Annotated in this window: 387 protein-coding genes, 2 pseudogenes, 2 riboswitches and 6 other annotated features (2 of these 397 only partly in view); of the genes and pseudogenes, 115 read left to right on the plus strand and 274 right to left on the minus strand. The window is 34.3% G+C overall.

Annotated elements, in window-relative coordinates; translation table 11 throughout:
• From C1Y58_RS01055 to C1Y58_RS01105, 11 genes are all read right to left on the minus strand, one after another.
• A protein-coding gene (locus tag C1Y58_RS01055; protein WP_105614139.1) for a PP2C family protein-serine/threonine phosphatase crosses the window boundary here: on the minus strand, positions 1-318 show its 5' portion. It extends 564 nt beyond the left edge of the window; 318 of the gene's 882 nt are visible here — the first part of the coding sequence; its start codon is at positions 316-318; its stop codon lies off the left edge, out of view.
• Complete coding sequence (locus C1Y58_RS01060; protein ID WP_105614140.1) at positions 308-637, minus strand: DUF4176 domain-containing protein; 330 nt, start codon at positions 635-637, stop codon at positions 308-310. Before C1Y58_RS01060 ends, C1Y58_RS01055 begins: the two co-directional genes overlap by 11 nt.
• Before the next feature lie 30 nt (positions 638-667).
• Positions 668-1,945, minus strand: a complete 1,278-nt coding sequence (locus C1Y58_RS01065) for a hypothetical protein (protein WP_105614141.1) — start codon at positions 1,943-1,945, stop codon at positions 668-670.
• A gap of 173 nt (positions 1,946-2,118) precedes the next feature.
• A complete protein-coding gene (locus C1Y58_RS01070; RefSeq protein ID WP_157949886.1) occupies positions 2,119-2,418 on the minus strand; it encodes a WXG100 family type VII secretion target in 300 nt (99 codons plus the stop codon).
• 20 nt (positions 2,419-2,438) lie between these two features.
• Positions 2,439-2,750 carry a WXG100 family type VII secretion target gene (locus C1Y58_RS01075; RefSeq protein ID WP_105614143.1) on the minus strand — a complete coding sequence of 104 codons (312 nt, stop codon included), beginning with the start codon at positions 2,748-2,750 and terminating at the stop codon, positions 2,439-2,441.
• A 20-nt stretch (positions 2,751-2,770) separates the two neighbouring features.
• Positions 2,771-3,079, minus strand: a complete 309-nt coding sequence (locus tag C1Y58_RS01080) for a WXG100 family type VII secretion target (protein WP_105614144.1) — start codon at positions 3,077-3,079, stop codon at positions 2,771-2,773.
• 48 nt (positions 3,080-3,127) lie between these two features.
• A complete protein-coding gene (locus tag C1Y58_RS01085) occupies positions 3,128-3,382 on the minus strand; it encodes a hypothetical protein (protein ID WP_105614145.1) in 255 nt (84 codons plus the stop codon).
• A 2-nt stretch (positions 3,383-3,384) separates the two neighbouring features.
• The gene (locus C1Y58_RS01090) at positions 3,385-4,230 is read right to left on the minus strand and encodes a hypothetical protein (protein ID WP_105614146.1); all 846 of its coding nucleotides are present in this window, start codon (positions 4,228-4,230) and stop codon (positions 3,385-3,387) included.
• Between the two features lie 24 nt (positions 4,231-4,254).
• The gene (essC, locus tag C1Y58_RS01095) at positions 4,255-8,952 is read right to left on the minus strand and encodes a type VII secretion protein EssC (RefSeq protein ID WP_105614147.1); all 4,698 of its coding nucleotides are present in this window, start codon (positions 8,950-8,952) and stop codon (positions 4,255-4,257) included.
• Positions 8,953-9,266: 314 nt separating this feature from the next.
• On the minus strand, positions 9,267-9,593 hold the full coding sequence (locus C1Y58_RS01100; RefSeq protein WP_242985304.1) for a helix-turn-helix transcriptional regulator: 327 nt from the start codon (positions 9,591-9,593) through the stop codon (positions 9,267-9,269).
• Between the two features lie 300 nt (positions 9,594-9,893).
• The gene (locus tag C1Y58_RS01105) at positions 9,894-10,307 is read right to left on the minus strand and encodes a PH domain-containing protein (protein ID WP_105614148.1); all 414 of its coding nucleotides are present in this window, start codon (positions 10,305-10,307) and stop codon (positions 9,894-9,896) included.
• 245 nt (positions 10,308-10,552) lie between these two features.
• Between C1Y58_RS01105 and C1Y58_RS01110 the strand changes: the two genes are divergently transcribed.
• The 5 genes from C1Y58_RS01110 (at position 10,553) to C1Y58_RS01130 (ending at position 20,584) form a co-directional block, all read left to right on the plus strand.
• Positions 10,553-11,629, plus strand: coding sequence for an S-layer homology domain-containing protein (locus C1Y58_RS01110; protein WP_170311477.1), 1,077 nt, complete (start codon positions 10,553-10,555; stop codon positions 11,627-11,629).
• A gap of 345 nt (positions 11,630-11,974) precedes the next feature.
• Positions 11,975-13,048: an S-layer homology domain-containing protein gene (locus tag C1Y58_RS01115; protein WP_170311478.1), complete on the plus strand. Its 1,074-nt coding sequence runs from the start codon at positions 11,975-11,977 to the stop codon at positions 13,046-13,048.
• 18 nt (positions 13,049-13,066) lie between these two features.
• Positions 13,067-18,490: a hypothetical protein gene (locus tag C1Y58_RS01120; RefSeq protein WP_105614151.1), complete on the plus strand. Its 5,424-nt coding sequence runs from the start codon at positions 13,067-13,069 to the stop codon at positions 18,488-18,490.
• Positions 18,491-18,582: 92 nt separating this feature from the next.
• Entirely contained in the window at positions 18,583-19,647 is a 1,065-nt protein-coding gene (locus tag C1Y58_RS01125; RefSeq protein WP_105614152.1) for an S-layer homology domain-containing protein, read from the plus strand.
• 121 nt (positions 19,648-19,768) lie between these two features.
• Positions 19,769-20,584 (plus strand): endonuclease/exonuclease/phosphatase family protein, encoded by an 816-nt coding sequence (locus tag C1Y58_RS01130; RefSeq protein ID WP_170311479.1) that lies wholly within the window; start codon positions 19,769-19,771, stop codon positions 20,582-20,584.
• Between the two features lie 32 nt (positions 20,585-20,616).
• On the opposite strand, the gene C1Y58_RS01135 is transcribed toward C1Y58_RS01130, so the two are convergent.
• The 13 genes and pseudogenes from C1Y58_RS01135 to C1Y58_RS01190 form a co-directional block, all read right to left on the minus strand.
• Positions 20,617-21,618, minus strand: coding sequence for a LacI family DNA-binding transcriptional regulator (locus tag C1Y58_RS01135; protein ID WP_170311480.1), 1,002 nt, complete (start codon positions 21,616-21,618; stop codon positions 20,617-20,619).
• A 31-nt stretch (positions 21,619-21,649) separates the two neighbouring features.
• Entirely contained in the window at positions 21,650-22,285 is a 636-nt protein-coding gene (locus C1Y58_RS01140) for a ComEC/Rec2 family competence protein (RefSeq protein ID WP_242985305.1), read from the minus strand.
• A 36-nt stretch (positions 22,286-22,321) separates the two neighbouring features.
• Positions 22,322-22,612 (minus strand): annotated as a pseudogene (locus tag C1Y58_RS27210) (ComEC/Rec2 family competence protein); the annotation flags it as partial.
• 21 nt (positions 22,613-22,633) lie between these two features.
• The gene (locus tag C1Y58_RS01145; RefSeq protein WP_105614156.1) at positions 22,634-23,503 is read right to left on the minus strand and encodes a carbohydrate ABC transporter permease; all 870 of its coding nucleotides are present in this window, start codon (positions 23,501-23,503) and stop codon (positions 22,634-22,636) included.
• A 65-nt stretch (positions 23,504-23,568) separates the two neighbouring features.
• Positions 23,569-24,846: an ABC transporter substrate-binding protein gene (locus C1Y58_RS01150; RefSeq protein WP_105614157.1), complete on the minus strand. Its 1,278-nt coding sequence runs from the start codon at positions 24,844-24,846 to the stop codon at positions 23,569-23,571.
• Between the two features lie 36 nt (positions 24,847-24,882).
• Positions 24,883-25,752 (minus strand): carbohydrate ABC transporter permease, encoded by an 870-nt coding sequence (locus tag C1Y58_RS01155; protein ID WP_157949887.1) that lies wholly within the window; start codon positions 25,750-25,752, stop codon positions 24,883-24,885.
• Between the two features lie 431 nt (positions 25,753-26,183).
• Positions 26,184-26,687 carry a S4 domain-containing protein gene (locus tag C1Y58_RS01160; protein WP_105614159.1) on the minus strand — a complete coding sequence of 168 codons (504 nt, stop codon included), beginning with the start codon at positions 26,685-26,687 and terminating at the stop codon, positions 26,184-26,186.
• A 612-nt stretch (positions 26,688-27,299) separates the two neighbouring features.
• Positions 27,300-29,378, minus strand: coding sequence for a DUF5054 domain-containing protein (locus C1Y58_RS01165; protein WP_207655687.1), 2,079 nt, complete (start codon positions 29,376-29,378; stop codon positions 27,300-27,302).
• Between the two features lie 27 nt (positions 29,379-29,405).
• Positions 29,406-30,656, minus strand: coding sequence for a CehA/McbA family metallohydrolase (locus C1Y58_RS01170; RefSeq protein WP_105614161.1), 1,251 nt, complete (start codon positions 30,654-30,656; stop codon positions 29,406-29,408).
• Positions 30,657-30,700: 44 nt separating this feature from the next.
• Positions 30,701-31,723 (minus strand): LacI family DNA-binding transcriptional regulator, encoded by a 1,023-nt coding sequence (locus C1Y58_RS01175; RefSeq protein ID WP_105614162.1) that lies wholly within the window; start codon positions 31,721-31,723, stop codon positions 30,701-30,703.
• A 256-nt stretch (positions 31,724-31,979) separates the two neighbouring features.
• A complete protein-coding gene (gene aspS, locus C1Y58_RS01180) occupies positions 31,980-33,770 on the minus strand; it encodes an aspartate--tRNA ligase (protein WP_105614163.1) in 1,791 nt (596 codons plus the stop codon).
• A 58-nt stretch (positions 33,771-33,828) separates the two neighbouring features.
• Positions 33,829-35,088 carry a histidine--tRNA ligase gene (gene hisS, locus C1Y58_RS01185; protein WP_105614164.1) on the minus strand — a complete coding sequence of 420 codons (1,260 nt, stop codon included), beginning with the start codon at positions 35,086-35,088 and terminating at the stop codon, positions 33,829-33,831.
• Between the two features lie 77 nt (positions 35,089-35,165).
• Positions 35,166-35,378, minus strand: a binding site (T-box leader).
• Between the two features lie 135 nt (positions 35,379-35,513).
• Entirely contained in the window at positions 35,514-37,439 is a 1,926-nt protein-coding gene (locus C1Y58_RS01190) for a hypothetical protein (protein WP_170311481.1), read from the minus strand.
• 155 nt (positions 37,440-37,594) lie between these two features.
• Here C1Y58_RS01190 and C1Y58_RS01195 point away from each other — a divergent pair, with 155 nt between their 5' ends.
• The 4 genes from C1Y58_RS01195 to C1Y58_RS01210 all read left to right on the plus strand — a co-directional run bounded on the left by C1Y58_RS01195 (position 37,595) and on the right by C1Y58_RS01210 (position 40,187).
• Positions 37,595-37,963, plus strand: a complete 369-nt coding sequence (locus C1Y58_RS01195; RefSeq protein ID WP_105614166.1) for a GntR family transcriptional regulator — start codon at positions 37,595-37,597, stop codon at positions 37,961-37,963.
• 1 nt (position 37,964) lies between these two features.
• Entirely contained in the window at positions 37,965-38,822 is an 858-nt protein-coding gene (locus C1Y58_RS01200; RefSeq protein ID WP_105614167.1) for an ATP-binding cassette domain-containing protein, read from the plus strand.
• Positions 38,819-39,481, plus strand: coding sequence for a hypothetical protein (locus C1Y58_RS01205; protein ID WP_105614168.1), 663 nt, complete (start codon positions 38,819-38,821; stop codon positions 39,479-39,481). The genes C1Y58_RS01200 and C1Y58_RS01205 overlap by 4 nt, the downstream gene beginning before the upstream one ends.
• Positions 39,482-39,542: 61 nt before the next feature.
• Complete coding sequence (locus tag C1Y58_RS01210; RefSeq protein WP_157949888.1) at positions 39,543-40,187, plus strand: FMN-dependent NADH-azoreductase; 645 nt, start codon at positions 39,543-39,545, stop codon at positions 40,185-40,187.
• Between the two features lie 7 nt (positions 40,188-40,194).
• On the opposite strand, the gene hemZ is transcribed toward C1Y58_RS01210, so the two are convergent.
• The 13 genes from hemZ to C1Y58_RS01270 all read right to left on the minus strand — a co-directional run bounded on the left by hemZ (position 40,195) and on the right by C1Y58_RS01270 (position 55,134).
• Positions 40,195-41,631, minus strand: a complete 1,437-nt coding sequence (gene hemZ, locus C1Y58_RS01215; protein WP_105614170.1) for a coproporphyrinogen dehydrogenase HemZ — start codon at positions 41,629-41,631, stop codon at positions 40,195-40,197.
• Positions 41,632-41,649: 18 nt separating this feature from the next.
• A complete protein-coding gene (locus C1Y58_RS01220; RefSeq protein ID WP_105614171.1) occupies positions 41,650-42,282 on the minus strand; it encodes an MBL fold metallo-hydrolase in 633 nt (210 codons plus the stop codon).
• 2 nt (positions 42,283-42,284) lie between these two features.
• Positions 42,285-42,734, minus strand: coding sequence for a D-aminoacyl-tRNA deacylase (gene dtd, locus C1Y58_RS01225; protein ID WP_105614172.1), 450 nt, complete (start codon positions 42,732-42,734; stop codon positions 42,285-42,287).
• A gap of 41 nt (positions 42,735-42,775) precedes the next feature.
• Positions 42,776-44,995, minus strand: coding sequence for a RelA/SpoT family protein (locus C1Y58_RS01230; protein WP_242985306.1), 2,220 nt, complete (start codon positions 44,993-44,995; stop codon positions 42,776-42,778).
• 178 nt (positions 44,996-45,173) lie between these two features.
• The gene (locus C1Y58_RS01235) at positions 45,174-45,773 is read right to left on the minus strand and encodes a winged helix-turn-helix domain-containing protein (RefSeq protein WP_105614174.1); all 600 of its coding nucleotides are present in this window, start codon (positions 45,771-45,773) and stop codon (positions 45,174-45,176) included.
• Between the two features lie 50 nt (positions 45,774-45,823).
• Positions 45,824-47,104, minus strand: a complete 1,281-nt coding sequence (locus tag C1Y58_RS01240) for an MFS transporter (RefSeq protein ID WP_105614175.1) — start codon at positions 47,102-47,104, stop codon at positions 45,824-45,826.
• Between the two features lie 321 nt (positions 47,105-47,425).
• Positions 47,426-47,938: an adenine phosphoribosyltransferase gene (locus C1Y58_RS01245; protein WP_105614176.1), complete on the minus strand. Its 513-nt coding sequence runs from the start codon at positions 47,936-47,938 to the stop codon at positions 47,426-47,428.
• 344 nt (positions 47,939-48,282) lie between these two features.
• Positions 48,283-50,283: a single-stranded-DNA-specific exonuclease RecJ gene (gene recJ / locus C1Y58_RS01250; RefSeq protein WP_105614177.1), complete on the minus strand. Its 2,001-nt coding sequence runs from the start codon at positions 50,281-50,283 to the stop codon at positions 48,283-48,285.
• A gap of 124 nt (positions 50,284-50,407) precedes the next feature.
• Entirely contained in the window at positions 50,408-51,301 is an 894-nt protein-coding gene (gene secF, locus C1Y58_RS26810) for a protein translocase subunit SecF (protein ID WP_242985307.1), read from the minus strand.
• 12 nt (positions 51,302-51,313) lie between these two features.
• Complete coding sequence (gene secD / locus C1Y58_RS26815; protein WP_242985308.1) at positions 51,314-52,672, minus strand: protein translocase subunit SecD; 1,359 nt, start codon at positions 52,670-52,672, stop codon at positions 51,314-51,316.
• Between the two features lie 104 nt (positions 52,673-52,776).
• Positions 52,777-54,135 (minus strand): thioether cross-link-forming SCIFF peptide maturase, encoded by a 1,359-nt coding sequence (gene scfB / locus C1Y58_RS01260; protein ID WP_105614178.1) that lies wholly within the window; start codon positions 54,133-54,135, stop codon positions 52,777-52,779.
• Positions 54,136-54,447: 312 nt separating this feature from the next.
• Positions 54,448-54,591 carry a six-cysteine ranthipeptide SCIFF gene (scfA, locus tag C1Y58_RS01265; RefSeq protein WP_105614179.1) on the minus strand — a complete coding sequence of 48 codons (144 nt, stop codon included), beginning with the start codon at positions 54,589-54,591 and terminating at the stop codon, positions 54,448-54,450.
• A 114-nt stretch (positions 54,592-54,705) separates the two neighbouring features.
• Positions 54,706-55,134, minus strand: a complete 429-nt coding sequence (locus C1Y58_RS01270; protein WP_105614180.1) for a TIGR04086 family membrane protein — start codon at positions 55,132-55,134, stop codon at positions 54,706-54,708.
• 283 nt (positions 55,135-55,417) lie between these two features.
• Between C1Y58_RS01270 and C1Y58_RS01275 the strand changes: the two genes are divergently transcribed.
• A complete protein-coding gene (locus tag C1Y58_RS01275; protein ID WP_105614181.1) occupies positions 55,418-56,257 on the plus strand; it encodes a PHP domain-containing protein in 840 nt (279 codons plus the stop codon).
• A 58-nt stretch (positions 56,258-56,315) separates the two neighbouring features.
• On the opposite strand, the gene yajC is transcribed toward C1Y58_RS01275, so the two are convergent.
• Complete coding sequence (gene yajC, locus C1Y58_RS01285) at positions 56,316-56,699, minus strand: preprotein translocase subunit YajC (RefSeq protein ID WP_242985330.1); 384 nt, start codon at positions 56,697-56,699, stop codon at positions 56,316-56,318.
• 249 nt (positions 56,700-56,948) lie between these two features.
• A complete protein-coding gene (gene tgt, locus C1Y58_RS01290) occupies positions 56,949-58,076 on the minus strand; it encodes a tRNA guanosine(34) transglycosylase Tgt (protein WP_105614182.1) in 1,128 nt (375 codons plus the stop codon).
• 276 nt (positions 58,077-58,352) lie between these two features.
• Between tgt and aroC the strand changes: the two genes are divergently transcribed.
• Both aroC and C1Y58_RS01300 read left to right on the plus strand, forming a co-directional pair.
• Positions 58,353-59,450, plus strand: a complete 1,098-nt coding sequence (gene aroC / locus C1Y58_RS01295; protein ID WP_105614183.1) for a chorismate synthase — start codon at positions 58,353-58,355, stop codon at positions 59,448-59,450.
• A gap of 236 nt (positions 59,451-59,686) precedes the next feature.
• A complete protein-coding gene (locus C1Y58_RS01300) occupies positions 59,687-60,415 on the plus strand; it encodes a YetF domain-containing protein (protein ID WP_105614184.1) in 729 nt (242 codons plus the stop codon).
• A gap of 26 nt (positions 60,416-60,441) precedes the next feature.
• Here C1Y58_RS01300 and C1Y58_RS01305 read toward each other — a convergent pair whose 3' ends face one another.
• Positions 60,442-62,208 carry a methyl-accepting chemotaxis protein gene (locus C1Y58_RS01305; RefSeq protein ID WP_105614185.1) on the minus strand — a complete coding sequence of 589 codons (1,767 nt, stop codon included), beginning with the start codon at positions 62,206-62,208 and terminating at the stop codon, positions 60,442-60,444.
• Between the two features lie 303 nt (positions 62,209-62,511).
• Between C1Y58_RS01305 and C1Y58_RS01310 the strand changes: the two genes are divergently transcribed.
• From C1Y58_RS01310 to C1Y58_RS01330, 5 genes are read left to right on the plus strand one after another with little or no spacing between them, the layout of a single operon-like run.
• Positions 62,512-63,051, plus strand: a complete 540-nt coding sequence (locus tag C1Y58_RS01310; protein WP_105614186.1) for a helix-turn-helix domain-containing protein — start codon at positions 62,512-62,514, stop codon at positions 63,049-63,051.
• Positions 63,052-63,086: 35 nt separating this feature from the next.
• Positions 63,087-64,130: a spermidine/putrescine ABC transporter ATP-binding protein gene (gene potA / locus C1Y58_RS01315; protein WP_105614187.1), complete on the plus strand. Its 1,044-nt coding sequence runs from the start codon at positions 63,087-63,089 to the stop codon at positions 64,128-64,130.
• Entirely contained in the window at positions 64,131-64,961 is an 831-nt protein-coding gene (locus tag C1Y58_RS01320; RefSeq protein WP_105614188.1) for an ABC transporter permease, read from the plus strand.
• Entirely contained in the window at positions 64,955-65,749 is a 795-nt protein-coding gene (locus C1Y58_RS01325; protein ID WP_105614189.1) for an ABC transporter permease, read from the plus strand. Before C1Y58_RS01320 ends, C1Y58_RS01325 begins: the two co-directional genes overlap by 7 nt.
• A 39-nt stretch (positions 65,750-65,788) precedes the next feature.
• Complete coding sequence (locus C1Y58_RS01330) at positions 65,789-66,823, plus strand: ABC transporter substrate-binding protein (RefSeq protein WP_105614190.1); 1,035 nt, start codon at positions 65,789-65,791, stop codon at positions 66,821-66,823.
• 257 nt (positions 66,824-67,080) lie between these two features.
• Here the strand turns inward: C1Y58_RS01330 and C1Y58_RS01335 are convergent, their stop codons facing one another.
• Positions 67,081-68,580, minus strand: a complete 1,500-nt coding sequence (locus tag C1Y58_RS01335; protein ID WP_105614191.1) for a sulfatase-like hydrolase/transferase — start codon at positions 68,578-68,580, stop codon at positions 67,081-67,083.
• A 106-nt stretch (positions 68,581-68,686) separates the two neighbouring features.
• Between C1Y58_RS01335 and C1Y58_RS01340 the strand changes: the two genes are divergently transcribed.
• The gene (locus tag C1Y58_RS01340; RefSeq protein ID WP_105614192.1) at positions 68,687-69,571 is read left to right on the plus strand and encodes an AraC family transcriptional regulator; all 885 of its coding nucleotides are present in this window, start codon (positions 68,687-68,689) and stop codon (positions 69,569-69,571) included.
• Here C1Y58_RS01340 and C1Y58_RS01345 read toward each other — a convergent pair.
• The 5 genes from C1Y58_RS01345 to C1Y58_RS01365 all read right to left on the minus strand — a co-directional run bounded on the left by C1Y58_RS01345 (position 69,555) and on the right by C1Y58_RS01365 (position 74,855).
• Positions 69,555-70,082 carry a GNAT family N-acetyltransferase gene (locus C1Y58_RS01345; protein WP_242985309.1) on the minus strand — a complete coding sequence of 176 codons (528 nt, stop codon included), beginning with the start codon at positions 70,080-70,082 and terminating at the stop codon, positions 69,555-69,557. The genes C1Y58_RS01340 and C1Y58_RS01345 overlap by 17 nt on opposite strands.
• A 38-nt stretch (positions 70,083-70,120) precedes the next feature.
• A complete protein-coding gene (gene queA / locus C1Y58_RS01350) occupies positions 70,121-71,146 on the minus strand; it encodes a tRNA preQ1(34) S-adenosylmethionine ribosyltransferase-isomerase QueA (protein ID WP_105614193.1) in 1,026 nt (341 codons plus the stop codon).
• A 99-nt stretch (positions 71,147-71,245) separates the two neighbouring features.
• Positions 71,246-73,015: a sensor histidine kinase gene (locus tag C1Y58_RS01355; protein ID WP_105614194.1), complete on the minus strand. Its 1,770-nt coding sequence runs from the start codon at positions 73,013-73,015 to the stop codon at positions 71,246-71,248.
• Entirely contained in the window at positions 73,005-73,691 is a 687-nt protein-coding gene (locus C1Y58_RS01360) for a response regulator transcription factor (protein ID WP_105614195.1), read from the minus strand. The genes C1Y58_RS01355 and C1Y58_RS01360 overlap by 11 nt, the downstream gene beginning before the upstream one ends.
• Positions 73,692-73,775: 84 nt before the next feature.
• Positions 73,776-74,855, minus strand: coding sequence for a hypothetical protein (locus tag C1Y58_RS01365; RefSeq protein WP_105614196.1), 1,080 nt, complete (start codon positions 74,853-74,855; stop codon positions 73,776-73,778).
• A 259-nt stretch (positions 74,856-75,114) separates the two neighbouring features.
• Between C1Y58_RS01365 and C1Y58_RS01370 the strand changes: the two genes are divergently transcribed.
• Positions 75,115-75,303, plus strand: a complete 189-nt coding sequence (locus C1Y58_RS01370; protein ID WP_105614197.1) for a hypothetical protein — start codon at positions 75,115-75,117, stop codon at positions 75,301-75,303.
• Positions 75,304-75,337: 34 nt separating this feature from the next.
• On the plus strand, positions 75,338-75,580 hold the full coding sequence (locus C1Y58_RS01375) for a thioredoxin family protein (protein WP_105614198.1): 243 nt from the start codon (positions 75,338-75,340) through the stop codon (positions 75,578-75,580).
• A 102-nt stretch (positions 75,581-75,682) separates the two neighbouring features.
• Here the strand turns inward: C1Y58_RS01375 and C1Y58_RS01380 are convergent, their stop codons facing one another.
• Positions 75,683-76,321, minus strand: coding sequence for a PspA/IM30 family protein (locus C1Y58_RS01380; RefSeq protein WP_105614199.1), 639 nt, complete (start codon positions 76,319-76,321; stop codon positions 75,683-75,685).
• A gap of 207 nt (positions 76,322-76,528) precedes the next feature.
• Here C1Y58_RS01380 and C1Y58_RS01385 point away from each other — a divergent pair, with 207 nt between their 5' ends.
• Positions 76,529-77,065 carry a GNAT family N-acetyltransferase gene (locus tag C1Y58_RS01385; protein ID WP_105614200.1) on the plus strand — a complete coding sequence of 179 codons (537 nt, stop codon included), beginning with the start codon at positions 76,529-76,531 and terminating at the stop codon, positions 77,063-77,065.
• A gap of 72 nt (positions 77,066-77,137) precedes the next feature.
• Here the strand turns inward: C1Y58_RS01385 and C1Y58_RS01390 are convergent, their stop codons facing one another.
• Positions 77,138-79,132: an alpha-amylase family glycosyl hydrolase gene (locus C1Y58_RS01390; RefSeq protein ID WP_105614201.1), complete on the minus strand. Its 1,995-nt coding sequence runs from the start codon at positions 79,130-79,132 to the stop codon at positions 77,138-77,140.
• 209 nt (positions 79,133-79,341) lie between these two features.
• On the minus strand, positions 79,342-81,099 hold the full coding sequence (locus C1Y58_RS01395; RefSeq protein WP_105614202.1) for a glycoside hydrolase family 13 protein: 1,758 nt from the start codon (positions 81,097-81,099) through the stop codon (positions 79,342-79,344).
• Between the two features lie 190 nt (positions 81,100-81,289).
• Between C1Y58_RS01395 and C1Y58_RS01400 the strand changes: the two genes are divergently transcribed.
• Positions 81,290-82,312 (plus strand): LacI family DNA-binding transcriptional regulator, encoded by a 1,023-nt coding sequence (locus tag C1Y58_RS01400; protein WP_105614203.1) that lies wholly within the window; start codon positions 81,290-81,292, stop codon positions 82,310-82,312.
• A 23-nt stretch (positions 82,313-82,335) separates the two neighbouring features.
• Here C1Y58_RS01400 and bcp read toward each other — a convergent pair whose 3' ends face one another.
• The 8 genes from bcp to C1Y58_RS01440 all read right to left on the minus strand — a co-directional run bounded on the left by bcp (position 82,336) and on the right by C1Y58_RS01440 (position 91,424).
• Complete coding sequence (bcp, locus tag C1Y58_RS01405) at positions 82,336-82,797, minus strand: thioredoxin-dependent thiol peroxidase (RefSeq protein ID WP_105614204.1); 462 nt, start codon at positions 82,795-82,797, stop codon at positions 82,336-82,338.
• Between the two features lie 525 nt (positions 82,798-83,322).
• Entirely contained in the window at positions 83,323-83,616 is a 294-nt protein-coding gene (locus C1Y58_RS01410; protein ID WP_105614205.1) for an SHOCT-like domain-containing protein, read from the minus strand.
• A 24-nt stretch (positions 83,617-83,640) separates the two neighbouring features.
• Entirely contained in the window at positions 83,641-84,159 is a 519-nt protein-coding gene (locus C1Y58_RS01415; RefSeq protein WP_105614206.1) for a flavin reductase family protein, read from the minus strand.
• A gap of 24 nt (positions 84,160-84,183) precedes the next feature.
• Positions 84,184-85,674: a threonine synthase gene (thrC, locus tag C1Y58_RS01420; RefSeq protein WP_105614207.1), complete on the minus strand. Its 1,491-nt coding sequence runs from the start codon at positions 85,672-85,674 to the stop codon at positions 84,184-84,186.
• Between the two features lie 179 nt (positions 85,675-85,853).
• The gene (locus C1Y58_RS01425; RefSeq protein WP_170311482.1) at positions 85,854-86,726 is read right to left on the minus strand and encodes a M15 family metallopeptidase; all 873 of its coding nucleotides are present in this window, start codon (positions 86,724-86,726) and stop codon (positions 85,854-85,856) included.
• 237 nt (positions 86,727-86,963) lie between these two features.
• Positions 86,964-89,249 (minus strand): YcdB/YcdC domain-containing protein, encoded by a 2,286-nt coding sequence (locus C1Y58_RS01430; protein WP_105614209.1) that lies wholly within the window; start codon positions 89,247-89,249, stop codon positions 86,964-86,966.
• A 153-nt stretch (positions 89,250-89,402) separates the two neighbouring features.
• Positions 89,403-90,209 carry a cell wall hydrolase gene (locus C1Y58_RS01435; RefSeq protein WP_157949891.1) on the minus strand — a complete coding sequence of 269 codons (807 nt, stop codon included), beginning with the start codon at positions 90,207-90,209 and terminating at the stop codon, positions 89,403-89,405.
• 519 nt (positions 90,210-90,728) lie between these two features.
• Positions 90,729-91,424 (minus strand): redox-sensing transcriptional repressor Rex, encoded by a 696-nt coding sequence (locus C1Y58_RS01440; protein ID WP_242985310.1) that lies wholly within the window; start codon positions 91,422-91,424, stop codon positions 90,729-90,731.
• Between the two features lie 376 nt (positions 91,425-91,800).
• Here C1Y58_RS01440 and C1Y58_RS01445 point away from each other — a divergent pair, with 376 nt between their 5' ends.
• The gene (locus C1Y58_RS01445; protein ID WP_105614211.1) at positions 91,801-93,726 is read left to right on the plus strand and encodes an ABC-F family ATP-binding cassette domain-containing protein; all 1,926 of its coding nucleotides are present in this window, start codon (positions 91,801-91,803) and stop codon (positions 93,724-93,726) included.
• A 53-nt stretch (positions 93,727-93,779) separates the two neighbouring features.
• Here the strand turns inward: C1Y58_RS01445 and C1Y58_RS01450 are convergent, their stop codons facing one another.
• The 4 genes from C1Y58_RS01450 to C1Y58_RS01465 form a co-directional block, all read right to left on the minus strand.
• The gene (locus tag C1Y58_RS01450; RefSeq protein ID WP_105614212.1) at positions 93,780-94,481 is read right to left on the minus strand and encodes a GntR family transcriptional regulator; all 702 of its coding nucleotides are present in this window, start codon (positions 94,479-94,481) and stop codon (positions 93,780-93,782) included.
• An 85-nt stretch (positions 94,482-94,566) separates the two neighbouring features.
• The gene (locus tag C1Y58_RS01455) at positions 94,567-95,712 is read right to left on the minus strand and encodes an isocitrate/isopropylmalate family dehydrogenase (RefSeq protein WP_105614213.1); all 1,146 of its coding nucleotides are present in this window, start codon (positions 95,710-95,712) and stop codon (positions 94,567-94,569) included.
• 40 nt (positions 95,713-95,752) lie between these two features.
• On the minus strand, positions 95,753-97,675 hold the full coding sequence (locus tag C1Y58_RS01460; RefSeq protein ID WP_105614214.1) for an aconitate hydratase: 1,923 nt from the start codon (positions 97,673-97,675) through the stop codon (positions 95,753-95,755).
• Positions 97,676-99,073, minus strand: a complete 1,398-nt coding sequence (locus tag C1Y58_RS01465; protein WP_105614215.1) for a beta/alpha barrel domain-containing protein — start codon at positions 99,071-99,073, stop codon at positions 97,676-97,678.
• A gap of 170 nt (positions 99,074-99,243) precedes the next feature.
• Between C1Y58_RS01465 and C1Y58_RS01470 the strand changes: the two genes are divergently transcribed.
• The 3 genes from C1Y58_RS01470 to C1Y58_RS01475 all read left to right on the plus strand — a co-directional run bounded on the left by C1Y58_RS01470 (position 99,244) and on the right by C1Y58_RS01475 (position 101,414).
• Complete coding sequence (locus C1Y58_RS01470; protein WP_105614216.1) at positions 99,244-99,426, plus strand: hypothetical protein; 183 nt, start codon at positions 99,244-99,246, stop codon at positions 99,424-99,426.
• 285 nt (positions 99,427-99,711) lie between these two features.
• A complete protein-coding gene (locus C1Y58_RS26325; RefSeq protein ID WP_157949892.1) occupies positions 99,712-99,876 on the plus strand; it encodes a hypothetical protein in 165 nt (54 codons plus the stop codon).
• A gap of 182 nt (positions 99,877-100,058) precedes the next feature.
• A complete protein-coding gene (locus C1Y58_RS01475; RefSeq protein WP_157949893.1) occupies positions 100,059-101,414 on the plus strand; it encodes a YheC/YheD family endospore coat-associated protein in 1,356 nt (451 codons plus the stop codon).
• 60 nt (positions 101,415-101,474) lie between these two features.
• Here C1Y58_RS01475 and C1Y58_RS01480 read toward each other — a convergent pair whose 3' ends face one another.
• Positions 101,475-102,407, minus strand: coding sequence for a S8 family peptidase (locus C1Y58_RS01480; protein ID WP_105614907.1), 933 nt, complete (start codon positions 102,405-102,407; stop codon positions 101,475-101,477).
• Positions 102,408-102,830: 423 nt separating this feature from the next.
• Here C1Y58_RS01480 and C1Y58_RS26330 point away from each other — a divergent pair, with 423 nt between their 5' ends.
• On the plus strand, positions 102,831-103,007 hold the full coding sequence (locus C1Y58_RS26330; RefSeq protein WP_157949894.1) for a hypothetical protein: 177 nt from the start codon (positions 102,831-102,833) through the stop codon (positions 103,005-103,007).
• A 93-nt stretch (positions 103,008-103,100) separates the two neighbouring features.
• Here C1Y58_RS26330 and C1Y58_RS01485 read toward each other — a convergent pair whose 3' ends face one another.
• Positions 103,101-103,601, minus strand: coding sequence for a hypothetical protein (locus tag C1Y58_RS01485; RefSeq protein WP_105614218.1), 501 nt, complete (start codon positions 103,599-103,601; stop codon positions 103,101-103,103).
• 152 nt (positions 103,602-103,753) lie between these two features.
• On the opposite strand from C1Y58_RS01485, the gene C1Y58_RS01490 reads away from it, so the two are divergent.
• From C1Y58_RS01490 to C1Y58_RS01500, 3 genes are all read left to right on the plus strand, one after another.
• Positions 103,754-104,527, plus strand: coding sequence for a hypothetical protein (locus C1Y58_RS01490; RefSeq protein ID WP_105614219.1), 774 nt, complete (start codon positions 103,754-103,756; stop codon positions 104,525-104,527).
• Positions 104,528-104,567: 40 nt separating this feature from the next.
• A complete protein-coding gene (locus tag C1Y58_RS01495; protein ID WP_105614220.1) occupies positions 104,568-104,849 on the plus strand; it encodes a hypothetical protein in 282 nt (93 codons plus the stop codon).
• A 139-nt stretch (positions 104,850-104,988) separates the two neighbouring features.
• Positions 104,989-105,945 (plus strand): M15 family metallopeptidase, encoded by a 957-nt coding sequence (locus C1Y58_RS01500; protein WP_105614221.1) that lies wholly within the window; start codon positions 104,989-104,991, stop codon positions 105,943-105,945.
• A 146-nt stretch (positions 105,946-106,091) separates the two neighbouring features.
• Here the strand turns inward: C1Y58_RS01500 and C1Y58_RS01505 are convergent, their stop codons facing one another.
• The 6 genes from C1Y58_RS01505 to C1Y58_RS01530 form a co-directional block, all read right to left on the minus strand.
• A complete protein-coding gene (locus tag C1Y58_RS01505) occupies positions 106,092-106,613 on the minus strand; it encodes a gamma carbonic anhydrase family protein (RefSeq protein ID WP_105614222.1) in 522 nt (173 codons plus the stop codon).
• 97 nt (positions 106,614-106,710) lie between these two features.
• Complete coding sequence (gene leuS / locus C1Y58_RS01510; RefSeq protein WP_105614223.1) at positions 106,711-109,116, minus strand: leucine--tRNA ligase; 2,406 nt, start codon at positions 109,114-109,116, stop codon at positions 106,711-106,713.
• Positions 109,117-109,170: 54 nt separating this feature from the next.
• Positions 109,171-109,383 (minus strand) — a binding site (T-box leader).
• An 88-nt stretch (positions 109,384-109,471) separates the two neighbouring features.
• On the minus strand, positions 109,472-110,842 hold the full coding sequence (locus C1Y58_RS01515; RefSeq protein ID WP_330404351.1) for a SpoVR family protein: 1,371 nt from the start codon (positions 110,840-110,842) through the stop codon (positions 109,472-109,474).
• A gap of 3 nt (positions 110,843-110,845) precedes the next feature.
• Positions 110,846-112,018 (minus strand): sporulation protein YhbH, encoded by a 1,173-nt coding sequence (yhbH, locus tag C1Y58_RS01520; RefSeq protein WP_105614224.1) that lies wholly within the window; start codon positions 112,016-112,018, stop codon positions 110,846-110,848.
• Positions 112,019-112,050: 32 nt separating this feature from the next.
• Positions 112,051-113,973 (minus strand): PrkA family serine protein kinase, encoded by a 1,923-nt coding sequence (locus C1Y58_RS01525; RefSeq protein ID WP_105614225.1) that lies wholly within the window; start codon positions 113,971-113,973, stop codon positions 112,051-112,053.
• A gap of 167 nt (positions 113,974-114,140) precedes the next feature.
• Positions 114,141-115,814, minus strand: a complete 1,674-nt coding sequence (locus C1Y58_RS01530; RefSeq protein ID WP_105614226.1) for an alpha-glucosidase — start codon at positions 115,812-115,814, stop codon at positions 114,141-114,143.
• Between the two features lie 197 nt (positions 115,815-116,011).
• Here C1Y58_RS01530 and C1Y58_RS01535 point away from each other — a divergent pair, with 197 nt between their 5' ends.
• The 4 genes from C1Y58_RS01535 (at position 116,012) to C1Y58_RS01550 (ending at position 120,006) form a co-directional block, all read left to right on the plus strand.
• On the plus strand, positions 116,012-116,755 hold the full coding sequence (locus tag C1Y58_RS01535; protein ID WP_105614227.1) for a GntR family transcriptional regulator: 744 nt from the start codon (positions 116,012-116,014) through the stop codon (positions 116,753-116,755).
• Between the two features lie 65 nt (positions 116,756-116,820).
• Entirely contained in the window at positions 116,821-118,329 is a 1,509-nt protein-coding gene (xylB, locus tag C1Y58_RS01540) for a xylulokinase (RefSeq protein WP_105614228.1), read from the plus strand.
• Positions 118,330-118,351: 22 nt separating this feature from the next.
• On the plus strand, positions 118,352-119,041 hold the full coding sequence (gene deoC, locus C1Y58_RS01545; protein WP_105614229.1) for a deoxyribose-phosphate aldolase: 690 nt from the start codon (positions 118,352-118,354) through the stop codon (positions 119,039-119,041).
• 23 nt (positions 119,042-119,064) lie between these two features.
• Positions 119,065-120,006: an aldo/keto reductase gene (locus tag C1Y58_RS01550; RefSeq protein WP_105614230.1), complete on the plus strand. Its 942-nt coding sequence runs from the start codon at positions 119,065-119,067 to the stop codon at positions 120,004-120,006.
• A 44-nt stretch (positions 120,007-120,050) separates the two neighbouring features.
• Here C1Y58_RS01550 and C1Y58_RS01555 read toward each other — a convergent pair whose 3' ends face one another.
• Together C1Y58_RS01555 and fusA are read right to left on the minus strand one after the other, a co-directional pair.
• Entirely contained in the window at positions 120,051-120,797 is a 747-nt protein-coding gene (locus tag C1Y58_RS01555; RefSeq protein ID WP_105614231.1) for an MBL fold metallo-hydrolase, read from the minus strand.
• Between the two features lie 104 nt (positions 120,798-120,901).
• Positions 120,902-122,968, minus strand: coding sequence for an elongation factor G (gene fusA, locus C1Y58_RS01560; protein ID WP_105614232.1), 2,067 nt, complete (start codon positions 122,966-122,968; stop codon positions 120,902-120,904).
• Between the two features lie 494 nt (positions 122,969-123,462).
• Here fusA and hisC point away from each other — a divergent pair, with 494 nt between their 5' ends.
• The 6 genes from hisC to C1Y58_RS01590 all read left to right on the plus strand — a co-directional run bounded on the left by hisC (position 123,463) and on the right by C1Y58_RS01590 (position 129,625).
• Positions 123,463-124,536, plus strand: coding sequence for a histidinol-phosphate transaminase (gene hisC, locus C1Y58_RS01565; RefSeq protein ID WP_105614233.1), 1,074 nt, complete (start codon positions 123,463-123,465; stop codon positions 124,534-124,536).
• Between the two features lie 195 nt (positions 124,537-124,731).
• Positions 124,732-125,745, plus strand: coding sequence for a 3-deoxy-7-phosphoheptulonate synthase (gene aroF, locus C1Y58_RS01570; RefSeq protein ID WP_105614234.1), 1,014 nt, complete (start codon positions 124,732-124,734; stop codon positions 125,743-125,745).
• Entirely contained in the window at positions 125,745-126,839 is a 1,095-nt protein-coding gene (locus C1Y58_RS01575; RefSeq protein ID WP_105614235.1) for a prephenate dehydrogenase, read from the plus strand. The genes aroF (C1Y58_RS01570) and C1Y58_RS01575 overlap by 1 nt, the downstream gene beginning before the upstream one ends.
• A gap of 35 nt (positions 126,840-126,874) precedes the next feature.
• A complete protein-coding gene (gene aroA / locus C1Y58_RS01580; protein ID WP_105614236.1) occupies positions 126,875-128,152 on the plus strand; it encodes a 3-phosphoshikimate 1-carboxyvinyltransferase in 1,278 nt (425 codons plus the stop codon).
• Positions 128,153-128,292: 140 nt separating this feature from the next.
• A complete protein-coding gene (locus C1Y58_RS01585; protein WP_105614237.1) occupies positions 128,293-128,742 on the plus strand; it encodes a MarR family winged helix-turn-helix transcriptional regulator in 450 nt (149 codons plus the stop codon).
• 4 nt (positions 128,743-128,746) lie between these two features.
• Positions 128,747-129,625, plus strand: a complete 879-nt coding sequence (locus C1Y58_RS01590) for a hypothetical protein (RefSeq protein ID WP_105614238.1) — start codon at positions 128,747-128,749, stop codon at positions 129,623-129,625.
• A 28-nt stretch (positions 129,626-129,653) separates the two neighbouring features.
• Here C1Y58_RS01590 and trpS read toward each other — a convergent pair whose 3' ends face one another.
• The 5 genes from trpS to C1Y58_RS01615 all read right to left on the minus strand — a co-directional run bounded on the left by trpS (position 129,654) and on the right by C1Y58_RS01615 (position 135,556).
• A complete protein-coding gene (gene trpS / locus C1Y58_RS01595; protein WP_105614239.1) occupies positions 129,654-130,661 on the minus strand; it encodes a tryptophan--tRNA ligase in 1,008 nt (335 codons plus the stop codon).
• Positions 130,662-130,724: 63 nt separating this feature from the next.
• Positions 130,725-130,963, minus strand: a binding site (T-box leader).
• A 129-nt stretch (positions 130,964-131,092) separates the two neighbouring features.
• Positions 131,093-133,012 (minus strand): FtsX-like permease family protein, encoded by a 1,920-nt coding sequence (locus C1Y58_RS01600; protein ID WP_105614240.1) that lies wholly within the window; start codon positions 133,010-133,012, stop codon positions 131,093-131,095.
• Positions 132,987-133,766 (minus strand): ABC transporter ATP-binding protein, encoded by a 780-nt coding sequence (locus C1Y58_RS01605; RefSeq protein ID WP_330404353.1) that lies wholly within the window; start codon positions 133,764-133,766, stop codon positions 132,987-132,989. Before C1Y58_RS01605 ends, C1Y58_RS01600 begins: the two co-directional genes overlap by 26 nt.
• 87 nt (positions 133,767-133,853) lie before the next feature.
• Complete coding sequence (locus tag C1Y58_RS01610) at positions 133,854-134,885, minus strand: sensor histidine kinase (protein ID WP_105614242.1); 1,032 nt, start codon at positions 134,883-134,885, stop codon at positions 133,854-133,856.
• Positions 134,882-135,556: a response regulator transcription factor gene (locus C1Y58_RS01615; protein ID WP_105614243.1), complete on the minus strand. Its 675-nt coding sequence runs from the start codon at positions 135,554-135,556 to the stop codon at positions 134,882-134,884. The genes C1Y58_RS01610 and C1Y58_RS01615 overlap by 4 nt, the downstream gene beginning before the upstream one ends.
• A 178-nt stretch (positions 135,557-135,734) precedes the next feature.
• On the opposite strand from C1Y58_RS01615, the gene C1Y58_RS26335 reads away from it, so the two are divergent.
• Entirely contained in the window at positions 135,735-135,890 is a 156-nt protein-coding gene (locus C1Y58_RS26335; RefSeq protein WP_157949895.1) for a hypothetical protein, read from the plus strand.
• Positions 135,891-135,953: 63 nt separating this feature from the next.
• Here the strand turns inward: C1Y58_RS26335 and C1Y58_RS01620 are convergent, their stop codons facing one another.
• Positions 135,954-137,318 (minus strand): MATE family efflux transporter, encoded by a 1,365-nt coding sequence (locus C1Y58_RS01620; protein ID WP_105614244.1) that lies wholly within the window; start codon positions 137,316-137,318, stop codon positions 135,954-135,956.
• Positions 137,319-137,518: 200 nt separating this feature from the next.
• On the opposite strand from C1Y58_RS01620, the gene C1Y58_RS01625 reads away from it, so the two are divergent.
• Entirely contained in the window at positions 137,519-137,971 is a 453-nt protein-coding gene (locus tag C1Y58_RS01625; RefSeq protein ID WP_105614245.1) for a MarR family winged helix-turn-helix transcriptional regulator, read from the plus strand.
• A gap of 44 nt (positions 137,972-138,015) precedes the next feature.
• Here the strand turns inward: C1Y58_RS01625 and lysS are convergent, their stop codons facing one another.
• Positions 138,016-139,581 (minus strand): lysine--tRNA ligase, encoded by a 1,566-nt coding sequence (gene lysS / locus C1Y58_RS01630; protein ID WP_105614246.1) that lies wholly within the window; start codon positions 139,579-139,581, stop codon positions 138,016-138,018.
• Positions 139,582-139,678: 97 nt separating this feature from the next.
• Positions 139,679-139,937 (minus strand) — a binding site (T-box leader).
• A 111-nt stretch (positions 139,938-140,048) separates the two neighbouring features.
• Positions 140,049-140,807 carry an enoyl-ACP reductase FabI gene (gene fabI / locus C1Y58_RS01635; RefSeq protein WP_105614247.1) on the minus strand — a complete coding sequence of 253 codons (759 nt, stop codon included), beginning with the start codon at positions 140,805-140,807 and terminating at the stop codon, positions 140,049-140,051.
• A gap of 186 nt (positions 140,808-140,993) precedes the next feature.
• Between fabI and C1Y58_RS01640 the strand changes: the two genes are divergently transcribed.
• The 3 genes from C1Y58_RS01640 (at position 140,994) to C1Y58_RS01650 (ending at position 142,652) form a co-directional block, all read left to right on the plus strand.
• The gene (locus tag C1Y58_RS01640) at positions 140,994-141,470 is read left to right on the plus strand and encodes an S-ribosylhomocysteine lyase (RefSeq protein ID WP_105614248.1); all 477 of its coding nucleotides are present in this window, start codon (positions 140,994-140,996) and stop codon (positions 141,468-141,470) included.
• Between the two features lie 201 nt (positions 141,471-141,671).
• Positions 141,672-141,875, plus strand: coding sequence for a hypothetical protein (locus C1Y58_RS01645; protein ID WP_105614249.1), 204 nt, complete (start codon positions 141,672-141,674; stop codon positions 141,873-141,875).
• A gap of 84 nt (positions 141,876-141,959) precedes the next feature.
• The gene (locus C1Y58_RS01650; RefSeq protein WP_170311483.1) at positions 141,960-142,652 is read left to right on the plus strand and encodes a potassium channel family protein; all 693 of its coding nucleotides are present in this window, start codon (positions 141,960-141,962) and stop codon (positions 142,650-142,652) included.
• 48 nt (positions 142,653-142,700) lie between these two features.
• Here C1Y58_RS01650 and C1Y58_RS01655 read toward each other — a convergent pair whose 3' ends face one another.
• Together C1Y58_RS01655 and C1Y58_RS01660 are read right to left on the minus strand one after the other, a co-directional pair.
• The gene (locus tag C1Y58_RS01655; RefSeq protein WP_105614251.1) at positions 142,701-143,450 is read right to left on the minus strand and encodes a tryptophan-rich sensory protein; all 750 of its coding nucleotides are present in this window, start codon (positions 143,448-143,450) and stop codon (positions 142,701-142,703) included.
• A gap of 50 nt (positions 143,451-143,500) precedes the next feature.
• Positions 143,501-144,181 carry a TraX family protein gene (locus tag C1Y58_RS01660; RefSeq protein WP_157949897.1) on the minus strand — a complete coding sequence of 227 codons (681 nt, stop codon included), beginning with the start codon at positions 144,179-144,181 and terminating at the stop codon, positions 143,501-143,503.
• 178 nt (positions 144,182-144,359) lie between these two features.
• On the opposite strand from C1Y58_RS01660, the gene C1Y58_RS01665 reads away from it, so the two are divergent.
• Together C1Y58_RS01665 and C1Y58_RS01670 are read left to right on the plus strand one after the other, a co-directional pair.
• Entirely contained in the window at positions 144,360-146,714 is a 2,355-nt protein-coding gene (locus C1Y58_RS01665; RefSeq protein WP_105614253.1) for a glycoside hydrolase family 95 protein, read from the plus strand.
• A 268-nt stretch (positions 146,715-146,982) separates the two neighbouring features.
• Complete coding sequence (locus C1Y58_RS01670; RefSeq protein ID WP_105614254.1) at positions 146,983-147,588, plus strand: HAD family hydrolase; 606 nt, start codon at positions 146,983-146,985, stop codon at positions 147,586-147,588.
• A gap of 88 nt (positions 147,589-147,676) precedes the next feature.
• Here the strand turns inward: C1Y58_RS01670 and C1Y58_RS01675 are convergent, their stop codons facing one another.
• Positions 147,677-148,867: a glycine C-acetyltransferase gene (locus C1Y58_RS01675; protein ID WP_105614255.1), complete on the minus strand. Its 1,191-nt coding sequence runs from the start codon at positions 148,865-148,867 to the stop codon at positions 147,677-147,679.
• 12 nt (positions 148,868-148,879) lie between these two features.
• Positions 148,880-149,920, minus strand: coding sequence for an L-threonine 3-dehydrogenase (gene tdh, locus C1Y58_RS01680; protein ID WP_207655688.1), 1,041 nt, complete (start codon positions 149,918-149,920; stop codon positions 148,880-148,882).
• 273 nt (positions 149,921-150,193) lie between these two features.
• Between tdh and C1Y58_RS01685 the strand changes: the two genes are divergently transcribed.
• Both C1Y58_RS01685 and C1Y58_RS01690 read left to right on the plus strand, forming a co-directional pair.
• Positions 150,194-151,153 (plus strand): M15 family metallopeptidase, encoded by a 960-nt coding sequence (locus C1Y58_RS01685; RefSeq protein WP_105614256.1) that lies wholly within the window; start codon positions 150,194-150,196, stop codon positions 151,151-151,153.
• A 90-nt stretch (positions 151,154-151,243) separates the two neighbouring features.
• The gene (locus C1Y58_RS01690; protein WP_105614257.1) at positions 151,244-152,110 is read left to right on the plus strand and encodes an SDR family NAD(P)-dependent oxidoreductase; all 867 of its coding nucleotides are present in this window, start codon (positions 151,244-151,246) and stop codon (positions 152,108-152,110) included.
• Between the two features lie 64 nt (positions 152,111-152,174).
• Here the strand turns inward: C1Y58_RS01690 and C1Y58_RS01695 are convergent, their stop codons facing one another.
• From C1Y58_RS01695 to mgtE, 11 genes are all read right to left on the minus strand, one after another.
• Positions 152,175-152,549 (minus strand): P-II family nitrogen regulator, encoded by a 375-nt coding sequence (locus C1Y58_RS01695; protein WP_105614258.1) that lies wholly within the window; start codon positions 152,547-152,549, stop codon positions 152,175-152,177.
• Between the two features lie 15 nt (positions 152,550-152,564).
• Positions 152,565-152,972, minus strand: a complete 408-nt coding sequence (locus C1Y58_RS01700; protein ID WP_105614259.1) for a P-II family nitrogen regulator — start codon at positions 152,970-152,972, stop codon at positions 152,565-152,567.
• Positions 152,973-153,100: 128 nt separating this feature from the next.
• The gene (locus C1Y58_RS01705) at positions 153,101-154,351 is read right to left on the minus strand and encodes a cation:proton antiporter (protein WP_105614260.1); all 1,251 of its coding nucleotides are present in this window, start codon (positions 154,349-154,351) and stop codon (positions 153,101-153,103) included.
• A 239-nt stretch (positions 154,352-154,590) separates the two neighbouring features.
• Complete coding sequence (gene prfA / locus C1Y58_RS01710) at positions 154,591-155,658, minus strand: peptide chain release factor 1 (RefSeq protein WP_105614261.1); 1,068 nt, start codon at positions 155,656-155,658, stop codon at positions 154,591-154,593.
• Between the two features lies 1 nt (position 155,659).
• Positions 155,660-156,532 (minus strand): peptide chain release factor N(5)-glutamine methyltransferase, encoded by an 873-nt coding sequence (gene prmC, locus C1Y58_RS01715; RefSeq protein WP_105614262.1) that lies wholly within the window; start codon positions 156,530-156,532, stop codon positions 155,660-155,662.
• Positions 156,495-157,430 carry a DUF1385 domain-containing protein gene (locus C1Y58_RS01720; protein WP_105614263.1) on the minus strand — a complete coding sequence of 312 codons (936 nt, stop codon included), beginning with the start codon at positions 157,428-157,430 and terminating at the stop codon, positions 156,495-156,497. The genes prmC and C1Y58_RS01720 overlap by 38 nt, the downstream gene beginning before the upstream one ends.
• A gap of 93 nt (positions 157,431-157,523) precedes the next feature.
• Positions 157,524-157,736 carry a 50S ribosomal protein L31 gene (rpmE, locus tag C1Y58_RS01725; protein WP_105614264.1) on the minus strand — a complete coding sequence of 71 codons (213 nt, stop codon included), beginning with the start codon at positions 157,734-157,736 and terminating at the stop codon, positions 157,524-157,526.
• A 111-nt stretch (positions 157,737-157,847) separates the two neighbouring features.
• Positions 157,848-159,854: an HD-GYP domain-containing protein gene (locus tag C1Y58_RS01730; RefSeq protein WP_105614265.1), complete on the minus strand. Its 2,007-nt coding sequence runs from the start codon at positions 159,852-159,854 to the stop codon at positions 157,848-157,850.
• 11 nt (positions 159,855-159,865) lie between these two features.
• Positions 159,866-161,374: a transcription termination factor Rho gene (rho, locus tag C1Y58_RS01735; RefSeq protein ID WP_105614266.1), complete on the minus strand. Its 1,509-nt coding sequence runs from the start codon at positions 161,372-161,374 to the stop codon at positions 159,866-159,868.
• A 243-nt stretch (positions 161,375-161,617) separates the two neighbouring features.
• Positions 161,618-162,469 (minus strand): class II fructose-1,6-bisphosphate aldolase, encoded by an 852-nt coding sequence (locus tag C1Y58_RS01740; RefSeq protein ID WP_105614267.1) that lies wholly within the window; start codon positions 162,467-162,469, stop codon positions 161,618-161,620.
• 309 nt (positions 162,470-162,778) lie between these two features.
• The gene (gene mgtE / locus C1Y58_RS01745; RefSeq protein ID WP_105614268.1) at positions 162,779-164,125 is read right to left on the minus strand and encodes a magnesium transporter; all 1,347 of its coding nucleotides are present in this window, start codon (positions 164,123-164,125) and stop codon (positions 162,779-162,781) included.
• Between the two features lie 438 nt (positions 164,126-164,563).
• On the opposite strand from mgtE, the gene sdaAB reads away from it, so the two are divergent.
• Entirely contained in the window at positions 164,564-165,238 is a 675-nt protein-coding gene (gene sdaAB / locus C1Y58_RS01750) for an L-serine ammonia-lyase, iron-sulfur-dependent subunit beta (protein ID WP_105614269.1), read from the plus strand.
• Between the two features lie 25 nt (positions 165,239-165,263).
• Positions 165,264-166,142, plus strand: coding sequence for an L-serine ammonia-lyase, iron-sulfur-dependent, subunit alpha (gene sdaAA, locus C1Y58_RS01755; protein ID WP_105614270.1), 879 nt, complete (start codon positions 165,264-165,266; stop codon positions 166,140-166,142).
• Positions 166,143-166,178: 36 nt separating this feature from the next.
• On the opposite strand, the gene C1Y58_RS01760 is transcribed toward sdaAA, so the two are convergent.
• The 7 genes from C1Y58_RS01760 to C1Y58_RS01790 form a co-directional block, all read right to left on the minus strand.
• Positions 166,179-167,573, minus strand: a complete 1,395-nt coding sequence (locus C1Y58_RS01760; RefSeq protein ID WP_170311484.1) for a sensor histidine kinase — start codon at positions 167,571-167,573, stop codon at positions 166,179-166,181.
• Positions 167,557-168,240, minus strand: coding sequence for a response regulator transcription factor (locus tag C1Y58_RS01765; protein ID WP_105614272.1), 684 nt, complete (start codon positions 168,238-168,240; stop codon positions 167,557-167,559). The genes C1Y58_RS01760 and C1Y58_RS01765 overlap by 17 nt, the downstream gene beginning before the upstream one ends.
• Positions 168,241-168,753: 513 nt before the next feature.
• On the minus strand, positions 168,754-169,365 hold the full coding sequence (locus C1Y58_RS01770) for a carbohydrate-binding family 9-like protein (protein WP_105614273.1): 612 nt from the start codon (positions 169,363-169,365) through the stop codon (positions 168,754-168,756).
• A gap of 6 nt (positions 169,366-169,371) precedes the next feature.
• On the minus strand, positions 169,372-171,045 hold the full coding sequence (locus tag C1Y58_RS01775; protein ID WP_105614274.1) for a ribulokinase: 1,674 nt from the start codon (positions 171,043-171,045) through the stop codon (positions 169,372-169,374).
• On the minus strand, positions 171,046-172,074 hold the full coding sequence (locus C1Y58_RS01780; protein WP_170311485.1) for a LacI family DNA-binding transcriptional regulator: 1,029 nt from the start codon (positions 172,072-172,074) through the stop codon (positions 171,046-171,048).
• A gap of 295 nt (positions 172,075-172,369) precedes the next feature.
• Positions 172,370-173,788: a phosphoglucomutase/phosphomannomutase family protein gene (locus C1Y58_RS01785; RefSeq protein WP_105614276.1), complete on the minus strand. Its 1,419-nt coding sequence runs from the start codon at positions 173,786-173,788 to the stop codon at positions 172,370-172,372.
• Between the two features lie 29 nt (positions 173,789-173,817).
• A complete protein-coding gene (locus tag C1Y58_RS01790; RefSeq protein ID WP_105614277.1) occupies positions 173,818-174,903 on the minus strand; it encodes a GHMP family kinase ATP-binding protein in 1,086 nt (361 codons plus the stop codon).
• Positions 174,904-175,137: 234 nt separating this feature from the next.
• Between C1Y58_RS01790 and C1Y58_RS01795 the strand changes: the two genes are divergently transcribed.
• Positions 175,138-176,301, plus strand: coding sequence for an AraC family transcriptional regulator (locus C1Y58_RS01795; RefSeq protein WP_105614278.1), 1,164 nt, complete (start codon positions 175,138-175,140; stop codon positions 176,299-176,301).
• Between the two features lie 274 nt (positions 176,302-176,575).
• Here the strand turns inward: C1Y58_RS01795 and C1Y58_RS01800 are convergent, their stop codons facing one another.
• The 4 genes from C1Y58_RS01800 to C1Y58_RS01815 form a co-directional block, all read right to left on the minus strand.
• Positions 176,576-177,406 carry an AraC family transcriptional regulator gene (locus C1Y58_RS01800; RefSeq protein WP_105614279.1) on the minus strand — a complete coding sequence of 277 codons (831 nt, stop codon included), beginning with the start codon at positions 177,404-177,406 and terminating at the stop codon, positions 176,576-176,578.
• Positions 177,407-177,578: 172 nt separating this feature from the next.
• Positions 177,579-178,736 carry a glycoside hydrolase family 88 protein gene (locus tag C1Y58_RS01805; protein WP_105614280.1) on the minus strand — a complete coding sequence of 386 codons (1,158 nt, stop codon included), beginning with the start codon at positions 178,734-178,736 and terminating at the stop codon, positions 177,579-177,581.
• Between the two features lie 123 nt (positions 178,737-178,859).
• The gene (locus C1Y58_RS01810; protein WP_207655689.1) at positions 178,860-179,807 is read right to left on the minus strand and encodes an inorganic phosphate transporter; all 948 of its coding nucleotides are present in this window, start codon (positions 179,805-179,807) and stop codon (positions 178,860-178,862) included.
• Between the two features lies 1 nt (position 179,808).
• On the minus strand, positions 179,809-180,465 hold the full coding sequence (locus tag C1Y58_RS01815) for a TIGR00153 family protein (RefSeq protein WP_105614281.1): 657 nt from the start codon (positions 180,463-180,465) through the stop codon (positions 179,809-179,811).
• A gap of 383 nt (positions 180,466-180,848) precedes the next feature.
• Here C1Y58_RS01815 and C1Y58_RS01820 point away from each other — a divergent pair, with 383 nt between their 5' ends.
• Entirely contained in the window at positions 180,849-181,322 is a 474-nt protein-coding gene (locus C1Y58_RS01820; protein ID WP_105614282.1) for a DUF5721 family protein, read from the plus strand.
• Between the two features lie 143 nt (positions 181,323-181,465).
• Entirely contained in the window at positions 181,466-183,361 is a 1,896-nt protein-coding gene (htpG, locus tag C1Y58_RS01825; RefSeq protein WP_105614283.1) for a molecular chaperone HtpG, read from the plus strand.
• A 63-nt stretch (positions 183,362-183,424) separates the two neighbouring features.
• Here the strand turns inward: htpG and C1Y58_RS01830 are convergent, their stop codons facing one another.
• The 9 genes from C1Y58_RS01830 to C1Y58_RS01870 form a co-directional block, all read right to left on the minus strand.
• Complete coding sequence (locus tag C1Y58_RS01830; protein WP_170311486.1) at positions 183,425-187,213, minus strand: helix-turn-helix transcriptional regulator; 3,789 nt, start codon at positions 187,211-187,213, stop codon at positions 183,425-183,427.
• 628 nt (positions 187,214-187,841) lie between these two features.
• Positions 187,842-189,347, minus strand: coding sequence for a xylulokinase (locus C1Y58_RS01835; protein WP_105614285.1), 1,506 nt, complete (start codon positions 189,345-189,347; stop codon positions 187,842-187,844).
• Complete coding sequence (fucU, locus tag C1Y58_RS01840; protein ID WP_105614286.1) at positions 189,344-189,772, minus strand: L-fucose mutarotase; 429 nt, start codon at positions 189,770-189,772, stop codon at positions 189,344-189,346. The genes C1Y58_RS01835 and fucU overlap by 4 nt, the downstream gene beginning before the upstream one ends.
• Positions 189,773-189,789: 17 nt before the next feature.
• Complete coding sequence (gene pfkB / locus C1Y58_RS01845) at positions 189,790-190,734, minus strand: 1-phosphofructokinase (RefSeq protein WP_105614287.1); 945 nt, start codon at positions 190,732-190,734, stop codon at positions 189,790-189,792.
• A 23-nt stretch (positions 190,735-190,757) separates the two neighbouring features.
• Positions 190,758-191,618: a class II fructose-bisphosphate aldolase gene (locus C1Y58_RS01850; protein WP_105614288.1), complete on the minus strand. Its 861-nt coding sequence runs from the start codon at positions 191,616-191,618 to the stop codon at positions 190,758-190,760.
• Positions 191,619-191,634: 16 nt separating this feature from the next.
• On the minus strand, positions 191,635-192,675 hold the full coding sequence (locus tag C1Y58_RS01855) for a galactitol-1-phosphate 5-dehydrogenase (protein ID WP_105614289.1): 1,041 nt from the start codon (positions 192,673-192,675) through the stop codon (positions 191,635-191,637).
• 38 nt (positions 192,676-192,713) lie between these two features.
• On the minus strand, positions 192,714-193,757 hold the full coding sequence (locus C1Y58_RS01860) for an aldo/keto reductase (RefSeq protein ID WP_207655690.1): 1,044 nt from the start codon (positions 193,755-193,757) through the stop codon (positions 192,714-192,716).
• A 123-nt stretch (positions 193,758-193,880) separates the two neighbouring features.
• Entirely contained in the window at positions 193,881-194,882 is a 1,002-nt protein-coding gene (locus tag C1Y58_RS01865) for a LacI family DNA-binding transcriptional regulator (RefSeq protein ID WP_170311487.1), read from the minus strand.
• Positions 194,883-194,953: 71 nt separating this feature from the next.
• Positions 194,954-196,327: a sulfatase family protein gene (locus tag C1Y58_RS01870; RefSeq protein ID WP_105614290.1), complete on the minus strand. Its 1,374-nt coding sequence runs from the start codon at positions 196,325-196,327 to the stop codon at positions 194,954-194,956.
• 328 nt (positions 196,328-196,655) lie between these two features.
• Between C1Y58_RS01870 and C1Y58_RS01875 the strand changes: the two genes are divergently transcribed.
• The 3 genes from C1Y58_RS01875 to C1Y58_RS01885 all read left to right on the plus strand — a co-directional run bounded on the left by C1Y58_RS01875 (position 196,656) and on the right by C1Y58_RS01885 (position 201,804).
• On the plus strand, positions 196,656-198,239 hold the full coding sequence (locus C1Y58_RS01875; protein WP_105614291.1) for a response regulator: 1,584 nt from the start codon (positions 196,656-196,658) through the stop codon (positions 198,237-198,239).
• Positions 198,236-200,050, plus strand: a complete 1,815-nt coding sequence (locus C1Y58_RS01880; protein WP_105614292.1) for a sensor histidine kinase — start codon at positions 198,236-198,238, stop codon at positions 200,048-200,050. Before C1Y58_RS01875 ends, C1Y58_RS01880 begins: the two co-directional genes overlap by 4 nt.
• A gap of 182 nt (positions 200,051-200,232) precedes the next feature.
• Complete coding sequence (locus C1Y58_RS01885) at positions 200,233-201,804, plus strand: extracellular solute-binding protein (RefSeq protein WP_105614293.1); 1,572 nt, start codon at positions 200,233-200,235, stop codon at positions 201,802-201,804.
• Positions 201,805-201,851: 47 nt separating this feature from the next.
• Here C1Y58_RS01885 and C1Y58_RS01890 read toward each other — a convergent pair whose 3' ends face one another.
• The 7 genes from C1Y58_RS01890 to C1Y58_RS01920 all read right to left on the minus strand — a co-directional run bounded on the left by C1Y58_RS01890 (position 201,852) and on the right by C1Y58_RS01920 (position 211,957).
• Positions 201,852-203,831, minus strand: coding sequence for a methyl-accepting chemotaxis protein (locus C1Y58_RS01890; protein WP_330404389.1), 1,980 nt, complete (start codon positions 203,829-203,831; stop codon positions 201,852-201,854).
• The gene (locus C1Y58_RS01895) at positions 203,828-204,859 is read right to left on the minus strand and encodes an ABC transporter ATP-binding protein (RefSeq protein ID WP_105614295.1); all 1,032 of its coding nucleotides are present in this window, start codon (positions 204,857-204,859) and stop codon (positions 203,828-203,830) included. The genes C1Y58_RS01890 and C1Y58_RS01895 overlap by 4 nt, the downstream gene beginning before the upstream one ends.
• 37 nt (positions 204,860-204,896) lie before the next feature.
• The gene (locus C1Y58_RS01900; RefSeq protein WP_207655691.1) at positions 204,897-205,922 is read right to left on the minus strand and encodes an ABC transporter ATP-binding protein; all 1,026 of its coding nucleotides are present in this window, start codon (positions 205,920-205,922) and stop codon (positions 204,897-204,899) included.
• A gap of 39 nt (positions 205,923-205,961) precedes the next feature.
• Positions 205,962-207,110 carry an ABC transporter permease gene (locus C1Y58_RS01905; RefSeq protein ID WP_105614297.1) on the minus strand — a complete coding sequence of 383 codons (1,149 nt, stop codon included), beginning with the start codon at positions 207,108-207,110 and terminating at the stop codon, positions 205,962-205,964.
• Positions 207,111-207,113: 3 nt separating this feature from the next.
• The gene (locus tag C1Y58_RS01910) at positions 207,114-208,112 is read right to left on the minus strand and encodes an ABC transporter permease (RefSeq protein ID WP_105614298.1); all 999 of its coding nucleotides are present in this window, start codon (positions 208,110-208,112) and stop codon (positions 207,114-207,116) included.
• A gap of 191 nt (positions 208,113-208,303) precedes the next feature.
• Entirely contained in the window at positions 208,304-210,286 is a 1,983-nt protein-coding gene (locus tag C1Y58_RS01915) for an ABC transporter substrate-binding protein (RefSeq protein WP_105614299.1), read from the minus strand.
• A gap of 435 nt (positions 210,287-210,721) precedes the next feature.
• Positions 210,722-211,957, minus strand: a complete 1,236-nt coding sequence (locus tag C1Y58_RS01920) for a serine hydroxymethyltransferase (protein WP_105614300.1) — start codon at positions 211,955-211,957, stop codon at positions 210,722-210,724.
• Between the two features lie 337 nt (positions 211,958-212,294).
• Here C1Y58_RS01920 and C1Y58_RS01925 point away from each other — a divergent pair, with 337 nt between their 5' ends.
• Positions 212,295-213,050 (plus strand): threonine/serine exporter family protein, encoded by a 756-nt coding sequence (locus C1Y58_RS01925; protein ID WP_157949899.1) that lies wholly within the window; start codon positions 212,295-212,297, stop codon positions 213,048-213,050.
• Positions 213,051-213,063: 13 nt separating this feature from the next.
• Complete coding sequence (locus tag C1Y58_RS01930; protein ID WP_105614302.1) at positions 213,064-213,522, plus strand: threonine/serine exporter family protein; 459 nt, start codon at positions 213,064-213,066, stop codon at positions 213,520-213,522.
• Between the two features lie 391 nt (positions 213,523-213,913).
• Here the strand turns inward: C1Y58_RS01930 and C1Y58_RS01935 are convergent, their stop codons facing one another.
• The 8 genes from C1Y58_RS01935 to C1Y58_RS01970 form a co-directional block, all read right to left on the minus strand.
• Positions 213,914-214,756, minus strand: coding sequence for a hypothetical protein (locus C1Y58_RS01935; protein WP_105614303.1), 843 nt, complete (start codon positions 214,754-214,756; stop codon positions 213,914-213,916).
• A gap of 76 nt (positions 214,757-214,832) precedes the next feature.
• Positions 214,833-216,542, minus strand: coding sequence for a S8 family peptidase (locus C1Y58_RS01940; RefSeq protein WP_105614304.1), 1,710 nt, complete (start codon positions 216,540-216,542; stop codon positions 214,833-214,835).
• 25 nt (positions 216,543-216,567) lie between these two features.
• Positions 216,568-218,277, minus strand: coding sequence for a S8 family peptidase (locus tag C1Y58_RS01945; protein WP_105614305.1), 1,710 nt, complete (start codon positions 218,275-218,277; stop codon positions 216,568-216,570).
• Positions 218,278-218,310: 33 nt separating this feature from the next.
• Complete coding sequence (locus C1Y58_RS01950; RefSeq protein WP_105614306.1) at positions 218,311-220,017, minus strand: S8 family peptidase; 1,707 nt, start codon at positions 220,015-220,017, stop codon at positions 218,311-218,313.
• 22 nt (positions 220,018-220,039) lie between these two features.
• Entirely contained in the window at positions 220,040-221,743 is a 1,704-nt protein-coding gene (locus C1Y58_RS01955) for a S8 family peptidase (RefSeq protein ID WP_105614307.1), read from the minus strand.
• 18 nt (positions 221,744-221,761) lie between these two features.
• Positions 221,762-223,492, minus strand: a complete 1,731-nt coding sequence (locus C1Y58_RS01960; RefSeq protein WP_105614308.1) for a S8 family peptidase — start codon at positions 223,490-223,492, stop codon at positions 221,762-221,764.
• On the minus strand, positions 223,492-225,201 hold the full coding sequence (locus tag C1Y58_RS01965) for a S8 family peptidase (RefSeq protein ID WP_105614309.1): 1,710 nt from the start codon (positions 225,199-225,201) through the stop codon (positions 223,492-223,494). The genes C1Y58_RS01960 and C1Y58_RS01965 overlap by 1 nt, the downstream gene beginning before the upstream one ends.
• A gap of 23 nt (positions 225,202-225,224) precedes the next feature.
• Entirely contained in the window at positions 225,225-226,967 is a 1,743-nt protein-coding gene (locus tag C1Y58_RS01970; protein WP_105614310.1) for a S8 family peptidase, read from the minus strand.
• Positions 226,968-227,144: 177 nt separating this feature from the next.
• On the opposite strand from C1Y58_RS01970, the gene C1Y58_RS01975 reads away from it, so the two are divergent.
• Positions 227,145-228,164 (plus strand): nucleoid-associated protein, encoded by a 1,020-nt coding sequence (locus tag C1Y58_RS01975; RefSeq protein WP_105614311.1) that lies wholly within the window; start codon positions 227,145-227,147, stop codon positions 228,162-228,164.
• 209 nt (positions 228,165-228,373) lie between these two features.
• Here C1Y58_RS01975 and C1Y58_RS01980 read toward each other — a convergent pair whose 3' ends face one another.
• Positions 228,374-228,556: a hypothetical protein gene (locus C1Y58_RS01980; RefSeq protein ID WP_105614312.1), complete on the minus strand. Its 183-nt coding sequence runs from the start codon at positions 228,554-228,556 to the stop codon at positions 228,374-228,376.
• 237 nt (positions 228,557-228,793) lie between these two features.
• On the opposite strand from C1Y58_RS01980, the gene C1Y58_RS01985 reads away from it, so the two are divergent.
• Positions 228,794-229,444, plus strand: a complete 651-nt coding sequence (locus C1Y58_RS01985) for an undecaprenyl diphosphate synthase family protein (protein WP_105614313.1) — start codon at positions 228,794-228,796, stop codon at positions 229,442-229,444.
• 20 nt (positions 229,445-229,464) lie between these two features.
• On the opposite strand, the gene C1Y58_RS01990 is transcribed toward C1Y58_RS01985, so the two are convergent.
• Together C1Y58_RS01990 and C1Y58_RS01995 are read right to left on the minus strand one after the other, a co-directional pair.
• Positions 229,465-229,749, minus strand: a complete 285-nt coding sequence (locus tag C1Y58_RS01990) for a DUF5052 family protein (RefSeq protein ID WP_207655692.1) — start codon at positions 229,747-229,749, stop codon at positions 229,465-229,467.
• A 195-nt stretch (positions 229,750-229,944) separates the two neighbouring features.
• Entirely contained in the window at positions 229,945-231,108 is a 1,164-nt protein-coding gene (locus tag C1Y58_RS01995; RefSeq protein ID WP_105614314.1) for a glycosyltransferase, read from the minus strand.
• 313 nt (positions 231,109-231,421) lie between these two features.
• Here C1Y58_RS01995 and C1Y58_RS02000 point away from each other — a divergent pair, with 313 nt between their 5' ends.
• Genes C1Y58_RS02000 through C1Y58_RS02010 form a run of 3 tightly spaced genes read left to right on the plus strand, consistent with a single transcriptional unit; the run spans position 231,422 to position 233,373 of the window.
• On the plus strand, positions 231,422-232,381 hold the full coding sequence (locus C1Y58_RS02000; protein WP_105614315.1) for a sulfotransferase: 960 nt from the start codon (positions 231,422-231,424) through the stop codon (positions 232,379-232,381).
• Between the two features lies 1 nt (position 232,382).
• Positions 232,383-232,577, plus strand: coding sequence for a hypothetical protein (locus C1Y58_RS02005; RefSeq protein ID WP_105614316.1), 195 nt, complete (start codon positions 232,383-232,385; stop codon positions 232,575-232,577).
• A 1-nt stretch (position 232,578) separates the two neighbouring features.
• Positions 232,579-233,373, plus strand: coding sequence for a sulfite exporter TauE/SafE family protein (locus C1Y58_RS02010; protein WP_105614317.1), 795 nt, complete (start codon positions 232,579-232,581; stop codon positions 233,371-233,373).
• Between the two features lie 149 nt (positions 233,374-233,522).
• Here the strand turns inward: C1Y58_RS02010 and cysC are convergent, their stop codons facing one another.
• From cysC to C1Y58_RS02035, 5 genes are read right to left on the minus strand one after another with little or no spacing between them, the layout of a single operon-like run.
• Positions 233,523-235,355 (minus strand): adenylyl-sulfate kinase, encoded by a 1,833-nt coding sequence (gene cysC, locus C1Y58_RS02015; protein ID WP_242985311.1) that lies wholly within the window; start codon positions 235,353-235,355, stop codon positions 233,523-233,525.
• Between the two features lies 1 nt (position 235,356).
• The gene (gene cysD, locus C1Y58_RS02020) at positions 235,357-236,256 is read right to left on the minus strand and encodes a sulfate adenylyltransferase subunit CysD (protein ID WP_105614318.1); all 900 of its coding nucleotides are present in this window, start codon (positions 236,254-236,256) and stop codon (positions 235,357-235,359) included.
• A gap of 29 nt (positions 236,257-236,285) precedes the next feature.
• Positions 236,286-237,068 (minus strand): 3'(2'),5'-bisphosphate nucleotidase CysQ family protein, encoded by a 783-nt coding sequence (locus C1Y58_RS02025; RefSeq protein WP_105614319.1) that lies wholly within the window; start codon positions 237,066-237,068, stop codon positions 236,286-236,288.
• 60 nt (positions 237,069-237,128) lie between these two features.
• Positions 237,129-237,815 (minus strand): response regulator transcription factor, encoded by a 687-nt coding sequence (locus tag C1Y58_RS02030; RefSeq protein WP_105614320.1) that lies wholly within the window; start codon positions 237,813-237,815, stop codon positions 237,129-237,131.
• The gene (locus tag C1Y58_RS02035; protein ID WP_170311488.1) at positions 237,808-239,241 is read right to left on the minus strand and encodes a sensor histidine kinase; all 1,434 of its coding nucleotides are present in this window, start codon (positions 239,239-239,241) and stop codon (positions 237,808-237,810) included. Before C1Y58_RS02035 ends, C1Y58_RS02030 begins: the two co-directional genes overlap by 8 nt.
• Positions 239,242-239,576: 335 nt before the next feature.
• A riboswitch (glycine riboswitch) is annotated at positions 239,577-239,667 on the plus strand.
• A gap of 162 nt (positions 239,668-239,829) precedes the next feature.
• Between C1Y58_RS02035 and C1Y58_RS02040 the strand changes: the two genes are divergently transcribed.
• The gene (locus C1Y58_RS02040) at positions 239,830-240,123 is read left to right on the plus strand and encodes an ACT domain-containing protein (protein ID WP_105614322.1); all 294 of its coding nucleotides are present in this window, start codon (positions 239,830-239,832) and stop codon (positions 240,121-240,123) included.
• Positions 240,116-241,474: a PFL family protein gene (locus C1Y58_RS02045; protein WP_105614323.1), complete on the plus strand. Its 1,359-nt coding sequence runs from the start codon at positions 240,116-240,118 to the stop codon at positions 241,472-241,474. Before C1Y58_RS02040 ends, C1Y58_RS02045 begins: the two co-directional genes overlap by 8 nt.
• Before the next feature lie 91 nt (positions 241,475-241,565).
• On the opposite strand, the gene C1Y58_RS02050 is transcribed toward C1Y58_RS02045, so the two are convergent.
• The 3 genes from C1Y58_RS02050 to C1Y58_RS02060 all read right to left on the minus strand — a co-directional run bounded on the left by C1Y58_RS02050 (position 241,566) and on the right by C1Y58_RS02060 (position 244,825).
• Positions 241,566-241,766: a cold-shock protein gene (locus C1Y58_RS02050; RefSeq protein ID WP_105614324.1), complete on the minus strand. Its 201-nt coding sequence runs from the start codon at positions 241,764-241,766 to the stop codon at positions 241,566-241,568.
• Between the two features lie 326 nt (positions 241,767-242,092).
• Positions 242,093-244,093 carry a phosphatidylinositol-specific phospholipase C domain-containing protein gene (locus C1Y58_RS02055; RefSeq protein WP_157949901.1) on the minus strand — a complete coding sequence of 667 codons (2,001 nt, stop codon included), beginning with the start codon at positions 244,091-244,093 and terminating at the stop codon, positions 242,093-242,095.
• A gap of 213 nt (positions 244,094-244,306) precedes the next feature.
• The gene (locus C1Y58_RS02060; RefSeq protein ID WP_157949902.1) at positions 244,307-244,825 is read right to left on the minus strand and encodes a GNAT family N-acetyltransferase; all 519 of its coding nucleotides are present in this window, start codon (positions 244,823-244,825) and stop codon (positions 244,307-244,309) included.
• Between the two features lie 321 nt (positions 244,826-245,146).
• On the opposite strand from C1Y58_RS02060, the gene C1Y58_RS02065 reads away from it, so the two are divergent.
• Entirely contained in the window at positions 245,147-245,473 is a 327-nt protein-coding gene (locus tag C1Y58_RS02065; protein WP_105614327.1) for a cupin domain-containing protein, read from the plus strand.
• Positions 245,474-245,837: 364 nt separating this feature from the next.
• On the opposite strand, the gene C1Y58_RS02070 is transcribed toward C1Y58_RS02065, so the two are convergent.
• The 5 genes from C1Y58_RS02070 to C1Y58_RS02090 form a co-directional block, all read right to left on the minus strand.
• A complete protein-coding gene (locus C1Y58_RS02070; RefSeq protein WP_105614328.1) occupies positions 245,838-246,338 on the minus strand; it encodes a GNAT family N-acetyltransferase in 501 nt (166 codons plus the stop codon).
• Positions 246,339-246,972: 634 nt separating this feature from the next.
• On the minus strand, positions 246,973-247,512 hold the full coding sequence (locus C1Y58_RS02075; RefSeq protein ID WP_105614329.1) for a DUF5698 domain-containing protein: 540 nt from the start codon (positions 247,510-247,512) through the stop codon (positions 246,973-246,975).
• A gap of 598 nt (positions 247,513-248,110) precedes the next feature.
• Positions 248,111-248,707, minus strand: a complete 597-nt coding sequence (locus tag C1Y58_RS02080; protein ID WP_105614330.1) for a YdcF family protein — start codon at positions 248,705-248,707, stop codon at positions 248,111-248,113.
• Between the two features lie 113 nt (positions 248,708-248,820).
• Positions 248,821-250,629, minus strand: a complete 1,809-nt coding sequence (locus C1Y58_RS02085; protein WP_105614331.1) for a helix-turn-helix transcriptional regulator — start codon at positions 250,627-250,629, stop codon at positions 248,821-248,823.
• Between the two features lie 127 nt (positions 250,630-250,756).
• Positions 250,757-251,164 carry a hypothetical protein gene (locus C1Y58_RS02090; RefSeq protein ID WP_105614332.1) on the minus strand — a complete coding sequence of 136 codons (408 nt, stop codon included), beginning with the start codon at positions 251,162-251,164 and terminating at the stop codon, positions 250,757-250,759.
• A 205-nt stretch (positions 251,165-251,369) separates the two neighbouring features.
• Here C1Y58_RS02090 and C1Y58_RS02095 point away from each other — a divergent pair, with 205 nt between their 5' ends.
• Positions 251,370-252,299, plus strand: a complete 930-nt coding sequence (locus C1Y58_RS02095; protein WP_105614333.1) for a multicopper oxidase family protein — start codon at positions 251,370-251,372, stop codon at positions 252,297-252,299.
• Positions 252,300-252,435: 136 nt separating this feature from the next.
• On the opposite strand, the gene C1Y58_RS02100 is transcribed toward C1Y58_RS02095, so the two are convergent.
• The 3 genes from C1Y58_RS02100 to C1Y58_RS02110 form a co-directional block, all read right to left on the minus strand.
• Entirely contained in the window at positions 252,436-252,975 is a 540-nt protein-coding gene (locus C1Y58_RS02100; protein WP_105614334.1) for a GNAT family N-acetyltransferase, read from the minus strand.
• A gap of 42 nt (positions 252,976-253,017) precedes the next feature.
• Entirely contained in the window at positions 253,018-253,611 is a 594-nt protein-coding gene (locus C1Y58_RS02105) for a GNAT family N-acetyltransferase (RefSeq protein ID WP_105614335.1), read from the minus strand.
• Between the two features lie 169 nt (positions 253,612-253,780).
• The gene (locus C1Y58_RS02110; RefSeq protein WP_105614336.1) at positions 253,781-254,683 is read right to left on the minus strand and encodes an AraC family transcriptional regulator; all 903 of its coding nucleotides are present in this window, start codon (positions 254,681-254,683) and stop codon (positions 253,781-253,783) included.
• Between the two features lie 154 nt (positions 254,684-254,837).
• Here C1Y58_RS02110 and C1Y58_RS02115 point away from each other — a divergent pair, with 154 nt between their 5' ends.
• The 4 genes from C1Y58_RS02115 (at position 254,838) to C1Y58_RS02130 (ending at position 258,539) form a co-directional block, all read left to right on the plus strand.
• On the plus strand, positions 254,838-255,737 hold the full coding sequence (locus C1Y58_RS02115) for a sugar phosphate isomerase/epimerase family protein (protein WP_105614337.1): 900 nt from the start codon (positions 254,838-254,840) through the stop codon (positions 255,735-255,737).
• Positions 255,730-256,743 (plus strand): Gfo/Idh/MocA family protein, encoded by a 1,014-nt coding sequence (locus tag C1Y58_RS02120; RefSeq protein ID WP_105614915.1) that lies wholly within the window; start codon positions 255,730-255,732, stop codon positions 256,741-256,743. The genes C1Y58_RS02115 and C1Y58_RS02120 overlap by 8 nt, the downstream gene beginning before the upstream one ends.
• A 334-nt stretch (positions 256,744-257,077) precedes the next feature.
• Positions 257,078-257,542, plus strand: a complete 465-nt coding sequence (locus C1Y58_RS02125) for a hypothetical protein (protein WP_105614338.1) — start codon at positions 257,078-257,080, stop codon at positions 257,540-257,542.
• Positions 257,543-258,101: 559 nt separating this feature from the next.
• Entirely contained in the window at positions 258,102-258,539 is a 438-nt protein-coding gene (locus tag C1Y58_RS02130) for a DUF805 domain-containing protein (protein WP_105614339.1), read from the plus strand.
• A gap of 138 nt (positions 258,540-258,677) precedes the next feature.
• Here the strand turns inward: C1Y58_RS02130 and C1Y58_RS02135 are convergent, their stop codons facing one another.
• From C1Y58_RS02135 to C1Y58_RS02180, 10 genes are all read right to left on the minus strand, one after another.
• Positions 258,678-259,355, minus strand: coding sequence for a Crp/Fnr family transcriptional regulator (locus C1Y58_RS02135; protein ID WP_105614340.1), 678 nt, complete (start codon positions 259,353-259,355; stop codon positions 258,678-258,680).
• 153 nt (positions 259,356-259,508) lie between these two features.
• Positions 259,509-260,168 (minus strand): YczE/YyaS/YitT family protein, encoded by a 660-nt coding sequence (locus C1Y58_RS02140; RefSeq protein WP_105614341.1) that lies wholly within the window; start codon positions 260,166-260,168, stop codon positions 259,509-259,511.
• A 151-nt stretch (positions 260,169-260,319) separates the two neighbouring features.
• Positions 260,320-261,906 (minus strand): sulfatase family protein, encoded by a 1,587-nt coding sequence (locus C1Y58_RS02145; protein WP_105614342.1) that lies wholly within the window; start codon positions 261,904-261,906, stop codon positions 260,320-260,322.
• 138 nt (positions 261,907-262,044) lie between these two features.
• The gene (locus C1Y58_RS02150; protein ID WP_105614343.1) at positions 262,045-263,532 is read right to left on the minus strand and encodes a sulfatase-like hydrolase/transferase; all 1,488 of its coding nucleotides are present in this window, start codon (positions 263,530-263,532) and stop codon (positions 262,045-262,047) included.
• Positions 263,533-263,825: 293 nt separating this feature from the next.
• Positions 263,826-265,337 carry a tripartite tricarboxylate transporter permease gene (locus C1Y58_RS02155; RefSeq protein WP_105614344.1) on the minus strand — a complete coding sequence of 504 codons (1,512 nt, stop codon included), beginning with the start codon at positions 265,335-265,337 and terminating at the stop codon, positions 263,826-263,828.
• Positions 265,338-265,372: 35 nt separating this feature from the next.
• Entirely contained in the window at positions 265,373-265,807 is a 435-nt protein-coding gene (locus C1Y58_RS02160; RefSeq protein ID WP_105614345.1) for a tripartite tricarboxylate transporter TctB family protein, read from the minus strand.
• Between the two features lie 34 nt (positions 265,808-265,841).
• Positions 265,842-266,846 carry a tripartite tricarboxylate transporter substrate binding protein gene (locus C1Y58_RS02165; RefSeq protein ID WP_105614346.1) on the minus strand — a complete coding sequence of 335 codons (1,005 nt, stop codon included), beginning with the start codon at positions 266,844-266,846 and terminating at the stop codon, positions 265,842-265,844.
• 433 nt (positions 266,847-267,279) lie between these two features.
• The gene (locus C1Y58_RS26675) at positions 267,280-267,717 is read right to left on the minus strand and encodes a hypothetical protein (protein ID WP_105614347.1); all 438 of its coding nucleotides are present in this window, start codon (positions 267,715-267,717) and stop codon (positions 267,280-267,282) included.
• Between the two features lie 118 nt (positions 267,718-267,835).
• Positions 267,836-268,651 carry a DUF2806 domain-containing protein gene (locus tag C1Y58_RS02175; RefSeq protein WP_105614348.1) on the minus strand — a complete coding sequence of 272 codons (816 nt, stop codon included), beginning with the start codon at positions 268,649-268,651 and terminating at the stop codon, positions 267,836-267,838.
• A 381-nt stretch (positions 268,652-269,032) separates the two neighbouring features.
• The gene (locus tag C1Y58_RS02180; RefSeq protein ID WP_105614349.1) at positions 269,033-270,019 is read right to left on the minus strand and encodes a hypothetical protein; all 987 of its coding nucleotides are present in this window, start codon (positions 270,017-270,019) and stop codon (positions 269,033-269,035) included.
• Between the two features lie 245 nt (positions 270,020-270,264).
• On the opposite strand from C1Y58_RS02180, the gene C1Y58_RS02185 reads away from it, so the two are divergent.
• Positions 270,265-271,557 (plus strand): hypothetical protein, encoded by a 1,293-nt coding sequence (locus C1Y58_RS02185; RefSeq protein WP_105614350.1) that lies wholly within the window; start codon positions 270,265-270,267, stop codon positions 271,555-271,557.
• On the opposite strand, the gene C1Y58_RS02190 is transcribed toward C1Y58_RS02185, so the two are convergent.
• Genes C1Y58_RS02190 through pheA form a run of 3 tightly spaced genes read right to left on the minus strand, consistent with a single transcriptional unit; the run spans position 271,554 to position 273,251 of the window.
• Positions 271,554-271,958, minus strand: a complete 405-nt coding sequence (locus tag C1Y58_RS02190) for a C-GCAxxG-C-C family (seleno)protein (protein WP_105614351.1) — start codon at positions 271,956-271,958, stop codon at positions 271,554-271,556. The two genes, C1Y58_RS02185 and C1Y58_RS02190, sit on opposite strands and share 4 nt — an antisense overlap.
• Positions 271,959-272,007: 49 nt before the next feature.
• Positions 272,008-272,427 (minus strand): SoxR reducing system RseC family protein, encoded by a 420-nt coding sequence (locus tag C1Y58_RS02195; RefSeq protein WP_105614352.1) that lies wholly within the window; start codon positions 272,425-272,427, stop codon positions 272,008-272,010.
• Positions 272,415-273,251: a prephenate dehydratase gene (gene pheA / locus C1Y58_RS02200; protein WP_157949905.1), complete on the minus strand. Its 837-nt coding sequence runs from the start codon at positions 273,249-273,251 to the stop codon at positions 272,415-272,417. Before pheA ends, C1Y58_RS02195 begins: the two co-directional genes overlap by 13 nt.
• 531 nt (positions 273,252-273,782) lie before the next feature.
• Between pheA and aroF (C1Y58_RS02205) the strand changes: the two genes are divergently transcribed.
• Both aroF (C1Y58_RS02205) and C1Y58_RS02210 read left to right on the plus strand, forming a co-directional pair.
• A complete protein-coding gene (gene aroF / locus C1Y58_RS02205) occupies positions 273,783-274,766 on the plus strand; it encodes a 3-deoxy-7-phosphoheptulonate synthase (protein WP_105614354.1) in 984 nt (327 codons plus the stop codon).
• Positions 274,767-275,017: 251 nt separating this feature from the next.
• On the plus strand, positions 275,018-276,523 hold the full coding sequence (locus C1Y58_RS02210; protein WP_242985312.1) for a carboxypeptidase M32: 1,506 nt from the start codon (positions 275,018-275,020) through the stop codon (positions 276,521-276,523).
• Between the two features lie 61 nt (positions 276,524-276,584).
• Here the strand turns inward: C1Y58_RS02210 and C1Y58_RS02215 are convergent, their stop codons facing one another.
• From C1Y58_RS02215 to C1Y58_RS02225, 3 genes are all read right to left on the minus strand, one after another.
• Complete coding sequence (locus C1Y58_RS02215) at positions 276,585-276,863, minus strand: hypothetical protein (protein WP_105614355.1); 279 nt, start codon at positions 276,861-276,863, stop codon at positions 276,585-276,587.
• Positions 276,864-276,926: 63 nt separating this feature from the next.
• Positions 276,927-278,435 (minus strand): UDP-glucose--hexose-1-phosphate uridylyltransferase, encoded by a 1,509-nt coding sequence (locus C1Y58_RS02220; protein WP_105614356.1) that lies wholly within the window; start codon positions 278,433-278,435, stop codon positions 276,927-276,929.
• A 314-nt stretch (positions 278,436-278,749) separates the two neighbouring features.
• Complete coding sequence (locus C1Y58_RS02225) at positions 278,750-279,769, minus strand: threonine aldolase family protein (RefSeq protein WP_105614357.1); 1,020 nt, start codon at positions 279,767-279,769, stop codon at positions 278,750-278,752.
• 204 nt (positions 279,770-279,973) lie between these two features.
• Here C1Y58_RS02225 and C1Y58_RS02230 point away from each other — a divergent pair, with 204 nt between their 5' ends.
• Positions 279,974-280,309, plus strand: a complete 336-nt coding sequence (locus tag C1Y58_RS02230) for a DUF1292 domain-containing protein (RefSeq protein WP_105614358.1) — start codon at positions 279,974-279,976, stop codon at positions 280,307-280,309.
• A 378-nt stretch (positions 280,310-280,687) separates the two neighbouring features.
• On the opposite strand, the gene C1Y58_RS02240 is transcribed toward C1Y58_RS02230, so the two are convergent.
• The 22 genes from C1Y58_RS02240 to ribD all read right to left on the minus strand — a co-directional run bounded on the left by C1Y58_RS02240 (position 280,688) and on the right by ribD (position 297,151).
• A complete protein-coding gene (locus C1Y58_RS02240) occupies positions 280,688-281,014 on the minus strand; it encodes a hypothetical protein (RefSeq protein ID WP_105614360.1) in 327 nt (108 codons plus the stop codon).
• Positions 281,015-281,039: 25 nt separating this feature from the next.
• Positions 281,040-281,723 carry an N-acetylmuramoyl-L-alanine amidase family protein gene (locus tag C1Y58_RS02245; protein ID WP_105614361.1) on the minus strand — a complete coding sequence of 228 codons (684 nt, stop codon included), beginning with the start codon at positions 281,721-281,723 and terminating at the stop codon, positions 281,040-281,042.
• 99 nt (positions 281,724-281,822) lie between these two features.
• Positions 281,823-282,110: a hypothetical protein gene (locus tag C1Y58_RS02250; protein WP_105614362.1), complete on the minus strand. Its 288-nt coding sequence runs from the start codon at positions 282,108-282,110 to the stop codon at positions 281,823-281,825.
• A 43-nt stretch (positions 282,111-282,153) separates the two neighbouring features.
• Entirely contained in the window at positions 282,154-282,282 is a 129-nt protein-coding gene (locus C1Y58_RS26970) for a hypothetical protein (RefSeq protein ID WP_278286063.1), read from the minus strand.
• Positions 282,283-282,589: 307 nt separating this feature from the next.
• Entirely contained in the window at positions 282,590-283,975 is a 1,386-nt protein-coding gene (locus C1Y58_RS02255) for a hypothetical protein (RefSeq protein ID WP_105614363.1), read from the minus strand.
• Entirely contained in the window at positions 283,965-284,507 is a 543-nt protein-coding gene (locus C1Y58_RS02260; protein ID WP_242985313.1) for a putative phage tail protein, read from the minus strand. The genes C1Y58_RS02255 and C1Y58_RS02260 overlap by 11 nt, the downstream gene beginning before the upstream one ends.
• Complete coding sequence (locus C1Y58_RS02265) at positions 284,500-285,564, minus strand: baseplate J/gp47 family protein (RefSeq protein ID WP_105614364.1); 1,065 nt, start codon at positions 285,562-285,564, stop codon at positions 284,500-284,502. Before C1Y58_RS02265 ends, C1Y58_RS02260 begins: the two co-directional genes overlap by 8 nt.
• On the minus strand, positions 285,557-285,973 hold the full coding sequence (locus C1Y58_RS02270) for a DUF2634 domain-containing protein (RefSeq protein ID WP_105614365.1): 417 nt from the start codon (positions 285,971-285,973) through the stop codon (positions 285,557-285,559). The genes C1Y58_RS02265 and C1Y58_RS02270 overlap by 8 nt, the downstream gene beginning before the upstream one ends.
• A complete protein-coding gene (locus C1Y58_RS02275) occupies positions 285,970-286,290 on the minus strand; it encodes a DUF2577 domain-containing protein (protein WP_105614366.1) in 321 nt (106 codons plus the stop codon). The genes C1Y58_RS02270 and C1Y58_RS02275 overlap by 4 nt, the downstream gene beginning before the upstream one ends.
• Entirely contained in the window at positions 286,290-287,258 is a 969-nt protein-coding gene (locus C1Y58_RS02280; RefSeq protein ID WP_105614367.1) for an XkdQ/YqbQ family protein, read from the minus strand. The genes C1Y58_RS02275 and C1Y58_RS02280 overlap by 1 nt, the downstream gene beginning before the upstream one ends.
• Positions 287,258-287,707 carry a hypothetical protein gene (locus C1Y58_RS02285; RefSeq protein WP_105614368.1) on the minus strand — a complete coding sequence of 150 codons (450 nt, stop codon included), beginning with the start codon at positions 287,705-287,707 and terminating at the stop codon, positions 287,258-287,260. Before C1Y58_RS02285 ends, C1Y58_RS02280 begins: the two co-directional genes overlap by 1 nt.
• 10 nt (positions 287,708-287,717) lie before the next feature.
• Entirely contained in the window at positions 287,718-289,790 is a 2,073-nt protein-coding gene (locus C1Y58_RS02290) for a phage tail family protein (protein ID WP_105614369.1), read from the minus strand.
• Between the two features lie 165 nt (positions 289,791-289,955).
• Positions 289,956-290,333, minus strand: coding sequence for a phage tail assembly chaperone (locus C1Y58_RS02295; protein ID WP_105614370.1), 378 nt, complete (start codon positions 290,331-290,333; stop codon positions 289,956-289,958).
• Between the two features lie 90 nt (positions 290,334-290,423).
• Complete coding sequence (locus C1Y58_RS02300) at positions 290,424-290,867, minus strand: phage tail tube protein (protein WP_105614371.1); 444 nt, start codon at positions 290,865-290,867, stop codon at positions 290,424-290,426.
• 11 nt (positions 290,868-290,878) lie between these two features.
• Positions 290,879-291,934 carry a phage tail sheath C-terminal domain-containing protein gene (locus C1Y58_RS02305; protein ID WP_105614372.1) on the minus strand — a complete coding sequence of 352 codons (1,056 nt, stop codon included), beginning with the start codon at positions 291,932-291,934 and terminating at the stop codon, positions 290,879-290,881.
• A gap of 1 nt (position 291,935) precedes the next feature.
• The gene (locus tag C1Y58_RS02310) at positions 291,936-292,346 is read right to left on the minus strand and encodes a phage tail terminator family protein (RefSeq protein WP_105614373.1); all 411 of its coding nucleotides are present in this window, start codon (positions 292,344-292,346) and stop codon (positions 291,936-291,938) included.
• Between the two features lie 85 nt (positions 292,347-292,431).
• Positions 292,432-292,641, minus strand: a complete 210-nt coding sequence (locus C1Y58_RS26820; RefSeq protein ID WP_242985314.1) for an RNA polymerase sigma factor — start codon at positions 292,639-292,641, stop codon at positions 292,432-292,434.
• A gap of 34 nt (positions 292,642-292,675) precedes the next feature.
• Positions 292,676-292,966, minus strand: coding sequence for a hypothetical protein (locus tag C1Y58_RS26345; protein WP_157949907.1), 291 nt, complete (start codon positions 292,964-292,966; stop codon positions 292,676-292,678).
• A gap of 601 nt (positions 292,967-293,567) precedes the next feature.
• Positions 293,568-294,029, minus strand: coding sequence for a 6,7-dimethyl-8-ribityllumazine synthase (gene ribH / locus C1Y58_RS02320; protein ID WP_105614375.1), 462 nt, complete (start codon positions 294,027-294,029; stop codon positions 293,568-293,570).
• A 26-nt stretch (positions 294,030-294,055) separates the two neighbouring features.
• The gene (locus tag C1Y58_RS02325) at positions 294,056-295,252 is read right to left on the minus strand and encodes a bifunctional 3,4-dihydroxy-2-butanone-4-phosphate synthase/GTP cyclohydrolase II (protein WP_105614376.1); all 1,197 of its coding nucleotides are present in this window, start codon (positions 295,250-295,252) and stop codon (positions 294,056-294,058) included.
• Positions 295,253-295,400: 148 nt separating this feature from the next.
• Positions 295,401-296,045, minus strand: a complete 645-nt coding sequence (gene ribE / locus C1Y58_RS02330) for a riboflavin synthase (protein WP_105614377.1) — start codon at positions 296,043-296,045, stop codon at positions 295,401-295,403.
• A 2-nt stretch (positions 296,046-296,047) separates the two neighbouring features.
• Complete coding sequence (ribD, locus tag C1Y58_RS02335) at positions 296,048-297,151, minus strand: bifunctional diaminohydroxyphosphoribosylaminopyrimidine deaminase/5-amino-6-(5-phosphoribosylamino)uracil reductase RibD (protein ID WP_334293827.1); 1,104 nt, start codon at positions 297,149-297,151, stop codon at positions 296,048-296,050.
• Positions 297,152-297,327: 176 nt separating this feature from the next.
• A riboswitch (FMN riboswitch) is annotated at positions 297,328-297,445 on the minus strand.
• 186 nt (positions 297,446-297,631) lie between these two features.
• Between ribD and C1Y58_RS02340 the strand changes: the two genes are divergently transcribed.
• Positions 297,632-298,285, plus strand: coding sequence for an SIMPL domain-containing protein (locus C1Y58_RS02340; protein WP_105614378.1), 654 nt, complete (start codon positions 297,632-297,634; stop codon positions 298,283-298,285).
• 93 nt (positions 298,286-298,378) lie between these two features.
• Positions 298,379-299,047: an SIMPL domain-containing protein gene (locus tag C1Y58_RS02345; RefSeq protein WP_105614379.1), complete on the plus strand. Its 669-nt coding sequence runs from the start codon at positions 298,379-298,381 to the stop codon at positions 299,045-299,047.
• 48 nt (positions 299,048-299,095) lie between these two features.
• Here the strand turns inward: C1Y58_RS02345 and C1Y58_RS02350 are convergent, their stop codons facing one another.
• From C1Y58_RS02350 to C1Y58_RS02380, 7 genes are all read right to left on the minus strand, one after another.
• Positions 299,096-299,956: a carbohydrate ABC transporter permease gene (locus C1Y58_RS02350; RefSeq protein WP_105614380.1), complete on the minus strand. Its 861-nt coding sequence runs from the start codon at positions 299,954-299,956 to the stop codon at positions 299,096-299,098.
• Positions 299,957-299,967: 11 nt separating this feature from the next.
• Complete coding sequence (locus C1Y58_RS02355; protein WP_105614381.1) at positions 299,968-300,894, minus strand: ABC transporter permease subunit; 927 nt, start codon at positions 300,892-300,894, stop codon at positions 299,968-299,970.
• A 64-nt stretch (positions 300,895-300,958) separates the two neighbouring features.
• Positions 300,959-302,440, minus strand: a complete 1,482-nt coding sequence (locus tag C1Y58_RS02360; RefSeq protein WP_105614382.1) for an extracellular solute-binding protein — start codon at positions 302,438-302,440, stop codon at positions 300,959-300,961.
• 120 nt (positions 302,441-302,560) lie between these two features.
• On the minus strand, positions 302,561-304,840 hold the full coding sequence (locus tag C1Y58_RS02365) for a helix-turn-helix domain-containing protein (protein WP_157949908.1): 2,280 nt from the start codon (positions 304,838-304,840) through the stop codon (positions 302,561-302,563).
• 310 nt (positions 304,841-305,150) lie between these two features.
• Entirely contained in the window at positions 305,151-307,130 is a 1,980-nt protein-coding gene (locus C1Y58_RS02370) for an alpha-amylase family protein (protein ID WP_157949909.1), read from the minus strand.
• A gap of 177 nt (positions 307,131-307,307) precedes the next feature.
• On the minus strand, positions 307,308-308,255 hold the full coding sequence (locus C1Y58_RS02375; RefSeq protein ID WP_105614385.1) for a 1,4-dihydroxy-2-naphthoate polyprenyltransferase: 948 nt from the start codon (positions 308,253-308,255) through the stop codon (positions 307,308-307,310).
• A 65-nt stretch (positions 308,256-308,320) separates the two neighbouring features.
• Entirely contained in the window at positions 308,321-310,336 is a 2,016-nt protein-coding gene (locus C1Y58_RS02380; protein WP_105614386.1) for an FAD-dependent oxidoreductase, read from the minus strand.
• A gap of 459 nt (positions 310,337-310,795) precedes the next feature.
• On the opposite strand from C1Y58_RS02380, the gene C1Y58_RS02385 reads away from it, so the two are divergent.
• Together C1Y58_RS02385 and C1Y58_RS02390 are read left to right on the plus strand one after the other, a co-directional pair.
• Positions 310,796-311,713, plus strand: coding sequence for an FMN-binding protein (locus tag C1Y58_RS02385; RefSeq protein WP_105614387.1), 918 nt, complete (start codon positions 310,796-310,798; stop codon positions 311,711-311,713).
• Between the two features lie 142 nt (positions 311,714-311,855).
• The gene (locus C1Y58_RS02390; protein WP_105614388.1) at positions 311,856-312,899 is read left to right on the plus strand and encodes an FAD:protein FMN transferase; all 1,044 of its coding nucleotides are present in this window, start codon (positions 311,856-311,858) and stop codon (positions 312,897-312,899) included.
• A 42-nt stretch (positions 312,900-312,941) separates the two neighbouring features.
• Here C1Y58_RS02390 and C1Y58_RS26975 read toward each other — a convergent pair whose 3' ends face one another.
• The 12 genes from C1Y58_RS26975 to C1Y58_RS02445 form a co-directional block, all read right to left on the minus strand.
• On the minus strand, positions 312,942-313,076 hold the full coding sequence (locus C1Y58_RS26975) for a hypothetical protein (RefSeq protein ID WP_278286064.1): 135 nt from the start codon (positions 313,074-313,076) through the stop codon (positions 312,942-312,944).
• A gap of 187 nt (positions 313,077-313,263) precedes the next feature.
• Positions 313,264-315,732 (minus strand): RICIN domain-containing protein, encoded by a 2,469-nt coding sequence (locus C1Y58_RS02395; RefSeq protein ID WP_105614389.1) that lies wholly within the window; start codon positions 315,730-315,732, stop codon positions 313,264-313,266.
• Positions 315,733-315,988: 256 nt separating this feature from the next.
• The gene (locus tag C1Y58_RS02400; protein WP_207655693.1) at positions 315,989-316,879 is read right to left on the minus strand and encodes a PfkB family carbohydrate kinase; all 891 of its coding nucleotides are present in this window, start codon (positions 316,877-316,879) and stop codon (positions 315,989-315,991) included.
• A 1-nt stretch (position 316,880) separates the two neighbouring features.
• The gene (locus C1Y58_RS02405; RefSeq protein ID WP_105614391.1) at positions 316,881-317,573 is read right to left on the minus strand and encodes a glycerophosphodiester phosphodiesterase; all 693 of its coding nucleotides are present in this window, start codon (positions 317,571-317,573) and stop codon (positions 316,881-316,883) included.
• 70 nt (positions 317,574-317,643) lie between these two features.
• Positions 317,644-318,939: an alpha-glucosidase/alpha-galactosidase gene (melA, locus tag C1Y58_RS02410; protein WP_105614392.1), complete on the minus strand. Its 1,296-nt coding sequence runs from the start codon at positions 318,937-318,939 to the stop codon at positions 317,644-317,646.
• Positions 318,940-318,953: 14 nt separating this feature from the next.
• Positions 318,954-319,736, minus strand: coding sequence for a TIM barrel protein (locus C1Y58_RS02415; RefSeq protein ID WP_105614393.1), 783 nt, complete (start codon positions 319,734-319,736; stop codon positions 318,954-318,956).
• Positions 319,737-319,757: 21 nt separating this feature from the next.
• On the minus strand, positions 319,758-320,765 hold the full coding sequence (gene iolG / locus C1Y58_RS02420; RefSeq protein WP_105614394.1) for an inositol 2-dehydrogenase: 1,008 nt from the start codon (positions 320,763-320,765) through the stop codon (positions 319,758-319,760).
• Positions 320,766-320,898: 133 nt separating this feature from the next.
• Positions 320,899-321,735 (minus strand): carbohydrate ABC transporter permease, encoded by an 837-nt coding sequence (locus C1Y58_RS02425; RefSeq protein WP_334293828.1) that lies wholly within the window; start codon positions 321,733-321,735, stop codon positions 320,899-320,901.
• Between the two features lie 3 nt (positions 321,736-321,738).
• On the minus strand, positions 321,739-322,638 hold the full coding sequence (locus tag C1Y58_RS02430) for a carbohydrate ABC transporter permease (RefSeq protein ID WP_105614395.1): 900 nt from the start codon (positions 322,636-322,638) through the stop codon (positions 321,739-321,741).
• Between the two features lie 70 nt (positions 322,639-322,708).
• A complete protein-coding gene (locus tag C1Y58_RS02435) occupies positions 322,709-324,016 on the minus strand; it encodes an ABC transporter substrate-binding protein (RefSeq protein WP_157949911.1) in 1,308 nt (435 codons plus the stop codon).
• Positions 324,017-324,170: 154 nt separating this feature from the next.
• On the minus strand, positions 324,171-325,691 hold the full coding sequence (locus C1Y58_RS02440) for a response regulator transcription factor (RefSeq protein WP_105614397.1): 1,521 nt from the start codon (positions 325,689-325,691) through the stop codon (positions 324,171-324,173).
• Positions 325,692-327,482 (minus strand): sensor histidine kinase, encoded by a 1,791-nt coding sequence (locus C1Y58_RS02445; protein WP_105614398.1) that lies wholly within the window; start codon positions 327,480-327,482, stop codon positions 325,692-325,694. It lies immediately after the preceding gene.
• A gap of 160 nt (positions 327,483-327,642) precedes the next feature.
• Here C1Y58_RS02445 and C1Y58_RS02450 point away from each other — a divergent pair, with 160 nt between their 5' ends.
• Positions 327,643-328,815: an MFS transporter gene (locus C1Y58_RS02450; protein ID WP_105614399.1), complete on the plus strand. Its 1,173-nt coding sequence runs from the start codon at positions 327,643-327,645 to the stop codon at positions 328,813-328,815.
• Positions 328,816-328,867: 52 nt separating this feature from the next.
• Here the strand turns inward: C1Y58_RS02450 and C1Y58_RS02455 are convergent, their stop codons facing one another.
• The 8 genes from C1Y58_RS02455 to recQ all read right to left on the minus strand — a co-directional run bounded on the left by C1Y58_RS02455 (position 328,868) and on the right by recQ (position 337,982).
• Complete coding sequence (locus tag C1Y58_RS02455; RefSeq protein WP_105614400.1) at positions 328,868-329,884, minus strand: uroporphyrinogen decarboxylase family protein; 1,017 nt, start codon at positions 329,882-329,884, stop codon at positions 328,868-328,870.
• Positions 329,885-330,003: 119 nt separating this feature from the next.
• A complete protein-coding gene (locus tag C1Y58_RS02460; RefSeq protein ID WP_105614401.1) occupies positions 330,004-330,894 on the minus strand; it encodes a helix-turn-helix transcriptional regulator in 891 nt (296 codons plus the stop codon).
• Positions 330,895-331,089: 195 nt separating this feature from the next.
• Positions 331,090-331,758, minus strand: coding sequence for a TetR/AcrR family transcriptional regulator (locus C1Y58_RS02465; RefSeq protein ID WP_105614402.1), 669 nt, complete (start codon positions 331,756-331,758; stop codon positions 331,090-331,092).
• Positions 331,759-331,820: 62 nt separating this feature from the next.
• Positions 331,821-332,201 carry a hypothetical protein gene (locus C1Y58_RS02470; protein ID WP_105614403.1) on the minus strand — a complete coding sequence of 127 codons (381 nt, stop codon included), beginning with the start codon at positions 332,199-332,201 and terminating at the stop codon, positions 331,821-331,823.
• A gap of 68 nt (positions 332,202-332,269) precedes the next feature.
• Positions 332,270-333,148, minus strand: a complete 879-nt coding sequence (locus C1Y58_RS02475) for an alpha/beta fold hydrolase (RefSeq protein ID WP_105614404.1) — start codon at positions 333,146-333,148, stop codon at positions 332,270-332,272.
• A gap of 149 nt (positions 333,149-333,297) precedes the next feature.
• Positions 333,298-334,419: an Ldh family oxidoreductase gene (locus tag C1Y58_RS02480; RefSeq protein ID WP_105614405.1), complete on the minus strand. Its 1,122-nt coding sequence runs from the start codon at positions 334,417-334,419 to the stop codon at positions 333,298-333,300.
• Positions 334,420-334,633: 214 nt separating this feature from the next.
• Positions 334,634-335,839, minus strand: a complete 1,206-nt coding sequence (locus C1Y58_RS02485) for a serine hydrolase domain-containing protein (RefSeq protein ID WP_105614406.1) — start codon at positions 335,837-335,839, stop codon at positions 334,634-334,636.
• Between the two features lie 28 nt (positions 335,840-335,867).
• Complete coding sequence (gene recQ / locus C1Y58_RS02490; protein WP_105614407.1) at positions 335,868-337,982, minus strand: DNA helicase RecQ; 2,115 nt, start codon at positions 337,980-337,982, stop codon at positions 335,868-335,870.
• Positions 337,983-338,239: 257 nt separating this feature from the next.
• Here recQ and C1Y58_RS02495 point away from each other — a divergent pair, with 257 nt between their 5' ends.
• The 5 genes from C1Y58_RS02495 to mnmH all read left to right on the plus strand — a co-directional run bounded on the left by C1Y58_RS02495 (position 338,240) and on the right by mnmH (position 342,821).
• Entirely contained in the window at positions 338,240-339,421 is a 1,182-nt protein-coding gene (locus tag C1Y58_RS02495) for a MerR family transcriptional regulator (RefSeq protein WP_170311489.1), read from the plus strand.
• Between the two features lie 146 nt (positions 339,422-339,567).
• The gene (locus tag C1Y58_RS02500) at positions 339,568-340,140 is read left to right on the plus strand and encodes a bifunctional transcriptional activator/DNA repair enzyme AdaA (protein ID WP_242985317.1); all 573 of its coding nucleotides are present in this window, start codon (positions 339,568-339,570) and stop codon (positions 340,138-340,140) included.
• The gene (locus C1Y58_RS02505; RefSeq protein ID WP_105614409.1) at positions 340,137-341,045 is read left to right on the plus strand and encodes a DNA-3-methyladenine glycosylase 2; all 909 of its coding nucleotides are present in this window, start codon (positions 340,137-340,139) and stop codon (positions 341,043-341,045) included. Before C1Y58_RS02500 ends, C1Y58_RS02505 begins: the two co-directional genes overlap by 4 nt.
• A complete protein-coding gene (locus C1Y58_RS02510; RefSeq protein ID WP_105614410.1) occupies positions 341,038-341,532 on the plus strand; it encodes a methylated-DNA--[protein]-cysteine S-methyltransferase in 495 nt (164 codons plus the stop codon). The genes C1Y58_RS02505 and C1Y58_RS02510 overlap by 8 nt, the downstream gene beginning before the upstream one ends.
• Positions 341,533-341,759: 227 nt before the next feature.
• A complete protein-coding gene (gene mnmH, locus C1Y58_RS02515) occupies positions 341,760-342,821 on the plus strand; it encodes a tRNA 2-selenouridine(34) synthase MnmH (RefSeq protein WP_105614411.1) in 1,062 nt (353 codons plus the stop codon).
• A 55-nt stretch (positions 342,822-342,876) separates the two neighbouring features.
• Here mnmH and C1Y58_RS02520 read toward each other — a convergent pair whose 3' ends face one another.
• Together C1Y58_RS02520 and C1Y58_RS02525 are read right to left on the minus strand one after the other, a co-directional pair.
• Entirely contained in the window at positions 342,877-343,545 is a 669-nt protein-coding gene (locus C1Y58_RS02520) for an NAD(P)H-dependent oxidoreductase (RefSeq protein ID WP_105614412.1), read from the minus strand.
• Positions 343,545-344,126, minus strand: coding sequence for an NAD(P)H-dependent oxidoreductase (locus tag C1Y58_RS02525; protein ID WP_105614413.1), 582 nt, complete (start codon positions 344,124-344,126; stop codon positions 343,545-343,547). Before C1Y58_RS02525 ends, C1Y58_RS02520 begins: the two co-directional genes overlap by 1 nt.
• A gap of 139 nt (positions 344,127-344,265) precedes the next feature.
• Here C1Y58_RS02525 and C1Y58_RS02530 point away from each other — a divergent pair, with 139 nt between their 5' ends.
• A complete protein-coding gene (locus tag C1Y58_RS02530) occupies positions 344,266-344,862 on the plus strand; it encodes a TetR/AcrR family transcriptional regulator (protein WP_242985318.1) in 597 nt (198 codons plus the stop codon).
• A 101-nt stretch (positions 344,863-344,963) separates the two neighbouring features.
• Here the strand turns inward: C1Y58_RS02530 and C1Y58_RS02535 are convergent, their stop codons facing one another.
• From C1Y58_RS02535 to C1Y58_RS02565, 8 genes are all read right to left on the minus strand, one after another.
• Positions 344,964-345,950 (minus strand): DUF4097 family beta strand repeat-containing protein, encoded by a 987-nt coding sequence (locus C1Y58_RS02535; RefSeq protein ID WP_105614414.1) that lies wholly within the window; start codon positions 345,948-345,950, stop codon positions 344,964-344,966.
• Positions 345,951-346,025: 75 nt separating this feature from the next.
• Positions 346,026-346,712, minus strand: a complete 687-nt coding sequence (locus C1Y58_RS02540; protein ID WP_157949912.1) for an ABC transporter permease — start codon at positions 346,710-346,712, stop codon at positions 346,026-346,028.
• Positions 346,705-347,628 carry an ABC transporter ATP-binding protein gene (locus tag C1Y58_RS02545; RefSeq protein ID WP_105614416.1) on the minus strand — a complete coding sequence of 308 codons (924 nt, stop codon included), beginning with the start codon at positions 347,626-347,628 and terminating at the stop codon, positions 346,705-346,707. Before C1Y58_RS02545 ends, C1Y58_RS02540 begins: the two co-directional genes overlap by 8 nt.
• Before the next feature lie 93 nt (positions 347,629-347,721).
• On the minus strand, positions 347,722-348,657 hold the full coding sequence (locus C1Y58_RS02550; protein WP_105614417.1) for a sensor histidine kinase: 936 nt from the start codon (positions 348,655-348,657) through the stop codon (positions 347,722-347,724).
• Between the two features lies 1 nt (position 348,658).
• Complete coding sequence (locus C1Y58_RS02555; RefSeq protein WP_105614418.1) at positions 348,659-349,357, minus strand: response regulator transcription factor; 699 nt, start codon at positions 349,355-349,357, stop codon at positions 348,659-348,661.
• A 192-nt stretch (positions 349,358-349,549) separates the two neighbouring features.
• Positions 349,550-349,696 carry a hypothetical protein gene (locus tag C1Y58_RS26350; protein ID WP_157949913.1) on the minus strand — a complete coding sequence of 49 codons (147 nt, stop codon included), beginning with the start codon at positions 349,694-349,696 and terminating at the stop codon, positions 349,550-349,552.
• Positions 349,697-349,756: 60 nt separating this feature from the next.
• Positions 349,757-350,326: a phosphatase PAP2 family protein gene (locus C1Y58_RS02560; RefSeq protein ID WP_105614419.1), complete on the minus strand. Its 570-nt coding sequence runs from the start codon at positions 350,324-350,326 to the stop codon at positions 349,757-349,759.
• 11 nt (positions 350,327-350,337) lie between these two features.
• Positions 350,338-354,621, minus strand: coding sequence for a 2-hydroxyacyl-CoA dehydratase (locus C1Y58_RS02565; protein ID WP_105614420.1), 4,284 nt, complete (start codon positions 354,619-354,621; stop codon positions 350,338-350,340).
• A 221-nt stretch (positions 354,622-354,842) separates the two neighbouring features.
• Here C1Y58_RS02565 and C1Y58_RS02570 point away from each other — a divergent pair, with 221 nt between their 5' ends.
• Positions 354,843-355,772 carry a CAP domain-containing protein gene (locus C1Y58_RS02570; RefSeq protein ID WP_105614421.1) on the plus strand — a complete coding sequence of 310 codons (930 nt, stop codon included), beginning with the start codon at positions 354,843-354,845 and terminating at the stop codon, positions 355,770-355,772.
• 27 nt (positions 355,773-355,799) lie between these two features.
• On the opposite strand, the gene C1Y58_RS02575 is transcribed toward C1Y58_RS02570, so the two are convergent.
• From C1Y58_RS02575 to C1Y58_RS02595, 5 genes are all read right to left on the minus strand, one after another.
• A complete protein-coding gene (locus C1Y58_RS02575) occupies positions 355,800-356,264 on the minus strand; it encodes a MarR family winged helix-turn-helix transcriptional regulator (RefSeq protein ID WP_105614422.1) in 465 nt (154 codons plus the stop codon).
• 85 nt (positions 356,265-356,349) lie between these two features.
• Entirely contained in the window at positions 356,350-357,729 is a 1,380-nt protein-coding gene (locus C1Y58_RS02580) for a sensor histidine kinase (RefSeq protein WP_105614423.1), read from the minus strand.
• Positions 357,726-358,394 (minus strand): response regulator transcription factor, encoded by a 669-nt coding sequence (locus C1Y58_RS02585; protein WP_105614424.1) that lies wholly within the window; start codon positions 358,392-358,394, stop codon positions 357,726-357,728. The genes C1Y58_RS02580 and C1Y58_RS02585 overlap by 4 nt, the downstream gene beginning before the upstream one ends.
• A 185-nt stretch (positions 358,395-358,579) precedes the next feature.
• Complete coding sequence (gene trpB / locus C1Y58_RS02590; RefSeq protein ID WP_105614425.1) at positions 358,580-359,752, minus strand: tryptophan synthase subunit beta; 1,173 nt, start codon at positions 359,750-359,752, stop codon at positions 358,580-358,582.
• Positions 359,753-359,901: 149 nt separating this feature from the next.
• Positions 359,902-360,211 (minus strand) — a binding site (T-box leader).
• 68 nt (positions 360,212-360,279) lie between these two features.
• Positions 360,280-361,002 (minus strand): nuclease-related domain-containing protein, encoded by a 723-nt coding sequence (locus C1Y58_RS02595; RefSeq protein ID WP_105614426.1) that lies wholly within the window; start codon positions 361,000-361,002, stop codon positions 360,280-360,282.
• A 136-nt stretch (positions 361,003-361,138) separates the two neighbouring features.
• On the opposite strand from C1Y58_RS02595, the gene C1Y58_RS02600 reads away from it, so the two are divergent.
• Genes C1Y58_RS02600 through C1Y58_RS02610 form a run of 3 tightly spaced genes read left to right on the plus strand, consistent with a single transcriptional unit; the run spans position 361,139 to position 365,585 of the window.
• Positions 361,139-362,089 carry an AAA family ATPase gene (locus tag C1Y58_RS02600; protein ID WP_157949915.1) on the plus strand — a complete coding sequence of 317 codons (951 nt, stop codon included), beginning with the start codon at positions 361,139-361,141 and terminating at the stop codon, positions 362,087-362,089.
• The gene (locus tag C1Y58_RS02605; protein WP_105614428.1) at positions 362,086-363,273 is read left to right on the plus strand and encodes a DUF58 domain-containing protein; all 1,188 of its coding nucleotides are present in this window, start codon (positions 362,086-362,088) and stop codon (positions 363,271-363,273) included. The genes C1Y58_RS02600 and C1Y58_RS02605 overlap by 4 nt, the downstream gene beginning before the upstream one ends.
• Before the next feature lie 2 nt (positions 363,274-363,275).
• A complete protein-coding gene (locus tag C1Y58_RS02610; protein WP_105614429.1) occupies positions 363,276-365,585 on the plus strand; it encodes a DUF4129 domain-containing transglutaminase family protein in 2,310 nt (769 codons plus the stop codon).
• Between the two features lie 77 nt (positions 365,586-365,662).
• On the opposite strand, the gene C1Y58_RS02615 is transcribed toward C1Y58_RS02610, so the two are convergent.
• From C1Y58_RS02615 to uvsE, 9 genes are all read right to left on the minus strand, one after another.
• Entirely contained in the window at positions 365,663-368,194 is a 2,532-nt protein-coding gene (locus C1Y58_RS02615) for a PIG-L family deacetylase (RefSeq protein WP_105614430.1), read from the minus strand.
• A gap of 65 nt (positions 368,195-368,259) precedes the next feature.
• Positions 368,260-369,090, minus strand: coding sequence for a carbohydrate ABC transporter permease (locus C1Y58_RS02620; protein WP_105614431.1), 831 nt, complete (start codon positions 369,088-369,090; stop codon positions 368,260-368,262).
• A 15-nt stretch (positions 369,091-369,105) separates the two neighbouring features.
• On the minus strand, positions 369,106-369,984 hold the full coding sequence (locus C1Y58_RS02625; RefSeq protein WP_105614432.1) for a carbohydrate ABC transporter permease: 879 nt from the start codon (positions 369,982-369,984) through the stop codon (positions 369,106-369,108).
• A 118-nt stretch (positions 369,985-370,102) separates the two neighbouring features.
• The gene (locus tag C1Y58_RS02630; protein ID WP_105614433.1) at positions 370,103-371,455 is read right to left on the minus strand and encodes an ABC transporter substrate-binding protein; all 1,353 of its coding nucleotides are present in this window, start codon (positions 371,453-371,455) and stop codon (positions 370,103-370,105) included.
• 338 nt (positions 371,456-371,793) lie between these two features.
• Positions 371,794-373,365 (minus strand): response regulator transcription factor, encoded by a 1,572-nt coding sequence (locus tag C1Y58_RS02635; RefSeq protein WP_105614434.1) that lies wholly within the window; start codon positions 373,363-373,365, stop codon positions 371,794-371,796.
• The gene (locus tag C1Y58_RS02640; RefSeq protein WP_105614435.1) at positions 373,358-375,085 is read right to left on the minus strand and encodes a sensor histidine kinase; all 1,728 of its coding nucleotides are present in this window, start codon (positions 375,083-375,085) and stop codon (positions 373,358-373,360) included. Before C1Y58_RS02640 ends, C1Y58_RS02635 begins: the two co-directional genes overlap by 8 nt.
• A 214-nt stretch (positions 375,086-375,299) precedes the next feature.
• On the minus strand, positions 375,300-376,034 hold the full coding sequence (locus C1Y58_RS02645; RefSeq protein WP_157949916.1) for a flavodoxin family protein: 735 nt from the start codon (positions 376,032-376,034) through the stop codon (positions 375,300-375,302).
• 120 nt (positions 376,035-376,154) lie between these two features.
• Complete coding sequence (locus C1Y58_RS02650; protein ID WP_170311491.1) at positions 376,155-376,565, minus strand: GNAT family N-acetyltransferase; 411 nt, start codon at positions 376,563-376,565, stop codon at positions 376,155-376,157.
• A 229-nt stretch (positions 376,566-376,794) separates the two neighbouring features.
• A complete protein-coding gene (uvsE, locus tag C1Y58_RS02655; protein ID WP_105614437.1) occupies positions 376,795-377,760 on the minus strand; it encodes a UV DNA damage repair endonuclease UvsE in 966 nt (321 codons plus the stop codon).
• 323 nt (positions 377,761-378,083) lie between these two features.
• Here uvsE and C1Y58_RS02660 point away from each other — a divergent pair, with 323 nt between their 5' ends.
• Entirely contained in the window at positions 378,084-379,292 is a 1,209-nt protein-coding gene (locus C1Y58_RS02660; RefSeq protein ID WP_105614438.1) for an ammonium transporter, read from the plus strand.
• An 18-nt stretch (positions 379,293-379,310) separates the two neighbouring features.
• Positions 379,311-379,658 carry a P-II family nitrogen regulator gene (locus C1Y58_RS02665; RefSeq protein ID WP_330404361.1) on the plus strand — a complete coding sequence of 116 codons (348 nt, stop codon included), beginning with the start codon at positions 379,311-379,313 and terminating at the stop codon, positions 379,656-379,658.
• Between the two features lie 94 nt (positions 379,659-379,752).
• On the opposite strand, the gene C1Y58_RS02670 is transcribed toward C1Y58_RS02665, so the two are convergent.
• From C1Y58_RS02670 to C1Y58_RS02680, 3 genes are all read right to left on the minus strand, one after another.
• Entirely contained in the window at positions 379,753-380,676 is a 924-nt protein-coding gene (locus C1Y58_RS02670) for an AraC family transcriptional regulator (protein ID WP_105614440.1), read from the minus strand.
• Positions 380,677-380,705: 29 nt separating this feature from the next.
• Positions 380,706-382,739 carry a beta-glucosidase family protein gene (locus C1Y58_RS02675; RefSeq protein WP_105614441.1) on the minus strand — a complete coding sequence of 678 codons (2,034 nt, stop codon included), beginning with the start codon at positions 382,737-382,739 and terminating at the stop codon, positions 380,706-380,708.
• Positions 382,740-383,033: 294 nt separating this feature from the next.
• Positions 383,034-385,238 carry a beta-glucosidase gene (locus C1Y58_RS02680; RefSeq protein WP_170311492.1) on the minus strand — a complete coding sequence of 735 codons (2,205 nt, stop codon included), beginning with the start codon at positions 385,236-385,238 and terminating at the stop codon, positions 383,034-383,036.
• 475 nt (positions 385,239-385,713) lie between these two features.
• Here C1Y58_RS02680 and C1Y58_RS02685 point away from each other — a divergent pair, with 475 nt between their 5' ends.
• A complete protein-coding gene (locus C1Y58_RS02685) occupies positions 385,714-386,811 on the plus strand; it encodes a uroporphyrinogen decarboxylase/cobalamine-independent methonine synthase family protein (RefSeq protein ID WP_105614443.1) in 1,098 nt (365 codons plus the stop codon).
• Between the two features lie 148 nt (positions 386,812-386,959).
• Here the strand turns inward: C1Y58_RS02685 and C1Y58_RS02690 are convergent, their stop codons facing one another.
• From C1Y58_RS02690 to C1Y58_RS02700, 3 genes are all read right to left on the minus strand, one after another.
• A complete protein-coding gene (locus tag C1Y58_RS02690) occupies positions 386,960-388,318 on the minus strand; it encodes a glycoside-pentoside-hexuronide (GPH):cation symporter (RefSeq protein ID WP_105614444.1) in 1,359 nt (452 codons plus the stop codon).
• A 703-nt stretch (positions 388,319-389,021) separates the two neighbouring features.
• The gene (locus C1Y58_RS02695; protein WP_105614445.1) at positions 389,022-391,505 is read right to left on the minus strand and encodes an S-layer homology domain-containing protein; all 2,484 of its coding nucleotides are present in this window, start codon (positions 391,503-391,505) and stop codon (positions 389,022-389,024) included.
• A 280-nt stretch (positions 391,506-391,785) separates the two neighbouring features.
• Positions 391,786-393,957, minus strand: a complete 2,172-nt coding sequence (locus tag C1Y58_RS02700) for a beta-glucosidase family protein (RefSeq protein WP_170311493.1) — start codon at positions 393,955-393,957, stop codon at positions 391,786-391,788.
• Positions 393,958-394,259: 302 nt separating this feature from the next.
• Between C1Y58_RS02700 and C1Y58_RS27160 the strand changes: the two are divergent.
• The 6 genes and pseudogenes from C1Y58_RS27160 to C1Y58_RS02730 all read left to right on the plus strand — a co-directional run.
• Positions 394,260-394,355: pseudogene (locus C1Y58_RS27160) on the plus strand (rubredoxin-like domain-containing protein); the annotation flags it as partial.
• A gap of 342 nt (positions 394,356-394,697) precedes the next feature.
• The gene (locus C1Y58_RS02710; RefSeq protein WP_170311494.1) at positions 394,698-396,479 is read left to right on the plus strand and encodes a sensor histidine kinase; all 1,782 of its coding nucleotides are present in this window, start codon (positions 394,698-394,700) and stop codon (positions 396,477-396,479) included.
• Positions 396,460-397,992, plus strand: coding sequence for a response regulator transcription factor (locus tag C1Y58_RS02715; protein WP_105614449.1), 1,533 nt, complete (start codon positions 396,460-396,462; stop codon positions 397,990-397,992). Before C1Y58_RS02710 ends, C1Y58_RS02715 begins: the two co-directional genes overlap by 20 nt.
• 101 nt (positions 397,993-398,093) lie before the next feature.
• Positions 398,094-398,972 carry a carbohydrate ABC transporter permease gene (locus C1Y58_RS02720; RefSeq protein ID WP_105614450.1) on the plus strand — a complete coding sequence of 293 codons (879 nt, stop codon included), beginning with the start codon at positions 398,094-398,096 and terminating at the stop codon, positions 398,970-398,972.
• Positions 398,972-399,799 carry a carbohydrate ABC transporter permease gene (locus C1Y58_RS02725; RefSeq protein ID WP_105614451.1) on the plus strand — a complete coding sequence of 276 codons (828 nt, stop codon included), beginning with the start codon at positions 398,972-398,974 and terminating at the stop codon, positions 399,797-399,799. The genes C1Y58_RS02720 and C1Y58_RS02725 overlap by 1 nt, the downstream gene beginning before the upstream one ends.
• A gap of 120 nt (positions 399,800-399,919) precedes the next feature.
• Positions 399,920-401,239 (plus strand): ABC transporter substrate-binding protein, encoded by a 1,320-nt coding sequence (locus tag C1Y58_RS02730; RefSeq protein WP_105614452.1) that lies wholly within the window; start codon positions 399,920-399,922, stop codon positions 401,237-401,239.
• Between the two features lie 47 nt (positions 401,240-401,286).
• On the opposite strand, the gene C1Y58_RS02735 is transcribed toward C1Y58_RS02730, so the two are convergent.
• The gene (locus C1Y58_RS02735) at positions 401,287-403,257 is read right to left on the minus strand and encodes a methyl-accepting chemotaxis protein (RefSeq protein ID WP_105614453.1); all 1,971 of its coding nucleotides are present in this window, start codon (positions 403,255-403,257) and stop codon (positions 401,287-401,289) included.
• 229 nt (positions 403,258-403,486) lie between these two features.
• On the opposite strand from C1Y58_RS02735, the gene galE reads away from it, so the two are divergent.
• Positions 403,487-404,500 carry a UDP-glucose 4-epimerase GalE gene (gene galE, locus C1Y58_RS02740; RefSeq protein WP_105614454.1) on the plus strand — a complete coding sequence of 338 codons (1,014 nt, stop codon included), beginning with the start codon at positions 403,487-403,489 and terminating at the stop codon, positions 404,498-404,500.
• A 91-nt stretch (positions 404,501-404,591) separates the two neighbouring features.
• On the opposite strand, the gene C1Y58_RS02745 is transcribed toward galE, so the two are convergent.
• Complete coding sequence (locus C1Y58_RS02745) at positions 404,592-406,274, minus strand: glycoside hydrolase family 2 protein (protein WP_105614455.1); 1,683 nt, start codon at positions 406,272-406,274, stop codon at positions 404,592-404,594.
• Between the two features lie 221 nt (positions 406,275-406,495).
• Between C1Y58_RS02745 and C1Y58_RS02750 the strand changes: the two genes are divergently transcribed.
• Positions 406,496-407,383: an AraC family transcriptional regulator gene (locus C1Y58_RS02750; RefSeq protein WP_105614456.1), complete on the plus strand. Its 888-nt coding sequence runs from the start codon at positions 406,496-406,498 to the stop codon at positions 407,381-407,383.
• 48 nt (positions 407,384-407,431) lie between these two features.
• On the opposite strand, the gene C1Y58_RS02755 is transcribed toward C1Y58_RS02750, so the two are convergent.
• The 5 genes from C1Y58_RS02755 to C1Y58_RS02775 form a co-directional block, all read right to left on the minus strand.
• Positions 407,432-410,959 (minus strand): AAA family ATPase, encoded by a 3,528-nt coding sequence (locus C1Y58_RS02755; protein WP_105614457.1) that lies wholly within the window; start codon positions 410,957-410,959, stop codon positions 407,432-407,434.
• Positions 410,946-412,166 (minus strand): exonuclease SbcCD subunit D, encoded by a 1,221-nt coding sequence (locus tag C1Y58_RS02760; RefSeq protein ID WP_105614458.1) that lies wholly within the window; start codon positions 412,164-412,166, stop codon positions 410,946-410,948. Before C1Y58_RS02760 ends, C1Y58_RS02755 begins: the two co-directional genes overlap by 14 nt.
• Positions 412,144-412,611, minus strand: coding sequence for a 2-thiouracil desulfurase family protein (locus C1Y58_RS02765; RefSeq protein WP_105614459.1), 468 nt, complete (start codon positions 412,609-412,611; stop codon positions 412,144-412,146). Before C1Y58_RS02765 ends, C1Y58_RS02760 begins: the two co-directional genes overlap by 23 nt.
• A gap of 320 nt (positions 412,612-412,931) precedes the next feature.
• Positions 412,932-413,309 carry a PH domain-containing protein gene (locus tag C1Y58_RS02770; protein ID WP_105614460.1) on the minus strand — a complete coding sequence of 126 codons (378 nt, stop codon included), beginning with the start codon at positions 413,307-413,309 and terminating at the stop codon, positions 412,932-412,934.
• 37 nt (positions 413,310-413,346) lie between these two features.
• Positions 413,347-414,528: a GNAT family N-acetyltransferase gene (locus tag C1Y58_RS02775; RefSeq protein WP_170311495.1), complete on the minus strand. Its 1,182-nt coding sequence runs from the start codon at positions 414,526-414,528 to the stop codon at positions 413,347-413,349.
• Positions 414,529-414,774: 246 nt separating this feature from the next.
• Between C1Y58_RS02775 and rbr the strand changes: the two genes are divergently transcribed.
• Complete coding sequence (rbr, locus tag C1Y58_RS02780) at positions 414,775-415,365, plus strand: rubrerythrin (RefSeq protein WP_105614462.1); 591 nt, start codon at positions 414,775-414,777, stop codon at positions 415,363-415,365.
• Between the two features lie 36 nt (positions 415,366-415,401).
• On the opposite strand, the gene C1Y58_RS02785 is transcribed toward rbr, so the two are convergent.
• The 3 genes from C1Y58_RS02785 to C1Y58_RS02800 all read right to left on the minus strand — a co-directional run bounded on the left by C1Y58_RS02785 (position 415,402) and on the right by C1Y58_RS02800 (position 419,379).
• Positions 415,402-415,827 (minus strand): CBS domain-containing protein, encoded by a 426-nt coding sequence (locus C1Y58_RS02785; RefSeq protein ID WP_105614463.1) that lies wholly within the window; start codon positions 415,825-415,827, stop codon positions 415,402-415,404.
• 169 nt (positions 415,828-415,996) lie between these two features.
• Positions 415,997-416,611, minus strand: a complete 615-nt coding sequence (locus C1Y58_RS02790) for a class I SAM-dependent methyltransferase (protein WP_105614464.1) — start codon at positions 416,609-416,611, stop codon at positions 415,997-415,999.
• A gap of 524 nt (positions 416,612-417,135) precedes the next feature.
• Positions 417,136-419,379: an acetate--CoA ligase family protein gene (locus C1Y58_RS02800; RefSeq protein WP_105614466.1), complete on the minus strand. Its 2,244-nt coding sequence runs from the start codon at positions 419,377-419,379 to the stop codon at positions 417,136-417,138.
• Positions 419,380-419,767: 388 nt separating this feature from the next.
• Here C1Y58_RS02800 and C1Y58_RS02805 point away from each other — a divergent pair, with 388 nt between their 5' ends.
• Complete coding sequence (locus C1Y58_RS02805) at positions 419,768-420,700, plus strand: magnesium transporter CorA family protein (protein ID WP_105614467.1); 933 nt, start codon at positions 419,768-419,770, stop codon at positions 420,698-420,700.
• Here C1Y58_RS02805 and C1Y58_RS02810 read toward each other — a convergent pair whose 3' ends face one another.
• Entirely contained in the window at positions 420,701-420,886 is a 186-nt protein-coding gene (locus C1Y58_RS02810; RefSeq protein ID WP_105614468.1) for a hypothetical protein, read from the minus strand. It lies immediately after the preceding gene.
• A 279-nt stretch (positions 420,887-421,165) separates the two neighbouring features.
• Here C1Y58_RS02810 and C1Y58_RS27165 point away from each other — a divergent pair, with 279 nt between their 5' ends.
• The 3 genes from C1Y58_RS27165 to C1Y58_RS02825 are packed head-to-tail and all read left to right on the plus strand — an operon-like array spanning position 421,166 to position 423,063.
• Positions 421,166-421,351 carry a DUF4250 domain-containing protein gene (locus tag C1Y58_RS27165; RefSeq protein ID WP_105614469.1) on the plus strand — a complete coding sequence of 62 codons (186 nt, stop codon included), beginning with the start codon at positions 421,166-421,168 and terminating at the stop codon, positions 421,349-421,351.
• A 49-nt stretch (positions 421,352-421,400) separates the two neighbouring features.
• A complete protein-coding gene (locus C1Y58_RS02820; protein WP_157949917.1) occupies positions 421,401-422,216 on the plus strand; it encodes a SatD family protein in 816 nt (271 codons plus the stop codon).
• A gap of 25 nt (positions 422,217-422,241) precedes the next feature.
• The gene (locus tag C1Y58_RS02825) at positions 422,242-423,063 is read left to right on the plus strand and encodes a DUF3307 domain-containing protein (protein WP_157949918.1); all 822 of its coding nucleotides are present in this window, start codon (positions 422,242-422,244) and stop codon (positions 423,061-423,063) included.
• 15 nt (positions 423,064-423,078) lie between these two features.
• Here the strand turns inward: C1Y58_RS02825 and C1Y58_RS02830 are convergent, their stop codons facing one another.
• On the minus strand, positions 423,079-423,480 hold the full coding sequence (locus C1Y58_RS02830; protein ID WP_105614472.1) for a SatD family protein: 402 nt from the start codon (positions 423,478-423,480) through the stop codon (positions 423,079-423,081).
• Positions 423,481-423,684: 204 nt separating this feature from the next.
• Positions 423,685-425,151: a glutamate--tRNA ligase gene (gene gltX / locus C1Y58_RS02835; protein WP_105614473.1), complete on the minus strand. Its 1,467-nt coding sequence runs from the start codon at positions 425,149-425,151 to the stop codon at positions 423,685-423,687.
• A 422-nt stretch (positions 425,152-425,573) separates the two neighbouring features.
• Between gltX and C1Y58_RS02840 the strand changes: the two genes are divergently transcribed.
• Complete coding sequence (locus tag C1Y58_RS02840; RefSeq protein ID WP_105614474.1) at positions 425,574-425,945, plus strand: hypothetical protein; 372 nt, start codon at positions 425,574-425,576, stop codon at positions 425,943-425,945.
• A 67-nt stretch (positions 425,946-426,012) separates the two neighbouring features.
• Here the strand turns inward: C1Y58_RS02840 and C1Y58_RS02845 are convergent, their stop codons facing one another.
• The 9 genes from C1Y58_RS02845 to C1Y58_RS02885 all read right to left on the minus strand — a co-directional run bounded on the left by C1Y58_RS02845 (position 426,013) and on the right by C1Y58_RS02885 (position 438,839).
• Positions 426,013-426,336 carry a cupin domain-containing protein gene (locus C1Y58_RS02845; RefSeq protein WP_105614475.1) on the minus strand — a complete coding sequence of 108 codons (324 nt, stop codon included), beginning with the start codon at positions 426,334-426,336 and terminating at the stop codon, positions 426,013-426,015.
• 136 nt (positions 426,337-426,472) lie between these two features.
• Positions 426,473-427,579: an ABC transporter ATP-binding protein gene (locus tag C1Y58_RS02850; RefSeq protein ID WP_207655694.1), complete on the minus strand. Its 1,107-nt coding sequence runs from the start codon at positions 427,577-427,579 to the stop codon at positions 426,473-426,475.
• Between the two features lie 16 nt (positions 427,580-427,595).
• Positions 427,596-429,302 carry an ABC transporter permease gene (locus tag C1Y58_RS02855; protein ID WP_105614476.1) on the minus strand — a complete coding sequence of 569 codons (1,707 nt, stop codon included), beginning with the start codon at positions 429,300-429,302 and terminating at the stop codon, positions 427,596-427,598.
• An 88-nt stretch (positions 429,303-429,390) separates the two neighbouring features.
• On the minus strand, positions 429,391-430,419 hold the full coding sequence (locus C1Y58_RS02860) for an ABC transporter substrate-binding protein (RefSeq protein ID WP_105614477.1): 1,029 nt from the start codon (positions 430,417-430,419) through the stop codon (positions 429,391-429,393).
• Between the two features lie 279 nt (positions 430,420-430,698).
• A complete protein-coding gene (locus C1Y58_RS02865) occupies positions 430,699-432,027 on the minus strand; it encodes an FAD-dependent oxidoreductase (protein ID WP_105614478.1) in 1,329 nt (442 codons plus the stop codon).
• A 315-nt stretch (positions 432,028-432,342) separates the two neighbouring features.
• On the minus strand, positions 432,343-434,067 hold the full coding sequence (locus tag C1Y58_RS02870; RefSeq protein ID WP_170311496.1) for a S8 family peptidase: 1,725 nt from the start codon (positions 434,065-434,067) through the stop codon (positions 432,343-432,345).
• Positions 434,068-434,144: 77 nt separating this feature from the next.
• On the minus strand, positions 434,145-436,748 hold the full coding sequence (gene clpB, locus C1Y58_RS02875) for an ATP-dependent chaperone ClpB (RefSeq protein WP_105614480.1): 2,604 nt from the start codon (positions 436,746-436,748) through the stop codon (positions 434,145-434,147).
• A gap of 458 nt (positions 436,749-437,206) precedes the next feature.
• Positions 437,207-438,148, minus strand: coding sequence for a DnaJ C-terminal domain-containing protein (locus C1Y58_RS26980; RefSeq protein WP_105614481.1), 942 nt, complete (start codon positions 438,146-438,148; stop codon positions 437,207-437,209).
• Positions 438,149-438,161: 13 nt separating this feature from the next.
• Positions 438,162-438,839 (minus strand): hypothetical protein, encoded by a 678-nt coding sequence (locus C1Y58_RS02885; RefSeq protein ID WP_105614482.1) that lies wholly within the window; start codon positions 438,837-438,839, stop codon positions 438,162-438,164.
• A 273-nt stretch (positions 438,840-439,112) separates the two neighbouring features.
• On the opposite strand from C1Y58_RS02885, the gene C1Y58_RS02890 reads away from it, so the two are divergent.
• Positions 439,113-439,970, plus strand: coding sequence for a cation diffusion facilitator family transporter (locus C1Y58_RS02890; RefSeq protein ID WP_105614924.1), 858 nt, complete (start codon positions 439,113-439,115; stop codon positions 439,968-439,970).
• A gap of 51 nt (positions 439,971-440,021) precedes the next feature.
• Here C1Y58_RS02890 and C1Y58_RS02895 read toward each other — a convergent pair whose 3' ends face one another.
• The 5 genes from C1Y58_RS02895 to C1Y58_RS02915 all read right to left on the minus strand — a co-directional run bounded on the left by C1Y58_RS02895 (position 440,022) and on the right by C1Y58_RS02915 (position 446,279).
• A complete protein-coding gene (locus C1Y58_RS02895; protein ID WP_242985319.1) occupies positions 440,022-441,719 on the minus strand; it encodes a vWA domain-containing protein in 1,698 nt (565 codons plus the stop codon).
• Between the two features lie 141 nt (positions 441,720-441,860).
• Positions 441,861-442,697 carry an AraC family transcriptional regulator gene (locus tag C1Y58_RS02900; protein WP_105614483.1) on the minus strand — a complete coding sequence of 279 codons (837 nt, stop codon included), beginning with the start codon at positions 442,695-442,697 and terminating at the stop codon, positions 441,861-441,863.
• A 76-nt stretch (positions 442,698-442,773) separates the two neighbouring features.
• On the minus strand, positions 442,774-443,610 hold the full coding sequence (locus tag C1Y58_RS02905; RefSeq protein WP_105614484.1) for an aminoglycoside 6-adenylyltransferase: 837 nt from the start codon (positions 443,608-443,610) through the stop codon (positions 442,774-442,776).
• A 147-nt stretch (positions 443,611-443,757) separates the two neighbouring features.
• Positions 443,758-445,356, minus strand: coding sequence for a SpoIID/LytB domain-containing protein (locus C1Y58_RS02910; RefSeq protein ID WP_105614485.1), 1,599 nt, complete (start codon positions 445,354-445,356; stop codon positions 443,758-443,760).
• 92 nt (positions 445,357-445,448) lie between these two features.
• Entirely contained in the window at positions 445,449-446,279 is an 831-nt protein-coding gene (locus tag C1Y58_RS02915) for a helix-turn-helix domain-containing protein (RefSeq protein ID WP_170311497.1), read from the minus strand.
• A 128-nt stretch (positions 446,280-446,407) separates the two neighbouring features.
• Here C1Y58_RS02915 and C1Y58_RS02920 point away from each other — a divergent pair, with 128 nt between their 5' ends.
• Positions 446,408-447,535 (plus strand): uroporphyrinogen decarboxylase family protein, encoded by a 1,128-nt coding sequence (locus tag C1Y58_RS02920; RefSeq protein WP_105614487.1) that lies wholly within the window; start codon positions 446,408-446,410, stop codon positions 447,533-447,535.
• A gap of 123 nt (positions 447,536-447,658) precedes the next feature.
• Positions 447,659-450,547: a sugar-binding domain-containing protein gene (locus C1Y58_RS02925; RefSeq protein ID WP_105614488.1), complete on the plus strand. Its 2,889-nt coding sequence runs from the start codon at positions 447,659-447,661 to the stop codon at positions 450,545-450,547.
• A gap of 47 nt (positions 450,548-450,594) precedes the next feature.
• Here C1Y58_RS02925 and pheT read toward each other — a convergent pair whose 3' ends face one another.
• Positions 450,595-452,988, minus strand: a complete 2,394-nt coding sequence (pheT, locus tag C1Y58_RS02930) for a phenylalanine--tRNA ligase subunit beta (RefSeq protein WP_105614489.1) — start codon at positions 452,986-452,988, stop codon at positions 450,595-450,597.
• Positions 452,989-453,022: 34 nt separating this feature from the next.
• Positions 453,023-454,042 carry a phenylalanine--tRNA ligase subunit alpha gene (gene pheS / locus C1Y58_RS02935; protein WP_105614490.1) on the minus strand — a complete coding sequence of 340 codons (1,020 nt, stop codon included), beginning with the start codon at positions 454,040-454,042 and terminating at the stop codon, positions 453,023-453,025.
• Between the two features lie 153 nt (positions 454,043-454,195).
• Positions 454,196-454,441, minus strand: a binding site (T-box leader).
• 260 nt (positions 454,442-454,701) lie between these two features.
• On the opposite strand from pheS, the gene C1Y58_RS02940 reads away from it, so the two are divergent.
• Positions 454,702-455,541 carry a DegV family protein gene (locus tag C1Y58_RS02940; protein WP_105614491.1) on the plus strand — a complete coding sequence of 280 codons (840 nt, stop codon included), beginning with the start codon at positions 454,702-454,704 and terminating at the stop codon, positions 455,539-455,541.
• A 55-nt stretch (positions 455,542-455,596) separates the two neighbouring features.
• Here the strand turns inward: C1Y58_RS02940 and C1Y58_RS02945 are convergent, their stop codons facing one another.
• Complete coding sequence (locus tag C1Y58_RS02945; RefSeq protein WP_105614492.1) at positions 455,597-456,421, minus strand: AraC family transcriptional regulator; 825 nt, start codon at positions 456,419-456,421, stop codon at positions 455,597-455,599.
• A gap of 142 nt (positions 456,422-456,563) precedes the next feature.
• On the opposite strand from C1Y58_RS02945, the gene C1Y58_RS02950 reads away from it, so the two are divergent.
• Complete coding sequence (locus C1Y58_RS02950; RefSeq protein ID WP_105614493.1) at positions 456,564-458,837, plus strand: glycoside hydrolase family 95 protein; 2,274 nt, start codon at positions 456,564-456,566, stop codon at positions 458,835-458,837.
• Between the two features lie 323 nt (positions 458,838-459,160).
• Entirely contained in the window at positions 459,161-459,724 is a 564-nt protein-coding gene (locus C1Y58_RS02955; RefSeq protein ID WP_105614494.1) for a DNA-3-methyladenine glycosylase I, read from the plus strand.
• A gap of 109 nt (positions 459,725-459,833) precedes the next feature.
• Here C1Y58_RS02955 and C1Y58_RS02960 read toward each other — a convergent pair whose 3' ends face one another.
• On the minus strand, positions 459,834-460,478 hold the full coding sequence (locus C1Y58_RS02960; RefSeq protein WP_105614495.1) for an MgtC/SapB family protein: 645 nt from the start codon (positions 460,476-460,478) through the stop codon (positions 459,834-459,836).
• A 327-nt stretch (positions 460,479-460,805) separates the two neighbouring features.
• On the opposite strand from C1Y58_RS02960, the gene C1Y58_RS02965 reads away from it, so the two are divergent.
• Positions 460,806-461,373, plus strand: partial view of a LacI family DNA-binding transcriptional regulator gene (locus C1Y58_RS02965; RefSeq protein WP_105614496.1) — the 5' portion only. It continues 449 nt past the right edge of the window; the window shows 568 of its 1,017 coding nt (coding positions 1-568); the start codon lies at positions 460,806-460,808; the stop codon falls past the right edge of the window.

The following is a 461,373-nucleotide window of genomic DNA, read 5'->3' on the forward strand; positions in this document are numbered from 1 at the left end:
AGATTGGTAATGACTAATAGCGTCTTCAAAACTCTTACTATCAAGAATTTTATGTCGTTCTCGTCTTAAGGCTTGAATAACAAACGTACTAGCTATTTCTCCTGCATTATGTCCACCCATTCCATCACTGACTGCGAAGAGGGCTTTTTTACTTGGATTGCTACATCTCTTGATGAATTTCTCCTGTTTTCTTTCTCTAAATAGAACCTGGTCTTCTAGAGTGATGTACTTACCATTGGAAAGTAAAAAATTATCTTCTTGCATCTGGCGTTTTAGACCGATATGGGATATGGCTAAAGCATTGATGTTATACAACATCTTTTTCTTGTTGTTCTTGTTGTTCTTGTTGTTCTTGTTGCTCTTCTTGATTCTTGATGACCATCGCTAATTTCTTAATAAACCGCTGACGTTCAATATCCACATATCCTCTAAAATATACTTGTTCAATATCTTCATGATTAAAGAGGAATTGAGATTTTAAACCAATGTTCCCTTCTGGATAAATAACACCTGCATAATCGTATTCGATTTTTTCATCCTCACCATCCAGTTGTTTAATCCCAAAAATCATTAATCTTTTTTTGCCCTCTTTTAGTCGTATAACGGTACCGATGGGTAATAAACGATTAACTTCCATACATCAAGCTCCTTTCATAGTCCATTCCAATTACCATCCCCATTTTACCTTAGGAAATCGAATAGGATTTTTAATACAGTTCACCAAACCCTTCATTGTGTCTCCTACAAAGTCTCCAACATCTGAGATTGTGTCGCCTATGAATTCTCCAGTATCAGCAATTGTATCACCAATAAAATCTGCTGCTTCTGTAACTTTATCTCCAACGAAATCTGCCACATCAGCTACAGTATCTCCAACAAACTCTGCTGCCTCTACAGCCTTCTCGCCTAAGAAATCTAGACCTTCATCAAATTTTTCATCCAAGAATTCACTTGTATCCATAATAAAGTCACTGATGGCTTCTTTTGCACCTGTTTTATCAAGTATGTAGCCAACACCAGCCCCTACTGCTACAGTGACTATTACCACAGGTGCTCCAGCTACTCCAAGAGCTGTTGCTCCAGCTGCAACTGCAGCTTTAACACCCACATCAACAGCAATATCAATAGCTGTCTCAACAGCGGTTTCACCTAGTGCTCTTTCAAAACTATTCCCTTCCTCAGCAAAGTTATCAAAGCCATTATCTAAAGCAGATAGCCCAACATCAAAAAAACCACTTTTCATAAAATCTAATGTTTTAAAGCCATCTACAAACTCATCACCCTGCTTACGAACTACTGCTAATACCCTCTCTTTACAAGAGGATATGGGAATCTGAGTTGCTTCTGTAGCTCTACCCAGTAATCGGTTCATTCTACGAGTACTTATAATATCTCGAACATCAAGATAATCCTTTATCGAACTTCTCACATCTTTTGTTATAGATACAACATTTCCAAATAAACCTCTATCTTTTCCAGAGTAATCAAAGTAACCTCCTGATAACCAATCCCCAATACCAACCATGGTCGAACCCAGTATAGAACTTATATTTCCAGCAAAAGGTATGAACTTTCCTATACCTTTTACACCTGACCCAAACCAAGTTAAGATATCACTGATGATACTTTGGTTTTCATCTGATACTGCTGATCCGCCAACTTGATTATTTAATTGTTCTAAATGTAAACTATCTAGTTTTTCATATTCTAGATACGAGACTCCAAGGAAGTCATGCATTTTATTGAGTACCATAGCTTCTCGATTAAGGTCATCAGAAAGATTCTTGATCTTTCGTTCTATACCTGATTTTGAACGAACATCCCAGTCCAATCGCGTACTAACCCGTGATAGATCATCACCTATACGCTGTACATTATTTTTAATTTGTAGAACATCATCTTGATATTCCCTAAATTTCGATTTATCAACTTCTATAAAGGCCAAAATATCATCCTCTCAATTGTTTTTCCGCTACACCAACTCTCTTTTTCTAGCACCTAAATAATTAAGGCCATTTATTGTTAATAAAGATTGAATATTAAAAATATTCTTAAAATCTAACCAAGCCGTAAACATACCTCTACGGCTTGATTAGATTTTATAAACCTACATAGGATCTAGCTTCGTTTACTTTCTATATCCTGCATATTAGTAGCATTGGTTCTATCCCATTCATCAGCAGCATTGGTCAAGAAAGTTGCGTACTGGTTAATGGTATTATATCTTTCTTCAAAGTCATCACTTAATTCATTAAACTTTCGGATAGTCGTTTCAGCTACATCCCCTTCCCATGTTGCTCTAAGGCGATCGATTTCATTCTTCATCTCTTCAGTAAAATTTTTGATGGAGCTTGAGCACCCCTTTAAAATATCAGATTTTTCTCTCATAACTGTTGAATTAACTTTAATTGATGCCATATGTATCATCCTTTCTTTTTTTATCTACCTGTGAATAAATTACCGGTTGCATCCTTAAGAGCATTTTCGGTCTTCTCAATACGTTCTGCCGTCATTCTCAAAAACTCTGAATAACTTCTTAAAATCGTTGCAAGCTCTTGAAAGTCATTTCGATACCCTTCTATTTGCTTGTTAAAAGCATCACTTGATTGCCCTTGCCAGTTTACACGTAAGTTAGCTATTTCTGTATAAATTTTTGCATACTCCGCTTCATATCTTGCTGTTTTGTCTTCAATCATCTGAGATGAATTTCTTAAATCAATTGTCTCCACTCGCATTCCGTTTTTCGCCATTATAAGGACTCCTTCCAAATTTAAAATTTCTTGCTCGCAAGTCTCTTCGCTCTTTCTGCGGCCTCTAAATCTTCTTCGTGTATTCTATGAGCTACATTTTTTACCGTGTTTGAGACTCTTTCAATTTCCATACTTTTTCTATTCATTTCTTCTTTTAACATTTCACACTGATTTAAAAAAGCTTCCGAAGCTGGTCCCTTCCATGAAGTTTTTATAAATCCGATTAAATGATCAAGCTTTTGTACGTTATGACCTAAATCACTCGACATCCCCTCAATATCATTAGCTTGACTGAGAACTCTAGTGTAGTTTATTCTAAATCTCGCCATCTAATTTTATCCACCTCCATCTAGGCATAATTAAAAACTATTGCCTTGTCAAATCAAAATTAGTTTACTACCGTTAACTATACCGAGGTGTTTACAACTTATTTCCTTATTCAATACAAGATTTGTTGCCGTGTTGATGAGCATTAATTCCTGTATTTCAAACTTAATACCTCTATACTCTTCATATAATACTTTTGCTATTAACTTGATGATTTTGTGTACATCCATGCTTTCAGGTACAAGAAAATCAAAACTACTTCCAAGTGAAGGAACATCAACAGTCAAAGATATTTTGCTCGTCAATATTATTCCTCCTTATCTGAAAATTCAAAGTTTTTACATTTAGAAACAATAAGTTGTTTCAGAATATTCTTGCAAATAATACTATCTGTAACATTTAATTTGAAAGTTTCGTCATCGTTACTAGAAATCTCTACGTTATAACAATGATTATCTGTAAAGTAAAACATAAAGGATTGGGTCAACACTTCTTCACTATTTAAGTTTGATTCTGTAAATGATAAAAATCGTTGTTTTTCTTCAAATCCTTTAATTGCATCCAGGGCAAGATCTTCAGGTAAACCACTAGTTATTAATAATTCTTTAGCTTTCACCCGATTATTCATATTCATAGCCGCCATAAAGCTATAGTACTGTTGTTTGGTTAAACTACCAGTTATGATTGATTCTAACGCTTCTTCTTCTTTATCTATACCCATTATTTTTTCTATACTTTCTGTTATATCAGAAATGCTGTACATGGGCTTTAACGTTAGCTCAGCTCCCTCGTTAGGTCCAAAACGAACCTGTGTTATTCCTTCTTCATTTACATAATAGTTGGCATGTAATACTAGTTGCGCGTCTTCTGCTATTTCCAAGGTGAACAAGTGTTTTGGCTTTGTACAAATAGATAATAGATAATAGACTGCAACATCTACATCTAGAGCATTTTCCTTGTTTTCTCTAATATAACCCTTTGCTACAAGCGAGTTTTTTATCTTTATCCACTTTATACGAAGTTCATCTTCGTTCAAATTTAGAAGTTTATTCGTATCCTCTACTCCTATAAATTCCTTTGCCCCTAGCAGATAGGATAGCATGATAAATTCATCCCTTGTAAAATCTAGTTCAAAAAGGTTTAATTTACCCATTCTAAATTACCACCCTCTCTTAATTTAACAGGCTATTTTTATTATTGCGTATGTTGTTTCAAAAAACATAACACCTTGATCTGACGGTAGAATTATTTCACGTTCTTTTGGTCCCATTTGTTCAAACACTTCATTACCGATTATACTCTGACCTTTTATGTCGCCACCCATAATAACGCCTACTTTCGTTTTTATAAGCTTTCTACACAATTCATCGTTCATATAATAGGATAGGACTTCCATCATATCTGTTGTGATAAAGTATATACCTAATCCTTGTGATCCAGTTACAATTCGTAATAGCATTTCAGCTGCTTCGTCTGTAATCATCTCAAAGATTTTTGAAAATTGATTGATAAATATAAATTGTTTATCAAACTTGCACATATAGCCGTATATATCTTCTTGAGATAAGGCATTTTCTTTTATCACTTTATATTCTTCTTTTCTTACCTCATAAATCTCCATCAATTCTTTAATGAACGCATCAAAACCTGAACAACTGGATACATACTGACTAACCTTGAAATCATCAATATAATCCTTCATTTCACCTGCTTCTGTATCTACAAGAACGATCTTACGCTCTTTATAGGTAGATGCGTTTTCCATTAATGCTTTAAGAATATCCACAGTACTGGAATCAGGATGACTTCCAATAAAGAATGTATGAAAATTCAACAGTGGAATGGCTTGTTTGGTGCCATTAGAAACTGAATCACCTACATAGAATGAATGCTCATCCACTGGTATTATTGGTAATGTATTTTTTAGGCGAACTGTTGACGTACTATTTCTTGTAGTTACTTTTCGCTCTGTTTTTTCTTCCAGTGTCTGATCGTCGGAGGCCATTTCTGAAATATATTGGGGAGTTTCTCCCATCCATGCTTCCTTCATTGCACTCAATCGATTGGATATTTGCTCAATCCTTTCTGCTTCATTCTCAGCCTTAAGAGATAAAGCAGTCTGGAATTCAACAACCTCATCTAAAACGGTAAGACCCCGCCCCTTGATATTGTCAAGTTCGATTGATACGGAGGTATTCAGAATTTCTCGGTAGTGCATACTGTCATTCATTCTTAGAGTAATAAAACGGGAAACATGTTCTGTCACCCTGTAGTACACAGCACCTTTACTATTACCAGTAATGATTAAATACACACCGTAAGTCTTTCCATTGGCAGCAATCTTTACAATCTTATCTTCTAGATCATAGTATCTTTCTTTGATAACAGTATAGTTATCAATGACAAGAAGGATTGCAGGTAATTGTTCTTTAGTAGTGTTGCGATAGCCTTTAAAAGATCCCACGTTATGTTCCGCAAATTTTAGTTTTCTTTCCTCCATTAATTCCATTAAAGCTTGGATAGTTACTTCAATTTGCTCCTCATCATCGGCATAAATGATACCACCACAATGGGGCGAATTATCAAAATAACCCATTGTTCTACCACTAAAATCAAATATGTACATGTTTATATCATCAGGTGAATAAATATGAGCCAGCATATAAAGATAAGTTTGTAAGAAAGTTGTTTTTCCCATGCCTGAAGTTCCATAAATAATAACATGACCATCATCTATCAAACTTAACTCTAGGGGGATTTGCTTTTGCTCAATTGGTAGATCAACTAAACCAACAGGTACGGCTAGTCGTTCATCGGTTATTGACCAATGGCTACCATCAAACCCCTGACTTACAATATCCGTTATTTCATCGATTATGATTTCCTCTTTTAAAGGCGGTAACCATAGATGAATCGGTTGAATCTTATTAATCCTTGAAATTTCTTTCATTTTCTGGATTATTGCTTCTAGCTGGTTTAACGGTTCACCAGTCGAAGATAGTACTTTTTGCCCTTCAACTTCTTCACTCCCCACTCTAATAGGTAATGCAGTGTTATCAACTAGGGCTAATGTTCGTTGGTCTTCATCAACATACTCCTTAACTGGGGTGTATTCAACACCACTATAGGCAGATTGGACATACTCATAAATCTCATCATAACCAACTTGAAGATAACAACGACCTGGCAATTTAATTAAAGCTGCATCAGGTTTTTTCAGCATTTCATTACTGTCATGCTTATCCAATACCTTCAGACAAACTCTAAACTTAGAGTTGGACCATATTTGGTCATCAACTAATCCAGCAGGCTTTTGCGTTGCTAGGATAAGGTGTATACCAAGACTTCGTCCTATCTGAGCTACGTTTATTAATTCCTTCATAAACTCAGGTTGTTGTGATTTAAGTTGGGCGAATTCATCGGAAATAATCACAAGATGTGGAAGTGGTACAGATGCTCTACCTTCTTTATATAACTTCTGATACTTATCAATGTGATTGATGTTGAATTCATTTAATAACAGTTGGCGACGGTTGAGTTCAGCTTTTATCGAGATCAAAGATCTATTCAGCTGACTACCGGATAAGTTAGTAATTTTACCACCTATATGGGGCATACCATCAAATATATTAGCCATTCCTCCACCTTTATAGTCGATCAATACAAATGACAAGTAATCCGGATGGAAGTTAAGTGCAGCAGATATAATATAGGCTTGTAAAAATTCACTCTTACCTGATCCAGTCATACCGGCTACCAACCCGTGACATCCATGATAGTTTTCATGAACATCTAATGAGATAATCTCTCCGCCTGCTTTTATCCCTATGGGGGCAGCTAAAGACTTATATGCCAAGTTCTCATTCCAACGTCTTTCAATATCTAGATCTTCAACATTACCCACTTTATACATGCCTAAGAAAGAGACTCTTTCTGGAACACTTAAGTTAATGTTATCAATCTTAACCGAAAGCATTGAAAGTTGCTGTGAAAATTTAGTCAATGGTTTTATATCTACCCAATCTGACTTAAAAGGAATGAACCGATTATTATATTTGTTTTTGTAATAGATACCACAAATTGATCGGTCATTTTGGATAATAGTTTCACAATCCTTGGGCAACTTAGATATATCTCCATATACAAAAATACCTGATAAACTCTCATTGCATTGTTGTTTTTCAAAATAGCGCATAAAAGGTTCATTTTCTACTAATTGATCATCCATGATAAAAACTATATAATAGGGTAGCAAAACACTCTCTCGGTCTTCCCTTTTATTTTGTTCACGTTCTTTAAGCACTTCATCAACTGTATTAAAAATATGATGTACTTCTCTTTTATTCGTTGCAACATATCTTATACTTCTGTCTGTACTCCATACGTGAGGAAGTTCTCTCACCCAATCAAATTCAGATGCTTCCTTTTCGTTATAGATAAAAATCATCTTTACTTCATCATAAGAGTGAAGACCTGCTAGATTTAAAGCCATGCAATTTACATTGTTGATAATTTTATTGCGATCTCCTATTATACCGACTGTTTTTTGTTCTTTAAGTGGTATAGTTATGGCAACGTCCTTTAGATTCTCAAATTGGGTCACAAGTTTAACGGGTTCATCCTGCAATGGATCGTCATGTAAAACAAATCCCTGCTTAGGAATCACAATATTGACTTGAAAGGGGCGTTCACCTTTTCCTATCCGTACTTCTAGAAAATCAAGATCATAAGATATTCTTTCCCAAAGACGCCGCTTATTTTCCTCGCAATTCAGAATATTGAAAATATATTTGGGTTGGGGAAAGTAATTTTCATTAAGTATGCGAATATTTCTCAAATATTTTTCTTGTAAAATCACTTTCTGTTTTTGGATATACTGAACATAACGTTGAACTCTATGTTTTTCATCAGCGGCTTCTTGTCTTTTTTGATATCTATTGATGAGATTGGGCCATAATAACGCACCTAAAAGCATACTAATAGCCATAACACCACTTGTTGCCACTGAGGATAGATTACCTCCTGATGTAGCATTAGCAATGGCGAAACCAAGACTTGTCATCATGGCGATTGCCATGGTAAGTGAAGGTCCAATCATAAATATTAACGGCATGCGCTTGCTTTTAGATACTGATGGAGGTCCATCAATCTCAAAATCACCTTCTTCTACAGTTTTCATAATCCGCGGAGAACGTGTGAAATAAGACTGCTCTTGATCAGAATACTCATAGGGACCACTAAGATTAAAATCCTCTTTAATCTTTAAAGAACTAGCTGCAATATCGTTAGAAACCGCTATATAGCCACCCATATAGATAATTTTTAAACCTTGAATAAAGATTAGATCACCTATACTTAACTTTGCTGTGTTCGTCCTTATACCATTAACATAAAGACCAATTTTACCAGATAAATCATCGATATAATTTTCTCCATTAGCTTCAGTTCTTATAGCAGCATGTTTCTTTGACACAAAAGCGCTTGCATTATAGTGGATATCATTTTCTGGCAATCTACCGATAAACGTGTTTTTATCTGGAAGCTTAAACTTTTTAAAATTGATGTATTGTTGCTCTATAGCGATTGCCAATATACTGTATGTAATATCATGCTCTTCATCTAAAATAATAATATAATCATTATTTTCAAGCACCTTTTCTAAAACAGCTTCATCATTGACTGTAAAGCTAATTTTTTGATTACTAGATTTTATGAGCCAATTCTTGCCTGATTTACAAAGTGGAAGCCTTAAATCAAAACTACTTCCCAACATGGATGCATTAATGTAAATCTGTGACTGTCTATTACTTAAAGAGCTAAGCTTTAACTCTTTCATCTGATTATCAATGAACAGACTTATTAAAAAATCAGACATGAAATCAACCCCTTATTCATGATAATTCAATCCGGTAGGTCTATGTCTATAAATTAACGATTATTGATCAATAATTAGAACGAATAATGTACCTTTACCATTGACCTACCGTATTGTATGTTTAGTTATCACAGTAGGCAATTAACCTTTTACGTAAAATTCTAAAAATCTTATTTCAAATTTAAATTTAAATTCACTATTAAGAATAATATTCTATTTATTAAGAATATAAGGTTAACGGTTCTACTAAGCTAGTTTGCTTTCTTTCTCAGACTTAACCTTCTGTTTCTTTATATGAATTACTCAGAAACACACTATGTTTTGTTTCCTCCCTTCTCACTATTTTCGCTACTTGATCCAAAACTCAGAAAAGCTGCCAATTCTTTTGTATATATATCCACAACAGGTAGTAGTGGGCTGGTAGCTTCATTCTGTAAAAAGAGTAATGTAAGGGCAATAAACATACTCCATGTCATTTTTCTTTTGCCATTTTCTATGGCTATTATAGTTTGTCTACTTACTCCAATTGTTTCTGCTAGTTCTGTTTGAGTAATCCCTAATTTTGCCCTTAAAACAGGAAGGTTGTCAGTTAAATTCTTAATTAGTTGTTCTTTAGCTATCGAATCTAATACTTTTGACAACGTATCCCTTCTTTCTTAATAAAAAGCAATGTTATTTCCAGTTATATATTACCAAACTGACTAATACCTTGTCAATACATTTTGAACAAAATGTAATATTATTTTACATTATGATTAATTTTTGTACTAAAAGTATTTTTATTAAATCATTTATAATTTTTATATAATATTGTCACATTTTATCAATACTCTTAATAGTACTTGTCAAGAATATAAAAAAAAGCTTACTCTTAGGGCTTGAGTAAGCTTTTTTTTACCATTCGCTATTATTCAACATTATGTACTTTATATTCGATTAGATTAAGCCATTAATCCTATTGTCTTGAGAAAATTTTCTATATTCACTAAATTTTCTTTTTGCTTCTTTATAGCTAGAGATTTAAAAATTCTTAATTTTAAATGCTCACCATCTTTGAATTCAAGATTCATTGTTTTGCCAAACATTCCACCATCCAGTTTTATTCTTTTAATATCTGTTAGGGGCACACCGTTATACCTCTCAGGTTTGGCAGTGATTTTGTTCAATGTAACAATATCAACTTTTTTATTTGTAAACTGTACAAAACATTGTTTCTCAAGCATATAAGAAAAATGACCAGCCAAGAGCATTTTTCCAATGGACATGGTTTGACCATAAAAATAGTAACCAAACTCTTCGCCTTCGACTCTATGTTCTTCCATTGCTTTTACAATAACTTTATCGTTGATTAACAAGCTATCATCTCCTTTATATTTATATATATCCTAATAATACCACATTTTATATAATATACTATAAAATTCGTAAATTCAATTATTTTCTTAAATTTTATACATTAACCAAATTAATATCCTACTTTCCCACTAATTTAATTTCTTATTCTCTTATTTTTGACATAAATATTCTAACAAGCTATAATGAAGATAAAATAGATAAATTATCCATTTTGTAACAAATAGTATAAAAGGAGATGTTGCTTATGAGAAAAAAGAAAATTCTAATCACCCTTTTGGTATTAGCCCTGGCACTAAGTATAGGCACCGTACAAGCAAAAGATACCCCCTCCAGTTGGGCAGTGGAAACTGTAAATGAGATGATTGAGGCAGGTATTGTTCCTGAAAGACTACAAAATAATTATCAAGACCCTATAACTAGGGATGAATTTGCTGAATTATTGGTTAATACTGTTATGTTAGCTTTAAATACAGATACAAACTACCCAATCACTAAGCAGGATATCTTAGATAATGTTGAACTAAAACAAAACTTCGTGGATGCAGATGAAGATTATATAAAAATCGCATATATGTTAGGTAGTATAAACGGTGTATCTGATACCCTCTTTGCACCTGATAATAAAATTACACGTCAGGAAGCTGCTGTTATGTTGACTAACACCATACAATATCAATGCAAGTTTTCTATACAGAGTTTAGATGAATTATTTTACGACCATGATCAAATAGCTCCTTGGGCCTATGATGGTGTTGGATTAGTGGTAGGTAATTATCTTATGACAGGCTCTAATAATTCATTCAATCCTTTAGGTCTATTTACACGTGAACAGGCCATTATCACTATGGATAATTTTTTGCAACGATTCAATGATTATTTTATTACCTTAAGGGGAGTTCTAGAAATTCCTAACTATTATATCGAAATGGGCTATGTTGTTGACAAGGATTTTGTGGCTGTCAAGTACAGTGATCGTACAGATTTACATTTACCTGTATTAGATGCCTGGGAGATATATGATGAGACAAAAGATATTAAAGACTTTTCTCTTAATCAAGCTTATGTCGCTTATGGTCATTTTTCGTTGATTACAAATGGAATTAATATTCCATATGCTATTAAAGAAGAATCTGTCATTATTGATTGTGACTATATGTATATTCATTTATACACTGATGAGTATTTGATGAAATTTGACCTTAGTCGAAAAAACGGTTACACCAATATAATATTTGGTCATTACTATCGCGGTATGGGTCAAGATACTATTTATATAACACCTACTATTCATCAATGCACAGCAGAATGTACTCATCAATAACAACAAACCTTTGTGTTTTTGCAAGTTTACTTGACCTGCATTATCGAGTTAAGTTTCTAGTATTTTTTAACTTAACTCAATATTGATTTGGAAAATAATATTTTAATTATCTCTGAAGAATTATAAGTTTTCTTGATTTTTAAACTTAAATTCTGAGTCTTATTGATCTTTTTCTATGTAAAATAAATTATTTTTATGTCCGATTACTTCTTATAAAAAAATATAAAGATTTTACTCGAATTTTACTGACAAAATTTTGACATAAATATTTCTTCAAGATATAATGTTAATAAAATAGATAAATTATCCATTTTATAACAAATTAAATAAAAGGAGATGTTACAGATGAAAAAAGTAAAATTCTTGGTTGCCCTTTTTGTACTTACACAGATAGTAGGTAGTACCTCAGTACTAGCTGCAGACCAACCCTCCAGTTGGGCTCTAGAAGCTGTTAATGAAATGATTGAAGCAGGTGTTGTTCCAGAAAGATTACAGAATAATTATCAAGAACCTATAACTAGAGATGAATTTGCTGAACTATTAGTTAATACTGTTATGTTAACTTTGAATACGAATACCGAATACCATATTACTAAACAAGATATACTTGATAACGTTGAATTAAAACAAAACTTTGTGGATGCGGATGAGGATTATATTAAAATCGCTTATATGCTAGGCAGCATTAACGGTGTATCTGATACGCACTTTGCACCCGATAATAATATTACTCGTCAGGAAGCTGCAGTTATGTTAGTCAATACCATACAATACAGATGTAAGTTTTCTATACAAAGTTTAGATATACTATTTAATGATTACAACGAAATAGCTCCATGGGCTTATGATGGTGTTGGATTAGCAGTAGGTAATTATCTTATGGCAGGTTCAGATAATCACTTTGACCCTTTAGGTTTATTTACTAGAGAACAAGCCATTATAACCATGCAAAATTTCTTAGAGCGATACAATCAACACTACATAACCTTAAGAGGAGTTGTCAGAGTAAATAATCCCTATATCGAATTAGGTTATGTGGTCGACAAGGATTATGTGGCTGTCAAGTACAATGATCGTACAGATCTAGATCTACCTGTATCAGATGCATGGAAAGTATATAATTATACGAAAGACATTAAAGACTTTTCTCTTAATCAAGCCTATGTTGCTTATGGTCACTTAAAGTTAATTACAAATGATATTAATATCCCCTATGCAATTGAAGAGGAGCCCGTCATTATTGATTGCGACTATATGGATATTCATTTATTTACTGATGAATACCTGATGAAATTTGATCTAAGTCGAAAAAACGGTTACACCAATATAATGGCTGGTCATAGTTATCGAGGTACAGGTCAAGAACGTATTTACATTACACCTACTATTCATCAATGCACCTCAGAATGTCAGCATTAATAGAATGAGGTGATGCCTATGCTAAAGAGATTGATAGCTTTTTTCTTAGTGATCAGTTTACTTATGTTTCAAATACCATCCAATGCTACCGTCGTGGGTGAAGGTGGCTCAATTCCTGGAGGTGGCTCTGTCAATCTAGGTGGTGGGTTAGCTTCCTTAAGTCCCATCTACCGGGTTTCTATTATAAGAGAAAAATTGAGGGATGGTAAAAAGATTAACCCCAATGATACATCTAATCAAAAAAAAGAAAAATTAATTTATCATTTTAGTAATCATTTCCCTAATATGGATGATTATAATGATAGTTCTAAAAATTACTCTGTATACTTTGCACCACCCATAGCTGAATACTTAACTGATAAATATATTTTATATAAATACAACAACTCAACTCGTGATATTGATCCTATCGTTACAGATGATACGAGTAAAATATTTAGAAACCTTGGTATTACCAAACTAGAAGATGATTATGAAAATTTTTATCTTAATGCTCTATCTAGTTTAACTCCTGATGATCTAAAGAATAAGGATGTATTTGAAAAAGCGTGGAAAAAAATATCTGATACAAGGACAGAAGCAGATTGTATCGCTTTATGGAATACTATTTTAGCAGACCCTAATCCACAAGATGCTATGCGTGATTATATTAAAGATGATTTTGCTGATCCAACAGAATCACCAGAAAATCAATATCAAGCCAGATTAGCCTATCTAGACTTGATGATAACACTTTATCGTCTTGGAGATAAAGACATACAGGATCATTATACTACTTATATTAATGACTACTTCTTTGAAAATGAAACGGATACAAGTCCTGTTCTTATTGCTATTGATACTGCAGTAGGTGTTTCAGTACCAGATCGACTTCCCAATAAGGTACTTATCCTGCCAAGCGTTGATTATGTACAATATGCGACTGGTGTTATTCCTAAATATGACTTTACTTTACCCTCATTCAATTTTAAATACGATAAAGAAAAGGATAAAGATAAATCTATCACTAAAGCTATGATAAAGGCTGCAGTGCAGGGTTCTGCTGATACCTTGCCTAATGATAATTCAATCATGGAGTTATTTGTTGGGAACGCAAGAGGAAATGCCTTCTATTGGGGCTTCTCAGGTGTCACAGGTGATGTATTAAAGATTATTAATAACGTAGCTGATTGGCATACTAGTAGTGTTGTAGGTATTATGGAGTCTTTAGTCTTTGATGCTTCCAAAGGTTATTACGGTTTTATGATTGTTGGTGGTAATCATCAGCTACCTAGACTACCTGAGGGGACTTATAAACTTGAAGCTTCGGTAGATGGTGAGGTTGCAGGCGAAAAAGCGTTTAATATTGATGGTAAAAGCGAGACTCTTGGTAAATACATTAGTATTGAATTAGACTTAAATCAAACCGAAGATAACATGAAGGATTGGGAAAACTATGCAAAAAATAAAGAAAATATAGAAATGCTAATCAACCTTACTAGAGATCCTATAGGCGAAAATCTTTCAATTAATGCAGGAACACAACATCCAATGGGTACATATAGGTCGGTTACTTACGAAGAATTAATGAATTATCTAAGTGGTAATATCATCTATCAAGATGATGTATCTTCTCACTTCATTGAAGAAGGTAAAAATGTTCAATTTACATACACAGCTGATATAAAAGTAAAATTCGATGAAGAAGTAGTTTTTGTAGGTAATCCTGATTCTGTTACAGCTACCTTTTACCGTCCAATTGTTCCAGAACCCGAATATGCATTATACAACTCTACTCCTGAATACTGGTCAGAGTTTAAACAAGGTTCTCCTGGTCATGAAGAATTTGAAGCTATGGCAGGTACACCTACTACAAAAAATTTATATTTTGCATCAGGTGGTTCTGAATTTATCGTGGATATCTTATGCGAATACATAGAAGATGGTACGGCTACTCGTAATTACACTAGCATCTTTGATTCTGTTGATTGTGAGGACAAGATTCCTCATCAAGGACCTTTGCATAACAGCGGTATGTCTTCTCAGAGTGGTTCTTGGTCAATAAGTCCTCCAAAACCAACACCTCGGCAAATTACAGGCTATAACGGTGCTACACATACAGAAAGTTTAAGTAAAGAAAGTAAGAAAGTTATTGATCAGGCTGAAAAGAGAGATAGTGAAGGTAATATTACTCAATCTGAGAAATCCCACATGGAATACCGCTGGGTACAAAACGGTCTTTCAGCTTGTACAGGTTGCGGACCATGTCATGAACATATTGTAGGTGGTTATCAAGATGATTGGAGCCAACATGCCACCTTTGATTATATGAAGATCGTTAATGTCAACGTGTGGAAACTAACGCACTCGAAAGCAGATGGCTTATATGAATTGCTCGATACAGATGAAGTTACAGCAAGTATTGTTCAGGGCGAACCAAATATTTTTAGTAACATTGCTAGTAGTGATACCAGTGCTGCTGGTCGACTACGTTATTCCCTTGAAACTGATCAACACGATCATGTGACTTGGAATGAAGGTGATTCCGACAATTCTCATAGCAATAGTATCACAAGCGGTGCCGTTAATGAACAAGCCAAATTTACCGAACGACGTAATATGACGACCAATGTTACAGCTATATCTGACTTCTTAATCTTACAAACATCAAGTGGGGATCAATCAGTCATATATTTTGATAAAGCCTCACCGTCTAAGAAGACCACAGAATCTTTAGAGGTACCAAAGACATCCATCAAAGAGATGTGGGATAATAATCCCAACTCAGCCGCCAATTGGGACGCATATGAAATTAATATTGGTTCCTACAATGGTAATTATAAAGATGTCTATAATAAATATTCTACATATAATCACAGTAATGTGGCTACCATATTGGACACCTTACCAGCTGGTCTAAACCGTCCATTACGACCATCAAGTGCTATGAGGCTCATGAAAACAGGTATTGATGTTCCTGATGATAAAGAGAATGGTGAGTATATCTTAGGGATGTCCTCCGTATTCTATGAAAATATATTATCTCATGGTGGAGATTCTAATATTTACTCTTGTTCTTACAATAGTCACTATGGTTTAGATGGGCAAGAATTTACAACAACTTATAATGATATCGTTATCCACAACCCTGTATCAGTAGAGGATGCAATGGTTATTCCCCTACCTGAAGATCGGGATCAGAGAACCCAAAATACCAAATCCATTAGTGCGGGACTACCTGATGTCATTGAATACGATAAAATCTTCAACTGCCATTTTACCGGAGGCAGAGAACACAATGATGATTGTTATGTAACAGAAATTAGGCATAGTGGTCTTAATGATCATGTCCACGATGCCAGTTGTCTTGGACCTATTTATGACTGTGGATTAACTGAAGATCCTAACGGATGGAAACCATGTCCTCAATGTGGAAGTACTTCAGGCTATCACATGCATTGTACTGGTGGTTGTCAACTAACAGAATGTAATAGCTGTAACTATCGAACAGGTGGCAGTGGTACATCAGGTATTAATGCTATGCGCGGACATACCCATACCACATCCTGCTATACCGTTATCTGCGGTAATACCAGTGGGTATACATGGCGACCTTGTCCTAACTGTGGCAGTACTTCCGGTTATCATAAGCATTGCAGTAGCGGTTGTCAGCGCACGGAGTGTAATAACTGTGATTATCGACCGGGTGGCAGCGGTACATCAGGTATTAACGCCCAGAAGATCTATCACACCCATACGAACAGTTGCTACAAACAGGGCAATGTATGTAATAATCTACCCTATAACATCCATACTTGTGGGACAGGTTGCGTGAACACTAAGGTACTGAAATGTGTTGAACCACATCATTCCGATCTACATACGGATGCTTGCTATGATTTAATACCTCGTAGCAGTAACCCTACTACAATTGAAACCCCTGATTTAGGATCATTTTCACCAGGTAATTTCATTAACCTGGATTACGGTTTTACTGTATATTACCCCAACACAGGAGATTTTGAAGGTAATAATGCTCACGGTATCGGTTCTACTACTCGAATAAGGGGTAAGGGATTCCATGATAATATGGATACAACAGAATGGGTTAAAACTAAATCCATAACTTTCGATTTCAATGTCATATTTGAAGGCAATATGTACGCTGCTGGTGAGGAAATCTTCCTAGATATATATGAAAACTATTATGACTTCTATTGTCCTCTTGCCAACAAAGAAGCTATTGATGCTAAAGTTACTTATAAAATAATTGCCATCAATGGTCGAACCATGGATAACTCCTATTCTACCAATCGAACGCGGTACAGTAATTTAGCAGCTAAACACAGTGCCATCAAAAACACGGCTATCGATGTTGTCGGTCGAATCGGTACGCTTGTTATTGAGGATACTGGAGATTATAGGTTCTCCAATTTCTTCAAGAATCCACTCTTACCAGAAGAATGGTTTATACCTAACATGGTCAAGCGAGTCGATACAACGAGTCAGAATAGTGTCGTCGGTAGTGATACGGATGTAAGAGGATTAAGTGCCAGTAGTTCTACTGATTATTTAAATACATATGGTGCTTTACCTCACTTGGAAGCGGCAAATCAATTTCTACCTATACCATTGACACCACAGCATAATAATCTCAGCTTTCTACAGAATCAGCCTTTAAGACCCGGTTACAATGTTTTTGCTGATATACAGACTATCGGTAACTACTATAATCAGTTGCAGATCATACCTTATTACTACGTACTCAACCTAGACAATGGTAGTATTCAAGACGTCGATATTTATATGAATGTCAATGATGACTATAAGTTGATCAATCAGTTTGGTGCAGCTGTTCCTGGTTGGGACCCTACATCAGTCTATCAGTATATCTATGACTTGGACTGGGAAGGCGAGAAATATAGAAGAAACTTCTCAATGGAAGAAAATCAAATAACTCAGGATGTCAGTGAATACATGGCTTATTATGATGATAACTTTGAGGTGAAGAATTTAGATGTACCAATGGGATCATCTTACCCCTTTGGTACTGCTCAGATATTACAATTAGATGGAAGAAATCGAACTTTTATAGGAACAAGTGATACATATGGTTTGGAAAAGAATCCTGGAGGCTACATACCTGAAATCAGGTATAATCAACAAGCTCAACGATGGCATTTCACTTATGGTTTACCATCTTCTGCAGTAGCTGTATTAAAGGGCAAAGAACCTACACAAGAAAATATCGACGCCATAAGAACTAATCAGCATGTTTTGCTGATGGCTGCTGATATGAAAGCAGTGGGCGATACTTTTGTACTACAATACAATTATCCCAATTCCACTGTTACGATTGCCAACAAAAACTTCAATTTATCCAGCATTCCATATCCAGTACTTAACGTATATTCAGCCCATAAATCTTCAGCAGATGATTTAGAGGTTCGTGGGACACATTAACATATTAAACCTTTATACCTTGGAGCATAAAGTGGTGAGCATATTTCTCCCGACCTTTATGTTCCAATCTTTTAAGAGATTGGAGATAATACATGAAAAAACTTTTAATAATTATTTTAGCCTTATTACTAACAACTTCTACTCTGCAAGCATCTGATGGGCAACCTTCTACTTGGGCACAAGAAACTGTTACTCAGATGATTAACTTAGGCATTGTACCTGAAAGGTTGCAACACAGTTATCAAGCCCCCATTACAAGAGAAGAATTTGCAGAATTATTAGTCAATACTGTGATAGCAAAGATTAACGAAGAAACAAACTATCCTCTAAGCAAAGAAGATATTCTTAATAACGTTGAACTCAAACAATCCTTTGTCGATGCTGATGAGGATCATATCAAAATAGCTTATATGCTCGGTAGTATCAATGGTATATCGGATACACATTTCGCTCCTGATAATCATATTACACGTCAAGAAGCCTCAACAATGTTAGCTAATACCATCCAATATAATAGTAGACCTTTCTCAAGTAATATGGAAATACTCTTTGAAGATCATGAGAGTATAGCAGATTGGGCTTATGATGGTATCGATCTAACAGTTACTAATTTGCTAATGCAGGGGACAGGTGAAAATTTTGAACCCTTAGAGTTATTTACTAGAGAACAAGCTATTATGACCATGAAAAATTTTTATCTAAAAACTTCAAATAGCTATCTTACTTTAAGAGGTATTGTTCCTGTACCCAATGATTGTATTGAAATGGGGTTTGTTGTAGGAAAAGATTTTGTAGCTGTTAAATATAGTGATCAAAAAGATGCTAGTGCATCTACTTTAAATATATGGAATACTCATTTTAATGATCTGACAAGTAATCCTACCATGAATCAAGCCTATATCACTTTAACTGCTACAAACCTTATTGAAAGTGATCTCATAAGACCTATTGTAAAGCAACAGGACTATTCAGTTATTGATTGTCAGTATATGTACATTGAATATTTCACCGATGAATACCTGATTAATTATGATTTAAGCAGTAAAATAGGTTATGTTAACACTTTCGACGGTCATCAATATAAAGGACGTGGCACAAGATATCTCATCAATATCAATCCATCTATTCATCAATGTGAAACAGGATGCGGGCATTAAGTTGAAGGTACTAGAATCATCTTAAAAAGTATATATTAATCTAGTATTTTATTCTAAAACTTGGTATCATGTAGTTAGTTAATGAAACATAACTTAATTCCAAATGAAAAGAGGTAGTGCTATGAGCAGTACAGGCGAAAAATTAAAGGTAATGACCTTTAATATTCGTTATGATAATAACTGGGATCATGACCATAGTTGGACTTTGAGAAGACAAAATGTTGTTAACAAAATTAAAGAACACCAACCCGATCTACTGGGTGTACAAGAAGCTATGAGACATCAGGTGGATTATCTACTACATATGCTTGACCATTATGATTATGTTGGTGTAGGTAGAGGCGATGGTAAAGACCAAGATGAGTTCGCCGCTATTTTGTATAATAAGAACAGATTAACCATGCTGGACAATCATACCTTTTGGCTATCAGAAACACCTGATAAGGTTGGTAGTATGGGTTGGGATTCAGCTTGTACACGAATATGTACTTGGGCAAAATTTGAAGACAAGTACACAAAAAAAATCTTTTATCATTTTAATACGCATTTTGACCATGAAGGTGAAGTTGCGCAAGTTAATAGCGCTAAGTTAATATTGGATCAAATAAAATCCGTAGCTGATCAAAACCCTGTTATTGTTATGGGCGATTTAAATGTTACTCCAGACTCTATGACTTATAAAACCTTAACCGGACAGCATACAAAGGATATTACTCATTCTACAGCCTTTTTAAGAGATGTTTGTATTGATGAAGAAGGAAATCCGATAACAAAAGGAACTTTCTCGGACTTTGGAAGGGTTAGTCCTTTCAAAATTGATTATATATTTATAAACAATAATATTGAAGTTGACCATTTTATCATTGATGCTGACAATGAAGAAGGTATTTTTACATCTGATCATTTTCCTATTATTGCAGATTTGAAGATGCTATAACAAAAAACCCAAGATACGTCTTGGGTTTTATTTTACTTCATCAATTTTTTCACTGTATCTCTTATCTTAAGTTGGTAATCTAATGTTATCCTTCTCTTCTTTAAATCTTCTCCGTTAATAAGTGTTATCAACATTTCTACAGCTTGTCTTCCTAACTCATATGCAGACTGATGTATCGTCGTTAATGCTGGACTGATAATTGTTGACGTATTAATATTATCAAACCCTACTACGCTTAAATGCTCAGGTATCTTTATTCCTTCTTCCGTTGCACATTTAATCACACCAATGGCAATTTCATCATTATAGCAAACCAACGCTGTTGGTCTATCAGCCATATTCATCATTTTCTTCATTACCTGGTAACCACCTTCAATGGTGTGTTCAGCTTGAAAAACCCATTGATCAATAAGAGGTATTTTATTATCCTTTAGGGCCATTTCAAACCCTTTTTTTCTTTCTTTTGCAATACTTACCTTTTGATTCCCAGCAATATAGCCAATTCGAAGATGACCATTTTTTATGATATATTGAGTCATATCATAAGAGGCACCATAATCATTAATGCCTACAGATGGAATTATCTCGTCAACCATATAATCATTCATCAGAACAATAGGTACCCGATCATGCAATTCTAATAGAGCTTTTTTGCCGATTCTTGGTGTGATAAGAATTGCTCCATCGGCTTTTCCCATCTTTAAAGATTCTAAGTATTTTTGTTCTCTCATCTTATTATTGCTGGTGTTGCCTATGAGAAGATGATATTTATTTTCATAGGCTACATCTTCCATACCTTTTATAGCTTCTGCAAATATAGGGTTACAAATATCGTTCAGAATTGTTATTAATTCATTCGATCGATTCATTCGAAATTCTCTAGCACGTGTGTTAGGTCTGTATTCAAGAACATTTATAGCCTCCATAACCTTTACTCTATTTTTTTCAGATACAGGTCCACTACTATTAATTACTCTTGACACCGTAGCTGTAGAAACACCTGCAAATTCTGCAACTTTCTTTATATTCATCATACAAACCATCCTTTAGCTTCAATACCACTCTTCACAGTTGCTTTTCACAAACAGTTCCGCAAGCGTCTATCTCCAATCTAATTCCCTTATGTATTTTATCAGGTCTCTCTCTATTCTCTGCTGTATAACGCACTTTAGAATGAGGTAATACACTCTCTATAAATTGATGTGTATCAGTACTTGGTAATTCATAAGTGTATTCGTCATCAGCACAAATAACGATGTAAGTTGGATCAATTGACTTCAGATAATCTTTAGATAAATGCGCTCTATCACCGTGGTGGGGTGCTTTTAATATATTAGCTTTGAGTTTTTCTTTAGGTATAAGGGTGTCCCAATAGTCCAATCCTATGTCAGAGGTAAGAAGAGTCTTTCTCCCATTGCAGGATACCATGCAAACTAGGCTACACTTATTCAAATGCTTATCGATTTGTGATAATAATGTATCTATTGAATGCCGATCAGAGTTTATATAGAGTTGATTAATCCTATCTTGAATGAAATCTATGTGATTTATAATAGGTGAATATACCTCTATATGCATATTACCCAATTTACTGCTATGGAACTCTTTAATCACTTTTAGATTGGAGCCTACTTGCTCTTCAAAATGTTGAATTAGCATCTGGTATATTTCTAGAGAAGCTAGCATGTTTTCTTCTCTCATCTTATCATACTTTTGTATGGGCTTAAAGGGTATATCAAATGGACACCATACCTCGTTGATAGGATAGTCCTTGATGATCTCTTTTATCCCCCCTATGTGATCACGATGAGGATGAGTCAATACGAGTAAATCTATTTTCTTTATACCTTGATTGCTTAAATAAGATTTTATATGAATTCTATTAAGGTTCTTATCATATATGATTGATCTATCATCTCCACCATCTATGACCACTGTATATGTAGAATTGGCAATATATCTTATAACAATACATTCACCGAATCCTACATTTAAAAAATCGATGATTACTTTCCCTATCTTGTCAATAGCTAATGCCCCTTTCTAGAATTATCTTAAATCAGACGTACTAATAGCACGTTTTAAATAACCACTTGAAAATAATAAAATCATGAGTACCATTAATATTGCTGCAGCAGCAGAATATCCTGTTTCAAAGTATTTAAAACCATGTCTATAAATATAAAAAGTTATGGTTTCTGTCGCATTACCAGGACCTCCACCAGTCAAAGTATACATTTTGTCAAACACTCTGAATGTATCGATAGTTCTTAGTAAGAGGGCAAGAATAAGACCTGGTTTGAGTAAGGGCAATGTAATATTCCTAAAGCATTGCATCGTATTCGCCCCGAATACTTTAGCACTTTCATATAATTCCAATGGAATCGATTGAAGACTTGCAAGTACCACTAAAAAAACAAAGGGTGTCCACTGCCATATATCTGTAAAGACGATAGAAAATAATGCCCACTTAGTTGAACTTAGCCATTCAACAGGCTGTAAACCAATTTGCTGCAATAAATAATTTAAGATTCCTGTATCATAGGCATACATCATTTTCCACGTTAATGCAACAGTAATAGGTGGGAGTAACATAGGTATCAAAACAATGGCTCTAAATAATTTAATCGCCTTGATTCCTGTATTAAAAAATAATGCAAAGATCATACCTAAAATGAATTCAAAAAAGACTGCGAAGAATACAAACTTAACAGTATTGAACAACGCTACCCAAAAGGTTTCATCTTGTAGAATACGCACATAGTTCTTAAAACCTACGAATATATTATAGTCTTTGAGTAAATCTATTTCTCTAAAGCTTATGTAAAGCGCATAGAAAAATGGATAGATGGTTAATAGTATCAAGATTATTAAAGTCGGTAATAAGAATAAAAATGTTATCTTTTCAGCTTTCCTCATATCAAACCCTCTCTCTTAACGAGGGAGGAAATTCCCTCCCTCTGTATGGTCAACTTTTTGTCTATTTATTGCATAATTTTTTCAATCTCTTCGTTAGCTTTATCTAAACCTTCTTTTATCTCCATTTCTCCAGATACTATTAATGACAAGTACAGACCCCAAGTATCTTCAACTTTACTCCATAATGGTGTTCTTGGACGAGCAACGGAATGTTGCAAAGCATCCAATTGTGCTGGGAAATGACGGTACTTTTCAATTAAGTCTTCATCTTCATAAAGGCTAATTCTTGTAGGTACTCCACCACCAGCTAGAGCCATCTTCTTCTCAGCATCTTTTCCTGTTACCCACTTTAAGAATTCAACTGCTAAATCAGCATTTTTGGATGTTTTAGGTATACCCAATAACCAGTTTCCAATCATAGCTGAAGAGTCATTAACAGCGCCAGGGACAGCAGAAAACTCAATCTTGCCGACTACTTTTGAAGATTCCTCATTATCTACTTTAGAAACCCATGATGGCCACGCTATTGTCATAGCAGCAGTTCCTTGTGTCAATGCAGTTGCAATTTGATCACTATCAAAAGTTTCAACGCCTTTTGGACCTGTTTCTTTTAGATTCAAATACATTTCCATGGATTTGATACCAGCTTCTGAGTTAACTTGTGGCTTCATATCCTCATCTAAAACCTTACCACCATAAGCCCAGAACAGTGGAATATAGTTTGCCACAACAGGATTACCCCTTTGTCCTCGAAGAACATATCCAAAGGTATCTGGTTCTTTCTCTGTTATTACCCTAGAAGCTTCTAATACCTGATCCCATGTTGCAGGTTCATCTAAGCTATACTTCTCAAATAAATCTTTTCGATAAAAAAACATTTGTACATTACCAACTAATGGTAACGCATATAAAGAACCAGAAGCATATGGAACTCTACATAAATCAACAGACTTTTTAATAAAGTCACTATCTACTCCATCCTTAAAATAATCATCAAGTGATAGCAATAATCCTGATTCACCGAACTCAGGCATCCAAGGATCATCCATCATAACCAAGTCATATGCACCGGAATTATTCCGTACATCTAGTACAACCTTCTCTTTAAGTGAGTCATAAGGTAAAGCTGTTATTTTAACTTTTACACCTGTATTTTCTTCATATTCTGCTGCTAGAGTTTCTAAGGCATCTGACATAGACCCTGCTCTTGCAGCTACTACAATTTCGCCACCTTCTGCTCCCTTTTCATCAGGTGACGTTGCTTTTTCACTACATCCAGTCAACATGATTAGCATTAATAATATTGCTGTTAGTCTCGTAAAAATCCCTTTTCTCTTCAACATAATACTCCTCCTTCATTCTTCTCATTAATATATAACTTAACCCTTAACCGCCCCTAGGGTAAGCCCCTTGATTAAATAATCCTGCATGAAAATAACAAATATAATTAATGGTATAACGGATAAGACGCCACCAGCACTCATTGGTCCCCATAACACTAAGTATTCCGTTACAAGACCTGCCAATCCAACAGGTACAGTGGTAAGTTCAGGCGTTTGAATAAAGATCATAGAATATAAAAATTCATTCCATCCCATCATAAATGTAAATATAGCCGTGGCAGCTATCCCTGGTAATACTAATGGAAACACTATCTTGGAGAAAGTATTCCAATGGGTTGATCCATCTACCATGGCACTTTCCTCAATTTCTATTGGTACCTCGTTAAAGAAACTGATTAACATCCATATTGCAAAAGGCAGATTAAATACGATATAGGCTAAAATCAATGCTGTTCTTGTATTCAGTAAATGTATTTTCCCCATGATACTGTACAAGGGTATAACAAAAGTAACAGGTGGAAATACGCGTACCATTAGAATCCAAACCATTAAAAGCCATTTACCTTTAAACTTAAATCTGGACAGGCTATATGCAGCTAATGCACCCACGGCAACTGCAATTAATGTGGATGTAACAGAAACAATCAAACTATTTGACAGAACTTTGTGAAATTCTAAATCAGTAAATAATTTCACATAGTTTTCCAAAGTAAAGTCATGCGGAAAAAAAGTCGGTGTAGTAGAAAACTGTTCAACCCTGTTTTTAAAGGAGTTATTGAGCATCCAATAAACAGGAAACAGTGACCAAATTACAATTATTCCTGCAAAAAAGTACTTAATAATATTTTTGATCAGTAACTTGTGATTAAAATTCATTGTTTGATTATGTGACTTTGTCGTAACCATTTTAAACCCCTTCCCGAAGATCATTTTATTGTTTTCTCCTAGTAACTGTCATTAACCACTCCCTTTTTAAAATAATAATTGAACCCAAACTGTAAACGTTTACAGTTTCATATAAAAAAAATGAAAGGTTATCTCTAAGTGTAAACGTTTTCAGTAATAAATAAAAAAAATGAATAAAGCTAACATAAAGTCTATTGTGTATTTTGGATAGTTTAAGATATTTCAATATAGATTTTTTAGATATTATGAATATTAGGAAAATGTTTATGTAAATAGAATTGCAAGTAATTTGTCTATATTTAGTATAGTACTTCCTATTCATCTTGTCAATATATCCAGAACAAATATTTATAAGTTTTATTTGTAATGCTTATTAATGATCTATTAATAAAAGAAAGTACCAAGTATATACTTAGCACTTTCCATGGATTTTATAACTTTATTAATATATTTGCTTCACCGTTAATGAACGTATTTTTCTTGATCTGCTTATTATTAATGTAAAAATTGCCATCATTAATCATTGTTTTGATTTTTGATCTGCTTAAGTCTTCAACATACTTTGCAAGTAATTTGTCAAGTCTAGTCTTTTCTTTAACATATAGTTGAATCTGTATTGAAGTATAAGCATCATTGATTACTTCAGTGATATTAATTGAATCAATATAACTTGATATACCACCACTTTCTCCAGTTAATTCAGGAGAATTTTCAAGACCTTCATAAGCTTTAAAAATGTCAAGTTTCTTATTCCATGTATGACCCTTTGCACATTTATAAATAGCAAAATGATAAATGTTCTTTCCATTTGCATTTTGTCTTCTTATTTTTGAATCTATAAATACTACTTTTTTGCCACAATTATGGCAATATCGCATTTCTTCTTTAATACTTTCTTCTTCTAATTTCCAATTTAAAAATAATGTTTTCTCCATATTCCTCGCCTCCAAAATTTTTGGAAAGGAATAGGAAAATGGTTGATTTTAATATTGGTAATGTTATCAGCATAAACTTATTCCTTTCGTTTATAGTTCGATATACATTACCTTACGATCTGGTGTCATAAAGTCATTTCCCTCCTTTATATTCACCACTTAAATCTAATCTACTTCTGATATCCAGTTTTTCTATTAAACTTCATCAATGATTTTATTTTCAACCTGTTGATACCACAACAAGATATTGTCTACACAAAAAAAGCTATGAAAAAGGACAGACTCCTAATTCATAGCTTGATATACACAATGAATAAACGATTGTCTAAACAAGAAATAACCAAAGTGATAATGCCTTAACTATTTCAATATTAGAATACCGTTTCATGAAGCTTAGAGAATCCTATTAATCACCAAAAAGAAGCATACAAAAACTAACCCTATTGGGTATCATGATTTAAATGGCTTCTATATTTAATTCATCAATTTTGAATTATTGGTGATTAGGTTTCATATTCTCGTTACCTCCATGGTAATTAAAACTTATATCAAAAATATTATATGAAAAATATCTTCAAATGTCAATATTAATATTCTAAAGTACGATTATCCTCAACTGTATTGGATAGAAAAACGGAAAAGACTATCCTCATCATACCACATTGGGAAATTAGTTCCCCATACGTTATTGTAGAGATTAATATAAAAGCCATTATTCAAGTCAGCTACTTGATTATCAAACTTCAAGATCTTAGGTTCACCTACTGCTACTAAAGGAGCATCTAAGGTTTCAATCATTACACGCTTTTCTTCATTGTAATAAACCCCACTTTTAATAGCATGAAGATTTCGATTACCATTAGATACAACATCCAGTGGTGATATGTGTTTACCCATTTTATCCATATACCATTGATGACTGTCTTTAACGAATGGATTAAATTGTATCCACAGTGCTTCTGGTAATCTGTTAGCGTCTTTTTCATACCATTCAAGAGCCACATCTATTTTGTTTTTGACTTTATCAAACCTATAAGTAATAATAACTTTTCTAGGACATCCATATTCTTCACTGCTTATAGGATCAAATTTGAGTAAGAGTCTAATTTGATCATCTACTTTTACTATCTCTTGGACTGTTGGTAAAAATCTTTTATTTTTAGTAGTATTCTTTAATAAATCCATACCTGGTTTATTGAAATCAGCTGTTGCCCACTGGTACGTTTTTTCTAGATTACACATATAGTGTTCAAACCAATAGTCATAATCATCAACACCATATGCTTCATACATAATATTCCCCAGTGGATGCTTAGCATCACACCATTGATAGCCATCTGGATCAACAAGATAGTCAATGGTACCATCCTCTAGAAACTTAACTGAGAAACCATTTATCTTATAACATACATTGGTTTCCAAAACTTCTCCATTCAGATCACTAATAGTAGGTGTGAGCATTTCTATATGTTTGCTAACTTCCAGTTTCTTGTCTTCACTTAACGCATCTATCGCTTGCTCAATATACTGACGTTGTTCTTTCCATGCACTCTCATAGAAACTATAACTGGACTTCTCCGTTAGATGATCCATACCGCTGCTTGTCTCTTCCTTCTCATTTAAAGCAAATAAACGAATGTACTTATACTTCTCAGGAACAGCATCTTCATCTAAAATATCATCTTGGCGAGCACGTTTAAAGTCCTCTTTTAAATAGTTTTTAAAGTCAGCCAAATGTTTTTTTAAGTCCAAAGCCCAAGTATGTTCAGGTATCATAATCAACTTTTCTAAAAAGCGATTATATTCATTACTGCCTTTAATCAATCGTCCTTCCCTTATCCATTCCTCTTTTAAACGAAGTAACTCTCGGTAATATGCTACTTTTTTAGGATCTGTTCCAACTCCATGTATCCAGGTATCACCGATTTCTTCAGTTACAACAGGCAGTTGATCTCTGACAGCCCATAGTTGCTCAGCAAATGCGTTTAATGTTGATGCAGTCACTTCATACCCTTCATACTTAGTCTGTAACCCATTAAAATTAGCTAGAACATCCTCTTTAGAAGGTGGTCCAGTATTATCACCTGTATTAGCAAAAGTTAATATATCTTCTACAAAATCCACATCCAGTACTTCACCGTATGTTGCTGCATAATTGACAATAATTTCAGTGCCAGTTTCCTCATCACGCCACAAGAACAGCTTAGGTACATCAGGATTTTTGCTGGTTGGATTAACACCTATGTGAAGATACTGTATGCCATGGCTCTGTAAAAGAGGTATAATCGCCTTGGTATGACCTGGTACATCTGTCATTTTTCCCGCAATCGTTGTCTTACCAAAACGCTTATCGAGTTTTTGGGAAATGGATAAACCAAACTCAAATAATTCTTGATCCATTAACTCTGTATGGGTAGTGAAAGGCAGGGCATGCCAACTGATCCATCCTTTTTTAATACACTCTTCCATTCGCTTAACTTCTTCAGCACTTTGGCGTCTTAAGAATTCCTGTATCAACCAAGAACCCGTTGTCCAAACGAATACAGGTGGCTCCCCTGATTGATTGAGTGCTTCTGCTAAATCCAGCGCTTTAATAATAAAATGATTCGTATACTGTTCTACCACATCCTTTGCAAGATTAGTAAAACCAATATCTAAATGGGTTTTATAAATAACATGAACTTTTTTCAATTCTATTTCCTCCAGTCTAAAACAAGTTTATCGAATGTAGATTGGATTACTCACTGCAGCAAGTAAATAATCTCCTACTTCTTCGAAATAACGCCATACTTCCACTCTTAAGAATTGTAATCCAATGCCTTTAAAGCCTTCCTCAAACTCTTTTTCATCTTTAACAATATGACTACACTCTATTTGTTGATCTGAAATTACTTGAACTTGATCATTAGTAGCTAAACCATCGCATTTTATTAGGATTTCTTCTGTATCGGTTATGGTATCTCCCATCATTTTTTCATCACTTTGCAACTCAATTGTTGGTCCAGATGGGCTATAACTCATAAAAACATGTCCTTTCTTTATAGCATCCAATATGGCTTCGATTGACTTTTCATAACACCATACATTGGTTGTTGGTTTCCCATGCTGTATATAGGGATGAGGTCGATGAACATCACTACCACCAATAATAGGCAACTGCTTACCAGCCTTTAGTTGCTCATGCCACCATTTTAAAGTCTTTGCATTACCACATGCAGAAAATGGACCATTCCATAATTCTACTAGATCATGGGGTACATCAAATCCAAAATGCCATCCACACAGTTCATCCATAGGGTGATTTAAACTTACGACTGCCCCCATAGCCATGGCTTCCTTTATAACTTTTTTAACATCCTCACTTTGATGACATCTAAAATCTTTTATGGATTTTGTAATGCCAAGAAAATTACAATGACCATAATTAGTGGTTAATTCCATTCCAGGAATAAAGATAACCTTATCACTCTGTAGTTCATAACTATTTTGAGTGACAGCATTATGGTCTGTCGTAGCAATGAAGTCTAACCCATTATCAGCGGCAATATTTTCTACTTCACTTAACATATACTTTCCATCACTATGTACTGAATGACTATGGAAGTCACCCTTTAACCACCTGTGATGATGGTGATATAAATCAATGGACAGACTGACATGACAACCTTCTTCTGGCACTTTATAAGCTCCCAATAATATTGCCCAATCAGCATTCTTTATAGGTCCTTTTTGATACCCTGGTGTTGCAAAACTTTTGGTGATACAGAACCCGTCACGCGCTCCGCCACTCCATCCTCGTACCCCTTCTTCATCCTTAATACCTAAGTCAATACAAGATCCATCACCATCAACATGCATTGTTACTTCAATCTTTTCTACATCTCTAACTTGAAAAGGTACTTCTATATATTGTTTTTCAAATGTCTTGTCTATTTGCTTAACAATCTTTAATACGGACTTTTTTGTCATTACTACCCTCCTTACTTACACTGCTCCTATTTGTGTTTTTCTTTCTACCCTACTTTTTTAGGACCTGTCGATCCATTTATTTTTATTTCCGAAGAAATAAATACCCTCTTCAATACTTTCTTTTCAGAATTAATCTGCTCAATCAACATTTTCACAGCTTCTTCTCCTAAAACTGAAGGGTTTAAATCCATTTCCGTTAAAGATGGATCAAAACCATAAGTATTGCCATCACTAAAAACAGCCACGGATAGATCATCAGGAATTGTTAGACCCAACTCCCTAACTGCATCATATATCCCTCCTACAACTTTACCGCTATCCGCAATAATTGCTGTAATATTTTTATTTTCTTCAAGAGCTTTTTTTGCATATAGATAGCCGTATTCAATAGAATTCATGTCATCAGGTTTATACTTTAGTAATTCTAGGTTTGGCGTTTGATTGCTACCAAGCACAGCAAGTTTGTAACCCTTTTCCCTATCATGACTAACTGTTTTATCCTGAGGTGCATTAAGAAACAGTATTTCTCTATGCCCTAACTCAATGAGATGATTTGTCAAATTTTCAGCAGTACTTACATTATCATTATCCACATAAGACACCATTTTTTCATATTTCTTTGGTGGTTTTCCAATTAAGATTAAAGGAATATTTTTCTCTATTCTTTCTTTTATTCGTTTGTCATCCTCAGCAGGGTCTAGCAAAATATCTCCATCAACTGGGTCTGCTGCTATAAATTCTGTCTTACTATTGAACCTAGATGCCAATGCATTAACCAAAACCCGATACCCTTTAGCATAACAACCCTTGAGTACACCGTTTAATAAGGATAAATGAAAACTACTTAATTTCACATTTTCTCCCTGCATACACAAACCAATAATTCTTGTCTCTCTCGTAACCAAACTTTTTGCAAAATAGTTAGGTTTGTAATGGAGTTCCTTAGCTACCTCCAAGACTTTCTTTTGTACTTCTTCACTGATAGGACGCTTCCCACTAAAAACATTCGATACTGTTGCTTTGGAAACACCTGCCCGTTGAGCTACATCATTAATCGTTACCCTCATAATCTACCTCTTTCTATAGGCATATTCATTAAACCGTTTTACTTATTATTATCATGACACTCTGATTTTAATTTCAACTTATATCACTTTATTCTTTATATACCATAATTATATAACTTATTATCTAGAATTATATATACTTAAACTCTCCAAAAATCATTAAACCGTTTTAATGATTTTATTATATCACTGAAATTTATAATTATCAACAAAAAAAACACTTCCCAAATGGAAGTGTTTTTCTATATATACTGTATTAATCAATCTTATCAATTTTTAAAGCTAATTCTTCTAACTGCTTATCTTCAACTAAACCAGGAGCTTCAGTCATTAAGCAAGAAGCATCTTTCACCTTAGGGAAAGCAATAACTTCACGGATGCTCTCTGAACCACTTAATAACATAGCAATACGGTCTAAACCATAAGCCAATCCACCATGAGGTGGTACACCATATTTGAAAGCATTTAATAAGAAACCAAATCTTTCGTATGCTTCTTCTTTAGAGAAACCTAATGCTTCAAACATTTTTTCTTGGACTTCTCTTTGGTGAATTCTTATTGATCCACCACCAATTTCACAACCGTTTAAGCATAGGTCATAGGCTTTGGCATTAACTTTACCAGGGTCTGTATCTAGTAAAGGAAGATCTTCTTCATTAGGACATGTAAATGGGTGATGTTTTGCTACAAAACGATTAGCATCTTCGTTCCACTCAAGTAGTGGGAAATCAGTTACCCAAACAAACTTAAACTCATCAGAATCTAAGTATCCTAAACGTTTTGCAATCTCTAATCTTAACTCGCCTAATGTTCGGTAAACAACTTCATTTTTATCAGCTATGAAGAGAATAAGGTCTCCTGGCTCTGCTTTTACTTCGGCTAAAATATTTTGTACCGTTTCTTCTGAAAGGAACTTAGTAATTGCTGATTTAAGACTTCCATCTTCATTAACTGCAATCCAAGCCATTCCTTTAGCACCGAAAGTTTTTGCAAATTCACCTAACCAGTCAATTTGTCTTCTTGGTAAACTAGCACATGTCTTCGCATTAATAGCTCTGACACTTCCGCCACTTTCGATAGCACCGTCAAATACTTTAAATCCGCAACCTTTAACGACTTCTGATAAATCAACAAGTTCTAGATCAAATCGAATATCCGGCTTATCTGAACCGTAACGGTCCATTGCTTCTTGATATGTGATACGCTTTATAGGTAATTCAATATCTTGATTCATTACTTCTTTAAAGATTTTTTGCATTAATCTTTCATTCACATCGATAACATCATCAACATCTACAAATGATAACTCCATATCAATTTGTGTAAACTCAGGTTGACGGTCAGCTCTTAAATCTTCATCTCTAAAGCATTTAACAATTTGATAATAACGGTCGTAACCTGATAACATCAATAATTGTTTAAAGATTTGGGGTGATTGAGGTAATGCGTAGAAGTTACCAGGATGTACTCTACTTGGTACTAAGTAATCTCTAGCACCTTCTGGAGTAGATTTTGTAAGCATTGGTGTCTCAATATCTAAGAAACCTTCCTCATTTAAAAACTCTCTAGTTATTCTTGCAATATCATGACGCATCATCATCTTTCTTTGTTGATCAGGTCTTCTAAGATCTAAATATCTATACTTTAAACGTAACTCTTCACGTACATCTGTATCTTCTTCAATTTGGAAAGGTGGTGTCTCTGCATCTGATAATATTCTAAGTGTCGTTGCTCTTACTTCAATCTTACCTGTCTTTAAATTCGCATTAATCGTCTCTTCAGAACGAGGTTCTACATCACCTTCTACTGCGATAACATATTCACTTCTGATTTTTTCAGCTTTTTCGAATCCAGCTTCTCCAATACTATCTCTATCGAATACAACTTGTAATAAGCCTGTTCTATCCCTTAAGTCAACAAAGATAACACCGCCTAAGTCACGTCTTTTTTGTACCCAACCCATGATGGTAATTTTATCATTAAGATTTTGTTCGCTCACCTCTGTACAACGGTGCGTTCTTTTTAAACCTAACATTGATTCGCTCATTATTATCCCTCCTGATTATATATTATTTTTACTAATTTCCATTTATTTTAATTTCTTATTATCTAGCTTTCTTGAAGTCTTCTACAAAATTATCAATTGTCACTTCATGCAAATCGCCAGTTTCCATATTCTTAATTGTGGCCTTATTTTGCTCAATCTCGTCGTCACCAAGAATAACTGAGAATTCTGCGCCAATCTTATTAGCGTACTTCATTTGAGCTTTTACACTTCTACCAATAATATCACCTTCTGCAGAAATACCAGCTTGTCGTAAATGATAAATGATACCTTGTGACTTAATACCTGCATTATCGCCAAGTGATCCAATGTAGATATCACGGTGAGCTTTATAAGTTTCTTCACCTTGCTCAGCTTTCATAACCATAACCAAACGTTCCATACCTACTCCAAAACCTACTGCTGGCATTGGCTTTCCACCACATTCTTCAATGAGTTTATCGTAGCGCCCACCACCACAAACTGTACCTTGTGAACCAATATCATTAGAAATAAATTCAAATACTGTTCTTGTATAGTAATCAAGCCCTCTAACAATATTAGGATCTACGATATAAGCAATTCCCATACTATCAAGTATGCTTTGAAGCTTTTTAAAATGAGCTTTACACTCTTCATCAAGAACATCTAATACTGCAGGAGCACCCTTTAATATTTCTTGACACCCTTCATTCTTACAATCTAAAGTTCTTAATGGATTTTTCTCAAAACGCTCTTGACATGTTGGACATAAATTTTCTAGATTGTCTTTAATAAAACTTTTAAGAGTTTCATTATATTTCTTACGACATTCAGGACCGCCTAAGGAATTGATGTGTAATTCAACCTTATTGATACCAACACGGTCAAGTAATGCCTTTGCAATTGCAATAACTTCAGCATCAGCTGCTGGTTCTTCTGACCCAAATAGTTCTACACCAAATTGATGAAACTGACGAAAACGACCTGCTTGTGGTCTTTCGTAACGAAAGGCTGGTGTAATATAATAGAGTTTTGTTGGTTGAGCACCAGCAAATAGTTTATTTTCAAGAAAAGCTCTTGCTACTCCAGCTGTTCCTTCAGGCTTAAGGGTAATATCACGATCACCTTTATCTTTAAAACTATACATTTCTTTTTGAACGATATCAGTTGTTTCACCTACACCTCTTTGAAATAACTCGGTATGTTCAAACATAGGTGTTCTGATCTCTTCAAAACCAAAGTCTTCCGTTAATTTTCTAATTACTTGTTCAACTTTTCGCCATGTTTTCACTTGATCACCATAAAGATCTTGCGTACCTCTAGGCGCTTTTGTAATCATACCATTTCCTCCTACCCATATTTAAGTTGTATATAAAACCTTTTTACGCATCAAAAAATCCCTGACAGAAAATCTCTGTCAGGGACGAATATATCCGTGGTGCCACCCTGTTTAAAGCATTCACCATGCTTTATCTCAAGAGTCCTTTAACGGGGACAAATCGTATTACCTTTTCAGTAATCGCTCCAAGGTGTCTTTCAGTTAACATTCTATCAAGAAGCTTCCAGTCTACGACTTCTTTCCCTGTTCATAGAAAATAGCTAACTTACTCTTCTCTTCCTCGCTTTAGCGTGTTATAGTTATTTATTAATTTTATTGGTATTCGACCACTTTGTCAAGTACTAATTTAATATTTATATATGTTCCCCATATTTTTCATCTTCTATTCTGACTTTTAATAGAATATAGACAAGTTATATGACTGATTAAGTAATTGGTAGTATGTAGTAGTCATTCGCATAATAAATACGCTTACCGTCAGTCGATAGACCAATAACATTTCCATCACCAATTTTGGTGACTTCATTGTTTGTTAGGTCATATAGAAAGAGTTCATCAAAATCACTAAAGACCATACGATGATCGTCAATGAACAAAGGTGAACTTAAATAACGTCCATCTATTGTACACCTGTCTTCTCCTTTGATGATATAATAATCATGTGGTATACCCCAACTATAGTAATCATCATACTTTTGAAGTAGTTTGATAGAATACCTACTGTCCATTTTTAGTGCAAATGCATCTTTCTCAAAGACTTCTGTTTCATTGGTTAAAATATTGGTTTTCATCAAATCAACTTTTACATCTGTTGAGAATTGATCTCCAGTTGCTTGGTCATAGATAATTTCTTCATTAGAAAACCATTGGACATCAATGACATCAAATCCACCAAAAGCAGCTGCCTGAATAAATTGAATAGGCTCTTCATTACGATATATGAGATTACCAGATAAATCATATACAACTATATAGCCATCAATAACACAACTTATTTTATCCTTATTAGGCGATAAACTTATATCAGTTAATCCAATATTTTTTACGTCGTGTTCTATCTTAACTATGTTACTCTCCTCTTTTGTATGTAAATTATAGTTGCTTAAAGTTTCAGTTGCATGATCAAAGTAAATGACATTTTCATTATCTACCATGACCCCATCTCCCCACGGTGCTAAGGATAAACAATAGGGTAAGTTAAGCTGATCAAGCGTTTCAAGTTGATCATCATCTAATGAGTAAACATAGTTATGTACTTTATCAGTAAGCAATATATAGTTCCCGACACTATTTTGCCTCATGATAGCATACTGAATATCATGTAAAGTCACTTCTGATTGAGAACTACCAGTATCAATATCATAACTCATAATCCTAACGGCTGGTTTCGTAGAGAAGTACAGCCCATTTCCAATTGGGAAACCATTGGTATCTTCAGACATATGAAAATCTAAAGCATACAAATAATCCTCAGCTATAAAACTTTCAATGTTGATACGTAATGCATGATTATTGACCCAAATCATATCATATTGAGATCCTTTTAATTTATCAACAATGATAGCTTCCACACTTTCTTGATTAACAAAGTTTGAAAATTTGATTTCAATGATCTTTGGCTCATCTGTTAAGAGCAATTCAGCATTAATAACATCAGGTGTATCCGTACCATCAGGATAATGCCACTGTTTATCTAAACCCATTACTAAAAAATCAGCTGTGGTTCCAGGTATTACTTCTATTAATAATTCTTTTGTTCCATCAAGAATTTTTCCTTCTAAAGGTATCTTAATACTATGTAACCCTGTATCATTGATATTTATCAATAGTCGATTGTCAAAGCTTCTTATATCTTTATAACCAGCATTCATTTCAATAAATTCATGTACAAAGTTATCTTTGACAACTTCGTTATAGGATAATGCTACAGTAATGTTATCACCATAAAACGGAAACTGTATCTTATCTGCTTCCTTTAATACTACATCCATGTCATAAGATAAATAACCTTTATCTGTACTTATACGCACTTTTGGATACTGATCTTTTATTTCATACTCCTCTGAAATGTATATTTCTTCAACTTCTACATTAGCTGCCTCTTCTACTATAGCAAAGTCTTCACTTTTAAGGTCTTGAATCTCTTCACTAAATTCTATCCTTAACTCTTCCACTTCATCTTCTTTAATTATCTCTTTTTTGTCATTATCTTTCTTACCTTCATCATCGGATTGCAATTCATTGATAATATTGACTGCTTCATCATCAATATTCCTTTGATTAACACTTGAACAGCTCATGAGTAGGAGTGGTAATGCAAGCCAAAATAAAGACTTAAAGTATTTCATCATCTGTACCTCCAATAAACTATTATTTCTCCATCTCGCACTATGCATATTATACTAGTAAACCCAATAAATAGCAAATACTATCAAACCTATTGACAATGATATTAGTTAGTGGTATAGTTGGTTACATAAGTAACTAACCAACTAAGGTGGTGTTTATGAAACTAGATGTTAATTCAACTACGCCAATTTATATTCAAGTTGCTGAAATGATTGAAACGATGATTTTGGATGGTAGTCTAAATGAAGGAGATCAAATTCCATCTACAAATCAACTCGCAGCAATGTATACCCTGAATCCTGCCACAGTACGAAAAGGTTTTAATTTACTAACAGATCAAGGTATCATTTATAAAAAGAGAGGGCTAGGTATGTTTGTAAAAGAAGGGTCAAAGGAACAAATAAAAGAACAACGTAAAGAACAGTTTTATCAAGATTACATTTTAAAGATGTTAAGCGAGAGTGTAAAACTAGGTATTAATAAAACACAAATCATTGAAATGATTCAAAACAGTGAGGTGAATTAAGATGAGTTCATTAATTACTTGTAGCCATGTTTCAAAAAAATATGATAAAGATTTTTTCGCCTTAAAAGATGTTAATCTCTCTTTTGAAAAGGGTAAGATTTATGGTTTAATTGGTAGAAATGGTGCTGGTAAAACCACATTATTAAAGGCATTAATCCAGCAACTATTTCCAACAAACGGGGAAATAAGGTTAACAGATGATATCAAAGTATGTCTATCCCGTGACTATCAGCATTTTTTCCTTAAACAAAAATGTTCTGCCATTCTCCAACTAGCTAGAGAGATGTATCCTAAATGGGATAAAGATTTTGAGAAAGAGCTTATCAAACAACTTCAGTTTCCATATAAAAAAGTATATGAAAAAATATCTCGCGGTAATCAAAATATGCTCAGTATCATTATTGCTCTTTGTAGTAAGGCAGATATTATCCTTCTAGATGAGCCCTATACAGGATTAGACCCTGTTAATCGTAAAATCATCTATCAACATATAATACAACTTAATGAAGAGGAAGATATTACTTTTATCATATCCAGTCACCTGATTACTGAACTAGAAAACATGCTTCAACAGGTTATCATGATTGATTCTGGTCAGGTCATTATAGATGATGAATTAGAAGCAGTTAAAAGTAAAGCTTTTCGCTTCACTGGTGTAGAAGAAATACTCAATAAAGAATTAAAAGGGTTGAACATCATTGCTCGTGAAAAGTTAGGGAATCAACTAATCATTGATGTCTACGACTTTATTGATGAAAATACATTAGGCACACTAGAAAAAGTAGGAATTCATGTATCACTTCTGGATTTACAAGAACTTATGGTTGGTCTTACAATGAAAGGAGGGGCTTTAATATGAAATTAATAATGACACTTAATAAAGCTATTTTACGGGAATTATTCCTCCCTTTCACCATATGCTTAGGCAGTTTCTTAGCTGTATGGGTCGGCTTATATATTACTGGTTTAATGAATTTAGAAGACCTTACTAGCAGTATCGGTGGTTCTTTGATCAATGTATTTTTGATCTTCTCTATGATTTTAATATTTGATTTTTTAAGTACAAAGAGTAGAATATTGATTACACTTAATTATGATCGAGGGTTTATTGCCAAATATAACTTAGTGCTACATTTATTGCTTATTCTTATTAATAGCCTCATCATTATAAGTGGTGTAGCCTTTACAAGCTTCATAGTAATTAATGGTGAAGTCTTATCAGAAACAACCTATAGTTTTACTGGCAATTTCTTGACAGCATTTATTGCATTGTTGTTACTAATTGATTATATTAGCACAATAATTTGTGTTTTCATTAACTATGGAAAAACATCAGGTTTCTTATATTTGACAGCCACCCTAATCATTATCGGTTTTATCCTTATTCAGTACACCTCAACACTCTATAGCTTTTACAATCAATCTCCTTTAATTTTTAGTCTCATTATAGGTACATTATGCTTACTTATGGAAGTATTTATTTACCGGGAAATAAAGCATTTTGAAATAAAAAGATAAAATATAGATTGAAGAAATGTTTTTTGCTCATACTAACTCTATACTCAAAGGAGTGGTTAGTATGAGCAAAACTGTTTTGTACATTGCTGCAAACTCTAAACCAGAAGAATTATCTATCTCTAAGACAGTAGCAAGAAAATTTATCAATACCTATAAAAACGCATATCCTGATGATGTCCTTGAAGAACTGGACTTGTATTATGCTGGTATCCCTGAAATGAAGTATGAATACTTTTCTGAGCGATCTACGTTGGTCGAAGGTGAGGCTTTTGAAAAGCTTTCATCGGAAGAAAAGATTAACGTAAAAAAAATTAAAGACCTTAGTGATCAATTTGTTAAAGCTGATAAATATATCATAGCAGCTCCAATGTGGTCCATGTCTTTTCCAGCAATCTTAAAACGTTATATTGACTGTGTCATGATTAATGGTAAGACATTAAAGATTAATGAAAAAGAAATTGACCCTCTACTGGATGACAAGCCAAGAAGCTTATTATTTATTCAATCATCTGGTGGGGTTTATCCCTTTTTTATTAACTGGAAAGTTAATCATGGCTATGAGTACATCAAAGATATTACAAAAGGGATTGGCATTTCTCATTTTGACAAAATATTGGTACAAGGAACTGCTCAATATGAAAACGGACCAGATGTTGCAATTGATAAGGCCATCAGTCAATTTGAAGAGGTTCTTAGAACATTTTAAGGATAGCCTAATGGCTATCCTTAAAAAATTTATGTTTACGTTCTATCATTTCATCAATTCGTTTAATATAGTGTTCAAAATTCTTAACATTTTCAATTCGTTGTATTTTTTTATCACCTGTATGAATAAGCTTTGTGACAGCCCCTGCTCCCACAGCAATGATATTCTCTTTTTCTTCTATTATCTCAATGTTATAGATACTTTCTTTCCCAGGTAAAGCATAACCGACGTTTTCGAAATTACCTACCATGTTCTTTTGTCTATACATATAATAGGGTTTCATACCTAATTCTAATGCACTTTGACGCGTTAGCTTAAGCATGTTTTCAACGTCACGACCTTGAGCCATGATCTCTTCAAGAGGAAGCTCTTTGAGTTTTGAAGCCCTCTTTACAGCCATTGTATGAACAGTTATACTATCAGGTCTTAATTCCTGTAGTTCCTTCAATGTTAAGTGAACATCATTATAGTTTTCCTCGGGTAACCCCAATATAATATCCATATTAATGTTATCAAAGCCCAATTTGCGTGCTAAATAAAAACACTCTTTTATATCCTCTACAGAGTGCTTCCTCCCAATGAGATCTAAGGTCTTTTGATTCATGGTCTGAGGATTAATGGAAATACGATCAACATTGTATTTCTTTATGACTTCTAGTTTTTCTTTAGTGATTGTATCAGGTCTCCCTGCCTCAACTGTGAACTCGTTAATATCTGATAGATCATAAACTGTGGTTAGATGCTTTAGGAGACGATCGAGCTGAGTAGCCGATAGAGAAGTAGGTGTTCCTCCGCCAATATATATTGAACGTAAAGGTTTACCTTTCATTATATTGTGAACGGCATCGATTTCCTTAATAAGTGCCCCTACGTAGGCATCTAAGTGTTTTGAAAATTTCTCTAGAGAATATGAGGTAAAGGAGCAATACAAGCATTTTGTAGGACAAAATGGTATCCCTATATAAAGACTATATTCATCTTTCTTATTTAGCTTAATTACACCCATCTCAGTTGTTGCTACTTCTAGCATGAGATCAATTTTTTCTGTGGAGATGCAATACTCATTTGTCAAAATTGCTGTAATATCCTCTATGCTTCTCCCACGATCCATCAAATCAAGAATAATCTTTGTCGGTCGAATTCCAGTTAAAATACCCCATGGCATACGCTTACCTAAATATTGACTAAGAGCTTTATATACCGTAAATTTAAGAAGGCGTTTAGCCTTCTTCCTATCAGTTGTCTTATTAACATCATGATTATAGGTTGATACAACTTGACAACCCTTTATAATATTACACCTATACATAGTGTCGGACATGATTGCTTCTATCTGCAAATCACTATTTTGTTCCATACTAATTTCCTCTAAAGGGTAAAATAGCTTAATTAACATTTTCATTTCATAGTCAAAATCATTACCAATTAACTTTAGATTAATCATGTCAATCTCCCTCAGAATTTATCTCAAGAAAGGATTATTGGTTTTCTCATAACCAATAGAAGTTGAAGGTCCATGCCCAGCATAAACAATAACTTCATCAGGTAAAATCAATAACTTCTCTTTTATGTTATTCGCTAAATCCCCAGGACTACCATCATAAAGATCTGTACGTCCAATAGAATCTCTAAACAATGTATCGCCAGCTATTAATAGTTTATCCTTTTCATTGTAATAGCAAATGCTAGCTCTTGTATGACCTGGCACTTTAATCACCTTAACAGTCGACTCACCAACCTGGATCTCATCACCTTCCCTAACAACTTGATCAGCTGTAAAGGATTCTGAGTCTTTCATTAGAACACTCATTAAGCTCAAATCAGGGTTGTAGAGGTATTCTTCTTCATCAGCATGAATAATAATTTTGGCACCAAGTGCATCTCTCACTTTAACAGTGTCCATAATATGATCATAATGACCGTGGGTTATTAGTATGCGATCAACTTTCCATCCATAATCACTTATCATGTTAATGATACGCTCACCTTCATCACCTGGATCAACAATTACTGCTTCGTTGGTTGCTTCATCAATCAAAATATAGCAATTGGTTTGCAACATACCTACTGGTAATACCTTAACTATCATACTCATTATTAAAACTCCTTATCACTATCCAATAATAAAGTTACAGGACCATCGTTAGTTAATGTTACTTCCATGTGAGCTCTAAACTGTCCTGTTTGAACAGTGACATAACTCTCTTTAGCTTTATCAATAAATTGATTAAATAGTCCTTCTGCCTCTACAACAGGTGCTCCAGTTGAATAACTTGGTCTTCTACCCTTACGACAGTCACCATAAAGTGTAAAGTTAGGTACAATGAGCAGACCACCCTTTACATCACTAAGAGACAAGTTCATTTTATCATTCTCGTCTTCAAATATTCTCAGTTTTGTAATTTTCTCAAGCATATATTCCATGGTTTTTTCATCGTCTCCCTGTTTAAATCCAACTAAAACCATGATTCCTTTTTCAATCTTGCCAATAATTTGATCTTCAACAACAACTTGTGCATGACTAACTCTTTGTATCACTGCTCGCATCATGTACCTCCAAATACTAAAATATACTCTATCACAACTCCTTAATAGGAGGTTCTTATAATATCACGTATACCTGGTATCATATTTATCTTGTCAATGATTTTCTCAAGCTGAGCTTTACCATTGATTTCAATAGTTATATTGAAATAAGCTGAACCTTCTTTAGTGGTTCTTGCATTCAAGTATCTGACGGGTATTTTTTCGTCTTTAAGTATACTGGATATATCTATTATAATACCCTGTCTGTCATCAGAAATTACTTGAATTTCAGTTTGATACAGGCGTTTTGGCATTTCCTGTTCATCACCTAACCATTCTGCATCGATTAGTCGTTGACGATCCTCTTCAGAACAGTGGATCATATTAACACAATCAGTACGATGAATAGAAACACCTCTTCCCCTTGTGACAAATCCGATAATTTCATCACCTGGTACTGGGTTACAGCATTTAGAGAACCTAACAGCTACATCATGGATCCCACGAACTGTTATACCACTCTTAGACTTCTTAGGTGTCTGTGGTACTTTTTGATCAGTCATCTGCTCAATGACTTCTTCATCAGTAATATTCGTCTTTTGAAGTTTTTTATGTTCTTCATACAGTCGATTAACTACCTGACCTTCTTTTAGTCCTCCATGTCCAATTGCTGCATAAACTGCATCCCAATCTTTAAAACCATACTTGCGTAGTACAATATCCATCCACTCTGGCTTTAAGATGACACTTAGTTGTATCCCTTTAGACTTTGCATATTTATCGAAAAGTTCTTTACCTTTTTCTATGTTTTCCTGCTTAAACTCTTTTCTGAACCATTGATTAATTTTGTTCTTGGCTTGAGAACTCTTTACAATGCTTAACCAATCCCGACTAGGTCCTTTTGAGTTTTGAGAAGTTATAATCTCAATACGGTCCCCATTCTTAATTTTATAATCGAAAGTTACAATTTTGCCATTCACTCTAGCGCCAACCATTTTATTTCCTACTGCCGAATGTATATGGTAGGCAAAATCAATAGGTGTTGATCCTCGAGGCATATCAAAGACATCCCCCCTAGGTGTAAAGGCATAAACAGAATCATTATAGACATTTAAATCTAGTTTTAGCGCATCCATGAATTCTTTATTATCAGACATTTCTATCTGCCATTCAAGGATTTGTCTTAACCAAGATAACTTCTCTTCTTCATTTTCCTCGGCACTCTTACCAGATTTACCTTCTTTATACTTCCAATGAGCTGCGATACCATATTCAGCTGATCGATGCATTTCCAAAGTTCGAATCTGTACTTCAAAGGGTTCCCCTTCTGGTCCCATTAAAGTCGTATGAAGAGACTGATACATATTAGGTTTAGGCATAGCAATATAGTCCTTGAATCGCCCCGGAATAGGTGTATAAAGTTCATGAATGACACCTAATGCGCCATAACAATCTTTAACAGAATCCACGATAACACGGAGTGCAAATAAATCATATATTTGATCCAATGTTTTATTCTGACTAACCATTTTTTTATAAATAGAAAAGAAATGCTTAGGGCGTCCTTCAACTTTAGCTTCTATACTTACCTGTTCTAGATGTTCATTGATTTCTTTGACAATATTATCGATGAAGTTAAATCGTTCGTCTCTTTTACGATTAATCTTGTGGCTTAGATCTGAATAAGCTTCTTTATGAAGGTATTTAAGTGCTAAGTCTTCAAGTTCAACCTTAATCTTAGATATACCTAAGCGATGTGCTAGAGGAGCATAGATATCCAAGGTCTCTTTTGCCTTTTTCAATTGATTAGGCTCAGGCATATATTTCAAGGTACGTAAATTGTGCAGCCTATCAGCTAACTTAATAAGAATCACTCTGATATCTTTCGCCATGGCTAAAAACATTTTTCGATAGTTCTCAGCCTGAATCTCTTCTTTATCAGTGGTATAAGTAATTTCTGTCTGAGTCAACTTCGTTACACCATCAACCAACTCCGCGACCTCAATACCGAATATTTCAGCCACTTCATCAAAGGAGTACACTGTATCTTCTATAACATCATGTAAAATACCTGCCGTAATGGATTCTAAGTCTAATTCTAAATCAGCTAAAATATAAGCAACTTCTAGAGGATGTATAATATAAGGTTCCCCTGATTTACGAAACTGATTTTCATGCGCTTCATTAGCCAACTTGTATGCCTTTTCAACAAGTTCATAGCTATTGGCTGGATGATAAGATTCTATTTTTTCTATTAAACGATCGTATATTTGATCAACCATCATTCCACCTACTTTGGATATGAATTGTGTAGTAATTTTTAGTTTATCATTCTATTATAAGATTTTTTTTAGAAACTTTCAACTTATTCCTACTAACGACTAAAAAAAAATCCTAAATTCATAGGATTTTCTGTCTGAATACTATTATAATTTATTTTTTTAGATAAAGCAAGTTGATCTATTCCTTATCAAATTCTTCCATGTAAGCAAATAGAAGATCGCACTTTTTTTTGTTGCCTTGATTATCATCTTTTTCATATTTTTTAAATACATCCATCATATATCTATTGATTTCTTTTAATTCTTCTTCAGTTACATAAATACTTTCAAAGGATACCCCACCATTAATCTTGGTACTAGGCGGCATCTTATCAAGATTATGACGTTTTTTATAGTCTTCAGCCTTTATAATCTGGAAACCAAAGGTTTCCTTGGCAAGATCAAAGACATTACCAAATATACCCTCAATATCACTTTTACTCACAGATTTCTTAACATCATCGTCCATTTTTATAACAAAACTCTCTGCTGTGGGCAAATAATACTTTGCAATAATACCATTAATGTTTTCAGTATGATCTAAGACTAAAATGTTAACAGCTACTAATTTCTGAACATGATAATGGACTTTGGACGGTTTTTCTCCCAATGCTACCCCCATCTGCTTAACAGTCATTGGCTCATTCGCCTCTAAGACACATTTAAGTATTTTCATACGGTAGGGATCGGAGAATACTTTTACTTCTTCTAAAGTTGTAAGGTTCTTAACTCTATCCACTCTATTCACCTCTCCCTACATTATAGTCTTGTTCTTAAAATTAAGCAACATTACTCCATGACTTCTTCAGCATGCTCATTATCAAGTGATGCCTTTGGTGGCTTAACCATCCAATAATAAGCTAATGCACTTACAAACAGTCCAATGGCTGTTAAGAGTAATATACTGGAAGATGTCATAATATCATATAATGCGCCAAAGACCATCTGTCCTAATGGAGCAGCTAAAATCATAAATGTCCCTGCAACAGCACTAACTCGACCAAGGATTTCAACAGGTACAATACTTTGTATCTCTGTTTGTAGGGCTATGTTAATGAGCATAACAATACTGATAACAATTACGCCTGCTAGGATGATTAATGCTATAGGCACCCATAGTGTTACATAGCGCGACATCAATTGTGACCATAAAGTTAGTGACATACCAGCTACAATGAGAGCACTTAGACTAAACCCTATATAAGTAGCCTTATTATAACCCACCTTTTTAATAACCAATGGTGCAAACAGAGGTCCAATGAGCATCCCTAGTGCTAATAATGTATTTAGTAAACCAAATTGAATATCGTTCACCAAAAGAATATTTTTTAGTATATAAGGGATTGAAACACCAAAGAGAGGTGATAGTGCGAAATTCACAATAAATCCAAAAGTGATGAATGCTAATATTTCTCTTGTCTTAATTATAAATCTAAAACCTTCTTTAAAGTCAGCTGTAAAACTTTTAAAATTAAGGGGTGATTTTTTCTTCATCGCAGGTAATTGAATAAAGACTTCACTTAATGCAGATATAAAGAAACTCATACTATTTATTATTAGAATAACCAGCATTCCAAATACACCGTAAAGAAGACCAGCAACAACAGGTGCTCCTATGTTAGATATACTATCCAAAAACGCGTTGGCGCTATTGGCATCAGCTAAATCTTCTTTTTCTACAACAGTAGGTATTACAGTACCCATGGCTGGTGAGAAAAAGATATTGATTAATGCCATGATTAATTCAACAATGATAATCAGCCATATAGGTAATTGACCTTGAACAATATAATATGAAGCAAAGAGCATCATCACCACACCACTGAGTATATCTAATCCAACAATAATTTTTTTCTTATCAAAGCGATCAACGATTACTCCTGCAAAAGGACCGATCAGCAAACGTGGTATATAGGCGATGGCCAGCACTGAAGCAAATAGTGTTGCAGAACCAGTCGTGTTAAGTACATATAAGGATAGAACAAAACTTTGAATATATGTTCCAAAATTAGAAACGAACCTTCCCAAAACTGTCAATGCAAGATTCCTATTTCTTAATAATATTTTCATAACAACACCCCTATAAAAATAATTTGATCAAGCAAATATACCTTAACGTTCAATATATTTTGCTCGTTCAATTTTATTTTATCACTAGTAATATATTGTGTCAAGTAATATCTTTCCATTTATTCTGGGCGGAATTGATAAAACCATTGATGTAGAAAGCGCATAAGACCTACGATGGAGCAGGGAAACATGGACGGGAAGCTCCGTAGTCTAAGACATGGACATCTTTTCTGCTGGTGTAATTGTACACCTTATGCGCATAACCTATATGGATTATTATTTTTGGGCATCAAAAAAGCAGGCTTTCGCCTGCTTCAATAATTAATATTTAATGATAGAATGTACGTTATAGCCTTCTAATAACTTTCTACCGTTTAGAAACTCTAATTCAATTAAGTAGACAAATCCCACGATTTCTCCACCCATTTCCTCAATGAGCTCTACCATGGCTTTGGAAGTACCACCAGTTGCTAATAAATCATCCACGATAACAACTTTCTGTCCTGGTCGAATAGCATCGATATGCATTTCTATGGTAGCCGTTCCATACTCTAAATCATATTCTTTTTCCTTAGTTTCGAAAGGTAACTTCCCTTTTTTTCTAACTGGGATAAAACCCTTCTTTAAGTTGTATGAAACAGGTACACCAAATATAAACCCTCTTGATTCTGGTCCGATAACATAGTCAAAATCTAAATCCTTAATCTTATCTTGAATCTGATTAACAGCTTCAGTTAAGCTATCTGGGTCTTGTAGGATTGGAGTGATGTCTTTAAATACGATCCCTTCTTTTGGAAAATCATAAACATCTCTTACTACTTTACTTAAATCCATTAAAAACTCCCCTTTATCTAAAGAAATACTTATTCACAATTAATCCACTATATATTATAACATAAGATTGAAAAATTACTAGTACTTTTTTAAAGCTCACCTCAATAAGCAGTCTATGATATGCTGTTCTATTATTTTGCATACTAAAATTATCAGTTTTGATTTCAGTAAGCCTGTCCACACACAAACTTAATCCAATGTAGGCCGAAAGCATGTAAGGTGTTCTATGGAGCAGCGAACCATGGACTGTGAGCCCGGCTATCTTAGACATGGACGTCTATCTAGCCGGCGAATAGAATACCTTACAGGCTTGACTCATCACTGATCAGCTAAAGCTTTTGAATCTAAACACTCTTTTTAAGCTGCTGATAAATCTCAGATTGCTCCAAATCAACCTTCTTATTTGTAAACAATGAAAATTCAACAATAGTACCACGCATTTCATAGCTCATCAGCTCTAATTCTTTAAATATAGCTAAGCAATTCTTAATCTTATTGAGGTGAATTTGTTCACCATATTGTTGATCAATATGATCCTTTAACACTTCAATAGTAATAGTATTCCCATATATGCGCTTATAGTTCACTAAACTCTTGTAAATCATAGCGAAATCTTTTCTTTCAGGTACTTGTTCAGAATTATCTTCATAGGCATGGATATCCCTTAATAGAATCTGTGGCTTAACGACACCTTTCCATTCATTGCGATCTAACTTTCCTACAACTTTACAACTTAGATTAGCAAATAAACTGCTGCTGTACTCACCGATGCCAAAACCGATAGCATCAACGTTATTATAACCTAAAGATAGTTTTAAATGATTCCTCTCTTTTCCAATAGCCCTCGCATCATTAATTTTTGTTTCAATGCAAAACATTGGCTCTGGATTCCCCATCCCATACGGTCTTAATACATCTATTTGATTAATAAATTCTAGAGATACATCTTTTTCAGGCAAATGTGCGTCCAGTTTTAATTTAGGTACTAAAGTATCTTTCTGCATATTTTCCTCTGCAAAAGTATTTAAGCGTTTTTGCAATTCAGCAACTTTAGACACATCTAAAGACATACCAGCTGCCATTTCGTGACCACCAAATTTATCCATCAAATCATTACAGGAATAAACTGCATCAAATATACTAAATCCCTCTACGCTACGTGCAGATCCAGATGCGACACCATCTTCTACACATAATATTATGCTTGGACGATAATATTTTTCAGTAATCCTAGAGGCTACAATTCCAATAACACCATGGTGCCATTCTTCACTTGCAACTACTAGAATTTTATTTTCATCTATATTGATACTGTTTTCAATGATAGCAACTGCCTCGTCGTAAATCTGCTGCTCTAAAGCTTGTCTCTTTAAATTTTCTTCATTGAGTTCTTTAGCTATGACTAAAGCCTCTGCATCATCTGTACATGTAAATAACCTTACACCACGAGCTGCATCACCTAAACGACCTGCTGCATTAAGACGAGGAGCTACTCGAAAGCCAATAATACCACTGGAGATTTCCTGATCAGATTGATAACCAGTCACTTCTAATAAGTTCTTCAAACCAGTGTTCCATGTGTTAGGGATGGTTTGGAAAGCATGTTTCACAATAATTCTATTTTCATTAACTAATGGTACAATATCTGCAACAGTCCCAACCGCTACAATATCAAGGTATTTCCAAATAATATCCACACAGTCCATGGCTATACTTAAGGCCTGCATCAATTTGAAAGCAACACCTACACCAGCTAATTCTTTAAAAGGATAAGGACAATCTTCTTGCTTAGGATCTATGACAGACAAAGCCTTCGGTATGACTTCTTGTGGCTCATGATGGTCTGTAATAATAATGTCCACGCCTAATTCTTTACATACTTCAACCTGATCCACTGCAGTGATTCCTGTGTCCACAGTGACAATAAGATCTGTTTCCTGTTCCTTTAATTTTTCTATAGCACCAGTATTGATACCATAGCCTTCTTCTAATCGATTGGGTATGTAATAGTCCACATTGAATCCACATTCTCCCAAGAACATGACAAGGATAGATGTGCTTGTTATGCCATCCACATCATAATCACCATATATAACTAGTTTTTCACTCTTTTCTTTTGCTTTTATGATACGGTTAACTGCCTTTTCCATACCTTTTAATAAATATGGATCGTGAAAGTTTTCAAAAGTAGGATTTAAAAACAAACTCACTTCATGATCTTCAAGTATTTTTCTATTATAAAGTAATTTAGCTGTAATCAAGGAGATATTATGCTTTTGACTTAATCCTTTAATGATAACATCATCTTGCTCTCTTTCGTTCCAAATGTACTTAGGTCCTAACATATCATCATCTTCCTAAATGTTTTAAAAATAATTTAAAGCCAGCATAAAAGCTGGCTCTATAAATATATCTTATTTAATTATAGCAAATCTTTAGGACAAAATAAACCCTAAACATATTTTGTTTTTAAGCTTTAGCTAATCTTTTTTCTTCTTTATCTTTGAATAAATGCCATACTGGACTGGCAATAAAGATTGAAGAATAAGTACCACTTAATATACCAATCATTAATGGGAATGCAAATTCTTTAATAGCTGGTACACCTAAGATATAAAGCATTGCAACCATCACAACTGTTGTCACTGATGTATTAATTGAACGAGATAACGTCTGTTTAATACTTCGATTAACTAACCCAGAGTAGTCTCCTCTACGCATAACTGCCTGGTTCTCTCTAATTCTATCAAACACAACGATGGTATCATTGATGGAGTAACCAACAATGGTCAGCATAGCTGCAATGAAAGAGTTGTTAACGGGTATGCTAAAAATAGAGTATACTGCTAAAACAATTAATACGTCATGTAATAATGCTGCAATTGCACTTACACCTGTTGTAATATCATGGAATCTAAAGGAAATATATATTAACATAACAACTGAAGCTATAACAATCGCCAATAGTGCATCTCTCTGCATTTCGCCGCTTATTGTACCTGAAATATTTGAATGACTTAGTAAGTCCCCATCTTTACCACTTTGTAGGCCATATTCTGTAGCAAGAGCATTAAATACTTCTGTTCTTTCGTCTGTAGATAATTCCTTCGTCTTAATAATAACTTCTTGTGAACCTGTAACCTTTTGTATATCAGCACCTTCTGCCTTTGAACCAAGTACATCTTCTACAACAGCACGGATATCGCCTTCTGTGAAATCTTGTCCAATTTGAACATGCATCATGGTACCACCGGCAAACTCAATGTCATAATTTAAACCGCGTACCATCATTAATCCTAAACCAATAATAATAATAGTTAAGGAGATTATAAACCAATACTTTTTATTTTCTACTATTTTCACGATCGCCACCCCCTATTTCGCACCTTGTAACAGTTCATATTTTTTCTTACTGAAACCAAACCAAGCTTTTTTATCTAAGCCTAATTCAACCAAAGCTTTTAACATGATTCTTGTTACAACCAATGCAGTAAACATGGAAACAATAATACCAACACCTAATGTCTGAGCGAAACCTTTTACTGGTCCACTACCAAAGAACCATAATACAACTGCTGCAATAAGCGTTGTAATATTTCCATCTAGAATAGCTGACATAGCTTTCTTGAACCCTGCATCAATTGATGCTCGAATACCTTTACTAGCATAAAGCTCTTCTTTAATTCTTGAGAAAATGACTACGTTAGCATCTACAGCCATACCAATGGACAAGATAATACCTGCAACCCCTGGCAAAGTTAATGTTACTTCGAATGCTGCTAAAATAATTATAACTAATGAACCATAGATAACAAGAGCTAAATCTGCTGCTAACCCAGGTACTCTGTAATAAGCAAGCATAAATAATAGAACCAAAATAAGTCCTATAGCACCAGCTCTAATACTTGTATCTAATGAATTAGCTCCTAATTTGGCTCCGACACCTTGTGACTGGATAGGAATCAAATCAAATGGTAATGCACCAGCGTTAATCAAGTTAGCTAACTCACTAGCGCTTTCCTGATTAAAACTACCACTTATAATAGCCTCACCATTTGTAATCACACCATTAACAGTTGGCATACTAACAACTTGTCCATCTAAAGTGATAGCGATAGGCATACCAATGTATTTCTCTGTTGCATCTGCAAATTTTTGCTTACCATCAGTATTTAATTCAAGGATAACATGATGTTTAGCGATTCCACTACTATCTACTGGTCCATAAGCACTAGATGCTTTCTTAACATCAGCACCTGTTAATGCAACTTCACCAACACCTTGCTCCAAAGCTAAATCAACTTGAGCTTGATTAAATTCTTCATAAGTGTTGAATTCTTGATCTTCTGGTATACTCAACTCAGCTAAGTTAATACCAATAAACTCCAATTGTGCTGTTTTACCAATATCGTCTACAGCCTTATTGGGGTCATCGACACCAGGTATCTCTACATATATACGATCGCCACCTTCGCGATAAACTTCAGCTTCTGTATAATTATTAATATCTAATCGTTTTCGAATAACAGAAACTGCAGCCGCCATCTCTTCATCTGAAGGATTGTCTATTCCTGCTTCATAGGTTATTTGAACACCACCGTTTAAATCTAATCCTAAAGGAATGCTTTCATAACCAAATTTTTTGTCTCCGCCTATTCCTATAAGAGCTAACGCAGTTGTAAGTCCGATCACAACTAGCAGAATAATAAGAATAAGTGCATTTTTTGCTTTCATCATTTTTCCCCCTTTGGTAAAATTACTCTATTGCTATTATATTCCTTAAAGAAATCGAAGTCAAATATTTCTAGGTAATTCCAATATTTAACATATCCTTCTGTTTACTCTGCCAACATCTGCTTAGCTTTCATCATAATAGCACACTCGACACGTTTCTTTTCAAGCTCACAACCTACCTTATAAGCTCTGTTGATATCGCCATAGAACTGGAATGAATTAGCGCTGCAACCACCGCTACAGTAAAACTTAGCCCAACACTCTTTGCATTCTGGTTTTGTATAAACATTAGTAGCTTTAAAGGCTTTTAATTTTCCTTCATTGGTGATTCCTTCATTCACATCACCCATTTTAAATTCATCAAGACCTACAAATTGATGGCAAGGGTATAAATCTCCCCAAGGTGTTACTGCCATGTATTCACAACCAGAACCGCAACCACTTAAGCGTTTAGCAACACATGGTCCTTGATTTAGATCGATCATGAAGTGGAAAAAGTTAAAGCCTTTCCCTTCATCACGTCTCTTTACCATTTCATCTGCTAGTTTTTCATACTGCTCAAATAATTGAGGTAAGTGCTCTTCTTTAAGGGCATATGGCATATCATCAGAGGCTACTACAGGCTCAACAGAAACTTGTTTAAATCCTAAGTCAGCCAAGTGAAGAACGTCATTGGCAAAATCTAAATTATGGCTTGTAAAAGTTCCACGTACATAATAATCCATTTGATTACGTGTTTCGGCCACTTTTTTAAATTTATCCACGATGATATCATAACTACCTTTTCCATTGCTAGATGGTCGCATCAGATCATTGATTTCTTTTCGTCCGTCGATGCTTAAAACCACATTATGCATATGTTCATTTAAGTAAGCAGTAATCTCATCATTTAATAGAATACCATTTGTCGTCATGGTAAAGCGGAAATTTTTATTATGTTCTTTTTCAAGACTTCTACCGTATTCAACGATTTCTTTAACAACACCAAAGTTCATCAACGGTTCTCCACCAAAGAAGTCTATCTCCAAGTTTCGTCGATTACCTGAATGAGCAATTAAGAAGTCAATAGCTTTTTTTCCAACTTCTGCAGACATCATGGACCGATCGCCATGATATTCACCCTCACCAGCGAAGCAATAGCGACAACTTAGATTACAGTCATGAGCAATATGTAAACATAATGCTTTAACCACTGTTTCTCTATTCTCAAAGTTTTGTAACACATTTCCATACTCATCCTCAGAAAAAAGTAGCCCTTCATCTTTAAGTGCTTTAATTTCTTCTAAAGCTTCTAGAAGTACTTCTTTGCTATGATCTTCACTGTATTCTTTGAGAAGTACTTCTTCACTTTTCTTTTCATAGTCTTGGATTAAGTCATATACCAATTCATCAACCACATGAACGGCACCTGAATAGATATCCATGACAATATTTAATTCCCCTAATTTATATTGATGAATCACTCTCGTTCTTCCTTTCTTATCACATTTGATGCTACTGATAGAGAAGCCAAATGTAAGCAAACTCCTCTTTTAATACTTCACATAGAAGGCTCCTGCGTCATCTTCTATGGATAATTTCATTCTGCGTAGCAAATATATCCAAACCAATGTAAGTTCTATACCATTGCAAAATTATAATTACCTTGCTCACATGTAAGGCTCCTATGTCGCCGTACAAGTGAAGTATTAAATGATGATTCCTTGCAAACAAAAGCCTCCTTTAATACTTCAAAATAAGCAGCGGCTATGCCACTGCTTATGGGATCATAAACGTTATTTTACGTTTTCGCAAGTTTGATTTCCTACTGTACAAGAAGTTTTACATGCTGATTGGCAAGAAGTTTGGCACTCACCACAGCCACCTTTTAGCATACTCTTCTTTAAAGTCGCTTGGTTTAAAGTTTTAATACGTTTCATTCTTTCTGTCGCCTCCTTGAAACAAATAAAATGAATACACTTATGTACTATTCATCCTGTTATTAAATAATCAATGGTATTATATCACAATACCCAGCTTCTGAAAAGTTTTTTTTACCCTTCATCCCGCTTTCCACCAAACACACCACCAAGTGCACCACTACCTAGGCATAAGAGTAACATTGATAATCCATTTGAAGTTATTGAAATACTGCCTTTGACAAGATAAGAAATTAAGAAGAATATGATGAAATAAAGTAAGCCACAAGTTCCACCCCAAAGCCAACCTGTATCTTTATATGATCCAGCTGTTTTAAGTCCTGCTACTATTACAGCAATTACTGTAACAATTATGAGCATCACATTTTGATGGGTTGGATTATTTAACATATTCGTATAGGTTAATATGAAAGCCATTAATATAAAAAAGAAGGCTGTAATCATATAACCAAAGACTAAACCTTTTGTAAGGCTTAATAAAAGCGTATTATTCTTACTTTGGGACATTTTAGGTCGTTTGATTTGGTACTTGGATTTGGCCATATTATCCCCCCTACTTATGTTCTAATACTATTCTACTAATGAAACATAATAATTATGTGTACTTTTGAAATAAGCTGTGTAGAAAGCAAGTTTTCATGATTATATAACATATCATAAAGAGAATGAATCATTGAAGGGTAATTATCATTCTTATTCCAGAATCAAGCTAAAAATAAATACTTTAATAGCTTAACGTCATATTAAAACTTGATCAGCAGTTGATAAAATTTCTGCTAAGATTATCGTTTTTATGATATGATAGTCACATAGGAGGTGTCATCTATTGACAATTGACTTACACACACATACAACAGCATCTGATGGTTCTTTTACACCAGAAGAAATTATAGAACGGGCACATCAAAATAACATAAAAGCTCTTGCCATTACTGATCATGATACTGTATCGGGTCTAGATGAAGCCATGCGAATCGGGAAGAAGTATGGCATTGAAGTTATTCCAGGTATTGAATTTTCGACTCGCTATATGAAGGAAGATGTTCATATTGTAGGTCTATATATAGATTGGCATAATGACATTCTACTAAAGGAGCTTGAAGAGGTAAAACGGGATCGTGAAACAAGAAATCAGCGCATGGTCAATCGTCTTCAAGAGTTAGGATACGCTATAAGCTTCAAAGAAGCAGAAAAATTAGCTGGCGGTGATATTTTAACCCGGGCTCATTTTGCTAAGCTCTTAGTTAACAAAGGTTACTTTGAAGATATGCCTGAAGTTTTTGACAAGGTATTAGGTACTGATGGTCAAGGCTACGTTAGACGTAAGACTTTTACTCCTGAGCAAGCCATTAGATTGATTAAAGCAGCTGGTGGGCTTGGAATTATTGCCCATCCTCTGCTCTACAAATTTGATAACGAGCAACTAGACACACTGGTTAAAAACTTAAAAATTATTGGACTAGATGGTATTGAAGCTTATTATTATTCCTTTACAGATGATGAAACGAGCTCTATAAAGTCTCTAGCAGAAAAATATGACTTACTCATATCTGGTGGCAGTGATTTCCATGGTGATAATCGTCATGGAGTTGATGTTGGAAGAGGTTACGGTAACTTGAACATTCCATATTCATTAATTGAAAAAATGAAAGAACGATTAAAGTAGTACTCAAACTAGAAAAGCTGTTTCTAAATATTTTAGAAACAGCTTCTTTTAATAATTTTTATTCATCTTCGTCTAAGAAGTCTTCATCTTCATCGAAGTCAAAATCTTCATCTTCAAAATCTTCATCTTCGTCATCGATATCTTCTTCAACTTCTTCAATACGCTTTCTTGTTAAATTTGGCTCACCTACAGATGCAATTGCTTGCTTTGAAATAGGTACTAAAACGCTTTTATTTGTTCCAAATTCAACAATTAAAAATTCATTAACAATGTCAACAACCTTACCATATAACCCACCATTAGTCATGATCCAATCACCAACACTAATTGAGTTTTGCATATCGTCAACAGCTTTTTGACGCTTCTTTTGTGGTCTTATTAATAGGAAATAGAAAATTGCAAATAATGCTCCAAAGTATAAAATCATACCTGCCATGCCCATACTGCCCACGTGAATTCCTCCTTAGTTTTCAATCATCAAGGTATTTCTTCATTAGTTGACTGCCATCACTCCAATAACTTCAACATAATAATTAACATCAAACATCCTAATTACTCTAAGTCATAGACGTATCGTCAAGTACTATCTTCAACTATTTCCGAAAAAGTAATCTATAGTTGAACATAATGGCAATTATAACTAATATAGAATATTATATAGGTAAGCCCTTAATAAATCAAGGGTTGCGAACTATTTTTTCTTAAAACCTTCTAATTTTGCTTTTTTAAATTCTGCATATCTGCCTTCATCAATAGCATCTCTAATTTCTTCCATTAAGGTATTATAGAAATGTAGATTATGAAGAACGCATAAACGCATACCCAGCATCTCTTTTGCCTTTAACAAGTGACGGATATATGCCCTGGAATATGAGCGACAAGCTGGACATTGGCAATCAGGATCAATTGGTTGATCATCTAATTGAAATTTAGCATTTAATAAATTATGTTTACCATTATTGGTATAAACATGACCATGACGGCCATTTCTGGCTGGTAATACACAATCAAAAAAGTCAATACCACGCTCGACTGCCTCAAGAATGTTTTCAGGTGTACCGACCCCCATTAAATAGGTTGGCTTGTTCTGAGGCAAATGAGGTACAACTTCTTCTAGAACTCTATACATCTCTTCATGGCTCTCACCAACAGCTAGTCCACCAACAGCATAACCTGCTAAGTCCATTTCAGAGATACGTTTAGCATGCTCAATACGAATATCTTCGTAAATACCACCTTGATTGATCCCAAAAAGCAATTGATCTTTATTAATAGTATCTTCTAAGGTATTAAGACGATTCATTTCTTTCACACAGCGTTCAAGCCATCTAGTAGTTCTTGCAACAGAATCTACCATATACTCTCTTGTTGCCTTACTCGGAGGGCATTCATCAAAAGCCATTGCAATTGTTGATGCAATATTTGACTGAATTTGCATACTTTCCTCTGGCCCCATAAATATTTTGCGACCATCTATATGAGATGAAAAATATACACCTTCTTCTTTAATTTTACGTAAGGTCGTCAAAGAAAAAACTTGAAATCCACCTGAATCTGTTAAGATAGGACGATCCCAAACCATAAATTTGTGTAAACCACCTAGTTTTTTGATCACTTCATCTCCTGGACGTAGATGCAGGTGGTATGTATTTGATAATTCTACTTGACATTTAATTTCTTTTAAATCTTCAGTTGAGACGGCTCCTTTAATAGCTGCAGCTGTTCCAACGTTCATAAATACCGGTGTTTGGATGACACCATGAACCGTATGAAACTCACCTCTTTTAGCCATTCCATCGGTTTTAAGTAATTTATACATAAACATCTTCCTTCTTGTTGATTTTCCATATGAGTATACAACTTATCCTTTTAAAATTCAAGGGTAAACTAGAACTCCTTACTTGTTTCATTACTAATACTATTTAAAGAGTTTATGGATTTATCTTGTACTTCTAGACAATACCTCGTATAATATTGAGTAATACTTCAACAAACTAAAGTATATCTTTTCTTATACTTTTAATTATAACCTATTTTGATGGCTTAAAATCATTGAAATATCTTGATATCAAATATACATTGGAGGGATGAAAAAATGTCTGGTTCAAGTTTTGGAAAGATTTTTACTGTAACCACTTGGGGGGAATCCCATGGTGAAGGTTTAGGTGTGGTCATTGATGGCTGCCCAGCTGGATTAGAACTATCTGTTGATGACATTCAAGAAGCTCTAAATAGAAGAAAGCCAGGAACATCACAATACACAACACCTCGTAAAGAAGATGATGAATTAAAAATTCTATCAGGGATTTTTCAGGGCAAGACTACAGGGACACCTATATCCTTGATGGTCATGAATACCAATCAAATCTCAAAGGATTATAGCAACATAAAAGATATTTACCGACCTGGTCATGCTGATTTAACATACGATGCCAGATATGGCTTTAGAGATTACCGTGGTGGCGGACGTTCCTCAGGACGGGAAACCATTGGTCGTGTAGCTGCAGGAGCTGTGGCTAAGAAAATTCTTAAAGATTTTGGCGTTTCTTTCTTAACTTATACAAGATCCATTGGTCCTATTGAGGTTAAGGAACCTATTGATACATCCGCTATCTATGAGAATCCTCTTTACATGCCTGATAACGAAGCTTATGAAAGAGCAGCGAGCTACTTAAATGAACTTAAAGCCATGGGAAATTCATCTGGTGGCATAATTGAATGTGTTATTACCAACTACCCTGCTGGTTGCGGCAACCCAGTATTTGAGAAATTAGATGCCATGTTAGCTAAGGCCATTACCTCTATTGGAGCTGTCAAGGGATTTGAAATTGGATCTGGTTTCCAAGCTGCTAAAATGACAGGTGTGGATCATAATGATACTGTTGAAATGGGACCCTTTGGAAATCTCGTCAAACACACTAATCATGCTGGTGGAATCCTTGGTGGTATAAGCGACGGCTCTCCAATTATTTTACGAGCTGCCATTAAGCCTACACCTTCCATATCATTAGAGCAAAAGACTATTACAAAAGAAGGCCAAACAACCAGTATCAGTATTCAAGGTCGCCACGATCCTATTATTGTACCAAGAGCTGTCGTGGTCGTTGAATCAATGGTAGCACTCACCCTAGTTGACGCCCTCTTACAACAACCTACTGCAAACATGGAAAACCTAAGAAAGTTCTTTGAATAGAATCTAAAATTATAAAGGGATATAGAGAGTTTTGTTATGTATTTCAATTCTCTATATCTTTTCTTTTTTATTTAATGCATATAAGGTAATAAATCCAAAAATAATAAATCCTATAGTAAAAATGCCTTCATACAGCAAACTCATAGAATCACTCCAATCTTAAGCATAGTATTCCAAAATAGTAACAAAATAATAATACTTTAGTTACAGAAGATTTTTCGAGGAGTTGTTAATTCGTGAGTTCATATATCGAAATCATCATCCAAACGGCTTTATCCTTTTTTTCAATATTATTTATCGCTCGGTTAATAGGCAGACAACAAATATCTCAATTAACATTTCATGAATATATCAATGGTATCACGTTCGGTTCCATAGCAGGTAATATGGCAACAGATTTAAATAATGAAACCATGCAGCATTTTGCTGGATTGCTCTTATTTGGTGTACTAACCTATCTAATATCTCTGATTGCATTGAAAAATAGAACGTTCAGAAAAGTGGTTGAAGGAGAACCTCTTTTAGTTATTCAAGATGGGAAACTACTTGAGAATAATTTAAAGAAAGCTAGGTACAGTATTGATGAGTTCAATATGCTTTTGAGACAAAATGACTGTTATACACCTGATGATGTAGAATATGGCATCCTAGAATCTAACGGGTTATTAAACATAATAAAAAAAGCTGATAAGCAAAATGTAACATTAGGTGATTTAAACTTAACTGCTAATGAGGATACGATTCCTACAGAACTGATCATTGGAGGACAAATTATCTATGAGAATCTGAAGAAAAGAAGATTGAGCGGTAAAGATCTTATTAAGAAGCTAAAGCAATTTAGTGTAAAAAGAATTGAAGAAGTCATGTACGCTACCATTGATGAAAATGGAAAAATGTATGTCGATAAATATGAAGATGATTTAGAAACGAAAGTTGACTTTAGCGAGGATAGTAAAGGCATATAATAAGAGAGGCTTAAAAGCCTCTCATTTTATATTTTGAATCTTTTCATGCTGGTGTTGAGCTCCTCAGCCAGCTGATTCAAGTCTTGTACCTTTTCAGCAATCTGATTCATGCTTGCTGCTTGCTCTTGGCATGATGCTGATACTTCCTCTGTACTGGCTGCTGTTTCTTCTGAAATACTTGCTATGTTTCCAATTTCTTCACTGGATGCATTGGCATTTTTCGCCAATGCACTTGTCTGCTGTACAACAGCTTTAATTCTATCACTTATGGTTTCAACAGATTGTCTAATTTTATCAAAAGAATCTATAGTTTCAGTTAAAGAATGATTCTGATCTTCAACAGCCTGTTGAGCTTGATTCATCTCATTTGAAGCTACGTCTACTTTACTTTGTATTTTGATGACAATCTCACTGATTTTCTGCGTTGATGTAATGGATTCTTCTGCAAGTGTTCTAATCTCATCAGCTACTACAGCAAAGCCTCTACCGTATTCTCCCGCTCTGGCAGCTTCTATGGATGCATTTAATGCAAGTAAAGTTGTCTGTGATGAAATGCTTTCTATCACATCGACAATATGGCTAATTTCACCAGAAATATTCATCAAATCTTTTATGGCTACATCAGCGTTGGTACAGGCTGATTGATTGTCTCTCATCTTTACTTTTTGTTGGTTAACAGCTTGCTGTCCACTTGCTACACTTCTACCACCATCAGATATTAGTTTGTCGGCTAAACTTATTTCTTCTTGAATCTTGTCCAAACCTTCAACGATTTCAAATATCTCTTCATTTGACTTTTGTGAAGACTGTGCTTGGTCACTTGCTCCTCTTGCTAATTCATCTACAGCAATTGCGACCTGCTCAGAAGAGGCATTCAAATCGCTGCTTAAGTGCATCATATCATTAGCAGACTGGACTGTTGTATTGGAGAGGTTTTTCGTCTGGTTCATAAACTCTCTTATTTGACTGGTCATAACATTAAAAGACTCAGCAAGTTGACCCACTTCATCTTTTGATTTTATATCACAATATACGGTTAAATCCCCATCTTTAACTTGTCCAAGTAATTGATTAAGTACTTTAATCGGTTTCGAAATTCGATTCCCCACATAGAATGACATACCACCTACTAGTAATAATACCATTACTGTTACTATGAGAAGAGTGATATAAAACTTGGTAAAATAGGTCATAGCTGCTTCCGTCTCTCCAGCTACAATCTTATCAATATCATCGACATAATTTCCTGTACCAATCACCCAATCATAAGGCTCAAAATACAGTGAATAACTTCTTTTTTGCTCTGCCACATCGCTTCCTGCTTTTGGGAAATAATAATTTGTGTATCCCCCACCGTCTAAAGCAGCATTTATAATGTTCTCAATAATTCTATTACCTTGAACATCTTTCAAATCCATTCTTATAGTTCCTTCAACTTCAGGTTTTGGTGGCATAAGAACATTCTTACCTTCGGATGTATCTATCCAAAAATAACCGCTTTCGCCATATGTAAGAGATCTAATGGTTTCTTTTGCTAAGGACTTTGATTCTTCTAAACTTATTAAATTTTTTTCATACTGAGAGTAACTATGTTCCATAATACTAACTGCTGTCTCGACTTCATGCTTAATCATTTGATCATAGTCATCTTTTAACATTTTCCCCAATTGATCAATGTTAGCCATTTGCATGTCATAACTGAGCTTAAATGTCATTAACCCAATAACGACTGCTAATAACAAGCACATGGCTACAGTTGATAGAATGATTTTATTACTTATCTTTTTCATCATCCCGCCACTCCCTTATAATGATGTATTATACTTGTAATTAGTGTTAGGTCTCTATGTAAGGTAATTATCAAGTACAAATCTATTATTTCATTTATAGGTGCTGATGTCAATGCAACATTGTTTTCTTCTGTACCATCATCCAAAAATTCAAATTCCTTATTGACATCCGTTTCTTTTTTCCTTATAATATACTTCACAATTCTGAGTTTACTATTACTAAACTTTAATCTTACTAATAAGAAGATTCAATAAATCGGAACTTGACTTTCCTACTAAAAAAATAAAAATAAGATGGTGTTCAATATGGAAATCGGTAAAAGATTAAAAGAATTACGTATAATGAATAATTTAACCCAAGAAGAACTTGCTGATAGAGCGGAATTATCAAAGGGATTTATCTCTCAGATGGAGAACGATTTAACATCACCATCCATAGCAACTTTGACAGATCTCTTACAATGTTTGGGAACTAATTTAAAAGAGTTTTTTAATGAAGCTGAAGATGAGCAAATCATTTTTAAAGAAGAAGATTTTTTTGTTAAGGAATATGAAGATTCTAGATATAAAATTGAGTGGATTGTTCCTAATGCTCAAAAGAACATGATGGAGCCAATTATCGTAGAAATGGAAGTTGGTGGTGAGACAGAGAATGATAATCCTCACGAAGGAGAAGAGTTCGGTTATGTTATCCAAGGTACCATTTATGTCTATGTAGGTCGTAAACGGTTTAAAGCAAAAAAAGGGGAAACATTTTATTTCACACCAACCAAACCTCATAAAATCATAAACGCTGGAAAAACAAAAGCTAAGTTTTTGTGGATTACTACCCCACCCAACTTTTAGAAAAAGACTATAAAGTTTTATTGGAGGTGCATGAAGTGGATAATAAACTCATCAACCTAGTTAATATCCATAAGTCTTTTGACGATACTGAAGTATTAAAGGATTTTAACCTATATATTCGTGAAAATGAATTTCTTACTTTATTAGGACCTAGTGGTTGTGGTAAAACTACTACATTACGTATTATTGGTGGCTTTGAGCAGCCTACAAAAGGTCAAGTTTACTTTGAAAGTAATGCTATCACAAACCTTCCACCTCATAAAAGGAATTTAAATACTGTTTTTCAGCGTTATGCTTTATTTCCTCATCTCAATGTTGTAGACAACATTGCTTTTGGTCTAAAAATTAAAGGGCTATCAAAGAGGAAAATACATACCAAGGTGGCAGAAGCCCTGGATTTAGTTAATCTATCCGGATACGAAAAGCGTTCTATCGATCAATTAAGCGGCGGTCAACAACAACGTATTGCTATAGCTAGAGCTATTGTTAATGAACCTCGGGTACTTCTGCTTGATGAACCCCTAGGTGCATTGGATTTAAAAATGCGTCAAGAAATGCAACATGAACTTAAACGTATGCAAAAGCAATTAGGTATTACCTTTGTCTACGTTACTCATGATCAAGAGGAAGCTCTTACAATGTCTGATACCATTGTGGTTATGAATAATGGTATTATTCAGCAGATTGGTTCCCCCGAAGATATTTATAATGAACCAAACAATGCTTTCGTAGCTGATTTCATAGGTGAAAGTAATATTATAACTGGAAAAATGCTTAGAGATTGTGATGTGTACTTCTTAGACACCCTCTGGACCTGCGTTGACAAAGGATTTGATCCCAATGAAGAAGTTGATGTTATCGTACGTCCTGAAGATGTAGAATTAGTAAATGTTGATGAAGGGATAGTATCTGGAATCGTTACTCACGTGATTTTCAAAGGTGTGCACTATGAAATCTCTGTTGAGTGTAATGACTATACTTGGAAGATACATAGTACACTCATGAAACCTATTGGAACACAAGTGGGTATTAAAGTCATTCCTTTCAACATACACATTATGAAAAAGGTGGTGGCATAGTTGAAGAGAAAACAACTGGCATATCCTTTTGTTATCTGGGTAGCTTTATTTACAGTTATTCCATTATGCTTAATTTTCTACTATGCTTTTGTTGAACTCAATTCTACTGGTGATTATACTTTCACATTGGCTTACTTAAAGAAGTGCTTTGACCCTTTATATGTTAAGGTATTTGCAAAATCCATCTGGCTTGCATTGATTAGTACTGTCTTTTGTTTGGTGATTGGTTATCCTGCCGCCTATATTTTAAGTCGATTACAAACCCAATCAAATATATGGATTATGCTCATTGTATTACCCATGTGGATGAACTTTTTATTGCGAACCTATTCTTGGTTATCACTACTTGAGAAAAACGGTATTCTTAATAATTTCATTGGCATGCTAGGTTTTAACTTCAGAATTAATATACTTTATACGGAATATGCTGTAGTATTGGGTATGGTCTATAACTTTCTACCTTTTATGATTTTACCCATATACACAGTCCTAAAGAAAATGGATCAACACATTATTGAAGCTGCCCATGACCTCGGTGCTAATAAAATAGTTGTCTTTCGTAAAGTTATCTTTCCATTAAGTTTATCAGGTGTTATTAGCGGTATTGCCATGGTATTTATGCCTGCTGTAACAACCTTTGTGGTTCCAAGTATCCTAGGAGGCAATCAAGTGCGTTTGATTGGAAATGTAATCGAGCAACAATTTTTACAAGCAGACAATTGGTATTTTGGTTCTTCTCTATCCATTGTGCTTATGGTGATTATCTTATTAAGCATGGGAATCATAACGAAATATGAAAAAGAAGAAGGTGGTGTCGGTGGACTATGGTAAGTAAAATCAATCAATTTATACAAAGATTCTATTTAGCAATCATATTTATATTCTTATATGCACCTATAGCAGTCCTAATCATCTTCTCATTTAATGAATCACGCTCCAGAGCTAGATTTGACGGGTTTACTTTAAAGTGGTATATCAACATGTTTAAAGACCCACAAATCATGGATGCACTTTACTATACTTTAATTATAGCAATACTCTCATCATTAATAGCTACTATCATTGGTACTGCTGCAGCTATTGGTATTAGTCATATGAAAAAGTTAGAGCGTTCTACACTGATGAATCTGGCTTATTTACCTATGCTTAATGCTGATATTGTTACAGGTATATCATTAATGCTTCTCTTTATCTTTATTGGTTTAAGCTTTGGCATGACAACCATGTTATTAGCTCACATAACTTTTAATATTCCCTACGTCATCCTAGCTGTACTTCCTAAAATAAAGCAGTTAGATCAGCATGTATATGAAGCCGCTCTGGATCTTGGTGCAACACCTTTTGATGCCTATAGAAAAGTCATTATCCCAGAAATCATGCCAGGTATTATTTCAGGTGCACTTATTGCTTTTACCATGTCCTTTGATGACTTTGTGATTAGTTTCTTTACTGCAGGTAATGGTGTATCCAATCTATCCATCGTTATCTACTCCATGGCTAAACGGGGAGTTAAACCTGAAATAAACGCTCTATCCTCCATCATGTTTATATCAGTGTTAACCTTATTACTCATTGTCAATAAACTAAGCTCATCCAATGAAAAAGCACAGAGAAATTAATATATAACATAAAGCTAGTCAATAAGGAGGCAAACAATTATGAAAAAAACACTCACATCATTATATCTTCTACTCATCATCACATTATTTGCTGGATGTGGTAGTCAGCAAGAATCTATCAACGTTTATAATTATGGTAAATATATTGACCCAGGTGTTTTAGAAATCTTTGAAGAAGAAACAGGTATCAAAGTTAATTATGAAAACTATGAAACTAATGAAGAAATGTATCAAAAAGTAAAGGCTGGAGCTAGTCAATATGATGTTATTTTCCCATCTGATTATATGGTGGAAAGAATGGCTTCAGAAGGTTTACTTTTGGAGCTTGATAAAGATCAGCTTTCTAACTTTGAGAATATTATGGATGACTTTTTAGCATTACCATACGATTCAACCAATACTTATTCTGTACCATATTTCTGGGGAACTCTAGGCATCCTTTACAATACTACAATGGTAGATGAAACTGTTGATAATTGGGATATTCTTTGGAATCCTGAATACGATAAGAACATTTTAATGCAAAGCAGCATGCGTGATGCATTTGCCGTTGCATTAAAGTCGTTAGGCTACTCTCTCAACACGAAAGATATGACTGAATTAGAAGCAGCTAAGCAAAAACTCATTGATCAGAGTCCTCTAGTCTATGCCTATGTGGTTGACCAAGCTCAAGATATGATGATTGGTAATGAAGCTGCATTAGCAGTGATTTACTCCGGCGAAGCTTATTACGCTATGGATGCCAATCCCGATTTAGCTTATGCCATTCCAGAAGAAGGCAGTAATATCTGGGTTGATAATATGTGTATTCCATCCACTACAGATAATAAAGAAGGCGCACAGCTCTTCATCAATTTTATGCTCAGACCAGACGTTGCCTATTCAAACGCCAATTATGTAGGTTACCCAACAACCAATCAAGTAACCTATGATGATATGATACCGGAGAAAATGAAAAACCATCCAGCCCTTTATTCTACTGATGCTGCTCATGTAGACGTAGAGTTCTTAAAAGACTTAGGAGACTTTAATCCAATATACGATGAAATGTGGACTGAAATATTAACAAACTAATTATCAAAAGGAGCGAGTTATCGCTCCTTTTTTTAAGAGACTATGACTCCATTTTATATGGGGATTAAACTACTTTTGTATTCTAATAAGCTATCAGGTATTTAATCATTACGTCTAAAGCAGTTCGAAAATATGTTAGGGGTACTATGGAGTAGCCAACCATGGACGGTGAGCTTGGCTGTCTAAGACATGGACGTCTTTTCAGCCAGCGCAATAGTACTCCTAATATGTTTGACTCTACGATAATAAACTTTCTGCTAGCCTTTAAGACGTGTCGCATCCACCATCTCTAATCCTGTACCATAATCCAATTGTCTAGGCTCGTACTCTGCTTCACGTTGACGTGTCATTAATGTATAATCCCATGAAGCCTCCCTTGCATCTTTTCTCCATGGACGTCTTTCCCAATAATAACCTCTGAAGGGATCTCTGGTTTCATTCATCCAATTAAGTAGACGATTATGTATGTCATCGCGAATGGAACTGTATTCATTATTATCAATCAGATTATCCATTTCTCCTGGATCAATTTCAAGATCATATAATTCATCCGTTGCTAATAAGTTAATAACTAGCTTATAGCGACCATCAAATGCACATCGAATAGGTTGGAATCCTCCAAATCCATCATGATCAACTTCATAACGACTAAATTCTATATAGATCGTATCGTTAACACGTTCTCCAACTTGTAGCGTAGGTATTATACTATGTCCTTCAAAAAGCTTAGATTGTTGTAAATCAAAATAATGCATAATGGTGGGCACCATATCAATATGGGATACAGGATCAGTATTGATCTGTCCAGATTCTATGAATTCATTGCACATCATAATAAGAGGGATATTAGTAATCTCATCATACATTGCTGCTCCCTTATTCATTAATGAATGAGAATATAATAGATCGCCATGATCAGATGTATAAATCACTAAAGCATTTGGAATCTGTTCATGAATTGTCTGAATAACGCGACCAATCTCATCATCAACAAAAGAATTACATCCCAAATAATATTGAAAATTCATGTCAAGTGTGTCCTTATTTAATTGTAGTCTATCACCAGCCCAGGCAACATGATGTTCTGGCTTGTTACTTAAATCATCCCATAGATTTTTTGATTTTGGAAATTGGTAATCCTTATACATGTCTGCATAGGGTTGTGGACATATAAAGGGTCCATGTGGTTCATCATAGGATACGACCAAGAAGAAATCCTCTTCTTTACACTGTTCAATAAAATCAATTGCACGATTGGAACAGCGATGACCAAATGTAAATTCTCTTGCAACATCTGTTTCATTCATCAAGCTAGTTTGTCTTGAGAGTAAGCGTTCTTCATCTGTTAATTCTTCTAAATAATTACGCATATCATACCAATAGTCAGCATCCCAACCATCTGGACATTGCCCTAAACCAAAGTAATCGCCTCCATCAACATGCCATTTACCTATATAAGCAGTATGAATCCCTTCTCCATTCAGTCTCTGTCCTATTGTTCTCACATTATCCCCTATTGGCATACTGTTCCCCCAGCTTCCATTAGAATGAGGATAAGTACCCGTAAACAATGCCGATCTAGCGGGACCACAAACAGGTTGGCACGTATATGCCTTTTCAAAACGCATACCCTTACTAGCTAGTGCATCAAGCGCTGGGGTTTTCATATCTGGATTTCCATAACACCCCAGCATATCTTTTCTCTGTGTATCAGTCATAATAAATACGACTTGTTTCTTTGTATTATTCCGATTCATAAATATTCCTCCTGATTGGTATTTACTTTTATTATAAATAATTTATAATAAAAATAAATGGTTATAATCGATATTGATTTGTCAAATTCCGATATGAGGTGATGAGATGAAGAATTTTCCTTTACATATAGCAGAGATAAATCCCTATATAAGAAAAGCAGGCTATGAGACATCCAGTAACTGGCATGGGCAAAAGAGGAGGATCTATGATCATGAATTTATCTTCGCTGAAAAGGGTAAAGGCATCATTACCATAAATGATCGTTCCTATCCAATACAACCTGGTGCCCTTTTCTTAATCAAGCCGGATACATCTCATTATTTTGATATAAAAGATACTGATGGTGCAGTCTATTGGATTCATTTTGATTATTTTTATCGCCATGACGTTATGGATCTTAATCGTCTTGTGCAAAATGAAAGAAGTGTTTTGTTTAATCAACACTTGCCTAATCACAATCTATTAAGATACGAACCTGTTTTTGAAAAGGGTTTTGCATTGTCTGATTATATGTTAGTAAAAGATATTAAAACAATCTCTTCAATATTTAAAACTATTATTTTGCTTCATGAAAAAAAAGAAGCTCTATGGGAGCTTCAGGCAAAAATTCAACTTCTTCAATTATTTGAATACCTATTTCATCATCATCTTACAAGAGACACATCAACCCAAATAGTGGATTTATGCCCCTATCTGGTGGCTTATATTGAAAAAAATTATTACAAAAAAATAAGCCTCTCACATCTCTCTCATGTAACAGGCTATCATGCTGATTATATTAGTAAGAAATTTAAACAAGAAATAGGTATGAATATTACAGTTTATATTCATACTGTTCGCATAGCTCACGCAAAAGATTTACTACTCAATACGGATTACTCGATTAGTTATATTAGTAACCTTGTTGGTTACTCAGATCTTTATTACTTCAGCAAAATGATGAAGAAATATGTAGGTATGAGCCCAACAACTTTTAGAAATTCTCATTAATTAATGCATACCTAAGATGATCTTCCCAGATACCGTTAATGTTCAAAAATCTTGAAGACATTCCCTCGAAAGAAAACCCTAGTCTTTCCACAACATGGGATGACCTCTTGTTATGAGGCATAATATTAGCTTCCATTCGATGCAATCCCATATCATGAAAAGCAATATGGATGCAAGCTTTTAATGCTTCTGACATATAGCCATGACCTTCTTCTTCTTTATCCAGTTTATAACCTAAATAGCAGGATTGAAATGTACCACGGATAATATTGCTAAGACCAAAGTTCCCAATAACTTTTTTCTTATAATCTTCCTTTTTAAAAAGCCAATACCGTAAGGACTTACTATCCATTATTTTTTTATATTCCAATTCCAATAAAATTTTCTGATACTCCAAAGAGTAAAAGGGATAATCCCTCCTTGACTCCCATGGTTCAAGAAAGCTTCTATTACGAATGTAATAGTCAAGGACTATAGAAGCATCTTCAGGTTGTAAAACTTCTAAAATCAAACGCTCTGTCTCGTATTTATGTTTTATCTTCTTCTCTCTCATTTGATGAACATAGCATCGCCAAAACTAAAGAATCTATATCTTTCTTTAACAGCAGTTGTATAGGCATTCATTATATTTTCTTTACTGGCTAATGCAGAAACTAACATGATCAGCGTGGACTCAGGTAAATGGAAATTGGTAATTAAGGCATTTACCGCTTTAAACTGATACCCTGGATAGATGAAAATATCTGTCCATCCGCTACCTGCTGCGATTTTTCCATTTTGATCAGCAACAGATTCCAATGTTCTAGAACTTGTTGTCCCAACAGCGATAACGCGTCCACTATTTTCTTTGGTCCTATTAATTTTATATGCTTCTTCTTCTTCAATAAAATAATATTCAGCATGCATATCATGTTCATCAATATTTTCTACTTTAACAGGTCTAAATGTACCTAATCCAACATGAAGTGTTACGTAAGCAACTTCTACACCTTTTGCTCTAATCTTTTCTAATAGCTGATCAGTAAAATGTAATCCTGCCGTCGGCGCAGCTGCAGACCCACGGTGTTTAGCATAAACTGTCTGATAACGGTCTTGATCTTCTAGTTCAGCAGTAATGTATGGAGGTAAAGGCATTTGCCCCAACTCATCTAATACTTGTTCAAAGATGCCTTCATGTTCAAAGGTGACTAAACGATTACCACCTTCCATAACTTCATTCACAGATGCCATCAATCTACCGTCGCCAAACTGAATCCTTGCTCCTGGTTTCGCTTTTTTCCCTGGTTTCACCATAACTTCCCATTGATTATTCTCTTTCTTATTCAAAAGAAGAAATTCTACCTTTCCCCCAGACCCTTCCTTGGCGCCTATGAGTCGTGCAGGTAATACTTTTGTATTATTAAGGACCAGGCAGTCACCAGGGTTGAAATAATCTATAATATCTCTAAATACTTTGTGCTCAATAGCACCTGAATCTTTATCTAAGACTAAAAGCTTTGAACTTGTCCGGTCTTCCAATGGATACTGAGCTATTAGTTCTTCTGGTAAATCAAAATAAAAATCTGATGTTTTCATTTTCTTCCAACTTTCTTCCCTATTCTTTATAAAATCACTTATATACCTCTTATTATTATAATCAATTTTAACAGGTTTACAAGGTTTTAAATGGAATATCTACGAAGTTTTTAGCTGTATCCAGAACTCAACCCCATTTTTACGGTTTTTGACACCATAAGTAAAACTATGCGACTCAATTATACTTTTCACTATGGCCAATCCTATACCTGTTCCACCTAAAGCACGGTTTCGTGATTTCTCTGTCTTATAGAATCTATCCCAAATCTTTTCCATTTCTCTATCTTCTATCAACGGTCCTTCATTGGCAAAATAAAGCCTTTGATTGACTTCATCCATGTAAATCTCTATTTGGGTTCCCTCATTACCATGATCGATCACATTGGACAAGAGATTATTAATGACCTGTATCATTAATTTCTTATCCATTACTGCTTCGAAATTCTTCCCTCCATAATGAATGGACATGTTCTTTTCTTCTAATATAGGTTTATAATAGCTAACTACATCATCTAATAAGAGCTTGACGGGTAGTTTTTCTTTGATTAGTTCGACAGCTCCTGATTCAATTTTGGATAACTTCAACATATCCATTACAAGACTATTCATAAATCCGATTTCATCCAATATAACATCTAAATAGTAATTTGATTTTTCTTTCTTTATACCATCTTTAATTGCTTCAGCATAGGTCTTTATGATACCTAGAGGTGTTTTTAAATCATGAGAGACATTTGCTACAAATTCTTTACGTACTTCTTCTTGCTTAACTCTCAATTCAATGTCCTCTTTAAGCTGTACATTCGCATCAGTTAATTCCTCTAATGCACTTTTCAAATTTGTAGATAAGATATTTATACTCTCTGATAGCATGCCAATTTCATCATTTGATTGAATAGGTGATTTCTTATCAAAGTTCATATCCGCCATATCTTTTGCTATATTATTCAGTACAACAATTGGTCGTGTGAACATCTTAGAAAAAAAGTAGGCTATGACTAATGATAGGAGAATAGCAATGATAAAAAAGACTAAGTAATACTGATTGATAATACCCTTAGCCTCATCAACAGGTTGTAATGTAGCATCTAAATAAAACTGTATCGGCATTCCATCTTTTTCTACAGTTGTTACTATACTTACATATTTTATGCTCGAATACGGATCTTCATAGATTGTAAAATCATCCGTATTATAGATAACTTCATTTGCATTTTTCTCTTCAAAGAAAAAATAATCGCTATCAACAACACTTCCTTTTACGGTTACTAAATCTTCCATTTCATTGTGTATGGTATCTTCACCGTTAAGGTTACCATCAGTAAGCAACTCTTCTTCTGATTTGAGTTCCTCATTACTGTATATTAATTCATCTTTAAAACTAATACCGTTCAGGATAATTTCAACAGGGTAGTAATAAGATTGGGTGTAAAAATCTCCCTCGTAATAAAAACCTATTACTTCAATTTCATCTCCTTTTTCAGGTAGTCGCCCATACATTACCTCATCTTGAAAATAGGGGTCTATGATTACATCATATGATGAACCATTCCCATCTTCAATAGTTACCACATAATCATTTGTAAAATCACTACTGGTAGAGAAATAGCTACTGTCCATCACAGCTAAGCTGGCATTATTTTGAATGGAGAACTTCTCCAATTCCCAATACAGTTTCTCTTCGGTCCATTGGTTATTTAGAAACTCTTCTATGAAATCATCTAAGTTGTCTTCTAACTGATTAATCTTAGTCGTTGTATAATAATCAGATAATAAATAGTTTTGAAAGAGGCCCAAAATGACTAATAACCCAATAATGAAAATAAGACTGATGGAGAATAACTTAAAAGTAATGCTATTACGCTTCATCCATTATCACCTCAAACTTATAACCAACTCGTATAACAGTATGTATATGTTTAGCCTGATCTTCTAATTTTTTGCGAAGCTTTTTGATATGGGTATCTACAACTCTTGTATCTCCAAAAAAGTCATAGCCCCATACTTGGTCCAATAACTTTTCTCGCGTCAGAACATATCCTTCATTTTCAATAAGATAAAGGAGGATATCGAACTCCTTTGGTGCCAGATCTAGTAACTGATTGTTAACTTTCACAGAATAAGCCCCTTTATTAATTTCTATTTTGTCTTTGATGACAAGATCAGAAATAGGTGTTACGGTAGATATGCGTTTTAATAATTGTCTTGCCCTAGCTACAAGTACCTTTGGACTGAATGGTTTCACCACATATTCATCTGCTCCTAAATCAAACCCCAGTAATTGATCGTCATCCTCTCCCCTAGCAGTAATGATGATTATGAGCACATCTGATTTCTCACGTATTTTTCTGCATACAGAATAACCATCTAACATGGGCATCATGATATCAAGAATAATTAAATCCACATTATGTTCTTCATATTGTTGAAGTGCATCAATACCATTCTCTGCTTCGATTACATTATATCCTTCAATTTCAAAATAGTCCTTAAGAATATCTCTCATTAGCTTTTCATCTTCAACTATTAAAACTGTCTTTTTCACTGTTTATCCTCCTGGCACCAAAAGTAAGGAATGGTTATCCACTCCTTACTTATTTTATCTGCATTAAATTATAGTTTTTCCTTATTACTTATTGTCTTCCATATCTTCATAGTCGTAATCTTCGTAGTCAAAATCGTCATAGTCAAAATCATAAATATCCATTGACCATAATTGCTCCCAAACTTCCCAAGCTTCATCATACTTCTCTTTTTCTTCTAATTGCATAGCTTGATTAAATAGTTCTTCTGCTTTCTTTAAATCATCTTTTGAAAGATCATCTTTAAGCTCCATTTTGAAATCTTCAAAAGTATAAGGCTCCATTTCAAATTCAATCTCAATTATATATTCTTTTTCAAATAATTCGTCCCATACTTTTGTTGCTTCATCCCAATCATTATCTTCCTCAAGTTTCATGGCTTTTTCAAATAAAGATTTTGCTTCAGAAATTTGTGCTTTGGTAGCATCTTCTTTTAAATAATCACTTTTAAAATCTTCAAATGTATACTCTTCATAAAAATCCATAAAGTCTTCGTCTTCAAAGTCTTCATCATCAAAATAGAAGTAATCATCATATGTTTCATCTATTTTATTATAGATAGCATTCAATTGTTTTTCAAGGTCCATTATTTCTGAATCAAGATCTGCTAATTCTTTTTGATTAGCTTCTGATAATTTATTTACATCATAAGCATCTGAATAAGCAAAGCTTTCTTTTAATACGTCTAATTCCTCAAGTTGGACCCATGCATCCCATACTTTTTCCCAATCTTCTTCACTGTTATTTTCTTCAAATTGAATATTCTTATAGAGTTCTTTTGCTTTGCTGATTTCATCTGCTGTTACAGATTCCTTAATCATCACCTTTTTGAAGTTATCAAAATTAGCATAAAAATCAATTTCGTCTAAATCTTTAACGATTTCGTCAGCTTTTGCATAAAGCGGTTCAAGCTTCACATATAGTCTATCAATTTCTGATTCTAGTTGCTTTAATTCAGCTTCTTGCTCCGCAGTAAGATTACCGAACCCGCCAAAGTAACATTCATCACCTGTACACTCAATGCTATTATCAAGCTTGTCTGTAGTTGTTACTTCACCAGCTAAAACTGTAGTCGACATTGTTAAAATAAGTGTTCCACCAACAATCAATTTTCTTAAATTTTTCATGTAATTTCCTCCATTCCTTAATGTGATTCAAGTATATCAAGCTGATGTGTCTTCTATATGTCCTTTCAATGACTTCTATAAGAATATACAACCCATAAATCAAATTTATATTATATAATAATTATTATGATTTAGTATTGATTTTTATTTTCATTTATAGTATACTGTAGTTGTCAAAAGGAAATACTTAGAAGATTAGAACCGATTCAAGTCTTATAGTTAATTTATATAATATCTACAGTTGATAGGAGGATTACTTATGCGACGTTCTAAAAAAAGCAAGCCTATTAAATCAGTATCTTATAATAAGTTGGTTGATTCCCATAATCGACGAAGTGAATACGATATTGTAAAAGACATAGAAAGCCTCAATAAATTTGGTGTTTATCAAATACCTGTCATGAGCTTTAATCAAGAAATCAATAAAAGAACCATTCGTTATTTATAGTCGACTCAAACGAATAATTAAAGGAGGTTATTTTATGGATATCAAAGTTTTAGGATCTACTCAGAATACCAAAAGTACTTTATTAACTAATAATTTAGAAGCTGCTATTCATCAGTTAGATATTAACCTTACATATGAATCCATTAAAGATCTTGCAGCAATGAATCAATATGGAGTTTTTGAAATCCCAGCACTTGTTATCAATGATGAGATAAAGACTAAAGGTAGAATTCCTTCTGTAGAAGAAGTAAAGGAGCTGATACTTGCACTCCCATAGAATATACAGAAATGAATTCTATTAAGGATAATGTTATACTCTCATAATAAATAATAAGAAGAGGATGACATGGAGTCATCCTCTTCTTTATTACATAACCATTTATAGCTTTTCTAATTCATCATCAATACTAGATAAATCAAGCTTTGCAAGTTCTTCATCTATGCTTTCTTCTCTTAGTTCACCAAGCCCTATAGCATAATTTTCCTTTTTAGATATTTTTCTTTCAATGGCATCTATAGTAAGTTCATCTTCATTGCTTCCTAAATCCACCAATATGCTATTCACTTGCTCAGAAGCTTCTGCATTTTGCATTCTAGCTACAGCCTCATCACGGTATTGTCTCAATTTACCAAGTTCATTTTCCATTTGCTTTAATCTTGTTTTCAATTCTTCTGCTTGTACTTCTGCTTGTTCAGCTTGCTCTTTTAAAAGATTATACTGTCGCTCAGCTTCCATTTTCTTTACAAGTGCTTTCCTTGCAAGATCCATAGTTCCTTTTTCTTTTGCAATTTTGGCTTTACCTAAATAATCTTCCATTTCTTTGTGAGCCTTGTCTCTCTTGGCTTTTATTTCACTTGTGTTACCTAGAACTTGAGCAGATGCTACTTTTGCTCTATGCAATCTTTCTTCTGTTTCTTTTATTTTTAAGTCCAACATCTCAATAGGATTTTCAAGGTCATCCAAAACATTATTAGCTTTGGCTTTTGCTAAATTTGATAATCTCTTAAAGATACCCATGTACTCACTCCTTTATTGATACAAAAATAACTTCGACAAATAATAGAATACTTTTCCAATATATTTATTATTGCATAATTTACCATAGATTTCAATTATTATTTTAATTTCTATTCATAAGAAATATTCCCTACTTCACTCATTTTATATTGCATATACTTATGTCTTGTGTTAAACTATTCAAAATATTTATAGAGGGTGATTTAGATGCGTTTACAAGGGAATTTAGTTCGTTTAAGAGATTATAGAGAAGGTGATTTGGAACTGGTACATCAATACATCAATGATGCAGAGGTAACGGTTAATCTAAGACCAGGTATCTTGTACCCCCTTACACCAAATGATGAAAAGAAATTTATTGAAAGTCAAAGTGGCATGAGTTCAGGTAAATATAGCTTTGCTATCGAAACATTAGACGGTGAATATATCGGTGGTTGTGGTGTTAATGAAATTGACTGGAAAAATAGTTATACAGTAGTTGGTATTTTTATAGGAAATAAAGATTATCATAATTCAGGTTATGGTACAGATGCTATGAACATATTGATCGACTTTATCTTTAATGAAATGAACTTGAATAAAATTAAGTTAAAGGTCTATTCCTTCAATAAAAGAGCTATTCGATGTTATGAAAAATGCGGTTTTAAACAAGAAGGTGTATTACGCCAAGAAATCTTTAGAAATGGTAGTTATCACGACCAAATTGTTATGGGATTGTTGCGTTCTGAGTACAAAAGCATGTAACCTGGTTCTATGTATTAATTATAGAGAAAGTGTGTAGCTCAATAGCTACACACTTTCTCTATGAACGATTGATCACCACTCCATGGTAATAGCCCCTGTTCCAGATGTAGGTACAGTATATGTTCGATTGTTACCACTCTGCCATTCGACATTACCACTACCATCTTTTTTGATAGCTTTATATTCTATCTCTTGACCAGCTGGCAAATTAATCGTTAGGGTCCAAGTTGGGTAATCAGGGCAGCTAGCAGGACCAATTGCTGTACTTGTGTCCCAGTTACTTAGTTCATCGCAGTTACCAGTAATGTAAACATTCTGTCCAAAGAAGGTATAGGCATTATTGATTGTAAATGTAACAGGTATGTTTCCCTGTCCACCACCTTCATGGGGTACATAGATTTTAGATCGATTAGCTCCAACTGAAACTGTTATTTGCTTACCAGTTACGCCTCCAGAGGTTACTGTTATAATATCTGAAGAATCAAGTGCATTAACGAATTGTGCCCCTACTTCAACAGTACTTTCTGTTCTTATCGAAATAGTTTCAGTTTGTGAGTTAGTAGCATTGCTGAAAACTGCAACAACTTCTTGCCCCTCATTTGCACCACTTTCCACTCTACGAGAAAAAGCATAAAGGTTACTTGATGCCCACATTTCTCTTTGTTTTCCAGTCCTTAATGCCTCATATTCATTTCTTAGATTATTTAAACTAGTAATTAATTGATAAGTATCTGTATTCGTATTAAAGTCATCACCTGTTATGTTACCATTGGAATCCTTTGTAAACATACTCCATCGATTCCATGTATCAGCAATACCATTGATGTATGTATTGTTAATATTACCCCTATTCTGTTCAGTACCTTGGAAAATAACTGGTACACCTCTGGCTGCGTAGATAAATGTAATAGCATTTTGAAGCTTATCTACATTGCCCCCGGCTTCTGTTAAGAAGCGATTTTTGTCATGATTATCAATGAAAGTTACCATATTATTCTCTTGCCCGTTGTAATAAGAATCTTGAGAGAAGGTATTCTTTAAAGATAATGCTTCATAGGAAGTATCATCAAATGATTGCCCATATGCAAATCCATTGACAATCGATTGATAGAGTGGAAAATCTAACATTCCCCATTCAGCGTTGTCACCGACCCATCTAGCTACAAAATTAACATGCATGTCGAAGCATTCGCCATATGTATTAACCCCTAAATAATCTTCTAAAGCTCCCACATCACTTGGGTGCATGCATTTAGCCGCATCAACCCTGGCCCCATCTGCTCCAGTATAATCAAAGAAAGACTTTATGGAATTAAATACAGCATTCTTAGCTTCAGTGTTATCAAAATCAATATCATCTAATCCACCCAAATCATGATCCTCTAACATTTGGATGTTAGCATCTGTATGAGGGTGTTCATTACTCCAGTCAATATCACCATTATGATGATACCATGAAGAGTTATTATAAGGTGCTGCTGGTTCTTGTCCTTGATCATAATAATCCTTAGAACCTTCAAGATAATCTCCCACATGATTAGGCACCACATCAATAATCACTTTAATACCATTAGCATGAGCAGTATCAACAAGCTCTTTTAACTTATCCAATGAAGCTTGATAATCACCTTTCACACCGAAATATTGATTTGCTTTGTTTGGATCATACATGTTGTATCCATGATAAGCACTTGGATAACCTCCAATATTCCATAATTGAGGTTCTGTTACTGGTGATATCCATATGGCAGTATAACCCATATCCTTAATATAGTCCATCTTGTCGATGATACCTTGCCAATCTCCCCCATGCATATACCTAAAGTCATCTTCAGAGTTCTCACTGTATCGCATTGTACCTGGATCTCCATTATTGCTTAAATCACCATCGTAGAATCGATCAACCATAATCTGATAGATACTGTCATTAGCTGTTATTGTGCCTATTGATTGTCCTGATGCTGTAGCTGCTGATACGACTTGATTGTTATGGGTATAACCAAAAATGATTGAACTGATCATCAATAATCCGCATAACAAACTGACTACTTTTCTTGATTTTTTCATTTGAACCTCTCCTTTTTCAAATAGTAATCTTCTCATTTCTAACTACAGGATATCAACAGTCTTATGTATTTATGCGGGGCATGATATCACATAGTCCCAATGAGATTTTATATAGTAACCTGCTTCTTTAAAGCATTTTATAATACTTTCTACTAAAAAGAAACCGGTTTACTAACCCTGCAAACTTATACTTATAAAAGTTATGCTTCCTACGATTCTTCTATATCAAAAATCATAACGTCCTTTGCATGTAAATGACAAATTAATTGCTCTTCCGTAACTTCATAAGCTGACTCTCCATAAACTTGTTCTAGTCTGTTCCAGTTATGAACTGTAAATTGACAGGACTGTTCCTTTAAAGCTCCATTCATAATAACCAATACTTTATGGTTCTCTATATTTCTGCTAAAAGCATAAATACCACTATCATCATCCACAAACTCCGTCGCTAAGTCTCCTCTTCTCAAAGGAGCTAAAGAATGTCTCAGCTTTATGAGTCGTTTATAAGATGTCAAGATATCATGTTCTTCTTGTTGATGTGACCATTCCATTTTTCTTCGATACTCTGGCTCCTCCAGTCCAGTAAACCCTAATTCATCACCATAAAATATACTAGGTACCCCTAAGTAGGTTAATTGGAATGCTGCGGCCATTTTAAATTTATTACTATCCTCTTGACAACTGTGCATAAATCTTTTCACATCATGGCAATCGAGAAAATTCATCATGCATTGCTGGATCGTTCTTTTATATCGCATGCGTAAATGTGCCATCTTTTCATCGAATTGAGATACACTCAAGTTTTCCTTTGCAAAAAACTCTTCACAATTGTACATGAAGGGATAATTCATAACTGAATCAAATTGGTCACCACCTAAGAAACTATATGCATCTTCCCATATTTCTCCAACAATAAAGATATCTTTATTTAATTTCTTCATGGCTTTTCGAAATGCTCTCCAAAAATCATGATCGATTTCGTTGGCTACATCTAATCGCCATCCATCAATATTAAATTCTTTAATCCAGTACTCTCCTACCTTGATAAAATAATCAATTAAATCCTCATTAGCAGTATTGGTCCTAGGCATACTTTCAACATAGGCAAAGGCTTCATAATTAGGAGGATGATTAACTTCAACAGGATAATGATGAACCATATACCAGTCTTTATAGATGGAGTCTTCACCTTTCTCTAACAAATCATGAAAAGCAAAAAAGTCAGTAGATGTATGATTAAAAACACCATCTAGTATGATTCTTATATCTCTATGATGACATGCTTCAACAAGCTCCTTAAAGTCTTCTTTTGTGCCAAGTAAGGGGTCAATTTCATAGTAATCAATAATATCATATTTATGATAGGAGTTGGAATGAAAGATGGGCGTCATATAGATACAATTGATTCCTAACTCTTGTATGTAATCCAAGTTCTGCTGAATTCCTTTGAGTGTACCTCCTAAGTGGCTTCTTGATTTAAATCCGTTTGCTGATATGTATTGATCACTTTGACTTGATAAGTAAGCTTTATCTGTTGCAAAACTATCAGGAAAGATCTGATACATGACGGCATCTCTAATCCAGTCAGGTGTCTCTACGACATCCTTCTCACGAAAATAAGCATATTGATAGTACAAGGTACGAGGTTTATTAGCTTCGCTGTAAAAATTATCATTAAAATAATACAGTTGTTCCTTACCATCATCTAATAAGAAATAATAAAAAATTCGGTTCCATCCAGGCTCAAATTCGACTTCATAATAATCGAATAGTGCATCTGTGGCTTTCTTCTTCATTTCTAAAGATTGTATTTTAGGTTGTTGGCAAATATCACATCGATCCCCATAATGAAGTATACATCTTTTAATATCATTCTTTTTCACTCGGAGACGTATAACTAGTGTTTCTAAATCAATTAAGAAAGCATAGCTAGAATCCATTTGATGATAAACTGCTTCTCTTACCATTGTGTCATTCTCCTTATCTACATCGGCTTAGTAAACCGGTTTCCTTAATTTCATCATATCAAACTCAAATTTATTTGTCAATATTGAAAATAAAATCTTTTTATAGTACAATAATGACATGAAAATGCTTAATGAGATCTGAACTAGGAAAGCAGTTTCCTTTCAATGAAATATAACTGGATGTGATTTAATGAAAATAACAATTAATGATATTGCAAAAGCAGCTAATGTATCTAAATCAACGGTTTCAAAAGTTATTAATGATTCTCCAACCATCTCTGATGAAACGAAAAAAAGAGTGCATAATATTATGAAGGAAATGAATTATATCCCCAATCCTTATGCGACTCAATTAGCAAAGCAAAACAGTAAAACAGTTGGTCTCTTTGTTAATGCCTCTCATCAGAACCATTTTCAAGATCCTTTTTTCTATAGTATTATTGGAGGCGTAGAGAGTACTCTAATGCCCGATAATTATGAAATCAATGTTGCTAATATCAATTCTATTAAAGATGCAGATGATTTCTTTAGAAAATATGTCTATAACCGTAAATATTGTGGTTTAATTCTGCCAATTGATAGTTTAAATGATACTTTTATAACAAAATTAAAAGCTTCCAGTGTTCCTTTTATTATCATTGGTGCCTCTGAAGAACTTAAGGATTCACCTAGTGTTGACATTAATAACAAGGCCGCTGGGGAAACAGTAACATTGCATCTACTGGATCAAGGTAATCGTCATATTGCTTATTTAGGTCGATCATCACAAACAAATCCTCTATCTCGCTCAAGAATTGAAGGCTATAAAACAGCATTTACCAAGTATAATCTTTCTCTAGATGATAGACTAATCAGTGAGAAGGCTATTGATGATCAATGGGCTCATAAAGAAGTGATAAGAATCTATCAAGAGAATCCCCTCTTGGATTCAGTTGTTTGTGAAGACAATTATTTAGCTTATGGCGCTTTGAAAGCCCTTAAGGAAATGAAATTAAGAGTACCTCAAGATATTGCTGTGGTCACCTTTAATAATTATCCCTTAGCCCCTTATTTAACGCCTCCTATGACTTGTGTTCATATGGATACCTTTGAATTAGGCCGTCAAGTCGGACAATCACTTTTGGAGAAAATAAAAAAGCCTGATATAGATATACAAACTCATTTAATCAGGCCTCAACTTATTATTCGTGAATCAAGTATTCGATCAAAGTAATAGAATCTACATCTTACTTTCTTTTAAAGTGAGGTGTAGACATCTTCTGCATGGTCTTTAACTTTTACTTTATTGTATACTTTTTCAATGTAACCTTCTTCATCAATGATGAAGGTTGTCCGTACTATTCCCATGTACTCTCGTCCATACATTTTCTTCAGTTGCATCACACCATATAAATTACATACCTCTTTCTCCACATCACTGAGCAGTACAAAAGGTAACTCATATTTACTCATAAAGTTACTATGTGATTTTTGACTATCCTTACTGATACCAATGATCACTGCATTCTTTTCAGTAAAAGCTTCCTGTCTATCCCTAAAATCACAAGCTTCTTGTGTACAACCTTTTGTATTATCTTTAGGGTAAAAATAAAGAACAACCTTCTTCCCCCTCAAATCAGATAACTTTACTTCATTCCCTTCCGCATCAGGAAGAGCAAAATCAGGTGCTAAAGTACCAACCTCTAATTCCTTAGCCATTATATCACTCCTTAAGTATATCTACTATTATATAATAATTATTATTAATTATAGTATTGTCTGACCTTTTTGTCAAGTCAGATACTCATTGTCTGTTATTCAATATCTATAGCGCAGAACCCTAATCACAATAAAAAGGTACTTTCAAATCTATTTTATTTTGCTTACAGTCCTTTGAAATTTATAGCCTTTATACGTACAGTCTTTATACCTTATAGTTCTTTATACCCTATAGTCTTTATGCCTTATAGTCTTTATGCCATGCAGTTATGTATAACTTAATCAATTCCTAACAGAAAGCATAGAAGAGGTCCTATGGAGCAGCGAACCATGGACGGTGAGCCCGGCTATCTAAGACATGGACGTCTTCCTAGCCGGCGCAATAGGACCCCTTCTATGCTTGACCCAATTACTATTGCTATTACTTTTCCATAACCATATCATCAATTTAAAGTTTACACAAAAAAAGACATATGATAAGCTAGGTCCCCCAACTCATACACATGCCTTATATAACTCATTTCATTATTTAAACCAATTATTAATCTCTTTAGACAAATCCTCCAAGATATCTGACGTTTTCTTTCCTGCTTCCTCAACGGCCTTTTTAATCTTAGGACTATATTCTTTACTTAACTCCTCAAACCTATCATTTAAGTCATCAGCCATCTCCTCAAGATTCTTACCGACTTCTTTTAGTTTATCATGCATATTGACCTTCCTATTCTTCTCTAGTTCATCTAATAATCTTTCAGCTTCAGACAAACTAATCCGTCCTTCTGCTAACATGTTTAGGATACTTCGTTTAGAATCATCCACAATTATTCCTCCAATTGATTTCTTTTAGCTAGGCTCTTCATGCTTTATATAGGTGCCTACGATCTCTCCGTAATAAATAACATGATAATTATCTTCCGGATAGCAATCACCTTTAATTGCATTTTGTAAATTCTCTGGGTCCATAGGCTGTTTAAACACAACTTTACATTCGTAATGCAGGTCACATTCATCGATCATAGGTGAGTTAACATCTTTTCCTTCAATAGCAGTCAAAGAAAGTTCTTCAAACTTGTTCACATCTCTACCAGACTTCGAACCACAGTATCCAAGTTCTTTCTTTAATTGGCCCTTCAAAGGAAAACTAATTGTAAATTCGTCTGCTTTTTCTACAAGTTGATAAGTATGTCGTGAATACCTCACTAAAGCAGTGAAAATAGGTTTCCCCCATATAAATCCTAAGTTACCCCAGCCAATTGTCATGGTATTCAACTCATCGCCAACTTTCACATTCATGAATGCACCCTTTGGCAACTGTTGCAATGCTTCCATAGCATGGGTATTGTAATCCACTTTTTCTAACATATCAATTTCCTCCTTTTATCAACTCTACAACTCTATGTTAAGTATGCTTGCAACAACGTTTTGCATATTTTCCGTTTCACAATCACGCTGATGACGAGACTCTTCTTCTAAGATTTCCTTAATAGCATTTGGAACTGGAACACCAGAGGTTGCTTTTAATTCATCTATTAATGCTAGGTCATCTATTTCATTATACTTTGGATCTATGGCTTTCATGACAGACTTCGTAAATTTATAAGGACTTGCAGTTGAAGCTAATAGAACTTTCCTTTCATCTGCCGTTTCCTCTCTAAACTTCTTATAAACACAGTAACCTACTGCTGTGTGTGGATCAATAACATAACCTCTTTCATCATAAACCTCTTTAATTGCAGCATAAGTTTCTTCTTCTGTTGCATAATTACCATAGAAACAACTAAACTCATTCATATTCTTTATAGCATATTCACCATGCTTATTCAATTGTGACATTAGTTCCTCTGTTTGTGCCCCACTAAACTCAGTCATTTCATAAAGGAGTCTTTCTAAATTGCTTGATATCAGAATGTCCATGGAAGGTGAAATTGTCAATTTAAAATCACGCTTTCTGTTATAAATCCCCGTTCTAAAAAAGTCATAAAGAACTTTATTATCATTAGATGCACAAATCAAACGATTCACTGGTAATCCCATCTTCTTTGCATAGTAGGCTGCCAATATGTTCCCAAAATTCCCTGTCGGAACAACTATGTTAATGGCTTCTCCTGCTTTAATCTCTTCTTGTTTAAGCATTTGCGCATAACCATAAAAGTAATAAACTACTTGCGGTAATAAACGCCCTATGTTAATAGAATTAGCTGACGAAAAACGGAAACCATTTTCACCTAACGTCTTCCTAAATTCAATATTAGTAAAAATATCTTTTACACCAGATTGTGCGTCATCAAAATTACCATCTATACTTACAACGTAGGTATTATCACCTTTTTGTGTAACCATTTGTTTCTCTTGTATTGGACTTACACCATCTTTTGGATAAAAGACGATTATACGAGTCCCTTCAACGTCTGCAAAGCCTGCTAAAGCTGCTTTACCAGTATCTCCAGATGTGGCTGTTAGAATAACCACCTCTTGATCAATGCCTTGTTTTTTCATGGAAGTTGTCATAAGATGAGGTAAAATTGATAATGCCATATCTTTAAAGGCTATTGTAGAGCCATGGAAAAGCTCAAGGTAAGTCACGTCACCCTTTTTAACAACTGGTACAATGCACTGGGTATCAAACTTATCATCATAAGCTTTACGAATACAGTTTTTTAACTCATTCTCAGTAAAATCTGATAAATAATCTTTCATAACTTGATAGGCTATCTCTTGGTAAGACATGTTAACCATATCATTGATGTCCATATCAATGGCTGGTATTCGATCTGGCACATACAAACCACCATCTTTGGCAATTCCTCGTAAAATAGCATAGGAAGCCTCTATTTGCGTCTCAGCACCTCTCGTGCTCATATAACGTATTCTCTCCATCTTTATCCCTCTTCTCTCATGTGTATCTTCAATTAGTCCCTCAACCATATTTACCTTAAGATAAGTAAGTTGCAGGTCGATACGTACTTTATAATACGCTTACTTTTTGATAATTAACTAATTAAAGTAGTATATTAAAATTGTATACATTAAATAATTCTAATTATTTTTTATTCGAATTACTGAATTGCTTCTAAAGGTTTCTCAAAATGCTGATAATCTAGAGGATCTTCCCAATCACCGCCCCATATCCAGCCTCTCTCTATAAAAGCTTGATAGAGGATATCGTCTTTTTGGATCATACCCTTTTCATCTACTTGACGATCTTTATAGACTGCCCCTTCTATAGGATAAATATGATTACCGCTAACATAAGGATTAACTAAAGGATTAATATCAATAGCTAAACCATAGCTATGTTTAGAAAGAAAACTTGAATTGGTAATGCTTCTATAGCAAAAGGATGATGTATTATTGTCTCGCATAGATGCATTATCATCTGCATCATATTCATCAATCAACTTCATTCGCTCAATAGGGTATCGGTTTTCATATAATATTTGAAATATTTCTAAAATGTCATCTGCTACAGCATTATGTACAATCATTTCGCCATGGTGAGGTTGATCATCATAACCCCAGTAACTTAACTGTAAGTATGCTAAGTCTTCCTTGGAAACAGGTGCCTCTTCTTTCCAAGATACCCCTACAATGCGAGAGGCGACTTCTTCACCAATGGGTTCCTTTGTAAAGGTTACATCAAAGTCTTTTTCCTCTTCTTTATCCATATTTTTTTCTGCTTCGTTAGTCTCTTGTTCAGCTACATCTAGAATCTCATCAGCCTCATCTTTAATTGGTTCATTTTCATCAAATTCAGTACTTTCCAAATCTAATAAGCTTGTCACATCGTTATAATGGCTATTTGGCAACTCTTGCTGTCGTATATCATAAGGTTGAAATGTTTCTACTGTAGATGTTTGACTTGCTAAATTTAAGAGACCTAAAATAAGAACATAGGTGTATATTAGGAATTTTATAAACATTAAGATCATTTTATCACCTGTCAATTCTATACTGTTAAACCTAATGAAATCCATTATAACTAATGGTATGAACAAAGTTAACTTATTATACTATATTTGACGAACCTAATCAATAAGCGTGTCCCAAGGACATTCGGCTCTATATTGTATTCCATATAAATACATATGTATATAACCAAAAGACACACTCAGCATCTTAAAGTCAAAAAGACTATTTCCGTGGAAATAGTCTTCTGTAAACTGTATTTATTGTACCAACTCTGGTTTTGTTAAGATTTTATAAACAGCCATAGCTGCTTCAGCATAAGTTAATTCTTCTTTGGGATTGAAAGCACCGTCTGCTCCTTCTAGAATACCAAAACCTTCACAAAGAGCTACAGAGCCTAGCATCTCCTTACTAATGTCAACTGCATCTATAAAACTGGATTTGTAAATACCTTCCAAATCTGCAACTTTCCCAAAACCTAACATTCTAATCATATACATAGCCATTTCTTCACGCGTAAGATGACGATTGCCTTCCCAACTGATCGCTTCATTATCAATAATGTTATCATATACAGCTAAACGTAATGTATCATAGTATGCATCTTCTTCTGATACGTTAGTGAATAACAGTGCTGGTGCATCATCAAGACGATAGTACTTATACCCAGATGCTTGAACCAGCATATCAATAAATTCATTGACCGTAATCGGATCATCAACCTCAATGCTATCAAGATCAATAATCTCTTTTTCATCCATCATTTTTAGCTCATTAGCTGCCCAATGATCTGTAAGTGCATTAGCGGAATTCAATTCATAAACATTTCTACCTTGATAATTTAATAATTCACCATTGATAGCATCAACACTTCTTACCCAGGAATCATTAACTTCTGTCTTCAGGTAATAGTAAAGGATAGCTTCTTTGGTTTCAGATTCTTCATCACTATTTATGCCATAACGGAGCTCAATGTCTACAATCTCAATAAGCTTTGCTTTTGCTTCTTCAGCTGTTAATACTGGCTCTAATTCAGGTATTTCAATATCTACCCATTCATAATCAATGTTATAAATTGTACCAGAATATGCACCGATTTCTACACTCATTCCTCCATGATGCTCTAGTTCCTCCATTTGATTCATAGTAAAAACATACATAAGATTATCATAATCTTTATCGTTATACCCCCATGACACACCGCCGCACTCAATCACAGATCCCATTTGACTAAATTCGTCTGGGTATATCATTGCTATTATTTTAGCTGCCTTTGAATAAAGTTCCTCTGGTTGTATGCGCTCTTGCCCCTCATCTGCTTTATCCATTTCACTTTCCTCATTATAACGATAAAAGCGTTTAAGTTTTCCGTTTGGCTCAAGTTCCATATTAGCACCATAGTGATAATATCTACTTTCTGCTTCTGAACTACATCTAATATCCCATGTTTTATTCCCCTCATAATCTGTTCTATATTCCAGATCTTCTATATAAAATCCTTTTCCTAATAGCGTATCTATATAATGTTGACCAATTTTATCAGCTTGTTCATGGGTTAATTTTTCATCTACCAGCTCTATTGGAAGTAAGTTAGCTAGTTCAAGATATTCAACTTTTTCATCTTCACTCAATGTAAATTCTTTATTGATGTGTGTATCATCATCGACGACCTCAACATTTATCGTATCTGATTCACTTGATAAATCTGCAGCTTTTATGGCATGCTTTTCTGTGTTCATGTTATAGACTAATTTGAGACTTTCTACTTCATAGTTATCGTCCATAATAGGTGTATAACCTAACTCCATAGACATAGCATCCAAAAATACAGCTTTTGCTTCCTCTTTAGATTGAATCACTTCTGGATCCTCAAAGGTAACATCGTCATTCCAGGTGATCCTATAGCCGGCAACTTCTCCAGATTGACCATCTACTTCTACAGCAATTCCATCGGTTGTTGAAATACCATTCACTTTACGCTGAAAATGCATACTGTATATAGCATCATAAGATTGGGTAAAAACATCACCCACTTCTAGCATATCGATCTTATCGGGGTGCATTTTGGTCACAAAATTAATTGCAAGAGCTTTAGCTTCATCACCAGTCAGACTAGGTAGTTTTTCCAAGTCGTTTTCGTGATTATATATATGACTATCATAGCTCATAATTTCACCCGTTGAGGCATTGATTAGAACATTTATATTAAAGTATTCATCTTTTCTATCAAAATCCCAAGATACTTCCCACCACACTATATCTTCATCCTCGTAGTACCAGTATACTTGGTCCTCTAATGCTATACTACACTCTTCATTAGTCACTACATAATTGGTATATGTATGAACAAAACCCATCGCTAATTGGATAGCATCATCCATTTTTATTGTGTAACTAGAGTCATCAATTGCTGTCTGATTTTCATTCTGAGTAATAACTACCTTGTTGCTAACTACAGTTGAGCTTGCTGCATTCAATGATAACAACGGAGTCATCAAAAGCACTGTCGTTAGGAAACAGCTTGTTATTTTTCTAAAATATTTCATAGTGTCCTCCTTTTAAGGCATATGCCTATAATCAAAACTTCATCAATTATACCATAATTATCCATAACCGTAAACCGAGTCTGTTATTTTGAAATATAGATGTAAAAAAAAGCAACTCGAGTTACGAGTTGCTTACTTTGTATAGTCATGCTTTTAATACGAATAGAAGGTATGAACGCCATGTTTATACACTTCTGTTAAGTTGTTATCAAACCATGCTACCGCAGAGGTAGATGCTAATCCTTTTGCAACAAAGAACAATGCTCCATTTGAGTAGTCTTCACCAGCTAATGCACGATTAACGGCTTCTACAGTAGAAGAAGTTATTGGTACAGTGTAGTAACGTCCATCATCAAGTGGTGAAAATTGACCAGGTTGGTGAACAACTTCAAAAACAGTACCAGGAAAACGGCTGATACGAACACGATTTAAAACCACGTTTGCTACAAGTATTTTCCCGATTATATCTTCGTCTGTCGCCTCAGCTTCAACTATACGGAGAAGTGATTCATAATCATCATCTGTTAAGTCAAAATTAACAAATGAATACTCCGCATCCGTCTGATTGATAGGCTCTAAATTGGATGACGTAGATAGATTTCTACTATCTACTGGAGCAACGGAAGCTGTCATTAATGGTGAATTATCCGTTGCAAAATCATCTTCTAATTGGTAATAGGTCTCTTCTATTTCATTGTAAGTTAATTCTAAATCATTTATATTTTCTAAAACTGCTGTGTTATTCATCTCATCTTCCATTACAGCATAATAAGCATACTCCATAGCATTTTGCTCATAGTAACTGTAAAGCACAATAGAAAATAATCCAACTAATACCAAGCCAATTAGTCCTGCAATAAGAAGTGGTTTCTTTGATCTCTTCATCTTATAGCAGTTTTTGTCTGAGTCGAATGTATACTTTTTGATATCAGAGATACATTCGCTCTGCTTTGCTTTCATTGAGATTACTCCTTTCTCATAACCAACTGTAATATTTTTGTGTAAGAAAGTAATTTGATACGTTCCTTTCACAAATGATTTCCTACATATGCTTAATCGAGACATAAGTCTCTTTTTTTACATCTGTAGGATATGTCTTTTCAGTTAAGTGATTATATATAAATTTTTACCACATGTCAACGGGTTTTATTCATTTTTATTAAATTTTTTTGAAATTTCATAAAAAAGATTTAAAATATTATTAACAATTATATAAAAATTGTTAATAGTTTAGAACACTTCCCATGGTATAACTTACATATTTTATTTAACTTAACTATTTTATCACTTAGCTTTTATGCAATATTTACAAAATCTAACTCTAAAATGGCTGTGATTTAGCTTACATCAAGGTTTCTACGATTTTAAAACAGGACTAATTTATATATATTATAACATTTTTCAGTATAATGTACAAATTTTACCAGTTGACATTCCTAAAAAAGCTGACTCAAATATATACATGAGTCAGCTTTTCTCTTATTCTTCTTCTTTATTAGCTTTATTTTCTTTCAAATTATAGGACAATGTCATTAAACTATCCAGTAAATGTACATTCTCTACTGTAACATGTTCAGGTAAATTTAAATCGATAGGAGCAAAATTCCATATTGCTTCGATCCCCCAATCAACAAGATCATTTGCAACAGATATAGCCTTTGTCCTAGGTAATGTTAAAATTGCGATATCAATGTCATTTTCTCGGACAAACTGCTCCATTTCATCAATATCTTTAATTTCAATCTCCCTAATACTCATACCCACTAGTCTAGGATTAACATCGAAGAGTCCTTTTACAGTAAATCCTCGTTTATCAAACTTTGCATAATTAGCTAATGCTTGACCCAAATTACCAGCACCAACTATAATGACACTATAATTTTTATCTAAACCAAGAATTTTACCTATTTCTTCATATAGAAACTCTACATTATATCCGTACCCTTGTTGACCAAAACCACCAAAATTATTAAGATCTTGTCGAATTTGTGATGCTGTTATACCCATTCTTTCACTCAATTCTCTTGAAGAAATACGTACAACGTCTTTTGATAAGAGATCGCCAAGATAACGATAATATCTGGGTAATCGTCGAATGACAGCGATTGATATCTTCTTATCAGAATCCATACCTTCATCTCCTTCTAAGGCACCATCAAAAATTAAATAAGTCATCTATAACGACTATTTAATTTTCTACCACATACCTAACTAAGAAATTGCCTACGCCCTAAGCAAATTCTTATTCTAATTAAATTTATTATAGCATTACTGTGTAAATTTTTCAAATGAAGCCTTTTAATCATATAGAAATTTTGATATGATTAAAAAGGTAAAATGAGAATGCTATATTGTATAATGTATACAATATATGACACTGTTATTGGATTATGCTAATAATATTCGATGATAAATTAGTAATCAGACGTATTTTTTCCAATATTTATTATTTTATTTACTGCAGTACATATTAAATCATTGTACTAAATATATAATTTCTCACAACATTTTTTGTGTAATACGTATATACCAATGAACTTAGGAGGTTATCATGATACTCTCATGTAAAAATATAAAAAAATCCTTTGGAATTGATGAAATTTTAACAAATGTAACTTTCCATTTAAACCAATATGATAAGGTCGCTTTGGTAGGCATTAATGGCGCTGGAAAAACGACCCTTTTTCGCATTATTACTAAAGAACTCACTGCCGATGAAGGTCGTATAACCCTCTATCAAAATGCTTCATTAGGTTACCTTTCCCAAGAACAAGACTTAGTATCGGCACATTCCATCTATGAGGAATGTGAGACTGTTTTTGAAGACGTCATTAAGACTGAGACTCAATTACGTGAAATAGAGTCGAGAATGAATGAACTCAATGGCGAAGCTTTAGAACAGTTAATGCTAACGTATTCTGAATTACAACACCAATTTGAAAGCATGAATGGCTATGGTTACAAGAGTCAGATCACTGGTGTACTAAAAGGTTTGGGGTTTACTGTCGAAGAGCTAGGTAAAGCCATCAACACATTATCAGGCGGACAAAAATCTCGTGTTTGTTTAGCTAAGCTACTCCTACGGCAACCAGAAGTTTTACTACTGGATGAGCCAACCAATCATCTGGATATTGAGGCCGTAACCTGGCTTGAAGAGTATTTAAGAAATTATAAAGGTACTTTATTAATTATCTCCCATGATCGTTATTTCTTGGACAAGATTGTTAGTAAGGTTATTGAAATAGAAAACAAGAAGTCTGAAGTCTATTCAGGTAATTATAGTTTCTATGCTAAACAGAAGGCAATCAATCGTGATATACAATATAAACATTATTTAGAGCAACAACGGGATATCAAACAGCAGGAGGCAGTAATTGCTAAATTACGTTCTTTTAGCCGTGAGAAGTCTATCAAACGAGCTAAGAGTCGTGAAAAGGCTTTAGATAAGGTTGAGCTTTTGGAAAAGCCTACACATATCAATGATGAAATGCGTTTAGTTTTTCAGCCGAAGAAAGTTAGTGGTAATGATGTCTTGTTTGCTGAGAATTTGTCAAAAAGCTATGATCATCAACTTTTCGATAATGTAGATTTAGATATTAAGCGTGGAGATAAGATTGCTCTAATCGGTGCAAATGGTATTGGAAAGACAACTTTATTTAAGATTATCATGAAGCATGTGCCTGTGGATACTGGCCAAATAACATACGGGAGTCGTGTTCAAATAGGCTATTATGATCAAGAACACGATAGTTTATCTGAAGATAAAACCATCTTTGAAGAATTATCGGACACTTATCCAAAAATGACGAACGGTGAAATCCGTAATACGCTGGCAGCATTTCTTTTCACTGGTGAAGATGTTTTCAAATCCATCCTCTCTTTGAGCGGTGGAGAAAAGGGTCGTGTTAGTCTCTCTAAAATCATGCTATCAGAAGCTAATTTCCTTCTGATGGATGAACCTACGAACCATCTCGACATTACCTCCCGTGAAGTATTAGAAAATGCGTTAAGTCAATATGAAGGAACATTATTTTTCATCTCCCATGACCGTTATTTTATCAATAAAGTAGCTACAAAAGTTTTTGAACTAACTCCAGAAAAGCTTATCGCTTATCTTGGAAACTATAATGATTATGTTGAAAAGAAGGAGCAATTACAAAAGCTGAAAGAAAAAGAGGTTAGTTTAGAATCCATTTCAGAAACAAGTGATTCTAAGCAGGATTGGTTAAAACGAAAAGAGTACCAAGCACAAACCCGTAAGCTGCAGAATTTGTTAGAAAGCTGTGAAAAAGATATACATGCCCTTGAAGAGGCTATAACATCCATAGACGAGGCTCTATGTCTTGAAGAAAATTATACAGACCCAGATAAAGCTGGCGAACTCCATTCTAATAAGATCCAACAGGAGTCTCTGTTAGAAGAGAAATACTTGAAGTGGGAAGAAATTCAGGAAAAGATATCAGAATTAGATAATTAGAAAAGTTCAAGGCAAAAGACCTTGAACTTTTTTGTTTTAACTCCAAAGTGATATTATTCACTTTTTTGATGCTCGGTAGTTATTTGTTCTAATTTGTTATTCGTTACGTTTTTTGCAGTATTCTTTACGTGCTTATTCATGAGTTTTTCAGCATTTTTCATATCATGATTCTTAATAGCTGTCAATATATCTTTATGCTCTGATAAAGAGACTTCTGCCCTTCCAGAGCTTTCTAATGATGCTTTTCTTACTCTTTGTGCATAATTATGAAAATCAGATAAAACATGCTTCAAAATTCGACTACCCGAAATGTCATAAATCTGCTTATGGAATTTGTTATCCAATTCATGTAACTGCTCAAAATTTCCTCGTTTATAGAAAAACTCAAATAAATCAAGAACTTCTTCAAGCTCTTTTATCTGCTGATCAGTAGCATTTTTTGCTGCCCATTTAGCAGATAATCCTTCAACTAAAGATCGAATCGCATAAATATCTTGTATGTCTTTAGGTGTAATACCCGTCACAAAAGCTCCCTTATTAGGTATAATAGTAACTAGTTCTTCAAGTTCAAGCTGCCTCAATGCTTCTCTCACTGGTGTCCTACTTACCCCTAACTCTTTAGAAACTTGCATTTCTTTAATGGGTTCATCTGTCGAATATCTACCTTTTAAAATGTCATCTCGGATCTTGCTATAAACGCGACCCCTCAATGAATACTTATCCGATACTTCTTTGCCTACATCAAATGTGTTCACAAGGAATGCCTCCCCTATTACTTCAATAAGAACAATATAATATTACCAAAAAAAAGAACTATTGAAAAGGGATATTGATAATTTTTTAAAGTTTTTCTATAGTTTCCATTATATAATCGGCAAAGGCTTCACTGGTAGCACCTGTATCTCTACCTGTCATCACTAGCCTTTTTTCTGTTTGCGTACATATTTCTAACGCTCTGAAAAGTTTATCTGCTTCATTCCCTTTTCCAATATGGTTGAGGAGCATCGCTCCTGCACGAATAATACTACATGGATCAGCATAAATATCCCTGCCTTCAGCAACCATTCTTGGCGCAGAGCCATGAATAGCTTCAAACATAGCATAACGCTTACCAATATTAGCGCTTCCAGCAGTTCCTACTCCGCCTTGGAATTCTGCTGCTTCATCCGTCAAAATATCGCCATAAAGATTTGGTAAAACAAAAACTTGGAAATCTCGCCTTCTTTTTTCGTCAACTAATTTCGCCGTCATAATATCGATATACCAATCATCCATCTCTACATCTGGATAGTCCTTCGCAACATCCTTACATATATCAAGGAATTTACCGTCTGTTGTTTTGACAACATTAGCCTTCGTAACGACTGTTACCTTCTTCTTCCCATTCTTACTAGCAAAATCAAAGGCAGAACGAGCAATTCTTTCGGTCCCCTGACTCGTAATCACTTTAAAATCAATGGCAATATCATCATCTACATGTACACCTTGACTGCCAAGTACGTAAGCACCTTCTGTGTTTTCTCTGAAAAATGTCCAATCGATCCCTTGATCAGGTACTTTAACAGGACGTACATTCGCAAAAAGATCTAACTCTTTTCGCATAGCTACATTGGCTGATTCAATATTTGGCCATGGATCTCCTTTTCTAGGAGTCGTTGTTGGACCTTTTAAGATAACATGACATTTCTTTAATTCATCAACCACATCATCTGGTAAAGCCTTATTTACTTTCGCTCTGTTTTCAATGGTACATCCTTCGATAACCTTGAAAGTTACCTTCCCACTATCAACCTCACCCTTTAAAAGATATTCCAAAACCCTTTGAGCTTGCTTTGTAATAGCTGGACCAATACCATCTCCTCCAACAACACCGATTATTAATTGATCTAACTCATCATATTGAATAAAATCTTGTTGCTGTTTCATCATCTCTACTCGCTTTTTTTGCTCATCTAATATTTGCTGAAATTTCTCTAGTACGTCCATTTTATACCTCCATTGTCTACTATTCTTTACTTTCAATAGTTTATTTTGCGTTCTTTATGGCGTTGATTCTGCCACCTACTCGTATTAATTCTATTTCTTTATCTGATAAGTCATGATGGGTAGAATACTGTCTACCCTTTGTTACATTATCAATAACTAGGATGCCATCATCTAGCTGTGACTTAATATGATTAATTTTTAATTCATCTAAAACTTCAATGTCTTCGTAATCCCTTTTATTATCAAAAATAAGGGGTAATATACCAGAATTAATAAGATTGGCTTTATGGATTCTTGCAAAACTTTTAACCAGAACAGCTTTTACTCCAAGATATAAAGGAACTAAAGCAGCATGCTCTCGACTTGAGCCTTGACCATAATTTTCTCCTCCAATAATAATACCTCCCTTATTCTCTTGCGCACGTTTTGGAAAATCCGCGTCACAAGGAGTTAAACAGAACTTTGATAAGTGAGGAATGTTTGATCTAAAAGGTAGAAGCTTTGCATTGGAAGGCATGATATGATCTGTTGTTATGTTATCTTCAACTTTGATTAACACCTTACCAGTAACATCATCTTCAAGTGCATTATTTAATGGGAATGGTTGAATATTGGGTCCCTTTACAACCTTTACAGTAGCCCCTTCTTCTGCTGGTTCAACAATCATATTATCGTTAAGTAGGAATTCCTTTGGTTCATCGATATCTAGTTTCATGTCACTACTTCTAGGATCTGTTAATTTACCATTAAGGGCACTAATAGCTGCTGTCTCCGGACTTACTAAGTAAACGCCTGCTGATACTGTACCACAGCGACCTTTAAAGTTACGATTAAAGGTTCTTAATGAAACCGCATCTGTAGATGGTGCTTGCCCCATTCCGATACAAGGTCCGCAACCTGATTCAAGAATCCTAGCACCAGCAGCGATCATATCAGCTAATGCACCATTACTGGCTAACATGTTTAGTACTTGCTTTGACCCAGGCGCAATAACTAAAGATACGTGAGGTGAAACAGTTTTACCCTTGAGTATTTTGGCTACCTTCATCATATCTCTATAAGAACTATTGGTACAACTTCCAATACATACTTGGTCAATATGTATACCTTCTTCTGATTTAACTTCAACTACATTATCTGGGCTATGCGGTTTTGCTACCAAAGGTTCCAATGCAGATAAATCTATTTCTACAATTTCATCGTATTTAGCATCTTTATCTGGCAATAATTCTTTATAATCATTTAAACGGCCTTGCGCTTTTAAGAAAGCCTCTGTTACCTCATCACTTGGGAAAATGGAGGTGGTTGCTCCTAACTCAGCACCCATATTGGTGATAGTTGCTCTCTCTGGTACGGTCAATTGTGTGATTCCTGGTCCAGTATATTCAATAACTCTACCTACTCCACCCTTTACCGTTAGCCTTCTAAGAACTTCTAAAATAATATCTTTTGCTGTTACAAAAGGTGATAACTCACCAGTTAATCTAACATTAACTACCTTAGGTGTTGTAATGTAATAAGCTCCTCCCCCCATGGCTACAGCTACATCCAATCCCCCTGCTCCTATAGCAATCATACCAATTCCTCCGCATGTGGGCGTATGGCTATCAGAACCAAGGAGGGTACCACCAGGTACCCCAAAACGCTCGAGGTGGACCTGATGGCATATACCATTACCTGGTCGTGAGAAATACACACCATGCTTATTGGCAACAGTTTGAATATATTTATGATCATCAGCATTTTCAAAACCTTGTTGCAACATATTATGATCAATATAAGCTACAGACTTATCTGTTTTAACACGATCTATATCCATAGCCTCTAATTGCAAATACGCCATGGTTCCTGTTGAGTCTTGAGTTAATGTTTGATCAATTCTAATACCTATTTCTTGACCAATAGATAACTCACCTTCTATCAAGTGTTCTTTAAGAATCTTTTGCGTAAGATTTAAGTTCATTTAAATGGCCTCCTCACATTCAATCGCATCGTAATGTTCCATTGCTTCCATCGTTACTTTTTCTAATTCTTGATCTGTAATAGCTATAACACGCCCGCTTTCATACTCTTTATCCACCCATTGTTTTACTCTAACTACAACAGGATGATTTTTTTCAAGAGCTTTATTATCAACTAATGAAAAATAGGAATTAATCCAGTGAGCGATCCCTGATATTCCTGAAGTATTGGTTATAGCCACTCTTGGTGGTCGGTTTAACAACGATGTAGTATCAAAAATATTATAAATTTCCTCATTCTTCAACAAACCATCCGCATGAATTCCAGCTCTTGTAACATTGAAATTCTTACCCACAAACGGTGTCTGGGGAGGGATTTTATAGCCTAGTTCCTTATCAAAGTATTCTGCAATCTCTGTAATAACAGTCGTATCCATACCATCTAAAGTACCCCTTAACTGAGCATATTCGAAGATCATTGCCTCTAACGGTGTATTACCAGTTCTTTCGCCTATACCTAGAAGAGAACAGTTCACTGATGATGCACCATACAACCACGCAGTGGACCCATTTGTAACGGATCGATAAAAATCATTGTGACCATGCCATTCGATAAGTTCAGAAGGTACTTGCGCATGGTGACGCAATCCGTAAATAATACCTGGTACACTTCTGGGCAATGTTGCACCTGGATAACCTACTCCATAACCCATGGTGTCGCAGGCTCGTATCTTAATAGGAACACCTGTTTCTTCCATAAGCTTCATTAATTCTAGTACAAATGGTACAACAAAACCATAAAAGTCTGCTCTTGTTATGTCTTCAAAGTGACATCTAGGACGGATTCCAAAATGAATACAATCTCTAATAACAGCTAAATAATGATCAATAGCTTGCTGTCTGGTCATTTTTAGTTTATGGAATATATGATAATCCGAACAACTAACAAGAACACCAGTTTCTTTTATTCCAATATCCTTAACTAATTGGAAATCCTTTTTACTTGCACGAATCCAACTCGTCACCTCTGGAAATTCATAGCCTTTCTCCAAGCACTTATACACGGCTTCTCGATCTTTTTTACTGTACAAAAAGAATTCAGATTGACGAATAATTCCTTTAGGACCTGATAGTCTATGTAAGTAATCAAAAAGTGTAGTGATTTGCTCTGTTGTATAAGGTTCTCTTGATTGTTGCCCATCTCTAAAAGTTGTATCAGTAATCCAAATTTCTTTTGGCATGCCAATGGGTACCAGACGATGATTGAATGCAATTTTGGGTACTTCTTCATACGGATATAGATTTCGGAAAAGATTAGGTTTATTAATATCCTGTAATGGATATTTGAATTCTGTTCGTTCCAACAAGTTTGTATTCGTACTATATTCAATCATTTTCATACCTCCTAAAATACTATTATAATATTACGATAGTATAATTGTATACAATCATACTTGCATTGTCAATAGATTTTTCTGATAATTGTAATTTTATTATTTTCCCATTCATTTATGCTGATTTTATGCATTTTTTTGTAACTTCCATCATATACTTAAATGAGGTGGTTTGTATGTTCTATAATATTCAGGATTTTTATTCATGTACGGACATTGCAGATGATTTTAGATTGAAAACATATGATTCATTAGATGGCTGCTATGCCACCAGAGTTAAATTGGATGAAAAAAATCCAATTGATTCTATGTCAGATGAAGAGTTTCTCGCATTTTTGATGTTATTGCTAATGCAGTAAATACTGATCAAACCGAATATACATTTTTTATTCAAATAGAACTTGCTCCAGATACGGTCAAGAAACTTACTGATATTGAAATCAAAACCCCCATTAAAGAGGATTGCATGAATCATGACATCCTCTTTATTTTTTTCTATATAAAACCTTATAATCCTATAAAAAAAGGACATCTACTTGCAGCACACAAATTCAAAACCCTTCATAGTATATATTATCAAACCTATGAAAAGCCCTTAAAAATACGTTTTTTGCCATGATTTTATTATTAAAGGAGGGTTTTTAATGGCAGGCTGGGGAAACCAAAATATTTTCTTTTTATTTTTCTTCTTATTATTATTCAATGATGGTGGCGGATACTGCGGTGGCAAAGAAGCATTTGCTGAAAATAGTTTATTCTTCTTCCTAATAATATTCATGATGTTATTCGGTGGTATGGGATCTTACTAAAATGACAATAGGTTAGCCCTAAGGGCTAACCTATTTTTCATTTTCGCATCCCCGCCCTTTTATAGCATTATATACACTTTTATATCGGAAGGACATACAATATTAGTGTAAGGATTAAGAGAGTACTTTTAAGAAATATCACAAAAGGGGTGATTAGCATCAATAATACATCTATGATAGTTATGATCAAGACATTAACTGAAACTTACAAAAATAAATTAGTCGTAAAAATTCCTATGAAACTCATAGAGAATTCATTTGATACAGGCTGTAGCAGGCGTATCGGTAGAATAAAAGTCGGTTTATCAAGCTGGTATGTAGAATTTATGCCCGGTACTGACGATTCAACTATAGAAATTCCAGAGTTACTGATGAAAGCTATAGGATTGTATGATGGTTTCCAATGCAATGCTAACCTAGAAGATGAAACCCTATCACTAGGACCTGTAGTTGGGGTGTTTACTTCAAAGAAACTCATTAGAAAAGCAAAAAAGCAAGCCATAACAGGAAAGATGGTACAGTATGTACAAGCTAATAAGATTGGTAAAACCATCTTATATTTTTTCTCTGTTGATGATTTTGATTTCATCAATCATAAAATTTACGGTACCATATTTAATGAAGATCTTCTAAAGTGGGAGAGACGTCTATTGCCATTCCCTGAAATACTCTACGACAGGGGTGGCTCACGTGCTCATAAGTATAGGACCGTTTCTCGCTTTATAAGAAAGCAATTTAAAATGATTGATTCACTAAAATCTATTAACCCTAAGTTCTATTTTGATAAGTATGATACTTATAAGCAACTTGCAGCCTATGATGAGATCCAACCTTATTTACCCTATACGACTAAATATAAAAGTCCTAACGATCTGAAGAATATGTTTAAAAGAAGTAAGGTCCTTTATATTAAAGATCGTACCGGAAGTAACGGTAAAGGTGTCATGCGCGTTGAAAAAAAATCCAAGAATCACTATCAATTCAGTACTTCCAAAAAAAAGGGTCGTGATAATACATTTGATTCCTTTATTAAATTTGAAAAGGCTGTTAGCTCTTTCTTTAAAAGTAAAGATCTCATTATACAAACAGCTATTGATCTCATAAAAGTTAACAATACAATTGTAGACATGAGAGCCACATTACAACGCAATCGGTATGGTGAATTGGAGATCATTGCATATGCTGTTAGAGTTGCCAAACCTGACTCTCCAGTAACCAGTACGGTATCTGGCTCAAATGTTTATCGATTCCATGATTTTTTCAAAAAGAAAATGGATTGGTCAGATGAAAGAATTGCAAATTACGAAAAACAAATTGATGAATTTCTAATTACTATCTATAAACACATTGAGAAAGCCTATGGTACTTTTGGAGAAATTGGGATAGATTTTGCTATTGATACAAAAAACCGATTATGGTTTATAGAAAGTAATGCTAAACCTGCAAAAACCACTGTTCATAAACTTAAAGATTCAGACACCTTATTAAAAGCATATCTGACCCCATTAGAATATGCTAAATACCTAGCTGGATTTTAAAAGATATTAAAGACAAGAGAAAGGCAATCATCACTGCCTTTCTCTCTTTTACAGGATAAACTATCCCATCAACTTTTCTATATTGATAAGTCCCCACCCTTGATGGTTCTTCTTAAAACCAAGATCATCACAACAACGACTCAGCTTAAGTTTCACTTCATTAGGTGATAAATAAGGGTTGCTTTGTAGCAATAACGCAATAGCACCACTGACCATAGGAGCAGCCATGGAAGTACCTGATTTAGCCTCATACTTACTGTCTTCTCGACTTAATCTCTCCATAGGCTTATAGTTTTCTTTTGAAGCACATGAAATGATATTAGCCCCTGGTGCCACTACATCCGGTTTAATAATACATGCTCTTGTAGGTCCCCTGCTTGAATAGTTGGATATAAAGTCACCATTAATATTGACTGTTTCATGGTCATTAGAACAACCAACTGTTATAATCTTTCTACTAATCCCAGGCGTTGTTATGGTTCTGCTTCGTGGCCCCTTATTACCAGCAGCTGTAACAACGATAATCCCATTATCCCATAGATGATCAACAGCTTTCACTATGGATGATTCTTCCCCTTTATGATCATCACCACCTAAAGAAATATTGACAATACGAATATTGTATTTATTACGATTATCCATAACCCATTGTAGTCCAGCTAATACATCAGATGTCTTTCCTCCACCTTTTTTATTAAGTACTTTGACAGATAGCAAATTAACGTCTGGCGCTATACCCATGTACTTACCATCAGAGCTTATACCATTACCTCCAATAATACCAGCAACATGTGTACCATGCCCATTATCATCGTAAGGTGCATCTAAATCACCTACATAATCCACCTGTTTCAGTAAACGATTATAGGGTATTAAGAAATCTGTATGAGGATATACACCAGTATCTACAACTGCTACTGTAATACCCCTGCCAGTTAGTTTTCCTTCATTAAAAACCTTCTCCACATTCACCCTTTTTCTAGCAACATCCATTTGAGCTGTCATTCTGGTGTCATACTCGACCTTTTCAACACCTTCAACATTCTTTAGATCATCTAATGCCAATTGAGGTACTTCAAGTACATATGCTTGAATCATAGGCAAACGATGTATGACCCTGCCTACTGATCTTAACTTCTTTTCATCAGTTTTGTTCATATTAGCATTGACAATGACTTGCACCATTTTATTTTGCTTTTCTATTTGACTCCTTTTATCAATCCTAGGTTTTCTAAAAGACTTATTCAATCTACCAAATCCCATTGTAGTCCTCTCCTCTCACTTTAGGTCACCTTTCTAAATAACTCTCTTAATAAATTCATATGATTCAAGAAATTTTATTATTAAAAAAACTGCATATTGTACAAGTCTAATCACATAGATATTAAATGAGTTCAAGTTAATGGAGGTTTCATTATGAATGATGTGGCTGCTCAAGGATTTGGCGGTAACAATCTTATGTTTTTAATTTTATTTTTACTACTATTTAACCAAGGAGGAATGGAAGGCGGCTTTGGTGGTGACAGCTCTTTCCTATTAATACTCTTACTCCTATTCAGTGGAATGGGTGGCGGAGGAGGATTCGGTTATTAAAAGCGGGGGTACATACCTCTGCTTTTTCCTTTTCCTTCATATTTCAACCACAAAAAAAGCTCACCCTGTAAAGGATGAACTTCTTGCATTGTTTTACATTCCAAATAAGAGTAGCATCATCAAGATCATTGGGTTTATACCATCTAAATTATTGGTCTGTAATGAACCTTGGTTATACATTTCATAAACCCCGTCTTCGTTTACTGTAACTCCCCGATGTTGTCTTGTAAAAGATTGTTGATTCGTTGGAGTAGGGCGATTTCTTACAGGCACTGTCTGACCGTTAATAGATGAAATATCCCCCATCAGCTTTTTCATGGCAATAATATTGCTAAACATATCTGTCATAGCATCTATCTGGCCTGTATTGCCATCTCCAATAAATGGTTTCATTGCCTCTAATAATTGCATTTCATTTCCTAATTCATTCTTAGATTGCTTTTTATAGTCTTCTAAAATAGATGCGAATTTATCAATATAGGTTTGTTGAACAGTTTGACGCAATACATCTAGCATACTATTAGCATATTCATCAACATTGACATTACCATTTGCTAACGCTGCCAACTCATTTAATAGTTTATCATCAGCCATATTACTCTCCCCTTATGCTCTTCTGTTACTATCTTATGTAGGTAGGCATATCCAGTTGAACACTTTTTCTTTAAGACAGGTTAAATAATTGGAAAGATTTAAATTCTAGGTCATAGAATAAGTAATAAGAAGTAATGAAATGGAGGCAAATAATGAATCCATATACTCCACCTCATATGAATAATCAAGGATTTCATACAGATCAATCCCAGCAAAAGCAAAGACAACAAGCACCTCCTTATCACCCTTTTGGCTCAGGGAATCAGCAGTATCAAAATAACGGACCTCAAACACCACCTACTCAAGGGAGCGATCCAACTCCTAGCCCAACAGCACCCACCCGTAATAATAACTTTGATTTCGGTAAATTAATGCCCATGCTAGAACTCTTATCTGGTATGTATAAACAACAATCTGGTATTAATTTCGGCTCCAACTTACATAATGATCAAACCCCAGCACCAGTGAATGAATTTGAAAATGCAATCAATACTCAAGAAATGAAGATTCTTAAATCAGCTATCCCCTTTCTTGACCATAACGTCAGTCGTCAAATAGCTATGCTAGTCAAAATGATGGAGCTCCGCAATACCATGGATTATTATGACAAACCTTCTGAGGAATTAATGCGTCAAGAAAAAGACCCTAATTGGAAAAAGAATATGTTATTATCCATGAGGGCTCATCTTACCGAAGATCGTAAAGCAATTATTGATTATGCAATTAAGTCACTAGACATGCGTGATTTGGTAGATCACTTTAACAAGATCCAAACCAATAAGTCAGAAGAACCTAAACAAGATTCTACACCATCTAAGCCTAAGGAAAATGATGACCTTAATGCAAAATTAAAAGGAATGCTGACTCCTGATCAGCAACAAATGTTCAATACCTTTAGTGGTATGATGAATGGTATGAAAAAGTAACGATAGAAGTGATGAACGATAAATAAGGAGTGATGAACATATGAGCAGTAACTACGATAGTTTACTATCTTCTGAAGCTTTCACAAATATCCACCCAAAGAAAAAAGAACTCATCATTGAAATGTTAGAGTTAATGGAAACACGTTCTTCTGAGCAGAAATTACAGATTCTTTTAGCCTATGGTATGAAAATGCAAAGTGAAGGACTACAATTAACAACTCATGAGTCAAAAGCTTTGATGGACGTATTAAAAACTAATATGAACCCTCAAGAAAAAAGTCGTGTAGACATGATGATTAATATGATGGGAATGATGAAATAGGGTAAGGCCTCTTTTATAGAGGTCTTTTTTTCAATTTATTAATCTATCAATACATTGTTAACATTATTTAATATTATTACCATTGACTCACTTCGTCGATATGACTATAATAATGTCATACTGAGAGAGGTGATGTCTAATGACCAAGAGAATTCCATTTGCTATTCTTTTTATGCTAATTGTAATTGTTTTTATGCAAATAACGACAGCTCATCCATCAGAAGATGAAAAAGTCATCGAAACGACTCATCCTATGGAAACTATTGAAGTTATAGAAGTTGAAGAACCAGTAGACACCCCGCCTTCAAAGGATATAGAGGGTATTATACAGCTCATTATACAAGATGAATTACCAGAACTTTTATTAGTCAGTCAAGATTATCCTTTACAAGAAGATCTCAGTCAAGGCATTGTTGTGAATACTGTGCCTTCCAACAAATATATGTCCATTAATCAAGAAACACTAGATGCTCTAGAAGAGCTTTTCTCAGCTAGTCAATCCTTTGGTATCCAAGACCTTTTATTGACTAGTGCATATAGAGATATTGCTTATCAGGAAATGTTATTTGAAAAACAGATGAATCGTTATAGAGGTACTCATACAGAAGATCAGGCTTATGCGTTAGCAAGTCAAGCTGTTGCTCCTCCAGGAACAAGTGAACATCAAACAGGTATGGCTGTTGATTTCTTATCAACAACTCAGTATACATTAACCGAAAGTTTTGATGGAACTCCCAGCGGACAATGGTTACTTGAAAACGCTTATAGATATGGATTTATTTTAAGATACCCAAAGGATAAAACCGACATCACGGGTATTATGTATGAACCATGGCATTATCGCTATGTAGGACAAGTTCATTCTGAATATATTCATAAGCATCATCTTTGTTTAGAGGATTACCTTCATTTGCTTGAAAATGAAAAAAGAATTTCTTTTATTACTGAAAGTGGTAATGCTTACGAAATCTATTACATTAATGATATACAGGGCTTCGACTTCAATACAACAAACATTGATACCCATAATATTGTAGATGTTTCTCACATTGGAGATGATAGCTATATTGTAACATTAGCAATGGCATCCTATTAATCCACACTTAGAATTTAAGACCATAATTAAGGGTAACTCATAATCGAGTTACCCTTTTATTTTGTTATAGGAAAGTACTGCGTTTTGCTGGCAAGGAACCATACTTTCCTATCTCCAGTTTAAATGTGGCGTTAGCCACTTTTGTACTACTCTGATATAATCTCTAATTCTGAATGTTCCTTAGCACTTTCAATATAATGCTCTGCTGAATATTTTAAATAGCCTTTTTCCTCGTCTGTTAATTCACGTACAACTTTTGCAGGTGATCCCATAACTAAGACTCCAGAAGGAAATTTCTTATTCTGTGTAACTAGACTGTTGGCTCCAATAATGGTATAATCACCAATTTCTGCTCCATCAAGAATAGTAGAACCCATACCAATTAGTGCATAATTCCCTATTGTACAACCATGTAATAATACCTGATGGCCTACTGTAACGTAATCTCCAATGATCGCCGGTTTATCAGTTGCATTATGGATTGTTGAGTTATCTTGAATATTGGTTCCCTTACCAATAACCATCTTATCCAAATCACTACGTAAAACTGTGTTGTACCATATACTTGAGTTTTCTCCGATCACTACATCACCAATGATATCTGCACTTTTAGCTATAAAACAGCTTTCATGAATCTGGGGAATGAAATCTTTGTATTTATATATCATACCATAACCTCCTTATACTGTACTATAGAAACATCAATCTCTATATCCTTACGCAAAAATAGAGATGGATCTCTCCACCTCTATTTTACTATATTATCTATTTAACAACAATATTTATGATTTTTTTAGGTACATAGATCTCTTTAACAATAGATTTTCCATCTAATTTACTTTCAATAGCTTCTCTAGCCGCAGATAATACTGACTCTTTATCAGCCTCTGCATCCATCTCAATAGTTGCACGAACTTTACCATTAATTTGGACTGGCAACTTAATTGTATCTTCTTTCATTTTTTCTTTATCAAATGTTGGCCATGGATTAGCAAATACAGTCTGCTCATGCCCCATTTGCCCCCATAGTTCCTCAGCAATATGAGGTGCAAAAGGTGCTAATAACACAATTAAGATTTCGATGGTTTCTGAATCAATACCACCTTGACTCTTATTGATATCGATCAATTTATTAGTATACTCCATGAATCCACTAACAACAGTGTTTAAACTAAAGTTATTTAAACGCGTTGTAATTTCATAAATCATTTGATGTCTTACTTTTTCCATCTCTTTCGTTACTGCTACTTCTTTGCCAATATTGTTAGTAACTAAATTCCAAACTTTATTAATAAAGCGGTAAACACCATCAATACCACGATCATCCCATTCAGAATCTAATTCTGGTGGACCTACAAATAATTCGTAGATTCTTAAAGAATCACAACCATACTTTTCTACTAAATCATCAGGAGATACAACATTACCTTTTGATTTACTCATTTTAGCACCGTTTTTACAAATCATTCCTTGATTAAATAAACGTTTAAATGGTTCTCCAAATTCAACTACACCTATATCATGTAGGAATTTAGTATAGAAACGGGCATAAAGTAAGTGAAGAACTGCATGCTCGATACCACCAACGTACATATCAACTGGCAACCACTCTTTAGCTATTTCTGGACTAACAAGTTGCTCTTTATTACGAGGATCAACATATCTTAAGAAGTACCATGATGACCCAGCCCATTGTGGCATGGTATTTGTCTCTCTTTTTGCATGACCACCACATTCAGGACAAGTCGTATTCACCCACTCATCAATATCTGCTAATGGCGATTCACCTGTTCCTGTAGGCTCATAGGATTCTACATCAGGTAATGTCACTGGAAGGTTTTCCTCTGGAACTGGAACAGCTCCACATTTCTCACAATGAACAATTGGAATAGGTTCACCCCAATAACGTTGACGAGAAAATACCCAGTCACGCAATTTGTAATTCGTTGTTTTCTTCCCAATATCGTGTTCTGCAAGGTAATTTGCGATAGCCTCTTTAGCTTCAAGGGACTTCATACCATCAAAGACTTGAGAATTCACCATAACGCCTTCTTCAGTATAAGCTTCTTCAAGTGGAACTAGTTCTTCTCCTTCTTTAGCTATGACTTGAATAATAGGTAAGTCAAATCTCTTAGCAAAAGCAAAGTCTCTTTCATCATGGGCAGGTACACACATAATGGCACCCGTACCATAATCAGCCAATACATAGTCAGATATCCATATTGGTATTTTAGCACCATTGAGTGGATTAATAGCATATGAACCTGTGAATACACCTGTTTTCTCTTTATCTTGAAGACGGTCAACTGATGATTTCATGGAAGCATTGAATACGTATTTTTCAACAGCTTCTTTTTGCTCTTCAGTAGCAAGTTCTTTTACCATAGCTTGTTCTGGTGCTAATACCATAAATGTTGAACCATAAAGCGTATCAGGTCTTGTTGTAAATACTTTTATTTTGTTCTCTAAACCTTCAACTTCAAAGTCAATCTCAGCACCGTAACTTTTACCAATCCAATCAGATTGCATTTTTTTAACTTTTTCAGGCCACTCTAGACCTTCTAAATCATTTAACAATCTTTCAGCATAAGCTGTAATTTTTAACATCCATTGACGTAAGTTTTTCTTTGTTACAGAAGAACCACAACGATCACATTCACCGTTAACAACTTCTTCATTTGCAAGACCAGTCTTACATGATGGACACCAGTTTATAGGCATCTCTTTTTCATAAGCTAAGCCTTCTTTAAACATCTTTACAAATATCCATTGAGTCCATTTATAATAATCAGGATCAGTTGTGTTCACTTCTTTATCCCAATCATAGATAGCGCTGATTTCTTTTAATTGTCTTTTAAAATTTGCTACGTTTTCTGCAGTAGCTTTAGATGGATGAACACCCATTTTGATGGCATAATTTTCAGCTGGCAATCCAAAGGCATCCCATCCCATTGGATGTAAAACATGATAACCTTGTAGTACTTTATAACGACTCCATACATCACTTAATACATAACCTCTCCAGTGTCCTACATGAAGACCACTACCTGATGGATAAGGGAACATATCTAAGCAATAATAATTTTCTTTTCCTTCACCAGGTTGATTAATAGGGTTTTCTTCCCAATAACCACGCCACTTTCCTTCAATCTGTTTGTGATCGTAATTCATACTTACCACATCCTCCTAATAAAACATAGTAAAATTTAAGCCTCTCATCTCTGATTTAGAGACGAAAGGCTTTATTCCGCGGTACCACTCTAGTTTACTCCAAAAGGAGTACACTTAAACTCTTTAACGATGAGTCACCGTCCTAACCTACTTCAAATTTCAGTTGGAAACTCCAAGGTGAGTTCAATACTTTGGGGTACTGCTTTACACCAACCAGCAGCTCTCTAAAACCTTACAGTATCTACTATTCCTCTTCATAGTCTTTCTCTACTTACCAAATAAATTGCTGTACTTAATTATTGGTTATTTTAACACATCCTAATCACAAAATCAAGTTTAATTGGATTTTCTCAAATTAATATATTATTTTATCTTTATTGCAAGTGATGGATTTAACATTACCATTCAAAATTGTATTGAGAATAACTTTATTCCCCCAAAGGGTAGAAAGATATTTCAGTGTCTGATGAGCATAGGTCATTCTCAATTCTCTACCATCATATTCATGGGTCAAAACTAAAGTTCCATCACCCTTTAAAACTTCTTCAACTTTAATACATGGTATATCTCCCATCCCAACACTATTCGCAAGAGAATCTCTGATCTTCTTCCAGCCATCTCTATCAGAAATTTCTTCTATGATATAGTCTTTTTGATTTTTAGCATACTGAAACAAGTTCATTTCTTTACACAATTCTTCTGTCAGATATTTTCTTATGAAGGAATCATCTCTCTCCATTTTTCGAACTTCAAATAACTTCTGTGTACCGTATTCTTTTTCAATAGCTTCAAATAGCTTGAATCCTATAAAATAAGGGTTTATACTCCCTAAAAATGGTCTTATGACTTGATTATGACGATTTAAGAACTCTAAGTGTAAGCTTTGATGTAACTCTAATTGATTGATTATCCGATAATGCCAGAAACTTGCCCAGCCCTCATTCATGATTTTAGTTTCAATTTGTGGGATGAAATATTTAGTTTCTGTCATCACAATTTCTAAGATGTCTTTTTCCCATTCTTCAAGATGACTGTTTTCAATCAAAAAGTTCATTATATCCTCTGTTGGTTCTAGAGGTATTTTGTTGAGATCTGGAATTTCTACATCCTTTTTCTCATCAAAAGAATTGGTAGAATTTGAGTCACGATGGTATTTCTCTATGATCATTTTTTTAAGTTCATCATGTGTTAAGTACTTCTCGCCAACAACTCTCGTTGTGTGATACTTCAAAGCGTGACCTGCATCTAAAATTCGTTCAACCTTTTCATAGCCAATAGCTGGATCTTTAATATAATCTCTAATCCTATTTGCATGATTTTTAAACATTTCTAGTGTATACTCAGCTCGAGTTCCTTCTGCAAATAAGCGATTATTTTTGAAAAAATCATTATGCCCATAGACGTGAGCCATTGTAAGTATTTGTAGTAGCAGCGTATTGTCCCTCATAAGATAAGCAATACATGGATTGGAATTAATGACCATCTCATAAGGTAACCCTTCCAAATTATACTCGTATAAGGTCCTTTTTCTTTCATATTTTTTGCCATAGCTCCAATGTGGATAATGGGAAGGCATACCAACATAGGCTTCATAGCAGATCATGTCTTCATAACTGCAAACCTCATATTCTTGAGGATAGCAATCCAATCCTGATGATTTTACAATTTTATTTATTTGATTATCCCACTCTTCTAACTGCTGGATTGTATAATCTATCATAGTCATGCATTATCCCATCTCTCCATTTTCTTTGTCTAGTAATATCTTGAGACCGGGAATAATATCCTCCTTCCCCGTTAACTTTATGACCGAAAAATTCTTATTTTTAATCTTCTTAGTAAATTCAGTCAGTATCGTGCTGCTTGAAATATATCTACCGGTGGCTATTTGTCCATATCCAAATAAATTACATGTTTCACATAACTTTTTTGCAAGTTTTATGGCTTTCTCATTATCTTCTCTCCAGTTGTCTCCGTCACTACAATGAAATGCATAGACGTTCCATACTGTCGGGTTATATCTCTCCTCAACGATCTCTAGAGCCTTTTCATATCCACTACTGATAAAGGTCCCTCCTGACTCTCCTTTATGAAAAAATTCGTCCTCACTGACTTCTTTGCCCTTAGTCGTATGAGATACAAAAACCACTTCTACGCTAACGTACTTCAATTTAACAAATTGGTATAGAAGAAAATAAAAACTTCTTGCTAAGTATTTCTTGGTTAGATCCATTGATCCTGACGTATCCATAATACAAATAACTACGGCATTACTTTCTTTTTTTATATCTTTCCTTATATGATAATATCTCAGATCATCTTCTTTAAAAGGAAATCTTTCTTTATTGGAGTCTTCTATAGGCTTTTTGCCCCTGTTAGTAGCCTTCTCTCGCTTGATCTTCTCAATGACTGACCTCTTCTTTGCTAGACGAGGTTTAATTCCCTTTCTCTGATAACCCAATCTCTTGAAGTTCCTTTCGGATTCAATTTCACTAAACTTCTTTCTCTCCATATAAGGAAGATTTAAATCATCAAACAAATAGTTCATAAGCTCCTCTATGGTAATTTCAGTTTCATAAATATCTTCTCCTTCAGCATTTCCTGCTTGTTGATCACCATCCCCCTCTTGCATTTGCTCTCTCCCTATTGTATCGCCTCGCTTTTCGTCACCCGCCCCTGAACCAATACCAGGTTTATTGTCTCCATAGATAAACCTATATTCTTTAATACCCTTTATAGGTATTTTGATTTTCTTGTCTTTGCTCTGACCAATTATACTTTCATCAGCTATTATGCCATCAATATTTTTTTTAATTGAATCTTCTATGAGCTTACGATGTCTAAGTCTATCTTCTGCAGACCGATCTCTCCCCTTGCTATCAAATTCTCTAAATCTACTCATCCATACTCCCCCTGCTCACAAACATTTTAGCACTAATCCTTCCATAAATTATTGGCAGCATATTTAAGGATGACATTACAGCAGTGCTCGCAATAACCGTTCTTTTTCATTTCATCAACCATGGCATTATATTTTTCACTTTGTTCCTTATCCCTAACCTTACTACTGGTAATGACACGACTTAGCTCTTTTACTGAAGCTGTTAACTTTTTCTCAATGGCTTCTTTTAAAGGAGGATAGCAAGTATAGTCAATTTTACCTCCATTCCTCATAACATAAAACATATAGGACGTTACATCCTGTCTGAATCCCTTCGCTGATGAACTCGTTATATTGATTTGAGATTCAATAGACTTAAGGAAAACTTCATCGGGGTCTAATTCTTCGCCAGTACTTCTATCCTTAATTCTTGTTTTATTGACATATGCTTCTGCATGATCTAAATAATTATTAAACAAATCTTCAGCCTGCTCTTTATAACCATGAATGAATGCTTTTGTGACTTCGGATTCGAGAATTTTGCTATACTCTTTTTTCACTACATTCTGTAGAAAATTTAAGTAATTCTTCTTTGTCTCCTCATTAATGGTTAGTTCTTTTACAGACTTAATCATGGTTTCTAAAATGGCTATAGGATTGATACAATTATGTTCTGACTCCGCTATGGTTTCATCAATGGCTTTCATAATAAATCGAGGTGATATACCCGTCATACCTTCCCTCGTAGCTTCTTCTTTTAGCTCAATCACATCTATTTTCTTAGTCGCTCCTTTTTCAACAATCTCTTCACCATTATAGATTTTTAGTTTTGTTATAGGATTCACTTTGTTAGATGGAGCTAAACGGGTTAAAATAGCAAACATAGAAGCTATTTTAATCGTATGAGGAGCAATATGAGCACTGAAGTTACTCTTTTTCAACATTTTTTTATAAATTCTGATTTCCTCGTCTAATATCAAGCAGTATGGTACCTCTATCTTTACAATTCTATCCAGTATAGCTTCATTTGTATGATCTGCTTTAAATTTATTCCACTCTGCTTCATTAGAATGGGCTAATATGATCCCATCAAAATAAATCATAGAAGACTTGCCAGGTGACGGGATGCTTTTCTCTTGCGTAGCAGTAATCATAGTATGAAGGTATTCTACTTCATTTTTGAAAACCTCGATAAATTCCACAATGCCTCTATTCCCAACATTGAAAGCTCCATTTAAAGATAACACTCTTGGGTCATCTTCGGGATAAAGATCTAATTTGGATATATCGACAGATCCTACTAGTACTGAAGTATCTTGATTATTTGGGTCAACAGGTGGAACTACCCCAATCCCTTTTCTTGATCGTATACTGAAATCTACTGCTTCTATCTGAAACTTTTCATACTCTCCATCATAGTCATTTTTTAATCTATACCTACAAACGGGACAAAGATCTCCTTCTATTTTTATACTTAATAAGTCTTCAAATTCTTTTCTTAGATGATTAGGTACTAGATGTAATGGTTCTTCTCTCATGGGGCATCCCTTTAGGGCATATAATGACCCACTTTTTTCCAATCCTTGTTTAAGAGCTTCCATGATTGAAGATTTTCCAGCTCCCACAGGTCCTACCAAGTATAATACTTGACGTGACTCTTCCCCTTTCATTGCAGCTGTTTGAAAATACTTAACGATTTTCATTAGAATCTGATCAATACCAAAAAAGTCATCTTTAAAGAAATTATATTTTTTAATAATATTATTGCCATAAATCCTTCTATACTTAGGGTTTTCAGTCGTGTCAATCACTTCTATTCCTTGATCAATAATTGTCTGATACATACGCTCATGTGCTAATCTACTAAGGGATGTATCTTCCTGTAGAAGCTTTAAGTAATCAAGAAAGGTACCCTCAAAATAAAATTTCTTTCTATCTTCTCTATCTTTTTTTATAAGTTCTGAAAATTCAAACATCTGTATACCTCCTTCAAAAAAATAGTAAATAAGCTACAAAAGAGTATCAAAATAATAACTCTATACTTATAAATATATTTATTTGTCGCCGTAATATGTATAAAAAGGTACCTAGGTTAGTCCCCAGATACCAAATACGCATGTGATCTATTCAATTTATCTCAATCTTAGTTATTGGATTTATAGTAAACCGTAGCTTCGTATGGACGTAAAGATAATTTACTTTGGATACTAAGCTTATTTCTTTCATAATTACTTATTAAAAGTTTATGATCTAAATATTTATCATCTACACAAAAGTCAATTGATTTTTCACAGAAATTCAAAATAACCAATAGATCTTGATCATTGAAAGTTCTTGTATAGACAAATAACTCCTCACTTTCTTCAAGTAATTCCATGAATTCACCATAAACAAAAACTGGATATTTTTTTCTAAGCTGTATCAATTGTTTATAATAGTTAAATATTGAGTTTTTATCCCCTACTGACTTCATCGCATTGATTTGTTCATAATTAGGGTTAACTTTAATCCAAGGTTGACCAGTAGTAAAACCAGCATGTTCCGAATCATCCCATTGCATAGGTGTTCTAGCATTATCTCTACCACGCTGATGAATTTTTGCTAATAGTTCTTCTTCACTAGTACCTTGTTTACTTGCCTCATTATACATGTTAATGGATTCAATGTCTTGGTACTCATTGATATTTTTAAAAGCAACATTGGTCATACCTATTTCCTCACCTTGATAAATATAAGGTGTACCTTTTAATGTATGCAGCATGGTTGCTAACATCTTAGCACTTTCGACACGGTATTCTTTATCATTACCAAAACGGGATACTTGACGTGGCTGATCATGATTATTGAGATAGAGGCTATTCCACCCTTCATCAGCTAACCCTAATTGCCATTTTCTGATGATAGCTTTAAAATCTGTTAAGCACCACTCTTTATAATCCCACTTATTCCCCTTTTGATGATCGACACCCATTAGTTCAAACTGAAAGACCATATTTAACTCATGGCGATCCTCTCCAGAATATAACTTTGCATCTTCTACGGTAACACCAGGTGTCTCCCCTACTGTCAATGTATCATATTTAGATAAAACAACCTCATTCATTTCACGCAAATAGTCATGTACTTTAGGCCCATTTAAGAAATATTGACCTCCAAATTTATAACCTTTCTCTTGAGATACAGAAGGTAATTCAGGTACTTTTGAAATCATGTTGATGACATCCATTCTAAATCCATCAACACCCTGCTCTAACCACCAAATCATCATATCATAAACTTCTTGCCTTACTTTTTCATTTTCCCAATTTAAATCCGGCTGTTTTCTACTAAATAGATGGAGATAATATTCCTCAGTATCTTCGTCATACTCCCAAGTAGAGCCACTGAAATAGGAAACCCAATCATTAGGTTCTTCACCCTTTTCTCCACTACGCCATATATAGTAATCACGATATGGATTATTTTTATCTTTTCTAGATTCAATAAACCATTGATGTTCATCAGAAGTATGGTTAACCACTAAATCCATTAATAATTTAATACCCCTTTTATGCATCTCTTGAATCATACGTTGCCAATCTTCTAGAGTACCAAACTCTTTCATAATAGCACGATAATCACTTATATCATAACCATTATCATCATTTGGTGATTGATAACATGGTGATAACCAGACCACATCTACTCCCAATTCCGCAAGATAATCTAACTTTTCTGTTATACCATTTAAGTCACCTATACCATCACCATTGCTATCATTAAAGCTTCGAGGGTATATCTGATAAACAACAGCTTCTTTCCACCATTGACGTTTCATAGTCATCCTCCTCTAATGAAATAATTCTACTGACCTAACACTAACATTAAATAGAGAATGATGTCAATACTTATTTGTTATAATGTCATGACATATTTATAATTGAATTTTGCTTCAACCTATGTTATATTATAAAAGAATTGAATGATTGCAATAGAAAAAATATCTATTCATATAGATCATGTGAGGTTATTGATATGTTTTCAAACACAACTATCGATAAAAACACCCCTATTCCCCTTTATTATCAGCTGAAACAAATCATCTTAGATGATATCAAAAACGGTCATCTGACCCCAGGGGATATGATACCTGCTGAACTGGAACTAACTAAAATGTTTAATTTAAGTAGAACCACTGTTCGTCAGGCTATTATTGAATTAGTCAACGAGGGGCATCTTTATCGCATTAAAGGAAAAGGTACATTCATTGCTAAACCCAAAATCGAACAAGATTTTATGACTAAGATTGAGTCTTTCAAGGAACAAATGTTTAGAAAAGGCTATACCCCAAGTACAAAAGTATTAGAGAAAAGAATTTTGAATGCTACCGGCGATATTGCCAAAAATTTAGTTATTTCTGAAGGGGATCTTACATTAAAATTGAAAAGACTGCGTTATGCTGATTCAGATCCAATAGTTATTGTAGATACTTATTTATCTGCTAACTATTGCAACCACGTTTATGATTATAATCTAGCAGATGTATCCTTATACGATATACTGTCCATGAAATCAGAAACAAAAATAGTCCGCATTCAAAGAACAGTAGAAGCTTCAGTCGCTGGTAAATATGAAAGTGATTTACTATGCATTCCAGAAGGTTTTCCTATTCAAATTTTTCATTCTATTGGTTATAATACTAATAACATACCAATGGAATATTCAATCGCAAAATACCGTGGAGATATGAGTAAGTTTAAAGTGACCATTACCTTATAAGCTAATGGCTCATTTTATTTATATATGTCATGACATAATAACATAAAGCAAGGAGGTTACATTTCATGTCCAAATTATTGCTGGCACATGACCTAGGAACTTCAGGTAATAAGGCAACTTTGTTTTCGACAGATGGTAAGCTTATTAAAAGCTTAGTCATACCCTATCCAACTCATTTTTTTAATAGCAATTGGAGCGAACAGAACCCAGATGATTGGTGGAAAGCTGTTTGCGAATCAACTAAACAACTTCTTCAAGATATTAACCCAGATGACGTGTTAGCCATGTCATTTAGTGGACAAATGATGGGTTGCTTATGTGTTGATAAAAACGGTGTACCTCTGAGGAATGCCATTATATGGGCTGATCAAAGAAGTGAAGATCAAGCCAATTTTATCCGCCAGAAGATAGATGATCACCATTTTTATCGGATAACAGGGCATAGAATCAGTTCATCTTACAGTTTAGAAAAGTTACTTTGGATCAAAGATCACGAACCGGATATCTATGGAAAAACTTATAAAGTTCTTAACGCTAAAGATTATATCGTCTATAAACTAACTGGTCAATTTATGACAGATTATAGTGATGCCTCTAGCACAAATGCATTTGATTTAAATACTTTTACATGGTCTGATGAAATTATCCATGCATCAGGTATTGATGCAGATTTACTGCCCGACGTTAAACCTTCAACCTTTGTTGTTGACCAATTATCATCTACCATAGCAAAAGAGTTAGGTCTATCATCTAAAACAGCTGTGGTTCTTGGGGCTGGAGATGGTGTTTGCTCCGCTGTAGGGGCTGGTTCAATTGAAGAAGGCAAAAGTTATAGCTATCTTGGGTCCTCTGCGTGGATTGCTGTAACCAGTAAACAACCTTTTTATGATGAAGAAATGCGCACCTTTAATTGGGCTCATGCTGTTCCTGGCTATGTTACACCTTGCGGCACTATGCAAGCAGCTGGTAACTCATACAGCTGGTTAAAAAATGAAATATGCTACCATGAAAAAGATTTAGCTAAACAAAGTAACAAAAGTGCTTATGGATTAATGAATGACTTAATTGCTTCATCCTCCATTGGCTCCAATGGACTTATATTTCTTCCCTATCTCCTAGGTGAAAGAAGTCCTAGATGGAATCCCAAGAGTAAGGGAAGCTTTATAGGTGTTAAAATGGAACATAAAAGAGCTGATTTCATTCGCTCAGTTATAGAAGGTATCTTTTTTAATATGGATATAATTCTAAAGATCCTACAAAATCATGTTAGTTTCCAAGAGCTCACTGTCATTGGCGGCTTAGCTCAAGGTGCTATCCAAAGAAAAATAATGGCAGATATCTATGGACTAGATATCTTTAAGCTTAAGCACTTGGAGGAAGCTACCTCAATGGGTGCAGCTGTCATAGCTGGAGTTGGAGTTGGCTCCTTTAAGGATTTTCACTCAATTAATCGTTTTATAGACATTGAAAATGTACAAAAGCCAGATCCGGCTAATGTCAAAGAATACAATCTTATAAAACCGGTTTTTGATGAATGTTATCAACAACTCGTTGACATTTTCCCCAAATTATAATGGGATGTAGAAGGAGATTAAAATGCGTTTATTAACACAAGAACAACTTGCAAAAATGATTGATCAAACTGAACTGAGTCCTTGTATTACAGATGATGCTCTTCAACAGCATTGCGAAAAAAGTAAAGCTTATGGATTCAAAACAGTGGCTATTAATAATGCCTGTATTACTAAATGTAAAGAATACCTTGGCAATTCAGATGTATTAATTGATGCGGCTATTAGTTTCCCACTTGGGCAATGTTCATTAGATACTAAACTATTTGAAACGAAAGATGCTATTGCTAAAGGTGCAAAAGAAGTTGATTATGTTATCAACATCGGTGAACTAAAAAATGGCAACTACCTTTACATTGAAAAAGAAATGCAGGCCATCGTAGAGATTTGTAAAAATGCAAATGTAGTATCCAAAGTCATCTTTGAAAACTGTTATCTTACTGATGATGAAAAACGTAAACTCTGTGAAATTGCTTTAAAGGTCAAACCTAACTATATTAAAACTTCAACAGGATTTGGTACTGGTGGTGCTACTGTCGAAGATGTTCAATTGATGAAGTCCATGGTAGGAGATGAGATCAAAATAAAAGCGTCAGGTGGCGTAAGAAGCCTAGAACAAGCCATGGCTATGATTGAAGCTGGAGCAAGTCGTATTGGAACCAGTAAAGGCATCCAAATTATGGATGAGTATATTGAAGTAAATAATAACATGTAAACTAATTTTTAGGAGGTATGAAAATGAATTATAAACATTTTTCTAAAGTAGAAGAAGCTTTATCCGTCATTGGATTAGGAACTTGGCAATTTGCAGGTGCTGGTGATTGGCCTGAATTTAATAAAGAGGATGCTATTCGTATTATTCATGAAGCCATTGATTCAGGCATCAATTTTATAGATACGGCTCCTGTTTATGGCTTAGGTCATTCAGAAAAAGTTGTGGGTGAGGCCATCAAGAATAAAAGAGATCAGGTTTTTCTTGCAACTAAATGTGGTTTAGTTTGGGATGATCAGAACAGAGTAACCAATAACTTAAAAGCTGACAGCCTTAATGAGGAAATTGATGCAAGTTTAAAAAGATTACATGTGGATCACATTGATCTCTATCAAATCCACTGGCCTGATCCTAATACAGATATTAGAGAAACCATGGAAGCATTGAGAAGCATTCAAGAGCAAGGTAAAATTAAATATATTGGTGTAAGTAACTTTTCTGAAGAGATGATGAAAGAAGCTATGACTATTGCTGATGTTGTTTCTCACCAAGGTTTATATAACATGTTAGAGCAAAATGCAACTTCTTATCATAATATTCCTTTACAGTATAGAGTTAAGGATTCTTTATTGAATTTCTTAGACAATAATGGTCAGTTCTTCTTACCATATAGTCCTTTAATGCAAGGATTATTAGCAGGAAAAACAGAGTTTGATAAGGGTGCTGTAAGTTCTAACCCAGAGCTACAAAATGGTCAATTAGATAAGCATTTAGAAACGATTAAGGGCATTGGAACAATCATTGATAAACCTATTCATGAGATAGCCCTTAACTGGCTTGTTTCACAAAAAACTGTTGGACCAGTTATCGCTGGTTGCACTAAATCAAGACATCTTCACTCTAATCTATCAGCATTGAATTGGACTATGGATGAAGAGATGATGAATGAACTAAATAATTTAATATAAAGAATAAACAGGGTTTGCTAAAGCATTCCCTGTTTTTACTTATATTATTTTCCTAAAAACTCTAAATTAATTTGATGCATCCGTTCTGTCCACGAGGTAGAAAAGTTGATTTTTTCATTTGATTGTACTTTCTTCAAATAATCTAGGTTGATGGCTATAATCTCTCGGTCCATAGGTTCTGTGTGTCCAGTTACTACATGCTTAATATCTCGCTGTCTATACGCTTCCAATGTTCTGATGTAGGTATTCATATTGTTCCAGCATATATAAGTAGGAAGTGGATTATCGATATTATCACCTGCAAATAACGTCTGATCAACACTGTCATAAAGTGATGCCGAATCTTCTGTATGTCCAGGACTATAGAAAATCTCAATTCCCTCTTCTCCTATAGCTATCTTATTCTCAAAAGTTAAATGAGGCAAACATATTTGAGTGGGATTATTTTGGAACATCCCTCTGTGTTCTTCAAGTTCATACACTGCACAATCTTTTATATAGTCCATAGTCTTTTCATGGGCGATTATCAAATGATCTTTAAACCATTCATTACCCCAGATATGATCCCAGTGCCCATGAGAATTGAATGCAATCCATTTCTTATGTCCAAATTGTGGGGTTAGGTAGTTTGCTATTCTGTCCATGTACGAAGCACCTAAATAAGTGTCACACACTATAAAGTTATCTTTTCCTACAATAGCAAAAACATTGGTATAACAATCGTATTCTGTATCTTTCAGATCATCAAATCGAAATTGATAACCCCTACTCCCTATTTGTCTTATATCCATTATTTCATACCCTCCTACGGCTCACTACAAAAGATACCTAATTATAACGTATTAATTTGCAGATTAAAAGAGTGGAACCAAAGCTCCACTCTTCACAATAAGGCTTAAGCGCCTTTTTTACTTTCTTCAATTACTTTTTCTTGTACATCATGTGGAGCTTCTTCATAACGATCGAAGTCCATTGTGAAGTAGCCATGGCCTTGAGTCATACTTCTTAAATCAGTAGGATAACTGAACATCTCTGCCATTGGTACTTCCGCCTCAATTTCTTGCTTACCTTTTACTGGTGCCATACCTAATACACGCCCACGACGCTTATTTAAATCGCCGATGATATCACCCATGTATTCATCTGGTACTAGAACCTTAACTGATGCTATAGGCTCTAAGATAATAGGTTTCGCTTGCTCCATACCTTTTTTGAAGGCCACAGTTGTTGCCACCTTAAATGCCATTTCAGAAGAATCCACTGGATGGTAAGATCCATCTACTAAAGTGGCTTTTACACCGACTACTGGATAACCTGCTAAAGCACCTTTTAAAACGGATTCTTGTAAACCTTTTTCTACTGCTGGGAAGTAATTTTTAGGTACTGATCCACCAAAGATTTTTTCTTCAAATACGTAAGGTTGACTTAAATCACCTGATGGTTCAAATTCAATATGAACATCACCGTATTGACCATGACCACCAGATTGTTTTTTATGTTTCCCTTGTACTTTTGCCTTACCTTTTATGGTTTCCCTATAAGCAACTTTTGGAGCAATTAAATCAATTTCAACTTTAAACTTAGTTTTAAGTTTGCTCATAATAACATCTAAATGTTGTTCGCCTACACCGTAAAGCAATTGCTGATGCATTTCATGATCGTGAACTAATCGGATAGTTTTATCTTCTTCCATGAGTTTATGAAGTCCAGTACCAATCTTATCCTCATCACCTTTACTCTTAGGTACAATAGCCATTGCATTGAGTGAGGCTGGGTATTCGATAGGTGGATATTTAACTAAATGACCTTTTTCACATAATGTATCTCCTGTTCGAGTATAGTTCAATTTAGTGACGGCACCGATGTCACCAACCCTTAACTCTTTTACTTCGATTTGTTCTTTTCCTTTAAGAACATATATATGACCTAATCTTTCAGATTCATCTTTATTAACGTTAATAATTGGGGTATCTGCAGTTAATGTACCAGACATCACTCTGAATAAGGAAATCTTACCTATAAAAGGATCCGCAATTGTTTTAAATACAAATGCAGAAACTGGTTCTTGTTCATCACATTTTATTTCAACAGTTTCGCCTGCTTCATTCTCAGCTTCTACAGTTGCTTTTAATTCTACTGGATTAGGTAAATACTTAATCATAGAATTCATAAGCACTTGAATACCTGTATTGGTAACAGCTGAACCACAGAGAACTGGTACAATCTCGCCTTGAGCAATACCGCCATGTAAAGCACTTTGAATTTCTTCTAAAGTAAATTCTTCTTCCATAAAATACTTTTCCATGAGCTCTTCATCTGTTTCTGCAACTGCTTCTAATATCATTTCTCTTACAGGTGCTATTTCGTCTTTCATACCTTCAGGTATATCACATTTTTCAACATGATCTTTCACAAAACGTCGACCTTGCATTTTTACTACATTAACAAAACCAACAAAGTGACCATCTTCCTTAATTGGTACCTGGAATGGTGCAATACATTTACCAAACTTTTCTTTTAATTCTTCTAGCACTTTTACCATACTTGCGCTATCATCATCCATGCCATTTACAAAAATCATTCGTGGGACACCTTGAGAATGTTCCCATGCTTTTTCTGTACCAACTTCAACTCCAGAACGCCCAGAGACGACTATAACTGCTCCATCTACTGCTCGCATAGCTTGGTGAACCTCACCAATAAAATCAAAGTAACCTGGAGTATCTAGAACATTAATCTTATTATTGTCCCATTCTACTGGAAGCATTGATGCTCCGATTGAGAAACCTCTTTTGTTTTCTTCGCTGTCAAAATCACAGATAGTATTTTTTTCTTCAACTCTACCTTGTCTTTTCGTCATGCCTGCTACATATGCCATTGCTTCTGCTATTGTCGTCTTGCCAACGCCACCATGTCCTAATAATGCCAGATTTCTTACTTGATCAGTAGTATAAACTTTCATAAAAATTCCCCCAATCGTTAGTAATTTTGGTATATACTGATATCCACAGCTAAGGTACACCGAATTAGTGAATGTGTGTAACCCTTAATAGAATTATCGACTTAATTTATAGTCTTTATACACAACTTCAATAATCCGAAGCACAATGCCATGTAGCTTTTAACAAAAAGGTTAAATGACCTTATTAAATAGTATTCTACTTAAACAAATAAAATCCTTTTTTTAAAAACAAAAAACAAAAAAATTATTATAAATATTTAAATTTGTTTATTATATTTTAAATTTCCGACTATTTGAATCATTCTAACATCTGGTTTGGAGTGCTTTTTAGCCTTTCCTTATAAGAAATTTTTTGCGAATATCTAACTTTTGTTGACACCTCTTTTCCAGCAATGTAAAATAAATAACAAGTAAAATACTTAAAAGTACATAATTCTAAAAATATAAATGGATGTAATTATGTCTTCCTAATCTATTATTAAAGGGGTGCTTTTATGCTAACATGTAGAAAAAATATTAATGATTTAAAACCCTATGTACCTGGTAAACCAATTGAAGATGTGCAGAAGGAATACGGCTTAACTGATGTCATCAAAATTGCTTCTAATGAGAACCCGTATGGTTGCTCTCCTCTTGCAAAAGAAGCCATAACATCAGCATTAGATCGTATTGCTCTTTATCCAGATGGTAATGCAACAGTGCTTAAAGAATCAGTAGCCAAACATTTGGGTGTTGCTAGCAACCAACTTTTATTTGGTGCTGGATCAGATGAAATTATCACCATGCTTGCTGAAGTATTTATTAATCCAGGTGATGAAGCTATTTCATGTACACCAAGCTTCCCAAGATACAAATCTGCTGTTCAGCTGATGGACGGGCAATTCATTGAAGTTCCAACAAAAAATTATACCTTTGATTTAGATGGTATATTGGATGCTATTACGGATAAGACTCGTATCATCTTTATTGCCAATCCTAATAATCCAACTGGTACCATCGTAACTGCAGAAGAACAAAGAGCTTTTCTTAACAAAGTGCCAAACAATATATTAGTTGTTTTAGATGAAGCTTATTATGAATTTGCAATGGGAGGAGCTTATCCTGAATCTTTACCATTATTAAAAGAGTATGATAATACCATCATTCTTAGAACATTTTCAAAAGCATATGGTTTAGCTTCCTTACGTGTAGGGTATGCCATCAGCAATGCTGTTACAATTGATTTACTCAATCGTGTAAGAGGACCATTTAATGTTACCTCACTGGCACAGCTAGCTGCGGTGGCAGCACTAAAAGATCAGGAATTTGTTAGGAAAACCATGGAAATGAATGCTGAAGTTAAAGCATATTCTTATAAAAAATGTGATGAACTTGGTATTGAATATGCAGAAAGTCATACGAACTTCGTTATGATGGATGTCAAGCAGCCTGGCAATGAACTCTTTGTTGAATTACAGAAAAAAGGTGTGATTATACGACCTATAGGTCCCACTACACTCATTCGTGTTACATTAGGTACCATGGATGAAATGGAAAAATTCTTTGCAGAAATTGAAAAATTGTTGTAATATAGTCATAAGGACAATTTAGGGTAGCCTGAATTGTCTTTATATTTATATATCGAAGTCCATACTTCGACTTAAGAAACCCAGTTTTACAGCTATTAGGAATAAATCCTTATACCTCATTTACTTCGGAATAAATGAGAAGAAATGAATAAGAAGACCTTTCAGGTTAAAAATGAATTTAAGGAGTTGAATTTTATGATAGTTGTAATGAAACCCCATGCACCTCAAAATTGTGTTGATCAAGTGATTCAAGTGATTGAAGGTCATGGATTAATATCCCATTTATCAGTTGGTGATGAAGTAACTATTATTGGTGTCGTCGGTGACAAAAGTAAACTAGCTGATTGTAATCTAGAATTATTCGACGGAGTTGAAAAAATTGTGTCTGTGACGGAATCTTATAAACTAGCTAATAAGAAGTTTCACGCTAACCCCTCAACGATTAAAGTCGGTAATACCGAAATTGGTGGTAAGAAGTTAGCTATGATAGCCGGACCATGTGCTATTGAAAGCAGAGATCAGATGTTAAAGACAGCTCAAGCCATTAAAGGTGCAGGAGCAACAATACTCCGTGGAGGTGCTTATAAGCCACGTACCTCCCCTTACTCTTTTCAAGGATTAGAAGAAGAAGGTTTACGCTATATGGCTGAAGCCAGAGAGGAAACAGGATTACCTATTGTATGTGAAGTTACCAGTTTAGAAGCCGTTGAAGTAGCCGCCAAATACGTCAATCTTTTTCAAATTGGAGCACGAAACATGCAGAACTTCTACCTATTAAAAGAAGTAGGAAAAACCAACATCCCAGTCATCTTAAAAAGAGGTTTAGCCGCCACTGTGGATGAGTGGTTAAATGCTGCGGAGTACATCATGAGCGAAGGTAATAAAAATGTCATTCTCTGTGAACGTGGTATCCGAACTTTTGAGACTTCAACTCGAAACACTCTTGATATCAGTGCCGTACCTGTCGTTAAAGCTAAAAGTCATTTACCGATTATTGTAGATCCTAGTCATGCAGCTGGTGTTCGCCATTATATAGCACCGTTAGCTAAAGCCGCTATTGCAGCAGGTGCTGATGGTTTAATGATTGAGGTACACCACGATCCAGCCCGTGCCTTATCAGATGGTCCACAGTCTTTAAAGCCATCAAAATTCGAAGCATTATGCAACGAGCTTCGACCATTATCTAAGCTCATGGGAAGGGATTTATAATGCAATCTTTAAATATCGGAATCATTGGATTAGGTCTCATTGGTGGATCACTTGCTAAAGCTATAAAGAGGAGTCACCCTCAAATAGATATTGTTGCATTTGATCAGAATGAAAAATCATTATTACTTGCAAAAGAGCAAGGCATTATCAATAGTTATACTTTAACTATTGATAGTGCCTTTTCAACAAGGGATATCATCTTTTTATGTTTACCAGTTGAAAAGAACCAACACGTGATTAGTCAATTAACAGATTTAGTGAATTCTCAATGTATACTAACGGATGTTGGCAGTACGAAGAACTCTATCTGTGAAGCCTTTAATAATGTTGATTTACCTTGTACATTTATAGGCGGACACCCTATGACAGGTTCTGAAAAAAGTGGTTTTAAAGCGTCTAAAGCTTATCTGTTTGAAAATGCTTACTATATCCTCTGCCCTAACGAGGATGTTCATACTGATCAAGTAGCACTCTTAAAAGGACTCATCGAATCCTTTGGTGCCTTAGTCATCATAATGGATGCCAAAGAACATGATTATGTGACATCAGCCATCAGTCATGTGCCTCATGTTGTAGCCTCTTCCTTAGTTGCTTTTGTGGAAAGCTTAGATGAACACAACCTCTTACTTAAGCAATTAGCAGCCGGTGGCTTTAAAGATATAACACGAATTGCTTCATCGTCACCTGAAATGTGGCAAAGTATTTGCTTAGCTAATTCGAAACAGATTGAAGAACAACTGGATGTCTTTATGGATGTGATTAGGACCATAAAAAAGTTCATCCAGCGTAAGGATGAAGAAGGACTTTCTCATTTCTTTCAATCAAGTAAAATCTATCGGGATTCATTTAAAGTACACGCTTTAGATCCATTGATAAAAACATATGAACTTCGTATTGATGTTGAAGATCAGCCTGGTACTATTGCTCAGGTAGCAACACTCTTGAGTAAAAATAACCTTAATATAAAGAATATTGGTATAGTTAATAACAGAGAACATGAAAGAGGTATTTTAGAGATTATCTTCTACGATAAAGAAAGTCGTAACGAAAGCGCTACTTTATTGCAGACCAGCGGGTATAATGTTTATTATTAAGGTACAATATTTGAATGTGAAAATGGAGGAAACTAATGCGAATACAACCTATAAAAAAATTAGAAGGATCAGTTACTGTTCCTGGAGATAAATCCATCTCTCATAGAGGCATAATGTTAGGCTCATTAGCAGAAGGAACTACCATTGTTCGTGACTTTTTACCAGCTGCAGATTGTCTATCTACTATATCATGTTTTCGTCAATTAGGTATTGCTATACAGCAAGATGGACAAGATGTCATTGTTCAGGGTAAAGGTTTAAGAGGCTTATCTCAACCTAAAACTACTTTGGATGTTGGTAATAGTGGTACTACTTTTCGCTTAATGTCCGGTATCCTATCTGCTCAGGCATTCGATACTGCCCTAACAGGTGATGCTTCTATTCAAAAAAGACCTATGGATCGTATCGTTAAACCTTTAAGACTAATGGGAGCTCAATTGGACGGAAAAGAAGATGGTAAGTTTGCTCCTATACATATAAAAGGACAATCTCTAAAAAGTATCACTTATAAAAGTCCTGTTGCCAGTGCTCAAGTAAAGTCATCAATCTTGTTAGCTGGATTATATGCCAATGGAGAAACGACTGTTATAGAACCTAATAAATCAAGAGATCATACGGAAAGGATGCTAGCTTATTTTGGTCATCCTTTAGAAATTGACGGTAAGAAAGTAACGACTACAACGTGCAATGAGCTTTATAGTAGAGAAGTCATTGTCCCAGGCGATATCTCATCTGCTGCATACTTTCTTGTTGCTGGGTCAATTACTCCAAATTCTGAAATTCTTATTAAAAATGTTGGTATCAACCCAACTCGAACAGGTATCTTGGATGTATTAAAGGCTATGGGTGCTGATATCAATTATTTGAATCAACGAAGTGTTAGCGGAGAGCCTGTTGCTGATCTACAAGTAAAAAGCTCCACACTGAAATCAACTATTATTGGTGGTGAGGTTATTCCTCGACTTATCGATGAAATACCTGTTATTGCAGTAGCTGCTTGCTTTGCGGAAGGTAAGACCATTATAAAAGATGCTGCCGAACTAAAAGTAAAGGAATCCAATCGTATTGCTACAGTTGTCAGTGAGCTATCGAAGATGGGAGCTGAAGTTATAGAGACAGAAGACGGTATGGTTATTACAGGTACAGGTTACCTTAACGGGGCTAAAGTTGAAAGTTTTCATGACCATCGAATAGCTATGTCTTTAGCTGTAGCTGGACTCTTAGCTGAAGGTGAGACATGGATCAATAACAGTGATAGCGTGCGTATTTCATACCCACAATTTTATGATGACTTAAAAAAACTAACTTTTTAGAAGCAATGAAGCTTATTTCAGAGATGGAATAAGCTTTTTTAGTATTAGAATTATAGGATATAATTGACAAATTGAAGAGTTCATGTTAGACTTCTAATAGTTAGAACTACAACTAAATAGTTAGAGAGGTGACTATATCTATGTCTCAGGATAAGGGTAATCAAATTCATAAAGTTTTTGATCAGTATATGCCTTACTACTTCAGATACATTAATCCAATAATACATAAAGAGAAAAATGAGATACATTCTTTAAATGAGAATCAGATAAAGGCTTTATTAGCTATCAATCACTTTAGAAAAGCTACGCCTACATTATTGAGTCATGCTTTAAACATTCAAAAGGGTAGCTTAACAACTATTATTAAAGCCCTTATAAAAATGGACTTAATCATTAAAGAATACGATGTTAAAGATGAAAGAACTTATTACCTCCAACTCACCCCGTCTGGTCAAGAATTTGTCAAATATAAAGAAAAGAAAATCATAGTTGAATTCAATAATCTTTTTGAATCAATGGATGAAGAAAGCCTAAAAAAAGTAGTTGATGGCTTCAATGCATTAGTACAACATTTTATAAGTTTGGAGTGATGATATGAGAAATAAAGAATACGATGCTTTTGGTCCATGGATTCTAGAAATCAACAAAGAACATGCCCTTCCACCACTTTTCGTTGACAATTTTACAGAAAACAACAATTACTTAATGTGTATAAAAATCCCTAGAGATATTGAACGGCGAAATGCACAACCTGGAATGAATCTATACGATTATGTTATAGCACTTTATGAGGACTATCTTTATATCCTTAAGCGAGTCGACGATCATGTCATAACTCAAACTGTTCCATATAGTGAGATAGAAGGTATTAAGGACTATCGTAACTTACTTGTAGGTGAGCTGACATTACTCTTAAGGCATGGCTCTGTCTCTTTTCGATATAATACCGTATCCAGTGATATTATCGATCATATAACTTCAATTGTACGTAAACGATATGTTACAGAGGAAAGATCTCTAGATACAACTTGTCCAACAAATGAAGAGTATATTAAAGGAAAGACAGAAAAGTACTATCAACATTTGGTTAGACTTCTTAAGAAACAAGATGAGCTCATTCATTTCATAGGCTTACAATCCCCTTCTAAATTGGAACATAGACAACTCTATAAACGATTATCTTTTAAGTGGATCAATAGTCAGCTGCAAAGCAGCGTTTATCTCTCTAATAAGAAAGAAGTTATCGTTCTTCAACGAGGAAAGCCCTTTAAATTTTTTAGAGAAGCTGACTACAGTTATAGCCTAACATACATCCCCTACAAACACATAACATTAGTTCACCGAGCAGATAATGATTTCTCGTCAGAGTTAGAGAACATAATAATCAACACTAAAAAACATAAGTTTAATTACTTCTTTAAGAAAGATAATCATTATAAAGATGATGTATATAGACATTTACGAAGTGCTTAAAGAGAAAAACTCCCATAGGGGAGTTTTTCTATCTTACTAATTCTGGTAAACCAACTTTCTTCTTAACTTTTCTTAACGTCTTCTGAGCTAAATAATTAGCAGTTTCACCGTTTTTCTTTATAATTTGATCAATATAATCTTTGTTCTTCTGAAGCTCCTTATAACGTTCTTGTAAAGGTCTTAATCCTTCAGCAACAACATCACCTACTTCTTTCTTAAAGTCACCATAACCTTTACCTTCAAAGTGAGATTGAACTTCATCCATTGTCATACCAGTAAAGCATGAGTAGATTTCAATAAGATTGCTAATACCCGCTTTGTTCCCACGGTCAAAACGTATTTCAGCATCTGAATCCGTAACTGCTCTTTTAATCTTATTTCGAATAACATTTGGTTCATCGAGTAGTAAGATATAAGCATTCGGATTTTCGTCGGACTTTGACATTTTTTTAGTAGGTTCTTGTAAGCTCATTACTCTAGCAGCAACTTTAGCGATATAAGGATCAGGAACTGTGAATACATCACCATTAGCATTATTAAATCGACTTGCGATATCTCTTGCAAGCTCTAAATGTTGTTTTTGATCATGTCCTACAGGCACTAAATCTGTATTGAATAAAAGGATATCTGCTGCCATTAGAACAGGGTATGTGAAGAGACCAGCATTGATATTACTCTCATGCTTAGCTGATTTTTCTTTGAACTGAGTCATTCGGTTAAGTTCACCTAAGTGAGTGTAACAATTCAATATCCATGCTAATTCTGCATGACCTGATACATGAGATTGATAATAAACAATGTTCTCTTCAGGGTCAATTCCAGCAGCAATGTATTGCATGAGTAGATTTCTTGCATTTTTTCTTAAATCAGCAGGCTTCTGTCTTACAGTAAGAGAATGCAGATCCACTACACTAAATAAACAGTTGTATTCTTCCTGGAGTAGTAACCAGTTTTTTAGAGCTCCTAAATAATTACCTAATGTTAGTTGTCCAGTTGGTTGCATACCACTGTATAAAATTTTTTTATCTGACATCATCATCACCTCTCTATTATTCTTTCAAAAAATCGGGATAATTAATACACTAAAAAACTCCGTCCCATATAGGACGAAGTTATAATTCGCTAATGCCACCTAATGTGCGTGTTGAGGTACTAACATACCCTATCCCTGTAACGTAGGAACCACGTCATAAGCTACTTAACACAAAATTTTAGTATTCTTTTCACTTATGCTCCTCATGAACCCATTCAGAATCACTGTATCGTATCGATCTTCCACCAACATCGACTCGCTGTAACGTCATGATGAATCTTACTCTTCTCAATCAACGGATTTATTGTATTTGAGTCAATTATATACCATGTTTTGTCTTTCGTCAAGAAACATCCCTAGACCTTTAGTAGTATTCCTAGAGTCAAATCAAACATCTTATATATATCCTATGCAAATTCAAATAAGCGTGTTTATCATTGTGGCTGAGAACTTTGTAGATTAATTAATTTCTGATATTGACTAACTGCTAGAAGATAGTATATGACATATACTATCAGAAACAGTATGATTCCAATTAATAAAGGTACGAGTAAACTAATACCCATGAGCTCCTGTAGTACTCGAATTGCAAAATAAGTATGCAATAAACCTAGAAAAAATGGACAAAAGAAATATAAGCCTACTTGAACATAGATAATTTTCTTTAAGTCTTTATCAGACATCCCTAATTGCATCAACGTTTTTAACGCAATTTGATCCGAAAAAGCATCAGTCAGTACTTTAAAATAAAGGATGCTTCCAGTTGCTAAGAGAAATACTAATGCTAAAAAGGCTCCTACAAAGAAAATCACGCCCATTAAATCATACTTAATACTTTCATTGACGACGAATAATTTAGATGCAAAGCATATTTTTTCTGCTGGTACAGGTAAATTAAAGAATAGCTGCTTTAATCCTTCATAATTAATCTTCGTTTCATCATCAGTTAAATAGCCATAAAACATCTTTTGATCATGTTCCTTTGCCAAATCTTCATATCTTTCATCAGATATAACAATGGATGAATATGGCATGAACTGACCAAATAAAGTTGACTTCATCTGCTTGATAATATGAACATCGTTGATGGCAGCCTCAGTATAATTTTTTCCATTTAAGCTTAATATAACTTCAGGATGCATAATAACGAAAGCTTCATCCTCATTCATCTTACTTAAGAAAAAATCATCGATACTTCTTTTACCTATAACCTCATCTTGAATCATTAAGTAATCCGATAGTTTGACAACAGACATATTGACATCATTAGAAAACTCCATTTCCACATCCAGTAAGATATAAGGAATTTCTTTCTTTACAGCTGGTAATACTCCTAGTTCATCTAACTCTTCATCAATGTACTGAACGATTGACTCATCATTGGTTGTATAAGTCAATGTAAAAGGGTATTGATATTTTTCTTCTTGCATGACTGCATATTTTTGAGACGCAACGGTAGTAAAACAAGTAATTGTAGCTGCAACTAATATGGTAATTACAGCGTATATACGATAATTTTGTCTAATGCGGTATTTCATCTGAGCAATGATAAAACCATTACTACGCCGGTAATAGAACTTGGGAATTTGACATAATAACTGTAACATAAACGTAATGGACGCTTTAAAAAATAGAAAAGTACCTAGACTAACAACAAGAATTGTAGTAAGAGCATAGGTGTGAAAATTAGACTTTAATGCTACGCTACTGAGATAATAACCAAATGAGATTAAACAGATACCTAAAATACCTGTTATAACTTTTTTAGACGGTACAAGTTCTTCTTTCTCTTTCCCTTTAATTAAATTAATTAGAGATGTTCGTCTAATAATAATGAAGTCTTTACATGCCATTAGGATGCTCAATACCAAAAATGTTATTGCTGTTTCTAGGACACCTTTATAAGAAATAAAAAAATCAATGGTCACATCCAATAAACTGACTCTAGCTAGTATCATCATAAATAATTTGCCTAGAACAATACCGATCAACTCACCCATAATAATTGCAAAAGAACTTAAAAATAAGCTTTCACACACGTATATTTTTGCTACATCACTTTGGCTTATGCCCATCAATGTAAAAAGACCTATCTCTTTTTTTCTCTGATTAAGAAAATAACTTCCAGAGTACCATATAAAAAAAATAACAAATATAAAGATGACAGTTGCTGTTACATCTCCAGAGGCTGCAAATTCAACACGTATATCTTGTGCTGCTAAAATTTCTGGATTATGTTTAAGGGCTATAAAGTTATAGTAGATCGCTACAATAGCCGATAAGGTAAAAAAATGTATCCTGTATAATCCCATATTATTATTAAAATTCTTATAGGAAAGTCTCATCCACTTCATGAATTGCACCTCCCATAGAAGCTAATAGGTCCAAAATACGATTGTAGAATTCTTGGCGTTGATTTCCTTTGTTAAGTTTTGTATGAATTTTACCATCTTTAATAAAAATAATCTGTTTACAAAAGCTGGCTGTATAGGGATCATGGGTCACCATTAAAATAGTCGCTCCAAGCTCTCTATTGAGTTTTTCTAGATACTTCAAGAATATGGTTGCAGATTTTGAATCCAATGCTCCCGTCGGTTCATCGGCAAGTATCACTGATGGATTACTTATCATCGCTCTTGCTGCAGCAGCTCTTTGCTTTTGACCACCAGATAATTGATAGGGATACTTTTCTAAGTGATCCTTTATACCTAAAAACTGACAAAGACCTTCTACCCGCTTAATTATTTCTTTAGCAGGAACATCTTGTAGCGATAGTGGTAATGCAATATTGTCTTTAATGGTCATGTTATGCAATAAGTTAAAGTCCTGAAACAAGAAACCAATGTGATCTCTTCTAAAGCTGGCTAGAGCTTTATTATTCAAACAACTAATATCTTCACCTTTGAAAACCACTTTCCCTGATGTAGGCTGGTCAATAGATGCAACTAAATTGAGTAATGTAGTTTTTCCTGCTCCAGAGGGTCCCATAATACCAATAAATTCACCTTTATTCACTGTTAGATCAACACTGTCTAAGGCTATCGTTTTAAGACTCTTATTATGATATATTTTTGTTAATTTCTTACTCTCTATGATGGGTTTCATCATCAAGCCTCCTCCCATATTAACTATTCTTTCATTTATTATAGTGGAGACTAAGACTGTGTTCCATCGCTTTACGTGACATCTACAGTTCTAAAGTGACATTTTTGTAACATGCAAATCCACTAACTGGCTAAACTCTATTGTGATACAGGTGCCCTTGTGAACCTCAGACTCAATACTTACTTCATGGCCCAGTTGATTAGCAATCTTATGGACCAAATATAGTCCCATACCTGTGGAGCGATTACCTTTGCGTCCATTTTCACCAGTAAAGCCTTTATCCCATACCCGCTCAATATCTTGTATAGGAATACCTAACCCATTGTCTCTTATGGATAAATAAATCTTTTCTTCATTTTTGAATGAATTAATTTCAATCCAACCATTTTCTTTTCCATATTTACAGGCATTATTGAATAACTGTTCACATATATACGTCAGCCATTTTGTATCTGTTAATACTTCATGGTTCAAATCCCCCAGCCTTATTTCCATGTTACTATGTATAAAGAGGTTCATATTTGATTTTATAACTTCTTTAATTAATGTATCAAGATGCACCTCTTGATAGGATAAGTCTTCACTTAAACTATTGGCTCTACTGATATGAAGAACTTGTCCCACTAAATACCTTAAGCGATCAATTTCTATCCTAAGTTCTTTTGCCTTATCAGTACTAAAGTTTTCTACTTCACAAGCTATAAGCTCTAATACTGTAATGGGCATTTTGATCTCGTGTGTCCATTTCGTTATGTAATCATTGATTTCATCCATTTTATCTTTGATTTCTAATACTTTTAAATCACTTTTAGCTACATGATATCTATGTATTTTTCTAATCAAATCTTCTTCTACGGATTGTCCCAGTATAGGTACGTTATTATGCACGTCATTTTCTTGGAGTTGATGATGTAGCTGGTCATAGCTATTTTTCCACCGTCTAAACAGTATCGTTTCTCTCATCAAGATGGTAAACATAATAACCAGGTTAAGGTACATAATGTCTTTCAAGCTTTGACTTAGTGGTACACTCGTAGCTAAAACACTATCCATTAAACTGAGTATTAGACCATCAAATAGTAGACGATACAAATGTTGCTTAATAAATTTCATTATACTCATTGCATCATATACCCCTCTCCTTTTTTGGTTTTAATACAGTCTTTTAAGCCAAGTTCCTCAAGTTTCTTTCGCAAGCGATTGATATTAACAGTCAAAGTATTGTCGTTAACAAATTGATCATCATCCCACAAAGCTCTCATTATTTTATCTCTACTAACAATCTTATCTTTATTTAAAAGCATGGTATGTAATATACGGCTCTCATTTTTAGTTAATTCAAGTTTGATATCATTCATCTTTAATGTATGGTCGCCTAAGTTAAACACGGCGTTACCAATGCTCATTGTCTGCATTTGCTGATCTGTATAGGCATACGTTCTTCTCAGAATTGCAGCTATTTTAGCACTTAGCACTTCTACAGAGAAGGGTTTTGTGATGTAATCATCCCCACCTGAATTCATAGCCATTATAATATCCATATCTTGATCACGGCTTGATAAAAACAGTATAGGACATTTAGAGAACTCACGTATCTTGTAACACCAGTAAAAACCATCAAAGTAGGGTAAGTTAATATCCATGAGTACAAGATGTGGATTTATTTGAATAAACTCGTCCATTATTTTCTCGAAATTCTTTATTTTTATTACTTCATAACCCCATCTTATTAGATGCTTGGCTAATTTATCACATAACTTTTCATCATCTTCAACTAAAAGGATCTTATACATTCTCTCACCTCATCATTTACTCATTCTTCTTTATCATAATCAATAATCCCAGAAAAAGCAAATTCCTAAAATATATATCTGACACTGAATACATTGTACTTAAAGATTTTATTCTCTTTGAATGACTTAACTTCTTTCAGGTTATACTATAGCTACTAATTTTGTTATGGAGGTTATTATGAATACTACTCTTAAAGCTTTGGTATGGGTTGTTTTAATCTTTATTGTTGTATTATTTATTTACTTTTTATGGCCAGCAACAACGAATTTAAACGATACAGAGAATACATTTTCAAGCATTTCTAATTTCTTCTCCCTTTTTAATGTAATATAAAATTTCAATTAGAAAAAACCAGAAATCCTAAGATCTCTGGTTTTTATTTCTAATCGATTAACATTAATCATTTGCGAGAAGAACTTTTGGCTCCTTTTCTCTAGCTTTAAATACTGGCAGCAGCATAACTATGGTTACAAGTACTGCTAATCCATCTGCTATTGGTGTGGATAACCATACACCTGTTAACCCTAGTACTTTGGGTAAAGAAAGTACTACAGGTATTAAGAAAATGAACTGTCTTGCTGCACCTAAGAATAAGGCTTTTTTTACCTGAGCAATAGATTGGAAATAAGCCGTGCCAAGTAAGTTGATACTAAGTAGTGGTAACATCAAAATGAATAATCGAAGACCTTTGGTGGCAATGGGCATGGTCAATGATTCTGGTGCAATAAAAAGTTGCATGAATAGTGTTGGGAAACCTTCTAACAATATAAAAACTACTGATGAAAATGCTACTGCCATTGACACACCAACAATGAGGGTTTTTTTTACTCTATTTTTTAGGTTTGCACCATGATTATAACCGATAATAGGTTGCATCCCCTGTTGAATACCCATCACAGGCATAATAAACATACTGTAAAGGCTATTAATACCTCCCATAGCTGTAATGGCAGCATTACCTCCATAATTGACTAATGATACATTAAGCAACATCATAGCAATACTGGAACCAATTGGTGTAATAAAGGAGGAAGCTCCAATACTTACTATAGCTTTAACCACTTTAATTTCTGGTACTAAATCTTTTTTGATTATTTTAAGGACACTTTTACCCTTTACATAATAACCGACGAGCAGCATTAATCCAACAAACTGCCCAATAATCGTCCCCAAGGCTGCCCCTTTAACTCCCCAACCCATAATCCTAATAAATATATAATCCAAGGCAATATTCGTTAATGCTGATGTCATCATTGCTAACATGGATAACTTAGGACGTCCTTCTGTTCTAGCTGCACTTGCTAAGGCAAATGAAATAAGCTGAAATATAATCCCTCCCAAAATAATGTTCATATAATTGAGTGCATAGGGAAGTGTAACCAGATCTGCTCCAAGTAATCTAAGTAATCCTTCCATGGATAGATAGCCTATAACAGTTATAGATAAACCTAAGATTACTGCAATGCTTAATGTATTACCAAAAATATGATTAGCCTTTCTATTGTCATTCTCCCCAAGTTTAATGGATATTAGTGCTGCACCACCAATACCAACTAAACTAGCAAAAGCAAAGATGAGTATCATGAGGGGGAATGCAATTGTAAGACCAGCTAAGGCATTTTCTCCTGCGTAGTTCCCAATAAAAATTCTATCCACTATATTATAAATAGCGTTAACCATATTGGCTATAACAGCTGGTATTGAGAATTGTAGTAAAAGCTTCGTTATGGATTCTTGTCCTAACTTAGTTGTGTTACTCATAAAATCACCTCTATATTAATAATTAGATTTCTCATCATATTTCAACTATAACAGTTATATATACGTATGTCAATGTTAGTTTTCTTACTATATTGACTTTCTTTTTCCATATTGCTATAATATCTTTAACCAAGTCAACACCATTAAGTTAATTTAAAGAAAGATTAGTGCAATATTTGCCATAAAAAATGAGGTGATTAATGTTGATACAGATGGATGAAACACTTGAAAGTATTCTTAATCTTATCCCTATGGTAACAGATATTTTCTTTAAGCATTTTCAATTTTCTTCTGGTTTACTGAATGATCTTAATAAAACACATACGAGAACCCTCATGATTTTAAAGTTCGAGGGACCTTCTACAATGAGTGTTATCAGTCATAAAGTGGAACTTGAAAAAGGTTCATTCACTCCGGTTGCAAATAAGCTCATTCAATTAGGATATATCGAGAAGTTACAATCATCTGGGGATAAACGTAAAAGTATGTTACAGTTGACAGAAGTAGGTCATACTGTGGCTGAAAAATTCCATGAGGAACATACTGCATATATGCATAAACAACTTAATAAACTTACTGAAGCAGAACGTGATGTTTATCTAGCTGCTATTAATTTAGTATTATGTACTTCAAGGAAAATGCTTGAAGAGTAACATAAGAGGTCAAGATTAATATCTTGACCTCTTAACATAAAATATTAGTGAGTAAAATCTAATAACTCTAAGGTTTTCTCTATTCCCGCAGCTTCAATCAATAGATTAATAGGAGGTCCACTCCTACTATTAAGCATTAACATATATATGGTTTGAAATAATAGTTTTTGATTTGAACGCATAACCCTTTTTTCTTCATGATGGCATATTCCGTAAATCATGGGCATGAGTTGCTCACCCTCTATATCCCAACTATGGCGAATGAGGGAACAAAAATCCCTTAACCATTTTCTCTGAAGATCATTTAGTGTTGCGTAATATGATAGGTTCTTTTCATTTACCCAACTATGCATTTTTATTGGAAACCAATTTCTAATCCAATACTCTGCCCTATCACTAATTGATTTTAGTGCATTGAAGTCGTATTCTTCTCCAATTTTAGTCAATACTTTTTGGAGTAGCAGTATATCAAAATTAATGAGTGGCAGTATACCTGCTATTTGGTTAAACTTTGGTACTGGTCCTATATGAGTACTCGTGTTAGACAGAATCATAGAATAGCATAATTCTTCATCCTCTAATGTATGATTCCCATATCTTGCCTTTAGTCGTTCATACTCTGTATAGTTTCTTATAACATCCTCATCAAGTCCAATATTAAAAGCTGCAGCAGGCTTGTATTTTGAGAACATAAATAAGATTATGTCTGGCAAATAAGTTTTTAGTAACTCCTTTGGTGTTATAATATTTCCCGTGGAACTTGACATCTTGCCTTGACACCCTTTTATACCGATAAAATCATATGCTATAAATTCTGGTGGAGAATAATTAAAAATTTCCTTTGCAATCTCAGTTGAGACTTGAAAACTTCCAGCATCTGAAGAATGGTCCCTGCCACCAGGTTCAAAAGTAACTTTTTCAACCATCCAGCGCATTGGCCAATCAATTTTCCAATTTAACTTAATATTACTTGCCTCCATTATAGGTTGTATACCATGTTGCCCACATTGACATCTATATTCAATTTCTCTTGTCTCACTATTAAAATTTAATATATGAGTATCATCTTTATTACACATCTCACAGTAAAGTGTAATGGGATAGAAACTATTCCGTTCATCTTCTGATGGCTTTTGGGTTTTGAATGATATCAGTATATCGTAAATTTCTTTTCGATAAACCAAAGCATGAAGTATTTGTGGGTTATATCTACCACTTTTGTACTCCCTACTTTGGTATCTGAACTCTGCATCAATATCAAACTCTTTTAGTGATTCCTCAAATTCTTTCTCAAAATGCTCAGCATAGGAATCATGACATCCATATGGATCTGGAATATCTGAATATGGCATCCCAATGTATTGCTTAAAACAAGGATCAATGTTTCCTGGTACTTTTCTAAATCGATCAAAATCATCCCATGAAAAAAGGAATCTTGCCTTCTTGCCTTGCATTTGCAACGCTTTAACAATAAAATAAGTGGTTACCACCTCTCGAAAATTACCTATATGGACTGATCCAGAAGGACTAATTCCTGAGGCACATACAAACTCATCTTTATCCGGGTATTGCATAATCAATTCATTAGCTACTCTATTTGCCCAATGCATCATATCACTCCTTTAAAATCAATTTATCTTTATTGAATAACAGATTAACTTCTAAAATTTTTGCACTAAAAAAACTCCCACCCCCAAGATTATTCATCTTGAGGACGAGAGTTACTAACTTCGTGGTACCACCTCAGTTTGCTCATATGTCACCATATCAGCCTCTTCAAGTACGGCAAATTAATGCTTATACTCTATCTCTGTAACGGGAGAACCCGTCGTAATATCCCTAAATGATTTAGTTCCATACGAAGCTCCAAGGCTTTTTTCATTAAGACAATCCTTACTCCTTCTCAGCACCCGGAGTTCTCTGTAAAATCATGTTTCTTAACTACTCTTCTCTTCACAGCTTTTATTTTATAAATTTATTATGCCTATTGTAATCAATTTCAAATTAAATGTCAATAACTTTCTGAAATTTTAATATAAAACCCAGAAATCATAATTATTTCTGGGTTTCTCTTTACTTATAAGACAATATTCAATCCACCATCTACATAAATTATTTCCCCTGTTATTCCTGATGATAATTCACTGCTTAAGAAAGCTGCAACATTACCGACTTCTTCTTTTGTCACAGTTCTTCTTAATGGTGTTTTTTCTGTTGCTGATTTAATAAGAGTACTGAAATCTTTAATACCTTTAGCTGCAGCAGTTTTAATTGGACCAGCTGATATAGCATTAACGCGAATATCCTTACTTCCTAAATCACTTGCTAGATACCTAACTGAACTTTCTAAAGCAGCCTTTGCCATACCCATTACATTATAATTCGTTACAGCTTTTTGCGAACCAATGTAGGACATTGTAACAATACTTCCGCCATTGGTCATCAATTCAGATGCACATCGAGTTACAGCTATTAATGAATAGGCACTTATGTCTTGCGCCAAGGCATAACCTTCTCTACTGGTATTGACAACAGATGTATATAGATCTTCTTGTTTGGCATAGGCAATTGAATGAATAACACCATCAATAGTTCCCACTTCATCTTTTATATGATTAAAGGCAGCCTCAATTTCCTCATCTTTTGTTACATCACAAGGAATCAATATTCCTTCTTCACCAATCATCTTTTGCAATTTATCTTTGATTCTTTCATTCTGATATGTATAGATAATTTGTGCACCATAACTTTTCATTACCTGTGCACATCCCCATGCTATACTCCACTTGTTGGATACACCCATAATGACAATCTTTTTATCTTTTAATAAGTCCATTTTACGCCTCCATATTATTTTGATTCTCAAAGTAATTGAATTAAAATTATTATACAAGGTCTTACTTTTATTGTCAATATTTTTTCTAATTTCTTACACAATAGTAGAATGGGTTAATAAACTATTGAACTTTGATGCATAGTCTTATATAATTATGGCATAAATAGTTGATATGGAGGTCAAAGTATGAAAAAAATTGCTAGTTTTACAGTTAATCATATAGATTTACTTCGTGGTGTATATCTGTCACGTAAAGACGTTGTTGGTGACCAAGTTCTTACAACATTTGATTTAAGAATGAAAGAACCTAATCGTGAGCCAGTACTCAATACGGCTGAGATTCATACTCTTGAACATTTAGGAGCCACATTTTTAAGAAACCACCCAGAATATGATGAGAAAACTGTTTATTTCGGTCCAATGGGATGTCGAACTGGTTTTTACGTTATTTTTAAAGGCAATTTAGAATCCAAAGATATATTATCTATCGTTACAGAACTCTTTGATTTTGCGGCATCCTTTGAAGGAGAAATTCCTGGCGGTTCAGCAAGAGATTGTGGTAATTATTTAGATATGAATCTGCCAATGGCTAAATACGAAGCTCAAAAATATTTGGAACTACTTCAAAATCTAGGTGATGAAAATTTAGTATATCCTGAATAATGAACAAATTCCTCTTTTCATATGGTTATAATGAAAATTCTTTCCTCATATATAATGAGAAGTTACTACAAATAATAAATATTGAACATAAGTTTACTATTAACGGTGGACAGTTCAATCTTTTTCTTGTTTAATAAGTTTAAAATATTAATTGGACTTATAGTGTAGTGGATAAGTTAATCATATGAAAGGGGCTTTTCTATGGATCAAATGTATAATTTCGCTCAAGTTGCAAATAATTGTAGTCAATACTCACCTTATAGTTCAGGTATGACTAATGGTACTAGTGACTCAGCTGCAGATTGTTCTTGTTTAAATTGTCAAAACTTCAAAGAACACCATTGTCAATTGGACTTATACGATAAAATCAATGAAAACCTAACGAAGTACTCAAGTGAATTATAATTAAAGGAGAAATGGCAAAGGATTTCGGTCCTTTGTCATCATACTATGAAATTTAAATTAATTATTCTATGGTGTCTTCTTGTTGTGATCCTATATAACCCATTAGTCTTAACCCTTTATAATAATACTATTATTATGATCCTTACTATTATTATTGAGACATCTTTATTATTTTTTTCGTGGAAATATTTTACACTAGGCTTTTTATTTAATAGTACCTTCTTGGTATATTTACCATACTTACTTATGAATAATTATCTCAATATTAATCAAGCTTCAGCTAATTCAATTATAATACTCATTGTATATGTTTTTGTCATAACCATCATTAATTTATTTATTTTGGCCAGTGATATACGTGATAAAAAACCCTTATCAAATGACTTATTAAAATTAAGAAAGATGAATACACTCAATAAAGGCTTTTTATCATTTCTAATTAGTGTCAACAAAAAACAGGTGGTCATCAAAACAGCCGGTATCTTCATATTGTATATATTATTACTGTACAACTTATTATTTATCTTTGCGCTGTTATACGCCAGCCTAGGTGGTATATTCAATGAAGGTATTAATACTTTCAATAACATGTTAGATGCAATTTATTTCAGTGCAACGACTTTTTTCACTATTGGATTTGGCGATATAACCCCTCGGGATTATAGTCAACTCACAAAAATAATCGTTATTGTTCAAGCTATTCTTGGGCATTTAATAACCACAGTTTTTTGGCCAGTTGTTATCATTTTTGCATTTAATAAAAAAAGTATTGATTAACGTTAATAACCCTCATTCCAAGAATGAGGGCTAATTTAATAATCAATTTTACTCTTTTTGAACGATATAAATTAAATTGATCATTAGAACCATACATGCAAATAAAGTTACTATAAGAGGACCTTTGTAAGATGTGTATAAATACTTATAAACTAAGCCTAAATAAGCCCATAGATAAACCAATAGTACGTAGGGATCTCTGAACTTATTGGCTATATATATAATTAACCCAAGTCCTAAGAGAATTACTATCATTGTCCATATGACGGGGCTTATTCCCCATCCGCCCCACCCATTAGCTACCAATACAATAGATACATTAGCTATAACGGCAATTGTAGTCCATGCAAAGTAGATAGAGAATGGAAAATAAACAAAAAGCTCTTCTTTTCCATTAAAATTGCATTTATGCTTATTCAACACAACATAGATGATACTTAAGTAAATCATTAAGCCAATAATAGTGAGAAGGTTCCATGTAAATAAAAAGTGATGGAATAAAATCACCCAAATACTGTTTAACAGACAAGTAATAATAAATGGTAAACGAATCTGTCGATAATAACTTTTACATCTCTGTGAAGGTAAGAATTGATAAATGACAAAGATGAATAAAAGTAAATAAATAATAAGCCAAATAGAAAAAACATAACCAGGTGGCGTAAATAATGTGCTCACAGAAGCTGACACTTCAGCCATAGTGACACCATTAATAGGTAAACTCTCAGCATACCAGTTAATAAAAATCATTAAGAAATAGGCTAAAATAGTTGCTATACTCAAATTATTTTTCCCCATAGATAATCCCTCAATATATTTCTCTTACTAATAATATATTGAGGGATTACTTAAAATATGTTGTACTCTGCTATTATCCTAATAATCAGAAGGTGCAAGGGATAAAAAATATAGAAGAAATATTTAGCTTTTGGACCGGCCTTTTTATTATACAGCAATATGAGTGGTAATGCTAACACGCAAAAAAACTGTAGACTGTTAATAAAGCTAATAGGATATTCGGTGTAGATTAAAAGATTTCTACCAACATTCAAAAGTAAAAGTGCTAAAGCCATTTTCTTTTTATCCTCAAAAAAATAGTAGAATAAGAACATGGTTATAATACCATAGGCTCCATAATCAGACAGTATTGTTTCTCCAGCAACCATCATAAGAATAAGTGAAATATATGCCCATACAGGTTTGTCTACTCTCAATTGATCAAATAAATAAATTGCTAGAAGACCAATCAATAGTGTAAACAGTACATTTTGGTGGCTGAAATCTACCCATGTCCCAAAGATGCCATAATCAAAAAAGGGTTCTGCTATAAAAGCAAATACGCCTAATCTAAGCATGTATTTTTTAACATCCTTAGTATGAAAATAACCATTAGCAATCAACCAAGCAAAAATCGGAAATGCAATTCTCCCAATAAACCTAAACAATAAGATTTCCGGAAATAAGATTGCACCTACATGATCAATCAGCATTGTTATGATAGCTATCATCTTAAGTGTAAATGTGTTCATCTCATCTCTCCTCGTAATCATTCATATCTTAACCTTAATTGTAATACAATTACCACTTTTTATCAAAGAGAATTTACCATTGTCCACTGTACTTCTAACTATATCACCTTTACTATTCATTTATGATGCTTTATAATGTAGCCATTAACTATTTAATGATAATTATAAGGAGGCAACTATGCAAACTTCAAGGTTATGGTACAGACAATCTGCTAAAAACTGGAACGAAGCCCTTCCACTAGGTAATGGTCATATGGCTGCTATGGTATACAGCGGTGAGGAGATTGACCGTATTCAATTAAATGATGATACTTTATGGTCAGGAATACCTTTTCAACCAACTGAGAAGGATTTAACTGACAAACTAAAAGAGGTAAGATTACTACTCAAACAAGGTGAGTATCTTAAAGCACAAAAAATTGTCGAAGATCATATGCTTGGTGCATGGAATCAATCTTATATCAGTCTTGGTGAATTACAATTACACCATTATGATACTGCTGGTGATGTAGAGACTTATCAACGTCAGCTACATATAGATGATGCACGATTAGAGACTAGCTATCGAATAAAAAATTGCCTGTATAAAAGAGAGTATTTTATTTCAGGTAAAGACGACATCATGGCCATTAAATATACTGCTACAGAAGCTAAGTTGAATGTGGGAATACATTTGGCAAGCTTACTAAAAGATCAAGTTACTGTTAACGATAATCGCTATGTTTTTAAAGGACATGCCCCTCTTCATATTGAACCAGAATATGCAAACATTACACCTTCAATCAACTGGGATAAAGCAATGTCTTTTGAATTACAAATACAAGTTGAAACTGATGGTCAAATCATCACAAGAGGCGAAGAGTTAACTGTTCTAGATGCAACAGTAATCGTTTACTATATTACCAGTGCTACCAGCTACAACGGTTATAATAAAGACCCTCGTCATGAGGGTAAAGATCCATCAGCTGAATGCTCTTCAAAATTGGATAATATTCATAACCTAACTTATGAAGAAATATTAAGTCGCCATGTGAGAGACTACCATACTCTTTATAATCGGGTTAATTTTCAATTGGATATTGATGCAAAAGACGATATTCCTACAGATATTCGAATCAAAAACTATAAAAATGGTGAACAGGATGAATATCTCTTTAAACTACTCTTTGACTTTGGCCGGTATATGGTTATTTCTGGTTCAAGACCTGGTACACAGCCACTGACTCTTCAAGGCAAATGGAATAAGGACCTTCGTCCTTATTGGAGTAGCAATTTAACTGTAAATATCAATGTTCAAATGAACTATTGGACAGCAGAAAGCTGTAATTTATCCGAATGCCATTCACCACTATTTGATTTACTCAAGGAGATTTCAGAAACTGGACGTTTAACAGCCGACAGTTACGGCTGTCGTGGCTGGGCGGCTCATCACAACCTTGACATTTGGCGTAATACCATTGCTACAGGTGAGAAGAACCCTAAACCAGGTAAAGCACGTCATGCTTTCTGGCCATTCAGTGGCGTATGGTTATGTCAGCATCTATGGGAACGTTATGATTTCACAAGAGATCAGTCCTTCCTAAAAGAAATCGCTTACCCTATTATGAAAGATGCAGCTCTTTTCTGTCTTGACTGGTTAGAAGAAGATGAAGACGGAACATTCATGAGTTCACCTTCAACATCACCTGAGAATCAATTTTTTACCTCAAATGGCAATCAATGTGCTGTAAGTCGCTCTACTACAATGGATATAGCTATGTTTAAAGATTTATTTGGAAACGTTATTGCATCCAGTGAAATCCTAGATTTAGATATAGAATTAAGAAATCAATTAATTGATGCTCTTAATCGTTTACCCGACTATCAAATTGGTCAGCACGGACAACTTCAAGAGTGGTATCATGATTTTGAAGAGTTTGAGCCAGGACATCGCCACCAGTCTCATTTATTTGCTCTGTATCCAGGTAAAAGCATAACACCACTCAGTACCCCAGAACTTTCTGATGCTTGTAAAAAAAGTATAGAAAGACGATTAGAACATGGCGGTGGTTACACTGGCTGGAGTTGTGCATGGATCATTAATCTCTATGCTAGATTATTAAGTACTGATGGTGTACATCAATCTCTATCAACACTGATGAGCCATTCCATCTATACCAACATGATGGACGCTCACCCCCCCATGCAAGCTGATGGTAACTACGGTGCCATAGCTGGAATCACCGAAGCCTTACTTCAAAGTCACGAAGGTTTTATACGCTTTATCCCTGCCCTACCAAAAGTATGGCCAAAAGGCACCATCAAAGGTCTACGTGCCAGAGGTGGTTTTGAGGTAGCCATGGGATGGGATAATAACCAACTAAGTGAAGCCAAGATAATCTCCTTATGTGGCGAAAAATTAAGCTTCTACACGGATTCAAATGAAATAATCAAAATCTACAATAAGGATGATGAAGTTGATTATCAGCAAGAAGGTCAAATCATCACATTGAATACTGAGCCAAATAAGAGCTATCATATCATCTTCTCTTAATTACACTCATAGTGTTTATGTTAGCTCTGAATAACTCTTTAAAAAAGCATACTCCCCTAGCCTATACAGAAAGCCTATAGGGGGTTCTATGGAGTAGTGAGCCATGGATGGCGAACCTGGCTGTCTAAGACATGGACGACTTTCCAGCCAGCGCAATAGAACCCTTTATAGGCTTGACTCTCTATAGTTACATTATCTTTTAATTTCACCCATTTCTCACTATAATTTTCTACAATTTTTTGGTATAATAAGCTAGGAGGTGATAGCAATGATAAAAAATATTATTTTTGATTTAGGACGAGTTTTACTAACCTTTGATCCAGAAGGCTTTATAGAGAGTAAAGCTGATCTAGCTCCACATAAGGATTTCTTATTAGAAAACGTTTTCAAGAATCCTTTATGGATTGAACTAGATCGTGGTACCATGTCAGTCGATGAAGTTGTTCAGAAGATTTCCAGTACTTATCCTGACTTAAGAGAAGTTATTAACAGTTGTTTGCATGATTTCAATGAAATGTTTAATGTCATAGAATCATCTGAGAAGATTTTATATGATCTTAAAGAACAAGGCTATAATCTATACATATTATCCAATTTTCATGTGGAATCATACGATTATGTTACTAGCCGCTTTAATTTCTTTAAAGCTTTTGATGGCCGCATAATCTCAGCTTATGTAAAGCAAGTTAAACCTGATCGTGGAATTTACGAGACCTTACTTGTGACATTTGACCTAAAGGCTGAGGAAACATTATTTATTGATGATACACTGGCAAATATAGAAGGTGCTGCCGAAGTCGGTATTCACGGTATTCACTTATATGATCCAGCCATCTTAGAAAATGCTCTTTCTGAATTTGAAATAGCTGTTTAAGTTTAACCTATTAAAGGCACATGATAGTCTGTTATATACAGAACTTCATGTGCCTCTTTTACGTCATCACTTTCTTTGTAGCTAAAACTTATATTCCTAATTCTTCTTTTGCTTCTTTAAATGCTTTAATGGCAAAGTCCAAATCTTCTTTCGTATGCACAGCAGAAATTTGAGTTCGAATTCTTGCTTTTCCTTTTGGTACAACTGGATAGAAGAATCCTATAACATAAACGCCTTTTTCGAGCATCTTGTCAGCCATTTTAGATGCAACTACTGCATCATATAACATGATTGGAACAATGGCATGCTCACCATCTGGTATATCAAATCCAGCATCTCTCATATTTTCTCTAAAATAACGGGTATTCTCTTCTAAACGATCTCTATACTCTGTAGATTCCATTAACATATCTAAGATTCTAATAGAGGTAGCTGAGATAGCTGGCGATAATGTATTTGAGAATAAATAAGGTCTAGAGCGTTGACGTAATAAATCAATGATTTCTTTACGCCCACTTGTGTAACCACCACTTGCTCCCCCTAATGCCTTACCTAATGTACCTGTAATAATATCAACACGCTCCATCACATGACAATGTTCATGTGTACCACGACCCTTTTCACCAACAAAGCCAACAGCATGGCTGTCATCTACCATAACCATAGCACCGTATTGATCAGCTAAATCACAGATACCTTCTAAATTAGCAATAATCCCATCCATTGAGAAAACACCATCAGTTGCAATTAACTTTATTCGAGCTCCTGCTTCGTCGGCTTCCTTCAATTTAGCTTCTAAGTCAGCCATATCATTATTTTTATAACGGAATCTTTTTGCTTTGCTTAATCGTACCCCATCAATAATGGACGCATGATTAAGTTCATCACTGATAATGGCATCATCAGCAGTTAAAATAGTTTCAAATAACCCACCATTAGCATCAAAACATGATGAATATAGAATCGTATCTTCCATCCCTAAGAATTCAGAAATCTTATCTTCAAGTTCTTTATGAATTTCTTGAGTTCCACAAATAAATCTTACTGAAGATAGGCCATATCCCCATCGATCATAACTGTCTTTGGCAGCCTTAATGACTTCTGGATGATCACAAAGTCCTAAATAATTATTAGCACACATATTTAAAACACCAGGTGTCGTTGTCGTATCAATTCTTCCTGACTGTGGCGTAGTAATAATTCTTTCGTTCTTATATAAACCACTTTCTTTAATTTCTTCTAACGTATTTAAATAGATTGCTCTAGATTGATCAAACATCTTATCTCCTCCTTATAACCATTCTAAAACTACTTTACCAGATTGACCTGATGACATGATTTCAAAACCTTTTTCAAATTCTGTGTAATGAAATTTATGTGTTATAACAGGTGCAATATCAAGACCTGTCTGAATCATTGATGTCATTTTATACCATGTTTCATACATTTCACGACCATAAATTCCTTTAATGGTCAATCCATTAAATACAACTGTATTCCAATCAATGGTTGTATCAGGGCCTTGTATTCCTAGCATAGCAATCTTACCACCATGCGCCATAGCAGAAAGCATATCGTTGAAAGCTCTTGCATTACCTGACATCTCAAGACCAACATCAAAACCTTCTTTCATATCTAATTCTTTCATGGCATCATTAATGGAGCTCTTTGATACATTAACAGCTACAGAAGCACCCATTTTTTTAGCTAAATCTAAGCGGTAATCATTTAAATCTGTAACAACGATATGACGAGCACCAGCATGCTTTGCTACTGCGGTAGCCATAATACCGATGGGTCCTGCACCTGTAATGAGTACATCCTCTCCCAATAAATCAAAGGATAAAGCAGTATGTACTGCATTACCAAATGGGTCGAAACAGCTCAACACTTCCATCGGAATTTTAGGATCACAATGCCATACATTAGTGACAGGAATCGCAAGATACTCAGCAAATGCTCCAGGTCGATTTACTCCGATGCCCATTGTATGAGCACATAAATGACGACGTCCTGCAAGACAGTTACGACAGCGTCCACAAACAAGATGTCCTTCTCCTGAAACCATATCACCAATCTTATAGTCTTTTACATTACTTCCCATAGCTTCTACAGTTCCCACAAACTCATGTCCAACGGTCATTGGTGTAGGAATGGTTTGCTGAGCCCAATCATCCCATTTGTATATGTGAACATCAGTACCACAGATAGATGTTTTATGAATTTTTATGAGCACATCATTAATTCCTATTTCTGGAACAAGTACATCCTCTAACCACAATCCTGGTTTTCTGAATTTTTTGACTAATGCTTTCATTTTTTTTTGCGTCATCAAAATTCCTCCCATATCATTCAAATATATGTTGATGATTCAATAATGAATCAAGCTAAATTTATCAAACTTAGTTCAAATTTTGAACCTCAAGCTCAATATTCATTAATAGTTACTTATACTATATATGATGAGTGTCTTTATGTCAAGAACATCACGCATACATATGTACTAAATATATAGTACACTTATGCAATACTATCTTTTCTATCATATCTTAGCTGAATACCTCATACAATTCATGGAGACAAGTTTTTGTGAGGAGTGACATCGATGAAAAACTTCCACCTGCACCTTTTGATTGTGTACATCTTAATATCCGCCACAACATTTACTATTACGGAGCATCAAACTCTTTTTTCTAACCTTTCAGAGACCGAAGATGTACAACCTATCATATCCCAGGATTATCAAAGCACTGCAGAATCATATAATCTATTAGTCTTTGAAACAATTCAACAAGATGAATTTGATGAATTACTTTTAGTTAATACTATGAATCCTATTAGAGTTGATATTAATTCTATGGATATGCTTGCGATAACGTCTGATATGTCCATTAGGAGTAAATCAGAGGAATACGTCAATCCTGCTTGCTTGAATTCTCTAGAACAACTATTTATTGACGCAAAGAACTTAGGTTATGATGATCTCATAATTAACAGCGCTTACAGGGACTATCATTCACAAGAAGCTCTTTATAACAACCGTTTGGCAGCCAATTTGAAGCTCTATGATTATGAAACTGCTTTAGCACATACTGACCAATATGTTGCCATGGCTGGTTACAGTGAACATCAATTAGGGCTTGCCGTGGATATTTCATCAACTGATTTATATAGAAGCTATAATCGCCTTGAAGATATTCCTTCCTTTCAATGGCTATACGAAAACTGTTACAAGTATGGTCTATTACTAAGGTATCCAAAAGGCAAAGAGAATATTACTAGTATTGCCTACGAACCATGGCATTTTAGATACTTAGGGCAGCCAACAGCTGAATATATTTATATGCAAAATTTATGTTATGAAGAGTACGTTAATCGCCTAAAAGATGAAGAGATCATCACCTTCATAGATGAAAACAATGAATCCTACACCATGTATTATATTGATCATCTAGACAGCTATGATTTTTTTGAAATGGGAGTAAACATTAATAATGCTATTAATATTTCAAAATTGGACAGCTCTTCATACGTCATTGTTGTTTGGAATCATTATACAAATTAGTCACAAACAATACCTTGAATTGACTTAAGGTTTATGCTAATATACATATATGACACATGTGTCACATTTCATTTTAGGAAGGTGATTTAAGTGGATAGAAAAGTATGTATTATTACAGGAGCTAACTCAGGAATTGGTAAAGAAGCAGCAATTCAGATAGCTAGAGAAGGTTATCATGTCATTATCGCTTGTCGTAATAAAGAGCGTGGAATTACGGCTTTAGAGGATATTAAAAGGATTAGCAAGAGTCATGCCATTGAACTTATGCTTTTGGATTTATCTTTGAAATCATCCATTAAGGATTTTGCTGAGGAAGTCCTTCAAAAATATCCTGTTATCGATGTTCTCATTCATAATGCTGCTATTTTTGATATCACTCAAAAAAGTCCTCGTTATTCTTCAGAAGGTATAGAGACCATTTGGGCAACCAACCATATTGGTCCTGTTTATTTAACACTTCTACTCTTAGATGCTATTAAAGCGAGTTCTCAGGGACGTATTTTAACAGTTTCGTCTAAAGGACTGCTCTCCATGCCTGGACTTAAAGTAGATTTAAATGATCCTGAATTTAAGAAGCGCAAATTCAATTTAACAAAAGCTTATTATCAATCTAAATTAGCACAAGTTATGTATACCTATTGGTTAGCTAAACAATTAAAGAATACACCAGTCACAGTTAATAGTATACGGGTCACTGCAGTTCAGGTTGATATTAATCGCTATGCTAACTTGTCAGCGTTCTATAAAAAAATCTATAGCTTAAAAAGTAAATTCTCTTTAACACCTGAGGAAATGGCTAAAACCTATACCTATTTGGCCACTTCTAGTGACGTTAATCATATATCAGGTTCTTATTTTGATGAAAACAATAAAAAGGTCGGATCTAGCAAATATTCTCATGACTCTGGGCATATAGACGAAATCATGAAACTCACTATGTCCTATATAAATCCTTAAAGCACACATATAAAAGACCCATGATAGCGTATTCATGGGTCTTTAACGTATTCACATAATATCTTTATTCAACAACTTGTTCTCGAACACCTTTTGTTGTTAGTACTGGTACTGTAAACATGATCCCATCACCTGGCTTATGAGAATCCATGTGTAAGATTACCTCTATCTCATCCATCACTCTCTGAGCTTCTTCTTCAGAATTAAGAGCGATGAAAAATGTTTTATTATAATTACGTTTGATGTGGGACATAGAACTTTTATAACTACCTGCAATAATAGGTTCATATCCTTGTCCTTTCCCACAGAGATTATAGGAGCCAAATGTGTTCATCAGTGTAAAACGATCAATACCTATTTCTTTCAAACGCTTAATAATGGATTTCGTTTTCTTTACACGATTAAGAACAATAAACAGCATGTATCTTTGCTCTACCATAAGCAGCCCCCATTTCTAATAATATTCACTCTCTATTTCTTGAGCGATGACTTTTTTATTCTCCCTACTCTCAATATGTCGATGTAACTCCCCACCGCGCATATGAGTAACAGGTAGAACAAACATGATTCCTTTATTTGGACGCTTCATATCACCACCAAGAATCTTTTCTATATGTTCCATAACTCTTTCAACTTGCTCTTCTCTCTCAATAACGGAGAAAATAGTATTGTTAAATTGAGTATCACCTTCTAGTGACTGCATCATACTACTTAAAATAGGAATAGATGTCCTCTTTTGATTGACAGCTTTAGCCCCCATAGAATCTATCACTGTTGCTCCTCTAATTCCTAATTGATTCATTTTAAATAACACTTCCGATAGGTACTCTCTCTCATTTAAAACAATGAATAATACATACAATCTTACCACTCCTCAACTAAAGACATTTATGAGTAATAAGCAGCTCATGCTACTTAACTTTAATTCATATTAATCTTACTTTAATATTACACTATTCTGTTACTCTTGTCATTAAAAAATGCCATCCTTTAGCCACTGATGTTGTGTTGATTACCTATCTCGCATACTGGTTTCTCTTTAGAAAAGAGCATTTTTAATAATGGTGGTGTTACGATGGTGGAAATCACAACAAGTAATACAATACTTGTAAAAGTTTGATCTGTTATTATTCCTCTTGTTATTCCTTCTGTTGCAACGATTAAAGCAACCTCAGCTCTGGCAATCATACCAACTCCAATTTGTAGCGATTGTTTCGTAGTAAAACCGGTGGCTCTAGCACCTAGTCCACATCCTACTATCTTGCCAATAATGGCAATAAGGACAATGATCATAGCATACCCAATATATCCAAAAACTTCAGAGGTAATATTGGCTTTAAGCCCGATACTTACAAAGAAAATTGGCGTAAACAATGAAAATCCAATATATTGAATTCGCCTTTCAATCTTATGCCTAAATGGTGTTGTTGAAAAGATTACTCCTGCTATATATGCTCCTGTAATGGCTGCAACCTTAAATACTTCTGATGAAAATGCAAAAAGAAAACAAATAATGATAGCTATAGGAATGAATTTATCAGACCATGCATAATGAGATGCATATCGGTTAATCACCTTTGATATAATCGTACCTGCAACGATTGCTACAACAAAGAAGATGATCATACGAAATATTAATTTACCCACAGAATCACTTCCACTTGGGTCTATTATCCCTGTTACAACAGCTAACAGAATAATACCTAATACATCGTCAATAATTGCTCCCCCAAGAATGGATATCCCCTGTTTACTAGCAATTTGTCCCATGTCTCTTAAAACGGATACAGCGATACTTACAGATGTAGCTGTTAATATAGTACCAATGTAAAGCGCATACATAAACTGCTGATCATTTGTTCCATTAGGTAAATAATTCTTAAAGAACATAAACGGTATCAGGGTTCCTAACAATAACGGAAGAAGCATACCCCCTAACGCCACAAAAGACGCTCCTTTACCTGATGCTTTCAATTCTTTTAAATTGGTTTCTAAACCAGCTAAAAACATGAGAAGTAATACGCCAACTTCTGCCATACTACTAATAAATTCAGTTTCTCCATCAATAAGCCCTAGTACTGTTGGTCCAATAATAATTCCCATCAAGATTTGCCCTAAAACTTCTGGCATATTCAACTTGGCTGTTAGCTTACCTCCAATAAATGCTGCTAAAAGTAATACTGAAATTTCTAGTAGGAAAATATTATCTTCTGCAACGCCTAGTGCATGAAAGACTTCCATAATTTTATCTCTCCCCTCTAATTATTAGTCACTCATGGTGTTATACACCAAGGTCATATAAATAATACTCCCCCATCCATACTTGGATAAGGATTTATAAAAACATAAATAAACAAAAGCAGCTAAGGTACATCTTCCTTTCAAGCTTGTTTCGTTAAGAAAACGTTTTACCTTCCTTTTATTTATGTTTTATTCTTAACTATTTAACCACCACCCTAATCGGGTGGTGGATATAAAGACTACTCGATACTTTTAAGTTTTTCAGTTTGATCAGCTGTGATCAATGAATCAATTATTTCGTTGATGTCTCCATCTAAAATACCATCTAAACGGTGTAATGTCAACTTAATTCTGTGATCTGTTACCCTTCCTTGAGGGAAATTATAAGTTCTAATCTTCTCAGAACGATCACCAGTCCCTACTTGACTCTTACGGTTAGCAGATAATTCTGCTTGTTGCTTAGCCTGTTCAATTTCAAATAAACGAGCTCTTAATACTTTAAAAGCTTTATCTTTATTTTTAAGCTGGGATTTTTCATCTTGACAAGATACAACTAAACCTGTAGGTAAATGTGTTAATCGTACTGCTGAGTCAGTTGTGTTAACACTTTGCCCACCATTACCTGATGATCTAAATACATCAACACGTACATCATTTGGATTAATTTCAACATCAACATCATCAGCCTCAGGTAATACTGCAACTGTTACAGTTGATGTATGAATACGCCCACCTGATTCAGTGGTTGGGATTCTTTGCACACGATGAACACCACTTTCAAACTTTAATCTTGAATAGGCTCCTTGACCTTTAATCATAAAGATAATTTCTTTATAACCACCTACACCATTTTCGTTTGTATTCATGATTTCAACTTTCCATCTATTTCTTTCTGCAAAACGATTATACATTCTAAATAAGTCAGCAGCGAATAAAGCAGCCTCATCACCACCTGCACCACCTCGAATCTCAACAAATACATCTTTATCATCGTTAGGATCCTTTGGAACTAGTAATAACTTCATTTCATTTTCCAGTCCACCAATTTGAGCTTTTGCTTCAGCAAGCTCTTCTTTCGCCATTAACTTTAACTCTTCATCGTCTTCTTCTTCGAGTATCATTAAACTTTCTTCAATGGTCTCTTTCGTTTGCTTATATTCTTTATACTTATTAACGATTGGCGTTAAATTACTGTGCTCTTTCATAAGCTTTTGCCATTGACTTTGATTACTGATAATTTCAGGGTCACTGATTTTCTCTGATACTTCATTAAATCGAATAACCAGATCTTCAAGCTTATCAAACATCTTATTTCACCTCTAACTTTCCATAAACAACTCTGGCTATACCAGCTAAGTCCTTTACCACTTGAATACTGCTATAACCGTTTTCTTCAAATATATTTTTAATATCCTTACTTTGATGAATGCCTATCTCATAATAGAGATAACCACCCTTATTAAGAAATTTTTTTGCTTCTTTCGTAATTTTACGATAGAAATCTAAACCGTCTTCACCACCATCTAAAGCTGAATGAGGCTCGTGGTCATGGACTTCTTGCATTAGCGTTTCAATATCTGCTCTTGGTATATAGGGCGGATTGGATACTATAATATCAAACTTATTATAATCCTTTTCCTCTAATTTTTCAAATAAATCACTTTGAATAAATGTCAATCTATCGTTAACATCTATTTCCTTAGCATTTAATCTTGCAGTATTTAACGCACCTTCAGAGATATCAATGGCTACCCCAGTCCAAGCTTTAAGATTCTCCAACAAGCTTATACTGATGCAACCTGAACCAGTACCAATATCTAAAAGATTACCTGAATCAATTACATTATTATTTAAAATTAATTCAACTAAAACTTCTGTATCTTGTCTTGGAATCAAAACATTAGGATTAACATTAAACGTTAATCCCATGAATTCTTGATAACCACATATATATTGTACAGGCTCACCAGATGCTCTACGTTCTATCAGAGCTGTGAACCCCTTAACAATTTCTTCTTCTACTTCTTTATTTTGTCCTAGTATATAATCGATATTTGTCAAGTTTAGATAATCAAGCAATAACCACTTGGTATCTACTTCAGGATTTTCTATGCTATGGCTCTTTAAACGAGCTACTCCTTGTTCAAATAGCTTCCTGACTGTTAGCTTCTCTTGCTTCATACTCTAAAACTCCTTCAGTTGCTGCAATAGCTACTTCAATCATATCATCGTCTGGTTCTCTAGTTGTCAGTTTTTGCAAACTAATACCTGGGTAACTTAATATTGATACGAGTTTAGACTCCGAACGACCAGCCCATTTTAATATCTCATAAGATATACCTGCAATAATTGGCACTAATAAAATTCGTGATAACGCCTCCATCCAAATGTTAGGCGCATCAACCAAAACAAATACAAATATACTAATAAACATGACGATAAATAAAAAGCTTGTTCCACAACGCTTGTGTAAACGCGAATGTTTTCTAACATTTTCTACAGTCAACTCTTCCTCATGCTCTAAACAATTAATCGTTTTATGTTCTGCACCATGATACATGAAGACACGTTGAATATCTTTCATCTTGGAAATTAAAAGAATATAAATCAAAAATATACTCACACGAATTAAACCTTCCACAGTTTTTAAGAGTATAGCATTTGTAATGAATGATTGGAATATCTTTGAAATAAACATGGGTGCTAACATAAATAAGCCGACACCAAATACAAGGGCTATAACAATAGAAAACCCAATCAATATATCATCTAGCTTGTCACCAAATTTATCTTTAAGAAACTTATCAAATTTCGATTCTTCTTCCTCTTCATCTACCTCAAAAAACTCTGCGGAATATGTTAACGTCTTTATACCTATAATCATGGATTCAATAAAAGCAAAAACTCCTCTAATAAAAGGAATACGAAATAATTTACTCTTGTTCAAAAATGAATTCATTTCTTGATGATCTAAAATAATTTCTTTATCTGGCTTGCGAACAGCAACACAATAACGATCTTTGTCCTTCATCATAACACCTTCAATTAATGCTTGACCACCAATATCAACTCGTTTCACTATACCACCACCTTATATAAATCAGTCAATTCTAACTTTTCTCTATTATATCAAAAAAAGGCTGAAGTTATCAACCTCAACCTTTTACCTTTTTTATTCTTCGTCATTCTTGATGCCGTATTTACGGTTGAATTTATCGATACGACCACGAGCAACCATAGACTTTTGAGTACCTGTGTAGAAAGGATGACATTTTGAACAAATTTCCACGTGAATATGCTCATTAGTAGATCCTACTGAAAACTCGTTACCACAGTTACATTTCACAGTTGCTTGATGGTATTCTGGATGAATTCCATTTTTCATATTAACACACCTCCATGGTTTCATTATACTTGATTCCGACCAAATATAACGTAGGTTTTCTAAACAACTCATAAAGTATATCACAATGTATAAAAAAATACAACCTTTTTTTTAGTCACTCAAAAACGCATCATTTAATATACCAATAAACTCTTGGGTGATATATGGATCAAATTGAGTACCTGAACATTTTTTTAATTCTAAAATGGCATCTTCCACCAACATTTTATCCTTATATGGACGATCTGACGTCATCACAACATAAGACTCAATAATGGCAATGAACCTTGCTAAATATGGTATTTGCTCATCTTTTAAGCCTTGAGGATATCCTTTGCCATCCCATCGTTCATGGTGTGATAAGATGCCGCTTGCTACTGTAGCTAAATCTTGAGTAGATGCTGCCAATTTGTACCCTAATACAGTATGGTTTTGGATTTGCTTCCATTCATCCTCTGTTAGTTTCGATGGCTTTTCAAGAATCTCAATAGGAACAAAGAACTTACCTATATCGTGAAGAGAAGCTAACAAACACAAATCATCAATCATGCTTTGGGATACCCCTAACCTTTTTCCAAGCTTGATTGCTAACTTTTCTATCCTCTCATAATGCTCATCAGTCTCATATGAAACATCACTTAGCCATTTTTTTGCATTAGTAATTAATATATTTTTATTATTCTTTTCATCCTTTTGTTTCTTTAGATACATATTGGCATCAGCTGAATGATAAATTTCTTCTAGATCTTCAGATAATCGATTCTTAGTTGCTATACCAATGGATATACTCCCCATACTGTCCTTCAGTTCATCCTTCACACTATTATCGATTAATGTTGCTAGTTGAGCAGCTTCTTCAACAGAAGTATGGGGCAAGATTACACTGAACTCATCTCCTCCAGTACGTGCAATAACGCGCCCTGGACCACTAGCAACACGCTTAATAATACCAGCGATACTTTTAAGAAACTCATCACCTTTATTATGCCCGAACATATCATTTATAATTTTCAAACCATTTAGATCGCCTAAAAGAATACTTATCGGTAAGTTTTCTTCTTTATCCAAATCTACTAAAGCTTGATCAAAATAGTTTCGATTATGAACCATCGTCAGTTTGTCCATGGTACCAATAAATTCGAGGTAATCCATCGCTTCTTTTAATGTAGAAATATCATAAAGTAAAACCATATAACCAATAATCCGATTCATTCCATTACGAACTTCTGACATTTTAACACTATAAGTTTTGACACCATGGTCATCAAAGAAGGTTATACTGGATTCTTTTTCAGCTTTGATTTTTTCAAAGGTTCGATCTGATACATTGGGTAAACCTTTGAAGAAGGTGTCTAAATGCAGACCAATAGCAGTTTCATTAACATCAAAAGTCTCTTGAAACATACGATTGATATCAACAATGTTAAATTCATCATCTACTATAATCAACATTTCCTCCATGTTTTGAATAACTTGTTCCTTGGATAGGGGTAACAATTCATTCTGAGAAATGTAAAATTTCACAATACAATAGATAACTACAGTTAAAATATAAACAACCATCGCATTACTGTAAGTAGGCGATCGCATATCATTATATATAAATTGCATAATCATAGTAAGAGTTAATCCACCGAACAATACATAATTGCAAAAACAGAAATCCTCTCTACTTTGTCTCAGTTGTCGAATAAGAATAACGAAGATATGTATGATCATTAACATGCTAATGATCATATTTGCAACATATACTTTGTCAATATTGAGTATGACATAATTACCTTTAAACACATAGTAGATCAATACGGTAACCCCATAGAGGCATGTAATTATATAGTAGTTCTTTAATTTTATTTCGGTTTTGTGCGGCATACTATCATCGGCGACAAAATCATATAGTATAGCTAAACTAATTAAGTAATAGATGCTCATAAAAAGCTGAATAAAAGCTTGATAATAATCTACTATAAACAATCCTAGTATGTGAAGTGATAAATTTAATGCACTAAACACTAAAATCATTGCAAGTTTATTAATTGGATTCTTATTCAATGAAAAAGCTTTTACCGAGATAACAAACAAAATTACCCCAAATGCAAAATACATTAACGCCGCCATATAATCACCTTTTAGTCCACAGATTGATTATTTTTTTTGTCTAAAGCTTTTTTTATAATCTGTAAGAAATTTTTGTTGTTCTTAGTCTTAACAATAACATCTATGATTTTTTCAGTTACTTCAATAGATTGCACGTTACTCATAGCTTTACGAATTAGATAGACTGCTTCAAGCTCTTCCTTTGTGAGCAATAAATCTTCACGCCTAGTCCCTGATTTATGAATATCAATGGCAGGGAATATACGCTTCTCAGATAACTTTCGATCTAATACTAATTCCATATTACCAGTACCTTTAAACTCTTCAAAGATAACTTCATCCATTTTACTTCCTGTATCTACTAGTGCTGTAGCTAATATAGTTAAAGACCCGCCACCTTCAATATTCCTCGCAGCTCCAAAGAATTTTTTAGGCATATGCAAAGCAGCTGGATCAAGACCACCTGATAAAGTACGACCACTAGGCGGAATGGTTAAATTATATGCACGAGCCAAACGTGTAATACTGTCTAATAAAATAACAACATCTTTTTCCTGTTCAACAAGTCGCTTTGCTCTTTCTAGAACCATCTCAGAAACACGCTTATGATGGTCTGGAAGTTCATCAAATGTGGAGTAAATGACATCTACATTATCACCTTCGATAGAACGTCGCATGTCAGTAACTTCTTCAGGACGCTCATCAATAAGTAAAACTATAAGATGTGAATCAGGATGGTTAGCAGTTATAGCATTTGCTACCATTTTTAAGAGAGTTGTTTTTCCTACTTTTGGTGGCGAAACAATCATACCTCTTTGCCCTTTACCTATAGGGGCAATCAAATCGATAAGACGTGTTGCAAATTCAAGCTGAGTTGTTTCCATATGCATACGCTTATTGGGATAGATCGGTACTAGGTCTTCGAAATTTTTACGTTTTGATGCTTCAAAAGGTGAGTCCCCATTCACAGTCTGTACGTATAATAGGGCACTGAACTTTTCATTATCTTTTGGTATACGAATATTTCCTTTTATCCAATCCCCTGTTTTTAAGTTAAAACGTCTAATCTGTGAAGGTGATACGTAGACATCTTTTTCACCAGGTAAATAATTATCGCATCGGATAAATCCATATCCATCAGGTAATACTTCTAGAACTCCTGCTGCTAAGATACCACTATCTAATTGCTCATACCCTTCTGGAACTTTATTTTTTTTCTTAATACCATTAGGATGACTATTATGATTAACATGTTGTTCAGTAGTATTCGTCTTGTACGCTGCTTCTGCCTTTTCTACGTTTTCAACTTTCTCTCCTACTTCAGCAATTCTAGCTGGGGCTTCGTTTGTTTCTTTAATTATCTTTTTAACTGGGGCTTTTTGTACTTTCTCTTTAGTGTTATCTTCAATTTTAGAGCTTTGTTGTTCAACAATAGCTTCAATTAATTGAGCTTTTTTAAATTTCGTTAAACTCTTAAGGCCCAATTCCTTTGCTAACTCTCTCAATTCAACGAGAGTCATACTACTTAGTTCTTTACTCATATAAAATCTAACCACCTTCATTAATCATTCATATACATATAGGAGTTATCGGAGACTTTTGAAGAAAAATTAATCTAAATACAATTACTTCTTTATTGATATAATTTTATTATTATTTAATTGACATTTTAATTTGGGTTTCAAAGGAACAAATTCTTTAGAATAGGCTAGAGAAGAAAATTCGATTAGGGTTTAATAGAGTAGCCATAATTGGCTACTCTTTAAGAAATTCACTCAGTAAGATTATGCGCGATTAGTACTACCGAACATTTCCATTTTAGCTTTACATACAGCTTTAACTGATTCTCTTGTTGGAGCTAACATTTTTCTTGGATCGTATACATCTGGAGTTTCATTAACAACTTTGTGCATAGCCTTTTGGAAAGCTACACGTAAGTCTGTATCGATATTAATTTTATTAACACCTAATGAAACAGCTTTTTTGATATCATCTTCAACGATACCAGAAGCACCATGTAAAACGATTGGCATATTAACTCTTTTCTTAATTGTTTCTAATCTATCGAAGTCTAATTCAGGATCACCAACGTATACACCATGAGCAGTACCAATAGCAATTGCTAAGTAATCAACGCCCGTTTTTTCAACGAATTCTACCGCTTCATCAGGATCAGTCATTGTAGCATCTTTCATATCAACTTTAACGTGATCTTCAACACCACCTATTTTACCTAATTCAGCTTCTACTGATACACCCATTGGATGAGCGATACCACATACAGTTTTAGTAATTTCAATGTTTTGCTCGAATTCATATTTAGAACCATCAAACATAACAGATGTCCAACCATCTCTTAAACATTTCATAACAACGTCATAATCTGTACCATGATCTAAATGTAATGCAACAGGTACTGAAGCGTTTTCAGCTAAAGTTCTTACGATAGTTGCAATCCCTTCGCTTGAAGCATAAGAAATAGCACTTTGGCTTGTTTGAATAATAACAGGTGAACGCATTTCCTCTGCTGCTTCAATTATTGCTTGAGTCATTTCTAAGTTACTCGTATTAAAGGCACCAACTGCATAGCCTTCCTCGTGTGCTTTTTGTAGAATCTCTTTTCCTGATACTAACATGAATAGTCCTCCTCAAAATTACAGGTTGTCAAACCTAAGATCTAACATACAAGAAAAATGCTTAAAGTCATGTTTCAAGTATAAGCAGGTCATATGGCTCCATACTTTCCTGCACTATAATAAACAATATATATTTCATATATTAGTTTTTAACCAATAAGTATCGCATTTATTTTATCACAGGAGCTTTATTCAAGCAAGTAAAATACAAGAGCTCTCTTATGCTTTTGTCAATAATGAATAGTTTGGTAAAAAACCTTGTTAAACTTTCGTCAATATGACTAAGAAAATTACTTTATTCTTGCCACATTATAAACCATAAATAAATGATGCTACATTAAAGTAAATAAGTAGAGAGCAAGCATCTACAATAGTTGTAATCAGCGGACTAGCCATCAATGCTGGGTCAAGTCGACATTTCTTAGCAACAATTGGAAGCATACCACCTACGAGGGCAGCAAAAATGATCGTACAGATCATAGTAAAATTAACTGTCATAGCTATTCTGAGATTACCAGCATAGGAACCAAAGAAAAATATACGAGCAAAATTCATTAGTGCTAATGGTACTGCAACAACAAAGCTAACTCTTAATTCCTTCATGAAAACGCGGAACAAATCACTGAAGTCTACCTCTCCAAGAGTTAAACTACGTATGACAAGTGTGGAGGACTGAGCACCAACATTACCAGAAGTACCTGTTAACATGGTCATGAATACGACTAAATCTGTAATCGCTGCAGTTACGTCAATATATGCTTCATTAATGATTTGTGTGAATGTTGCCGACACCATCAACACGGCTAGCCAAACAATCCTTCTCTTAGCAAGCTTAAAAGTCGATGCATCTAAGTAATCTTCCTCATCAGGTTCCAAAGCCGCCATTCTTTGGAAGTCTTCTTCATTTTCTTCTTGAATAACATCCACAACGTCATCGATAGTGATAATACCTACCAAACGCTGTTCTTTATCAACAACAGGCATGGATAAAAAGTCATACTTTTTTATGGTGTCTGCTATTTCTTCCTGATCATCTCCAGTATGTGCAAAAATAATGTCTGTTTCCATGATATTGTTTAAGATCTCATCAGGCTTAGCTAGGACTAAATCTCTTAAAGATACAAGTCCTTCTAATATACGTTTATGATCAATGACGTAGCAGGTATAGATGGTTTCCTTATCAACACCAATCTTTCGTATACGTTCAATAGCCTCAGCCACGGTCATTTCTTTTTTCAGATCTACAAATTCAATGGTCATTAGACTTCCAGCTGAATCTTCCGGATAATTAAGGAATTGATTAATTAACCTTCTCTCAGTTTCAGTGGCATTTTTGAGAATTTTTTTTACGACGTTAGCAGGAACTTCTTCAATTAAGTCAATCATATCGTCAAAAAATAGCTCATCTATTAAGTCATCAAGTTCTTCATCATTAACAAGGGTACATAATTCAGCCTGTTTCTCAGTAGATAAAAACGAAAAAACATCAGAAGCCATTTCTTTCTGTAGTAACCTAAATGCGAGTAAGGAGGATTTCGGGTTATCTACTTCGTCGATAAATTCGGCTACATCAGCCTCTTGCATCCCTTCCAAAATAGCTTTTAATTCTGTAAAACGACGTTCTTCTAATAAATCTTCAAGAACATTTACATCCATGGCATTCCCTCCTTCAATTGTCAAGCTTCTGTTAAGAACCATTTTTATGTGTGGAAATTATGGCTGTATTAAGTAAGTTCACCTAAATACTTTTTATAGCTTAACCTAATATCGCAACAAAATTTCCATAGTATTATGAGTTTCTATATAAAAATTTGTGATTTTCTTATCTTTTAATTCATAAGCATCTGTGATAAAATGAAAACTATGGGCTTATTTTTATAATGGCACATAAAAATATTTCTTAAAGGCTTGTTTGGTTTTATCATACGCCTCCTTCGAGCCTTATGTTACAATAAATAACATAGTATTTGGTAACTTGGACATTCCAAAAACCAGATTAATTATAACAATATATTGGCAAAATAACAATAGCAAAATACATTGGCGTAAGAAAATATAAACAGAAATTATTATTATAAAAGGGAGGGATTCTTAATGACTTCCTATAGTGTTTTTGATTTGATTGGTCCAGTCATGGTAGGTCCATCAAGCTCTCATACTGCAGGTGCAAATCGAATTGGGTATATAAGTAAGCATATTGTAGGCGAAGAAATAGAAGATGTCACTTTTTATCTTCATGGCTCCTTTGCCAAAACCCACAAAGGTCATGGAACTGATAAAGCACTTTTAGCTGGCATATTAGGCTGCTTACCTGATGATGAAAAGATACGCGATGCGTTTGAATTGGCCGACCAGGAAGGTTTGACCTATCATTTTGAAGAGATTGACCTTGGTGATGTACATCCTAATACTACTAAAATAGTTGCCAAAACCAAGACAAATCATACATGGACCATTATAGGCTCAAGTATTGGTGGTGGCAAAATCAAGATAACCAGTATTAATAATATGGAAGTAGATTTTGATGGTGAATTCACAACGCTTATTACTGATCATACAGATTGTCCAGGTATAGTTTCAAGAATTACTAAAATATTGTCTGATTATCACATTAATATCGCTTTCATGAAACTTTTCAGAGAAGTAAAAGGGCGAGAAGCCTTATTAATTATTGAAACTGACGAAGATATTCCACGTGCTGCTGCTGATGAATTAGAAAAAATTGAAGCCATCCACAGTTCAAAGATAATTCCAAAGTGTAATATTTAGACTTGAAAGTCCAGGAGGATAAGTTATGGGTTTTTTTACTGGAAAAGAGCTACTAGAGTTATGTCAAAATAATAAGTATCAAATCTATGATGCTACTATTGAATATGAGAATGAAAAAACAGGTATTGCAAAAGAAGCTATTTTAGAACGTATGATGATTAACCTAAAAATCATGAAAGAGGCTGCTACAAGAGCTTTTTCTGAAGAAATAGGTGGAAAAATAATCGGTGGTGAGAGTAGAAAACTCCGAGAGCGTTATGAAAATACTAAGCCTGTATGCGGTAATACTATGGCACGTGCAGTTTCTTATGCTCTAAGTACCATGGAAGTTAACGCGTCTATGGGTAAAATTGTTGCTGCGCCAACTGCTGGTTCCTGCGGCGTCATTCCTGCTGTGTTCTTAAGCTTATCAGAAAGCCACCAGATATCAGATGAGCTTCTCTTAAAAGGTTTGTTTACAACCAGCGGTGTAGGTATTGTCATTGCTAATAATGCTACTTTATCCGGTGCACAAGGTGGTTGTCAAGCTGAGGTAGGTTCTGCCTCTGCAATGGCTGCTGCTGGTGTTGTTGAAATGATGGGTGGTACACCTGAACAAGCTCTACATGCCGCTGCTATAGCTTTAAAGAATTTGATGGGCTTGGTCTGTGATCCAATTGCCGGTTTAGTAGAAGCACCTTGTACAAAAAGGAATGCAATAGGCACTTCTAATGCTCTCATTTCAGCTGAAATGGCTTTAGCAGGTATTACAAGTGTTGTTCCCTTTGATGAAGTGGTTGAAGCTATGTACAAAGTAGGTTTATCCATGCCATGTTCCTTGCGTGAAACATCACTTGGTGGCGTTGCTGCAACACCGACTGCCAAAAAAATAGAAAAAGAGATATTTGGATACAATATCACCTAATTTTTATCATATGGTTTGCTAAGAGGCAAGGGATTGTTAATCCCTTGCCTCTATTAAATCAAGCTGCTTCTTGAATTGAATAATAACTTCTGTACCGCTACCGATAATGCTATTAACCTTGATTTCCCCACTATGTCGATCGACAATGGACTTGGCAATGCTCAGTCCTAAACCATTGCCCCCTTTCTCTTTATTCCTTGATGATTCAGCTCTATAAAACCGATCAAAAATATACGGAATATCTTCTTCGCAAATACCTATCCCCTTATCTTGTATCGTTATGTTCACAAACTCTTCACTACCCGTTAATGTAACATATATGTTGTTTCTATCTTCAGTATACTTGAGTGCATTATCCATGATGATGCGAAGGAGTTGTTTTAGTAATTTGATGTCTCCTAAAATTGTATGACCTGCTTGAATATTTTCAATAATGGGATGTTCTTCATCAACTAATCTTGTTTCATGAACAATAGCATTTAATAGTTGACTCATGTCAACATCACCAAATTCCATTTGATAAGTATCATTATCATACCTTGCTAATAGTAATAATTTTTCAATCAATTCCTTCATGCCTTCTGTCTCATTTCTAATTGCTTCAATGGACTCATCTAAAACAGCTTCATCTTTTTTACCCCATCGTGCTAAAAGATCAATGTATCCTTGGATAACTGTAATAGGGGTTCTAAGTTCATGAGAAGAATCCGATACAAACCTTTTTTGCTGTTCAAAGGATTGTTCCAACCTATCTAACATCTCATTAATGGTAATGGATAAACGCCTTAACTCATCATCAGGTCCATCAACAGCTAACCTCATATTAAGTTGATGGATATTAATATCTCTTGTCATAGATGTAATTTCTTTTATTGGTGATAACATCTTTCTACTAATATAAAAACCTACAATAATAGCGAGAAGAATTCCTATGACATCCACAACATTTAGCACGTTCTCCATAAATTCTATTATCATTTTTTCTGTTTCAAATGAAGAGACAACTAGTAAATCAATATCCCCGAATCTCTCTGAATTAACTTTACCACTCATTGATATATAGTCCTCATAATCTTTTACTTCATAATAATATGTAAAAAACAATTTATTAGACAAAAATATAGGTGTCCCGTTATGGAAAATTGCGACATAGATATCTTCATTCACTATATTAGATTTTATATGGCTTTCTTCTATACCTTCAATGCTATCGCCTGTTAAGAAATCTTTAATAAGTTTATAGTTTGTTTCAACAGTTTTGTACTCATTATTATAAACTAGAGCTTCTACAGTCATGTTAAAAACAAGACGTATGAATATTAACAGAAGAACAATCAATATCGTAAAAGCTGCAGTAATCCTCATGGATATTGAAAAAGTATATTTTCTTTGCTTTCTTATCTTTCTCTTACGTTTATTCTTTAATAACATAGCCGACACCTCTGACGGTATGGATATATTTATCTTCAGCAACATCATCAATCTTAGACCTCAAATATCGAATATAAACATCGACAACATTAGTTTCGCCAAAATAATCATAACCCCATACCTCATTCAATATTTTATCTCTACCAAGTACTATGTTTTTATTTTCTAGTAATAACTTAAGTAATTCAAATTCTTTATTTGTTAAATCAATCTTAGAGTCATCGAGTAAAACTTCATAGGTCTGCCAATTAAGTTTAAGCTCCTTAGCACTTAATTCATTACTCTCTTCACTTTTATTGTGTTTATTATCACACCACTTCAAAAGCCTTCTGATCCTTGCAAGCAACTCTTCAATGGCAAAAGGCTTCGTTAAATAATCATGTGCTCCCATTTCAAGACCTTGTACACGATCCATGATTTCATCTTTAGCACTAACCATAATAATTGGGATGTCAGATTCCTTTCTTATGCGTCGACAAACCTCCATACCATTAACTCCCGGTAACATAATATCCAGTAAAATAAGATCATAATTGGCATGATGAAATTTATCTAAACCGTTTCGCCCATCATAGGCAATATCAACATCGTACCCTTCATATTTCAATTCAAGCTCTATAAAACGAGCAATCTGCTTCTCATCTTCAATAATAAGAACTCTCTCCACAGCTCCACCTCCATATATATTAAGGAAGTTCCTTATAATCCATTACTTAAACAATTTTAATAATTTAATATACTTATATTAACACTTTTCAATTAAGAAAAGAATTAAAATCCCATTAAACTTTATAGAAAACTGTATAAGGCATGGGCGTCTTCCCTGCTGGCATAATAGTATCCATCTGGAATACTTATCTCTAACTATCCACCCCCGAAAGCTTATAAGGTGGACTATGGACGACGAAGCCCAGCTGTATAGACATCTACATCTTCCCTACTGGCATGTTAGTACTTATCTTGAATATTTATCTGTGTCTATCCAAGACCGAAAGCTTATAAGGGGTACTATGGAGTAGCGAACCATGGACGGTGAGCCCAGCTGTAAGAACAGGACGTTCTTCCCTGCTGGCGTAATAGTACCCCTTATCAGCTTGACCCCAACGCGATATCTATGATTTCAAGGTTAAAAAAAGACCCTAGCATAAGCTAAAGTCTTCCTCATAATCTTTTCATAATTTTACTCAAATACAATTTCCCCAAAACATTCAGGTCGATGAAAATTAATCTCATGGGTTGCATTCCATGCGGAATACTCATCCTCACCATTCTTTCTTCGATCAATGCGATAAAGATTCCCCTTCCATGAGGTTCCACTGCTAATCGCCTGATCCGTTAATTCATCTAATGGTATCTCCATTTCCACTACCCAATGGTCATCACTGACCTTCGCCACACTCTTAATAACTTGATCCACCCTAGCAAACCCTCTTACCTTACCACCATGATTGTGTATAGCATAATGCAACACCGTGTTAAGAGGACTTACTTCTATTTCTATGTATTGCTTCAACTCTCCTGTAGCATCAATAAATATTTCTACAACTTCTTCATTATAAATAGGATCATTATAATTGGTCATAACAGCGTTAATTTCATCATCGATACAACTAAAGACCACATAAAGTGATTCCTTCGTATAACACATTTTTGCTATTGTTCTTTGTAACGGTTTATTACCCGTCGCAGTCTCCACTAATTCTAAAGACTCCATGCTTTTCCATGGTTCTTTATTAAGATTGCCATCTAATGTAATAGGTTCTTCACTAAAGTGGCATAAATAAGTTTTCAAATAGAACTAACTCCTTTGCCCTAATTTTATTCTTTTAAGCTTTTTCATAATATTGTTTTCTCCCTGTCCAAAATAATCATGGAGAATTCTGTATTCAGCATATAAATCATTGTAGATTTCTTGATTAGCAGGAATCGGACGATAAACAGTATCTTTAAGTCGAGCCATTTTATCAACAGCTTCTTCTAAAGAGCCATAGCCCCCTTTTTCTTTACCAGCTGCTACTGCTCCAAATATACATGAACCTAAAGCTACAGGTTGTTCGCTATCACAAATTCTAATTTCTTTTCCCGTAACATCTGCATAAGTTTGCATCATTAAAGCATTCTTTCCTGCTATTCCACCAGATGCATATAATTCATTTATAAGTATACCATTATTCTCAAATTGGTCAATAATTACTTTTGTCCCATATGCTGTTGCTTCAATGAGGGCTCGATAAATTTCTTCTGGCTTAGTCGTTAACGTACATCCAAGAATCAAACCGGTTAAATCGGAATCGTCGAGAATAGATCGGTTTCCGTTCCACCAGTCAAGTGCTAATAAGCCGCTTTCCCCTACTTTAAGCTTTGAAGCCTTATCTGTAAGAAGCTGATGGATATCCATGTTCTTCTCTTTAGCTTCATCCATATATTTTGAAGGTACACAATTTTTTACAAACCAATTAAAATGATCACCAACACATGCTTGACCTGCTTCATAACCAAACATTCCTGGTAAGATACCATCTTCAACAATCCCACCAATTCCTGGGATAATTTTTTCTTCTTTGCTAACAACCATGTGACAAGTAGACGTCCCCATGATCAATAGCATTTGACCTTCTTTATTAATGCCAGCAGCAGGAACTGCAACGTGTGCATCGATATTGGCAACAGCAACAGCTGTACCTTTTTTCAATCCAGTTAAAGCAGCCCCTTCTTCATTGATATAGCCTGCACAATCACCAAGTGAATAAATATCCCTACTCAATTTATCATCAACGAAACCATCAAGTCTTTCATCTAAAGCTTTAAAAAACTCATTAGAGGGATAACCCATCTTTTTATTCCACAGTCCCTTATAACCAGCTTGACAGGAACTTCTTTTTTCCTCACCTGTTAGTTTAAGAACAATCCAATCTCCAGCTTCGATAAAACGATCTGTTGCTTCATAAACTTCGGGTGATTCATCTAAAATTTGCATTACCTTAGGAGCCAGCCATTCTGAAGATACCTTCCCGCCGTAATAGTCTAAAAAGGCTTCACCTCTTTCACTAGCTATAGCATTCAATCGGTCAGCTTGCTTCTGTGCAGCATGGTGCTTCCACTTTTTTACGTAGACATGGGGTTCTTCTCTAAACTCTTCTTGACGTGTTAATGGGTTCCCCTCTTTATCTATAGGTAAAATTGTGCAGGCAGTGAAATCCACTCCAACACCAATAATATCTTCAGCGTGAACCCCAGTTTTCTCCATAACACCTTTCGTCACAACTTTTAGACAATGCAAATAATCTTCTGGATGTTGAATAGCCCAATCTGGTGGTAGTTGTACACCCGTTTCTAATAAAGTTTCTTCCATAATCCCATGTGGATATGGACATTCAACACTATCAATTTCAGCACCACTAATAACATCAACTAGCAAAGCTCTACAAGAACCTGATCCATAATCAATTCCTAATGTATATTTCTTACTCATTTAACCCAATCTCCTCTCATTTTTAAAAACTGTATCAAGATAAATAGATTGAATAGACTTATTTTTACCTTCTATCGTATCCACTAATAGTTCTACAGCCTTTTTTCCCATCTCTTCAGGTTGTTGTTCCATTAAAGCTATGGGTTCTTTTAATTGTCCTGCCAATTGCATATCCTCCAAAGTATTATAAGGCAATGTAAATGTATCAAAAGCTACAAGATCTATATCTTGAGGTACACATATACCTTGCTCATATAACACACTTAACATGAGAGATAAGTCCCAACTTGTTGATAAGATGATAGCTTCAGGTCTCTGACGTATTAAGTCATGAACTAGCTCCTTATTAAAGACATGTTCGTCATCAAAAATAAAGCATCGTTTTGGCTTAATCTTATTTTTTAGCATCGTCTCTTTGTACCCTACGTAACGATCTGCTTGATCAGATGTATATAGCCCAGAAGAACGATTAAAAAAAGCTATGTTTTTGTAGCCCTTTTCCAATAGATATTCCGTCAATCGAATGCTACCTCGCCTGCTATCAGATACAACAAAAGAACTTTTAATCGTTGGTATATAGCGATCGACAAAAACATATGGAAAATTTTTTGCATTCATATAATTGTAAATCTTTACACTAAGTTCATCCCCTGTAGGACAAATAAGCATGCCATCGACGATCCCTGTTCTACACATCTCTAAATACGCTTTTTCTTTTTCTGGTTGTTCTGTTGTATTGCAAATAAGGACATTATATCCTAACTCTCTTGCCCGCGTTTCAATGGCATAGGATAACCTGCCAAAGAATTCAAAAGTAATATTAGGTACAATTAAACTAATGGTATTTGTCTTTTGTGTTCTTAGACTAGACGCCATTCGATTAGGCCTATAATGATACTTCCTAGCAATATCAAGAATCTCTTGCCTCTTTTTCTCAGACACTCGGACTTCTTTATTATTGATTACTTTAGAGACTAAAGACTTAGAAACATTAGCTTTATCAGCTATAAATTGTAAGCTGACTTTCATGTCAATCACATCCTGGTAAATCGATTTATCATATAATAAATGTAACATTGAAAAACGTTGACCAGCAAATTAACTAGAGGGCTGTATGGATTAAATTGCTTCATTAAAATTGATTATCTCACTCATACTCCATCATTCTTAGAATATCAAAAATATCATTCACTAATTAATCTTTATCTAAAAGAGACTGCCTCAATATTAATTATGCCACAATATCCGCGTATAAGTAATTACGCAGATATAAAAAGCCATAAATAACCAACTCTGAGACAGCCTACTCTTAAATACCAATGTGTTATTTTTCAATCCCTAAGAATTCTCGCATAATGTTGCAAAGCTCCTCAGCTTTTTCTAATTCAGTCATTTCTGCAAAAATACGAATCAATGGTTCAGTACCTGAAAAACGTGCTATGATCCATCCACCATTTTCAAAGTATACTTTAACACCGTCTTCATAACTGATTTTCTCTATGGCATAAGGAAACTCAGGTAATTCTTTCTGCTCATATAATTGATGCTTCAATGCAGATTTAAGACTGGCATCAAAACTAAAATCTTTCTCAGCCATTTCGAATTGACCATACTTCTCTCTTAATTCTTCTTTTAATTCTGCCAAGCTTTTCCCAGTCACACAGATCATCTCAACTAATAAAGCTGATGCAAAAATACCATCTTTCCCTTTAATATGGCCTCGTATGGTTAACCCACCACTGCTTTCGCCACCAATAATGGCATCTTTTTCTTCCATCTTGCTGCTAATGTGCTTGAATCCTACAGGCACTTCATAACAAGACTCTCCATGCGCTATCGCTATTGCATCTAAAAGATGGGTCGTTGCTATGTTACGAACAACAGGTCCCTTCCACCCTTTATAGGTCATTAAATAGTAATAAAGCATGGCCATAATATCATTAGGATGAATAAAGTTACCATTCTCATCAATTAAACCAATACGGTCTGCATCACCGTCCGTACCTATACCAAGATCATAGCCTTTTTCCACAACTCTATTTCGTAGCTGATTAAGTGTTACAGCATTTGGAGATGGTAGCCTGCCGCCAAACAAGGTGTCATGGCGATCATGAATGAGCTCGACTTCGCAACGTGCAGTCAGAAGTATTGTCTGCAAAGAAGTTTTCGATACTCCGTACATAGGATCTAAAAGTATTTTTAGGTGTTTGTCTTTAATAGCGTCTACATCCACCATATTCAAGATATTATCAATGTATTCATTGAAAGGTTTGATAATAGTTACTTTACTAGTCTCAAGGGCAGTTTTAAAGTCAAGACTTTTTACATCCGATTCACCTAGTTCATCCAATATCACTTCAATTTCATCTGTCACATCTTTTGTTGCATCCCTACCACCTGCAGTGAAGATCTTTACACCGTTATAAGCTGCCGGATTGTGGCTGGCTGTAATAGCTGCTCCATAGTGTACTTTCATTTGCTTAACTGCATACATGATCATAGGGGTAGGAGCAATATCGTCAATAAAATATACTGGAATATCATTTGCTGCTAAGACTTCTGCCACCCAAACAGCAGATTCTCTTGATAGAAATCGACGGTCATATCCAATAATAAAACCATCCATTGCTTTATTCTTTCTATGCAAGTCTATAGCTATCGCTTGTGCTAATAATAGAATATTAGACTTTATGAACTCATCACCTATAATTGCACGCCAACCACCTGTACCAAATTTAATCATGGAATCACCTCTTCTTTGATTTATGCCATCTAACTGTCACATCTAACGCCTGTATCTTGCTTTAAAATAATTGCTGGATATCCTTTCGCTTCAATGGCATTTACTATATCCTCGCAATCTTCATCTTTGGCATATACATAGCAGCAACCGCCGCCGCCAGAACCATTGATCTTTCCACCTAATGCTCCATTAGCATAGGCCGTTTCTAATATTTCTTCTATTATAGGTGTGGAAATTTCTAAACCATCTCTAAGATTAGCATGATGGCGTTTTAATAATGCACCAAAAGCTTCTTCATCGAATCTGTCAGCTTGTAAAAGTTTTATACCTTCAAGAAGCACTTTATAGTTATCAATATTCGCTTCTAGTTTTCTCCTATGTAAAGGCTCTAAGCACTCTAAGAACTTTATATTTTCATCATTACTAATAAAATCTCTTACACTGGTTATACCTTCACCTTTTAATGATTCAAGTGCATCTAATACAGGATATTTAGCGCTGGCTAATACTTTGGTTGTATCCTTATCTTGTAATGAGTCAAATAATATAAAACTACCTGGAATCTTAAAATCTAATGGCTCGACAACTGTCTTATCGGGGTCAAATGTCAAATGAACAAGACCACCGAAAGCCGAACTATAATGATCCATCAAACCACCTGGCTCTTTAAACTCTGTAACTTCAGCATCAAAGGCTAACATTGCTATCTTTTCTGGATCATTTTTATGTGGATGATTAGCTAATTCAAGTAACATTTTGATAAATACAACTGTCATCGTCGTAGATGAGCACATGCCTTTACCAATTGGTATCTCAGAATCCATGTCTATGTCATAACCCTCCACAGGATATCCATTTCTTCTTAACACATTGATGGCACTTCTTATGTAATCCCTATTGTCTCTATAAGTAATTTTCTCTGTTAATGAAATTTCTTCTACTTTATCAATACTTTCACCGGATAAATGAACACGTATAATATCTTCTTTATTTTTAGCACCTTCAGCTTTAAAACGTAAGTTTATTGCAGATGCCACCACTTCTAATCCCAAATAATCTTGATGCTCGCCAAATAAGCAAATACGACTAGGTGTAGAACAATTAATCTTTTCCATTCTCAACTTCCCTTCTATTTCAAATAATCATACAAACTAGGTTTTACTAATTTCATTTTATAGGAGAATTGGAGTAAAGTCTTTGTATAATCTTTTATTTCATTTGTAAAATCCTATCTTTATATTAAATTTTGCAAATCTACATAAAATAACTTATAATAATGCTAACGAAATAAGATGACGGATTAGATCCTTTTTTAGAGATTTACATGTTTATTAAGGACGGTGTGTAATTTGATTAATAATTTGAATCCATTGACTTTTTATAAATACGGTCAAGTATTATTTGAAAATAAATCCATTGAGATAAAGACCATACCACTTATAATGAAAAAAATAACCAATAATACCCTTTTTAATTTACACGTTTATTCAGAAGATATACTATTAGTTCCAGTAGAGGGTGTTATGCTCATCTATATACAAGATACAGAGTCTCGACTTCACCCCTTCTTATTGGATAAACCCATTCAGCTAAAAGCTCATACTTCTTTTGGTGTTATTCCCTACCAAAAAGATGCTAGATTGCATTTCGGTATACCAGAGAATGCAACTCACCAATTCATTAATCTTAATGAACCTGTTAAACCTATAAGTATTAACCCTGAATTTCAGGTACTAGATGTTCATACGATTTTTTATCAAGAGAAAGAGAAGAATTTTGTTTTCCCTGGTGAAAAACATAGCTTTTGGGAATTGACTTATGTTGATCGAGGTCAACTTTCCACAGAGATAAATGATCGGCAATTTCTATTAGGACCAGGAGAATTGATTTTCTATACTCCCGATCAATTTCATCGTCAAGAAAGTGTTAGTGATGATCTTCTTTCCTTTATGACCATTACATTTGATATGGATATAAACGATGTTACCTTCTTAAGCAATAAGGCTTTTAGAATTAACCATTCTCTAAAAGAGCTTTTGGAACAAATTCTTCATGAATACACCAATCATACTTTTTATAGCAATGATCTCATCCTTTGCTATCTTAAAGAATTTATTATAAAACTCATAAGAACCACTAAATTCACGAATACCGAAATGCAATTGGATACTCACATGCAAAACAATGTCGAAAACAATGTAGTTATACAAGCCATGGATTATATCCACAATCATATTGACAAAAAGATTACTATTAATGCTATTGCTTCAAATATCCCTATTAGTGCCTCTTATTTATCAAAGATTTTTAAAAAACATACAGGTCAAACTATTGTGGCTTACATTAATGATTATAAATTAAAAAAGAGTAAGGAACTGATCCGTGAATCCAGTTATAACCTTACTCAAATATCCATGATATTAGGTTTTTCAAGTGTGCACTACTTCTCTAAGCAGTTCAAGAAACAATTTGGGGTAACACCATCACGTTATAGTAAATCGATAAAGCACTAAAAAAGACTTTAAATCATCATTCTTGAGTCAAGCATGCAAGGGGATCTATTACGCTGGCAGAAAAGACGTCCATGTCTTAGACTGCCAGGCTCCCCATCCGTGGCTCGCTGCTCCATAGAACCCCTTACATACTTTCTGTATCTGTGGCAGATGTTGAATAAATCGCTATAGGCGTAAAAAGGGAATTATTTAGATAAGAAGATTTAATAAAGCGAGCATCCAAAAACATAAAACTAAAAGTACTCAATAATTATAGACGACAAAAGTACTGCCATCAGCAGTGCTTTTTACTGTATTGTTTAGGTGTTTTCCCTACCATTTTTTTGAAGATCCTAATAAAATGTGTTTCATTTTTATATCCTACCATTTGACTAACAATGTTGACTTGAAATCCCTTCATCAGAAGTTCTTTTGCTCGCAACATCCTTTTATTCATGATATATTCATTGACAGTAAATCCAGTGGTTTTTTTAAAAACCTCACACAAATAGTATTTTGATATAAAGCATTCTTTCGCTAATATATCCAATGGGATTTTCTGATCTAAATGATCATTGATATAGGTTATTACAGGTTGTATCTTATCCATATCTGCAGTTGAATGTGTGTGAGTTATTAATTTCATTTTCTTAAAATCATGTAACATTAATAATAATTCTACTACATGTATCTTTTTATATATTTCATTAGTACTCTCTTCATTCTCTTCATTTTTCAATAATTTATTAAGAAGTTGAACCACTTCAATCAATTGATCTGTATCTAAGGAAATTTGTTTAACTTCTTCAAATATATCAAGTAGATTGAAAGAATCACTATTAAATGCCTTTAACACCTGATGATCAAAAAATATAAGATATCGCTCATATCGCATCCCTTTAGGTACAAATACTTTATGTAAATCCCTTGGAGTGAATAGAAATAGATTTCCCTTTTTAACCTCATAAATACGATCGTTAATAAAAAAGCTTGGTCCATCAGCTAAAGATAAATTAATTTCATAACCATCATGGAAATGGAACTTGTCCATACTCCAATCATATGAAACATTATGACTTATAGAAATGGATGTTCCTTTTTTAAAGTTAAAACCTTCTGCCTGCATATCATCACACCTATATTGTTATCTTGTCACCATTCTACCATATTCCACTTATCATGAAAAGTAACCATCGGTTCAAAAATGGCTACGTTACAACTTCCTTTAGATGTTTGTATTCTTAGGAAAGCTGTATGGGATAAGAAAAAGGGATAACCTTGCGGTTATCCACTTTTTACTACCAGAATAATAAATCATTTTCCTTATTTTTTAATTTACACATGGCTTCTACAAAGAAGTAGTCGCCCCAGCTCATAGCCTCGTCATATTTCTTTAGTGAATAAAAACCTTCTCTTAATAATCCATAGCCACTGTCATTGGTATCAATAAAATAACCTTGACAAAGTTCTTGTAAGATAATTGTTGCACATTTATCAAATAATCTAGCTCTTTCTTCATCAACATATTTACTTAACTCTAGTAAGCCAGCTGCTCCTATACTTGCAGCAGATGAATCTTTCATTTCTGGAGCTAATTCTGAGACAGCGAAATCCCAATAATGTACATAATCTTTTGGTAAGTTGTCGATATAGTATTCAGCTGAACGAATAGCTATATCCAAGAATAGAGGATCCTTTGTATAAATATAACTTAGGGTAAAACCATAAACACACCAAGCTTGACCTCTTGCCCAAGTACTTTCATCATACTTTCCTTGATGTGTCCCACCTTCAATGGCTCTACCAGATATAGGATCAAACATGTATGTATGATAGACTGATGCATCTTCTCTTACTAAAGTTTGTGATGAAGTTATTGCATGTGTTTTTGCAATCTCTGCATAATTTTCATCACCGGTTACTTCAGTTGCCCAATAAAGAAGAGGCAAATTCATCATACAATCAATGATAATTTTAACGTTTGGATACCTAACCCCAATAGAACCCCAAGCTTGAATAAACTTTCCTCTTTTATTATATCGTGAAATTAAACGGTCTGCTGCTTTAATAGCAGTCATTTTCGCTTTTTCACTATCAGTCAATTTATATAAAGCCACACAGGATAGAGTATATAAAAATCCTATGTCGTGATTATCCAGCCCAATATTGTTCTCAAGTCGGTTATTAAAACTCTTTAACCATACTTCAGAGTTACGAAGAAATCGGTCATCCTTTGTTGCATGAAAGGCTAAATAAGCCATCCCTACGAAAAAAGATGATGTCCAATCTTTATTGTCTTTTGGTACATATTTGTTTCCTGTACTAACATGTGGGTATTTCTCAATAAATACATCCATATTCTTATCAATGGATGCCAACATTTTTTCAAAGTAAGTTTCTAATAATTTCTCATCTACAGTATAATCTAAGATTCTTGATACATCTAAAATGTTCATACCATTACCTCCTAATTAAAACTTTCTTCTATTGTATCATAGATTAAAAGCTAATAATTAGCAGATGTTTGTTAAAAATAAACTTATCTTTGGCTCATGTAATGACCAAACACTTAATGATAGTTACATGTGATATATAAAACTAAAACCAAAACTTACAAGTCCCGCTATAGTAGGTGTACCAAACCAAGCAAACATAATGTTTTTAACTGTTTTCATATTAATAGCCTTAACACCTTTAACAAGTCCAATACCAATAACCGCACCTACAATTGCCTGAGATGTGGATACAGGTATTCCAATTAGTGCATAAATATATACTGTTAACGCTGCTGCCATGACAGAAACGAATCCAGAAATCGGTGATAGGTCTACCAGTCCTTTTCCAACTGTCAGCATAACTCGTTTGCTATAGGTTAATACCCCTAAAGCAATTGATATACCACCAACAATAACTGCTTGCTGGGTTGTTAATAGGTTGAGTTGCCCAGCATATATGCTCGTTACATTGGCTACATTATTAGCTCCCAATGAATAAGCTGAGAACATACCAGCTAATATGTAGCCTCCTTTGATGACAGCATCATAGAATTCTAGACTCTTAATACGATTCTCTAAGAACTTTTCAATGATCTTATACATAATAAAGCTGATGATCATAGCACCTAGTGGAGTCACAATCCAAGCGCTTAAAAATTTAATTGATGCAGAAAAATCAGTTCTTCCAACTAATAATCCCCCACCCATGATAGCACCTATAACAGCCTGGGATGTCGATACCGGGAATTTCAAATATGTCATCACTGTAACTGTTAAAGCTGCTGACAGCATAACAAAAAATGCTGCTAACGCTGTATCAATTCCACCATTATAGGCAAAATCACTTAACTTATGAACACCATGTTCTCCATCTACTACAGCTCCTAGAATTACAAAAATTGCTGTTATGATAACTGCAGTACTATATTTGACAACCTTTGTTGAAACTGCAGTACCAAAAACATTGGCAGCATCATTGGCCCCTAAAGACCATCCTAAAAATGCTCCCGAAAAGACAGAAGGACTAATCACTTTAAGCCCTCCTAATTGCTAATACAATTTCAATAATATCAGAAATATCTTCAATAACATCTGATATGTCAGCAATTTTTGATATAATACTTCTTAGTTGATTTTTCTCTGCTAGAGATACATTATCTTCGAAAAGAACTTTAATGGCTTCATATTCATAATCGTCAACTTCACTTTCTAATTTTTCTATATCTTTAAGAATAGTGAAATTACCTTTGTCATCATTCATTTTAATGAATAGGTTACGAACGACTTCCTCTAAGAGATTAAATTGTTCACAGGTTTTCGTATTGATATTGTGGATATTTGTTTTGAGAGGTTTTGGAAAATAGATTTTTTGTAATAAGATTTGCTTAACAACTTCTTCACATTGGTTAGCAATCTCATCGATAAATTCAATAAGTTTTAATATTTCGCGGCGAGTATCTGGTAGTAAAGCCCCGTTTAATAATGATTGGATGATTTGATGGCGGTTTGCATCAGCAGTAGATTCTAATTCTTCTACCTTTTCGCCTAATTTTTTGGCTTCATCTGTTATGCCTTCATCCACTACAATATCTAGAAATTTTTGAAAAGTCTCTAAACATTCTTGTACTGAGTCCACATGCTTTTGCACTAGATCATGGACATTTTCTCCTTTGTTTTTAGAGAAAAACATACTTTTACCTCCTCTTTCACATAGGCATTTTCGCCTTTAATATGCTGAGCAATTATAAAGTCATCTGACAATACACTGCTTTAGCGATAACTTATTATAATATAGGTTGAACGTTTTCTCAACAGTTTTTTCAAAGTATATTGTATACTAGCAAATAAGTTTTATGCAACCGTTTTTATTAGTCTCTTACTGAGAGTTTATTCCATATTACCCCTGTATTACGATTTCTGTATACCCAAATATTAGAATACACTTAATCAAACTTAGTTTCAGCAATATAACGAAAAACATACACGATACCCCATCTTTTTCTTTTCATAGATACCTTGTCTATGATAAAATAGCATTAGTTACTGAATATAATTCTGGAAAGGAAAAAGGCTATGGTGGCACTAAAAATCATAGAAACAAAGCCCTTCATGGCGCACCTATTAAAAGGGTCTCTTTTTGATACTTGGGAAGGTCGACAAATGGAAATCCGTACTTATACCAAGTTTAGTATAGACTGCAAAGTTAATAAAGATTTTTATACCCAAGAAGAATTCGAATTATTACATCACACCTCTTATGCTTCTTGGTCTCAACTGAAAGAGTCTGTTTTTCAGATTATTAAAGGCAATAAGACTCCAACAGAAATGAAGATTGTATTAGCTAAACCAATAACTTCTATAGAAGATCTAGATCCCAATTTAGTAGACGGTGTCTTTATTAATATTCACTTTGAAAACGGTGGAGTGGTTATAACAACTGGTACCTCCATGAAGACATTTACACTTGACAAGTCCACAGATCACTATTGGGACAATTGCGTTAAAGATTTTTTCCAAAGAAATGGTATACTATTTGAAGAGCGATAGTCATTTCACTCGATCTTTTAGCACTCTCATTAAGAGAGTGCTAATTTTGTCTTGACATTGAAAATCTTTAGTTATATCATTAATAACAGAGAATATTATTTATAGGCAATATACTTATGCCTAATCGAAAAGGAGATGAAATTATGGCACATGAAAATGGCAATTTATCCATCCATAGTGAAAATATTTTCCCTATAATTAAAAAATGGCTCTATTCTGATAAAGACATTTTTATTCGTGAATTAATTTCAAACAGTTCAGATGCCATTAGTAAGTTAAAGAAACTTAACATAATGGGAGAAGTAGAAATTGGTGAAAACACTGATTTTAGAATAACTGTTGAGATAGACCAAGAAGCCAAAACTATTAAAGTTATGGATAATGGTATTGGTATGACAGCTGATGAAGTAAAAAAATATATTAATCAAATTGCTTTCTCAGGTGCAGAAGACTTCTTAACTAAATACAAAGATAAAACTTCTGAAGACCAAATTATTGGTCACTTTGGATTAGGTTTCTATTCTGCATTCATGGTTGCATCAAAAGTTGAGATTGATACGCTGTCCTACCAGGAAAATGCTAAACCCGTTCACTGGATCTGTGAAGGCGGTTCCACTTATGAGATGGAAGAAGGAAGTAAAGATACAAGAGGTACTACAATTACCCTTCATGTAGGAGAAGATAGTGAGGAATTCTTGAATGAATTCACACTCCGTCAAACCATCCAAAAATACTGTTCATTCATGCCATTTGAAATTTACTTAGAAACAATCAAAAATGAGGAACCAAAAGCTGAAGAGACAGCCGATGAAGACAAGGCAGAAGATGCCGAACCAGCTGCTCCAACACCCCTTAATGATCCAACACCATTATGGCTCAAAAAACCTAGTGAATGTACCGATGAAGAATATAAAGCCTTCTACCATAAAGTTTTTATGGACTTTAAAGAACCTTTATTCTGGATTCATCTTAATATGGATTACCCTCTTAACTTAAAAGGTATTCTTTATTTCCCTAAGCTAGGTAATGAATTTGAGACTGCTGAAGGTCAAGTTAAATTATACTGTAATCAAGTTTTTGTTGCAGACAATATTAAAGAAGTTATACCTGAATTTTTACTTCTATTAAAAGGAGTAATTGACTGTCCTGACTTCCCATTAAATGTTTCAAGAAGTTTCCTTCAAAATGATGGTTACGTAACAAAGATTTCAGAATACATTACTAAGAAAGTTGCTGATAAGTTGAAGCAAATTTCTAAAAAAGAAAAAGAAAACTTTGAGAAGTATTGGGATGATATTCATCCATTCATTAAGTACGGTTGCTTAAGAAACGATAAGTTCTATGATAAGGTAAAGGATATTGTTATTTATAAAACAACAAAAGGTGAATTTATAACCCTTCCTGATTATTTAGAAAGAAATCGTGATAAGCATGAAAATAAAGTCTTCTATGTGACAGATGAAAATCAACAATCCCAGTACATTAAGATGTTTGATGAGCATGATATGGAAGCTGTTATACTTCCAACTACCATCGATCAACCTTTCATCTCACATATTGAAATGAAAAATAATGAGGTTAAGTTCGCACGTATCGATGCAGATCTTACAGATCTCATGAAATCTGAAACTGATGAAGAACAAAATAAAACGTTAGGTGAAGATCTTCAAAAGCTGTTTACTGAAACACTTGGTAAAGAAGTTAAAGTTAAAGCCGAAAATCTAAAAACAGCTTCTGTTTCAGCTATGATCCTTTTATCAGAAGAATCTCGTCGTTTCCAAGACATGGCCAAAATGTATGGTAATATGGGTATGATGGGCATGCCGATGGAAAATGATGAAACTTTAGTTGTTAATACTAACAATAACCTTATTGAATACTTAATCGCTAATAAAGATAACGAAGATCGTAAAGAGGAACTCAAAATAGTATGTGAGCAAGTTTATGACTTAGCAATGCTCAGCCATAAACCTCTTGAACCAGAGGCTATGACTCGATTCATTCAACGTTCTAATGATATATTAACAAAGTTAATATAAAAAAAAAGCAGTTATTTCCAAAGTAAAGGAAGGTCTCAAGTTTATTAGAGACCTTCCTTATGACTATTGATTGATTAGTCCAAGCTCTTTTGCTTTCATCACAGCTTGAATTCTTTTGTTCACACCTAATTTCCCATAAATATTCAATACATGTGTCTTAACTGTACTTACTGATACAAGTAAAGTTTGGGCGATATCTTTATTGGACTTTCCTAGAGCTATTAATGCAAGTACTTCAGATTCTCGCTCTGTCAATGGAACAGGCATCTCCTCAAAATTAACAGTTCCCTTGGTATAATGGTTATATGATTGCATTTTCTTCAAATAGCATATGTGGCTAGAAACAATTTTAACAAACTTCATTTTATGAGATGTAAAGTTTTCTGCTTTAGTATTATGTTGTAAGTAGATCACTCCAGCAAAAATGTTGTCATGAAGAAGCGGCATGCAAACTACAGCTCCAGGCTGATTATTTATTAAGTAAGTATCATTTGAGAAGACACCCCAATTTTGATCTTTTATTAAAAAAACAGGTTCATAGGTTCTTGCTACGTATCTAATCACCTTTTTGGACACTGTTTGCACTTCATCTAAATGTTCACAGGTTGATTGAGAAATATATTCTGGATCTATCACGGCATCAATTTGTAAGATTTCGTCACTTTCCCTAAAGATATATCCTTTATCTGCTCTAGTGAATTTTAGAATAAGTTCAAGTAGCATTTTATCTCTTTGTTTTATATGAGGTTCATTCATAATGTTATCGAGTTCATGCAAGCTAGCCGCAAACTCCATTTTTATACTTTCAGATAGATGTATATCGTTTAAATCTTTTTCTTCATTATTTCTTATAGATTCAAATTTATGTTTAATAAACATATGATATTGATGTAGAAGCATTATTGCTTTGGCGTTAGCTCCCCAATCAGTGTAATGCTTTATAGCATCATGCAAATAAACACCTGCAATCTTATATTTCTCTTTAGCTAGATAATAACGGCCAGCAAGTTCGTTAGCCAGTGCTTTATTCTGCATATATCCATACTTTTCTGCAGTTTCTATGGATTGATCATAGTAATTCATAGCTTTAATATTTTGATCTGATAAACGAGCTATTTCAGCTTCAATCAATAAATATTTATGAAGAAAGTTGTCTTGGCAATTCTCTGCCCATTTTTTTAGTTTATTCTTTATTTTCTTTAACAGACGTCTATGCTTTTTCTGTACCTTACATGATGAGCCTTTATATTGAGCTGTAATAATTAATGCATAATAAAAAAAGATTTCTGTAGCAAAGTAATAGCCGGTTACAGCTTGAATATACTTAAAAGCATTCTCAATATTTTCTAAAGCCAATTCATTGTCACCCAGCAAATATGCTGTTTCAGCTTTATAAAGATAATAATTCACTATCTCATTTTTCTCTTGAAGAATTAACTCATTCTCGAAGCCCTCATCCATGAAGTTATTAATATATTTCTTATCACCTTCAAGATACGTGATAACTTCTTTAATCATATTAATAGAATTCAAAACAGTACTGAAGCCCTTGTCTCTAGCAAACTCTAAGTAATATTCACAATCCTCCTTAAGCTGTTCCAGATTAATCCCTATGCTTAAGCTCATTTCTACGATACTCGTAATACTATACCCAGCAAATAGATACTCTCCTGATTCTAGTCCAAATGAAAAAGCACTTTTTGCATACTGTATTGCTATTTTACAATGCTGCGTCCAATAAATGACAAATGTACCTAGAGCAAGATGAACGACACTTTTTGCTGCTGTGTCATCATATACCTCACTTAAGTTCAATGCTGATCGCCCTATAGCATTAGCTTTTTTCAAGTTACCAATGATATTAGCTGTAAAAAAAGCATAACCCGCATACCCAATTGAAGCATTTTTAGTATTTCCGTGAATTGCTGAGATATTGGCTAATTTCAATATGACTAATAAAAACAACCTTGGATCTGTAATATTGGCTGACGGTGTTATAACTGTCAATATTTCTAATGATGCTTTTATATTTTTTGCATCCACTTCTTTTAAGGTGGTTAATTTATTAATCCTCCTATTCCTGAAAAGCCATAAGGAAAGTAGTATTTCACTAAGAATATGCCAACTGCCTGCTTCCTCTGATAAATGACACCCTATATATTTGAGAGCTATTACACCATGATTAATGGCTTTTGCATAATCGCCGATAAGAGAGCGATACACTGCTATCTGACTATGTATTTCAGACTTTTGTGTATCCGTTTTAGCATGAGCTAATAATTGCTCAAACAGATCTTCTGCTTTTGTAAAATGCTTACAGACGTATTCACACTGGGACAGTTGAAAATGAAGTTCATAGGTCAGGTCATAATCCACCTGCCATGAATCAAAAGATAATAAACCTAAACCAGTTTCTAAAAATTGAAGCGCTTCTTGAAAAGCAGCAGTTGTCTTAGCCTTTTTACCAGCTATTAAGTAGTATTTTGAAAGTAGTAATCTTTCCTTCGTATCTTCAACTAATTCAATGGAAAAAGTAAAATGCGGCATAACACTAACTAATCGTTTCTCAAGCTCTTCTGGCTGAATATGTTGAAGTAATGATTGACCGATGATTAAATGGATTTCTTTCCTTTCTTGAAGGTCCATTAAATCACATGCCGCCTGTTGAACTCGATCATGAATGAATTCATAATTTATTGAATGAAGAGTTTTTTTTGATACTATCAGTCCTTCATTGATAAGTATATCTAGGTCATCAGTAACCTCGTTTTTATCACCAAGTTGACTGATCATTAATAGGGTATCCAGATCAAAAGAATTTCCTAGACATGATAAAAATTTTATGAGCTCTTTTGGTTTTTTAGGAATTCTATTCAGTTTATTGATTAGAAATTTAACAACACCAATATCTGTTTGAATATTGTTAATTAATTGACTCTTCCATTGCCAACAGCCTTCTTTTTTGGTCAAAATTATGTAGTTTTTCTCAAGCATTAATTGGAGCAACTGCATGATATAAAAAGGATTTCCTAATGTTTTCTTATAAATTACCTCTGTAAGACTTAGGCGGTCTAAAATGGGTTCTTTAAAAAAAGCTTTAAGGATTCCTTCAGTAGCATCAAAATTAAAATTTCTTAAATGAAGCGTTTTTATTGATTCGTTCTTTTTATCTATACTTTGTAAAACATCAAAGAAAGGGTGTTTTTCATAAATCTCTTCTTCTCGATAGGCACCTATAAGTAACATATACTTATGACTCTGTTCATCGATTAATTGCTGAAATAGTTCAACGGAGGCTTCATCAGCCCATTGTAAGTCATCAATAAAAAGTACAAGTGGATGTTCTTTCGTAGCAAAAGCTTGTATAAAATGAATAAATATCCTTTCAAATCCTTTTTTCGCCTTTTGAGGATCAAGATTCTTACTCAAAGATTGTTTCCCAATGATTAAATCAATCTCTGGAATTATTTCAGTAATCGCCCCCCCATTTTTGCCGAGTACAGCTTTTAGCTTCTTTTTCCAAGTTTCTACACTTGCTTTAGGTTCAGTAAGAATAACTTTGATGAGTGTTCTAAATGCTTGAACAAAAGGCTTGTATGGCTCATTTCGATTGACTTGGTCAAACTTCCCACTGACATAATAGACCTCTTCAGAGATGATATTATGTATGACCTGTTTAGCCAGGGTCGTTTTGCCAGTACCTGAGTACCCTCTTATGAAGACAATTTCATAATTTCCCTGTTCAACCCTCTCATAGGCTTTTCTTAGTTTTAGACTTTCTTCACTTCTACCATAAAATATGGAATAATTTACTAAGTCACTACTTTTTTCACTCATTTCTTTGGCATACATGATGTCCCCCCCATAACCCAATAACAAAAGTGATAATTGCCGCATTTCTAGTGTGTCTCTGCTATAAAATAAGTTGTATGTCTATAATATCAAATAATTATTATTTTTTCCATAATTTTTTTGTAGTTTCTTGGCTAAAAAACTAGTCCCATACAATAATTCAAAGATTGCTACTATTCATCTTTCATATGTTAGTCAGTCTAGCATAATATTAAAATAACAAAAATAAGGAATCAAAAGATTCCTATCTTTTGATTCCTTATTCCTTATGTATTTCTTAAATATCACTCTTGTCCATCAAGATGGTGATTCAACCGTACAATTATCTATATATATCATAACAAATACCCCATTAATTCTATTTGATGATATTAGGCCAATAATACATCAAACTTGTTTACCACCTATCAGAACTATACAGTACCTATCCCTCTCCTCCTTTGAGTTTTTTTTACATCTTACCGAAATTATATCAAATTCACCTAAAAACCACATCAACCAAAAGTATGAGATTATCTAAAAAACATCCATTTTACGGGTAATATTATAGGTTTCATCACCAGATGCAAACTTATTTATTCCTAAGCAAGAAAGCTGCCAACTTACAAGTCAACAGCTTTTAAGTATCCTACCACATATGACTAGTCATCAAACAGGATAGCTTTAAATACTCTTCATAAGACTCTCTATAAGTCTTAACATGGTCATCGTTTGGTTCATGAACCCGTAATACTTTAACAGTTGTTTTTACCGCTTCTTGAAAATCCTTATAAACACCAGTTCCAACACCTGCCAGAATGGCTGCACCAAGAGTGGTAGCATGGTCTGAGTATGGCACTTCTATTCTTTTCCCGGTCACATCAGACTTAATTTGTGTCCAGACAAGACTGTTAGAACTTCCACCAACACTGGTTAGGGTTTTAGTGTAAACATTCACTTCTTTAGCAGTATCAAGGTTATGTTTTAGAGAATAGGCTACCCCCTCCATCGTACTTCGAATCATGTGTGATCGGGTTTTATCATATCCAAGTCCATAATAGACTCCTTTAGCATCACCATTCCATAAAGGAGACCTTTCACCTTTCATATAAGGAAGAAATAATACCCCATCACTGCCTGCTGGGATTTCACCCGCCTCTTGACTCATTATCACAAAAGGATTAGTATCCTCGTCTTTAGCTAGTGCTTCTTCTTTGTAACCCAGTTCTCTGTTGAACCAGTTCAAAGTCCCTCCCCCACCAGTTGTTCCACCTTGAAGTAACCAATGATTTGGCACCACATGATAACCTAATATCAACTTGGGATGTATAACTGGTTGGTCTAAACAAATGCTCATCCCTCCTGCTTGACCGCCTTGTTCTTGTGTTTGACCAACATGGATGACACCTGCTCCTAGAGTGCAACAAGCAGCATCCAACCCTCCTGCTACAACAGGTGTCCCTACAGCTAATCCTGTAAGAAATGCCGCCTTCTTTGTCACATGTCCTACCACTTCATGGGAATGATAAAAGGGTGGAATTAGTTCTATTGAGATTCCAAGCTGTCTCGCTATATCTTTATCTAATTGCCCTTTAGAAATATCAAAAAAATGATAGGCATAGCCCTGTGAATAATCTTGTGACATGACACCAGTTAATTGATAGACAATATAGGAGTTACTTTGCAGAAATTTATGGGTTTTAGAATAAACTTCTGGCTTATTCTCTTTTAGCCATAACATCTTAGGTGTCATATAACATGCATCAACTGGATTACCGCTTAAGGCTATAAGTGCTTCTTCCCCAACAGTTTTTTTCATCCACTCTGCTTCTTTTGTAGCTCTACGGTCTAACCATATCATGGTTTTACAAAGAACTTTTCCCTCCTGATCCACAGGTATACACGCCCAAGAGATACCGTCTACTCCTATCCCTTTAATTTGCTTTGCATCAATATCACTTGTCTCAAGCATTTCCTTGATACCTTCCATGATAGCTATCCACCAGTCATTACAATCTTGTTCAACTTCTCCATGTTCACCATAAAAAGTGGGATAGGTCTTCAAGGTTTCTGCTACGACATTGCCTTTACTATTGAATATAGTCATTTTACATCCTGATGTGCCCTGATCGATGCCTAATAAATACTCCATCATTGATCAACAACACCTTTTTTTAAAATAATATTGGCGTATAAAGCGGTCTCTCCTGTAGCGATAACGGCATATGCTTCCTTCGCTCGGTCATAGAAAGCAAATCTCTCAATGTTCACTATAGACTTATCGCCCTCTTTCTCTTGAATAACTTCTTTGTAAACATCCCAAATATCTGGTACATAAGTATCGCCTTTAACGACTTCCATCAAAGCCACTGGGCTATCGACATAGGTATCTAAAGGCATTACCTCTAATAGGGCATTTAGCACCTCTGGTACGCCATGTCCATCAAGTCTTATTAATCTTTTTCCCAATGATGCTGAGGGAAAATTACCATCAGCAATAACAATCTCATCTCCGTGTCCCATTTCCATTAGGACTTTCAACAACTCAGGAGATAGAATACTCGGTATCTTCTTTAACATGTCTCTTCTCCTCACTATTATGAGCTATATTTTCTCATTTTTCTAACAGTAATCTTACTTAAAAAGTCATTCACTACTTCTTGCTCCACATACCCTGTCTGATTAAACTGCGTATTGGCGCTGCCTGTGGCTGATGCTAAACGTAAGATTTCACAGTCATTTAGATTTCTTACTAGACCAACTGCAAATCCTCCGATAAAAGAATCACCAGATCCAACGGTATTGATAACTTGAATGGGTGGTATGTCTACTTTATAAATACCATCTTTTAACCCTGCTATACAGCCATTTTCACCAAGACTAATAACAGGGATCTCAATCCCTTCTTCTTTAAGAAAATGAATAGCATTGCACCAATCCTCTTCAGTGTTCATGGGTTGGTTATAAACATTCTTAATCTCATCCATGTTAGGCTTAACAAGGAAGGGTTTTGCCTTAATCCCTTCAAGAAATGCTTTCCCACTTGTATCTAACAATACTTTCTTATTCCTTTTGTGAGCAACGGTTATCATAGAATAATAAAAGGATGCGGGTAAACCCTCAGGTAAACTTCCACTTATCGTAATTAACTCTACGTCTTCAATCATGGCCTCATATTTTTTTAGAAATAAATCCTTTTCTTCCTGGCTAATACAAGGTCCTGCTTCTAAAACCTCTGTACATAGCTGATTGCTTGAATCAGTCACGTTAATGCATATTCGAGTTTCTTGTTCTATGTTCACAAAACGATTATCAATACTTAAATCCTTGATTTTCTGCGAGATAAAATCACCATTTCCTCCTCCTAGAAAGCCAGAGGCGGCTACTTTTTCCCCTAGATAATGAATGACCCTTGCTACGTTGAGTCCTTTTCCTCCTGCTGAAGCAATCATCTCCACTGGTCGATGTACCTCACCAAGCTGAAAATTTTTAACAAAATAGATTTTATCGATTGCAGGGTTCATAGTTATCGTCAGTATCATTATTTTCACCCAAATCCATTGATCTAAAATTCTGAAGCAAAGCCTTCAGTCCCACAAAGACGAATTTTATCTTTTACAACAGCTTTCACTGCCTCTCTCGCAGCCCCCATATACTTCCTTGGATCGTTGATGCTAGGATCAGAGAGGGTATCTTTTATGGCCTCTGCCATGGGGTTTTTAAGTTCAGTAGCAATATTGATTTTAGCCATGCCATGATGAATAGCCTTTTTAACACTTTCATCAGGAACACCAGAGGCTCCATGAAGTACCAATGGTACGTCCACTAACTCATTAATGGCTTCAATTCGTGGAAAATCTAATTGTGGTTCACCTTTATACATACCATGGGCAGTGCCGATAGCTACTGCAAGTGAGTCAATCCCTGTATCTTCAACGAATGTTTTAGCTTCTTCTGGAATAGTAAATGCTGCATCAGCTTCATGGACATACATATCATCTTCTACGCCACCGATTTTGCCAATTTCACCTTCTACTTGAACTCCTACTGCTTGAGCCATCTTGACTACACTTTTTACTAACTCTACATTCTCGTCATAATCAAGATGAGCACCATCGATCATGACTGACGTATAACCATACTTAATGCAGTTAACGATTGTATCAAAGGAAGGACAGTGATCCATATGTAATGCAATTGGAATATTATATTGAATGGCTGCTTCTTTTACAATTGCAGACACGTATTCAATGCCAGCATGCTTTAGGGTACCAGGTGTTGTTTGAATAATCACTGGTGAATTCAATTCCTTTGCAGCCTCAACCACTGCCTGGATGGTCTCCAGGTTATGAATATTAAATGCTGGAATAGCTTTTTTTTGCTGACTTGCTTTTTTTAATAGTTGATAAGAACTTACTAAAGCCATTTTTTCCCTCCTAAATCTAATCAAAAGTAATCATAACTTTACCATTTATTATCCTTGCTTCAATATCTTCAAAAGCTTCACTTAATTCCTCAAGTCTTACAACTCTCCCCACTAACTTTTCTACGTGTATACTTCCATTACCAAGATAATGTGCTCCTAACATCCACTCTTTTCCTGGGTATGGTGCTGAATAGGACATCCAAGAACCTCTTAGCATAAGTTCCTTACGGTTAATCAATTCAAATTGTTTGGGTGAGATATTGAAATCTTTATGTGGCGTTCCAACGAACATAACTTTAGCCTTAGCTCCTGCTATTTCTAAACATAATAATTCTGTAGCAGGTACTCCTGCTGTTTCAAGAACCATCTCAAATCCTCTTCCATCAGTTATCTTATTGACCTGTTCTGAAACATCTGCCTCTAAGGTATTGATGGTATGTGTCGCGCCTAGTTCTTTTGCCAAACTTAACTTTTCCTCATCGATATCAAATACCGTTATTTCTTTTGCTCCCATGAGTAATGCACATTGTAATGTCAGTAAACCGATAGTTCCCATCCCTGTAATGGCTACAGTCGTCAATGGTTTAAAGTCCATGAGGAACAATCCATGTAAGGCAACTGTCACAGGTTCGAGAAAAGCCCCCTGAATAAAACTTATTTCATCAGGTAGTTTTACCACGTTGACAGATGGAGCTTTAACATACTCAGTCCATGCCCCAAACTCTCTTGAACCAATAAAACTATAGTTTTTGCAAAGCGCATGGTTACCACTTAAGCAGGATTCACACTGATGACAGGGCTTCAAAGGTGCTACAGATACTTTATCCCCAACTTTTACATGAGTAACTTTCTTTCCAATTGCATCAACAATTCCGGAAAACTCATGCCCAAAAACATTGGGATAATAATGAGAGGCTGTTCCAAGCACTCTCGGCAAATCCGATCCGCATACACCAGATGCTTTCACTTGAACTAGAACTTCATTTTCATCTATATTGGGTCGATTGATCTCTTCAATACGCAGATCTTTTTGAGCGTATAGTACTGCTGCTTTCATAGGTTTTCCTCCAAACTTTTCTATGATTATAAAATGATTTACTCAGTAATTTCCCCATCAAGATCCCATAAGTCCTCCCAACTGTCCGCACCTTCCCATAGGAAAACTTGCCCTTTGATCAGGCGACAGTTCTTATCTATCTTGCTAAGTTCTTCCATTTCTTCATCTGTCAGTGGATCTTTGATTGATGCTTCAAGATTACTTCTGTACTCATTCTCTTTCACTGAGAATGGAATAGGTATTTGACCTCTTTGCACACCCCACTTAACGCAAACAACTGCAGGGTGAACATTGAGGCGCTTTGCTGCTTTAAGGACAGCTGGATCCTCTATATCTACAGTATCGTTTTCAGTCTTATCGCGATCTGGTCGAGTCGGGGAGCCTATAGGACAGAAACCAACTGGTTGAATATTCTTACTTACACAATAATCATAGAGTTCTTGCTGTTGGAAATGAGGGTGAAGCTCCATTTCATTGACTGCCGGCTTAATGATCATGTCATCCCAAACCTCTTTAAATTTGGGAATCGTCATATTGGATGTTCCTATATGCTTTACAAGTCCCATCTCAAGCAATCTCTCCATCTGTCTCCAAGTAGCCATGAATTCTTCTTTGCTGAATGGTTTTGAATCAGGATTTCTTGAGTCACCATCACATCCTGGTGCATGATAATTAGGGAAAGGCCAATGCAGTAAATAAAGGTCTAAGTAATCCAATCGCAAATCTTTTAAAGTCTGTGCACAGGATAGAAGTACATCTCCCTGTCCATGCATATCATTCCAAACTTTTGATGTAATCCAAAGTTCTTCACGTGGTACGCCACCTTGAATAGCAATTCCAAGGGACTTACCAATTTCAGGTTCATTCATATAAACTGATGCACAGTCAATATGTCTGTAACCAACAGAAATGGCACCTAAGACTGCATCTGCTATCTCCTCATTTGTAAAACGGTCGGATCCAAATGTTCCTAGACCTACAGCTGGCATCCCTGCACCAGTGTGAAGTATTCTCTTAGGAACTTCTTTGTGATTGATAGCATTTTTAACAACTTTGAAATTTGCTCTTAACTCTTGACTCATTTTCTCATCCTCCATTATTATTTATTAACGTTTAGTTCTTTTTGTTGTAATTACAGCTAAACGTTTAGTTTTTATGTAAAATAATATATCTTTATGTAATAATAAAGATATATTATGATTCCTTTATTGAAGTATCGTAACAGAATCTTTGATGTGCACTTTTGTTTTTAAACGATAAACTGCCGGAAAATCATCATAATCATCATTAAGTCGTCTTAGAATAGTTTCCGCAGCTATCTTTCCAATGTCTTTCATGGGTTGTTCTACAATAGACAAAGAAGGTTTCACTATTTTGGCTAATTGGATATTATCAAAGCCAATTAATGATAAGTCATTAGGCATCTGCACGCTAAGATCGTTAATAGCCATAATTGTTCCTATAGTCATCTCATAATTTGTTACGAAAATGGCAGTGGGTGGCTCCTCTATGTTCAATAAGTCCTTAAGTGCTTTATAACCACTTTCTACAGAATAATCACCATTGTATATCAATGCTTCATCTACTTCCAGATGATAATCCTGATGAACACGAATATAACCTTTTCTTCTCTCATCTGCTGTGTAGGTATTTTCTGGCCCACAGACGATCCCAATCCGCTTATGCTTTCGTGTTATAAGTTCTTCTACTGCTTGATAAGATGCGTTTAAGTTGTCAGCAAGTACTACATCGCAGTCCAAATTTCTTACCATTCTATCCAATAAGATAACAGGGATTTTCTTATCAATTAAACCTTTAATGTACTCATGATTACCACTATAACTAACCATGATGATACCATCAACATTTTTATTAATCAAGAATTCTAGTTTTTTCAACTCTAGCTCAGTATCCTCTTTATAATCACATACAATCATACCATACCCTTTTTCTAGAAGAGTATCCTCTATTATAGATATGATTGTTGTGAAAAAGATATTCTCTAACGAAGGTATCAAGATACCAATAGTCATTGTCTTATTCGTCTTTAACCCGCGTGCCATCTCATTTCTTTTATACCCTAACTTATCTATTGCGTCTTGAATTACTTGACGGTTTTCTTCCAACACGTTACCGCCATTAATATACTTTGAAATCGTAGCAATGGATAAACCTGAATACTTTGCTACGTCTTTTATCGTTGCCATCTCCCACCTCCAAAGCGAAACGTTTAGCTTGAATATATTGTAGCACAGATATTTCATCATTTCAATAGATTTTATATCCTTCCCTTGGAGGGGGTAGAGTTACCTGCTATACACATACTTTCAAATGCTTTTAATCTTGGATCATTTGAACGTTTCATATCTTCATATAAAAAATTCTTATATTCATCAATAATATTCTTATAAGTCTCATCGTTAATTAAATTAACTAATCCATTGGGATCATTTTCAAAGTTATAAAACTCTTCTTTTTCTCTATATAAGAACATTTTCACTCTTTGGTCAACATCTGGATTATTTTGACCTTCACGTTCCATTGCTTTAAAGGTTAGTCCAGACATGGACTCATTAAAGAATCTTGATTCCCCATCCGACCACTCGTTAAATATGTAGCCATATTTCTTAGTCAGAACACTTCTCATCTCAAAATTCATTCTCTTGAAATTAGCATTGAATAAAGTAAATGCTTTATCCCTCTTCCGTTCATCATTTTTACCAAGTAATACATTCATGAATGATCTACCGTCATAATCTTTTTCATTATATGGAATATCCATGATATCTAAAATTGTTGGCATTATATCCACACCTGTGACAATATTGTCTTCATCAACTGATTCTGGTTCGATAATATTGGGCCACTTAATAATAAGTGGTGTTTTTGTGCTGTTTAAATAACAGTTTGTTTTTGCAAAAGGAAAGGCCATACCATTATCACTTAAAAACATGACAATAGTATTATCTGCAAAACCTGATTCATCTAATGCTTGTAATACACATCCAATAGACTGATCCGCTCGATGAACGGAAGTACAGTATTGAGCTATTTCTTTCCTTACGTCAGGGATATCTGGAAGAAACCCAGGTACTTCTACTTCTTCAGACTCCCATGTTCTACTGGCTTCAGTATTCACGCCAAACTTATCTAATTCTTGTTGACTTCCAGCAAAAGGTCTATGAGGGTCATTTGAATTGACCATGAGGAAAAAGGGTTGTTCTTGATTTTTAACACGATCAAAAAATTCTTTTGAACATTGATAATAATACTCTGGCTTCCTTCCCCAATAATATTTCTTATTATTGAATTCTTTAATATAATCCCAGCAATATTTATGTATAGGAGCTAGATGCCCAACCTTACTGATTATACCGTTTATATAACCCTTTTCTAAAAGTAGCTCTTGTAACGTATTAACTGAATGTGAAATAGGTGAAAACCCATGAGAACCATTGTTATGTGGGTATTTTCCTGTCATTATACATTGTCTAGATGGTTGACAAACAGATACATTCACATGAGCATGTTTGAAGAACAAGCCCTCTTTCAACAATTTATCAATATTAGGAGTTATTGATTTTTCATTATACAAACCAATGGAATCATAGTTCATATCATCAACAGTAATAAAAAGTATGTTTGTGTTCATTAAAATTCCTCCTCATCTTATACCCTCTCCCAAAAGTTATTTTATTATTAAAATTATATACTCATTTTACTATCTATAACAATGACACTTGGCATTATTATATAATAATGTATTGATAAATATGAAACATACCAACTAACCCTTTAACCAATTCCTATGCTTTTTTCTCTATTACCTTCAAAGCCAATCGTTTAGTTTAGATACTTGTAACATAGTAAATCTATCATTTCAACCATCATATTGGTTGTATTATAGTATTTCTACTTAGCGAATTAAGATATTGAAGAGTATCGTAAAAGTCTATATAATAATAGGTGGGGGGATTTTTATGTATAAAATGCTTATTGTTGATGATTTTGATATTGATCGCGAAAATATAAAAGATTGTTTATCATGGGAGAGTATTGGTATTGCTATCGTCGGTGAAGCAATTGATGGAAAAGATGCTCTCTCAAAAATTGATCAGTGCCAACCTGATTTTATCTTGACCGATGTTCAAATGCCATTCATCAACGGTATTGAATTGGCAGAGCAGGTTAAGTCTCTACATCCAGAAATTAAAGTTATTTTTATGAGTTATTATAATGACTTTGAATATTTAAAGTCTGCTATTGATTTAAATGCACATGGCTATATATTGAAACCATTTGTACTTGAGGAAGTTAAGGAAGTCTTTCTAAAACTTATCAAAAAAGCTGATAAGGATAATAGATTAAAACAACTCTTAATTGAAAGTAAACCATTACTCATCAATCGCTTCTATAAAAATCTACTACTCGGTCATTTCAAAGATGAAAAACAAATCTTATTAAGAGCGAACTATCTTAATGAACCGCTTACAGTTGGTTATGTTCAAGTAATTATTGTAGAAATTGATGAAGATAATGTTAAAGATAATGTTAATATTGAAGAATTCTATCTGTTCAACTTAAAACTTGAAAGGAAGCTTGAAGAACTATGTGATACTCATCATATTTATAATACATGCCAAATTGACGACTATCACCATGTCATTATTATTAATGATGAAAGATATGATAATATCATTAAAATAAGTTTTGAATTCTTGGAAGAACTAACTAATCTGATCAAGTCCGATCAAGATGCATATACCATTGGTGTTAGTAGCATAGCTGATGAGCTGTCAAAAATTTCGATATTACATGATGAGTGTCAATATGCTTTACGCTTTCGTTTTCATTATGGTACAGGACAGATTATTAACTATGAGGATATCTCTGCACCAAGTACAACGCCAGATATTAAATTAAGTTCTCTACAAGATGATATAAAAATCTTAATTAGTTCAAGCAACACTACTGATATAGATACCTACATCAATCAATTATTTGGTGATATGGTACTAACTAATGAAAGTACCTATATCCGAAATATTACATTTGGTGTTATTATGTGTTTACGATTTGTACTGGATGAATTCAATATCAGCTTACGCGCTGTGTACGGTGATAGAGAAAAGGAACTCTGGGTAACAGTCAATGAGTTTAAAACCATCGAGGAACTTAAAGAATGGTTATATGATATTATTTATGCAGCTAGTCGCTATTATACCGAAACTAAAAATAACAAAAACAACAAAATTATAGCAAATATCAAGCATTATATAAATGAAAACTATATGAATGATATTACTGTAAAAGAAATAGCGAGCCACTTTTATTACACCCCCAATTATTTAAACACATTATTTAAAAAAGAAATTGGACAATCCATACCTGATTACATAACTGAATTTAGAGTTAATAAAGCGAAACTCTTACTTGAATCCTCAAATTTAAAAATATATGAGGTAATAGAATCAGTAGGTTACCGCCGTGCTTCTCACTTTAATTCTATCTTTAAAAGATATACAGGTTTTACACCAAGCGAATTTAGGGGGAAGACCCATTGAAAACTAAAAAAAACCTATTACACTACTTTACTTATGATATGAACTTAGCCAATAAATTTAAGCTCTCATTTTTCATCGTTACAATCATACCGATATTCTTACTAAGTTCTTTAGCTATTTATATCATGAGTTCCTATATAGAAAAAGTAGAAAAAAAGAATCAATACGACCAGATTAAAAGAATTAACACCACAATTGACTATCATTATTATGAATTTGAAAATAGAATAGATAATATTTTTTTTGATACCAATCTTCAATCTATACTAACTGACAAACATGAAAACATTGCAGATAAAGTTAATGCCTATGACTATATTGATACCCTAATATCATCCATAACCTTGGATATTAACAATTCTGTTTCTAAAGACCATAACACTGAGATAAAAGTTAACATATACTCCAATAATAAAACCTTAATACCTTATCGATCTTATTTTCACTCATTGCATACTGAATATGATGAACGCTGGGTGCTCAATACCTTAGTATCACGCCAGAAGCAATGGCACATTATTCAAGACTCCAATCAAGAACCCTCTATCAAATTGAGTAGGCAGTTAGTAGATTTTAATACCCAAGAATTGATAGGAATTGCAAGTATAGAAATCCCGTTATCAACTATATTACAGATAATAGAGAGTACTGCCAATAATGTTGATGAGGCTCTAGCGTATTTAGATACTAATGGTGATGTTATTGTTCAAACAGATAATTTTTCTGCTGAATTAATGACAGTAGTTCAAACATATTCTAGAAGTAATTTAGGTGAAATGGTAACTTATAAAGTAGATAATCAGCAATATCTAATCAGTAGTGTCCCCTCAGATACTACTGGTTGGTATCTCATCTCTGCTTTACCCTTGAAATTTATCAAAGAAGGTTCCAAACAAATACGGCTATTTACATTATTTGTTGCCATCATAGCAGTATTAATTTCTGTATCCATGTCAACTTATTTATCAGGTCTTATCTCTTCACGATTAGGCTCTTTGATGCTAAAAATTAGGAAGGTGGAGGAAAATTATTACACTCCTTTAGAATCTATCGAGGGTCACGATGAGATAGGTAAGCTGGATCATGTATTTAATAATATGATTAATGAGATCAAGCATCTTATCGATACAGAATATAAATCAAGAATAATTAGAGATAGTGCCAAATTGGATCTCTTACAAGAGCAAATTAATCCACACCTTTTGTACAATACTCTTTCGACCATTGGTTGGCAAGCCAAGCAAAGTGGTAATATGGCCATATTTGATATAACAAATAGCTTAATTCGTTTCTACAGAACCTCGCTTAATAGAGGTGAAGTTATTATACCCGTCAAACAAGAAATAGCCATGACTTTAGAGTATATCGATCTCATTCAATATACCTATAGGTTAGATTTTGAGAAGAAGATTTTTATAGATGAAGAGGTTTATCAATACCATACTATTAAACTTATATTGCAACCTATTATTGAAAACGCCATTATGCATGGCATTAGGTATATGGAGGAAAATGCTCTCCTACAATTAAGCTGCCGTGTCAATAATAATCGAATCATCCTTACTATTGAAGATAATGGTAATGGAATGGATGAAAAAACTGTGCAAGCATTATTATCTACAGATCTCAATAGTCTTGATAAAGGATATGGTTTAAGTAACGTTATTAAAAGATTAAAGCTTTATTATGGTGATCGCCACAAAGTGTCTATAAAAAGTAATTTAGGTATTGGGACATTAATAAGCATCTCATTAGAAGCAATGGATGAAAGAACTATCAAAGATTATTTGGAGAAACGTTATTTATTATAAGATCATCAATTTGGTCTATATAGTTTGTTAATTTGGTCTATATATTGTTAATTCAGGCTATATATTGTTAATTAAAGCACTCGAAATGAGAGTTAAAGAAGTTTATAATTGATATTATAAATATAATATTGTAACTGTATAATAACCTTACATAGACTGCTATATTTTTTGGGGGGCAATTTATGAATAAAGGATTAAAACCTATCTGTTTATTAATTTTCTTAATGCCATTCTTATGGGGCTGTACCAGTAGTGATAGCAACCTTAGTCATTCAAAAGAAAACCGAGAAATTACAAAAACCTTACGCATTATGATTCGAGATTGGGATGAAGAGTTTCCAACTGGGCAGACTCTTACAGATAACTGGACTACACGCTATAGTCAAAAAAACTTTGGAGATCCTAACAATATCATTTTGGAATATGTTCCTATTGAACAATCTAACTACTATGATGAACTCAATATTGTAATGGCCTCTGGTAATCCACCTGATATTATCTTTGCCAATCGTAGAGCCTTTGCAATTAATTATGCTGTTCAAGGCATGTTGCATGATTTAACCGAATACTACAATGCAACAGGGGAAAATCTTAAAACAGCATTAGGTGATAGCCATATCAGAAAATTCGGTATGGTACACGATGAGCTCAATTTTATTCCTGCTGTCGGTGGAACAACCCCAATTGCGAACAATTGGATACGAAAAGATTGGTTAGATCACTTAGGCTTACCTGTGCCAACGACTGTGGAACAATGGTATCAAACCTTAAAGACTTTTAAAGAAAAGGATCCTGGTGGTATTGGTACAGAGAATGTGATCCCTTGGGCTATGTATGATTTAACTCATCCCACACAATATGAGACTTTCATGGCAGCATTTATTGAGGATATGTCTGAAGAGGATTATTACGCCTACTCCTATATGAATGATTTTCTAAAACCAGGGTTTGAAGAAGGTTTATACTTTTTAAACAAAATGTATAATGAAGGTTTAATTAGTCCCGAATTTGCCCTTGATCAAGATGAAAAGCAGTTTGAGAAAGATATCATCTCAGGTAATGCTGGATTTTTTGTAACCAATGCTCTTGATCCTTTATCTACTGACTCAGACAGCATTTACAATGTATTGAAAGATAACAATCAAGATGCAGAGATTATACCAATTAATCCTTTTCAAAATAGCAAAGGTCAATACCCAACACCACAATATCAACCTAAAGGTACACACATTATGGTACCTAAAGTCAGTGATGTACCTGATCTAGCTATGATGTATCTAAATTGGATGGCTGAACCTGAAACTTCAAAAAAACTGTATTGGGGTATTGAAGGATTAACTTATGAAGCCATCGATGATTTTCCAGTTAAATTACTAACTAATAAGGAAAATGAGCATATAGTACTAAGAGAACTTATCTTATATGATGGACCACCTGTTCAGGATAAAAAGCAACTATGGAATGTTGTTTCTATGGGTAAAGTAGATTATGATTTATCTATTAAAGCTTTGGAAATAGCATCTACTAATCCCTTTTACCGTGAACCTTTTTTCCCTGAACCTCTTGTAAAGGAAGCTAAATATAATACGCTAATGAGGGATGCCATTACTAAGCTTGTTACAAACGCTATTACTTGTTGTCCATCGGATTTTCAGCAAGTTTTTGAGTCTGGGGTAGCAGATATAATGAAGAATGGTGGATCCCAAATCATCGATGAAAAAAGAGAAGTATATAGAGAGAGTATTATGAAATAACAATAGCGTAAGATAGACATATCTATCTTACGCTATTTAGTATAATGTTACTCCCATTTAAAATGAGCAATTTTATTATCTAATTGTACACTTAAGCCTTTTAGGTGCTCTGCTGCTTTTGCCACCTCTTCTACACGATCTGATTGATGATGCATAGCTGTACTCACTTGTTCTGATGCAGCAGCTGTTTCTTGAGATACTGAAGTCACATTTTCAATCGTACATAAAATCAAGTCTTTTTCTTTATCAATTTGTTCGATTGACTGAACCATATTATCAATGATGTCGATAATGTCTTTTATAGCATAGGATATGGATTCAACAGAAACATTTACATGTCCAACTGACTGTGTTTGTTCGACAGAACTTCTTTTCACATCCTTCATTATTTCTACTGTATGCATGGAATTCTCTTGTATTGTGTTGATGATGCCATTAATTTGATTGGTAGCCTCACTGGTGTTAACGGCAAGGTTTCGAATTTCACCTGCTACAACTGCAAATCCTCGTCCATATTCTCCAGCCCTGGCTGCTTCAATAGAAGCATTTAAGGAAAGTAAATTGGTTTGTTGAGCTATGGTTTCAATGGATTCTAATATCTGATTGACTTTTAATGATTGTTGATTCAATTCAATAATTGCTGTTTCGACTCTTTCAATGGCTTGATTTTGCTCCTTGGTTTTTATTTGAAGGTTATTAACGGCTTGCTCACCACTGCTGTTGGATTTTTTCACCATATTCGTTGATTGCAAAACTGTTTCCCTTTGATGATTTAAACTAGCTAATCTGTCTGATAGTTTTAATAGAATATGAGCTCCATTTTCAGCCTCCTGACTTTGTTCAGCTGATCCTTTTGCAATTTCAATAGAAGAAGTAGCTACTTGCTGTGCTGAGATACTGGCTTCTTCAGCTGTATTTGTTAGCATTTCTGATGCTTTAGATATATCAATTGATACATGTTTAAGGCTGCTAACCAATTGTCCAACCTCTTCCACCATACTATTAAATCCTTCACCAAGCCATTTTATTTCATCATTACTTTTAATTAAACTCCTTACACGAAAATCCCCATTCTTAGTTTTTTCAAAGTCTTTAAGTAAACTATTTATATTACTAGATAATCTCCTGGACATTAACGTCGTCATGATCAAAGCACTTACAAAAGTAAGAATACCAATAATAATAGTCGTAATGATTAATTCCATGGTATCTTCCGAAATTTCATCCCGATTAACAGCAGCTACAAGGGTACAGTTTAGCTTTCCTACTGGGACAGAAACAAAGAAGTTATTTTTATTTTCAATATGACTAATATCCAATCCAATCTTATCTGAAACTTTATGGGTTAAGATAGTCTTATTCTGATCAAGTAGCATGGCATAGCCCTCCTTACCAATCTTAAGGTTATTAACTTCATTACCTATTTTACTGATAAGAACATCAATCCCAACTATACCAATAACCTCCTCATTCTTGCTAATAGGTGCCATAATACGAATGATAGGCTGACCATTAAAATCTTTGATAGGTTCTGATATTAATACTTTATCTTGCTCTTGAGTTTCTAAATACCACTCTTTCTCAGTTGGCTTATAGTCTTTTGGCAGTTTAATCTCTGGTGATGAAAATATCTCCCCTTGCTGTGTAACTAGAAAAATTCGCTCTGCCATTTCATTAGATACCATATAGTTCTCAAAGGAATCATATAAACGATCCATGATGATACTTCGTAAATTACCATTTGCAATATCTACCACATAATCAGCTCTTGAGAACTCATCTACTTTTTGTTCAAAGGTATTAATTAAAGCATCCAATATCTCAGCTTCTTTAGTAATTAACTGTAAGGAGGTTGATTCTAAGTTTTTCTCTAATAGCTTTGATGCCTTATAGTAGGAGCTGCCTCCAAAAATAACAAGTAAAGCTGTGATGATAATAAAAAATAGTAATCTAATCTTAAAACCTATGCCATAAACTTTTTTCTTATCTTGTTTATTTTTTATTGTTACCCCTCCTAAATCCTTCAGGCAATACTGTAATCTTGCTTACTTATTCCATTTAACTTCAATTCCTCGGCGTGGTGGCAGCACACAAAGTGTCCATCCTCCATTTCCTGTAATCCTGGTGTAGTCTTCTTACACTTCTCTGTCATGTGAGGACACCTTGGATGGAAATGACACCCAGTAGGTGGTTTAACTGGATTTGGGACTTCTCCTTGTAAGATAATTCGCTCATTTTCATTATCAGGATCTGGCACTGGTACGGCAGATAATAAAGCCTCTGTATACGGATGTTTTGGATGAAAAAATAAATCATCTGTAGATGCTAACTCTACTATTCTTCCTAAATACATAACAGCAACTCTATCGGATATATGTTCAACGACAGAAAGGTCATGAGCAATAAAAACATAGGTGGTTTCAAATTCCTTTTGTAAATCTTTAAGAAGGTTAATAATCTGGGCTTGAATAGATACGTCCAAAGCTGAAACAGCTTCATCACATACAATGAGCTTAGGTGATGTAATTAGGGCTCTAGCAATTCCAATACGCTGTCGCTGTCCTCCAGAAAAGGCATGGGGATAGCGCTTTAGAAAACTGATATTTAGTCCAGTTTTTTCTGCCATTAACTTAACACGCTCTTCTATCTCTGTTCTACTTAATTTGAAATTGGCTTTAAGTGGTTCACTAATGATATCAAATACTGTCATTCTTGGATCTAAAGAAGAATTAGGATCCTGAAAGATCATCTGGATATCTTTTCTAACTTGTTTATATGTATTTTTCTTTGCCTTTAGAAAGTCGACTTGTTCACCATCTTCACCATTATATAGAACTTCACCTGTGGTTGCATTAATTCCTCTAACAATGCATCTACCTAGCGTAGTCTTACCGCAGCCTGATTCTCCTACGATACCTAATGTTTCGCCCTTTTGTATAGAAAATGATACATTAGAAACTGCTTTAACAGTTGTATTCTTTGATTTACCTAAATTCCCTGACTTTACAACAAAATCTTTTGTTAGGTTCTTTACTTCTAAAATATTATCTGACATGAGTCTCCTCCATTTCTATATTCTTCTTAGGAAAAAATCACTTTTTCTTATAATGGAAGCAGCTGACCCAATGATTTGGTGATACCTCTATGTCCGTTACTTCCTGCTGATCACACAAGCCTTCAATTCTTTGCTCACATCGATCATAAAACCCACATCTTTCAGGTAAATTTATAGGGACGGGTACTGTTCCCTCTATGGATTCCAATCTTTTCTTCGTTGTATCACCCATTACAGGAACCGAACGCAATAATCCTTTTGTATAAGGGTGCTTAGGGTTTTTAAATACTTCCCTGACAGATGCCTTCTCAACTATTTTACCTAAATACATAACCGCTACCTCATCGCACATTTCAGCTACTGTACCAAGGTCATGGGTTATAAAAAGTATGGCTGTGTCCATATCCTTTTTCAAATCTTTCATCAATTCTAATACTTGAGCCTGGATTGTAACATCAAGTGCTGTAGTTGGCTCATCTGCTATCAATAATGCTGGATTGCAGGCAAGTGCCATTGCAATCATAGCTCTTTGTCGCATACCACCTGAAAACTCATGGGGGTATTGCTTGATCCTTTTTTCAGGATTTGCAATCCCTACTTTGTCTAGCATCTCAATGGCTATTCTTTCCGCTTCTTTTTTATCTTTAGTTCGGTGAAGGAGAATATTCTCCATAATTTGATTACCAATGGTATAAAAAGGTGAAAAGGCAGTCATGGGTTCTTGGAAAATCATTGATATTTTCCCCCCACGAATAGCACGAATTTCAGAGCTATCATTATTCAATTCTAATATATTGTTTGACTTTTTATCTTTATATTCATCATTATAAAAATACACTTCACCTGATAAATCACTTGTTTTAGGATTGATACGAATAATAGCTTTACTAGTCAAACTTTTACCACAGCCCGACTCGCCTACAAGGCCTAGGGTTTTACCCTTTTCTAATGTAAAGCTAATCCCATCTACAGCTTTCAATATACCCTCATCTGTATTAAAGTGCACTCTTAAATCTTTTACTTCAAGTAACGTTTCCTTTTGTTGACTCTTTGCATTTTCCATAATAACCTCCATTAAACGATTTCAAGTTGCATAAAAGTTCTATTTATAAGGGTCTGCAGCATCCCGTAATCCATCACCAAAGAAGTTAAAGGCTAATACTGCAACAACTACGTAAATTAAAGGAATTAATTTCCATGGGTATAACGCAACATTCTGAACTTGTTGTGCTTCTTGAAGTAAAACACCCCAACTTGTAGCTGGTGGTCTAATTCCTAAGCCAAGGAAACTCATTGATGTTTCACCAACAATCATACTTGGAATCCCTAAGGTCATATTAACAATTAAGTAACTCATAAAACCAGGTACCAGGTGTTTAACAATAATTTTTATATCACTTACTCCTGCCACTTTTGCTGCCATGACATAATCTTCTTGACTTAACGACATAAAGCTACTTCTAACAACCCTTGCAAGACCCGTCCAAGTAATGAATGATATGATAATCGTAATATATAAATACATCTTAACAATGGGTACATCAGCTGGTATGGCAGCAGATAATGCCATCCATAATGGTAAAGTAGGGAAGGACATTAAAACCTCAATAATCCTTTGAATGACTGCATCCACAACACCCCCGAAATAGCCTGAAATCCCACCTATTAATATACCTAAAACAAAACTTATACCCACCCCCACAAAAGGTATTGTAAGAGAGATTTGACTACCTAATAGTATTCTCGAGAATAAATCTCTGCCCATACTGTCTGTGCCAAATATAAAAATTCTACCAGGTTCCTCAACCCCAAAAAGATGTATATCTGTTGGTATTAAGCCAAATAACTTATACTCCACACCTCTATAAAAGAACTGAATAGGTAAAATTGTTTCTGTATCTTCAACAAATATTTTTCTTAATGTTTCGGGATCCCTTTCCGTTTTTAATGGATAGACAAAAGGTCTTATGTGAAACTTTCCCGCCTCATCGAACCAATGGATATCAGTAGGTGGACAGTTCATATAGGTACTGTCATAACTTGTTAATCCTTGTGGTGCAATAAAAGGTGCAAAGATTACTTGTAAATAAAGTATACCTAGTATAATCATACTTACTCTTGCTAGTTTATGCTTTATTAATTTACGTCCCATCAAAGCCCATTGCGATGCCATGTAATATTTTTCAGATAAATCTTTATCCTTCTTTCTTCTTATAAAAGTTCTTGTTATGTTCTCTAATTTTATTTTCATAGTCTACATTCCTTTACCATCTATACGAATTCTTGGATCTAACCACGCTAATAATATATCAGAAATAAGGGTTCCTATTACTGTTAGAATCGCCATAAAAAGCAACCATGTTCCAGCAAGATACATGTCTTGATTCATTAAAGCCTTATACATGACAGGTCCTTGAGTTGGAAGATTCAAGACGATGGCTGTTATAGTCGAACCACTAAAGATACCCGTTAGCGACCAACCAAGTGTACTAACAATTGGATTAATAGCTGCACGTACACAATATTTGTAAAGTATCCACTTTTCTTTAAGACCTTTTGATCTTGCCGTTAGCACATAGTGTCTATCTAATTGATCAAGCATTTGGGCTCTCATGGTACGAATCAAACCACAAGTACCTGCTGTTCCTATTACGATGACAGGTATAATCATATGTTTTAATAAATCCATAACTTTAGCAAATGTCCATGCACTGTGAAGGTATTCAGGTGAAATAAGACCTAACATTGGGTCGCCAAAATAGACAAAGGCTAAATACATTAATATAATTGCTAAGAGAAAGTTCGGTGTAGCCATACCTAGAAAGCCAATGATGGTTGCTAAATAATCACCGAAAGAATACTGTTTCACAGCACTATAAATACCTATTGGTATAGATACTAAATAAGTAAAAGCCATCGTTACTAAAGAGATAAAAATAGTTATGCCCATCCTCTCTTTAATAACATAGGTTACTGGACGATTATAGGTGAAAGAGTATCCAAAATCACCTTCTGTAATGATATTTTTCACCCACTTCCCATATTGGATATACCAAGGTTGATCTAAACCATAATGTTCCCTCATTTCTTCCAGCCTTTGCTGGGTAAAACTTTCGCCATCTGCTTCCATACGTGCAGTATAGTGACTTATAAAATCTCCTGGTGGTAACTGGATAACATAAAATACCAAAATAGAAATAATAAAGACTATGGGAATCATAGTCAATATTCTTCGAATCATATAATTTAACATGACGTCTTCCTTCCTCCCAAATTTAATAGAGAGATTATTTAATCTAATTATTCTTTATTTTTTTAATATTTTGAATTTATTATGTGATTTATAAGATCAATGAAGAATATATTGAATAATCTAGGATTATATTACTCTCTATATTTCTGAATTATAGGTGGAGAGATTATAGCTCTCCACCTGTTAATAGTCTATTGTTCTATAAAGAATTGTACAGGTCTTGCATGACCCCAACTACGGAATTCATCACATGAAACAATACCGTCTGGTACATTTTTCACTTTATTATTTACCAATATCAAGTTTGGTAATGAACTTGTATAACCAATTAGCCAGACATTTTTTTCATGTAATTTAATAATTTCATCACACCATTTATAAACTTCTTCACTTGTTGTTGCTGATACGACATTATCCCAGTATTCTAATAATAACGCCATATCCCCTTCTGGTTTCACACCCTCTTCACCATTTGATGATTTGTAAAGTCCATAAGCACTATTCCATACATCTTTAACGCGCATAGGAACTACATTATCAGGGCGGAAAGCTACATTAACTAATCCACAGTCCGCAAACGTTGCATCGATTTTATTCTCATATTTTAACTCTTGGTAGAGTGCTTCATCTGCCATCTTAATAATGGTTTTTATACCAATGTCTTGATAGTATTTTTGAATGAGCTCATTTCGTGTATCACTGTTTTTATCATTATCAGTTGTATAGAAAACAAGTTGTAACTCAGAGCCATCTTCAAATGTTCTAAATTCGTTATTGGCATCCCATTTCAATCCTATTTCATCTAATAACTGTGCTGCTCGTTCAACATTGTATTCAGTCCATTTCTCAGCCCAACCTTCTTGATAGTTAGGTAACCCTTTTGGAACTGATGCTTGTTGAGATACTGCAAGACCATTTGATGTGATTTCAGATAGCTCTACTCGATCAACTGCTAATGAAAGTGCTTCTCTGAATCGGATATCTCGTAATAGTGGCGCTAATTTTGGATCTTCGGATGCTTGATTAAGCTCGATACCATTACTTGACCAACCAACACTTGACCATTGTAAAATTCTATAATCACCTTTTGCTTCATTTTCTTTTAATACTGTAAAATCTTTAAAATCGTATCCAAAAATATCAACATTCCCAGCTAAACCTTCTAAAAGGAACTGATCGGTATCTTCATATTTATTAAATGCAATAGTATCTAAATATGGAAGTTGGTTACCTTCTGCATCGGTTTTCCAGAAGTATGGATTTCTTTCCATTATGAATTGTTCACTATTAGGATCATTTTTTGCAACCCATGCTCTAAGTGTAGGTCTTTGTGACCATACCCAATAATAGTACCCTGTCCATTTACCAAAACTTTCCAAATCGTTGAAACCCCATTCTTTAGCAATTTCTAAGGCTTTATCTTCACCAACAAACTCAGGTAAAATTGTTTTATAGAAATGTTCTGGTGCAAAAAACCACTTATTATCAATAGCTACACGTTCTAAAAATAATGCATTTGGATATTTATGTGTAACTTTTACAGTATAGTCGTCTATCTTCTCAACTTCTGCTCGCGCTTTATCACCTGAATCAGGATCTACTGAGTAATAACAGTCATACAAATCTTTTCCGAAGGTCTCAGGTATAAGCATATGTTCCCAATAGAAGAGCACATCATCTGCATTAAAAGGCTCCCCATCAGACCACTTCATACCTTCTCTTAGGTAGATGGTATATTCTGTTGAATCAGCATTCACTTCATAACCCTTAGCCACGTTAGGCTCAACACCTTGCCCATCTGATCTGAATCTAAATAATGCTTCCTCCGTTATGTAAGCAGCATCCCATTTATCGTCAATACCCCCCCATGGGAAACGCCATTGACCACCGTATTGTCCGATTTCTTCAAGTACTTCTTCAATCATTATGTCTTCTTTAACAGGTAAACGATCTTCTACAGGAGGAAGTTCTCCTGATTTTACTAACTCGTCAAACATAGGTGCTTGACTAAATCCTTCCTTAACTTTCTTAGGAGTTGTGTCACTATCACTGCTATCTTTATCCTCAGTTTGTACAGCGTTATCACTTACTTCTTTTTCATCACCTGTACATCCCACAAATACTGAAGCTAATAGTGTCATAACTAAAAGTAGACTCATAACCCTCTTACGCATAACTCCATCTCCTTTTTATGTAATATGTAATTTTAAATAAATTTCCAAGGATGAAAATCCTCGGAAATTTATTAACCGTAATAAAGAATGTTACGGCAAAGAAGAACCATACAAGGTTCATCTTTTTATTGTTAATGTAGTTTTTTCATTTGATCAAGTAAATTGCAATGTTCCTAAGGGAAACTTGATTGAGGAGAATGACTACATAACAAGCAAGATTTGAAACAGATATATGTAGCAATTAACAAACCTTTATTTCTCTTAAATTATACTGCTTTTCTCCTCTATTTTTAAGTGCTGTGATTAACGATTAATAGCCCAAATTAACGCTATTGGTTATATCTCATAAATAAAACCATAATGCAACGCCTTTTTTAGGCAGATTATTTAGAACATAGAAAAGCCCCGTATTATTAACATACGGGGCTTGAATAACTAGTACAATGGGTATTGACCAACTAGCTCTTTAACTAATTCCTCTGCTTTTTCTCTGTTACCTTCAAAATCAGATAATGTAAGATCAATGATCTCTGCAATAACTTTCATATCTTCTTCATTCATGCCTCTAGTCGTAACAGCTGGTGTTCCTAAACGGATACCACTTGTTACAAAAGGACTTTGAGGGTCAAATGGAACAGTATTCTTATTACATGTCACACCTACTTCATCTAACCATTTCTCTGCTTGTTTACCTGTTAACTCTTTGTTCTGCAGGTCAACCAAGACAAGATGGTTATCAGTACCGTCAGATACTAACTTGAAGCCTCTATTCATTAATTCTTCTGCTAATGCTTTAGCATTGATGATAACTTGCTTTTGGTATTCTTTGAACTCATCTGTTAAAGCTTCTTTAAAGCTTACAGCCTTTGCCGCTATGACATGGCATAAAGGTCCACCTTGGATACCTGGGAAAATCGCTTTATCAATTTTCTTAGCATGTTCTTCTTTACAAAGAATCATACCGCCACGAGGTCCTCTTAATGTTTTATGAGTAGTTGTTGTTACGAAGTCAGCATACGGAACTGGATTAGAATGTAATCCTGCAGCAATTAAACCTGCAATGTGAGCCATATCTACCATTAAATAAGCTCCAACTTCATCAGCAATCTCTCTAAATTTCTTGAAATCTATTTCTCTAGCATAAGCACTAGCCCCTGCTACGATTAACTTTGGTTGGCATTCTTTAGCGATACGCATTACTTCATCATAATTAATGAATCCAGTATCTTTATCCACACCATAATCAACAATGTTGTATTGTGCTCCAGACATATTCACAGGACTACCATGAGTTAAGTGACCACCATGAGATAATCGCATACCAAGAATTGTATCCCCTGGTTGAAGAACTGCAAAATAAACGCCGAAGTTAGCTTGTGAGCCTGAATGAGGTTGAACATTAGCATGATCCGCTCCAAATAATTCTTTAGCTCTCTCTCTTGCTAAGTCTTCTGATTTGTCAACATACTCGCATCCGCCATAGTAACGTTTATTTGGGTACCCTTCTGCATATTTATTGGTTAAAGGTGATCCCATAGCCGCCATAACTGCTTTAGTAACAAAGTTCTCTGATGCAATTAATTCAATCTTATTATTTTGTCTACCAATCTCTTGCTCTATGTATTCCGCAAGCTCTGGGTCTACATGTTGGATTTCTTGAAAATCGTACATTTATTAAACCTCCTCTATACTTATGACTATTGTCATTTCTATCACTTTAATAGGATGATTCTGCGACTTAATCATCTAATGCCATCATACATGATAGCCATTATTTCTTCAAGGTAATTTATCAATTTATTAATGATTTCTTTTAACAAAACAAAATCTAAGGAAAATTTCTTCAATTCAGATATGTTCATCATTATATCACAAATTATTTGAATAGGGTATATTTATCTCGTATTTTAAAATTATTGTATACAATTGAGTTAGAATGTTGTATGATATCTTTGAACTTGAATATTTATTTCTCTACAGGGAGATTTCTATACTATAGGTGATGTTGATGGATTTTAGATTAATTTTTAAGACTGCTCTATTAGCAGGAGAAATTATGTTAAGAAATGGTGCTGAAACTTATCGGGTAGAGGATACCATCAATCGTATATTGAAGACAACTAAATTTGCTGTCGTTGAGTCTTATGTAACCCCTACTGGTCTTTTTGCAACTCTTGATGACCCGAGCATAGATAGCATTACCATGGTGAGAAGGGTTGGACAAAGATCCATACATATGGGGAAAGTTGAAAAAGTCAATAACGTATCCCGTGAATATGTATCAGGACAAATTTCTGTCTATGAGGCTTATTCCAGGTTGCTAGTGATCAAAGACCTTGAACCCTACAGCCGTTTGATTCATATACTTTGCTTCGGGATTATAGCCGCTTGCTTTACTGTTGTATTTGGTGGTTCACCATGTGATTTTTTGACTTCTTTAATTATCGGACTTATACTTGGAGTTTTCCATAAATGGATGGAGTCGAGACAAATATCTAAATTTATAAATGATATCATATCCAGTGGCATGGTAGGTTTGCTTTCTATTTTGTTCACAGATTATCTTCCTTTAGGTACCGATATTGATACCATAATCATAGGTTGCATTATGCCCCTTGTGCCTGGGTTAGCTATTACCAATGCTATCCGTGATACATTGGAAGGTGATTTAGTTTCTGGTCTTGCCAGGGCTCTTGAAGCCTTTATTATTGCAATCTCCATTGCTGTTGGTATAGCCATATCCTTGAGCTTATTCTATATATAAGGAGTCTTACAGTATGTTGAGTTTAATCATAAAAACCCTTGCATCTTTTTTTGCCTCCCTTTTCTTTGCTATCTTGTTTAACACAGCTAGAAAAGAACTCTTCTATTGTGGTCTAACTGGTGCTTTTGGTTGGTTAATCTATATGATCAGTTTTGAATTTTATCCAAAGGTTATTACAGCCTACTTCTTCGGTGCTCTAGGAGTTGGTATACTATCATGTCTACTAGCTCCTAAGAGACGTGCCCCAGTTACTGTCTTTTTGGTTTCTGGTATTATTCCACTTGTACCAGGTAAAGGGATGTATGAAACCATGTATGCCATGTTATTCAGTGATTTTGAGAGTACATTTAGGCATTTTGCTACTACATTACAAATTGCTGGTGCTATTGCAATTGCCGTAGCATTACCATTGACCTTTATGATGAGATCTTCCCTTCGTAATGGAGCGCAGAAGAAAATAGAGAAAAAATAAAGAATTAAAATAGGCAGTAATTATTTTTTCATAAATAATTACTGCCTTTAACCTATAATTACTCTACGGGCATATACATAACCGCCAGCATATGCTTTTTCGAAATGAACCGTATTTCATCTAGGATTAGCCCTATAGCGTACATACACCGGATGACGAATGATTAACAAATCTAATACACCTCATGAACCATGTTATAGACATCACTATAACATCTCGTCATAGAATAAGATGAAGCCGCTATAGTTCAACACCCAATACTACTTAATGAACCTAGACCAGGATCATACATTACAACAAGGGTAACTAGAAGTAAGAATTACTTGTGTCTAAGCTATCTTTCGTATCGAGTACATTAATATTATGTCCTGAGATGAACTTTTTATTCCTCCTAATTTATAAAAAGTTGATGCATCATTCGATAGACTTCCATTTGCTTAAAAATAGTCATTGCCTGGCTATCATCAATGTCATCTATAAAATCGATTAACTCAGATTTCTGCCCATTTTCTTCATTCATGAAATCGAAAACATGATCTTTATAAATTTGATACTTTAGCTTAAAATTAATTTTATCGTCATCGTTTGGTCCACTATGGGTATTAACCACCATCATCATCATATCATCAAAACTTTCCAATACCTTACTCTCATCACAGAATCTAACGAATTTCACATGTCTGTTTTCTTCGCACCAGCCAATTGATACATATACATTATTTTTCAACTCAAAAACAAATGTATCTCTTAAGGCACATAACTGACTATACAGTTGTCTTCTGACTCTAGATAAGTGATAATTTTTTTTCTTCATGGTCTGATTAATTTCTGGTATTTCTTCTATCTCTAAATTCATTTTTTTTTGAAGTTCTACTTTGAATTGTTGAGGATGACTAAATTGATATTTTCTTCTCATCTCACTATTCTCAGCAAGTAATGGAGTATAGAAGAGCATCATCATAAAGAAACTTTCAAAATCAAAATTGTAAAAGTTTTTTTTCATTTGATTAATTGAATCAGCCAGCCTTAACATAGATGATGAGGGGTAAGTTTCTCTCATACGTCCATCTTCTTTTAACACTTCTGTTTCTTCAATAACAGCATAAACATTTTTACAAACTCTATAAAATACATCTGATCTAATATTTCTTTCCAGATAACGACAAACAGGCATGTAATTGATTTCTCTTGGGTTAAGGATTTTTCTATTAAATTCCTCTACAGTTATGGACATGTCATCACTCCTCAAAGTCCTTACTAAAGTATATGAAAAAGAGCTTGTGTTAAGTGATGAAATATGCGAAATAGGTCTAAAGCGTTCTAAATACGTTAATAAGATCAAGCTCCCCGAATCCCCATTCACCATTTGGATAGGACAATCCTCTTTTCCTTTTTGCCCCTCTAGCTAAATAGGATTTGATCGCCTTTGTATTCATCAATTTATCATGACCTTGAATAATGCCCCATTCTAACAATAGCGCCACCGCACCTGCTGTTATAGCAGCACTTGCACTTGTCCCTGTCTGATAATCATAGTTATTCTTGGGACTCGTACTTAATATATTGACCCCTGGAGCTACTAAATCAGGTTTAATTTTCATACTTGTAGTTGGTCCTCGTCCTGATCCTAAATAAATGGTTTGTGTAATATTATTATAAGCCCCAATTGTAATAATCCCCTCATTATTACCGGGATTAACAATAGTATTTGTTGGATCTGGGTCTAAAAAAAAAGTATCATCATCAATAAACCCTTTGAGAGGAAGCCATATATCAAAATTCCCATCTACGATCATATCGCCGTGTACTATAATATTCCAAAGGCCTGCTGAAGGATTTTCGATAATCAGAGAAATGGATTCAGTAGCCCCTCCAATTTCTCCATAATCATAATGTACGTTAATAATTGTATTAGAAAGGGGAAGATGAATGTCTTGCCATTGTCTAAACTTATAGGGTATTTTACCAGTACTGACACCAGTAGGCGTTACAATCTCTATAGATAGCCGATCAGGTAACCTCCCCCAAAGCATTAAGTGTAAACCTCTTTCTCCATCTGCAATATTTAATTGCACATCTTTTTTTGATTCATTTGGTTGAATTTTACCGTGATAATGGTGAGAGGTATTAGCTTCATTACCAGCTGATACAATGACACCAACACCATAAGAATCCCCAATAGTAGTCATATATTGTTGTAGTGCTGCTCCACCTGTATGGGGTCCTGCTGTTGAACCTCCTGCAAATAATAAAGCAACTGGCTTGTTAAGGGTTTTAGATTGGTTCATGATGTATTTAATCCCCATAGCAATATCATTCGTTTGCCATCCAATGGCATTTTCTTTGAACTGATAGAAGTCCATTAAGCACTTTTTAGCTTGTTTGAGCTTAACAATAATTAATTCAGCTTCAGGAGCAGCACCTTGAAAATTTTCTACTGGGTTAGACCGACCAGCTGCTAAACCTGCTAAATAAGTACCGTGCCCTACTTCATCCTTTGAAGGTACAATTGCATAAGGATTATTACTATCTAGTGCTTCATTTATTTGAATTCCCGTGTATTCACTCCCGTATAGAAAGCCTTCTGGTGGCTTTCCAATTATAGTTTGATCCCATATCGACAGAATCTTAGAGGTATTGTCTTCATAACGAAATGCTTTGTGGGTATAATCAATTCCTGTGTCTAAGATTCCTACAATAACGCCATTACCAGTTAGATTGAGTACCTCACTCTTTATAACCGGTGTGATACCAGCCGCATCCATTGCATGTGTACTTGTGAGACCATAAATGTAAGGTATTAACATATGGGGAACGTTGTAATAGAACTCTTTACAATCGTCCGTTTTTGCTTCTATATGCAATATTCCGAATTCTTTCGTTATATATTGGAAGCATTCAATACCTAATTCCAAAGTAATCTCTTCTGGTTCAGATTTAAGATAAGTGATGATATCTTGATAGTTTTCGGAAACGATAATCTCCTTACATTTATCAACACTCAGATCCTGTTGTCTCATAAGTCACCTCATTTCCTTTTCGTTCCTAAATAATTCTAAAGGTATTGAAGAGATCCAACTCTCCATAACCCCATTCTGGATTAGGATAATTAATCGTCTCTCTTCTTCTAGCTCCTCTAGCAAGATAAGCTTTTGCTGAAGTCGTATTCATTAAATCATCATTACCTCTTACGACTCCCCATTCCAATAATAATGCAGAAGCCCCTGCAGTTATAGCAGCACTACCACTTGTTCCACTCCTATATACATATTCATTATTCGTATAAGGTCCTAATAAATTGACTCCTGGTGCAACGAGATCTGGTTTTACTCGTTGATCCCTTGTAAAACCCCGGCTAGTATTTAGATAAATACTCTGTGATAGATGATTATATGAACCAACAGTGATTGTGCCGTCGCTATTTCCTGGACTCACAACTGTATCATAGGGATCAGGCTTTAAAAATAGAGTTTCCTGATCAATGAAACCCGTTAAAGGCAACCAAACATCAAATTCGCCATTGATGACAATATCTCCATGGACAATCATGGTCCATAGACCTGGTACGGGATTTTGGAGCAACATAACGATAGATTCTACTGCTGCTCGCTCCTCCATAAAATCATAATAGATATTGATAGTGGTTTGTTCTAATGGATCTTCTTTGGTTTGCCACTGCCTATTAATAAAAGGAATCTTGCCAGTACTATAGCCACTTGGAGAAATAAACTCAATGCTTAACTTGTCTGGTAAGTTGGTCCAAAGCGCCATATAAAGCCCTTTCTCCCCCTCTGCAATATTGAGTTGAATATCCATTTTCTTTTGATCCAAACCAAATTTTCCTCTAAAATGATGTCCAGCATTTCCTTCGTTCCCAGCTGATACTACTGTTACGACACCATAAAAATTCCCTATGTACTTTAAAACCTCCTCCAGCATGTCAACCCCCATATGTGGCCCTTCTGTTGAACCTCCGGTAAACAAGATAGCCACTGTTTTGTCTAACTGGACTGCTTTTTTAATAACATAATTCAAGGCTTGAATAATATCATTTGTTTGCCAAGCAATAGCCCCATCTTTAAACTGATAAAAATCCATTAAACATTTTTTTGCTTGCTTTAATTTCACAACTATGATCTCAGCTCCAGGCGCAGCCCCTCTAAATTCCTCTATGGAATTCCATCCTCCAGCTGCTAAGCCTGCTACATATGTCCCATGCCCAACTGTGTCTTTAGATGGGACGATTCTATAAGGATCAGAATCTAATAATGCTTCATTGATTTGCTCTCTACTATATTCTGTACCATATAAAAATCCTTCTGGAGGATTACCTATGATGGACTGATCCCATATACTGAGTATCCTTGTAGAACCATCATTATTCCTGAAGACTTGGTTGGTATAGTCGATACCAGTATCTATTATACCAACAATAACGCCTTTACCAGTTAAATTTAGTCCTTCACTTTTATATAATGTACCGATTCCTGCTGCTTCCATTGCTTGTGTACTAGTCAAACCGTAGACATTAGGTCCATCATTATAATCATGATAGAAATAAAAGTCCTCACACTGATTAGGTTCCTTCTTTATGTGAAAAACACCATAATCTTCAGTTAATATCTGGTAACACTGGGCATCTACTCTCCTTGCCACTTCTTCAATGCTTGGTCTTGTTTCCATAATCAGATCTAAGTAATCTTCTGAAACAATTATTTCTTTGCATTTTTCTATATCAAACTCTCTTCGGCGCACTTTCTTCACTCCTACCAATATGAAGTTATAGATTTAAAGAATACTAAAGGTATTAATGAGATTTAGTTCACCATAACCCCATTCACGATTAGGGTAGACAAGAATTCTCTTTCGACGTGCACCTCTTGCCAGATAGGATTTAATTGCTATATTATTCATCATTTCATCGTTTCCCTGCACAATCCCCCATTCTAATAGTAACGCTGCAGCACCAGCTGTGATGGCTGCCCCTACACTGGTTCCAGATTGATAGGTATACTGATTTCTTGGATAAGGTCCTAAGACATTTACTGCCGGAGCGACTAAATCAGGTTTTATTTTTTTATTTCTTGTATAACCTCTACTCGAACCTAAATATAAACTTTGTGAAGTATCATCATAACCGCCCACTGTTATGGTTCCCTCGTTTGTACTTGGATTCACAATGGTATCATAGGGTTCTGGTTTGACAAAAAAAGTATCGTCATTGATAAATGTATTCAAGGGCAGCCAAACATCTACTCTCCCATCTACAATGACATCTCCGTGTACAATGATATTCCATAGCCCACCAATGGGATTCTCTAAGATAATTCCAATATTTTCTGCAGCTGAACGCTCTTCCATGATGTCATAATACACATTAACAATGGTATCTTCTATTGGGATCATTTTGCTCTGCCACTGCCTCGCCAAGAACGGTAAGGGACCTGTGGAATACCCACTTGGAGATATGAGTTCTATCCTCATTTTGTCCGGTAAGTGACCCCAAACCATCATGAAAATACCTTCTTCATCATTCGCCACATGAAGTTGGATATCCATTTTCCTATGATCCTTTTCAAATTCTCCATAAAAATGATTACTTGTATTCCCCTCATTACCTGCAGATGTAATCACACCAACACCATAAAAATTCCCTAATCCTGCTAACATTTCTTCTAAGGCAGCTGTTCCAGTATGAGGACCTTCTGTAGATCCGCCTGCAAATAGAATGACAACAGGCTTATTTAACTCTTCTGTTTTTTTGGCAATATAATTTAGACCTTGCATAATATCATTGGTCTGCCAAGCTATGACATCGTCGTGAAATTGATAGAAATCCATTAAACATCTCTTTGCTTGCTTTAACTTGACAATAATTAAATCAGTGTTAGGAGCAGCCCCCTGAAATCCTTGGGATGGGTTAGGTCTTCCCGCTGCTAGCCCAGCTAAGAAAGTTCCATGTCCATCGGTATCAACCGACGGAACAATTGCATATGGATTGTCTGTTTGTAGCGCTTGATTGATCTGCTGACTCGTATATTCTGTCCCATATAAAAAACCATCTGGTGGGTTATCGATAATAGTTTGATCCCAAATAGAAAGAATCTTTGTTGTGTTATCCTCATAGCGAAAAACTTCATGGGTATAGTCGATTCCTGTGTCTAAGATGGCTATAATAACACCATTTCCGGTTAATTCTAACGTCTTGCTCTTCAAAACGGAAGTAATTCCTGATGCATCCATAGCACGGGTACTTGTTAGCCCATAGACGTTTGGAACTTGATTAAAAGCTCTTTTATAATAAAATTCTTTACATTCATCAGATTCTCTCTTAAAATGAAATACTCCATACTGGGGTGTTATCTCTTGGTAGCATTCTACACCTAAATCACTAGCTATCTTTTCTATACCCGTCCGAATATCCATAATCAAATCTAAGTAATCCTCAGAAACAATTATTTCTTTACACCGATCTTTATTTAATTCTTGTCGCACATCTTCACCCCTCTCACATATATTAGAGTATTTTGAATGTGTTATTAAGATTTAATTCACCATATCCCCATTCTCTATTAGGATAGATAATTGCTTCTCTGCGATTGGCTCCACGAGCTAAATAAGACTTTAAAGCATCTGTATTCATCCATTCATCATTTCCTTTTATAATCGCCCACTCTAATAAAAGTGCTGTTGCTCCTGCCGTTATAGCTGCACTTACGCTGGTTCCTGTTTGAAAAATGTATTGATTATTAGGATAAGGTCCCAGAACATTAACTCCTGGTGCTACAAAATCAGGTTTTACTCGCTTATCCCTAGTAAACCCTCTGCTAGACCCTAAGTAAATACTTTGAGATAAATCGTCATAAGCACCTACTGTAATAGTTCCATCATTGGTTGCTGGATTGACTATAGTATCATAGGGATTGGGCTTTAAGAATACTGTGTCGTCATCCACCAACCCCTTCAAAGGAAGCCAGATATCCAGCTCTCCATCTACGATAACATCTCCATGAATGACAATAGTCCATAGTCCTGGCAAAGGGCTTTCTATAATAACAGCAATGGATTCAATGGCTACTTTTTCTTCCATGAAATTATAGTAAACATTTACTGTCGTACCTTCTAAGGGGAATTGAACCTTTTGCCACTTTCTAATAAGATAAGGCAGTTTTCCAGTCGTCTCACCACTAGGTGAAATAAGTTCAATAGACCATTTATCTGGCAAATACCCCCATAAGAGCATGTGTACGCCTCTTTCACCTTCAGCAATATTTAATTGCACATCCATCCTGCTCTCATCTCGCTTAAACTGCCCTTTAAAGTGATGCTCCGCATTCCCCTCATTTCCAGCCGATAATACAACACCAACGCCATATACATCACCGATGTCAGCTAACCTTTCTTCTAAAATAGTGGATCCAGTATGAGGTCCAACAGTAGAACCTCCAGCAAATAAAATAACTATAGGACGATCGAGTTCGCTGGATTTTTTCACCACATAATTTATTCCTTGTAGAATATCATTGGATTGCCATGTTACAGCATCCTCTTTATACTGATAGAAATCCATGAGGCAATTCTTTGCTCCCTTTAATTTAACTACAAGTAAATCGGCAGCAGGCGCTGCACCTTGAAAGCCTTCACTTGTATTTGGTTGCCCTACGGCCAATCCTGCCAGGAAGGTCCCATGCCCTACAACATCTTTAGATGGAACAATGGCAAGAGGCGCTTCCGTTTGTAAGGCATTATTAATTTCCTCCCTGGTATATTCAGTACCATATAAGAATCCTTCTGGTGGTTTACCTGACTCCGTTTGATCCCATATGGATAAGATTTTCGTCGTATTGTCTTCATATCTAAATGCTTCATGGGTATAATCAATCCCTGTATCCAATATTGCAACCAGTACATCCTTACCTGATAAATCCAATTTATTATTGTTTAATACTGCATTAATGCCGGATGCTTCTAATGCACTTGTACTTGTTAAACCATACACGATTGGGACCTCTGCATATTTAGTCTTGTAATAAAAATCTTTGCAGTTATTAGTTTTTATATGAAAAATACCATACTTTTCTGTAATCTGTTGATAACATTCTGCTCCTAATTCTTTGGCAACTTGCTGGATACCAGGTTCAGTTTCTTTATATACATCTAGATACTCTTGTGACAATATTATTTCTTGACATTGCCTTATATCCAATTCTTCTTGTCGCATAGGTCCACCTCTCTTCCTTTAAATCATCCTAAAGGTATTGATTAGATCTAACTCTCCAAATCCCCAATCTCCGTTAGGATAATTTATATTTCTCTTCCTACGTGCTCCCCTTGCTAAATACGCCTTTAGAGCTATAGTATTCATCCTATCTTCGTTGCCTTTTACAACTCCCCATTCCAGTAATAAGGCAGCGGCACCAACAGTTACTGCTGCACTAATACTGGTTCCAGTTTGGTAAGTATATTGATATTTGGTATAGGGACCTATGACATTAACTCCTGGAGCAACTAAATCTGGTTTTATTCTTTTATCTCGTGTTAAACCTTTACTTGATCCAACAAAAAGTTTTTGCAGTACATCATTATAGGCACCTACGGTTATAATTGCTTCCGCTGTCCCAGGGCTAACAATAGTATCTTCTGAATCAGCATTGAGAAAAATGGTATCATCACTTATAAATCCCTTGATAGGCATCCAAATATCAAATTCACCATTTACCACAATATCGCCATGAATAATCATGGTCCAAAGACCTGGCATTGGCTCATGTAATATCACTGAAATGGATTCTGTAGCTCTTCTAACCTCCATATCATAGTAAACACTAATCGCCTTAACCTCTAATGCTATACGCACTTGCTGCCATTGATGGGCTAGAAATGGTATCTGGCCTGTTGTAGCTCCACTAGGCGATATAAACTCCACTCCTAACTTGTCAGGTGCATTACCCCACAACTTCAAATAAAGACCTCTTTCTCCTTCAGCTACATTAAACTCAACTTCAGTGGTTTTCTGCCCTTTTTTTATGACATCCTTATAATGATGCGCTGTATTCCCTTCATTACCAGCAGCTACTATAACTCCTATACCTTGATTCGCGCTAATACGATCTAAAGTCTTTTCTAATAAATTTGTGCCATTATGAGGTCCATCATTCGATCCACCGGCAAAGAGAATCGCCATAGGTTTCTTATATTCTAGAGCTTTTTTAACAACATAATTAATGCCTTGTATAATATCATTGGTTTGCCAGCCAACGGCTTCCTCATTAAACTGATAATAATCCATTAGACATTTTTTTGCTTGCTTTAATTTAACGATTATCAATTCTGAGTCCGGGGCCGCCCCCTGAAAATCTTCTATCTCATTAGGTTTTCCTGCTGCTATCCCTGCCAGAAATGTACCGTGCCCTACATCATCTGTAGAGGGTACAATAGTAGTAGGATCTTCCGATCGCAGCGCTTCATTTATCTGTTTATTAGAATACTCTGTGCCATATAAAAAACCTTTCGGTGGCGTTCCAATAATACTTTGATCCCACAAGGATACAATTCTCGTCGTTTTATCTCCATTCAGAAATGCTTCATGTGTATAATCGATTCCAGTATCCAGTATGGCGATAAGAACGCCTTTACCCTTTAAATCCAAACTTTCACTATTCAAAACTGGACTGATACCAGCTGACTCCATTGCACGTGTACTCGTCAAACCATAGATAGATGGTAACTCAGAATAATGATTGTTGAAATAATAGTCCACACATTCATCTTGATTAACTTCTATATGAAAAACTCCATACTCGTCAGTTAATTGCTGATAACATTCTACCCCTAGTTCCTTCGCTACTAGCTCTATCCCTGGACGAATATCCTTTATTAAATCTACAAATTCTTCAGAAAGTATTATATCTATACACACATCTATATTCGTACCATCTTGACGCACACGTTCACCTCTTTCCCATTTCATTAGATCATCCTAAAGGTGTTCATAACATCCAATTCACCATACCCCCATTCACGGTTAGGGTAGATAAGAGTACTCCTTCTTCGTGCTCCACGGGCTAGATAGGATTTCACAGCCATAGTATTCATAAAGTCATCGTTACCTTTAACGATCCCCCATTCCAATAATAAAGCAGCGGCTCCAGCAGTAATTGCCGAACTAACACTTGTTCCTGTTTCCGATACATATTGATTATTTGGATGCGGTCCTACTACATTAACTCCTGGTGCAACTATGTCAGGTTTTACACGCTCATCTCTCGTAAAGCCTCTGCTAGATTCAATATAGATCGTTTGTAGAACATCATTGTAAGCACCTACAGTAACGGTCCCATCTGTGGTCCCTGGATTAACAACAGTATCGTATGGATCTGGTTTTAAAAAAACAGTCTCTTCCTCTATGAAGCCCCTCAGAGGAATCCAAATATCTACTCCGCCATCAACAACTATTTCACCATGTAGTACAATGGTCCATAGACCTGGTAAAGGATTTTGGAAAATAGCTACGATGGATTCAACAGCTGCCCTTTCCTCCATGAAGTCATAATAAACTTGTATGATTGTATTTTCCAAAGCAAACTGATTTTCTTGCCACTGCCGAACACTAAATGGAACTTTCCCTGTACTATTACCACTAGGAGATATAAATTCTATAGCTAACTTATCAGGAAGATAACTCCAAAGTACCATATAGAGTCCTCTTTCACCCTCTGCCATATTGAGTTGAATATCCATTTTTTGTTGATCTAATTTAAACTTACCGCTGAAATGATGGTCAGCATTGGCCTCATTTCCAGCTGAAGATACTGTAACGATGCCATGAAAATTGCCATATGCTTCTAGAACTTCTTCAAGAAGTGCTGTTCCAGTATGAGGTCCTTCAGTTGAACCTCCAGCAAATAAAATAGCAACAGGTTTATTGAACTGAGTTGATTTTTGAATGACATAATTGAGACCTTGTATAATATCATTAGTCTGCCAACCAATAGCCTCTTGCTTAAACTGATAAAAATCCATTAAACATTTCTTAGCAGGTTTCAATTTAACGATAACCAATTCAGCATCTGGTGCTGCACCTTGAAACGCCATATCAGTATTAGGGTATCCTGCTGCTAATCCAGCTAAGTACGTACCATGCCCTACTTCATCCAAAGTTTGAACAGTAGAATAAGGATTTTCAGACCTTAAGGCAGCATTAATTTGCTCACTTGTATATTCAGTACCATATAAGAATCCTTCTGGCGGTTCTCCAATGATGGTTTGATCCCATATACTTAATATCTTAGTCGTGTTATTTTTATTAAGAAACGCCTCATGGGTATAATCAATTCCAGTATCCAAAACAGCTATAATAACACCTTTCCCAGTCAGATCTAATCCTTCACTTTTTAACACAGAACCAATTCCTGCCGCCTCCATTGCTCTACTACTTGTTAGACCATAGACATTTGGCACTTCCATGTAAGGGTTTTGGAAATAAAAAGTTTGACAATCCTTAGGCTCTACCTTCATATGAAAAACACCATACTCATCATTTAGGCGTTGGTAACACACTGCCCCTGAATCTTGCGCAACTTTTTCTATGTCAGGACGAATTTCTTTGATTAAATCCAAATAATCTTCCGAAGCAATAATATTCTTACATTTCTCTACATCCAGACTTGACTGACGCATATACACCCCTCCTCTCTATGGCATTATTCCGTTAACTTAAAGGTATTAAGTAAATCAATTTCTCCAAAACCCCACTCAGGATTTGGATATATTAATGAAGGTCGCCTATTCGCTCCTCTAATGAGTAATGATTTTGCTGTTAAAGTATCCATCTTAGGGTCATTCCCTTTTACAACTCCCCATTCCATTAAGAGAGCGCAAGCCCCAGCTGTAATAGCTGTAGCTACACTAGTGCCACTCATAGAACCATATGTATTATTAGGCATTGGTCCGCTTACATCAACTCCTGGTGCCACAATATCTGGTTTTATTTCAAAACTCCTTGTTGGTCCCCTTCCTGACGCAACATAAAGACTCTTAGTTACATCATTAAACGCACCTACTGTTATGGTATTAATATTAGTTGAAGGTGTGGTTACAGTTGTACGAGGGTCAGGGGATAAAAAAGTAGTGTTAGGTTCAACAAACCCTTCCCGTGGCAACCAGAGATCATAGCGTCCGTTGACAACTAAGTCGCCATATACATTCATGTTCCATAAACCTGGTGATGGATTTTTAAGTCTTATGAAAATAGCTTCATCACCTGTCCGCGCTTCTATCGTTACATACTCCACTAGAATCTCAGTTGTTTCAGCAATAAAAGTTATTGCTTGTTTTTGCTCATGCCTTGGTGGAATTTTTCCTGTTTCAGTCCCCCTGGGGGATGTTAGTGAAATGACATATTTATCTGGAGTGTAATTCCAAAAACTTATATAGAATCCCTTTTCACCTTCTGGTACATTAAATTGTAAGCTTTGAAACTCTTCATCTTTATCGTACTCCCCTTCATAGTGATGCCTTTTATTGGCTTCATTTCCACCGGCAACGGTAATAATTGCACCAGGTACCCTAGAGTATTGTTCCAGAATTTTTTCAGTAAAAGTAAAACCATCATGAGGTCCCATGTTATCGCCTAAACCTATTAGCAGTATGATAGGCTTCTCTAAACTCTTAGCTTTTCTCATTAGATAGTTAATACCTAAGATCAGATCATTACTTTGAAATCCTATTGCACCATCCTTGATAGAATAGAAATCACGGAGACATTCCTTTGCCTGTTTTAGTTTTACCACCACCAATGAAGCATCTGGTGCAGCGCCAATAAAGTTTTCTTTCTTATTCTCTCGCCCAGCTGCAACCCCAGCTAAAAAAGTCCCATGACCAATTTCATCCTTTTCAGGGACAATGCTAAAAGGATCTTCTGCCTGTAGGGCTTCATTGATCTGCTCCACACTATACTCTGTTCCATATTTAAAACCTTCTGGAGGATTTCCTGCAGATGTTTGATCCCAAATGCTTAAGATTTTACTGGTTCCATCTTCATAGATAAAGGCTTCGTGTGTATAATCAATACCCGTATCAACTAAACCAATGATGACATCATTACCTGTTAACTGTAATGCAGGTAATTTAAAAACCGCTGATATGCCCGCTGAATAGACTGCTCGTTGACCATTTAATCCAAAAATGTTAGGTACCTCTTGATAAGGTTGTATTTGATAGAGCTCATCACATGACATACCATCTCTTTTAATATGAAATACCCCAAACTGATTATTAAGTATTTGAACACAACCGGCATCATTAACTTCCATTTGTTCCGCTAAACCGATAAGTTCTAGCTCTCTAACCACATCTATATAGTCATCTGATGTAATAACCTCTTGGCAATTTTCATTTAATTCAGGACTTTCTAGCACCTCTTCTATGTCATTTTGCCTTTTCATATCTCCACCACCCTACTACAAGACCTTTCTACTCTATTAAATCATATGCAGGTTTTTCTACTCTGACCACAAACAATTACTCAACTCGGCTTTGTCAATCTTTTTCTTATTTAACTTAGGTTAAAATCATGCTATAATAGGATAGCAAATTCAAAGGAAGAGTAAGGTGAGGTTTCAATGAGTCAAAACGAAATCAATATACGCATCAAACAATGTATCATTCATATTCTAAATACTGAAATGCAAATGCCTGTTTTATCTGATCAGGAAATTGAGCTTAGTCATGAAATAGAAGAATATATCTTTAATCATTTAAGAAAGTATATACAAAATGATGTCATGAAAACTTGTTATTTTCATGAAGAAAGAAGCAATGTTTATAGTCAGATTCAATTGCTCATGAAAGATTCTGAATCCTTTGTCCCAGCAACAAAGACAATGGCTTATGAACTTTATGCTATTATGCTTAAGCATGTGGATATTCCATCTGCAGATGTTATTTTTACTACTTTTGAATGTGATAAGATGAACTATATGGGTATTTTAAAAATGAACTATAAGGCTTCTTATATTCACTATGTGGAAGAAGACCAGAATCAACATGCAAATCAAATTATCAAGCAACGAACGGCTCTTCCTACTGATAGTCAAAAATTAGATGAAGTTATTCTTATTAATCTCGATACAAAAGAAATCAAACTACTAGAAAAACGCTATGAGATTAATGGTGATAAAGACTTCTACCTATCAACAAAGTTTTTGAAATGTGATTTTAATAAATCCAATAAAGAAAAATTTGATATTGTTAATAACACCTTAAACTCTATGAATAAGAAATATTTCGATGCTGATATCGAGCAAAGTATGAGTATCAAGAAAGCTATGCTGGATTCTGTTGAAGAAAAGGGTGTCATCGATATTAATAAAGTTGCAGATACAGCCTTTGAAGATAATGTGGAATTGCGTAAAGAATTTACTGAAAAAATCCAAGAAAAAGGCTTTGAAGATACTTATGTGGCATTTGAAGCTGCTGTCCCAAGAAAAATCGAGAAACAAATTATTAAGACTGATACAGGTATTGAGATTAACATACCTATGGATCAATATGGTGATGTTGACTTTTTAGAATTTGTCAATAATCCAGATGGAACCATATCAATTATCATTAAAAGTATTCAAAAGATAACAGGAAGATAAAAAAATCAAAAGACCACCTTATCAAATTGTGTCCAAGCAACCTGATAAGGTAGTCTTTTATAATTTTACATGTAGGAAACATAATCAATTAGTACTTCTTATATACTCACATCTATATAACAACTCTCAGTAATTGTTATGTAGTAGTCCAGTTTAGAAATCCCTTTAAGTATTTCTAAATACGTTTATTACTTTGCATATTTTGGGGCTTATAACGTTTCTAGCTGAAATTTATCAACCAGTGCTATAAATTCTCTTTCGTCATGAACACATGACATTAAATTTATTTCGAAGATATCTTTGTTTGCTTTAACAAACATCTTTGTCTGTTTATCTTCAAAAAAATAGAACTTTACTCCGTTTCTCTTTGCTTCAAATGTATAATTTGCCATAAAGAGCACCTCGTCCATTTATATCTATTTCCTACTTAAGCGAGTATATAATGCAATGTATGCTATCATTCACCAATATTTCCTAAAGATATCATACACTCTTTTATCATAACATCCTAAATTAGTCATTTCAAGTCAAATTTTGTTTTTCTTACGATACAAGTCTATCTTTCAATGCATAAAACTTTGCAAATTAGAAAAAAATAGAAATATTCTATAATAAAGGTAGGAAAACGTATGCCAAGAAAACAATTTTCAAGAATCCCAAGACATATTGGTATAATCCCTGATGGAAACCGCCGTTGGGCCAAAGCTCATGACCTTGATAAAAAAGCAGGCTATGACTATGGTATTTCACCAGGTTTTCAACTCTATGAAACCATGCTGAAATATGGTGTTGAAGAAGCAACATTTTATGGCTTTACACAAGATAATACTAAACGTCCCAAAGCTCAGACTGAAGCTTTTGTCAAAGCTTGTGTTGATGCTGTAGAAATTCTTGCTCACCGAGATGCTAATCTATTAGTCATAGGAAATACAAATTCTTCAGTTTTTCCTAAAGAACTATTAAAGTATGCCAATAAACGTGTACATTTTGGTCGTGGACTTATTAACCTCAACTTTTTGGTTAATTATGATTGGCATTGGGACTTAAAACAGGCACTCAACAATACCAGCATGTATGATCATATCGCCTCTGCAGATATTAGCAGGATAGATCTTATCATTCGTTGGGGTGGACGACGTCGTCTAAGTGGCTTTTTGCCTATACAATCCGTCTATTCTGACTTTTATGTTATTGATGAGTATTGGCCAGATTTTAAAGAGGAACATTTTGTAGAAGCTCTTAAATGGTATCAAACCACAGACATTACATTAGGGGGATAAGCTCCCCCTAAATCACAGTTCTATTTTTCTTCTACTATAACAGTGGCATTATAAATAATAATCCTTTTACCATTTAAATCAAATTTAACTTTATTCCCATATTCATTATCTTCAATATCAATCTGGCCTTCATAAGTTTTCATGACGTTTCCATCATCATCGTAAACATAAACAACCCGGTTAAGACCTGATATAGAGCTCTTCATGTCTTTCATTTCTCTTTCATAAGATTCAGTACATCCTATTAATAATATTCCGACTAAAAGCATCGTCAATAACAACATCATCATTTTGACTTTATTCATTAACTGCTCCTCCATCTTTGACATATACTTTTTTTGCTATCTACAACTATTATGCAACATAATCAAATCAAAAATTCCCATCTATTAAACTTATGAATAAAACCTCAAAGGTGTTCATTTTTCATCCTTAACTTTCAGTAACTTAATACTATATTGTTACAACTAGGTCCCTTTCACAATCCCATTGATTTGGCATCAAGTGATTGTCTCTTTACTGTATTCTAAAATAACCTGTATATACAACGCTTCTAGAGAAGCTGTGAAATTCTTACATGAAAATACCTTTGAGTAATCAACGGCATTCTCGGATAACATCATCTTAACATCATCTTGCTCATGAACCATTAATAAAAATGATTTAAATTCTTCATAATTGTTGTATTGAAAACCATTATGATAATCTAAAATAACCCCCTCTAAGCAAGAGTCACTTCTACATAGTGATGGTAACCCATTGGCAAGTGCTTCGATATAGGTTAGCCCTTGTGTTTCACTTGTTGAGGCACTCACAAATAAATCTGCAGTTTGATAATAATTCTTTACGTGTGACGGCTCAATCATTCCAGTGAAAACCACTTGATCATTGATCCCAATGGACTTTGCATAACGCTGTAAAGCCTCTTTATTAGGACCATCCCCGACAATTAAGAAAGTTATGTTTTTTACATCAGACTTATTTAAGTAGTCCATAATCTCTTCTACATTTTTTTCTTTTGCAAGTCTTCCTAGAAATAACATAACCGTATTGTTTTGTGGAATACGATACTGATTTTTAATCTTATCTTTTACAGCACCACTCACTTTTTCTTGATAACATTCTATATCTATGCCCGTCGGGATCACTGAAATTGGCTGATTTATTTGATATTTTAATAATATGTTTTTTACTTTATTCGTTGGTGCAACCACATGATACATATTCTTTAGAATTCTTTTTGACAGTTTACCTATTAGCTTTCGATTCACTCTAGGACTCCCCTTAATATAATGAATATAATCTTCATACACTGTATGATAAGTATGAACAATGGGTATCTTGAGTTTTTTAGCTATTTTAATTGATAAAAAGCAAGTATTAAACTCACATTGTGAATGAATGATATTAGGCTTCCACTCTATAATTGCATTGATTTCTTTTTTTGCTGTAGAACATATAATTCTCGCATTAGGATAAATTGTTTTTGCACTCATTGATTTTACATAATAAGTTTTATCTACTATAACATCGCTTTCTTGTTGCAGAGTTAATACTCGAACATCATGTCCCATCTTAGTCAATTGATTTTTTAAATTAATGACTGATGTTACCACTCCATTAATTACTGGTACATACCAGTCTGTAGTAATAAGTATTTTCATTATAATTGACTCCTTGCTTAACTTGATATTTTAATAATAAGATATAACTCTAAACTCCTAATAGAAAAAATCTAAACAAATTATCAACAAATTCAAACATGAACCTGCTCTAACATCCATAATGGATAATGCAGATATTAGTGAATTAAGAGAATGATCGAAAACCCTAATATAAGTAATAAATTACAATAACATAAAATATTTTGCCGAAGATACTCAATAATTAATGTTTTATTTATATTTTATCTATTAGGAGTTTAGAATTGTGGGTTATCATTGAACCATCAAAGTCAAGCAAGGAGGTAAGTTAAACATGAATTATAAAAAAAAATATAGAATTTTTATAAATTCAACTGGTAGAACTGGTACACAGTTTTTTGCAAAAAATATGGATGCAATGATTGATAACTCTGTTTCATTTCATGAACCTGGAACTCCATGGCCATCAAAACCAAAAAAGCTATTAAGACAAATAAAAGATTATGGTTTGTACCATCTGACTTTAGGTCAAAATAAAAATACCCATTCATTTTATAAACTAAGTAGAGACTATGTTACTGGAGATATATCAAGAGATGAAGCAAAAGAAAACATCATTAATATAAGCAATAAAACTATAAAATTTCTTAATAAACAAATTTATATAGAATCTAGTGGACATATATATGGGCTTTTAGACTTGATTGATGAGATATATGATGACACTAGATTTGTTTTCGTTGTGAGAGATCCAAGAACATGGATAAATTCTGCCCTTAAAAAAAAGGAATATAGCCTTTATGGCTTTATAGAACTATTTTTCAAAAAGATAAGTCTACAGCCATCATGTTTCAAAAATGATCCCTATAAACATGAGTGGAATTGCATGTCTAAATTTGAAAAGTACTGTTGGTTCTATAATAAAATGAATGAAATCGCTATTTCTTCTATGGAAGGAAAGTCAAATTTCAAAATATTCAAATATGAAGATATATTCTTATCCGAACAAAAAAGTGAAAATTTTAGGAAACTACTAGATTTTGCTACTGATTTTGAAAATAGTGATATAAAAGTTAAATTAAATCCCGAATTATTAAATAAAAAGGTTGACTCTAGATCGTATAAAAAAAAGAAACTGGATTGGGAAAATTGGAATAAAGAAAAAGCTCTGCTATTACAGAAGCATTGCGGAAAATGGATGGATACCTTTGGATATGGTAAAGAAGATCATTGGAAAGATTTAATCTCACAAAGTAAGATCTATCCAAAAAATAAACTAGAATTAGAGGTATAATATGAATATTGAACGATTAACAGATACTCATACTCAGCAAATAAATGGCGTTACATCTTCTCAAAATATTTTAAGAAAAGATTTATACAAGACAAAAGATATAAACACTAAAATACTAATAAACGACGAAGATTTATTAAATAGAGTCTTTGACAAAACGATTAAAAAATTATATTTAAAGATGTTGGTTAGCTAGTATGATAGATATATCAAACCTTTTGTATATACTAACCTTAATATCAGCTGGTTTAATAGCAGGCATTATTACTGGCTTTGTTTCTGCTTCCGCCTCTGTAATAATAACTCCCATGCTTACTATTCTTCTAGGTTTTGATGTATACTCTGCTCTTGGTATATCCTTAGCTGCAGATGTAGTGGCATCTTTAACGACAACATATGTGTATCATAAACATGAATGTGTTAAGTATAAAAAATCTTTTGTATTGATAATTGTAGCTGTTTTATTCACTATACTAGGTAGTTTCTTTACTAGAAATACAAGCGATACCCTTTTAGGCGGTCTAGCAGGTGTAGGGATATGTATGTTAGCTTTTCAATTTATTAAAGGTAATTTTGAAACAAGATTAAAAAACCTCAGAGAAAATAAAATTTTCATTCATTTTTCGGAAAAGCATAACCTTTTTATAGTTGTGAGTGGTATAGTAATTGGTCTAAATACAGGCATACTGGGCGCTGGTGGTGGTGTTCTTATACTGTTCACACTTCTTTTTGCATATAACATAGGCATTAAGAGTGCTATTGGTACTTCAGCTTTTACTATGTCGATGATTGCACTTTGCGGTTCTATCGCACACTTTTATTATGGTGATTTTGCAATCTTTGAAGTTGTAGTCACATCTATAGGAAGTTATATTGGTGCATATATCGCTTCGCATTATGTTCATATTTCTAGCGAAAAAAGAGTAACCAGGTTAGCTGGAATAATGTTTAGTGTCATTGGTATAACTATGGCTATCACTGGTATAATTTAGGATTAATTATTACCTTCCTATATTACATCATGGTATATACCTTAACAGCAGCAATCTCTTGGATTGTTGCTGTATTGATTTGACATATATCGCTCTTAAAGAAAACTAAAACCAACATATATATCTATGTTGGTTTTAGCCATTTACATTTAGATTTTTTCTTTGATAAATTCCACAATCTCGCTTGCAACTTCATCAACAGTTCTCCATACTGTTTGTACTTTTAAATCAGGATTTGTAGGTTCTTCGTATGGTGCGGATATGCCTGTAAAGTTAGGTATCTCCCCTGCTCTAGCTTTGGCATATAAACCTTTTGTATCACGCTTTTCGCACTCTTTCAAAGGTGTTGCCACATATACTTCAATATAGCTATCGCCTATAATCTCTCTAGCACTCTGTCTATCTTTTTCATAAGGTGAGATAAAGGATGTAATCGTTATAAGCCCGGCGTCATTCATCAGTTTGGTAACCTCTGAGATACGTCTAATGTTCTCTATTCTATCTACTTCCTTAAAACCTAGGTTTTTATTAAGTCCATGCCTTACATTATCTCCATCAAGTAGCATAGTATGTTTACCTAACGCTACAAGCTTTTTCTCTACTGCATTGGCTAGTGTAGACTTCCCTGAACCACTAAGCCCTGTAAACCAAAGTGATAAAGGGTTTTGTGATTTTTGAATAGCTCTAAATTCTCTCGTTACATCATTTTGTTGCCAAATAACATTTGTAGAACGTCTAAGACCATGCTTTATAACTCCACAGGCAGATGTCATATTGCTTACTCTATCTATCAGTATAAAACTTCCTATTGCCTTATTCCTTGCAAAATTGTCAAAAACCATTTCTTCACTTAAAGCTATATCTATTTCTGCAATTTCATTCTTAAACAGCTGATCTGCTGATATATGCTTACCTGAATTGATATCAACTTTATGTTTAATACTCATAACTGTTGCAGGAAGTATCTTAGTTCCACACTTTATTAAGTAGTTCCTGCCTGGAACCATCTCTTTATTATCCATCCAAAATAGACTAGCAGTAAACATATCAGCTACTTCTAGCTTTTTATCTTTTACTATTACACAGCCCCTAGATATATCTATTTCTTTATTAAGACAAATCGTTATAGGCTCACCAGCTATCGCACTTTCCTCTTCTTTTTCAGTTACAAGAATCTTTGTAACATTAGCTTTCTCTCCCATCGGTAGGACAGTTATTTCTTCACCTACTTTTAAACTTCCAGATTCAATCTGTCCTTGAAAACCTCTAAATGTGTGATTAGGTCTACAAACCCTCTGTACAGGCATAATAAACTCTCTATTGACATCATCAGAAATGACGTCTATATTTTCCAAATACTCGTAAAGTGATTGTCCTTTATACCAAGGTGTTTTACTTGATTTATTGGTTATATTATCTCCTAGCGTCGCTGATACTGGTATGACTGTAATGCTACTCAAATCAAAGTTAGCACAAAGTGTTTTAAAATCTCGTTTTATCTCTTCAAATCTATGCTTATCGTAGTGAATCAAATCCATTTTATTTACAGCTAAGACAATGTGTTTAATACCCATAAGTGCGCATATTCTGGTATGTCTTTTAGTCTGTAAAAGTACTCCCTGTGATGCGTCAACAAGTATAACCGCTAAATCTGCAAAAGAGGCTCCAACTGCCATATTCCGCGTATATTGCTCATGTCCTGGACAGTCAGCAACTATAAAACTACGCTTAGCAGTGGTAAAGTATCTATACGCAACATCTATAGTAATACCTTGTTCACGTTCTGCCATAAGACCATCAAGTAGTAGTGAATAGTCTAATTCCCCTTCATTACTTCCTAATCTACTGTCTAATTCAAGCGCTTTCTCTTGATCTGCAAAGATAAGTTTTGCATCGTATAACATATGACCTATTAGAGTGGATTTTCCATCGTCTACAGAGCCACATGTAATAAATTTAAGTAAACTCTTTTGTATACTCACCTTAGAAATACCCCTCTCTCTTACGTCTTTCCATACTTCCTACAGCTTCATTATCTATAACTCTTGTAGTTCTTTCAGAAGAAATAGCACCAAGTGTTTCTTCAATTATTTCATCAAGTGTGTTAGCCTTTGAGTAACAGCCACCTGTTAACGGATAGCAACCAAGTGTTCTAAAACGAATGAAATTTTTAATAATTTTTTCGCTTTCATACACTCTCATTCTATCATCATCAACAAGTATAATATTTCCATCACGCTCTATGTACTCACGTTCTTCTGCGAAATAAAGGGGTACTATTTCAATATTCTCACGTTTTATATATTGCCAAATATCTTTTTCTGTCCAGTTAGAAATAGGGAAAACTCGCATGCTTTCTCCTTTATGAAGTTTTGTGTTATACAGTTTCCACATTTCTGGTCTTTGATTTTTTGGATCCCATGCGTGCTTATTATTACGGAATGAGAACACTCTCTCTTTTGCACGAGACTTCTCTTCATCACGTCTCCCTCCACCAAATGCAGCATCAAAACCATAATGATCAAGCCCTTCTTTAAGAGCCTGTGTTTTCATTATATCTGTATACGCACTTCCATGATCAAATGGGTTAATACCGTCTTTGACACCTTGTTCATTAGTGTGTATAAGCATTTCAATCCCTAACTCTTTTGCACGTCTATCTCTAAACTGTATCATTTCTTTAAACTTCCATGTTGTATCAATATGCATAAATGGAAAGGGAGGTTTTTCAGGATAGAACGCTTTCAAAGCAAGATGTAGCATTACAGAACTATCCTTTCCTACAGAATACAACATAACAGGGTTTTCGCACTCTGCAGCTACTTCTCTGATTATATATATTGCCTCAGCTTCTAGCTGATCTAAGTGTGTTAACTCTTTCATTTTTAATTCTCCTATACATAGATTTCTATTTAAACCCAAATATTTTCCCTTCTATTTACTACATAAAAGCCTTTTTCATTAAGATTACTTTTTCTATTGTAGGTCATTTCGGTATGATCCATATTTCTGAAAATACCACCTGCTTCTATTACTATTGCTTGCATTGCACAAGTATCCCATTCACAGGTATAACCAAATCTGTAGTATACATCAGCTTTCCCTTCTGCTATCATAGTGCCTTTCAAAGAACTTCCCGCAGATATAGTTTCTGATATCATATTTTTGTGACTTTTTATTAGGTTTTCTTCTTGCTCAGATGAGTGTGACTTACTTCCTAACCAAACTAAACCATCTAGCTTATCGGTAACTGAGATCTTAGTGACTTCTCCATTTTCAACTTTAAAAGCACCTTGACCTTTACTTGCGTAAAACAGGGTTTTAGTTACCGGTACATATATGACACCAAGTACAGGTTTACCCATATATGCTAGGGCGATATTAACAGTAAACTGTCCATTCTTTTTAATGAACTCTTTCGTACCATCTAGCGGATCTATTATCCATAACCAGTCATTACTCAATCTGTTTATATCCCCTGCACTTTCTTCTGAAAGTATGGCTATCTCAGGAAACTCATCTTTAAGCGAAGTCACTATAATCTCATTAGATTTTTTATCCGCTATAGTCAATGGACTGTTATCAACTTTTATTTCTATACTGCTATCAAAGTCAGTCGAATAGATTTTCATTATTTGCTCGCCTGCTTTAATTGCTAGGTGTTTTGCTATTTCAAGTTGCTTATTTAGATTCATGATCAGATTGCCCCCTGTATGCTTCATTATTCTTTATAATTTCTTCATAACATCTATCCATTAACCATTATTCAAGCGATAACCTGCCCCCCAAATTGTTTCTATCATTTGTGTTTCTTTAGTATCTTCTAACTTCTCACGTATACGATTAATGTGTACTGTTACTGTAGCATTATCACCAATGTAATCGAACCCCCAAATTTTCTCAAACAATTGCTCTTTTGAGAAGACAATATTAGAATTCATTGCAAGAAATTTAAGTAATTCAAACTCTCGATTTGCAAGTTTAATTTCTTTTTCTCCTTTGTACACTTTCCAGCTTTTTAAAAGTATCTTTATGTCTTGTATTACAATAACTTCATCCATAGGTGTACTACCTAACAAACGTTGGTACCTATGTATATGTGCTTTTACTCTTGCAACAAGCTCAGCAGGGTCAAAAGGCTTAATAATGTAATCATCTGCCCCAAGTCCAAGCCCTCGAATTTTATCAATTGATTCCGTTTTAGCTGTTACCATTAAAATTGGAATATTTAACTGTTCTCTTAATGCTTTACATATCTCATACCCACTTTTTCCAGGCAACATTAAGTCCAGTAAAATAAGATCATAGTCGCCATGTAAAGCCACTTCAACTGCGCTGGATCCATCTTGTACAAGATCAACTTCAAACTGATTAATTTCTAAATAATCTTGCTCAAGCATGGCAATTTCTGGGTCATCTTCAATGATTAATATTTTAGACATCTATATCATCCTCTCTTGATTTTGGTATTGTTATGATTACTTTTAGTCCATTGTGATTTTCAGCCACTATTTCACCTTGATGTCGTTCAATAACTTGTTTAGAAACATACAACCCAAGACCGCTACCGTCATTTTTACTGTTTCTCGATTCATCGCCTCTATAAAATTGATCAAATATTTTTTCTAACTTGACCGATTCTATTCCCAGTCCGTTATCAGCAATTTCTATCCTATAATAATCCATTTCTTCAAATAAGGATACATTGATTTTAATCCTTTCAACTCCGGCATACTTAACACTGTTTTCAACTAAGTTAGAAAACACTCTAAAAAATTGATCCACATCAACCCTACACTTCATTAAACGATCTGGTTTTTCATAGTGAATGGTCGCCGATTCGTTTAAATCATCTCTTTTAGAGTTTACAAACTGAGAAAGCATAACAGCTAAATCAACAACTTCAAAATAAAACGGCATTCGTTTTGTCTCAAGTTTTGAATAGTAAAACAGTTTTTGCAATAAATTATCCATATCACATGCTTTTTTATAACAGATGTTAACATATTGTTCACGTTTTTTTTCCGAATTTGCAACACCATCTTTCATGCCTTTTAAAAATCCTTTAATAGATGTTAGTGGCGTTCGAAGGTCATGGGAAATCCCTGATATCATATCTGTTCTAGCCTGATCATAGGCTGTGTTTTTCTTTGTTTCTTCATCAAGATATGCTTGCATTCCATTAAAAGCCTGGCATAGCTGTTCGAATTCTTCTTCACCCTGATACGTTATTTTCTCTAAAAAGTTATTATTCTCAATCCGTCCAACCCCAAGCATCAATGCTTGAATAGGTTCCATGATTTTTCTAACCAATCGCTCTGTATAGAAACGACTGATTAAATATATTCCTAAAATCCCACTAATTCCGAGCATCAAGTATCTAATAATAAACATCTGTACTCTATCAATACCAAATGACGTTATTTTTTTATTCTTATTAGTATTTATAGCATAAACCTGATAAATCTCACCATTCAGTGTCAAACGTCTTCTTACTATGGTCGCTGGCTCAAAAAAATAAACTGCATTTTCACTATTCCCCTGCATAGCACTAATCCTTTTTATCTTATCATCTTGTTCATCATATAATAAGGCTGAATAAATGAAGCTACCATTCTTTTCAACATATAATTCATAATCATATGTTGTTAATACTTTGCCTATTTGGGACCAGTTTGGCTCGTCAATCCCACGAATCAAACTTTGAACTGTATATACATTTTCATCAAGTTCATTATCATCCTCAATCGCTCGGATTAAGCCCTGACTAAATACTCCAACTGTAATAATTCCTGCAACAAATAATGTAACAAGTGAAGTTAAAACAATGAATGTATTAGATTTTAATACTAATTTTTTTATTGTCATCATTATCCCCTATTCTCATACCACTTCAAAGTAAATAGAAAAAGTAGCCCAATGACTGTATCACTGTAGAGTAATTTTGTTGTTTTATTCATAGATTCACCTCATGTATTGATTGTAGCAAATGAATCTAAAATATTAATTGTGAAAGTATAAATATTTTCTAAACAAAGTTGCGTCTATACAATTCTTCTTGGTATTTTTCTTTTTTAGCATCTTGTATAAATCATATCAATCAAATTGCTTATTGAAAAATTCCCGTATATCTGATATAATTCTTTTTAAATCCAAATAATTGCCAAAGGAAGGTAGTGGAAACAGCAAGTGTAACCGTTACTGGATGGAACTCTGGAGAGACTCAAATGAGCACCGAAGGGGAAAGCCATGATTCATGGTGAAGCTCTCAGGTAAAAGGACAGAGATAACAAGATTTTTATGTGTATAAATAATTTTGTTCTATCTAGAGACTAGCCCTGCTTAGTCTCTTTTTATAGTGTTGGAAAGTACTGGGTTTTGCTTATACAACTAGTCACTTTTCTTGTACATCTCTCCTAATTGAATTTTAAATAACCGAAGAAGGGACGCGTATAAATGAAAGCTATTATAAGTGTAATAGGAACCGATAAAATTGGTATTATCGCAAAAGTAACAACCATATTATCCGAGCAATCCGTTAATATTTTAGATATTAGTCAAACCATCATGCAAGATTATTTTACGATGATCATGGCCGTTGATCTTTCTAATATGACTTGTGGATTTAATGAATTAAAGAAATTATTAGAGAAGACAGGTACTGACATGGATTTATCTATCAAAATCCAGCATCAAGCTATATTTGATGCTATGCACAACATTGAATACGGGAGTGATCAGCATGAATAAATACGGTTCTGTACTAGAAACCATACAAATGATTGAAAAGGAAAAACTGGATATTCGTACAATTACCATGGGTATCTCTCTACAAGATTGCGCCGATGCAAACAGTTTAAAATCTTGTGAAAAAATATATGATAAGATTACTACCTATGCTGAGAGGCTAGTTGAAGAAGGTGAAAGGCTAGAAAATGAATATGGTATTCCAATTATCAATAAGAGAATTGCTGTAACCCCGATATCTTTAGTGGCTCAAGCATCCGAAGCAACTTCCTATGTAGATTATGCAAAAACATTAGACCGTGCTGCTAATGCTGTAGGCGTTAACTTTATAGGCGGTTTTTCAGCTTTGGTTCATAAAGGGTATTCAAAAGGCGATCGCATCTTAATAAATTCCATACCCGAAGCTTTGGCAGAGACAGAAAGAGTATGTTCATCCGTTAATATTGGCAGCACCAAAGCTGGTATCAACATGGATGCAGTTAAAGATATGGGTGAGATCGTTAAGAAAGCTGCATACCTTACTCGCAATCAAGATAGTATTGGTTGTGCTAAGTTAGTGATCTTTGCTAACTCAGTGGAAGATAACCCTTTTATGGCAGGTGCTTATCATGGTATAGGTGAACCAGAAGCAGTTATTAATGTAGGTGTTAGCGGCCCTGGTGTCGTTAAGTCTGCTCTTGAGAAAATAAAAGGACAAAGTTTTGATCAAGTGGCGGAAACCATTAAACGGACTGCTTTTAAAATAACGAGAGCAGGTCAACTGATTGGTCACGAAGCTGCCGATCGTTTAAATGTACCTTTTGGTATTTTAGACTTATCTCTAGCACCCACTCCTGAAGTTGGAGATTCTGTTGCTAGAATTTTAGAAGAAATTGGATTAGAGCGATGTGGATGCCATGGTACAACTGCTGCACTGGCCATGCTCAATGATGCTGTTAAAAAGGGGGGGATAATGGCTTCTTCTCATGTTGGTGGATTAAGTGGTGCTTTTATACCTGTTAGCGAAGATGAAGGTATGATTGAAGCTGTAAAGCAAGGTTCTCTTACCTTTGATAAATTAGAAGCTATGACTTGTGTATGTTCTGTGGGATTAGACATGATTGCAATTCCAGGCGATACACCAGCTTCTACTATATCAGCTATCATTGCTGACGAAGCTGCTATCGGTGTTATTAATCAAAAGACAACAGCTGTTAGAATTATCCCAGTACATGGTAAAGGTCTGGGTGAGGAAGTTGTATTTGGTGGTTTATTAGGTCAAGCTCCTATCATGAAAGTCTCCTCTTTCTCCTCAGAGAAATTCATCAATCGTGGTGGTCGAATACCAGCCCCTGTTCACAGTTTTAAAAATTAGAAACTAAAAAAAGTGACTAGAGTCACTTTTTTTAGACAAATATAAAACCCTGAAGAATAATCTTCAGGGTTAGTAATCATAATAAAAATGATTAAGCAGGAGTTACGTTCTCAGCTTGAGGGCCTTTAGCGCCTTCAACGATTTCGAAAGAAACTTCTTCGCCTTCTTCTAAAGTTTTGTAACCATCTTTGTTGATTTGTGAGAAGTGTACGAATACGTCGTTACCTTCTTCTGTAGTGATGAAACCAAAACCTTTTTCTGCGTTAAACCATTTTACTGTACCTTTTACCATAATTACTTACCTCCAAGATAATATTACCTTTAATCCTTGGAAAGAGAAAATCTTTATTACTTATACTACACTATAATACAACTTCTAATAAGAATCATTATGTGGCTCTAAAGATAATAAACTACTTCACTTCCGAATCAAAGTATGTGATAAGTATACACCTTTTAAAGGCAAATAGCAATAATTTTTTTCAAAATACTTAATTCTTTTCATTTAAATTATATCTTAGCTAATATATTATACTTATCACCTTATTATAATAAGAAATTTATGCTGTTTTTATTTATCCACTATTTTCCTATTTTATATAAAATAGCTATGTCTTTTTATTTCCATTTAGCTATGTTAAAATTAATAATTTTTTCAATGGTCTTGTAATCCATATAATCCAACATAATAATATTATTTCCCCCACCTTTATTACCTGTTTTATCATAATTATCTTCTAACCAATTGAGAACAACTGGATTTGTCTCTTCCGATAACTCATAAAGTGTCATACCATCCAAGATTGCGCCAATGTCAAAAGCTGGTGTACGTACACCTTGAAGAACAAATAATAATTCATCCTCAGCAGTATTGAGATACTCATCTAAAAGGCTACTAAAAGCAGTTATATCTAGGTTATCTGAATTATATGTATTAATTAAACTGCTTTGCCTACTCAAAATCAGTTCATTATCGATATAAGCCCCTGAACCTTCATTTTCAGTAAACAAAATAACGATATGTTTATCACTATTCCACAACTCTTCCAGTGTAGAGCTTTTTAGTTCTGTTAAAGAGATGAGTTGCTCTGAAAACGTTGATGTCAATTGATTCACAAGATACTGATAGCTGGTATCAGTCATTTCATAAAAATGTTGAAAATCAAGGATGACTATCTCTTGGGTGTTTTGGTTTATAAACTGGCTCACTTCATCGACAATAGTATCCATTCCTTCACCATATATGCCATGCATCGTCCGTAAATCAGTTTCATCAATATTGACCTCACCATTTTCATACACCATGTATGGACCTACTCTTAAATCAAAGTACCTTACTCCAACTTCTAATTGTTGCTTTACATCCAAGTCCTGTGTTTGAGAAAAGGGTACAATCATATCTCTTATGGCATAAGCAGCATTGTACTCTGTTGAACCAGGATAAAATGAATCAGGTGCAAGGTCATGGGGATCCCCTTCGTCATCAAAGGTGAAGGTACCTGTATCATGTGTGCCTGGTAATAACACATCTCTCAGTACAGCTTCTCCAAATTCGGGGTACTGTTGGTATAGCGTTTCCATCCAATTACTGTATCCATCTGTTGTACGGACTTTACCAGTATTATAATACAATTCGTATGCCCCATTATTATGCACTTCAACTATTGTTCCATCATCACCAATTGCAATAGATGGGGTATTACCTGTATCATAGTCATTCCGAATACCACCTCTATCTTGCCATTGAATCTGATCATTGATTAAGGTTCCAACATAATAGTATAAATCACCGCTACCATCATCATGAAACTCCAATAATTGATTATTGGCTGTTAAAGCGATAACTGGTCGTTTACCACTGTCATAATAAGTCCCTCCAGATTGAACCCAGTAGATGGCCTCGCCATTATCACTTAGATACCCAATTTTATAATAGAGTTTTAACCCCCCATTATCATGTACTTCAATAATGGTATTGCCCATTACTGCTATTGAGGGGGAATAACCATTATCATAATAAGTCCCTCCTGACTGAACCCAATCGATCCGATCATCCTCTAACATGCCGATCTTATAAAATAATTTACCGCTGCCATTATCGTGGAATTCTAATATTCTACCATTCTCTAAGACTTCTACACAAGGTCGTTTACCAGTATCATAATTCGTTCCACCAGAAGTCACCCATTCGATGGATTGTGCATCACTGCTCAGTTTCCCTATTCTATAAAAGAGTTTCCACTTGAGCCAACTGTAATCACCGTGCACTTCTATGATTGTACCATCATCAGTTACAGCGATAGAAGGTGAATAACCGTTATCATAGTATGTACCTCCATTAGTAGCCCATTCAACAGAACCATCATCAGCTAAACTTCCCAGCCGATAATATAATTTACCTGATCCATTTTCATGGCATTCAATGACTATTCCAGCTTTAGTAATAGCTATCGATGGGTCATCTCCTGAATCATAATGCGTCCCACTCTTCTCCCCCTTACTCCAATCGCAATAAGTCATCGTTCCCTCAGAAACTGCTCCATAAACAAGATCACAATGTAAACTTGTTGTTATTAATAGGACTATTAAAAATAATACTAATCTCTTAGCTTTACTCATCTTCCCTTCTCCCTTCATTCATTTTGATTGAAATTAACTACTCCTCCTTCTATTAAAACTCGTACCAAAATGTCAATATTCTACACCCAAACACTTGTTTTCAGAATATTCCAGTATTTATTTTTGAACACTTGATACTAGTTTTAGTATAGGTTCATCATTTTTTCAAGTAAATGGATAACCATTAGTTGATTAATGGATAATGATACAAATTTATTCATTATCTGAAGAGCTTAGATCATATACAAAGAAGTATCGCACGTGATTTTCATCTGTTTTTGTATCTGATTGATAATCATATAGGATTGTCTTAAGTTTAAATCCGGCTTTTTCAATGCATCTAATAGATCCAAGATTGCTTACTTTTATAGTAGCCTCTAGTCTTTTAAAATCCCTTTGAAGAGCTAAATAATTCAATAAAGCCTGTAACATCTTTGGCATGATGCCCTGTCCCCAGTACTTTCTATTTAAAACATAAGCGATACGTGCTGATTTAGTTCTTTTATCAATTTTATGTAAAGCAATAAAACCGATTAAAGCATCATCAGTTTTACAATAAATCCCCCAATAAAAAGCTTCACCTTCTGTCATTTGCTTATCTATTTTCTCGAACCATTTCCGAGTATCATGGATGTTACTGTGTACTTTATTTGTTATATGCTTTGCATTTTCATCAGATGAAAAAATTGCATATAGATCCTTACAATGATTCTCTTTTATTTGTACCAACACATATGAATCCCTCTCTATTCTTGGTGTCACAAAACATCACTCCATATTCATTCCCTATTCTAAAATCCTTCCAATTACTTTCAAAATATAAATTTTTATTTTTGATGTATATAAAAGTTGAAAATGAACATACTATTATTGATAGCATTTATAGTCTTAACTGACTACAACTTGCTATCACCTGTGTCATACTTGACATAGGCAAGGAGCGGTAACTACAATGTTATCGCTCTTTTTTAGTTTCTGGTAATAATTATTACTGAATCAACTTACTAAATTATATATACTTATAGCATATAATTATTGAGTGGAGGTAATAACATGGTAGAACAAGTATTTAATTATAGTGTTTCTGATGATAAAGCAGTTGAAAAAATAATAATGGATGAAAACATTAATTATATTCATATGGTCTTTAACAAAAACGAGGGACTTCCAGAACATTATTCCAATTCTAATGTCTATATGACAATTGTAAGAGGTATTCTTTCTATACAGCTTAATGATCAGGAAATTCATGAATATACAAAGGGAGATATTTTAAAGATCCCTTATCAAACTAAAATGAATGTTAATAATTTGAATGATAGTACATTAGAATTAATCGTTATTAAAGCTCCTGCACCTGGGAATTTAAAAAAGTCTTAAAACTATTCCAACTTAACCTAAATCTTCTAGGCTGGATTAGCCATAAAATAGAGATTATCGGACATAATAATATTTGTACCTGAGAATTGTTCTAACCCCTTGGTACAGGACCAATATGTGGTTACCCCGAAGGTCCATGGTATTTGATGTTGTAGTTAACAAATCTATAACTCCAGAATACGGTGGTTTAAAATCTTCATGCAACCCCATATTGGTCTTTTTTTATTGAATGAACCTTTTGATACTAATGCCATAAAGGTGAGATGATTTTATTGATTAGAAAGCATTACTATTATGAAACTACAAAAACTGCTAGAAGATATATATCCAGCAGTTTTAGCACTTTAGCATTTATCTCTATACGTTAATCTCTTATAATATTATATTCATAATACAGAGATGCAACACCGTCTTCCTCAAATTCTTCTATACATTTAAAGCCTACTTTTTCTAAAGTCATGATCGATGCTGTATTGAACTTATACGTAAATGCACAGATTTTATTAATATCATATCTCTTGATTATTAATTGATTGAAATCATGTAATACTTTAGCTCCTATTCCCTTCTTCCAAAAAGCCTTATCAAAGATAACAATGCTTAGAAAGCAACTTTTTTCATTTTTTTCATCAATACAATAACACCATACATCTCCAATATAGCAATCATCAACATATATTGTTTCCCCATAACTCTTTGCCTCAGGTTGCAATGATTGATAAAAAAGTTCTATAGCTTCTTCTAAAGTCTGCTTCTGAAAAGGAAATAATCTCTGTAAGTCTTCATCTTGAGATTCCTGCCAAAATCTTTTTACATGATCTAATTCTCTGGCTCTTAAATTAATATTTAATATCTTTTCACTCATAACTTTAATCCTTTCTTAATTAATAATTTGTAATTAAACTAATTTATTTATTCATTGGCTTACCTCCTTTGATTTCTAACTCAATATTTTTTGATCCAAAATTGAACTTATCGTATTTCATCATATGATATTAATAAGTGTAAAAAGAAATAGAAATGATATTAAATATTTGTTTTCTCGTTAATAAAATTATAACTATAGAAAGATTATACGTCAACACTGATGCAGATCCTTCTTCTAAAAGATCAGCAAATTGATGATTGATAATGTTTCATCGATAATGATATTCATTTATATTTCTATGTTGATTTTTACCATGTTTTGGCGTATAATGAAGTTAGGTTACTTCATTATTGTATTGAGACTGTTATAAAATGTAACTTCGATAATAGCTAATTCAGTTTTAATATTATAGTGATCAACCTAAAACATTTGCATTACATAAGTCAGTTGATGTGATAATCATCAGCTGACTTTTTTCTATGTAGACTCCATATAATTAATTAAAACCCAATGATGATGGTCTAATCTACTTATGCATGCTTCTAGTATGCAGCTTAGAAATATCAATAAAAATTTTGTACAAAAAAAGAAGAGATTACACTTATATTTCAAGCATGATCCCTCCTATAAATCAGACTGTTTTTATTTTTGTTGTAGTTATTTTACCGTTTACTTGACTGAGATTTTTAATTTTTAAGGTTGGGTTATGGATGCCACATGCATCCATAATATCCTCAAGTACTTTGAATTCTTTTCTCTTAATTACGACTTCAACCTTATATCTCTTATCGCCATTATGACCTCGGGCTAAGAAATTATTCACTGTATATCCTGTTTCTCTAAGTTTCTCTGCTATCTGGATCATTTTGCTCTTATTGTTAAGAAACACATCTACTTCAACAATACCAAAAGCTAAACGGTCTTCAATTTTACCACCGATGAAAACGCCCATCGCCTTACCTAATGCATAGGCAATGGTAAAATGTATTCCTTTTGAACTCGTCATTTTGGTAATGATTGTTGCAAAAATCATTGCATCTACAAATACTAAAAAGTAAACAGGATTCATAATTTTTTTTGATATCAATATGGTTTTTAATGTTGCTAAAACATTAGTAAAAGCAGTAACTAGAAATACACCTACAACTGCCAATATTATACTTTGTGTCATTAATTTTTCTCCTTTAAAATTATTTTGCTCGTGTATTATTTATCTTAAAATACTATCCCATTCATGGCATCTATAGAAAAACAAAAAAAACTAACATAACAACATATGTTAGTTAATAATCAGTTATTTAAGTACATTTAATAATTAAAACTTATTTCCTTCCATAAAATGTGTAATTACACAACGCATAACAGAATACAACACCGGAAAAATCCGTGACTAATAATTATAAAATCATTTATTTAAATACTAATTATAGGGAATCTAAGTATAGAATAAAACTACTTTTATAAATCCTTCAAATATTTATGAGGATTTCTACTTAAAAGATGGTAGATATCTAAGTCTTTGTATTCCTTAGATATTGGATGTAAAACATCTTAATAATAATTTAGAAAATAATGATAAGATTATTGTAAAAATTATTGAGTTATATACTACTCATATTCATTCAAATAATAAACTAACTTTTTTATTATATCATATGAAGTTAATCTTTGCAACCTTTTTTATAAACAGTTAAGGACAATGTATATAGCCAATATTTAAAACATTTTCGCTACATTTTTATTATTCCAACTGATCAAGATTTATCAGTTTAATAAATCACCCTATAAACTCGATACCCCACATAAAAGAAAACTTCTCTTCCTAAAAAAGTTAATTGACTTTTTAGCGATGTATATTTTGTAGTAGGTGTCGGGGATGAATAAGCATTTAATCCATAATCACTCGCCATTAACATAGCCCTACGCATATGCAATGGATCACTAACTATTACGACATTAGAAATATCATTATCTTCGATTATTTTTATAGCATAGAATATATTTTCTTGTGTTATTTTTGATTGTTCCTCAATGAAGATATCTTCACTAGGTACCAAATGATTAATTGCATAATTCTTAGCTACACTTGCTTCTGAATTTTTATCTCCTTCACCAATACCTCCAGTGAAAATAATCTTATCAACATATCCATTCTTGTATAACCATATGGCGTGCTTAATTCGCTCTTCAAAAACAGGTGAAGGTTGATCCCCCCACGCTGCTGCTCCAAGAACCAAGGCTGCATCTGCTTCTACAATTTCATTCCTATTTCCATACAGGTATATATCTACAGATACATAACCAACATAAACTATGCAAATTGCTACAATTAATAATAGAACTCTTTTTAGATTAATTTTTATCATATCGATTCCTCATTACAATTATTAGTCACTTTATCAATCTATTATCTCATAAAGCTATTTCTTATATTACAGGATTACTATGCAGATTTATATGACTTAATTATTCTATACTATTACAGTAATTCCCTAGTAATATCTTTCTCATCGTTGCCAATATGACTCGCTTTATCTATCATAAGTAGTATATCTCTAGCCTTTTTTTCAGCTTCTATCTCAAGGCTTAAGACTCTTTGAAGAACGTCTGCTTGTTCCTCCCTTAATTGATCTGTCCAGATAGATCTTACCCTTTTTTTATCAATATTATTAACTTTGGGTAGCTTCTCAAATAGTTGATTAATACATAAATACATCTCTTTATATACTTCAGATAACTCAAGTAATGAGCTCCTCACTTGATCATTAAAGAGCCATGAACTTTCTCTTAGATATTCATAAGCACATCTTCGAGCATCCACTAAAGCCATGACGCAGAAATGATTGACATCAAGTCTTCTCATGAAATCCTCATCATTGCTGTTTAATTCAGAAAATAATTGCCTATCTTTAAGAGCTTTACACCAAATCTTATAGGCTTCATACCCTAAAGCATACCCTCGTCTCTTCTCTGTTATACAGTTGCAATCAATCATGACTTTCAATGAATTAACTAAATTCTCTTGGTCTGAAGGTGGTGTAAACTCTTCTTCAAAATGACTTATAATAAAAGGCCAGTTATCAGCAATTAAGTACCTATCTTGTCCAGTAAACTCTTGTTCTATGATCTCCTGATCAAAATAAGTTCTACAAAGAAATGTCTTCCCTTGATTATCATATCCCGTTATGACACCCCATTCTGGTGCAACACGTAAGTTTATTGCTAGGACCGGAATATTGTTATTCAACTCTCTTATAATACAATTTCTTTCCTCTTCTCTATGCTCTTTTGGTACTCTCTCTGCATGGACATGTTTAAATCCAAAAGCTTGATAACCTGGAGTAGCATAATCATATGCGACAAGTGCATCCACTGAACTGTAATCCCAAATAGGATGAAATGCCAATCGATAGCAAACCCCTGAAACTCCCATAACTTTTTCATAAGTTGCATTTCTTCCCAATGCTTTTAATGCAACTGTTAATGCTCCAGCCCAGCTGCAATCCATCTTCTTACCAAAGCCTAACGGTTCTATGCCTTCCATCACCATTCGATCAAGTAAAGAGGATTCTTTCAATAATTTCTTTTTATCAGGTGAGTATACAATGCTTTCATTCTCCTCGCCAACTATTAGTTGTAGACCATTATCATCTGTATAGATTATTGATAGATATTCTTTATCTGAAGTTGCTGGATTACTAGGAAATGTTTCATGATTAATCTTATATTTAGTCCAATTAAAAAACTCATAATGTTTCATTTTGTGCATGACATTTATATTCACTTCGCTATTACCATAATAAGCATCAACGATTTTTATATCTTTTTCAGTTTGATAACCTGTCATCTTAGTATCAATACTCAAAGACACTCCTTGCTTGGAATAGCTATAGTAAATCCCATTGGGTATTTTATACTTTAGAATGAGGAACCAAATTCTATTGCTGTCTTTTACTTTTAATAAACTTTCTTCTCCAACTGTTATGGATAATACACCATGATCAACAAGTTTATTCAGTCTTTCTGTAACATTGAAAGAAGTATAACCATCCGTATAAATAGCCTCTAATATCTGCAGCTCTGAAGGCATTAAAATGGCATCAACAGAACACCCTAATATTTTTGCAAGTTCAGGTAATAGAGACGTCTCAGGTAAAGAATGACCATTTTCCCACTTACTTATTGCTTGAGGACTTACATTAATTTTCTCCGCTATTGATTCCTGTGTTAACCCCTTTTCTTTACGCAAAAGGGCTATCTGGTTTCCAACTTTACATATATCAAACATATAAACACCTCGTATAATAGAATAATCAACGCTGATAGAATAATTATATCAATGGTATACCCATATAACCATATGATAACAGTTAAGTTGATAGCAAAAAAAACAACCTATAGTTAAGTTAATCGAATTACTCTTTTAATTCATAATATAATGCTATCAGAATTGCAATTACTAGAATATAAATAAGCAAGTCAAATCCAGCTGCTACAAAAAAAATGATGATGCTATCCAAATCTTTTGGTTCATTATTCAATTCACACCATCTATCAAATTCACTCTGCTGTTCTAGATAGTACCAAAAGCTATAAACATGCTGTATAAATGCAGAAGCAATAAGGCCACCAATCTTAATGAATTCACTTTTAAATTTCGTTTTTACCTGCATATAAATAATCATTAAACCTGTATAAATCGGTATTACAAAGGCTATGTAATTGAAATAGATAAGATCACCAATGAAACTTAATAGGATTGATATAACTATTGGTAGTAGAATCATCACAATAAGACTAACTATTTTATTTATATTCTTCATACTTTCCTCCACTAACTGTTACACTCTTCATTAAATCAAACCTATATCTTTAGGAAACTTTATAGTTTCACCATTTACAATTATATCACTTATATTACTGTAAAACTATACTATAACAGGATTATGATGAGTATGTAATAAATCTCTGGTATAATTAAGCTTATTAATTAATATTCTTTATTAAATTATTTTTTTGGAGGTCACTATGGTAATCACACCTGATGTACCTAATCTTCCTTATGTCATAAAGGATAACGTTAGATATTTTGAACTCATAGCTGAGCCAGTGAGAAGAGAAATTCTCCCTGGTATCTTCATGAATGTATGGGGATACAATGGCAGCACACCCGGACCTACCATATTTGTATATCCTAATGAAGAAGTCTGTATAAGAGTCTACAATAAGCTTCCAGAGCCAACTAGTGTACATTGGCATGGATTAGATATACCAAATAACATGGATGGAGTTCCCGCGATCGAACCTTCACCTAAGATTGACCCTGGTTGTTACTTCGATTATCAGTTCAAAATAACTAATCCTCCCGGTACACATATGTATCATTCACACTTTTATACTGTCAAACAAGATTTGATGGGCTTAGAAGGAGCTTTTATCATCTTAGATCCCAGAGAAGAAGATATTCAAAAAGACTTTTTTATTATGTTAAGTGCTTATACCCTGGAGATAGATCAATATTCATTAAACCCTGGTGCTTATCATACAAAGTTCTCATCTATGGACGAAAATTTCTACATGATGAATGGAAGGTGCTTCCCCTACACAACACCTTTAAGAATCGATAAAGGTGATAATGTCCGCATACGGTACGGTAATATAGGTCTTAAGAATCATCCGATACACTTCCATGGTCATCAATTTTATGTGTCAGCATCAGACGGTAATACTATTGCTAAAGAAAATCGACTTCTAAAAAACACTCTATTAGTATCTTCAGGTGAAACTTGGGATATTGAATTTAAAGCTAATAACCCAGGTTATTGGCCCCTTCATTGCCATATCCCCCACCATGTTAGTAATAACATGACGCTACCTTTAGGTGGAATGACAACAGCAGTTATCTATAATGGTTTTGATGCAGCTAAGTATTTGAAAAAAATCACATGTCCCGTTTAAAACTTCACTCTTAAATAATTTTATAAGTAAAGAACTGCTGACAAGTCAATGTTAGCAGTTCTTTTGAATATAAATATGCATATTAGTTTATGTATAACGAAGTTCTTATAATCAGTTAAAATGTATAATGTTATGCTTAGTACTTGAAGTCATCCCAATCCACTGGTGTGATTTTCTCATTTTGCCAATCTTCTTTTGTAATACCATAACCAACTGCATCATATACCTCTCCATTACTACATACCCATGCTTTTCTATAGTGGGCTTCTTTAACAAAACCACACTTATGGAAAACACATCGCATTCCATAATTATCTTGTCTTGTATTACCTTCTATCCTAACCTTTTCAGATAGTTTATTAAATACATAATCAATAAGCCACTTAATAGTTATAGTACCAATCCCCTTACCCTTGTATTGACTTGAAATTCTTATATCAAAAACTGGAGTACTATCTTGTAAATCATAAATTCTTAATAGTCCTACTTTTATATCTCCATCTAAAACCACCCAAAAGGTTTTGCAATCATCTCCAGTATAAAATTGATTTTTATAGCTTGCTCTAATCCTTTCTGGTTTTGGGTTCGATGTCCCATGAAACTCCCAAGTATTAGATGTTAGGAATTCAACTAGTGCATCAATCTCATCGACAAACTCTTCAAAGGTTATTTTCATACTCTATTACCTCCTCATTTATATAGTTACGCTCTTCAATAATTACTTCTTTTGGAAAAGCACATCATAAACTCTTGCTTTGTCTATATCCACATCAAATAATGGTAACTCATAATAATTACCTGAAATACCTTTCAAATCACCTTCAATAAGTTCCATAGCCATAAATGCTGGGAAATTTTCTCCCTTACTCGTTGAAATATTAAATTCTTTTGCCTCTTTAAATCCAAAGCGAGGATAATAAGTTGGATGCCCAAAAAATATTACAGCACCGTAACCCAACTCAGTAGCAACTTTCAGTGAATGTCGCATCAAAGCACTACCTACACCTTGTTTCTGAAACTCTGGTAAGACACTTAAAGGACCAAAGTTGATAACTTCATGATGTGATCCGTCTGGTAAAAGTACATATGACTTACTATACATGATATTTCCTACCAAACGACCATTGAACTCAGCGACAAAATCAAGTTCTGGAATAAATTCAGGAGCTGTACGTAATGTATGCGCCAAATAATGTTCATCACATCCAATACCCATCTCTTCAATGCGTTCTTTTTTCCAAAATGCTTCTCGAGTAAGAAGTTCAACTTCTCTCCAATCTTGTTCCGTTTCAAGTCTTATAGTTATATCCATACTATTTACACCTTCTCTTTCTTTATCTTAACTCAAAAATTTTTCATACTTTAAAACAAAATCTTTAGTGCTGTATTCATTTAATTTTTGCTTATATAAAATAATCATAAGTTATACTGTTACTGTGTTCAATGGTATAGAATAATTATAATAATTTTAACTTTTAAAACTAAAAGCTATCTACTTGTTTGATTATTAATCCTTTTTTTCTAATTGTTGAAGGAGAATAACCTTTGTACTCTTTAAATACTTGATCAAAATAATTTACATTGCAAAATCCGATGTCAAAAGATATTTCAGTTATAGATTTATGACTATCTTGTATAATTTCTTCAGCCTTATTGATACGATATAGATTGAGATATTGTATAAAAGTTCGCCCTGTCACCTTTTTAAATAGTTTGCAAAAATAATTAGGCGTTACACCAACAATGTCAGCTGCTACCTCAATGGTTATTTTATCATAATAATTACGCTCTATATAATCAAAGAGTTCTCTAAGTCTTGCCATATTTACTTTACTCAAAGATGATGATTTTCCCTTTTTCAATGCAGGCGGATAATTTCTACTGAGCTCAACAAAAAATAGTGTAAGTAAACTGCTTGCTTTTATCAGATAATTTTTGTCTTGTTCTACAAACTCCTTTTGAATCGAAACAAGTAAATCATAGAAATAAGTACTTGACTGGTCAATATTTTTTATGACAGTAGGGGTTGAATAGTCATCATTTATGTATGGATCTATGACTTCTCTCAAGTCATTATGAGCACTATCTAATAGCAAAGAAGAGTTAAAAACAAGTGCTATTAACTTGACCTTCGTATTATTAATACTATGAGCAAAATGTACCTCATTTGGTCTTATCATAATAATATCACAAGCATTAGCATCAATCACTTGATCACCAACATGAATCTCTGCTTGTCCCTCCAATAAACATATAAGCTCTAAGTGTTCGTGCCAATGAAACGGGAATACCATTGTTTTTGATTGAAGATTAAATACGTTTATCGGATATTCTTTACAACTAAGTAGTGTTCTTTCTTTAAAAGCTATACTCTTATCTTCCATAAAAACCTCCAATGTTAAAATCCCATAACTTTTGCATAATATTATCTATATTCATTATAATTGATGTCCCTTAAAATTAAAATATATTAATATTATCAAGATCGAGTTTTATAGAATATTAATTAATCTTATGTTTTTTATGGAGGTATAGGTGATGAAAGAAATTCGTATTGGTACCCTAGTACAAGGAAAAGAATGTGTACAAATCATTCCACAAATTGTGGATCATGGTTTTGAGAGTTTTAGTTTAACCTTTTGGAAAAACTGTGATAACTTTGATTTTGCTGAAACAGCAAAAAAAGTGAATGCATTATTGAAACCTAGAGAAATTAGCATCTCATCATTATCCATTTTCAGTAATCCTTTAACTTTTGATGAGGATATTAGACAATGGGAAACAATCATTGATCATGCTCATCTCTTTGATTGTAATTTAGTAACTGGTTTTACTGGCAGATTAAAAAATGTACCTATCGATGAGAATATTTATAGATTTAAAGATGTCTTTGCTGAACTGGCTAAGAGAGCAGAGAGCAAAGGTATTAAAATAGCTTTTGAAAATTGTGATATGGGAGGAACTTGGGAGACAGGTGATTGGAATATAGCTCATAATCCTACTGCATGGGAGATGATGTTTGATGCAGTACCATACGATAATCTAGGTCTAGAGTGGGAACCTTGCCATCAGATGGTGAGTTTAATCAATCCCATACCACAGTTAAAGGAATGGGTTAGTAAAATCTTTCATGTACACGGAAAAGATGCAACAATTGATTGGGATATTATTCATAAATATGGTGTACATGGACCTAAAAAATTTGCATGGCATCGTACACCAGGATTCGGAGATTCTAATTGGACCAATATTATCTCTATACTACGACAAAATGACTTTGAAGGAAGTATTGATATTGAAGGTTTTCATGATCCCATTTATAAAGGTGAATTAGAAATGACAGGTCAAGTAAGCGGATTAAATTACTTGAAACAATGCAGGGGAGGCGATTTTATTTCGAACCCCCAAAAAGAAGATGGGAGCTTTTACTATGAGTAAATATAAAATTATAATTGTAGGCTGTGGAAATATCAGCAATAATTGGCTATCTAGTATAACCAAAAGAGCAGATGCGGATATTGTTGCTTTAGTTGATATTATACCTAGTAACGCGGAAATAAAGAAAAAAGAATATGGATTAGATTGTAAAATCTTCACTCAGTTAGAAGAAGCCATAGCTACTACCAATGCTAATATGGTTTGTGACTTAACTACACCTGCCCATCATTATTCAGTGGTATCTACAGCCATTCAAGCTGGATGCCATGTTTTAGGTGAGAAACCTATGGCGAATAGCATGGAAGAGGTCAACGATATTGTAAAACTTGTTAATGATCATGATGGATTTTATGCCGTTATGCAGAATAGAAGATATTTAAAAGGTTTTAGAGGTTTTAAAGAACTTCTAACAAAAGAAACATTAGGCGAAGTTGGCTACTTAGGTGTTAATTTTTTCCTCGGACCTCATTTCGGAGGATTTAGAGAATTAATGGACAGTCCTCTTATTCTAGATATGGCAATTCATACTTTTGATCAAGCCCGATTTTTAATCAATGCAAAACCCATATCTGTTTATTGTCAAGAGTACAACCCAAAGGGTTCATGGTATAAAGGCAATGCCTCAGCTATATGCATCTTTGAGTTTGATAATGGCTGTGTTTTAAACTATACTGGCTCATGGTGCGCTCATGGTATTAGTACTCCTTGGGAAGGTCAATGGCGGGTGCAAGGATCAAAAGGTACAGCTGTATACATAGACGAAAATAATATGTATGCTGAAGTCATTGATGAAACCAATAAAACAAAGAAAGTGCTACCTGGTTTTTCATGGAATGAAAAAACAGATCATGCTGGCTGTATTGATGAAATGTTTGAATCAGTTATTAAAGGTAAAAAATCTGATACAGATTGCAGAGATAATCGTTATAGCATGGCTATGGTCTTTGGTGCTATTAAAAGTGCTAAAAAAGAAAGGAAAATCTATTTAAGTAAAGAGATATTATAGACAGACTCTAAGCAAAACTGCTATCAGGTATTTGATAGCAGTTTAACTTTACCTATCATTTATATAGGTTCGTACACTCTTCAAAAATCATTTCTTAGAGAAAAGTGCATCATACTCTTTTGCTTTATCTGGATTTGGAATTCAACCTAAACACACATTTATCCTCTTATCGAAATTTAATATTCCACGTATCCTACATTTCTTTACATTTAACTAGTATAATAAATCTCTAAAATGAATTTATCATATCATCACAAAATCATCACATAACTACTTTAATATATTCACGTATCTACGTAGATATAAAAAAATACAATATGAGGAGTGATTTTTTATGAAAATCAAAGCTACATCTAAGAAAATACTACTATATGCCCTTGTTATGATCATGTGCTTAACATCTTTACCTATCGATGCTCTTGCATCCGAATACACTGGTGAGTTTGATAAGTCATATAAAATAACAAAAAGAGTGAAAGTTAAATTTTTGGGTATTAAATTCAAAAAGAAAGTTAAATTTGGAACAGTTAGAGTAACAGGGACTTATGACATGGAAGATCCTGATAATATTGGTGAGATAAAAGTCTATTTCCGTGGTTCACTTATTCTTGAAGGCGAGGCAGACAAAAATGGTGTGATGGTGGGACGTGGGTACAATGTCAAATTAAAAGGTATTGACTGGAGAGTTACACCATGCGTAAAATATTATCCTTCTTGGGGTTGCTATGGACTTGTGGTCAATATTGAAGGAGGCGGCCAAGACTTTGATGCACTTTATGTACCACTAGGTGGAATCTAAACACATTACTACTATAAAAGAAAATCTAATATATTACATAGTTAATACTGTTGAATAGGTATCATGTTGATAGGCTGTATCCTATGAGTCTATCATGTAAACTATAAAAATCTCCAACCTGATTATAATCAAGTTGGAGATTTTTTTAACTATGATACTAACCAAAATACTTCATCTTTCTTAACAAAAGCTAATTAGTAGTCCCTTAGATCCTTTTTCAGTTGAGATTCATAACACAACATCGATTTAAATTTTAGACTTACTCTTACATTCTCACTAAGCATTATATCCGGAAGAGGTATACTCCTACGCTCATCCCTCTTCATTAAAGGCATTTATTTTTTATTTCAAATAAATGCAAATTCATTCAAATTTCAAAGATGTGATGATGCAAAATACACCCACAAACCACCAATTGGACTTAATGTCCATTTACTTAAAGAATAATCAGATGTGGAATGTGATTGTGGTAATAAGGGCACACATGAAGTCATTTAATTGTTTACTATCCTATAGTTGGGTGTTATACTAATTTTATACATATAGAAAGTGTGATAAAATGAAAGAACAATTAAAGAAATTGATAAATACTTTTTTCAGCTTCAAAGGACGGATAAATCGCTTAGCTTATTTCGGCTATGGTTGTGTTCTATTTGCTTATTGGTTAATCATTTACCTAATATTAATGCTTAGTGAACCTACAACAGTTGAATTAATTATCTTCCTTGTACTTATGATACTACCATTCGTCTCTTCAACAAGTTTACATGTACGAAGACTCCACGATTTAAACCATTCTGGGTGGTGGGCTATTGTTATTTTTATAGGTGTTTTGTCAATACCAGTTATTTCTAATATTATTTCACTTATTGCAGGTATCTACCTCACCTTCTGGAAGGGTACAGATGGACCTAATGATTATGGTAACGATCCTTTGAACGATGATCCATTTATGTACGATACAATAACACAAGATGATGAAAAAAATATCAACTAAACATTAAAAAAACTGTTGGCAGCTACCTGCCAACAGTTTTTTTATGATCAAGAATCATCATCTTCTTGGTATTGATCCTTGTGATTCCTTTTCTATATTAACTAATGTTTTTAACCTTCTCTATTTACAACAAGTTGTCTAGTCGTCAACTTCATTTAATAAGTTTTCATACATTAATTGATCAATATAGACTTTCCCTTTTACTATATTTAAGAGTTTTTTATTCTTAAGAGTTTTTATGCCTCTTTCAACACTTCTTAGACTTACTCCTATTTCATCTGCAATCTGTTGCCTTGTTTTTCTTATATATAAATGATCACCATTAAACTCTACAAATTCTTTTACGAGGAACTTTTTTAATAAATATATGCTTGGATAATATCGTATCATACCTCTATCTTTTGAAACAGGATATAGTCTTTTAGCTAATTTTTTTAATAAAATAATAGTACAAGTGTGGTCATTCTGTATCCATTTCCAAAAATCCTGTCGAGATAATTGTATTAGAATACAGTCAGTAACTGTTTGAATAGTAACAGCAGCTTCTAGTTGATCAGCAAGAACTGCCTGCTCTCCAATAAAATGAATTCCCTTTGCTCTACCGAATACATATAGATAACCTTCTTTGAATTCATTCATAACACAACATTCACCTTTGCACAGTATATACACATATTTTATTTCATCCATTTTTTTTAAGATAACGCTATCTGGTTCAAAACGCTTAATATGACAACGTTTTTTTATATCAATTGGCATATTTTTAATTAACTCTCGAATATCATCAGATTCCTTGATAAGTTCCTCTAAGTTCACTATTCTACCCACTTCCAATTATTTCATGCTATTTATCATATTATAACATATTAAAAGTTTTATCAGCTATTCTTTTAAAATTCCATTGTAAGAACCTATCGTTAGTGTATGTAAACTCATATCTCAATTACCCTCTATGTATCAAAAAAACTATTAAACTTTATTAAGTTTAATCTTGCTCATCTCCAACTTTTTCTCTATATTCTTTAAGGATTTGAGTGACATATCCACAATTTTTCCAGTAACTAATGAAATAATGATGGTCCCTATATTAATTTGACCTAAACCATTCCCCCATATAAGACCAACTAATACTGCGAAGATGACTAAAGATAAATCTGTATAAAGTTTTGATGTACCTATAGTCGTCTTAAATAATTTACATATTGCAAATTGATACTCTTCAAGTGGTGATGGCATCCCGCTAAAAATTAATAAAGATATGGCAATTCCAGAAACAATCGTCATAACGATAAAGATCACGATATTTGTCATTAAGTAGTCATAATGAAAGCTATTCTCTAATGATTTCATAAAAAAATCAATGCAATAACCTATCAAAAAAGCGACTACCAGTGCTCCCCAATTAAATTTTTTCTTAGATATGACTTTGTTAATAGATATAAAGATAAAGCCTATAAACCAACTGAAAAATCCAATGGATAACCCAGTTGCAATTGATAAATTTGCGTATAGAGCATTTAAAGCATTTAATCCTAGCCCCGTCTTGATGAGTAAGACTATGGAAAATGATAAAGATATTATTCCCAGCAATGCTAGTATCATTTTTGTTAAGATTGTGTTTTTTAACATGTTTTCCTCCCTGTACAAGCGCTACGTAAATTATTCAGTGCATAGTAATAGGCGATATATAATACGCTCACTACATATCATGTCAATATAACACATATGATGACTACGCGCAATCATAATTATCACCTATTACACTTATGCAACTTCTTATTTACTTGTCATAGTATGATTTGTAAATTCCATTAAATGATGTTTTTCCGTTACTTAATGTTCCTGGTAAGTCAATCTGTCCATCACCTGTCACTGGTAGACGAGCGCCATCAATATTTGGATTCACATATTGAACAAACCAACTCTCAAGCATTCCTCTTAATCTAACGACTGTATCTCTTTGTGCTTCATTATTAATCAAATTAATCTTCTCATGTGGATCATGAATAACATCATAGAGCTCATGTGGTCCATGGGGGTATCTATGGACATATTTAAATTCCTTAGTACGGATCATTCTTACTGGACCGTATTCATCATAGACGACGACGTTCTCTCTTTCTTCCATAGAAACGCCTCTAAGTAAATTAGCAAAACTCATTCCAGGTAATTTTTCAGCCTCTGGATTATGGAGTCCTACATAATCTAATATCGTCGGCATAAAGTCATAGTGACTTAAAAGCTCATCACATTTTAATCCTTGCGGAATATGCTGAGGTCTAGATATGATCATTGGAACTTTTACTGAAGTGTCATACATATTTTGCGGAAATGTACCATTACCTTTTCCCCAAATACCATGTTGTCCTAAATTCATACCGTTATCAGAGGTAAATACTACAATGGTATTATCTCTAATTCCTAATTCATCAAGCTTATTAAGAATGTCGCCGACACTTTTGTCCATTGCCGTTACAGCTGTATAATAACCTTGTAGCATATATCTTCTTTTATCTTTATTCTCAATTCCAGGATGTCTCCTATATACTTGCCAAGGATGAATAGGCTCATCTTCAACTGATTCAAAAGGACACTCGTTATAGGAATCCCATATATCTTTAGGTTGGTCCTCTTTAATCCAAGGGGAATGGGGTGCTGTATAGTGAAGGCTTAAGTAAAAGGGTTGATCAGCATCATTACATTTTTCTATATATTGTATACCTTCCTCTGTTATGATGTCTGTTATATACCGATCTTCAATGGTTAGTTGACCATATCTATGAAAATCAGGTAAATGATAAATACATCCTCCCTTACCTATAACAGACCAGTAAGAAAATCCTTTTTGAGGGTTAGGACTATCCCCTAAATGCCATTTACCACTTATACCACACTGATACCCATTACTATTCAGAATATCTGTATACCCTAACTGATCTTTAAGATATTGGATAGTTTCGTCACTTTCATGTTTAATAAATCTATATTGAGCCGTTTCTGATATATCAACGGTTTCCTCCTCAGGCACAGTATTAAAATCAATATCCGTATTATCGCCTAAAGAAGCAATATATCGCTTTTTACTAACTCTTTTATTTTTATATGCTTCTTTATTAATACAACCTTTACCTAACCAATCATGAATACCATGTTGTGATGGAATTCTTCCTGTTAGGAGGGAAGCACGTGCGGCTGAACAAACTGGAGATGTACAGAAATAATTTGTAAATAACATCCCCTCCCGAGCTAACCTATCTAAGTTTGGAGTCTTAACTTCCTTATTTCCATAGCATCCCATTGCCCAGACACCATGGTCATCAGATAGTATAAATACAATATTGGGGTTATTTTTTTCTTTCCTTATCATAAAAATCGCCTTCTTCCTTTATTATTTTAGAAGAATTTTATTTAGTTAATACACGTTACATATTCAGTTACCTATTAATATAATTCCATAAACAGTTTTAGTCACAGATTTACATTAGCATATGGAGATAACTTTTCTTTAATCTAAAACTAAAGGATCATTGGTTTCTTTTTGCCACCTTTTTAATTTTTTAATCATTTCATTCTCGATTTCAGCATACTCTTTTTTACCAATTAAATTATCAAGTTCATATGGGTCATCTTTTAAATTATATAACTCTTTTAGTTGACCTTCAAATGATACGTATTTATAATTACCCTTAACTAACATACGTCCATTAATTTTTTCCGCATAACCATGACCACTTGTTTCGCACATTAAGTCTTCTCTCCATGATACCTGATCTTGTGAAAATAAGTCCAGTATACTTCTACCATGTACTTTTTCAGTAAAAGATAAACCTGCGGCATCTAAGATAGTTGTTGGTATGTCCATATTGGAGATTAATTCATTACATTCCTGATGTGGTTTTAACTTGTTTGGCCATCGGATAGCCATTGGAATTCGCATGACTTCTTGAGACATATAGGAGCATTTATCAAAATGTCCTCCATGACTTGCTAAAGCATCACCATGATCTGCAGACCAAATGACAATGGTATTTTCATCTAGACCAAGTTCTTTTAATTTATTGATGATCACTCCTCCTGCATCATCTATCATTGTCTGATGAGCATATGCTCTAGCTAGAATCTGTTGCCAATGTTCCCACTTTAGTGGGCTTGGACTAATAATTTTACCATCTTTATCACCTAATGGTAAATTGCGTTCCTCCCGGTGCACTTCAGGTCGATTATTTAAATCATCAAAATGACTTCCATAGACTTGGATCTCTGATGGGTCATACATATCTAAATATTCTTGTGTAGGGAAGAAGGGTTGGTGAGGTCCCCAAAAATCAACACGTAAGTGAAAGGGTTCTTCACTATCGCTCTTACTAATTTCTTCTAATTGATCACATGCCAGGTTGGCTAAGAAAAATGCTTCATGAGTTTCTTTTGGTGTTGTCGTTATACCAACAGCATGTTCTCCACACCAAAATGCTTCACAAGAGTAGTTAGCTCCTTCTATCAAGCCTTTAAATACGTTGCTTTCAACCATATCTTCAGGTGTAAAATCATATTCAATCTTATGTAGTGCTTTAGGTAGTTTATTTTTCTTGAGATACGCTTTATACTCATCTGATATATATGGATTGCCATAACCCTCACAACTAAATCCTTCACACTTTTGATGGGTTATAGGTGTACCTGGACCAGCATGCCACTTCCCATAGTAGTAGTTCTTATATCCGTCTCCATTTAACTTTTTAAGATAGCTTTCTTCAACATAGGGTGTCTCAGAAAAATTAAAGAGATGGCCATGGGTATGTGAAAATAAACCATTTAACATTGAACGTCGTACTGGACTGCATAATGGTGTCGCACAATAGGCATTTGTAAACTCTACACCTTCACTAGCTAACTTATCAAAATTAGGTGTCTTGGGTTTAACGTCTCCATCCCAACCGTGTCGGTAATAAGCTTGATGATCATTTAGAATAAAAACGATATTTGGTTTTTTCATATTCTATCATTCCTTTTTGTATTTAGAATCTGTTTAAATTGAATACTATTTTATTGTGTTTATAAGGAATTATAACAAAGACTTCTAGCTAAAAAAATGCCACCCGTCACTTTTAGAAATCTTTTATAATAAACTCCATTTGCTATTCTTTTGCACCATATTTTACATAAGAACACCTCCTGCAAATGATTATAGCCGGAGGTGTTTAATTTCAATAGGTGTTCAATTATATATATTGGTAATAATATTGCTTCCACTTCACTCTATTAATTATCTAATTATATATAAGGATATTACGAACTTACTTTTGATTTCTTTATTCTATTCTGTTGAATAACACCGATAATAACGATAACCGTTAGTAAAATAAACACAATGCAAATAGGTCTAGTGAAAAAGATATCCCATGAACCTTTAGAAATAACAAGTGATCTTCTTAAGTTGTCTTCAGCAACTGATCCTAGGATTAATCCAAGGACAATAGGCATGACAGGATAACCAAATCTTTTAAATAGATAAAACACTATCCCTGCACCAACTAATACATAAATGTTAAACATATTCCTTCCTACTGAATATGTACCTGCTGCACATAGGAATATCAACGCTGCCATAATGAATTCATTGGGTACCTTTGCTACTTTGGCAAAATACTTCATTAATAATCTACCTTCAAAGTACATAATTATATTTATTAATAATAGCCCTACCATGACGGCATACATTTCAGTTGCGTAATCTCTAAACAATAATGGACCTGGTGCCAGTCCCTGAATAGTAAGAGCACCCATTAATGCTGCAGCACCACCACTACCTGGGATACCAACTGTCAACATCGGAATTAAGGCTGACCCTGTAACGGCATTATTGGCAGACTCAGAAGCTGCAACACCATCCATATTACCTTTTCCAAAGGATTCTGGATCTTTTGATGTACGTTTAGCCTCATTATAACTCATAAATGATGCAATTCCTGCACCTGCTGCAGGTATAGCACCTATAATAGTACCAATTACTGAACCTTTTAAGATTGTCTTTAAGCTTTTTCTAACTTCTTTACCTGAGAGAAAATCATTTTCCTCCAAAGCAATAATTTCTTTCTGTTGAAGGCTATGATCATCCTCAGGCTTATAGAAATGTTCATATACACCTGTGAACACCTTACTCATTGCAAAAACACCCATTAAAATACTAACAAATGAAAATCCATTGTAAAGATATACCGAATCAAATGTGAAACGAAATACACCTGAAATATTGTCGATCCCAACCATAGCTATTAAGAAACCTAAGCTTCCCATAAATATTCCTTTTGCAATGCTGTTTGCACTGATGGCAGCTATAATTGTTAATCCAAATATCGCCAAAACAAAATACTCAGGTGGTCCAAATTCCATAGCAAAGCTTGCTATGATAGGTGCAAATACCAATAAACTAATAGCGCTAATAAACCCACCAATACTCGATGATGTTAATGCCATTAATAGGGTCTTATAAGCCTTCCCCTGTTTTGCCAGGGGGTATCCATCCAATAAAGTGGCAGCAGCCTGGGCTGTACCGGGTGTACCAATTAATATTGCTGTAATAGATCCTCCAAACCCACCACCACAATATATACCTAATAAAAATACCATTGCTGCAATTGGATTCATTGAAAATGAAAGTGGTAGGCACAAAGTCATACCAAGAACCGGTGTAAGACCTGGAATAGCTCCAAAAATCATTCCAAGTAAGATTCCTGAACAAATCAGGAACAGATGTTCAACTGTTATAACAGTTATCAAGCCTTGTATAATATTTTCCATTTAAACTGTCTCCTTACTACTTGCTCGAAATAAATTTATGGAAGTGGTACACCAAGGACAAGCGTAAATAAGAAATATACTGCAAGAACAAATATTGCCATATAAACATATATACTTTTTCTCGCCTTATATACCGCCAAGGTTACAGCACTAACAAATAGTGTTGCAATCAAATAACCAACTTTGTCAATTAAGAAAACGTATGCTACAACAACAACCATATACAGTAGCATTTTACCTTCCTTTTTCAGATTGAACTCAATAATCTTATCCTTCTTAGTCACTAGAGCCTTTCCTGCAATATATAGTGCTAATATAAACATGGTGGCTATAATAATCCTTGGAAACAATTGAGCGTTATTCTCTGCTTCTGTAACAACAATATGATAGGGTACCATTATCCATAAAATAGCTGAAAATATCATCAGAGCAATACCACTGGTCAAATCTCTTCTTATCTTTATATTCATTGATACAACCTCTATTCCATCTACTTACTTTGTGTTACTCACTTAACAACTCCTCAGAAATCTTATCCATATCATCTAAGAAAGCTTTAATCTGTTCAGCATCCATATTTTTCATTTCTAGATTTTGTGCTTTCTCCATTTCTTTTATGAACTCTTCATTGCGACATACATTTAATAATCCTTCATATAATCTATTGATTATGGCTTCATCTGTACCACTACGTATAGCAAACATAGTCAACATATCATTGGAAACTTCATAGCCATAGTCTGAGATACTATTCATCTTGCCATATGGTCCATCATAATCTTCATTTGATAAAATAGCTAATGGGACAATAGACCCTTCTTTGACAAACTGGTCTGCAGTACTTAGACTGGTTGCATAAACATTCGTGTCATTTGCTAGTAAATTGACAATCCCCTGATTTCCATTTTCAGCAGTTACAGTTTCACTTTCTGCTCCCATTGCAGTATATATTTTTTTCTGAGTACTATGTAGGGGCTTACCTACACCTGGACTACCAAAAACAATTCGATTCTCTTTAGCAAAAGCTTCTAGATCTTCAATACTTTTGATTCCTGTGTTTTCTGGTGCAGCATATAACCCAAACTGAATAATTTGAAAGCTGAAAATCGGATCAAAATCCTTTCTTGTAAAAGCAGTCTTCTGAGCCATAGGAATATAAGACATTAATGAGCTATTCGTATAAATGATGGTGTTTGTGTTAGCTTTTTCTGTAAGATATTCTGTAGATGCTACAACACCACCAGCACCTGGTTTGTTCTCAACAATAACATCTGTTCCTAACTCATCTGATAAATACTTAGCAATTAATCTATTTGCTATATCAGCACCGCCACCTGCTGCATAAGGAACAATAATGCGTAATGGTTCACTTAAATATTCCTCTACAATCTTTTCACTTGAAGAACCCTCATTACTATTTTTGTCAGAAGTTATTTCCTCATTATTGGAGCAACCTACCAACGAACTTAACAATAAAATAACCATTATCCCAATACAAATCTTTTTCATATTCTACCTCCACCTTGGATTTATTAATAATTGCAAAGAGCACTTATCCATAAATCTATTATATCCCTTTTAACTAATCAGAAACATGCCACATGGCATTAATACAATAAAAAAGCATAATTTTTTTTCCTCTCTAGATGCTTTTTTATGCAATTCTATTAAATTGTAAAACGAACCATCTTCTATTATCCAACTTAGTCTTCTTGATGCATTTCTCATTTAAGTTCGTCGATACTGGTCTACTAACTGGTGAGTAGGTATAATAATTTAAATAAAAAAGCATCAACTATTTAGCTGATGACTAAGATAATATATGGTATATTTAATTATTGAAACGCTTTGGGTGTTTATTTATTGGTTAATTGATTGGAAATAGGTAGATGGTGGTCTATCTATTTCTTTTTTATTTGAATTTCATCTTACACACAGTAGATTAAACTAATAGTTTCACTAGCTTCTTTAATTCCACTACATCTCTAGTCTCTCCAAAATTTCTTTTTTCTGCTAACCATATTAACCTCTTTGAAACTTCAGATATTATCTTAATCAATTCTTTAGTACTAATAGAATATCTATATTCTACTTTCCTACCATTACGATTATTAATAAAATCCATTAGTATTTGATCTTTATTTCTTTTACACTCAATCAAGAAAGGACCATCCATAAAATACAACTCAAAGTTATTACTATTCATATTAATAACATTTGAGATTAAACTTTCACACCACATTCTCAAAACTGCAAAAGGCATATCAGTCCAATCTTTACAGGGAAATGAACTTGTCTCGATCTTGATATAAAATTTACTAAATATAATAGAGGAAGTACTTGAGAAACTAAAATCTCCCTCATAATGTATTTCTATCAAGTTTATCACCATCTCATCATAGTATAAATAACTTACCTAACTTTGTATTGCTTCATAACTTACCTACATATACATCTGTACAAACATAATTATTTCAAACTTTCTATAATTTGTAATGTTATAATACTTTACAGAAGTTAGATAGATAGATTTTTACTTCTTGTAAATACTTTTCATCATATGCTAATCCTATTGCATTATAAATTTGTTCTCCAGCATATGTTAGTCTTTCCCCTCTAAGATGAGATTTTGATTTTGGTATAAAATATAACTCATCTCCACAATAACTAGCTTTCATTTTAACGTCTTCATTCAAATAAAATACTGAATCCATTCTGATAAGTCCTAGATCATCTAAGTGTCCTATTTTTCCAATATGAATTCCCTCTTCACTAAGTTTTAAGTTAGAGTATTTTGTTTTTGGCCTAAATAAAACATTAGAAATATTAATAATATACCTTGAATACTCTTCAAATATCCGTGCATCAAAAGGTGATAGAATTTTTAAAACATTAAGTGTCTGCCTAGAAGTAGTACAACTACCATTAACAGTTGTGGCTAGGATTTTTGACCATAGTTGTTGAAGTTCATTTTCAGAAACTGACTTACAATTTTCAAAAAAATTAATCAAAAAATCTTCATCTACATCTTCGTTATATGTATCACTATGATCAATGTAATTTATAGCATTTTCTAAAATCGTCTCTATATTTTTTTGATATTTTATTTCTTGGATGGTTAATCTATACGCTGCTCTTGATGCTAATTCTTTTGCATCTATGTTTGCTCTAGTGGAAATCAAAAGTGCTTCTGCATCAGCACTAGCTTTTCTTCTAATTCTTCTTGGTTCATATAATACTCCTATTGCTGATGCGACCTTTTCTACTAATTTTGTAACTGGTTCTGAAAAAGCGCTTAATTCTTCGCCAATCATATACTCCCCTCCTATAACAAAATTAATAAGTTCATTCCAATATAATTGTTAAAACTAGTTTAGAGTTTAAATTGTCACTATCCATCTGCATAATAGATGAAATCATCCAATGATTATTACGTATAACTTTAATGAAATATAGAAATATCACCATCATAAACTAATCATTTGTATACTGTACAAGTATTTATTTAAAATTATAACATAAAATTGAATTAATTGTAATTTATTTGTAATTCTATAAAATATCTTATAATTTGATTTACAGATAGGTTTCTATAATCCAGATAGATTTAGTAATCAAGCCTACTTTAGAATGAAGCCATTTACATGTATTTAAAAAACTGCTGGCAGCTATCTGCCAGCAGTTTTAAACTTCTCTTAGAATCCCCGTCTTCGTGGTCTTGGTCCTTGTGGTTCTTCTGCTACATCATTCATTGGTTTATAGTCTTCTCCGTCTCGATCCCCGTCTCCATCGTCATCGTCACAACCACAGTCGTCGTCATCATTTGGGAATAATGCTAGTGGTAAGATATTTTGTTCTAATAAGTCCCCTTCAACGAATTCTTTACAAGCATTTTCTGTTACTTCATAGATAGGCTCACATTTTGGTGGTACAGCAATACCATCATGAGGAATCTTGTATTGAATGAAGTAAACAACTTTTAAGTAAATTGTTAATCCAATTGCTACAACGCCTCTACAAGGATCAAATCTAACAACTTTAGCTAATGCTTGAGAGTCAACGCCTTGACGTAAGTCATCATTTCTAGCATCTTCACCATTTTCAATAAATCCTAAGAAGTTTATTGTAGGAATGCATTCGTCGCAAGTATCAATATAGGATACTCCATAAGGTGCATATAAATCTATTGTAATTGATGATGGATTTGTTTCTTCGTCGTATTCTGGATCATCTTCACATGGTAAGAATAACTCATCAATACAGAATGTATCGATTATACAACATCTGTCGTCGAGTACTTTTACTGCAAGTTTTACACAGATATGAGAAAGAGTAATTCTAATACAGTTAGGACGATTCTTAATAAATTCAACTTTTGAACCATCTTCTCCATAGTGAATGTTATAGTCGATTCCAATGACCCTTAGTTGAATGCTTGCTGCATCTTCATACTTTTTGAAAATATCTCGTTGGATAACTTTACAAAGATTAATACCACATTCATCGAATATAACTGGTGCAACAATAGTTAATTTTTTGGGCTCTCCTAAAGGAGGACACAAGCATGGATCTCTCTTTTCTGGGTTATCAGGATCGTTGCATAAGATACAATCATCATCTACATGTCTTTTATAAACTTTCCCTTTACATCCCTTATTGAAGTATATATCACAACTTGACATACCTTTTACCTCCTTAAAAAATAATTCAATATATCTTATGAGCAGGATTCCTTATTTGTTACTATCCTATTGTATGTATTCCAAAATATTCGTATATTTGAAACCTTTTTGCAATATACATATATAAGAATATGAGATCTGCCCAAGAAAAGTGACTGAACCAACTTTTCAAGTATGTGTAGGAAAGTACGGTACCTTGGGAGCAAAACTTGTATTTCTTACACTAAAAAAGGAGGTTAATAACTGTGGCCTATATCATCAAAAATAATCCAGATCATTTATTTTTTCTTGACTATTCTCAACGTAATGGTCTTTACTATAAACAATTCACTCATTCAAGAAATTTAAGAACAAATATCTTATATGCAATGAGTACCGAACACTTTGCAGCAACACAAGATGATTCTAATCAAATACATATTGTGTGCAAAGATAAACATAATCAGCTGGTACATTTTACTCAAAATAGTAGTAACCTATTTGATAATAATGTGATTTTGGAAGATTCAGATAACAACTTCCGTATATCTAATTTTAAATTTGTAACTTGCGAAGGTGAGCTATTCTTATTCTATACAGCTCGAAATCCTAATGAGAATACCTCCGATATTATCCAGCACAAAATCACAAGTAAGGATGAACCACCACAATCCGTTATTCCAGTAACCAGTTTAAACAGTAATTATGAATGCTTTAATTACAATGGTAAAATCTATCTTCTATCCATTAACGAGGAAGATTATCAAAAACATGAATTGCAATTAAGTATCTATGATCCAGCTGTTGGAGAATGGGAATATTATGATACCTTAGCTTCCACGCCACACCCTATCACCTATTGCAGTATGTGTATTGATAATAACGATACTTTCCACATCATCTATACACAAAATCAAAATAGTACTTTTGTGACCCAATACATGAAGCTGGAACCAGAAGATGAATACATAAGTGAAGCATACTCATGTCCATTTGATATTAATCCTATCATCTTTGTTTATGATGGGACTCTATGGATCAACTGGTTTGAAAACAATAATTTATATATGCAACTTTCAACAGATTTCGGAGAATCCTTTTCTAAACCTCAATTATGTTCTCTACAGGATACCAACATAAAAGTCTATCACTATTTATACGATCCTGATATGCATCCTAATTTACAAGGAAGTAGTTTTTATGGTGCTATGGATACCTACCCTAAACTGGCCATACTCAACCAATTAGATATGGATAACATACATATTAACACGAAACCTAATAATGAATTAAAACTGTATGTGAGTACCCTTAAATCTGCGTATACGAATGCTGAAAAAGAACAGTATGAAAAACTCATGCAAGAAAATGATGAGTTAAAACGTATACAAGAAAAAATCACTGGTCAATACGAGGAACTCAGTAAACTAGCCAAAAATCTTCAAAAAGAAGGTAAAAAATGGCGCAATAAATATTACTCTGCTGAACTAGAACTTCGTAGCTATAAAACTCAATTCAAAAAAATGAAAGACTCAAATAAACCTCTAGGTGATTCCTAGAGGTGTTTTTTCTTATTAAGTTCATCGTCAATGATTTGCCCTATAATCTCTGCCACTCCTCCGATTATTCTTGAACAATCTCGTTCTGTATTTTTCATTTGGTTTCTCAATTTATGACAGTAGATACTGTGATACTTATTATGAATGAGTGTCATTAATTTAACTCGTAACCGAATGCAAGTATCATGATCAAACATAAGACCAAAAATAAATAGTCCAACCTCTATTGCTACACAGGTTGAGCCTACCCCTAATCCATTGCTATAACATTGACACATATCAAAACATTGTTCATGAATATCCAGATTATAAACCTCTTCAGCTGCTTTTAAGATACACTGTGAACAATTATAAGGTCCTCTATAATATTTAAATGCTGCTTCTTTCATTTTTCTAGACATTGAAAAACCTCCTCTTAATAAAAGTATTCTTATCAAAAGGAGGTTGTGTCTATTTAACAATTTTAACTGCTACAGGCTTATATTTACTTGTTTTAAATTTACTTTCATTCTTCCTAATACCTAAATAGCTCAGGGCTAAGAGGATGAATCCTGATAATAAGGCTATACCTTCTGATTGAGTGCCAGTAACTATACCACTGATATAATAACCGCTAATTAGACCTATCATTAGAGCTATAAAAGGTATTCCATACATAATAGCCACTGCTTTTAAGAAGTTGCTTTCTTCTAATGTCACTTCCACTTGATCACCTACAGATGCATGACAAAGGTTCTGTGCCTTTAAAATCATTTCCTGTTCTTGCATACCTTGTATACATGCTCGGCATTTGTTACATGCTTCTTGGCGATTTAAAGATACGATGACTTCATCACCTTGTATCTCCTTAACCAAACCTATTTCTGCCATGGTCGGTCTCCCTTCTTATAGTTGCCCAGGAGTTTAAAATAACAACTTGTCTCTTCCATGCGTTTCATGGTACTCCTTATTTTATTATCTAACAAATTACCTTCAAAATCAATATAAAATAAATATTCCCATGGTTCTTCTACAAGGGGTCTGGATTCAATCTTCAACATGTTAATACCTTCATCTGCAAGGTGTCTTAAAACACTGAATAGGGCACCCGCTCTATGTTTCGTTGATAAAATGACTGATATCTTGTTTTGATTTTCCTTATAATCCTGTTCTTTTTGCACGACAATAAATCGAGTTGTGTTTCTGCCATGGCAATTAATACCTTCTCTTAAAACCTTTAATCCGTATAACTGGGCAGAACGCATGCTTCCAATAGCAGCTTTTGCTTTACTATTCTCCTTTTTCACCAATCTAGCACTTCTTGCAGTATTATAATAAGGTATACATCTCCAATGCCTATACTCGTTTAAAAATTCTTTACTTTGTTCAAATCCTTGAGGATGTGAGTACACCTCTTCTATTGTATCAATGGTGGCTTCCTGAGTTCCCAGCAAACTATGAGAAACCTTTACATATTGCTCTCCAACTATTTTACAATCATATTTATTTAAAAGATCATAGACTTCAGCTATAGCACCTGTTGATGAATTTTCTATTGGCAATACACCACATTGGATTTCCCCTTGATCAATAGCTATGAAGACGTCTTCAAATCGAGAATAATTATGTTTTTCATATGCCTTATCATTGAAATACAGCATGAGCGCTTCTTCACTATAAGATCCTTCTATACCTTGATAACCTATTTTCTCCAATACCATCACACCTCATTGTTTTTCCCCGACCACTGTTCTACCTTATCATCAAGATTGGACAGGTTTTAATCAATAGTAAGCTCTTTTACCAATTATGTCAAGTAATAAGATCATTTCACTATCTTTAAATTTTATTGTTATAGTAGCTAATTAACAACTATTTAAGGTTTATGTAAATAAACTTTTTCAGATTTGGAAATTTTGTTGTTGCATTTCAAATTAATTTCATGTATAGTATATAGTAATTATCAAACCAAGTGGTAAATTTTGAGAAATAATATGTGAAAGAGTGAGTTTTATGAAACATATAATGAACTTAGCAAAAGAACAATTCAATAGCTTTTTTTACTTTTTTAGCTGGGGCTATTTCTTTAGTGCTGGTTTTTTTGCAATTCAAAAATTATATGTACCCAACCACTCATACTAAGTAAGAAGATAGGCAAGAGGCTCTTAGTAGAGCCTCTTTTTTTATTGCTTATTTGGTTAAATAAGCAACTAAAATTACTATAAAAAAAAATGGAGGTAATCAAAATGGTCGTCGTATTAAAACCCAATACAACCGAAGAAGATACGAAGCACATCATTGAAAAGATTGAAAGTAAAGGTTGCACAGTACATATAACTGAAGGTGCAAAATATAATATTCTTGGTCTTGTAGGCGATACAACCCGTATCAATCCACATCAACTCGAAAATTACTCCTATGTCGATCAAGTGCTACGAGTCCAACATCCATTCAAATTAGTTAATCGTATTTTCCACCCTGATAACACAGTGGTTGACGTGGATGGTGTAAAAATCGGTAATGGTGATCCTGTCATCATCGCTGGTCCATGTTCTGTTGAAAGTGAAGATCAATTAATCACCATAGCTAAAAGTGTTAAAGCTTCTGGTGCGAAGTTACTACGAGGCGGTGCTTTTAAACCAAGAAGTTCACCATACAGTTTCCAAGGTCTAGGTGAAGAAGGTTTGAAGTATTTAAAAAAGACAAAAGAAGTAACTGGTCTTCCAGTCGTGTCAGAAGCCATTTGTCTTGATACCATTGATTTAGTTGCACAGTATGTTGATGTTGTTCAGATTGGAGCGAGAAACATGCAAAACTTCGCTCTACTCAAAAAAGCAGGACGAATCAATAAACCTATCCTTTTGAAGAGAGGATTCAGTTCCACCATTGAAGAACTATTAATGGCTGCTGAATATATCGTATCGGAAGGTAACCCCAACGTAATTCTCTGTGAAAGAGGTATTAGAACATTTGAAACTTATACAAGAAACACTTTAGATATAAGCGCCATACCTATTATCAAAGAATTAAGTCACCTCCCTATTATAGTTGATCCAAGCCATGCAGCTGGAAAATGGCGTATGGTTGAGCCTTTATCCAAAGCATCTATGGCTGTTGGCGCCGATGGACTCATTATTGAAGTACACAATGACCCTGAGAACGCTTTATGTGATGGCGCACAATCACTTAAATTAGGAACATTTGAAAAGCTTATGACAACTGTCTGCTAAGTTCCTTACACTGGGTATAGGAATGCTCTATAAGAGAATACTCCATCTAGATTAGAAAGTAGTCGAAAAACTTAAGGAAACTGGGTGTTAGAGTTTACATGATAAGCTCATTATTATATAATAAAGGTTGTCTACCAAATTTAGGTAGTTCATGAAGGAATAGCTGAACTGCTAGACTTTCAAATGGGCTAATGACTATCCATCAAAAGGTCGAATTCATTAGTCTATTAAATGGAGAGGAGTGTTGGACATTGTCATTAGAAAAGAAAATTACTGCATTTAGAGAGCGAATGGATTACATTAATACACTTAGTAATGCTGTAGCTCTTATGCATTGGGATGGTGCAACAGGAGCCCCTAAAAACGGAATCAATTATCGTTCCAAAAACATAGGTATACTTTCATCTGAGATTTTCCAAAAATCCGTGTTAGATACGGAAATGAAAAATCTGGTTTATGAGCTTTATGATCAAAAAGAAGAATTAGACGAGGTTATATTAGCTAATGTCAAAGACTATAAAGAATCCATTGAAAAACTTGAAAAAATTCCAGCTGCTGAATACCGTGCTTTCTCTGAGTTAAAAGTAAAAGCAGAACATGTATGGGAAGAAGCATTAGAAAAATCCGATTTTAAGATCTTTGAGCCTTATCTAAAAGAATTGGTTGACTATACAAAGAAATTTATTGACTATCGTGAATATACAGGTCATCCTTATAATGCCTTACTTGATGATTATGAGAAAGGTATTACAGTTGACGATCTTGATGCCTTCTTTGGTCAGTTGAAGGATACAATTGTACCATTAGTTAAACGTATACAATCTGAAGGCCGAAAAATAGATGCCTCCTTTATTACTAAGAAATTCTCCATTGAAGGACAAGAAGAATTCTCCAATTACCTATTGGGACTTATTAAGTTCGATTTGGACTCAGGTATGCTTAAAGAATCAACTCATCCTTTCACCATGGGAATTGACGTAAAAGATGTTCGTATTACTACTCGCTACTATGAAAATCTATTAACATCATCACTATTCAGTACATTACACGAAGGCGGCCATGGTATTTATGAACAGAACATTGATGAAAAATATGCTGGAACACCAGTGTGTGATGGAACTTCAATGGGGATTCATGAGTCACAATCTCGTTTCTATGAGAATATCTTAGGTCGTAGTCTAAGCTTCTGGGAATTTACTTATCCAAAGCTTAAGGAAATTTATCCTGAAGAGCTAAAAGATATTTCATTAGAAGATTACTATTTGGCTATCAATGAAGCTAAACCTTCTTTAATTCGTGTTGAAGCAGATGAATTAACCTATGCATTACATGTTATGGTTCGCTATGAAATCGAAAAAGGTTTAATTGATGGTTCTATTGAAGTAAAGAATCTACCAGAGATCTGGAATGATAAATATGAAGAATACTTAGGCATCCGCCCATGTAACGATGCTGAGGGCGTACTACAAGATGTGCATTGGTCTGATGCCTTATTTGGCTATTTCCCATCTTATGCACTAGGTAATGCTTATTCTTGTCAGTTTACTCACGAGATGAGTAAGTCTTTGGATATAGATGCATTACTTAAAGAAGGTAACTTTGAACCTATTAATGACTGGCTACGTGAAAACATCCATCAATATGGAAAGACATTAACCCCTAAAGAAATCGTTAAGAATGTTACTGGAGAGGAACTCAATGCGCAGTACCTCATTGACTACTTAACGGATAAATTTAATAGCATTTACTTTAGCTAAGTCAATTTACACACTATTAAGCACACAAAAGACCACATTTTCTGTGGTCTTTTTAGTTTGCCTATTCGAATTTAAAAACTTCATTCTTTTCCCAAAACTTAATGATGTCTTGAGCTGTTTCACAATCATATCCTCTACCCATCAAATAAGCCACGATTGCAACTTCCATCATTCCTTGACAGAGACCACTATCGTTTGATTCTTGCAATCCATAATCAACAACAGGCTGAAGTTGGCTTAGTAAGTATTGAGGACTATGGAATTCTTTATTTTCTTCATGCTTTTTACGCTTCTTCGGATTAGTTCCATAATACAAATTCCAATAGTTAGGGTTAAACATGACACTAACCTCCCATACATATCCTTCTATATTTTATGTGAGGTCCTTGGCTACTGTAACTTGTCACCCTTGACAATCTTCAAGGAAACCATGAAATGCAGCAATACCCATGTCGTCCACCTTGAAGACAGATACGTCTTGAAGTATTTGAGTATAAACATCAGCTATTTCTTTAATTAATAATTCATCTAGATCCATTGAATCAAATGAGGCGTATTTGTCCTTTATCAACTTGATCCAGTGTTCATGCTTGGATATAAGTTCACTTTCTATATGGGGATTCCCTTTACCACCGCTTAAAAGAGATTCTTTAATAACATTCAATTCTTTCTTTAAACGACCTGGTAAAATAGCTTGACCTAGTGTTTCGATAATACCTATATTCTCTTCTTTAATGTGGTAATACTTCTCACTTTGATGGAAAATACCCTTTGGCTTTTCTTCTGAAGTCCTGTTATTACGTAAAATCATATGCATTATATATTGCTTCTCCACTTTACGCAGAAGTAAACTAACCCCATTATGTTGTTCTCCATCAGTAAAAGGTATAATGCCTACTTCGTTGTTTTCATAATGAACCCAATTATTAAATACCTTTTGACAAAATGCTAGTACTTCTTCACGATTAGACCCTTGAATACGTATTACACTCATAGGCCAATTTATAGATCCATATACAACATCACTCTCTTTACAGGTATACTTCTTTTCATAATCCACTTCATCAATAGGAAAGACTTCGCTACCTCCCTGATAGTGATCATGATTTAGGATAGACCCACCTATAATCGGCAGCCCAGCATTACTTCCAATGAAATAATGTGGAAATTGATCAACAAAATCAAAAAGTCGCACAAAAGCATCATCATCTATTTTCATAGGCTTATGTTCTTCAGCTAATAAAATACAATGCTCATTGAAATAGGTATAGGGTGAATATTGCATGTACCAAGTTGCATCACCTAATTGAAGGGGAATAATTCTAAGATTCTGTCTTGCTTGATGATTAAATCGACCTTTATAACCTACATTTTCTTTACATAAAAAGCATTTTGGATAAGCCGTTTGTTTAGCGTTCTTCATCTGTTCAATTGCTTTTGCATCCAGTTCAGGCTTGGATAAGTTAATGGTAATCTTCAACTTCCCATAAGCTGACTCAGCCAACCACTCTTCGTTTTTAGCGATTCGATCTGTACGAATATAATTGGCTCTTTGAGAAAGATTGTAAAGATAGTTTGTAGCGTTCTTAGGTCTCATTTCATAGTTATGCCAGAAATCTTTAATCACATTAGATTGGCGGTCCACCAGCAATCCCATGATCTTTGTGTCCATAAGGTCTCTTTCAACAACAGTATCATTCATATGACCACTTTCAATAAGTCCACTTAAGATCTCGTCTAAGATGTTATGTAACGAAGAATCCTCCTGATTTTTATCTAATCCCCCTGGTTCTTCAACATGTAACAAATCCATTAATTCATTTCTCTTCTGGTCAACATCCCACTGATCTATTAATTCACTTTTGACAGCATATTGTAATAGTTTTTCGATATTATCTTGTATTCTTTTCATAGGAAGTGTTTCCTCCTCAGTCTATACTATTCTTTATTATTTTCATTAAAACACAAGGTTATGAGCAAGTAAACAGATCACCTCTATATGAGTAGAATACTATAAAATCACTTTAAAAAAGTACAAATACTCAGGTCTGATCAGAATAATAATTTAGAACTCTTCCTGATTCAATATAAAATGTTAAATATATCAATTGACATTTCTCCGTCATATACTTATAATGAAATTGTTACATAAAGTTAGTTTTTGTCGAAGTTGACTTTAAGAAAAAGGGTCAGTCCATAATGGACTGACCCTTTTTCTTTTCATATTTATTTATCTAGAGCACTCAAAAAATCTTTTATTTCCTCTTCAGTTGTATCAAAGGATGTTACAATTCTTACAAAGCTTTTTGATTCTCCCTCTACGATGACATGGAAAGGACTTTTTTCTTGTAACACCTCAATCAATTCGTTAGGAATATATGCAAAAATAATATTAGCTTCCGGTTCTCCATATATATGAATGCCTTCACAAGTATTAAATCCGTCAATAATCAACTGAGCTTTCTCATTAGCATTCTTAGCACATGTTTTCCATAAATCATCTTCAAGATAAGCCAAGAACTGTGCAGCAATATAACGCATTTTGGAAACTAAGTTAAGACCTTGCTTTCTAATAAATCCATAATGCTCATTCACTTCTTCATTAAAGGAAATAATAGCTTCACCAAATATCATACCGTTCTTAGTACCACCAAATGATAATAAGTCAACTCCGGTATCAGCAATCATTTCTTTAAAACTTGATTTCATAGCTACTACACCATTAGCTAGTCTAGCACCGTCTACATGGAGAAACATATCATTTTCATGAGCAAAGTCTGCTAATTCCTTAATCTCATCCACAGTATAAACTGTACCAAATTCCGTAATTTGAGCAATACTGATGACTTTTGCTTGAGAATGATGTATATTCCCTTTTACAGCCAAATGTCTTTTAATATCTTCAACTCTGATCTTGCCGTTATAATGTGGCACTGTTAATACCTTTGAACCTGTAAAGCGTTCAAAAGCTCCTGTCTCATCTACTGCAATGTGAGATTCTTCAGAGCAAACAACAGCTTCATAAGGTCGCAATAAAGCACTTATTCCAATGACATTAGCTCCAGTACCCGTTGCAACTAAAGTAACATGAACTTCTCTACCAAAGACCTCGTTTAATCGATCTTCTAAAGCCTTTGTAAAACGATCATCACCATAAGGATAGGCATGCTCTTCATTGCTCTTAATAAGCGCTTCCATGATTCTCGGGTGTACGCCCGAATTATTATCACTCAAAAACATTTTCATTTATCATTCCTCCGTTATCATCAGTACTATTTTATTATTATATTACATCCATCTCTCCATGCAAAGAATATAGAATTATTGTTAACTAAAAATTAATTTTTTGATTGCTATTGAATATCTGATGAAAGTATTATAAAATGCATATATAATGACCATAATAAAGAAGACGGTCACTAAATTAATAAAACTAAGGAGAAATGAACTATGTCTGATGAAAATAAATGCTGTGGTAACCACAATCACGATCATGAAGAAGGCTGTTGTGGAAACCATGATCACAATCATGATCATGAAATGGAAGTACCTACAATGGTCTTAACGATGGATGATGATTCTGAGTTAGAATGTTATGTACTTGGTATTTTTGATGCTGAAGAGAAAGAATATATTGCATTACTTCCAATCGGCGAAGAAGATGTATACTTATATCGCTATACTGAAGAAGGCGAAGACGAAGTTGTATTAGACATTATTGAAGATGATGCAGAATACGATAGAGTATCAGAGGTATTCATGAAATTAAGCGAAGAAGAAGAGTAAGAAATAGCCTCACATTATGTGAGGTTTTTTTATGTCAAAAATAGATTTGAATAATCTCGAACATTATCGAATGTTGTAGCATAAGATAATATATGGATAGATTAAACACTATCTAGGAGGTGTTAACATCATTTGTTTAGTGTTAATCCCTTTACTCATCATCAACATCTTCATAATTATATTTCTCAGAAAGCTTGAATACATTGAAATGAAGATACCATTATTTTCAGCTAAAGTCAGGTTCGACGATGAATGTCATTGTGAAATAAATGACAGTAAAGATGATGAAGATGATACAAAAGATAAATGCCATAATAAGTGAGGACAGGCTATGTAGTCTGTCCCCATTTATATAGAAGATAATCTCTCTGATTCATATCATTTATATGACTTATTCAAGTAACCATCATCTAAGTAATCCATAATAAAGTCATCATATAGCGTTTGCATCCAGTTCTTTATATCTTCTCTTGTCAAGAATGCTGTTACCTTTGTAGGGAGCATTAAATAAAGGCACTCTACGACATAATCTTTCTTCTCTTCACCATAGAAAAATCTCTTTTCTGCAGAAAGCATTAATTGAAATGCTACATCTCGATAAAGATCAAGGGTGCCATCGATTCCTTTTTTCTTATAAACTAAATAGGTTATACCTACTATAGCTAAACCAATTAGTGCAAGTACAACATATTGATAATTGTCCATCATAATACCTCCTCTCATATACATCCTAATAATTCATCTTATGGAGTATCTCCACCAGATCTTTCATCGTTACCACCGTTTCTTGCTGCTCTGAAGTAATCAACTCTATTTCCTTAGCCCATAGCCAGCTGTCATTAATATCATCACCTATGGGGGGTTGATAGTCATAGTTAGCAAAATTACAGAAGCCTTTGACTACAGCTTCTGCTAAGTCTAGCCATTGATGACGTAGTGTATCTGTATCAATATAATTATCAGCAAAACCGTATTCAACAATGATAGTTTCTACTGCTCCAGTATCACGGTGCATGTAATAATAATCTTTTGAAGGGTTACTTATTAATGTACGTGTAAAGATTCTTCTCATATTGATATGCTTCTCTAGTTCCTTAGCAATTGATGTAGGTAGTTCTTTTGTACTATAGATGCTATGAATAAGCTCTGCTCCCTGTCCACCACCAGCATTGATATGATTGGATAAGCAATAAGTTGCACCGCTATCTTTGACAAGTTGACTTCGTTGATTATGTGGTAATGACAAATCATTATGACGTGTTAACTGAATAGGAATGCCAAGTTTCTTAAAACGGTCATATTGATAGAGAGATATCTTAAGGTTAAGATCTTTTTCAAGCCAATGCTCATTTGATCCACCACCTGGATCACTACCACCATGTCCTGAATCTATGATTAAAAGAGGTTTGCTCATAGTATTACCTCCTGAATAAATAATTTTGAAGGGATTATTTATAAGGGGGTAAAAACAAATAATTAAGTTAATGCTATTTTCTCTTAGACTTTAAGATTATTAATTATCTATATAAGCTAAAATAAGTGCAACTATAAGAGGACCAAGGATACCTGTAAGCAGGTACCACTTCGCCCTCTCTAAAGATTTAGCCAAGTTATCAACAGCTGATTCCAGTCTTGTTAATACTGCTTCTAACTTAGCCGTAGTTGTCTCAAGATTATCCACCTTAGTCTCAAGCCTAGTCAACTTCTCATCAAATTCCCGAATTCGATGATGAGCTGATTTGATGCTCTCTTCTAAGGTAGCAATTCTTTCTGTATGTAAGGAACATTTGTTGTTGGTCATGGGGATGCTCCTTTCTGTTGGATGTTCGTTAAATGTACTTTTACTACATACTCAACTTTTGTTGTACCATTTCCTTTAAATTACTTAACTGAGCTACATCATTAATTGTTTTCTTGCCATCCGTGATATAACTAGTCCATAACTTAACTAAACCACTCTCCGTTGTGAACATTATGCTCCACCTCCCGCAATGATAGCACTTAACTCTAATATACTTTGTTCTAAGGTTAAGATTCTTTCTTCACTCATCCTCTGTTAGGGGTATGTCTTCTGTTATTAATGAATGTGGATTTGTAGATACATCAACTGCTAATACCCTCTTACCATCTAATTCACCATAATCAGTAAGTATGTAGGGTAAGTTCGGTCTTTCATGTGATTCTACATCTCCTTGAGCATCTCCAGTATAATAGTAAATTTTCCTGTCACATTATCATATACGATCAAGCTATCTCTATTCATTCAATTACCTCCTCTTTCTAATCTCCAAACACTATCCATGATACTGGTGTTTCCAGATATCTATCCGCTGAAAATTCAAGATAAAATCCATCATCGTAAACTATTTTTGCTGAAGGTGAGGAAATGCTATCAGTGTGAAACACATCAGATACAATATCCCAAAAATATACGTGAGCGTCATCTTTAACACTTAAAAACACATATTTCGGTCTAAAAGACAGCCCTGTGAGTGTAAACTTTTTTTCCCAAGGATCATCGGGATGTGGTGTCGTAGTAGTTCCTTGTGCAATTTTTAATCCCTCATTAAGCGTTCCTACTTTTCCAAATATGTTAACACCATTTTTAATATTAGCTTCTACCCAGTCATTATCAGTATATCGTAGGTATGCCCCATCTGAAAAATAACCCGCACTATCAATGCTCATTCTTAACTCATTACCACTTTTAGTTAAACTATCAGTAGTATAACCACCAGTTTTATTAGGCATTGAACCTATGATCAACTCACCATCAACATAAGCCTTTTTACCGCTTAAAATGTGACTTGCCACTGCATCACCTGCGCTAGTATCAACAACATTACTACTACCGGCCACACCAAATATATTTTTGCCTGCTTTTATATTTGCACTTATTAAGTCTGGATCACCAATGACATATCCGGAACCACTGTGGTAGCCTTGTGATATTGATTTATTAGTTGTTCCAGGTGTTATGGATACTGTCCCATTATTAGCCATCGTACCTGTAACTAAGGTTCCATCTGCATAAGCTTTTTTTCCACTAATAATCTGACTTGCCGCTGCATCACCAGCACTTGTGTCAACAACATTACTATTACCAGCAACTCCAAATATATTTTTGCCTGCTTTAATGTTTGCGCTAACTAGATCAGAGTCACCTGCAACATAGCCTGAGCCATTGTGGTAACCTTGAGATATGGTTTTATTCATTGTTCCAGGTGTTATAGTTACAGTGCCATTATTAGGCATTGTACCTGTATACTCTGTTCCATCATTATTAGTGAATGTCTTACCGTTTAATACATCAACTTTTAATGCATTACCACTACCTTCTTTTATATCTCTTATCTTCTGTACTAATGCACTCCATAAGTCGGCTATGGTAGATGCTGTAATGGTTTTCTTGGAGTTGAGTGCATCTACCACTTCTGTTTTTCGATCAACTCCAGCTTGAAAAGCCTCATCAGCTTTTGTTTTGACTTCATTAATAGCCCCCACTAGATTATCCTTTTGGGTAGTTTGTAGATCTACCTTATTCCCAACAGTATCATCTACTTTATCCCAGTTCTCATTGAGCATAGTCTCAATATTAAATGTATCATTTGCATCCTCTACTGGACTGGCTTTATATAGATTGAGGTTATTTGTATTACTTCCCATTGCTTTCACCTCCTGCAAATTTATCTAGCTTTATTTGTTGTAGCTCTGCTAGGGACATGATTTGGTTGATATCTTTGATCAAAAGATAGGCGTATTCGTATAAGATTGCTAAGTGGGCTGGCATAACATCTCTGAGACCTTTTTTTACATCATCGATGTTAGGTGGTGTCCCTTTGACGGATGTAAAGGTTACGTGAATAGAATCATCTTGAAAGGATATCTCTACATCACCATTTGTCCATGCATCAGCAACGCTCTTGATAAGGGTTCTGTCAACTTTACCTGAACCACGAAGCTTCGATTTAATGATCGAACGCCTATCTTCATAACTTTTTTGAATGTCTGTTGGAATACCTAGTTCTTCTTCATAGATGCTTAATCCCCATGTAGCAGTATCGATGGATAGTTGCTGATCAAGATCAATAATTCCTGTATCGTAGTCATTAAATTGATTCGTTTCTGCTCCCATTATATATTCAAAGAGCTTGCTATTCTGCTCATAGGCTGGTAAGTAAGCCATTAATCTATTCAAGGGTTACCCCTCCTAACATAGGTACTTGAAACTCTGACAATGTTAGACTATCTGTAGCTCCATTAACTCGTAAGTTACTATAATCTTCAACACCTTGGCATTCTAGAATGAGTGCACCGACAATGGCATAGGACAAGGTATTCTTATCAAAGGCTATTTCTCTAAAGTACTGTTTTAGCTTGTCTTCGATATTACTCTTAACTTGTTCATCACTAATGGATGTACTCTTGACTATGCTACATGCTATATGAACACTTAATCCCACAGCGCTTTCCACAGTACACCTAGCACCTATAGGAGCCATACCTTCGCCGAGCCCTGTACTTCCCGGATCTATATATGTTTGAACTTCGTCGACTAGGGCAGATTCAGCTGGTAGCATTTCAGCATTGATGATGACCACCTTAACGGTATTATTGCCATTCCATAATGGTACGACTTTGGCATCACCAACTCCTGTTACGGATTTAGCCCCACTGCGGTACTGAGCTATGTTACCACTGGTTGCTGGACTTTGTTTCTTTTCATAGTAGCGTTCTTTAAGTCCTTCATCGGTTTCAGCTTCATATCCACCACCGATTGGACTATCGTTAGTTACACTAACGATGCCAGAAATAGTAGATGTCATAACCGTGATCATTCCGGTAGGCATGTTACCGATACTCCCCATCAGTAAACAACTAATGGCTACAGTTCCTTCATTGGTAATATCCTTCTCTTCCTCAGCTTCATACTGAATACCAGCTTCTGTCTGGAATATAGCGCCTTTAGGAATCTTACCTGTCCCTATTACTTTTAATAATCCATTAGCTCTTGTTGCAGGCTTTCTTTGAAGACCTGTCTGCTCATATATCCTTTGTTCCAGTTCATCGTCTTTCAATGCTTCTATACTCATCTTTTGCATCACTTCATCTAGATGCATGTATGCTTTCTCTAATTCAATAGCTGCTGGTCGAGTGGCATCAAAGATGAATGACCCTTCAGATTGGTCATAGCCCTCATCTATCTCTGCCAATAGATCATTATGTATATTTTCCTGAGTTTTATTTTCAAACACTGTAATTCACCTCATATCTGTGATTCACTTTAAATTCTATACTGACTTCATCATCCTCTCGTATAACCTTAAACTGATTAATCGTATGAATATCTGGATGTTGTAAAAGTGCGCTGGATAATTCTCTTTTTACCTCTGCTTCAATAAAATCTAGTGGATAGTTATTACCTACTATGAGGTCACTAATAGCTACCCCATAATCAGTATCTAAATATATGGCCACTTTGTTTTTGGGTGTTCGTATAATCTTATCGATCCATATTTTTAAAGCATCTATGCCTTCTACTTGTACTAATTTACCATCACGTAAAATAAAATCTCCGTTGTTAAAGTCATAAAGGTAAGTACGGAAGGTTTGATTATTATCTTCTTGAGTTGGTAATGTCTGTAGACCTTGACTTGGTATCATGTAATCACCACCTTATCTACTAAAACAAAGGATTGTTGATCACTAGTAGGGATAAGAGCTACCCTATCCCCCACACTTAATAGTTTTTTCAGTGTTATTTCTCCTTCATTATCCACATCATCTACTGAGCTACTAAAATCTCTTTTGTATTCTAGAACATGCTGACAAACCATAATATGATTAGCACCTAGAAGAATCTTATCGCCTAAACTAACTTTAATTGGCTCAGTACTTAAGACAGATCCAATTTGCACTCCCATAAAGGGTTCATTTTCACGTTCCTTAAATAACTTAGCTAATTCTACAATACCATCCATTAGACCACCTCCAAACCTAGATTCATGAAGTGATGACCATTTTCTAATGTATGTGTACAGTTCTTTACACGGTACTTACCTGACATACCTGTTATAGATTCCTCAATCTCTAAGATCTTACCAGCACGAACTTCATCATTGCCTGGTAAAGTAAGACTATTATCTTCTGTAATGATAGCCATACTCTCTAATAAGTTCTTAGCCAATTGAGATGCTTTCTTCTTCTCATCAGCATTGATGGTTTTCGTCTCTTGTAGTCGACCATACTGCTGGATAAGATCATCTCTATCTTCTTCATAGACAACAGAATTCTCACAGATCATTTTGATGGCATTTTTCATGTTATCGATACTTCTAGTACGTGAAGGATTAATTATTAGTTGAGATACTTCATGACTTTGTAGGTTATCTGCTAATGAAAAAGTCGCTTTAATAGGTTCCGTTTCTTCCCTAACAATATTTAACTTACCACCGTACATTTCCATGATATACTTGGTCTTTGTTTGCTCTTCAACCACCTGAAGAATGTCTTTAATAATATCTGATAGACGCTTATCTGCATATAACTTATCTATTGTTAATGCAATAGGCTCTATCTGTCCAATCGGCACATTGTAATCCTCCAACATTCTTACAATAGCATTATGAGCTTGAAGATTATTAAACTGATAAATATCTTTAGATTTGTTAAGAAAGAAGGCAAAGTCAAAGACATCATAGGATTTACTTTCTCGTCCACTTAGTCGCTCTGTAATGACTTCACCTCTGAAGATCTCATCTTCATTTCTCAAAACAATAATGCTACCTAAGTCAATAGGGGGCTGAGGTATGTGTTTGGCATCATTACTTACTATATCGAAATTCAATTGATCTCCTAAAGTATCTAGATTAGATGTCCATGATAACTTTGAGATAAGTGGCGTGATGTTAATGAAATTATCTTGGTCTAAAACCCATAGTTCATGCATCAAATCACCTTCTTTTTATTCGTTTCAACAAATCGAAACTCCGTTAAGCTAATGGAATAGTGTATATCGCCTGAACCATCCTTTATGCCATATGTAAAACTATCAATGGTTACTGCTATATTAATAGGTGTATCAGTTATGACTAGGCGAATTGGTACTCTTTCTTCCATCCATTCTTCAATCAGTTTCACATAATCCCAAGCTAAATAGCCTTCATTTGTAATCGCACTATAAGCAGTCTTCTCACGTATAAATCCATATTCTTTTGAAGGGAAAAAGGAGCTGAATGAAATACTCTTTAATCCCTTTAATCCTATAATTCGCATGTCTCCTGAATTGATTGTTGACTTTGTAGTGTTATTCATTGGATAGGTCATGTCATATTGATCTGGTAAAATAGGTAATTGAATGATTTGTTGGTTATTATTAATTGAAAGATAGATATCCATTTAGTTCACCTCACATGTTTGCTAATGCTAATTCAAGTTTAGGAACAAGCTCACCAACGATATCATCAGTTGATTTATCAACTCCATTGATATTAATAGTTATATTTGAATCACTAAAGCTATTTGAAGAATTCATTCCACTATTTCCGTAAAAGGATTCACCAGTGGTCATAGGCATTTCATAACTTGAATAAGTAGTATTTTCAGGTAATGCATACTGACTTGAAAAACTACTTTCAGGTATTTTGTAGTCCATACCAAAGTCATCTATACTATTATCAGTGTAATCGTAACTTCCTTCTATAGACCCTAGACTGCTATCTGAAAAAACAGGATTGTCCTCTATATCTGCTACTCCACCACTGGACGTACTGAAAGGAGATTCTAATTCACTAGTCCCACTTTTTGATGCTTCATAATTAGCATCAGCCTTTTCTCCCAACCAATTTGAGAATTTCTCCTGTTTTCCTCCTATCCATTCGTAAGCTTTTCCAACCCATTCTATTATAGGTTTTATTTTTTCCCATACAGCCGTAACGATAGACTTAATTGCTGGCCAAACTAGCTTAAAGAGATTAAAGATTATTTTAACCCCAGTAGCTAAATTATTCAGAACTGGTTTTACAACCTTCCAAAGCGTAGCAGCATACTCCTTCATACCTGAAAATGCTGTTCCGAATACATCTAATAAGAATCCTGACTCTTGTCCAATCCAACCAAATTTCTCCACGATCCAATTGGATATGCCACCAATAATCTCTTGTATCCCAGGCATTTGTTCAGCAATCCATGAAAATATTTTTCCAATGTAGGAGAATCCAGTTGAAATAGCTACCATGGTCGAAGTAACAAATTGTTGAAACGCTGGCGAAGAGATAAAATTACTTAGTGATTGTAACGCTGGTTGTAAATTCTGTAATAAAGACATTGATAAATCACCTAATACTGAACTCATATTCCCTTTTAACATATCAATTGTGCCTCCAGCCGTTTGTGAAAGCTGCTCTACGCCACCTTGGAAAAAGGGTTCAACTTTGTTCTTTATAATTTCATCAATACCTGCTCCTGACTCGATTGTAGAAGCATCAATATTTATGCCAAAGTCTATCATGCTTGCTGCATCTCCCGATTTAAGACTTTTCAGAGCAGACATCGCTTCACTAAGTGATTTGTTAGGATTAATTGCTGCCATATCTTCTGCAATTTTCAATAGTTCCATTGCTTCCTTTGTATCTCCACCGCTCATTTGTAATGCTTCTGTTCCAGCGGTCATAACTTGATTCGTATCAAAGGGAGTCTGACGACTATTATTTTTTAGTTGATTCAGATAATCATCTTGAACTTTTTTAATTTCACTGGCTGGTGTACCACCATTGTTTTTTTCAATTAGAGTCTTAATACTTAACTCATGTTTTTCTTGTTTAAGACCCATATCAATAAATTCTCCTATATTATCTTTTGCATAACTTAACGCTGAGCTAATAGGTGAAGATATAATATTCTTAAGCCCATTAAAAGCACCAGAAGCAGTTTTACTAATCCCCTTAAAAGCTGCACTACCGATTTTCTTAATACCACTAAAAGCAACACTCCCTGCTTTCTTAACACCTTTAAAAAGATTACTACTGATTTTTTTGATTCCTTTAAAGGCTTGTGTACCTGTTTTTCTAATACTTTTAAATACATTGCTACCTGTCTTCTTGATGCCTTTAAATATTGTACCGCTCACTTTTTTAATAGTTGTAAATGCAGTACTGCCTGCTTTTTTCACTGTTAAGAAAGCATTCTTGCCCTCTTTCTTAATGGCTGAAAAAACTGAACTACTTATATTTTTAATGTTTATAAAAGCTTGCTGCATACTATTTCGTGTTAATGATGCTAGAAGTTTTACTTTCTTAAAAGCTTCATTAATATCAACTTTTAATTTTACTCCAGCAAATGTAATTTTTATTTGGCTTTTTAACCTCTGCATTTCTTTTTTAAGAAGTGCGATCTCATCTTTGACAGCAACTAAATCTTTTTGAAAAGACTTTATTTCATTTCTTATACTTTTTATAGCACTTAAGTCATTTAATTCAGACATTCACCCCACCTCCCTCGCATTGGTATTGATTCTTCAATTCTTCTAACTCCAATTCCATGCTTGAAAAATAAAACAAGGACTCTGATGGATTTAAATTTAATATCTGCTCAGGTGAAATACCTTTTTTAAGATAATGATGGATCATATATAATTGTCCATCATTCTTTATGAGTTTTTTATATCAGCAACAACTTCCACTGAGTTAATATATCCGGCATACTTCAAACATTCTTTTGAAATATTAGTGATTTCACCAGGTTCAAATATTGCTTGGACGATATCATCCGGTTCTATTACCCCATAGGCTTGGTGTAGCTTTTGATCTTTTAAGTTTGGTTCAACTACACAATTGTAGACTACAAAGATATCTGCGTAATCTGTATCATCCATATCGATTGCTTCCAAGCATAACTTTCGGTCAGGTTTTTTGATAAGAATAGTTCCATCTAAGGAGTTGACATAAAGTTCACGCGTTTCTTCTCTACCATTTGTAATACTTTCTTTTTTATTTAATAGATCTTGTAAAGTCAGTTTTTTATGCATTTTATTGCCTCCTATATTAAATTTAAAACAGCTAACACCTGATCTAAGCCAAGTATTAGCTGTTGTAATAAGTACAGAATATTCTGTGATCTACTCAGCAGAAATTAAATCTGGGAAGTCGATATCGCTGATGGTGCAGCCGAAAGTGAATTCTCTTTCAAGCTTAGATCCTAATTCAAATTGCATTAATGTCAATTCATTGAACCATACGTTATCGATAACAACCCTTTCTGTTCCAAATGCATCTGGATCATCTAGTTTAGCAACAATTTGACCTCTTGGATCTTTGCCGCTTTTCCAAGCTTTAAGGAGTTTTTCAACACCTCTTGAATAGACTTTCTTAACTTTAAATGAACCTTCGCATTTAATACTTGTAATTTTGCTGTCTACATCCATTAAGCCAGCTTGATTAATTTCTTCACGGTTAGGTGTTGCTTTGAGTTCAAAGGATTCTACTTCAAATACCTGATCGCCATCCCACCAAAGTCTACCCCAATTACCACTGATTTGTCTGTATCCAGGAATTTTCGCCATATCCATACCTCCTACATGTTAATTGCAAATTGGATATCTTCCATTGCATCTACGAATTTAACTTTTGCTGTTACAAAGACTTCTGAACCTGTGTTAGCTTTCTTGACTTCTTCATCAGACATTAATGATGTATCCACACCTTGTCCAGATAAATAGCTGCGTTGTGCAACTATATCTACCTCAGCTTTATTTTCATAACTGCCATCTAATACATCTAAACGAGCCAATTCTTTGAAATATGTATTTACAGCTGCAATAAATAATGCTTTATTATCCACAGAATTAGCGACTTTACCAATGTAACCTTCTTCAAAGGTCTTCTTAATGTCTTCTTTCATCATATCTATGGCATCTAAAATCTTAATCTTCTTAAATTGATCGTTCATACCAACTTTAAGCGTCGTTAATGAGTTAACAGCTCGTCCAATTTTCACTTTCTCACCATCATTGATGAGGATTAATTGACCACCATCTATGGCTGCATCTGGACCAGTAACTGCATCTACATCATCTACTTCACCTAGCACGTGGTATGTAGCAGATTGATTTAATGGCATGGCTGCTAAAACCCCTGCAATACGTGGCGTGAAACCAGCAGTTGCATAAGTCGTTGAACCCACTTTAATATTGGCTGCTGTGAAGTTAATAATACCTTCATGATCACCAGCACAATTTGGTAAGACTGCCTTTAAAGTTTTATCAGCAGTTCTCATGTTTTCTACCCATGTTTTAACTGCATCTACTTTTGAATCCTCTAAAGAAGGAATCGCAAGGTAGTTGAACTTTTTGGTCTCTAAACGAGTAAGAGCATCCGTGTAGTCTGTTGCTGAAGATGCAATACGTTCAATGATAACTTCTGAAGGATTGGCTTTAAATGCCAATTGAATAGCATCATAGTTACCTGCAGTCCATTCACTCTCATTAACATCATTGATTGAAGCCACTGAAAATGAATCCTGACTATTGGTATCATCTTTAAGAATGAGTGCTACAATACCTCTTTGACTTCTTTTTACAGCAGTACTACCTGTGGTTTTAAATTGAATTAATAATTGTGGTAATCCCATTCTAATTCTCACTCCTTAAATGTAAATTCATCATTTTTTCTACTTCCTCCATGTCTTTCCCTGTTGTCAAATTCATGTTACCTGTGACTTTTAAATTCTCATCTTCATAGGAAGCTTCCCATTTATCTATGAAGATTTGACGCTCTTCTACTTGAATACTCCCCATACTCGTAAAGAGTTGATCTGCTAGAAGTAAGTCATTATAAAAGTCCATCTCTGTACTCTTACAAGTAATCTCAACTTGGATATCATGACTTGTACTATCCATGTTTTCCATTCTTGTAGGTAGAACAGTAATATAGCAGGCTGGTCTGGAATGTTCTGCTTTTGGTTGACCGCCAAAAACCGCACACCCCGATAAATCATTTTCTATCTTCTCTTTCACCTTAAGATAGATGTCTTGGTACATCATTGATTATCACCATCCTTGTGAAACTGTATGTAATAAATAATCCCTTCACTATACACGTGCATCATATATAAAGTCACCCTATTTTTCATCTTTTTAATAAAAAACTTTTTACTTCTGGATATTTTTTAATATTTATGATTGCTCTTTGAATATTTTTTGAAACATTTTGCTTGGCGATACCTAGCTCGCTAGCAATTTGAGGCATTGTTTTCTCATCGTAGTAATACAAAAATAAAATTTCCTTTTGACGGTGGGTTAATTTTTTTTCTATAGCTTGTCCCATTGCTTTTTTCATGTTGTCAATCAGGTTGTCATTGGTGGGACAATGATTAATCATGTCGTATTGTAAAAATATAGTTTCTTGGTTTTCTTGCGTTAAATGTATAATGCTCACTTCGCCACCAACCTTTCTCATAATAGTTTTTAGCTTCACGACCAATCTCCCGCATATCACGTTCGATTGAGCGTAGTAACTTAATCTGAACTTCTAAATTCTGTATAGCTTCCTCTTCGGTACTGGTTAATAGTTCTTCTTCCAGTAACTTTAGTCTGTAGAGTACCTTCTGACGTTTTTCATGATAAGCTTCTCCTATCTCTCTGAGATCTTTCCATTTCTCCATATTACACCTCCCTCATTATCGAACATTTGTTCTTGTTGTGTCATTATACTACCATAATCAACCAATGATGTCAATACAAAATACGAATACTTGTTCGCTTTATTAAATCTTCTACTATCAATTATTGATATGAGATAAACAATTTGTCTGATTTACTCCCCTTGTCTCGCTGTAAATTTTTCCCTAAAAAAAAACTTATCAGTCTTCATGAGCTTATCTGAAAGACACTTTTAACTTCTTTTTAACTAATAGTTAATAAATAACTTCACATAACAGTAGCCGAAAGCATCTAAGGGGTTCTATGGAGCAGTGAGCCATGGACGGCGAACCTGGCTGTCTAAGACATGGACGTCTTTCCAGCCAGCGAATAGAACCCCTTGGATGCTTGACCCCATTATAAATAACCCATCTTTTTAGCCTTAAAGATTTTCCCCTATATATATTAAAGAGACAAAAACTCCTCAAAATGCAAACCACTTTCTCAAATTTCTCAAAAAGAATTTTATTATTTTGTAGCATTTAATTTCCTAGATACAAAAAAACACCAACTCCAAACAAGAAGTTGATGCTCTCTCTTACTCTATTTCTATTAATTTTCTACCTATAACCCTTTCATTAAATTAGCCATCTCAATAGCTGTCATTGCTGCCTCATAACCTTTATTCCCTGCTTTTGTACCTGCTCTCTCAATAGCCTGCTCAATTGTGTCTGTAGTTAAAACACCAAAAATCACTGGCTTTTCCTCTTCAAGAGAAACATGAGCAATACCTTTAGCTACCTCGCCAGATACATACTCAAAATGGGCTGTAGCTCCTCTTATAACAGCTCCCAAGCAAATAACAGCATCATATTCCTCTTTCTTCGCCATCTTCTTTGCAACAAGCGGTATTTCAAAAGCCCCAGGCACCCAAGTAATATCAATCTCACTTTCATCTGCTCCATGACGAATTAATGCATCCTTTGCTCCCTCCAATAACTTTGAAGAAATGAACTCATTAAATCTTCCTACAATAATACCAAATCTCAATCCTTCAACAACTAATTGACCTTCATAAGTGTTCATCTGCCTTACCTCCGTATTGTCTTTCATTATATTTTTTCTAACATATGTTGCATTTTTTCTTTTTTCGTTTCTAAATAAAAGTGATTATGTTCACCAATACCAACCTCAATAGGAACTCTCTCTGTCACCTCTATGCCTCCATCTTCAAGACCTTTAATTTTCTCTGGATTATTGGTCATTAATTTGATCTTACTTATTCCTAAGTCTTTATACATGTCAACAGCTACTTGATAATCCCTTAAGTCCTCATCAAAACCTAAATGTAGATTAGCTTCTACCGTATCTAGCCCTTCGTCTTGTAAAGCGTAGGCTTTAATCTTATTCACTAAACCAATCCCTCGCCCCTCTTGTCTTAAATACAAGAGAACACCTCGACCTTCTTCTGCTATGATCTTTAAAGCTGCCTCTAGTTGAGAACCGCAATCGCAACGTGATGATCCTAGAACATCACCTGTTAAACATTCAGAATGAATACGTGTAAGAACAGGTGCTGTATCAGTCAGATCACCTTTGATCAAAGCAATATGGTGTGCTTTTGTTACGGGATGCTCATAGCCCTTTATAATAAATTCACCGTATTTGGTAGGTAAAGATGCTTCGCTGATTAATTGATAGGTACTTTCACTCTTTTTCCTGTACTCAATCAAGGCTTCAATAGTTATCATTTTAAGCTTGTGTACCTTAGCAAATTCTCTTAACTCAGTTAGTCTAGCCATATGTCCGTCTTCTTTTAGTATCTCGCAAATGACGCCGGCTTCTTCGCAACCAGCTAATCGAGCTAAATCAACAGCAGCTTCAGTATGCCCTTCTCTTTGAAGAACCCCTCCACTCTTGGCTACAAGTGGAAAAATGTGACCTGGCTTAGAGAAATCAATATCTTTACTACTTTGAGCAACTAACTTGTTAATTGTCAAAGCTCTTTCATAGGCTGATATACCTGTTGCACACTCTTTAGCATCCACCGAAACAGTAAATGCTGTTCCTCTTGGATCACTATTTTGATCTACCATCCTTGAAAGCTGAAGTTCATGGCTACGCTTTTCAGTAATAGGTACACATACCAACCCTCTCCCATGACTAACCATGAAATTAATATGTTCTGGCGTTACTTTTTCTGCAGCCATCACTAAGTCACCTTCGTTTTCTCTGTCCTCATCATCGACAACGATAATCATTTTTCCATCTTTAATATCTTGTATTGCTTCTTCAATGGTAGCAAACATTATTAGTCCTCCTTATCCCTTGATGTATCTCTCTAGTACAAAAGTGGCTAACCCCACACTTAAACTGGTGATAGAAAAGTATGGTTCCTTGCGAGCAAAACGCAGTACTTTCCTATTACCATATAAAATAAACTTAGTATTGATTGTATTAACCTAAAAATCCTGAATTTCCAAGTAGATCCATCATGTTTCTATTTCCTTTATTCTCTTGGTGAAGAAAATGATAAACATATTTGCCAATCATATCACATTCAATATTCAACTGATCTCCAACCCTCTTTTGGTCCAAGGTAGTAGTTCCACTTGTATGTGGAATAATACCTACTTCAAAAGAACCAGTATTAAGTTTTGCTAATGTTAAGCTGGTTCCATCTAAGGTCACAGAACCTTTTTGAATCATATACTTTAATAACTCTTTATCCACTTCTATGGCCACTCGCTTGGCATTCCCTTCGTTTCTTATACCTATGATTTTACCCATGCCATCAATATGCCCCGAAACCAAGTGACCGCCCAGTGGAGTACTGAGTCTTAATGCCTTTTCTAAATTCACAATATTACCAATTTTCTGTTCTTTCAAGTTAGTCATCTTATAGGTTTCTGGCATGATATCTGCTACGAAATAATCACTTCCCTTTTCTGTGACGGTTAAACAAACACCATTAGTAGCAATACTGTCCCCTAGCTTCAAATCTTGAAGCACAATATCAGCCTTCACTTTGATAACAGCATGATCACCTTTTAGATGGTTGGCTAATACAACGCCTGTCTCTTCAATGATTCCAGTAAACATATCTATCTCCTCACCTTGCCTTTAATCATAATATCCTGCCCCAAAACTTTTACTTCCATATCTCGTAATGCAGGAACTTCTGCTAATCTTGCAAATCCTTTACCTTCAACCGCAGTTAAAGCATTCTTACCTCCAATCAACTTTGGTGCTAGAAGTACTACTACTTCATCAACAATATCTGCTTTTAAAGCACTTTCGTGGATGGTACCACCACCTTCTATGAGTATGCTATTGATCCCTCTTTGACCAACTTCATGCATTAATACTTTCATATCTACATGCTGATCAACTTCAGGTAAGCGTATCACTTCTATACCCATGGCTTCATAAGCTTTTTGCTTATCTTTATCCATCTTATCCGTTGTGGCAATAATAGTCGTCATCTCTTTTGCAGTTTGGACTATTTGGCTATCCAAAGGTGTTTTACCTGTTGAATCAACAATAATTCGAATAGGATGACTCAAACGCTCTTTTTCTATTCTTACATTCAACATAGGATCGTCTTTAATGACTGTATTAACACCAACTAAAATACCAGCGACTTGTTGCCTTAGTTGATGTCCTGCCTTTCTAGCTTCTTCACCAGTAATCCATTTGGATTCACCAGTAGCTGTGGCTATTTTACCATCCAGCGAGGCTGCATATTTCATAATAACGTAAGGCTTTTTATCTTGGATATGTTTCAGAAAAAAGCGATTCTGCTCAGCAATTGCTTGTTCTAAGCAACCAACCTCAACCTGGATTCCTGCTTCTCTCAACCGCTGTATCCCTTTACCAGTCACTAACTCATTGGGATCTAGCATACCTACCACCACTTTGCTAATACCTGATGCAATAATGGCTTCTGTACAGGGTGGTGTTTTTCCAAAGTGGTTGCAAGGTTCTAAGGTGACAAACATGGTTGCTCCTTTAGTATTTTCAGTTGCCTGATTAATCGCATTGACTTCAGCATGGGGGCCACCATAATAAGCATGATAACCTTCACCGATTATTTTTTTATCTTTTAGGATTATTGCACCAACTAGCGGATTAGGGTTAACAAAACCTTCACCTTTTTGCGCTATAGTGATAGCTCTTTTCATCCATTCTGTATTCAAATATCTCACCTCACGGCTAATGTATTCTACATAATAACTCTTATCAGGGAAAATTTATGAGAAAAAAGATATGAATTAGACACTAAAAAACCTGAAGATCGTTAACAATCTTCAGGGTATGTACATAAAAAAATATCCAGACAGTCATCAATTCATGTTACTTTGACATGTTGATGGACCATCTCAATTACCTTCTTTCATCCAGACTTTACTGTCGGTCTTGGAGTTTCACCAAGTCTGCTACATAGTAGCTCGCGGACTATAACCGCCGGTCGGGAATTTCACCCTGCCCTGAAGGAATTACTATTCAATTGAGTTTATTATAAAATAAAGTATCCATAAATGTCAAGTAATTTTTCTTTCAGCCTCTATTTGCACTGATTCATAGAGTGAAAAAGAATGGGATGTTGATGTTTTAGAAGTTATGTTTTTATTAAGAGTGTCATAAAATGTAAAGAGATTCCATCCATTGTAAAGGAGTATGAACCAATGTATTCAAATTCATTTTATCGATACCCAGTTAGACAAAATCAAAATAATAATAGATACATTACTGTTGATGGTTTCTATATTCAACAGCTTATACCTGATACTTTTTTAGTCAAAGTAAGTTTAAGCTCTTATGCTGATACAACCTTTGAAGCAGTTACTAATAATAATAATCTCTATGACCAAACTGCGAAAGGCATTAAGGAATTCGGTATTAAGGAAGAAGATATTATTCTGGATAATACTTCAGTTACACCGATTTTTGAAGATGGCACGAATATCACTTCTTATAAAGCTACAACCACCTTTACCATTAGGGTCTATAATTTTCAAACTGTACTAGAAGCCTTAAGTTCACCTGGAGATCTTAATTTTGAAGGAATAACTTTTACCCTTACCAATCCTGAAGAACATTACCAACAGGTGCTTAACCGAGCTACAGAAAATGGTATTAGAAAGGCAAAAGAAATAGCAGATGCAATTGGTGTATCCATCGATCCTATTCCATTATCCATTAAAGAAATAACTGATCTGGATCAGTTAATAGAAAGAGTGACCAGTTCAATACCTGGTGAAATAAGTACCTTAAAAGAGGGTTTTGTCTATATTGAAGCTAAAGTCCAAGAGGTATTTAAAATACATACCCCTATGTAAACTATTCATTAATTCATTCATAAAAGTGTTACCTTGCCATGCCCTCTCACATAAAATGTAATGAGGATTCATCCAGTGATAAGGAGGGTGTAGATGTACCCATTATTATTTTATCGTCGAGGAAGCTATTCAAGTAACCCCTATCAGAGAGAAATTATTGTTGATGGATACTATGCTATGCGTAAAACACCCGATTCCATAGTTATCACAACTAGCTTCTCCACTTTTGGTAATACCGCCTTAGAGGCTGAGGCAGCTAACCAAGATAAATTGAATATGATAAAAGAAGAACTGAAAGATACCGGTATAAAAGACGAAGATATATATATCATTGGTAATACGGTTACGCCTATTTATAAAGGGGATACGATTACATCTTTTAAAGCCACAACAGACTTTAATATCCAAGTATACTCCTTTAATACTCTATTAGAGTATGTTAACAACGCATATGCAAATGATCTTAACATCGAAGAAATCAATTTTACACTTGATGACCCACAAACCTATTATTACGATGCCTTACAAAAGGCAGTTGAAGACGGGGTTATAAAAGCAGAAGATATCGCTAAAACTCTTGGGGTATCCATTGATCCTACTCCACTTATGGTAATTGAAGTTAGTAATATAAAAGATTTTTATGAAGGTATTACTATCCGAACACCAGGTGAGATTGATATCTTAAAATATGGTTTTATATTTGTTGAAGCTCAAGTACGAGAAACTTTCGTAATTCTTACAACCCCTGTACAACATGAATAAATCCCGACAAAAAGACCCTTTAGATATCTAAAGGGCTTATCATTCATGTTATCCTTTTGTAGAACCAAGCATTATACCAGAGATAAAGTATTTCTGAAGGAAAGGATAGAGTATGAGTAATGGCATAATAGAGAATACTACACCTGCCATCTGAACATTATTGGTAATAAAACTAACTGGCGAAGCACCATCAGAGTCAATGACTAATCCCATCAAAGCAAGTTGCAAGGTATACTTATCTGGATCTTGTATAAATAAGAGGGCTTCCATATAATGATTCCAACGGTTTACAAAGTCAAATAAAATCATGGTTGCCAGTCCCGCCTTAGCTAGCGGTAAGTATATTTTCATAAGCATTTGCATTTCATTAGCCCCTTCAATATAAGCTGCTTCTCCTAGAGATGGAGGGACGCCTTCAAAGAAGTTCTTCAGTAATAAAATGGTATAGGCATTAACCATGTTGGTTAATATAATAGCCCACAATGTATTGATTAGATTTAATTCCTTATACAAGAGATACATGGGGATCATGATATTTTGCAATGGTACCATTAATGTGATCATGACAAATACCATGAATATTTTCTTTCCTGGAAATTGATGACGTGCTACCACATAGGCTGTCAAAGAGCAAATTGAAATATGTAGCGAAACACCTACTACAGTAACAAACACATTGTTTATAAAAGGTCTAAGTATTTTAATCTCACTGAACAATGTTATAAAACCGGATATTGAAATTGGATTTGGAAATAAGATAATACCAGGTTCCATTGAATTATAGTCTGTTGAAAAGGCTAATGCAAAGGTGTTAACCAACGGAAGGATCATTGTTGATACCAACAGAATCATAATAATGATATTAATGATGTTAAATATTGTTCTACTTTTTGTTTTATACTCTCTCATGATTATTCCCCCTAAGCTTCCTTATTTCTATTAACGATTAGTTGTTGAATAATCGTGAAAATGGCTATTAGAAGGAGCATAAAAAATGCTACTGCAGAAGCATAGTCAAATTTAAGTTTTTGTATACCCATGCGATAAGTATAGGTCATTGCCACATCAACTTTATCGATGATCATTGGGTTTTCTAGTATATGCGATTGGCTAAACTGTCTTAAATTCGATATAAGATTAAGGACAAATACCACCTTTATTGTACTCATTAAACTTGGTAAGGTTATATATATAATTTGCTTCAAGCGACCTGCTCCATCAATATATGCAGCTTCAAATAAATTAGGATCTATATTCGTTAGTGCAGCTAACATAATGATACAACCATAACCAACAGTTTTCCAAATATTTAGAAAAATGAATAGAGGTTGTGCAATGTCTTCATTAACAAAGAAGTGTATGGGTTCTCCACCAAACATTCTAATCACTTCATTAATAAGACCAGTATCTGGGGCCATTAAGCTGATCCATATACCTCCTACAGCTACCCATGAAAATAGATTAGGTGTATAGATAATAGTCTGTGTTATTCTTTTGAAGCCTTTATTGGTAAGCTCATTAAGCAATATGGCAATAAGGATTTGTGCACTTAAACCAATGAATAAATTTCCACCCGCTAGAATAAGAGTGTTCCTAAAGGCTCGCCAAAAGTTCATATCCACAAGGATGGCTTTGTAGTGCTTAAAGCCTACAAAATCGTATTCTCCAAAAATATTATAATTGGACAAGCTGATGGAAAACCCTCTAAAGATGGGTACATAGTAAAAAATAATAATATAGATTATTGCTGGTAGTAAAAGTAAGTAAACCTGCTTTTTCTTCCATATTTCTTTTGAAAGCCTGGTATTACTTAATGTAGTTGGTGATGCAGTTAAGTTGCTTCGCATACTGACCTCCCTTTCTATAATAGAGGCTGGATATACCAGCCTCCTTTATCTATAATTTCATTTATTAATCAATCATATCTCCTGCTCTCAACTCTTCTTGCATTGCTTTAACAGCTTCCTCACCTGTTATAGCTCCCATGATCGCTTTGATGGCATACTTCTCTACTACCTCTTTAGCATCAGATGATGATTCAAGAATAGTCTCAGGTACGGCATATTTCATAATAATTTCTTGTGATTGTCTAAAGTTTTCTCCTTCTTTAACAGGATTCACCCATTGACCACTCTTAGGTATTGTTGCACCATGATTCATAGCATGTGCCTCACCAATTTCTGTAAGGACAACTTGCCCATCTTTCATTTCGTAGTCATGACCTTCAATACCAACACAGTTGAGCATACTACCTTCTGGTGTATGGAAGAATTCCATAGCTTTAAAAGCAAAATCTTTGTTCTCTGATTGTGAATGCAGATACCAGTTTCCATCAAGACCAGCAATTAAAATACCATTGCCATTCTCATCTAATGCTGGTGCCATACCTCTTACTTCAAAGTCTGTATCAGGATTAGTTGCTTTGGCTCTTTCATTAAATAAGCCAGCCCAGAAATCCCAATAAGTAAAAGTTGCACATTTATCTGTAAAGATTAATTCACGACAATCCGAACTTCCGTTTGTAGCAAAGTTAGGATCTAATAAGCCATCAGTATATAACTTGTTTAACCAATCATAGACTTCTGCTGCTTCGTCAGATGCCCATGGGAAAGTTCTTTTTCCATCAACAATCTTATATTGACCTACTAAGCCTTTAGCACTCATATAAGGTTGAATATCATACATTTGTTTCATCGTAACACCATAAGTATCATCAACACCATTACCATCAGGATCATTATAAGTCATAGCATAATAGAAATCATAATACTCATCTAACGTAGTAGGAACTTCTAAACCAAGTTTTTCTACCCAGTCCCAACGAACTAATGGTAAACGTCCACCTTCATATTTACTAAAGACACCAAATATTTCGCCATCTTTTTTAATTCTTTCCCACTCACTTGGTGGTATGATATCTGGGTTACTTAATACTTCTGAATTCTCAACGTATTCTGTAATAGGAGCAAAAACCCCAAGTGGATAGAACTTTTCAAATAAGTCTGTTCCCATGTACATGACGTCATAGACTTCCCCTGCTGCAATAGATGCAGTAATTTTCTCCTCAAACCCTTGACCTTCAAGCTTATCCATTTCTATTTCTACACCTGATAACCTTGAAAATTCTTCTACCCATAACTCATGTTCTTCTGGATCTTTACCACCTGTAATTGCAGTTATCATTTTAACAGGCTCTTTTTGAACCACTTCTTCTTTAGGTGCTTCTTCTTCTTTAGGTGCTTCTTCTTTAGGTGCTTCTTCCTTAGTCTCTTTTGCACTTTGCTCAGTCGTTGTCTCTTCTTTCTTATCAGTTGTCTCAGAAGCGCAACCCATAAGAGATGTCGCTAATAAAATAGTTACTAAAAGTAAAACCCCAATACTCTTTAACTTCATAATCTTCCTCCTGTATTGTATACATTATTTCGCAAGGCCTTGACATATTGTACAAAACCATTAAATCATTTTAGGTGTTTTTTGTAAATAATCACATTATACATTAACTATCATAAATACTTATTCTGAAGATGATTTAGCTTTCTTCCGATACTCACCTGGGGTTATGCCTTCGAACTTTTTAAAGAACCTACTAAGACTCTGATGATTATTATAACCTACCTTTTCAGCAATCTCACGAATGGATAAATCGCTTGTTTCTAGATAGTTTTTTACCTCTTCAATACGTAACATATTAATATAATAGACATAAGTCATGCCAGTATTTTCTTTTACAATCCTTCTAATATGTGAATAGCTCAAACCTGTCTTTTCTTCAAGATGTTGAATATCAAAATTACTATTAATGAAATTATCTTGTATGACTTGAATGACCTTATGTGTATTACTATCATTAAAGGTGTTTTGCATATATGTGATGATGCTTGCATAAAAATGACGTAACACTTGATGTATATCTTCAAGAGTTTCTTGTTCCAATATCTTACGATTAATATCAAAATTATCGCCAAAGACTTTTGGTAAACTTACACCCATTTGGGTTAAGAATTCAACGGTGTGACCAATAATGGTAAAGTAAACTTGTAAAATATTATCGTATCCAATGCTTTGACTATCTTTTATATCGTAATAGCTTTCTAAAAGAAGCTCATTGATCTTAACTTCATCATTATCCTTCAAATAATTAATCAACAGATTATCCTTACCAAAAGCATAATACTCAAACTCATCTTTCTGCAACTCATGATAAAATAGATTACAATTAACCCCATAGGTAATACGATAATTTAAGGCTTCCAAAGCTTCTAAGTAGGAAGCATTAACATTCTCATGAATATTCCCTACAGCCACTGATGTAGTAAATTGCTTGATAATGGATAGTTGCTGATGAATATGTTCAATAAGTCTTTTTAGTTCACCATAACCATAATTTTTAGGGACAGATATGATAATTCCAACCTTATCGTTTTCCAATAAGGTTCCCCTACAAGGATAGTGAGTATCAATGACTTTCTCTGAAGTCCTTCTTACTAGCTCTTTATAGAGATAGCGTTCATTGGTTGAATAAGTCTTAGACAAATTCTTATAGTGATCTATTGATATAATCAGCGCTACGTAGCTACCATAATCATCTACTAAAAGGGATGGACTAATGGGTTTATAACCTCTTAAGATATCTTGAACTTCCTTTTGCATCATATCTTTCTTATTGGATTCAAAGAGTTGACTGAGTTGATTTTTCTCTTTAATGATAGAGTGAATCATGTCATTGATAATACGTAACTCATTTTTACTTTCACTCTTATGTATATCAGTCTTCAAAACTGCTAGTGTATTTTTGATAGGTTGATAAAAGCGTTTAGTCACAATATAAGATAATAAAAGACCAAAGCTGGTAATCACCAATCCTAAGATAATTACCAAATATCTGAATTGATAAGTACTTTTCAGTAATTCCTGTATAGCAGTATATTTAATAAAAATCAAATTATGATCCGATGAAAAGGCATAGGATAATATATACCTTTCTCCCATGATATTTTTTGTAAAATAACCGTGACTTTCTTGCAATTGCTCTTGGTTTTCCTCCTCAAAAGCTTGAAGTACTTCAAGGCTCTCTTTATTTTTTTGTGTTATCATTTTCCCATTTTTATTAATGATAATAAAATTGTTTTCATCTCCCTCTAGATTATTGGTAGGTATAAGATTTTCATCATAGATATTGATGGCAACAGCTCCTTTTAATTGCTTATTGGGATAAATATCAAAAGGATAAATAAAAGTAACAATTTGAGAGTTATAATCTGTGGTAACCTTCCATGGCATATTCTTTTCTTTTAAATAACCATCATCTACTGATTTACGCGATGCTGTCATTTGCATGGTATACTTATTTTCCTCATATAGATTAATCCAATCAGTATAGTAGAAATCACTTCGCTCATCAAAACCATCTGAAGAGGATATGATATGGTCTGTATTGGCGTTGTAAAGATAAATAGAATGAATGTTGTTGTTATAAGAACTTAGCTCATATAATAGATCCATGATTTCACTACAACTATAGACATACTCGTAGCTGCGTATTTGATGATCATTTTTAAACATGTCCACAACTTTATCATGAGAGGCAATGAGGACGAAGGTATTCTTTACTTCATTCATAATGTCATCAGAATTATTTTGTAAAAGATATAAACTGGTTGCATCAGCGTTACTTAGCTCCTCACTAAAGAAACGCATCATACCAAAATTAAAGAAACTGGTTAAGACAACTACTGGAATAATCAAAAAAAGCACAAACCCAAAAAAGAGCTTATGCAGTATACTGCCACCCATCATAAAACCTCCCCTTTCATTATGTCCAGTAAATAACTTCACTTAACAATTTAACCCCTATTATCCATGACCCTATTCAGTCTGTGAAGTTAACCAAGTATTCATTCTGCGTATGTAGAATATTGTATATGACTATTATAACGTATTTTTTTATCTTTGTCAGATATGACTCCTACTCCTTACCTTTATCTAACCTCATCATAGAAACCTTGTAAATGTTCACTTTCTTAAGTGATTATCAAATATAATCATAATCACTAAAAGACACACCAAGGAATTAACCTTTGTGTGCCTTTTGTACATTAATATTTTAGTATTCCATAACAACAATTTGATGAGTTGCAAATTCAGGTAAAGTCAATGTCACCTTTCCATTGGTTTGGTCAAATTTAATATCTTTCATATCAGGTGCGGTATAAACTCTTTTAACTTGTTGCTCAACTGTTACCTCAATTGGTGTATTGTAAATTGTTGGAGTATCTTCTATGATTGAAGCAACCCCTCTTTGGATTGGTGATGCATATAGTAGATGAAGAATATATCGATCTTCTTTTCCTTGATGCACGAATCTTATACGACCTGCACTTGGTAGCTCTACTTTGACAACTGGTTCATCATAGACTAGCTCTAATGCATTGGTGAAATAATGACGATGGAATGTAGCTCCATACTCTTTATACATTTTACTAATTTTGTGTGCAAGATAGACAGTATTACCTTTTTTAATAGCTGCAGGATAATCCGCATCTTCTAATTGATATGGTGTATTGAGGTGTGAACAGAAATGACCATATGTACGGCTGAAATATGGTTCACGTATGCTAGCTAATACCTCTGCATCTTTAACATCTACCTGGCTACCACTTTCATAAAATAGGAATGGTGCAGTAATGATGTGATCACTAAGCTTATCCGCCATCACATAGTCAATATCGTATTCAGAATGTCCTCTATAGCTAGCACCAATATCTAACATGAACTCTTTTTTGTCCTTATCTAATGCACTTTCACCCATGATGAGGAGTGAACCGCCTTTAGCTTGAAACTCTTTTAAAGCTCTAGCCCACTCTTGTTCTAAAGTAACTTCATCTGGTAAAATAATAGCTTTAAATCGTTCCATATCCTCTATGCTATGAACGATATCAAAATCAAAATGACTATCCAAAAGTAACTTTGCTAATCCTTCATTAATTTCTGGATCTTTCGTAATCATCACTCCAAGGTTAGCAGTTTCCTCTACATCATAGCAATAATCTTCAATAGCTTCAACATATTTAAATCCTTCACCAATCAATCGATAGGTTTCTAAATCCATTAAGCCCGATGGATGAAGTTGATCACCTATGCTGATTCTAGCACCATATGTCATCAATGAAGCACATTCATACTTAATGGCTTCTGGTGCCTTAAACCCGCCAAACTCACCCCACGCACGATGAAACTTACCTGTCATCCCAAGATAATCTTTCTCTTTACGTGAGAAGTACTTTGCTCGGATTGGCATTTTATCATAACCACCCCAAGTAGTTGGTAGATCTTCTAGCTCAAAGTGGGTATTGGCATAATGCCATTGAGGCATTGTCATTTCTGCTCCACCTGAATTAAAGAAAACTGTAGCTTCAGGATGTTTAGCAAAAAGACGTTCTCTTAGCCCATCCATGGTTTCTTTTCTCTTTATTGTATAGTACTCTAATGCATCTTCTTCGTTATCAGGATTAAGACCCATAGCTTTCATACCAGCCACACAACTATCACAGTAACAAACATCACTCATAAACACGATATCATAGAAGATACCATCCACTCGGTCATAACGTTCGCCTATTTCCTCGGTAATATCGTAAAGGTGTTGTTGATACCCACCTGCTGGACAAAGATGAACCCAAGAACACTCTGGTTTTTCATCATTTTCATTTGCATTTAAGTCATAATGCCATGTTTGGTAATTCCCTTCTTTATCTTTACAACGCCATTCATGATGTGTCTCTTCATCATATACAGACCACCCCAATGTTACATAAATTGGAGCAAATACCCCTATTTCATGACATGCATCCATCATCGCCTTAGTTAAGTCAAAGTTAGGATCTAAATGTGGGTGAATGGTTCCTACTTTTGTTGGATAATAGCAAAAACCGTGGTGGCATTTTGCAAAGACCGTCATACTATTCACATGACCTAATTTTAAAGCCTGTTGGAAATTTTCTTTATCAAATTTTTCTCCAATACCTGGTATATACTCTGAGGTATGGAAGTCTAAATGGATTTGTCTTGATGGTAAACGTCTCATTATTTCATCTCCTTTAACCTTGTTTAGTAATCGTTTTCTACACAACATTAGTATAGCATTTGGAGAAAAATAAAATTATAAATTTATTCATCAAAACTTGTAATATATTAAGAAGTTAATAACTTCCAATTCTACAGAGTGATAAAGCTAAAGGTATCTCGCGAGATACCTTTAGCTTTAGTTGATTAGATTAATTGCAAAAGACAAGATTAAAACGAGGTTAATCATGAGGAAACTATAAATTGAATAAATAAATGTATCTTTTTTACTTTGCAGTTTCACAAATTCATCTATATTGATATAAACAGGGATGGCTATCAATAGGATTGTTAAAGAAATAGGTGGTGTAATTCTTAATAAAGCCATTACTAAGACATCTATAAATGAAAGCAGATATAGAAGTTTATATAGTTTTAATCCTTTGTCTTTCCCTATATAAATAGGAAGCGTGTATCTCTTATTTTCTAAGTCATCCTCCATATCACAAATATTATTAGCTAACATAATGTTCGCAGTGGTTAATATCACTGGTACAGATAGAAGAATTATTGATAATAACTCCTTTAAATCAGTTGATACCACTACCTGATGCCAATCATCCATAGAGAATGTAATAAGACCAAGGTCTATGATGTGAATATATACGGCTAGGAATGTGATACCAAATCCCATGGTTACCCCTGACACGATTTCACCCAAAAAGGTTCTGGATATAGGCACTGGACCAGCTGAGTACAAGTAAGCTATCATGAAAGCTATCCCGCCAATCAATAAGACTAGAATATTTGTCCTCCATACTAGTATCAACCCAACTATTGAAGCAATAAGAACTAAAAAGAAAATGATTGTAATGACTACTCCTTCTTTTAGACTTCCACTAACAATAGCATTATGAGTTTCATAGTTATATCCATATTTCTTTAAAGCTCGCTTATAATCATAAAAATTATTCAATGCGGTCGTAGCCATATCAATACATAAGAGTGCCACTAGCATAAGCATAAAATTAATACTGTCAAAGGACTTGAAATGATACATAACATATAGAGAGCCTAAGAGTAAGGGGATAAGGCTGGCAACTTTCGTTGGAATTTCTACTAATTTAAGAAAGTTCTTCATATTCATTGAATTCACCTCTTACATTATATATTAAAAGAATATCCTCTCGTGTTGAAAGGATATTCTTCATTTTAGTCAAAATATAGATGGGTTTTCCGCGCAAAGCTTGTTTTCTTCCACCATCTTTTTAGATAGGGTAGTACATAATAATCTAAACCAAAGGTACTACCAGAACCACCTAGTAAGGCAATTCCACCAACAAAGTACCAAATAATCGTTGCATCAGACATACCAGTTAATGTGATACCAATGGTCATAATAACACTGATTCCAGATGAAATGAATGTGAATAGACCAAATATTAAACAGATACCAATAATAATTTCAGTAAAAATCATAATGGTTTGAACTGGTATTGCTATAGGTCCCATGAAGGTTTCCATGAACCAATTCATAGCATCTGGGGTTTCTGCTAATAAAGGCTGGCCCCATCCACTAGGCATATGATTAACTACCCATTGGAATATAGCTGGTAATTGATGGGCTGTTTCAACTACTGTATCGACTGCTTGTGACGCGCTTGCTGTTGCATCTACAACTGCTGTCGCTGCTTGTGATGCACTTGCTGTCGCTTCAACTACTGCTGTAGCTGCTTGTGATGCACTTGCTGTCGCTTCGACTACTGTTGTTGCCGCTTGTGATGCACTTGCTGTTGCATCAGCTACCGCTGTTGCTGCTTCACCAGCAGTTCCCCAAGTTGCTGCATCTGTAACAGGGGTTGATATAATTTTAACTTCATCCAACCAGCCTTCATTGATCTTTTTAAGACCTTCAACCAGCCACATGTAACCTAACCAAATTCGCAGCGGTACTTTCCAAAAGTTTGGAGATGCCTTGGAGAAATGACCACCAACAAAGGATCTTCTATTTTTAATATGGAAAAACTCGTGCATGAGATAATTCCATAACTGTCTTACACCTGAAACTAGGAATAAATATAAGAAGTTAACAACGTGCTTAATGAGCATCGCAAACCAACCTGAGCTTTTAAACCCAGTGTCAGCTACTGCTCTTCTGGATCCTACAGATACCATAAAGCCATTGTATTTTTGCTTATGTTTATGAAGTTCTGTGCCTTTAATCTCAGCGGCAACGTTGGCTGCAGCAGTATGGCCTGACTGTTCCGCCGCCTGAACAATTTGTGGCATTACGCCATCTTCATCCTCATAGGATGCATTGTCGCCAGCAGCATATAAACCTGCTTGACCCTTCACCTGCATGAATTCATTAACAAGAATACGACCACCACGACCTGTCTTTAAACCTAAGTTTTTAGCAAAGTCGTTGTTTTGAATACCTGCTGCCCAAATTAATGTATGGGTTGGTATTTCCGTATTTTTATTAATAACAATAGATTCTTTATTAATCTTTGTAATTGGCGAATTCTTCAGTAAGTTAATACCTAACTTCCTGTAATACTTATCTTCAATTTTCTTTACTTGCTTGTCACTATCAAGCATATTAAGGATTCTACCAGTTGCTTCTATATTATAGATGGTAACTTCCTTTTCATCTACCATGTATTGCTCAGCTAAGTGCTTTTTAGCTTCACCTAATTCACCGGCCATTTCAACACCGGTAAATCCGCCACCACAAACAGCAAATGTAAGAAGTGCTTTTCTTTTTTCTGGGTCAGGTTCAACACTTGCTCTTCTAAACATGTCTTCTACATGTTCTCTAACATGTACAGCATCTTCATATGACCAAAGCGTATGTGCATATTCTTCTGCACCTTCAACACCAAAGAAATTGGATTGATTACCTGTACATAATAATAGGTAGTCATATTGATAAGTTGTTCTCTCTGAACTCAATTTCTTAGCTTTAAAATCAATGTTATTAATTTCATCAACAACCACATTAACCTTTTTACCAGCGAAAACTTTTCTTAAATCCACTTGAATTGCATCTGGTTCAGTACGGTGACCTGCTACTTCATGTAATTCTGTCATTAAAGTATGGAAAGGATGTCTATCAATAATGGTGATTTCTACATTTGGATCTTTTTTAAATTGCTTATGAAGTACTTTACCAGCCTTAACACCAGCATAACTACCACCCAAAATGATAATATGTTTTTTAGCCATTTTAGATTCCCTCACTTTTAATCAAATGATAATTTCTGTCAGTAATTCAGTTAATAATATAACATACTTTTCTGTGAATTAAAATATATTTTTATGAACAAAATGATTAAAAGTATTAGTTCATCTTAACTACTTGAAAAGTATTTTCACTTTTGCTATAATGAAAGCGTTCAGACATGAGGTATTCTTGGATATTAATTGAAATAGCTTTTGTTTGCTATGCTAGATACCAGAAATATTAGCAATTTATTTTTATACCATTCTTTGTTAACAAATTGTCAATGATCTACTATCTAGTTTTTTTATCGATTTAGCATGCAAGATTTCTTACATAAATTCACAGTTGTAGAATGATTTATTTCATCTATGTACTTTGTGTTTATTAAATCATGTTACAGTCAGAAAATAGTCTAACCTACTATTTCTGATTATATATATAAAAGGTTTAAGGAGGATATTATGAAAAAATTATTTACACTATTACTTGTTGTTTTAATGACAGCTGCTTTTGTTGGTTGTAGTTCTGAAGAACCAGCAGAAACTGCTCCAGCTAAAACAGAAGAAAAAGCAACTGAAGAAGAAACAAAAACAGAAGAACCTGCTGAAGAGCCTGCCGAAGAACCAGCAGAAGAAAGCGTTGCTACATACGCCGATGGTATCTACTATGCTGCATCTGAAGACTTCGATGCTAATAGCGGATGGAAAGATTTCGTAGTTGTAGAAGTTAAAGATGGTAAAATTGTTAACGCCGACTGGAATGGTACTAACATCGTTCCTCAAGGTGACAAATTAACACTTTCACCTAATGGTGGTTATCCAATGGTTGAATTCGGTGGTGCTCAAGCTCCATGGCATGAGCAAGCAATTGCTGCTGAAGAATGGTTATTAGAAAACCAAGATCCAACAGCTATTGAAATTAACTCTGAAGGTAAGACAGACGCTATTGCTGGTGTATCTATTCATGTATCAGCATACTATACATTAGTTCAAGAAGCTTTAGCTTCTGAGCCTGTAGCTGCTGGCGAATATACTGATGGTGTAAAATTAGCTCAATTAGAAGCTGACAAAAACGGTTGGGTAAGCGCTGGTGAATTTACTATTGTTAACGGTACTATCGTATCTGCTAACTTTAATGGTTCTCAAGCAGATGCAGAAGGTAATGTTACTAACAAAAAAACTATGGGTGAAGAATATGGTATGAAAGCTGCTGGTTCTGAATTAGAATGGTTTGAGCAAGCTGCTGCTGCTGAAGCTTTTGTTCTTGAAACTCAAGGTTTTGAAGTAGAAAAAGACGATAGTGGCAAAACAGATGCGATTGCAGGTGTGTCAATATCTGTTAATGGTTTCGAGCAAATCTTTACTCAAGCAATGCAATAAGAATTATTCTTGATATTTAAGCACATGAATTCCATTCATGTGCTTTCTTATATTTCCCCTTTACGAATTTCTCCCATTCATGTAAGATAGGATAGTAAAGTAAACAATAATTAAGTTATCTATTGGTAAAGGATCGATTAGAATGAAGAAATGGACAAGTGTTTTCATATTAATAGTACTTACTCTGACAACTGTAGCATGTGTTAATGAGGAATCCCTTCCTCCTAACGCCAATGCAACTGTATCAAAAACTGAATTTATGTTAGATACTGTTGTAACCATCAAGCTCTATGGTACAGATGATGAAACATTGATAGCACCAGTATTCGCCCGAGGTAAAGAATTAGAAAAACTTCTTAGCGCCTATATCATAGATAGTGATGTCAGTCATATCAATGCAAATGCTGGAAAAGAACCCATAACGGTTTCAGAAAAAACCTATTACCTAATTAATAAGAGTATATCCTACGCTGAGAGTTCCAGTGGATTATTTGACATAACCATTGGTCCCCTTATTGACCTTTGGGCCATTGATCCACCTACTGGCCATGTACCTACTAAAGAGGAATTAGCAGTAGTGTTACCACTTATTGATTACACAAAGATACAATTAGATGAAGGGAATTTTTCGGTCTTGCTTCCCGATGAAAATATGATGATAAATTTAGGTGCAATCGCAAAAGGCTTCATTGTTGATGAGATGGTTCAAGAAATGAATGAATTGGGTATCAAGAGTGCTATTATCAATGCAGGAGGGAATATCTATGCCTTAGGTGGCAAGTCTGATGGCTCACACTTCAACATTGCTATACAAGACCCTGATTCAGACCGAGGTGAGTACTTAGGTGTTTTAGCTACTTCCAATAAATCTGTCGTCACTTCTGGTGATTACGAACGTTTCTTCATCGAAGAAGGTGTTAAGTATCATCATATTCTTGATCCCTATACAGGCTATCCCGTAACTAATGAGATCAAATCGGTGAGTATTGTATCGGATAATTCTACAGACGGTGATGCTTTATCCACAACCACATTATTACTGGGTTTGGAAGAAGGAAAAGCTTTTATTGAAAAACTGGATGGTGTTGATGCTATCTTTGTAACAAGAGATAATGAGATCTATATGACAGGTCAACTAGCTTCTGATTTTGAACTAACCAATACATCTTATAAGATCATAGAGTAAAAGGGCTACCACTAGGCAGCCCTTTTATTTTTACGTTAATCATTAGCTTTTTTTCTTACGTTTTTTAGAAGCTTTTTGTACTTCTTCTTGAGTAGTCATTTCTTCTGCTATTTCTAAATTCATGTTTCTAGCATCTTCAGAATTAGCTTGTACTTGCTGTTTTCTTTTCTTTGCCATTGTACAATCCTCCTATTAAATAGATCAGGGAGTTCTCTATCATTCAACCTGATTTGTTTTTTGATTGTTACAATAGTAGTTTTACTTATATTTTAGTAATTATTCATATATTTACTAATTTATTTATGAAATTTCCCTTTATACGGTTATTATGGCTGTTATCATTCTGATTTATAAAACTCATATATTAATTAACGATGCCTATTAGCCACTCTTGACTAAGGCTATTAGTAGATTCAGCTTGAATAATATCAAAAGAATCCGGTAATTCCGTTAAAACTAATCCACTATGATGAGCTATCATTTTATAGGTACCATTTTCAGTAATCATCAATTTAAACCTTTGATTATTACCACCATTATCACTGTAAATCCACAGCTTTGTTCCTGATTGGGTACTAAAATCATCAATATCCCATACCTTTGAATAGTCAAGAATGCTTTGAATGCGATACAAGTTATGTCCTTCTTTAGCAAGTAACCACTTTTGATTATTATTTCCTGAACTTGGATAGGTGATTATTAAGTTCTTATTTTTAGTACTACTACCAGTTAAATCAACATACCTATTGGAACTAACATTCTTTATCTCCACAATTTGCCCATCAAAGGTTACGGGTATCTCTTCCTCTAGAAACCATTTTTGTTCACTTCCCCCAATGTACCGATACTGGTAAACATTATTCTCGTCTCGCGTTAGGTACAAACCGCTATAAGCATTGATGATAAAATATGACCCATCTTCATTCTCTTGTAGCAACCATTTTTGATTAGTATTGCTATTATTATCAAGCTTGCGATCGTAGATAATAACATTTCCAAAGTCATCTAAGGAGTTCCCCCTTAAATCCATTACTTTATTTTCATCAAGTGTACTTTTCAGCAGAATCATATTATGATCTATTTTTTCAATAATCCAAGCCTGTGAATTTAGATGATTTTGATCAGCTACTTGTATATTAGTCTTATTGGAAGTGGATGAATTCGTTAGATCAATGCATTTACCATCAGTAGCACTTTTAATATTTACTACTTTTCCATCAAGTTCACTCATGTCTTGCATACTTACTTCAATGAGCTCCCAATTACCGCTATCCACATCTTCATTTTGCACTACCTCTTCAGTACCTGACTTAATTCCTAAAATGTAGTGGCTATTAACATTACGAAATATAAAGTCTTTATCGTTTTCCTTTTCAAGTAACCACTGTTGATTATTCCTCTTTTCCAGGTATTCACCTGGTTCTTTTGCAGGGTAAGTTTGAATCTTATCATTAATATCTGTTCCATTATCATCAACTTCTAACAATTGATTGGTTGCATAGCTTTCAAGAATCCATCGATTGTTGACATCATTCTTTAATTGCCAGATCTGCGTATCACCCTTATTAGGCGTTAGATAAACATTGCCTGCACCATCTGAAGCTAAGAACTTACCTGATTGGGTATTTCTTATATGATAATATTTATTCACTAGTTCATCTTTATCATGATCGGACCAATAATAACTTAAAGAACTGTCCCAACTATCTTCCCCATGTGTCCTTATATGGTTGAACTTATTAGCTACGTCTACAATATCTACAGAACGTGTACCAGTAAAAAAATCTAGAGTAATGAGACTTACCTGCATCTCATCATTCCTGTAGTTAATGAGATCATATAGCCACCAAGCATCATTATTAATCAATGCAACATCTGGATCTCCAGCTGGTTCCTCATCGGGGAAATATTCCATGACTATTATTTTATCCCCATTATTCTCAGAAACACTTATGTTGTCAGTCCTTATTTCACTGTGATGCTCTGCATTAGGTAAATAATATGTATTACTATCAACTCCAGTATACTGAAAATTAATTTGATAAGCTTCTTCATAGGATTGTGGAGGTAGGATAATGATATTTTTGCGATCAATGAATTCATTTTCAAAGTCTAATATCTCACCTAATGTTGGCCATGCTTCCATCCCTCCATTTTGTGGTGTTGAGATCTGATTCACGTCAATTAAATCAATATCATCGTATAAATCCTCATTGCTTCCGCTTATCAAACCTGTATAATTATACACATTCTCTAATAAGCCAGCCCTGCGCATATGCCACATAAACTTTTGAGTCATCTCTTTCTTTTTTTCCAGATCATCGATATCTCCAGCATATTGATTATAGAAGCCATTAAGCTTAATACTGATAATTTCATTAGGATTTTCATCGATAAAGTTCTTAATCCCTTCAACTATGGTATCTACATCTGTTCTTCCTGAAGTATAAACTCTATGATAGGAATAGATCTCATTCGTGCCTATCACTTCTCCAAGATCAATATCGATATGTCTTATCCCCTTAGTTAACGTATCGTATATCCCCAGATGCTGATTCCTCGTATAGGGTTCATATTTAATCAGACCTGTTGAATCAGGATCATTGGCCATAGCATTATGTGTACCAGGCCACAATATTTTGTTAAAAGGTTTTTCTAACATACCATAGGTCGTTATAAATCCACCTGCATCTGTGAATATATCTGCCGATTGGTGATCTTCTGCATGACTTACTTTAGTTGGTAAGGCTAAAAACATGCATACCACTATGAGCATACTGGTCACTATGCTGATCATACCTATTGATTTTCTAATTTCTTTATGGTGCTTCAAGAAAATTCCCCTCCTTTAACTCTTAAATGGTTTAATTCTGCTAGTACCTTAGTAGTATTGTTTTATCAAGAAAATCATAGTTTATATTAATTTATTTAAATATACATTTTTTGGGGAAATTATGAGTTAATTGATTATAAGAATTGAAATAAAATTGACATCCTAAACTTGTCGTAGATAGATTAATGAGGAGATTAATTTATTTATGTTTAGGATGCCAAAAATTAATGATTATTTAAGAAGTAATTTGCTACATTTACTTTGAGGAGTAAAATTCATTGATATAATTTTCTACGTCTTTGCGGCTACCTTTAAAAGGTCCTGGACTTTCCATCTTAATGGATACTAAAGCAGAAGCATATAAAACAGCCTCTTGGGGATCATGATCAATACGCTCTGTAATATAGGCACTGAAAGTCGTATCCCCTCTGCCAGTACGTCCACTTAAATTTCTTGCTTTATAAGGTGATGTATAAAATTCATTTCCATCATGGATGAGAACTTCTGAATTATGGGTAATCATAACTTCCTTTGGTCCCCACTCCATAATTTTCTCTGCCGCCTTATAACGGTCTTCTTCGCCTGTTAATACTAAGGCTTCAGCAGCATCTACTTTAAAGTAAGTGATATAGGGTAAATACTTTTCCTTATCTACCCAGTCCACTCTTTTCAAACTTTTGTCTTCAAAACAACGGCGCATGAAACCTGAGATATCAACAGCCACCTTACCCCTTTTTGAAAGTTCAACAACCAATTCTGGATCATAATCGCCTTCAATAAGTCCAGCAAGATGATAGACTTCTGCTTTAATACCATCTGGTATGTCTGCCATGGTATATTGGTCTGCTATACCAACAGCACTTAAAAGTCGTGTTTCCCGATCTAATGTATGATAATAATTTTCGATAGATGTTGTTTCTATGGATGGTACATAGTAGATCTGATCTCGAGGTACTGAAAATGTTGTATCTAGGAGAGATTTATCTGCTTCAGATGTTTTAGTTAGTATGCCGACCTTTCTTTCACTACCTTCTGCAGCATAAGCAGCCGCCACAACGGCTCCTCCTATCTCCTCGTGAGTATCTCCTTGATAATACTTGATGATGTCTTTTGAAATATGCCCAATGATAAAGGTATCAAAATGCATATTACTCACTCCTTTTAACTTCATGAAAGAGTTTTAAACAATTTGTTGTGATAGATGTCACTTCTCTTTCAAAGTTCTTAATCATTTCTTCACGTTCATCAACAGTCCAAACAAATATGGAAATCTTGTTTTCCTTGGTCCATAAATAACGTTCCTCTGTTAATGCTCTATAAGGTATATTGATTCCCGAAGCTCCATATAAGGTAATATTTTTCATAATTTTCTGTCTCTTATTTTCTTCTGTAAGTGATATATCCTCAAACAGCTCATCGACATTATAAATCTTGTTTAACATGGGATAATGATGGTAGAGATACTTAATCTCTTTATCTCTACAACCTGTTAACAGAACTTCACTCACTATTTTATTGCTAAGAAGGTAATCCGCAACTTTAGGAATGCTCTCTATGGTTTTGATATCAGCATTCACCTTATTACCTCTAGAGATAATAAAATTAACAGCTTCTTCAAAGCTTAATAAATTATACATATCTTTGATGTCACACCAGTTGGATTCTGATAGAAGGATATTTTCATAAGCATCATCATGATTTAAGACTAAGAAGCCATCCTTTGTATGACGTACATCAATCTCAACATAGTAAGCATTTTCATTGCAGGCAACTTTTAAGTATTCCATTGAATTTGGCTGGGTGTTTTCACTTCCAGAATGAGCGGTTAAAGTAGTCATCATTTCACCTCACCCTTAATTGTATGTGTAGGAAAATATAATAAAAACTATCATACTTTCCTACACTAAAATATTACTTGAAGGTTGGTAACCAGTCACCATGTGCTTCAATCATATCGTCAACTAATGACTTAGTATCATCAATACTTAACTCAGATGATGTATGAGGATCAAGCATAGCAGCATGATAAATGTACTCTTTCTTACCTGTTAAAATTGCTTCTACAGTTAATTCTTGAACGTTAATGTTAGTGCGATTGAGGGCAGCTAATTGTGGTGGCAGTGCACCTACATAGGTTGGTGTCACACCATTTTTATCAACAACGCATGGTACTTCTACACAACAATCATATGGTAAGTTAGTGATTAATCCTTTATTCAATACATTACCATTAATCATATAAGGTTGATTCGTTTCCATAGCTTCCATGATATGAGATGCATACTCCCTTGAGCGTTCATGTTCAACCTTATCGTTATCTACTAAAATCTTTCTCATTTTCTCCCAACGCACTTCATGCTCTTCACAACGTCTTGGATACTCATCTAAAGGAATATTAAGCTTGTCAATGAGCTCAGGATAATTACTCTTTATGAAGTAAGGCATGTATTCAGCATTATGTTCACTGGATTCCGTTACATAATACCCAAAGTTCTTCATTATTTCATGGCGTACCATATCATCGTGTTTATCTCTTTGTAAAGATAGCTTTTTAATCTCTGGATATAGATCTTTCCCGTTTCTTGTGATTTCAAGAAGCCAAGCCATGTGATTAATACCAGCAATCTTTGCGTTTACATTGTCTAGTGACATACCAATAGGCTCTAAAAGCTCTTTAGCGCAGACTTGAACACTATGGCAAAGACCAACTGTTTTAATGTTGGAGCCCTTTAGCATCACTTTTGTTAACATAGCCATTGGATTAACATAGTTTAAGAACCATGCATCTGGGCATACCTCTTCCATATCTCTTGCAAAATCCAGCATAACTGGTGCTGTTCTTAAAGTTCTAAAGATACCACCAATACCTAATGTATCAGCAATCGTTTGACGTAGACCATATTTTTTGGGTACTTCAAAATCAGTTACTGTACAAGGCTTGTAACCCCCTACTTGGATAGCATTGATAACGTAATCAGCATCTTTTAAGGCTGCCTTCCGATCCAAATAGGATACAATGTTAGCTCTTCCTTCATTACAATTGGCATTGATATTATCTAACATCATTTGCGAATCATTTAATCTGTCTGCATCAATATCGTATAATGCTATATCTGCATCTTGTAATGCTTTAGTCATCATACTATCGCCTAAAACATTCTTAGCGAATACTGTACTTCCAGCGCCTAAAAAAGCTATTTTAGCCATTCTTATGTCCTCCTTTAAAAAGCTTCTACTAATTCTTTAGCAACTACTTCTGATTGTTTTGATGGTTCTAATTCAAACCCAATAAAACCTTCATAGTTAAGTTCTTTTAATTTACGCCATACGTTAGGGAAATTCACTTCCCCCGTACCTGGTTCTCTTCTACCTGGCGCATCTGCTATATGAATATAACCTATCTCGCCAATAAATTGCTCCAATGTATTGATCATTTTACCTTCCATTAATTGCATGTGGTAAAGATCATATAAAATCTTGATTCGAGGACTATTAATGATTTGGATTGCTGTTGCAGCATCCTCAGTAAATGCTAAGAAATTACCTACATGATCTGTTTCAGTATTCAGTGCCTCAAGAACAAGGGTTACGTCTGCATCTTCTGCAATTGGCTGCAATTCCATTAATGTCTTTATCATAGCACCAAATAACTCATAATCTGATCGTTCAGTATAATGGTTGACAACCACACCGCCTTCTCCTAATGCATTGGAGTGAATAACTAAGTGCTTACAGTTTAATAACTTAGCGGCATTAATGGATTCAATAACATAGTCAATATACTTCTCAGAATCTTCTTTAGCGATAAGTGAGTAATCTTTATCACCTGAAAAGCTTGCAATTTCAAGATCATATTCTTCGCATAACGCCTTGATCTTAGCAAGATCTTTGTCTTCCCAACCCCAAAACTCGATATATTTGAAGCCCGCTTCATGAGCTAGTTTAAAACGATCATAAAAATCCACTTCAGTAAAAATCATTTCAATACATGCTGATTTTTTCATTATGGTACCTCCATCAATTTCTTATTTCATAAATTTACTTGTCTTCACAGGAGCCCCTGTTTCTAAAGATTCTTTAGCAGCTAAAGCAATGTAAACCGGTTGTAATCCATCATTACCAACAACAGATGGTTCTCTGTCTTCTAACAATGCTGAAGCAAACTCATTTAATTCATCTACATAGGACATTTTGTATCTTTCTAAGAAGAACCATTGAGGTTTTTCACTGACTACAGCATCAGCACTACTTAATACTGCAGAGTTAGGAAAATCATTATCAACTGTGACAACACCTTTGTTACCAAATACTTCGACTCGTTGGTCATAGCCGTATACAGCTTCTCTACTGTTATCAATAACACCTAGAGCACCATTCTTAAACTTAAGATTGATTATAGCTGTATCTATATCACCAGCAGCAGCGATCTCATCTGAAACAAGATTCGTCCCATAAGCAAATACTTCCTCTACTTCGCTACCACTTAAGAAACGAGCCATATCAAAATCGTGAATAGTCATATCTAAGAATAAACCACCTGATACCTTAATGTACTCTACTGGTGGTGGAGCTGGATCTCTTGAAGTTATTTTAACGATATGCACATCGCCAACTTTTTTCTGATCCACTAATTCTCTAACACGACTAAAGTTATGATCAAAACGTCTATTGAAACCTATTTGAAGTTTTATGCCATTTTGTTTAACTGTATCAAGAGCCTCTTTGATTTTCTCAACATTGAAATCAACAGGCTTTTCACAGAAAATATGTTTCTTTGCTTTAGCTGATTCAATAATTAAATCTGCATGAGTATCTGTAGATGATGCAATGATAACACCTTCAATTTCAGAATCATCTAAAATTTCTCTATAATCCTTTGTTACTTTTTCTATACCTAATGATTGTGCCCACTCTTCTAAACCATCTGTATAGACGTCAGAAACTGTTTTAATTGTTGCTTGAGGTACATGATAAGTGATGATTTCACCATGTAACTTTCCTATTCTACCTGCACCAATTAGACCTAATTTCATGGTATTCTCTCCTCTCAATCTCGTAAAAGATTTTCTTTATTTATGAATACAAGGGCATTGTACACCCTGTTTACCAATTTAACAATGTTCTTATATTATGAAGTTATGTGTTATTGTTATAAAAATAAATGCATTAGCCTTTGGACCCTGTAAAAGCAATACCTTGTATAAAGTGCTTTTGGAAGACGATATAGAGTAATAACATTGGCCACATGGCTATAAAAGATGCGGACATAACTACCGGAAATTCTGTATCATATTGTCCTTTTAGTGAAGCAATGGCTGATGATAAGGTCATTTTTTCTAATGACATGTTGGCAATCAATGGCCACATCAACTCTTTATATGCAAATAGTGCTGTAAATATGGCTAGTGCGACTAAATTGTTCTTTGAAAGTGGTAACATGATCTTTCGGAAAATTGTAAAGTGGTTACATCCATCCAAAATGGCTGCTTCTTCAATATCTTTTGGAATCCCTTTATAAAACTGTCTCATTAAAAATGTACCAAAGGCACTGACTAATCCAGGGAAAACTAAAGCTGTTATTGAGTTTAACCAACCTAGCTTTGCTACCATTAAATATTGAGGTACGATAAAAATCTGAGGTGGTAACATCATTTGAATTAATACAATACTAAAAAGAACATTTCTTCCTGGAAACTCTATCCGTCCAAAAGCATATCCTGCCATAGAACTTGTTACAAGTGCGAAGAAAACTCGCCAGAAAATAAGTAATAAAGTATTGGTATATAAATCAATGAAAGGAAGTGCATTCCAAGCCTTTTGAAAATTGTCTAATCGAATTTCCTGTGGAAACAATGTCGGTGGAATCATTATGGACTCGCCATAACTCTTTAATGCGGTTATAATCATCCAAGCGAATGGAAACAGCATAGTTAAACCACCAATTATTATAATTGTGTGAATTATCAGTTTATTGATCTTTTCTTTTTGGTTCAATCTAGCCACCTCCTATTCATAATGAACCCATTTCTTTTGCATCCAGAATTGTAAAGCTGTAAAAACCATAATGATAACAAATGCAAGCAATACAATAGCTGATGCATATCCTTTTTCATTAATTGTAAAAGCATATTCATAGAATAGGTAAAGTATTGTTTGCGTCTTATCAATAGCAGGATTACTTGGGTCTAACATGATGTAATAATAATCAAATTGCTTTAAGGCTGCCATTAGTGATGTGATTAATACAAAGAATAACATAGGCGAAACCAGTGGTATGGTGATGTGAAAAAACTTTCTCACCCCATTTGCGCCATCGATATCCGCTGCCTCATAGTAAGTTTCGGGTATATTCTTTAATCCAGCTAGTATTAAGATCAGATTATAACCTAGTGTACTCCATATAGTTACCATAGCTAAAGATGGGATGATCATTTTAGAATTAATCAACCAACCGATATTATCAATCCCTAGTTTTGAAAGTAGGAAATTTAAAATACCATACTGTGAATTTAAAATCCATTTCCAAACCATCGCAATCGCTGCAGGTGCTACTACCATTGGTAAAAAGTAGATGGTTCTATAGATGCTGACTCCCTTGATCTTATTATTGAGAAATACAGCAAACAATAAGGACAGAAATACCCCTAATGGTACACTTAAAACCGTGTAATATAACGTGTTCATTACAGAAAGCCAAACTTCAGAATCTGAGGCAAGTCTAGTAAAATTTTCTACTCCCACAAAAGTTGGAGCACTTAATCCATCAGACTCTGTAAAACTGAGATAAATCGTATAAAAGAATGGTATAATATTTAATATCATAAGACCGATAATACTTGGAGCGGACATAACATAGCCCCAAAAGTAGTTACTCGCCTTCTGCTTATTCACGGATTTTACCCTCATCTTATTTCACCTCCCACATATTTAAGTTATGGTGACTCTTATGGAGTCACCATAATTATTGAGTGTCTAACTATTCTTTTTCAAGAATTTTATCCATTTCCTCAGCTAAATAAGGGAATGCATCTTCAGCTGCTAATTCACCAGTACCAAAAGCTTTAAGGGTTGAACTTTCCACTTCACCCCATTTTGGCTTACTTGGAGTAGTTGGGAATGGTACTGAGTAATCTAACATTTCTACAAAAACATTAACGTTATAGTCTGGGAATAATTCTACCCAATAAGATTGTGTATTTTCATAAGCAGGGATTGCCGCACCTGATTTACCTTGAATAATATGAGCTTCTTCTGTTGCTGCAAATTCTAAGAAAGCTCTTACTTCTTCTGGGTGTTCAGTATCATTAGCACCTGAAAAAGTTAAACCGTTGGAAATAGATGCTCTTTCCTTACCTTTAGCTAAAACAGCAACATCAAATTTATCAGCGATTATTTCATTTTGTGAGAAAGATTTCATTTTCCATGATCCAGTTATGAACATTGCTAATTTACCGCTAGTAAATGTATCGTTGGTACCATTTTCTGCAAAATACTCTAGCGTTGGAGATACTTTATATTTATGAATCATATCAAAATAGAATTGTACTGCTTCTTGAGTTTCTGGTAATGCGTAACCTGACTTTCCATCTTCAGTGATAACTGTACCACCATTTTGATAAATGAAAGGATAGAAACCATTTTGTGATTGGTAAGGAGCTCCTAATCCATAGATACCATTCTCAACATCTGTTAAGGCTTGAGCTACTTCAACTAATTTATCCCAATCCCAAGTATCATCTGGATAAGCTTCACCTGCAGCATCAAATAATTCTTTATTATAGAAAATGGCTATTGTATCAAAATCTTTTGGTACACCGTATAAAGTACCTTCATAAGTAAATAAATCTACTAAGCCTTGTGAAAATTTGGATTGATCAATCATATCATCTTCTATAGGCATTAACTTTTTATTAGTTGCGTATTTGAAGAATTCATTGGTATGCATCCAAAAGATATCTGGCATAGAATTACCTACAGCACTTGCTTCAAGTTTTGTCCAGTACTCATTCCAAGGAGTTACTTCAACTTTAACTGTTACGTGTGGATTTTGCTCTGTGAAGGCTGCTGCAACAGCTTCCATACCTTCTTTTTGATTGTTATCCCAGATTGAAAAAGTTAATTCTACAGGATCTTTAGCTTCTTCTTTTGTATCCTCTTTTGATTCATCTTGCTTCGTATCAACTTTGCCAGTAGCTTCTCCCTTTTGATCAGCATCATTTGAGCACCCCACTACTAATGCCATGATCATTAAGACTACTAACATCAAACTCAATAATCTTTTCAATGTAACTTCCCCTTTCATTAGCAACTCTTATCATGTGCAACGTTGCGCATTGCTTACTTTTGCATAAATTGTATTATGCTTTCGTACAAGATTATTATAAATAGTAATTATTAATAAAAGAATGGACTTTTTTTTTCACATCATTGGACATTTTTTAAGTAGGTGCTTGTAGTGCCTTTTCTTTTCTAAATCCCAATGGTGTTTTTCCTGTATACTTTTTAAATACACGATAGAAGTATTGTACATCTTGATAACCTACTGTTTTAGATATATCACTGACGTTTATATTGGTATGAAGCAACAAGCGAGTAGCTTCATCTATTCGTTTTGAAGTAATATACTGACTTAGTTTTGTACCAGAGTGTTTTTTAAAGGTTGTGGATAAATAAGATAAACTGATATTGAATTCCTCAGCAATTTTCTGGGCAGTAATATCCTTCATATAATTCTTTTGGATATAGTCTTGTATTTTATCGATGGTATGATCATCTATATTGGAACTATGCATAGAATTGATAATCTCTTTAATCACATTGTTAATAAACCCTTTAACGTCATCTAAGGTTTCACATTGGTTAATAAAATAATTGTTTAATAAGTTATACTGCTTGATTTCATCAATCGTTAGCTGAAAAACTTCTATAATCATAGTTGATACTAATGACCAAAGAACAGCTATCTGACCAACAGAACCTTCCATGGAACTTTGGAATAAATCATTAATGGATTTCCCAATTTGTTCACTATCTCTTTTCTCTAATCCCATTTTTAATAAAATAAGATTCTGAACGTGTATGTTAGAGATATTATCCATATGCTTTGCATTGAACTGATAAATAACCTTATCTTGATCAATAAGCCTTTGAAGTAATGCTTCATTCGCCTCACTGTACATTTCTTTAGTAATATTTTTTTTGATGAGACTGGTTGATCCATACACAGAATGATTCTCTTTTCTAATCCCTTTTACTAATTTACAAGCAATATCTAAATGATCGATTTTTAAGACATTCATGTTGTTATGACAGATTAACACAAAATATTCATTATTGTTACTATGATTATCTGCTACTACAATACGACATGTTGTTTTCATACTTTTGACAATACCCATGAGTAATTCTTTTTTAGAACGTCCATGGTCAAATCTGATAAGGGCTAAAACATTGTAGTTTTGAATAGTATCAATCTCTTCATTTTCTTTTCCTAAAAAAACTTTATTTAATTCATTTTCAAAAAAAAGTTCTTTTTGCTCTTTAACAAGTTCATCTTTTTCCTGAAGAACTTTTTTATAAGAATCCTTCTCTATTAAGGCAAAAATTGCTTTTGAAATAGCTTGTTTAAACTTTTCATCTTGAATAGGTTTTAAAATAAAACCTTTAACTCCAAGATTGACAGCTTGTTGGGCATAAGTAAACTCAGCATAACCTGTTAGAATAATGAATTCACTATTAGGAATGATAGGCTTTGCATCATTAATCAGCTCTAAACCATCTTTTATGGGCATACGTATATCTGTGATGACTAACTCCGGAAGATGTTCTTTGACTATTTCAAGAGCTTCTACGCCGTTAGAAGCCTCAAATACATTATCATATTCCAATTCCATATTATTAATCATTTTTACAATACCTTTTCTAATCCACTCCATATCTTCAGCTATTAAAATATTCATTTACTCGCCCCCATTTATGATTGGTAAAATAATATCTACCGTTGTCCCCATTTCGTACACGCTTTGAATCTTTATACCATATTCTGTTCCAAAAGCAAGCTTAATCCTTTGATTAATATTGCGCAATCCAATGCTTTCTGATGAATGACTGTCGTTTATTTCCAGTTGGATGTCAGAATTGATAATCTCTAATCGATCAATGGGAATACCAATACCATCATCTTGAATGGAGATAATAAAATTCTCCTCTTCCATTTGCCCACTTATCTCAATACACCCATATCCACCTCTAGGTTTAAATCCATATTTAATGGCGTTCTCTATAATTGGCTGTAAAATAAACCTTTGAATTCGTAAATCAAGATGCTTATCTGTAAAATCATAAAAAACCTCAATACTGTTATTGTGATGTATATTCTGTAAATAGATATAGTTTTTGATGTGATCGATTTCTTCTCTTAGTGCTACAACATCACTGCTTGTACGATTCATATTGTATCTAAAGAGATCCCCTAATGTTTGACTGACTTGTCCAATTTCTTCACATTCTTTAACCTTTGCCATAGCGTTAATCACTTCAAGGGTGTTGTAAAGAAAATGAGGGTTAATCTGATACTGTAGGGCATTGAGTTGGGCTTCTTTTTTCTCTATTTCTTGTATATAATTATTATTAATTAGTGCTTTAATCCTATCCACCATCCTAAAAAAGTGCCTAAAGATTATGGATAGCTCATCTTCCTTATTTAGCTTCTTACCCTGTTCCCCAATCTCAAAGTTACCATTTTCAACCAACTCCATACATGAGATCAATGCTTTAAATCGAACGGCTATATATCTAGAAAATAGGATAGAAATGACTATAGCTATAAAGATGCAGATAAAGCCAATAAGGACTGTGAAATTCCTTACATAAGCCATATCCTTCGTGAAGTTTTCCATGGGTACTTGACTAATTAATTTCCAACCGTTTCTCAATTGACTATAGGCAATCATATGACCATCTTCCACGAGGATGCCACCATTTTGATTATCCAACTTATTAAGATAAGATTCAGTGCAGATTGCTCCAACTTTATCATCTTCGGTAACGACATATGCATTGTTTTCATCAATAATAAAAACTGTTTCTCCATTTCCAGTATGGGTTTCTTCAATGGCATCTATTAGAATATCAATATCTACAGCATAGGCAATAATACCTATGGGTTGACCACCATAATTATAATTAACGATCTCTCTCATCAAATATAACCTTTGATCCCCCTCATAGAAATTGTAAAACCATACTGGCCGGTAATTCATTTCTTGAATTTTTTCATAAGCTTCCGAAGCTTCAAACTCATTTTCAAAAAAATCTCTGAAAAAGGTAATATATTTTTTAGTAGAACTCTCCTCCAATTCAAAAGGATATTGTTCACCATAAATTTCTATTTTGCCATCATACAAGTAGATAATGGCAGATTTTAATTCCTCATTCAGAGCAAAGGCAGGGTTAATCACTTTTTTCACTTGAATCCAAGAATCCACCCTCTCAATAGGCTCTAACTCGTTATAATTAAATAATGCACTTTGAATAATATTGTTTCCTACTGTGGAATTGATGGACTTCTCAAGCTCATTGAGCTTAAGATCCAAGTATGATCCATTCCTTTTCACCAGCTGTTCAAAGTACACGCTGACGTTATCGTTAACGATTTCTTGAGCACTGTTATCATAAAAAGTAACAACAATCAATAAGGGCATTAAAGATATCATTATTAAGGTTATTAAAATTTTTGAATGCAGCTTCATACTATCACCCCGTATACATCATATAAGAGTTATGATAAATGATAAATACTTTTTGTGCAAGATGCGACAAATTACATTTTTTTTATACTTTCTATTTCTCTGATAAAATCTCTCTCATTGGAAAACAATATAAAGGATATTATTTTTTGGGGTTGAAGTTATGTCTAAACACGCAAAAATTCTACTCATTGTTAGTGCATTGTTCACAATGGCTATGGGATTATCCAATGTTTTTGTTAATATCTTATTGTGGAAAGAATCCAGTGATTTTGTTCTCATAGCAAAGTATCAATTGATGCATTTTATATTCACACCTTTAGCATTTATTGTAGCTGGTAAATTATCTAAAAGAAAAAACGGTATATGGGCTCTACGAATCGGTATACTCTTATTTGCTGTCTTCTTTCTTTTCATACTATTATCCGGTGATTCCATAATCGATTACATTTACCCCTTTGGTATTTTATTTGGGGTAGCTGGAGGATTTTATTGGCTAGCTTTTCATGTTCTAAGTTTTGATTTTACAGCAACAGATAATCGTGATACATTTAATGGTTTTAATGGTTTTATAGCCAGTGGAGCTGGTTCAGTAGCACCTCTAATCGCAGCTTATATTATCGAAAAAAGTGAGGGTACAAGGGGCTATTTTATTGTTTTTCTTATCTCCTTAGTTCTCTTTGTGATTCAAATCCTTGTCAGTTTAACCATGAAGACTAAACATTACGGTGAGACATTAAACATTAAAAAGGTAATAGGAAAAAATGGTGAAGAATGGACAAATCTACGGAATGCAGTGAGTGCATGGGGTCTAAGAGATGTCATCATTATGTTCATCATAACCATTCTAATTTACGAAACCACTGGAAGTGAAATGAGTCTTGGTATACTGGTTTTTGTTGCAGGTCTTGTGACTTGTGGAGCATTCTTACTTGAACAAAAAATCATTAAGCCAAAGAGAAGATTATTCTCCATGCATTTGGGAGCTATCTTTCTATTTGTCTCAGTATTAGGATTAGTATTTGATATCAATTATATGTTTTTAATCATCTTCATGATCGTCAATGGTCTATTCATGCCTTTCTTCCTTGTGCCAATGGTATCTGCAACTTTCAATACATTGAATCGTAACCATGAAGAAGATTATAGAATTGAATACATCATCAATAAAGAGATCGCATTAAATTTCGGTCGGGTCGTTAGTACATTGATCCTTATTTGTCTATTAACATTTTTTGAAAATGAGAAAATTCTAAATTACTTTTTAATTTTTATCGGAGCAGCCCAATTTATTTCCCTCTTCTTCTTACGCAGGGTTAAAACTTGGGATAGTTGATCCCAAAACAGAAAAAAACTGCATCCACAGTAGGGTGCAGTTTTTTTATACCTTATTCAGTTGCAGCTTCCATCATAGCAATAACATTTTCTACAGGTACATCTGGTAGCAACGCTTCATGGCTAGGCGAAGCTATGAAGCCATCACCAAAGACATCCTTTAATCTCCTTACTTCATCTTTTATTTGCTGAGGCCGCCCAAAAGGAAGCAAATCTTGGGTATCGACCCCACCTACGAAAATAATATCTTTCTTAAACTGAGCTAAGTTTTCTGCTTCCATACCTACTGCTTTTGCTTGCAGTGGATGAAGAGCATCTACCCCTGCATCGATAAGGTAAGGTATAGCCTTGGTAATAGCTCCACATGAATGAAGCATCACCTTTAAATCATAACTTTTTGCTAAATCAATTAATTGCTTAAATCCAGGTAAAACAAATTTCTCAAACATTTCAGGACTAATTAACAAGTTCTTCTGACTACCAAAATCATTGCCTAAAAAGAACACATCAATTTTGTCAGCCAGCTTCTCAAAACAACGCCGGTTAGCTTCTAGGTAGAAATCTACAAGGTGCTTAGTAACCGCTTCAACTACTATAGGGTCCGTGTACATTTTACAAAAGTAATTCTCCATCCCAAAGAAATCAGCTGCTAGATGAAAAAATGGTGACCACATACCACCACATACCGCCATGCCATTTTCTATGGTCTGATCAATAGCTTTTTCGTATTCTGTAAAGTCCAAATAATCAGGGTCTGGCCAATCAAAAGCTTCTACCTCTTTAACATTAGTTGTCCCAGCAAACACACCATCTTGACTTAAACTAATACGCTCATGACCGCCTAGAACATCAAACATAGACTTTCCTTCAGGATGTTTCCATGCTGAATCGGCTTGTAGCCAATTGAAATCATCTTTTAATTTTAATCCTAGTAAATCTTTATCCTCAGGTAATCCAAAGTATCGACAGTATATCTTTACACTCTCTTCATGAGGGTTCCCTTTCCAAAATCCAACTCTATCAACACCTTGCCTATTAAAGATGGCATTAACTCTTTCTCTCCCAGTCATACTATCATCCCCCTTAATCCTAATAATGACTTTTAATTGGATTATACCTTATTGGGTTAAATGGATATATAGAATTTTCGGTGAATAAGTTGGATATTTCGGCCATCCTCTTTTGATTGTCAGTGATTCTTCTTATAGTCTCTAGGCGATACACCATACTCCTTTTTAAAGCATCTACTGAAATAAGAAACATCTTCAATTCCTATAGCTCTAGCTGCTTCTGATACTTGAAATCCCATGAGAAGTTTACTTGATGCAATCTTCATTTTTCGTTGATTGATATATACATGGACAGATTGATTGTAGTACTTTTTAAACAACCTTCTTAAATTTCTTTCCGACATATAATGCTTCTTAGCTACTTCTTCAACTTTAAGCTTTGTATGTATATGATTATTGATATATTCTATAACTGTATTTAGCTTCTCGTTACTGCTGTAATAGGAATTTTTCATTTGATCATTGGTTAGTAGGCAAATAAACTCAAAAACCAACGCTTTTAACGCTGAATACTCATTGAATAATCTGCTGGAAAGTTCTTTATTCATATACTTGTTATTTAATAAAGGTAAATAGTGAAAGAGTATATCAACGTCTTCCATAACTAATTGGTGAGACTTAATAAAATCCTCAATTATATGATCTTCATATTTTTGTGCCAACGTCTCTACATTCATCACTATATCAAAAGTGAAGAATACAAGATATAAATCTCTAGTGTCAAAGGAGGAAATTTCATGAACCACATTGGGATTAGCTAGAAACAAGGTACCTCTATTAACCTCATAGACTTCCTCACCATGCCTGAATAAGCCTGTCCCATCTAAAACTAAACATATTTCATAAATGGAATGGGAATGTTGATGATTCGTAGGTGTTTCATCAAAGCGAATATAATCCCCAACGCCAATATCTATACTGTATCTTCCATAATCTTCACGAACATGCATCGCATTTAAATAGGGTTTATTTTTAATGAAACTTGATAAATTAAAATAACTACGATTCATAGCAAGACTCCTAGCTTCTCATAATATGCACTCATTATAACATAATTTATTACTTGATTTATTAAAAAGAAAGGATTATTCACCAAAAAGTGAATAATCCTTTCTAACGCCTATCATTCAAATATTTCTGCAGCTAATTCTCTTGATAAGAATAATGTAGCATCATATAAGGTAGGTAAGAATAGGTATTTTATATTAAGGCTTAGCTTTAACAGATTCCAATAAAACATCTGCTAATTCCTTAAGTTCATTAACATTTTGATTATAAAAACCTACTCCCATATTCTCCTTCATCGAGATCATGTACCTATAATAAAGTCCTAGAGATGTTCCTATTGCCTTGCCTCTTAAATCAGGGTCAATATCACTCTTAATGCTCCCATCACCAAGACCTTCTTTTAATAAATTGACATAAACAGATAGGTTTCTATTGGTGGTTGATTCATATTCTTCTACAAATTCATTATTGATATCTTCTTTTTGCATGATTTCAAGAATATACTCTCTAAAAATAAAAGCTGGGGACTTACTGGTGTAATTCTTAGTTTGATTATTGATAAAAAGTTCTAAAATATTCTTTAACTTATCAAAGCTATTTCCTTTTAAACTTGATACATACCTTATAGCATTATTATATTCTTCTTCAGAATATTTCATCAGTATTCGCCATGCTATTTCATCCTTACTCTTAAAGTAAAAATACAATAATCCTTTACTCATATCACAAGCATGAGCTATATCAATCATCTTTGTCTTTTTAATCCCTTTATCAAGAAATATTTTTTCAGCTGAAAAGAGTATTTCCTCCATCTTCTTCTGTCTTCGTTCTTTTTTCTTTACTTCTTTTTTTTCTTCATTTGACATTAGATGAACCACCTTTAAGTTCGTAAATTTGATTTCAATTATATTTCTTATTTTTCCCTTTGTCAAATGAACAAATAATTTTGAATTAATACAAATACACTGAGAATAGCCATTACAAGACCAACAATTCTAAAAGAACGGATTAATTGTGGTGTTACGTCTTTCACCTTGTATTTACTTGGATTCAAGAAATAGATTACACTTTTAATAGTCATTATCCAACCAGCAATAGTGATGAATAGCCCACTATTCAATTGCCATTGATTATGAAGAAGCAAAATGACAAGACCAGAAGGTAATGTAAATATGGCAATAGCAAAAGCAGCATGTTCAAATTTTCCTAATCGAGCAAAAAACTCAGACCATTTTTCGGGATGGATGGCATGGGATAATCCTATCACCAGAAAAAGTATTGCAAAAAAATTCTCAATAAATAACGTCATACATATCACCTCCATATTTCAACTCAACATTAACAGGTTCTTTAATCTTATATGATGTAGTTACTTTCTTAAGAACATAGTGTTTCAATGACAGTATGAATCCCATCAAAAACCCATAAGTGGCCGGCATCGGGAATGATATTAATGTGACAGTTGGGAATAACCTTTTCCAAATATTTTGCGAATGATGGTGGTGTAGCATTATCAAGTTCTCCATGCCAAATATGAACATCTATTTCTATTTTATCTAAAGGAATTAACCATGGATTTGAAAACAGTATAACTTCATGAGCTGACCCTCGCCCTCCTTGTAAAAAGGCTTGCTGCATGTCAGCCATTAGTACATCTTTTATTGCTTTCTGTTGAAGTATCTTTTTATCACAATCTGGATATGAAGAAAGCAACATGTTGATCATTTTTTCAGGCTTTCGTTTAACTACTGTTGATAGAAAACGGCTATTTAGTTTTATTAGCTTAGGGATATATTTCCCCGACGTCATGATTAATCTATTCTTCCGATTTAGACCTTCTAATGCATCAGCAACAGGAGGACCACTACTGATAACGCCTACACCAGTTAAGCGATCTGGTATTTTCCATGCACATGCAAGGGTATTAGGACCTCCCCCAGAAACGCCTATAATAGCAAATTTTTCTATTCCTAATTGATTGGCAAGCTCTAATACGTCGTCTGGCCAATCAGCATAGGTACGCCCAGGCTTGAAATCAGAAAGTCCAAATCCTGGTCGATCTGGAGCAATAATACGTATCCCTGGTGCATAGTCCTTTCCTGGCTGTGGTTTCCATCCTCGTCTTGAGCCCGGATTTCCATGAAAGAGAAAAACAGGTTTACCATTGGGATCGCCGTACTCAGTATAACCTAATCGACGTCCATCAGAAAGTTGAATTGTATGATCCATCATGTAAAATCTATCAGTTATTTTCATGAGCTATTCCTCCTTATCCAAACTTGACCATTGGTCAAATTTTATAAATTTATTATACTATAAATTTGACCCAAGGTCAAATATAATAGAAAATTACATAAAAATACCACGTAAAAGTCTCCCTTACGTGGTATGCATACCTATCTCATTTAATTTTCAAAGGGGAAATGATAATCTAACTCAAGTTCATCTCTCAACTGAATCATTTGATCTCTTAGCACCTTATTGACAGGAGCTCCTTTATCTTTTCTCTCTAACCAAGCTAAGTGCTCTTTTTCTCCTGCAGTATAGATTCTATCATGACCTTCAGCCTTTTTGGATGCTCTTAATTGTCTACAAATTTCTCCAGATGTCTTTTTAAAGCTTTCCAACTCAGTAAAAGCAGTAATATCAATTGCCATAAAGAAATGACCTAATCCATAAGGTACTCTATTACCTTCCTCATCAAATCCACTCAATGCTTTAAGAAATGCTCCACCTTGTAACGCCGCTGAAAGTATTTCAACAACAGTGGCATAGCCATAACCTTTATACCCTGCTGTTTCATCACCGATTCCGCCAAGTGGAGCTAAAGCAGCTTTTCCCTGAGTTAAATCAATTAAGATTTGGTCTGTATCTGTACGTGTTTCACCATCTTCTCCTATAACCCAGCCTTCAGGCAGCTCTTTGCCGGCTCTTCCATATACCTCTATTTTACCTCTTTGAGAAACTGATGTAGCACAGTCTAATATAAAAGGAAATGCTTCATCAGTAGGTAAACCAATGGTTAATGGATTTGTTCCAAGCATGTTTTCCACTCCAAAAGTTGGAGCGATGGATGGTCTAGCATTAGTACCTGTTATACCTATCATACCTTCTTCAGCAGCCATCATAGGATAATACCCTGCAATTCCATAGTGGGTAGAATTTCTAACAGCAACCATGCCCATACCAAATTTCTTAGCTTTATCAATAGCCATTTCCATAGCTTTTTTCCCAATAACATGACCCATACCATGGTTACCATCTAAAACCGCTGTTGTAGGACCTTCTTTAATCATATCAATTTTAGTCTCCGGATTTTGAATTCCTAGCCTGATCCTATCAATATAGATAGGCTTTAGTCTACCAATACCATGGGAATCTATACCTCTCTTATCTGAGGTAATTAATATTTCTGAGCAAACTTTTGCATCCTCTTCTGGTACACCTACGCCTTTAAAGACATCTGTCATAAAGCCTTCCAACAGGTCAAAGTCAACCCGAGCAACATCTTTGTATTCTAGATCCATCATTCATCTTCCTTTCATAAATAATTTAAAATTATTTTTATTCTACAACATTCTATACTGCTACATTAACAAGATTATACAAAAAAGACCACACAAAAAACCAACCTTATAATAGGTTTATGTATAGTCTCCTCATCTCAAAGCAATAATTAAGTTATTACTATTTTATCATAAACAACAACATCTATCAAGTAAGACTAATTCTATAGTTGCTTTAATTGGTTCTAGTTGTTACCCCATCACTGATACTTTTAAACACCTCAAACCAAGAATCTACTTCACCATTAGACTTTCCATTACGTACAATAATCATACCGTTATCTGGTGAGATATAAAGATATTGTCCATATTTACCTGCTGCGAAATAATCTATAGACCCTATTGAATTAGTCTGGCTATACCACATGTATTGATAATTTAGATCATATTTCTCAAGCCAATCCCCTTTAGCATCATGAGAATCCTCACCTACATCAACAACAGTTGATTTCTTGATCCACTCTTCTGAAATGAGCCTTTCATTATTCCACATGCCACTATTGAGAACTAACCTACCTAATTTAGCAAAATCGATGGTTCTCGCATTGATGCCACTTTCCATTTTTTCAAAGCCGCTTTTCTGACTATCAATGCTCCATGAAGCATCAAATTCGGCACCTATCCTGGACCATATTTTTTTACTGAAATAGTCCGAAACATACATGTTTGTGGCTCTTTCGATAATGATCCCTAGCAATAAAGGATGATAATTATTATAATGAAATTTACTTTTAGGCTCTTCAACGACCTTGGTTTCTTTTAAAGCTAACTTTCTTAAATCAGGCATATAGTAGGTTTTGGCATCATCTCCAAGCCATAGCTTATCTTCTTCATATTGAATCCCAGCATTCATCTTCAGCAAATCTTCAATGGTCAGTTTCTCAAAATCTGTTCCTTTGAATTCATGGATGTATGTGGCTAAAGAGTCTTTCTCACTCTCTATATAACCATCATCGATCGCACAGCCTATTAATAACGAATCAATAGATTTAGCCATGGAAAAGGATGTATTCAAAGAATCACGTTGATACCCATTAAAATACTCCTCGTATAGGATTTTATCATTTTGAATAATAATAAATCCAGTCGTCCCATTATCCGAAAGAAAATCATCAAAATTCTTTACTTCTTCCTTCTCTTTATAGGTATACTTAAAATCCCAATGCTGGATATCTTCATTCAATGCTTTTTCAAAGTAGAAAATGTCCCCATCACTTTTCAATTCTCTGTAAGGAAATCGATTAACATCCCTAATATCCGATTCACCCCAGCAAATAATTCTCATTATATATTCTGGTGAATAGATGAGCATTGAACTACCGGTAATCATGATGATAACTGTTATTAGCACAAGAACCCCTCTTAATAAATACTTCTTCATCTTTATCCCTCACTAGCTTATACAAGCTCTATATAGTCTTATTTTCCTTTAATATAATGGCTGCTTTAATAGCTGTGTAACTCACTTCATTTGGTAGTACTTCTTTGATCGGCTTTAATTTTTCTATTCCGCATTTGTCAATTGCTTGATAGATTTCTTCTTTGTATTCCTGAGGTATAAACTGAGCAATATCAATGTCATGCCCCTCATCATAACATCTAAAGAGATGCCCTTCTACTGACAAGGATTTTAACTCTCTCGCTGTTGCTATTTCTTTTAGAGATAAACCCTTATTAAATAATTCTAGAGTTACTAAATGACTTGGCACTTTATCTTGATGATCCTTGATGACTTTATTAGCAATAGTTTTTTCAGGATGGTCATTGGTATAATCCATGATACATTGTAAAAATTGATCACCATACTTTTCATACTTAGAGACGCCTAGTCCTTTGATACCTAACATAGCCTCCTTAGTTGTAGGTAATTGGGTACTCATGTCATTTAGAGTACTGTCATGGAAAATAATATAGGGTGGAATACTGTTTTCCACGGCTATTGCTTTTCTTAATGAACGAAGTTGTTCAAATAATTGATTATCTTCTTTCTTCTTAAGTTGTACTTGAATCTTTCTCCATATCTTTTCTTCACCTTTAATGACGTTAACTGACTTATTGGTTAATTTTATCACTGGATACTTTTCTTCAGTCATATGTAAATAACCATCAGCGATGAAAAAATTGATGAGTTCCTGTATATCCTTTATGGATCTTTCTTTCATAATGCCATAAGTGGATAAACGATCAAATCCAAACTGTAGTACTTTTTTATTTTGAGAACCAGCCAACACTGAAGCAACCATAACAGTACCAAACCGTTGACCCATTCGATATATACATGAAAAGACCATCTGTGCTTCTGCTGTAATATCTACTTCTTCTCTATCATCTTTACAGAGGCTGCAAAAATTACATTCAACAGGCTCACTTTCTCCAAAGTACTCAAGAATATATTCTCTTAAACATTTTGACGTATGGCAATAGTCCACCATGGCTTGTAATTTCTTGTGCTTGATAACTTTTTGCTCACTTGATAAATCAGATTCTTCAATAAAGAATTTATGAATTCTGCTATCTCCTGTTTTATAAAGAAGAATACACTCACTTGGTAATCCATCTCTGCCTGCACGTCCTGCTTCTTGGTAATAAGCTTCCAAGCTCTTAGGCATGTTGTAGTGAATAACATATCTAACATTGGATTTATCGATACCCATACCAAAGGCATTCGTTGCTACGATTACATGTGCTCGCTCATACAAGAAGTCATCTTGACTTATATGTCTTTCATGATCTACCATACCAGCATGGTATTTAACGGCCTTCACATCTTTTCCAATAAGCAATTCTGTCAACATTTCTACTTCTTTTCTTGTAGAACAATAAATAATGCCATGATCATCTTTATTATCTTTGATATATTGAGTTATGAAGCGAGTCTTGTCCACACCTTTCTCAACAGCAAAATAGAGATTTTCACGATTATAACCCGTTACGACTTGTGAAGGTTCTTTTAACTCCAAAAAAGTGACAATATCCTCTTGGACTTGAGGCGTTGCTGTAGCCGTTAAAGCTAGTATAGTAGGACGTTTATCTAAACTCTTAATAAAATGACGTATTTTTAGATAACTAGGTCTAAAGTCATGCCCCCATTGAGATACGCAATGGGCTTCATCAATGGCGATAAGCTTCATGGGTAAATCCCTTAAGAAAAGCTTCATTTCCAGCATTTCTAGTCTTTCTGGGGCTAAATATAATATTTCATACTTCCCTGCTTTAACATGATCAAGCCTCTCTTGTATCTCTATGTAATCTAATGTACCGTTAATAAACGTTGCTTCAATACCTATCTCTAATAACCCATCAACTTGATCTTTCATTAAAGAAATAAGGGGTGAGACAACAAGAACAATACCGTCAAACAATAATGCAGGTAATTGATAACATAGGGATTTTCCGCCTCCTGTTGGCATGATAACAAAGGTATCTTTGCCAGCAATAATAGAAGTTAATGCCTCTTCCTGTCCTTCTCTAAAAGTGTCGTAACCATAATACTGTTTTAATAACTTTCGCCCTTCATCGATCATCTCTCTGATTTCCTTTCATCGTTCTATGAAACTAAACATCATTATTAAATTAGAACTTTCCTTTTCCATAAAAAAACTGTAAGAAGCACAGCTCTCTTACAGTCCGCTAACCAATAATTATTTCTCATCTATCTGTCTAATGCTATATCTCAATCTTACCAAAAACTAAACCCAAAATCAAGAAAATAGAAAATTTGAAAATCACTTGCCCATGACGTAACGTAAGGTGTTATAATTTGTATATAGGAGGTGGTTTGGTGTCAGAATCAAAACTTTATACAGTAGGGGAGTTTTCAAAAAAGGCTGGGGTTACCATCAGAACCTTACGGTACTACGATAAGATTGGTCTACTTACTCCCACTACCCACAATGATATCGGTCATCGTTTATATAACAACTCCGACTTTCAGAAACTTCAAAGAATCATCACTTTAAAATTCGTTGGTTTTTCCTTGTCAGATATTCAAAATGTAATGGCTTCTCCTGATACAAGTATTGAAGAAACCTTAAAAATGCAGAAGAAAATCTTACTTGAAAAAAGAGAGCATATTACTATGGTTATTAATGCTATTAATGAAACCAGTAATATGTTAAAGGAGGATCAGCATTTTGAATGGGAAAAATTTATCAATATTATACAGGTTATCAATATGGAAAAAGATTGGATCAATGAATCAGGTATTGCTCTTAAACACTATAACTGCATTCGGATCCATGATAAATTTAGCACGAACCTTTACGGATGGCGTCATTGGTTATTCGACCAGTTAGGAGACATGAATGGGTGCAATATTTTAGATGTCGGCTGTGGAGAAGCAGGGCTCTGGGTTAGAAATTTTCATCAGCTAAATGCAAATACTAAGATAACTCTAACAGATATTTCAGATGATATGTTAAAAAACGCTAAAGATCAATTAGGAGATAAAGCTTCAAGATTTACATTTGTATTAGCAGATATACAAGAACTCCCCTTTGAGGATGAATCCTTTGATAAGGTTATTGCTGATCATATGATTTATTATGTGCATAATTATAAAAGAGCTTTATCTGAAATTTATCGCGTATTAAAGCCTGGAGGCAAGATCTATGTATCAGCTACTGGTCAAGATCATCTCCAAGAACTTCCTAAGTTATTATCAGAATTTAATGAAGCCATACGATTAACAGGTTTTACACTGAAGAAATTCAATCTAGAAAATGGTGAGAAACATTTGAGTAAGTGGTTTCATGATATTGAATTACACAAGTACCAAGACGCCTTAGTCATTACAGAGGAAGAACCTTTACTACAATACATTTTATCCGCCACAGGTAATATGAGAGAGATATTAATTGGCGATATGCTTCAAAAATTTAAGTTATATCTACAGAACCTGATAGCAGAAGATGAAGGTTTACATGTAACAAAAAACACTGGATTATTCATTGGATGTAAGTGATAGTTAATACGATTAAGGGATAATCATATAGACCATAAGAGCAAGAATGAGGACGAAAAACATATCAATACTTTGTTATAATGAAACACACCTTTGAAAAAGAAGTATTTTGAGCTTTGGATAATCAAGCAAAGGAGGTATTAATAGTGTCTAAGATCAATTTGTCTTTCGATGAAATGTGGGATATTGTTATGGCATGTGATGGAAATTATGATGGGTTATTTTATACTGCAGTTAAAACAACAAAAATCTATTGCCGTCCCTCCTGCCGATCAAGAAAACCTAAAAAAGTTAATGTTGAATTTTGCTACGCTATTCACGAAGCTGAGAAAGCTGGTTATCGAGCTTGCAAACGATGTCAGCCAGAAGTGGAACACTCTCCACATGCCGCTCTTGTTAGGGATGTTATTGCATTCTTAGTCAACAACTATAAAGAAAAGCTGGAGCTCAAGGACATTGCAAACCATGTGGGTGTTAGTTCTTATTACCTTGCACGGCTATTTAAACAAGAAACTTCTGAAACACCACGGGCATATTTAGAAAAAATCCGTATTGATAAAGCAACCCATCTTCTAGAAAGCTCAGATCTTAAGAATCTAGAAATTTGCTATGAAGTCGGATTCCAAAGCACATCAAATTTTTATAAAGTATTTAAACGGCTTAAACATTGTTCCCCAACTGAATATAGAAAACAAAAAGTTAAGGAGCTACAGCAATGAATTGGATTGATCATCAGACAACCATTGAAATTTGTCCTCCTAAGGAATTTAATTTTCAAGAATGTTTAGTGTTTTTAGGCAGGTCAGATCAAGAAATACTACATCAAATTAGAGATGGTTATGTATATAAATTAATAAAAATAAAGCATCTATTGATTCTCATAAAGGTAGGATGTTCTGCACAAAACCTTCTCATTGAGTTCCCCATAACTCCTCCAACTATGGACATTAGAGAAGAAGTAGCTAGCTATATTTGGGAATGGTTTGATTTAGATCAAGACATCAGTCCTTTCTACAAAATGGCTAAACAAGATAGGGTATTAGAGCAATTAGTCCACAGTTATTATGGTTTAAGAATAATTTGTATCCCAGATTTATTTGAAGCATTGACATGGGCTATCATGGGACAGCAAATCAATTTAACTTTTGCCTATACTCTTAAGAAACGATTTGTAGAATGCTTTGGAGAAAGTATTACATTTGCAGGAGATACCTTCTGGTTATTCCCAATATATGAAACAATCGCTGATTTAGATGTAGATACACTTAAGAAACTTCAATTTACAACCCGTAAAGCAGAATATATTATTGGCGTTGCAAGAGCTATGACAAATGGAGGTCTAAGGAAAGAAGCTTTGCTACACCAACAAGATTATCATTCTATACAAAAAGCTTTAATGCAGATTCGAGGAATAGGTGCGTGGTCAGCAGATTATGTAATGATGAAATGCTTACATCACCCTTCTTCTTTCCCCATAACTGATGTTGGACTCCACAACGCATTAAAACTTCAATTAGGACTTCAGTGTAAGCCTACAATTGATGAAATTAGACAGTTAGCTAGCGATTGGCAGGGCTGGGAAGCCTACGCTATCTTTTATTTATGGAGGTCTTTATATGAATAAACTATACACGTTAGATTACAAATCACCTATTGGTCTTATAGAAATAATAGGTACCGATGAAGCAATTACTTCTATTCTATTTTCAGATGACCGTGACAATGTTGAAAATATGCTTGGAGAGAAAACTCCACAAGTAATGAGAGATTGTTACATGGAAATTGATGCATACTTTAAGGGTGAACTAGAGGATTTTTCATTTCCCTATCAAACCAGCGGTACAGAGTTTCAAAAAACTGTCTGGACTGCTTTAACAGAAGTTCCCTATGCTGATACTAAATCTTATAAAGACATCGCTGTCTCCATTGGTAATGAAAAAGCCATCAGAGCAGTTGGTAGCGCAAATGGGAAAAACAAACTTAGCATTGTGATCCCTTGTCACCGTATTATTGGTTCTAATGGGAAGTTAACAGGTTATGCAGGTGGTCTATGGAGAAAAGAATGGCTGCTACAACACGAAAAGTCTGTACAAAGTAAAAACTTAATCTGAAAAAGAAAAACTGTAAGAATTGATATTCCTACAGTTTTTTTACCTTACAAAGGCTATTTTATTCAGTTACCTTAAATCAAGGAAAAAGATACTCTCTCTACTTTTTCAATAAAACATTTTTTATTTTCCTTGATTAATTGATCTGTTAAGTCTAATATATAAATAAAGCAAAATTATTAAGTATAACGAATTTTCTATTCATTTGTTAATAAAAATAGAGGTGTATAATGAAAACAATTACTTATGATGACAGTCTTAACTTAAAAGATGTGCTCTATGTAGATGTCAGGTCAGAAGGTGAATTTCAAGAAGGTACCATAACTGATGCTAAACATCTTCCTTTATATGATAACGAAGAAAGGGCTTATTTAGGGCATACCTATAAAAACATTGGTAAACAAACCGCCAAAGAAAAGGGATTAGAAATAGCTGCAACTAAGCTATCTCATCTCTATAAGCAATTAAAAGATTTATCAAAAGATTATAATCATATTGTTATCTTTTGTTGGCGTGGAGGCATGCGAAGCCGCTCAGTCACAGCAGTGATGGATGTCATGCAACTCAATGTCTATCAGCTTGAAGGCGGTTATAAAGCTTACCGTCAACATGTCTTGCAGCAATTTGATCAATGGCGTGAAAAACCATTACACTTTGTAGCCCTACATGGTAATACAGGTAGTGGTAAGACATTACTCCTGGAAAAATTAGAAAAATTAGATTTACCAGTGCTTAATCTTGAAAAGTTAGCCAACCATAGAGGTTCTGTATTCGGCGATATTGGTTTAGGTCAACAACCATCACAGAAAACATTTGAAGCAGATTTATTTTCTTTAACAAGCGATTTAGAAAACAGCCCCATTTTTGTTGAAGCAGAAAATCCAAAGATCGGTAAAAGAATGCTCCCTCAATTTATAGTTGAAGGTATTAAAGAAGGTATTCATATTCATATTAACTGTGATTTGGATATTCGTATTCAGCGCTTGGTACATGAATATACCCAAACAGATCATGATGATAATCACGCAGATATTTATAAGGCTTTAGGTCATATACAACCTTTTATGTCACGAAAAGACTATGATGCTATCAAGACTGCTATTGATGAAGATGATCTTCATACAGCTGCTAAGCACTTACTAGATCTTTACTATGATCCACGGTATAACCAGTGGCGAAAGCTTTATGATACCTTCCATTATGAAGTGGATACAACAGATTTAGATAATGCCGCAGAAAAATTCAAAGAAATCTATGTTCTAGAAAAAGATAGGGTAAATGCTGGAGTGTAGTACTCCAGCATTTTGCATACGAGAAAATAAAAAATTATTACAGAACAGTCAAAGACTATTTATAAGGTCTAGCCATAAGTTGTTTTTTCTTAAGACTGTTCTTTTTAGCCCATTGAACCCAGCCTCTGCTTCCCATAAATATGAATATAAACCTAGGAATTTTGGGGCTTTCTAAAATATTACTACTAACATCTAACTCTTCATCCTTTATATGCTGAACCAATACATTAAAAGCCTTAAGTATATTTCGCTTCACTTTATTTTCCAAAGGTAAGTCAGGTGTTCTTGCTAAAAACTCACCTGCGCCTATACCTACCCCCATTTGCCATGAGAACTCAATCTTATCTGAGAAATGTTCCATTATTTTAAGTGCATGTTTATTCTGCTCTCCTTCTATAAAACCACAGTTAACAACTGCATATACCTTTGGTCTTTTGACTAGAACATTATTTTGATGATGAACAAACGTTTCGAACTGGGTCATAAAATCAAGCATACTGGATGGAATACTATCAACATAGAGTGGAAAAGTAAACACTAGACTATCATAATCCAGCAGTTCACAAAAAACCTCTTCTAGATCTCTGTTTTTTAAGCAATCTACAATACAGATATTATCTACTTTGATCTCTTCTTTTTTAATCATCGATGAGATTTCACCAATTAGAAATTGTGATCCACTACTTTTCCCTCTTGGACTTCCATTAATAAAACAGACTTTCATCAAACTGCTACCCCCTTTTCTGATCTACCTAGGTCATTGGTAAAGTCATTCATAAGTTGATCAATATCCTCTTTCCTTCTAGACATAAATGTTTTAGCTTTATCTAATTGAAAGTTAATGGCATTGGCTTGAGTTAATGCCCTAAATGTTTTTTCCTCCGACTCTGTTATATCTTCCCCATAACCTAAGATGATCAGTTGTGGATAATGGTCATATCGTGGAGCATGATGAACTTCATTATTGATTATCTTGAAGAAAGGAAGTATATTGGGTACAGTCCGATCCAGTACTCTTTTTATAGCTGTACTATAACAGCCATATACAACTGGTGTTAATATTATTACATAATCACTTTCAACGAAATGCTTATTTAACCTTCTACCAAAATCATCAAAGACACATAATCCTGGTGTCTTTACCCAACAGCCAAAACACCCCACACAATAATTCAAATCATCTTTTTTAACACTCAAATGAGTTAAATTCATAGTTTCTTTCTGGAAATAATTCAATACTCTTACTTCAATCTCATGCCCTAGTCGCTTTTTATTTGCTTCATCTGAAATAACTAATACATTCATCAATCTGGTCCTCCTCCATAAAGTTTACACTGTTAACATTTGTAATTCAAATTATAACCAATTAAGTTTACATTGTCAACATCATATGATATACTTTTTTTAGAAACTTATAATGAATCCCACTGAAAGGATGTTCAGCTTGGAAAAAAAACAGTATCATCATGGTGATTTAAAAAATGATTTGATCAATAAAGGATTACAACTTTTAAATAAAGATGGGTATGATGGATTTTCTCTTAGAAAAGTAGCTGCTTTATGTGAGGTCAGTCATGCCGCTCCCTATAAGCATTTTAAAAATAAAGATGAGCTTATCGCTGCAATCAGCCAAACCGTCGTCAATAACTTTAAAAATACTTTATATGATATTACAACAGAATTTCCCAATGACCCAAAGAAGCAGATTATTGAAATGGGAAAAGAATACGTTCGTTTTATGGTCGATAATCCTGATCATCTAAAGTTCCTCTTTATGAGTGATTTTAGTTTACCAGTTGAATTGGATAAAGAGTCTTTTAATCATAAAGAAGACTGTCCCTTCAATGTTTTTGAAAAAAGTGCCATCCAATATTTAGAATCCATCAATTCTGATAGTAAAGATCATGCCATCAATGTACTAACCATGTGGGGGATGGTTCATGGCTTAGCTGTACTACTTGTTAATAATAGCATTAAGTTTGAAGGTAATTGCTCTGACTTGGTTGAAAAAATTCTTAGTGAAAAACTCAAATTCCAGTAAGAAAAGTGACAGTTTTCTTTATACAATGTCTTAAGCAATTGCATGAGTATTTTATGCCACAAAAAAGATTATTCTAATTTGAATAATCTTTTCTACACTTTTTATTTAATTTCTATATTACCTGATGATGTTATGATCGATATATTATACTCACCATTACCAATACTTCCTTTTAATGTTTCTTCGTCTTTTTCTAATTTATCAAATTCAAAAGTATTATTAATATTGCCTGAAGCTGTTTCTGCGAATAAATTCATGTTCTTTCCATTATCCATACTGAGAACTGCTCGACCACTACTACATTTTAAATATATATCATTATTGACCTCTTTAATATTTGCGTTAATATTCCCAGACGTTGTTTCAGCAGATAACTCGCCTAAAACATCTATTAATTCTATATCTCCTGAACTTGCACTGGCATTTATATTGCCTGTTAGTTCGATAGATGTTATGTTCCCAGAACTAGTTTCAACCTCTAAGTCTCCATACATTTCATTGATCTGTACTTTGCCTGATGTAGCTATAATAGATGTCTTTCCCTTTATATTATTCAGCTCAATATCGCCTGAACTTGCTTCTAAGTTTGCATCATGAAAGTTTACATCGGCCATGTAAATATCTCCGGAGCTTACTTCTACATCTACCTTATTGAGCTGAAAATCTTCAATACTTAAATCGCCTGAAGAATTAATGACATGAATATTGTCATTATATGTTTTTGGAATAAATACTTCTAACCTCAAATCACTATTCATGTACATAACTCCAACAAAAATCTCGCTTTCTCGTTTTAGTATAATACTTATCTCATTATTGTCGTTATTGATATTCATCTTGGGAACAAGATTTTTATTAGTCGTTGTCGTATTGCCATAGTAATGAACTTCAACTTCTTTAATATCTTTAGGTATGATTTCAACTTCTACTGATGATGCATCAATATAAATAGTTTTTGCATCATTTACAACAACCGATTCACTTTCATCAACAACTATATCTTTCATAGTACACCCCACAAAATAAGAGCAAAAGAAAACCATTATTATTACTACCATTTTATTTATACTACTACGCTTTTTTTTCAATGAGTTACCCCCTATTAACGTTCGTACCCCTTTGTTCTAAGTGTTATAATTTAATGATTTTAACTTCAAATAGTTCTAAATATCTTGATTTTCAAGATTCCTCATAATCGCTACGTATGTTAAGTAAGCGCCTAAAAGAGCAAGTATTATGGGTATGATAATGAATTGTGAATAAAGAGAAACACCATTATTATTAGAATTAACAAATAATGCTATTATGACTGACGTAACAATTGTGGTTGATACAGATTTTTTTCTAATTCCAAAGTATAAAGGTATTAAGCTCATCACAGAAGTAATGATAGCATAACTGACTGTACCAAGCAGTATATGAGAAAATAATTCAAAGGTTAATTGGTCTTGCATCATTGGGTAAAATATATCAAGGATATAAAAGGCTAATACTAAAAAAATAGATGACACAATCAAAGAAATAAAGGTAAACAACAGAACAATGGATATTTTAGCAAGCATTAATCGCCGTCTATCAATTGGGTAACCAAATAAAACCTGAATAGTTTTACTTTGAAATTCCTCAATTATAATCTTTCCAATAAGCACACCAGCAAAAATCATAAATGTAGCATTTGATAAACTTCCAATTATATTCCATAATCCCTCATAATTTGAAATAATAGGATCTCCCTCAATATAGGCTATAAGATAAATCAAACCAAAACTAACCAACGTAGCAATAATAGCTCCTCTTATATAACTACCCAGCTTTATTTTTCTTAATTCTAACTTCATTAAATTAATCATTGATGAGCCCTCCATTGATAAGATTCAAGAAATAATCTTCTAATGAATTATACTTCTTATTAATTGATTCGATTTCTATATCATTCATAACTAAAATCTTAGTTAATTCCTTTTGTGTGATACGGGAATCATATACTCTTAAAATGTTGTCATTCATCACTTTGAAGTTCATATTATTCAGTTGATTATCTAAAGCTCGTGCAGCCTTTTTGCAATCGGTACATGCTACTTCAATAAACTCAGTATTGTTATTTCTTATTGTATCCATAGTAACTTCTTCGATTAATCGTCCATCACTAATAACCCCAATTGTATCAGCTATCTGCTCAATCTCACTTAATATATGGCTGGAGATTAACATGGTAGTACCGTATTCCTTACAAAGCATTTTGAATAAATCTCTTAGTTCTTTAATCCCTACTGGATCAAGACCATTAATGGGTTCATCCAATATTAACAACTCTGGTCTCGTCAAAATAGCTCTTGCAATCCCTAATCTTTGCTTCATACCCAGTGAGAAGTTTTTCACAACTTTATTATCAATTCCTTTTAGATTAACTAATTCTAAAGCCTCATCTATAGCTTTCTTATTATGAAAACCCATATAGTCACAATGCAAATCTAAGTTTTGTTTTGCAGTAAGTTTTTCATAAAAAACTGGATATTCAATGATAGTCCCCATTCTCTTTAAAATCTCATAGGATTTATTTGTAAGCTTCTCACCAAAAAGTTCGACTTCTCCACCTGTAGGTTTAATGAGATTAGTAGCCAACTTCATAACAGTGGTTTTACCTGCACCGTTTGGTCCAAGAAAACCGTATATTTCACCTGACTTCACTTTCATGTTGACATTTGAAACAACTTCTTTATCATCATAGACCTTTGTAAGATTATATGTCTGTAGTATATATGACATGATGTATTCCCCTCTCTAATTAGCTTATAACACTATTTTATAGGTTAAAACTTTCATTTAACTTACTCAAATCTTACAAAATTCTTAAGTTCCTTAATAATTTAACCTTTGAAGCTTAAAAGAAAAGACCGTTTTCTCATAAGGCTTACTCTTTAATGTAATTTCTCCACCCATCTTTTCTACCAGTCTTTTAGTAATGGTAAGACCCAAACCGCTTCCTTGATATAATTGGTTTCTGGAATCCTCGAGGGTATATAATCTTTCAAAAACCCGTTCTTTATTTAATTCACTGATTCCTTTCCCCCGATCCCATATAGCCACATAGATAAATTGTTCATCGGCATTTAAATCTAATCCAATAACTTGTCCTTCATAACCGTATTTAATAGCATTAGAAAGTAAATTACCCAATATTCTATCCACTGCTTCTTCATTTCCCCTTGCGAAAAGAGGGTTCTCTGGTATGTTAATCCTAACATCAAATCCCTTATTGGTTAAAATATCATAAAATGCTAATATATTTTTTCTGCAAACTTCATTCATCTGGATTCTTGTTAAAGTTATATGACGATCTCCAGCTTCCAACTTTGCTAGGTCAAAGAATTTATTGATCAGGTTTAATAGCTCATCTGTTTTACTCTTCACCCTTTCAAGTAATATCTGCTTCTCATCATCTGTTAAATGCTCATCATGGATTAATGTCTCAACATATCCAAGTATAACAGTCAGTGGCGTTTTTAAGTCGTGAGACACGTTAGAAAGCATCTTTTTCATAGAGTTTTCCGTTCTCATGTAGTTAGCCATTGTTTTATGGCTATAATCTAATAGTTCATTGATAACTATTAAGATAGATTTTAGCATTTTATCATCAGTTTGAATCAATAACTTCTCCCTGGAGTGCTCATTTATTATCATTTTCAGTTTCTCTTGTATATAGGCTAAGTCCCGATCCCTCTTCATTTTAGAACGATATTGATAAACAATTATTAATAGTAATAAGGCTATAATCGCACATAACAAAGGTATCATTCTAGAATTCTCCTAACTTATACCCTATCCCCCATAATGTTTTTATATAGATTGGGTCAGAAGGGTTATCTTCTATTTTTTCTCGCAAACGCCTCATATGCACATTGATGACATTCTCATCACCATAATACTCATCCTGCCAAACATGGTTATAGATTTGTGCCTTTGTGAAGACCCTCTTAGGATTAGTAATAAATACTTTTAATATCTCAAACTCCTTAGATGTTAGCTTTATATTTTCTCCATCTTTAATAACAGAAAAATTAGCCAAGTCAACGTCCAAAGCACCTACTTTCATCTTTGGATTCGTCACTTGTTGGACATTATTGGAATACTTTGTCGCACGCCTTATAGAAGCCTTAATCCGAGCTGTTAATTCAATCATGGAAAAGGGCTTTGAAATATAATCATCAGCGCCAAATCCAAGAGCTATTGCTTTATCTACATCTCCATCTTTAGCTGACATAATTAAAATAGGCACCAAATTATTTTCTCTAATGATCTTGATGACCTCCATCCCCTCAAGTTTAGGCAGCATCAAATCTAGTAATACAAGATCGAATGAATCTTTTAGAAAAAACTGAATACCTTCTTCACCATCAAAAGCTGTGGTCACTATGTACCCTTCCTTTATCAAATGATCCTTAACCATTTCACTTATGGATCTATCATCTTCAACCAGTAATATTTTATGTCCCATTTTCCCACCTCTTGATATCTACTATGTCTTTCTTAATATGAAAAATATAACATAATGTATCTTAATTATCAACACATTATATCTTACTTTGGGAGAGTTGCTTATCATCTAAAACAAGAAAAAGGACCACCTCATAGATAGTCCTCTCCCCACTAATTTACTTATGTGTTAATCACTTTATACTCGTTCATCTTACTTTGGAAATTTAATCTGTGCTAACCTATTTTCATTATAGTTTTCTCTTTCGCCTTCTTTAAGTGGTAAATCCTCAGTTGCTTCATCGTTCACCCTTTTTGTATTATTGGCATATAGTCTATCTTGCTTTCTTTTCTCATCCATGGGAATCCTCCTATTATAAATTATACTTTATCTATAATAGTCTTTCTTACAGCAAAGAATTTATACAATCTTATCTTTTATAAAGCTTTTATCCAACTTTAAATAACTCCTATAACCGATATAACCCATAAGGATACCTATAAGTGATCCAATAATTACATCCGATGGGAAATGAACACAAAAATACACTCTTGCAAATGCTATTAAGGCGGCTAATATCAAAGCCAAATAAGCGAATTTATTTTTAAAGGATGTCAAATAAATAGCTGTTGCAACAGCAAAGGATGAACTAGCATGCCCAGATGGAAAAGAATAGGGTTCCGATGGGGTCTTAATGATATATTCTATTCCTTCAATGATGGCATAAGGTCGAGGTCGATTAAATATTGGCTTTAAAAATAGATTAACCAGTACTGTGTTAAGTATCAGAGCTATAATTGCTGCAATACCAATCCCTCTTGTCTTTTTAAATAGGAGTAAAGTAATGGATACAACTATCCAAATTAAACCAGCATTACCTATGGTTGATATAAAGGCCATAAAATAATCTAATAATAAAGGTGCATTGAAGGTCTTGAATCCTTCTATAATCGAAATGTCCAACTGATAAACCCATTCTAAAATGCCCATTCCCTCATCCTTTACGCATATGATTTCTTTTCATGTGATTCTTCCTTAATTGGTACCTCTATGGTCTTTTCTTCTAGTTGTCTATAAGCAACTGACATCATTAATTTAACACGATTCAGCTGATTAACCTCACTTGCACCAGGATCGTAATCGATAGCAACAATATTCGCCTCTGGATATCTTTTCTTAATAGGCTTAATCATAGATTTACCGACAACATGATTAGGTAAGCAAGCAAATGGTTGAACACAAACAATATTAGCCACGCCATGTTTCACCAGTTCCACCATCTCTCCTGTTAAGAACCAACCTTCTCCGGTTTGATTACCTATGGACAGTAATTCCTCTGCGTGTTCAGCCTTTTCATGAATATAAGATGGTGGATTGAATCGCTTACTTTTCTCAAGAGCTTTTCTCATGGTCTTCCTATATAATTCTATACCCCAAATAGTGCCGTTAGCAATATTTTTACTTTTCTTTTTCCCAGCTAAATGATCATATTTAAAATTCTGGTTATATGCACAATATAGGACAAAATCAATTAAATCAGGTACACAGACTTCTGCTCCTTCTGCTTCAAGAACATCCACTAATTCATTATTCGCTGTGGGATGATACTTAACAAGAATTTCACCTACAATACCTACTTTAGGCTTAACGATATCGTTGATTGGTAACTTGTCAAACTCCTTCACAATAGCTTTAACATTCTTATTGAAGTCAGATAAACTATTATTAGCTACATTCTCTAGTGCTTTTACTTTCCACTTTTCGTACAGTTTATTTGCTGAACCCTTTTCTAACTCATATGGTCGCGTACGATAGAGTACTCGCATCAGTAAATCACCATATACCAAGCCTATCATTGCACGATTTAGCAACGCTGGTGTGTATTTCAAACCAGGATTGCTCTCTAGTCCAGAAGCGTTGATTGAAATGACAGGAATATGCTCTAAATCTGCATCCTTTAAGGCTTTACGAATGAAACCAATATAATTAGATGCTCTACAACCGCCGCCTGTTTGCGACATCACTAAGGAGACATTGTTTAGATCATACTTTCCTGATTTAAGAGCTTTCATCATCTGACCAATTACAATGATTGTCGGATAGCAAGCGTCATTATTAACATACTTTAAGCCTTCATCAATAGCACCCCTATCAACAGAGGGTAGAATTTCAACACGGTAACCTGAATTATTGAAAGCCTCTTCAATGAAATCGAAATGCATTGGTGACATCTGTGGCGCTAAAATAGTATGTGTCTGGCGCATTTCTTTTGTAAAGGAAATACGCTTTGTTGATGTATCCTTTTTCTTTAACTTCATTCCTTTTCTTTCGCGTTCATCAAGTGCCGCTTTTAAAGATCGCATACGTATACGAATAGCACCTAAGTTATTACCTTCATCAATCTTAATCAAGGTATAGATCTTACCATTTTTGCTTAGAATATCATGAACTTGTTCAGATGTAACGGCATCAACACCACATCCAAAGGATGTTAATTGTACATATTCTAGGTTATTTTTAGTACCAACATACTCCGCTGCTGCATATAACCTTGAATGATAAACCCATTGATCTAGTACCCTTAAAGGTCTTTCTACTTGACCTAAATGAGCCACTGCATCTTCAGTTAATACTGCCATATCTAAAGATGTAATGATTTTCTCTAAACCGTGATTAACTTCCGGATCAACATGATAAGGACGACCGCTTAACACAATACCTTTTTTCCCCGTTTCATCAAGATATTTAATAATTTCTTCACCTTTTTTTTGTATATCCTCTTTGAATTTAAATCTTTCATCCCATGCTAAATCAACTGCTCTTTTCACTTCTGAAAGACTAATACCAAAACTCTTAAATTCCTCATGCAAACGTTCTGTTAATCTTTCTTGATGATCCATTGGTAGGAAAGGTTTCATAAACCGAACCTTGCCCTGTTCTATTTCTTCTATGTTATTATTGATCGTTTCTGGATAAGAGGTAACTATTGGACAGTTATAATTGTTTTCTGCATCTTTCTGTTCCTTATATTCGTAAGGTATACAAGGATAAAAAATAACATCAATGCCGCGTTTAATTAAATTCATAACGTGACCATGGACAATCTTTGCTGGATAACATGCTGATTCAGAAGGAATGGTTTCTATACCCTCTTCATAAATCTTCTTGTTGGATCTGGGCGATAACTCCACTCGGAATTTAAGTTCAGTAAAAAACTTATGCCAAAATGGATAATTCTCATAAATGTTTAAGACCCTAGGTATACCTATGACACCTCTTGTAGCTTCCCCTTTACTCAACGATTTATAGTTAAAAATTCTTTTATATTTATAATCAAACATGTTGGGCAGGGTGTTCTTTTTAACAACTTCTCCCGCTCCCCGTTCACAACGGTTTCCTGAAACAAAGCGTCGCCCATCTGAAAACTCATTGATCGTTAATTGACAATGATTGGTACAAAGCTCACAACGTTTAAAACTGGATGCTGTTGAAAATCTCTCTAGTTCAGCTTCTGTGATAATACTACTTTCCATATCCTTCATATATCTATCTTTGGCAATGAGTGCTGCTCCAAATGCACCCATGATGCCTGCTATATCAGGTCGTACTGCTTCACGTTCAGATATCATTTCAAAAGCTCTTAATACACCATCATTATAGAATGTACCGCCTTGTACGATAATTTTTTTACCAAGCTTTTTAGGATCTCTTACTTTAATTACTTTTAATAAAGCATTTTTAATAACTGAATAGGATAGTCCTGCAGAGATTTCACCTACTTCTGCCCCTTCCTTTTGAGCCTGTTTAACACGAGAATTCATGAAAACAGTACAGCGAGATCCCAAATCCACTGGTTCCTTAGCTAAAAGAGATACTTTTGCAAAGTCTTCAATGGACATCTTAAGTGATTTCGCAAAAGTTTCAAGAAAAGATCCACATCCTGATGAACAGGCTTCATTCAGCAAAATATCATCAATGATGCCATCTTTAATTTTGAGACATTTCATATCCTGACCACCGATATCTAAAATGAAATCCACACCAGGTAAGAAGAAATTTGCGGCCTTGTAATGTGCCATCGTTTCGATTTCACCAATATCAATCTTTAAAGCAGACTTAATGAGATTTTCACCATAACCTGTTACAGCAGCATAATCTATCTTTATACCTTTTGGTAACCTGCTATAGAGTTCTTTTAAAATATGAATGGATTTCTTAAGAGGTTGACCTTCATTGCTTCCATAATAAGTATAAAGAATTTCACCCTCCTCAGAAATCAATGCAGCTTTAGTCGTCGTCGAGCCGGCATCAATACCTAAGAAACACTTGCCTTCATAGCCTTCTAAGGAGCGTCTCTTTACTTTGTAAGTGTTATGACGATCAATAAAGTCTTGATAATCCTCTTTGGTCTTAAATAATGGATCTAATCGCCCCACCTCATTATCATTACTACTTTTTAGTTTACTTAATCTTCCAATAAACTGTTCAAAAGTTAATGATTCATTTTGACGACTATCCATAGCCGCACCTATAGCTACAATTAATTGCGAATGGTCAGGCATGATAATTTGTTCTTTCGATAAATCCAAAGTTTCGATAAAGCGTTGTCTTAATTCAGATAAGAAATATAAGGGTCCACCTAAAAAAGCAATATTACCTCTGATTGGTTTTCCACATGCTAATCCACTGATAGTCTGAGTTACAACTGCTTGAAAAATTGATGCAGCTATATCTTCTTTAGCAGCTCCTTCATTCAATAAAGGTTGAACATCTGTCTTTGCAAAAACACCGCAACGTGCAGCAATAGGATAAATGGTCGTATGTTTTTTTGCTAATTCATTTAAGCCACTTGCATCCGTTTTTAATAGCGTAGCCATTTGATCGATAAAAGCACCAGTTCCTCCAGCACATGTACCATTCATTCGTTGGTCGATGCTTCCTTCGAAATATGTAATCTTTGCATCTTCTCCACCTAGCTCAATCGCTACATCTGTTTTAGGTGCTACTTTTTCAACAGCTATTGTACAGGCAATAACCTCTTGTATAAAAGGAATTTCTAACCACTTGGATACACCCAAACCTCCAGAACCAGTAACTTTAATTGTTATAGCATAGTCCTCGAAATGTTTGAATGCTTTATTTAAGACTGATTGTACAGTCAACTTAATATCTGAATAATGTCTTTTATACTTACTATAAAGTAATTCTCCGTAATGATCTAATACAACTAGTTTTACTGTTGTTGAACCCACATCTAATCCTACGTGTATGATACGATCATTCATATCTGGTTCACTTCCTTAACTTGGTAATTTTAAATAAAACCTCCATCATCATGATAGGCTTTTTTTTATGCATTGTCAATGTATTAAGAACGTTGTTCATCTTTTTTAATGAGATAATGTCTATTAAATTTCTATAAATATCCATGAGAAAATTTAATAAAATTTGAAGTACTATCTAATAATAAGGATATAACTAATATAGAATTAGTGGAGGTATATTTATGAAAAGAAAAATATTTAGTTTGACTTTAGTTATATCGTTGATTTTCAGTGTTGCATGTACTGGTCAACAGCAAGAACCTGTTAAAGGTGTAGAATCTTCTGTATCAGAAACTGGTGATGTTAAAACAGTTAAGGTTACATCAAATACTGCCAACGTAAGAACTGGCTGTTCTGCTGATGCTCCAGTTGCTCAAACTTCTAATAAGGATGCTACCCTCAACGTAGTCAATCAAGTTGAAGATTGGTACGCTGTAAAGCTTCCTGATAATACCATCGGATTTGTATCAGCTAATGAGTGTAAACCTATCGTAGCTGAAACTGGCCAAGCAGCTGGTCAAGGTGGTCAAGGTACTGATGCCGGTACAGCTGGTCAAGGCGGCCAAGGCGCTGATGCTGGTACAGCTGGTCAAGGTGCTGGTGGAGCAACTCCAGGTACCAATGGTGAAGGTGCTGGGGATAAAGGTACAACGCCAGAAACTCCTAATAATGGTCAAAACGATGGCGCTGAAACGCCTGATGCTAATACAGATAATGGTACACTAACCGATCAAGAACAAGAGATGTTAAGACTTGTTAATGAAGCACGCTCACAAAATGGTCTTCAACCATTAAAAGCTGATATGGAACTAACTAATGTTGCACGTATAAAATCTCAAGATATGATCGATAATAATTATTTTAGCCATAATTCACCAACTTATGGTAGTCCTTTTGATATGATGAAAGATTTTGGTATTAGCTACGTGAAAGCTGCTGAAAACATTGCTGGTAATCAAAATTCAACTAGCGCTCACGATGCTTTAATGAATTCACCTGGACATAGAAAAAATATTCTTGATCCAGATATGACTCATATCGGTATAGGTATTCAACAAGGTGGTCAATATGGTAATATGTTCACACAAATGTTTGTAAGTCGACCACAATAAATCTAAGAACAGACTGCTGATAAAAATTTATTGGCAGTCATTTTTTTTCCTTTGATAAGCCTTGAAACCATCATATAATTGATCAACCACTCTTGAATAAACTTCTAGATCATTCGCATCAACATCTTTAGATACTTCATTTAGCATATTGGATACATGTTTATACATCTTATTATAAACGATTAATCCCTTGTCAGTTAAATACACTCTGTAACCTCTAGCATCCTTTTCATCTTTAACTTTCTTAACATAATCTAGTTGAACCAGCTTATTGATTGCTCTCGTTGTATGCCCATTATCAACACCTACTGCTTTACTTAAGCTGGATAGATTGAGTTCGCCATTATCACCTAACTCTACTATAAAATTAAACAACCCACTGCTTAAACCATATTGTTTTATCTCATCACTTATGCAAGACTGAATTAACCTATATAATCTTCGAATGTTAACATTAGGTTTAATAAATTTCCCTCCTATAACCCGCTCTATTTAATATCTAACAGATATTATAGTCCTTTTTATTTGACTAGTCAAATATTTTATCAAAGAAGAAAATTCTACTGGAAAATATTTTTTATGCTTTTGGGAGTTTAACTTGAAATAAAACACCATTCTTAAGATTCATTGCATCAATGGTTCCGTTATGCAGATGAACGATTTTAGAAGTAATGGACAATCCTAAGCCAAATTTTCCATCTTTGGATTTGTAAAGAGTTTTGAAGATATTTTTTAATAGCTCTTCTTTAATTTGTATACCATCATTATAAATTTTGATGATTGCAAAGTCTCCCATATCTAATACCTCAATTGAAATATTACTTATAACATATCTAACCTGATTATCCATAATATTCTCAAAGGCTACTCTCAATTTTTCTTTATTTCCCTTTACCATAACTTTATTTAAAGTCATCTTCCAGTTAATATCATCTCGTGTCATTTTAAAAGTTCTATGAATATTTTCTATGGTCTCACTGATTTCTACACTCTCATTCAAGTCATCAAAATCAGAAGCATAACTTAATGTATTGAGATAAAGTAGTTGTTTAATCTTATGTTCCAATCGATTAGCCTCATCGATAATGATATTTAAATTTTCTTCAGGCTCATTGACATATATACCATCAATAAGTGCATGTGCATAGCTCTTTATTAACATGACAGGAGTTTTTAAGTCATGAGAGATACACTGAAGCATTTCACGCTCATGCTCCTCGGCACTTTTAAGAGATTCTTGCATATGGTTCATGGTAATAGCCAAACGCCCAATTTCATCTGCCCTATCTAAGCTTAAAGGTTCTGACCATTCTTTCTTAGAAATATCATGAGCATAATCTTCTATTTTTTTTAGAGATCCTACTATATTTTTTGAAACGATCTTGGCTACAATAAATCCAAACAAAGATAAAAGACATGGCATAGCAAATGATTTTAAAATATCAAAATAATCAACCTTAAAAGGAGAAAAAGATAGCAATACTAAGTTTTCATCTTCTAATTCAACTTGATTTGTAACCATAATTATTTTACTTCCATTTAATATAGTTGTATACCTGCCTTTTTCTAAGTTATTATTCTTCTTAAAACTATTCAACCACTCTAAAAGCATGTTTTCTTTACTTGAATACTTGTGATAGGTTAATTGATCTAAGAAGGTAACTTGGTTGTGGTCTGTACTTATTACGACATGATAAACAGGTATAAATGCATCATAATCATCTAAATAATCATCCAAATCCCTAGCTAATTCATTGCTTATACTTATCTCTAAGTCTTGATTATACTGAAGCCCGTACTCAACCCTTTGTAGGTATTCTAAATACTCATAGATGGTATCCTTCTTAAGTTTATTTCTATTTAGAAAACCTATAGATATTATTACAATAGTCAACGTCATGATCAATAGTATATAGGTAAACCAGATTTTCATACTTAAGGACTTAAAATGTATCATTTTATCACCAGCTTATAACCTATGCCATAGATTGTAACAATATTAATTAATTCTAATTTTTTTCTAATTCTTCTCAGTGTATCATCAACAACTCTATCAGAACCAAAATAAGTATCTCCCCATACATTGAGTAAAATCTGTTCCCGAGAAACGACAATATTCTTATTTTTACTAAAGAAATGAAGCAGGTCAAATTCTTTTCGAGTTAATATGATTTCTTCTTCTTTATAAAAAGCTGTTCTTTGTTGATAATCTAGAATATAATCACTAAGCTTGTTAATCTCAGGCTTCTCTTTCTCAGGATAAATCCTTCTAAAAAGGTTGTTGGTACGAATAACCAATTCTTGTGGTAGGAAAGGCTTAGCCAGATAATCATCACTCCCCAATTTAAGACCAACTAATCGATCAACTTCTTCATTTCTAGCAGAAATGAAAATGACAGGTATTTGTTGGTTAAAATCCTTTATTTCTTTGATCAATTGATAGCCATCCATATCTGGCAGCATGATATCTAATATCCAAAGATCCGGTGAATGGTTAATGCACTTAGAGGCAGTCTGACCATCGTAAAAGGATGTAATTTGATAACCTTCTAACTCAAGATATTTAGTTAAAAGGGTGTTTAACTTTATTTCGTCTTCAACTAAAAAAATTCTCTTATCCACTTTAATCACCATGTTCAATCATTTTTCTTCAATTATACCATGAGTTTTAATACAGTTGTAGACATATCATATCTTATGATTTTGTGACTAATATCAAAGAATTATGTGAAGAATGTGTGAGTATAAGAGGATTTTCCTTGAGAATGAAAAAAGCCTCACACCGGAGTGCAAGGCATAAAAGGGGATTAGCGATTTCTTAAAAAGCTTTCGATAGCTTCTACATCTTTATCGCCTCTTCCTGAGACGTTGATAATAACAATTTCATCCTTTGATAATGTGGGAACAAATTTTCTAGCATAAGCTATAGCATGTGAGCTTTCAATGGCAGGTATAATCCCTTCTGTTTTTGATAAGTACAAAAAGGAATCTACTGCTTCCTCGTCTGTTGCTGCAAAATAGTCCGCTCTTCCTGATTCTTTAAAATATGCATGTTCTGGTCCTACACCAGGATAATCAAGTCCAGCTGAAATAGAATAAACAGGTTTCACATCACCATTATCATCCTGAACATATATTGTACGCATGCCATGTAGCACACCTTCTTTACCAAGTGTCATAGTAGCAGCATGTTCATCAGTATGAATTCCTTTACCTGCTGCTTCTACACCAATTAACTTCACTTCTTCATGAGGTACAAACTCTGCAAATAAACCTATAGCATTACTACCACCGCCTACACAGGCTATACAATAATCTGGTAAGCGACCTTCTTTTTCTAGAATTTGTTTCTTGGCTTCTTTACCAATAATTTTTTGAAACTCTTTAACAATAACGGGATAAGGGTGTGGTCCTACAGCTGAACCTAATAAATAGAAGGTATCATCAATTCTTTCTACCCATTGTGCAATGGCAAAATCAACAGCATCACTTAAAGTACGTGTACCCGTTGTAACAGGTGTAACTTTTGCCCCAAGCATTTCCATCCTAAACACATTGAGTCTTTGGCGAATCGTATCTTCTTCCCCCATAAAAATTTCACATTCCATATCAAACATTGCTGCCGCAGTAGCTGTAGCAACACCATGCTGGCCTGCACCTGTCTCAGCAATAATTTTCTTCTTTCCCATCCGCTTTGCCAATAATATTTGACCGATAACATTATTAATCTTGTGAGCGCCAGTATGGTTAAGATCTTCTCTCTTAAGGTATACTTTTGCTCCCCCTAAATCATTGGTCATGTTTTCAGCATAGAACAAAGGACTAGGGCGTCCAACGTATTCTTTTAAATACATCTTGTATTCTTCAATAAAACTTGAATCCTCAATAGCTTCTTCAAATGCTTTTTCTAATTCTCCTAAAGCTTTTACTACTGGGTCAGGTACATATTGACCTCCAAATTCTCCAAATTGATGTCTCATCTCATCATCATCCTTTCATTAATTGATTCTCTACAATGTCATACTATCAGTCATGCAGTTAATCATCTTATTATTCTAATTATTCAGTATTTTGATTTTATATTTCGCACTAAATTCATATCTTTATACAGTAAAAGCACCCCTCCCAGCATTGGGACGAAGTGCTCGCGGTGCCACCCAACTTAATCCATTAGATCAATGACCTTAAATATTAAGGTTTGCACATAAAAAAACTCCGCCCTAGGACGAAGTTATTAGCCACCTAATGAATCAACTTTTTCAGATACAACATGATATCCTATCCTGTAACGTAGGAAGTACGGCAAAGGCTACTTACAAACATGTTCACCCAGCTTCTCATGAATCCATTCAGTCTTAACGTTCGTACCGGCCTTCCACTATCACCAGCTCGCTGCAACGACTAAATTAAAACTTACTACTTTCAATCAACGAATTTAGTAACGATATGCTTATTTGAAAGTTATTTTATCATATCCTTCATATAAAGTCAATAGAAATAACTAAATTTATTTTGCTAATGTATCCAAATGAAGCAGTTTTACGATTTTTTCTATCTTTAATTCATCCAGTTCAATTTTCGTTGGATAACTTGTTATATAACTTAGTAATTCCGATTGATCACTAAATACAGCTTTTTGATTGACCAATTCAACTTCAGATCGCTTATTACTAAAATAAACAATACCTTGAATCCAAGTATGTACATTAAAGCGTAAAAGATACTCTGCTAGAGCTAGTACTTTTCTGTCAACCACAGTACTTTGATTACCGATTGCTTTTACAAAGATCTTTGCTTTTCTTTTTGACAAGTAACGTAGCCAATAGTTAATGTCTTTACTTTCATAGATATGTCCCTTTGTCCCATTTACCTCCATAACAAAAATACCATTTTCTCCAATTACAACAAAATCACATTCAATAATATTACCTTGATAAGGAACATAAACATTTCTTAGAACAGTATATTTTTCTGGTAATCTGCTAAGATCTTTTAAGGCCGCATCATCTTTTTTTAATCTTTCTCTTTCTCTTGAAAAGGTCTTAAAATAGAAAACACCAGGAATAACCAATCCAACGAAGGGTATTAACATATACAAGGTTGGAGCCATACCAAAATCAGATAATATAATGATACCTGCTATCCCAGTTAAAACCATTAAAAAACCTAATAGTAGGTCTCTCTTGACTCGAGATTGCAAATATTTCTTATTGACGATAACTTTACTCATTTTTCACCTCATTTTCTATATTCCTCTTTTTATTTTAAGGTGAATTGAGAAATTTTTCAACTCTTATCCAAAAGTTCTTTGATTATAGCAATTTCCATAGTATAATATTTATAGTTATACAGAAAGTGGTGATTATGTGAAAAATTCAGAATATAATGTCGAATCCATTATAGAAAATATTGAGAATGTTGTAATTGGGAAACGAAATGAAATCAAGCTACTCCTTACAGCTCTATTATGCAACTCCCATGTACTTATTGAAGATGTCCCTGGTGTAGGTAAAACAACTATAGCAAACGCACTAGCGAAATCCATCGAAGGTGATTTTAAACGTATTCAATTTACTCCTGATGTTATGCCTTCAGATATCACTGGCTTCTCTATGTTCAATCCTAAAAAGAACAGTTTTGAATATGTTGAAGGGGCAATTATGGCCAATATTATTTTAGCAGATGAAATCAACCGTACACCACCTAAAACACAGTCAAGTTTAATGGAAGTCATGTCAGAAAAGCAAGTTACTGTTGATGGTAAAGCCTATAAGCTGCCTCAACCTTTTATGGTTATTGCTACACAAAACCCAGTGGAGTACCTAGGTACTTATCCCCTACCCGAGGCGCAAATAGATCGTTTTATCATGAAAATCTCCTTAGGTTACCCCAATGCTAATGAGGAGTGGGCCATTTTAACCGCATATCAAAAAACAAATCCTCTAGATACACTTCAATCCGTTGTTAGTTGTGAGGAATTAATTAAAATGCAGAAGATCGTTCGTGAAGATATTGAAATCGAAGAAAGCATTTATGATTATATCATAGAGTTGGTTGGTAAAACCCGATCTCATCCCTATGTGCAATTAGGAGCTAGTCCCAGGGCTTCCTTACACTTATCTCTAGCTTCAAGGGCAATGGCTTTCATGAATAACCGATCTTATGTACTACCTGATGATGTAAGATCATTAGCTCAAAATGTTTTGGTTCATCGATTAGTCTTACATCAAGAAGCTAAATTAAAGAAAGTGACTTCAGAGCAAATCATCAGTGAAATTATTAAAGATACCTCACTGCCGGTGGTGAAAAAAAGATGATTTTTACTCGTATTTTTTACCTCTTGTTGACTATAGCTTCAGGTGTAGTCATCTATTTTAATGGAGGTGTTATACCATCACTAATTTTTTTCATATTGCTTTTCTTACCTTTGGTAAGCTTTTTACACTTACTATTTGCTAGATTTACCTTTACCTATGATGAATCTATTGATACAGAACGTATTATAAAAGGTAATCGAATTCATTATAACTATCGCTTTAAGAACAGAACCATTATCCCCTATCCACCTATACGAATCATCTTCTCTGGAGATCGTGAAGTTTTTGAAGATCATCATTATGTGAGTAATAACGTTCATCTTCTTCCTTTTGATCATCATGAGATTAGTATTCCTCTCAAATGTCTTTATTGGGGTGAATATAAAATCGGTATAGATCGTGTTGTCTTCAAAGATTTTCTTGGTCTATTTCGTGTAAAGAAAAGAAACAAGGACCCTTTTATGATATTGGTATATCCTCGCGTTATCCCTCTTAAGAACATAACCATTCGACCTGCTTTGATGGAAACCTATCGTAATATTCATCAGCTAGCAAAAGGGAATAAAGAGATTGTTTCAGATATCAGGAGTTATCGTTACGGTGATACACTTCACGATATTCACTGGAAGTTATCTAGTAAACATAATGAATTGTTAGTAAAAAACTATCACGACATCAAGAACAATAATATTTCTATGTTTATCGACCTATATCCTATTACCCACAAAGCTAAAATACAAATCATGGATAAAATTATTGAAACTTCTGTGGCGGTCATCAATCACTGTCTTCAAAATAGTCTCCCACTGGAAATCTATACGTCTGAATACGCTCATGACTTTAAAATTGCAGAGCAATTCCAGGAAGCTTATGAACATGTATCAAAGGTCTATTTCCGCTCTAGCTTTAGTATAAACTCTTTAGTGATTAGTAAAACCTTAGCTTGTCATGATTCTCATAATAAAAATCTGATCATCGTAACAAGCCATTTAAACAACGAGCTTCTGGGCAGTATACATGAATTAGCTAATGCTACCTACAAAATATATCTTTTCTTTATCTCACCTAAAACCTTATCAGCAAAAGATAAAGAAAGTTATAGAGATTTATTGCAAAACAATAGCATCCATCCTTTTTTCGTTAATCTCGATGACCATATTACGGAACTATATGAGGGGGTGTAAAGATGAAAAAAAGCTATAGTATTGGTAATTATGTCGTAAGGAATTTTCTCATAGCCTGTTTTAACCTTAGCATTGTTTTTGGGTTAATCACATTGTTGAACTATGAATTAACTTTGTACGAAGTTATTAAGATTTCTTTCATCTTGATCCTCATGATTGCCTTAACCTTTTATAATCGTGTTACATTTACAACAGCCATGTTTTTACTTTTTATATTCCTAGGAGCTTCGGTTCTTGATAAAGAGGACTCGGGATTTAACCTCTATTATTTTATCGGTGATTTTATTGATGCTATACAACACTCTATGGTTTCACACAAGTTCCCAACCTATTTTCAAGACACCATGCTGACTGTAATTATCCTTTCATTAGATTTGGTATTGTATTTCTTCGAGTTTAGATTAAAACGTTTCAATCCCATTATCATCATCTTGCCGGGTCTACTACTCTATACATTACCAGGCTTTTTCAACATGAATGCGAGTTTTGAAGGTTTCTTATTGTTTGCTTTTGCATCCATGCTTTATTACATGATGTATCAATACCGAAAAAATGACAACAGTAACGCACTACAGTATCTCGTAGGTTTTGTATTAACAGCTGTTTTCTCACTCATGGTTTTAACGTCATCCGCCTATGTACATGTAAATTACCCAGACTCTTTAAATTTTATTAAAGATATCGCCTATTATGTACAAAGTTTGGATATATTCGAGGATTCACCTTTGAATGGTGGAACTGTTGTCTACGACTACCAAAAAACAAACTTTGAAGGTCTAGAAAATCAGGATCAAACAGTTGTCATGACATTGACAAAATCAGATGCAGATTATTTAATTGGTACGACCTACCTTGAGTATGAGGATAATAATTGGGCCAAGTCATCAGATGAATTGAGTATCTCTATTGAACTGGATACTTACTATTCAACTTTATTAGAGCAAAGTCTTTTTGGTATTCATCATTTACGTATGTTATCCTATGGGGTTCCATTAAATGAATTAACCTTACCTAATACCTTAACCTTAGAAGATTATCCTATCAAAGCAGATGAAATGACGATTGAATATAATAATCTAGTCAGTTATGCTTTATTTAAACCTTATAATGTTCAGGGTATTATACCTGACAGTGCAATGGCAACTACTGAGAATGAATATACCCTCTCTTTTCAAGATAACATATCAGCTAGGTATCCATTAAAACAAGGTACTACTTATGAGGTAAGTTCTATTCATTACAATTTTGATGACCCAGTTTTTCATAACTATTTGAGGCAAAGTTATATTGGTTTAGATACTGATCTTACCGAAGGTAGAGATTTAGCTTATCGCAAAGATTCATTAGCAACAACTGAAGCTTATATGAATATTCCGGATACCATCGACCCAGAAGTTTATACTTTGACTGAAAACATTACTGCACCTTATCAAACCAATTATGATAAGGTAAGGGCTATTGAATCTTATCTAGCTAGTCAGTTTACTTATACATTGGATGTACCTCCTGTACCTGAAAATGCTGATTTTATCTCATACTTTTTACTTGAAACAGGAGAAGGTTATTGTACTTACTACGCTTCTTCAATGGCTATGATGGTGCGTATGCTTGGATTGCCGAGCCGCTATGTGACTGGATACCGTATACCATCTATTGATATGGAAGAATACGAAAACATTTACGATCCTGACCTCATGGATACAGAAACAGTTACTATCCGTGAACAAAATGCTCACGCGTGGGTTGAAGTCTATTTTGAAGGTTTTGGTTGGATGCCATTTGAGCCAACAGCACCCTTTTTTACATCCTATAGAAATGCCCTACCGGAAGAAGAAGTTATTACACCTTTTGATCCAACAGATATAGCTAACCAGCCTGAAACACCTGATGAAGAAACAGTGTTTCTTACGGAAGAAATGAAAGGTCGCATCAAGTTAATCTTCTGGATTTTGTTATTATTATCACCATTTATGTATAAAACCTATCGAGTCATCAGCTTCAAAGCACAAAATAACACCAATAAAGTTATATTTGCTTATAAAAGAATCTTATATGGTTATAAATTATTGAAGCTAGGTAAGCAACCTTACGAAACGGCTTCCGATTATTGTAAACGAGTTCATCATGAGTTGTGGTATATCGATGATAGTTTTGATGATGTAACAAAGATTTTTGAGAAGGCTCGCTACAGTTCTGATAATATAACTGACGAAGAGGTAGACATACTTATCACTTATCTTCTATTTATTAAAGATAAGATAAACAAGCAGTACTTCTTAATTAAGCCGATAAAGTTCTGGTTGAAATATTAAGTGGTTAAACGTTGAGTACGTGAGAAAGGGTAAAACAGTTTGCACTGTTTTACCCTTTCTCACTATTAAGGTGGAGTTTATTGCTCTGATAAGCTCAAAATATTGGCTATCATTCTATAGGCACCTGGAACAAGATTATCTAATTCTAAATGCCATACAATTGATGTATACATATAGGTTCCTTCACCATACTCAGCGACTAACCAAGTGCCATCTCTTGGTACATCTTCTTGACCAGGATCAGCTGCTGACATTAACTCCGTATAATTCTCTTTATCCCAAGATTCAGCTGTCCACTCAGCTCTTTGTTGGAACCAGTTATCCCAATCTTGGTCAGTTATTTGATTAGGAGCATTAAAAACTGCATGATCCGGTGCTAGTAGAGTAACTTCTGCATTTTCATCATTGATATTGGTACTGCTTAATTCAATTGGGTATGGCGCAAATTCTGGCTGCCATTCAAATGTTTTATTAAACTGCACAACCAAGTTGCCACCCTTTTCAACATAATCAAGTAATCGTCCGTTAGACGTTACTAAATCAGGTCTAGCTTTGTAAGCCCTTACCCCTAGCATAATCGTATCATAGACACTTAAGTCTGCAGTAGCTAAATCATCTGCAGTTAATAAGGTTACATTGACACCCATTTGCTCCAGTGATTCATAAACCTTATCATAACCGCTATCCACATAACCTACTTTGATACCATCAGCAACTTTTACATCTACTATCGTTAATTGATAGTTAGCTGGTTTATAGAGATGTTTGGTGTAGATATGAGGATATTCAATGATCTCATATCCCTGCTGGAATTTCTGTTCATTAGCTACCACTGTAGCTGTGAGATTAAAATCACCACTGACATCAGCTGGAACTTCTATGACTATTGTTACAGATGTTTCTTGATCTTCTCTGTCTATTTCAAAGTTAGTATCTGTACTTACTAATTGCCATCCTGTTGGTAAATCAAATTCAACATGACCACTTACATATCCCTCATAATTGTTACGAACAAGTACGTTAAGCGTGTTCCTCTGTACTTCTTCGGACGCTATTAACATTGCTCTCTCAGGTGTTACCGCCACTGATAAAGCTGGAACTAATTTTAATTCGTTGAAGCTATCCACTTTCATTGTTTGGCTATTGTATGAATAGGATGCGGCAATATCTAATGGTGATAGATCATAGGCATCTGTAAAAGCAGTTGCTCCTGCTGTTATGTTAAATTCAATAAGCCCTGACTGACCAGCCTTGAGTTGACCAATGGCTTTAGTGTTGTCATCTATTACCCAGCCTTCTGGAAGGTTAGCATGAATATTAACATCTTCTAAGACTCCCAGACCTCTATTATAGACCGTTGCTGTTGCACTAAAGCTTTGTCCTGGTATAACAGTCTCATCTGATAAACTTATATCTACAGCAATTGCAAAAACATCCTTCATAACTGTTTCGAAATCTTCTTCTTTTTGCTCTAAATACTGTATTGCATAATCTTTTTGCACAGATTCTACACTACTTGCTTGAGCATTCTCTTTTAACGATCTAACTAATTCGATTCCAGTAGTTAAATCCTCGTAAATGACCGCTTCATTCTTAGGGTCATATTTATTAATAATGGTATCGATTATTATGTTAAGCTTATCAAATTCAGCTTTCATAGTAGAATATTGATCATCATCTTGAAGTAAATCGCTGATTTTGTCCAAGCTGATATCAATACCGTCCATAACACCACTATTTTTTTGTCCTACAACTGTTTGGCTCAACATCCATCTAGAGATGCTTTCACCTTTCTTGGGTGTTCTAACCATGCCTTGGCATCGATGCATTGAACGAGATAAGGCACCTAATTCACTGTATGACATGCCCAATATAGGCGAATACTCACCTAGGTTAAGTTCTAAGTCATAGGTCATCCCCTTTTCAATATCTCTAGAACTTATCGCTTGATAAAGTTTCTTAACTTGCCAAGGTTGTAACCCTTCTTCAGTAATCTGTTCTGGAAAACGATTAGGATCAGCTGCTGCTGTAAAAGCTTCTTCAAGCATAACTCCAGTAGCCATGTGTTGACCATGATCACCTTTTCCAGTTCTATGGTGTGAGAAGATAACATCTGGTCTTTCGGTTCTAATATGTCTTACTATATTTCCCAGTAGAACTTCCCTGTCCCAAATACTAAATGTTTCTTCTGTTGAAACAGAATAACCAAAGTCAGAAGCGCCAAAAAATAATTGCTTTGCACCATCAATTACCCTAGCTGAAGCAAGCTCTTGCGAACGTATGACACCGAGTCCAGCATACAGTTCATCACCAATTTCGTTTTGTCCGCCTTCCCCCCAGTTACCTACTAAATAAGAAGTTTTCAAATGAAGTCCTTTGTTCAAGTAAGTCAGTAAAGCGTTGTTTTCGTCATCTGGATGAGCACCAATAAACATGATGTTACCACTGTTTTGTAGTTGCAGAATGTCTAGCAGAGTCGCTGTAGTTCCTCTTACGCCTAAGTATTTGTACTGATCTTCTTTTGCCATTACGTTACCTCCAAATAAGCCCATTGCTAATATTACTGTTAGTACTACACTGATCAAAGACTTCATTTTTTTACTTCCCATTTCGATTCCTCCTAAAAAATGATGAGAATGAGGTAGATCACCTCAAACATATACTACATCATTTCTTATCCTTTCACAGAACCAGCTGCTAAACTATCCACAACCTGTTCTTGTAAGGCTACAAAGGCAATAATACTTGGAATCGTAATAATTACAATAGCAGCAAATAATGCTCTGTAGTCAAATGAGAACTGGGATAAGAAATAATTAATAGCCAAGGGTACTGTTCGAACGCGCTTAGAATCAGTAATAACAAGTGCAAATAAGAATTCATTCCAGCCTAATATGAATTGTAAAACCGCTGCTGTAGCGAAACCAGGTTTTGCAATAGGAATCATAATGCTTAAATAAGTTCTAAAAAATCCTGAACCATCTATATAGGCAGCTTCCTCTAATTCTTTTGGAATACTTAAGAAGTAGCTCCTCAAAATATATAAAGTCGTAGGTAAACCTAAACCAATATTCACAAGTATAAGACCGCTTCTTGTATCATATAACCCTAAACCTCTAATCACTGAATAAATGGGATAAATCAATGCCGTTATAGGTAATAATAAAGAAACTGATAGTGTGACAAAAATAATATTTTTGAATTTGAAATCAAAACGTGCGATAACATAAGCTGCCATCCCAACTAGAAACACTCCTAAAAGAGTGGAGGTTACTACCACGATAATACTGTTCATATAATAATTCAATAATGGCGCTGTATTGAAAGCGTCAATGTAGCCTTCAAATGAAAACTCTGTAGGCAGCGCTAATGCAGAAGTTAATATCTCCTTATTGGATTTAAAAGATGACATCCATATCCACAAGAAGGGAATCAATGTAATTAGTGTAATGATCCATAAAAAAACATATTTAAAAAACTGAGTTATTTTTTCTGATATTTTCATCCGCTTCCCTCCTTCTTATCTGTCAGAATGACCTAAAACGAATAATTTATTAATAACAAAGATAATTAAGAATCCAATGATAACAAGTATGGTACCCATTGTATTAGCATAAGCGTAATTATTCTCGATTAAAGCAGTTTTATATAAATACAATGGTAAACTTAATGTGGTAGATCCTGGTCCACCGTTTGTTGTTAAGTAAATGTGTTCAAATTCCTTTAGCATACTTGTAGCAGAAATAAGAACACAAGTCCCTATAATATTTTTAAGTAATGGTAATGTTACATATAGTTTTTGTTGGAACTTCGTTGCGCCTGCAATGGCTGCTGCTTCATACAACGATGTTGGTATGGACATTATTTCTGCAAGAACTAAAATCGCTACCAAACCCGCATAAGGAAGCCAAGTCATTGTCACAGCAAAGAAGGCTGTTGACGTATCAAAGAACCAGTTTTGCTGAAAGTTCTCAACACCTAGAAAACTAATGAACTGATTGATTAAACCGATTTCTGGGTTATAAATATTCAGTAGAATAATTGCAAATGCTGCACCAGAAATCATGTTAGGAAGCATGTAAGAAACACGCATAAACTTCCACATTTTTGGTTTATCTGCTAGAAACAATGCTACCATTGTACCTAGCCCAACATGAAATGTTCCTTGTAAGACAACCCAAATAAGTGTATTTTTTAGACTAGCCATAAAGAGACTATCATTCGTAAATGCATTTATATAATTATCCAAACCTATAAATGTCTTATCACCCACAAACAAATTCCATTCTAAGAAGGATGTGGTTATAACATTATAGACAGGTATAAGATATATGATGACGAATATAATAATGGCGGGCATTAAGAAAATTGCTATATATAAATTTCTTTTTTTATCCATCTTCCCTGTCCTTTCGTTTATTGTAATATTCTGAATTCATGATACTAAATTTGAATTTATACACTGTTATTGCTACCAATAACAGTGTATAAATCATTTATCACATATCATTCACACTCTAGTTTTTCTCAGCTGTTTCTGTCATTCTTTCTGCAAACTCTTCTGGTGTAATATCACCTGTTGCTAGAGCTGGAGCTTCTGAACTAAAACGATCAACTACATTCGGATACCATGCAGATTGAGTTGTTGGATAACGATATTCTACAGCTGCTGATGCTTCAATTAATTCCGCTAATAAAGGATATTTAGCTTTGATTTCATCTGTTAATTCAATAGATGGTGATGCTGGAATTCTACCGATCATATCTAATCCTCTTAATTGAGCTTCTTCATCGGTAATGAATTTTAAGAATTCAACTGTTGCATCTGCTTTAGCTTCATCTTTTGAAGCTACAAAATAACCATACATAGGTGCATCATAAAGTCCATTTCCAGGATAAATAGCTGAGCCAACTTTATCTGCAAAACCTTCTTCAGTTTTATCAGAATCATTAAAGTCTGCGATCATCCATGGACCATTTGCGATCATAGCTGTTTTTCCTGATAAGAAATTGTTTGCAGCATGTTCGTATTTACCACCAACAGCATCAACTGTTGTGTATTTTTGATACATCATTTGAATTTTGCTCATACCATCGATAAATGCTGGATTATTAAAGTCTTTTGGATAGTAAGCATTTGCAAACTCTAAGCCTTCTGGACCACTAGTAGCAACCATTGAGTTCAACCAAAGGTTTGTAACCCAACCTGAATCTGCTGAATCCATTGATACTGGTATAATACCTGCTTCTAATAATACCTCGCATTGCTCAAAGAATTCATCCCATGTTTTTGCAGGTCCTTCTATACCAACTTGAGCAAATAATTCTTTGTTGTAGAAATAACCAATAGGCTGTTTCTCTTCTGGCACACCGTAGTATTTACCATCACGAGAGTTAAATGCTAGGTCATCTTCAGTGAAAGATTCTTTCCACTCTGGATCTGCTTCAAGATAAGCTGTTAAGTCAACAACTTGATCTTTTGCTAAAGCTAAATCTAATAAATTATAGCCCCCGGCATAAACTAAATCTGGTAAATCACCAGCTGATAATAAAATTTTCATTTTATCTACATAAGCTTGGTCGCCAGGAATCTCTTCAAGCTGAACATTAATCTTATCACCGTATTGCTCCTCGAATAATCTTAGATTTTCTGTTAATAATGGAGCACTTGAGTTTACCCCAACTTGGAATGTAGGAAATAAGATTGAAACTGGTTCTTCTGCTGATTTCTTATCATCAGTTGATTTCGTAGTTGTCGTACCTTTTGAAGTATCAGTGTTTGACTCCTTATCAGTGCTACTGCACCCTGCTAGCACCACACTACAACATAATGCAATAACTAAAGTTAATTTTATTAAACGGTTATACATCGAATCCCTCCTCTAAAATAGATAAATAACCTTACTACAGTTAGTATGTTACTATAAACAATTGCCAGTCACAATCTAATATTTTGACCATCTATAGGCAAAATTATCATAATAACACCTCAATGCTCTACCACCATGTATATTTCTCACAAAAAGCTACATCACTTACAGCTCTAGGTTTACTATTCCGATAACTGTAAAGATAAGCTTCAGCCGGTTTCATAGAATTAATCAGGAAAATAGCTTGTCTTATTATTAAGGTTGATTAACTATTAATTTTTTTACCTATAGGTCAAAATTCTTATAGTTTAACTTCAAGCTTAATTCTCCGCAATAATTTATGATATTCTTCCTTTGCTTCGATAATCTGAAGGATTACAGCCGGTATGCTTCCTAAATAGTTGAGAAAAATAAGCTGCATCCTCTATTCCAACAGCACGGGCTATATCATAGACCTTTTGATCTGTTGTGATCAAGAGATTTTTGGCAAATTCAACTTTGTTTGTTGTAATAGCAAAGGTTAAAGTTTTGTTAGTCACTTTTTTATATAAACGACTTAAATAACTACTATTCACATGTAAACTTTTTGCTACATCTTGCAAACTGATGTTTTTGTCTATATGACTGCTGATATAATCATTAGCTTCATTAACTAAGCGGTGCTTAGACCCTTCTGTAAAGCTCTTTTTAATAGAGTTAAACACTCCTAAGATAGAATCATTAATTTCATCTGAAGTCTGAGCTCCAGTAATTTGTACATGACAATTTTTATAGACTTGCAAACGCTTAGCTGACACATTCTCTGGATCAATCTTAGCTAAAAACTCCAGAATAATAAAGGCGTAATGCCTATAAGCCTCTGGATTTAGACGCTCGTCCTTCATTAATCTTAAAACTTCGTGAATGTATTCCTCGATTTTATCACTATCGCCACTAGCCATGACCTCGCCAACAACATTAAAAGCTTCTTCAATTTCCTTGTTTTGTCCAAGATTTCTATCTGAACTATGATTTCCTCGGAAAGTAAAGATAACGTCTTCCTTATCATAGAAAATACTTTCAATAGCAGCCATACTTTCTTCATATGCTTGTGCCATATATTGTATATCCTTATAGTTAAGACTAATCCCCATCTTCACTTGAATATCTTCAAAGGTCTCGAAAATACTCATCATTACTCCACAGCAAGCACATCTTTTTCTTTCATGCTCACTTACACATGTATCATAATCAAATAAGTATATGACAACATTATCATTCCCAGGAAAAAGCACTAAGTGGTCCATGTCCTTAAAGACCTCTTTAATGCACTTTCTGATAATGTGTCTGTAATAGTTAAATAGATAATGCTCATTTGACGTTGTTTCATCAGTATTCAAAAATACCTTGACGCTGATGCAACTGTAAAATTGGAATCCTTTTTGATTCAATTGATTGAATATCACTTTCTCTTTCTGATCCAATGTTATATGATGAATCATTTTATAGAGGACTAATTCCAAGTTTTTTTCCTTAGAACCCCTTACTTTTTCTCTTTCTTGAATATAGTCGATGGTTTTTACTATTGCTTTTTCCAATTCCTCATGTCTAGTAGGTTTGAGGATAAAATCTCTAACGTTATATTTAATTGCTTGACGAGAATATTCAAAATCAGCATAACCCGTTAATACAATAACTTCTATCGCTAATCTAGCTTCATAGATATACTTTGCCAGCTCTAACCCATTAACCTTAGGCATTCTAATGTCTGTCAAAATAATCTGCGGTTGATATTCTTCTAAATTTGCTATAGCATCCTCCCCGTTCTTCGCACTATAGACCACTTCACATTCTAATTTAGTCCAATCAATCAACCATGTTAACCCCTGTCTAATTTTATTTTCATCATCTACAATCATGACCCTATACATGTTGATCTCCTTTCCTATCCACTGGTAAAGTCAAAACTACCTTTGTTCCTTCACCTTTTTTAGAATGAACAGTGGCCCCATAAGCCTCTCCATACCTTAACTTAATGCGTTTATTCACATTACTAATACCAGTACCTGTATGCTTATGTTCAGCTTCCATTGAATGCTCATAACCAATACCGTTGTCTTCAATGAGGCATATAAGGGTATTTCCTTCTAATCTCAAATTCACTTCTAATCGACCTGGTCCATCTTTCTTCTCTATACCATGAACAATACCATTATCCACAAAGGGTTGAATACTTAACTTAGGAATATAGAACTGATATATAGCTTCATCCATTACGGTTACATCCACTTCTAATCGCTCTTCAAATCTTACCTTTTGTAAATAGACATAATCTTTAACATAGTTAAGTTCTTGTTGAACTGTAATGGTTTCTAAGTTAGCATAAACCATGTTGTTGCGAATGATATCCGCTAAACTATTGATCATACCATAAATCTCTTTTTGTTTTTGAGCTAAAGCCTCCCAAGCAATCGTATCTAAAATATTAAAAATAAAATGTGGGTTAACTTGTGATTGCAACATTTTCATCTCAGATTCTTGTAGTAAAAGTTGTTTTCTATAAACCTGATTAATTAAATAGTCTATCTTAGCTAGCATAGTATTAAAGGCACTGGATATATTATTAAATTCAAGCACTTTGAACTCTGGCAACTTCGTCATAAAGTTTTTATCAACACTGTCTTTGCATTCATCAGTGATTAGTTTTAGAGGACGTGTAATAAAGTTAGCAACGATGAGACCTATTATAAGTGTGATAGCCCCCATACTCAAAATGATAATAGTAAAGTTCCTTGATAACTTAATTTGCTTTTGTTGAACACTCTCTTTTGGTATTAAAATGGCTGTATAGTAGTCATAATACTCAAACCTAGAAATCCCAACAAAATAGGCTTTATCATTGATGATTGTTTCAAATATTTGACTGCTGTTCCTATTCATATAAATCTGGTCAGAAACTTGTGTACTACTGTCTTCTAAAGAAGAGGATAAAATTTCACCATGACTATCAAATACCAGCTGGACATTTTCGTCCAAATAGTCATTACTGGCATCACTTTTAACAAGTTGGTTAACATTGATACCCATAACCAACTGACCAATAGGTTGGAACTGTTCTAACTCATAGAAATCCCTTGTAAGGTAGACAATATCATCGTTTGTCTTAGATAAGAAATACTGTCCTTCTTTCTTCAGTAACTTTTGATTCTTATAAATTTCTTTATGCTCTTCTATTAAAGCTTGCTGCTTTCCATGCCTAATAACCCCTACATAATTATCTTCATCCATAAAAACAAAAAAGGTATCAATAACCTTTTCTCTCCAACTGGATGAGAAATTGAGGATGTTTTGAAGCTCGGTGGTCATATCCGATTTTATTTGGTTTTTTTCATACTGATCAGTGGAATACTTGAATGTGTTTAAGCTTTGACTAATTCCCTCATCAGCCACCACTCGCATATAAGTATCCTCTAAATAACGCATATTTTTCTCAATGTTTTGTCTCGAGAATTCTATGTTGGTGATAATACTCTTTTCTAGATCATCCATTAACGTCTTAGAATAAACTAGATTAAAATAAACTGCACAGATAATAATAGGTATACAAGTGCATAGCATCAATACGATAATTACGACCTTCTTAAAAGACATTATAACTCCCCCTCTCCCAAGAATTGAAAGCGTTTTCAATTGAAGGCACACATTTGTGTTAGCTCAACAGATTAGTTTCGTCCTCTATAATAACTCATTTATTTTTATTAATTTAGTCAATTACTATTATACACTATGATCTTCTGAGTTTCACTGATTTTTCGACTTTTTTTGTACTATTGGGTAAATCTTTCAATTCCATATACATTTAAATTCAGTCTTGAACAGGGTTAACCTTTCTGTACAGCATTTTATAGAACCAGTTAGCCGCTATTTTCTTGCTAAAGTTAATCTGGCAGGAATAATAGTAAATCTGCTGATGCCAACCTCTACTCTCCCAAAAATCTTTATCAATTTTCATCACTTTTAAAGCTAAAACCTTCTGAACTTGATATTGGATGAGCTGCGCCATTGATGGTTGGTACTTTTCTCTATTAAAACTTAAAAATCCTTTAATCAGGTCTTTTTCATTGTTACTTAATTGATATGGTATATCCTTATAAGTCTTTTTGATAACTCCCAAATGTGCTAATCCCCATTGATCACATACTTCTTTCATATATTGAGTGGTATTCTTTAACCCAGAGGCTGCAGTTGTACTAACAACTATAGCAGGTTTTCCTACCAAAACAGGACGATGAAACCATTTACATGTTCGGTCAAAGAAACTTTTCATCAATCCTGTTACCTGCCCCATGAATACTGGTGAACTTAAAACGATGCCGTCTGCCTGTTCCAACTTCTCCATAAGCAATGACATATCATCATGTAATATACAAGCATCTGTGAATATACATTTTTCACAACCAATACAACGCTTAATGTTATATTGAGTTAGATTGATTAATTCTACTTGATGTCCACTTGCCGCTATTTCTTCCTGAATGAGATCTAGTACTTTGATTGTATTTCCCTTCTGGCGACTACTATTAATCATTAGAATCCGCATAAATCCACACCACCCTATTTTCCAACTAAAAAATTTGATTCCTATAGCAAATAATAAGGGAATACTTAACGTACATCTCTTTAAATGTACTTGAGTCATTCCCTTTTATTATTAATTCTATTATAGTTTCTTGACGAAGATAACTTCTAATGGTTCAGCTTCTAGTAATAAACTACCACTATCCACATAACCAAGTTTCCGATAAAAATGCTGAGGAGATTCATTGGCTAAGGTTGAAGTCATAACAAGATCAAAGTTCTGCTTTTTCATTTCATCTTCCCAAAAACTCACTAAAGCTTTTCCGATTCCTTGACTTCGATAAGCTTCCTCTAACCACAACATGTTCATGAATGGAGTATTATCCCAAAAATAATTAAACCTCAGCCAACCAATGATACTATTATTTTCTCTAGCTACTATGATTTCTTCGCTTTCAATTTTTCTTTTTAGCATGTTTGCATCAACATGCTTATCCATATCATTTAAATATGCATAACAACTCATGTCTGCATAGCCCAATACTATACTCATCTTTTTCTCTCCTTTGAATTTAGTTCAATTATACACTTTTTAACTATCGGAGGAGAGCGTGCTATAGGTTAATGACCATACAATATAGTAAATAATGTCATCATTAATCTCCTAACTTGATATCTTATTCATTACCATGCTAATGAATTCATTTAAATACAGTTTATCACAAAAAACAATTACTGGAAATCGTTTTAAAGAATCTTTCAAAACTTTATAATATGATTTCTTATATTTTTAAGGTTGTAGCATCAATCCATTCCCATTCTGGATGACAATTCTTTATATCTTCTACCAATTTGAACAAAGCTTGATCTTTACGCTTACATTCCAGCATTATATCACAATCTTGGTTATAAGGCTTAATACAGTGAATCAAATTTTCAAAATCATGAGTATCAATAAAATCACTATGCTTCCGTAAATCTTTTTCACCTTCTCTTGGTGAAGATAGATGTATTTTGGCTGGCCATTTTTCCTGTCTCCAACTTTCAAAGATTTGAGGTAAATACATTTCCAATGGTTTCTCACTTGGGTTACATCGATGATGGTGAATATCTAGAACTATAGGAATGCCAAGATTCTCACTTATATAACACACATCAGACACATTGAAGACTTTATCATCGTTTTCTAGCATTAGTCTTTTTCGTACGCTAGGGTCGAGCTTCATAAAGTTGGTTATAAAACGATCTAATGCTACCTTTTTTCCACCTTGACTGCTGCCAACATGAATCACCATTCTTGAATCCATAGGTTCCAATCCCATGGATTCAAATAACTCTGCATGATGTAAAAGGTTAATGCCAGTTTTTCTCACTACCTCATCCTTGGTACTATTAATCACATTGAATTGATCAGGATGACTGTCCACTCGCATAGAACTTTCAATAATCTTCTTGCCAATGTATCGTAAATCCATTGTGAAATACTTTTCCCAATCCCACATGACCTCTGGATGAGTTGCAAGTGGAATTAATTTTGATGTTACTCGATAAAAATGAATATCCCTTTCCTGATTATATTCAAGTATTTTATAGAGTGCTTCTGTATTCGATAAAGTCACTCTTTTTAGTTCATTTAAACGCTTTTCCTCAGATAATATCTTTTTATATCGTGCAAAGGTCAGTGTACTGGATGATGTAACTTTGTCTAAATTTAGTGCTAATGCAACATAGCCGAAACGTATAATCATAAACATCACTCCTAGCATTTAAGTTTCAATCTCCATTAGTATGTGCATGAAAAAATTTTCTATAAACACGCCATAAAGCCTCCTTATACTTTAAGCTTTTTGCAATACTTCTAGTATAGACCTAAAATTTAATCCTATTTTCTACTTGACAAAGCAAGAATGATGCTATATACTTTTTATTAAATTATTATTTGATGAGGACAATGAGGTCCATGCATAGGAAGTATGCATGGACCTTTTTGCTTTTTTCATTTGAAATTATACATACTAGTCCGGAATAGTATTATGATTTTTCTCAATATTCTGTTATTAGGAGTGATGTTATGTCAACTTATGTAATTAATACAATGTGGGTTTTATTAGCTAGTATTCTGGTTTTTTTGATGCATGCTGGTTTTGCCATGGTAGAAGTAGGATTTACTCAATCTAAAAATGCTGTCAACATTATTATGAAGAACTTTACCACCGTATCCATCGGCGTCATTTGCTATTTTTTAATAGGATTTGGACTCATGTATGGAGAAGATACTCTTGGATTTGTAGGTACCAATTATTTTATGCTAATGGATACACCTGATGAAGTGGCTGGTATATCATTTTATGCCTTCTTCTTATTCCAGGCCATATTTGCAGCTACTTGCGCAACCATCGTTTCAGGTGCTGTTGCAGAAAGAACGAAATTCACCTCCTATATGCTTTTTTGCATAGTAGCTACAACGCTAATCTATCCCCTAATCGGTCACTGGATTTGGGGTGGTGGATTTCTATCCAATCTAGGGTTTAGAGATTTTGCTGGCGGCACCGCTGTTCATGGTGTCGGAGGTATCTGTGCATTGATCGGTGCTAAAATGGTTGGTCCAAGGCAAGGAAAATATAAAAACGGTAAAGTCAAGGCTATTCCTGGTCATAACATACCATTAGGCGCATTAGGTGTTCTTATTCTTTGGTTTGGTTGGTTTGGATTCAATCCAGGAAGTACTCTTGATATTACTTCATCAGAAACGATCCATGCCGCTATAACCACATTACTTTCTGGCGCTGCAGCAACGTTAGCTACGCTTTGTTTTTCCATTCTTCGCTACAAATTACCTGATGCTGCTCTTACATTAAACGGTGCTCTAGCCGGTCTTGTAGGTATCACTGCTGGAGCCAATATGGTAAGTTTCGGTGCCTCTATTGCTATTGGTATAATAAGTGCACTATTAATGGTTGTTTCTGTAGAGTTACTGGATCGGAAATTCCACATCGATGATCCCGTAGGAGCAATATCTGTCCATGGTGTTTGTGGAAGTTTTGGAACAATAGCTATCGGTCTCTTTGCAAAAGATGGTGGACTACTATTGGGTTTTGGACCAGGGTTGCTTCTTACTCAAGGAATTGGCACACTGATAGCATTAGCCTCAGCCGGTTTTCTAGCTTGGCTAACCTTTAGCATTATCAAGAAAACCATTGGTCTAAGAGTTGCAGGTGATACAGAAGCTGATGGCTTGGATGCAATAGAACATGGTATCTCTGCCTATTTAAATCTATAATCTGAGGAGGATTTAATTATGGATACATTGACTAAAATAGATATTATTACACGCCCATCTAAATACGATGACTTAAAAGAAGCTCTCAATGAAATTGGTATTACAGGTATGACCATTACTCATGTATTAGGTTGTGGCATGCAGAAAGGTATTAAAGAAACCTATAGAGGCATTCCTTTAGAGATTAATCTAATTCCAAAAATTAAATTCGAAATTGTAGTCTGTGAAGTTCCAGTTGAGAAAGTAGTTGAGACTGCTCGGAAAGTTCTTTATACCGGTGAAGTTGGTGATGGAAAAATATTTATCTATCCTGTACAGAATGTGATTAAAATACGTACAGGAGAAGAAGGTGTAAAGGCATTATGAGAGAAAAGAAGAGGAGTATACGATACTCAAGTACACTCCTCTCTTCATATTATTACCAACCTCTTTGATTATTTAAAAGATAAGTATACTTTCCCTATACTATGAAGTTAGAAATAGCATCAAGGATCACGATTTCATCGGATATCTGATAACCGTGTTCAACTTTATTTTTATGGACTTTTATATTACCTTTTCGATACTCTTTAGGTGTCATACCAACGTGCTTTTTAAATGTTCTATATAAAAGGGATTCGTTATTGAGACCACACTCATTAGCAATACGTAATATAGTAAAATCAGTGGTCTTTAGTAATTCCTTGGCCTGTTCAACACGTAATAACGTAATGTATCTTTTTAAAGATATACCTACTCGTTCCTTGAAGAGATGACTAAAACGTGAAGAACTCATATTGGCAAACTTAGCAACCTCATCTAAAGACAGATTACCTGTGGTATAGGTTTTATCAATATATTTAAGAATATTTTTTACCCAGTCTAAAGTTCGGTCATCAATATATTGTATGTTTTCACCATCTAAATTAAATTGACGAATAAGTATACCGATAATCTTAAAAAAATAGGATTGAAGATAAAATCCATATCCAGCACGTCTTAGGTGATATTCTCTACCCAAATTAGCCATGCATAATCGTAAATTAGCCATGGCTATCTTCTTATGGTCACTTACTTCCAGGGAATTACAATCAAAAGTATAAATATCGTCACTCTCTTCTCTACGGCATATAGAAGAATCAAACTGTAAGATCATCAAAAGGTTGTGTTGATTAAGATTACCAAAAGCATGTACTTTATAGCTGTTGATCAGGAATAAATCACCTTTTTCTAAGGTGCATTGCTTGTCCTCTAGAACCAATTCAATAGAACCATCTAAAACAAAAATAATCTCCACTTCTTTATGCCAATGGTAGCTGAAATCGTTGATACCGACAAAAAGAGTTTTCATTGGAATACCATCAAAATATTTAACTATTTCATAACTATGTCCAAAATCTTTCATAAAACCACCAACTCAATTCTATTTTTCATTTATAGGACAACCTCTTGCATGATTAAATCATCATTAGAAGAGCTATTACCAGTATATACACGTATACTCTTAACTGAGCTCTCTACGACAAATCCTTCCTGATCCACATCATAGTACGATAGAATCTCTTTAATAGGTATTTTAAAAGTTATTTCTTTGCTGTGTCCACTTCCTAGGGCTATCCTTCTAAAAGCCTTCAATGTCTTCTTGGCTCGATGTACTGTGCTTCCAAGGACACCTGTATATACTTGAACAACTTCTACGCCATCTATACCCCCTGTATTCGTTAAGCGCGTCCTAACTATAACGTCATCTTCTATAGGATCATGCCACACCTGACAATAATCAAACTTAAATGTAGTATAACTTAATCCAAATCCAAAAGGATAGGCTGCTTCCGTTTTCATTTTATCTATTAACATATATCCATGGTAATAATCATAGGCTACGTTTAAGTGCCTGTTATCAAAAATAGTCATTTGACCTTCATTTTCAGGTAAGGTAATGGGTAATTTACCTGATGGATTGATATTACCATAAAGAATGTCCGCTAAGGCATTACCACCTTCCATACCAGGATACCAAGCCATTACGATGGACTTAACTCGATCTTCTATTTCTTTAAATATGAAACCACTGCCATATACAACTAAGATAATATGATCATTCACTTCAGATAGCTCTTTTATAAGACTTTGATCTTTTTCGCTAAGACGAACACTTTCTCTATCACCACCTATAACATCGTAGAATTCACCTTCGTCTTTATAGGTATTTCCAACAGCGATGATAACCTTATGAGCTTTCATTGCTCGCTGCTTCATCATTTTTAGTGATTCATCTCTTTCACCAGTGGTAATACTACAACCTTTTGGTACTACCCGATTCATGAGACCTTCTTTGAGGGTAATAGCATAAGGTGGTCTTACATAACTACTTCCTCTATCTCCAAGATTGGCTACATCAACCAACTCTCCATATACAGCGATATTCTCTCTCTTTGTAATTGGAAGTACTTCATCCTCATTTTTAATAAGAACGATTCCCTTATCAGCTGCCTCCTTAGCCAAAGCTACATGCTCTAAAGAAACTAGACAATTCGTATCCATTTCTTCTTTACTATAAAAAGAGAGGGTCGTAACTAAAAGACGCTTAACTGCTTCATCAATAGATTCTTTTAAAACTAAACCTTCATTTATATCCGATTTCAAGCTGTTCTTATAGTACATCGCAACAGGCATTTCTAGATCCAAACCTGCATTAATAGCTTTAGCAGCATCATGAATGCCAAATATAAAATCTGACATTATAAAACCTTGGAATCCCCATTGATCTCTCAAAATATCTGTTAACAGTTCCTTGCTCTCACAACAGTACTTGCCATTAACCTTATTGTATGCTGCCATAACTGATACAGCACCAGCATCTACACAAGCTTTAAAGTGGGGTAAATAGATTTCATGTAACGTACGCTTATCGATTAATACATTTACATCTCTTCTCGTATTTTCGATATTATTACATGCAAAGTGTTTTACGCAAGCCATTACATTTTCACTCTGAATACCTTTAACTAAAGAACTCCCCATTTTGCTGAGAACATGCATGTCTTCACTATAACTTTCTTGAATCCTTCCACCTCTTAGGTGACGAATAATATTGATGCATACAGCAGCCAATAAGTTACCACCATAACTTTTTGCTTCTTTAGCCATAGCTACACCGATACGTCTTTCTAAATCAGGATCAAAACTTGCACCTCTTGCTAAAGTAACTGGAAAACAGGTGGAACTTCCACAGACCACCCCTCGTGGACCATCAACAAACTTAACAGGTATAAATGACTCTCCAGCTACCTCTCCCGAACAATAAGGCACAGCATTATAGAACGACATCTCATCACCTAACTCATATTCTTCCTTGAACTCAAGTGGTGTTAATTTACCACATAATATACGAATCTTTTCTTCAATATTTAAACGTGATAGTATACTGGAAGTATACTTTTCTATAATTTGATGAGAATTTTCCATACAATTACTCCCGTCTATTTAAGTCCATTAATCTTTATGATGATTATATCAAATGTTGAATTACCTATCAAAAGTTATGTCAGCATTATTGGATATTTAAAAATCTTTTTTGCTACAATCATAGCATTATTCTTGATAGTATATCTCTAAAAAACTGCTATTTTCAGTGTACAAAATAGCTTTTTGGATATGTTTGCGCATCAAATTCATTTACATATATAAAAAAGTGCCTCCTTTTCTTAATCTTAGGGACACTTTAGAATGACTCATTTTATTTTATTCAAGCATGATAAGTTACAGTGTTATCTCAGTTGTAAGAAGACTGGCTCCATCTGATGATCCACCTGCATAGAACTTGTACTTACCTTCTTCCAGCTTCCATGTTTTTGATTCTGTATGAAAATATTTTAATTCATCAATATGAACTACTACATCCACTACTTTAATTTCACCTGGTTGAAGAATAGTCTTCTCGAATCCTTTAAGAAGTTTCTTTTGACGCTGGATTTTAGAATCTACCATACCTACATATACCTGAACGACTTCAGCCCCTACTACATCACCTTTATTCGTTAATGTAACTTTAGCTGTTACTGTATCTTCACCTTTAACTAATTCAAACTTATTATATGCAAATGTTGTATAACTTAATCCATAACCAAATGGATAAGCAGGTTTATGACCATCTTTCTCAAGTTTGCTATAACCATGGTATAGATCATAAGTAATCTCAGCATCTGAATCACTGAAATATGGTAAGTGACTCTCGTCAGCAGGAATAGAAAATGGAAGTTTTCCACTAGGATTCACATCACCAAATAAGAGACGCGGTAAAGCATTTCCACCTTCCATACCTGAATACCAGCTGAACATAATGGCTGGCACTTCTTCATCCCATTCTTTTGTCATGATCATTGAACCACCAACTAAGGATACAACGGTATTCTTATTGATGTCTCCTATTTCTTTAATCAGTTGAATCTCCGCTGGCTTAAGAGATAGTGAACTTCTATCACCGCCTAAAGACTCACCTGTACCATCATCTGTATATGATTCCACTCCTTCTTCATCAGTGCCTTCTGGTGCATTGGCTTTTGCTTGTTCTTTCATTTGCATTAAGAAATCAAGTTTACCCATGTTGGCATAACCCATACCCATCAATTGACCAATATCTAAACCAGATAATTCTTCATCTGCTGGAATAACAGACTCCCCTTCATCAAGGCAGTCATTACCAGCAATAATGATGACAGCATCCACTTCTTTAGCTACCTCTTTAGCCGCTTCAAGTTCTGTTTCATCATAATGGATAATTTCAACATCTTCGTCAAAGTAGTATTGAAAACCTTCTAATTGCGTTACAGTGTTGGGTTGAATAATACGACTACTGCCCATATCACCTGTATTGGCTTTAGCAGCTAATTTACCTGCCAAAAGTACTTTCTTGACATCTTTACTAAATGGAAGAACATTGTTTTCGTTTTTGATTAATACCATTGATTTCTCTGCTACTTCACGAGCTAAGGCTTTATGCTCGTCACCTGCTACCATATCCATTGTGTATTCCATTTTTTCATCAGCTAATTGGAAGACTAAGCCTGTCTCAAGAACTCTAAGAGCTGAAGTATCGATAACCTCTTCAGGTACACGCCCATCTTCAACAGCTTTTAGTAGATTTTGCTGGTAATAGATCGGCATTGGCATCTCAACGTCCATACCTGCTTCTATGGCTTTCTTGGTATCACGAATGGCAAAGATAAAATCAGAACTTGTAAAACCTTCGAATCCCCATTGATCACGAAGAATATCTGTTAATAACTCAGGATTTTGTGATGCATACTCACCTCTGAATTTATTATATGATCCCATTAAAGAAGCGGCACCAGTATCTACAGATTTCTTAAAGTGAGGTAGATATACTTCATGTAATGTACGATCATCGCATTCTACGTCCACATAGAAGCGTGAGTTTTCAATTTGATTAACAGCATAATGCTTTAAACAAGCCATCACATTGTGATCTTGAACAGCCTCAGTAAGTGCTTTACCAAACTCACCAATATGGTATTGATCTTCTCCATAAGTCTCTTGAGCTCTTCCCCATGCAGGATGTCTAAGCAAATTAATACATACACCAGCGAAATAGTTAGCACCTTGTGCACGGCATTCTTTACCAATAGCATCACCAACTCGGCTTTCTAATTCTCTATCAAAACTTGCCCCACGAGCCATGGATACAGGAAAACATGTAGAATTCCCCATAACTACACCACGAGGTCCATCTGAGAAAGCAATTGGATTGATACCAAGACGTTCATTACCATTTGTCTCGATAGGTACAGGATTGTATCCATTATCATATTTCATTCTATTCTCAATAGTATCCCAGTTACCGTTAAGCAACCAAACTTTCTCTTGTAAAGACATTTTTGCTAATAAATCTTTTGCCTTTTCTTTAATTTGTTCATCTGTTAATGGACAATTCTTTTTGTTAAACATATATTGACCTCCAAAAATTAATATATGCCTATTGTACATGGCATGCAATCTTTCACATAACCCTTATAAAAGCTAGTATTTCTTCACTTTATTATCAATACTCTTAAGGAAGACATAGATTTTATTAGAGGAATATAACAATTTTATATTATTATGTAGATTTCGGTTATAATCACTTATAAAACTAGCTATACCTTCTATATGTCTACCAATTAATCCTATGAGAAAATGGTTTAACACTTACTTTTTACTTATAAAAATAAGAAATTATATATTTTAAAGCAAGTTTTTAAATAAATTATATCTTGATCTAAAAAAATACCACTTTCTTTGAATAATTCACATTAAAATTAGCAGAAAATTAGTCAAAACTTAGTTTGTAACGATAAGAAAAGATGTACAAAGAATGGTAGACTAATAGTAACAGGAGTACAAAAACTCTTAACTAAACATTTATTAATAGGAGGTTCCAAAAATGAGATACATATCTGATTGGGATAAAAGAAAAGCTAGACATACAGCATTTTGGCAGCAAGAAATTATTGATCGGCCAGTCGTTACATTTATGGCTCCAGCAGCCCATATCGATCCAAGAAATTTTGACTCATCTAAATTAGTACCACCTAAAAACGGTAATCCTGAAGATGTCATGAAGTTCTGGACTGATAGTGAATGGATTTTAAAAAGACATGAATATGAGTGGGAGAACCTTTCTTGGGTTGGCGATAAGATTCCTCAAATTTTCCTAAACCTAGGACCTAGTGGACATGCTGCATTCTTTAAAGGTGTAACTCATGGTTTTACAGACGATTCAATTTGGTTCCACGGCGAGTATCATGAAAACCCTGAAGTCATTTTTGATAAAGAAAGCTTTTGGTATAAAAAAACATTAGAAGCTGCTAAGTATTTAGTTGATGAAGCTAAAGGTGAGTTCTTTGTATCCATGCCAGACTGTGCTGGTAACTTAGATGCTCTTGGTTCTATCCAAGGTAGTGACCGTGTCATGATGGACATGTTCATGGGTGCAGACTATATTCATCCTGCTCTTGATAAAATCCAAAAAGGATGGGAAAGTATCTATAATGAAATGTATGATATCATCAAAGACAATAATCAAAGTGGTAGTGGTGTAGGTTGGATGCGCTCATGGGCACCAGGTAAAAATGGACAACTCCAAGTCGATATGTCTGTAATGTTCTCATCAGACATGTATGAAAAGTATGCCCTTCCTGAGTTGCATAAGCAATGTGAGTTCTTTGACAACCCAATTTACCATCTTGATGGTGTGGAGCAAATCCGTCACCTTGACCATATCTTATCTGTTGACAAGTTAAAAGCCATTCAATGGCAAAACGTAGCTGGTCAACCTTCTGTCATTAACTACATGGAAAGCCTTAAGAAGATTCAAACAGCCGGAAAGAGCTTATTACTCTTCTTAAATACACCAGAAGATATCGAACCGCTGATGGAGAATTTATCATCAAAAGGTCTTCATTTCTTTGTTCCTGTATACACTGGTGAAGAAGATTGTAAACGAATACTTAAGAGAATTGAAGAGTTAACACACGAATAGAATGAATTGATCAGGGGCATATCTCAGTTGAGATAGCCCTTGATTACTATTAAAATGTAATCTATAGTTCATGAAGAAGAATCACATAAATAGTAGCAAAATAATGCACTACCTTCCCTCTACTTTAAAAGGGAAGGCAGGGTAGAATTTAGGATACATTTTGTAGCTTTTTGCGTTGATTAAGTTCTTCAACGATTTCACTATAGGTCTTCGTATCCAGTTCATAGAAACGCATGATCAGCAGCATGGCAATGCTTAAGATTAATGGTACACCCATAATCAGAAGTTTGATTCCAAATAGAGCAAGTGGTGTTTGCGTTGCATTGGCTACATAGCCTGTCCAATCCATTACAAATCCTGGTAATAATCCCCCTAAAGCCATTCCTAGTTTAAAGAAAAATCCAGTTGCTGCATAAACCGCACCTTCAGCTCTAACACCTGTTTTCCATTCACCATACTCAATGGTATCAGGAACCAATCCCCAAATAAGACCAGCTAAAATACCTGCACCTATTGAACCTACTACAGTACCTATGAATATTACTGGAATATTATCACCAATCATAGAAAGAGGTCTTATAATATTGATCACTAATGCAATCATAAGTAACTTCTTCTTTTCAAATCTCTTAGCAAGCATAGGTACAAATGGAATAATGAGCATATTTAATATCATTCCTAATGCTGCATTTAGTCCAAAAAGATCATAGCGTTGTAAGTTATACTTGAAGTAAAGGGTTCCAACGGAACCAGCAATGGTCATGTTACCGAATAGAACAACAAATAATAAACAAATAATCAGTAAGGGTCGATTGGACTTAATCATTTGTGCCGTGGTTTTAATCGTTATTTTAGGTGCATTAGGATCTGTATTACTATAACGTTCTTTGGCCGAGAAGAAAGATACATATAATAAAATAATACCAAAGATTGATAGAATGATCATAGATAATTGATAACCAAGTGCTTCATTGCCATTACCTAAAGCAGCAATCATTTTAGGTAAACCAATCGCTATTATAGCACCTGCTGTAGTAGCAAAAAATGTCCGCATAGCAGCAATCGATGTACGTTCATTTGAATCTTGAGTCATTGAAGATGATAAAGCACCGAAAGGTACATTGACTACTGTGTAAATCATACCGAGACCAATATAGGTAACATAGGCATAAATAACTTTTCCAACCTCATTGAAATCTGGTGTTGTAAAGCAAAGCACTCCAATAATACCAAAAGGAATCGCTCCAAATAATAGATAGGGTCGAAATTTCCCCCAACGTGTATGAGTTTTATCAACTATCAATCCCATAATTGGATCATTTATTGCATCCCATATCCTTGCAACAACAAAAAGTATAGAAGTCTGAATAGGTGATAACCCATATACATCTACATAAAAAATAAGTAAAAACATACTTATTGCTTGATAAACTAAATTACATGCTAAATCCCCCGAAGCATATCCTAGTTTTTCTCTCATCTTTAGTTTAGCACTGCTACTATCCATAAGTAATACCTCCTCAAAATTGTTACTATAATCCTATCATTTCTAAGCTTAGGATACTTCTACTATACCGCTGTCTTCTATACAAAAAATTACTCAATATGACTTCACTTTTATAACCACTCAATAATTGAGTTAACAAAACTATATTTTTTGGTTACAAACATCTAATTTTTATATACTTTTTTCCTAGATACAGAGTTGAATAACAATAATTATATCATTTTAGTACATAATTATTGCCTTTTGTAAATTATTATCCTACACTGATCAACATTCAAAGATGCTGAAAGCCCTATATTAAAGCCATTTTCTTTAATTTCATCTTGTACCTAACCACTCCATCTAGTAACTTCATCTTCTCTTTTGTACTATAGTATCCACACACAAAACATTAAGAGTCATTAGACGTTCGATACTTTTCTATACCGGGTAAATTTTTCTGATACATGTATTTGGTGATTTTTTTAGATTGTTCATAGTTTGCTGGTTTTATATAAGGTTCTTGATTATACCAGAGGCGAGCTTTTATTGGGTTCGTCTTTTCCTATTTCGGACATAAAAAAGGGGCATCTCGCCCTAGATGATTAATCATCTATTATGAGACATCCCCTCTTAGTCATACGTAACTATTAAATAGAGATCGCATTCCCGTTTTATAGTGGATAAATTACACGATATTGAGCGAGCTCAAAATTACTTTAAATTAGTACTTTATAAAATCTAATCTTTCAACTAATCTTTTTATTATTACAGCACTCTCCGAACGTGTAGTTTGAGATTTTGGCTCAAAGGTATTATTTGTTCTTCCTTCTACTATACCTATTTCGACTGACTTTGCAGCATAGTCCTTAGCCCAATCACCAATTTTACCTTTATCTTCATACTTTGATAGTACTAATGTATTTGCTTCTTTTTCTCCTTCAATAATCTCTAATGCTCTCATAGTTGTAACAATTATTTCTTCTCTACTTATTTCTTTCATAGGTTTAAAGGTATCATCTTCATATCCCGTAACTAAACCCATAATAATAGCTGTGTTTATTGCATCTGCATACCAATCATCTCTTTTTACATCTTTAAAAACTTGCTTATCAGCCTTTTCAATATTTAATCCTAACCCTCTAATTAGTAGTGTTGCAAATTCTGCTCTTGTAATATTTTTGTCAGGATTAAAATTACCATTATATCCTAATAATAAAAGCTTGTTTGATAATAACTCAATATCTCTTTTAGCCCAATGATCACTTATATCAGAGAATTCATTATTTGTTTGTACTACTGCAAATGTTCCTGTTCCGTTACCCTTTATTATAGCCCAATGCTTTCCATTTTCATCTTCTATAAATGTTGTTGGCATAAATGTAAATCCACCTGATTGTTTATCTATTTTGATTCCAGTTATATTATCATAACTACTAATCTTATTAACTGGTATCCAATGCTCCACAAAAGAATGATCAAATCTATATAGCTCTACTATTTTATTATTATTTATAGCGCTAACATTAAAATCAACTACATTCGATAATAATTTATGATTATTCTTTTTTAATAACTCTTCGAAGTTACTGTCATTCACTACATCTATGGTAAATTTTAACTTCCCATTAGCTAACATGTAGATTTTATCGCCAATATTATGCTCACTAAAACTACCTACAGAATAAGCCATCGATGCATTTTCGGTTTTTAAATGAATTTTTCTTGATGACAGTTCAGAGTTTCCTCTATCTAAAATGTCAATTAAATGATTACTTTCCATAGTTATATTTGTTACTTTCGTATTATTTGTGATAGGTATATACATTCTGTCTTCTGTCTCTCTAGAAAATTCCATATAAAACATAGATGGATCTATTTTTACTTTGGTTGTTTCTTCATCTAACATCATCTCTTTTACCAACTTATCCTGTGGTTTTAGATGGTCAGAGCTAACATACATTTTTTTTGATTCCTTACCACCTTTTATACTTGTAACCCCATAATAATATCCTACATATCCATATATATTTGAAGTTTCAATAATAAAACTAGTATCCATTATTGGTTCTCTATTTAATTTTGTATATGACTTAGAGTTTTCACCAGTTGCTTGATATACATTATATCCTTCCGCTTCACTGACCCCATCCCACGTCACTTCAATGTCATCTAATGCATTTAATTTAATTTCTATATTACTAACCTGTGGTATTTCCTCTTCATCTATTAAATAATAATTCACAATATCTTTTAATTCTTTATATTTTCTGAGGTATTGGTCATTTAGAGAATACACATAGTAATTTCCTATACTATCTACTATAATATATTCTACACCTTCAAATATACCTATTTTATCCCCTGTAGTTTTCTCATATACAGCATTGTTAGAAAATACATATTTCTCATCAACATGTATAATATTATCGCCTAAAGCACCATATGCACCTAATCTTTCTTCGTCTCTAACGTATATATTATGCTCTACTGATAAATCATTTTTATCAATCCTATATCCCCCAAAATATAAATCATCACCTTGGATAACGATACCATATATTCCATTTCCATGTATATCCTGTGCATCAACAAACTGTTTTGTATCTAAATCAAACTTAAATAATTCCCCTCGATATGCGTCTTCAATATATAAGTAATTATCCTCTAATAGTATTTTATGATCAATATCTGATTTATAAGACCATTGCTTCCATTGCTCTGTTAAGATTAAAGTAAGCTCATTTCTAGACAAATCATACTCATATATTCCTCCATCAGCTACTATAAATATACTTTTTTCATTCGCTTCTATACTTCTTGGTGATATATCTAAATTTATTGTTTGCCTTAACTCACCTGTTTTAGAATCATAGACTTGAATCTGCTTCTTACTTATATCTGAAACAAATAGTTTGTCTTCATATAAATCCATATCAACAAATGTTTTTGAAATATTATAGTCTTCATTTACCACTTTTTTTATACTAAAATCATCCAGCTCTATAAAGTATATTGTATTCCAGTCTAGCACAAACATGTTAGTGTTCATATCGTCAATAATCCATTCTTCTACAGTATAAGAATACCGCATATCGATATCCCCCATTGCCTGGGCACTTACTCTATCCATCTTTAATGGACTTATAATAGTTATTGATAATACAATCGCAACTATAAAAGAAATAGTTCTTTTTAATTTTTTCACACTTTCCCCTCCTAATACATTTTTGCAACAATAGCTATTTTATCAAAATTCGACTGATTTCGCTAAATATTATTTTGGTATTTTGTCCATTTTTTTCAAGATAATGTTTTGGATTATATTTTTAAAACACTAAAGTAGCTGCTGACACATTTTTTTGATAAACTCTCCTTGTTTGGGTTTACTTCGGTAACTCGGTTTTTCTTTATTTGCAACAAAAAAAGGGCGTCTCACCCTAGATGGAAATCATCTAAGGTGAGACAGCCCCTTAATAATTTATTCTTTATAATGTGAGTTCGACGGTTAAAAGACTAGCTTCATCGGATGACCCACCTGCATAGAAGATGTAGTTACCTTCTTCAAGTTTCCAAGACATATCTTCTGTATCAAAGTACTTAAGCTCTTCTATATTGACTTTTACAATTACTTCTTTTGTTTCACCAGCTTTAATCATGATTTTGTCAAACCCTTTAAGCAGCTTCTTCTGTCTTTCAATCTTTGAGTCTACCATTCCAACGTAAACTTGAACGACCTCTTCACCATCGACTTTTCCAGCATTAGTCACTGCTACCTTCACATCTACAACATCTTCACCTTTTAATACATCTATTTTATTATACTTAAATGTCGTATAGCTTAAGCCAAAACCAAAAGGATAGCATGCATTATTACCGTCTTTATCAAGCTTGCTGTAACCATGGTATAAATCATAAGTGATTTCATTATCTTCACTACTGAAGTATGGTAAGTGGCTGATATCTTCAGGAATTGTAAATGGTAGTTTACCACTAGGATTAACATCACCAAATAGTACTCTTGGTAAAGCATTACCACCTTCCATACCTGAATACCAACCGTATAGTATTGAAGGTACAATATGATCCCACTCATGTGTTATAATCATTGAGCCACCGATCAAGGTTACAACTGTATTAGGATTAATAGCGCCAATCTCTTGAATTAATTCTATTTCTGGATCTTTTAAGGATAAATTAGGGCGATCCCCACCTATTGCTCCTGTATAGGATCGTTGTTTTTCTTCCTCATTAGAACCTTCTGGTGGTGTAAGTTTAGCAAATTCATCTAGCCTACCCATGTTAGCATAACCTTTAGCTACTAAGTTCGGCATATTCATGCCACCCTCTTCATCAGGCACGACAAATTCGCCTTCGTCCTGTGCATCGTTACCTACAATAATGATCACACAGTCAGCTTCCTTCGCTTGAACTTTTGCTTCTGCAACCTTTTCTTCATCAAGGTGAATAATCTCTACCCCATCTCCAAAATAATTCTTAAATCCTTCTAATTGAGTGACAACATACGGTGCATAGATATTACTACTTCCATGGTCGCCAGTATTGGCTTTAGCAGCTAATTTTCCTACCACTAGAACTTTATAAACCTCTTTACTTAGAGGTAATACATTATTATTATTCTTTATTAACACCATTGACTTCTCAGCTGCTTCTCTCGCAAGCTCTGTATGTTCTCTAGAAGCAACCATATCCATAGTATATTCTTCTAGTTTTTCTGGGCTGTTTTCAAATACTAATAGAGTTTTAATAACACGACTAACAGCAGTGTCGATGGTTTCTATGCTCACCTCACCATCCTGCACAGCCTTTAATAACTTATTATGATACTCAATTGGTAAAGGCATTTCAACGTCCATTCCTGCTTCGATAGCTTTCTTTGTATTACGTATACCAAAGATAAAGTCAGAGCTTGTAAATCCTTCAAATCCCCATTCATCTCTAAGAATCTCTGTTTGTAATTTCTTGCTTTCACAAGCATGATCACCGTCAAATTTATTATATGCCCCCATTAAAGAAGCTGCACCAGCATCAACTGATTTCTTGAAATGAGGTAAATAAACCTCTCGAAGTGCACGATCATCCACCTGAACATCAACTCTAAAACGAGAGTTTTCAATTTGATTCAAGGCATAATGCTTTAAACATGCCATGACATTGTGTTCTTGAACAGACTCTGTTAAAGCCTTCCCCAGTTCTCCAACATGGTATGGATCTTCTCCATATGTCTCTTGAGCTCTCCCCCATGCTGGATGTCTTAATAAATTGATACAAACACCTGCAAAATAGTTAGCATCCTGAGCACGACATTCCTTACCGATAACATCACCTATACGGCTTTCTAACTCTCTATCAAAGCTGGCACCACGAGCCATAGATACGGGGAAGCATGTTGAGTGCCCCATAACAACACCACGTGGCCCATCGGAGAATTTAATTGGCGTAATACCTAGTCTTTCGTTACCTAATGTACATATTGGTACAGGGTTATATGCATTGCCATGATTAAGAATATTACCTATCATATCCCATTCACCATGAAGCATCATTACTTTTTCTTCTAGAGATAATTGAGCTAATAGTTCTTCTGCTCTATCTTTGATCTGTTGATCTGTCATACTGCAATTAACTTTATTAAACATCTTCATTCCTCCCAGATTACATTATTCTTAATACCTTTATTATTACTGAAAGTGATTGTTACTTAACTCGTTTTTATATTACAATAGACCCGTCAAGCATAACTGTAATTACTTGCACATATTTGTGTACTTTCTGGCTAACTTAAAATAACTGATAATAATTATTATATAACTATTGACATTATTTAATAATTGATTTATAATGAGATCATAGTTAAATAATAAGTTTTAAATACTATTTATGAATAGAAAAATCATTCATATAAATAATAATAAGTAGATAATTGAAGGAGGAAGTTAATATGAATTTATATCAATGTACAGTGTGTGGTTATGTTCACAGAGGAGAGGAAGCTCCAGAAAAATGTCCTAAGTGTGGTGTAGGACCAGAGAAATTTGAAAAATTAGATGATGAAAAAGCAAGCTTAATTGAAAAATCACGTGAGACTAATGAAATTCACATGGAGATCTTTACATTACTAAGCGGTATTGCTGATTTAGCTGAAGCTGGTGCTGAAATCAACTTAGATCCAGGTTGCTTCAAAATTTTTGAAGGTTTATTAAAAACTTCAACTGAATTCCAGCAAGCAATCTTAGCAGAAATTAATGGTCACGTTAAAAAAGGTAAATTTAATTAGTATATATCCCCTTATAACCCCTTCCCTTATTGCAATTGTAATAAGGGATTTTTTTTGCTACAATAGTATTCAAAATAGGAGAGCTCGTTTGGGAGGATGACAATGAAATCATTATTAAAAGGAAGTATTAAGAGCAAACTACGTTTATTACTACTATCTGCAACCATTTTACCTATCTGTATCATCATGTTTATAACCTATCAATACGCTACCAACTCCCTTAGGGATTCAGCTATTGAAGAAAATAGAATGCTCTTATCCAAGGGTAGTGAGAACATCTCTAGCTATTTCGACTTAGTTAATAAAGGCTCTCTGACAGCATATAAAGTAACCAGTAATAATGAATCATTAATAACCGAACTTGACTCCAATGACGTTGATTACCATAAAATCCATCTATCCTTATACTACATCAGCAATCTTGTGGATTATGTGACTCAAATCAATGTATATAAAGATGATGATGGTCAATCTTTTTTATTTAGGAATTTTTTAACCTCAAAGGATATCACCATTAATACGCCATACCGTCGAGATGACCCTAGAGCTACATTTGTTGAACCTCCCCATAAGACTCATGATTATAATACACCTCATCTCATAGAGAATCCTAAGAAAACAGTTATTACTTTTCATAGAAAGCTCTATAATGTCCCCCTCAATAATCTATTAGGCTACATGTCAGTGGATATTGATTTAAAAGCTTTTGATGCATTTTCAAAAGACTTATATAACCCTGAATACGAAAACATATATATTGTCGACTATTATAACGATACTATTATTTATGCCTCAGATCAGAATCTGATAGGTTTACAGATGGTAGAAGAATGGTATAAAGATATGGATGAGAACACCAATAGTTACATGGAATTAAAAGACAAGATGATTATTACGGAACCCATAGAAAATGACATAATCACTTGGGGTATATACAAGGAAATCCCTAACAATTACTTATTTAAAACTGCTAATGGCATGGCTCGTATTAGTATCGTACTTGGTTTTATTCTTATTTTACTAATGATCCTTGTGGCTTTTTACGTATCCATTCATTTTACTTCACCAATAAGTGTCTTGATCAAGAGCATGGACCGTACTAAGAACGGTGATCTGAAGACAAAGATCGAGATAGATCGTGATGATGAATTTGGAATACTTGCAGAGAACTATCAAGATATGATGAATTCTCTCGATGATTTAATTGAGTATAAGTATAAACTAGAATTAATTAATAAGGAAAACCAAATCAAAGTCTTACAATCACAAATCAATCCTCACTTTTTTAGTAATGTTCTTCAAGCAATTGGCACTGAAGCTCTAAAACATCATGATATGGTTATTTATCAACTTATATTAAAACTAGGGAATATGATGAACTATACAATGCATGCTAATAACATACTTGTTCCATTAAAAGAAGAGATTCATTATACGATTAATTATCTTGAGTTGCAAAAGCTTCGATTCCACCATACATTTGATTATAGTATTGATGTTGATGAGCAGCTCAGTCAAATTCAAGTACCTAAGATGATTTTGCAACCTGTTGTAGAGAATTTCTTTAAACACGGTTTCCAAAAGAATGATGAAATAAAGGGATATGTTCATATTAGATGCTCTGGTGAAAATGAGAAACTTATCATTCAGATTGAAAACAATGGACAAAACATTCCGCCAGAAGATCTGACTTTACTTCAAGAAAAGCTCAATACCTCAACCTTTCCTGAGGATAAAATAGGTTTGCTCAATATTGCATATCGGTTAAAATTGTATTATCCTAGTAATACCTTTGTTCATATTGAAAACCTGTGCCCTAATGGAGTGCGAATAACTATGAGTATAACCCCGGAGGTAAAAGATAATGAAAATCCTGATCGTTGATGACGAACAACATGTTATAAAGGCAATTAATTATTTAATCAATTGGGAAGACTATCCCAGCTGTGAGATTTTTGAAGCTTCAAATGGTGTGGAAGCTACCGAAATTATAAAAAAAGAAGGTATTCATATTGTATTCACCGATATGCAGATGCCCAAAATGGATGGTTTAGCTCTACTCCGCTGGATACAAGACAATACCAATCATACACAAATAATCGCCATTAGTAACCACAGTAATTTTGAGTATGTACAACAAGTTGTTCGTTCTGGTGGAATTGACTATATATTGAAGCCCATTGATCCAGTACAATTAAATGAAGCTTTTGGTAAAGCCATTGATGCTGTTCAAAAAGCATCAAAGATATCCAAAGATATGATAAAAGTTAATACCTATACCCCTATATACTACTCCAAACTATTATCGGATATCATTACAAATAATACATTTACAAGAGGTCAACTGAAGCAAATCAGTGATCACTTTGGTATAACTAACAAAGATATGTATCAATTACTTCTTGTGCAAATACCTGATTTAGATGAGTTCGCCAAGCAATTATTTCAAAATGATAAAAGCCTCTTGTTTTATTCATTAAATAATGTTTGCAATGAGATCATTAATGAAGATAGCGGTTTCTCCTTTAGATACCTAAACTCAGAAAATGAAGTGGTCATTCTTTACTGGGGTGACAAGAATAATATCTATACGAAACTTCAAGGTATCAAAGAATGGCTGAATAAGCTTTACAACATTACACCTATTATGGGTATGAGTAATCGCTATAAAGATTTATCAAAGATTAAGAGTTGTTATGATGAAGCTAAGCTAGCATTGATTAATCGCAATGTGAATAGTCATAGTGATATTCAGGTTTGGACCTATCGAAAGCTTAATTATCAAATACCAGTGGATGAATTAATCAATCATCTGACTAAAAAACTTCCTGCTAACCTTAAATTATTGAAGCCTGAAATTATTAGGACTGTTCTTAGTGATTTTGAGAAGTCATTCATTCAATATCCATATATAAGACTAAAGGATTTAGTAGCTGTTTATGATGCCTTTATTGCTTCTTTTCAATTAAGATATAAAGAAATAGAATTAGAAGATCATGACGCATTTGATACAATAGAAAGTTTAGTTAATAGTATGGAAAATGTCCTCACTAATACAATGACAAGTTATAAACAGACTACTGACCAGTCCAACCTCATTGATGATACATTAACATATATACAAAATCATTATACGCAAAACATCACATTATCTTATTTAGCTGACTATTTTTATGTTTCTAAAGAACATTTATCACGCTCGTTTAAGAAAAAAGTAGGACAAACCATTTCAGAATATATTACATTAATGAAAATGGAACAAGCTAAACACTTGTTAAAACACTCCAATCGGACGATTAAAGAGATTTCTGGAAATGTAGGGTACCAAGATGAAAAGTATTTTTCTAAGGTATTTAAGAAGCACTATAATTGTTCACCTAAAGAATTCAGAGAATAGATGATAACCAACTGGTCAATATATTCCACCCTATGGGTCAATATCATCCATTCTTCTTTTTTTTATCTTTTTTTATAATAAGGATAGAAAGGATGAATCGCATGAATAAAAAAAAGTTACGCTACTTACTTGATGAAGTGGTATTCATAGGACCCGCATTTATATTTTTCTTAATCATTGTCATTATACCATTTATCATAGGTATGTATTATTCATTTACCTCTTGGGATGGTGTAAATGACAATATTACATGGGTAGGTCTAGATAATTTCATCTATCTTTTCAAAGATGAAGGTTTCATTAACTCATTTATTTTTACATTAAAATTCACTTTTGTTAGCGTCATCATCACTAATTTAATTGCCTTGTTATTAGCACTCGTATTAACAAGCCAAATCAAAACCAGTAAGGTCTTGAGAACAGTATTTTTCACACCTAACGTTATATCTGGTTTACTCTTAGGATTTGTGTGGCAGTTTATTTTTGTTAATGGTTTCTCAGCAATTGGTGAGATGACAGACTTAGCATTTTTCAATTTACCTTGGCTAGGCACTGCTTCAACAGCTTTTTGGGCAATAATTATTGTAAGCTCATGGCAAGGAGCCGGCTATTTAATGGTTATTTATATTGCTGGAATAATCAATATACCAACTGATTTAAAAGAAGCTGCTGGTATTGATGGTGCTAATGCATTCCAAAGATTTTTTAAAGTAACATTACCAATGATTATGTCCTCTATTACAATATGCTTATTCTTATCTATATCTTGGGCGTTTAAGATGTTTGACTTGAACTACGCATTAACTAAAGGTGGACCATTTAACTCAACAAAATCTGTTGCTCTTGATATTTATTTAGAGGCTTTTCAAAATAACAACTATGGATTAGGTACAGCTAAAGCCTTTGTATTCTTTATTGTCGTAGCTGGCATAACTGCATTACAAGTTAAACTGACAAAAGAAAGGGAGGTTGAAATGTAATGAATAAATACACTTATAGAACTCTAATACTAGAAGTTTTTGCAATCCTTGTTGCTCTACTATTTCTAGCTCCCTTTTACTTTGTGATTAATAACTCATTTAAAACATTTGCAGACATTTTGATAGATCCAGCTTCACTAGCTGTGAATCCTACTTTGAATAACTATACAACAGCTTGGGAAGTTATTAATTTCCCATCAGCATTTTTTAACTCCATTGTTATTACAGTCTTTAGTAATATTGGTTTAGTATTGATTAGCTCTTTAGCAGCTTATCGATTACTTCGATATCCTTCTAAGATCAATGGTATCATCTTTGGACTCTTTATAGCCGCTATGGTTATACCATTTCAATCCATAATGATACCATTAGTTAGGGTAACCAGTGCACTCGGTTTCGCAAATTCTCGACTTGGTTTAATATTCAGCTATTTTGGATTTGGTGTTTCTTTACCGATATTCCTATATCATGGTTTTATCAAGAGTATACCAAAATCAATCGAGGAATCCGCTATCGTAGATGGCTGTTCAACATACGGCGTTTTCGGACGAATCGTTGCACCACTATTAAAGCCAATGACAGCTACAGTGCTCATACTAAACACGTTATGGATTTGGAATGACTTCTTATTACCTTCACTCATTTTACATGATAAAGAACTTAAGACCATTCCACTAGCAGTAAGCGGTTTCTTCGCCCAGTATACGAAGAAATGGGATTTAGCATTAGCCGCTTTAGTTCTAGCAATTTTACCCATCGTTATATTTTTCTTATCTTTGCAGAAATTTATAATTAGAGGTATAGTAGCAGGATCAGTTAAAGGATAGCTCTTCATTCATAATTGAATGAAGTTCTACATAAATGCTCATTCCCTTATTGGGAATACAAAGCAATATGTAAATAAACTCAAATTATTTTTGGGTTAAAGAATTGAAAGGGGTCTAACTATGAAAAAAATCTTATCAATCTTATTAATTTTAACACTTACTATGGGTGTGTTTGCTGGTTGTGCATCAGATAATACTTCTCAACCAAAAGATGAACCAGCTCAAGAAACTAAAGAAGAAACTAAAGACACTGAAACAAAAGAAGAAGAAGTAAAAGAACCTGCAACAGTAAAAATGTTTCAATTCAAAGTTGAAATCGCAGAGCAATTAGAGCGTATGAAAGAAGACTTAAAAGCTGAAACAGGTATCGATCTTGAAATCGAAACTGCTGGTGGTGGCGCAGATTACGGTGCAATGTTAAAAGCTAAATTTGCTTCAGGCGAATATCCAGACATTTTTAATAACGGTGGTAACGCTGAACTAGAATTATGGCAAGAAAAACTTGAAGACTTAAGCGATCAACCATGGGTTGAATACATGGTACCTGGTACTGAAGCAGGTATGTCTAAAGATGGTAAAATGTATGGTATGCCAATGAACGTTGAAGGTTATGGTTTCTTATACAACGTTGATTTATTCGAGCAAGCTGGTATTGAAACATTACCAACAAACCTTGCAGAATTAGAAGAAGCTTGTAAAAAACTTGAAGCTATCGGTGTAACACCTTTCTCAAGTGGTTACCAAGAGTGGTGGGTTTTAGGTATTCATAACTTCAATACTTTTATTGCAAATCAAGAGGATCCATTAGCTACAATCCAAGGGTTAAAAGATGGTTCATTAAAACTTAATGATCAACCTAACTTCCACAACTGGGTAGACATGTTAGACTTAACAGTTAAATATGGTCAGAAAAATACTTTAACTGTTGATTATAATACTCAAGTAACTGAATTTGCAATTGGTAAATCAGCAATGATGCAACAAGGTAACTGGACACAAGTACAAGTATCTGAATTAAACCCTGAAATTAATGTAGGCGTTCTTCCAATGCCAGTTCAAAGTGAAAACAATAACAAAGTATATGTAGGCGTTCCAAACTACTGGGTTATCCATAACCAATCTGAAGTTAAAGACGCTGCCAAAGAAGTTTTAAACTGGATGATTACATCTGAAACAGGTAAAAATTACACTGTAAACGAATTTAAATTCATCCCAGCCTTCACTCACTTTGATGATTTAGGTGACTTAGGTACTATTGCACAATCACTTCAAGGTTACATGAACGAAGGTAACGTTCTTGGATGGCACTGGACTAACCTTCCTGATGGTGCTGTAAATGAAATTGGAGCTTACATGCAAGCTTACATCGGTGAAGCTATGACTAAAGATGAATTAATAGAAAGTATTGAAAAAGTTATCACAGACTTCGCTAATAAATAGAATATCGTTGAAATTTAAAAGGAGCGTCAAATTGACGCTCCTTTTGTTTATAGTTTAAACACTTTCAATTGTTCTAATAATTCATCTGAGCTTGCATCCAGCTTCTTCATGGCTTCTGACATTTCAACCATGGTGGCATTTTGTTCTTGGGATGAAGCGGATACCTCTTCTGTAGCTGCAGCACTTTCTTCTGCAATAGCAGATAAATTCTCCATAACCTTTAAAATTTCTTCTTTATTATCTTGTACCTTTTTAGCAGTATTAAATAGATTATCCGTTGCGTTCATAGAACGTTCCATTGATTCTGCAATTTGATTGAATTGATCAATCGTTTCTTTAGCTGTTAACATTTGTTCTTTACCAACTCGTGCTACTTCTTTGATACTGTCAACAGACTTCTCTGAGTTCTCTTGCAAGGTTGTTACAGATTGATCTATTAACTTCGTTGAATTAGAAGACTGTTCCGCAAGTGTACGAATTTCTTCAGCTACGACTGCAAAACCTCTTCCATGCTCACCTGCCCTTGCGGCTTCAATCGCTGCATTTAAGGCTAATAAGTTGGTTTGTTCTGCAATGGATGCAATAACGTTACTTGCTTTACCGATTTCTACTGCGCTATCATTAGTTTTTGTAACGGCATCTTGAACAACTGCTTGATACTCTGTAGCTTTTTTAGTTGCCTCTCTTAACTCCGTCATTGACCCTAAACCTGTATTAATAAGCCCTTTAATATTATCGCTTTGATTACTTAATTCTTCAATCATATTGTAATTAATCTCAACAACTTCACCTAGATCAGTTGTTTTCTTTGAACCATCTTCGATTTCTATTGCCTGCTCAGACGCACCATTAGCAATCTCCTGCATTGTTCTAGAAATATCTTCTTCTGATGCAGCTGCTTGAATGGCCATTTGAGATAATAATTGAGTTTCATCATTAACAGTATGTGCGGATTCGGCAATCTTTTCAACAAGACCTTTTAAGCTGACCCTCACTTCTTCAACACTTCTTGCAAAGTTACCTAACTCATTTTTGTTTTTTAACATCTTCTGATCTACTGTAAAAGTCAAATCACCTGCAGCTAAACTACTTATATAGTAACTGTATGTCTTAAGCAACTTAAAGATCTTTGAACTGACTCTGTAGGTAACCCCTAGTGTTAATACGTAAGTCACAATCAGAACAACAAGTATCATGTATTTAATATTATCCAAGACTTGGAGTATTTCACTTTTAGGAGTAAGTATTAATAGTGTTGAGTCAACTATTGGAACAGGAGCCGCTGACATAAGAGCTTCCATCTTTCTCAGACTTCCATCTAGGACTTCACGATTATCACGCATATTTTGAAAACTCTCAACTGAAATATCTGTTTGACTCAACTTCTCTATTTCTTCTTCGTTTACAGCATTATTATGTACAATAGGTATGCCTTGTTGATCAATAAGTGTAACTGCCGTACCATCTGTTACGTAAACATTCTCAACGAGACTTCCAATAGCAGTAATAGGTTCCTTAACAATAAGGATACTATGTAAATCAACACGGTATACAACAGGAACAGCATAGGCAACCATTCTTTGCCCATTCTCTTCAATGATCGATACCGCTTTTTCACCTTCTTTTGCCTTTAAAAAGTAATCATCAGTAGAGAAATCATATTTATTTCCAGTATGTGATTCACCCTGTCCTTCTAAGTCACAAAAAATAATTTCTGTATAGGGATGGTCTTCAGGTAATACATCATCCAAATTCTTAATTTTATATTCTGTGGGGTTATAAGGACTATTGACAATTGGATTAGTTGCAATTAATTCGATATCTTTCAGCTTTAACTCGATGGATCGCTCTAGAGCTGTTGCAGCTTCTTTGGTTAAATATTGCATATCACTTTTTTCACTTTCCAGAACATATCCAGAAGAAAAAAACGAAAGAACCATCATAATAACTACAACCACTACTGTGACAAATACTGCGACAGATATCATGCTTTGGACTCTTAATGACTTAATTTTCATTTTTTTGTATCACCTCACTGATTTAATTGTAAAATTATCTAATTTTATTGTCAACCCTTTTTTAGCCATACGATAAATAATGTCAATTTACTTAGCATTAATTTACAATTAACGAAATTTTTATAGACATAAGAAAGAACACAATTATACAAAACTTTGATGCTTTTGTATCTATCTTTTACTCCGTGTAAATGATAAGATAAAAGAGAAAGATAAAGGAGGTTCACATATGAATATCTTAGTTACAGGTGGAGCAGGATACATAGGAAGCCATACCTGCGTTGAATTATTAGATGCTGGTTACGACATTGTAATTCTTGATAACTTTTCCAATAGTAAACCTGAATCTTTGAAACGTATAAAAGAAATAACAGGAAAAGACTTCAAATTCTATGAGGTCGATTTATTAAATAAAGAGGCTGTTGAAAGTATCTTTGAGGAAAATAGAATTGATGCTGTTATTCATTTTGCGGGACTTAAAGCAGTAGGAGAATCTGTTTCAATCCCACTCACTTATTATCATAATAACATTACAGGTACATTAATCCTTTGTGAAGCTATGAAGAAATATAACGTGAAGCGGATGGTTTTCAGCTCTTCTGCTACTGTTTATGGCATTCCAGAGAAGATGCCCATATCAGAAGACTTTCCACTTAGCGCAACCAATCCTTATGGACGTACCAAATTAATGATTGAAGATATTCTTCGTGATTTAGTTATCTCCGATTCTAGTTGGAGTATTGCTCTTCTTCGTTACTTCAATCCAATCGGGGCACATAAAAGCGGCCGCATAGGCGAAGATCCTAATGGCATTCCTAATAACCTTCTTCCATATATATCACAAGTAGCTGTCGGTAAACTAGAACAGCTTAGTGTATTCGGTAGCGACTACCCTACAAAAGATGGAACAGGTGTAAGAGATTATATCCACGTTGTAGATTTAGCTTTAGGACATTTAAAGGCTTTAGAAAGAATATCAGAAACATCCGGAATAGATGCCTATAACCTTGGTACTGGAACTGGTTACAGCGTTTTAGAAATGGTTACTGCTTTTGAGAACGCTTCTGAGAAAAAAGTTGCTTATAAGTTGACAGACCGTCGACCTGGCGATGTGGCGATGTGTTATGCTAATCCAAAGAAAGCAAAGGAACTTCTAAAGTGGGAAGCTGTAAGAGGATTAGAAGAAATGTGCCAAGATGCTTGGCGTTGGCAACACAATAATCCAAACGGATATGATCTATAGTTGAAGTCAAAAGTGACTTACAATATATTTAAACGACAAAAGATAAACAGCATTGCTCCTTTGAGAAGTAATGCTGTTTTTGCTTATTGAATTACTTATCAACTGTTTCGTTATTCCATAATCTCTTGACTGTATGATAAGCAAGTTTAGGTCGTCGATACTCATCAACAATGCCTTTATTATTCATGGTTCGTGGTCTTCTTAAAGCCCATTCTTCTTCTGTAACACGTACATCACAGAACTGCCATATAAACAGACCACTGATTTGCTCAATCTCACTGAACTTAGTTATGCATTCTTCTAGAATATCACACTGTCGTTCTTCCGTCCATTTAGCACGATTTGGGTTTCTATATCCATAGAGAGCTCCTCCACCAAATTCGCTGATAATCACAGGTCGGTTATGGGAAGTTACATCATTTACCCAATCTATTTCCGTGATCATCTGCTCTTTTACGTCATATCCGTGGTACCAATTATAGTACACGTTCAAAGAAACGATATCCGTCATATCAAGGCATAGACATTTAAAATGCTTATCACATGCAAAGGTAACTGGTCGAGATTGATCCATACTTTTGATTTGATTGAATTGTTTCTGGTACATCCTAGCCCCTTCAGGTTCATGAGAGGCACATTCATTTAATATTCCCCAGACAAAGATACTTGGATGATTATAATGATTACAAATCATTTCTTCAATGCACTCTTCACATTGACTTTCAAAGTTTGGTCTTAACATCTTTTCAATTCTCAAACCTCTTGCATGATTTTCCTCCCAGACCAATAAACCATATTCATCGCATAAATCTAAGAAGAGTTCATCATTAGGATAGTGACAAGTACGTACAGCGTTTGCCCCCATATCCTTCATTAACTCTATATCTTTAACCATTATATTCATGGGAATGGAACAACCAAAGTTAGCTGCATCTTCATGACGATTAAATCCTTTAATAAAGACTTTTTCTCCATTCAATTTGATATCCATTCCATCCACTTCGATTACTCTGAAGCCAACCCGTTCAATTAAGTCATCTAGAATACGGTCACCTTTTTTAATTACAGCCTTTAGATCATAGAGATGAGGTGTTTTCATGCTCCATGGTTGAATATGGTCAAAAGCAACCCTTTCTGTAATAATTTTAGTGGTATTAGCCTCAATTTGGAGATCAATTGCCTTCCTTACATCTGCTATTTCGATTGAAACATGTACTTTCTTGGTATCATTACAGTAATTATGTATGATAGCACTAACTTCACCATGCCACCGATTATCCTTAAAACTTGGGATAAATTGAAGTTGTCGAATATAGACCTCATCCACATACTCAAGAGAAATCCCTCTTGTAATACCGCCATATGTATAATAATCATTAGGTACATGCAATGTCGATTCTTCTGAAAAACGATTATCAACGATTACTTTAATTTCATGTTCACCTGCTGTTATATTTTTCTTAAGAAAGCAAAAAGGTGTATATGCATTATAATGTTCTCCAAGGTATTCTTCATCAAAGTAAATTTTTCCAGTATGACTGACTCCTTTGAAATTTAAGAGAATACCTTTTGCTTCTTTAAGAGTAAATGTTTTCTTATATATTGCCAGTCCTCTATAATTATAGAAATCAGGGCTCTCTTCCCAACACCCTGGCACCTTCATCTTATGTGTATACTTGGGTATATCTTCTATATCATCAAGCTTCCCAAACTCCCAAAGTCCCTCTAGATCTTCTACTTGTCTAATATCATGTTGTTTGAATAAACGGTTCATCCTATCTCCTCCAACTCAATTTCTATTATTTAACACCATTTTATCACGGCTTTTTGTGATACCAATGGATAAAACAGGCATTAGGATAGACAATGACGGTATGTTCTTCACTAATGAAAGGGTATTCATGATAGCTATCATAATCACAAGTGGATTGTAATATTGAGCAAGTTCAGTTACAATAAATACTATAGATCATCAATCATATTGAGGGATGTACAATGGATAAAAAAAGAAATCAATCAAGATTTATAAGATTGCCCATAGATATCATAAATACAAAACAAGAGGAGAGTCCTGTCCTTAAAGGATTAATTACCCATTCAGTCGGTTACAGAGAAGGACGCTCTGCTCACCATCGCAATATTAAAAAGCATGGGTTAGAAGAATATTTCATCAACTACTGCATTAAAGGTGAGGGATGGGTAGACGTTAATAACCGCAGAATCACTATAAGTTCCGGTGACATATTTCTATGTCCTACATCTGTAGATCATTCCTATAGTACTGGTTTAAAAAATCCTTGGGAAACCTATTGGTCCTATTTCAGTGGTGATTATAGTGAATATCTCTATCAATTAATAGATTCAGACTTAAAGCCCATTGTATTCAATATCGGATATCACATGGATATTGTAAGCAGCTTTGAAGAAATATTATTAACATTGGATAAAGGTTATGCTGCAAACAAGCATATATTGCATGCCACCTCTTGCTTACAACGCATATTAACAATGATCATGCAGTTACAATTGAATTCATCAAAGGATAGAAAAAATGCTCATCAAGATGTGATCAGTAATAGTATCCGATACATGCAAGACAATATTGATGCTTTTATCGAACTAGATATTCTTGCCGCCAACAGTCATCTTTCAAAAGATTATTTTGGTAAACTTTTCAAAAAGGAAGTTGGCTACGCACCATTGGATTATTTCTTGAGATTAAAGATGCAAAAAGCATGTGAATTGTTAGATATTACAGATTTAAGTATAAAAGAAATATCTCTATCACTAGGTTATAAAGATTATTACTACTTCTCCAGGTGTTTTAAGAAGAAGATCGGAATGAGTCCTGAGTATTATAGAGATTCGATGCATAGAATGTAAGAAAGAAGCCCCTCCCTTGAGTGTAATACTCATAGGAGGGGTTCATTTCTAGCTATATTCCAACTTCATCATACTACCGTCACCACCTAATTCAGATGGTTGAATGACAAGTTTAATAGGGACACGATTCTTTAATTCTTCTACGTGGCTTATAATACCAACATTAACTTGTGAATTATTGAGTTTTTCCAGACTATTCATAACCACATCTAAGAGTTCTGAATCCAGGGTTCCGAATCCTTCATCTAAGAAGAAAAATTCTAAAGGATAGCTGCCTTTTAACTGGATTTGAGAAGATAATGCTAAAGCCAATGCCAATGATGTTAAGAAGGTTTCGCCTCCTGAAAGGGTAGCCGCCTCACGGAGTGCTCCTCCATTTCTATCATCTCTTATGAGGAATTCACTGTTTTCGTCCAACTCAATACCATAACGACCTGTTAGATCATACAAGCGCTTTGATGCTTCATGAACGATATAATGAAATTGATTCTTTGCCACATATTCAATAAATCGATTTCCTTTTATTAGCTTACTTAAATCTTCTAACATACTTAGTTGATGATCAGCAGCTTCCTTTTCTTTAAGCAAGTCACCGATTTCTTGGATTGCCTTTTCATAATCTTTGATTTGGGTTTTGACAGCAGTCACTGCCTTTAAACACTCTTCTTTTTTCTGTTGAAGATCATTCTTATTTTGCAAGGTTACTTCATAAGCTTCTCTTTCTATACTTCGATCTGCTAATTTAAGTTTTAAATTATTGACTACCCCAGCTGCTTGGACTAAGTCTTCTTCGTAATTTTTAATATCTTTTTTCTTCGTTTCAAGAAGCCCTACATCCAAATAACTAGCTTGGACTTGTTCTACGTTATGAAAGCCATGTTGATCCATCAACTTTATTTGTTGCTTTTGTAGATTTTCTCCTTGCTTTTGGAGTTCTACAAAACGCTGTTCTTCTTTGGCTATTTGTATCTCTAGTTCTTTTACTTGCTCTTTGTACTTCGCTAATCTCTCTCTAACTATTTTGGCACCATCTTGGTATTTAATAATTTTTTCTTCTTGATCTCGTTGAGCTTGATTTGCTTCTTGGTCACCACATATATCCTGTATCTTAGTGGTTAATTGCGTATACTCTTTGTTCATTAATTCTAATTCCTTTTTACTAGCTGTAAGGTTAACCTCACACTGACTAAGTTTATTGCGAATCTCCTCACATTTTTTTGTTAAGTTATTACTCTCGTCTTCTATCTTCTTTTTCTGCTCTCTTAACTGCTGTATTTGAATCTCAACTTGCTGAATACGTTTCTTTTCTACTGTAAAACTCTCTACAACTAACTCCTTTTTCAACTCTTCTAACTGAGTTTCTAAAGCATTTAGCTGTTTACTTTGTTCAGTAAGTGTTTCATCCTTTTGCTGAAATTGCTCTAGTATATTTTTAGAGTTTTCTTCATAACGCATGAGTGATTGACGATTGTTATTATATAACTCTGTAATCTCTTTAAGCTTTTGCAGAAGTTGCTGAAACTCTGCATCCCATTGTTCATTTTCTTTTTTTAGATTGTTAAACTCTTGAATCTTATTCTCGTATTCGTTCTGTATAGCCTCTAAAGATCTATCCTTTAATAGATTCAATAACTCTTCCTGCTCACTTAGTAGACGATTTTGCTCCTTTTCAATACTTAACAGTTCAACTTGAAGAGGTTGCTTAAAGTTTTTAAAATCAGTTAAATTCTTTTCAATAACTTTTTGTTCCTGAATGAGTTGGTCTATCTCGCCATCATCAACTACTGTTGCCAATTCAACATGGTGGGTTGAACCGCACACTGGACAAGGTTGTCCTTCTTCCATTCTTTCAGCAATCATTGCAGCAACATACTTGCCTTGTATTTCATCTAAAATCTCTTGAAGTTCATCCTTCCTAGCAATGATTAGTTTTTCCTCTTCTTCATACTGTCTGATATTATTTAATAGCTTTTCTTTTCTATCTTTACCTTCGATTAATCTACCATTAAGTTCTTGTTGATTTTTCATGTTCTTTTCAATAGTATTTTTGTCTTGCTGCAGCGTCATGATGGCTTCCTGCATTGTTGATAAAACTTCAAGACCTCCTGGTTTTTTTGACTCAAGGTCTTTAACTCTCATTTCATAGTTCTGAATCTTATCCTTATAATAGTTATCTTTTTCTCTAACTTGAATCAGCTTTTCTTCAATTTGTATCTTCTGTTTCTTAAGGTTATTTACTTCCTTGGTTAAGTTTACATTTTCATCTTTTTTCTCCAGGCATCTTCTTTCGATATCAGCAGCTTCATCAATTTTATTTTTATAGTCAATCGGTATCGAATTGTTGGTCTCTTCATCTATTAACCTATTATATTGGACATTTATCCCTAGTTTCTCTTTTTCAGATTGAGTAAGAGATGTTTTTAAACTGTTAAAATTACTCTCTAAGTTCTGGATTGATTCTTCACTTTTCAGTATTGAATTCTTTAGTAATTGACATTCTTCAGTGTACTTAACCGCTTCCTTCAATCGTCCTAATTGTTCCTGCCACAATGGTAAGTCCTCAGTTTCAAACTTTTCAACTTTATGAAGCTTCTCCTCAAAGGCTACTTTTTGCTGATACAACTGATCATAGTTTTCTTTAATTATATTAATCTGTTGTTCACTAGTTCTCTGTGCTTCATTATTATTATGAATTTCGTTGATATATGGTTGAATCATCATGGCTTTCTCTGCAAGGTCCAACTGCTCTCTTAAGCGATTCATCTCTTCTTTCACTTCAAGAAAACCTTTTAGTCGTGCTTCATCCTTATGGAGTTCCTCTTGGAGCTTCCAAATCTCTTGCTGCTCTTCAAAAAGCTTTATTGTTTCGCTTAATTGAATGTCTAGATTTTCTTGTTCTTTTTCTAGATGAACCTCTTGTTCTTTAAGTGCTTCAAGTCCCTCAGTATGATACTCTTCATACCTTTTCAACTGCCCTTTTAAATATTCCTGCTGATTTTTATTTGCATAGTAGCTACGTTTAATCTTTTCGCTCATTTGTCGACCATACTTCTCTAATGCAAAGATTCGTTCCAACATGTTGCGTCGATCTTTACCCGTTAGCTTTAAAAAGTCACTAAACTTACCTTGTGGTAATACTACAGAACGCGTAAAATCATCCATGGTTAGTCCTAATAAGTCAATGACTTGATTAGACATATCTGTTGTTTTTTCAGCCAGTAATTCATCACCATTCACATGCTTAATGAGGCGAACGTATTTAGCATTAGGCTTCCCACCGTTCTTATTACGTTTAAAACTCCTCTCAGCTGTGTAGTCGATAACACCTTCTGCAGATTTCAATCGAAAGCGATAGGCTACATAAAGTTCTTCACAATTGGTATTCAAGAATTCCTTACTTTTGCGAGCAATATCGCCATACAAAGCTATTGTAATAGCATCCAGGATAGTTGATTTTCCACTTCCTGTTGGGCCAAATATACCGAAAAGTCCCCTGCTAGTCAGTTTTTCAAAATCGATATGCTGTTCCTTTGCGTAACTGTTCAATCCTGAAAAGCTTAGTTTAATTGGCCGCATGAGACTCCCCCTCCTCTACAATACCTAAAAACAGTTCAATTAACTCATCACTGGGTTCATTCCCTCGTTCTTTAGTGTAAAACTCCTTAAAGAGATCTTGTATCGGTTGTTCTTTCACATCAAAATATTGAATTTCAACCTGATCATCTTTGAGAATTGGCTTGATTTCTACGATATCCTTTTTCAGTTTCTTCAATTGGCGTATCTCTTCATTGGCTATATATTCATCCGTTTCTATTTCTAAATACACCCATAAATCACGTTCATTATTTTCTTCACACTTTTCTAAGGCTTCTTCTATACTTTTACATCGCCATACTTCAATCGGCTTATAGTTCTTAATGTCTAGCTTTTCTATTTCAACAGGTTTTGATGGCTCTGCTTCAATGAGATAACAACACTTTGCATAGCTTCTTTCACTCTTACTATATTGAAGAGGTGAACCTGAATAAATAACAGGAGTATCTTCTGAATTCTTTATTCTTTGAGGCTTATGTAGGTGTCCTAATGCTATATACTGCGCATTTAAAGGTAAATCAGAAACATTAACAGAATAACTACCTCCTAATTGAATGCTTCTTTCAGAAGTGGATTCTTCTCCACCAAGTGTGAATAAGTGAGATACTGCTATATTTATGGTATCTTTTCTAAACTTTTCTTGAAGTTCCCCAAATATCTCACCTAGTCGCTTAGAATATTCCATCTGCATATCTTTTTCATCTTCTAAAGAGGTATAAATCATTTCGTTTAAGCGTTTTTCACTTGGGTATGACATAGTTAAAAGAATAATCTTTTCATTATTAATCTCTAACTCAATATACCCTTCTCCAGAATCAATGATCTGGTGCTTACCGCAATGACCAGTCGGTGCAATACTTTTAGGTTTTGATAAGATAATGATACCATCATCAATAGCAATAGGATTAGATGCCTCTAATCTTTCAGGATGGTCATGGTTCCCTGCAATGACTAAAACAACTCTTTTCCCATCTTCCGATAGTGCTTTTACACCTTTGTAAAACAACCTTTCAGCTTCTGCAGGCGGATTACTTGTATCATAAACATCTCCGGCTATGATAACAAGATCAATGTCATTTTCTTTAACTGTTACTACGAAATCTTCTAAGAATTGTTTCTGCTCTTCAAGACGACTAGCACCCTCTAAATATTTTCCAAGGTGCCAATCAGAAGTGTGGATGATTCTCATTTGTATCTCCTCCAACCTCAAATTCCTTTTCATTCATAACCTTATACCCAGCTTCTCTTAAAATCTGAGCGCATACACCTTGTCCATCTATTAGTCTACCAGTAAATGTACCATCATAAATCCTATGACTTCCACATGAAGGTGATTTTGATTTCAGTAGTATAAACTCAGCTTCTATTTCCTGGGCAATTTCCAAAACTTTTTCAGCACCTTCTATAAAGTAAGAAGTTACATCTTCTCCTTCTTCATTGACTACTTTAAACTCTCCATCAGCAGCCATAATTCTTTCACTCTTTAAACGAGGTGTTGATAAACCTCCTAATTCCTCTGGGCATACTATTACAGCTTGACTATCATCCACAAGTTTTTTAATAGCTGGAATTTCCGTTGCTTTTCCATCATACCGGCAACAAACCCCAGCCAGACAAGCACTTACTATTATCATTTTTATCCTTCTCTCTAATCCATAGTATCTTTTATCTATATATACCATAAAGGTTAATTATCTCTTGTTGCACTCACTATATAACAAAGCTATTGTATCATTTTTACTCAATACACACAATGTCACTCCTTGGTTATCTCATCAATGACATCTCTTATTACCTCAGTCCTCCGCCTAGCTGCCTAAGACACGGCCGTCATTCCAACTGGCGTATAGAATTCCTTATTTGCTAGGCTCTATTATGAATGACTTAATTTCTCTTAGAAATGACTATACTAAAAGATGTAGGATAACTTTCATCCTACACCCTTTAGTCCATCTTATTTGCAAATATAATAAGTTAAAGCTTTTTGAACCTCATAGATATTCTTATCCTTCTTAAATTCCTTTTCTATAGGTTCACTTGTACTGGATATCCAGATCTTAAGTTCAGCATCTAAGTCAAAATGCCCACTTGATTCTATGCTGAAATGAGTTATGCTCTTATAGGGAATGGAGTGGAATTCAACTTTCTTACTGGTAACACCTTGCTTATCAACTAATATTAATCGTCTATTTGTAAACACAATAAGGTCTCTAATAACTTTGAATGCTCTTTCCACACCCTCGTCATCCGTTAATAAGGGCTCTATTTCATCTATCACTTTATTGATATCCACCTCTGTTGCATTGCCCATGAGTCCATCAAAAAATCCCATATTATAACCTCCTGTTTATCGTTCAATAGATACTTCACTAAACTAATAGCTTTCTCATATGTATCTCTTCATCATCTCGTGTATATTCTTCGAACCCACAACTTTCATAAAGACGAATAGCGCTATCCCATCCTAGATTAGTTGATAATACAATGGACTTAATATCTTTCTCTTTTGCCCTTTGCAATAAATCATCCATAATCAATCGCCCTACTCCCAAACGACGGTAGTCACCAATCACTGAGATCCGGACAATTCGGCCTACATCTTTAGCTTCCACTAGCATTGCACCAGTTCCAATAATTTTATTTTCTACTTCTACTATACGAAATATGTGACCATCTAATACGTAATGACTGATAATATCTTTTATATCAGGATTTACTGTCCCGTCGATATAGCCAAAACGTTGCCCAAGTCCCTGCAATATAACTTCTTCGACCTGCTCTTGATCTCTTTTCTTAAAATCTCTGATGACAAGCGTATTTCTTTTATCCTTATTTTCTTTACAATAAAGCAGCTCATTACTGTATGCAGCTTTTGTCAGCTTTTTATCTTCAATAACTTGTTTAAAATTGAAGCCCACATTTTCTAGCACATGAATAGAAGCAAGGTTATCCTTGCTGACAATTGCGACTATATTATTGATCCCCAGATCCTTAAATGCTTTTTTGATCACTGCCTGGCATGCCTCAGTAGCAATCCCCTTTCCTTGATAATTAGTCAATATCCCATAATAGATCTCCATTCTAGATGGGTCATAGCTAAGAGGTCTTAATCCAACAAAACCAGCAAATTTACGTTTATTTTTCAAAACAATCTTAAGAAAATAGCTCTCATTTTGTTCTTCTTCCATGTGATCTTTCAAGTATGTCGAACACTCTTTCAATGTCTTTGCTTTAGTGAAAGGTACTTGCTTCATAATCTGATTATCTTTAACAAGGCGATGTATATTATGACTATCTGCCAAATTAAATGAGTCAATTAATAGGTGTTCTGTTTCTATGCTTAGGATACCATTCAAGTCGGTAACATGTTTATTTGTTATAAGACTTACAATATAGAAAATTAGCATCGAACATGATAAAGTTAACCATAAGATACCGAAGAGACCAAAGATAGGAAGGGTTACAAGGATTCCTATGAATATAAATATACTACTTACTAATATACCTTTCCCAGCCTCTTTTTTATTGGGCCTTCTCTTTATCTGCTGCATAATCATTCACCCTATCTATACAAAATATTCATCTCTAATTTTATTTTTCCATATTATTCTGATTATTCTACCACTTGGATATAAAGAGCATTCTCTCTATTATAACATTATATCATCTTAACTTAAAATTGACAATTCAAGACATTGAGACGCAATGATGTTTATTTCATAAGAACAGTTCTCTTTACAATTATTTTACATAATTGTATAATTAAATATATGATTTAACTTAAGGAGGATGAGGGTATGAAATCACTAAAGAATTCAAGAACTGCTGTAAATCTTATGAAAGCATTTGCAGGTGAATCACAAGCTCGTACACGATATACTTACTATGCAAGCATTGCAAAAAAGCAAGGTTATCAACAACTCTATAATATTTTCTTGGAAACAGCAGAGAATGAGAAAGAGCATGCTAAAATATTTTTTAAGTACTTAAGCAATGATTTTAACGATGAAGCTATTGAGATTCAAGCTTCCTATCCAGTTGCCTATCACAAAAATGATACTTTAGCTAATCTAAAGGCGGCAGCGGCAGGTGAAGAAGAAGAATGGACAATTCTCTATCCCACTTTTGCTAAAGTTGCTGAAGAAGAGGGTTATCAAGAAGTCGCTAACACTTTTAGGAAAATAGCGGAAGTGGAAAAGCATCATGAGAATCGTTATCGAGCATTCGCCAGAATGATTGAATCAGAAACTCTTTTTGAAAAAGATGAAAGAATTTTATGGAAATGTTTAAATTGCGGTTACATCTTTGATGGTAATACTGCACCCAAAGTATGTCCAGCGTGTTTTCATCCTCAAGGCTATTTTGAGGAATACACCGAAAACTTTTAAATTAAAAGCTCATGGAAATCCATGAGCTTTTAGTCATTAATGTTGATGATCTTGGCAAGAGATATCTGATAAAGCTTCTCCAGCTTCATCTGACCAATTATTTTTTGTTGCAAAGTCTCCTAATGCAACAATCCCTACAACTTTTTCATTTTCTACTACAGGTATTCGTCTTATTTGATGTTGACTCATTAGATTGGCAACTTCGTCAGCATCCATCTCAGGTGAACATGCTACTACATCTTTAGACATAATTTCACCGCAGACGGTATTAGTAGGATCTTTAGCTTCTGCGACATCTCTTAATACGATATCACGGTCAGTTAATATACCAACAAGCTTATTGTATTCTTCAACAGGTACAGAACCTACATCTTCTTGTCGCATGATCTCAGCTGCTCTTGTAATTGGTTCTCCCTGATTAACACATTGCACGTTAGTAGTCATGATGTCTTTTATTTTCATATCAAAATATCCTCCTTAAGCTTCATACATTGCTTACTTTATTATTATGTGCACAATAGAAGTTATCATTCTTGATAAAAAATTCAAAAAAAGTCTATACTAAAATAACACATAAAATTAAACTAAGTCATTTATTAAGCTAATGAGATATTTTTAGCCAAAAAAATTTTTATAATTTTTCTACGATATAATCAATATAACCTAATCGAATTTGTTCACCATTCTTCCTATAACCATAGCGAATTCGATTTTCTTTAAAGATGATTTTGAACCCATCAAAATAGGCATCAGCTTCATTCTCTTCAAAATAACTATGCAATACTAGATCTCCATGTTCAGGTTGTCTGAATTCGCCTTCTCCAACCTCCTCGCCAACACCAAATCGTTCATCATTCACGGATGCAAAGTTAATGAATGCATAGCCACCCTTTGAAAGAACACGTCTTATTTCACCTATTACCTGCTTAATCTCATCTTTTTTCATATGAAAGATAGAGTTATAAGAATAAGCATAATTGATTGATTCATCTCCAAAGTTTAATTGCTTCATATCACCTTTCTGGATATTGAGTTGATAGCTATACTTTTCTTCAAATGCCTTTGCTAATTGAAGTTGGTCATCACTTAAATCTATGCCATAAGTAGTGTAATCGTGATCTGCGAAGATAGCTAAGGGTGGGCAATTACCTCCTGCCCCACAATCTAAGATTGTTTTATCTAATCCGGCACCATTGCAATAAAGTAAGAATGTGAATAATTGACTCTGTCTAAATACTGGCTTCATTCATTTTCCTCCTCATAGACTTAACTTATAGTACTGATACGGTTGTTCCGTATAAACATGCTTATCTATTCCATGTTAAAGAGTTTACTACAGTTATGGAATTCTGTAAAAATCAGGATTTTTCATTGTATTACTTATGGATTGGATTGACTACCATTATACTTCCAAATACGCAATTTTTCACAAAAATAATGGAAGATTTGGTACTTGCAATCCTACCCATTATTTGCTATAATATTGTTAACTTAAAAGGAGGAAGGAGATTGCTAGACAGTCTTCTTTTTTCTTTTGTCCAAATAAATAGACAAGTACAAAAGTGGCTAACGCCACATTTTAACTGGAGATAGGAAAGTACGGTATCTTGCTTGATCATTTCGTGTAACGAAATATATCAAAAGCAATGTGGCTCGATACCTTATTGCTTTTATAAGCAAAACACGAACTTTCCTATTCCAAATCAAGAGGCATACCCATCATGCTATAGGGTATGCCTCTTTTTAGGTTTTATATAAGGTTACTAGATCTTAAGAATTATAATAAACAGCTACTTTCTCAAGTACTTTAACAGCTGAACGAATATCGCTATATACTGCAAGACCTGCATCTTCCATCATTGTAACAAACTCATCATAATATTCACCAGCATTAACTGATACGACTATTGGTTTATCATATTTGTTGTGGATATCAATTAATATATTAGCTAATGAGTCTTTGTCATGGCATAACTCAGGAGTCGCTTTGATGTTCTCTACGTGTGGTACAACACCGACAAATACGCAATCAACTGCATCGTCTTGAAGAAGTGCTTCAACAATCTGTCCATACATAACATCATTTGTCATAGGTGTCACATCTAAGATTGGAGTATTTGTATCCATCAAACCGTGTGTATTGATTTCATCAAGTCGATTTTTAGTTTCAGCACTGAACTTAGCTGGTTGTAATTTTCCTAATTCATCTGCAGCAACAGTTGCTTCAAATCCTGCATTCATAACACCAGCAACGTTTAATCCTTTTGGCTTTTTATCACCTAATAATGAGAATGCTTTAAGCACATCGTAGTAAGATTTAATATCTTCTATTAAGATAACGCCTGATTGGTCACAAACAGCTTTGAAAACATCGTAATCGCCAGTCATAGCTGCTGTATGAGACGCTGCTGCTTTAGCACCTGCATCAGTTTTACCTGATTTATAGACAACAATTGGCTTTTTAATTTCATTTGCTAGTTCAAAGAATCTTCTACCTTCTAATCCATCGAAACCTTCTACATAAATTGCTATTACATCGATGTTATCATCATCATTGAAGTAAGCCATTAAGTCCGTGATATTCACATCAAACTTATTACCAAAGGATACAATTGATCTAAAGATTGGTGAATGTTCTAATTTATCGATTAAAGTAATGGCAACACCACCACTTTGAGTTAATAATGCTGTATTACTCTTCTCAGTTGATCTTAAGTGTAAACGATCTTCTTCAATAAATAAAGTATTAACTCCCTTATTATCTCCACCAGGACCATAGTAAACGCCCATACAGTTAGGACCTACAATACGCACCCCTTCTGGTAATACCTCTTTTACTTGATCAGCAAAATCACTATACTTGATCTCTGAAGGAATACCTGGAATAAGTACAACTGAACGAGGTACATTCTTCATATCATGTAGAGATTTGAAGAAAGGTACAATATGTTTTGCAGGAGCTGCATAAACAACAAGTTCTACATTACCTGGAATTTCATCAAGGTTTTTATATAGAGGATATACTTTACCATCAAGTTCAATCTCTCCACCTTTTGGATTAATGCAATATAAGTCATCACGACCAAGATCATGTAATAACTGTACAATATCTTTAGCCATACTATATTTATTAAGATTAGAGGAAACACCTAATACTGCTATTCCTTCTGGATTGAAGAATGGCTCTACATTGTTAGTTATTATATCAGGCATTTCTGTTGAAGTTTCTTCTACTTTTTCAAAAACAGCAAATCCATCAACAGCTACAAAACGCCCATCTTTAGTAATAACAAATGGATTAATATCTAATTGAGTAATGAAGTAATTTGGTCTTTCATCAGACACTGCTGAATAACTGTAAGCTAATGAACTAATTAAAGACGCAGCTTCAGCAATGAAATCTAAGTATTCAGGGTGACCAATTTTTTCGAATTTATGTCCTATGTTTAGATCACTAACGAGTTCAACAGCTTGTTCATATGAAAAGTGTGGTAAGAAAAGATTAGCTGGATCATAGTACTTAGCAAAAAACTCTGCGTCATCTCCACCTTTACTTAATGTTAAGATTGGTCCAAAGGATGGATCATCTTTAACACCAAACAAGATTTCATGGCCAAGACTTTGACTAAATGGAACGAACTCAACAATTAAAAATCCTGTGATTTCAGGTTTTTCACCTTCTTCGAAGTGAGATAACACCTCATTTTTCATACTATTTAAGACGTAACGAACAAATAAGGTATCATAGTTATGAACTTTTTTAACACCACCGATTTTTTGCTTGTGTGCAATATCTGGTGAAACAATTTTCACGATCATGTCTTGACCAAATTGCTCAAGCATCTCATCCGTTAAATCTTCTTCGCTTGTTACGAACTGGAATTTAGGAACTGTTAATCCAATACTCTCAAGAACACCGTACACTTCGTATTCATATAAAACAGTTCTTCCTTCTTTGTGTGCCTTATCAAATATTCGGTCTACTAATATTTTTGCTTCTTCAGTTATTTTCATTTATTATCACCCCATGAAAAAATTGATTTATATTCTTTGAATACCTCTCACATCCATTATAACAAAGACTATTTTAGTTGAAAATAATATTTTCACTCAAAAGACATATTAACTTACTTTATTTCATCTTAGTTTTCCCTATGAAATCAATATTTACACGGGTATTTTATTGTTATAAAAAAAAATTCAGCTAATTATAAATATAAGATTATCCCTTAATTATTTAACCATATTTCATAATTCTAAAAAATATTTTAAGCATAACTCTGTAAAATACCTCTACTAATCAAGAGTTAAAGTTTTAACAATCGTTGCTAGAATGATAAACCTTTTAAATTTGATAAATAATTTTCTCTTATCTGCCTATTATAATAATTGAGGTGAAATGATGATCAAGATACTAAAGACTATAGATAATATCTTAATTGAACTGGATGAATTAGAGGATGGTGTTTGGATTAACTTAAGCGGTCCGTCTGAAGAGGATATAAAGCGATTAACAACCCTTATACCTGATCTTAATATAAATCACTTAAAAGCGGCTTTAGATCGAGAAGAGTGTGCACATGTTGAAAAAGATCAACAAGAGACTTTAATCATTGTTGATGTTCCTATAGAAAGTGATGATAAATACTTGCTATACACGACAATTCCATTAGGAATTATTTTAATGAAGGAATATATCATAACCATTTGTATGAAGCCCCTTCCACTGCTTAATGAATTCATTACTGGACAAATCAAAGAATTCTATACTTATATGAAGACACGTTTTATTCTGCAGATACTTAACCGTAACGCTATCTATTTTTTGAGATATCTGAGAACCATCGAAAAATATAGTGATATTATTGAAAGAGAACTTCATAAGTCCATGAAAAACAAGGAACTCATTCAATTACTTGCTTTAGAAAAAAGCTTGGTTTATTTTTCAACTTCTTTGACTGGTAATGAAGTTGTACTAGAAAAAATGTTAAAGATGGATCATATAAAAAAATACCCTGAAGACCAGAGACTTTTGGAAGATGTGATTATAGAAAATAAACAAGCCATTGTTATGGCTAATATTTATAGCAATATATTAAGTGGTACAATGGACGCCTTTGCATCTGTCATCTCCAATAACTTGAACATCGTCATGAAATTCCTAACTTCTGTGACGATTATCCTATCCATCCCAACGATGGTGGCAAGTTTTTTTGGTATGAACGTCCCTGTACCACTTAGTGATAATCCTGTAGCATTTTTAATTATTATACTCATTTCTCTTGTCCTTTCAATTTTACTCTATATTATTATGACAAGGAATAAAATGCTTTAATTAAATATTACTAAAGCCTTCTACGATAATGTCCATTTCACCTTTATAAAGATTTCTGACATTATTATGTTGATAATCTTTTACACGGCTTTCTTTTAATGTGTTTTTTTGAGTTGACGTTTTTGTAAAAACTTCTTGTTCATTTAATGAACCATTAATTTTTGTTACAACATCATTACGACCCATAATGACACCTCCTTTAATTGATTTTGTTAAGAATACTTAGGAATAAATCAGCTAAAAGTATTCTTTGTTATATACTATTCAAATGAAGAGAATTAGATTACAACTTTTATTTTAAATCTTGCATTTGTTTGAATATTATAATTTATGACCAAACAACTACGTTTCCCTTCAATTAAAGGATACCATATAAACACCTTTAACGTCAACCTTTTAAGCCTATTCTCTTTATGGTATAATATATAGAAAAATTCAATTTATATCGTGAGAGGATTGTTAAAAATGATATATGAAAATATTCCCAAAGACCCCTTCATTCTATTAAGCTTTATCAACATGAAATTAAGAGACGAGTTTGATAATCTTGCAAAATTATGTGATACCCTTCAAATAAATTACAATGATCTCCAGACTAAACTAGGTAGTATAGGCTATAATTATAATGAAATCAGTAATCAATTCATTTAGAAGCCCTTTATCCCCTTTCCATTTTATTATTTTTTTGGTAGACTAGTAAGTGAAATGCACAAAAGAAGAAGGTGACAATATGGTATATAGTGTTATCAACATTGATATCATCGGATCAAGAAAGATTACCAATAGAAAAACTGTGCAAGCTGCATCAATTAAGCATATTGAACAAATGAATAGAAAGTATAAGACAATACTGGCAGCTCCTATTACCTTAACATTAGGTGATGAAATACAGATTTTGTTGAAGGCACCATACAAAAGTTACATGATTATTAATTGTTTTCAAAGATTCTTTGATCAATTTCATTTGGATATCTATGCAGGCTTTGGTACAGGCACTATCCTTACAAACCTTTATGATGATACGAGAAGGATGGATGGTCCCTGCTTTGTTAATGCTAGAAAAGCCTTAGAAATTGCAAAGACTAAAAATCCGTTCTATAATCAATACGTTAAAAGTAAGGATAATTACGTATTCTTTTATAGTGATGATATACCGTTAACCAGTGATCGTCATCAGCATCTTACCTTATCACCATATTTATTTTCAAATGAAGTAGCTGTCACTAAAGTAGAGGAGCAAATCACCTTTAATCAACTTATCAACAACTTGATAAGTAATAATGAGATTTTAAAAAAGAAGTTAACTAAAAAGCAAAAAGATATCATTTCACATTATGAAGAGGCTGGTTCTTATTCAAAAATGATTGATAATAACCCTTCACTTACAAAAGCAAGTATATCGCAAAAACTTACGGCATCCAACTACAGTCAAATCCTACTAAATAATATGTTACTTGAACAGATGTTATATGAATATTGTCAAGAAATGATATTCAACCTTAATCCAAACGATTAAGGTTGAAAACAAGGAGATGATGATTATGGAAAGTAGTATCTTTTTACTAGCAGTCTTAGCCCACTTGATCTCTGATTTTATACTTCAAACTGAAGCAAACATGAAAAAACGCATATCCTTTAAACTCTCTAAAAGTTTTTACGCTAATATACTTCATAGTTTCATTCACTTCTTTATCATAACTCTAAGCTTTTTCCTATTCACCATGCTATTCTACGCTAATAATTTTATGATGTTCTACCCACTCTTATTGGCTGGACTATTGATTGCATTGTCCCACTTTATAATTGATCAATGCAAGAGTATATGTATCATCAAGGAAGTCATGAAAAATAAGATACTGCTCTTCTTCATTGATCAGGGACTACATATACTGATGTTGTATACCATCATCCACTTTATGGTTAAAGATACTAACATAAATGCATACTTAGCGGAGTTCAACGTACTTATCCTTATTATAATTATTATATTATTAGCTACAGTTGTTACAGGCATAACCATTCGGAAGATCATTGAACAAATCAGCGGAGATGAATCACAGACATCATTAAAGGATAATTTTGATGATAGTAATGAAATCCTTCATATAAGTATCCAATGTAACGAGGATCACCTGGAGGCTAAAAATGGAGGTTTTTGGATAGGGATATTAGAACGTTTATTTATTATTACAGTAGTCTTATTAAATCAACCAATGATGATCGGTTTTGTTTTGACAGCTAAATCAATTGCTAGATTTAAAAAATTAGATGATGAACGTTTTGCAGAATATTATATAATTGGTACATTGATCAGTTTCATGGTAGCCATCATCAGTGGCTATGCTGTTTTAAAATTGTTATAGAACACACCAACAATCCTATACATATTCATAATCCCAATTGTCAGCTACAACAACTAATGAGTAGTTGTTAGCTTTGGCTATTTTTAATGCTTCTCGAGCATTATAGAAGGACGGACCATCTAATTGATTGACGGTTAGCTCAAAATTATGGATAGTGACATCACCAATCCCTATGCCCACATAAAACTGAATCCCCGCCATGTACTTACGAAAGTAATCAATAATGTCCATAAAGTCACAAGGATAATGTAATAAGCCTTGCCACTCATCACCAAGTGTAATAATAAACTCTGAGGCTATATGAGACTTATAATGCTTATTAACCTCTTTCAACATATTGATAAGTTTATATTGAACCTCTTCTCTATTTTTTAGTTGTCTGGATTGTTTCAAATCGCAAGTTATGGTGATATACATGTCATCATCTCCTGCAGTTAAGCTTAGAACATTGACTCTGCCGCAGTTAATGTTCTAAGCTTAACTGATACTTTATACTATCATCAGTTAGTATACCTCATATTATTCATTATCATTATATGTTGTGGGACTTTTTAAGTGTTAAAAAGAAAAGCATATGACAAGTGTTAATTTAAACACTCTATCATATGCTTTATTTACTACTTAACTTCTTACTTCTGCTTCTAATAGAGTAATACCTGCTTCAATACGTTTAAGGGATTCCTCTTTACCAAAGATATCTGCAAGATCAAATGCTCCACCAGGACTTGTTGGTTTTCCAGATAATGCAGTTCTTAATGGCCATAACATCTGTCCATTTTTAATACCTAACTCTTTAACAAATTCTAATACAATATTATGCAAATTATCTTTATCCCAATCCTCGACTTTTTTTAGAACTGGTAATACCTTTTCTAAGTTTTCTAAGGCTACTTCTGAATTTGTCTTCATACGTTTATGTTTATATAATTCATTAGAATACTCAGGTAATGCATTGAAGAAGTCAATATGGTTAGGGATATCTGTTAAGACTTCAATACGTGATTGAACCAGCTCTGCTACTTTCATCAAGTCCACATCACTTGTAACTGCTTCTTTTAAATAAGGCTCTGCTACTTTATAAAAAGCTTGTGAAGACATCTTTTTCATATACTCACTATTCATCCATCTGAACTTTGTCATATCAAAAACTGCAGGTGATTTATTAATGTTTTTGTAGTCAAAGATTTTAACTAATTCTTCAAGACTAAATATCTCTTCATTAGTTCCAGGACTCCAGCCCAATAAAGAAACAAAGTTAACAATTGTTTCAGTTAAGAATCCTTGCTCAACTAAATCCTCATAAGAAGAATGTCCGCTACGCTTACTTAACTTTTGATGTTCTTCATTTGTAATCAATGGGCAATGTACGTATACAGGAATCTCCCACTCAAAAGCTTCATATAAGCGATTGTACTTAGGTGTAGAAGATAAGTACTCATTTCCTCTTACAACATGTGTAATACCCATTAAATGGTCATCAACGACGTTAGCAAAGTTATATGTTGGGAACCCATCTGATTTGATGAGAATCATATCATCCAATTCACTATTATCAACTTCAATGGTTCCAAATATCACATCATCAAAAGCAGTCTTTCCTTCTGTTGGGTTATCTTGGCGGATAACATAAGGAAGTCCTTGTTGAAGCTTTTCTTCAATCTCTTCGTTTGATAACTGTGAACAGTGCTTATCGTATCTAAAAGTTTCTTTTCTATTCTCAGCTTCTTGTCTCAAGTCATCTAGGCGTTCTTTTGAACAGAAGCAATAATAAGCTTCACCCTTTTCAACAAGCTTTTTAGCATATTCTAGGTAAATACCTTGCTTTTGACGCTCACTTTGTACGTATGGTCCTACTCCACCATCTTTATCTGGTCCTTCATCATGAAGTAACCCTGTATTCTCCATTGTTCGATAGATAATGTCAATTGCACCTTCAACAAAACGTTCTTGATCTGTATCCTCTATACGTAATAAGAAATCTCCGTCTTCATGTTTAGCAATTAAATAAGCATACAAAGCTGTTCTTAAATTCCCCACATGCATGCGTCCTGTAGGACTTGGTGCAAAACGTGTTCTGATCTTACTCATGATCACCACATCCTTTCTTCCTCTTATTAAGCTTATTGTCTTTCAAAGTGTTGTTGTAAAAAATCTGATGAATACAGTTTTCTACACACTTAAACCCAAATTATTAAGAATAACTCATTGATACGATGCACCGTCAGCACATCTCTTCAATGCTTATCATGAATATTTCAGGTATAATATACACTTCATATTATTATATAAACTGGTGCTAGTCAAGATTTTTGTCACTTATGATTCATATTATTACCTCATTCCTAGAAATAGTTGCAATTCTTACGTAATTACCCTTGATTTTCTCCTGTTAACTATGGAAATCAACTTGTTTAGATAATTCCCTTCTCTACTTATTAAGCATGACTTGTTATTTATTTTTCTATGCTTTATACTAGAATTGTCCATTGTTTTAAGGAGGTACAAACAAAATGAGTAGTCCAGTGTTCAAATTTGAAAAAATATTGAAGGGTGATAAAAAATATCTTTATTGCTATGGCAAAGGGTTCTTTGAGAAAGAGGATGGTATGGCATACCGTCAAAAATTACTTGAGACCATTCAATCAATTGATACAAAAGAATACATACTTGTCATCGATTCAAGCAAGACGAAACCAACTACAGGAGATGCTATTCCTATATTACAGGAATGCCATAAGCTTTATCATGAGACTGAGTTTAAAGAAAAGTACTTCGTAGAAACCAAATCTGCAACCACTTATCTGCAAAAACTTAGAACTGATGATGTTGGTTTATATGAAAATATAAAGCTTGTTTCTTCTGCAAGCGAAATACTTGACTAGAATAAGAATAGGCACAAAAATGTGTCTAAAGGCTGTCGATCGACAGCCTTTCTTATCTAAGAACATCTTACAAAAAATCAGCTCTTTGAGGTGTAAACACATCTAATATAATTGAATTTTCCACCAATGCAACTGTACCATGAGGTATATTAGAAGGAATATACATACTATCCCCTTCTTTAACTACTTTTTTCTCACCATTAATTTCAAATTCAAAATTTCCTTTTATGATGTAACTGACTTGTTCATGAACATGGGTATGGACAATTCCAACAGCACCCTTTTCAAAGGTTACTTCAACCATCATCATACTTCCACCAGTACCTAAAATTTTTCGTTTCATACCTTCACCACATGGTGTAAAGGCTACATCACTATTCTTAATAAACATTATTTTTCTCCTCTCATACGTATAACAACGAATATCTATATTATACATGAATTTTATCCAAATGAAAAAACCACTAGACCCAAATCGCAGATCTAATGGTTTTCCCTGGTTAGAGGGATCTATTGTTTCAGTTTTTCTACAGTTCTTCATCTTCCAATATACGAACACATGCCAAATCAAAGTTGATACCTACTTGGTCACCTACTTTATATGTTTTTTGAACCTGTGGTGAGTATTGCTCAATAGTCAACTCGTACCCGCCACTTCTCACACCATACTCCATATGTGTACCAAAGTATATAGCTTTAAAGACCTCACCATCAAACATACCTTGGTTTTGATCCGCCAATTCAATGGCTTCAGGTCTAATAACAATAATAGCTTTTGATTCATCCACTTTATCGATGGATAAACCAGGCTCTGGAATATTTAGCTCCTGATCAAACACTTTAATCTTGGCATCTTTCTTAGCTTTATTAAGTAGAGTACATGGTAAAAAGTTTGACTTTCCTATAAAGTTAGCTACAAATTTCGATACTGGGTTACTATATAGATCTTCTGGACTTCCTACTTGAGCTATATAGCCTTTATTCATTAAAACAACCTTATCAGATATTGCCATAGCTTCAGATTGATCATGTGTTACGTATAAACTGGTTATACCTAGCCTTTGCTGTAGACCACGTAATTCATCACGCATATATTCACGTAATTTTGCATCTAGATTGGATAAAGGTTCATCAAAAAGAAGTACCTTCGGTTCTATAACCACCGCTCTTGCTAGAGCTACTCTTTGCTGCTGTCCACCTGATATTTGGGCTGGAAAACGCTTACGCATTTCACTAATCTGCATGAGTTCCATGACTTTATTCGTTTTTTCTTCTATAACATCCTTAGGCAGTTTTTTAAGTTTCAAACCATAGGCAATGTTATCAAATACAGTCATATGAGGGAAAAGCGCATAACTTTGAAACATCATGGCCATATCTCTTTTGTTAGGAGGTATATCTTCAATGGATTCCCCACCTAATGTTATTTCTCCCTCAGTAACACTTTCAAAACCTGCTACCATTCTTAATGTTGTTGTTTTTCCACACCCTGAAGGACCTAATAGAGTTGTTAACTCACCTTCTTTTATTTCTAAGTCAATGGCATCAACAGCTGTAACTTCTCCTGCGCCATCAAGGCTTCTAAATCGCTTTGTTACACTCTTTAAGTTCAAATCACTATTTTTCATATTCATAATGGTTACCCCCTGTCTATACCCTTTTCTTATCTAGTCTAGAAACCAGTAGATTTAATACACCTATAGCAACTAATATAACAATGATCATTAAAACAATATACGCTGCTGCATCACTATACTTACTTACTTCAAATAAAGAGAAGATTCTAGTTGTTACCACATTCCATCTAGCTGAAACTAAGAATATGATGGCACTAACTGCTGTCATCGCTCTTACAAAGGAATAGACTAACCCTGAGAAAAAGGCGCCTTTAATCAGTGGTAAGGTAACGTATCTAAATGTTTCAAAACTAGAAGCTCCTAAGTTAGTAGATGCCTCTTCTATAGATGGATCAATTTGCCGCAGTGCTGACATACCGCCTTCAATACCAACAGGAATATTTCTAAATACAAACACGCATATGAGGATAAATGCTGTTCCAGTTAAGACCAATGGAGGCTCATTAAATGCAAGTATAAAACCAATACCAACAACTGTACCCGGTAAAGCAAACGTTAATAAAGATACTAAACTCATATATGATTTTCCGATAAAGTCTTTTCGAACTAATAAGAAGGCAATAATCATACCAAGTAAACCTGCTATTGGTGTTGATACAATAGCCAAGAATACAGAGTTAAGTAATGGTCTCAATCCTGTTGAAACAACGTATTTAAAGTGATCCAATGTGAATGTATAATTAATACCCCACGTCTTGACAAAAGCACCGTACAATACTGTTCCATAAAAAAGTATAATTACTCCACAAAATAGTAAACAAAGGGCTAATAATGGATACACGATATGTTTTTCACTAATTTTATCACGGATTTGAGTTGGTTTACCTGTTACGGTTACATATGATTTCCCTTTAACCCAGTAACGCTGTAATAAAAAGGCTAACAAACTGGGAAGTAATAACATGATGGCTAAAATAGCTCCGGTTTTGAGTTCATACATACCGGTAATAACTCTATAAGCTTCAACACCCAAGGTTGGATAGCCGCCACCTATAACAGCCGGGTTACTAAAATCTTGTAGGGACTGTATAAATACTAATAAAAATCCACTTACGATACCTGGTAAAGATAAAGGTAACGTAACAGTTCTAAAGATTTTCCATCTTGATGCACCAAGATTTAACGCTGCATCTTCTACAGATGGGTCAATGGCTTCTAAAATCCCTGATAAAGTTAGGTAAGCCACTGGAAAGAAAGATAATGTTTGTACCAATACTAAACTATGTAAGCCATAAACATTAAAATCAGTAATACCTAATAAACCGTTTGTAATAAGTCCTTTTCTACCGAATAAAAATATAATGGATAATGATAGCACGAAAGGTGGCGATACAATAGGTATCGTTGCCATTGTTTTAAAAAACTTTTTAAATGGCAATTCAGTTCTTGTGATAGCAAATGCAAAAATATAGCCAATTATTGTACTTAATACGCCGGATATCACACCTAGTTTAATACTGTTCATAAAAATAGCACGATAACTACTATTTTGTATGATTTCAACGACGGTTTGGAAACTAATCTTTCCCTCTTCATTCGTTAAACTGTAGCTAAGAATCTTAAACAATGGAAAAAGTACGAATACTGTTAATACTACTAAGATTAATACGATGAGTCCTAATAATAATGGTTCTTTCTTTAACATCTTTAATTTCCACTTAAGCTCTTGGCTCTGTGCCTGAAGCTTATCTTTATAGCTATTCGTGTTAACTTGGCTCATTTAATCACCCCATTTTCTCCTGTCATATTCAGATAAACATTGGCAAGATTACCTTGCCAATGTTTATAAAAAGTCATTGCTTAACTTATTATTTTAAATTATCTTTGTTTGCTACTTTATTTGTGAATTCTTCAACTAAACGTTTTCTGTTTTCACCAGCCCATGAGAAATCATAATCGATAACTGCAAGATCAGCTATGTTAACAGCACCTTCTGGAACGATAGCTTCAGTATTGATAGGTAATCTAAAGGAACTGTTTGTTGAATATACATTTTGTCCTTCTGCGCTTAAGCACCAATCGATGAACTTTTGACCATTTTCCATCTCTGGACCATCTTTAATTAAAGCTACACCACCAATTTCATACCCAGTACCATCAGCTGGGAATGATAGTTCAATTGGATAACCTTCTGCTGTTGGCTTTAAGCAGTCATGTGAGAAAGAGATACCAATTGCAGCTTCGCCTAAAGCAACGTTCTTTGGAGGCGCAGAACCGGATTTAGTATATTGACGAATGTTTTTATCAAGTTCTGAGAAATAATCCCAAGTATCATCTTCACCTTTTAACTGTACAATTGTTGATAAGATTGTATAAGCTGTACCTGATGAACCAGGATGAGCCATAGAGATTTGTCCTTCAAATTCTGGTTTTAATAAATCAGCCCATGAAGTAGGGTATTGTAAACCATTCTCGTCAAACCACTCCTTATCACATGCAAAAGCTAATGCACCTACATAGATTGGAGACCATGTTCCATCTGGATCGATGTAGTTATCTGGAATATTCTTTAATTCATCAGATTTATAAGATTCTAACAAACCTTCTTTTGCTGCTGCAACAAATGTATCAGCAGGACCACCATACCATACACTTGCTTGAGGGTTGTTCTTTTCTACTTGTAATTTGGATAAAATTTCACCAGCTGATAAACGTACATATTCCACTTTAATACCAGTATCTGCTTCAAAAGCTTCTAAATAACTTGGAATCTCTGATTCTGGTAAAGCCGTATAAATTGTTAAAGTATCGGATCCACTTGCGCTACATCCCTGTAACAATAAGGCACAGGCAAATACTAATACCAAAACAATTGACGTAATCTTCTTAATATTCATACTATTCCCCCTAAAATTTATAATTAGTTAAAATCATGTACTAGTAAATCTTAGTACAATATGTATTACACTATTTATTATAAGATTTATAGGATGAGAAGTAAATAAGAAATGCATTTTCAACAAAATAATCATGGTTTTTCCTATATTATTTAGTCAGTTTTTATATGTTTTGATGAATGAATTTTATATCTCCACTACTCAATCTAAGATTTTTACAAGTTTACACAAGAAAGTACGAAAAAAAGCCACCTTAAATTGGTGGCTTGATTTGATCATTTATTTTGCATTTAGCCCTGCTAAATTAAGGATGTTCCATGGCTTATTAAAATGTGGTTGGAAGAAGAAATCAACGTATGCAAGTTCATCAACAGTCATCTTATTTTGAATCACTACAGACATTGTATTGATAGATTGTGTTAAATCAGCTTTTGATAACAGTTGTGCTCCAACAATTCTTCTACTCTCTTCTTCATAAACTACTTTAAGCATAACCTCTTCATAAGTAGGCATGAATTCTGGTCGATAATTATCTTTAACCGTTACGGTTTTAACTTTTAACCCTGCATCCTTCGCTGATTCCTCAGTTAAGCCAGTTGCAGCAATACAATACTCGTATATTTTAATACCAGAAGTACCTTGAGTACCTAAGTATTTAGCCTTTGATTCAATAAGGTTACGGGCTGCTATGGTTCCCATACGCACAGCATTTGTTGCCAACGGAATATAACGTGATTCTCCTGTTGGGTTATAAATAACAGCACAGCTATCTCCTGCTGCAAACACATCTTGATGAGATGTTTGCATATGCTCATTAATAATGATTGCGCCACTATCTAGCATATCAATTTGTCCTTTAAACAGAGCAGTATTCGGTTTAAATCCAATACATAGAATAACTAAATCTGCATCATATTCACCTTTAGCAGTAACTACTTTTGAAACTTTTCCATCTACACCTTCAAATCTTGTAACAGTCTCGCCCAAGGCCAGTTTAATACCTTTTTCAACAAATGCTTCTTCAGCTATATCCGTATATTCCTTGTCTAAGTATTTACTTAAAATACGATCCATAGAATCAACAAGTGTAACATTTTTACCTTGAGCTTGGAAAGATTCTACAAGTTCAACACCTATATATCCCGCTCCAACAACTACTATGTTTTCAGCCTTTTCAGCCTTCTCAATAATAGTATTTGAATGGTAAAAGTTCTTTGATAATAAAATATTCTCCATATCAATTCCTTCAATCGGTGGAATGATAGGCCATGAACCTGTTGTAATAATCAATTTATCAAAAGTATCTTCAAAAGTTTCTTCTGATTCTAAATTCTTTACTTTGATCTTCTTTTCTTCTATAGATACATCTATAACATCATGGCGCATTTTTGTCTTTACACCAAGTTTACTTAACTCTTCTGGTGAACTATAGAATAGTCCTTGAGGATCTTTTACAACCCCACCAACATATAGTGCAATACCACAAGATAAAAATGAAATGTTATCGTTTCTTTCATAAACAGTAATTTCAGCATCTGGATAAAGCGTTGCAGCATTTACTATTGCAGCAGTACCGGCATGTGTACACCCTATTACAGCTATTTTCATAAAATCATCCTCCTACAATGAATATTAATTGTTAAATAATAATCATATTCCTTAACTATAGTTTAGTACAAATAAGATACAATGTCAAGTAATTTCGTTAATTTATTAACCATTATCCTTAATTAATAATTATTATTAGTCATTTGCAATCATCAAGAAATTTATCGCTCTTTTTAATATTATCCAATTTAATAATTTCATTCAGACATAAGAAAAACACATGGTCGATTTGATAATGAAATAACTTCATCACAATCGATTCATGTGTTTTGCATCTAACTCAATTACTTTATGACAAAGGTTGAAGATATAGGCCTAAGTTTCAATTATTCTAAAGGTATTAATGAGATCAAGCTCGCCATATCCCCATTCTCTATTAGGGTATTCTATGGCTGGCCGGCGATAGGCTCCACGAATCAAAAATGTCTTAGCTATCACCGTATCCATGCTAGGAAGATTATTTTGTATAACGCCCCACTGGAGTAATAATGCGCATGCACCAGCAGTTATAGCTGTTGATACACCAGTACCTGTCATTGAACCGTATTCCCCCCTTGGATAGGGTCCAATGACATTAACGCCTGGTGCTACTAAATCAGGTTTAATGGCCAAGCCTCTGGTTAACCCTCTTCCTGATGATAAATATAGACTACTTGTTATGTCGTTGTATGCCCCTACTGTAATCGTAGCAGGGTTTGTTGCTGGAGATGTTACCGTGGTATAAGGGTCAGGTTGCAGAAATCGAGTTAATGGATCAACAAACCCCTCTCTAGGAAGGTAAATATCATATATTCCATTTAAAACGATATCTCCGTAAACAATTAGTGTCCAAATACCTGGTGACGGGTATTTCAATCGAATAAATATGGCTTGATCACCTGTACGCTTTTCAACGAATGCATACTCAATTAATATTTCCGTACGTTCTTCTATAAAGGTAATTTCCTGCTTTTGATCCGTTTTAAAAGGTATTTGACCTGTTGCAGTACCACGAGGGGATATTAATCCAACAGTATATTTATCAGGTATGTTATTCCAAAAGCTCAGATAAAATCCTTCTTCACCTTCTGGCACATTAAATTGCACATCTTGTGACTCTTCATCTTCTCTAAAGATGCCACGATAATGATGATATAAATTGGCTTCATTCCCTGCTGGTACAGTGACTATAACCCCACTATTCATTCCGACTTCTGCCAAAACCATTTCCGTTATCGTCTGACCATTATGAGGTCCCATATTATCACCACAACCCAGTAAAATGACAATTGGTCTATTCAACTCCCTAGCCATATCAAGGCAATAATTCACCCCTAGGACAACATCATGACTTTGATAAGCAATCGCATCCTTATTGACTAGGTAAAATTCCTTTATGCATTCTTTAGCTGGCTTAAGTTTTACAATAACTAAATCTGCATCTGGTGCTGCTCCTATGAAGTTTTCACTATTATTTTCCCTACCAGCTGCCGCTCCTGCAATGAAAGTACCATGACCGATATCATCCATTTCGGCAACTAAAGAGAAAGGATCATCAGCTAATAAGGCTTCATTTATTTGTGTGTCATCATACTCTGTTCCAAATTTAAAACCTTCTGGTGGATTTCCAACTCCGGTTTGATCCCAAAGACGAACTATTTTAGTCGTATCATCTTCATAGATAAAAGCTTCATGAGTATAATCAATTCCTGTGTCCACAACTCCAATGAGTACATCCAACCCCGTCAGTTGTAATGCAGGTAGGTTCTGTACTTCTGCGATACCTGCTGCGGCTACAGCTCTTTTACCATAAAGCCCATAGAGATTGGGGACTTCTTGATAAGGGGTCATTCGATAAGCTTCATCACAAGTCAATCCTTCTCTACTGACATAAAAAACACCATATTGATCATTAAGCTGATGCACACAGGCATATTCAGGATTGTCTATATTCGCTTCGATCTCTTCATCAGTAACTTCCCGAACTACGTCAATGTACTCTTCAGATGTTATGATCTCTTGACAATTCGTTTCAAATAGTTGATTATCTTGCCTCTTCATGAAAAGCCTCCACCACATATCTAATTAAGGACAGGGAAATCTCGAATTGAAGTTAAAGCGCCTTATTAATAGATATGCTAGTAATGGATTGTATAGTCATTATCTTCATAATTAATTAAGAGTTGGCTTCCAGGTTGAAGTTTTTCTCTAATCAATAATCGCCCTACTAACGTCTCTATATGACGCTGTAAATATCTTTTGAGTGGTCTTGCACCATAAACCGGGTCATAACCCTGGTCAATGATATGCTCTTTAGCTTTATCAGAAACCTTTAGAGTCAGTTGTCGATCATCTAAGCGAATTTGAAGGTCCTTAATAAGAAGATTAATAATTTCTTTAATATCAGCCTTTGTTAAAGGTTTATATAATACAATTTCATCCACTCGATTCAAAAACTCTGGTCTAAATTGCATACGCAATTCTTTAAGAACATTATCCCTAGCATCATCATGTATTTCACCTATTTCATCAATGCCATCAAGCAAGTAATGTGCACCAATATTAGATGTCATGATAATAATAGTGTTTTTAAAATCTACTGTTCTACCTTGTGAATCTGTAATCCTTCCATCATCTAACACTTGTAGGAGTACATTAAAGACATCATGATGTGCTTTTTCAATTTCATCTAGCAGGATCACGCTATAGGGCTTTCGCCTAACAGCCTCTGTTAATTGCCCTCCTTCTTCATAACCTACATAACCCGGAGGTGCACCAATTAATCTTGAAACACTATGACGCTCCATGTATTCACTCATATCGATGCGAACCATGTTATCTTCTGAATCAAACAATGTAGCAGCTACTGCTTTTGCTAATTCTGTCTTACCTACACCTGTCGGTCCTAAGAAAATAAAGGAACCAATAGGTCGGTTAGGATCTTTGATACCAGCTCTCGAACGGATGATAGCATCGGTCACACGACTTACAGCCTCCGATTGCCCTATAACACGTTGGTGCAAGATTTCATCAAGTTTTAGCAGCTTTTCTCTCTCTCCTTCTACAAGCTTGCTTAAAGGTATCCCAGTCCAACGCGAGATGATCTTTGCAATCTCTTCTTCACTTACTTTTTCTCTAAGCAAAGTATGTTCATCCTTGCTGTGTTCAAGTTTTGCTTCCTCTCTTTCAAGTTGTTCTTGTAATTCAGGTAATCGACCATATTTTAATTCAGCAGCCTTATTTAAATCATATTCTCTTTCAGCAACTTCAATCTGATGGTTAAGTGCTTCAAGACTTTCTCTTAGATGTTGTACCTCATGAATACTACTTTTTTCAATCTCCCACTGGGCATTCATAGTATTATAGCGATCTCTAAAATCAGCTAAATCACGTTGAACATTTTCTAAACGTTGCTGACTAACAGGATCTTTTTCTTTCTTTAAAGCTGCTTCTTCAATCTCTAATTGAACGATTCTTCGCGATACCTCATCCATTTCTGTTGGCATGGAATCCATCTCTGTTCGTATCATGGCACAAGCTTCATCAACTAAGTCGATTGCTTTATCGGGCAAGAAGCGATCAGTAATATAGCGATTAGATAAAACTGCTGCAGTTACCAACGCATTATCTTGAATCTGTACACCATGGAAGACTTCATATCTTTCTTTTAAGCCACGTAAAATGGTAATACTATCTTCTACTGTCGGTTCATCAACAAGAACAGGTTGGAAACGTCTTTCTAAGGCAGGGTCCTTCTCAATATATTGTCGATATTCGTCCAAGGTAGTTGCTCCAATACAGTGCAATTCTCCTCGTGCTAACATAGGTTTCAACATATTCCCAGCATCCATAGCACCTGTTGTCTGACCAGCCCCAACGATGGTATGTAACTCATCAATAAAGAGAATAACCTGTCCGTTTGCCTCTTTCACTTCCTTAAGTACAGCCTTTAAACGTTCTTCAAATTCACCTCTATATTTAGCTCCAGCAACTAATGCACCTAAATCCAGGGCAATAATGCGCTTATCTTTTATACCTTCTGGTACATCACCTTTGACGATTCGCTGAGCTAATCCCTCAGCTATGGCAGTCTTGCCTACACCTGGCTCTCCGATGAGAACAGGATTATTCTTAGTTTTTCTTGACAGTATACGAATAGCATGCCTGATCTCAGCATCACGACCAATGACAGGGTCCAACTTATTATCCATGGCATCTTTAACAAGGTCATGCCCATATTGTGTGAGTGCATCATAGATTGTTTCTGGATTCTGTGATGTAACTCGCTGATTACCCCTTATATTCTGTAGAATTTGTAGAATATGATCTTTTTGTATGCCATAACTTAATAACAACCCTTTAACAAAGTGCTGGTCTGACAGTGCAAAGAAACCTAAGAACAGATGCTCAACCGATATAAATTGATCTTGCATATTCGTTGCACTATTCTCAGCTTCAATAAGCACCTTATCCGTTTCCCTATTAATATAGATCGTATTAGTCTGACGCCCACCACCAGTTACTTTCGGTTTTTTACCAATATGATTCTCTAATTGATCCATAAATCCTATAACATTGATGTTCATTTTATTTAGCATTCTTGGTATAAGTCCTTGTTCTTGTGTAAAAAGAGCAAGCATTAAATGCTCTGGTTCAATTTCTGCATTGCCATTTCTCAACGCACTACTCTCTGCTTGCTTAATTGCCTCTAAAGATTTCTCCGTCAATTTATTCATATCCATCGTATTTACCTCCTTAATTTATTCAATATTCCCAATATTCTGTTTATACAATAACTAAGCACATCAACATACCAAAAGCATGTATGGCGTGCCTGACTCTTTATTATCCACCTCAGTTTAACTCCACCTAACACATGCCTGACCCTATATCTCTTCTCCAGTTTAACTCCACATAACATATACCGAAGGCATGTATGGCGTTCTATGAAGCAGTGAGCCACGGAGGGCAAACCCAGCTGTCTAAGACATGGACGTCTTTCCAGCTGGCGCAATAGTACTCCATACATGCCTGCCCCTATATCTCTTCTCCAGTTTAACTCCACCTAACATATACCGAAGGCATGGATGGCGTTCTATGAGGCAGTGAGCCACGGAGGGCGAACCCAGCTGTCTAAGACATGGACGTCTTTCCAGCTGGCGCAATAGTACTCCATACATGCCTGCCCCTATTATAAAACTCATTGTACTCGTGGATTAAACCCACTTATCTTCTTCCATTGCTTCAACAACTTCTCTTCTTCCTTAGACATCTTCTCAGGTAATACGATATGAGCAACTAGAAAAATGTCTCCCACTTCTTGCTTATCTTTTAACCCCTTACCTTTCATACGGAATTTCTGTCCTGACTGAGTTGCTGGAGGTATCTTTAATTCCACATCTTTTCCAAAGACATCAACCTTTATTTTTGCACCAAAGGCTGCTTCCCAAGGTGTTATCTTCATTTTTTTGTAGATACTTTTATCTTTTAACTGGTAGATAGTGTCATCAACTATATTGAGTTTAATAAGAAGATCACCACTAGGTCCTCCATTAGCTCCAGGACTTCCCTGGCCTCTAAGTCTTATCTTCTTACCATTTGCTATTCCCTGCGGAATATTAATATCCAGCTTTTTGGGTTGTGCATAGCCACCCGAACCAGCTACGTTTAAACGAATTTGTTTTGCTCCACCATGGTAAGCTTCAGCAATAGTAATGTTCATTTCCGTTTCTATGTCCTGCCCTTTTCTCACACGACTCTGGTTAAATCCTCCAAAACCAAAATCACTAAAAGAAGAATAGCTTGTTCGTCCTCCACCAAAGTTGTTTGCCCTAAAGATGGACTCAAAAACGGACTTCAAAGTATCACTATCTCCTGACCAACTGCCATAATCTCCAGCATTAAATCCTTGTCCATGCTCCCAATTATGACCAAATTGATCATAAGCTTTTCTTTTTTCAGAATCTTTCAGAACATTATAAGCTTCGTTAATTTTTTTAAATTTTTCTTCTGCCTCCTTAGAACTGTTTGAATCTGGATGATATTTATGGGCAAGTTTTCGATAAGCTTTTTGTATCTCTTTATCGGATGCTTCCTTAGTAACACCTAATATCTCATAATAATCTTCAATGCGATTAGCCATATTCTCACCCCTCTCATAATCGATATAATCTTATGTTAGACATGTGTTTTAAATAAATTGCATCAATACGTTTAGCTGCATTTTGTAAATTATCAATATGCGAAAAGTAGTATTTTAGGGATTCATCAAGCATGATCAGATACCTCGTTAAGTATTCAGCAATCTCTTCATCTCTAATACCTTCTATACTGATTCCTGAGAAGAACTCCCTAGAAAACCGATTATTAGAGTCATCAGGTATACACGTAATAACTTCTTTTGAATGAAGTTCATTAAAACGATTCCTATCGATGTTTGCTAAAATATTAAAGAAGTTTCTCAAATGCGCACAAAGTTCAGGTGATTTAGTTCGACTTACCACCTTCAACATCGCGTAGCGCTCATGATCTTTTGTGTAAAAGTCAAATGCATATTTGATGCTTGGTTTATATTTATATCGCAAAAATGTTCCAAACTGCAAGTTCCCACTATCACTTTGCACTTTTACTTGAAGATTTTCTTCCTTATTAACCATTTCAATAATTTTATTAATAATCTTTTTAACGCGTTGATCTGGTGTTAGCAAACCAACTTGTCTCGCCAAAATTTCGTTAATCAGTTGTGACCGGTTCATATTTCTTTCATAAGCCATTCGATCAACCGCTTCAACAACATCATCAAACAATATTAAACTATAAAGACTTTTCTGCATAGTAGCACCTCTTTAGAATGATAAGAATAACAAAGTTCTCTATTTACTTATATTGTATATTTCATTTAATAATTTGTCAATTGGTTTATATAAATATTATAACACTTTCAGAATAATATATTCATAATGCAAATACCTTTCATTATCATTTAAGGAGAGTTATTATTATATGAAAATCATTTGAAATTAAAAGAAGAATAGTATATAATTGAAGTGCTATACTAAAAATAGATGAAAGCAAAAGAGAAAAACATAAAAATTGCAGGTGATAAAATGGATAGATATGAATCAGCCAATCGAGTGGCTGTTGCAGGTATTATAGCAAATGTATTTCTTGTTTTAATTAAGCTATTAGTTGGATTCCAAAGTAAAAGTCAAGCAATGATTGCAGATGGTTTGAACAGTGCCGGAGATGTTTTTGCTTCGTTGGTCACCTGGTTAGGTAATAAGATTTCATCTAAACCAGGGGATGAAGATCATCCTTACGGACATGGGAAGGCTGAGTATATCTTCTCAATCATTATAAGCTTTTCGTTAATACTTGTTGCAATGGGTATTTTAAGAAGCGCTTATGAGTCAATTATTAATCAAGAAGCTGTTAAAGTATCAATAACATTAATAGCTGTTGCTCTATTTACAATAGTTCTTAAGTTCTTCCTCTACCGCTATTGTAAAAATATCGGTTTAAAATATGATAATCTACTTGTACTGGCCAATGCAGAAGACCATCGTAACGATGTGTTCATAACAGGCTCCGTCTTGTTAAGTATTATATTTAGTCAATTAGGTATCTATTGGTTAGATGCAGTAGTAGGTATTGCTATAGGATTATGGATTATCTACACAGCCATCAAAATCTTTTTATCTGCTTATAATGTACTTATGGACCGAAACATCGATCCCAAAATTGAAAAGGATCTCATTGAAGAAATTGAAAATTTTAAGGGTGTTCTTCATGTAGATAGTATGACTGCCAAGCCTATTGGCATCTACTATTTACTCATCGTAAAAATCTCAATGGATGGTAACATGACTGTTTTCGAAAGTCATGATGTAGCTACTGAGATTAAATATCATTTGAAGACTTTAACAGATATAGAAGACGTTGTTGTCCATATAAATCCGCATTAACCTAAAACCCCATGATAGGTATAAAAACTTACCTGTCATGGGGTTACTTAGTTAGTAACTAAGGTGTTTAGCAATCTCTACAAGATGAATAAATTCAGCCTTATAACCTTCATCATCGCTACTCATATTGAGTCTAGCTCGCTTTAAAACGTCATCCCAATCAGCATCACCTTTAAAAGTAGACTCTCTTAATAATAATCCACATTCCGCTACTGCTGCAGCAAAATTATAATCTTCAGTATTAGAATCCTTTAAATGTCTATCAGACACAACATATTCTTCAAGCTGACTTGTATCACTATCTGGTTCTTTGTAACGGAGTTTTAAATAAAGCCACTCATCTTTATTGGCTTCAATAGAAGCTTCTTGAAGTTCATTATTATCTTGATAACGCAAGCTCGTTGCTTCAGGCAATTGATCAACTGGTATAATCTCATAAAAAGCAGTCACAGTGTGTCCCATGCCTATATCACCAGCATCTTTTGTATCATCTGCAAAATCTTCATTATTCAGTCGACGATTATCATATCCTACTAATCGATAGGCCCCTACCTTTGCCGGATTAAACTCTAATTGCAATTTAACATCTTTAGCAATGGTAAATAAAGTTCCCGCCATCTCACTAACCAAAACCTTTTCTGCTTCCTCTATGGAATCAATGTAAGCATAATTTCCATTACCTTTGTCTGCAAGTACCTCCATCTTATTGTCTTTAATGTTTCCTGTTCCAAATCCTAATACACTTAAGAAAATGTCTTCTTCTCTTTTTTCCTCAATTAATTTTTCTAGACCTTCTTCTGAGGATATACCAACATTAAAGTCACCGTCAGTTGCTAAAATGACCCTATTATTCCCACCTTCTATAAAATACTTATTAGCAAGTTTGTAGGCTAATTCAATCCCTTCCCCACCTGCAGTAGAACCACCTGCGCTCAATTGGTATAGAGCCTCGTTAATTTTATCTTTATCCGCACCTTCTGCTCCTTCTAACACCACCCCAGATGCACCAGCGTAAACAACAATGGATACATTATCCTTTTCAGTTAATTCATTAGTTAGCATAGAAAATGCTGATTTTAGCAATGGTAATTTATAAGGATCATTCATTGATCCTGATACATCTAATAGGAAAACTAGATTGCTAGCTGGGCGTTTCTTAGATGATACTTCTTTTCCTTGCACCCCAATCATAGCTAGATAATGTTCCTTATTCCAAGGACATACCCCTACTTCAGTGTATACACTAAAAGGATCATCACCTTTTGGTTTAGGATAATCATAAGAGAAATAGTTGATCATCTCTTCAATGCGAACAGCTTCTATTGGTGGCAGCTGTTGGTCTCTAGTCAAGTAACGTCTTACTTGGCTATAAGAGGCTGTGTCAACATCAATACTAAATGTACTTAAAGGCATTGTAGTTGTGTAAATGAAATCTGACTCTTGTACCTCACTATATTCTTCAGAATTAGAAGGAATAGGTTCAATGATAACACACTTATCTTCTGCCATGTTTTCATCTGCTAAACCTGCTATGGTTAGTTCATTCTTCTCTGCTGGTGCTTCTATTGATTCCTCCTCAACTGATTCTTCTTTTGATTCTTTCTTCGTTGCTTTCGTTTCAGTATTACTATAATCCTGTTTTGTATCAGTAGCTTTATCTGAACCATTTCCTGATTCATTACCTACATTAGAGCAACCTGTTAAACATAACATTAGAATAAGACAGAATATTCCTAACTTTCTCATCATATTAACATCCCCTTTAATTGACTATTGATCTCTCATTTAATCAGTTAGACGAGGAGGATATAATAATTGTTCCATTTATTACAAATTTATTTCAAGAAATCATCAAAACCCTTCAGCCTACTCAATGCCAAAGGGTTCCATTTACTTATCATTTAGTTTTTTCATCTGTTTGTACTGTCTAGGTGTTAATTGAGTATGGTTTTTAAATACTTTTGAAAAGTAAGCACTGTCTTTGAAACCTACTTGTTCAGCTATTTGCGTAATGCTACTATTAGATGATAACAATAGATCTTTTGCCCTGTCCACCCGCCGTTTATTAATATAATGCATCGGTGATGCACCCATGTAAGATTTGAATAACTTAATAAAATAGTTGGGATGGAGATGAGCTTGTTTTGCTAAAGAAGCAACAGTAAGTTCATCTGCAATGTGATCTTCGATATATAATAATATCTTACTAATACCACTAGATGAAGGTGTCAGTTGAATGTTAAGTTGATCTATAACACTATTATCAATAAAAAAAGCAATGAGTTCATATAATAAGGCCTTCACTTTTAAAGAGGAAGCAACCTCATGGCTGACATCCCACTCATAAATCCTGGAGAATAAAGTAACTAAGTAACTAAATTGTTCTTGTGTAACCTTTAAGATATAAGGTAATTGGATAACTTCAAAGATGTTTCTTTCACCAATTTTAGCTGTAAAGTGACACCAGTATTTGGTATACTTATTAGCATTAATGTAGGAATAGGACTGTTTCACATTAGCTGGCATGTATACTAATTGATAAGCTTTTGGAAACAACTCCTCATCACCAATCTTCAACCATCCTTCTCCACTTTCTATGAGATAAAATTTATTATAATCAGGAATGTAATTCATGTCCTTCCAATCATCGCCAACATGAAGTTTATCTCCTGTTATGTAGTCCACTGATAGGTTATTTAAGTAGCTTCTAAGTAAATATTGATTCATTGTATCACCACCCAGAACTATTGTACCATATTCTAGACTTATTTTGTGAAGAGTTGGTGGTTTACAACTTAGTATTTTAAAAAGATTTACCAATGTTTAATACCATATAATCTTTAATTTTGGTGGCTAGTGTTTCTTCATAAGGCATTTGATTTCTCACACATATCATTTTTGCATCTTCTTCAAATGCAGTGATACTTAATAAGAGATTTTTCATTATGGATTCTAGGTCAGCTTTACAAAAATAGGAAAGTAAATTCTGTTGTTTTTCAAAAGGAATTGAGCTTTTAATTTGGTCAGCCCAGCTCCCCCACTCGTCTGGTCTATAGAACCTAAACAGAAGTTGAACATGGGTTTGAAACAGTTCATTCATCATATATAATAACTTAAATATATCTCTTCTATTATAGTATTTAACGATAATAAAGCAAAGAAGCCAATACTTTTGAATAGTATGCAAGATATCAATCTCCATATTTTTGTCTTTTTGCTTTCTATTTAGTAATTTGTTTATATCGCCATCTTTATCAAAAATAATATCTTTCTTAGTGCATCCTTTATACCAAATTCTACTGAAAGGTTCATCAATTTTTGAATGATTCATTATGGTAAAGTCATATTGAAGGATGTTTCTCTTATCCTTTATCAGAATAGCATAATTCCTAATGGCATTAGAATTGAATTCTTCAGGCCAAAACAATAATATTTCATACCCCATCTCATCAAACATGCCTTGTATATGACTATCAAAGCTTTCAAAGTCTTTATCTTTAATTAAAAAAACTGGATCAATATCGGAATACTTATCTTGTAATCCTCTGCTAATAGATCCAAAATGCCATCCTCCAAGACATCGCTTATCTTCCTTTAATAAATGAACAGTTTTATCCAACATATGTTGCAAAGTATTCATTAAATCATCACCTCAAACAATAGTTATTATCTATGTACTAATTATAGCAACTTCATACTTATTAACTATTAAATTACTAAGGTTTACTTGTAAATAAATAAGCAAAAAAGCACTTAAATAAGATTAAACTTACTTAAGTGCCTATGTTTAATAAAGTGGTTCTATTGTTACATCCATAAAATAATGGGTTAATATTTCAATATAGTTAGAACCTGTTAGAGCCATACTTTGTGCTCCAGCTTGACTCATTCCAACACCATGTCCATAACCCATACCTGCAAAGATATAAGTACCATTAGAAGGTTGGACGTTGGTATAGTTTTGGAGATTACCTGCACTACTTACGATAACCTGTCCCTCTGTAAAAGCTAGAGAAGAGGTTTGCCCATCTGAGGTAATGACTTGTAGATTATTATTGATTAAATTCTGTTGTTCAGTACCATTTTGACCTAAGACGCTACTACTTGGTACATATTGACTATCTGTGATCAAAGTAAACTTAGTACTGTATAATCCAAGCCAACGAATTTGTCCTTTTGTTAACTCCACTGATCCCTCTGTACCAACAATCAGTAACTCCATGGCTCGTCCACTTTCTGCATAAGATAGTACTTCCATGGTCAAAACCTCACCAATGTCTTCACCCTTTTCAACTAAGACGGATTCAACTTCTTCAGCAGTCATAATCTTAATCCATGGGTCTTTTTCTGGTTCTGTTTCCTCTATATCCGAAACAGCTTTTAGATAATCAAATTGACCAACCCACACATTTTCACTACTCTCAGTATGCCCGCCACTGGTTGAAAAGAAAAATGCTGCAATGGGTTCATTATCATGAAGAATAAATTGACCTAATGTTTGGGTAACTGCTTGATTCGTTCTTTCTTCTTCGATGCCATAACCTTTATACACTTGACAATAAACTGTATCATCTAGGTCGTAAGGTTCCGATGCATATTTAGGAGCAACGAAAGCCGTATAAACAGCATAAGTTCTAGCAGCTACAGCCTGAGCTTTTAAAGCTTCCATTTCCCATTTATAATAAACTTCACTAGGCAAAACTCCATATAAGTATTCCTCTAGCCCAATGATATTGATAGCGCTGATACTATCATTGCCGTAAATACCATATTCCACTCTACCACGGTATTGTCGATCTCCAAGGTTGGTAATACCATTATTATCAACTGCCATGAATTGAGGTTTATTGAATTCACAATCCACAATGACCAATACGTTACCATCTGCGGACATTTTATAGAGTTGTCCCAAGTCTTCAATGATTGCAAAATCCATATTCTTCATGGATGAATTAATATCGTTCAAAGCAACTTGTGCATTATCAACACTCTCGTATCGTCCCATGTAGATGTACCATTCTGCAGGTCCTTTTACACCTGGAAAAGCAGGATATCCAAGTGCTTGTAAATTATCGCTTACTGTCTTTGCATCATCATAAGATGAATAATATGTACTAGATGTCAAGAAATAACCGTTTAAAGCCTCGAAACTATAATGATCGTATCCTGAAAACCACATTTCCATGTCGTAGTCACTTTCATTTTCATAACCTATCAACATATCACTATTATAAGCTGTTATTTTTTCTTTATTGTAATAATAGGTCTTAAGGGCAATCCTTAGTTCTTTTATATCTGTTACTTCAAAATCCTTTGCTGATACAGGTATTATTGAAAAAATAAAAGTAAGTAACAGTAGCATCGTCAAAATTCTAGTTTTTTTCACACATCTTCCTCCTTTTCCCTACATCCTATTATAAAGGGATTAGATAATCTAGTAAAGTTAAATAATGATGAAATCCGAAGGATATACTTAAGTTATTTAAATAACTTCTGATTCAATTGTCTATAACGTCGGGGAGTTACATGATATTTTTCTTTAAAAAGAGTTTCAAAATAGGCAATATTATTAAATCCACTGTCATAGATAATCACTGATATTTGTAAATCAGTACTGATTAACTTTTCTGAAACATACTCTAACCTTAGATCATTTATATACTTTGTAGGCGTATAACCATAATGCTGCTTAAGCATTCGTGTTAGATGTTCCTGCGATTTACTGGATAGTTTGATAAAACTTCTTAACCCAGTTTTAAAATGTTCCTCTTTTTGCATTTCTTCCATGGCATTTTTTAGCCATAGAGGTGCAGCATTGATATGACTATTATTTACATGAATATACTCAATAAGGTAATTCATTAATATGTTAAAGAGCATTAACTCTTTCTCTCTAATAGATATTGCATTTTTGAGTTGTAAGGAACGCTTAACTAATAGATTAAAAAGATTACTATCAAACTTAAAAACCTCTAACTCTTTTTTACTATCCCTATCTGCCTCAGATAAAAGATAATGAATATCTTCACCTATTAACTCAGACACAAAGGCAATATTAATGATTCTTGCAGTTTTAAATGTATGCTTTCTAAAAAAAGCATGTTTGTTATGAGGAAAAACCAATTGTATAGTGCCCGTTTTTAAGTGAATGTATTTATCATTAATAAAATAATCAATCTCACCTTCTATTATAAAGAAGATTTCAAAAAAAGTATGTGTATGGAGTGTCACATTACCTTCATTCTTAATCAATGTTTCACCATAATAAATTCTATCTTTAGTAAAACTCTCAAGCAACAATCGATTCAACAATATCACCACCAATATCAATATACTATAAATTATATCAATATCAAGTAACATATACAAAGCTTTTTTAAGTATTATAATTATATAAAGCATCAAAATACTATAATCTATTTAAGAGGAGTGTCAAGATGGATACTAAGCAAAGATTTATTAACGCCCTTGATTTAAAACCAGTTGATCGCTTACCTGTTACCACTCATCATGTGATGTCTTATTTTCTTAAACACTATGCAGGTGGTTTATCCACAGAAGAATTCTTTGAAGAATATAATTTAGATCCAATTTTATGGTTATCACCTGTAACATGTAATCATTCTAATGGTGAGTATATGAAAGATGGTTTCATACAGAATAGTAATTGGCATATTGAAATTGAAGTCCTTCCTGATAATAAGTATCTGACGAAAAGATTCAAAGTGCATACACCAAAAAAAGTACTCACCATGACATTACAATTTAATGAGTATACTTGTTGGATGACTGAACACCTCATAAAGGATAAATCCGATATCGAGCTGTTAGCTGAATATGCTCCTGTCAGAATATGCGATGCAGAAAGTGCTAACGAAAGTGCCTTAGCTTATGGTAATAAAGGTCTTGTCAGAAGTGCAATTGACTCTTTTGATATTTTTGGGCAGCCTGGTTGCTGGCAAGATGCAGCTTGTTTTTATGGGATAGAGAATTTGATTATGGAAACCTTTGATGATTCTGCTTGGGTACATGAATTTCTAAGAATTATTCTTGAAAGAAAGCTTAAGTATGTTAATTCGCTGAAAGGTGTTCATTATGATTTAATAGAATTGGGCGGAGGTGATGCCTCTTCCACTGTTATATCCCCAACTATTTTCAATGAGTATGTAGCCCCTTACGATAGCCAAATAATAGATCATGCAAAAAAACTCAACCAAAGAATTGTTTATCACACCTGTGGTGGAATGATGCCTATTTTAGATGACATCGTAGCCATGAAGCCAAATGCTATAGAAACATTAACACCTCTTGGAATGGGAGGAGATGTTGATTTAAAAGAGGCTAAAAAAAGAGTTGGTCATAAAGTATGTATGATTGGGGGCTTTGATCAAGGCCACTACTTCACTAACAGTACTGTTGAAGAAACACGATTAGCTGTACGGAAGTGTTTTAATGAGGCTGGATCTGGAGGTGGATTTATACTTTCACCATCGGACCATTTCTTTGATGCTAAACCAGAACTCATCAAAGCTTTTGCAGATGAAGCCAATAAATGCATTTACTGATTAAGCTGAACTGTTTTGTCCATACAGACAACGGTATCGTATATTATCAAAAAGCACCTCTCGTGTTAGACTGAACCTGTAGTGAATGTTCTTGAATCAACATAAGAAAGAGAGGATTAACATATGTTAGCTGAATACCAACAAATCTGTTTGGATGGAACATGGGATTTCACACCTGGTCACTTATTTTGTGATGAAGACCCTAATTATATTAATGGTAATAAGATTGATTGGCATGATATAGAAGTACCATACTGCTGGAATGGATCTAAGTGGATGACTGTCCTTGGAGAATATTATACAAAAAATGGTTACTACAAAGATCATGAAATCCCACCTTTTAGAGATCATCAAGGTGTGGGGTGGTACAAAAAAGAATTGACGATACAAGAAAATTGGTTGAAGAAACGTATACATATTCATTTTGCTGGGGTATCTGCCAAAGCTCAAATATGGGTAAATGGCCAAGAAGTTGGTCAACACTTAGGAGCATATAGCAGTTTTCATTGGGATATTACAGATTATCTCTATAGAAATGGTGAAGTTGAGACCATTGTTGTTAAAGTATGGGATAAGTCATGTTTTTATCCAAGCGATGATGCCTCCTTTAATAAGCACAAGATTAATACCAAAGTATTAGGCAGAAGAACATTAATACCAGTAGGTGAAACTAGAAACAATGGCGGTATCGATCAACCTGTCCATCTCTTCGCCACTGATGCTACTTATATAAAAGATATGGACCTAAAAACTGAAGAAAATTCTTTTAGTGCTACAGTACATGTCAGAAGAAAGGAATTGTTTGGTAGTTGCTATACACTAAAAGCCCGAGTTATTGATATCAAAACTAGTGTAGTTGTATATGAAGGTATTAAAGAAACCCAAATTCCTCACGAGGAAATGAGTTTTCTTTTCAGTAGCCAAGACTTAGATGTCAAACAATGGTGGCCTCATGCCCCCCACCTTTATCGGTTTGAAGTTTCTATTATGAAAGAAGATTGTGACTATGGTTCCTATTCTAAAATAATAGGTTTCAAGACTTTTAAAATTAAGAATGGTAAATTCAATCTCAATGGTCACCCATACTTTTTACGTGGAGCCGGCTCACCTCCTCATACGATGATACTCCATGATCAAGCCTATATCGACAAGTTTATGAACTACTGTCAGAAATTTAATATCAACTGTATACGTTTTCACACAGAACCCCCTTCACAGAGGTGGCTTGATGCATGTGATCAATATGGAATGCTGGTCATTTACGAGATGCCGTTGATGCAACAAGCACCTGATCCGATCAATACACGTAATGAATTCAAAGCAATGGTTAAACAGGTTAAACATCACCCATCACTAGCTATCTATTGCTTATCAAATGAATTGGATCATTTTCAAAATATCGTCGATCCAATTGGGTATAAAGAGCATCATATCTACTTAAATGATTTAGCAGAAGCTGTGCGTGAAATAGATGATACCTTACCTGTTTATAATAATGCTGGTTTGAAAGACTTAAGGACTTGTGGGGATATCAAGGATATTCATTCATACAGTGGATGGTATGGTCAAGCCATCATTGCATACGAAAAAAACATAAGACAAATACCAGACGAAGATGGTTATCCTAGCTCCATGTATTTCGGAAGTTGGAAGAATCGTATTGAAACAGATAACCATAAACCACTGATTTTAACAGAGTTCATCGGTGCCTATACAGATAACGAAGGAAGGTTTTATCAAGTACCTGCCTCTTGGCGATTTATCGGCAAAGATCCAGATGAGAATAATGAACGTGCTCTTTGGTATCAAGCACACCTTATCGAAGAATCTGTTGAAATCTTTAGAAGAGAGCGTAATGACTCTAACAACTTTTCAGGCTTTGCACCTTTTGCACTCTTTAATTGGTTCTTTAATCCTCTGAGTACAGAAAATATACGCCCAAAACCTGCGGCAGAAGTATTGGAGAAAATATTAGAACCACTTCACGTGAGTATACGTTGTCACCATAAGAGAATATTCTTCGGTAAGCCTCTTAATGCAGAAATTCATCTGATCCATGATGATGTTCGCTATAAACTGCTTAAAGATTCTAAAGTTATCTGTAGAGTCTTTAATCATGACCAAAAGGTTTATGAAGAAAACATTCAAATTCAGCAGATAGATTATTATAGTAATAAAGTGATACCATTGTCTATACAACTTGATTTAAGTGCAGATGAATTAGAAGAGGCTAATTTACACCTTGAAGTAGATTGGGTTAATGATCAAAGCACCTTACTATCTACTAATCAAATGGATTTCAAAATATTTGGCAAACAGAAAGGGTTAGATGTTGGCAAAGAATTATATATTTTTGACCCACAAGACAAGCTTGATACTATATTTAAGAATCAAGGTTATCAAGTAAAATTAGTTGAGGACTTTGGTAGACTTAATGAAATCCACCATTTAGTGATAGGTTGCAATGCATTAAAACAAATGAATAGTTCTCAGATTGGGCAACTCCAATGTGCTATACGCAAAGGTACTAATCTTCTTGTTCTTGAACAAAATCTCTTTGAAATGGAACTTACAGAATTAGAGATAGACTGGGTTGATGGAACGCCATTAAAATTGGTTAAAGAAGGTAGGGGTATAGATGATTATGTTTATGTGAATGATGCTACCAGCCCTATCTTTGATGGTTTAGCTAAAGAAGACTTTAGAGAATGGAATGGTGATACAATCATTATAAGCAGCTACCTCCAGCAAGGTGATGATTCTAGAAAAGTACCAGCTAAAACAAAATTAGGATCACGTTTTGGTTTCAATGTTGATAAGTATAAACATGTAAAGTCCCATGTTGCATGTTCCAACTTCTTAAGAAATGATGGGCTCATTGAATTGTCTATGGGAAAAGGCAAAGTTTTATTCTCACAATTAGAAGCCTGTAGACGATACGGAGAAGATCCTGTAGCAACTCTATTTTTGAACAATTTATTGAAGTATCTTATAGAAAATAATCAATCTTAACATTATTAATTTATAAAGAGCGCATGAGATTTCATGCGCTCCAAGTATTATTGTCTTAAAGTAATGTCTAATTCTTTCTCAAGACCAAATAATATTTTATTGATTTGCTTATTCACTTCTTTATCTTTAAGAGTCTTATCTTTTGAACGGAAGGTCACTTTATAAGCTACTGATTTATAACCTTTCTCAATTTGTGCTCCTTGGTAAACATCAAATAACTCAACAGCTACTAAGAACTTACCACCGTAATTCTTAATAACTCGATCGATTTGCCCTACCAAAATATCTTCTTTAACAAGCATCGCTAAATCTCTTGTTACCGCTGGGTACTTAGGTAATGCTTCGAAACTTCTCTCCATATTAGCATTTTCAATAATTGTAGGTAGATCAATAACTACCATATATACTCTCGTCTCAATTTCATAATTATCCAGTACCCCAGGATGTACTTCACCAATTGTACCTATTTTTTGCCCATTAATCGTCATAGCTGCTTGACGGCCAGGATGTAACCATGTTTCTTTACTTGCCTCATAAACAACATCTTCATCTATACCTAACTGTGTATAGAGCATTTCTACAACACCCTTTGTACTGAAGAAATCAACATCTTCACCATAAAGACCTAATGTAAGTTGTTCTCTTTCATCTGGTAACTCCGTTAAGGGTAATTCTTTTGGTAAATATACTTTACCTATTTCATAAAGATAAGCATGGTCTACACGTCTGCTGAAATTCGTCGCTAAAGCATTTAACATTCCATTAACAGTTTGTGTACGCATCATACTGAAATCTTCACCTAGTGGGTTTTTAATTTTAATTGCATTTCTTAGTGATGATTCAACTGGTACATTTATTTTATCATAAACTTTAGGACTCTCGAAGGAATATGTCATAGCTTCATTTAAACCACAACCTTCTAAGATAGTTTTCATCATCTCTTCCAATTGTTGTTTGAAAGATTTCTTCCCAACTGTAGCTGTTCCTGTTGCTAAAGTCATCGGAATGTTATTGTAACCATAGAATCGAACAACTTCTTCTGCTAAATCTGCTTCTCTAGAAATATCATGTCTGAAAGTTGGAGCTGATACAATACGGTTCTCACGATTAACTGTACATCCAATCTTTTCAAAAACTTCAACCATATAGTCTTCGCTAATGTCAGTACCTAGTAAGCCATTAATTGAGTCTGGACAATAATTCACTTTGTTTTCTTCTCTTTTAACACCATAATGATCTATTATACCTGGTACAACTTCACCTGCACCCATATCCTCAAGCAACTGACATGCACGATTAATGGCAGGAATCACATTATTAGGATCTAAACCTTTTTCAAATTTTCCTGATGCATCTGTTCTTAAACCTAATTTTTTAGAAGTTAAACGAACAGAAGTACCATCAAAGTTAGCACATTCGAAAAGTATTGTAGTGGCATCGTCTCTTACTTTTGAATTCTCACCACCCATAACACCCGCAACTGCAACAGCTTTTTTCTCATCAGCAATAACTAGCATCGATGAATTCAGTTTTCTCTCTTCTTCATCTAAAGTTACAAACGCTTCTCCATCTTCTGCTTTTCTAACGATAATTTTATTACCTTCTAATGCCGATAAATCAAAAGCATGCATTGGTTGCCCGAATTCAAGCATAACGAAGTTAGTAATATCAACAAGATTATTAATTGGTCTTAGACCAGCTGCTAATAAACGCTGACGCATCCATTTAGGAGAAGGACCAATTTTAACATTTTTAACAACACGAGCAGCGTAACGCGGACATAACTCAGGTTCTCTCACTTCAACTGTCGCAAGTTTATCTACATGACCTTCTGCTGCCTCTTTTAATGTTATTTCAGGATACTTGAAAGGTTTATCGAATGTAATTGCTGCTTCCCTTGCAATACCTAAAATACTTTGGCAATCTGGACGGTTGGATGTAATTTCATATTCAACTACCAAATCTCCTAGACCAAAGTATGGCTTCACATCTTGACCTAAAGGTAATTCTTCTGAGAATATATAAATACCATCCTCTGGAGCATCAGGTATATCCTCTGTAGTAAACCCTAGTTCTTCAACAGAACACATCATACCATTGGATTCTACACCACGTAATTTACCCTTCTTGATTTTAATGTCCCCAGGCAATTCAGCACCTGCTAAAGCAATTGGTACAACATCACCTTCATTAACGTTCTTTGCACCCGTAACAATCTGAATTTGCTCTTCACCAACATCAACTTGACAGACAATGAGTTTATCTGCATCTGGATGCTTTTCAATCTTTAAGATTTTACCTACAACTACATTACTTACTTCTTTACCAAGTTCTTCATGACCTTCAACTTTGGTTCCTGTCATTGTCATTTCGTCTGTATATGTCATGATGTCACAATCAACATCTGTATAATCTTTTAACCAAGACATTGGTACTAACATTTTCATTCCCCTTTCTTATAAAAAATTAAATCTATTAGAATTGATCTAAAAATCTCATATCATTTTCAAAGAATAAACGCAGGTCATTGATACCATACTTAAGCATTGTAATACGCTCTAATCCCATACCAAATGCAAACCCACTGTATTCATTTGGATCGATACCACACATTTCAAGTACTCTTGGATGAACCATACCACACCCTAAGATTTCAATCCAGCCAGTGTTCTTACAGATACGACAACCTTCACCCTCACAATATACACAAGAAACGTCCATTTCAGCACTTGGTTCAGTAAATGGGAAGTGATGTGGTCTGAACTTGACTTTGGCGTTTTCACCATATAATTCTTTTGCAAATACCGCTAATGCCCCTTTTAAGTCAGACATGGTGATATTCTTATCAACAACTAAACCTTCTATTTGATGGAAAACTGGTGAATGAGTAGCATCTACTTCATCAGAACGGAAAACTCGTCCTGGAGCTAATACACGAATAGGTGGTTTACTTTTTTCCATTGTACGAACCTGTACTGGAGAAGTTTGTGTTCTTAATAAATAATCTCCACCAAGATAGAAAGTATCTTGTTCATCTTTTGCTGGGTGATTCTCTGGTACATTAAGTGCTTCAAAGTTATAATAACTTTGCTCTACTTCTGGTCCTTCTACGATGGTATATCCCATACCTAAGAAAATGTTTTGGATCTCATCGAGTACGACATTCATTGGATGTCTATGTCCCAGCACTTTCTTCTTTGCTGGCATCGTCACATCAATAACCTCTTCTTTTAACTGTTTCTCTCTTAATGCACTGCCAAGACTTTCTTTTGCTTCTTCTAACATGGATTCAATTTTTACACGTACCTCATTTGCCATTTGACCGATCACTGGTCTTTCTTCCTTAGATAAATCCTTCATCCCTCTTAGAACAGCCGTTAATTCACCTTTTTTCCCAAGATATTTTACTCTGACTTCATCAAGCACGGCTAAACTCTCGATATTTGAAAGTTGATCTAAGGCTTCATTTTTGATTTGTTCTAATTTCTCTCTCACTTTTTCAGACTCCCTTCTTTTTAATCCATTCTGTTATTCTTTCCAACACAACAAGAAAAGTGACTTGCGTCTCGTTTCAAGTATGTGCAAGAAAGTATGGTTCCTTGCGAGCAAAACACAGTACTTTCTTACACAATAAAAAAACCGTCCCTAAAAAGGGACGGAATAATCCGCGGTACCACCCTAGTTCTTGATTAATATCAAGCACTCGTGTCAGCGTAACGTGCTGTAACGTTATTTCCTACTGTTTTTATATGTCTTATTAACATATAAGATTTTCAGAAACAAAGCTCCAGTGGGAAACTTCAATAAAGCCTTTACTAAGAATGCTTTCAGCCGATGACATTCTCTCTCTGAATAAAAGATTCTTTACCTACTTGCCACTTTCATAGCCTTTACTGTATAGTAACTGAACCACTTAAAATAGTCAATTATTTATTATTTTAACATAAGTCATTCATTTGTCAAGGTTTTAGTGATAAATAGACAGATTCGTTTTTTGTAAAGCCTATCTACATGAATTAAAAAATATCGAGATGAACAAAATAAAAACATATTAATATAGTTTATTGTATTAATAAATAATATGTGATATGATTGTACTAATACATCATGTAGTTTTTAAAACTATATTACAAACCAATTGGGGGTTTACACTTATGAAAAAAATAGCTATCGTTTCAGATTCCGCTTGTGATTTACCTGATAGAATCATTGAAAAATACAATATTAAATTACTTCCTTTAAGAATTCTTTACAAAGATCATGAATATAGAGACCGTATTGAAATTAAGCCTCAAGAAGTTTATGACAATATTGAAAAAGAAGTTCCAAGCACATCTCTACCTACTCCAGAGGATATTAAAGATATTTTTGACAACCTTGTAGATGAAGGATATACCGATGCAATTGTCATAACTTTATCATCGAACCTAAGCGGAACCTATAATGTCGTTAAATTAATTGCTGAAGAATATAAGCATTTGAATATAAAGGTACATGATTCAAAAACATTAGGTATGTTCTTAGGCTTTCTAGTAAAAGAAGCAGCATCATTAATGAGTATTCAAGATATGGATTCCATAATAAATAGAATAAATGAAATAAGGAATAAATTAAAAGGTTGCTATGCTCTTGAAACATTGACATACTTACGAAAAGGCGGAAGAATAGGCAAGGTTGAAGGAACCATAGGCGAATTTTTTAACATTAAACCCATAATAGGTATAAATGATGAAGGCGTCTATTATACTATGGCAAAAACAAGAGGAAGAAAAAAATCCATAAGTAAAATAAAATCTATGATTGTTGAAGAATTTAAAGATAAGAAATATAATATAGCTATCATACACGGTGGCGCTGAAAAAGAGGCGAAAAAATTATATGATAGTATTAAAAATATAGGTCATATCAATGAAAGCTATATATCCCAAATAAGTCCTGCATTAGGTGTACATACCGGACCAGGATTGATTGGTTTTGCAGCTTATGAAGTATAAGATTACTGACAAAAAACTTGGTTAATGCCAAGTTTTTTTCTTGTTACAAGCTGAGTCAAATTTGTTCTTTATAACTCTGTGGTGATATCCCAATGGTCTTCTTAAACATTCTCGAAAACAAAGAGTAATCTTTATAGCCCACCAGACTTGCAACTTTAGTCACTGTTGTATCTGTAGCTTTCATGAGGTAACAAGCTTTATGAATTCGGTATTTGATTAAAAATTCTTTTGGTGAATCCCCTGTCTGTTTCTTAAATATCTGATAAAGATAGGTACGATCAATGTGCACAAAATCAGCGATCTCTTGTATCGTTAATTCTCTATAGTAATATTTCTCAATATAATTAATCGCATATTGTAGATAAGATTTCTGCTGCTCTTTACCATCTATTTCGCATATCTTCATGTCTTTTCTTATATAATATAAAATTTTATAGAGATGTGCTAATAACGCATAGTCTTTCAAATCGTGAGATAAGGATTGTTTCAGAACACCCATAACATCCTTCACCTCATTAATGATACAGGAATCATAAGTGAATACGGGAATTTTCTTGAGTTCATTATTTGCTGTTATTAACTCGCTAATCTTACGACCTTTAAAACCTACCCAATAATAACTCCATGGTTGTAACTGGTCAGGTATATATCTAACAATATCTCCTGGGAAAATAATAAAGGCTTGTCCTTCTTTAATATCATAGGCTTTATCGCCATATATATACTTGCCACATCCATTTACTATAAAGTGAATGATGTAATAATCATAAGCTGCTGGTCCTACTTCTTTGCCTGGAACGCAACTTTCAAAGCCGCTTGAGCATAAAGAAAGATCCATACTATCGCGTTTATCATAGCTATAAGGCTCAAATTTATACATGATCCTCCTCCTCTGACAACATTATACCATGTTTAAACAACATAGCGCACTATTCAAAAACATAACTTCATAATAAAATAATTGTAATTTAACTACCTAACTTAGAAAAATAATTGATGTAATATAAGAAAGGGGAAACTCCATGAATCAACTCTATTTTGAACAGCCTGCATCTAGTTTTAACGAAGCCTTCCCTATTGGTAACGGTAGATTAGGAGGTATGGTATTTGGTTCACCTTTTAAAGAAGTTATACAACTTAATGAAGATACCTTTTGGTCTGGAACTCCATTAAGTGACCACTATGATGTGAAGGAACATCTTCCTCATGTAAAGAAACTCATTGATAATCAGCAAATTACTGAAGCTCAAGAATACTTAAATAAAAATATGCTTGGTCATTGGACTCAGAATTATTTACCTCTAGGTAATCTTAATATAACAATGAGTGATCATTTTCAAGCTAATCAATATAAGCGTTGGCTGGATTTAGAAAATGGAACCGCCAACGTACAATATAATGTGCATGATACAACATTTACACGTGAAATATTTTGTTCTCATCCAGATCAAGTTATGGTCATCCGACTTATAAGTAGTAAAAAAAATAACCTTAAATGTAAAATCACATTAGATAGTCAAGTTCACTATAAAACCTATTCTAACAATAATTACTTAAGGATGATAGGTCAAGCTCCTACCCATGTTGACCCAGTGTATGATATGTCTGATACACCAGTCGTCTATGATGCTAATAATAAGGGTATTGCTGCAGGTGTTATTGTGCAACCAATAACAGATGGTCATATAAGCTATCACGAAGATGCTTTGATGATTAGTAATGCTACTAGTATAACCTTATTAGTAGCTTGTCGTACCAATTTTGAAGATTATGACCAACCACTTAACCATGATATCAGCCATCTAGAAACGATAATTATGGATGATCTTAATAGACTACTTAAGCGATCCTTTGATGAAATTTATAACCGACATATTGAAGATTTTAAAGGGTTGTATAATCGAACTTCTTTACAACTTTCTAAAGAATCTAATATGCCTACTTCACAATTAGTACTACAAAGCAAGAAGGGGAATTTTACTCCTGAACTTATAGAACTTTTATTTAGTTTTGGAAGGTATTTAATCATCAGTTCCTCAAGAAGTGGTTCTCAAGCCACGAATTTACAAGGAATATGGAATGATATGATTCATGCGCCATGGTGCAGTAACTATACAATCAATATCAATACCCAGATGAACTATTGGCCAGTAGATGTCTGTAATCTATCTGAATGCTTTGACCCTCTTCTTAGCCTCATAACTGACTTGAGTAATCAAGGTGAATCAGCTGCTAAAGGTTTGGGTTGTGAAGGATGGACCGCACATCATAATACGGATCTTTGGCGTCAATGTATTCCTGTTTCAGGTAATGGTCAATATGCCTTCTGGCCCTTTGGCGGTCCATGGTTAACAACTCATTTAATGAGCCATTATGAATTTAACCGTGATAACGATTATCTATATAAAGTGTATCCCATTATCAAAGGTGCAGCAGAATTCTGTATGTCGTGGGTTTTCAAAGATGATGAAGGTTATTACATCACTTCTCCTTCAACATCACCTGAAAATCGCTATCTTAATAATGAAGGTGAAAAATGCTTCCTTTCAAAGGGAACAACCATGGATATCTCTATCACCTGGGAAGTTTTAAACAATTGCCTTGATGCTATTCATATTCTAGACATTGATGAGGATCAAAACTTTGTTAATAAACTCAAAGAGATCAGGGAGCAATTGTTACCGTACAAAATAGGTCTTAAAGGAAATCTCCAAGAATGGCTATATGATTTTGAAGATAGCGATCCAGGTCATCGTCATTTATCTCATCTGTTAGGGCTCTATCCAGGTAATAGAATAAATAGCGATGCTGATATTGACTTACTGAAAGCCTGTGAAAAATCCTTAGCTATCCGTGCTGAAAATGGGAGTGGTCATACAAGCTGGAGTTGTGCGTGGTTCATACTACTTTATGCACGCTTAAGGAATGATCAACAAGCTCTCCATTTTGCTAATAAGTTCACTCAATATTCATTGGAACAGAACTTACTTAGTTCTCACCCCCCATTTCAAATTGATGGGAACTTTGGTTTTACAGCAGGAATAGCAGAGATGCTGCTGCAATCTCACAATGATTATATTGAAGTATTACCTGCCCTTCCTAGTGAATGGAGCGAAGGTAACTTTAAAGGTCTTAAAGCACGAGGAAACGTTATAGTAGACGCTGAGTGGACTTCTAATAGAGTTCATACCCTAAAGATAACTGCCAATGATTCTGGTAATTACACAATTAAAGTGAACGGTAATATTATTAATGTTACATGTAAAACCAACGAAACACTTAACATAAATCTATAGGTTTTCTTCTATGTTAAGCAGTAGACGAATGTTCTACTGCTTATTTCTTAATCACCACCTAGTATAATACCAAGTAAATATATCCTCATCTAACCAATACCAAAAGCGTGTAAGGGGTTCTATGGAGCAGCGAACCATGGACGGTGAGCCTGGCTGTTAAGACATGGACGTCTTCCCAGCCAGCGTAATAGAACCCCTTGCATGCTTGACCCTAATGCAATCAAATAAATTTCTCAATGTTAAACGAGCTAACGATTGACGAGACTGCAAATCAATGTTATGGTCATACTAATATAATAATCAACATAGAAAAGGTGATACTAATGAAACGTTGTGGTTGGGTAACAGATGATCCACTTTATATGGATTACCATGATCATGAATGGGGACAACCTGTACATGATGATCGGACACACTTTGAATTCTTGGTTTTAGAATCTGCTCAAGCAGGCTTAAGTTGGATAACTATTCTAAGAAAGCGTGAAAATTATCGTGAAGCCTATGATAACTTTCAACCTGAAATTGTAGCTACTTATGATACTTCCAAACTAGACAGCTTATTGAATAATGCTGGTATCGTACGTAATCGTCGTAAAATAGAAGCATCAATCAATAACGCTAAGTGCTTTTTAGAAGTCCAAAAAGAATTTGGTACCTTCGACCGCTACATATGGGCATTTGTTAAGAACCAATCCCTTATAGGTCACTGGAAAGATCTCAGTGAAGTTCCTGCTTCTACAGAACTCTCTGATCAAATATCTAAGGATATGAAAAGACGAGGCTTCAGATTTATAGGAACCACTATCATCTATTCCTATCTCCAAGCAGTAGGTATCATTATTGATCATACAATAGACTGCTTTTGTTATCAGAATGCAAATAAATGAAGAGCAATAGAAAGAAAATATGTAAAATAGGCATAAACAAACCCTCCGGGCAAGAGGGTTTGTTTATTTAGGGCTTTTTATTTATATAAATTGTACTGAGTGGGCTGATTTATGCTTGTTTCTTTATTGTATAAACATCTATATCATCATCATTTTTCTTCTTAATGGTAATTTCAACGTTATCATCTTCTAAAAGATGCTTTAGAATTTCATCATAAGGTATTTGATTGAACACATTTCCATCTAATTCTTCTTTTACAGTTTGAGTTTTCTTCTTCGTTTTTTTATGTTTTTTATCTTTTTTCTGACGTTTTTTAGAAACTCTATGTTCTACTTTATTCATAACAAGTAATGTAAAGATTATTAATAATGTGACTAAAATACTTATCTCATATAATCCTGCTCCACATGCTAATCCCAACATAGCACTAGCCCATAAACTAGCTGCAGTCGTTAAGCCTTTTACAGATGCTCCTTCTCTGATGATCGTACCAGCACCTAAAAAACCTATACCACTTATAACATACGATCCCATACGACCTGGATCCATATTGGTTAGCCCACCGAAGGTTTCAAACATTTCATAGTTAACGATCATAGCTAAACAGCCACTGGTAGCTACAAGTATATGAGTCCTAAATCCTGCTGGTCGATTTGTATTTTCTCTTTCCCATCCAATAATGCCACCTAATATAAAGGCTAATAATAAACGTGTTATAGCGTCAACTAATGTAAGTGAATAACCTGCTGCCATTTTCTCCACCTCCTTTCGCCTCAATTAAGTTAAACGTTTTCTTCCCTTAACTTAATATGCATAAGATTATATTATCAAACCTTAATTCTGTCAATATATAAAATACGATTCTAACATCTACACAAAAATATTGTATAGATTTTAGTACATATCTAATATCCCTAATAATTGTATACAATATATTTGGTAAAAGGCTCTAAAATAAGTACTAAATTTTTTACATATTGAAAATGCTAAAAGGTATATACTATTTGCTTTTTCCATTATATAAGATTATAATATTAATCAAGGTCTGACATCCGGTTGCATAACACGGGGGTGAATAATATGAGGAAAGTAACAATTAGAGATGTTGCAAAAGAAGCAAATGTTGCACCATCAACTGTATCAAGAGTTATATCAGATGATTCAAGAATAAGTGATGAGACCAAAGAAAAAGTCCGTAAAATAATGAAGGAAATGAATTACTATCCTAATTCTATTGCTAGAAGCTTAGCCAATAATAAAACTGAAACCATAGGTATTATTATGCCTTCCTATACAGAGGATCTTTTTATCAATCCCTTTTTCCAAGATTGTTTTAAAGGGATCTCCAGTGTAACTTCTAAGTATTCTTATGATATACTTATAGCAGCAAATCACAGGAACGAAACTGAAGTCGATGCTCTTCGACGTCTTATTCAAGGTAATCGTGTAGATGGATTAATACTGATGCGTAATATTAAGAACGATCCTGCCATTGAATACTTAATAGATAGCAAGTGTCCATTCGTCATTATTGGTACAAGCCACAATAAAAGTGACCTAATTCCCATGGTAGACAACAATAATTTACAAGCTGCTTATGACCTGACACGATTGCTTATGGAAAAAGGTAATAGACGTATTGCTTTTA

The sequence above is a fragment of the Vallitalea okinawensis genome, assembly GCF_002964605.1.
GTDB lineage: Bacteria > Bacillota > Clostridia > Lachnospirales > PQDH01 > Vallitalea_A > Vallitalea_A okinawensis.

Coding starts and splice junctions, on each gene's coding strand:
- C1Y58_RS01060 (WP_105614140.1), bottom strand. CDS start 637: ATGGAAGTTAATCGTTTATTACCCATCGGTACCGTTATACGACTAAAA.
- C1Y58_RS01070 (WP_157949886.1), bottom strand. CDS start 2,418: ATGGCATCAATTAAAGTTAATTCAACAGTTATGAGAGAAAAATCTGAT.
- C1Y58_RS01075 (WP_105614143.1), bottom strand. CDS start 2,750: ATGGCGAAAAACGGAATGCGAGTGGAGACAATTGATTTAAGAAATTCA.
- C1Y58_RS01080 (WP_105614144.1), bottom strand. CDS start 3,079: ATGGCGAGATTTAGAATAAACTACACTAGAGTTCTCAGTCAAGCTAAT.
- C1Y58_RS01090 (WP_105614146.1), bottom strand. CDS start 4,230: ATGGGTAAATTAAACCTTTTTGAACTAGATTTTACAAGGGATGAATTT.
- essC (WP_105614147.1), bottom strand. CDS start 8,952: ATGTCTGATTTTTTAATAAGTCTGTTCATTGATAATCAGATGAAAGAG.
- C1Y58_RS01110 (WP_170311477.1), top strand. CDS start 10,553: ATGAGAAAAAAGAAAATTCTAATCACCCTTTTGGTATTAGCCCTGGCA.
- C1Y58_RS01115 (WP_170311478.1), top strand. CDS start 11,975: ATGAAAAAAGTAAAATTCTTGGTTGCCCTTTTTGTACTTACACAGATA.
- C1Y58_RS01120 (WP_105614151.1), top strand. CDS start 13,067: ATGCTAAAGAGATTGATAGCTTTTTTCTTAGTGATCAGTTTACTTATG.
- C1Y58_RS01125 (WP_105614152.1), top strand. CDS start 18,583: ATGAAAAAACTTTTAATAATTATTTTAGCCTTATTACTAACAACTTCT.
- C1Y58_RS01130 (WP_170311479.1), top strand. CDS start 19,769: ATGAGCAGTACAGGCGAAAAATTAAAGGTAATGACCTTTAATATTCGT.
- C1Y58_RS01135 (WP_170311480.1), bottom strand. CDS start 21,618: ATGATGAATATAAAGAAAGTTGCAGAATTTGCAGGTGTTTCTACAGCT.
- C1Y58_RS01140 (WP_242985305.1), bottom strand. CDS start 22,285: ATGAGAGAAGAAAACATGCTAGCTTCTCTAGAAATATACCAGATGCTA.
- C1Y58_RS01145 (WP_105614156.1), bottom strand. CDS start 23,503: ATGAGGAAAGCTGAAAAGATAACATTTTTATTCTTATTACCGACTTTA.
- C1Y58_RS01150 (WP_105614157.1), bottom strand. CDS start 24,846: ATGTTGAAGAGAAAAGGGATTTTTACGAGACTAACAGCAATATTATTA.
- C1Y58_RS01155 (WP_157949887.1), bottom strand. CDS start 25,752: ATGGTTACGACAAAGTCACATAATCAAACAATGAATTTTAATCACAAG.
- C1Y58_RS01160 (WP_105614159.1), bottom strand. CDS start 26,687: ATGGAGAAAACATTATTTTTAAATTGGAAATTAGAAGAAGAAAGTATT.
- C1Y58_RS01170 (WP_105614161.1), bottom strand. CDS start 30,656: ATGACAAAAAAGTCCGTATTAAAGATTGTTAAGCAAATAGACAAGACA.
- C1Y58_RS01175 (WP_105614162.1), bottom strand. CDS start 31,723: ATGAGGGTAACGATTAATGATGTAGCTCAACGGGCAGGTGTTTCCAAA.
- aspS (WP_105614163.1), bottom strand. CDS start 33,770: ATGAGCGAATCAATGTTAGGTTTAAAAAGAACGCACCGTTGTACAGAG.
- hisS (WP_105614164.1), bottom strand. CDS start 35,088: ATGATTACAAAAGCGCCTAGAGGTACGCAAGATCTTTATGGTGATCAA.
- C1Y58_RS01190 (WP_170311481.1), bottom strand. CDS start 37,439: ATGATGAAATACTTTAAGTCTTTATTTTGGCTTGCATTACCACTCCTA.
- C1Y58_RS01195 (WP_105614166.1), top strand. CDS start 37,595: ATGAAACTAGATGTTAATTCAACTACGCCAATTTATATTCAAGTTGCT.
- C1Y58_RS01200 (WP_105614167.1), top strand. CDS start 37,965: ATGAGTTCATTAATTACTTGTAGCCATGTTTCAAAAAAATATGATAAA.
- C1Y58_RS01205 (WP_105614168.1), top strand. CDS start 38,819: ATGAAATTAATAATGACACTTAATAAAGCTATTTTACGGGAATTATTC.
- C1Y58_RS01210 (WP_157949888.1), top strand. CDS start 39,543: ATGAGCAAAACTGTTTTGTACATTGCTGCAAACTCTAAACCAGAAGAA.
- hemZ (WP_105614170.1), bottom strand. CDS start 41,631: ATGATTAATCTAAAGTTAATTGGTAATGATTTTGACTATGAAATGAAA.
- C1Y58_RS01220 (WP_105614171.1), bottom strand. CDS start 42,282: ATGAGTATGATAGTTAAGGTATTACCAGTAGGTATGTTGCAAACCAAT.
- dtd (WP_105614172.1), bottom strand. CDS start 42,734: ATGCGAGCAGTGATACAAAGAGTTAGTCATGCACAAGTTGTTGTTGAA.
- C1Y58_RS01230 (WP_242985306.1), bottom strand. CDS start 44,995: ATGGTTGATCAAATATACGATCGTTTAATAGAAAAAATAGAATCTTAT.
- C1Y58_RS01240 (WP_105614175.1), bottom strand. CDS start 47,104: ATGAAAATATTATTAAGAAATAGGAATCTTGCATTGACAGTTTTGGGA.
- C1Y58_RS01245 (WP_105614176.1), bottom strand. CDS start 47,938: ATGGATTTAAGTAAAGTAGTAAGAGATGTTTATGATTTTCCAAAAGAA.
- recJ (WP_105614177.1), bottom strand. CDS start 50,283: ATGTTAGGACCTAAGTACATTTGGAACGAAAGAGAGCAAGATGATGTT.
- secD (WP_242985308.1), bottom strand. CDS start 52,672: ATGAAAGCAAAAAATGCACTTATTCTTATTATTCTGCTAGTTGTGATC.
- scfA (WP_105614179.1), bottom strand. CDS start 54,591: ATGAAACGTATTAAAACTTTAAACCAAGCGACTTTAAAGAAGAGTATG.
- C1Y58_RS01270 (WP_105614180.1), bottom strand. CDS start 55,134: ATGGCCAAATCCAAGTACCAAATCAAACGACCTAAAATGTCCCAAAGT.
- yajC (WP_242985330.1), bottom strand. CDS start 56,699: ATGGGCATGGCAGGTATGATTTTATACTTTGGAGCATTATTTGCAATT.
- tgt (WP_105614182.1), bottom strand. CDS start 58,076: ATGTATAAATTACTTAAAACCGATGGAATGGCTAAAAGAGGTGAGTTT.
- aroC (WP_105614183.1), top strand. CDS start 58,353: ATGTCTGGTTCAAGTTTTGGAAAGATTTTTACTGTAACCACTTGGGGG.
- C1Y58_RS01305 (WP_105614185.1), bottom strand. CDS start 62,208: ATGATGAAAAAGATAAGTAATAAAATCATTCTATCAACTGTAGCCATG.
- C1Y58_RS01310 (WP_105614186.1), top strand. CDS start 62,512: ATGGAAATCGGTAAAAGATTAAAAGAATTACGTATAATGAATAATTTA.
- C1Y58_RS01325 (WP_105614189.1), top strand. CDS start 64,955: ATGGTAAGTAAAATCAATCAATTTATACAAAGATTCTATTTAGCAATC.
- C1Y58_RS01330 (WP_105614190.1), top strand. CDS start 65,789: ATGAAAAAAACACTCACATCATTATATCTTCTACTCATCATCACATTA.
- C1Y58_RS01335 (WP_105614191.1), bottom strand. CDS start 68,580: ATGAATCGGAATAATACAAAGAAACAAGTCGTATTTATTATGACTGAT.
- C1Y58_RS01340 (WP_105614192.1), top strand. CDS start 68,687: ATGAAGAATTTTCCTTTACATATAGCAGAGATAAATCCCTATATAAGA.
- queA (WP_105614193.1), bottom strand. CDS start 71,146: ATGAAAACATCAGATTTTTATTTTGATTTACCAGAAGAACTAATAGCT.
- C1Y58_RS01355 (WP_105614194.1), bottom strand. CDS start 73,015: ATGAAGCGTAATAGCATTACTTTTAAGTTATTCTCCATCAGTCTTATT.
- C1Y58_RS01365 (WP_105614196.1), bottom strand. CDS start 74,855: ATGAAAAATTTAAGAAAATTGATTGTTGGTGGAACACTTATTTTAACA.
- C1Y58_RS01370 (WP_105614197.1), top strand. CDS start 75,115: ATGCGACGTTCTAAAAAAAGCAAGCCTATTAAATCAGTATCTTATAAT.
- C1Y58_RS01375 (WP_105614198.1), top strand. CDS start 75,338: ATGGATATCAAAGTTTTAGGATCTACTCAGAATACCAAAAGTACTTTA.
- C1Y58_RS01380 (WP_105614199.1), bottom strand. CDS start 76,321: ATGGGTATCTTTAAGAGATTATCAAATTTAGCAAAAGCCAAAGCTAAT.
- C1Y58_RS01385 (WP_105614200.1), top strand. CDS start 76,529: ATGCGTTTACAAGGGAATTTAGTTCGTTTAAGAGATTATAGAGAAGGT.
- C1Y58_RS01390 (WP_105614201.1), bottom strand. CDS start 79,132: ATGAAAAAATCAAGAAAAGTAGTCAGTTTGTTATGCGGATTATTGATG.
- C1Y58_RS01395 (WP_105614202.1), bottom strand. CDS start 81,099: ATGGTAAGAGAAGCAGTTTATCATCAAATGGATTCTAGCTATGCTTTC.
- C1Y58_RS01400 (WP_105614203.1), top strand. CDS start 81,290: ATGAAAATAACAATTAATGATATTGCAAAAGCAGCTAATGTATCTAAA.
- bcp (WP_105614204.1), bottom strand. CDS start 82,797: ATGGCTAAGGAATTAGAGGTTGGTACTTTAGCACCTGATTTTGCTCTT.
- C1Y58_RS01415 (WP_105614206.1), bottom strand. CDS start 84,159: ATGTTAGAAAAAGTGGATTACAATACCCATGCTATGGAAGCATTGCAA.
- thrC (WP_105614207.1), bottom strand. CDS start 85,674: ATGGAGAGAATACGTTATATGAGCACGAGAGGTGCTGAGACGCAAATA.
- C1Y58_RS01425 (WP_170311482.1), bottom strand. CDS start 86,726: ATGATCTTAATGTTTATAAAATTCCTAATATACACCTATGTTCTTATT.
- C1Y58_RS01430 (WP_105614209.1), bottom strand. CDS start 89,249: ATGAAATATTTTAGAAAAATAACAAGCTGTTTCCTAACGACAGTGCTT.
- C1Y58_RS01435 (WP_157949891.1), bottom strand. CDS start 90,209: ATGAAAGCAAAGCAGAGCGAATGTATCTCTGATATCAAAAAGTATACA.
- C1Y58_RS01440 (WP_242985310.1), bottom strand. CDS start 91,424: ATGACTTATTTAATTTTTGATGGTGCCTTAGAAGGAGATGAAGGTATG.
- C1Y58_RS01445 (WP_105614211.1), top strand. CDS start 91,801: ATGATACTCTCATGTAAAAATATAAAAAAATCCTTTGGAATTGATGAA.
- C1Y58_RS01455 (WP_105614213.1), bottom strand. CDS start 95,712: ATGGACGTACTAGAGAAATTTCAGCAAATATTAGATGAGCAAAAAAAG.
- C1Y58_RS01460 (WP_105614214.1), bottom strand. CDS start 97,675: ATGAACTTAAATCTTACGCAAAAGATTCTTAAAGAACACTTGATAGAA.
- C1Y58_RS01465 (WP_105614215.1), bottom strand. CDS start 99,073: ATGAAAATGATTGAATATAGTACGAATACAAACTTGTTGGAACGAACA.
- C1Y58_RS01470 (WP_105614216.1), top strand. CDS start 99,244: ATGTTCTATAATATTCAGGATTTTTATTCATGTACGGACATTGCAGAT.
- C1Y58_RS26325 (WP_157949892.1), top strand. CDS start 99,712: ATGGCAGGCTGGGGAAACCAAAATATTTTCTTTTTATTTTTCTTCTTA.
- C1Y58_RS01475 (WP_157949893.1), top strand. CDS start 100,059: ATGATCAAGACATTAACTGAAACTTACAAAAATAAATTAGTCGTAAAA.
- C1Y58_RS01480 (WP_105614907.1), bottom strand. CDS start 102,407: ATGGATGTTGCTAGAAAAAGGGTGAATGTGGAGAAGGTTTTTAATGAA.
- C1Y58_RS26330 (WP_157949894.1), top strand. CDS start 102,831: ATGAATGATGTGGCTGCTCAAGGATTTGGCGGTAACAATCTTATGTTT.
- C1Y58_RS01485 (WP_105614218.1), bottom strand. CDS start 103,601: ATGGCTGATGATAAACTATTAAATGAGTTGGCAGCGTTAGCAAATGGT.
- C1Y58_RS01490 (WP_105614219.1), top strand. CDS start 103,754: ATGAATCCATATACTCCACCTCATATGAATAATCAAGGATTTCATACA.
- C1Y58_RS01495 (WP_105614220.1), top strand. CDS start 104,568: ATGAGCAGTAACTACGATAGTTTACTATCTTCTGAAGCTTTCACAAAT.
- C1Y58_RS01500 (WP_105614221.1), top strand. CDS start 104,989: ATGACCAAGAGAATTCCATTTGCTATTCTTTTTATGCTAATTGTAATT.
- C1Y58_RS01505 (WP_105614222.1), bottom strand. CDS start 106,613: ATGATATATAAATACAAAGATTTCATTCCCCAGATTCATGAAAGCTGT.
- leuS (WP_105614223.1), bottom strand. CDS start 109,116: ATGAATTACGATCACAAACAGATTGAAGGAAAGTGGCGTGGTTATTGG.
- C1Y58_RS01515 (WP_330404351.1), bottom strand. CDS start 110,842: ATGACTATGATAGATTATACAATCCAGCAGTTAGAAGAGTGGGATAAT.
- yhbH (WP_105614224.1), bottom strand. CDS start 112,018: ATGAGTAGATTTAGAGAATTTGATAGCAAGGGGAGAGATCGGTCTGCA.
- C1Y58_RS01525 (WP_105614225.1), bottom strand. CDS start 113,973: ATGTTTGAATTTTCAGAACTTATAAAAAAAGATAGAGAAGATAGAAAG.
- C1Y58_RS01530 (WP_105614226.1), bottom strand. CDS start 115,814: ATGAAACGTCAATGGTGGAAAGAAGCTGTTGTTTATCAGATATACCCT.
- C1Y58_RS01535 (WP_105614227.1), top strand. CDS start 116,012: ATGTTTTCAAACACAACTATCGATAAAAACACCCCTATTCCCCTTTAT.
- xylB (WP_105614228.1), top strand. CDS start 116,821: ATGTCCAAATTATTGCTGGCACATGACCTAGGAACTTCAGGTAATAAG.
- deoC (WP_105614229.1), top strand. CDS start 118,352: ATGCGTTTATTAACACAAGAACAACTTGCAAAAATGATTGATCAAACT.
- C1Y58_RS01550 (WP_105614230.1), top strand. CDS start 119,065: ATGAATTATAAACATTTTTCTAAAGTAGAAGAAGCTTTATCCGTCATT.
- C1Y58_RS01555 (WP_105614231.1), bottom strand. CDS start 120,797: ATGGATATAAGACAAATAGGGAGTAGGGGTTATCAATTTCGATTTGAT.
- fusA (WP_105614232.1), bottom strand. CDS start 122,968: ATGAAAGTTTATACTACTGATCAAGTAAGAAATCTGGCATTATTAGGA.
- hisC (WP_105614233.1), top strand. CDS start 123,463: ATGCTAACATGTAGAAAAAATATTAATGATTTAAAACCCTATGTACCT.
- aroF (WP_105614234.1), top strand. CDS start 124,732: ATGATAGTTGTAATGAAACCCCATGCACCTCAAAATTGTGTTGATCAA.
- C1Y58_RS01575 (WP_105614235.1), top strand. CDS start 125,745: ATGCAATCTTTAAATATCGGAATCATTGGATTAGGTCTCATTGGTGGA.
- aroA (WP_105614236.1), top strand. CDS start 126,875: ATGCGAATACAACCTATAAAAAAATTAGAAGGATCAGTTACTGTTCCT.
- C1Y58_RS01585 (WP_105614237.1), top strand. CDS start 128,293: ATGTCTCAGGATAAGGGTAATCAAATTCATAAAGTTTTTGATCAGTAT.
- C1Y58_RS01590 (WP_105614238.1), top strand. CDS start 128,747: ATGAGAAATAAAGAATACGATGCTTTTGGTCCATGGATTCTAGAAATC.
- trpS (WP_105614239.1), bottom strand. CDS start 130,661: ATGATGTCAGATAAAAAAATTTTATACAGTGGTATGCAACCAACTGGA.
- C1Y58_RS01600 (WP_105614240.1), bottom strand. CDS start 133,012: ATGAAGTGGATGAGACTTTCCTATAAGAATTTTAATAATAATATGGGA.
- C1Y58_RS01605 (WP_330404353.1), bottom strand. CDS start 133,766: ATGATGAAACCCATCATAGAGAGTAAGAAATTAACAAAAATATATCAT.
- C1Y58_RS01610 (WP_105614242.1), bottom strand. CDS start 134,885: ATGAGTATAATGAAATTTATTAAGCAACATTTGTATCGTCTACTATTT.
- C1Y58_RS01615 (WP_105614243.1), bottom strand. CDS start 135,556: ATGTATAAGATCCTTTTAGTTGAAGATGATGAAAAGTTATGTGATAAA.
- C1Y58_RS26335 (WP_157949895.1), top strand. CDS start 135,735: ATGAATACTACTCTTAAAGCTTTGGTATGGGTTGTTTTAATCTTTATT.
- C1Y58_RS01620 (WP_105614244.1), bottom strand. CDS start 137,318: ATGAGTAACACAACTAAGTTAGGACAAGAATCCATAACGAAGCTTTTA.
- C1Y58_RS01625 (WP_105614245.1), top strand. CDS start 137,519: ATGTTGATACAGATGGATGAAACACTTGAAAGTATTCTTAATCTTATC.
- lysS (WP_105614246.1), bottom strand. CDS start 139,581: ATGCATTGGGCAAATAGAGTAGCTAATGAATTGATTATGCAATACCCG.
- fabI (WP_105614247.1), bottom strand. CDS start 140,807: ATGGACTTATTAAAAGATAAAAAGATTGTCATTATGGGTGTATCCAAC.
- C1Y58_RS01640 (WP_105614248.1), top strand. CDS start 140,994: ATGAAAAAAATTGCTAGTTTTACAGTTAATCATATAGATTTACTTCGT.
- C1Y58_RS01645 (WP_105614249.1), top strand. CDS start 141,672: ATGGATCAAATGTATAATTTCGCTCAAGTTGCAAATAATTGTAGTCAA.
- C1Y58_RS01655 (WP_105614251.1), bottom strand. CDS start 143,450: ATGGGGAAAAATAATTTGAGTATAGCAACTATTTTAGCCTATTTCTTA.
- C1Y58_RS01660 (WP_157949897.1), bottom strand. CDS start 144,181: ATGAACACATTTACACTTAAGATGATAGCTATCATAACAATGCTGATT.
- C1Y58_RS01665 (WP_105614253.1), top strand. CDS start 144,360: ATGCAAACTTCAAGGTTATGGTACAGACAATCTGCTAAAAACTGGAAC.
- C1Y58_RS01670 (WP_105614254.1), top strand. CDS start 146,983: ATGATAAAAAATATTATTTTTGATTTAGGACGAGTTTTACTAACCTTT.
- C1Y58_RS01675 (WP_105614255.1), bottom strand. CDS start 148,867: ATGTTTGATCAATCTAGAGCAATCTATTTAAATACGTTAGAAGAAATT.
- tdh (WP_207655688.1), bottom strand. CDS start 149,920: ATGACGCAAAAAAAAATGAAAGCATTAGTCAAAAAATTCAGAAAACCA.
- C1Y58_RS01685 (WP_105614256.1), top strand. CDS start 150,194: ATGAAAAACTTCCACCTGCACCTTTTGATTGTGTACATCTTAATATCC.
- C1Y58_RS01695 (WP_105614258.1), bottom strand. CDS start 152,549: ATGGTAGAGCAAAGATACATGCTGTTTATTGTTCTTAATCGTGTAAAG.
- C1Y58_RS01705 (WP_105614260.1), bottom strand. CDS start 154,351: ATGGAAGTCTTTCATGCACTAGGCGTTGCAGAAGATAATATTTTCCTA.
- prfA (WP_105614261.1), bottom strand. CDS start 155,658: ATGTTTGATAAGCTTGAAGATCTGGTTATTCGATTTAATGAAGTATCA.
- prmC (WP_105614262.1), bottom strand. CDS start 156,532: ATGAAGCAAGAGAAGCTAACAGTCAGGAAGCTATTTGAACAAGGAGTA.
- rpmE (WP_105614264.1), bottom strand. CDS start 157,736: ATGAAAAATGGAATTCATCCAGAATACCATCAAGCAACTGTGAAATGT.
- C1Y58_RS01730 (WP_105614265.1), bottom strand. CDS start 159,854: ATGGCGGCGTTAATGTATTTTGCATTTGGGGTAATTTTGTTTGTTATC.
- rho (WP_105614266.1), bottom strand. CDS start 161,374: ATGAGTAAAGAACTAAGTAGTATGACTCTCGTTGAATTGAGAGAGTTA.
- C1Y58_RS01740 (WP_105614267.1), bottom strand. CDS start 162,469: ATGTTAGTATCAGGAAAAGAGATTCTACAAAAAGCACACGAGGAAGGC.
- mgtE (WP_105614268.1), bottom strand. CDS start 164,125: ATGGATGTAAATGTTCTTGAAGATTTATTAGAAGAACGTCGTTTTACA.
- sdaAB (WP_105614269.1), top strand. CDS start 164,564: ATGACTTCCTATAGTGTTTTTGATTTGATTGGTCCAGTCATGGTAGGT.
- sdaAA (WP_105614270.1), top strand. CDS start 165,264: ATGGGTTTTTTTACTGGAAAAGAGCTACTAGAGTTATGTCAAAATAAT.
- C1Y58_RS01760 (WP_170311484.1), bottom strand. CDS start 167,573: ATGTTATTAAAGAATAAACGTAAGAGAAAGATAAGAAAGCAAAGAAAA.
- C1Y58_RS01775 (WP_105614274.1), bottom strand. CDS start 171,045: ATGAGTAAGAAATATACATTAGGAATTGATTATGGATCAGGTTCTTGT.
- C1Y58_RS01780 (WP_170311485.1), bottom strand. CDS start 172,074: ATGAAAGTCAGCTTACAATTTATAGCTGATAAAGCTAATGTTTCTAAG.
- C1Y58_RS01785 (WP_105614276.1), bottom strand. CDS start 173,788: ATGATTAAATTTGGTACAGGTGGTTGGCGTGCAATTATAGGTGATGAG.
- C1Y58_RS01790 (WP_105614277.1), bottom strand. CDS start 174,903: ATGGAAAAGATTAATTGTTCTACACCTAGTCGTATTTGCTTATTTGGC.
- C1Y58_RS01800 (WP_105614279.1), bottom strand. CDS start 177,406: ATGCAGGCAGAAGGTTTTAACTTTAAAAAAGGAACATCCATTTCTATA.
- C1Y58_RS01805 (WP_105614280.1), bottom strand. CDS start 178,736: ATGAACATTTTAGATGTATCAAGAATCTTAGATTATACTGTAGATGAG.
- C1Y58_RS01815 (WP_105614281.1), bottom strand. CDS start 180,465: ATGTTTTTCTCTAAAAACAAAGGAGAAAATGTCCATGATCTAGTGCAA.
- C1Y58_RS01820 (WP_105614282.1), top strand. CDS start 180,849: ATGGTGGCACTAAAAATCATAGAAACAAAGCCCTTCATGGCGCACCTA.
- htpG (WP_105614283.1), top strand. CDS start 181,466: ATGGCACATGAAAATGGCAATTTATCCATCCATAGTGAAAATATTTTC.
- C1Y58_RS01830 (WP_170311486.1), bottom strand. CDS start 187,213: ATGTATGCCAAAGAAATGAGTGAAAAAAGTAGTGACTTAGTAAATTAT.
- C1Y58_RS01835 (WP_105614285.1), bottom strand. CDS start 189,347: ATGATGGAGTATTTATTAGGCATCGATCAGGGCACATCAGGATGTAAA.
- fucU (WP_105614286.1), bottom strand. CDS start 189,772: ATGTTAAAGAAGATACCGAGTATTCTATCTCCTGAGTTGTTGAAAGTC.
- pfkB (WP_105614287.1), bottom strand. CDS start 190,734: ATGATACTGACGATAACTATGAACCCTGCAATCGATAAAATCTATTTT.
- C1Y58_RS01850 (WP_105614288.1), bottom strand. CDS start 191,618: ATGGCTTTAGTAAGTTCTTATCAACTATTAAAAAAAGCAAGTCAGCAA.
- C1Y58_RS01855 (WP_105614289.1), bottom strand. CDS start 192,675: ATGAAAGCAGCAGTACTATACGCTCAAAAAGATCTGCGTATTGAAGAG.
- C1Y58_RS01860 (WP_207655690.1), bottom strand. CDS start 193,757: ATGAGTCAAGAGTTAAGAGCAAATTTCAAAGTTGTTAAAAATGCTATC.
- C1Y58_RS01865 (WP_170311487.1), bottom strand. CDS start 194,882: ATGGCAACGATAAAAGACGTAGCAAAGTATTCAGGTTTATCCATTGCT.
- C1Y58_RS01870 (WP_105614290.1), bottom strand. CDS start 196,327: ATGAACACAAACATACTTTTTATTACTGTTGATGATATGAACTATGAT.
- C1Y58_RS01875 (WP_105614291.1), top strand. CDS start 196,656: ATGTATAAAATGCTTATTGTTGATGATTTTGATATTGATCGCGAAAAT.
- C1Y58_RS01885 (WP_105614293.1), top strand. CDS start 200,233: ATGAATAAAGGATTAAAACCTATCTGTTTATTAATTTTCTTAATGCCA.
- C1Y58_RS01895 (WP_105614295.1), bottom strand. CDS start 204,859: ATGTCAGATAATATTTTAGAAGTAAAGAACCTAACAAAAGATTTTGTT.
- C1Y58_RS01900 (WP_207655691.1), bottom strand. CDS start 205,922: ATGGAAAATGCAAAGAGTCAACAAAAGGAAACGTTACTTGAAGTAAAA.
- C1Y58_RS01905 (WP_105614297.1), bottom strand. CDS start 207,110: ATGAAAATAAAATTAGAGAACATAACAAGAACTTTTATAAGAAGAAAG.
- C1Y58_RS01910 (WP_105614298.1), bottom strand. CDS start 208,112: ATGTTAAATTATATGATTCGAAGAATATTGACTATGATTCCCATAGTC.
- C1Y58_RS01915 (WP_105614299.1), bottom strand. CDS start 210,286: ATGCGTAAGAGGGTTATGAGTCTACTTTTAGTTATGACACTATTAGCT.
- C1Y58_RS01920 (WP_105614300.1), bottom strand. CDS start 211,957: ATGTACGATTTTCAAGAAATCCAACATGTAGACCCAGAGCTTGCGGAA.
- C1Y58_RS01925 (WP_157949899.1), top strand. CDS start 212,295: ATGGATTTTAGATTAATTTTTAAGACTGCTCTATTAGCAGGAGAAATT.
- C1Y58_RS01930 (WP_105614302.1), top strand. CDS start 213,064: ATGTTGAGTTTAATCATAAAAACCCTTGCATCTTTTTTTGCCTCCCTT.
- C1Y58_RS01935 (WP_105614303.1), bottom strand. CDS start 214,756: ATGTCCATAACTGTAGAGGAATTTAATAGAAAAATCCTTAACCCAAGA.
- C1Y58_RS01940 (WP_105614304.1), bottom strand. CDS start 216,542: ATGAGACAACAGGATCTGAGTGTTGATAAATGTAAGGAGATTATCGTT.
- C1Y58_RS01955 (WP_105614307.1), bottom strand. CDS start 221,743: ATGCGACAAGAAGAATTGGATATAAGGCAATGTCAAGAAATAATATTG.
- C1Y58_RS01960 (WP_105614308.1), bottom strand. CDS start 223,492: ATGAAATGGGAAAGAGGTGAACGTGTGCGTCAAGATGGTACGAATATA.
- C1Y58_RS01965 (WP_105614309.1), bottom strand. CDS start 225,201: ATGCGTCAGTCAAGTCTGGATGTAGAGAAATGTAAGAATATTATTGCT.
- C1Y58_RS01970 (WP_105614310.1), bottom strand. CDS start 226,967: ATGAAAAGGCAAAATGACATAGAAGAGGTGCTAGAAAGTCCTGAATTA.
- C1Y58_RS01975 (WP_105614311.1), top strand. CDS start 227,145: ATGAGTCAAAACGAAATCAATATACGCATCAAACAATGTATCATTCAT.
- C1Y58_RS01980 (WP_105614312.1), bottom strand. CDS start 228,556: ATGGCAAATTATACATTTGAAGCAAAGAGAAACGGAGTAAAGTTCTAT.
- C1Y58_RS01985 (WP_105614313.1), top strand. CDS start 228,794: ATGCCAAGAAAACAATTTTCAAGAATCCCAAGACATATTGGTATAATC.
- C1Y58_RS01990 (WP_207655692.1), bottom strand. CDS start 229,749: ATGAATAAAGTCAAAATGATGATGTTGTTATTGACGATGCTTTTAGTC.
- C1Y58_RS01995 (WP_105614314.1), bottom strand. CDS start 231,108: ATGAAAATACTTATTACTACAGACTGGTATGTACCAGTAATTAATGGA.
- C1Y58_RS02000 (WP_105614315.1), top strand. CDS start 231,422: ATGAATTATAAAAAAAAATATAGAATTTTTATAAATTCAACTGGTAGA.
- C1Y58_RS02005 (WP_105614316.1), top strand. CDS start 232,383: ATGAATATTGAACGATTAACAGATACTCATACTCAGCAAATAAATGGC.
- C1Y58_RS02010 (WP_105614317.1), top strand. CDS start 232,579: ATGATAGATATATCAAACCTTTTGTATATACTAACCTTAATATCAGCT.
- cysD (WP_105614318.1), bottom strand. CDS start 236,256: ATGAAAGAGTTAACACACTTAGATCAGCTAGAAGCTGAGGCAATATAT.
- C1Y58_RS02025 (WP_105614319.1), bottom strand. CDS start 237,068: ATGAATCTAAATAAGCAACTTGAAATAGCAAAACACCTAGCAATTAAA.
- C1Y58_RS02030 (WP_105614320.1), bottom strand. CDS start 237,815: ATGTCTAAAATATTAATCATTGAAGATGACCCAGAAATTGCCATGCTT.
- C1Y58_RS02035 (WP_170311488.1), bottom strand. CDS start 239,241: ATGACAATAAAAAAATTAGTATTAAAATCTAATACATTCATTGTTTTA.
- C1Y58_RS02040 (WP_105614322.1), top strand. CDS start 239,830: ATGAAAGCTATTATAAGTGTAATAGGAACCGATAAAATTGGTATTATC.
- C1Y58_RS02045 (WP_105614323.1), top strand. CDS start 240,116: ATGAATAAATACGGTTCTGTACTAGAAACCATACAAATGATTGAAAAG.
- C1Y58_RS02050 (WP_105614324.1), bottom strand. CDS start 241,766: ATGGTAAAAGGTACAGTAAAATGGTTTAACGCAGAAAAAGGTTTTGGT.
- C1Y58_RS02055 (WP_157949901.1), bottom strand. CDS start 244,093: ATGAGTAAAGCTAAGAGATTAGTATTATTTTTAATAGTCCTATTAATA.
- C1Y58_RS02065 (WP_105614327.1), top strand. CDS start 245,147: ATGGTAGAACAAGTATTTAATTATAGTGTTTCTGATGATAAAGCAGTT.
- C1Y58_RS02070 (WP_105614328.1), bottom strand. CDS start 246,338: ATGAGTGAAAAGATATTAAATATTAATTTAAGAGCCAGAGAATTAGAT.
- C1Y58_RS02075 (WP_105614329.1), bottom strand. CDS start 247,512: ATGACACAAAGTATAATATTGGCAGTTGTAGGTGTATTTCTAGTTACT.
- C1Y58_RS02080 (WP_105614330.1), bottom strand. CDS start 248,707: ATGATAAAAATTAATCTAAAAAGAGTTCTATTATTAATTGTAGCAATT.
- C1Y58_RS02085 (WP_105614331.1), bottom strand. CDS start 250,629: ATGTTTGATATATGTAAAGTTGGAAACCAGATAGCCCTTTTGCGTAAA.
- C1Y58_RS02090 (WP_105614332.1), bottom strand. CDS start 251,164: ATGAAGAATATAAATAAAATAGTTAGTCTTATTGTGATGATTCTACTA.
- C1Y58_RS02095 (WP_105614333.1), top strand. CDS start 251,370: ATGGTAATCACACCTGATGTACCTAATCTTCCTTATGTCATAAAGGAT.
- C1Y58_RS02100 (WP_105614334.1), bottom strand. CDS start 252,975: ATGAAAATAACCTTTGAAGAGTTTGTCGATGAGATTGATGCACTAGTT.
- C1Y58_RS02105 (WP_105614335.1), bottom strand. CDS start 253,611: ATGGATATAACTATAAGACTTGAAACGGAACAAGATTGGAGAGAAGTT.
- C1Y58_RS02110 (WP_105614336.1), bottom strand. CDS start 254,683: ATGGAAGATAAGAGTATAGCTTTTAAAGAAAGAACACTACTTAGTTGT.
- C1Y58_RS02115 (WP_105614337.1), top strand. CDS start 254,838: ATGAAAGAAATTCGTATTGGTACCCTAGTACAAGGAAAAGAATGTGTA.
- C1Y58_RS02120 (WP_105614915.1), top strand. CDS start 255,730: ATGAGTAAATATAAAATTATAATTGTAGGCTGTGGAAATATCAGCAAT.
- C1Y58_RS02125 (WP_105614338.1), top strand. CDS start 257,078: ATGAAAATCAAAGCTACATCTAAGAAAATACTACTATATGCCCTTGTT.
- C1Y58_RS02130 (WP_105614339.1), top strand. CDS start 258,102: ATGAAAGAACAATTAAAGAAATTGATAAATACTTTTTTCAGCTTCAAA.
- C1Y58_RS02140 (WP_105614341.1), bottom strand. CDS start 260,168: ATGTTAAAAAACACAATCTTAACAAAAATGATACTAGCATTGCTGGGA.
- C1Y58_RS02145 (WP_105614342.1), bottom strand. CDS start 261,906: ATGATAAGGAAAGAAAAAAATAACCCCAATATTGTATTTATACTATCT.
- C1Y58_RS02150 (WP_105614343.1), bottom strand. CDS start 263,532: ATGAAAAAACCAAATATCGTTTTTATTCTAAATGATCATCAAGCTTAT.
- C1Y58_RS02155 (WP_105614344.1), bottom strand. CDS start 265,337: ATGGAAAATATTATACAAGGCTTGATAACTGTTATAACAGTTGAACAT.
- C1Y58_RS02160 (WP_105614345.1), bottom strand. CDS start 265,807: ATGAATATAAAGATAAGAAGAGATTTGACCAGTGGTATTGCTCTGATG.
- C1Y58_RS02165 (WP_105614346.1), bottom strand. CDS start 266,846: ATGAAAAAGATTTGTATTGGGATAATGGTTATTTTATTGTTAAGTTCG.
- C1Y58_RS02175 (WP_105614348.1), bottom strand. CDS start 268,651: ATGATTGGCGAAGAATTAAGCGCTTTTTCAGAACCAGTTACAAAATTA.
- C1Y58_RS02180 (WP_105614349.1), bottom strand. CDS start 270,019: ATGTCAAGTTGTGATATATACTTCAATAAGGGATGTAAAGGGAAAGTT.
- C1Y58_RS02190 (WP_105614351.1), bottom strand. CDS start 271,958: ATGTCTAGAAAAATGAAAGAAGCAGCATTTAAATATTATAGAGGACCT.
- C1Y58_RS02195 (WP_105614352.1), bottom strand. CDS start 272,427: ATGGCAGAAATAGGTTTGGTTAAGGAGATACAAGGTGATGAAGTCATC.
- aroF (WP_105614354.1), top strand. CDS start 273,783: ATGGTCGTCGTATTAAAACCCAATACAACCGAAGAAGATACGAAGCAC.
- C1Y58_RS02215 (WP_105614355.1), bottom strand. CDS start 276,863: ATGTTTAACCCTAACTATTGGAATTTGTATTATGGAACTAATCCGAAG.
- C1Y58_RS02220 (WP_105614356.1), bottom strand. CDS start 278,435: ATGAAAAGAATACAAGATAATATCGAAAAACTATTACAATATGCTGTC.
- C1Y58_RS02225 (WP_105614357.1), bottom strand. CDS start 279,769: ATGAAAATGTTTTTGAGTGATAATAATTCGGGCGTACACCCGAGAATC.
- C1Y58_RS02230 (WP_105614358.1), top strand. CDS start 279,974: ATGTCTGATGAAAATAAATGCTGTGGTAACCACAATCACGATCATGAA.
- C1Y58_RS02240 (WP_105614360.1), bottom strand. CDS start 281,014: ATGGACAATTATCAATATGTTGTACTTGCACTAATTGGTTTAGCTATA.
- C1Y58_RS02245 (WP_105614361.1), bottom strand. CDS start 281,723: ATGAGCAAACCTCTTTTAATCATAGATTCAGGACATGGTGGTAGTGAT.
- C1Y58_RS02250 (WP_105614362.1), bottom strand. CDS start 282,110: ATGACCAACAACAAATGTTCCTTACATACAGAAAGAATTGCTACCTTA.
- C1Y58_RS26970 (WP_278286063.1), bottom strand. CDS start 282,282: ATGTTCACAACGGAGAGTGGTTTAGTTAAGTTATGGACTAGTTATATC.
- C1Y58_RS02255 (WP_105614363.1), bottom strand. CDS start 283,975: ATGGGAAGTAATACAAATAACCTCAATCTATATAAAGCCAGTCCAGTA.
- C1Y58_RS02270 (WP_105614365.1), bottom strand. CDS start 285,973: ATGATACCAAGTCAAGGTCTACAGACATTACCAACTCAAGAAGATAAT.
- C1Y58_RS02275 (WP_105614366.1), bottom strand. CDS start 286,290: ATGGATGGTATTGTAGAATTAGCTAAGTTATTTAAGGAACGTGAAAAT.
- C1Y58_RS02280 (WP_105614367.1), bottom strand. CDS start 287,258: ATGCATGAACTATGGGTTTTAGACCAAGATAATTTCATTAACATCACG.
- C1Y58_RS02285 (WP_105614368.1), bottom strand. CDS start 287,707: ATGGATATCTATCTTTCAATTAATAATAACCAACAAATCATTCAATTA.
- C1Y58_RS02290 (WP_105614369.1), bottom strand. CDS start 289,790: ATGTCTGAATTAAATGACTTAAGTGCTATAAAAAGTATAAGAAATGAA.
- C1Y58_RS02295 (WP_105614370.1), bottom strand. CDS start 290,333: ATGCATAAAAAACTGACTTTACAAGATCTATTAAATAAAAAAGAAAGT.
- C1Y58_RS02300 (WP_105614371.1), bottom strand. CDS start 290,867: ATGGCGAAAATTCCTGGATACAGACAAATCAGTGGTAATTGGGGTAGA.
- C1Y58_RS02305 (WP_105614372.1), bottom strand. CDS start 291,934: ATGGGATTACCACAATTATTAATTCAATTTAAAACCACAGGTAGTACT.
- C1Y58_RS02310 (WP_105614373.1), bottom strand. CDS start 292,346: ATGATGTACCAAGACATCTATCTTAAGGTGAAAGAGAAGATAGAAAAT.
- C1Y58_RS26820 (WP_242985314.1), bottom strand. CDS start 292,641: ATGAAAAAAGCAATGGGACAAGCTATAGAAAAAAAATTAACCCACCGT.
- C1Y58_RS26345 (WP_157949907.1), bottom strand. CDS start 292,966: ATGGAGAAATGGAAAGATCTCAGAGAGATAGGAGAAGCTTATCATGAA.
- ribH (WP_105614375.1), bottom strand. CDS start 294,029: ATGAACACTTATGAAGGTCAATTAGTTGTTGAAGGATTGAGATTTGGT.
- C1Y58_RS02325 (WP_105614376.1), bottom strand. CDS start 295,252: ATGTTTGCTACCATTGAAGAAGCAATACAAGATATTAAAGATGGAAAA.
- ribE (WP_105614377.1), bottom strand. CDS start 296,045: ATGTTTACTGGAATCATTGAAGAGACAGGCGTTGTATTAGCCAACCAT.
- C1Y58_RS02340 (WP_105614378.1), top strand. CDS start 297,632: ATGTATTCAAATTCATTTTATCGATACCCAGTTAGACAAAATCAAAAT.
- C1Y58_RS02345 (WP_105614379.1), top strand. CDS start 298,379: ATGTACCCATTATTATTTTATCGTCGAGGAAGCTATTCAAGTAACCCC.
- C1Y58_RS02350 (WP_105614380.1), bottom strand. CDS start 299,956: ATGAGAGAGTATAAAACAAAAAGTAGAACAATATTTAACATCATTAAT.
- C1Y58_RS02355 (WP_105614381.1), bottom strand. CDS start 300,894: ATGCGAAGCAACTTAACTGCATCACCAACTACATTAAGTAATACCAGG.
- C1Y58_RS02360 (WP_105614382.1), bottom strand. CDS start 302,440: ATGAAGTTAAAGAGTATTGGGGTTTTACTTTTAGTAACTATTTTATTA.
- C1Y58_RS02365 (WP_157949908.1), bottom strand. CDS start 304,840: ATGGGTGGCAGTATACTGCATAAGCTCTTTTTTGGGTTTGTGCTTTTT.
- C1Y58_RS02370 (WP_157949909.1), bottom strand. CDS start 307,130: ATGAGACGTTTACCATCAAGACAAATCCATTTAGACTTCCATACCTCA.
- C1Y58_RS02375 (WP_105614385.1), bottom strand. CDS start 308,255: ATGAATATGAAGAACTTTCTTAAATTAGTAGAAATTCCAACGAAAGTT.
- C1Y58_RS02380 (WP_105614386.1), bottom strand. CDS start 310,336: ATGGCTAAAAAACATATTATCATTTTGGGTGGTAGTTATGCTGGTGTT.
- C1Y58_RS02385 (WP_105614387.1), top strand. CDS start 310,796: ATGAAAAAATTATTTACACTATTACTTGTTGTTTTAATGACAGCTGCT.
- C1Y58_RS02390 (WP_105614388.1), top strand. CDS start 311,856: ATGAAGAAATGGACAAGTGTTTTCATATTAATAGTACTTACTCTGACA.
- C1Y58_RS26975 (WP_278286064.1), bottom strand. CDS start 313,076: ATGGCAAAGAAAAGAAAACAGCAAGTACAAGCTAATTCTGAAGATGCT.
- C1Y58_RS02400 (WP_207655693.1), bottom strand. CDS start 316,879: ATGCATTTTGATACCTTTATCATTGGGCATATTTCAAAAGACATCATC.
- C1Y58_RS02405 (WP_105614391.1), bottom strand. CDS start 317,573: ATGATGACTACTTTAACCGCTCATTCTGGAAGTGAAAACACCCAGCCA.
- melA (WP_105614392.1), bottom strand. CDS start 318,939: ATGGCTAAAATAGCTTTTTTAGGCGCTGGAAGTACAGTATTCGCTAAG.
- C1Y58_RS02415 (WP_105614393.1), bottom strand. CDS start 319,736: ATGAAAAAATCAGCATGTATTGAAATGATTTTTACTGAAGTGGATTTT.
- iolG (WP_105614394.1), bottom strand. CDS start 320,765: ATGAAATTAGGTCTAATTGGTGCAGGTAGAATAGGAAAGTTACATGGT.
- C1Y58_RS02430 (WP_105614395.1), bottom strand. CDS start 322,638: ATGAGGGTAAAATCCGTGAATAAGCAGAAGGCGAGTAACTACTTTTGG.
- C1Y58_RS02440 (WP_105614397.1), bottom strand. CDS start 325,691: ATGAATATTTTAATAGCTGAAGATATGGAGTGGATTAGAAAAGGTATT.
- C1Y58_RS02445 (WP_105614398.1), bottom strand. CDS start 327,482: ATGAAGCTGCATTCAAAAATTTTAATAACCTTAATAATGATATCTTTA.
- C1Y58_RS02450 (WP_105614399.1), top strand. CDS start 327,643: ATGTCTAAACACGCAAAAATTCTACTCATTGTTAGTGCATTGTTCACA.
- C1Y58_RS02455 (WP_105614400.1), bottom strand. CDS start 329,884: ATGACTGGGAGAGAAAGAGTTAATGCCATCTTTAATAGGCAAGGTGTT.
- C1Y58_RS02460 (WP_105614401.1), bottom strand. CDS start 330,894: ATGAATCGTAGTTATTTTAATTTATCAAGTTTCATTAAAAATAAACCC.
- C1Y58_RS02465 (WP_105614402.1), bottom strand. CDS start 331,758: ATGTCAAATGAAGAAAAAAAAGAAGTAAAGAAAAAAGAACGAAGACAG.
- C1Y58_RS02470 (WP_105614403.1), bottom strand. CDS start 332,201: ATGACGTTATTTATTGAGAATTTTTTTGCAATACTTTTTCTGGTGATA.
- C1Y58_RS02475 (WP_105614404.1), bottom strand. CDS start 333,148: ATGAAAATAACTGATAGATTTTACATGATGGATCATACAATTCAACTT.
- C1Y58_RS02480 (WP_105614405.1), bottom strand. CDS start 334,419: ATGGATCTAGAATACAAAGATGTTGCTCGGGTTGACTTTGACCTGTTG.
- C1Y58_RS02485 (WP_105614406.1), bottom strand. CDS start 335,839: ATGAAGAAGTATTTATTAAGAGGGGTTCTTGTGCTAATAACAGTTATC.
- recQ (WP_105614407.1), bottom strand. CDS start 337,982: ATGATCGATGAAGGGCGAAAGTTATTAAAACAGTATTATGGTTACGAC.
- C1Y58_RS02505 (WP_105614409.1), top strand. CDS start 340,137: ATGAATTGGATTGATCATCAGACAACCATTGAAATTTGTCCTCCTAAG.
- C1Y58_RS02510 (WP_105614410.1), top strand. CDS start 341,038: ATGAATAAACTATACACGTTAGATTACAAATCACCTATTGGTCTTATA.
- mnmH (WP_105614411.1), top strand. CDS start 341,760: ATGAAAACAATTACTTATGATGACAGTCTTAACTTAAAAGATGTGCTC.
- C1Y58_RS02520 (WP_105614412.1), bottom strand. CDS start 343,545: ATGAAAGTCTGTTTTATTAATGGAAGTCCAAGAGGGAAAAGTAGTGGA.
- C1Y58_RS02525 (WP_105614413.1), bottom strand. CDS start 344,126: ATGAATGTATTAGTTATTTCAGATGAAGCAAATAAAAAGCGACTAGGG.
- C1Y58_RS02540 (WP_157949912.1), bottom strand. CDS start 346,712: ATGATTAATTTAATGAAGTTAGAATTAAGAAAAATAAAGCTGGGTAGT.
- C1Y58_RS02545 (WP_105614416.1), bottom strand. CDS start 347,628: ATGTCATATATACTACAGACATATAATCTTACAAAGGTCTATGATGAT.
- C1Y58_RS02550 (WP_105614417.1), bottom strand. CDS start 348,657: ATGATACCTTTGTTATGTGCGATTATAGCCTTATTACTATTAATAATT.
- C1Y58_RS02555 (WP_105614418.1), bottom strand. CDS start 349,357: ATGGGACATAAAATATTACTGGTTGAAGATGATAGATCCATAAGTGAA.
- C1Y58_RS26350 (WP_157949913.1), bottom strand. CDS start 349,696: ATGGATGAGAAAAGAAAGCAAGATAGACTATATGCCAATAATACAAAA.
- C1Y58_RS02560 (WP_105614419.1), bottom strand. CDS start 350,326: ATGGGCATTTTAGAATGGGTTTATCAGTTGGACATTTCGATTATAGAA.
- C1Y58_RS02565 (WP_105614420.1), bottom strand. CDS start 354,621: ATGAATGATCGTATCATACACGTAGGATTAGATGTGGGTTCAACAACA.
- C1Y58_RS02570 (WP_105614421.1), top strand. CDS start 354,843: ATGAAAAGAAAAATATTTAGTTTGACTTTAGTTATATCGTTGATTTTC.
- C1Y58_RS02580 (WP_105614423.1), bottom strand. CDS start 357,729: ATGATACATTTTAAGTCCTTAAGTATGAAAATCTGGTTTACCTATATA.
- trpB (WP_105614425.1), bottom strand. CDS start 359,752: ATGAGACATCAATTTGGAGAATTTGGAGGTCAATATGTACCTGACCCA.
- C1Y58_RS02595 (WP_105614426.1), bottom strand. CDS start 361,002: ATGAGTAAAGTTATCGTCAATAAGAAATATTTGCAATCTCGAGTCAAG.
- C1Y58_RS02605 (WP_105614428.1), top strand. CDS start 362,086: ATGATTTTTACTCGTATTTTTTACCTCTTGTTGACTATAGCTTCAGGT.
- C1Y58_RS02610 (WP_105614429.1), top strand. CDS start 363,276: ATGAAAAAAAGCTATAGTATTGGTAATTATGTCGTAAGGAATTTTCTC.
- C1Y58_RS02615 (WP_105614430.1), bottom strand. CDS start 368,194: ATGGGAAGTAAAAAAATGAAGTCTTTGATCAGTGTAGTACTAACAGTA.
- C1Y58_RS02620 (WP_105614431.1), bottom strand. CDS start 369,090: ATGAAAATATCAGAAAAAATAACTCAGTTTTTTAAATATGTTTTTTTA.
- C1Y58_RS02625 (WP_105614432.1), bottom strand. CDS start 369,984: ATGGATAAAAAAAGAAATTTATATATAGCAATTTTCTTAATGCCCGCC.
- C1Y58_RS02630 (WP_105614433.1), bottom strand. CDS start 371,455: ATGTATAACCGTTTAATAAAATTAACTTTAGTTATTGCATTATGTTGT.
- C1Y58_RS02635 (WP_105614434.1), bottom strand. CDS start 373,365: ATGTATAGGGTCATGATTGTAGATGATGAAAATAAAATTAGACAGGGG.
- C1Y58_RS02640 (WP_105614435.1), bottom strand. CDS start 375,085: ATGTCTTTTAAGAAGGTCGTAATTATCGTATTGATGCTATGCACTTGT.
- C1Y58_RS02645 (WP_157949916.1), bottom strand. CDS start 376,034: ATGCGGATTCTAATGATTAATAGTAGTCGCCAGAAGGGAAATACAATC.
- C1Y58_RS02650 (WP_170311491.1), bottom strand. CDS start 376,565: ATGAGTATAGTATTGGGCTATGCAGACATGAGTTGTTATGCATATTTA.
- uvsE (WP_105614437.1), bottom strand. CDS start 377,760: ATGATTATACGTTTCGGCTATGTTGCATTAGCACTAAATTTAGACAAA.
- C1Y58_RS02660 (WP_105614438.1), top strand. CDS start 378,084: ATGTCAACTTATGTAATTAATACAATGTGGGTTTTATTAGCTAGTATT.
- C1Y58_RS02665 (WP_330404361.1), top strand. CDS start 379,311: ATGGATACATTGACTAAAATAGATATTATTACACGCCCATCTAAATAC.
- C1Y58_RS02670 (WP_105614440.1), bottom strand. CDS start 380,676: ATGAAAGATTTTGGACATAGTTATGAAATAGTTAAATATTTTGATGGT.
- C1Y58_RS02675 (WP_105614441.1), bottom strand. CDS start 382,739: ATGGAAAATTCTCATCAAATTATAGAAAAGTATACTTCCAGTATACTA.
- C1Y58_RS02680 (WP_170311492.1), bottom strand. CDS start 385,238: ATGTTTAACAAAAAGAATTGTCCATTAACAGATGAACAAATTAAAGAA.
- C1Y58_RS02685 (WP_105614443.1), top strand. CDS start 385,714: ATGAGATACATATCTGATTGGGATAAAAGAAAAGCTAGACATACAGCA.
- C1Y58_RS02690 (WP_105614444.1), bottom strand. CDS start 388,318: ATGGATAGTAGCAGTGCTAAACTAAAGATGAGAGAAAAACTAGGATAT.
- C1Y58_RS02700 (WP_170311493.1), bottom strand. CDS start 393,957: ATGTTTAATAAAGTTAATTGCAGTATGACAGATCAACAGATCAAAGAT.
- C1Y58_RS02710 (WP_170311494.1), top strand. CDS start 394,698: ATGAAATCATTATTAAAAGGAAGTATTAAGAGCAAACTACGTTTATTA.
- C1Y58_RS02715 (WP_105614449.1), top strand. CDS start 396,460: ATGAAAATCCTGATCGTTGATGACGAACAACATGTTATAAAGGCAATT.
- C1Y58_RS02720 (WP_105614450.1), top strand. CDS start 398,094: ATGAATAAAAAAAAGTTACGCTACTTACTTGATGAAGTGGTATTCATA.
- C1Y58_RS02725 (WP_105614451.1), top strand. CDS start 398,972: ATGAATAAATACACTTATAGAACTCTAATACTAGAAGTTTTTGCAATC.
- C1Y58_RS02730 (WP_105614452.1), top strand. CDS start 399,920: ATGAAAAAAATCTTATCAATCTTATTAATTTTAACACTTACTATGGGT.
- C1Y58_RS02735 (WP_105614453.1), bottom strand. CDS start 403,257: ATGAAAATTAAGTCATTAAGAGTCCAAAGCATGATATCTGTCGCAGTA.
- galE (WP_105614454.1), top strand. CDS start 403,487: ATGAATATCTTAGTTACAGGTGGAGCAGGATACATAGGAAGCCATACC.
- C1Y58_RS02745 (WP_105614455.1), bottom strand. CDS start 406,274: ATGAACCGTTTATTCAAACAACATGATATTAGACAAGTAGAAGATCTA.
- C1Y58_RS02750 (WP_105614456.1), top strand. CDS start 406,496: ATGGATAAAAAAAGAAATCAATCAAGATTTATAAGATTGCCCATAGAT.
- C1Y58_RS02755 (WP_105614457.1), bottom strand. CDS start 410,959: ATGCGGCCAATTAAACTAAGCTTTTCAGGATTGAACAGTTACGCAAAG.
- C1Y58_RS02760 (WP_105614458.1), bottom strand. CDS start 412,166: ATGAGAATCATCCACACTTCTGATTGGCACCTTGGAAAATATTTAGAG.
- C1Y58_RS02765 (WP_105614459.1), bottom strand. CDS start 412,611: ATGATAATAGTAAGTGCTTGTCTGGCTGGGGTTTGTTGCCGGTATGAT.
- C1Y58_RS02770 (WP_105614460.1), bottom strand. CDS start 413,309: ATGGGATTTTTTGATGGACTCATGGGCAATGCAACAGAGGTGGATATC.
- C1Y58_RS02775 (WP_170311495.1), bottom strand. CDS start 414,528: ATGCAGCAGATAAAGAGAAGGCCCAATAAAAAAGAGGCTGGGAAAGGT.
- rbr (WP_105614462.1), top strand. CDS start 414,775: ATGAAATCACTAAAGAATTCAAGAACTGCTGTAAATCTTATGAAAGCA.
- C1Y58_RS02785 (WP_105614463.1), bottom strand. CDS start 415,827: ATGAAAATAAAAGACATCATGACTACTAACGTGCAATGTGTTAATCAG.
- C1Y58_RS02790 (WP_105614464.1), bottom strand. CDS start 416,611: ATGAAGCCAGTATTTAGACAGAGTCAATTATTCACATTCTTACTTTAT.
- C1Y58_RS02800 (WP_105614466.1), bottom strand. CDS start 419,379: ATGAAAATAACTGAAGAAGCAAAAATATTAGTAGACCGAATATTTGAT.
- C1Y58_RS02805 (WP_105614467.1), top strand. CDS start 419,768: ATGATCAAGATACTAAAGACTATAGATAATATCTTAATTGAACTGGAT.
- C1Y58_RS02810 (WP_105614468.1), bottom strand. CDS start 420,886: ATGGGTCGTAATGATGTTGTAACAAAAATTAATGGTTCATTAAATGAA.
- C1Y58_RS27165 (WP_105614469.1), top strand. CDS start 421,166: ATGATATATGAAAATATTCCCAAAGACCCCTTCATTCTATTAAGCTTT.
- C1Y58_RS02825 (WP_157949918.1), top strand. CDS start 422,242: ATGGAAAGTAGTATCTTTTTACTAGCAGTCTTAGCCCACTTGATCTCT.
- C1Y58_RS02830 (WP_105614472.1), bottom strand. CDS start 423,480: ATGTATATCACCATAACTTGCGATTTGAAACAATCCAGACAACTAAAA.
- gltX (WP_105614473.1), bottom strand. CDS start 425,151: ATGAGTAAGATCAGAACACGTTTTGCACCAAGTCCTACAGGACGCATG.
- C1Y58_RS02840 (WP_105614474.1), top strand. CDS start 425,574: ATGAGTAGTCCAGTGTTCAAATTTGAAAAAATATTGAAGGGTGATAAA.
- C1Y58_RS02845 (WP_105614475.1), bottom strand. CDS start 426,336: ATGTTTATTAAGAATAGTGATGTAGCCTTTACACCATGTGGTGAAGGT.
- C1Y58_RS02850 (WP_207655694.1), bottom strand. CDS start 427,579: ATGAATATGAAAAATAGTGATTTGAACTTAAAGAGTGTAACAAAGCGA.
- C1Y58_RS02855 (WP_105614476.1), bottom strand. CDS start 429,302: ATGAGCCAAGTTAACACGAATAGCTATAAAGATAAGCTTCAGGCACAG.
- C1Y58_RS02860 (WP_105614477.1), bottom strand. CDS start 430,419: ATGAATATTAAGAAGATTACGTCAATTGTTTTGGTATTAGTATTTGCC.
- C1Y58_RS02865 (WP_105614478.1), bottom strand. CDS start 432,027: ATGAAAATAGCTGTAATAGGGTGTACACATGCCGGTACTGCTGCAATA.
- C1Y58_RS02870 (WP_170311496.1), bottom strand. CDS start 434,067: ATGAAGAGGCAAGATAATCAACTATTTGAAACGAATTGTCAAGAGATC.
- clpB (WP_105614480.1), bottom strand. CDS start 436,748: ATGGATATGAATAAATTGACGGAGAAATCTTTAGAGGCAATTAAGCAA.
- C1Y58_RS26980 (WP_105614481.1), bottom strand. CDS start 438,148: ATGGCTAATCGCATTGAAGATTATTATGAGATATTAGGTGTTACTAAG.
- C1Y58_RS02885 (WP_105614482.1), bottom strand. CDS start 438,839: ATGCAGAAAAGTCTTTATAGTTTAATATTGTTTGATGATGTTGTTGAA.
- C1Y58_RS02890 (WP_105614924.1), top strand. CDS start 439,113: ATGGATAGATATGAATCAGCCAATCGAGTGGCTGTTGCAGGTATTATA.
- C1Y58_RS02895 (WP_242985319.1), bottom strand. CDS start 441,719: ATGATGAGAAAGTTAGGAATATTCTGTCTTATTCTAATGTTATGTTTA.
- C1Y58_RS02900 (WP_105614483.1), bottom strand. CDS start 442,697: ATGAATCAATATTTACTTAGAAGCTACTTAAATAACCTATCAGTGGAC.
- C1Y58_RS02905 (WP_105614484.1), bottom strand. CDS start 443,610: ATGAATACTTTGCAACATATGTTGGATAAAACTGTTCATTTATTAAAG.
- C1Y58_RS02920 (WP_105614487.1), top strand. CDS start 446,408: ATGGATACTAAGCAAAGATTTATTAACGCCCTTGATTTAAAACCAGTT.
- C1Y58_RS02925 (WP_105614488.1), top strand. CDS start 447,659: ATGTTAGCTGAATACCAACAAATCTGTTTGGATGGAACATGGGATTTC.
- pheT (WP_105614489.1), bottom strand. CDS start 452,988: ATGTTAGTACCAATGTCTTGGTTAAAAGATTATACAGATGTTGATTGT.
- C1Y58_RS02940 (WP_105614491.1), top strand. CDS start 454,702: ATGAAAAAAATAGCTATCGTTTCAGATTCCGCTTGTGATTTACCTGAT.
- C1Y58_RS02945 (WP_105614492.1), bottom strand. CDS start 456,421: ATGTATAAATTTGAGCCTTATAGCTATGATAAACGCGATAGTATGGAT.
- C1Y58_RS02950 (WP_105614493.1), top strand. CDS start 456,564: ATGAATCAACTCTATTTTGAACAGCCTGCATCTAGTTTTAACGAAGCC.
- C1Y58_RS02955 (WP_105614494.1), top strand. CDS start 459,161: ATGAAACGTTGTGGTTGGGTAACAGATGATCCACTTTATATGGATTAC.
- C1Y58_RS02960 (WP_105614495.1), bottom strand. CDS start 460,478: ATGGCAGCAGGTTATTCACTTACATTAGTTGACGCTATAACACGTTTA.